The organism is Rhizobium sp. LjRoot254, from assembly GCF_964254105.1.
GTDB lineage: Bacteria > Pseudomonadota > Alphaproteobacteria > Rhizobiales > Rhizobiaceae > Rhizobium_E.
This window is the reverse complement of record NZ_CAXUSM020000001.1, coordinates 3,436,743-3,886,828: the sequence shown is the minus strand read 5'-3', so window position 1 is coordinate 3,886,828 and position 450,086 is coordinate 3,436,743. Positions and strand designations below refer to the sequence as shown.

At 61.1% G+C, this 450,086-nt stretch carries 428 protein-coding genes, 3 tRNA genes, 1 other RNA gene and 1 riboswitch (2 of these 433 cut by a window edge); of the genes, 245 read left to right on the top strand and 187 right to left on the bottom strand.

The window, feature by feature from the left end; all coding sequences use genetic code 11:
* Window positions 1-274, bottom strand: partial view of a 3-deoxy-manno-octulosonate cytidylyltransferase gene (locus ACSQ26_RS19130; protein ID WP_436011622.1) — the 5' portion only. 476 nt of this gene lie to the left of the window's left edge; only the first 274 of its 750 coding nucleotides appear in the window; its start codon is at window positions 272-274; the stop codon falls past the left edge of the window.
* A 148-nt stretch (window positions 275-422) separates the two neighbouring features.
* Here ACSQ26_RS19130 and ACSQ26_RS19125 point away from each other — a divergent pair, with 148 nt between their 5' ends.
* The 3 genes from ACSQ26_RS19125 (at window position 423) to ACSQ26_RS19115 (ending at window position 2,060) form a co-directional block, all read left to right on the top strand.
* Window positions 423-968 (top strand): c-type cytochrome, encoded by a 546-nt coding sequence (locus ACSQ26_RS19125; protein ID WP_436011620.1) that lies wholly within the window; start codon window positions 423-425, stop codon window positions 966-968.
* 116 nt (window positions 969-1,084) lie between these two features.
* On the top strand, window positions 1,085-1,387 hold the full coding sequence (locus ACSQ26_RS19120) for a hypothetical protein (RefSeq protein ID WP_436011618.1): 303 nt from the start codon (window positions 1,085-1,087) through the stop codon (window positions 1,385-1,387).
* The gene (locus tag ACSQ26_RS19115) at window positions 1,344-2,060 is read left to right on the top strand and encodes a nucleotidyl transferase AbiEii/AbiGii toxin family protein (protein ID WP_436011616.1); all 717 of its coding nucleotides are present in this window, start codon (window positions 1,344-1,346) and stop codon (window positions 2,058-2,060) included. Before ACSQ26_RS19120 ends, ACSQ26_RS19115 begins: the two co-directional genes overlap by 44 nt.
* Here the strand turns inward: ACSQ26_RS19115 and ACSQ26_RS19110 are convergent.
* Window positions 2,047-4,068 carry a hypothetical protein gene (locus ACSQ26_RS19110; RefSeq protein ID WP_436011614.1) on the bottom strand — a complete coding sequence of 674 codons (2,022 nt, stop codon included), beginning with the start codon at window positions 4,066-4,068 and terminating at the stop codon, window positions 2,047-2,049. The genes ACSQ26_RS19115 and ACSQ26_RS19110 overlap by 14 nt on opposite strands.
* Before the next feature lie 196 nt (window positions 4,069-4,264).
* Between ACSQ26_RS19110 and ACSQ26_RS19105 the strand changes: the two genes are divergently transcribed.
* Both ACSQ26_RS19105 and ACSQ26_RS19100 read left to right on the top strand, forming a co-directional pair.
* Window positions 4,265-5,467: a TMEM43 family protein gene (locus ACSQ26_RS19105; protein ID WP_436011612.1), complete on the top strand. Its 1,203-nt coding sequence runs from the start codon at window positions 4,265-4,267 to the stop codon at window positions 5,465-5,467.
* Between the two features lie 29 nt (window positions 5,468-5,496).
* Complete coding sequence (locus tag ACSQ26_RS19100; RefSeq protein ID WP_436011610.1) at window positions 5,497-6,279, top strand: YdcF family protein; 783 nt, start codon at window positions 5,497-5,499, stop codon at window positions 6,277-6,279.
* 1 nt (window position 6,280) lies between these two features.
* Here ACSQ26_RS19100 and ACSQ26_RS19095 read toward each other — a convergent pair whose 3' ends face one another.
* Window positions 6,281-6,577 (bottom strand): type II toxin-antitoxin system RelE/ParE family toxin, encoded by a 297-nt coding sequence (locus ACSQ26_RS19095; RefSeq protein ID WP_436011608.1) that lies wholly within the window; start codon window positions 6,575-6,577, stop codon window positions 6,281-6,283.
* A complete protein-coding gene (locus ACSQ26_RS19090) occupies window positions 6,574-6,852 on the bottom strand; it encodes a type II toxin-antitoxin system ParD family antitoxin (protein WP_436011606.1) in 279 nt (92 codons plus the stop codon). Before ACSQ26_RS19090 ends, ACSQ26_RS19095 begins: the two co-directional genes overlap by 4 nt.
* A 116-nt stretch (window positions 6,853-6,968) precedes the next feature.
* Between ACSQ26_RS19090 and ACSQ26_RS19085 the strand changes: the two genes are divergently transcribed.
* From ACSQ26_RS19085 to ACSQ26_RS19075, 3 genes are all read left to right on the top strand, one after another.
* A complete protein-coding gene (locus ACSQ26_RS19085; RefSeq protein ID WP_436011604.1) occupies window positions 6,969-7,604 on the top strand; it encodes a trimeric intracellular cation channel family protein in 636 nt (211 codons plus the stop codon).
* Window positions 7,605-7,706: 102 nt separating this feature from the next.
* Window positions 7,707-8,291: a TetR/AcrR family transcriptional regulator gene (locus ACSQ26_RS19080; RefSeq protein ID WP_436011602.1), complete on the top strand. Its 585-nt coding sequence runs from the start codon at window positions 7,707-7,709 to the stop codon at window positions 8,289-8,291.
* Between the two features lie 85 nt (window positions 8,292-8,376).
* Window positions 8,377-9,330, top strand: coding sequence for a DMT family transporter (locus ACSQ26_RS19075; protein WP_436011600.1), 954 nt, complete (start codon window positions 8,377-8,379; stop codon window positions 9,328-9,330).
* 36 nt (window positions 9,331-9,366) lie between these two features.
* Here the strand turns inward: ACSQ26_RS19075 and irrA are convergent, their stop codons facing one another.
* A complete protein-coding gene (irrA, locus tag ACSQ26_RS19070) occupies window positions 9,367-9,786 on the bottom strand; it encodes an iron response transcriptional regulator IrrA (protein WP_436011598.1) in 420 nt (139 codons plus the stop codon).
* A gap of 227 nt (window positions 9,787-10,013) precedes the next feature.
* Here irrA and fabA point away from each other — a divergent pair, with 227 nt between their 5' ends.
* Genes fabA through fabI form a run of 3 tightly spaced genes read left to right on the top strand, consistent with a single transcriptional unit; the run spans window position 10,014 to window position 12,621 of the window.
* The gene (gene fabA, locus ACSQ26_RS19065; protein ID WP_436011596.1) at window positions 10,014-10,529 is read left to right on the top strand and encodes a 3-hydroxyacyl-[acyl-carrier-protein] dehydratase FabA; all 516 of its coding nucleotides are present in this window, start codon (window positions 10,014-10,016) and stop codon (window positions 10,527-10,529) included.
* Window positions 10,530-10,581: 52 nt separating this feature from the next.
* Window positions 10,582-11,802, top strand: coding sequence for a beta-ketoacyl-ACP synthase I (gene fabB / locus ACSQ26_RS19060; RefSeq protein WP_436011594.1), 1,221 nt, complete (start codon window positions 10,582-10,584; stop codon window positions 11,800-11,802).
* A 12-nt stretch (window positions 11,803-11,814) separates the two neighbouring features.
* Window positions 11,815-12,621, top strand: coding sequence for an enoyl-ACP reductase FabI (gene fabI / locus ACSQ26_RS19055; protein ID WP_436011592.1), 807 nt, complete (start codon window positions 11,815-11,817; stop codon window positions 12,619-12,621).
* Between the two features lie 192 nt (window positions 12,622-12,813).
* Here the strand turns inward: fabI and ACSQ26_RS19050 are convergent, their stop codons facing one another.
* From ACSQ26_RS19050 to rpsO, 5 genes are all read right to left on the bottom strand, one after another.
* Window positions 12,814-13,059: a helix-turn-helix domain-containing protein gene (locus ACSQ26_RS19050; protein ID WP_436011590.1), complete on the bottom strand. Its 246-nt coding sequence runs from the start codon at window positions 13,057-13,059 to the stop codon at window positions 12,814-12,816.
* Window positions 13,060-13,304: 245 nt separating this feature from the next.
* Window positions 13,305-14,339 (bottom strand): AraC family transcriptional regulator ligand-binding domain-containing protein, encoded by a 1,035-nt coding sequence (locus ACSQ26_RS19045; RefSeq protein ID WP_436011589.1) that lies wholly within the window; start codon window positions 14,337-14,339, stop codon window positions 13,305-13,307.
* A 133-nt stretch (window positions 14,340-14,472) separates the two neighbouring features.
* Window positions 14,473-15,486, bottom strand: coding sequence for a class I SAM-dependent methyltransferase (locus ACSQ26_RS19040; protein WP_436011587.1), 1,014 nt, complete (start codon window positions 15,484-15,486; stop codon window positions 14,473-14,475).
* Window positions 15,487-15,566: 80 nt separating this feature from the next.
* The gene (gene pnp / locus ACSQ26_RS19035) at window positions 15,567-17,702 is read right to left on the bottom strand and encodes a polyribonucleotide nucleotidyltransferase (protein WP_436011585.1); all 2,136 of its coding nucleotides are present in this window, start codon (window positions 17,700-17,702) and stop codon (window positions 15,567-15,569) included.
* Window positions 17,703-17,960: 258 nt separating this feature from the next.
* Window positions 17,961-18,230, bottom strand: coding sequence for a 30S ribosomal protein S15 (rpsO, locus tag ACSQ26_RS19030; protein ID WP_436011583.1), 270 nt, complete (start codon window positions 18,228-18,230; stop codon window positions 17,961-17,963).
* Between the two features lie 201 nt (window positions 18,231-18,431).
* Between rpsO and ACSQ26_RS19025 the strand changes: the two genes are divergently transcribed.
* Window positions 18,432-18,557 carry a hypothetical protein gene (locus ACSQ26_RS19025; protein ID WP_436011581.1) on the top strand — a complete coding sequence of 42 codons (126 nt, stop codon included), beginning with the start codon at window positions 18,432-18,434 and terminating at the stop codon, window positions 18,555-18,557.
* A 121-nt stretch (window positions 18,558-18,678) separates the two neighbouring features.
* Entirely contained in the window at window positions 18,679-18,888 is a 210-nt protein-coding gene (locus ACSQ26_RS19020) for a tautomerase family protein (RefSeq protein WP_436011579.1), read from the top strand.
* Between the two features lie 4 nt (window positions 18,889-18,892).
* Here the strand turns inward: ACSQ26_RS19020 and truB are convergent, their stop codons facing one another.
* Both truB and rbfA read right to left on the bottom strand, forming a co-directional pair.
* Window positions 18,893-19,822, bottom strand: coding sequence for a tRNA pseudouridine(55) synthase TruB (gene truB, locus ACSQ26_RS19015; RefSeq protein WP_436011577.1), 930 nt, complete (start codon window positions 19,820-19,822; stop codon window positions 18,893-18,895).
* A complete protein-coding gene (rbfA, locus tag ACSQ26_RS19010) occupies window positions 19,822-20,229 on the bottom strand; it encodes a 30S ribosome-binding factor RbfA (RefSeq protein WP_436011575.1) in 408 nt (135 codons plus the stop codon). Before rbfA ends, truB begins: the two co-directional genes overlap by 1 nt.
* Window positions 20,230-20,368: 139 nt before the next feature.
* Here rbfA and ACSQ26_RS19005 point away from each other — a divergent pair, with 139 nt between their 5' ends.
* The gene (locus tag ACSQ26_RS19005) at window positions 20,369-21,619 is read left to right on the top strand and encodes a calcium-binding protein (RefSeq protein WP_436011573.1); all 1,251 of its coding nucleotides are present in this window, start codon (window positions 20,369-20,371) and stop codon (window positions 21,617-21,619) included.
* Window positions 21,620-21,668: 49 nt separating this feature from the next.
* Here ACSQ26_RS19005 and ACSQ26_RS19000 read toward each other — a convergent pair whose 3' ends face one another.
* The 8 genes from ACSQ26_RS19000 to ACSQ26_RS18965 all read right to left on the bottom strand — a co-directional run bounded on the left by ACSQ26_RS19000 (window position 21,669) and on the right by ACSQ26_RS18965 (window position 29,665).
* Complete coding sequence (locus ACSQ26_RS19000; protein WP_436011571.1) at window positions 21,669-22,055, bottom strand: hypothetical protein; 387 nt, start codon at window positions 22,053-22,055, stop codon at window positions 21,669-21,671.
* An 86-nt stretch (window positions 22,056-22,141) separates the two neighbouring features.
* Window positions 22,142-22,549 carry a response regulator gene (locus ACSQ26_RS18995; protein WP_436011569.1) on the bottom strand — a complete coding sequence of 136 codons (408 nt, stop codon included), beginning with the start codon at window positions 22,547-22,549 and terminating at the stop codon, window positions 22,142-22,144.
* 131 nt (window positions 22,550-22,680) lie between these two features.
* Window positions 22,681-23,142, bottom strand: a complete 462-nt coding sequence (locus tag ACSQ26_RS18990) for a hypothetical protein (protein ID WP_436011567.1) — start codon at window positions 23,140-23,142, stop codon at window positions 22,681-22,683.
* Complete coding sequence (gene infB, locus ACSQ26_RS18985) at window positions 23,142-25,823, bottom strand: translation initiation factor IF-2 (RefSeq protein ID WP_436011565.1); 2,682 nt, start codon at window positions 25,821-25,823, stop codon at window positions 23,142-23,144. Before infB ends, ACSQ26_RS18990 begins: the two co-directional genes overlap by 1 nt.
* A gap of 82 nt (window positions 25,824-25,905) precedes the next feature.
* The gene (locus tag ACSQ26_RS18980; protein WP_436011563.1) at window positions 25,906-26,538 is read right to left on the bottom strand and encodes an RNA-binding protein; all 633 of its coding nucleotides are present in this window, start codon (window positions 26,536-26,538) and stop codon (window positions 25,906-25,908) included.
* 39 nt (window positions 26,539-26,577) lie between these two features.
* Window positions 26,578-28,191 (bottom strand): transcription termination factor NusA, encoded by a 1,614-nt coding sequence (gene nusA, locus ACSQ26_RS18975; protein WP_436011561.1) that lies wholly within the window; start codon window positions 28,189-28,191, stop codon window positions 26,578-26,580.
* Between the two features lie 61 nt (window positions 28,192-28,252).
* A complete protein-coding gene (gene rimP, locus ACSQ26_RS18970) occupies window positions 28,253-28,843 on the bottom strand; it encodes a ribosome maturation factor RimP (RefSeq protein WP_436011559.1) in 591 nt (196 codons plus the stop codon).
* Between the two features lie 243 nt (window positions 28,844-29,086).
* Window positions 29,087-29,665, bottom strand: coding sequence for a TetR/AcrR family transcriptional regulator (locus ACSQ26_RS18965; protein WP_436011557.1), 579 nt, complete (start codon window positions 29,663-29,665; stop codon window positions 29,087-29,089).
* A gap of 61 nt (window positions 29,666-29,726) precedes the next feature.
* Here ACSQ26_RS18965 and ACSQ26_RS18960 point away from each other — a divergent pair, with 61 nt between their 5' ends.
* From ACSQ26_RS18960 to ACSQ26_RS18940, 5 genes are all read left to right on the top strand, one after another.
* Complete coding sequence (locus tag ACSQ26_RS18960; RefSeq protein ID WP_436011555.1) at window positions 29,727-30,104, top strand: nuclear transport factor 2 family protein; 378 nt, start codon at window positions 29,727-29,729, stop codon at window positions 30,102-30,104.
* Between the two features lie 61 nt (window positions 30,105-30,165).
* A complete protein-coding gene (locus ACSQ26_RS18955) occupies window positions 30,166-30,447 on the top strand; it encodes a putative quinol monooxygenase (RefSeq protein ID WP_436011553.1) in 282 nt (93 codons plus the stop codon).
* Between the two features lie 12 nt (window positions 30,448-30,459).
* Complete coding sequence (locus ACSQ26_RS18950) at window positions 30,460-30,822, top strand: nuclear transport factor 2 family protein (RefSeq protein WP_436011551.1); 363 nt, start codon at window positions 30,460-30,462, stop codon at window positions 30,820-30,822.
* 71 nt (window positions 30,823-30,893) lie between these two features.
* Window positions 30,894-31,229 carry an ArsR/SmtB family transcription factor gene (locus ACSQ26_RS18945; protein WP_436011549.1) on the top strand — a complete coding sequence of 112 codons (336 nt, stop codon included), beginning with the start codon at window positions 30,894-30,896 and terminating at the stop codon, window positions 31,227-31,229.
* The gene (locus ACSQ26_RS18940) at window positions 31,222-31,650 is read left to right on the top strand and encodes an SRPBCC family protein (protein WP_436011547.1); all 429 of its coding nucleotides are present in this window, start codon (window positions 31,222-31,224) and stop codon (window positions 31,648-31,650) included. Before ACSQ26_RS18945 ends, ACSQ26_RS18940 begins: the two co-directional genes overlap by 8 nt.
* Window positions 31,651-31,683: 33 nt before the next feature.
* Here ACSQ26_RS18940 and ACSQ26_RS18935 read toward each other — a convergent pair whose 3' ends face one another.
* Window positions 31,684-32,943, bottom strand: coding sequence for a lytic murein transglycosylase (locus ACSQ26_RS18935; protein WP_436011545.1), 1,260 nt, complete (start codon window positions 32,941-32,943; stop codon window positions 31,684-31,686).
* A 179-nt stretch (window positions 32,944-33,122) separates the two neighbouring features.
* Entirely contained in the window at window positions 33,123-33,728 is a 606-nt protein-coding gene (gene recR, locus ACSQ26_RS18930; protein ID WP_436011543.1) for a recombination mediator RecR, read from the bottom strand.
* 31 nt (window positions 33,729-33,759) lie between these two features.
* Between recR and ACSQ26_RS18925 the strand changes: the two genes are divergently transcribed.
* Window positions 33,760-33,939, top strand: coding sequence for a hypothetical protein (locus ACSQ26_RS18925; protein WP_436011541.1), 180 nt, complete (start codon window positions 33,760-33,762; stop codon window positions 33,937-33,939).
* A gap of 1 nt (window position 33,940) precedes the next feature.
* Here ACSQ26_RS18925 and ACSQ26_RS18920 read toward each other — a convergent pair whose 3' ends face one another.
* The 3 genes from ACSQ26_RS18920 to ffs form a co-directional block, all read right to left on the bottom strand.
* Window positions 33,941-34,264: a YbaB/EbfC family nucleoid-associated protein gene (locus tag ACSQ26_RS18920; protein ID WP_258160370.1), complete on the bottom strand. Its 324-nt coding sequence runs from the start codon at window positions 34,262-34,264 to the stop codon at window positions 33,941-33,943.
* A gap of 10 nt (window positions 34,265-34,274) precedes the next feature.
* Window positions 34,275-36,107, bottom strand: a complete 1,833-nt coding sequence (locus ACSQ26_RS18915; protein ID WP_436011539.1) for a DNA polymerase III subunit gamma/tau — start codon at window positions 36,105-36,107, stop codon at window positions 34,275-34,277.
* 94 nt (window positions 36,108-36,201) lie between these two features.
* Window positions 36,202-36,299, bottom strand: an RNA gene (gene ffs / locus ACSQ26_RS18910) — signal recognition particle sRNA small type.
* 93 nt (window positions 36,300-36,392) lie between these two features.
* Between ffs and ACSQ26_RS18905 the strand changes: the two genes are divergently transcribed.
* The 4 genes from ACSQ26_RS18905 to ACSQ26_RS18890 all read left to right on the top strand — a co-directional run bounded on the left by ACSQ26_RS18905 (window position 36,393) and on the right by ACSQ26_RS18890 (window position 38,786).
* Window positions 36,393-36,797 carry an HIT domain-containing protein gene (locus ACSQ26_RS18905; protein WP_436011537.1) on the top strand — a complete coding sequence of 135 codons (405 nt, stop codon included), beginning with the start codon at window positions 36,393-36,395 and terminating at the stop codon, window positions 36,795-36,797.
* The gene (nudC, locus tag ACSQ26_RS18900) at window positions 36,797-37,765 is read left to right on the top strand and encodes an NAD(+) diphosphatase (RefSeq protein ID WP_436011535.1); all 969 of its coding nucleotides are present in this window, start codon (window positions 36,797-36,799) and stop codon (window positions 37,763-37,765) included. The genes ACSQ26_RS18905 and nudC overlap by 1 nt, the downstream gene beginning before the upstream one ends.
* Window positions 37,766-37,769: 4 nt before the next feature.
* A complete protein-coding gene (locus ACSQ26_RS18895) occupies window positions 37,770-38,267 on the top strand; it encodes a heme-degrading domain-containing protein (protein ID WP_436011533.1) in 498 nt (165 codons plus the stop codon).
* Window positions 38,268-38,351: 84 nt separating this feature from the next.
* Window positions 38,352-38,786 carry an OsmC family protein gene (locus tag ACSQ26_RS18890; protein ID WP_436011531.1) on the top strand — a complete coding sequence of 145 codons (435 nt, stop codon included), beginning with the start codon at window positions 38,352-38,354 and terminating at the stop codon, window positions 38,784-38,786.
* A gap of 18 nt (window positions 38,787-38,804) precedes the next feature.
* On the opposite strand, the gene ACSQ26_RS18885 is transcribed toward ACSQ26_RS18890, so the two are convergent.
* The gene (locus tag ACSQ26_RS18885; RefSeq protein WP_436011529.1) at window positions 38,805-39,422 is read right to left on the bottom strand and encodes an alpha/beta hydrolase family protein; all 618 of its coding nucleotides are present in this window, start codon (window positions 39,420-39,422) and stop codon (window positions 38,805-38,807) included.
* Window positions 39,423-39,547: 125 nt separating this feature from the next.
* Between ACSQ26_RS18885 and ACSQ26_RS18880 the strand changes: the two genes are divergently transcribed.
* The 14 genes from ACSQ26_RS18880 to ACSQ26_RS18815 all read left to right on the top strand — a co-directional run bounded on the left by ACSQ26_RS18880 (window position 39,548) and on the right by ACSQ26_RS18815 (window position 55,708).
* Entirely contained in the window at window positions 39,548-40,324 is a 777-nt protein-coding gene (locus ACSQ26_RS18880; protein WP_436011527.1) for an SDR family NAD(P)-dependent oxidoreductase, read from the top strand.
* A gap of 179 nt (window positions 40,325-40,503) precedes the next feature.
* Window positions 40,504-41,532 carry a substrate-binding domain-containing protein gene (locus ACSQ26_RS18875; RefSeq protein WP_436011525.1) on the top strand — a complete coding sequence of 343 codons (1,029 nt, stop codon included), beginning with the start codon at window positions 40,504-40,506 and terminating at the stop codon, window positions 41,530-41,532.
* 60 nt (window positions 41,533-41,592) lie between these two features.
* Window positions 41,593-43,125 (top strand): sugar ABC transporter ATP-binding protein, encoded by a 1,533-nt coding sequence (locus ACSQ26_RS18870; protein ID WP_436011523.1) that lies wholly within the window; start codon window positions 41,593-41,595, stop codon window positions 43,123-43,125.
* Between the two features lie 25 nt (window positions 43,126-43,150).
* The gene (locus tag ACSQ26_RS18865) at window positions 43,151-44,140 is read left to right on the top strand and encodes an ABC transporter permease (protein WP_436011521.1); all 990 of its coding nucleotides are present in this window, start codon (window positions 43,151-43,153) and stop codon (window positions 44,138-44,140) included.
* Window positions 44,141-44,142: 2 nt separating this feature from the next.
* Window positions 44,143-45,144, top strand: coding sequence for a sugar-binding transcriptional regulator (locus tag ACSQ26_RS18860; RefSeq protein WP_436015352.1), 1,002 nt, complete (start codon window positions 44,143-44,145; stop codon window positions 45,142-45,144).
* Entirely contained in the window at window positions 45,144-46,133 is a 990-nt protein-coding gene (locus ACSQ26_RS18855; protein WP_436011519.1) for an aldo/keto reductase, read from the top strand. Before ACSQ26_RS18860 ends, ACSQ26_RS18855 begins: the two co-directional genes overlap by 1 nt.
* Window positions 46,134-46,149: 16 nt before the next feature.
* Entirely contained in the window at window positions 46,150-47,895 is a 1,746-nt protein-coding gene (locus ACSQ26_RS18850; protein ID WP_436011517.1) for a glycerol-3-phosphate dehydrogenase/oxidase, read from the top strand.
* A complete protein-coding gene (locus tag ACSQ26_RS18845) occupies window positions 47,868-48,710 on the top strand; it encodes a class I fructose-bisphosphate aldolase (protein WP_436011515.1) in 843 nt (280 codons plus the stop codon). Before ACSQ26_RS18850 ends, ACSQ26_RS18845 begins: the two co-directional genes overlap by 28 nt.
* Before the next feature lie 30 nt (window positions 48,711-48,740).
* A complete protein-coding gene (locus ACSQ26_RS18840) occupies window positions 48,741-50,300 on the top strand; it encodes an FGGY-family carbohydrate kinase (protein ID WP_436011513.1) in 1,560 nt (519 codons plus the stop codon).
* A gap of 167 nt (window positions 50,301-50,467) precedes the next feature.
* The gene (locus tag ACSQ26_RS18835) at window positions 50,468-52,111 is read left to right on the top strand and encodes an ABC transporter substrate-binding protein (RefSeq protein WP_436011511.1); all 1,644 of its coding nucleotides are present in this window, start codon (window positions 50,468-50,470) and stop codon (window positions 52,109-52,111) included.
* A 21-nt stretch (window positions 52,112-52,132) separates the two neighbouring features.
* Window positions 52,133-53,194 carry an ABC transporter permease gene (locus ACSQ26_RS18830; RefSeq protein WP_436015350.1) on the top strand — a complete coding sequence of 354 codons (1,062 nt, stop codon included), beginning with the start codon at window positions 52,133-52,135 and terminating at the stop codon, window positions 53,192-53,194.
* Complete coding sequence (locus tag ACSQ26_RS18825; protein ID WP_436011509.1) at window positions 53,191-54,120, top strand: ABC transporter permease; 930 nt, start codon at window positions 53,191-53,193, stop codon at window positions 54,118-54,120. Before ACSQ26_RS18830 ends, ACSQ26_RS18825 begins: the two co-directional genes overlap by 4 nt.
* On the top strand, window positions 54,117-54,950 hold the full coding sequence (locus ACSQ26_RS18820; RefSeq protein ID WP_436011507.1) for an ABC transporter ATP-binding protein: 834 nt from the start codon (window positions 54,117-54,119) through the stop codon (window positions 54,948-54,950). The genes ACSQ26_RS18825 and ACSQ26_RS18820 overlap by 4 nt, the downstream gene beginning before the upstream one ends.
* On the top strand, window positions 54,947-55,708 hold the full coding sequence (locus tag ACSQ26_RS18815) for an ABC transporter ATP-binding protein (protein ID WP_436015348.1): 762 nt from the start codon (window positions 54,947-54,949) through the stop codon (window positions 55,706-55,708). The genes ACSQ26_RS18820 and ACSQ26_RS18815 overlap by 4 nt, the downstream gene beginning before the upstream one ends.
* Before the next feature lie 269 nt (window positions 55,709-55,977).
* Here the strand turns inward: ACSQ26_RS18815 and ACSQ26_RS18810 are convergent, their stop codons facing one another.
* Both ACSQ26_RS18810 and ACSQ26_RS18805 read right to left on the bottom strand, forming a co-directional pair.
* Window positions 55,978-56,145 carry a hypothetical protein gene (locus tag ACSQ26_RS18810; RefSeq protein ID WP_436011505.1) on the bottom strand — a complete coding sequence of 56 codons (168 nt, stop codon included), beginning with the start codon at window positions 56,143-56,145 and terminating at the stop codon, window positions 55,978-55,980.
* Between the two features lie 888 nt (window positions 56,146-57,033).
* Window positions 57,034-58,065 (bottom strand): hypothetical protein, encoded by a 1,032-nt coding sequence (locus ACSQ26_RS18805; RefSeq protein WP_436011503.1) that lies wholly within the window; start codon window positions 58,063-58,065, stop codon window positions 57,034-57,036.
* Window positions 58,066-58,276: 211 nt separating this feature from the next.
* Here ACSQ26_RS18805 and ACSQ26_RS18800 point away from each other — a divergent pair, with 211 nt between their 5' ends.
* Window positions 58,277-58,477 (top strand): helix-turn-helix transcriptional regulator, encoded by a 201-nt coding sequence (locus tag ACSQ26_RS18800; RefSeq protein ID WP_436011501.1) that lies wholly within the window; start codon window positions 58,277-58,279, stop codon window positions 58,475-58,477.
* Window positions 58,478-58,525: 48 nt separating this feature from the next.
* On the opposite strand, the gene ACSQ26_RS18795 is transcribed toward ACSQ26_RS18800, so the two are convergent.
* Complete coding sequence (locus tag ACSQ26_RS18795; protein WP_436011499.1) at window positions 58,526-58,906, bottom strand: hypothetical protein; 381 nt, start codon at window positions 58,904-58,906, stop codon at window positions 58,526-58,528.
* Window positions 58,907-58,930: 24 nt separating this feature from the next.
* The gene (locus tag ACSQ26_RS18790; protein ID WP_436011497.1) at window positions 58,931-59,176 is read right to left on the bottom strand and encodes a hypothetical protein; all 246 of its coding nucleotides are present in this window, start codon (window positions 59,174-59,176) and stop codon (window positions 58,931-58,933) included.
* A gap of 548 nt (window positions 59,177-59,724) precedes the next feature.
* On the opposite strand from ACSQ26_RS18790, the gene ACSQ26_RS18785 reads away from it, so the two are divergent.
* The 8 genes from ACSQ26_RS18785 to ACSQ26_RS18750 all read left to right on the top strand — a co-directional run bounded on the left by ACSQ26_RS18785 (window position 59,725) and on the right by ACSQ26_RS18750 (window position 68,730).
* The gene (locus tag ACSQ26_RS18785) at window positions 59,725-60,369 is read left to right on the top strand and encodes a recombinase family protein (protein WP_436011496.1); all 645 of its coding nucleotides are present in this window, start codon (window positions 59,725-59,727) and stop codon (window positions 60,367-60,369) included.
* 138 nt (window positions 60,370-60,507) lie between these two features.
* Window positions 60,508-61,242, top strand: coding sequence for a hypothetical protein (locus tag ACSQ26_RS18780; protein WP_436011494.1), 735 nt, complete (start codon window positions 60,508-60,510; stop codon window positions 61,240-61,242).
* A 79-nt stretch (window positions 61,243-61,321) separates the two neighbouring features.
* Entirely contained in the window at window positions 61,322-65,056 is a 3,735-nt protein-coding gene (locus ACSQ26_RS18775; RefSeq protein WP_436011492.1) for an Ig-like domain-containing protein, read from the top strand.
* A 612-nt stretch (window positions 65,057-65,668) separates the two neighbouring features.
* Window positions 65,669-66,394 carry a LuxR family transcriptional regulator gene (locus ACSQ26_RS18770; RefSeq protein WP_436011490.1) on the top strand — a complete coding sequence of 242 codons (726 nt, stop codon included), beginning with the start codon at window positions 65,669-65,671 and terminating at the stop codon, window positions 66,392-66,394.
* A 109-nt stretch (window positions 66,395-66,503) separates the two neighbouring features.
* Complete coding sequence (locus ACSQ26_RS18765; protein WP_436011488.1) at window positions 66,504-67,169, top strand: acyl-homoserine-lactone synthase; 666 nt, start codon at window positions 66,504-66,506, stop codon at window positions 67,167-67,169.
* A gap of 22 nt (window positions 67,170-67,191) precedes the next feature.
* Window positions 67,192-67,380 carry a hypothetical protein gene (locus tag ACSQ26_RS18760; RefSeq protein ID WP_436011486.1) on the top strand — a complete coding sequence of 63 codons (189 nt, stop codon included), beginning with the start codon at window positions 67,192-67,194 and terminating at the stop codon, window positions 67,378-67,380.
* A gap of 99 nt (window positions 67,381-67,479) precedes the next feature.
* Window positions 67,480-67,881, top strand: a complete 402-nt coding sequence (locus tag ACSQ26_RS18755) for a helix-turn-helix domain-containing protein (RefSeq protein ID WP_436011484.1) — start codon at window positions 67,480-67,482, stop codon at window positions 67,879-67,881.
* A gap of 243 nt (window positions 67,882-68,124) precedes the next feature.
* Window positions 68,125-68,730: a hypothetical protein gene (locus ACSQ26_RS18750; RefSeq protein ID WP_436011482.1), complete on the top strand. Its 606-nt coding sequence runs from the start codon at window positions 68,125-68,127 to the stop codon at window positions 68,728-68,730.
* 432 nt (window positions 68,731-69,162) lie between these two features.
* Here ACSQ26_RS18750 and ACSQ26_RS18745 read toward each other — a convergent pair whose 3' ends face one another.
* Complete coding sequence (locus tag ACSQ26_RS18745; protein ID WP_436011480.1) at window positions 69,163-69,705, bottom strand: hypothetical protein; 543 nt, start codon at window positions 69,703-69,705, stop codon at window positions 69,163-69,165.
* 342 nt (window positions 69,706-70,047) lie between these two features.
* Between ACSQ26_RS18745 and ACSQ26_RS18740 the strand changes: the two genes are divergently transcribed.
* Window positions 70,048-70,857, top strand: coding sequence for a replication-relaxation family protein (locus tag ACSQ26_RS18740; protein ID WP_436011478.1), 810 nt, complete (start codon window positions 70,048-70,050; stop codon window positions 70,855-70,857).
* Window positions 70,858-71,352: 495 nt separating this feature from the next.
* Here ACSQ26_RS18740 and ACSQ26_RS18735 read toward each other — a convergent pair whose 3' ends face one another.
* Together ACSQ26_RS18735 and ACSQ26_RS18730 are read right to left on the bottom strand one after the other, a co-directional pair.
* Window positions 71,353-71,796, bottom strand: a complete 444-nt coding sequence (locus ACSQ26_RS18735) for a hypothetical protein (RefSeq protein ID WP_436011476.1) — start codon at window positions 71,794-71,796, stop codon at window positions 71,353-71,355.
* Window positions 71,797-71,800: 4 nt separating this feature from the next.
* Window positions 71,801-72,160 carry a helix-turn-helix domain-containing protein gene (locus ACSQ26_RS18730; protein WP_436011474.1) on the bottom strand — a complete coding sequence of 120 codons (360 nt, stop codon included), beginning with the start codon at window positions 72,158-72,160 and terminating at the stop codon, window positions 71,801-71,803.
* Window positions 72,161-72,610: 450 nt separating this feature from the next.
* On the opposite strand from ACSQ26_RS18730, the gene ACSQ26_RS18725 reads away from it, so the two are divergent.
* The gene (locus ACSQ26_RS18725) at window positions 72,611-72,778 is read left to right on the top strand and encodes a hypothetical protein (RefSeq protein WP_436011472.1); all 168 of its coding nucleotides are present in this window, start codon (window positions 72,611-72,613) and stop codon (window positions 72,776-72,778) included.
* Window positions 72,775-74,343 (top strand): recombinase family protein, encoded by a 1,569-nt coding sequence (locus tag ACSQ26_RS18720; protein WP_436011470.1) that lies wholly within the window; start codon window positions 72,775-72,777, stop codon window positions 74,341-74,343. The genes ACSQ26_RS18725 and ACSQ26_RS18720 overlap by 4 nt, the downstream gene beginning before the upstream one ends.
* Before the next feature lie 16 nt (window positions 74,344-74,359).
* On the opposite strand, the gene ACSQ26_RS18715 is transcribed toward ACSQ26_RS18720, so the two are convergent.
* The 3 genes from ACSQ26_RS18715 to ACSQ26_RS18705 form a co-directional block, all read right to left on the bottom strand.
* On the bottom strand, window positions 74,360-77,929 hold the full coding sequence (locus tag ACSQ26_RS18715; RefSeq protein ID WP_436011468.1) for an SIR2 family NAD-dependent protein deacylase: 3,570 nt from the start codon (window positions 77,927-77,929) through the stop codon (window positions 74,360-74,362).
* A 708-nt stretch (window positions 77,930-78,637) separates the two neighbouring features.
* Window positions 78,638-79,822: a tyrosine-type recombinase/integrase gene (locus ACSQ26_RS18710; RefSeq protein ID WP_436011466.1), complete on the bottom strand. Its 1,185-nt coding sequence runs from the start codon at window positions 79,820-79,822 to the stop codon at window positions 78,638-78,640.
* 161 nt (window positions 79,823-79,983) lie between these two features.
* Window positions 79,984-80,068: transfer RNA gene (locus tag ACSQ26_RS18705), tRNA-Leu, on the bottom strand.
* Window positions 80,069-80,508: 440 nt separating this feature from the next.
* On the opposite strand from ACSQ26_RS18705, the gene ACSQ26_RS18700 reads away from it, so the two are divergent.
* The gene (locus ACSQ26_RS18700) at window positions 80,509-80,907 is read left to right on the top strand and encodes a BA14K family protein (protein WP_436011464.1); all 399 of its coding nucleotides are present in this window, start codon (window positions 80,509-80,511) and stop codon (window positions 80,905-80,907) included.
* A gap of 72 nt (window positions 80,908-80,979) precedes the next feature.
* Here the strand turns inward: ACSQ26_RS18700 and ACSQ26_RS18695 are convergent, their stop codons facing one another.
* Window positions 80,980-81,285: a SelT/SelW/SelH family protein gene (locus tag ACSQ26_RS18695; RefSeq protein WP_436011462.1), complete on the bottom strand. Its 306-nt coding sequence runs from the start codon at window positions 81,283-81,285 to the stop codon at window positions 80,980-80,982.
* 82 nt (window positions 81,286-81,367) lie between these two features.
* On the opposite strand from ACSQ26_RS18695, the gene ACSQ26_RS18690 reads away from it, so the two are divergent.
* Complete coding sequence (locus ACSQ26_RS18690; protein ID WP_436011460.1) at window positions 81,368-82,093, top strand: sulfate transporter family protein; 726 nt, start codon at window positions 81,368-81,370, stop codon at window positions 82,091-82,093.
* Here the strand turns inward: ACSQ26_RS18690 and nth are convergent.
* Window positions 82,081-82,833 (bottom strand): endonuclease III, encoded by a 753-nt coding sequence (nth, locus tag ACSQ26_RS18685; protein ID WP_436011458.1) that lies wholly within the window; start codon window positions 82,831-82,833, stop codon window positions 82,081-82,083. The genes ACSQ26_RS18690 and nth overlap by 13 nt on opposite strands.
* A 44-nt stretch (window positions 82,834-82,877) precedes the next feature.
* Between nth and ACSQ26_RS18680 the strand changes: the two genes are divergently transcribed.
* Window positions 82,878-83,396 carry a DUF2244 domain-containing protein gene (locus tag ACSQ26_RS18680; protein WP_436011456.1) on the top strand — a complete coding sequence of 173 codons (519 nt, stop codon included), beginning with the start codon at window positions 82,878-82,880 and terminating at the stop codon, window positions 83,394-83,396.
* A gap of 84 nt (window positions 83,397-83,480) precedes the next feature.
* Window positions 83,481-84,356 (top strand): methylated-DNA--[protein]-cysteine S-methyltransferase, encoded by an 876-nt coding sequence (locus ACSQ26_RS18675; RefSeq protein ID WP_436011454.1) that lies wholly within the window; start codon window positions 83,481-83,483, stop codon window positions 84,354-84,356.
* 6 nt (window positions 84,357-84,362) lie between these two features.
* Here ACSQ26_RS18675 and ACSQ26_RS18670 read toward each other — a convergent pair whose 3' ends face one another.
* The 6 genes from ACSQ26_RS18670 to ACSQ26_RS18645 are packed head-to-tail and all read right to left on the bottom strand — an operon-like array spanning window position 84,363 to window position 90,043.
* On the bottom strand, window positions 84,363-85,232 hold the full coding sequence (locus ACSQ26_RS18670) for an aldose 1-epimerase family protein (RefSeq protein WP_436011452.1): 870 nt from the start codon (window positions 85,230-85,232) through the stop codon (window positions 84,363-84,365).
* Between the two features lie 27 nt (window positions 85,233-85,259).
* A complete protein-coding gene (locus ACSQ26_RS18665; RefSeq protein WP_436011450.1) occupies window positions 85,260-85,895 on the bottom strand; it encodes a 2,3-bisphosphoglycerate-dependent phosphoglycerate mutase in 636 nt (211 codons plus the stop codon).
* 26 nt (window positions 85,896-85,921) lie between these two features.
* Window positions 85,922-86,746, bottom strand: coding sequence for a 4-hydroxy-tetrahydrodipicolinate reductase (dapB, locus tag ACSQ26_RS18660; RefSeq protein WP_436011448.1), 825 nt, complete (start codon window positions 86,744-86,746; stop codon window positions 85,922-85,924).
* Between the two features lie 16 nt (window positions 86,747-86,762).
* Entirely contained in the window at window positions 86,763-88,538 is a 1,776-nt protein-coding gene (locus ACSQ26_RS18655; RefSeq protein ID WP_436011446.1) for an ABC transporter ATP-binding protein, read from the bottom strand.
* A 58-nt stretch (window positions 88,539-88,596) separates the two neighbouring features.
* Window positions 88,597-89,616, bottom strand: a complete 1,020-nt coding sequence (locus ACSQ26_RS18650) for a glucokinase (RefSeq protein WP_436011444.1) — start codon at window positions 89,614-89,616, stop codon at window positions 88,597-88,599.
* Between the two features lie 46 nt (window positions 89,617-89,662).
* Complete coding sequence (locus ACSQ26_RS18645; protein WP_436011442.1) at window positions 89,663-90,043, bottom strand: methylglyoxal synthase; 381 nt, start codon at window positions 90,041-90,043, stop codon at window positions 89,663-89,665.
* Window positions 90,044-90,253: 210 nt separating this feature from the next.
* Here ACSQ26_RS18645 and ACSQ26_RS18640 point away from each other — a divergent pair, with 210 nt between their 5' ends.
* The gene (locus ACSQ26_RS18640) at window positions 90,254-91,639 is read left to right on the top strand and encodes a dipeptidase (RefSeq protein ID WP_436011440.1); all 1,386 of its coding nucleotides are present in this window, start codon (window positions 90,254-90,256) and stop codon (window positions 91,637-91,639) included.
* Between the two features lie 95 nt (window positions 91,640-91,734).
* Here ACSQ26_RS18640 and ACSQ26_RS18635 read toward each other — a convergent pair whose 3' ends face one another.
* Window positions 91,735-92,001 (bottom strand): hypothetical protein, encoded by a 267-nt coding sequence (locus tag ACSQ26_RS18635; RefSeq protein ID WP_436011438.1) that lies wholly within the window; start codon window positions 91,999-92,001, stop codon window positions 91,735-91,737.
* A gap of 283 nt (window positions 92,002-92,284) precedes the next feature.
* Here ACSQ26_RS18635 and ACSQ26_RS18630 point away from each other — a divergent pair, with 283 nt between their 5' ends.
* From ACSQ26_RS18630 to dnaJ, 3 genes are all read left to right on the top strand, one after another.
* Window positions 92,285-94,591, top strand: coding sequence for a transglycosylase domain-containing protein (locus ACSQ26_RS18630; protein ID WP_436011436.1), 2,307 nt, complete (start codon window positions 92,285-92,287; stop codon window positions 94,589-94,591).
* 255 nt (window positions 94,592-94,846) lie between these two features.
* Window positions 94,847-96,760, top strand: a complete 1,914-nt coding sequence (gene dnaK / locus ACSQ26_RS18625) for a molecular chaperone DnaK (protein ID WP_436011434.1) — start codon at window positions 94,847-94,849, stop codon at window positions 96,758-96,760.
* Window positions 96,761-96,913: 153 nt separating this feature from the next.
* Window positions 96,914-98,056 carry a molecular chaperone DnaJ gene (gene dnaJ, locus ACSQ26_RS18620; RefSeq protein WP_436011432.1) on the top strand — a complete coding sequence of 381 codons (1,143 nt, stop codon included), beginning with the start codon at window positions 96,914-96,916 and terminating at the stop codon, window positions 98,054-98,056.
* A gap of 19 nt (window positions 98,057-98,075) precedes the next feature.
* On the opposite strand, the gene ACSQ26_RS18615 is transcribed toward dnaJ, so the two are convergent.
* From ACSQ26_RS18615 to ACSQ26_RS18605, 3 genes are read right to left on the bottom strand one after another with little or no spacing between them, the layout of a single operon-like run.
* Window positions 98,076-101,402, bottom strand: a complete 3,327-nt coding sequence (locus tag ACSQ26_RS18615) for an alpha/beta fold hydrolase (protein ID WP_436011430.1) — start codon at window positions 101,400-101,402, stop codon at window positions 98,076-98,078.
* Between the two features lie 15 nt (window positions 101,403-101,417).
* A complete protein-coding gene (locus ACSQ26_RS18610; RefSeq protein WP_436011428.1) occupies window positions 101,418-102,563 on the bottom strand; it encodes a GumK N-terminal domain-containing glycosyltransferase in 1,146 nt (381 codons plus the stop codon).
* Complete coding sequence (locus ACSQ26_RS18605; RefSeq protein ID WP_436011426.1) at window positions 102,560-103,732, bottom strand: glycosyltransferase family 4 protein; 1,173 nt, start codon at window positions 103,730-103,732, stop codon at window positions 102,560-102,562. Before ACSQ26_RS18605 ends, ACSQ26_RS18610 begins: the two co-directional genes overlap by 4 nt.
* A 265-nt stretch (window positions 103,733-103,997) precedes the next feature.
* Here ACSQ26_RS18605 and ACSQ26_RS18600 point away from each other — a divergent pair, with 265 nt between their 5' ends.
* Window positions 103,998-106,001: a GumC family protein gene (locus ACSQ26_RS18600; protein WP_436011424.1), complete on the top strand. Its 2,004-nt coding sequence runs from the start codon at window positions 103,998-104,000 to the stop codon at window positions 105,999-106,001.
* Between the two features lie 14 nt (window positions 106,002-106,015).
* The gene (locus ACSQ26_RS18595) at window positions 106,016-107,332 is read left to right on the top strand and encodes a UDP-phosphate alpha N-acetylglucosaminyltransferase (protein WP_436011422.1); all 1,317 of its coding nucleotides are present in this window, start codon (window positions 106,016-106,018) and stop codon (window positions 107,330-107,332) included.
* Here the strand turns inward: ACSQ26_RS18595 and ACSQ26_RS18590 are convergent.
* From ACSQ26_RS18590 to ACSQ26_RS18560, 7 genes are all read right to left on the bottom strand, one after another.
* Window positions 107,266-108,309, bottom strand: a complete 1,044-nt coding sequence (locus ACSQ26_RS18590; protein WP_436011420.1) for a glycoside hydrolase family 5 protein — start codon at window positions 108,307-108,309, stop codon at window positions 107,266-107,268. The genes ACSQ26_RS18595 and ACSQ26_RS18590 overlap by 67 nt on opposite strands.
* A gap of 10 nt (window positions 108,310-108,319) precedes the next feature.
* A complete protein-coding gene (locus ACSQ26_RS18585; protein WP_436011418.1) occupies window positions 108,320-110,782 on the bottom strand; it encodes a glycosyl hydrolase 2 galactose-binding domain-containing protein in 2,463 nt (820 codons plus the stop codon).
* Between the two features lie 20 nt (window positions 110,783-110,802).
* On the bottom strand, window positions 110,803-111,771 hold the full coding sequence (locus ACSQ26_RS18580; RefSeq protein ID WP_436011416.1) for a DUF1839 family protein: 969 nt from the start codon (window positions 111,769-111,771) through the stop codon (window positions 110,803-110,805).
* A gap of 7 nt (window positions 111,772-111,778) precedes the next feature.
* Window positions 111,779-112,687: an amino acid--[acyl-carrier-protein] ligase gene (locus ACSQ26_RS18575; RefSeq protein ID WP_436011414.1), complete on the bottom strand. Its 909-nt coding sequence runs from the start codon at window positions 112,685-112,687 to the stop codon at window positions 111,779-111,781.
* A 6-nt stretch (window positions 112,688-112,693) separates the two neighbouring features.
* The gene (locus ACSQ26_RS18570; RefSeq protein ID WP_436011412.1) at window positions 112,694-113,875 is read right to left on the bottom strand and encodes an acyl-CoA dehydrogenase family protein; all 1,182 of its coding nucleotides are present in this window, start codon (window positions 113,873-113,875) and stop codon (window positions 112,694-112,696) included.
* Entirely contained in the window at window positions 113,875-114,126 is a 252-nt protein-coding gene (locus ACSQ26_RS18565) for an acyl carrier protein (protein ID WP_436011410.1), read from the bottom strand. Before ACSQ26_RS18565 ends, ACSQ26_RS18570 begins: the two co-directional genes overlap by 1 nt.
* A 145-nt stretch (window positions 114,127-114,271) precedes the next feature.
* Window positions 114,272-115,636 carry a TonB family protein gene (locus ACSQ26_RS18560; RefSeq protein WP_436011408.1) on the bottom strand — a complete coding sequence of 455 codons (1,365 nt, stop codon included), beginning with the start codon at window positions 115,634-115,636 and terminating at the stop codon, window positions 114,272-114,274.
* Window positions 115,637-115,850: 214 nt separating this feature from the next.
* Between ACSQ26_RS18560 and ACSQ26_RS18555 the strand changes: the two genes are divergently transcribed.
* Genes ACSQ26_RS18555 through ACSQ26_RS18535 form a run of 5 tightly spaced genes read left to right on the top strand, consistent with a single transcriptional unit; the run spans window position 115,851 to window position 119,931 of the window.
* Complete coding sequence (locus tag ACSQ26_RS18555; protein ID WP_436011406.1) at window positions 115,851-116,036, top strand: hemin uptake protein HemP; 186 nt, start codon at window positions 115,851-115,853, stop codon at window positions 116,034-116,036.
* Window positions 116,037-116,080: 44 nt separating this feature from the next.
* On the top strand, window positions 116,081-117,136 hold the full coding sequence (locus ACSQ26_RS18550) for a hemin-degrading factor (protein WP_436011404.1): 1,056 nt from the start codon (window positions 116,081-116,083) through the stop codon (window positions 117,134-117,136).
* A 13-nt stretch (window positions 117,137-117,149) separates the two neighbouring features.
* Window positions 117,150-118,022, top strand: a complete 873-nt coding sequence (locus tag ACSQ26_RS18545) for a heme/hemin ABC transporter substrate-binding protein (protein ID WP_436011402.1) — start codon at window positions 117,150-117,152, stop codon at window positions 118,020-118,022.
* Between the two features lie 9 nt (window positions 118,023-118,031).
* Window positions 118,032-119,141, top strand: a complete 1,110-nt coding sequence (locus tag ACSQ26_RS18540; RefSeq protein ID WP_436011400.1) for a FecCD family ABC transporter permease — start codon at window positions 118,032-118,034, stop codon at window positions 119,139-119,141.
* A gap of 1 nt (window position 119,142) precedes the next feature.
* A complete protein-coding gene (locus ACSQ26_RS18535) occupies window positions 119,143-119,931 on the top strand; it encodes a heme ABC transporter ATP-binding protein (protein WP_436011398.1) in 789 nt (262 codons plus the stop codon).
* 74 nt (window positions 119,932-120,005) lie between these two features.
* On the opposite strand, the gene ACSQ26_RS18530 is transcribed toward ACSQ26_RS18535, so the two are convergent.
* The 12 genes from ACSQ26_RS18530 to ACSQ26_RS18475 form a co-directional block, all read right to left on the bottom strand.
* Complete coding sequence (locus ACSQ26_RS18530) at window positions 120,006-120,881, bottom strand: calcium-binding protein (protein WP_436011396.1); 876 nt, start codon at window positions 120,879-120,881, stop codon at window positions 120,006-120,008.
* 116 nt (window positions 120,882-120,997) lie between these two features.
* Entirely contained in the window at window positions 120,998-121,630 is a 633-nt protein-coding gene (locus ACSQ26_RS18525) for a thermonuclease family protein (RefSeq protein ID WP_436011394.1), read from the bottom strand.
* A 7-nt stretch (window positions 121,631-121,637) separates the two neighbouring features.
* The gene (locus ACSQ26_RS18520; RefSeq protein WP_436011392.1) at window positions 121,638-122,357 is read right to left on the bottom strand and encodes a sugar transferase; all 720 of its coding nucleotides are present in this window, start codon (window positions 122,355-122,357) and stop codon (window positions 121,638-121,640) included.
* Between the two features lie 382 nt (window positions 122,358-122,739).
* On the bottom strand, window positions 122,740-123,606 hold the full coding sequence (locus ACSQ26_RS18515) for a DUF937 domain-containing protein (RefSeq protein ID WP_436011390.1): 867 nt from the start codon (window positions 123,604-123,606) through the stop codon (window positions 122,740-122,742).
* A 107-nt stretch (window positions 123,607-123,713) separates the two neighbouring features.
* Window positions 123,714-125,087 (bottom strand): glutamate--cysteine ligase, encoded by a 1,374-nt coding sequence (locus tag ACSQ26_RS18510; RefSeq protein WP_436011388.1) that lies wholly within the window; start codon window positions 125,085-125,087, stop codon window positions 123,714-123,716.
* Window positions 125,088-125,273: 186 nt separating this feature from the next.
* Entirely contained in the window at window positions 125,274-126,011 is a 738-nt protein-coding gene (locus ACSQ26_RS18505; RefSeq protein WP_436011386.1) for a 16S rRNA (uracil(1498)-N(3))-methyltransferase, read from the bottom strand.
* Window positions 126,012-126,018: 7 nt separating this feature from the next.
* Entirely contained in the window at window positions 126,019-127,560 is a 1,542-nt protein-coding gene (locus tag ACSQ26_RS18500) for an inorganic phosphate transporter (RefSeq protein ID WP_436011384.1), read from the bottom strand.
* A gap of 65 nt (window positions 127,561-127,625) precedes the next feature.
* Window positions 127,626-128,096 carry an NUDIX hydrolase gene (locus ACSQ26_RS18495; RefSeq protein WP_436011382.1) on the bottom strand — a complete coding sequence of 157 codons (471 nt, stop codon included), beginning with the start codon at window positions 128,094-128,096 and terminating at the stop codon, window positions 127,626-127,628.
* 387 nt (window positions 128,097-128,483) lie between these two features.
* Window positions 128,484-128,948, bottom strand: coding sequence for a type II toxin-antitoxin system VapC family toxin (locus ACSQ26_RS18490; protein ID WP_436011380.1), 465 nt, complete (start codon window positions 128,946-128,948; stop codon window positions 128,484-128,486).
* Window positions 128,914-129,183, bottom strand: a complete 270-nt coding sequence (locus tag ACSQ26_RS18485; protein ID WP_436011378.1) for a ribbon-helix-helix domain-containing protein — start codon at window positions 129,181-129,183, stop codon at window positions 128,914-128,916. The genes ACSQ26_RS18490 and ACSQ26_RS18485 overlap by 35 nt, the downstream gene beginning before the upstream one ends.
* Before the next feature lie 59 nt (window positions 129,184-129,242).
* Window positions 129,243-130,382 carry an alpha-hydroxy acid oxidase gene (locus tag ACSQ26_RS18480; protein WP_436015346.1) on the bottom strand — a complete coding sequence of 380 codons (1,140 nt, stop codon included), beginning with the start codon at window positions 130,380-130,382 and terminating at the stop codon, window positions 129,243-129,245.
* A gap of 188 nt (window positions 130,383-130,570) precedes the next feature.
* Window positions 130,571-131,392 carry a FadR/GntR family transcriptional regulator gene (locus ACSQ26_RS18475; protein WP_436011376.1) on the bottom strand — a complete coding sequence of 274 codons (822 nt, stop codon included), beginning with the start codon at window positions 131,390-131,392 and terminating at the stop codon, window positions 130,571-130,573.
* 177 nt (window positions 131,393-131,569) lie between these two features.
* On the opposite strand from ACSQ26_RS18475, the gene ACSQ26_RS18470 reads away from it, so the two are divergent.
* The 7 genes from ACSQ26_RS18470 (at window position 131,570) to ACSQ26_RS18440 (ending at window position 139,456) form a co-directional block, all read left to right on the top strand.
* Entirely contained in the window at window positions 131,570-132,844 is a 1,275-nt protein-coding gene (locus ACSQ26_RS18470; protein WP_436011374.1) for a DUF3422 family protein, read from the top strand.
* A 16-nt stretch (window positions 132,845-132,860) separates the two neighbouring features.
* Window positions 132,861-134,273, top strand: coding sequence for a DUF6880 family protein (locus ACSQ26_RS18465; RefSeq protein ID WP_436011372.1), 1,413 nt, complete (start codon window positions 132,861-132,863; stop codon window positions 134,271-134,273).
* An 85-nt stretch (window positions 134,274-134,358) separates the two neighbouring features.
* Window positions 134,359-135,798 carry an FAD-binding oxidoreductase gene (locus tag ACSQ26_RS18460; RefSeq protein WP_436011371.1) on the top strand — a complete coding sequence of 480 codons (1,440 nt, stop codon included), beginning with the start codon at window positions 134,359-134,361 and terminating at the stop codon, window positions 135,796-135,798.
* A gap of 223 nt (window positions 135,799-136,021) precedes the next feature.
* Window positions 136,022-137,215 carry a glycolate oxidase subunit GlcE gene (glcE, locus tag ACSQ26_RS18455; RefSeq protein WP_436011369.1) on the top strand — a complete coding sequence of 398 codons (1,194 nt, stop codon included), beginning with the start codon at window positions 136,022-136,024 and terminating at the stop codon, window positions 137,213-137,215.
* On the top strand, window positions 137,215-137,625 hold the full coding sequence (locus ACSQ26_RS18450) for a hypothetical protein (protein WP_436011367.1): 411 nt from the start codon (window positions 137,215-137,217) through the stop codon (window positions 137,623-137,625). Before glcE ends, ACSQ26_RS18450 begins: the two co-directional genes overlap by 1 nt.
* A gap of 11 nt (window positions 137,626-137,636) precedes the next feature.
* Window positions 137,637-138,935: a glycolate oxidase subunit GlcF gene (gene glcF / locus ACSQ26_RS18445; RefSeq protein ID WP_436011365.1), complete on the top strand. Its 1,299-nt coding sequence runs from the start codon at window positions 137,637-137,639 to the stop codon at window positions 138,933-138,935.
* 53 nt (window positions 138,936-138,988) lie between these two features.
* On the top strand, window positions 138,989-139,456 hold the full coding sequence (locus tag ACSQ26_RS18440; RefSeq protein ID WP_436011363.1) for a hypothetical protein: 468 nt from the start codon (window positions 138,989-138,991) through the stop codon (window positions 139,454-139,456).
* Window positions 139,457-139,480: 24 nt separating this feature from the next.
* On the opposite strand, the gene ACSQ26_RS18435 is transcribed toward ACSQ26_RS18440, so the two are convergent.
* The 3 genes from ACSQ26_RS18435 to ACSQ26_RS18425 form a co-directional block, all read right to left on the bottom strand.
* A complete protein-coding gene (locus ACSQ26_RS18435) occupies window positions 139,481-140,143 on the bottom strand; it encodes an outer membrane protein (RefSeq protein ID WP_436011361.1) in 663 nt (220 codons plus the stop codon).
* 205 nt (window positions 140,144-140,348) lie between these two features.
* A complete protein-coding gene (locus tag ACSQ26_RS18430) occupies window positions 140,349-141,056 on the bottom strand; it encodes a L,D-transpeptidase (RefSeq protein WP_436011359.1) in 708 nt (235 codons plus the stop codon).
* A gap of 150 nt (window positions 141,057-141,206) precedes the next feature.
* Window positions 141,207-141,941, bottom strand: a complete 735-nt coding sequence (locus tag ACSQ26_RS18425; protein WP_436011357.1) for a L,D-transpeptidase — start codon at window positions 141,939-141,941, stop codon at window positions 141,207-141,209.
* A 194-nt stretch (window positions 141,942-142,135) separates the two neighbouring features.
* Between ACSQ26_RS18425 and ACSQ26_RS18420 the strand changes: the two genes are divergently transcribed.
* Together ACSQ26_RS18420 and recO are read left to right on the top strand one after the other, a co-directional pair.
* Window positions 142,136-142,744: a DNA-3-methyladenine glycosylase I gene (locus tag ACSQ26_RS18420; RefSeq protein WP_436011356.1), complete on the top strand. Its 609-nt coding sequence runs from the start codon at window positions 142,136-142,138 to the stop codon at window positions 142,742-142,744.
* A gap of 156 nt (window positions 142,745-142,900) precedes the next feature.
* Window positions 142,901-143,662, top strand: a complete 762-nt coding sequence (gene recO, locus ACSQ26_RS18415) for a DNA repair protein RecO (RefSeq protein WP_436011354.1) — start codon at window positions 142,901-142,903, stop codon at window positions 143,660-143,662.
* On the opposite strand, the gene ACSQ26_RS18410 is transcribed toward recO, so the two are convergent.
* A complete protein-coding gene (locus ACSQ26_RS18410; protein WP_436011352.1) occupies window positions 143,659-143,949 on the bottom strand; it encodes a Dabb family protein in 291 nt (96 codons plus the stop codon). The genes recO and ACSQ26_RS18410 overlap by 4 nt on opposite strands.
* 1,134 nt (window positions 143,950-145,083) lie before the next feature.
* On the opposite strand from ACSQ26_RS18410, the gene ACSQ26_RS18405 reads away from it, so the two are divergent.
* From ACSQ26_RS18405 to ACSQ26_RS18395, 3 genes are all read left to right on the top strand, one after another.
* Window positions 145,084-145,932, top strand: coding sequence for a TIGR01459 family HAD-type hydrolase (locus ACSQ26_RS18405; protein WP_436011350.1), 849 nt, complete (start codon window positions 145,084-145,086; stop codon window positions 145,930-145,932).
* A 12-nt stretch (window positions 145,933-145,944) separates the two neighbouring features.
* Window positions 145,945-146,925, top strand: coding sequence for a bifunctional riboflavin kinase/FAD synthetase (locus ACSQ26_RS18400; protein WP_436011348.1), 981 nt, complete (start codon window positions 145,945-145,947; stop codon window positions 146,923-146,925).
* Between the two features lie 177 nt (window positions 146,926-147,102).
* Entirely contained in the window at window positions 147,103-148,218 is a 1,116-nt protein-coding gene (locus ACSQ26_RS18395; protein WP_436011346.1) for a hypothetical protein, read from the top strand.
* Here the strand turns inward: ACSQ26_RS18395 and ACSQ26_RS18390 are convergent.
* From ACSQ26_RS18390 to hisS, 7 genes are all read right to left on the bottom strand, one after another.
* Entirely contained in the window at window positions 148,215-149,612 is a 1,398-nt protein-coding gene (locus ACSQ26_RS18390) for a glycosyltransferase (RefSeq protein WP_436011344.1), read from the bottom strand. The genes ACSQ26_RS18395 and ACSQ26_RS18390 overlap by 4 nt on opposite strands.
* The gene (locus ACSQ26_RS18385; RefSeq protein ID WP_436011342.1) at window positions 149,612-150,691 is read right to left on the bottom strand and encodes a radical SAM protein; all 1,080 of its coding nucleotides are present in this window, start codon (window positions 150,689-150,691) and stop codon (window positions 149,612-149,614) included. The genes ACSQ26_RS18390 and ACSQ26_RS18385 overlap by 1 nt, the downstream gene beginning before the upstream one ends.
* Window positions 150,692-150,808: 117 nt before the next feature.
* Window positions 150,809-151,120, bottom strand: a complete 312-nt coding sequence (locus tag ACSQ26_RS18380) for a type II toxin-antitoxin system RelE/ParE family toxin (RefSeq protein WP_436011340.1) — start codon at window positions 151,118-151,120, stop codon at window positions 150,809-150,811.
* Entirely contained in the window at window positions 151,110-151,391 is a 282-nt protein-coding gene (locus ACSQ26_RS18375) for a type II toxin-antitoxin system ParD family antitoxin (RefSeq protein WP_436011338.1), read from the bottom strand. Before ACSQ26_RS18375 ends, ACSQ26_RS18380 begins: the two co-directional genes overlap by 11 nt.
* Window positions 151,392-151,449: 58 nt before the next feature.
* A complete protein-coding gene (gene hisG, locus ACSQ26_RS18370) occupies window positions 151,450-152,142 on the bottom strand; it encodes an ATP phosphoribosyltransferase (protein WP_436011336.1) in 693 nt (230 codons plus the stop codon).
* Window positions 152,139-153,260, bottom strand: coding sequence for an ATP phosphoribosyltransferase regulatory subunit (locus ACSQ26_RS18365; RefSeq protein WP_436011334.1), 1,122 nt, complete (start codon window positions 153,258-153,260; stop codon window positions 152,139-152,141). The genes hisG and ACSQ26_RS18365 overlap by 4 nt, the downstream gene beginning before the upstream one ends.
* A gap of 410 nt (window positions 153,261-153,670) precedes the next feature.
* Window positions 153,671-155,332, bottom strand: coding sequence for a histidine--tRNA ligase (gene hisS / locus ACSQ26_RS18360; protein ID WP_436011332.1), 1,662 nt, complete (start codon window positions 155,330-155,332; stop codon window positions 153,671-153,673).
* Between the two features lie 212 nt (window positions 155,333-155,544).
* Between hisS and ACSQ26_RS18355 the strand changes: the two genes are divergently transcribed.
* Window positions 155,545-155,991, top strand: coding sequence for a GyrI-like domain-containing protein (locus ACSQ26_RS18355; protein WP_436011330.1), 447 nt, complete (start codon window positions 155,545-155,547; stop codon window positions 155,989-155,991).
* On the opposite strand, the gene ACSQ26_RS18350 is transcribed toward ACSQ26_RS18355, so the two are convergent.
* Complete coding sequence (locus ACSQ26_RS18350; RefSeq protein ID WP_436011328.1) at window positions 155,992-157,254, bottom strand: MFS transporter; 1,263 nt, start codon at window positions 157,252-157,254, stop codon at window positions 155,992-155,994. It lies immediately after the preceding gene.
* Between the two features lie 200 nt (window positions 157,255-157,454).
* Between ACSQ26_RS18350 and ACSQ26_RS18345 the strand changes: the two genes are divergently transcribed.
* Window positions 157,455-158,453, top strand: coding sequence for an aldo/keto reductase (locus ACSQ26_RS18345; protein ID WP_436011326.1), 999 nt, complete (start codon window positions 157,455-157,457; stop codon window positions 158,451-158,453).
* Here ACSQ26_RS18345 and ACSQ26_RS18340 read toward each other — a convergent pair.
* From ACSQ26_RS18340 to ACSQ26_RS18315, 6 genes are all read right to left on the bottom strand, one after another.
* On the bottom strand, window positions 158,440-159,288 hold the full coding sequence (locus ACSQ26_RS18340) for an MOSC domain-containing protein (RefSeq protein ID WP_436011324.1): 849 nt from the start codon (window positions 159,286-159,288) through the stop codon (window positions 158,440-158,442). The genes ACSQ26_RS18345 and ACSQ26_RS18340 overlap by 14 nt on opposite strands.
* The gene (locus ACSQ26_RS18335; protein ID WP_436011322.1) at window positions 159,285-159,935 is read right to left on the bottom strand and encodes an HD domain-containing protein; all 651 of its coding nucleotides are present in this window, start codon (window positions 159,933-159,935) and stop codon (window positions 159,285-159,287) included. Before ACSQ26_RS18335 ends, ACSQ26_RS18340 begins: the two co-directional genes overlap by 4 nt.
* Before the next feature lie 209 nt (window positions 159,936-160,144).
* On the bottom strand, window positions 160,145-162,976 hold the full coding sequence (locus ACSQ26_RS18330; protein ID WP_436011320.1) for a DUF2339 domain-containing protein: 2,832 nt from the start codon (window positions 162,974-162,976) through the stop codon (window positions 160,145-160,147).
* A gap of 281 nt (window positions 162,977-163,257) precedes the next feature.
* Window positions 163,258-164,424 carry a pyridoxal phosphate-dependent aminotransferase gene (locus ACSQ26_RS18325; protein ID WP_436011318.1) on the bottom strand — a complete coding sequence of 389 codons (1,167 nt, stop codon included), beginning with the start codon at window positions 164,422-164,424 and terminating at the stop codon, window positions 163,258-163,260.
* 92 nt (window positions 164,425-164,516) lie between these two features.
* Entirely contained in the window at window positions 164,517-166,565 is a 2,049-nt protein-coding gene (locus ACSQ26_RS18320; RefSeq protein ID WP_436011316.1) for an NAD(P)-binding protein, read from the bottom strand.
* Between the two features lie 251 nt (window positions 166,566-166,816).
* Entirely contained in the window at window positions 166,817-168,370 is a 1,554-nt protein-coding gene (locus ACSQ26_RS18315; RefSeq protein WP_436011314.1) for a trimethylamine methyltransferase family protein, read from the bottom strand.
* Window positions 168,371-168,463: 93 nt separating this feature from the next.
* Between ACSQ26_RS18315 and ACSQ26_RS18310 the strand changes: the two genes are divergently transcribed.
* From ACSQ26_RS18310 to ACSQ26_RS18300, 3 genes are all read left to right on the top strand, one after another.
* Window positions 168,464-169,372 (top strand): LysR substrate-binding domain-containing protein, encoded by a 909-nt coding sequence (locus ACSQ26_RS18310; protein ID WP_436011312.1) that lies wholly within the window; start codon window positions 168,464-168,466, stop codon window positions 169,370-169,372.
* A 95-nt stretch (window positions 169,373-169,467) separates the two neighbouring features.
* Entirely contained in the window at window positions 169,468-169,734 is a 267-nt protein-coding gene (locus ACSQ26_RS18305; protein ID WP_436011310.1) for a porin, read from the top strand.
* 222 nt (window positions 169,735-169,956) lie between these two features.
* On the top strand, window positions 169,957-170,283 hold the full coding sequence (locus ACSQ26_RS18300) for a hypothetical protein (RefSeq protein ID WP_436011308.1): 327 nt from the start codon (window positions 169,957-169,959) through the stop codon (window positions 170,281-170,283).
* A 39-nt stretch (window positions 170,284-170,322) separates the two neighbouring features.
* Here ACSQ26_RS18300 and ACSQ26_RS18295 read toward each other — a convergent pair whose 3' ends face one another.
* From ACSQ26_RS18295 to ACSQ26_RS18280, 4 genes are all read right to left on the bottom strand, one after another.
* Window positions 170,323-170,688: a hypothetical protein gene (locus ACSQ26_RS18295; protein WP_436011306.1), complete on the bottom strand. Its 366-nt coding sequence runs from the start codon at window positions 170,686-170,688 to the stop codon at window positions 170,323-170,325.
* A 71-nt stretch (window positions 170,689-170,759) separates the two neighbouring features.
* Window positions 170,760-172,130 carry a putative bifunctional diguanylate cyclase/phosphodiesterase gene (locus ACSQ26_RS18290; RefSeq protein ID WP_436011304.1) on the bottom strand — a complete coding sequence of 457 codons (1,371 nt, stop codon included), beginning with the start codon at window positions 172,128-172,130 and terminating at the stop codon, window positions 170,760-170,762.
* Between the two features lie 124 nt (window positions 172,131-172,254).
* On the bottom strand, window positions 172,255-173,940 hold the full coding sequence (locus ACSQ26_RS18285; protein WP_436011302.1) for a response regulator: 1,686 nt from the start codon (window positions 173,938-173,940) through the stop codon (window positions 172,255-172,257).
* A 240-nt stretch (window positions 173,941-174,180) separates the two neighbouring features.
* Window positions 174,181-175,953 (bottom strand): monovalent cation:proton antiporter-2 (CPA2) family protein, encoded by a 1,773-nt coding sequence (locus tag ACSQ26_RS18280; protein WP_436011300.1) that lies wholly within the window; start codon window positions 175,951-175,953, stop codon window positions 174,181-174,183.
* A 129-nt stretch (window positions 175,954-176,082) separates the two neighbouring features.
* Between ACSQ26_RS18280 and ACSQ26_RS18275 the strand changes: the two genes are divergently transcribed.
* Entirely contained in the window at window positions 176,083-177,429 is a 1,347-nt protein-coding gene (locus tag ACSQ26_RS18275; RefSeq protein WP_436011298.1) for a TldD/PmbA family protein, read from the top strand.
* A complete protein-coding gene (locus ACSQ26_RS18270; RefSeq protein ID WP_436011296.1) occupies window positions 177,426-178,211 on the top strand; it encodes a 3'(2'),5'-bisphosphate nucleotidase CysQ in 786 nt (261 codons plus the stop codon). Before ACSQ26_RS18275 ends, ACSQ26_RS18270 begins: the two co-directional genes overlap by 4 nt.
* Window positions 178,212-178,300: 89 nt before the next feature.
* Here ACSQ26_RS18270 and ACSQ26_RS18265 read toward each other — a convergent pair whose 3' ends face one another.
* Window positions 178,301-178,888: a TetR/AcrR family transcriptional regulator gene (locus ACSQ26_RS18265; RefSeq protein ID WP_436011294.1), complete on the bottom strand. Its 588-nt coding sequence runs from the start codon at window positions 178,886-178,888 to the stop codon at window positions 178,301-178,303.
* 99 nt (window positions 178,889-178,987) lie between these two features.
* Here ACSQ26_RS18265 and ACSQ26_RS18260 point away from each other — a divergent pair, with 99 nt between their 5' ends.
* The 8 genes from ACSQ26_RS18260 to lpxK all read left to right on the top strand — a co-directional run bounded on the left by ACSQ26_RS18260 (window position 178,988) and on the right by lpxK (window position 185,385).
* Window positions 178,988-179,806 carry an oxidoreductase gene (locus ACSQ26_RS18260; protein ID WP_436011292.1) on the top strand — a complete coding sequence of 273 codons (819 nt, stop codon included), beginning with the start codon at window positions 178,988-178,990 and terminating at the stop codon, window positions 179,804-179,806.
* Window positions 179,807-179,838: 32 nt separating this feature from the next.
* Window positions 179,839-180,168 carry a hypothetical protein gene (locus ACSQ26_RS18255; protein ID WP_436011290.1) on the top strand — a complete coding sequence of 110 codons (330 nt, stop codon included), beginning with the start codon at window positions 179,839-179,841 and terminating at the stop codon, window positions 180,166-180,168.
* A 63-nt stretch (window positions 180,169-180,231) separates the two neighbouring features.
* Window positions 180,232-180,687, top strand: a complete 456-nt coding sequence (locus ACSQ26_RS18250) for a DUF2147 domain-containing protein (RefSeq protein WP_436011288.1) — start codon at window positions 180,232-180,234, stop codon at window positions 180,685-180,687.
* An 87-nt stretch (window positions 180,688-180,774) separates the two neighbouring features.
* On the top strand, window positions 180,775-181,776 hold the full coding sequence (locus ACSQ26_RS18245; RefSeq protein ID WP_436011286.1) for an NADP-dependent oxidoreductase: 1,002 nt from the start codon (window positions 180,775-180,777) through the stop codon (window positions 181,774-181,776).
* Window positions 181,777-181,936: 160 nt separating this feature from the next.
* Window positions 181,937-182,179, top strand: coding sequence for a DUF4170 domain-containing protein (locus tag ACSQ26_RS18240; RefSeq protein ID WP_436011284.1), 243 nt, complete (start codon window positions 181,937-181,939; stop codon window positions 182,177-182,179).
* Window positions 182,180-182,208: 29 nt separating this feature from the next.
* Window positions 182,209-183,534, top strand: coding sequence for a lipid IV(A) 3-deoxy-D-manno-octulosonic acid transferase (gene waaA, locus ACSQ26_RS18235; RefSeq protein WP_436011282.1), 1,326 nt, complete (start codon window positions 182,209-182,211; stop codon window positions 183,532-183,534).
* Between the two features lie 11 nt (window positions 183,535-183,545).
* Window positions 183,546-184,265: an HAD family hydrolase gene (locus ACSQ26_RS18230; protein WP_436011280.1), complete on the top strand. Its 720-nt coding sequence runs from the start codon at window positions 183,546-183,548 to the stop codon at window positions 184,263-184,265.
* 85 nt (window positions 184,266-184,350) lie between these two features.
* The gene (gene lpxK, locus ACSQ26_RS18225) at window positions 184,351-185,385 is read left to right on the top strand and encodes a tetraacyldisaccharide 4'-kinase (RefSeq protein WP_436011278.1); all 1,035 of its coding nucleotides are present in this window, start codon (window positions 184,351-184,353) and stop codon (window positions 185,383-185,385) included.
* 3 nt (window positions 185,386-185,388) lie between these two features.
* On the opposite strand, the gene ACSQ26_RS18220 is transcribed toward lpxK, so the two are convergent.
* Window positions 185,389-185,988: a TetR/AcrR family transcriptional regulator gene (locus ACSQ26_RS18220; protein ID WP_436011276.1), complete on the bottom strand. Its 600-nt coding sequence runs from the start codon at window positions 185,986-185,988 to the stop codon at window positions 185,389-185,391.
* 75 nt (window positions 185,989-186,063) lie between these two features.
* Here ACSQ26_RS18220 and ACSQ26_RS18215 point away from each other — a divergent pair, with 75 nt between their 5' ends.
* Both ACSQ26_RS18215 and ACSQ26_RS18210 read left to right on the top strand, forming a co-directional pair.
* Window positions 186,064-186,513, top strand: coding sequence for a VOC family protein (locus tag ACSQ26_RS18215; protein WP_436011274.1), 450 nt, complete (start codon window positions 186,064-186,066; stop codon window positions 186,511-186,513).
* Window positions 186,510-186,887 carry a nuclear transport factor 2 family protein gene (locus ACSQ26_RS18210; protein ID WP_436011272.1) on the top strand — a complete coding sequence of 126 codons (378 nt, stop codon included), beginning with the start codon at window positions 186,510-186,512 and terminating at the stop codon, window positions 186,885-186,887. Before ACSQ26_RS18215 ends, ACSQ26_RS18210 begins: the two co-directional genes overlap by 4 nt.
* Before the next feature lie 13 nt (window positions 186,888-186,900).
* Here ACSQ26_RS18210 and ACSQ26_RS18205 read toward each other — a convergent pair whose 3' ends face one another.
* A complete protein-coding gene (locus ACSQ26_RS18205) occupies window positions 186,901-187,128 on the bottom strand; it encodes a DUF2093 domain-containing protein (RefSeq protein WP_436011270.1) in 228 nt (75 codons plus the stop codon).
* A 56-nt stretch (window positions 187,129-187,184) separates the two neighbouring features.
* Window positions 187,185-188,993: a DNA mismatch repair endonuclease MutL gene (mutL, locus tag ACSQ26_RS18200; protein WP_436011268.1), complete on the bottom strand. Its 1,809-nt coding sequence runs from the start codon at window positions 188,991-188,993 to the stop codon at window positions 187,185-187,187.
* A 289-nt stretch (window positions 188,994-189,282) separates the two neighbouring features.
* Here mutL and ACSQ26_RS18195 point away from each other — a divergent pair, with 289 nt between their 5' ends.
* From ACSQ26_RS18195 to ACSQ26_RS18185, 3 genes are all read left to right on the top strand, one after another.
* Complete coding sequence (locus ACSQ26_RS18195; protein ID WP_436011266.1) at window positions 189,283-189,723, top strand: MarR family winged helix-turn-helix transcriptional regulator; 441 nt, start codon at window positions 189,283-189,285, stop codon at window positions 189,721-189,723.
* A 26-nt stretch (window positions 189,724-189,749) separates the two neighbouring features.
* Window positions 189,750-190,484, top strand: a complete 735-nt coding sequence (locus ACSQ26_RS18190) for an NADPH-dependent F420 reductase (protein ID WP_436011264.1) — start codon at window positions 189,750-189,752, stop codon at window positions 190,482-190,484.
* 330 nt (window positions 190,485-190,814) lie between these two features.
* Window positions 190,815-191,258: a hypothetical protein gene (locus ACSQ26_RS18185; RefSeq protein ID WP_436011262.1), complete on the top strand. Its 444-nt coding sequence runs from the start codon at window positions 190,815-190,817 to the stop codon at window positions 191,256-191,258.
* A gap of 145 nt (window positions 191,259-191,403) precedes the next feature.
* Here the strand turns inward: ACSQ26_RS18185 and ACSQ26_RS18180 are convergent, their stop codons facing one another.
* Window positions 191,404-194,901 carry a PAS domain-containing hybrid sensor histidine kinase/response regulator gene (locus ACSQ26_RS18180; protein ID WP_436011260.1) on the bottom strand — a complete coding sequence of 1,166 codons (3,498 nt, stop codon included), beginning with the start codon at window positions 194,899-194,901 and terminating at the stop codon, window positions 191,404-191,406.
* Between the two features lie 193 nt (window positions 194,902-195,094).
* Between ACSQ26_RS18180 and mscL the strand changes: the two genes are divergently transcribed.
* Complete coding sequence (mscL, locus tag ACSQ26_RS18175; RefSeq protein ID WP_436011258.1) at window positions 195,095-195,508, top strand: large conductance mechanosensitive channel protein MscL; 414 nt, start codon at window positions 195,095-195,097, stop codon at window positions 195,506-195,508.
* Between the two features lie 3 nt (window positions 195,509-195,511).
* On the opposite strand, the gene ACSQ26_RS18170 is transcribed toward mscL, so the two are convergent.
* From ACSQ26_RS18170 to ACSQ26_RS18160, 3 genes are read right to left on the bottom strand one after another with little or no spacing between them, the layout of a single operon-like run.
* Complete coding sequence (locus ACSQ26_RS18170; protein ID WP_436011256.1) at window positions 195,512-196,375, bottom strand: patatin-like phospholipase family protein; 864 nt, start codon at window positions 196,373-196,375, stop codon at window positions 195,512-195,514.
* Window positions 196,376-196,387: 12 nt separating this feature from the next.
* Window positions 196,388-196,945, bottom strand: coding sequence for a 16S rRNA (guanine(966)-N(2))-methyltransferase RsmD (rsmD, locus tag ACSQ26_RS18165; protein ID WP_436015344.1), 558 nt, complete (start codon window positions 196,943-196,945; stop codon window positions 196,388-196,390).
* A complete protein-coding gene (locus tag ACSQ26_RS18160; RefSeq protein WP_436011254.1) occupies window positions 196,926-198,887 on the bottom strand; it encodes a pseudouridine synthase in 1,962 nt (653 codons plus the stop codon). The genes rsmD and ACSQ26_RS18160 overlap by 20 nt, the downstream gene beginning before the upstream one ends.
* A gap of 120 nt (window positions 198,888-199,007) precedes the next feature.
* Between ACSQ26_RS18160 and ACSQ26_RS18155 the strand changes: the two genes are divergently transcribed.
* Entirely contained in the window at window positions 199,008-199,439 is a 432-nt protein-coding gene (locus tag ACSQ26_RS18155) for a nucleoside deaminase (protein WP_436015342.1), read from the top strand.
* Here ACSQ26_RS18155 and ACSQ26_RS18150 read toward each other — a convergent pair whose 3' ends face one another.
* From ACSQ26_RS18150 to ileS, 4 genes are all read right to left on the bottom strand, one after another.
* Window positions 199,440-200,195 carry a GGDEF domain-containing protein gene (locus ACSQ26_RS18150; protein ID WP_436011252.1) on the bottom strand — a complete coding sequence of 252 codons (756 nt, stop codon included), beginning with the start codon at window positions 200,193-200,195 and terminating at the stop codon, window positions 199,440-199,442. It abuts the gene before it with no gap.
* A 126-nt stretch (window positions 200,196-200,321) separates the two neighbouring features.
* A complete protein-coding gene (locus ACSQ26_RS18145; protein WP_436011250.1) occupies window positions 200,322-200,834 on the bottom strand; it encodes a hypothetical protein in 513 nt (170 codons plus the stop codon).
* A 4-nt stretch (window positions 200,835-200,838) separates the two neighbouring features.
* Window positions 200,839-201,438, bottom strand: coding sequence for a hypothetical protein (locus tag ACSQ26_RS18140; RefSeq protein ID WP_436011248.1), 600 nt, complete (start codon window positions 201,436-201,438; stop codon window positions 200,839-200,841).
* 221 nt (window positions 201,439-201,659) lie between these two features.
* On the bottom strand, window positions 201,660-204,641 hold the full coding sequence (gene ileS, locus ACSQ26_RS18135; RefSeq protein WP_436011246.1) for an isoleucine--tRNA ligase: 2,982 nt from the start codon (window positions 204,639-204,641) through the stop codon (window positions 201,660-201,662).
* A gap of 289 nt (window positions 204,642-204,930) precedes the next feature.
* Between ileS and parS the strand changes: the two genes are divergently transcribed.
* Both parS and ACSQ26_RS18125 read left to right on the top strand, forming a co-directional pair.
* Window positions 204,931-205,338 carry a type II RES/Xre toxin-antitoxin system antitoxin gene (gene parS, locus ACSQ26_RS18130; protein WP_436011244.1) on the top strand — a complete coding sequence of 136 codons (408 nt, stop codon included), beginning with the start codon at window positions 204,931-204,933 and terminating at the stop codon, window positions 205,336-205,338.
* On the top strand, window positions 205,335-205,784 hold the full coding sequence (locus tag ACSQ26_RS18125; RefSeq protein ID WP_436011242.1) for an RES family NAD+ phosphorylase: 450 nt from the start codon (window positions 205,335-205,337) through the stop codon (window positions 205,782-205,784). The genes parS and ACSQ26_RS18125 overlap by 4 nt, the downstream gene beginning before the upstream one ends.
* On the opposite strand, the gene ACSQ26_RS18120 is transcribed toward ACSQ26_RS18125, so the two are convergent.
* Window positions 205,768-206,649 (bottom strand): AraC family transcriptional regulator, encoded by an 882-nt coding sequence (locus ACSQ26_RS18120; protein WP_436011240.1) that lies wholly within the window; start codon window positions 206,647-206,649, stop codon window positions 205,768-205,770. The genes ACSQ26_RS18125 and ACSQ26_RS18120 overlap by 17 nt on opposite strands.
* 26 nt (window positions 206,650-206,675) lie before the next feature.
* On the opposite strand from ACSQ26_RS18120, the gene ACSQ26_RS18115 reads away from it, so the two are divergent.
* A complete protein-coding gene (locus ACSQ26_RS18115; protein ID WP_436011238.1) occupies window positions 206,676-207,083 on the top strand; it encodes a DUF2000 family protein in 408 nt (135 codons plus the stop codon).
* Here ACSQ26_RS18115 and ACSQ26_RS18110 read toward each other — a convergent pair.
* The 3 genes from ACSQ26_RS18110 to ACSQ26_RS18100 are packed head-to-tail and all read right to left on the bottom strand — an operon-like array spanning window position 207,080 to window position 208,854.
* Complete coding sequence (locus ACSQ26_RS18110) at window positions 207,080-207,535, bottom strand: DUF6691 family protein (protein ID WP_436011236.1); 456 nt, start codon at window positions 207,533-207,535, stop codon at window positions 207,080-207,082. The genes ACSQ26_RS18115 and ACSQ26_RS18110 overlap by 4 nt on opposite strands.
* An 11-nt stretch (window positions 207,536-207,546) precedes the next feature.
* A complete protein-coding gene (locus tag ACSQ26_RS18105) occupies window positions 207,547-207,963 on the bottom strand; it encodes a YeeE/YedE family protein (protein ID WP_436011234.1) in 417 nt (138 codons plus the stop codon).
* A gap of 57 nt (window positions 207,964-208,020) precedes the next feature.
* The gene (locus ACSQ26_RS18100) at window positions 208,021-208,854 is read right to left on the bottom strand and encodes a DUF6030 family protein (protein ID WP_436011233.1); all 834 of its coding nucleotides are present in this window, start codon (window positions 208,852-208,854) and stop codon (window positions 208,021-208,023) included.
* Window positions 208,855-208,991: 137 nt separating this feature from the next.
* Here ACSQ26_RS18100 and ACSQ26_RS18095 point away from each other — a divergent pair, with 137 nt between their 5' ends.
* On the top strand, window positions 208,992-211,895 hold the full coding sequence (locus tag ACSQ26_RS18095; RefSeq protein ID WP_436011231.1) for an aminotransferase: 2,904 nt from the start codon (window positions 208,992-208,994) through the stop codon (window positions 211,893-211,895).
* Between the two features lie 41 nt (window positions 211,896-211,936).
* On the opposite strand, the gene ACSQ26_RS18090 is transcribed toward ACSQ26_RS18095, so the two are convergent.
* The 5 genes from ACSQ26_RS18090 to ACSQ26_RS18070 all read right to left on the bottom strand — a co-directional run bounded on the left by ACSQ26_RS18090 (window position 211,937) and on the right by ACSQ26_RS18070 (window position 218,167).
* A complete protein-coding gene (locus ACSQ26_RS18090; RefSeq protein WP_436011229.1) occupies window positions 211,937-212,602 on the bottom strand; it encodes a Fic family protein in 666 nt (221 codons plus the stop codon).
* Window positions 212,595-212,786 (bottom strand): hypothetical protein, encoded by a 192-nt coding sequence (locus ACSQ26_RS18085; protein ID WP_436011227.1) that lies wholly within the window; start codon window positions 212,784-212,786, stop codon window positions 212,595-212,597. Before ACSQ26_RS18085 ends, ACSQ26_RS18090 begins: the two co-directional genes overlap by 8 nt.
* 249 nt (window positions 212,787-213,035) lie before the next feature.
* Window positions 213,036-214,571 carry a trimethylamine methyltransferase family protein gene (locus ACSQ26_RS18080; RefSeq protein ID WP_436011225.1) on the bottom strand — a complete coding sequence of 512 codons (1,536 nt, stop codon included), beginning with the start codon at window positions 214,569-214,571 and terminating at the stop codon, window positions 213,036-213,038.
* Window positions 214,568-215,845 carry an MFS transporter gene (locus ACSQ26_RS18075; RefSeq protein ID WP_436011223.1) on the bottom strand — a complete coding sequence of 426 codons (1,278 nt, stop codon included), beginning with the start codon at window positions 215,843-215,845 and terminating at the stop codon, window positions 214,568-214,570. Before ACSQ26_RS18075 ends, ACSQ26_RS18080 begins: the two co-directional genes overlap by 4 nt.
* 201 nt (window positions 215,846-216,046) lie before the next feature.
* On the bottom strand, window positions 216,047-218,167 hold the full coding sequence (locus ACSQ26_RS18070) for an FAD-dependent oxidoreductase (RefSeq protein WP_436011221.1): 2,121 nt from the start codon (window positions 218,165-218,167) through the stop codon (window positions 216,047-216,049).
* Between the two features lie 189 nt (window positions 218,168-218,356).
* On the opposite strand from ACSQ26_RS18070, the gene ACSQ26_RS18065 reads away from it, so the two are divergent.
* Window positions 218,357-218,998, top strand: a complete 642-nt coding sequence (locus ACSQ26_RS18065; protein ID WP_436011219.1) for a TetR/AcrR family transcriptional regulator — start codon at window positions 218,357-218,359, stop codon at window positions 218,996-218,998.
* Window positions 218,999-219,007: 9 nt separating this feature from the next.
* Here the strand turns inward: ACSQ26_RS18065 and ACSQ26_RS18060 are convergent, their stop codons facing one another.
* A complete protein-coding gene (locus ACSQ26_RS18060; RefSeq protein WP_436011217.1) occupies window positions 219,008-220,021 on the bottom strand; it encodes an acyltransferase family protein in 1,014 nt (337 codons plus the stop codon).
* A gap of 143 nt (window positions 220,022-220,164) precedes the next feature.
* Here ACSQ26_RS18060 and ACSQ26_RS18055 point away from each other — a divergent pair, with 143 nt between their 5' ends.
* Together ACSQ26_RS18055 and ACSQ26_RS18050 are read left to right on the top strand one after the other, a co-directional pair.
* Window positions 220,165-220,440, top strand: a complete 276-nt coding sequence (locus tag ACSQ26_RS18055) for a hypothetical protein (RefSeq protein WP_436011215.1) — start codon at window positions 220,165-220,167, stop codon at window positions 220,438-220,440.
* Window positions 220,440-221,117, top strand: coding sequence for a nucleotidyl transferase AbiEii/AbiGii toxin family protein (locus ACSQ26_RS18050; protein WP_436015340.1), 678 nt, complete (start codon window positions 220,440-220,442; stop codon window positions 221,115-221,117). Before ACSQ26_RS18055 ends, ACSQ26_RS18050 begins: the two co-directional genes overlap by 1 nt.
* On the opposite strand, the gene ACSQ26_RS18045 is transcribed toward ACSQ26_RS18050, so the two are convergent.
* The 7 genes from ACSQ26_RS18045 to ACSQ26_RS18015 form a co-directional block, all read right to left on the bottom strand.
* Window positions 221,095-221,727, bottom strand: coding sequence for a TetR/AcrR family transcriptional regulator (locus tag ACSQ26_RS18045; protein WP_436011213.1), 633 nt, complete (start codon window positions 221,725-221,727; stop codon window positions 221,095-221,097). The two genes, ACSQ26_RS18050 and ACSQ26_RS18045, sit on opposite strands and share 23 nt — an antisense overlap.
* Window positions 221,724-222,236, bottom strand: a complete 513-nt coding sequence (locus ACSQ26_RS18040; protein WP_436011211.1) for a hypothetical protein — start codon at window positions 222,234-222,236, stop codon at window positions 221,724-221,726. The genes ACSQ26_RS18045 and ACSQ26_RS18040 overlap by 4 nt, the downstream gene beginning before the upstream one ends.
* Complete coding sequence (locus ACSQ26_RS18035) at window positions 222,229-225,039, bottom strand: 2Fe-2S iron-sulfur cluster-binding protein (protein WP_436011209.1); 2,811 nt, start codon at window positions 225,037-225,039, stop codon at window positions 222,229-222,231. Before ACSQ26_RS18035 ends, ACSQ26_RS18040 begins: the two co-directional genes overlap by 8 nt.
* On the bottom strand, window positions 225,039-225,308 hold the full coding sequence (locus ACSQ26_RS18030) for a sarcosine oxidase subunit delta (protein ID WP_436011207.1): 270 nt from the start codon (window positions 225,306-225,308) through the stop codon (window positions 225,039-225,041). Before ACSQ26_RS18030 ends, ACSQ26_RS18035 begins: the two co-directional genes overlap by 1 nt.
* An 18-nt stretch (window positions 225,309-225,326) precedes the next feature.
* Window positions 225,327-226,580 carry a sarcosine oxidase subunit beta family protein gene (locus ACSQ26_RS18025; RefSeq protein WP_436011205.1) on the bottom strand — a complete coding sequence of 418 codons (1,254 nt, stop codon included), beginning with the start codon at window positions 226,578-226,580 and terminating at the stop codon, window positions 225,327-225,329.
* 205 nt (window positions 226,581-226,785) lie between these two features.
* Window positions 226,786-229,203 (bottom strand): GcvT family protein, encoded by a 2,418-nt coding sequence (locus ACSQ26_RS18020; protein ID WP_436011203.1) that lies wholly within the window; start codon window positions 229,201-229,203, stop codon window positions 226,786-226,788.
* A 106-nt stretch (window positions 229,204-229,309) separates the two neighbouring features.
* Complete coding sequence (locus ACSQ26_RS18015; protein ID WP_436015338.1) at window positions 229,310-230,848, bottom strand: trimethylamine methyltransferase family protein; 1,539 nt, start codon at window positions 230,846-230,848, stop codon at window positions 229,310-229,312.
* A gap of 119 nt (window positions 230,849-230,967) precedes the next feature.
* Between ACSQ26_RS18015 and ACSQ26_RS18010 the strand changes: the two genes are divergently transcribed.
* The 3 genes from ACSQ26_RS18010 to ACSQ26_RS18000 all read left to right on the top strand — a co-directional run bounded on the left by ACSQ26_RS18010 (window position 230,968) and on the right by ACSQ26_RS18000 (window position 234,641).
* Entirely contained in the window at window positions 230,968-232,137 is a 1,170-nt protein-coding gene (locus ACSQ26_RS18010; protein ID WP_436011201.1) for a mandelate racemase/muconate lactonizing enzyme family protein, read from the top strand.
* A 197-nt stretch (window positions 232,138-232,334) separates the two neighbouring features.
* The gene (locus tag ACSQ26_RS18005) at window positions 232,335-233,354 is read left to right on the top strand and encodes an Ldh family oxidoreductase (protein ID WP_436011199.1); all 1,020 of its coding nucleotides are present in this window, start codon (window positions 232,335-232,337) and stop codon (window positions 233,352-233,354) included.
* 27 nt (window positions 233,355-233,381) lie between these two features.
* Entirely contained in the window at window positions 233,382-234,641 is a 1,260-nt protein-coding gene (locus tag ACSQ26_RS18000) for a M24 family metallopeptidase (protein WP_436011197.1), read from the top strand.
* Here the strand turns inward: ACSQ26_RS18000 and ACSQ26_RS17995 are convergent.
* Window positions 234,589-235,527: a LysR substrate-binding domain-containing protein gene (locus ACSQ26_RS17995; RefSeq protein ID WP_436011195.1), complete on the bottom strand. Its 939-nt coding sequence runs from the start codon at window positions 235,525-235,527 to the stop codon at window positions 234,589-234,591. The two genes, ACSQ26_RS18000 and ACSQ26_RS17995, sit on opposite strands and share 53 nt — an antisense overlap.
* Before the next feature lie 98 nt (window positions 235,528-235,625).
* Between ACSQ26_RS17995 and ACSQ26_RS17990 the strand changes: the two genes are divergently transcribed.
* From ACSQ26_RS17990 to ACSQ26_RS17935, 12 genes are all read left to right on the top strand, one after another.
* Window positions 235,626-236,414 (top strand): HalD/BesD family halogenase, encoded by a 789-nt coding sequence (locus tag ACSQ26_RS17990; RefSeq protein WP_436011193.1) that lies wholly within the window; start codon window positions 235,626-235,628, stop codon window positions 236,412-236,414.
* A 365-nt stretch (window positions 236,415-236,779) separates the two neighbouring features.
* Entirely contained in the window at window positions 236,780-238,441 is a 1,662-nt protein-coding gene (locus tag ACSQ26_RS17985) for an ABC transporter substrate-binding protein (protein ID WP_436011191.1), read from the top strand.
* Between the two features lie 96 nt (window positions 238,442-238,537).
* Window positions 238,538-239,476 (top strand): ABC transporter permease, encoded by a 939-nt coding sequence (locus ACSQ26_RS17980; RefSeq protein WP_436015336.1) that lies wholly within the window; start codon window positions 238,538-238,540, stop codon window positions 239,474-239,476.
* An 80-nt stretch (window positions 239,477-239,556) separates the two neighbouring features.
* A complete protein-coding gene (locus ACSQ26_RS17975) occupies window positions 239,557-240,354 on the top strand; it encodes an ABC transporter permease (protein ID WP_436015334.1) in 798 nt (265 codons plus the stop codon).
* The gene (locus tag ACSQ26_RS17970) at window positions 240,347-242,368 is read left to right on the top strand and encodes an ABC transporter ATP-binding protein (protein ID WP_436011189.1); all 2,022 of its coding nucleotides are present in this window, start codon (window positions 240,347-240,349) and stop codon (window positions 242,366-242,368) included. The genes ACSQ26_RS17975 and ACSQ26_RS17970 overlap by 8 nt, the downstream gene beginning before the upstream one ends.
* Window positions 242,369-242,437: 69 nt before the next feature.
* Entirely contained in the window at window positions 242,438-243,718 is a 1,281-nt protein-coding gene (locus tag ACSQ26_RS17965; protein WP_436011187.1) for an NAD(P)/FAD-dependent oxidoreductase, read from the top strand.
* A gap of 66 nt (window positions 243,719-243,784) precedes the next feature.
* The gene (locus ACSQ26_RS17960; protein ID WP_436011185.1) at window positions 243,785-244,672 is read left to right on the top strand and encodes an ABC transporter permease; all 888 of its coding nucleotides are present in this window, start codon (window positions 243,785-243,787) and stop codon (window positions 244,670-244,672) included.
* On the top strand, window positions 244,669-245,490 hold the full coding sequence (locus tag ACSQ26_RS17955; protein WP_436011183.1) for an ABC transporter permease: 822 nt from the start codon (window positions 244,669-244,671) through the stop codon (window positions 245,488-245,490). Before ACSQ26_RS17960 ends, ACSQ26_RS17955 begins: the two co-directional genes overlap by 4 nt.
* Before the next feature lie 40 nt (window positions 245,491-245,530).
* Window positions 245,531-246,598 (top strand): ABC transporter substrate-binding protein, encoded by a 1,068-nt coding sequence (locus ACSQ26_RS17950; RefSeq protein ID WP_436011181.1) that lies wholly within the window; start codon window positions 245,531-245,533, stop codon window positions 246,596-246,598.
* Between the two features lie 70 nt (window positions 246,599-246,668).
* Window positions 246,669-247,289 carry a helix-turn-helix domain-containing protein gene (locus tag ACSQ26_RS17945; protein WP_436011179.1) on the top strand — a complete coding sequence of 207 codons (621 nt, stop codon included), beginning with the start codon at window positions 246,669-246,671 and terminating at the stop codon, window positions 247,287-247,289.
* The gene (locus ACSQ26_RS17940) at window positions 247,282-248,364 is read left to right on the top strand and encodes an ABC transporter ATP-binding protein (RefSeq protein WP_436011174.1); all 1,083 of its coding nucleotides are present in this window, start codon (window positions 247,282-247,284) and stop codon (window positions 248,362-248,364) included. Before ACSQ26_RS17945 ends, ACSQ26_RS17940 begins: the two co-directional genes overlap by 8 nt.
* Window positions 248,365-248,399: 35 nt before the next feature.
* Entirely contained in the window at window positions 248,400-249,827 is a 1,428-nt protein-coding gene (locus ACSQ26_RS17935; protein WP_436011172.1) for an aldehyde dehydrogenase family protein, read from the top strand.
* Between the two features lie 30 nt (window positions 249,828-249,857).
* Here the strand turns inward: ACSQ26_RS17935 and ACSQ26_RS17930 are convergent, their stop codons facing one another.
* From ACSQ26_RS17930 to ACSQ26_RS17905, 6 genes are all read right to left on the bottom strand, one after another.
* Complete coding sequence (locus ACSQ26_RS17930; RefSeq protein WP_436011170.1) at window positions 249,858-252,395, bottom strand: sensor domain-containing protein; 2,538 nt, start codon at window positions 252,393-252,395, stop codon at window positions 249,858-249,860.
* Between the two features lie 141 nt (window positions 252,396-252,536).
* Window positions 252,537-252,683, bottom strand: a complete 147-nt coding sequence (locus ACSQ26_RS17925) for a hypothetical protein (protein ID WP_436011168.1) — start codon at window positions 252,681-252,683, stop codon at window positions 252,537-252,539.
* A gap of 304 nt (window positions 252,684-252,987) precedes the next feature.
* A complete protein-coding gene (locus tag ACSQ26_RS17920; protein WP_436011167.1) occupies window positions 252,988-253,170 on the bottom strand; it encodes a hypothetical protein in 183 nt (60 codons plus the stop codon).
* Between the two features lie 154 nt (window positions 253,171-253,324).
* Complete coding sequence (locus tag ACSQ26_RS17915) at window positions 253,325-253,786, bottom strand: RrF2 family transcriptional regulator (protein ID WP_258160636.1); 462 nt, start codon at window positions 253,784-253,786, stop codon at window positions 253,325-253,327.
* A 118-nt stretch (window positions 253,787-253,904) separates the two neighbouring features.
* Window positions 253,905-254,093: a hypothetical protein gene (locus tag ACSQ26_RS17910; RefSeq protein WP_258160637.1), complete on the bottom strand. Its 189-nt coding sequence runs from the start codon at window positions 254,091-254,093 to the stop codon at window positions 253,905-253,907.
* Window positions 254,094-254,267: 174 nt separating this feature from the next.
* Complete coding sequence (locus ACSQ26_RS17905; protein ID WP_436011164.1) at window positions 254,268-255,623, bottom strand: FAD/NAD(P)-binding protein; 1,356 nt, start codon at window positions 255,621-255,623, stop codon at window positions 254,268-254,270.
* A 432-nt stretch (window positions 255,624-256,055) separates the two neighbouring features.
* Between ACSQ26_RS17905 and ACSQ26_RS17900 the strand changes: the two genes are divergently transcribed.
* Genes ACSQ26_RS17900 through ACSQ26_RS17890 form a run of 3 tightly spaced genes read left to right on the top strand, consistent with a single transcriptional unit; the run spans window position 256,056 to window position 259,032 of the window.
* On the top strand, window positions 256,056-257,561 hold the full coding sequence (locus tag ACSQ26_RS17900) for a sensor histidine kinase (RefSeq protein WP_436011162.1): 1,506 nt from the start codon (window positions 256,056-256,058) through the stop codon (window positions 257,559-257,561).
* Entirely contained in the window at window positions 257,558-257,995 is a 438-nt protein-coding gene (locus ACSQ26_RS17895) for a response regulator (RefSeq protein WP_436011160.1), read from the top strand. The genes ACSQ26_RS17900 and ACSQ26_RS17895 overlap by 4 nt, the downstream gene beginning before the upstream one ends.
* Window positions 257,992-259,032, top strand: a complete 1,041-nt coding sequence (locus tag ACSQ26_RS17890) for a histidine kinase dimerization/phosphoacceptor domain -containing protein (protein ID WP_436011158.1) — start codon at window positions 257,992-257,994, stop codon at window positions 259,030-259,032. The genes ACSQ26_RS17895 and ACSQ26_RS17890 overlap by 4 nt, the downstream gene beginning before the upstream one ends.
* 65 nt (window positions 259,033-259,097) lie before the next feature.
* On the opposite strand, the gene ACSQ26_RS17885 is transcribed toward ACSQ26_RS17890, so the two are convergent.
* Both ACSQ26_RS17885 and ACSQ26_RS17880 read right to left on the bottom strand, forming a co-directional pair.
* On the bottom strand, window positions 259,098-259,673 hold the full coding sequence (locus ACSQ26_RS17885) for an RNA polymerase sigma factor (protein WP_436011156.1): 576 nt from the start codon (window positions 259,671-259,673) through the stop codon (window positions 259,098-259,100).
* Complete coding sequence (locus ACSQ26_RS17880) at window positions 259,670-259,867, bottom strand: NepR family anti-sigma factor (protein WP_436015332.1); 198 nt, start codon at window positions 259,865-259,867, stop codon at window positions 259,670-259,672. Before ACSQ26_RS17880 ends, ACSQ26_RS17885 begins: the two co-directional genes overlap by 4 nt.
* 172 nt (window positions 259,868-260,039) lie before the next feature.
* Between ACSQ26_RS17880 and ACSQ26_RS17875 the strand changes: the two genes are divergently transcribed.
* Window positions 260,040-260,204: a DUF1328 domain-containing protein gene (locus tag ACSQ26_RS17875; RefSeq protein WP_436011154.1), complete on the top strand. Its 165-nt coding sequence runs from the start codon at window positions 260,040-260,042 to the stop codon at window positions 260,202-260,204.
* 122 nt (window positions 260,205-260,326) lie between these two features.
* Here the strand turns inward: ACSQ26_RS17875 and ACSQ26_RS17870 are convergent, their stop codons facing one another.
* Window positions 260,327-260,524: a CsbD family protein gene (locus ACSQ26_RS17870; protein WP_436011152.1), complete on the bottom strand. Its 198-nt coding sequence runs from the start codon at window positions 260,522-260,524 to the stop codon at window positions 260,327-260,329.
* 519 nt (window positions 260,525-261,043) lie between these two features.
* Here ACSQ26_RS17870 and ACSQ26_RS17865 point away from each other — a divergent pair.
* The 5 genes from ACSQ26_RS17865 to ACSQ26_RS17845 all read left to right on the top strand — a co-directional run bounded on the left by ACSQ26_RS17865 (window position 261,044) and on the right by ACSQ26_RS17845 (window position 264,275).
* The gene (locus tag ACSQ26_RS17865; RefSeq protein ID WP_436011150.1) at window positions 261,044-261,385 is read left to right on the top strand and encodes a DUF883 family protein; all 342 of its coding nucleotides are present in this window, start codon (window positions 261,044-261,046) and stop codon (window positions 261,383-261,385) included.
* 1 nt (window position 261,386) lies between these two features.
* Window positions 261,387-261,803, top strand: a complete 417-nt coding sequence (locus ACSQ26_RS17860; protein WP_436011148.1) for a hypothetical protein — start codon at window positions 261,387-261,389, stop codon at window positions 261,801-261,803.
* A 73-nt stretch (window positions 261,804-261,876) separates the two neighbouring features.
* Window positions 261,877-262,125, top strand: coding sequence for a hypothetical protein (locus ACSQ26_RS17855; RefSeq protein WP_436011146.1), 249 nt, complete (start codon window positions 261,877-261,879; stop codon window positions 262,123-262,125).
* A gap of 163 nt (window positions 262,126-262,288) precedes the next feature.
* Window positions 262,289-263,095: a response regulator gene (locus ACSQ26_RS17850; protein ID WP_436011144.1), complete on the top strand. Its 807-nt coding sequence runs from the start codon at window positions 262,289-262,291 to the stop codon at window positions 263,093-263,095.
* 118 nt (window positions 263,096-263,213) lie between these two features.
* Window positions 263,214-264,275: a sensor histidine kinase gene (locus ACSQ26_RS17845; RefSeq protein ID WP_436011142.1), complete on the top strand. Its 1,062-nt coding sequence runs from the start codon at window positions 263,214-263,216 to the stop codon at window positions 264,273-264,275.
* Here the strand turns inward: ACSQ26_RS17845 and ACSQ26_RS17840 are convergent.
* The 7 genes from ACSQ26_RS17840 to ACSQ26_RS17810 all read right to left on the bottom strand — a co-directional run bounded on the left by ACSQ26_RS17840 (window position 264,220) and on the right by ACSQ26_RS17810 (window position 271,731).
* Window positions 264,220-265,287, bottom strand: a complete 1,068-nt coding sequence (locus tag ACSQ26_RS17840; protein WP_436011140.1) for a zinc-binding metallopeptidase family protein — start codon at window positions 265,285-265,287, stop codon at window positions 264,220-264,222. The two genes, ACSQ26_RS17845 and ACSQ26_RS17840, sit on opposite strands and share 56 nt — an antisense overlap.
* Before the next feature lie 167 nt (window positions 265,288-265,454).
* Window positions 265,455-266,456 carry an ABC transporter ATP-binding protein gene (locus ACSQ26_RS17835; protein WP_436011138.1) on the bottom strand — a complete coding sequence of 334 codons (1,002 nt, stop codon included), beginning with the start codon at window positions 266,454-266,456 and terminating at the stop codon, window positions 265,455-265,457.
* Between the two features lie 25 nt (window positions 266,457-266,481).
* The gene (locus tag ACSQ26_RS17830) at window positions 266,482-267,537 is read right to left on the bottom strand and encodes a Gfo/Idh/MocA family protein (protein ID WP_436011136.1); all 1,056 of its coding nucleotides are present in this window, start codon (window positions 267,535-267,537) and stop codon (window positions 266,482-266,484) included.
* Complete coding sequence (locus tag ACSQ26_RS17825) at window positions 267,534-268,391, bottom strand: carbohydrate ABC transporter permease (RefSeq protein WP_436011134.1); 858 nt, start codon at window positions 268,389-268,391, stop codon at window positions 267,534-267,536. Before ACSQ26_RS17825 ends, ACSQ26_RS17830 begins: the two co-directional genes overlap by 4 nt.
* A gap of 10 nt (window positions 268,392-268,401) precedes the next feature.
* The gene (locus ACSQ26_RS17820) at window positions 268,402-269,352 is read right to left on the bottom strand and encodes a carbohydrate ABC transporter permease (protein WP_436011132.1); all 951 of its coding nucleotides are present in this window, start codon (window positions 269,350-269,352) and stop codon (window positions 268,402-268,404) included.
* 165 nt (window positions 269,353-269,517) lie between these two features.
* Window positions 269,518-270,777 (bottom strand): ABC transporter substrate-binding protein, encoded by a 1,260-nt coding sequence (locus ACSQ26_RS17815; protein WP_436011130.1) that lies wholly within the window; start codon window positions 270,775-270,777, stop codon window positions 269,518-269,520.
* 54 nt (window positions 270,778-270,831) lie between these two features.
* Window positions 270,832-271,731, bottom strand: a complete 900-nt coding sequence (locus tag ACSQ26_RS17810; protein ID WP_436011128.1) for an N-acetylmuramic acid 6-phosphate etherase — start codon at window positions 271,729-271,731, stop codon at window positions 270,832-270,834.
* Between the two features lie 206 nt (window positions 271,732-271,937).
* Between ACSQ26_RS17810 and ACSQ26_RS17805 the strand changes: the two genes are divergently transcribed.
* From ACSQ26_RS17805 to ACSQ26_RS17770, 8 genes are all read left to right on the top strand, one after another.
* The gene (locus ACSQ26_RS17805) at window positions 271,938-272,816 is read left to right on the top strand and encodes a BadF/BadG/BcrA/BcrD ATPase family protein (RefSeq protein WP_436011126.1); all 879 of its coding nucleotides are present in this window, start codon (window positions 271,938-271,940) and stop codon (window positions 272,814-272,816) included.
* Window positions 272,813-273,568: a GntR family transcriptional regulator gene (locus tag ACSQ26_RS17800; RefSeq protein ID WP_436011124.1), complete on the top strand. Its 756-nt coding sequence runs from the start codon at window positions 272,813-272,815 to the stop codon at window positions 273,566-273,568. The genes ACSQ26_RS17805 and ACSQ26_RS17800 overlap by 4 nt, the downstream gene beginning before the upstream one ends.
* Window positions 273,569-273,576: 8 nt before the next feature.
* Window positions 273,577-274,608, top strand: a complete 1,032-nt coding sequence (locus ACSQ26_RS17795) for an SIS domain-containing protein (protein WP_436011122.1) — start codon at window positions 273,577-273,579, stop codon at window positions 274,606-274,608.
* On the top strand, window positions 274,605-275,750 hold the full coding sequence (nagA, locus tag ACSQ26_RS17790) for an N-acetylglucosamine-6-phosphate deacetylase (protein ID WP_436011120.1): 1,146 nt from the start codon (window positions 274,605-274,607) through the stop codon (window positions 275,748-275,750). The genes ACSQ26_RS17795 and nagA overlap by 4 nt, the downstream gene beginning before the upstream one ends.
* A 20-nt stretch (window positions 275,751-275,770) precedes the next feature.
* On the top strand, window positions 275,771-276,682 hold the full coding sequence (locus ACSQ26_RS17785; protein ID WP_436011118.1) for a TolB family protein: 912 nt from the start codon (window positions 275,771-275,773) through the stop codon (window positions 276,680-276,682).
* A 216-nt stretch (window positions 276,683-276,898) separates the two neighbouring features.
* Entirely contained in the window at window positions 276,899-282,340 is a 5,442-nt protein-coding gene (locus tag ACSQ26_RS17780) for an alpha-2-macroglobulin family protein (RefSeq protein WP_436011116.1), read from the top strand.
* 27 nt (window positions 282,341-282,367) lie between these two features.
* Window positions 282,368-284,449 (top strand): penicillin-binding protein 1C, encoded by a 2,082-nt coding sequence (gene pbpC / locus ACSQ26_RS17775; RefSeq protein ID WP_436011114.1) that lies wholly within the window; start codon window positions 282,368-282,370, stop codon window positions 284,447-284,449.
* Between the two features lie 72 nt (window positions 284,450-284,521).
* Window positions 284,522-285,538, top strand: coding sequence for a sensor histidine kinase (locus ACSQ26_RS17770; protein ID WP_436011112.1), 1,017 nt, complete (start codon window positions 284,522-284,524; stop codon window positions 285,536-285,538).
* Here ACSQ26_RS17770 and ACSQ26_RS17765 read toward each other — a convergent pair whose 3' ends face one another.
* The 3 genes from ACSQ26_RS17765 to ACSQ26_RS17755 all read right to left on the bottom strand — a co-directional run bounded on the left by ACSQ26_RS17765 (window position 285,539) and on the right by ACSQ26_RS17755 (window position 288,290).
* Window positions 285,539-285,982 (bottom strand): response regulator, encoded by a 444-nt coding sequence (locus tag ACSQ26_RS17765; RefSeq protein WP_436011110.1) that lies wholly within the window; start codon window positions 285,980-285,982, stop codon window positions 285,539-285,541.
* 55 nt (window positions 285,983-286,037) lie between these two features.
* The gene (locus ACSQ26_RS17760) at window positions 286,038-286,733 is read right to left on the bottom strand and encodes a helix-turn-helix domain-containing protein (RefSeq protein ID WP_436011108.1); all 696 of its coding nucleotides are present in this window, start codon (window positions 286,731-286,733) and stop codon (window positions 286,038-286,040) included.
* Window positions 286,734-287,579: 846 nt separating this feature from the next.
* Window positions 287,580-288,290 (bottom strand): response regulator, encoded by a 711-nt coding sequence (locus ACSQ26_RS17755; RefSeq protein WP_436011106.1) that lies wholly within the window; start codon window positions 288,288-288,290, stop codon window positions 287,580-287,582.
* On the opposite strand from ACSQ26_RS17755, the gene ACSQ26_RS17750 reads away from it, so the two are divergent.
* The 8 genes from ACSQ26_RS17750 (at window position 288,289) to ACSQ26_RS17715 (ending at window position 298,699) form a co-directional block, all read left to right on the top strand.
* Window positions 288,289-290,349, top strand: coding sequence for a sensor histidine kinase (locus ACSQ26_RS17750; protein ID WP_436011104.1), 2,061 nt, complete (start codon window positions 288,289-288,291; stop codon window positions 290,347-290,349). The two genes, ACSQ26_RS17755 and ACSQ26_RS17750, sit on opposite strands and share 2 nt — an antisense overlap.
* Complete coding sequence (locus ACSQ26_RS17745; RefSeq protein WP_436015330.1) at window positions 290,349-290,777, top strand: response regulator; 429 nt, start codon at window positions 290,349-290,351, stop codon at window positions 290,775-290,777. The genes ACSQ26_RS17750 and ACSQ26_RS17745 overlap by 1 nt, the downstream gene beginning before the upstream one ends.
* Complete coding sequence (locus ACSQ26_RS17740; RefSeq protein ID WP_436011102.1) at window positions 290,778-292,367, top strand: response regulator; 1,590 nt, start codon at window positions 290,778-290,780, stop codon at window positions 292,365-292,367.
* 183 nt (window positions 292,368-292,550) lie between these two features.
* Complete coding sequence (locus ACSQ26_RS17735) at window positions 292,551-294,137, top strand: ABC transporter substrate-binding protein (RefSeq protein WP_436011100.1); 1,587 nt, start codon at window positions 292,551-292,553, stop codon at window positions 294,135-294,137.
* A gap of 16 nt (window positions 294,138-294,153) precedes the next feature.
* Window positions 294,154-295,113 carry an ABC transporter permease gene (locus tag ACSQ26_RS17730; RefSeq protein WP_436011098.1) on the top strand — a complete coding sequence of 320 codons (960 nt, stop codon included), beginning with the start codon at window positions 294,154-294,156 and terminating at the stop codon, window positions 295,111-295,113.
* A gap of 9 nt (window positions 295,114-295,122) precedes the next feature.
* The gene (locus ACSQ26_RS17725; RefSeq protein ID WP_436011096.1) at window positions 295,123-295,953 is read left to right on the top strand and encodes an ABC transporter permease; all 831 of its coding nucleotides are present in this window, start codon (window positions 295,123-295,125) and stop codon (window positions 295,951-295,953) included.
* Window positions 295,946-297,583, top strand: coding sequence for an ABC transporter ATP-binding protein (locus ACSQ26_RS17720; RefSeq protein WP_436011094.1), 1,638 nt, complete (start codon window positions 295,946-295,948; stop codon window positions 297,581-297,583). Before ACSQ26_RS17725 ends, ACSQ26_RS17720 begins: the two co-directional genes overlap by 8 nt.
* Before the next feature lie 276 nt (window positions 297,584-297,859).
* The gene (locus tag ACSQ26_RS17715; RefSeq protein ID WP_436011092.1) at window positions 297,860-298,699 is read left to right on the top strand and encodes an alkaline phosphatase family protein; all 840 of its coding nucleotides are present in this window, start codon (window positions 297,860-297,862) and stop codon (window positions 298,697-298,699) included.
* Here ACSQ26_RS17715 and ACSQ26_RS17710 read toward each other — a convergent pair.
* The 4 genes from ACSQ26_RS17710 to ACSQ26_RS17695 all read right to left on the bottom strand — a co-directional run bounded on the left by ACSQ26_RS17710 (window position 298,641) and on the right by ACSQ26_RS17695 (window position 303,879).
* Window positions 298,641-299,654 (bottom strand): alpha/beta hydrolase, encoded by a 1,014-nt coding sequence (locus ACSQ26_RS17710; protein ID WP_436011090.1) that lies wholly within the window; start codon window positions 299,652-299,654, stop codon window positions 298,641-298,643. The two genes, ACSQ26_RS17715 and ACSQ26_RS17710, sit on opposite strands and share 59 nt — an antisense overlap.
* Window positions 299,655-299,759: 105 nt before the next feature.
* Window positions 299,760-300,851: an acyltransferase family protein gene (locus ACSQ26_RS17705; protein WP_436011088.1), complete on the bottom strand. Its 1,092-nt coding sequence runs from the start codon at window positions 300,849-300,851 to the stop codon at window positions 299,760-299,762.
* Between the two features lie 62 nt (window positions 300,852-300,913).
* A complete protein-coding gene (locus tag ACSQ26_RS17700; RefSeq protein ID WP_436011086.1) occupies window positions 300,914-301,666 on the bottom strand; it encodes a GDSL-type esterase/lipase family protein in 753 nt (250 codons plus the stop codon).
* A gap of 98 nt (window positions 301,667-301,764) precedes the next feature.
* Window positions 301,765-303,879: a putative bifunctional diguanylate cyclase/phosphodiesterase gene (locus tag ACSQ26_RS17695; RefSeq protein WP_436015328.1), complete on the bottom strand. Its 2,115-nt coding sequence runs from the start codon at window positions 303,877-303,879 to the stop codon at window positions 301,765-301,767.
* A 224-nt stretch (window positions 303,880-304,103) separates the two neighbouring features.
* Between ACSQ26_RS17695 and ACSQ26_RS17690 the strand changes: the two genes are divergently transcribed.
* Window positions 304,104-304,604, top strand: a complete 501-nt coding sequence (locus ACSQ26_RS17690; protein ID WP_436011084.1) for a BON domain-containing protein — start codon at window positions 304,104-304,106, stop codon at window positions 304,602-304,604.
* A gap of 6 nt (window positions 304,605-304,610) precedes the next feature.
* Complete coding sequence (locus ACSQ26_RS17685; RefSeq protein WP_436011083.1) at window positions 304,611-305,054, top strand: DUF1810 domain-containing protein; 444 nt, start codon at window positions 304,611-304,613, stop codon at window positions 305,052-305,054.
* On the opposite strand, the gene ACSQ26_RS17680 is transcribed toward ACSQ26_RS17685, so the two are convergent.
* Together ACSQ26_RS17680 and ACSQ26_RS17675 are read right to left on the bottom strand one after the other, a co-directional pair.
* Window positions 305,055-305,654 (bottom strand): hypothetical protein, encoded by a 600-nt coding sequence (locus tag ACSQ26_RS17680; protein WP_436011081.1) that lies wholly within the window; start codon window positions 305,652-305,654, stop codon window positions 305,055-305,057. It abuts the gene before it with no gap.
* Window positions 305,655-305,718: 64 nt separating this feature from the next.
* The gene (locus tag ACSQ26_RS17675) at window positions 305,719-306,312 is read right to left on the bottom strand and encodes a DNA-3-methyladenine glycosylase (protein WP_436011079.1); all 594 of its coding nucleotides are present in this window, start codon (window positions 306,310-306,312) and stop codon (window positions 305,719-305,721) included.
* 395 nt (window positions 306,313-306,707) lie between these two features.
* Here ACSQ26_RS17675 and ACSQ26_RS17670 point away from each other — a divergent pair, with 395 nt between their 5' ends.
* The 4 genes from ACSQ26_RS17670 to ACSQ26_RS17655 all read left to right on the top strand — a co-directional run bounded on the left by ACSQ26_RS17670 (window position 306,708) and on the right by ACSQ26_RS17655 (window position 310,246).
* Window positions 306,708-308,789 (top strand): DUF4189 domain-containing protein, encoded by a 2,082-nt coding sequence (locus ACSQ26_RS17670; RefSeq protein WP_436011077.1) that lies wholly within the window; start codon window positions 306,708-306,710, stop codon window positions 308,787-308,789.
* A 72-nt stretch (window positions 308,790-308,861) separates the two neighbouring features.
* Window positions 308,862-309,113: a DUF982 domain-containing protein gene (locus ACSQ26_RS17665; RefSeq protein ID WP_436011075.1), complete on the top strand. Its 252-nt coding sequence runs from the start codon at window positions 308,862-308,864 to the stop codon at window positions 309,111-309,113.
* A gap of 116 nt (window positions 309,114-309,229) precedes the next feature.
* Window positions 309,230-309,934 carry a DUF2270 domain-containing protein gene (locus tag ACSQ26_RS17660; RefSeq protein ID WP_436011073.1) on the top strand — a complete coding sequence of 235 codons (705 nt, stop codon included), beginning with the start codon at window positions 309,230-309,232 and terminating at the stop codon, window positions 309,932-309,934.
* Window positions 309,935-310,012: 78 nt separating this feature from the next.
* A complete protein-coding gene (locus tag ACSQ26_RS17655; RefSeq protein WP_436011071.1) occupies window positions 310,013-310,246 on the top strand; it encodes a DUF6894 family protein in 234 nt (77 codons plus the stop codon).
* A gap of 87 nt (window positions 310,247-310,333) precedes the next feature.
* Here the strand turns inward: ACSQ26_RS17655 and ACSQ26_RS17650 are convergent, their stop codons facing one another.
* Window positions 310,334-311,263, bottom strand: coding sequence for a sulfotransferase domain-containing protein (locus ACSQ26_RS17650; protein ID WP_436011069.1), 930 nt, complete (start codon window positions 311,261-311,263; stop codon window positions 310,334-310,336).
* A 160-nt stretch (window positions 311,264-311,423) separates the two neighbouring features.
* Between ACSQ26_RS17650 and ACSQ26_RS17645 the strand changes: the two genes are divergently transcribed.
* A complete protein-coding gene (locus tag ACSQ26_RS17645) occupies window positions 311,424-312,191 on the top strand; it encodes an FkbM family methyltransferase (RefSeq protein ID WP_436011067.1) in 768 nt (255 codons plus the stop codon).
* Window positions 312,192-312,201: 10 nt separating this feature from the next.
* Entirely contained in the window at window positions 312,202-314,259 is a 2,058-nt protein-coding gene (locus ACSQ26_RS17640) for a sulfotransferase (protein ID WP_436011066.1), read from the top strand.
* Window positions 314,260-314,293: 34 nt separating this feature from the next.
* Here the strand turns inward: ACSQ26_RS17640 and ACSQ26_RS17635 are convergent, their stop codons facing one another.
* The 5 genes from ACSQ26_RS17635 to ACSQ26_RS17615 form a co-directional block, all read right to left on the bottom strand.
* Window positions 314,294-314,710 (bottom strand): DUF4864 domain-containing protein, encoded by a 417-nt coding sequence (locus ACSQ26_RS17635; protein ID WP_436011064.1) that lies wholly within the window; start codon window positions 314,708-314,710, stop codon window positions 314,294-314,296.
* A gap of 82 nt (window positions 314,711-314,792) precedes the next feature.
* Window positions 314,793-315,035 (bottom strand): hypothetical protein, encoded by a 243-nt coding sequence (locus ACSQ26_RS17630; protein ID WP_436011062.1) that lies wholly within the window; start codon window positions 315,033-315,035, stop codon window positions 314,793-314,795.
* The gene (locus tag ACSQ26_RS17625) at window positions 315,032-316,138 is read right to left on the bottom strand and encodes a 2Fe-2S iron-sulfur cluster-binding protein (RefSeq protein ID WP_436011060.1); all 1,107 of its coding nucleotides are present in this window, start codon (window positions 316,136-316,138) and stop codon (window positions 315,032-315,034) included. Before ACSQ26_RS17625 ends, ACSQ26_RS17630 begins: the two co-directional genes overlap by 4 nt.
* Window positions 316,139-316,152: 14 nt before the next feature.
* Complete coding sequence (locus ACSQ26_RS17620; RefSeq protein WP_436011058.1) at window positions 316,153-317,400, bottom strand: aromatic ring-hydroxylating oxygenase subunit alpha; 1,248 nt, start codon at window positions 317,398-317,400, stop codon at window positions 316,153-316,155.
* A gap of 119 nt (window positions 317,401-317,519) precedes the next feature.
* Window positions 317,520-317,722: riboswitch (cobalamin riboswitch) on the bottom strand.
* A gap of 84 nt (window positions 317,723-317,806) precedes the next feature.
* On the bottom strand, window positions 317,807-318,292 hold the full coding sequence (locus ACSQ26_RS17615) for an Lrp/AsnC family transcriptional regulator (protein ID WP_436011056.1): 486 nt from the start codon (window positions 318,290-318,292) through the stop codon (window positions 317,807-317,809).
* Window positions 318,293-318,395: 103 nt separating this feature from the next.
* Here ACSQ26_RS17615 and ACSQ26_RS17610 point away from each other — a divergent pair, with 103 nt between their 5' ends.
* Window positions 318,396-319,631, top strand: coding sequence for a diaminopropionate ammonia-lyase (locus ACSQ26_RS17610; protein ID WP_436011054.1), 1,236 nt, complete (start codon window positions 318,396-318,398; stop codon window positions 319,629-319,631).
* Here the strand turns inward: ACSQ26_RS17610 and metH are convergent.
* Window positions 319,595-323,368 carry a methionine synthase gene (metH, locus tag ACSQ26_RS17605; RefSeq protein WP_436011052.1) on the bottom strand — a complete coding sequence of 1,258 codons (3,774 nt, stop codon included), beginning with the start codon at window positions 323,366-323,368 and terminating at the stop codon, window positions 319,595-319,597. The two genes, ACSQ26_RS17610 and metH, sit on opposite strands and share 37 nt — an antisense overlap.
* A 200-nt stretch (window positions 323,369-323,568) precedes the next feature.
* On the opposite strand from metH, the gene rsgA reads away from it, so the two are divergent.
* Window positions 323,569-324,591 (top strand): ribosome small subunit-dependent GTPase A, encoded by a 1,023-nt coding sequence (gene rsgA / locus ACSQ26_RS17600; RefSeq protein WP_436011050.1) that lies wholly within the window; start codon window positions 323,569-323,571, stop codon window positions 324,589-324,591.
* Between the two features lie 182 nt (window positions 324,592-324,773).
* Entirely contained in the window at window positions 324,774-324,932 is a 159-nt protein-coding gene (locus tag ACSQ26_RS17595; RefSeq protein ID WP_258160698.1) for a hypothetical protein, read from the top strand.
* Between the two features lie 423 nt (window positions 324,933-325,355).
* Here ACSQ26_RS17595 and ACSQ26_RS17590 read toward each other — a convergent pair whose 3' ends face one another.
* Window positions 325,356-325,682: a GYD domain-containing protein gene (locus ACSQ26_RS17590; protein ID WP_436011048.1), complete on the bottom strand. Its 327-nt coding sequence runs from the start codon at window positions 325,680-325,682 to the stop codon at window positions 325,356-325,358.
* Window positions 325,683-325,925: 243 nt separating this feature from the next.
* Window positions 325,926-326,000, bottom strand: a tRNA-Thr gene (locus ACSQ26_RS17585).
* A gap of 150 nt (window positions 326,001-326,150) precedes the next feature.
* Here ACSQ26_RS17585 and ACSQ26_RS17580 point away from each other — a divergent pair.
* From ACSQ26_RS17580 to ACSQ26_RS17535, 10 genes are all read left to right on the top strand, one after another.
* Window positions 326,151-326,384 carry a hypothetical protein gene (locus ACSQ26_RS17580; protein WP_436011046.1) on the top strand — a complete coding sequence of 78 codons (234 nt, stop codon included), beginning with the start codon at window positions 326,151-326,153 and terminating at the stop codon, window positions 326,382-326,384.
* A 142-nt stretch (window positions 326,385-326,526) separates the two neighbouring features.
* On the top strand, window positions 326,527-327,819 hold the full coding sequence (murA, locus tag ACSQ26_RS17575) for a UDP-N-acetylglucosamine 1-carboxyvinyltransferase (RefSeq protein ID WP_436011044.1): 1,293 nt from the start codon (window positions 326,527-326,529) through the stop codon (window positions 327,817-327,819).
* Between the two features lie 83 nt (window positions 327,820-327,902).
* Complete coding sequence (locus tag ACSQ26_RS17570) at window positions 327,903-328,340, top strand: DUF2948 family protein (RefSeq protein ID WP_436011042.1); 438 nt, start codon at window positions 327,903-327,905, stop codon at window positions 328,338-328,340.
* Between the two features lie 21 nt (window positions 328,341-328,361).
* Window positions 328,362-329,660: a histidinol dehydrogenase gene (hisD, locus tag ACSQ26_RS17565; protein ID WP_436011040.1), complete on the top strand. Its 1,299-nt coding sequence runs from the start codon at window positions 328,362-328,364 to the stop codon at window positions 329,658-329,660.
* 3 nt (window positions 329,661-329,663) lie between these two features.
* A complete protein-coding gene (locus tag ACSQ26_RS17560; protein ID WP_436011038.1) occupies window positions 329,664-330,137 on the top strand; it encodes a UPF0262 family protein in 474 nt (157 codons plus the stop codon).
* Between the two features lie 5 nt (window positions 330,138-330,142).
* Entirely contained in the window at window positions 330,143-330,613 is a 471-nt protein-coding gene (locus ACSQ26_RS17555; RefSeq protein ID WP_436011036.1) for a low molecular weight phosphatase family protein, read from the top strand.
* A 155-nt stretch (window positions 330,614-330,768) separates the two neighbouring features.
* Entirely contained in the window at window positions 330,769-330,987 is a 219-nt protein-coding gene (gene infA, locus ACSQ26_RS17550) for a translation initiation factor IF-1 (protein ID WP_003545338.1), read from the top strand.
* Between the two features lie 22 nt (window positions 330,988-331,009).
* A complete protein-coding gene (locus tag ACSQ26_RS17545; RefSeq protein WP_436011022.1) occupies window positions 331,010-331,627 on the top strand; it encodes a Maf-like protein in 618 nt (205 codons plus the stop codon).
* A 3-nt stretch (window positions 331,628-331,630) separates the two neighbouring features.
* On the top strand, window positions 331,631-331,840 hold the full coding sequence (gene yacG, locus ACSQ26_RS17540; RefSeq protein ID WP_436011020.1) for a DNA gyrase inhibitor YacG: 210 nt from the start codon (window positions 331,631-331,633) through the stop codon (window positions 331,838-331,840).
* A gap of 143 nt (window positions 331,841-331,983) precedes the next feature.
* A tRNA-Phe gene (locus ACSQ26_RS17535) sits at window positions 331,984-332,059 on the top strand.
* Between the two features lie 73 nt (window positions 332,060-332,132).
* On the opposite strand, the gene ACSQ26_RS17530 is transcribed toward ACSQ26_RS17535, so the two are convergent.
* From ACSQ26_RS17530 to ACSQ26_RS17510, 5 genes are all read right to left on the bottom strand, one after another.
* A complete protein-coding gene (locus ACSQ26_RS17530; RefSeq protein WP_436011018.1) occupies window positions 332,133-333,227 on the bottom strand; it encodes a tyrosine-type recombinase/integrase in 1,095 nt (364 codons plus the stop codon).
* Window positions 333,224-333,457 carry a hypothetical protein gene (locus ACSQ26_RS17525; RefSeq protein ID WP_436011016.1) on the bottom strand — a complete coding sequence of 78 codons (234 nt, stop codon included), beginning with the start codon at window positions 333,455-333,457 and terminating at the stop codon, window positions 333,224-333,226. Before ACSQ26_RS17525 ends, ACSQ26_RS17530 begins: the two co-directional genes overlap by 4 nt.
* Window positions 333,457-333,633, bottom strand: coding sequence for a helix-turn-helix domain-containing protein (locus ACSQ26_RS17520; RefSeq protein WP_436011014.1), 177 nt, complete (start codon window positions 333,631-333,633; stop codon window positions 333,457-333,459). Before ACSQ26_RS17520 ends, ACSQ26_RS17525 begins: the two co-directional genes overlap by 1 nt.
* Window positions 333,626-334,267 carry a MerR family transcriptional regulator gene (locus ACSQ26_RS17515; RefSeq protein WP_436011012.1) on the bottom strand — a complete coding sequence of 214 codons (642 nt, stop codon included), beginning with the start codon at window positions 334,265-334,267 and terminating at the stop codon, window positions 333,626-333,628. The genes ACSQ26_RS17520 and ACSQ26_RS17515 overlap by 8 nt, the downstream gene beginning before the upstream one ends.
* Before the next feature lie 171 nt (window positions 334,268-334,438).
* Window positions 334,439-335,011 (bottom strand): class I SAM-dependent methyltransferase, encoded by a 573-nt coding sequence (locus ACSQ26_RS17510; RefSeq protein WP_436011010.1) that lies wholly within the window; start codon window positions 335,009-335,011, stop codon window positions 334,439-334,441.
* Between the two features lie 453 nt (window positions 335,012-335,464).
* Here ACSQ26_RS17510 and ACSQ26_RS17505 point away from each other — a divergent pair, with 453 nt between their 5' ends.
* The 14 genes from ACSQ26_RS17505 to ACSQ26_RS17440 all read left to right on the top strand — a co-directional run bounded on the left by ACSQ26_RS17505 (window position 335,465) and on the right by ACSQ26_RS17440 (window position 361,761).
* Window positions 335,465-336,811: an LLM class flavin-dependent oxidoreductase gene (locus ACSQ26_RS17505; RefSeq protein ID WP_436011008.1), complete on the top strand. Its 1,347-nt coding sequence runs from the start codon at window positions 335,465-335,467 to the stop codon at window positions 336,809-336,811.
* A gap of 26 nt (window positions 336,812-336,837) precedes the next feature.
* A complete protein-coding gene (locus tag ACSQ26_RS17500; RefSeq protein ID WP_436011005.1) occupies window positions 336,838-337,683 on the top strand; it encodes an ABC transporter permease in 846 nt (281 codons plus the stop codon).
* Between the two features lie 50 nt (window positions 337,684-337,733).
* Window positions 337,734-338,729: an ABC transporter substrate-binding protein gene (locus tag ACSQ26_RS17495; RefSeq protein WP_436011003.1), complete on the top strand. Its 996-nt coding sequence runs from the start codon at window positions 337,734-337,736 to the stop codon at window positions 338,727-338,729.
* An 11-nt stretch (window positions 338,730-338,740) separates the two neighbouring features.
* Entirely contained in the window at window positions 338,741-339,511 is a 771-nt protein-coding gene (locus ACSQ26_RS17490; protein WP_436011001.1) for an ABC transporter ATP-binding protein, read from the top strand.
* A gap of 24 nt (window positions 339,512-339,535) precedes the next feature.
* Entirely contained in the window at window positions 339,536-340,888 is a 1,353-nt protein-coding gene (locus tag ACSQ26_RS17485) for an LLM class flavin-dependent oxidoreductase (protein ID WP_436010999.1), read from the top strand.
* A gap of 580 nt (window positions 340,889-341,468) precedes the next feature.
* The gene (locus ACSQ26_RS17480) at window positions 341,469-342,422 is read left to right on the top strand and encodes a reverse transcriptase domain-containing protein (RefSeq protein ID WP_436010997.1); all 954 of its coding nucleotides are present in this window, start codon (window positions 341,469-341,471) and stop codon (window positions 342,420-342,422) included.
* Window positions 342,423-344,126: 1,704 nt separating this feature from the next.
* A complete protein-coding gene (locus ACSQ26_RS17475; protein WP_436010995.1) occupies window positions 344,127-346,085 on the top strand; it encodes an ATP-dependent nuclease in 1,959 nt (652 codons plus the stop codon).
* Window positions 346,086-346,089: 4 nt separating this feature from the next.
* Entirely contained in the window at window positions 346,090-348,075 is a 1,986-nt protein-coding gene (locus tag ACSQ26_RS17470; protein ID WP_436010993.1) for a UvrD-helicase domain-containing protein, read from the top strand.
* 395 nt (window positions 348,076-348,470) lie between these two features.
* Window positions 348,471-349,001: a gamma-glutamylcyclotransferase gene (locus ACSQ26_RS17465; protein ID WP_436010991.1), complete on the top strand. Its 531-nt coding sequence runs from the start codon at window positions 348,471-348,473 to the stop codon at window positions 348,999-349,001.
* A 90-nt stretch (window positions 349,002-349,091) separates the two neighbouring features.
* A complete protein-coding gene (locus ACSQ26_RS17460; RefSeq protein WP_436010989.1) occupies window positions 349,092-353,030 on the top strand; it encodes a hypothetical protein in 3,939 nt (1,312 codons plus the stop codon).
* Between the two features lie 121 nt (window positions 353,031-353,151).
* The gene (locus ACSQ26_RS17455; protein ID WP_436010987.1) at window positions 353,152-357,396 is read left to right on the top strand and encodes an NACHT domain-containing protein; all 4,245 of its coding nucleotides are present in this window, start codon (window positions 353,152-353,154) and stop codon (window positions 357,394-357,396) included.
* 506 nt (window positions 357,397-357,902) lie between these two features.
* The gene (locus ACSQ26_RS17450; protein ID WP_436010985.1) at window positions 357,903-358,394 is read left to right on the top strand and encodes a (2Fe-2S)-binding protein; all 492 of its coding nucleotides are present in this window, start codon (window positions 357,903-357,905) and stop codon (window positions 358,392-358,394) included.
* Window positions 358,391-359,383, top strand: coding sequence for an FAD binding domain-containing protein (locus tag ACSQ26_RS17445; protein ID WP_436010983.1), 993 nt, complete (start codon window positions 358,391-358,393; stop codon window positions 359,381-359,383). The genes ACSQ26_RS17450 and ACSQ26_RS17445 overlap by 4 nt, the downstream gene beginning before the upstream one ends.
* Complete coding sequence (locus tag ACSQ26_RS17440; RefSeq protein WP_436010981.1) at window positions 359,380-361,761, top strand: xanthine dehydrogenase family protein molybdopterin-binding subunit; 2,382 nt, start codon at window positions 359,380-359,382, stop codon at window positions 361,759-361,761. Before ACSQ26_RS17445 ends, ACSQ26_RS17440 begins: the two co-directional genes overlap by 4 nt.
* 75 nt (window positions 361,762-361,836) lie before the next feature.
* Here ACSQ26_RS17440 and ACSQ26_RS17435 read toward each other — a convergent pair whose 3' ends face one another.
* The gene (locus ACSQ26_RS17435) at window positions 361,837-362,730 is read right to left on the bottom strand and encodes a LysR substrate-binding domain-containing protein (protein WP_436010979.1); all 894 of its coding nucleotides are present in this window, start codon (window positions 362,728-362,730) and stop codon (window positions 361,837-361,839) included.
* A gap of 114 nt (window positions 362,731-362,844) precedes the next feature.
* Between ACSQ26_RS17435 and ACSQ26_RS17430 the strand changes: the two genes are divergently transcribed.
* The 5 genes from ACSQ26_RS17430 to ACSQ26_RS17410 all read left to right on the top strand — a co-directional run bounded on the left by ACSQ26_RS17430 (window position 362,845) and on the right by ACSQ26_RS17410 (window position 367,545).
* The gene (locus ACSQ26_RS17430; protein ID WP_436010977.1) at window positions 362,845-364,011 is read left to right on the top strand and encodes an NADH-dependent flavin oxidoreductase; all 1,167 of its coding nucleotides are present in this window, start codon (window positions 362,845-362,847) and stop codon (window positions 364,009-364,011) included.
* A 37-nt stretch (window positions 364,012-364,048) separates the two neighbouring features.
* Entirely contained in the window at window positions 364,049-364,888 is an 840-nt protein-coding gene (locus tag ACSQ26_RS17425) for an SDR family oxidoreductase (RefSeq protein ID WP_436010975.1), read from the top strand.
* A 436-nt stretch (window positions 364,889-365,324) separates the two neighbouring features.
* Complete coding sequence (locus ACSQ26_RS17420) at window positions 365,325-366,311, top strand: aldo/keto reductase (RefSeq protein WP_436015326.1); 987 nt, start codon at window positions 365,325-365,327, stop codon at window positions 366,309-366,311.
* An 89-nt stretch (window positions 366,312-366,400) separates the two neighbouring features.
* Complete coding sequence (locus tag ACSQ26_RS17415; protein ID WP_436010973.1) at window positions 366,401-366,868, top strand: cytochrome P460 family protein; 468 nt, start codon at window positions 366,401-366,403, stop codon at window positions 366,866-366,868.
* Window positions 366,868-367,545 carry a DUF4405 domain-containing protein gene (locus ACSQ26_RS17410; RefSeq protein ID WP_436010971.1) on the top strand — a complete coding sequence of 226 codons (678 nt, stop codon included), beginning with the start codon at window positions 366,868-366,870 and terminating at the stop codon, window positions 367,543-367,545. Before ACSQ26_RS17415 ends, ACSQ26_RS17410 begins: the two co-directional genes overlap by 1 nt.
* Window positions 367,546-367,694: 149 nt before the next feature.
* Here ACSQ26_RS17410 and ACSQ26_RS17405 read toward each other — a convergent pair whose 3' ends face one another.
* The 4 genes from ACSQ26_RS17405 to ACSQ26_RS17390 form a co-directional block, all read right to left on the bottom strand.
* The gene (locus ACSQ26_RS17405; RefSeq protein ID WP_436010969.1) at window positions 367,695-368,195 is read right to left on the bottom strand and encodes a YidB family protein; all 501 of its coding nucleotides are present in this window, start codon (window positions 368,193-368,195) and stop codon (window positions 367,695-367,697) included.
* 383 nt (window positions 368,196-368,578) lie between these two features.
* Window positions 368,579-369,565 (bottom strand): aldo/keto reductase, encoded by a 987-nt coding sequence (locus ACSQ26_RS17400; RefSeq protein ID WP_436010967.1) that lies wholly within the window; start codon window positions 369,563-369,565, stop codon window positions 368,579-368,581.
* A 53-nt stretch (window positions 369,566-369,618) separates the two neighbouring features.
* A complete protein-coding gene (locus ACSQ26_RS17395) occupies window positions 369,619-370,020 on the bottom strand; it encodes a (R)-mandelonitrile lyase (RefSeq protein ID WP_436010965.1) in 402 nt (133 codons plus the stop codon).
* 29 nt (window positions 370,021-370,049) lie between these two features.
* Window positions 370,050-371,066, bottom strand: coding sequence for a zinc-dependent alcohol dehydrogenase family protein (locus tag ACSQ26_RS17390; protein WP_436010963.1), 1,017 nt, complete (start codon window positions 371,064-371,066; stop codon window positions 370,050-370,052).
* A gap of 162 nt (window positions 371,067-371,228) precedes the next feature.
* Here ACSQ26_RS17390 and ACSQ26_RS17385 point away from each other — a divergent pair, with 162 nt between their 5' ends.
* Window positions 371,229-372,131 carry a LysR family transcriptional regulator gene (locus ACSQ26_RS17385; protein WP_436010961.1) on the top strand — a complete coding sequence of 301 codons (903 nt, stop codon included), beginning with the start codon at window positions 371,229-371,231 and terminating at the stop codon, window positions 372,129-372,131.
* A gap of 777 nt (window positions 372,132-372,908) precedes the next feature.
* Here the strand turns inward: ACSQ26_RS17385 and ACSQ26_RS17380 are convergent.
* On the bottom strand, window positions 372,909-374,090 hold the full coding sequence (locus ACSQ26_RS17380; protein WP_436010959.1) for a helix-turn-helix domain-containing protein: 1,182 nt from the start codon (window positions 374,088-374,090) through the stop codon (window positions 372,909-372,911).
* A gap of 360 nt (window positions 374,091-374,450) precedes the next feature.
* On the opposite strand from ACSQ26_RS17380, the gene ACSQ26_RS17375 reads away from it, so the two are divergent.
* Both ACSQ26_RS17375 and ACSQ26_RS17370 read left to right on the top strand, forming a co-directional pair.
* Window positions 374,451-374,717: a hypothetical protein gene (locus ACSQ26_RS17375; RefSeq protein WP_436010957.1), complete on the top strand. Its 267-nt coding sequence runs from the start codon at window positions 374,451-374,453 to the stop codon at window positions 374,715-374,717.
* Window positions 374,718-374,886: 169 nt separating this feature from the next.
* Window positions 374,887-376,116: an adenylate/guanylate cyclase domain-containing protein gene (locus ACSQ26_RS17370; protein ID WP_436010955.1), complete on the top strand. Its 1,230-nt coding sequence runs from the start codon at window positions 374,887-374,889 to the stop codon at window positions 376,114-376,116.
* Window positions 376,117-376,122: 6 nt separating this feature from the next.
* Here ACSQ26_RS17370 and ACSQ26_RS17365 read toward each other — a convergent pair whose 3' ends face one another.
* Entirely contained in the window at window positions 376,123-376,749 is a 627-nt protein-coding gene (locus ACSQ26_RS17365) for a TetR family transcriptional regulator C-terminal domain-containing protein (protein ID WP_436010953.1), read from the bottom strand.
* Window positions 376,750-376,977: 228 nt separating this feature from the next.
* On the opposite strand from ACSQ26_RS17365, the gene ACSQ26_RS17360 reads away from it, so the two are divergent.
* The 10 genes from ACSQ26_RS17360 (at window position 376,978) to ACSQ26_RS17315 (ending at window position 387,431) form a co-directional block, all read left to right on the top strand.
* Window positions 376,978-377,805, top strand: coding sequence for a uracil-DNA glycosylase (locus tag ACSQ26_RS17360; protein WP_436010951.1), 828 nt, complete (start codon window positions 376,978-376,980; stop codon window positions 377,803-377,805).
* Between the two features lie 2 nt (window positions 377,806-377,807).
* The gene (locus ACSQ26_RS17355) at window positions 377,808-379,427 is read left to right on the top strand and encodes a GMC family oxidoreductase (protein WP_436010949.1); all 1,620 of its coding nucleotides are present in this window, start codon (window positions 377,808-377,810) and stop codon (window positions 379,425-379,427) included.
* 10 nt (window positions 379,428-379,437) lie between these two features.
* Complete coding sequence (locus ACSQ26_RS17350; RefSeq protein WP_436010947.1) at window positions 379,438-379,758, top strand: NIPSNAP family protein; 321 nt, start codon at window positions 379,438-379,440, stop codon at window positions 379,756-379,758.
* Between the two features lie 96 nt (window positions 379,759-379,854).
* Window positions 379,855-380,904: a BMP family ABC transporter substrate-binding protein gene (locus ACSQ26_RS17345; RefSeq protein ID WP_436010945.1), complete on the top strand. Its 1,050-nt coding sequence runs from the start codon at window positions 379,855-379,857 to the stop codon at window positions 380,902-380,904.
* A gap of 121 nt (window positions 380,905-381,025) precedes the next feature.
* On the top strand, window positions 381,026-382,591 hold the full coding sequence (locus tag ACSQ26_RS17340) for an ABC transporter ATP-binding protein (RefSeq protein WP_436010943.1): 1,566 nt from the start codon (window positions 381,026-381,028) through the stop codon (window positions 382,589-382,591).
* Window positions 382,588-383,625: an ABC transporter permease gene (locus ACSQ26_RS17335; RefSeq protein ID WP_436010941.1), complete on the top strand. Its 1,038-nt coding sequence runs from the start codon at window positions 382,588-382,590 to the stop codon at window positions 383,623-383,625. Before ACSQ26_RS17340 ends, ACSQ26_RS17335 begins: the two co-directional genes overlap by 4 nt.
* Window positions 383,622-384,515 carry an ABC transporter permease gene (locus ACSQ26_RS17330; protein ID WP_436010939.1) on the top strand — a complete coding sequence of 298 codons (894 nt, stop codon included), beginning with the start codon at window positions 383,622-383,624 and terminating at the stop codon, window positions 384,513-384,515. The genes ACSQ26_RS17335 and ACSQ26_RS17330 overlap by 4 nt, the downstream gene beginning before the upstream one ends.
* An 11-nt stretch (window positions 384,516-384,526) precedes the next feature.
* A complete protein-coding gene (locus ACSQ26_RS17325) occupies window positions 384,527-384,961 on the top strand; it encodes a VOC family protein (protein ID WP_436010937.1) in 435 nt (144 codons plus the stop codon).
* The gene (locus ACSQ26_RS17320) at window positions 384,958-385,896 is read left to right on the top strand and encodes a nucleoside hydrolase (RefSeq protein ID WP_436010935.1); all 939 of its coding nucleotides are present in this window, start codon (window positions 384,958-384,960) and stop codon (window positions 385,894-385,896) included. Before ACSQ26_RS17325 ends, ACSQ26_RS17320 begins: the two co-directional genes overlap by 4 nt.
* Window positions 385,893-387,431: an amidohydrolase family protein gene (locus ACSQ26_RS17315; protein ID WP_436010933.1), complete on the top strand. Its 1,539-nt coding sequence runs from the start codon at window positions 385,893-385,895 to the stop codon at window positions 387,429-387,431. The genes ACSQ26_RS17320 and ACSQ26_RS17315 overlap by 4 nt, the downstream gene beginning before the upstream one ends.
* 24 nt (window positions 387,432-387,455) lie before the next feature.
* Here the strand turns inward: ACSQ26_RS17315 and ACSQ26_RS17310 are convergent, their stop codons facing one another.
* The 4 genes from ACSQ26_RS17310 to ACSQ26_RS17295 form a co-directional block, all read right to left on the bottom strand.
* Window positions 387,456-388,526, bottom strand: a complete 1,071-nt coding sequence (locus ACSQ26_RS17310) for an alcohol dehydrogenase family protein (RefSeq protein ID WP_436010931.1) — start codon at window positions 388,524-388,526, stop codon at window positions 387,456-387,458.
* A gap of 9 nt (window positions 388,527-388,535) precedes the next feature.
* The gene (locus tag ACSQ26_RS17305) at window positions 388,536-389,915 is read right to left on the bottom strand and encodes an aspartate aminotransferase family protein (RefSeq protein ID WP_436010929.1); all 1,380 of its coding nucleotides are present in this window, start codon (window positions 389,913-389,915) and stop codon (window positions 388,536-388,538) included.
* Between the two features lie 31 nt (window positions 389,916-389,946).
* Window positions 389,947-391,443, bottom strand: coding sequence for an NAD-dependent succinate-semialdehyde dehydrogenase (locus tag ACSQ26_RS17300; protein WP_436010927.1), 1,497 nt, complete (start codon window positions 391,441-391,443; stop codon window positions 389,947-389,949).
* 125 nt (window positions 391,444-391,568) lie between these two features.
* A complete protein-coding gene (locus tag ACSQ26_RS17295) occupies window positions 391,569-392,051 on the bottom strand; it encodes an Lrp/AsnC family transcriptional regulator (protein ID WP_436010925.1) in 483 nt (160 codons plus the stop codon).
* Window positions 392,052-392,148: 97 nt separating this feature from the next.
* Here ACSQ26_RS17295 and ACSQ26_RS17290 point away from each other — a divergent pair, with 97 nt between their 5' ends.
* The 10 genes from ACSQ26_RS17290 (at window position 392,149) to doeB (ending at window position 401,903) form a co-directional block, all read left to right on the top strand.
* The gene (locus ACSQ26_RS17290) at window positions 392,149-393,534 is read left to right on the top strand and encodes a PLP-dependent aminotransferase family protein (RefSeq protein ID WP_436010923.1); all 1,386 of its coding nucleotides are present in this window, start codon (window positions 392,149-392,151) and stop codon (window positions 393,532-393,534) included.
* Window positions 393,535-393,657: 123 nt separating this feature from the next.
* On the top strand, window positions 393,658-394,443 hold the full coding sequence (gene ehuA, locus ACSQ26_RS17285) for an ectoine/hydroxyectoine ABC transporter ATP-binding protein EhuA (RefSeq protein WP_436010921.1): 786 nt from the start codon (window positions 393,658-393,660) through the stop codon (window positions 394,441-394,443).
* A gap of 66 nt (window positions 394,444-394,509) precedes the next feature.
* On the top strand, window positions 394,510-395,361 hold the full coding sequence (gene ehuB, locus ACSQ26_RS17280; RefSeq protein ID WP_436010919.1) for an ectoine/hydroxyectoine ABC transporter substrate-binding protein EhuB: 852 nt from the start codon (window positions 394,510-394,512) through the stop codon (window positions 395,359-395,361).
* A gap of 230 nt (window positions 395,362-395,591) precedes the next feature.
* On the top strand, window positions 395,592-396,251 hold the full coding sequence (gene ehuC / locus ACSQ26_RS17275) for an ectoine/hydroxyectoine ABC transporter permease subunit EhuC (protein ID WP_436010917.1): 660 nt from the start codon (window positions 395,592-395,594) through the stop codon (window positions 396,249-396,251).
* A 3-nt stretch (window positions 396,252-396,254) separates the two neighbouring features.
* Entirely contained in the window at window positions 396,255-396,914 is a 660-nt protein-coding gene (gene ehuD / locus ACSQ26_RS17270) for an ectoine/hydroxyectoine ABC transporter permease subunit EhuD (protein ID WP_436010915.1), read from the top strand.
* Complete coding sequence (gene eutA / locus ACSQ26_RS17265; RefSeq protein ID WP_436010913.1) at window positions 396,914-397,693, top strand: ectoine utilization protein EutA; 780 nt, start codon at window positions 396,914-396,916, stop codon at window positions 397,691-397,693. The genes ehuD and eutA overlap by 1 nt, the downstream gene beginning before the upstream one ends.
* Before the next feature lie 3 nt (window positions 397,694-397,696).
* Complete coding sequence (eutB, locus tag ACSQ26_RS17260; protein ID WP_436010911.1) at window positions 397,697-398,689, top strand: hydroxyectoine utilization dehydratase EutB; 993 nt, start codon at window positions 397,697-397,699, stop codon at window positions 398,687-398,689.
* Window positions 398,686-399,678 (top strand): ectoine utilization protein EutC, encoded by a 993-nt coding sequence (gene eutC / locus ACSQ26_RS17255; RefSeq protein ID WP_436010909.1) that lies wholly within the window; start codon window positions 398,686-398,688, stop codon window positions 399,676-399,678. Before eutB ends, eutC begins: the two co-directional genes overlap by 4 nt.
* A gap of 29 nt (window positions 399,679-399,707) precedes the next feature.
* Window positions 399,708-400,889 (top strand): ectoine hydrolase DoeA, encoded by a 1,182-nt coding sequence (gene doeA, locus ACSQ26_RS17250; RefSeq protein WP_436010907.1) that lies wholly within the window; start codon window positions 399,708-399,710, stop codon window positions 400,887-400,889.
* A gap of 9 nt (window positions 400,890-400,898) precedes the next feature.
* Entirely contained in the window at window positions 400,899-401,903 is a 1,005-nt protein-coding gene (gene doeB, locus ACSQ26_RS17245) for a N(2)-acetyl-L-2,4-diaminobutanoate deacetylase DoeB (RefSeq protein WP_436015324.1), read from the top strand.
* Window positions 401,904-401,945: 42 nt separating this feature from the next.
* On the opposite strand, the gene ACSQ26_RS17240 is transcribed toward doeB, so the two are convergent.
* The 7 genes from ACSQ26_RS17240 to ACSQ26_RS17210 all read right to left on the bottom strand — a co-directional run bounded on the left by ACSQ26_RS17240 (window position 401,946) and on the right by ACSQ26_RS17210 (window position 409,334).
* Window positions 401,946-402,329 carry a BA14K family protein gene (locus tag ACSQ26_RS17240; protein ID WP_436010906.1) on the bottom strand — a complete coding sequence of 128 codons (384 nt, stop codon included), beginning with the start codon at window positions 402,327-402,329 and terminating at the stop codon, window positions 401,946-401,948.
* Window positions 402,330-402,433: 104 nt separating this feature from the next.
* Entirely contained in the window at window positions 402,434-403,825 is a 1,392-nt protein-coding gene (gene lpdA / locus ACSQ26_RS17235; protein WP_436010904.1) for a dihydrolipoyl dehydrogenase, read from the bottom strand.
* A 4-nt stretch (window positions 403,826-403,829) separates the two neighbouring features.
* Window positions 403,830-405,098 carry a dihydrolipoamide acetyltransferase family protein gene (locus ACSQ26_RS17230; protein ID WP_436010902.1) on the bottom strand — a complete coding sequence of 423 codons (1,269 nt, stop codon included), beginning with the start codon at window positions 405,096-405,098 and terminating at the stop codon, window positions 403,830-403,832.
* A 1-nt stretch (window position 405,099) separates the two neighbouring features.
* Window positions 405,100-406,113 (bottom strand): alpha-ketoacid dehydrogenase subunit beta, encoded by a 1,014-nt coding sequence (locus ACSQ26_RS17225; RefSeq protein ID WP_436010900.1) that lies wholly within the window; start codon window positions 406,111-406,113, stop codon window positions 405,100-405,102.
* A 1-nt stretch (window position 406,114) separates the two neighbouring features.
* Window positions 406,115-407,347: a 3-methyl-2-oxobutanoate dehydrogenase (2-methylpropanoyl-transferring) subunit alpha gene (locus ACSQ26_RS17220; RefSeq protein WP_436010898.1), complete on the bottom strand. Its 1,233-nt coding sequence runs from the start codon at window positions 407,345-407,347 to the stop codon at window positions 406,115-406,117.
* A gap of 20 nt (window positions 407,348-407,367) precedes the next feature.
* Window positions 407,368-408,555 carry an acetyl-CoA C-acyltransferase gene (locus tag ACSQ26_RS17215; protein ID WP_436010896.1) on the bottom strand — a complete coding sequence of 396 codons (1,188 nt, stop codon included), beginning with the start codon at window positions 408,553-408,555 and terminating at the stop codon, window positions 407,368-407,370.
* An 11-nt stretch (window positions 408,556-408,566) separates the two neighbouring features.
* Window positions 408,567-409,334, bottom strand: a complete 768-nt coding sequence (locus tag ACSQ26_RS17210) for a 3-hydroxyacyl-CoA dehydrogenase (RefSeq protein WP_436010894.1) — start codon at window positions 409,332-409,334, stop codon at window positions 408,567-408,569.
* A 137-nt stretch (window positions 409,335-409,471) separates the two neighbouring features.
* Here ACSQ26_RS17210 and ACSQ26_RS17205 point away from each other — a divergent pair, with 137 nt between their 5' ends.
* The 6 genes from ACSQ26_RS17205 to ACSQ26_RS17180 all read left to right on the top strand — a co-directional run bounded on the left by ACSQ26_RS17205 (window position 409,472) and on the right by ACSQ26_RS17180 (window position 416,791).
* Entirely contained in the window at window positions 409,472-409,948 is a 477-nt protein-coding gene (locus ACSQ26_RS17205; RefSeq protein ID WP_436010892.1) for an Lrp/AsnC family transcriptional regulator, read from the top strand.
* 100 nt (window positions 409,949-410,048) lie between these two features.
* Window positions 410,049-411,221 (top strand): isovaleryl-CoA dehydrogenase, encoded by a 1,173-nt coding sequence (locus tag ACSQ26_RS17200; RefSeq protein WP_436015322.1) that lies wholly within the window; start codon window positions 410,049-410,051, stop codon window positions 411,219-411,221.
* A gap of 271 nt (window positions 411,222-411,492) precedes the next feature.
* Window positions 411,493-413,094 (top strand): carboxyl transferase domain-containing protein, encoded by a 1,602-nt coding sequence (locus tag ACSQ26_RS17195; RefSeq protein WP_436010890.1) that lies wholly within the window; start codon window positions 411,493-411,495, stop codon window positions 413,092-413,094.
* 7 nt (window positions 413,095-413,101) lie between these two features.
* On the top strand, window positions 413,102-415,099 hold the full coding sequence (locus tag ACSQ26_RS17190; RefSeq protein ID WP_436010888.1) for an acetyl/propionyl/methylcrotonyl-CoA carboxylase subunit alpha: 1,998 nt from the start codon (window positions 413,102-413,104) through the stop codon (window positions 415,097-415,099).
* Window positions 415,099-416,007 carry a hydroxymethylglutaryl-CoA lyase gene (locus ACSQ26_RS17185; RefSeq protein WP_436010886.1) on the top strand — a complete coding sequence of 303 codons (909 nt, stop codon included), beginning with the start codon at window positions 415,099-415,101 and terminating at the stop codon, window positions 416,005-416,007. Before ACSQ26_RS17190 ends, ACSQ26_RS17185 begins: the two co-directional genes overlap by 1 nt.
* 1 nt (window position 416,008) lies before the next feature.
* Window positions 416,009-416,791: an enoyl-CoA hydratase-related protein gene (locus ACSQ26_RS17180; protein WP_436010884.1), complete on the top strand. Its 783-nt coding sequence runs from the start codon at window positions 416,009-416,011 to the stop codon at window positions 416,789-416,791.
* A 37-nt stretch (window positions 416,792-416,828) separates the two neighbouring features.
* Here the strand turns inward: ACSQ26_RS17180 and ACSQ26_RS17175 are convergent, their stop codons facing one another.
* A complete protein-coding gene (locus ACSQ26_RS17175) occupies window positions 416,829-417,557 on the bottom strand; it encodes a Crp/Fnr family transcriptional regulator (RefSeq protein WP_436015320.1) in 729 nt (242 codons plus the stop codon).
* Window positions 417,558-418,038: 481 nt separating this feature from the next.
* On the opposite strand from ACSQ26_RS17175, the gene ACSQ26_RS17170 reads away from it, so the two are divergent.
* Window positions 418,039-418,521: a hypothetical protein gene (locus ACSQ26_RS17170; RefSeq protein ID WP_436010882.1), complete on the top strand. Its 483-nt coding sequence runs from the start codon at window positions 418,039-418,041 to the stop codon at window positions 418,519-418,521.
* Between the two features lies 1 nt (window position 418,522).
* On the opposite strand, the gene ACSQ26_RS17165 is transcribed toward ACSQ26_RS17170, so the two are convergent.
* Window positions 418,523-421,318: a bifunctional diguanylate cyclase/phosphodiesterase gene (locus tag ACSQ26_RS17165; protein ID WP_436010880.1), complete on the bottom strand. Its 2,796-nt coding sequence runs from the start codon at window positions 421,316-421,318 to the stop codon at window positions 418,523-418,525.
* Window positions 421,319-421,691: 373 nt separating this feature from the next.
* Between ACSQ26_RS17165 and ACSQ26_RS17160 the strand changes: the two genes are divergently transcribed.
* Window positions 421,692-421,940 (top strand): DUF2171 domain-containing protein, encoded by a 249-nt coding sequence (locus ACSQ26_RS17160; RefSeq protein ID WP_436010878.1) that lies wholly within the window; start codon window positions 421,692-421,694, stop codon window positions 421,938-421,940.
* Window positions 421,941-422,005: 65 nt separating this feature from the next.
* On the top strand, window positions 422,006-422,230 hold the full coding sequence (locus ACSQ26_RS17155) for a hypothetical protein (RefSeq protein ID WP_436010876.1): 225 nt from the start codon (window positions 422,006-422,008) through the stop codon (window positions 422,228-422,230).
* A gap of 36 nt (window positions 422,231-422,266) precedes the next feature.
* Here ACSQ26_RS17155 and ACSQ26_RS17150 read toward each other — a convergent pair whose 3' ends face one another.
* From ACSQ26_RS17150 to ACSQ26_RS17140, 3 genes are all read right to left on the bottom strand, one after another.
* The gene (locus ACSQ26_RS17150) at window positions 422,267-422,578 is read right to left on the bottom strand and encodes an XRE family transcriptional regulator (protein WP_436010874.1); all 312 of its coding nucleotides are present in this window, start codon (window positions 422,576-422,578) and stop codon (window positions 422,267-422,269) included.
* A 2-nt stretch (window positions 422,579-422,580) separates the two neighbouring features.
* Window positions 422,581-423,039 (bottom strand): YbaK/EbsC family protein, encoded by a 459-nt coding sequence (locus tag ACSQ26_RS17145; RefSeq protein WP_436010872.1) that lies wholly within the window; start codon window positions 423,037-423,039, stop codon window positions 422,581-422,583.
* Window positions 423,040-423,335: 296 nt separating this feature from the next.
* The gene (locus ACSQ26_RS17140) at window positions 423,336-423,464 is read right to left on the bottom strand and encodes a hypothetical protein (RefSeq protein WP_436010870.1); all 129 of its coding nucleotides are present in this window, start codon (window positions 423,462-423,464) and stop codon (window positions 423,336-423,338) included.
* A gap of 259 nt (window positions 423,465-423,723) precedes the next feature.
* On the opposite strand from ACSQ26_RS17140, the gene ACSQ26_RS17135 reads away from it, so the two are divergent.
* The 15 genes from ACSQ26_RS17135 (at window position 423,724) to visR (ending at window position 436,695) form a co-directional block, all read left to right on the top strand.
* Window positions 423,724-425,343 (top strand): globin-coupled sensor protein, encoded by a 1,620-nt coding sequence (locus tag ACSQ26_RS17135; protein WP_436010868.1) that lies wholly within the window; start codon window positions 423,724-423,726, stop codon window positions 425,341-425,343.
* A complete protein-coding gene (locus tag ACSQ26_RS17130; protein WP_436010866.1) occupies window positions 425,340-425,486 on the top strand; it encodes a hypothetical protein in 147 nt (48 codons plus the stop codon). Before ACSQ26_RS17135 ends, ACSQ26_RS17130 begins: the two co-directional genes overlap by 4 nt.
* Window positions 425,483-425,779, top strand: a complete 297-nt coding sequence (locus ACSQ26_RS17125; protein ID WP_436010864.1) for an STAS domain-containing protein — start codon at window positions 425,483-425,485, stop codon at window positions 425,777-425,779. Before ACSQ26_RS17130 ends, ACSQ26_RS17125 begins: the two co-directional genes overlap by 4 nt.
* Complete coding sequence (gene cheY1 / locus ACSQ26_RS17120; RefSeq protein WP_258160804.1) at window positions 425,779-426,144, top strand: chemotaxis response regulator CheY1; 366 nt, start codon at window positions 425,779-425,781, stop codon at window positions 426,142-426,144. The genes ACSQ26_RS17125 and cheY1 overlap by 1 nt, the downstream gene beginning before the upstream one ends.
* A gap of 16 nt (window positions 426,145-426,160) precedes the next feature.
* Window positions 426,161-428,461, top strand: coding sequence for a chemotaxis protein CheA (locus tag ACSQ26_RS17115; RefSeq protein ID WP_436010862.1), 2,301 nt, complete (start codon window positions 426,161-426,163; stop codon window positions 428,459-428,461).
* Between the two features lie 27 nt (window positions 428,462-428,488).
* Window positions 428,489-428,956 carry a chemotaxis protein CheW gene (locus ACSQ26_RS17110; protein ID WP_436010860.1) on the top strand — a complete coding sequence of 156 codons (468 nt, stop codon included), beginning with the start codon at window positions 428,489-428,491 and terminating at the stop codon, window positions 428,954-428,956.
* A gap of 2 nt (window positions 428,957-428,958) precedes the next feature.
* Entirely contained in the window at window positions 428,959-429,858 is a 900-nt protein-coding gene (locus ACSQ26_RS17105) for a protein-glutamate O-methyltransferase (protein ID WP_436010858.1), read from the top strand.
* A complete protein-coding gene (locus ACSQ26_RS17100) occupies window positions 429,855-430,916 on the top strand; it encodes a protein-glutamate methylesterase/protein-glutamine glutaminase (RefSeq protein ID WP_436015318.1) in 1,062 nt (353 codons plus the stop codon). The genes ACSQ26_RS17105 and ACSQ26_RS17100 overlap by 4 nt, the downstream gene beginning before the upstream one ends.
* 1 nt (window position 430,917) lies before the next feature.
* Window positions 430,918-431,307 carry a response regulator gene (locus tag ACSQ26_RS17095; protein WP_436010856.1) on the top strand — a complete coding sequence of 130 codons (390 nt, stop codon included), beginning with the start codon at window positions 430,918-430,920 and terminating at the stop codon, window positions 431,305-431,307.
* A complete protein-coding gene (gene cheD / locus ACSQ26_RS17090) occupies window positions 431,304-431,855 on the top strand; it encodes a chemoreceptor glutamine deamidase CheD (RefSeq protein WP_436010854.1) in 552 nt (183 codons plus the stop codon). The genes ACSQ26_RS17095 and cheD overlap by 4 nt, the downstream gene beginning before the upstream one ends.
* 16 nt (window positions 431,856-431,871) lie before the next feature.
* Window positions 431,872-432,264 (top strand): chemotaxis protein CheT, encoded by a 393-nt coding sequence (gene cheT, locus ACSQ26_RS17085; RefSeq protein ID WP_436010852.1) that lies wholly within the window; start codon window positions 431,872-431,874, stop codon window positions 432,262-432,264.
* Between the two features lie 160 nt (window positions 432,265-432,424).
* Window positions 432,425-434,134, top strand: a complete 1,710-nt coding sequence (gene fliF, locus ACSQ26_RS17080; RefSeq protein WP_436010850.1) for a flagellar basal-body MS-ring/collar protein FliF — start codon at window positions 432,425-432,427, stop codon at window positions 434,132-434,134.
* A 102-nt stretch (window positions 434,135-434,236) separates the two neighbouring features.
* A protein-coding gene (locus tag ACSQ26_RS17075; RefSeq protein ID WP_436008400.1) for an IS5 family transposase occupies window positions 434,237-434,997 on the top strand; the annotation gives its coding sequence in 2 pieces (ribosomal slippage) (window positions 434,237-434,564 and window positions 434,564-434,997; 762 coding nt in all).
* A 279-nt stretch (window positions 434,998-435,276) separates the two neighbouring features.
* Complete coding sequence (gene visN, locus ACSQ26_RS17070; RefSeq protein ID WP_436010848.1) at window positions 435,277-435,945, top strand: transcriptional regulator VisN; 669 nt, start codon at window positions 435,277-435,279, stop codon at window positions 435,943-435,945.
* Between the two features lie 21 nt (window positions 435,946-435,966).
* Window positions 435,967-436,695, top strand: coding sequence for a transcriptional regulator VisR (gene visR, locus ACSQ26_RS17065; protein ID WP_436010846.1), 729 nt, complete (start codon window positions 435,967-435,969; stop codon window positions 436,693-436,695).
* Here visR and ACSQ26_RS17060 read toward each other — a convergent pair.
* The 6 genes from ACSQ26_RS17060 to motA all read right to left on the bottom strand — a co-directional run bounded on the left by ACSQ26_RS17060 (window position 436,683) and on the right by motA (window position 441,857).
* A complete protein-coding gene (locus tag ACSQ26_RS17060; RefSeq protein WP_436010844.1) occupies window positions 436,683-437,135 on the bottom strand; it encodes a hypothetical protein in 453 nt (150 codons plus the stop codon). The genes visR and ACSQ26_RS17060 overlap by 13 nt on opposite strands.
* Before the next feature lie 5 nt (window positions 437,136-437,140).
* A complete protein-coding gene (gene flhB / locus ACSQ26_RS17055) occupies window positions 437,141-438,223 on the bottom strand; it encodes a flagellar biosynthesis protein FlhB (protein WP_436010842.1) in 1,083 nt (360 codons plus the stop codon).
* Between the two features lie 27 nt (window positions 438,224-438,250).
* The gene (locus ACSQ26_RS17050; protein ID WP_436010840.1) at window positions 438,251-439,282 is read right to left on the bottom strand and encodes a flagellar motor switch protein FliG; all 1,032 of its coding nucleotides are present in this window, start codon (window positions 439,280-439,282) and stop codon (window positions 438,251-438,253) included.
* Between the two features lie 45 nt (window positions 439,283-439,327).
* Window positions 439,328-439,960, bottom strand: a complete 633-nt coding sequence (gene fliN / locus ACSQ26_RS17045) for a flagellar motor switch protein FliN (RefSeq protein ID WP_436010838.1) — start codon at window positions 439,958-439,960, stop codon at window positions 439,328-439,330.
* Between the two features lie 61 nt (window positions 439,961-440,021).
* On the bottom strand, window positions 440,022-440,963 hold the full coding sequence (locus tag ACSQ26_RS17040) for a FliM/FliN family flagellar motor switch protein (protein WP_436010836.1): 942 nt from the start codon (window positions 440,961-440,963) through the stop codon (window positions 440,022-440,024).
* A gap of 18 nt (window positions 440,964-440,981) precedes the next feature.
* Window positions 440,982-441,857, bottom strand: coding sequence for a flagellar motor stator protein MotA (gene motA / locus ACSQ26_RS17035; RefSeq protein ID WP_436010834.1), 876 nt, complete (start codon window positions 441,855-441,857; stop codon window positions 440,982-440,984).
* 251 nt (window positions 441,858-442,108) lie between these two features.
* On the opposite strand from motA, the gene flgF reads away from it, so the two are divergent.
* From flgF to ACSQ26_RS16975, 12 genes are all read left to right on the top strand, one after another.
* Entirely contained in the window at window positions 442,109-442,834 is a 726-nt protein-coding gene (flgF, locus tag ACSQ26_RS17030) for a flagellar basal-body rod protein FlgF (RefSeq protein WP_436010832.1), read from the top strand.
* Window positions 442,835-442,892: 58 nt separating this feature from the next.
* Complete coding sequence (fliI, locus tag ACSQ26_RS17025) at window positions 442,893-444,251, top strand: flagellar protein export ATPase FliI (protein ID WP_436015316.1); 1,359 nt, start codon at window positions 442,893-442,895, stop codon at window positions 444,249-444,251.
* 1 nt (window position 444,252) lies between these two features.
* A complete protein-coding gene (locus ACSQ26_RS17020; RefSeq protein WP_436010830.1) occupies window positions 444,253-444,816 on the top strand; it encodes a flagellar protein in 564 nt (187 codons plus the stop codon).
* A 117-nt stretch (window positions 444,817-444,933) separates the two neighbouring features.
* Window positions 444,934-445,317 (top strand): flagellar basal body rod protein FlgB, encoded by a 384-nt coding sequence (gene flgB, locus ACSQ26_RS17015; RefSeq protein WP_436010828.1) that lies wholly within the window; start codon window positions 444,934-444,936, stop codon window positions 445,315-445,317.
* A gap of 3 nt (window positions 445,318-445,320) precedes the next feature.
* Complete coding sequence (gene flgC / locus ACSQ26_RS17010; protein ID WP_258160824.1) at window positions 445,321-445,740, top strand: flagellar basal body rod protein FlgC; 420 nt, start codon at window positions 445,321-445,323, stop codon at window positions 445,738-445,740.
* Window positions 445,737-446,060: a flagellar hook-basal body complex protein FliE gene (locus ACSQ26_RS17005; protein WP_258160825.1), complete on the top strand. Its 324-nt coding sequence runs from the start codon at window positions 445,737-445,739 to the stop codon at window positions 446,058-446,060. Before flgC ends, ACSQ26_RS17005 begins: the two co-directional genes overlap by 4 nt.
* A gap of 12 nt (window positions 446,061-446,072) precedes the next feature.
* Window positions 446,073-446,861: a flagellar basal-body rod protein FlgG gene (flgG, locus tag ACSQ26_RS17000; protein WP_258160826.1), complete on the top strand. Its 789-nt coding sequence runs from the start codon at window positions 446,073-446,075 to the stop codon at window positions 446,859-446,861.
* Window positions 446,862-446,878: 17 nt separating this feature from the next.
* Window positions 446,879-447,367 carry a flagellar basal body P-ring formation chaperone FlgA gene (flgA, locus tag ACSQ26_RS16995; protein ID WP_436010825.1) on the top strand — a complete coding sequence of 163 codons (489 nt, stop codon included), beginning with the start codon at window positions 446,879-446,881 and terminating at the stop codon, window positions 447,365-447,367.
* A gap of 20 nt (window positions 447,368-447,387) precedes the next feature.
* The gene (locus tag ACSQ26_RS16990) at window positions 447,388-448,482 is read left to right on the top strand and encodes a flagellar basal body P-ring protein FlgI (RefSeq protein ID WP_436015314.1); all 1,095 of its coding nucleotides are present in this window, start codon (window positions 447,388-447,390) and stop codon (window positions 448,480-448,482) included.
* Window positions 448,479-449,003 (top strand): MotE family protein, encoded by a 525-nt coding sequence (locus ACSQ26_RS16985; RefSeq protein ID WP_436010823.1) that lies wholly within the window; start codon window positions 448,479-448,481, stop codon window positions 449,001-449,003. The genes ACSQ26_RS16990 and ACSQ26_RS16985 overlap by 4 nt, the downstream gene beginning before the upstream one ends.
* Window positions 449,000-449,713, top strand: a complete 714-nt coding sequence (gene flgH, locus ACSQ26_RS16980) for a flagellar basal body L-ring protein FlgH (RefSeq protein ID WP_436010821.1) — start codon at window positions 449,000-449,002, stop codon at window positions 449,711-449,713. The genes ACSQ26_RS16985 and flgH overlap by 4 nt, the downstream gene beginning before the upstream one ends.
* A gap of 14 nt (window positions 449,714-449,727) precedes the next feature.
* Window positions 449,728-450,086, top strand: the 5' portion of a protein-coding gene (locus tag ACSQ26_RS16975; RefSeq protein WP_436010819.1) for a flagellar basal body-associated FliL family protein. 154 nt of this gene lie beyond the right edge of the window; the window shows 359 of its 513 coding nt (coding positions 1-359); it begins with the start codon at window positions 449,728-449,730; the stop codon falls past the right edge of the window.

Here is a 450,086-nt window from a genome sequence, read left to right as displayed (position 1 = left end):
CATGGCCGAGCGCCTCGAAGATCCGGTCCGAGCCGGACTGGTGCGTCACTTTGGTCATCACGGCGTCGAAACCGTGCGCCCGGACAGCATCGAGAATGTCCTGGTGATCGACCGCGACCGTCACCCGGCCGATTCCGGCTTCGAAGGCGCGTTTGGCGACCTGGACGATCATCGGAAGGCCCGCGATATCGGCGAGTGGCTTGCCCGGCAGCCGGGTCGAGGCCATCCGCGCGGGGATCAGGACAATGGTGTTGTCGAAAGTGGGAATCGTCATCGATGGGCCTTCAAATCCTTCAGGAAAAGTGTCAATTAGTCTCACCACGGGGCGCGGTTTGACGGTTGCACTTTCAGCCCAAAAGACATAGGTTCCGCGCGATTTCAAGATGCGCCGTCGATTGCGGCGGCAAGGGGAGCTTTGCAAGATGAGTGGTTACATGAATATGGCACTGGGCGCGCTGCTCGGAACAGTGTTCGTGCTGTTTTCGGTCTCACTTGCGTCCGAGGGGCTGTATCATTCGGAAAATCCCGAAAAGCCGGGCTTCATCATCGAAGCAACCGAAGAAGCCAGTGCCGAGGTCGCCAAGGCAGAGGCACCCGCCATTCCGGTCGCCGATCTGATGGCCAAGGCCGATCCCGCCAAGGGCGAGCAGCTGTTCAAGAAATGCGCGAGCTGTCATAGCGCCGACAAGGGTGCGGGCAACAAGGTCGGCCCGAACCTCTACGGCGTTGTCGGCCGCCCGATCGCCCAGCTTGAATTCGGCTATTCCACCGCGATGAAGAACTTCGCCGAAGGCGGCAAGCAGGTCTGGAACTGGGATCATCTCAACCACTTCCTCACCGCGCCGAAGAAGTACATCAAAGGCACCGCCATGGGCTTCGCCGGCGACAAGAAGGACCAGGAACGCGCCGACATCATGGCCTACCTGAATTCCAAGTCGGACGCTCCGCTGCCGCTGCCGGCGAAGTAAGTGCTGTTTGAGTGATTGATGCTGGAGGCTCGGGGTGACCCGGGCCTTTTTGTTTTTGGGGAGTGCGTCCTATTACGGTCGTTGCAAAACAACGGCGGGCCTCATAGATTGAAGCCATGAGTTCGGAGCTCGAAAACAAGTCGATTTATAGAGCGCTGACGACTGTCAACGCCCCCCGTGCCTTGCAGATCGAAGCGGAGACCTTGGCCGCCTGTCTCCGGCTGGAATGCAACGATCGCAAGTGGCGGCCCCATATGCGCGCGTTTTTTGACGAGGTCGATCGGGGGATCATTCTCGACCTCGTGATAGAGGGCGCGACGTCGTTCCGCGATCTTGATAAGGGGCTCGGCGTCTGGGAAGCGGGAGACAGCGAGAATGCGCGATGGATCCGGGAAATGGCTACCGTCCCGATGGCATGAACTCATGGGTTCTTGCCTTGAGGCAATCGATTCCGTTTCGAGCCACGGTGAAGTAATCTGGACGTTCGGCGGCGGAACCGCGCTTGCGATCGATCTGGGTCATCGCATCAGTTACGACGTGGACATATTCCTGGATTCCGCAGCGGTGACCAAGCGCCTGGTTCCGGTTACCAACGAAGTAACACGGCGGATATGCTGGAACCCCAAAACCGGAAGGGCAGACTACCAATGGCCTGGCTCGTATCTGAAGCTCATCGTCTTCGGAAAGGGTGAGATCGATTTCCTCAACGCAACGACGCTCGTTGAAACACCTACCGCGCCATTCGAGTTCGCCGGACGAGTTCTGATGAGGGAGCGCCCTCGTGAGATCATCGCGAAGAAAATCTATTATCGTGGTTCCGTCTTCAAGGGACGCGATGTTTTCGACCTCGCCTGCACCTATCACATCATGCCGGAAGAACTGAGGATTGCTGCCCGATCCTCATATCTTTCACCCGATATTCTCAAGCGAGTGGAATTCCGGATAAACTCACAGAAGGAAGCTCTCACGGAAGCCATTGCGGAAGACACGAATCCGACCGAGATCGGGATTCCGCTGATAGAGACTGCTTGCGAAACAGCTCTCGCGGCGATTGGCATGATGGAACGTGAAGCCGGCCTCAATACGGCCTGACGTCCCCCGGCTTGCCGTCGCGGATGTGGTCGTCGTCCTCGACATTGTCATCCTCGAACTTCGGGTCGAGCCGCTCGGCAGGTGTCATATCTGCTGCAGGCTCTGACTGCTCGTCCGGTTCCACACGAGAATCGTCATCCGTATCCGCTGAACGGACCGGCTCGGCGACTGCGACATCATCCTCTTCAACCACCGATGCCGTCTTGGTTGTGACGGGCTCCGCGTCGCGCCGAACAGGCGCGGCAAACGGGTCGGGTCGCTCTGGGTCGGCCTTCTTCGGAAAGCGCTTGTCCATGAAATTGTCGTATGCGCGGCCGAGCCGTGTCCGCCTATCCGGGAAGGGCGCGAGCAGGGCAAACAGCAGGCCGAGCACCGCCGGCGAGAAATCGAGGGCGAGTTGGAGCGCGATGTAGCCCATCAGGCTGCCGGCATAGGAGACCACGGCCCAGAAGGGACGTAAGGGGACGAAGACCGGAACGCTGTTTGCGTCCGCCTGCGCTTCCTGCAAGGCGGCGTCGGCGGCTTGGCGCTCGCCGTGGAAGTAGCGGTCGATGAAGGGGATCGTCTCGATGCGGTTTTCGACCGGGATGCGGAATTCCGGGCTCGATTTGCGCGCGTCGATATCGCGTGTGGCGCTATTGGCGGCTTCCTCGACCGAATCGACCAGCGTGTTGAGCTGGCTGAGGATGACGTCCTTCTTGGTCAGCGTGCAGGCCGACCAACCCGAGAAGAAGGCTTCGGAATTAACGGTGGCACGCGTCTCGGTGACGAAGGTCTTGACGCTCGGCAGCGTCGAGGAATTGTCGGTGTCGACGATCTTCTTGCGAATGCGATCCGCCTGCGCGGCGAGGTCAGGCTGAATGTCCTCAAGCTGGCCCTCGGGCTTGCGGATGCGGGCGCGGAGTTGCTCGATCTCGGACTTGATGTCCTGGTTGGCGTTCTTGCGGTTGGTCACGACGTTGAGGATCGTCGCGGTGCGGGCGGCACTATCGGTGTAGAAGGTAAAGAGCGAGCCGCGACCGGCGCCGCAGCCCTGGCCGGTCGTCTCCTCGTTGGCCGCAGCCGCCTTGAGCTGGTTCGACATGTAGGACAAAGCGCCGTCCAGCCGGCTGGCTTCGATCGCGCGGATGCCATCAACACGACGCTCGTAAGCATCGAGCACGTCGGTGTACCAGAGATTATGGGCGCGCAGGCCCTCGGTGCCGCCGACGCCGATGATACCGAACACGGTATGAATGGCGAGTGTCAGCGGGACCAGCACGATGACGCCGACGATGAACCCGAACAGGCGCGAGATCGTGTTCGAAGCGATACGGATCCTGAGGAAGACGAAGTTCCAGCCCGCCCAGATGATCAGCGCCGCCAGCGCCGAAAGGCCGATCGGAACGCCATATTGCACCAGCGGCGGGTCGAGCGGATCGACGATCTCGTGATGGAAGCCGATGGCCGTGGTGGCAAACGAGCCGACCATGGCGGCGCCGGTGACGAAGGAGGCAAGCTCGTACCAACTGTTCGAAGGCAGGCTCCTGAGCTCGGCCTTGCGGCGTGCGCCCGCCGCCTTCACCGCGAGATATTCCGCCCGTTCCGCGTCGGTCATCGCTTCGAGCCGGCGCGACGGCTTGAACCAGTAGAGGCACCAGCGATAGACCAGCACGAAGATGGCGGTGAACATCAGCCAGAGTTGCCACTCGGGCAGCGGCGCGTTGGGATCGGCAATCGTGTTGTAGACGGCAAGCGAGGCTGCGAAACCGCCGGCATAGATGGCAAGCGTGCTGATCGCGGATTGTAGCCGCATCTCGCCGCCACGAACCCAGAGCCCCGCCGCCAAGCCCGCAAGGCAGACGATCAGGAGCACGATCTCGGCGGTGGAGAGCGGCGTCGCGAGATTGAGCACGTGCCAGGCGATGACAATGCCCAATATGAACGCCGATACCGCATAGACGATACCGTGCCAGCGCTGCACCACCCGATTGGCGGCTTCGAGAAAGTTCTCCGTCCCAGTCTTCATTCCCGACCCCTGCTCGAAACTCCCGGCCGCACCCCACAGTTAGCCGGATTCCCACTGTATTCGCGCTCTTTGCGGCCATTGCAAGGATTTTCGTTTTTGCTCCGAATAACCCCACCGGACATTTCGTTTTCAATATTGCGCCCACGGTGGATATGCTATTTCTCGCGGCGGAATATGGGGTACAGGGGAGACTGTCATGACCTATACGGAAACCACCCACACATCGTGGTTCACCAAGCTCAAGAACGGCCTGGTGGGTACGCTGATCGGGATCGTGCTGATTCTGGTCGCGATCTATTTCCTGTTCTGGAACGAAGGCCGCGCCATCCAGACCTACCGCGCGCTCGTCGAAGGCGCAGGGCTAGTGGTTTCCGCCGACAGCGCCAGCGTCAGCGCCGCCAACGAAGGCAAGCTCGTCCATATCACCGGCCCGGTGAAGGCGGACAGCATGATCTCGGATCAGCAATTCGGCATCACTGCCGATGGCGCGCTCGCCATCAGCCGCGAGGTCGAGATGTATCAGTGGGAGGAAAAGAGCGAGAGCAAGACGGAGAAGAGCGTCGGCGGCAGCGAGGAGACGACCACGACCTATTCCTACTCCAAGGAATGGAGCACCAGCCGCAATGATTCGTCCAATTTCAAGGTTCCGGGCGGCCATGAAAACCCTGATTTCGCGGTGCCATCCAGCGTCCAGACCGTGGAAAGCGCCCATGTCGGCGCCTACAGGCTCGATGGCGGCCGGGTTGCCAGCCTGGGCGACGAGACCGCCATTCCCCTGACCCAGGCCGATGTCGATCGCATGGCCAATTCCATCGCCACGACCCGTCCGGTGAAGCTCAACCAGGGCGCAGTCTATATCGGCAACTCCGCCACTTCGCCGCAGATCGGCGATCTGCGCGTCCGCTTCGAACGCACCGATCTTGCCGAGGCGAGCTTCGTCGGCAAGCAGCAGGGCGATTCGATTGTCGGCTACACGACCTCGAATGGCCGTGACGTGTTCCTGAGCGCGGCGGGCAAGAAGGACGCGCCGGCCATGTTCGAGCAGGCGCAGACCGAAAACACCATTATCACCTGGGTGATCCGCGTCGCCGGCCTGGTCGGCATCTTCATCGGCTTCCAGCTGTTCTTCGGCCTGTTCGGCGTGATCGGCGATCTCATCCCGTTCATCGGTTCGATCGTGCGTGGCGGCACCGCCATCATCGCGCTGGTCCTGACCTTGATCATCGGCCCCGTCACCATCGCGATCGGATGGTTCGCCTACCGACCGCTGCTGGCGATCGGCATCATCGCGGGAGGCGTGCTGATTGCGGCGGCCGTGATCTTCCTGCGCCGCCGGGGTGGGGCGGTCACAGTGGCTCCGGCCGAGCCGGTGGTTCTGGGACGGGGCACGGGCGCTTGAGCCTCGCCCTCGCCAGCAGGATCTGACGCATGTTCATGACAGGCAAGCTGCTATGGATCGTCGTCCAGCCGCTGACGCTGGCGCTGATCGTCAAGGTCCTCGCCTTGCTGATGCTCATCATCGGGCGCCGCAAGCTTGCGGGCTTCCTGTCGCTCCTGGCGGGCACGATCCTGTTCGTGACACTCTTCACCACGACAGGCGCCTGGAGCCTGCAAACGCTCGAAGCGCGCTATGCGCGCCCGGCGCTGCCAACTGACGTCTCCTGCATGATCGTGCTCGGCGGTGGCTTCGATCTCGAAGTCACGGCCGGCCGCGGCGGCATGGAAATGAACCAGGCCGCCGACCGCTATATCGAGGCAGCGAGGCTCGCGCGGCTTTATCCAACGGCCACGATCCTGGTATCCGGCGGCGATGGTTCCTTCTCCGGCATCTACAAGGGTGACGCGGAACTCTCCGGCACCTTCTTCCAGTCGATGGGCGTGGACCCGGCGCGCATCATCATGGAAAAGACCTCCCGCAACACGATCGAGAATGTCACTGAAACCAAGACGCTGCTCGACGCCAACAAGCTCTCCGACTGCCTGCTGATCACCTCGGCCTATCACATGCCGCGCGCCAAGGCGCTCTTCGACGCCGAAGGCGTGACGACCATCCCCTGGCCCTCCGACTACCGCGCCAGCGGCAAGGTGGAATTCGGCCTAGACTTCACCCAGCCGTCGCTGAACGCGGCACTGACATCGACAGCCATGCGCGAATGGGCGGCGCTGCTGAATGCGTATCTGCAGGGGAAGTCGGCGACGCTTATTCCGTAGTTCAAATCGTTTCCGACGTAATGCGTTGCCGGGCATGAAGGATACGAACGATCTCAATATGGTCGTCGGCAACTTTATAGAGGATCAGGTAGTTGCCCTCGACAAGTTGTCTTATGCCCGGCGCGATATCGTCGCGCGCCACGCCTGCATATGGAAAATCGGACAGGATATCTGGCCGCCGGTCGAGATCATCGAGAAGTGTGTCGGCGGCACGCGGATCGTGCTCGCCCACGTAGAGCCAGATGTTAACGAGATCCTCTTCGGCGGCACTCGACCGGGCGATGCGCAAAGGCGTCACGAATTCGTTGGCCTTGCCGCAAGCCGGCGCCGCGCTTCAGCCTTGATATCGTCGATCGATCCAAAACGCCCCGGCCCGCTCTCAAGACCCGCATTCACCAAAGTTCGGAGTTCATTGAGCGTGTAGCCGAAATTCTCGCGCTTCTCGTTCCACATGCGCAGCGCCTCGTCCACGATCTCGCTGGCCGATTGGTACTCTCCCTGGGAGACGGCTTCGTTTACGCGTTCTTCCATATCCGGCGACAGATCGATGTCGCGTCTGACATGCTGCTGCATGGTCTTTCTCCTGCACAATATCCCCCTCTTATGCCACGATCGAAGCGGCGACTCCAGACCGTCCGGGTTGACTTCCGTCGTGCGGCGGCATCCCTTATGGCGAATTGGGGGACGCCATGAATCTGCTCGAATTTCTCGATTACGCCGCGATCGCGCTCTTCGCTGCCACCGGCGCTCTGTCGGCCAGCCGCAAGCAGCTCGACCTGATCGGCTTCATCTTCTTCGCGGCCATCGCAGGCATCGGCGGCGGCACGCTGCGGGATATCGTTCTCGGGCAGTTGCCGGTGTTCTGGATCAAGAATGACACCTACATCCTGATCTGCGCGGGTGCAGGTTTCCTGGTCTATTTCACCGCCCATCGGTTCGAATCGCGCTATCGCCTGCTGCTCTGGCTCGATGCCGTGGGCATGTCGGCCTATTGCGCGGTCGGCGCGGCGAAGGGGCTCATGCTGACCGGATCGCCGGTTGTGGCTATCGTAACGGGCACGCTGACTGCCACGTTTGGCGGTGTCCTGCGCGACATCGTGGCGGGAGAGCCATCCGTGCTTCTGAGACCGGAAATCTATGTTTCGGCGGCGCTCGCTGGCGCCGTGGTCTACACCGTGGCCGACCGGGTGGGATTGCCGCAGGATATCTGCTTCCTGCTCGCCATGATCACCGCCTTCATCATCCGCGGCGGCGCTTTGAAATTCGGATGGACCTTTCCGGTCTACAAGGCCCGGCCCGGCCGGCATCCCGACGATGTTATGTAGCCCGACCAAATTCACCTTGCCGGGCGGCCCAGCATTTCAGGCGTTGACGTCACACCCGCAATCGGTATTGTAGACAGACCTGTCTCACCTCTTGGGCTCCTGATGAACGCAACCGCGCCCGCGATCGACAAGCGGCAACAGATCGTCGAAATCGCCTACGCTCTGTTCAAGGCGTCCGGTTTTCACGCCACCGGCATCGACAAGATCATCGCCGGGGCCGATGTGGCCAAGATGACGATGTATCGTCATTTTCCGAGCAAGGACAAATTGATCGTCGCGGTGCTGGATTATCGGACGAAGCTGTTCGAGACTCAGTTGGATCACCTTGCCGCCAAGGCCGTGACCCCGGGCCAGAAGATCGACACCGTCTTTGACTGGTACGAGCGCTGGTTTCAAAGTCCGGAGTTTCATGGCTGCCTGTTCGCCCATGCCCTCGCCGAATTTGGCGATGGCGATCATCCGGTCTTCAAGGCGGTGGAGGAGCACAAGAACGGGCTCAAGCAACGCCTGCGGGAAATTCTTGTAGAGGAGTTGCCGGCGGGTCAGGCCGATAGCGCCGCGACGGTTCTCTTCATGCTTCTCGAGGGCGCGACCTTGCTGGCGCAGATGGAGCAGGGCGAAGCGGCCATTCGGAACGTGCGAACGGCAGCCGGAAGCCTGATGGCGATGTTGGATCGTCCCGGATAGTCATGTCGGCAACAGGTGTCCGAATTCATCGCGACGTCGATAAGCCATTCATCCTTCCATCCGTATCGAAGCAAAGGCAGCCGCCATGAGCAATTCCTTGTTGATCGGTATCGCGGCGGCGCTGTTTGCAGCGCTTGCCTGGGCGCTCAATTTCATCGTCCCCTTTGTCATCGGTGATTACTCGGTTTTCGACTGTGCCGTCATTCGGTTTGTGGTGACCGGCGCGATGGGGCTCTGCATCCTTGCCTTCAGGGTCGAGTCCGTTCGAAAACTGAGATACGTGGATTGGCTGGTCGCCACGGGGCTCGCTCTGATCGGCTATGTCGGCTATTTCCTGTCCGTTGTCGGTGCGGCGATTTTCGCAGGTCCGGTGATCGCTCCCGCTTTCCTCGGTCTGGTGCCGATCGTGCTGGCGATTGCAGGAAATCTGCGCCACCCGACCGTCGCGTGGCGATCACTGGCCGCTCCACTCTTCCTGGCCGTCGTCGGATTGGCACTGGTCAATATCAGCGTCTTCGATCCCGAGAGCATGGCGACCGCGAGATCGCTCATAATTGGCGTCCCGCTGGCCATCTTGTCCGTGATCCTTTGGACTTGGTTCGGGCTCGCCAATCAGCAGGCGCTGGCCCGGAGGCCGCATATGGATTCAGGTGTCTGGACCGCGCTTATTCTGGTCGGCGGTGGATTGGCGGTAGTCGTCCTGATGCCGCTTGGCCTGGCGATGGGCGTATTCTCGACGCCCCGATTGGGCCTCGATTGGCCGGCGTCCGCCCCATTTCTTCTCTGGAGTGCCGTGTTGGGTGTGATATCGCTGTTCGGCGGAGCCTTGGCATGGACCGTGGCGTCCCAACGTCTGCCAGTCGCGTTGTCCGCGCAGTTGATCGTCTCGGAATCAGTCTTTGGGACGATCTTCGGCTTGGCCGTGCATGGTCGATGGCCAACACTGCCGGAGGCCTGTGGCTCAGCAATCCTGACCGTTGGTGTGATTATTGCGATTCAGGCATTCCAGGGCGCAGGAAAGACCCCGGCCGCGGCGTGAGGCGGCGTGAGAATGAGATCGCATCGGATTAGGAGATCAGCTCTTCTTCTCGCGCAACCGGATCACCACGTCGACATGCGCGATTTCCATGCCTTCGGGCGGTTCCGGCAGGTTGTTGATCGTGATGTTCGACGTTGGCACGTCGAGCACCTCGTTGCGGCCCTCGATGAAGAAGTGGTGATGGTCGGACACGTTGGTGTCGAAATAGGTGCGGTTGCCCTCGACGGCGAGCACGCGGATCATGCGGGCTTCGGTGAACTGGTGCAGCGTGTTGTAGACGGTGGCGAGCGACACATCGATGCCGGCGAAGGTCGCTTCCTCGTGCAGTTCTTCCACCGTCAGGTGGCGGTCACCCTTGGCATAAAGCAAGGACGCGAGCGCCATGCGCTGGCGGGTCGGGCGTAGGCCCGCGTGCCGCAATCTCGCCTCGGTTTTTGCAGAATGATCGATGGCCATGTTCTTGTGCCAAGCTCCGGTCGCTAAAATAGGAGTATTTTGGTCAACGATATAACCCGCGCGCGTCACGCTTTCAACAGCTTTTCAGCGGCAGCGCGCCGCAGCAGCGAGGTTGCAAGCTATTTGGGTTGGCTTTTTGAAGATCAATCCTATATTGGCGGCACGACAATCCTTGCCTTGAACCTCAGGCGAGACAATCAAGAGAAAGAATCGGGGAAGAGACAGTCATGGCAGTTCAGAAATCCAGTTACACCTATGAGGAGCTTCTGACCTGTGCGCATGGCGAATTGTTCGGCCCCGGCAATGCGCAACTGCCGCTGCCTCCCATGCTGATGGTTCATCGCATCACCGATATCTCGGAAACCGGCGGCGAGTTCGGCAAGGGCTATCTCCGCGCCGAATATGATGTTCGCCCGGATGACTGGTATTTCCCCTGTCACTTCGAAGGCAACCCGATCATGCCCGGTTGCCTCGGCCTCGACGGCATGTGGCAGTTGACCGGCTTTTATCTCGGCTGGCTCGGCGAGCCCGGCCGCGGCATGGCGCTTTCCACCGGAGAAGTGAAGTTCAAGGGCATGGTTCGCCCGGCCACCAAGCTCCTGGAATACGGCATCGACTTCAAGCGCGTCATGCGCGGCCGGCTGGTCCTCGGCACCGCCGACGGCTGGCTCAAGGCCGACGGCGAAACCATCTATCAGGCGACCGACCTCCGCGTGGGTCTGTCGAAGGAAAAGGCGACCTGAACAGCGGCTTTGCCGCTTAAGCCACAAGTTCAACATTCAAAGGTCTGAAACCATGAGACGTGTTGTTGTCACCGGCCTGGGGGTCGTGTCATCCATCGGCAATAATGCAGCCGAGGTCACCGAATCCTTGAGGCATGCGAAATCAGGCATTTCCAGATCGGAAGACTTTGCCGAACATGGCTTCAAATGCCAGGTCTGGGGTGCACCGAAGCTCGACGTGACCGGGATGGTCGATCGCCGCGCGACCCGCTTCCTGTCCACCGCCGGCCAGTGGAACCACATTGCCATGCTGCAGGCGATCGCTGACTCGGGCGTCGAGGAGAGTGATATCTCCAACGAGCGCACCGGCATCATCATGGGTTCCGGCGGGCCGTCGACCAAGACCCTTGTCGAAGCCGCCGACATCACGCGGCAGAATGGCAGCCCCAAGCGCATCGGCCCGTTCGCCGTGCCGAAGGCGATGTCGTCGACGGCATCGGCGACGCTCGCCACATGGTTCAAGATCCATGGCGTGAATTACTCGATTTCCTCGGCCTGCTCGACCTCGGCGCATTGCATCGGCAACGCCGCCGAGATGATCCAGTGGGGCAAGCAGGACATGATGTTCGCCGGCGGCCACGAGGACCTCGACTGGACCATGTCGAACCTCTTCGATGCAATGGGCGCGATGTCCTCGAAATACAACGATGCGCCGGCCACGGCTTCGCGCGCCTATGACGCCGACCGCGACGGCTTCGTCATCGCCGGCGGTGCTGGCGTGGTGATCCTGGAAGAGCTCGAGCACGCCAAGGCGCGCGGCGCCAAGATCTATTGCGAACTGACCGGCTACGGCGCGACATCGGACGGCTACGACATGGTCGCACCCTCGGGCGAAGGCGCGATGCGCTGCATGAAGCAGGCGCTTGCGACCGTCAAGAACCGGGTCGATTACGTCAACACGCATGGCACATCCACGCCGGTGGGCGATTCCAAGGAGATCGGCGCGATCCGCAGCGTCTTCGGCGATGACATGCCGCATATCCAGTCGACCAAGTCGCTGACCGGGCATTCGCTCGGTGCGGCAGGCGTACAGGAAGCGATCTACTCGATCCTGATGATGCAGGAACGCTTCATCGGCGAGAGCGCGCATATCACCACTCTCGACCCGGAATTCGAGGGCGTGCCGATCGTCCGCAAGCGCATCGACGATGCGAAGATCGACACGGCGCTGTCCAACTCCTTCGGCTTCGGCGGCACCAACGCCACGCTCGTCTTCGAACGATTCAACGGCTGATCAGGGGCATTTATGACGGGCATCATGCAGGGAAAACGCGGCCTCATCATGGGAGTGGCCAATCGCAACTCCATTGCCTGGGGCATTTCCAAGGCGCTCGCCGAGCAGGGCGCGGAACTCGCCTTCACCTATCAGGGCGATGCGCTGGAAAAGCGGGTCCGCCCGCTGGCAGCCGAGGCGAAGTCCGATTTCCTGGTAGAATGCGATGTCGAGAAGATCGAGTCGGTCGATCATGTCTTTGACGAACTGAAGAAGCGCTGGGGCGGGCTCGATTTCGTCGTTCACGCCATCGGCTTCTCCGATAAGAGCGAGCTCAAGGGGCTCTATGCCGATACGACGCGCGACAATTTCAGCCGGACGATGGTGATCTCCTGCTTCTCTTTCACCGAAGTGGCCAAGCGCGCCGCCGCCATGATGAACGAAGGCGGCACCATGCTGACGCTGACTTATGGCGGCTCGATGCGGCTGATGCCGAACTACAATGTGATGGGCGTGGCCAAGGCGGCGCTGGAAGCCTCGGTGCGGTATCTGGCCGGTGATTTCGGCCCGCGCGGCATCCGCGTCAACGCGATTTCGGCCGGACCGATCCGGACGCTGGCCGGCGCGGGGATTTCCGATGCGCGCGCCATGCTCGCCTGGCAGCAGAAGAACTCGCCGATGCGCCGCACGGTGACCATCGACGATGTCGGACAATCTGCGCTCTACCTGCTCTCGCCGATGTCGGGCGGTGTGACCGGCGAGATCCACTATGTGGATTCAGGCTATAACATCACTTCGATGCCGGTTCTGGAGACGCTCAACAAAGCCGATCAGGACTAAGACACCGAAGTTTAGGTGACAGAACAAAAAAGCCCTTCAAGCGCGATGCGCTGAAGGGCCTTTGTCTTATTGGGTGCCGCAGACAGTCCGCCGCCATCGGACATTCGCGACGTCATGGCCGGGAGGGACCTCGACGTCAACGCCAAAAGGCGCCTGCAGCACCCGGACCGGAATCGGCCCTGCGAGGAAAACCTACACCTCGATTCCGATCAATCCCTGGCTGACGGCGATGGCGATCGCATGCAGCCTGTTCTTTGCCCCCAGCTTCCGCTCGGCGCAGAAAAGCAATGTTTCGGTCTCTTTTTCGCTGACACCGAGGCGCATGGCGATTTCCCCGGCACGGTAGCCATTGGCTGCCAGTGTCAAGCCTATCAGTTCCATACGTGTGAGGGAGAAGTCCTCGGCATCGGCCGTCTGCTTAAGTCCATTTTGACTCATTACTTTTCCATATCGCTTGCAAGGAGCCTCCCGAGCCCTGCCATTCCTTGAATGTATGCCCGTCGATCCCTTGCATGGAAAAGTCTTGTCCCCACGGCACAACGCCACGAGGCTTTTTAAAGCCATGGTTCAGTTCGGATACGTGCTGATATATTACAGCTTTGTAACCTTGTAATTCACACGCCGCGCCAAAAAATTGTTCATCCGCCGCTAAAGTAGTCGAAGTGAACACTTGGCTCCAATCCTCAGGCGGTTGAAACATTCGTCTTGCGATATTCGCGGGGCGTGATCCCGAACCAGCGCATGGTCGAGCGGGTGAACGCGCTGGCCTGGGAATAACCGAGCCGCAGTGCGATCTCGGCGGCGCTGAAATCCGTCTCGCTGAGCAGCTTTTGAGCTAGGTCGCGGCGGACCTCATCGCGCAGGTCGGCGAGGCTGGTGCCGGATTCGGATAGGCGGCGTTGCAGCGTGCGCTCCGAGACATGGAAATAGTCTGCGGCCTCCGCAAGGCTGATACTGCTCTCGTTAATGCGCGTGAGAATGAACTCCTTGAGCTCGTCGGCGAAATCAGGCGTGTCCGGACGCGCCGGCCTCAGTGCGGTGCATTGCAGGTCCATCAGCTGGAACAAGCGGGGATCGCCCTTTGGATTTTCGACATTGAACAGCTCGGCCGGCAGCCGTATCGAATTGATCCGTCGCTCGAAGTTCACCCGACGCGGCAGGCGTTCACGAAAAGGTGTTATATTCCGGGGCTTTGGCCGTTCCATGCCAATTTCGACCGCGTCCACGGCGCCGCCCAGCACATCACGCAAACGCATGGTGGTCAGACCCATATTCATATCGACGAACTGATCGCGCTTGACGATCAGCGGCGAAAAGGTCCAGGCGAATTCCGCACCCTGCTCGTTGATCGTCAGTTTCGAATAGCTCTTCTCGGAGACATAGGAATGGTGCGTGGCCATGAAGCGGAACATGTCGAGCGCGGTCGGTGCCGACATCAGGCCGAAACCATAGGGGCCGGACGAGCCGGGGCGAAAGAAATCGATCGATTTGAGCGCGAATGCCTCGTCTTTGGTGATGAGGGCGCAGGTCTCGAGAAGCCGGCACAGGCGGTCCAGGCTGACCCGGCCCGTGAGGTCCTGGAAGACCGCCGGGTCGATACCCAACGCGGCATAGATCGGTTCTAAGTCGATGTTGTACTGCTTCGCAGCCTCGCCGATGGCTGACGCCAGCCCCGACGCTGCGGTGTATCGATCGCTAGCGGTTTCTCTCTGTGCCATTTGGCGCGCAATGCTAAAAAATTGGCATCGAAAGATAATATAGCCCGATTTATCGCAAAGTCCATCAAAACCACAACCTGCAATTGCTCATAAGCGGAGCAATTGCTTGATATATCTGGCTCTGGATTGCCGGCTATTTCTTGGCCCAGAGTATCTTGTAGCGCGCGTTACGCGCGGTCTCGCCGCTCGTGCGGAAATGCTCCTTGAGCACGGGCTCGTAGGGCAGGCCGCGATTGGCGACCATCAACAGTTCGCCGCCGGCCCTCAGCGCCTGCGACGCCGTCTTGATCATCGCCTGACCGAGACCGGGCTCGGCAGCATGGCCCTCGTGGAAGGGCGGGTTCATGACGATGAGGTCGTAGCGCGACTTCACCTCTTCGCGGGCGAGGTCGAGCCAGTGATAACGGGTTGCGAGCTTCGGGCAGAGGTGATCGACATTTTTCCGCGCGGCGTTGAGCGCGGCGTGGTCGGCCTCATAGAGATCGATGCCCTCGATGCCCGGGGAGAGTTCCGCAAGCGCCACGGTGAGATAGCCCCAGCCGGCGCCGAAATCGGCCGCGTGCTTCTTGTAGTCCTTCGGCAGATAGCGGGCGAGATACTGCGAGCCGGCATCGACCTCGGCATGCGAGAACATGCCCGGCGCGGTGACGAACTTGTCGGCGATGAAGCTCGGCTTGACGCGGAGCGATGCTATGAGGGCATCGGCCTTGTCGGGACGGGCGAACCAGAAGGCCTGGGCGTGATACTTTGCCAGATGCTCGGTCTCGACCTCGAGCGACTGGAGCCGCTTGCGCAGGGACTGCACGCCGTCTTCCTTCGATCCAGCGATGACAACGCGAGCGCCGGGCTTGAGGCGCGATAGCGCCTCGGCGACGAAATTCTCGTTCTGGCCGCGATGACGCGTCATCAGTATCAGCGCCATGTCGAAATCGGTGCCGGTGATTTCCGGCTGGGCATCGACGCCGCGCTTCATCAGGCCGTTATAGAGCGGGCGGAATGCCTGTACGGCTTCCATCTCCGCGCCAAAGCCCTCGGGCAGCGTGTAGCCGGCCTCGGCGCCGAGAAACAGCACGCGCTCACCCTCGGCTGGCGGCGTCAGCACCTGGGTGTCGAACGGATGGAAGAGGGTCTTTACGGCGTCGCGCATAGTGGTCGGTCTTTCCTAATATGGAAAAGGCGCGGGGGGTGCTCCCCGCGCCTCGCAATTCTTGTGAAGGTCGGAGACGCTTATTCGGCGTCTTCGGTCCTCTTTTCGGCGACGACTTCCTTGCCGGTCGCCTGGTCGACAACCTTCATGGACAGGCGAACCTTGCCGCGCTCGTCGAAACCGAGCAGCTTGACCCAGACCTTCTGGCCTTCCTTGACGACATCGCCCGTCTTGGCGACGCGCTCGGAAGCGAGCTGCGAGATGTGCACGAGGCCATCGCGCGGGCCGAAGAAGTTCACGAATGCGCCGAAATCGGCGATCTTGACGACCGTGCCTTCATAGATCTGACCGATTTCCGGCTCGGCGACGATCGAATGGATCCACTTGCGGGCCGCTTCGATTTCCTTGCCTGAGGACGACGCGATCTTGATCGTGCCGTCGTCTTCGATGTTGATCTTGGCGCCGGTCTTTTCGACGATCTCGCGGATCACCTTGCCGCCGGAACCGATGACTTCACGGATCTTGTCGACCGGGATGGACATGGTTTCGATGCGCGGGGCGAATTCGCCGAGCTGGCCGCGGCTCTCGGAGAGGGCATTGGCCATTTCGTGCAGGATGTGCTTGCGGCCGCCCTGCGCCTGGCTGAGCGCGACCTTCATGATCTCTTCGGTGATACCGGCGATCTTGATGTCCATCTGCAGCGAGGTGATGCCGTCGGCGGTGCCGGCGACCTTGAAGTCCATGTCGCCGAGGTGATCTTCGTCACCCAGGATGTCGGAGAGAACTGCAAAGCGTTCACCTTCGAGGATCAGGCCCATGGCGATACCGGCAACGGGCTTCGCCAGCGGAACGCCGGCGTCCATCAGTGCGAGCGAGGTGCCGCAGACAGTCGCCATGGACGACGAACCGTTGGACTCGGTGATCTCGGAGACGATGCGCAGCGTGTAGGGGAACTGCTCGGCGGTCGGCAGCATCGGGCGAATGGCGCGCCATGCGAGCTTGCCATGGCCGATTTCGCGGCGGCCGGGCGAACCCATGCGGCCGGTTTCACCAACGGAGTAGGGAGGGAAGTTGTAGTGCAGAAGGAAGCGTTCCTTGTACATGCCGGTCAGGCTGTCGACATACTGCTCGTCTTCGCCGGTGCCGAGCGTGGCGACAACGATCGCCTGGGTCTCGCCACGGGTGAAGAAGGCCGAGCCGTGCGTGCGCGGCAGGATGCCGACTTCAGACACGATCGGACGAACGGTCTCGAGATCGCGGCCGTCGATGCGGCTCTTGGTGTCGAGAATGTTCCAGCGAACGATCTTGGCTTGCAATTCCTTGAACACGGAACCGATGACATCGGACGGGAAGGTCGGGTTGCCTTCGGCGTCGACGAAATGTTCCTTGACCTTGGTCTTGACGGCATCGACCGCGGCGTAGCGGACGGCCTTTTCGGTGTTCTTGTAGGCGGCGCGGAGTTCTTCTTCCGTGAGCTTCAGCATTTCGGCTTCGAGCTCGGAATAATCCGGCGGGGTGAAGTCGCGCGGTTCCTTGGCGGCAGCTTCGGCGAGCTGGATGATCGCATCGATCACCGGCTGGAAGCCGCGATGGCCGAACATGACGGCGCCGAGCATGGTCTCTTCGTCGAGTTCCTTGGCTTCGGATTCAACCATCAGGACGGCGTCGGACGTGCCGGCGACGACGAGGTCGAGCGTCGATTCATCCATCTCGTCGAGATGCGGGTTCAGCACATATTCGCCGTTGATATAGCCGACGCGCGCGCCGCCGACCGGGCCCATGAAGGGAACGCCGGAGAGCGTCAGTGCTGCCGACGTAGCGACCATGGACAATACATCCGGATCGTTTTCGAGGTCATGCTGCATGACGGTGACGACGACCTGGGTGTCGTTCTTGTAGCCATCGGGGAAGAGCGGGCGGATCGGGCGGTCGATCAGGCGGGAAACCAGTGTTTCCTTTTCCGACGGACGGCCTTCGCGCTTGAAGTAGCCGCCCGGGATCTTGCCGGCGGCATAGGTCTTTTCCTGGTAGTTGACGGTCAGCGGGAAGAAGTCCTGGCCGGCCTTCGGTGCCTTGGCGGAAACGACGGTGGCGAGAACGACGGTTTCGCCATAGGTGGCGAGAACGGCGCCGTCAGCCTGGCGGGCGATCTTGCCCGTTTCCAGAATGAGCGGGCGGCCTGCCCATTCGATTTCGACCTTGTGGGTTTCAAACATGTTATGTCCTTTGATGTGCGCAGGCTCGACCGGTTGTGACGCCGGGAAAGCCGCCTTGTTGTTATGCACATCACGGGCAAGACAGCGGGATGTTTCCGTGTGATCGCGGCCGGAGCCGCATGAAACAAACTGCAATCCTGCCCCATGATGGGCGGTTCGTCCGGCCTCCGGCCCATCCGGGAACAGGGTTGGCGCAGGAATATCCGGCGCGGGAATAAGAAATCGGCGGAAGGATGCGAACCCTTCCGCCGGAGTTTTTTAGCGGCGAATGCCGAGGGCGCCGATCAGCTTGGTGTAACGGGCTTCGTCCTTCTTCTTGAGATAATCAAGAAGCGAACGGCGGCTCGAAACCATCTTCAAAAGACCACGACGGGAATGGTTATCCTTCTTGTGGGCCTTGAAGTGATCGGTCAGGGTGTTGATGCGCTCGGTGAGGATGGCAACCTGGACTTCCGGAGAACCGGTGTCGCTTGGGACGGTTGCATATTCCTTGATCAGTTCAGCCTTGCGCTCAGTAGTCAGCGACATCGGGACAATCCTTTCGAATTTTGGATTTTTAAGACGCCCAAAGCCGGGATGTCGTCCAGCTATGGCCAGTGAAAGCAAAGAAAATCTCTGTGCTGGCGCGGCCTATAAACGAAATCGTCATGAAAGGAAAGGGGCGGGGCGGAATTCGTCGCGGGCAGGGTGTGCCTTGAATTCAGAGAGATTGAATACTAGCATTCTCGCATGGCCACGACAGAAAAATTCAGCATTGTCCTTACGCCGGAAATGGTGATCGCGATCAAGGCGCGTGTCCAGCAATCGCTTGATGACCCGAGGCCGAACTTGACCAGCAGGCAGATGCGCGAGTGACTGGACGCGCTGTATGCGCGCAAACAGACGCCAGAAAAATGATCGGTGACAGCCTCGCTTAGCAAGCCTCGTGACGCACGCCTCCCGATATGGTAGCGCTATCATCAAAAGGGAGGACGCAATGCCATATATCAATATCAAGATCACCCGCGAGGGCGCCACGCGTGCGCAGAAGGCGGAGATCATCAAGGGCGTGACCGATCTCATGGTGCGCGTGCTCAACAAGGACCCGAACGGCACCTTCGTGGTCATCGATGAAGTCGCGCTAGAAGATTGGGGCGTGGGCGGCCTGCCGGTCGATGAATTCCGCAAGCTGCATGCCGGGGGCTGACCGTCTACCCAAACACTCGCTTCGGCCGGAACTCGCCCTCCTCGATCGCGCCGATGGCAACGAGATCGCCGGATATCGTGCAATAGGCCTCGGGCGCCGGGAGCGGCGCATCGCGGCCGCGCAGGATGATCGGGTTGCCGGAGCGAATGCGGCGTGCCTGATCCTCGCTGATCGCGAGATGCGGCAGCGAAGAGAGCGCCTCCGACGTGTCGATCAGATAGGCGTCGAGTGCCGCGAGCCGCTCATCGTGGTCTTCGATCGATTCGAGCTTCACCAGTTCGGCGAGCGGCACCATCGTCTCCTCAGCGAAGGGCGCGACATAGGAGCGGCGCAGGCCGGAGATATGGCCGTAGCAGCCGAGGTCGCGGCCGAAATCGCGTGCCAGCGAACGCACATAGGTGCCCTTGCCGCATTCGACTTCGAAATGCGCCCGGTCCGTCTCCGCCTTGAGCAATGTCAGGCGGTGGATTTCGACTTCACGTGAAGGAATTTCGACGGCCTCGCCTCCGCGAGCAAGATCGTAAGCGCGCTCGCCGGATATCTTGATTGCCGAGAACTGCGGCGGGATCTGCTGGATTACGCCGGTGTATTTCGGCAGCAGATCACGGATCGCCTGCTCGTCCGGACGGTTGTCCGAGGCCTGGGTGGCTTCGCCTTCGAGGTCGTCGGTTGAGCGTTCCTCGCCCCAACTGACGGTGAATTCATAGATCTTGCGGCCGTCCATCACGTAAGGAACGGTCTTGGTCGCGTCGCCCAGCGCGATCGGCAGCATGCCGGAGGCAAGCGGATCGAGTGTGCCGGCATGTCCGGCCTTCTGCGCCTTGAAAAGCCACTTGATCTTGGAGACGGCCTCGGTCGAGCCGAAATCCACCGGCTTGTCGAGAATGAGCCAGCCGGAAATCGGCCGGCCCTTGGGCTTGCGGGGCTTGGACATTATTCGCCGTCTTCCCCGCTGCTGCCGAGATCGCGTTGCACTTCCGGCGACTTCAGGAGTTCGTCGATCTTGCGGAAGTTCTCGAAGCTCGTGTCGTCCTTGAACCGAATTTCCGGCATGTATTTCATCTGCCTGAGCGAAGGACCGATGCGGCCACGGATGAATTTCGCATTGCGATTGAGCGCGGCCACGACCTTGTCATGGTCCTTGGCGCCGAGCGGGGTCACGAACGCCGTGGCGATCCTGAGGTCGGTCGACATGCGGACCTCGGAGATCGAGATCACGGCGCTGTCGATCAGCGGATCGTTGATCTCGCGCCGCTGCAGGACCTGCGTCAGCGCGGAACGGACCTGTTCGCCCACGCGCAGCATACGCTGCGAGGGCGCGGAAGAAGTTGGTTTTGCCATTGTGTTCCAAAAATGTGGGGGCGCCATCCGCGCCCGCGTCTTCAAGCGCGGGTCAATGACTCGTTTGGGCCAAAAGGTCAAGACCGGCGGCATTGCGGCACGCAGGCAACACACTGTGCGTTGAAACAAATGTAACAGAATGCCGGATTTGCTGGCGTCCTTACGAAACAATCATCCCGCAAAAGCGCGTTTGAAAGAATTTCAAACACGGAGAACGAAAATGGCGATCGAAAAGCTGGACTACTCGGCCCTTCCGATGACAACAGCGACCGCCAATACGACCTATGTGCTGGACGCCGACGAGCACAGGTCGGTCGGCAGCGGTTACATGATCGAGCTCGCCGCGACGCAAGGTCTGAAGTTCCAGCTCAACGGTAGCCTTTATTCGGGTGGCGTGTTGTTCGACTACGGTGCGCCCGGCCAGACCGCGCCCGCGATCCGGGTCAATGTCGGCAGCACCGCCTACATGGAGAGCGAAAGCGGAGCGTTCCTGCTCTATGGAGATGGAAGCGTTATTCACAACGAGGGAACCATTGCTTCCACTTCGGGTGTGGCGGTCGGCATGTCTGGAGCCGGCATCGGGGTGGAGAATGAAGGTACGCTTCTGAGCTTTAGTACCTACGCCGTTATGCTTTCGGGGAGCGACCTGCACTTTGAGAATTCCGGCACTATCGGCGGCGGCATCAGCATTTCGAGCACTACAGGTTCGACTTCGACCATCATCAATTCCGGCCTCATCAACAGCGCCAGCGTCGCGGTATTGGCCGGCAACGGCGACGATACGATCATCAACAGCGGACTCATTCGGACCAGCGTGGGCATGGGCAACGGCGACGATCGTTTCATCGACAAGGGCGGCGACGTCACCAGCGCCATCTTGGGTGGCGGCGGCGACGATCTCTTTGTCATCAAGTCGGGTGATTTCGATCTTCGCGAAAGTAACGGCAGCGGCTTCGACACCGTCAAGTCCTACGTTTCCTGGGAAATAGGTCAGGACTTCGAAGTTGGCCGCCTCCTTGGCAGCAAGAACATCAATCTGACCGCGAGCGATGACGGCGCGTTCCTTTACGGCAACGCCGGCAACAACAAGCTTACCGGCCGTGCTGGCGTCGACAAGCTCGATGGCGGACGTGGCAACGACATCCTGACCGGCGCTGCCAACGAAGACCATTTCGTGTTCAAGGCCGGCAGTGGCAAGGACGTCATTGTCGATTTCATTGATGGCGCGGACAGCATCGATCTGCAGGACTACAAGGGCATCGACGCTTTCGGTGACCTGGGAATCAAGCAGGACGGGAAGGACCTTGTGATCGAACTCCAGGGCGGCGATACGATCACGCTTCGGAATTTTGACAAGACAGACCTGTCGGGCGCCGATTTCGCGTTCTGACCGCAGGCAAGAAGTCCGGTAGCCGCAATCCACCATCGGGGCTGAGACTTTATTGTTCGCCGACAGTGACCGGCAGTGCCTTGTAGGTCTCGATCGTGATGCTGCCATTCGAGAGTAGATCGACCGGCTGGTCGTTCTCGACCGCCGTCGCCTTGACGATAGTGAAGCCCGTTACGTTGCAGTCGGTTTCGATCTTTGCCGTGTTGGCCCAGTTGAAACGCGCACCGCCCAGGCTTTCGAGCGTGATCGTCTGGTCCTCGAGTTCGGTATTGCCGCTCGCGGTATTGGCCGGATCGAACTGCGGCCGCATGACAATGGCGAGATTGGAGTATTCGTGCTCGTTCTCCTGGAGCGCGAAGTCATAGGCGCAATAGCCCTGGCCACCGACCCAGGAATAGGTATTGACGAGGATGATGGTGAGATATTGCGCGATCATGAAAGTGCTCCGACAGGATCAGCGGGGTTTCGGCCTCTCGACGGCCTGGAATGTCAATCACATTGCCACTGCAGGATGATCAGCGGTCACAAATGCGGCATATATGGCGGCGGCGCCGTCCGCGGTATGACATGCATGGTCTGGTGGATGGCCGATATCAGCAATTCGGGCGGGCAGGGTTTCGGAAGCCACTTGCCGCTATCCAGCAGTTCGTCGGGTTCCTCCAGCGATTTCGGGATCGCCGAATAGATGAGAAACGGGATCTTGCGACCCTTCAGCACGCGCCCGATGCCCAATGCATCACCATCGCTGAATTGGATGTCCAGGATTCCAAGGTCCGGCGTATGATTCTCAAGCCAGCTTTCGGCCGCCGCAAGCGTGGCGAATTCGACGGTCATGCCGAACCCCGCCTCGTGGGCAATGAACTCCAGATCGAGCGCGATAAGGGGCTCGTCCTCCAGGATCAAGACTGTCTTCGTCGCGAGTCTTTCCATCGATGTCCCCCATAACTCCAACACGGGCGGCTGAAGGGAAAGTCGCGTTCCGGGCCTGATGTCACCCGATTTCCGCGGCATCGTCAAGGTAGCTTATATGTGGTGTGTCCCAGGCCCGGATTCCAGCTGGGCTAGCCCATTTTCTGCCGCCTGATCCGCTGCCATGTCAACAGTCCGGCGACGACGGCGAAGCCGAGATTGCTGAGGATGTAGCGCGGGGAAGTCTCGACGCAGCCTTCGCTGATCGCGGTCTGGTAATAGGGATTGGCAAGGTCGATCGAGAGATAGCTGACGGCGTGGTAAATCGCGAGACACAGGAACCAGGCGATCGCAGTCATCGTCGACCGCGTGCTGTTGCCGGCGATGAGCCAGACCAGGATCGCCCCGGTGATCAGGCTGTCCAGCGTAAAGAACTTGCGGAACTGATCGCCATCCGGCTGGCCCTTGAGCAGGCTGTCGAGCACGGGCAGATGGTCGGCGAGGTTGAGAGAACCCGTCTCGCAGACGGCCGCCATGGCCACGCTTGGCAACAATATGAGAATGGCGGCCGGAGCCGCCATTCTGAGAAGTGTCTTGATGCGCGAACCCCGCATCACAGCGTCCGGGTGATGTGCTCGACGCGGAAGCATTCGATGACGTCGCCGGCGCGGATATCTTCATAGTTCTCGAAGGCCATGCCGCATTCTTGACCGACCTGCACTTCGGAGACTTCGTCCTTGAAGCGCTTGAGGGTCTTGAGCTTGCCTTCGTGGATGACAACGTTCTCGCGAAGCAGGCGTACGCCCATGCCGCGCTCGACCTTGCCTTCGGTGACCTGGCAACCGGCGACCTTGCCGACCTTGGTGATGTTGAACACTTCCTTGATCGTGGCGTAACCGAGGAAGGTTTCGCGGCGTTCCGGCGAGAGCAGGCCGGACATCGCCGCCTTCACGTCATCGGTCAGGTCGTAGATGATGTTGTAGTAGCGGATTTCGATACCGGCACGTTCGGCCGCGTCGCGGGCCTGCGGGTTGGCACGGACGTTGAAGCCGATGATCGCGGCACCAGAAGCCTCGGCAAGCGAGACATCCGACTCGGTGATCGCGCCTGCGCCCGAATGGACGATGCGGGCCCGGACTTCGTCGGTCGAGATCTTATCGAGTGCGCCTGATATGGCTTCGATCGAGCCCTGCACGTCGCCCTTGATCACGAGCGGGAATTCCTTGACGCCGGCGGCGGTAAGCTGCGTCATCATCTGTTCGAGCGAACCGCGCTGGCCGGCATGGCGGGCAACAGCCTTTTCGCGAGTGAGCCGCTGGCGGTATTCGGCGATTTCGCGGGCACGGCTTTCGTTTTCCGCCACGGCGAACTTGTCGCCGGCCTGGGGCGTGCCCTGGAGGCCGAGGATTTCCACCGGTGTGGCGGGACCCGCTTCCTTGATATGGTCGCCGCGGTCGTTGACCAGCGCACGCACGCGGCCCCACTGGTCGCCGGCGACAATGATCTGGCCCGGGCGAAGCGTGCCCTTCTGGACGAGAACAGTGGCGACGGAGCCGCGGCCGCGATCGAGCTTGGCTTCAACCACCGAACCTTCGGCCGTCCGGGTCGGATCGGCCTTGAGGTCGAGGATTTCGGCCTGCAGGTTGATCGCTTCGAGCAGCTTGTCGAGGCCGACGCCTGTCTTGGCCGACACTTCGACGTCGAGCACTTCACCGCCCATGCTTTCCACGAAGACTTCGTGCTGGAGCAGTTCGGTGCGAACCTTCTGCGCGTTGGCCGTCGGCTTGTCGACCTTGTTGATCGCCACGATGATCGGCACACCGGCCGCCTTGGCGTGGTTGATCGATTCGATCGTCTGCGGCATCACGCTGTCATCGGCAGCGACCACCAGGATCGCGATGTCGGTGACCTGCGCGCCGCGGGCACGCATGGCGGTGAAGGCCGCGTGGCCCGGCGTGTCGATGAAGGTGATCTTGCGACCGTCCTGCTCGACCTGATAGGCGCCGATATGCTGGGTAATGCCGCCGGCTTCGCCGGACACCACGTTGGCGTGGCGGATGGCATCGAGCAGCGAGGTCTTGCCGTGGTCGACGTGACCCATGATGGTCACGACCGGCGGGCGCGATACCATCTCGGTCTCGTCGTCCTCGCGGCCAAAGATGCCGGTTTCAACGTCGGACTCGGAGACGCGCTTGACGGTGTGGCCGAATTCGACGGCGATCAGCTCGGCAAGGTCGGCATCGATGATGTCGCCCGCCTTCATCATCTGGCCTTCCTTCATCAGGAACTTGATGACATCGACCGAACGCTCGGACATGCGCTGCGAAAGTTCCTGGATGGAGATGGTTTCCGGCAGCACGACTTCGCGGAGAACCTTTTCGCGGGTCTCCTGCATCTGGCTGCGGCGGAACTTCTCCTGCCGGCGGCGCATGGCCGACAGCGAACGGCCGCGCGACGGAACGCCGTCATCGTCGCCATCGGTCACGACGACCTTGGCAGGCGCGCGTCTGTTGTCCTCGACCTTGCGGACGGGCTTGGCAACTTCGACGCGGGCGCCGACCTTGCCGCGCACGGGCGCACCACCACGGCGGGCGCGTTCTTCTTCTTCCTCTTGCTCCCGGCGTCCACGACCCGAAGGCACAGCGCCCGGACGAGCGTTCACGGGCGTTGCACCCGGCGCATCTGGACGGCGTGCGGAGGGGGCCTGATCGGCAGGACGCCGGACGAGTTCCGCAACCGGCTCGGTGCGGCGCTCGGGCGTCGCTGCAACTGCGGGCTCGGCCACCTTTGCTTCGACGACCGGCTCTTCGGTCACGACGCCGCGTTCGGCATCCTCGGCCTTGCGGCGCGCGGTTTCCTCGGCCTGGCGTGCAGCTTCCTCGGCCTGCGCCTTGGCGCGGCGGGCATTTTCCTCGGCGCGGACCTTTGCGTCTTCCGCATCGCGGATCGCGGCTTCGGCCAGCGCGCGGCGGCGTGCATCGATCTCACCGGCGGAAAGCTGGTTCAGCACGGCGCCGCCACCCGGACGCTGCGGTTCGGGGCGGCGCTGCTCGACATGTGTCCGCTGCGGCTGCTGTGCGACCGTCGGCGCGGGACGCGCCTGCACCGGCACCACCAGCTGGGGCTTGTCATCATGGCCACCCGGGCGGCGCTTGCGGGTCTCCACGACGACAGTCTTTGCCCGGCCCCGGCCCATATCCTGGCGCACGGTTCCCTGTGTCAGGCCCGACGGCTTCAGCGTCAGGGTCTTCTTGCCTGTTACATGGAGAGTCTTGTCGTCGTTGTTATCCGTCATTCCGCTTCCGTTTTTCCAAAGCTTCCGCACCACCTTGTTGACCGGTGGTGGAGCTCCATATCGTTCAAAATTCTCGCGGCCTTCACATAGACCAGGCGCTGCCGCCACGATAGGTTTCGAGCAGTTTCGCGCGCTTCACTACACCCTGACCGGCCTGCCCTGCAAGCGCCACGGCGTGGATAAATGCATTATCGCCCATCAGTTCCTGCATTTCGTCGAAGGACAGAAGCTGGAACGCGGGTATTTCTTCGAGCTCATCCATCGTGAGCATCCAGGCCTTGCGCGCCTGGGAAATCTTGCGGACGCCGTCTGGAGCGGCGTCTGTCGCGTGGAAGACGGCGAGTGCTGCGCCGGAGCGCACCGCACCATCCACCTTCGAATTGCCCGAGACGAACTGGCCCGCCTTGCGTGCCATATTCATCATGCCGGTCATCTGGGAAACCAGCAGGCGGTCCACCTGCTCGCCTAGCTCAGGTAGTGCCTTGACATCGGATTTCAAGGCGCGGGCGAAGAGTTGTTTCTGCACGGCCTTGTCGACGATGGCGCGGCTAGCTGTCACCGAGCAGCCGCGGCCGGGCAGGGCGCGCTTGAGGTCCGGAACCACAGTGCCATCCGGCCCAGCCACGAAGCGGATCAGCATTTCTGCCGGCCCGCTTTCGCGTGTCACGATGCACATGCGGTCATTCATGGGTTCGTCTTTTTCTTTCACCTTCATGAATGCCCCGCTCCAAGCCTCGACCGATCCGTTACCGGATCAGGCCACGGCCTCGTCGCTCTCGCTGCCTTCGGCGGCAAGCGCCTCGGCCTCACGAGCGAGGTCTTCCTCGGTGATCCAGCCGGCGGACAGACGCGCCTGCACGATCATCGCCTCGGCATCGGTGCGCGAAACGTCGAACTTCTGGAACAGGCCCTCGAAGCGCTTGGTCTCGCCATTCTTCTTCTCGGTCCAGCCGACGAGGTCGTCTGAGGCGCAGCCGGCGAAGTCCTCGATCGTCTTGATGCCGTCCTCGCCGAGCGCGACCAGCATCTGCGCCGTCAGGCCCTCGATCTGGTAGAGTTCGTCCTCGACGCCGAGTTCCTTGCGCTTGGCATCCATCTCGGCCTGGATACGGTCGAGATATTCCTTGGCGCGGTTCTGGATTTCCCCGGCGGTTTCCTCGTCGAAGCCGTCGATCGAAGCAATTTCGCTCGCGTCGACATAGGCGAGTTCCTCGACCTGGGCGAAGCCTTCCGATGCAAGCACCTGACCGACCATCTCGTCGACATCAAGCGCTTCCATGAACAGCTTGGTGCGCTCGTTGAATTCCTTCTGGCGGCGCTCGGACTCTTCGGCCTCGGTCAGGATGTCGATATCCCAGCCGGTCAGCTGCGAGGCGAGGCGGACATTCTGGCCGCGACGGCCGATGGCGAGCGACAGCTGCTCATCCGGCACCACGACTTCGATGCGCTCGGCGTCCTCGTCGAGAACCACCTTGGCGACTTCGGCCGGCTGCAACGCATTGACGATGAAGTTCGCCGGATCGTTGGACCAGGGAATGATGTCGATCTTCTCACCCTGCAACTCGCCGACAACGGCCTGGACGCGCGAGCCGCGCATACCGACGCAGGCGCCGACCGGATCTATCGACGAATCGTTGGAGATGACGGCGATCTTGGCGCGCGAGCCCGGATCGCGGGCAACCGAGCGGATCTCGATGATGCCGTCGTAGATTTCGGGCACTTCCATGGTGAAGAGCTTGACCATGAACTGCGGATGGGTGCGCGACAGGAAGATCTGCGGACCACGCTGTTCGCGGCGAACGTCATAGACGAAGGCGCGGACGCGGTCGCCCGGACGCATGGCTTCGCGCGGGATCATCTCGTCGCGGCGGATGATGCCTTCGCCACGGCCGAGATCGACGATGACATTGCCGTATTCGACGCGCTTGACGGTGCCGTTGATGATCTCGCCGATACGATCCTTGTATTCGTCGAACTGGCGGTCACGCTCGGCTTCGCGCACCTTCTGCACGATGACCTGCTTGGCGGACTGCGCGGCGATGCGGCCGAAATCCATCGGCGGCAGCGGATCGGCAATGAAGTCGCCGATCTGGGCGTCGGGGTTGCGGTCGCGGGCCAAGAGAAGCGGGATCTCGCGGGAATAGTCTTCCGCGTGTTCGACCACTTCAAGCAGGCGCTGCAGCTTCATCTCGCCGGTCTTCGGGTTGATGTCGGCCTTGATGTTGGATTCGGTGCCGTAGCGCGAACGCGCGGCCTTCTGGATGGCGTCGGCCATGGCGGCAAGGACGATTTCCCGGTCGATCGACTTTTCGCGGGCAACCGCGTCGGCGATCTGAAGGAGTTCAAGCCTGTTTGCACTCACTACCATCTTAAGTCTCCAATGCTGATGGTCTGGTTTTTCGAATCCGGCCAGTCGCGCTTCACAGCGCTCAGGCGTCGTCCTCGCTCTCGAAATTCTCGTTTGCGGCTTGGCGTGCCGCCTTGTCGGCCTTCAACGCATCGCGGATCAGGTCGTCGGTCAAAATCAGCCGTGCTTCCGAAAGCGTGGTGAAGGGAATGGTGACCAGCGGATCTTCATCCTTGGCCGGCGTCTCGCGCTCCAGCACGAAGGCATCTTCGGAAACACTCGAAATCGTGCCGCGAAACCGCTTGCGGCCTTCCACCATGACGGAGGTCTCGAACTTTACGACATGGCCAACCCACTTGGTGAAGTCCGACTTCCGAACCATCGGCCGGTCGATACCGGGCGACGACACTTCAAGATGATACGCCTTGTCGATCGGGTCATCAACATCGAGCACCGGCGAGATCGCCATCGACAGCTTTTCGCAGTCCTGCACGGTCATGATGCCATCCGGCCGCTCGGCCATGATCTGCAGGGTCATGCCGTTCTGGCTCGAAAGCTTCACCCGCACGAGCTGGTAGCCCATCTCGACGATGGTCGGCTCGATGATCGATGCGACGCGCGCGTCGATCCCGGTTTCGGTAATCAGTCTCGGTTCAATGACCGTATCGTTCATCGTCTCTCGTTTCATCCAGCCTGGCTGGAGGTAACAAAAAAGAGCGGGTCCTCGCGGCCCCACTCTTCATCAAATGATCAAGAATTTTGCGGTGATATAGACCTGTTAACGAAAGATTGCAAGTCCAAAGGCGGAGGGGTCTCGCCAGGCGCCCAGACGCAGCCGCGGCCGGCGAATCCGGCGGTCGGAGAAGGTTCGGCCCCGTGCGGGATTGCCGATGCGCGCCCGTCAGCCAACAGCGACTCAGCGCCGGACAAGCAACCTTTCCAGTGCTTCATCGACAAGGGCGGGAACGGTCGCTGGATCATCAAGGTATGCGATTTCAAGCAGGCCATCCGACAGTGCGACGAGCAGCGAGGCGGTGACGGAAGGCATGGGATCACCATCTTCCGCAAGGAGGTTGCGGAGACTGTCGTGATACCAGGCGCGACGCGCATCGATAGCCTGGCGCACCTTGCTGGCCGGATCCGGATACTCGGCGGCTGCATTGAGGAACGGACAGCCGCGCCAGCCGCCAGCGGTCACGGCATCGCCGATACGGCCCAGGATGGCAGCGATCATTTCGCGTGGCGGTCGGTTTGGCAATGCAGCGACTGCCTCCCGACCGAGCCTGTCCTGTTCTTCGACATAGGCAACGACGAGTTCATCCTTTGACGGAAAGTGCTTGTAGAAGGTCGCCTTGGCTACGGCGGCTTCCGCGATGATGCGATCGATGCCGACGGCATGGATGCCGGTTTCGTAGAAAAGCCGGGTTGCGGTGTCGAGTAGACGACGGCGCGCCGGACTTTCCTCAGGATGATGTGGAGAATCTTTTTCCTTCATTGCTTGACTCTGACAGACAGGTCTGTATATTGCAACAGACAGACCTGTCTGTATGGAGGAAATGCAAATGAGCGAAACATCTGAAGTCATCCACCGGTTCAACCAAGCGTTCCAGGACCATGATCCCAGCGCATTCGCAGACCTGATCGCCCCGGATTGCGTCATGGAATCGATCCAGCCGGCGCCGGACGGCACGCGCTACGAGGGCTACGATGCCAACCTGGCCTTCTGGCAGGCCCTCGCGGCCGACCGCGTTGCCCATTTCGAGGTCGAAGATACCTTTGTGATGGGCGACCGCGCGAATATCCGTTGGCGCTTCCATTTCGGCGACGGTGGCTCGGTCCGCGGCGTGAGCCTGATACGTGTCCGTGATGGCCGGATCGTCGAGGCCCTGGCCTATTCCAAATCGGCGGGCGCGTCGGCACCCGTGCCGGAGTGACGGTTTCCTTGCCCCGCGGCAACGGCGCCAGCAGTGTTCGAATTTTCAAGGAGGAACTCTCATGATCATCATCGCAGGCTACACACGCATGGAAATCAACCAACGCGACGCAGCCGTGGCGGCATTCGCCGCAATGATCCGAAGGGCGAGGGAGCAGGACGGCTGCCTTGACTTTTCTATCAGTCCGGACCCGGTCGATCCCGATAGGACCAATGTCTTCGAATGCTGGCGCGACCAGCAGTCGTTGAATGCTTGGCGCAAGATCGCCAAAGGGCCGCGCGTCAAGATCAGTGAAGCCCACGTAAAACTTTATCGCAGTGACAAGGCCGAAAAGCCGTTCTGAGGAGGTAAGAAAATGACTGACGAAAGCAAAGTTATCCGTGAACTCATGGAACGCTTCAACAGCGCGTTCGAGAAGCATCGCCCGGAAGACCTCGATGACCTGATCGGCGAGGGCTGCGTTCTCGAAAATACCGCGCCGGCCCCGGATGGCGCACGCTACGAAGGGCGAGAGGCCTGCCTCGATTTCTGGAAAGGCATCGCGTCGTCCGCCAACTTGGTCTTCAAAGCCGAGGAAATCACCGCGATGGGTGATCGCGGCATCATCCGCTGGCAGCTTCGCTGGAGCGAGAGCGACGGAGACCGGGTTCGAGGCGTCAACATCATGCGCGTTCGGGACGGCAAGATCGTCGAAGGTTTGGGATACGTAAAGGGATAGCCTTCAGAATTATTCACCCATATGGTTGACTATCGACTCGGAATATAATATTCAACCATTAGGGTGAATAAATGGAAGACGAAAAACTGTCACGCATCCTGAAGGCCGTAGGAGATACGACCAGACGGCACATACTCACGCTCCTGGTGCAAGAGGGGCCGCTGAGAGTGACTGCGCTCGCCGCCCATTTCGACATGTCCCTCAACTCCGTTTCAAAGCACATCAAGGTGCTGGAGGAGGCGGGACTGGTCACCCGCCGGACTTTGGGCCGCGAGCACTTCATCGCGGCGGAACTCGAGCCGCTGAGGGTGACCGAAGGCTGGTTCGCCCAACTGAAGTCCATCTGGGAACTGCGCCTCGCGGCGCTCGAAAACATACTCGTAACCAAGGATCAAGATGATGAGTGAACTCGAACTGACCATCAGCCGCACCATCCCCGCCTCGCGCGAAAAGGTGTTCAACGCCTGGCTTTCACCGAAAGTCCTGGCGCAATTCATGAACACGCCCATGGGCGGCACCCAGCCGACCAAGGTAAGCAACGATCCCGTCAAGGGCGGCCGCTTCTCGATCGTCATGATGAATGAGGACAAGGAGATACCGCATGCCGGTACCTATCTCGCGATCGACCCGCATTCGCATCTCTCCTTCACCTGGGAGTCGCCCTATTCGCTCGACGATAGCGTGGTGACGATCGATTTGACTGAGGTCGATGCCGGCACGACGGAGCTCACGCTCCGGCATGTGAAGTTCCGCAGCCAGGAGGCCCGCGATGGCCACAAGGAAGGCTGGACGGCGATTGTCGGCAATCTCGCCAAGACGCTGGGCTGAGTTACCGGTTCCGGGCGGGCCTGTGGTCCGCCCTCACAGCTTGCCCAGCATATCCTCTTCCGGATAGCAGGTCGGGCTCATGCCGTTGGCTTCCTGCCAGCGGCCGATCGAGCGGCGGGTCTTGTAGCCCGGCAGGCCGTCGACCTTGCCAACGTCGTTGCCCAGCTTCCGAAGCTTCTTCTGCATATGCTCGACATCCGAGCGCAGCATATGGCCGACCTTGCCCCACTTGCCTTTGAAGGCGCCGGAATTGGACGCGACGCGATCGGCGAGATTGCCGATGAACAGCGCGTAGAGATCGGAATTGTTGTATTCCTTGATCACGTAGAAATTTGGAGTGACGATGAATTCCGGACCGTGGCGGCCGGCCGGGACCAGCATCATGCCGCTGGCCTTGAGTTCGCCCGACGGGAAATCCTTGCCCGAAATCCTTGAAATGCCGAGCCCCGACCAGTTGCGGATCGATTGGGCGAGATCGGGACCTTCCTGCGCGCAGGACACACCCGGCGGGATCGTCACTTCATAGCCCCAGCTTCGATTGGCCTGCCAGCCCTTGGCCACCAGATAGTTGGCGATCGAGCCCAGCGCATCCGGCACCGAGTTCCAGATATCCTTGTCGCCATCGCCGTCGAAATCCACCGCGTATTTAAGGTAGCTCGACGGCATGAATTGCGGCTGACCCATAGCGCCGGCCCACGACCCCTTCATCCTGCCCGGGTCGATGCCTTGCTCGACCATCGCAAGCGCCGCCATCAGCTCCTTGTGGAAGAGTTCCTTGCGGTCGCCCATGAAGGCCATCGTGGCCAGTACGTCGATTTCGCTCGATGTGATCTTGGCGCGGCCATAGCCGGTCTCGCGGCCCCAGATGGCAACGACGATTTCGCCCGGAACGCCGTATTTGCGTTCAATCTGCTTGAGCAGACGTGCGTGCGTGGACGCGTAGGAGCGGCCGTTGTTGGCGAGTGTTGTCAGTCGCTTCTCATCGAAATAGGGACCGGGCGAGGAGAATTCGGCCTGGCTCTGTTTCTTCTTTTTCTTCGGCTTCTCGCCGGGAGGCGTGAGATCGGGAAGCTTCCAATTGATCTGCACGCCCGAGAAGGCGCGATCGAAGCTCTTGCGTGAAATGCCGTTCGCTTTTGCCGCCGGCCAGATGTCGCCCTCGATCCAGGCATGGAACTGCTTTTCGACGGCGGCCTGTGACGCGGCGAAGGCGGGGGAGGCGATGGATGCGAGGAGAAGAAGGAATAGGATGGTTATGAGTTTGAAAACACCCCTCTCTGTCCTGCCGGACATCTCCCCCTCAAGGGGGGAGATTGCCTCGTTGCGCTCGCTCGCTCCAATCTCGACATTTGCTTTGGGGCCGGGTGCAAGCAACTTGCCAATCTCCCCCTTTGAGGGGGAGATGCCCGGCAGGACAGAGGGGGGTGAAGCCACGAATGGTGATGGGGGTGAACTCGGCATGCCAACTCCCATCATATCGCCGTCCGCGACCTCAGTGCTGCCGTCAGCGTGCCTTCGTCGAGATAATCGAGCTCGCCGCCGACCGGCACGCCGTGCGCCAGCCGCGTGATCTTCACCTCGAGCCCGGTCAACTGGCTGGTGATGTAATGCGCGGTGGTCTGCCCCTCGACGGTGGCATTGACGGCGATGATGATCTCGCGCACGCCGCCCTGCATCACCCGGTCGATCAGGCCGCGAATGTTGAGATCGTCTGGCCCGATGCCATCGAGCGGCGACAGCGTGCCGCCGAGCACATGATAGGATGTATTCATCGCACCGGACCGCTCCAGCGCCCAGAGATCGGAGACATCCTCGCAGACGATGATCGTCGAACGGTCGCGCCGGTCGTCGGTACAGACGGTGCAGGGGTCCATCGTATCGACATTGCCGCAGTTCGAGCAGATCCGGACCTTCTGGTGCGCCTCGCTCATCGCGCTCGCGAGCGGGCCGAGCAACTGGTCCTTTTTCTTGACGAGATGCAGCGCCGCGCGCCTGGCGGACCTTGGACCCAGGCCCGGCACCTTCGCCAGCAACTGGATGAGTTTTTCGATTTCGGGGCCGGTGACTCGCTTTGCCATGCATTGCTTCTAGCCCATCTAGGGGGCCGTTGTGAAATGTTTCTCCGGGAGCGGCGGCCCGAAACTTCGCTGCTCAGGACAGGCGCTCGAAAGCCGCCTTGACCACTTCGATCTATTCCATGCACGGCATGCGACAGGTTTCGGGCTCGACACGCTGCTCTGGCTCCGCGACGGCATCAATCCCTGGCCGGGCAAGCGTTTCGATTCGTAGCCTAGAACGGGAACTTCATCCCCGGCGGCAGTGGCAATCCGGCGGTGATCGAGGCCATCTTTTCCGCGGCCTGCGCCTCGCCCTTGTCCTTGGCATCCTTGTGCGCGGCGACGATCAGGTCTTCGAGGATTTCGACGTCGTCCTCCTTGAACAGCGACGGATCGATCTTGAGGCCGGTCATGTAGCCCTTGCCGTCGAGCGTCACGGTGACCATGCCGCCGCCGGAGCGACCCTCGATCGAGAGGCTGGCGATCTCCGCCTGCACCTTCTCCATCTTGGCCTGCATTTCCTTGACCTTGCCCATCATGCCCATGAGGTCTTTCATAGAAATTCTCCTATTCGTTGTCTTCCGGAAGCTCGGGCTCCGGGGCCACATCCGCTTCCTCGTCGAGATCTGCCTGGTTGACGCGGACGTCGGTGATGCGTGCGCCGGGGAACCTGGCGAGAATGGCCGCAACGTCTGGATCGGCACGCGCATCCGTCAGCCGGTCGTCGCGCTGCTTGGCGTCTTGTTCTACGAGCGTCAGCCCGCCGGGACCACTCACGACGCTCACCTGCCAGGTAACGCCCGTCCATTCCTTGAGGCGGACAAACAGATCATTGGCGATCGATTTGGGCGCATCGGGCGATAGCGCGATCTCGATCTTGCCCGGCTCCATGCGCACTGGTCGCACGAATTGCCGAAGCTGCGCCTTGAGCTTCATGTCACGGTTTTCGCCTGCCAGGTTGGCGATGTCTGCTAGCGTTTTGAGATGGACCTTCGGCTCAAGCTTTTCCTCGGCCTTCGGTGCGGGTGACATTTCCATGCGTGCTTCGGGCCGGCTGCTCGGTACTGTGCTGAGCATGGCGGTCGGCCCGCCCGACGGCCGGCCCACCGGCTGCTCCATGCCGCGCGCTTCCGTGAGCGGGCGGCTGTCGGCCGATGGGTTCGAGCCACTGGAACGGTTTGCCTGCGACGGTACGGATACCTCGCCAGATAGCAGGCCGGCGATGCGCCGCGCGGCGTCTTCCGGTGCGGGCAGGTTGCCGGCATGGGCGAGGCGGATGATCACCATTTCGGCTGCACCCAGCGGCCGCGAGGAATTCTCGGTTTCCGGAATGCCCTTGAGCAGCATCTGCCAGATGCGGGACAGCGTCGAAACGGCGATCGAACCCGCGAATTCGGCCCCTTCCTTGCGCTCGATCTCGCTGAGCGAGGCATCGGTGGCCGATTCCGGAATGAACTTCAGCCGGGTGACGAGATGGGTGAAATCGGCAAGATCGGTCAGCACGACGACAGGGTTGGCCCCGGCCTCATACTGCGATGAGAATTCCCTAAGCGCCGCAGCCACATCACCCTTCACGATCTCGCGAAAGAGATCGACGATGCGTGCGCGGTCGGCAAGACCGAGCATGGCGCGCACGGCGGATGTCTCGACATGGCCTGAGCCATGGGCGATGGCCTGGTCCAGCAGCGAGAGGCCGTCGCGGGCCGAGCCTTCCGCAGCGCGGGCGATCAGCGCCAAAGCTTCTGTCTCGGCCTCGATTCCTTCTTTCCCGGCAATCGTCGAGAACAGGCCGGCGAGGTCGGAAGCCGGAATACGGCGCAGGTCGAAGCGCTGGCAGCGCGAGAGCACGGTGACCGGCACCTTGCGGATTTCGGTCGTGGCGAAGATGAATTTCACATGCTCCGGCGGCTCTTCCAGCGTCTTCAGCAGGCCGTTGAAGGCCTGGGTGGAAAGCATGTGCACTTCGTCGATAATATAAACCTTGTAGCGCGCCGAGGCCGGGCGGTAGCGCACCTGCTCGATGATCTCGCGGATGTCGTCGATGCCGGTATGCGAGGCGGCGTCCATCTCGATCACATCGACATGGCGGCCTTCCATGATCGCCTGGCAATGTATGCCGAGTTCCTTGAGATCAATGGTCGGCTTGTCGATCGTGTCGGTCTTGTAGTTGAGCGCGCGGGCGAGAATGCGGGCGGTCGTGGTCTTGCCGACGCCGCGTACGCCGGTCAGCATATAGGCCTGGGCGATGCGGCCGCTCTCGAAGGCATTGGTCAGCGTCTTGACCATCGGCTCCTGGCCGACCATCAGGTCGGAGAAGTCCTTCGGGCGATACTTGCGCGCAAGCACCCGGTAGCCGGTCTTCTGGCCTGCCTCACCGGAAATGTCGTCGCCTGCTGCCATCGTCCTGCCGTTCCTCGATTCCGCGAACAAGCCTATCCATATTGGCCGGAAATGGAAATTCCGTCGTCAAAATTATCCGGCACAATGTGAGAGGGTGGGAGGCCAGCACGATGACCCGTACCGAAGCTCGTTGTGGCTGCTTCCTTCCGGACCTGACCAGATTGGCGAGTGGCGCGTCCACCACCAGCCTCCCGGGTTCCATATCGTCAATATCTTTTCCGATTGCAAGCCAAACCTCGAATTATCTGCTAGCATTCATGAAAACATAAGACGGGAGGCGAGGACTTGGCGGCGTTCGAGCTCAATGAGAAACTGCGCGCGGATTCGACATTGGTCGAAAATCTCGGGCTCTGCCAGCTGCGTTTGATGGACGACAAGCGCTGGCCGTGGCTGGTGCTTGTGCCGCAGCGTCCCGGCATCGAGGAGATTTTCGATCTCACCCCGCTCGACCAGGCGATGCTGACTTTCGAGACCAATCTGGTCGGTCAGGCCTTGAAGAAATGCGCCAATGCCACCAAAGTCAATGTCGGCGCGCTGGGCAACATCGTGCGGCAATTGCATGTGCATGTCGTCGCGCGCCACGAAAACGATCCGAACTGGCCGGGTCCCATTTGGGGATACGGTTCGCGTGAAGCCTATGGCGCGGCTGAAAAGCAGGCGCTGATGAAGAAGATACTGGAAAGCCTTTGATGCCGAAATCCTCGATGTTCGATGTTCTCTCGCCTCATCCGGAACCGTCGAGCCTCGTGGCCTTTGCAGGCAACAGGATCGACCGGCAATCCGAACACCGGCCGGACGATTGCGTCGAGGTGGCGCTGAAGCACCACAGCGTGCATCTGTTTGCCTTCGCTCGCGGCCGGTTGGCGCTGAAGCATGAGGAACAAGTCCTCGACCCGCTGTTTGCGCCGCACGAACTGATGGACCTCGAACCCGACTGGGAAAATGCCATCCTGCTCGGTTTCGAGGAAAATGGTGAGCCGCGCGTGGCCGTGCCCGTCGGCATCGATCCCGATGTGGCTCTGGAGCACCTGAAATTCGCCGATGGCCGCACATTGATGCGCGAGGAACTGATCGGCGAGACCTTGCTCGGCGAATTCGCCCAGGCATCAAGCCTGCTAAGCTGGAATCGCGGCTCGCGCTATTGCGGCCGCTGCGGTTCGGAGACCCGCATGGAAGCCGGCGGCTACCGGCGCAGGTGCACATCCTGCGACACGCAATATTTCCCCCGCACCGATCCCGTCGTGATCATGCTGACGGTGGATGAGACCGGCGACCGGGCGCTGCTCGGCCGTTCCTACCATTTCAATCCCGGCATGTATTCGTGCCTCGCGGGCTTCCTGGAACCTGGGGAGACGATCGAGCAGGCCGTGCGGCGCGAAACCTTCGAAGAATCCGGGATTGAGGTCGGCGCGGTGCGCTACCACGCCTCCCAACCGTGGCCGATGCCGCATTCGCTGATGATCGGCTGCTATGGTCAGGCGGAAAGCCTCGAAATCAAGCGCGATGAAGCGGAGCTCGAAGACTGCCGCTGGTTCACCCGCGACGAGGTGAAGGCGATGATCGAGGGCACGCATAGAGAAGAGATCAACATACCGGTCAGCGGTGCGGTGGCATACCGCCTGATCCAGGATTGGATCGACTGGCCGGCGGGGGAGTGAAGGAATGCTGGAATTGGAGAAAGACCGCGCGGAGATCATCGCGGTCGTCAGGAAACAGGAAGCGATGGCGCTGTTCGCTGCCTTCAATGAAGAGACGGCCTTCGACCTCGGCTCGGCGATCTATACGATCGCGCGGAGCAAGCGCTCGCCCGTCGTGATCAACATCAGGACATCCGAACGGGCGCTGTTCCATGCCGCCATGCCCGGTGCGACGCCCGACAACGACCAGTGGGTGCGCCGCAAGAGCAATGTCGTCCTGCGCTTCCACCAGTCGTCGCTGCTCTACGGCCAGTCGATGGCCGCGAAGGGGCGCACGATTGGCCCGGAATGGGGCCTTGATCCGCTCGACTATGCCGGCCATGGCGGCAGTTTCCCGATCCGGGTCAAGAAAGTCGGCGTGATCGGCGCGATCACCGTATCCGGCCTGCCGCAACTCGACGACCACCGCATGATCATCGAGGCGCTCGACCAGTTTCTCAAGCTCGAATTGCCGAAATTCTGAACCGCCGCCGCCATATCGGTGTTATTGGAGGCGGGTAGATAATCCGACGTTACCGATCAACCACGAAGCATATGGAGGACGACCATGAAAAGAACCGCAAACGCGATCTGGCAGGGCACCCTTAAAGAGGGCAACGGTACTCTTACTTCGCAGAGTGGCGCGCTTTCCAGCCTGCCTTATTCTTTCAAGGGCCGCTTTGTCGATGAGTCCGGTCAATCGGGCACCAATCCCGAAGAGCTGATCGCGGCCGCACACGCCGGCTGCTTTGCCATGCAGCTCTCGGCCTTTCTCGCTGAGAACGGCACGCCTGCGACCAAGCTCGATAGCACGGCGACGATCGATCTCGATATGAGCGGGGGCGGTGCCACCATCAAGAGCAGCACCATCGAACTCATCGGCACGGTACCTGGCATCGACGAGGCCAAGTTCAAGGAACTGGCCGACAAAGCGAAGGCAGGTTGCCCGGTGTCGCGCGCGCTTGGCGCGATCGAGGTATCACTCAACGCCCGCTTGGCCTGAACAAAATGGGCCGGACGGTCAGAGCCGTCCGGCCCAATCCTTCACGGCATTCGCCATCGATTTCATGTGATCGGCCACCGAAAATCCGGATATGGCCTTGCGCGGCTTGAGGTCGTGGTCGCCGTCTTCGAGCCAGAGAATCTCGATCTTCTTGGAGAGCGTGTAGCCCGAGACCTCCTCCCGGCTGCCGAATATATCCCGTGTGCCCTGGCAGATCAGTGCCGGCGTGGCGAGCACTTCGAGATGTCCAGTGCGCAGGCTTTCGGGCTTGCCCGGCGGATGGAAGGGATAGCCCAGGCAGAGCAGGCCGGCGACTTTATGCAGTTCGTCGGCGATCATGCTTGCCACGCGCCCGCCCATGGATTTGCCGCCGATGACGAGCTTGCCCTCGGCGCCGAGCTTTTCAACCGCAGCGCGATATTCGCCCATCAGCAATTCGGCCTTCGGCGGCGGCTTGCGGGATTCGGATGTCCTGCGCGCGGCCATGTAGCCGAATTCGAATCGAGCGACTCGGAACCCGGCGCCGGAAAGCGCGGCGCTCATCGTCGCCATCGCTGCAGAATCCATCGGCGCGCCAGCCCCATGCGCAAGCAGGATCGTGATATCAGCGTCTTCCGGGCCTTCGAACAAGAACATCTGCGGGTCCCCATGCAATTGATGATCTGCTCATAGCGGATTTTTCCACCGCCTGTCACGGGTGGCGTCTTTCCGTCGGCACGCTTCGTGCTAACGTCCCGAAGAGCGCTTCACGGGAGGATAGAATGAGCAGCCAGCAACACGCACCCAATTTCAGCCTTGCCGGAAAAGTCACCGTCGTGACCGGCGCAAGTCGCGGCATCGGCCGTGCCTGCGCGCTGGCCTGCGCCGCGGCCGGATCCGACATCGTGCTCGGTGTCCGCGTTCCCGCGAAGGCCGGCGATCTGGTGGCCGAGATCGAGGCTATGGGGCGCAAGGCGCTCGCCGTCGAACTCGACATTCCCAACAAGGATCACATCGCCGGCTTGATCAAGACGGCGGTGGATGCGTTCGGCAGGATCGATGTGCTGGTCAACAATGTCGGCGTCGCCCCCGGTGATCTCGCCGAGCGCGTCGAGGAAAGCGCTGTCGACGAGATCCTCAACATCAACATCAAGGGCACGTTCCTGATGACGCAGGCGGTGGCGCGCCACATGATCACCCGCAAGCAGGGCCGCATCATCTCGATCAGTTCGCAGGCCGGCACCAATGCGCTGCGCGGCGAGGCGATCTATTGCATGAGCAAGGCGGCGATCAATCACCTGACCCGTTGCCTTGCCGCCGAATGGGCCGAACATGGCATCACCGTCAACACCGTCTCGCCGACCTTCATCCATACCGACGGCACGCAGCGCTATCTCGCTGAGGCGGAGAACTACAAGGCAACGGTCGATCACATCCCGCTCGGACGCATCGGCGAGACCAGCGATGTCACCGGTGTGGTCGTGTTCCTCGCATCACCTGCGGCAAGCCTGATCACCGGCGCCAACCTGCTGGTGGATGGGGGCTGGTCGGTTGCATAATCTCATCTGGCGCGCAACCGAGAAATATATTTCATGGCGTGAATTTTATTGACGCGGCATTTCCGCTGTGTTTTATCTCCCCTCACCGGGGCTCGAGGAGGAGCGCCGGATCCACGGATCAGAGGCCGCCTTTCGGGCGCCACGAGCTAATTGGGAGGCTTCGGCCTCGAGGAGGAACTTTGCGCAAATTTTTCACGACAACCGCATTCGCGGCCCTGGCGGCCGCGACATTCATGTCCGGCACCGCAGCGGCGAACGAGAGCCCGTTCAAGTGCAAGCCGGGCGAGAAATACGTGATGAACGTCATGGTCTCGGGCGTCGAATACTGGTTCCCGGTTTATGAAATGTTCAAGCAGGCCGGTCAGCAGATGGGCTGCGAGACTGCCTATACCGGCACGCCGGAATATGACGTCAACAAGCAGATCGCGTCCTTCGACCAGGCTCTGGCCCAAAACCCGGCCGGCATTCTCGTCCATCCGATGAACTCCGATCCGTTCATCGAGCCGATCAACCGGGCCATCGACCAGGGCACGGCGATCGTCACCTTCGCGGCGGACTCGCCGCTCTCCAAGCGCATCTCGTTCATCACATCCGACAACACTCGCGAAGGCACCTATGCCGCCGACGCGATCGCTGCCAAGCTCGGCGGCAAGGGCGAATATGCGGTGCTCGAAAATCCGGGCCAGGACAATCACGACAAGCGCATCTCGGCCTTCATCGCCCGGATGGAAGAGAAATATCCTGACATGAAGCTGGTCGGCCGCGCCGCTTCCAACCAGGATCCGGCCAAGGCCTATCAAGGCCTGATGAGCATCATCCAGGCCAACCCGAACCTCAACGCCGTCTTCATGCCGGAAGCCAATTCGGCGATCGGCGCGGCACAAGCCTCCAAGGAAAGCGGCGGCAAGGTTCTCGTCATGTGCGCCGACGTCAACGCCAATATCCTCGACATGATCAAGGCCGGCGAAGTCTTCGGCTCGATCAACCCGAACCAGGGCATGCAGGGCTATATGGGCTTCATGCTGCTGTGGCTCGCCAAGCACCCCGAACTCATCGACCCGATGAACGACGCCAAGCGCTCCGGCTTCAACGCGATGAGCGTGCCGGTGGTCGACAACGGCCTCTCGATCGTCACCGCCGACAACGCCGACGACTTCTATTGGGACAAGTATCTCAAGCGCCGCGGCACCAAGGGTATCGAGGAATAAGAACGAGGAAGGTTCGGGCGGCCGCCAATGGTCGCCCGGCCGTTCATCTGAGGAAGCACCATGCCTGAACCCGTCCTTGAAATCCGCCATGTGTCGAAGCGTTTCGGCGCGATCAAGGCGCTGACGGATGTCGATTTCTCGCTTCAAAAGGGCGAAATCCACGCGCTTTGCGGCGAGAACGGTGCGGGCAAGTCGACGCTGATGAACATCATCGCCGGCGTGCTGCAACCGGACGAGGGCGAGATCGTCCTCGACGGAAATGTCGTCACGGTGTCTTCGCCATCGACGGCGCAACGGCTCGGCATCGGGCTCGTGCACCAGGAAATCGCGCTCTGCCCGGATGCGACAGTGGCCGAGAACATGTTCATGGCCGCCACCGGCCGCAGCCGGTCGCTCTTGATGAATTACGGCGCGCTGGTGCGGGATGCACAGGCGGTGATGAACAGGCTGGCATCGGTCGATGTGCGCCGCAAGGTGAGCGAACTGCCGATCTCCAGCCAACAACTGGTGGAGATCGCCAAGGCACTGACGCTCGATTGCCGCGTGCTGATCTTCGACGAGCCCACCGCCGCGCTGACCGAAACCGAAGCGCAGATCCTGTTCGGCATCATCCGCGACCTCAAGGCGGCGGGCATTTCGATCATCTATATCAGCCACCGCATGGCCGAGATTTTCTCGCTCTGCGACCGCGTGACGGTGTTCCGCGACGGGCGCTATGTCTGCACCGAGACGATCGCGGAAACCACGCCGGAAGAAGTCGTCCGTCGCATGGTCGGCCGCGAGATCGACCGGCTCTATCCAGCCAAGCTGGCGGCGGATGAGCTTTCCAGCGACACGGTCCTCTCGGTTCGCGGACTGAGTGACGGGAGCCGTTTCGACAGTATCGGTTTCGACCTGAGGAAGGGTGAAATCCTCGGCATCGGCGGTCTGATCGGCTCCGGCCGCACCGAGATCGCTGAAGGCATTTGCGGCCTGAGGCCGGTGACTTCGGGCGAGGTCGTACTGGCCGATGAACCACAGCGGATCACGCGTTACGCCGATGCCGTCAAGGCGGGCATTGTCTATCTCTCAGAGGATCGCAAGGGTTCGGGACTATTCCTGGACCTCTCGATCGCGAGCAACATCTCGGTCCTCGATCTCGCCCGCGTCACCCGGCTCGGCCTGGTCGATCGTGGGGCGGAAGCAAGCCTGGCGACAAGCTTCGCCCGGCGGCTGGGTCTGCGCATGGGTGGCATCGAACAGCCCGTGTCGTCGCTATCGGGCGGCAACCAGCAGAAGGTTGCGATCGCCAAGCAACTCGCGGTCGAGCCGAAAGTCATCATCATGGACGAGCCGACGCGCGGCATCGATGTCGGCGCCAAGTCGGAAATCCACAAGCTGCTGCGCGACCTTGCGAAATCCGGCATCGGCATCATCGTCATCTCGTCGGAATTGCCCGAGCTGCTCGGTCTCTGCGACCGGGTGCTGGTGATCCGCGAAGGCCGGCTGGCAGGAGAACTCGACGCCGACCAGATGTCGGAGGAGGCGGTCATCCGGCTGGCCTCGGGCGTCGGCACAAACAACAAGCAGACGGCGGCGCAAGATGCCGCATGAGCATGACGACACGGGAGGAAAGACAATGGCGGTCGATACGCTGATAACTGCGCCGGACGCGCGCGTGCCCGCCTGGCGGCGGTTCGGCACGATGCGGGAGGCCGGCTTGATCGCCATCATTCTGGCGCTCTGCATCATCATGAGCTTCGCCTCGCCGTACTTCCTCACGCTTGGCAACTTCCGCGCCATGCTGATGTCCTTCTCGATCGAAGGCATCGTGGTCGTCGGCATGACGGTGCTGCTGATCGTCGGCGGCATCGATCTTGCCGTGGGCTCGGTGCTCTGCTTCGCCATGGTCTTTGCCGGCACGATGTTCGTGATGGGCGTCGATCCCTGGACCGCATCATTGCTCGGCATTGCCATGAGCGCGCTGATCGGCGCCGTGATGGGCTTTTTCGTCACCGTCGTGGGGCTCAATCACTTCATCACGTCGCTGGCGGCCATGGTCATCGTGCGCGGCCTCTGCCTCGCCATGACCAAGGGCACCCCGATCTCGTTGTTCACACTGCCGCCGGAATTCAAGGCGGTCGGGCAGGGCTCGATCTACGGCGTGCCTTATGTGATCCTGATCTTCCTCGCGGTGATCATCATCTTCGATTTCCTGCTCCGCCGGGCCACGGCCTTCCGAAAGGTCTTCTACACCGGCTCGAACGAGAAGGCGGCGCTCTATTCCGGCATCAAGACCAACCAGGTGAAGTTCTGGGTGACGGTCATGTGCTCGACGCTGGCCGGCTTCGCAGGCGTCATCTACATGGCCCGCTTCGGCTCGGCGACACCCACATTCGGCGTCGGCATGGAGCTCAACATCATCGCGGCAGCGGTCATCGGCGGCGCCTCGCTCAATGGTGGCTCGGGCACCATTCTCGGCGCCATCCTCGGCATCGCGCTGCTTTCGGTGGTGACCTCCTCGCTCGTCCTTCTCAACATCTCGGTTTACTGGCAGGACATGATAAAAGGCTGCATTCTGCTGGCCGCCGTCTCGGCCGACCATTACCTTCACAAGCGCAAGGCATGACCATGGCGATCGCCAAATCCACATCGAAAGTCGTCACGATCCCCCGCGAGGATGCGGTCAACGCCCGGCTCATGCACCAGGCTCTGGTCATGCATTTCCTCGAAGGCCTGACCCAGGCGCAGATCGCCGACCGGCTCGGCCTGTCGCATGCCACCGTCAACCGGCTGATCAAGCGCGGCCGCCAGCTCGGTCTTGTCGAGATCAAGATCAAGTCGCCGATGGAACCGCTGGTCGAACTCGAACAGCAACTCGTCGCCATCGGCGGCATCAGCCGGGCCGTGGTCGTGCCGACAGTGTCGGACAACCAGCAGACGGCGCTGCAAGCGGTGGGCGAGGCGGCGGCGCGGATGCTGCTCGAATCCATTGCCGACGGCGACACGATCTGCATCACCGGCGGCAAGGGCGTCAGCGCCGTGGTCGCCGGCCTCCACGGTCCGCACGGTTTCGACGTCGAGATTGTTCCGGTCACCGGCTGTGTGCAGGGCAAGCACTATACCGACGTCAACCATGTCGGCGCTTTGATGGCGGAGCGGTTGGGCGGCCTTGCCTACCAGATCCACGCGCCGCTCTTCGCCGACGACGCCGAACAGCGGGCGATGCTGATCGGCATGCGTTCGGTAGGCGATGTCTTCCGCAAGGCGCGCGAGGCCAAGATCGCCGTAGTCGGCATCGGCTCGATCCTGTCCGACGATTCGAGCTATTACGATCTCCACCCGTCCTCCAGCACCGATCGCGTGGCGATCGAAAGGTCCGGCGCGTCCTGCGAGTTGCTGGCGCATCTGCTCGATGTCAACGGCCAGGTCTGCGACTATGCGCTCAACCGCTCGCTGGTTTCGCTGACGCTTGCCGAGTTCGCATCGATCCCGACCAAGATCGGCGTCGCCAGCGGCTCCAACAAGGCAGGTCCGATCCTCAGCGTCATGCGCGGCGGCCATCTCGATACGCTGGTGACCGACGAGGCGACGGGCGCTCGGGTGATCGAACTGGCGGGAGGAGCCCGCTGATGGTGCAGATCATGCGCGAGATCGGCGCCTCAGGCGTATCCGCTTCCGCCGTCGGGCTCGGGACCTGGGCGATCGGCGGCTGGATGTGGGGCGGCACCGACGAAGCCGAATCCATCGCCGCCATTCATGCCTCGCTCGAAGCAGGCGTGACTTTGATCGACACCGCGCCGGCCTATGGTCTCGGCCGCGCCGAGGAGATCGTTGGCAAGGCGCTCGAAGGGCGACGGGAGCAGGCGGTCATCGCCACCAAGTGCGGATTGGTCTGGCACACCGACAAAGGCCGGCATTTTTTCGACCAGGACGGCAAGCCCGTGCATCGTTACCTCGGCCGCGATGGCATCTTCCACGAGATCGACGAGAGCCTGAAGCAGCTCAAGACGGATTACATCGACCTCTACATTACCCATTGGCAGGACCCGACCACCCCGGTCGAGGAAACCATGGATGCGCTGAAAGACTTGAAGAAGGCAGGCAAGATCCGCGCGATCGGCGCCAGCAATCTCGATGCCGGTGACCTCAAGACCTACATCGCGGCGGGCGGGCTCGATGCGATCCAGGAACGGTTCAGCATGATCGATCGCGGCATCGAGGCCGAGCTTTTGCCGCTGACCACGGCCAATGGGATTTCGATCCTGAGCTATTCCTCACTGGCGCTCGGGCTGCTCTCGGGCACCATCGGCCCCGACCGGGTGTTCTCGGGCGACGATCAGCGCAAGGACAATCCTCGCTTCTCCGTCGCCAATCGCCAGAAGGTCGCCCGGTTTGCCGACGCCATCCGGCCAATTGCCGAGGCACACGGCGCCACGATCGCCCAGGTCGTCATCGCCTGGACGCTCGCCCAGCCGGGCGTGACGTTTGCCCTGTGTGGCGCGCGCAATCCGGCGCAGGCGAAGGACAATGCGCGCGCGGGCACGATCGGGCTTTCGCGCGAAGAGACTTCCACCATCGATACGGCCATAGCCTCCTGGCTCGCCGTCATGGACGGGTAGGGGGCCGCAGCAACCCATGAACCGGAATGAGACTTTCAACGGGCTCGCAAGCCGCCCGAGCGCTGAAGTATTGGTCATCGGAGGCGGCATCAACGGCATCAGCGTGTTCCGCGAGCTGGCGCTGCAGGGCGTCGATGTGCTGCTGGTCGAGAAGAGCGATTATTGCTCGGGCGCCAGTGCCGCGCTTTCGCGCATGGTCCATGGCGGCTTGCGTTATCTCGAGAACGGCGAGTTCAAGCTGGTGCGCGAGTCGCTCGAGGAGCGCGACCGACTGCTTGCCAATGCGCCACACTATGTCTCGCCGCTGCCGACGACAGTGCCGGTCTTCGATATCTTCTCGGGCCTTGCCAATGGCGCGGTGCGCTTCTTGGGCCTCGGCCGCAGGCCAAGCCGCCGCGGTGCGGTGGTGATCAAGACCGGGCTGGCGATCTATGATTTCTTCACCCGCGCTAGAGCGATGATGCCCCGACACACATTTCGCGGCAAGGGCACGACGCTGGCGAAATGGCCCCGGCTTAACCCCGACCTGATCGCTTCCGCCACGTACTATGATGCGCAGGTCAGCCATCCCGAGCGCCTGGGCATCGAGCTTTTGCTGGATGGCCTGTCCGCAGGCCCGCATGCCCGGGCGCTGAACTATGCCGAGGTCCGGCGTGGCGGGGATGGCGCGCTTGGGCTTCATGACGAGATCACCGGCAGAACCATCCCGGTCAATGCCGACATTATCATCAACGCCACCGGCGGCTGGATCGACCTGACCAACCAGACGATCCTGCCGGATGTGCAGCCCCAACCACCGCTGATGGGCGGCACCAAGGGTTCCCACCTGATGATCGACAATGTCGAGCTGATGGCCGCGCTCGGCGGTCACATGCTCTATTACGAAAACGAGGACGGCCGCATCTGCATCCTGTTTCCCTATCTCGGCAAGGTGCTGGTCGGCTCGACCGATATCCGCGTCGATGACCCCGGCACGGTGCGCTGCGAGGCCGATGAGCGGGATTACATCCTGCAATCGCTCGCCTTCGTTCTGCCCGATATCCGGATTGCTGCCGAAGAGATCGTCTTCCAGTTCGCGGGCGTCCGGCCGCTGCCGGCGAGCCAGGACAGTTTCACCGGGCGCATTCCGCGCGATCATTTCTGCACCTTCATCGAAGCGGAGAGGACGCCGCCAGTGCTCTGCATGATCGGCGGCAAATGGACCACCTTCCGCTCCTTCGGCGAACTGGCGGCCGACATGGCGCTGGAGCGTCTCGGTAAGCAAAGGCGCACGGATACAATCGCACGGCCGATCGGCGGCGGGCGGGATTATCCGGCCAATCCGGGCCCATGGGTCGCTGATCTGGCGAGCCGCATGGGCCTGCCGCTGGAGCGTGTCGAACAGCTTTTCGAGAGATATGGCACGGGGGCGGAGAAAGTCGCCGAATTCCTGTTGCGTGGTGAAGACCATTTCCTGCCGGACACCGGTTATTCCAGACGCGAGATGATCCACCTCATCCATGCCGAGGGTGTCGAACATCTCGATGATCTCCTCCTCCGGCGCACGACGCTGGCGATCTCCGGACAGCTTTCTCTCATCGCCGCCGATGCCGCACTTGCCGTGCTGGCCGCCGAACGCGACTGGGGCGAGGCCACCCGAAACGCCGAGCGCCACCGCTTTCTCACCCTGCTCGCCGAGCGCAATGGAATCAGTGAGCAAACGCTTTTCTCACGGAATAAAGACAGGAGTATCCTATGCGAAGCAACAGCAAGCGCCGTATGAACCGGCTCTTCGGCAACGGCCGATGCCTTGATGTCGCGATCGACCACGGCGTCTGCAACGAGCCGAGCTTCCTCAACGGGCTGGAGGATATCGAAGGTGTCGTCAAGGCGCTGGTGGCGGCGAAGCCCGATGCAATCCAGATGAACTTCGGCCAGGCCGACCTGTTGCAGGATATGCCCGGCAAGAACAAGCCGGCGCTGGTCATGCGCATCGACATGGGCAATCCCTATAACCGTATCCGCCACAGCCATATGTGGGCGGTGCTGCAGAACGAGGCCGAGCCGCTGATCGGCGCGCTTCAGATGGATGCAGCCTGCGTCGTCGTCAATCTCTTCATGCTGCCCGACGAGCCGGAGCTCTTCAAGCAATGCATCCAGAACATTTCCCGCGTTCGTGCCGATTGTGACAAATACGGCATGCCGCTGATGATCGAGCCGCTGGTCATGCAGCCGGTCACCGAGCACGGCGGCTACATGGTCGATGGCGATTGCGACAAGATCGTTACGCTGACCCGGCTTGCGCGCGAGATGGGGGCGGATATCATCAAGGCCGACCCGACGACCGATGCCGAGGATTTCCACAAGGTGGTCGAGGCGGCGCGCTGCCCGGTTCTGGTGCGGGGCGGCGGCAAGGAGGATCTGCGTATCGTGTTCGAAAAATCGGCCGCGCTGATGAAACAGGGCGCCATGGGCATGGTCTATGGCCGCAATATATACCAGCATGCCAATCCGAGCGCCGTGGTGAAAGGCCTGATGGCGATCATCCACGACGACGCCGGCGGCGCCGAGGCCTATGCGCTTTACGAACAGGGCTGACGGAGATCTGGACCTTGGGAGGGGTTCGCCATGGGAGAATATCTGCTCGGCCTCGATGCCGGAAATACCGTCATCAAGGCCGTCATCTTCGACCTGACCGGCCGGGAACTGGCCTATGCCGCCCGCGAGGGCCATAGCCGGATGCCGAAGGCAGGCCATGTCGAGCGCGACCTGAACGAATTCTGGGCCAATGCGCAGCATGTCATCCGCACCTGCATCGAGAGATCGGGCATAGCAGCGGACCGGATCGCGGCGATCGGCTGCGCCGGACACGGCAATGGGTTCTATGCGCTCGACCGCGACGGCGCCCCGCTGATCGGTATTCAGTCGCTCGATACCCGGGCCTCGCAACTCGCCGATGAACTGGAGGCAACCGGCGTGGGCGACATCGTCTATCCGATCGCGCGGCAGCGGCCATGGCCCTCCCAGACGCCGACCCTGCTCGCCTGGCTCAAGCGCCACGACCCGGCGCTTTTCCAGCGGATCGGCACCCTACTGCTCTGCAAGGACTTCATCACCAACCGGCTGACCGGCGAACGGGTCAGCGATGTCTCGGATATGATTGGCGCTGGACTTCTCGATGTTGCCCAACGACGTTATGACGCTCGCATCCTCGACGCCTATGATCTTGGCGAATGCATGCCTGTCATGCCACGGCTTGTCGAAAGCGACGAGATCGCCGGCCGGGTATCAGCAGAAGCCGCCGCATTGACCGGTCTCGCCGAGGGCACGCCCGTGGTGGGCGGGCTGTTCGATGTCATCGCCTCGGCCATCGGCTCCGGCGTGACGCGGACGGGCGCGGCCTCGATCATCGCCGGCACCTGGAGCATCAACCAGGTGATCGTCGACACACCGGAACTCGATGCGCCGGTCTTCATGTCCTCGAGCTTCGACCGCACCCGCTACATGGCGATGGAAAACAGCGCGACCTCGGCGGCCAATCTCGAATGGATGGTGAACCAGTTCTTCGCCGATTGCCCGGAGGGAACCTCGCCCTTCGATCTCTGCTGCAATCTCGCCGCCTCTGTGGAGCCCCGGATCGCGGCACCCTTCTACCATCCCTTCCTCTATGGCGCACAGGCCGACGGCAACGCGCGGGCGGGTTTTTATGGTGTCGCCGGCTGGCACACCAAGGCGCATCTCATGCGTGCGGTGCTCGAAGGCGTCGCGTTCGGTCACCGCTGGCATATCGAGCGGCTGAGAGGCGCCGGCGCCTCGTTCGACGAAGCGGTGCTTTCCGGCGGCGGCTCGCGCAGCAAGGTCTGGTCGCAGATATTCGCCGACGTCCTCGGCGTCCCGGTGTCGATCGCCCGCTCGCATGAGACGGGCGCGCTGGGCGCGGCAATCGCCGCCGGCACCGGGGTCGGGCTGTTCGCGGATTTCACCGCCGGGGCGGCATCGATGGTCAAGCTCGATCGGCATCATGCGCCAAACCCGGCACTCGCCGCGCTCTATGATCAGCGCTACCAGATCTATTGCGACATCATGGTGGCCATGACGCCGATCTGGAAGCGCATGGCCTCGCTTGGCGCTGCTGCCCAACCCGTTGCTGTCACATCGAGCACCGGTAAAGTTGATGTGAATGCGTGATCTTCCCCGCTGAAGAATTAGGATTGTCGCGAAGGCTCGCGGTGGATAGTCTGTCAAGGTTTCCGGCAGGAGACATGTTTGACGGGACCGCTGTTCGTCTTGTAAATAGCACCCCAGTCATTCCGCCACGAAGAACAGGCCGCAAACGGCCGATAGGGGAAAAATCGATGACGATCCACATTGTGAACCGGCAGTTCAAAGCCCTCGCCGCCACCGCTGCCGTCGCCATTCTTCTTGCCGCCGGCGCGCCTGCATTTGCCGAGACCCCGGCCGATACGCTGGTCGAAGCCTTTGCGATCGACGATATCATCAGCATGGATCCCGGCGAGGCCTTCGAATTTTCGACCGCCGAGATGACCGGCAATTCCTACAGCATGCTGGTCCGCCTCGACATGAGCGACACGTCCAAGGTCACGGGCGATCTGGCCGAGAGCTGGACGGTGTCCGATGACGGCCTGACCTATACGTTCAAGCTCAAGCCCGGCCTGAAATTCGCATCCGGCAATCCGATCACCGCCGAGGATGTCGCATGGTCGTTCGAGCGGGTGATCAAGCTCGACAAGAGCCCGGCTTTCATCATCAACCAGTTCGGCCTCAACGGCGACAACGTCACGGAGAAGGCGAAGGCCGTCGATGCGACCACATTCGTATTCACCGTCGACAAGGCCTATTCGCCGAGCTTCGTGCTGAACTGCCTGACAGCCACCGTCGGCGCGATCGTCGACAAGAAATTGGTGCTGGAGCATGTCGCTGCCGTCACCCCCTCCGAGGAACACAAATACGACAACGATTTCGGCAATGGCTGGCTGAAGACCGGTTATGCCGGCTCCGGTCCGTTCAAGATGCGCGAATGGCGCGCCAATGAAGCCGTCGTCCTTGAGCGCAACGACAATTATTACGGCGAAAAGGCCAAGCTGGCCCGCGTCATCTATCGCCACATGAAGGAAAGCTCCGGCCAGCGGCTGGCGCTCGAGGCTGGTGACATCGACGTCGCGCGCAATCTCGAGCCCAACGATCTCGACGCGATCAAGAAAAACGCCGAACTGTCCACCACCAGCGCGCCGAAGGGCACGGTCTATTATATCAGCCTCAATCAGAAGAACCCGAATCTTGCCAAGCCCGAAGTGCGGGAAGCGTTCAAATATCTCGTCGATTACGACGCGATCGGTTCGACGCTGATCAAGGGTATCGGCGAAATCCACCAGACCTTCCTGCCCAAGGGCGTGCTGGGCGAACTCGACGAGAACCCCTACAAGCTCGATGTCGCCAAGGCCAAGGAACTGCTGGCGAAAGCCGGCCTCGCGGACGGCTTCTCCGTCACAATGGACGTGCGCAATACGCAGCCCGTGACGGGCATCGCCGAATCCTTCCAGCAGAGCCTCGCGCAGGCCGGCGTCAAGATGGAAATCATCCCCGGCGACGGCAAGCAGACGCTCACCAAATACCGCGCCCGCAATCACGACATGTATATCGGCCAGTGGGGGATGGATTATTTCGATCCGAATTCCAATGCCGAGACCTTCACTGCAAATCCTGATAATTCCGACGAGGGCAAGACCAAGACGCTTGCCTGGCGCAACGCCTGGGATGTTCCGGATCTGACCAAGAAGACCGCCGCGGCACTGCTCGAAAAGGATTCCGCCAAGCGCGCTGCAACTTACCAGGAGCTGCAGAAAGCCGTGCTGGAAACCAGCCCCTTCGTCATAATTTTCCAGCAGACCGAAGTCGCGGGCCTCAGCCGCAAGCTGACCGGCTTCAAGCTCGGTCCGAGCTTCGACACCAACTTCGTCTATAACGTTTCCAAGAACTGACCCGGAGGCGGCCGGTTGACCATCATTGACGCATCGGTACCGGCCCGGCGCCCAAAGCCCCGGACCGGCGGTATATTTCTGGCGATATTGCGCTTTCTGGTCATTGTTCTGACCACCTATCTCGGCCTGCTCGCGGTGACATTCTTCATCGGGCGGGTCATTCCCATCGATCCCGTTCTGGCCGTGCTCGGTGACCGGGCGCCGGCAAGCGTGGTCGAACGGACACGCGAGCAGATGGGGCTCAACCTGCCGCTCTATCAGCAGTTCTTCCTCTATGTGAAAGCGGCGGTGACTGGTGATTTCGGCGTCTCGGTGCTGACCACCAACCCCGTCATGACCGACATCCGCCGCGTCTTCCCGGCCACGATAGAACTCGCAACGCTGGGAACATTGATCGGCGCCCTGATCGGCGTCCCCTTTGGCGTGCTCGCCGCAGTCAAGCGCGGCTCGTTCATCGATCAGGTGGTGCGCGCCATCGGACTTGTCGGCTATTCCGTGCCGATATTCTGGCTCGCGCTGCTGTCCCTCGTGCTGTTCTATGCCAAGCTCAAATGGGTGGCGTTCCCCGGCCGTATCGACATTGTCTACGAATACACGTTCACCCCGATCACCGGCTTCTTCCTGTTCGACGCGATGATCCAGGGCAAGTGGGATGTGTTCTGGGACGTGTCCCGCCACATCGTCCTGCCCGCCTGCCTGCTCGGATATTTCTCGCTCGCTTATATCAGCCGCATGACCCGGAATTTCATGCTCAACGAACTCGGGCAGGAATATATCGTCGCCGCCCGCGCGCGCGGGCTTTCGGAAACCCGGATTATCTGGGGCCACGCCTTGAGAAACGCCGCCGTGCCACTGATCACCGTCATCGCACTGTCCTATGCCGGCCTGCTTGAAGGCTCGGTGCTGACGGAAACCGTGTTCGCCTGGCCGGGCCTCGGACTTTACATCACCAATTCGCTGCAGAATGCCGACATGAATGCCGTGCTCGGCGGCACGATCGTCATTGGTTCGGTCTTCATCGGCATCAACCTCGCGTCGGATCTTCTCTACCGCACGCTCGATCCGCGGACGCGCGCAAGATGACAGAACTGACCTCGAGCCGCATTACACGCCGCGAATGGCTGATGTCCGAACGGCCGCAATCGCGCATGCAGGCCCGTCTCGGTCGGGCCTATATGACCTGGGCGCGTTTCCGTGCCAACCGGATGGCCGTGCTAGGGCTGGCGATCATCGCAGCGCTGATCATGATCGCGGTTTTCGCGAGCGTGCTGGCGCCGCATAATCCACTTGCGGGCGATCTTGCCGGCTCCCGCCTGCTTCCTCCGGGAACTGACGGGTTCCTGCTCGGAACCGACGATCAAGGCCGCGATATCCTGTCTCGTCTGCTTTATGGCACGCGGCTGACGCTTCTCGTGGTCGCACTGGTGGCCGTCATCGCGGCACCGCTGGGTCTGGTCGTCGGCACGGTGTCCGGTTATGCCGGCGGCTGGATCGATGCCGTCCTGATGCGGATCACCGATATTTTCCTGTCGTTTCCCAAACTGGTGCTGGCTTTGGCCTTCGTCGCCGCCGTCGGCCCCGGCATCGAAAACGCCGTCATCGCCATCGCGCTCACCTCTTGGCCGCCCTACGCCCGCATCGCGCGCGCCGAGACGCTCGCCCTGCGCAACTCCGAATATATCGATGCTGTGAGGCTGATGGGTGCCTCGCCGTTCCGCATCGTGTTCAGGCATGTCATGCCGATGTGCCTCTCCTCCGTCATCGTCCGCGTGACGCTCGACATGGCGGGCATTATCCTCACCGCCGCCGGCCTCGGTTTTCTCGGCCTCGGCGCGCAGCCACCGTTGCCGGAATGGGGCGCGATGATCGCATCCGGCCGCCGTTTCATTCTCGACCAATGGTGGGTAGCCACCATGCCCGGCGTCGCCATCCTGATCGTCAGCCTCGGCTTCAACTTTCTCGGCGATGGCCTGCGCGATGCGCTCGATCCCCGGGAGAGCGGCCAATGAGCAGCCTGCTGACCGTCAAGGACCTGAGGGTCAGCTTTCCCACCCGCACAGGACGTGTGGAGGCGGTGCGCGGCATATCGTTCGAGCTCGGCCGTGAAAGGCTCGGTATCGTCGGCGAAAGCGGCTCGGGCAAATCGCAGACCGGCCGTGCCATCATCGGCCTGAACCCGCCCCATGCGGAGGTCTCTGCAAAAGAACTGACCTTCGACGGCATGGACTTCCTGTCGGCGACGCCGAAGCTGCTGCGCGAACTGCGTGGCGAAGGCATTGCGATGATCCTGCAGGATCCGAAATACTCGCTCAACCCGGTCATGACCATCGGCAGCCAGATCGTCGAGACGCTCCGGTCACGCCGCAGCATGAGCAAATCGGAGGCGCGCGAAAAATCGCTCGCCATGCTCGAAGCCGTGCAGATCGACAATCCGAGCCGCGTCTTCGATCTCTACGCGCATCAGGTCTCGGGCGGCATGGGCCAGCGCGCGATGATCGCCATGATGCTGATATCCGAACCTGAACTGCTGATTGCCGACGAGCCGACATCGGCGCTCGACGTGACGGTGCAGCTCGAAATCCTGCGCATCCTCGACAAGCTCGTCAGCGAACGTGGCATGGGCCTGATCTTCATCTCGCACGACCTGCGCCTGGTCTCCTCCTTCTGCGATCGCGTCATCGTCATGTATGCCGGCAAAATCGTCGAGGAATTGAAGGCATCGGAACTGCCGAACGCCAAGCATCCATATACAAAGGGGTTGCTCAATTGCATGCCATCGATCGGCACAAGCCGGCACCCGCTCCCCGTGCTGGAGCGAAAGGCCGAATGGGCACTATGAACGAGGTCATCTCCATCGACGGCCTGTCGGTCGATTACTCCGGTTATCTGGCGCTCGACCGGGTCGGCCTCTCGGTGAACGAGGGCGAGTCCTTCGGCCTGGTGGGTGAATCCGGATCCGGCAAATCGACGCTGCTGCGCGCCATCGCCGGCCTGGCACCGGTGAGCGCGGGGAGCATCGCAGTTGAGGGTACCGCGCTCGCAGCCAGCCGCCGCAGCCGGGCCTTTTACCGCCGCGTTCAGATGGTGTTCCAGGATCCCTACGGCTCGCTCCATCCCCGCCAGACGGTCGACCGCCAGTTGCTCGAACCGCTCGTCATTCACGGCATCGGCGATGAGGAACGGCGGATCCAGACCGCGCTGGATGAGGTCGGGCTGAGCTCGGGTTTCCGCTTCCGTTATCCGCATCAGCTTTCGGGCGGGCAAAGGCAGCGCGTGGCCATCGCCCGCGCTCTTATCGTCGAACCGTCGATCCTACTCCTCGACGAACCGACATCGGCGCTGGATGCGTCGGTGCAGGCCGAAGTGCTCAATCTGCTCGAACAGATCCGCCACGACCGCGGGCTGACCTTTCTCATGGTCAGCCACGACCTCGGTGTCGTCACCCATATGTGCGATCGCCTGGCGGTCATGCAGACCGGCCGGGTCGTCGAGAGGCTATCGACCACCGATCTCATCGCCGGCAGGATTTCCGAGAGCTACACGAGCAAACTGATGCTGGCGAGCAAGGGTTTTACGCGCGACCAGCTTGGCGTCTAGAGCCTCTTGCATTGAAATGGAACCGGTTCTGTTGGCTCAAGCGGAGTCGCATGTTTGACCGGCGGGCGCGCGTCGTAGCCAAAGCATACGGCCAAGCCGGCCGGTCAAAGAGGCGGCCCGCTTCAGCCAACCCGAAGGGCCGGGCATCTTTCCGCCAGGATCAGAGGCGATCGGCTCGGCCGTACATCCGGGTACGACCTTCGCCAATCGCCTCTGCCCTGACGAAAACCTGCTCCGGCAGAACCGATTCCATTTCAATGCAAGAGGCTCTAGCTATCGATCGACCGCGCGGGCACGCCCCGGATGTCGTTGGAGTTGGCGGGATGAATATCATGAGACACATGCTCCGCAAGATAGAGGCAGTAGTCATCGAGCGCATCAGCGAGCGCAAGTGCAGCCTCCGTCTCGCGCCAGCCAGCGCGGATCATCTGGAGCACGATCTGCCTTGCAACTGCCGCCGCTTCCCTGCGGCTTTCTAGCGAGCGTCTTCGGTCCCTTGGGCCGGTTGTTGGTCCTCGAACCTCAATTGTGTTCAGCATGACAGACCCCTTGAGTGTATGATGTGCAGATACAATACCCCTTAATTTTAAGGGGTCTACTCCTATATATTATGATTGAAAGATGTAAGTGACCGAGCCGGCAAGCCATTTTGGGGAATGACAGGGGTACGATGCCGTCCGGTCAATTCAGATATGCGCTGATTTGATCGGCCGATCAACACACAAAATTAGCAAGTGCGCAGATAGTCGGGCGGTTCAACCATCAAGCTGCCGGGCGACGGCAGTGAGATGGAAATCACGCGCCTCGAATAGAGCCAGATCTCGGGACACCCGGCCTGGGGCGACGTGCGACGCGCTTGATGAATGAACGTTCCGGCGACCTGCATTATTCGCGGTTGAGGAACGATGGGGCAGCGGCAAATCGCCCACACTTACCTACCGCTCCGGGTCGTTCGTTCTTTCTGCCCCGGCCCGTTGCTGCAAAATCTGGATGGTAAAAAAGCAAAAAACCCGGAAAACCGGGCTTCTTGGGGTATTTTCGGACCGTGTAGGACAGTCTGAAAAGGGAATGGTGCCAGAAGAGGACTCGTTATAATGGTCTACATAATTGATATTGTTTTTATTTTTCTTATTACTGAGCGCGCCGTTACCCGCATTTTTACCCAGATTTCGCACTGATTCCGTAGTTCGGTGCCTTTATCCACAGAAATTTTCCTTTAGTGGTCGAATGCCTCTGCGTGTCTCAATGCACCCATTCATGACCTGGCGGGGAGTATCTGAGCCAAATTGGGTAAACTCTCGACCAGTCTGCCCGAGCTTACCTACCTACGGCGAATTCCGCAAAGCCTGGCACCACTCAACGAAAGTCTCTGCCGCATCCATCAATCCCTTAGAACGCTTCTTCTGTTCCTTGTTGATATGCTCAATTGCCGCAAATGAGACAGGCTTGCCATGAGCTACGTCGTTCCTCAAAGACCAGAGTTCGGCAAGTTCTCGAAACTGCGCAGAATGCTCCTGTTTGAACGAACGGCCTGAAATCTTCTTCAGTCCACCTTCGATATGTTCGATTAAATTGAACCCTCGGGCCACTTGCCATTTGTCGAATTGCGATCCCGGATTTGCTTTCGCCCAAAGCTCCTCAACAACAATATCCTTAACCCCATCACACGCCCCAGCAGCGTTGAGCACGAAGAAAGCCGCATCACCTGCGGTTAGACCATAGCGCGCGTCCAGAAGCTGCAACTCGAAATATGGAACGGGTTCGCGGCTTAGCGCCCTGTCGATTGCTTCCCTCCACATGGCAGTGCCGATGCTGCGTTCACGAAGACCGGACGTGGTTCCCTGTCCTCTCGTTAAAGGGGCTTCTAGATTACGGCCGCGCGTATCGACGCGGAAATCGTTTCTGTAAAAGCCATATAGGGGCGCGACCGACCTACCGATCCACCACTGTTTTGAGGCCGCCCGTAGATGATTAAAAAATCCACTTAGAAACTCTTCGAAGTCTAGATCGCCATAGTCATCGATGCGCATACTGTCCATTGGCATGTCGCTGGACCGAGCGTCATCCCAGCGTAGCTCCATTGCGGTGGGCTTTCCGTCTTTCGCAAGTCGGGGGTAGGTGGCGAGAGTGCGGAGCGTTTTGCGCTCGCGGATATTCAAGGGCGTACCTGCGGGCGTAGGGATTGCGTCGACTGTGATTGATGGCATCCAGATGTAGTTGTCCGGCGAACTTCGAAATGGAGGGTAGAACCGCGTAAATCCACTGGGCCGCGCAAGCTCGTAGATGGTTGGAAAGTCTTGCTCATGCATGATCATCCAAAAAGGGAAGCTCAGCAGTTGTGTTCGTCCTTCGCTCACGCAAGAATCTCCGTATTTGCTGTCGGTTCCAACTAAGGAAGCAGTGCCCTATTTCCTCTCCGTGCGGTTCAGCCAACAATTCACTGGCCGAGGGACCGTGTCGATCGGCGATTGAATCTTTAGCTGAAACCTGATGCAACTCAAGCGTTTTGTGGTATGGTTCCACCACCTCGGGGAATGTCGTTAACCGGGGCGTCGCGACGCCTCCCACATGGGAGTTATCGTGATGAGGATACTGTCAAAGCGGCAGGTGCGTGAGTTGGTCTTGTACTCTCCCCAACACATTGCCCGCCTGGAAGCCGCCGGCCAATTCCCCAAGCGGGTACGGCTTGGGGTCAACAGAGTAGGCTGGGTGGAAGAGGAGGTGCTGGCCTGGCTCAAGGAACGCCTGGATCGTAGAGAAAGCGCCTAACGGCTCTCCCGAAAGGGAGGGGGTGGTGCGACGGCACCACCCCACTACCTATTTTTTCTTATGCCAGATCGCGCAGGGAATCTTGAGGCCGGAAGACCGACGATATTCGCTGAAGCTCACGAGCTTGAATCCTCGCTTCTCCAGCCTTGCTTTGACTTGCTTCACCCGAGCCCCGTAGGCCCAGTACCAAGCAACGTTGCCGGGGTTCTTCTGAATCTCGACTTTCGCCAAACCGCTGATGTTTGTCAGACCTTTCGATCCTGAGTCCTTGCAGACGACCGAGACGGGCATTTCGCCGTTCTTGTCGAGGGTCTTCGAGATGCGTATCCATTCAAACCCGCTGACCCAACCGGTGCTTCTGGCAAATGCCGCCGACGCATTTGCAGAGATGACGGCGGCGACCACTATTACGCTGATGGCCTTAATCATGGCTTCCCCTTTCAGTTGTCACGATCAAAAGCACTTCGCCACGACCCATCCTCCTCGTTTCGGGTCGCGCACATAAATCCATCCCGGCCTGTCTGAAAGCTGGTACTTAAGTCCGAGACTCGTCGTGCCCATGTGGTTCCCGCGCTTCAGCCCCTTGGGTGCTTTTGCTGTCCTGCATTTCGCGGCCTCTGCCGGAGACATGAAACCAGGCAGGGTGAGATTGACCCCGACAGCGGTGGCAAGCAGTAATGCGGGCACGAGCTTCTTCATGCAGTCCTCCTTAATGATTGTCTTCTGTTGACAAAATACCCCGCTGCCGAAACTGGCAACTGGGTATCCAGGGAGTTATTTATTAGTATTTAGCCCACCCACATTTCCCAGTGGAGGGAGTGTACAGAATGAGAAATCGCGGACGCAGGGTTGTATAGATGACGCCATTGAAACCTTTGAGCCGCACATTGCTCACGCCACCCCGTTTCAGGGTGATCTGGTACTTTTTCACGAACACCGTCTGACACGGTGCTGCCGCTGCTGGCGCGGCAGCACCGATTGCGAAAGCGAAGGCGATTGCGAAAAACTCATACCTGATGGACCTACTTGATGATGCTTTAAGAAAAATGCCGGCCGATCGCCGAGCTGAATGGGCGATGCTTTTGCGTCTCAAGATGTACGTGCCCATCGCGATGTATTCCCCCAAAGCACGTGCCAAAAACGGTCCTATGTGACACAATGTTTTGCATGGGGTCTTCTCGCTTTCTCCTCCCTGGAACTCTCGGAGTTCTGTGATGAGAGGAAGCGGGGCGGCTTAACCGGCGAATATGACCATTTCTGTCAAAGGCAAAACAACCAGATCGCGCATCAAGAAATCAGCAGGCACCGCTTGCGATACCAGGGCGACGAAGCCGGCGATGATTGGCTATGCTCGCGTTTCGACGGATGATCAGAACCTCGCCTTGCAACAGGACGCGCTCCGCGCGGCCGCCTGTGACCGCATCTTTGAAGACAGCGGTGTCTCGGGAACGGAATGGACTCGACCCGGCCTTGACGCGGCGCTCGCTACCCTCAGGGCGGGCGACACGCTCGTGGTGTGGCGTTTCGATCGACTTGGCCGTTCCCTGGTCCAGCTCGTCGGCCTGATCGAAGACCTTTCCGAGAGAGGTATTGGCGTGCGGTCACTCACCGAGAGCTTCGATGCTAGCTCGTCGGGCGGCAAACTGCTTTTCCACCTCATCGCGGCGTTGGCGGAGTTCGAGCGGACGCTGATTGCGGAGCGGACCCGAGCCGGCCTGGCTGCCGCCCGTGCGCGCGGTGTCAAGCTCGGCCGTCCGCCTCGCTTCAACGCTAGCGAGCGGGACGAGGTGCTTCGATCGGTACGCTCCGGCAGTCCAGTGAAGGAGGTGGCCCGTGCTCATGGTATGCATCCGCGCATGGTCTACAGGATTGTGGAGGCTGCTTCAGAATGAGTTACGGGATGGGGATAGTTTTCTGTTTCTGCATCGCTATTCGCATGAGTGAGAGCGCTGCGAAAGTGGAATTTCCCCAATTCAACAAGATGTACCGACCGCACGATGCTTCTATTTTGCCGGAAAATCGTATACAATTTGAATATGAAACTAATTTATCTCTATTTTTCTTTGTTTTTAACCTCAATTCTAATAGCGGCCTCTTTCGCTACATATGGCGTTAGTCGCTACATTGCGGATCTAAATCCGATCATTGTGGATGGCATTACCGATAAGACGCCAATGGTTTCGAATGCACCGATCGAACATCTTGGCGACGATGTCAAATCAGAGGCGTCACAGAATCAAATCGTTGCGCTTGAATGTACCGACAAAATGCGCGATTCTGTCAAAATGCTTCTTGAAGATGAGCCGTACATCTACAAGCAATATTCAATGCAAACATGCGACCACGTTGGCGATGGCGTTTATCATATTACAGTCCGGCCTTCCAATTCCGAGGACCCCTCTCCTCAATCTTTAAGATATGATCGAGATACCGATAAAGCAGAATGGCTCTACCGTGGGGGCGACGTGGCAAGCGCTTCGCCCGGGGGTAGATTTTTGCTTGTATATAGTGGGAAAAAGAACGAGATTAAAGTATATGATGTTTGGAAGAAAACAACCGCCGATGTCAAATCTGACGAGGGCATTTTTTGGTTCGGCGAGCGCTGGGAACAAGCGCTTATTTCGTGGGTAGGTACGGGCGAAATTATTGTTGGAGTATTGCCAGCGGAAATCGCTGATAGGTATGTCGGACAGAGCGAAGTCGCTGGTTCTGTACTCAAGCTAGAATATATAGACCTATACCATATACAAGTCGAAGCTTTATAGAATAAATAAAATAGATCCGTTGAATTAACTGAATAAACTGGATGGTCTGACGAAGATAATTTTTTTGAGGAGGGGTGAGGTGCTCATTGTTCCCGTTTCATACAGCAGTCCCGTCAGGATTACACAAACTCCATTTAGCGGCTCCCATTCCACAGGATTTGATGCGGCGGCTTTAGATTTTGACGTCGACTTCGGAACAGCAGTTGTTGCTATCACCTCCGGCAGATTGATTTCGGCGTTCTGTGGAGATGCGGAAGGCGAAGACAACGGATCACGTTTCGGAAACTTCGTCACTATTGAACATTCTATTGAGAAAGACGGGGGAACCTTCAAGTTTTACACAACTTACGCTCATCTGGAGAAGGATAGCGTGCTTGCGCTGCTTTCGAAGTATGATCTTTCGACGGACGCGGCCGGGTACTGGGACGCGTTAGACGATGATGGAATGTATGAGGGTAGCCATAGTTACTGGATCGGCGCAGGCGAAGAAATAGCCCGTACAGGAAATACGGGCTTCCTTGACCGAAGCGGTGGTGGGGATGGCTCTCATCTACATATTCACTTTAGCAAATGGCATGCCGATGGTTCAGGCTTAAATCATGGTACAGACGGCTGGTATGCCGATGGTCGTCCAAAAGATGACAATAGGGCGCTGTTAAACGAGCTAACTTTTTTCGGTGGACAGAAAGAAGGAGGCGGAACAGACATCTCCCTCTCCGACATTGGAGTTGGAAACGAGTTTAACAGCAATTTACTTCACAACAATGCCTATACCAGCGACATTATCACCGGAGGGAGTGGCGACGACATATTCCTGACCGGCTCTGGCAACGATTTGTTTGTCGGAGGTGGTGGCAACGACACAGCCATATTTTCAGGGAGTCTCCAAGAGTTCAATATTCGGCGCATTGGCGAGACAGTTCAGGCTCGGCGCTTGGGCGAACAAGGATGGGATCGTTTTGAGGAGGTGGACCGATTTAGGTTTAGTGATCGAGAAATTCCTTTTAGTTCGCTGCCTACCAATTGCCTTATTCGCGACGGAGTTCAAATCAACCACACCTATGAGGCTATCGGAGGTTTTCAAGCCGTTCTGACCAGTTCGTCAGCGAGGACGTTTTTGTTTAATCTCGCAGACCTGGGTCGTTCAATGCATGATCTGCTAACGAAGAGTGTGCGGGAATTGTTGCTCGAGAGCTTTTCGATAATCGAACCAATTAGCAATCTGTCAGGTGCCAATTTCGAGTCGAATTCGCCCGAGCGCCCAACCTTTTACCAACTGAACTCGTCAGAACTCCCGACTCTCTTTCTGGACACAAGTTATACACAAATCGGCATCGTCGGCCTGGAATCTGTCAATATCAGCGATGTTATGAGCGTTGAGCCGGTTTCTGATGATCATGGGGATACCATAGCCGACGCAGCGACTTGGGTATCAGACTCGGTCGGTGCCGCCGAGTCCATTTCGGGCAAAATTGAAACCGGGGCCGATGCAGATGTTTTCAGCGTCAAAGTCGCCGCCGGGACCGAATACACCTTCTTCTCGCTGGCAAATATCTCGACCTACACCGAACTGGACACCGTTCTCGAAATCTTTGACGCTCAAGGCAACCGCGTCGCGTGGAATGACGACTCTGTGCTCGGGCTATCGTCCTTCATTCGGTGGACGGCGGCAAGTAGCGGAACCTATTATGCCAAAGTAAGCAGTTATAGTGGCACGATTGGCAATTACACGCTCTATGGCAGCGACCAGTCCAGCAACGGCAATGCCGAAGGCCTTAACCAGACCGATGAGCCGGACCTGCCCTCCACGCCGAGCTACTGGCACTGGGAAGGCGATGATGATGACGACCACCCGAGCCGTTTGATATTGGAGCAAGGCGGTGCGCCAAGCGTCGAGGAAGACAACCGTTATCGAGGGCATGATGGGGACGATGTAATCTATGCCAACGACGGTGACGATATCGTCTACGGCGACGATGACGAGGACAGACTCTACGGTGAGAACGGTGACGACACGCTCTTCGGCGGCGAGGGAGAGGACAGACTTTACGGCGGCGAAGACGACGACCAGCTCCACGGCGAGGACGACGATGACGATTTGAATGGCAATGACGGTGACGACTACCTGCACGGAGGCGTGGGAGACGACGATGTCGATGGCGACGATGGCGATGACTACCTCAAAGGCGGCGCTGGGGAAGATGGCCTCAGCGGAGGTGATGGCAACGACGAAATGTATGGTGACGAGGATGATGATAGCCTGAGAGGCGGTTCTGGGAATGATCTACTTTTCGGCGGAGAGGACGACGACGAACTTTGGGGAGACAGCGGCGACGATCGTCTAGCCGGCCAAGCGGGTATCGATGTCCTCAGAGGCGGCCTCGGTGATGATTTGCTGTATGCCGGCGACGGAAACGACATCCTCATAGCGGATGGCGGCAATGATCTCCTTCATGGCGAGGATGGAATTGACACCGCCGATTTTGGGGACGGTGAACTCGGCGTGACCATCAATCTCTTCGACGAGGTCGCGGTCAGCGATGATTTCGGTCGCGATACCCTGTACGATATCGAGAACATCATCGGTTCAAATGGCAATGACTCCATTGACGGCGATCACGAAACCAATGTCCTCGAAGGTGGCAGGGGCGACGACCGGATTCGCGGACATAACGGCGATGACGATATCAATGGCGGCTGGGATGACGATATTGTTTGGGGCGACGAAGGAAACGATGTTGTTCATGGCAGCAACGGCGACGATGAGGTTCGCGGCGGCCTTGGCGATGACACTCTCTACGGCGACAGCGGCGGCGACGAACTACGCGGTGAGCAAGGTAACGACCTGATCTACGGTGGCTCCGGGATAGATGCCGCATTCTTCTGGGGCGAGCGCCAGGATTTCAGCATATTGCGAAATGACGATGGCTCGTACCGTGTCGAAGATCTCAGGTCCGATGGGCAAGAAGGTATCGATACCGTCTATGAGATCGAGGCATTTCGGTTCTTTGATGGCGACGTGGCCGTCGAGGACATCTTGAGCACGGCGCCGACCGCCGAGCACGACGAAGTTTCGGTGACCGAGGATGAGGCGATTCTTTTCGATGCAGCCTTAAACGACAGCGATGTTGACGAAAACGAGCTTTTTGTTTCGGCCGTGGATGCTGACGGTCAAAATATCTATGCCGAGATGGTCGATGGTAAGGTAGTCATCGATCCCAGAGGAAAATTCGACACCCTAGACATTGGCGAAACGGCGTCCATCACCATTGCCTACACCGTTTCAGATGGAACTGGGTTTTACGGCACGAGCGATGTGACGGTCACTATTACAGGCGCCAAGGAAAGTGTTTTGCTTTCGGAGGTCGGTCGCAATTTCGTGGGAACAGAAGATCATGAAGATATCGTTGGAACCGATCGCGCCGATAGAGTGGATGGCGGTGACGGCAACGATATATTGCGCGGCTTTGGTGGAAACGACCGCCTATTGGGAGCAGACGGTGCTGACCGTGTCGAGGGCGGCAAAGGTGTGGATTTCATATCCGGTGGCAGTGATGACGACCTGCTGATCGGAAACGGTCAGGACGACATTTTCAAGTTTGCTAGACGATTTGACAAGGACATCATCGCGGACTTTCAGCCCGGCAAGGACGTAATCGACCTGCGTTCCTTCGACCTAACTTCCTTCAAGGAACTTCGCAAATTGAGCTTCACAGACGGCGACAATGTTGGGTTCGATTTCGGGTTCGGTGACGAACTGATTCTTCAAGGCGTGAAGCGTAGAGAACTTGAAGCTGACGACTTTATGCTTTGAATAGCGGCGGTGCGCAGGGCTTTGCGCCGCTAACAGTGATGGGGATATTGATTGGATATTCCTATCCCCATCGCTGCCATATTTTCGTAGACATACCTGCTCATAGCGCCAAACGGAAATCGACCCATCGAAAAGCGAGCCATGCACTTCCGCGCATAACCAAGCCCTCAAGCTGATGCTTGAGCCCTTTCTGTTTATCCCGGCCGTCCGGGCAATATTGGGGTGCAGTCACTCACAAACAGACAATGGCAGACCCCAGCGGGCGGGCCTCATAGTCGCATATTGAACGATAGACATCGATCCACATAATGGCGACGTCTCGGTTGCCATCGCGCTCAGACACGAGCGCGCGGGTCAGGGCTTCTGATGTCGCCAGGTCGCCATAGATTTCCAAAAGAGTGTTTTGTGCCTGGAGGCGAATTTCCTCGTCAGGCTCTGCTCGACTACCGCTCACCTATGGTCCTCGCGCGAATATCAAAGCGTTGTCCTACTTCTAGTTTTATAGATCGTAACAGTTGAGTAGAACCAGGTCGATACCCCAAATACGGGGTATTGACACTTGCCAACGGGCTTCGTTTGGCGTCAAATACCCCTAAATTTCGAGGGCCAGAAATGGACGACGGGCATGGACGTGCAGTATTCGAGAAAGTCTTCGCGGCAATTAAAGCCAGCGCCAATGTAGAAAGCGCGGTAAATATCTTTCGTGATGAGTATCAGGTGGCCAATGCGACCTATCATCTCGCGCAGACCGTCACCGGCAATGTGGATTCTCCCTTCGTCCGGACGAGCTATCCCGAAAAGTGGGTGGCTCGTTACCTGATGCGCGACTACGTCAAGATCGATCCGATCGTGCAGGAGGGCTTCGCCAGACAGCTGCCGTTCGAATGGTCGGAGCTGGAGCCGACGCCGGCGGCCTATGAATTGATGATGGATGCCATCGCGAATGGCGTCGGCCCGTTCGGCTACTCAATTCCGGTCACGGACAAAGCTGGGCGGCGTGCGCTTTTTTCAATCAACAATGCGTCTGCTGACGAGGAGTGGATCAACAAACTGACCGTCAACCGGGAGAATTGGGCGGAACTCGCTCACCTGATACACCGGAAAGCCATAACCGAACTCCACGGCGACAAGGACCCGTTGCCGCAGTTGGGGCCTCGGGAAATAGAATGCCTCACCTGGACCGCGCGCGGCAAAAGCGCGAAGGAAATCGCCATTCTCCTTGGACTTTCCGAACACACGACGACGACCTATCTCAAGTCGAGCCGTTTCAAGCTCGTTTGCTCGAACCTTCCTGAAGCCGTTACCAAGGCCATTCAGATGCGGATCATCAATCCTTAATACCCCAATTCTGGGGCACCTGATTTGGTTCGCCAATCGGTGGGAATTTCCGCCGGTCCCGATTTGGATCATGTTTCCCTTCGGCAGAAAGCCAAAAAGGGGAACTCCAATGTTTATCACGATCCAGTCTCATGAATATTCCAAGCATGCCTGGCTCACCGATCAAATGTACCGGCTGCGCAAGCGGGTATTCGCCGATCAGCTCAACTGGGATGTACCGGTCGTCGGGGAATACGAGCGCGATGGTTACGATGCAATGCGGCCGGTTTACCTCGTCTGGTGCGACGACAGCAAGCAAAAGCTCTACGGCTCCCTTCGACTGATGCCAACCACCGGCCCGACGCTGCTTCACGACGTGTTCCGTCGCACCTTCCCGGCCGATGTCGATCTGATGGCGCCTGGCATCTGGGAAGGAACCCGCATGTGCGTCGATGAGGCAGCGATCCAGGCGGACTTCCCCGAGATCGATGCCGGTCGTGCTTTCTGTCTCTTATTGCTGGCACTCTGCGAATGTGCCATGGCGCACGGCATCCACACCATGATTTCCAATTACGAGCCGCAACTCAAGCGCATCTACAAGCGCGCTGGCGCCGAGGTCGATGAATTGGGTCGTTCCGATGGCTTCGGCAAGTACCCGGTCTGCTGCGGGGCGTTCGAGGTATCTGACGAGGTGCTCGTGAGGATGCGCACTGCGCTCAAAATCGATCTGCCACTGTACAGGAAAACGCCCAGAACGCCTTCGCCTGTGGTCAAGAATCTCATTGCTGCGGCATGATTGGAACAAGGGGATGGGAACGGTGAGTAACGAAATAATCTATCGCCGATTGGCTGAACTCCTCGACCAAAGCGTCGATCTCGCCAAGGCAGCGGATGGGCAAATCCTAGTTTATCTCTTCGAGATGGCAAAGGTGGAGTTGCAGTCGCTCAGGAATGGCAACGACAATGGGGACAACGACAGCTTTGTCACGATCAAACATCAGCGCTAAATGGTGTGGAGCGGTCGGACCCCGTGTTGACGGTTGCTTGACCTTTTGCCAGAAATTGCAAAAGTGATCGGCTAACGCAACCAGGAAGGAGACCGCTCCATGTCAGACCCCGTGGACGTGAGTGTTGGACGACAAATCCGTCTGCTGCGGCAACAGCGAGACCTCTCGCAAACTGCATTGGCGGACAGTATCGGGGTCACTTTCCAGCAAGTGCAAAAGTATGAGAAGGGCTCGAACCGCGTTAGCGCCAGCCGCCTCGTACAAATCGCCAAGGTCCTTGGAGCGGACGTATCCGTGTTCTTCAAAGGCATCGAAATGCCGGAGTCGAACAACGACAACCTCCCGTCCGGCGAGCTGTTTACCCGGCAGGGTCTGGCGCTGCTTAAGGCCTTTCATGCGATCAAGGACAATCGGCTCCGGCTCAAGATGCTAGCGCTGCTCCAGGCCGTCGCGCATTCCACCGTGGATGACGGCGAACCAGAGGCGCCACCAGCCAGCTGACCCGGCACGGCTCATCCTTTGAATATTCAGCCCATTGCGCGTCACTTCGCGAGGGGTTCTTTATGGGGATACTGATGGGGTTTCTGTATCCCCATCGCCAACCTGTTTTGGGACGCGGACATACCTGCTTATTGCGCTTCATAGCCGAATGAAAATAGGCCCATCGGAAAAGTGATTTATGCACTTCCGTGCATAACCCCACTCACGGCCTCTCCCTCTCGCGCTGCGCGCATATGCATACTATTGACGGTTGCGTTCAATGCGATACACTCGCAATCCTTCGGAGCATCGGGAGGGCGACTGATGAATCTGTTACTGGCAAGGGATCAATCCAGCGGCGCGATCTTTTCTCTGGTGCCGCTTCGGTTCGGCAGCGGCGTTATCTTTCATCTCAAGGCCGAACTGGAGCTTGACGCCGAGGAACAGACGCTGATCAAGAAATACCGCTTTGCCAAAACGGCATTGGTGGTGAGCGATCCAATCGACGACCTCAAGCAAGCTTTCCGGCCGGCGCTGCTTCTCGGTTTTCTTGTCTTCATCCTATCTTGGTTCTTCATTTCGTTCTGGTCTGCCATACCGCTCATGATGCTGGTCACGGTGATGATGACCGCCGTCTATTTCAAATCTCTGCGGGAGCAGATTCTGGTTTCCGATCTGCTCGACGGTGGCCGCACCTTCCATTGCGACAGCATCATCGCACTGGTCAAAAAGGAGGCGTTCCTTGAAGTGGTCTCCGAATATCTGCGGCAGGTTTTAGAAAGCGCCAAGCATTGGGATGAACGCGAAGTGATCGTCATCCGGCCATTGGACAAGGCGGCGGCGAAGCTCGCTGTGCTAAAAGGTGGCTGACCAATATCCCATTTGGCGCGGATCGCTTTTTCTGGAGAATGTAGGCCGCAGCCTGAAGCGCACGTTCGCCAACCCAAGCTGTCTTTTGCGGCGTTTGTGAAGGGCACGACCACGACCGCAGTTGCTATTGGCATACCGGCCGGCAGCATGGAAAAGGAACCAAGAATGAACGCCGAGGCACGGCAGCAGCTTCGTGACGCCATGCGTGCCAAGTATGCTGTCCACCATACCGCGCTACAGGGGCAGCAGGAGAGTTCACCACAACCTGAAAGCAACGATGAACCAGACACAGGCGAACCTATGCCGTGGAATTGATGCTGCGCACATCTTCGTCTTTATGGATTGCAATTCCTATGCCGGTGGAGATTCCGGTATCGGTGGAACACCCGCACAACGGCCGGGTCGCACGGACGGTAGGTCTGTGGGCTTTTCCTATTTGGCATGAAGAACGATGTTGCCGTGCTTGTCGGTTTCTGTCCACCAGTCCTGGGGCTCGTCGCTAATAACGTCATCGAGCATTTCGATCCAAATCGCCACCGACACCCAGAGGATGCGACGTTTGGTATTCATGTACGAATAGACGTTGAACAGCAGGTTGCTGGGGTCGGTGATATCCCAGACGAAGCCGTTAGCGTGCATCACTTCGCTCGATAGCTCGCTGTATTTGATCCCCATTTGATGCGACTTATCCAAATCGAAATAGTCCTTAAGGTTCATACCGACTTTATGCGAGACGAATGAATAGCGAGGGTTTGGCTTGGCCATGCTCGCACGCACCTGGATTCGCTTTGCCGCGACTGGATCGGTAACCGCGTTATCTTCGACGAGTTTGCGCACGACGAATGCGCTGTAGTAGATTGGCCGATCCGCACGAAAAAAGTCCTCGGCCTTACAGTTCTCATCCAGACGAAGAGAGGCGATGTCGTTGCGGTATTGGCCAAGTTCGCGCTTCCAATGTGCATCTTGAAACAGCATTGATTAACTTGCCTTCTCCAAAAAAAAGATGCCGCGCCATTATGTTGGCCCGGTAGATTGGGTACTCCGTGACGGTCGCCCCAAATCGCGACGGATACATCTAACAGGGCTGACGGCCCAGCAGAAGCTTAGTGACGGGCTTCCGCGACAGCACTTTCCGTTGTGTCCGAGCACCCTGAGGCAAGCGAGGACGAGCCGATACTCTGAAACTCACGACACTCGCGAATTTGTGATCGGTGAACATACCGGAGCGCCGACGTCCAAAGCAATACATACCGCCCCGTAGCGAACGTTGATCGCCGGCGTTGCTATCGGCATCGTCTTCTCAGAGGGGAGAGAAGAATGCCGCGTGATCAATTGGGCCGCCGCTCACGCTTCAAGCGCGCGCCGAGCGGCAAGCGAATTTTCCTCACCAAGCGGGATACTGATATTCTCCGTCTGCTCTTTCGCTATCGGTATTTGCGGGCGACGCAGCTTATAGCGTTTCTCCGTCCTCGATCCGAGAAGCGGCTGATCGAACGTTTAGGTGACCTCTACCATGAAGTTGCCCTCGTTGATCGACCGGCGATACAATGGCGGCGTTTTGATGCTCGGTATATGCCGCTTGTCTACGAACTCTCACCGAAAGGGCTCCGACACTTGGAAACTTGTGGCTCGTTGCCGGATCGGGCGACAACATTCGCGCCGAAGGGCCGAACGGGCGCGACCCCTCAATTTGACCACGCTATGATGATCGTTGACGCTCTTGTAGAGGCAGAGATAGCTGCGAAGAAGGCGCCAGATCAACGGTTCGTGCCGGTTGATGAGATTCTCGCCAGGATGCCGGAGAGGACTCGGCACGCTAAGCAGCCACTAGCCATCCCTGTAACCCTTCGGACAAGTCATCACATGCCGAGCCTGACCGCGCCGATGTCCACCCACATCGTGCCGGACGCGCTCTATGGGATTGAGTATCTGATCGACGGCGAAAAGCGATATCGCTTTTTTGCGCTCGAATGCGAGAATACGAGCCCGAAGAGGCGCTCCACTGCCAAGCTATCAAGCTTGGTTCTGAAGCAGGCAGCATACGAGGAAATCATAACGGCGAAGGCCTTCAAAGAGTATTGGGGGGTTCCAAACTTGGAGTTGCGGATTCGATCTATAGATTGTTGAAAGAATTGCTTCACGCGGGCTTCATTCGGCCACAATTTATATGCTTCAATAGAAAAAGGCGATCGGAAACCTTCGAAGAAGCCGACCGCCTTATGCATGGAGACGAGCATCCCCAAGATGTAGTGATCCGCAATGAATCACCTACAAATTATAGACCTTAGGATCGCCGCTTGCAAATTTTCATCTGGGGATAAAAGCCGAATTTCTCGGTGGCTTCGTTCAATCATGAATGGAGCCATTGATGAGCTTTCTTCGTGGAAATGCAATACCCTTTGGCGGTGGCGACGCGAGAATGCGACGCTTGCTCGGACTTGTAGATGAGGCAGAACCGGCCGAGGCGAACTTCAGCGAAGATTCGCAGTGGCCCCAGACAAGCCAACCCACAACGCACGACCGGGAACTCGCTTCACAGATTAGGCAGCTTGCGACTGAACTCGCCGACGCGAAACTGCGCATTATCCAGTTGGAAGCTAAAAGGCCACAGCCAAAATCTGATTAACCTGGCTCCCGATCGATCACCACCAACGCCAATGCGAGTGCCTCAAAAATTGTCGTATTGCGAGGCTCCGAATCCCAGACTTTCCGGCCGTGTGGAAGGCGCGGCTTTAGGTCGGGAAAACGATCGGCGAGAGCAGCCGCCTCGGCGTATTTGTTACTGAAGTTGCGCGGGCGCAGCACGGAAATGTCGTAGAGTTCCATGTTTGCGACAACGTCAGCGATGGTTTCGATAATGACTTTCGTTCGCTTCCCCTTGCGGCAACCCTCGGTAATCTTCTCCATCACCACCACGTCGGGTTTTGTGCGGCCTATCCAGAGCCTCGTCAGTCGCGTAGCTTCCTCGGGAGTTTCAGCCGCCTTCTTTGAAAGCTGCCAAGTGTAGAGTTTCCTCCCGACCAAAAGGACATAGCCAACACGGCCCGACGACGCCGCTATTCCCATAACCCTACGCCCCTTCATGTGTCGCAGTGGTTAGGGCTTCTAGCCGCATGGCGAGTTGCGAAAGGGTATGCGCACGATTGAACATCTCCGGCAGGTTGCGGGGAGCGGAAGGGATTGTCCGCAGCCGTTCGATCAGATTGTTGGCCATCGAGCCGCGCACTCCTGACAATAAGCTCTCCATCGGCTGGCCAAGCACGATCGAGAGCGTCGCAATCTCACGGACGGTCGGCATGGTACGGCCAGCCTCGATACGCGAGATACGCGACTTGTGAACACCCAGTAAATGCGCGCAGTCGGCCTGACGCAGACCGGCCTTGTTCCGCGCCACCCTGATATCCAGAGCGATGCTGTTTTGCTTTTTCATAGGAATGAAATTTAGCTGGTAACAAGCTGAAGATAGAGCAGTCACGCATGCGCAAATAGACGCCCGAACTTGCAGATTCGGCATCCCGCTGTTGGCTACAATTTCAGAGTTACACTTTGGCCAGCCACGCTTCCGAGAGCTTCAGGAAACGGAATACCTCCGCAGAATAACGCATGCGCTGCATGACCAGTGGATTATTTCCCCAGAAAGGGCGTCTTCACTGTTACGCCTTTCTGTCCTCTATTCAAAAACCACCACGCTCTTTGTTCGGAGCGTCTCTCGGCATGGCTAAGGCCATGCCGGCGACGTCCTCACAGCGAGCGTGGTGGTTTTTGGTAGGTAGGTGTGGAAAGTTTAGCTGATCAGCATCCGAATGCTAGACGGCCGGAATTGCCGGAACCGCAGTCGCGGCCATCTATCGCATCATCGTCGCTTCGCTACGATGTTTGGATGAACAACAAAATGAACGACGATCGCATTCCGCCCGAGTTGGAGCGCTATCTGGCACTTTGCGAGCGTATCTACGAGCGGATGGTGGAAACCGGAGAATGGCCATGGCCAGACTCGCCGAATTTCGAGGATGTGGTAGATTCAGGCGATAACGACAATGGCGTATGAGTAAATGCTTTGGCTATGTGCGCGTCTCCACCGTCAAACAAGGCGAAGGCGTGTCGCTCGACGCCCAACGTGAAGCGATCGAGCACTTCGCGGCGCGAAACGGCATCACCATCGTCAAATGGTTTGTGGAGAAAGAAACGGCTGCCAAATCCGGCCGCCCGGTATTCAATGACATGATTCGGCTCTTGAAGCGGCGCAGCGCCGATGGCGTCGTAATGCACAAAATTGATCGCTCGGCCAGAAACTTTGCCGACTGGGCCAAGATCGGTGATTTGTCCGACGCCGGTATCGATGTTCATTTCGCCACCGAGAGTTTGGACTTCCGTTCCCGTGGCGGTCGGCTCTCCGCCGATATCCAAGCCGTTATCGCCGCCGACTACATTCGCAATCTTCGGGAAGAAACCATCAAGGGTCTCACAGGGCGACTGAAACAGGGCCTCTATCCGTTCAAAGCCCCACTTGGCTATCTGAACAACGGCGGCGGACAGTTGAAAACCATCGATCCGGTGCGGGGACCGCTCGTGAAGCGTGCTTTTGAGTTGTATGCCGCAGGTCGCTATTCATTGCGCACCCTCTCGGCAGAGACGATTCGGCTCGGCCTTCGAAACGAACACGGCAGGCCGCTCTCCAAAGGGACCGTCGAAAAGATGCTCTCCAACCCGTTTTACGCAGGGGTGATGCGCATCCGGCGCACCGGCGCCACCTATCGCGGCAATCACGAGCCGCTGATTTCCGTCGCCACGTTTGAGGGTGTGCAGGCGATCAAGGCTGGAAAGGTCCACAAGAAGGTCACCCGGCATAGCCACACCTATCGCGGGCTCTTTCGCTGCCAAGGCTGCTTCCAGTCTATGATCCCCGAGTTGCAAAAAGGTCATATCTATTACCGCTGTCAACAGGCGGATTGTCCGACGAACTGTGTGCGCGAGGAGGTCTTGGAGGATGCAGTGGCGATCATGCTCAGCCAGACTACGCTGACGGCGGAGACGCTCGACGCTATCACGGCGGCGGTAGAAAAATGGATTTCAAAGCATCCTCATATCGCTGACATTCGTGCGATAACCCTCCAACTTAGCCAGCTTGAAGGACGCCTGGATCAGCTCACAGATGCACTTATCGACCGGCTGATTGACAAGGAGACGTTTAACCGTCGGAAAGAAGTCCTGCTGCTTGAACAGGCCGAGCTTGAAAAGCGGTGTGCAGACGCTTGCCGGGACAAGGCCAGTCCACAGATGGTGAGGCGATTTCTCGAACGCATAAAAAACCTTGCAGAGCACTATATTTTTGCTCCGAGCGATGAAAAACGCGAGATTGTTCAAATCGCCACCTCGAACCGGATGGTCTGGAACAAATCTGTATATCTAGAACCGTCGAATTGGCTGAAAGAGACGCAAGAAGCACTTGCTGTCTCCTGTGGTGGCCCATCTCGACTCAGTTCTCGAAGGGTACCCCAGTTGGTTAATGAGCAAGTTGCTGCGCTGGTCGATTTGGCCAACTCCGATGAATCGGCGCGACTTGAAGAGATCGCCGTGCGTGCCGAGAAGCGTCTGGGGAGGGCGGTCTGTTAAGCATATTCCAAAGGACTTAATCAGGCTCTTTAAGCTCTGCAAAGCGAACCTCCGGGAATGCGTCATTCGATTGCGCGGTGAGCCAGGCCAAAACCGGCGGCTCGCAGCGTCCGCGCGATTTTAGTGCCACAGCGAGGCGAACGCACTCACCACGGATGAGGCTAAGTGCCTTGGTACGGGAGTCCGATATGTCCCATTGCTCGTAGTCAAGATCGAGCAGCAATAATTCTAAGCTGTCAATTAAGCGATGCTGTTCATCTTCATTCAATAAGTCGGCAGTTAGCAAATGACGTGCAGCCGAAAGTGAATGAAGAAGGCCAGGCTCGCGGCGGGTAGCACACATGCCAACAATGTCAGCGCTGAAAACTGCTGGCACAGTTAAACCGGTACGTTTTCTAAGTGTCAAAAAGTGCGCGACCGCATCTATTCCAGCTACGACGGTGGCTTCATGACGTCCAGCCAACCCTTTTCGTACAAGTTTTATCGCTCGCTCGGCATCGGTGGGTGACATGTGCGCCAAATGAGCCGAAGTCACCAGTAACGATGGAACATCGTTACTCTCGATTGCAGAAAACCATTGCTCGATGAGCGACGTGTCAAACATCTCGGGCGTGAGATTTGGAAGGACGGCCCACGTCAGGCAATAGCCAATTTCTCTATCAATAGCATCTTCAACGCGCCCTACATCTATCCAATAGTCAGGCGCGTTCCGCACTGGTGGCTTCCAGCCGATGCAAGCCTTGAACATGGCCAACGCATCTTCGGCTTTTAATTTGTAACGGCCGTTGAACCTTTTGCTGGACGCGCCGTGTACTGCAATCAAATTGCTAATGCTGATCTCTCCTCGCACCAACGGTTCAACCACCCATTTGTGAAATGCCGAACAACTGACCGCTTCCGCCGGTTCGGGAAGCATAAGGAACATATGAGCGTAGAGTTCGTTGTGATTGGGCAAGCCATCTTCACCGCTCCGCCGATCCCAAATCGCAGTAGCCAGAAGTGACATCTCTCCTGGACGCAATACATCCGCCTCCATAAGTAAAGACAAGCGCAGCAACGCCAGTGACCGATCAAGTGTTTCTCCAACTCTCACGACCTCGATAAGCTCCGCTATTCGCCAATCCCAGTTGGGGCCGGTATCTCTCACTTTAAAGTCTTCTGGCTCGAACGCTTGGGACAGCTCCGGCCAACGCTGCTCGATACCACCAATCTTCTTCTCTCTCGGCAGGCGCAATCGAAGGCATTCAAATGAAAGCTGACCACGAAGCGATGGCGGCACCGCTTCAAGAGATCGATGGAGCAGGTTACTCAACGGCTCCGATAACCACCAATGGGATAAGCCGGTATGTTCACTTATCTTCATGCTCCAAAGGAAGGCCTCCTTCGCCTCTTCCGGTTTATGACGTATCATCAGCCGAGATAGCAGTTCCAAAAAAATACGCGTCTGTTCAACCCAGCTATTGTTTCCGGCTGCCAATTTGTGCAGTCCATATTCGATAGCAGCGCGCAGTTTTTCTGAGATTTCAATTACTATGTCATCCGGGAGCCGCGCCACGTCGACACGGCTGAACATTCGATTGATGAGCCCTTTGGATTCGCTGGGAAGATGGTTTGCGGCCAACCAGATAAGAGGGGCAGAAATAGTTGGCGTAACTTGAATTGCCCGAGCGATCCTGTCGCTGAGTACACCCGTATGGCCAATACGATCCGACAAGCCCACCGTTTCAGCCAGTTGAATTAGCTCATCCAGCACAAGTGTCGTAGAACCGCTGGTGAATGTGACCGATTTTGAATGATCCCGATATGAACCCGCGTCAAATCTCGGTTCGATCACGACAGCATCCGCAAGACGCTTTTCCCATTCCTTCGAAACTGCTCGGTCGATATCATGCAGGTGATCCCAAGGGTCACAGTCAGTTGCATGATACTTGGTTGGCCAAGAGACGTCGTCGATTTCTTCGTCGGCTTGCCGTAATTCCCAGCGTGCGCATCTCATTAACCAGGATGCCCATGCTTCTCGAGACAGCAGCCAGATAGAATTGCGTTCGCGTGCTCTTAATTCATGCAGTTTACGCTGCGCCTGTTGGATTGCCTCAGCAGCCTGTTGGTCCTCACACAAGGCACAATGCAAATACGCGCGTCTCAGCTGCCAAACAGGATCATCACCTTTCACGAACGACAAAAACTCGGATAGTTTTTCGAAATTGAACTCGTTTTTTGCCCGCAGGGCCTGTTGATAGCGGCATATTGTGATAGCTTCGGGGTCGTCTGCGCTTTCCAGCGCTGCTAGCCACTTGTCAAAGTCTTGCCAGTTATGATTGTGTCTGGCATCGGCCAACAGCGCTGCAATTACTCGGATACGATCGCTTTTTGAGAACGCATCTTTCCCCTTTTCGTTCAATTCAGAGGCAAAGGTATCTCGCATGAAGTCATCTAACGGCCAAAGCGCTGTTTCATAGCGCCAGGCGAGTTCCGCAACAGCCTTTACGCGAAGGTGGACGGCTGCCTTAGGTAGGGCCGTCCGCATTTCGCGATACCAACGGTTTGTCTCCATTCGAAGGAACTGCCGATGGTGAGAAGGCGCAACAAGCCACCCCGGATAACCAAGGCGATCGGCTTCCCAGGTTTCCGTCAACTGCCGCACAATTTCGTCAGGGGCTGCGCCTGTTGGAGCTTGATGGGGCACCGGCGTGCGTGTCCATTCATGCGCGGGCTTTGGTTTTGCCGCCCATAGCGCATCCAAAAATAGTCGGGTTGCTGTTTGATGCGCGTCGTCGGGTTCCAAACCATTGACCAGAGGGCCCAAATCGATTGGCGAAACGTTGTGTTGCTCCAGCACCTGCCGCTGGGAGGCGGAGATGTTTAATGCTCCCACGAGGCGGATGCGGCGCGCGTTGTCTCCAAGTTGATCGCGTACCCAGCCAGCCCATTGGAGGAAATTTGGATCATCGCCTGAGAAACCAAGCAGACACAACTCATTTTCCAGAAGGACTTGTTGCGCGAGATTAATGAATGCTGCGAATTTTCGAGGATAGGTTCTGAAATCCTCGCTCGTGAAAATGAAAGGCAGGTGTGAGGGAAGACTGCCGTGTAGCTTTACGATTCTTGGAGACCGCGTCCGAGCTATATCAGTAACGGTGCGAACGACATCATAGGATTTGTCAGGGTCACGCAGCGTCGTTCGCTCAAGAAGTGTGTCCCAATTCGTTGTCAGAACGTCTGCCCAGGGGAGGGAGAGCAGGCGGCCATGAAGTGCGGATGGCATCCATTGCTCATCCGGTACCAATCGGCGAATCAGAGCGTCAAGAGCATGTTGTCCCAATGCAGCCCTGTACTCTTCTGCCAGCTTCATCGGATCGTAGAATTTTGATGAGCCAGGATACAATCGTGCCAACATTTCCTTTTCAAATGTCGACCAAAGCGGCGGCACTCGGGTAGGTTGGGATACCCTCTTTGCGCTGCGACTGAAGCCTGCACCAACCATCACCGCCGCGCCACGCACCTCATTTTGCCCCCATAGAGCTTCGCGCACCTGGCAGATGGAGGAGTAGTCGGGCAAATCTTGCATTGTTGGATGCGCTGACATTCAGTCACTCAGATGGTTGTTTAACGATAACCCGTTGATAGACTACTTATACCAAAGATTGTAGTTCTCATTAGTATAGTTGCGTACCAAGCTATGAGGGATCGTATCGGCTACGCAGGAATGCGCGCGTCAAGCAGAAATTACGACAGCGCTTGGTTGGCCTCCACTGTAGTGGGGCCAATCTCGATCACTGCTCGGCGAGGCCTCAAATTGCCAGATCAGAAAGCCAGCTCAATTTCATTTTTCTGAAACTCGGGGGGCCTAGCGTAAGATTTCCATCTTGCGCTGGCCAATACTGAAATACTGCTCATCGATCGTTACTCGTGGAATCTGCTCTACCGAATCGCAGTAGCCGATGTTCCACGTAGACCCGCCATTCACATCCCACTGGCGAACTCGATACTCAAGGCTAGCACCTTTCAACACAAAGTGTGAGAACGGCACCATTCGCGCCACAAGCCTGAAATCGCCTCGAAGACCCGCTTGTGAGGCGGATGTACTCCAATCGGTTGAAAATCGAACAAATCAATCGCACATTTGAAGAGTTTCTCGCTGATTTGGACGAGGAGGTGGGCTTCCTCCCTGACCACGCGAAATACACTATGAAGGATAACCTGCAAAAAACTGCGAGAATCCAATAATGTATTAAGCGTTCCCCGCAAGCCCTTGCACGCGGCAAACCACGAGGCTTTTGAAGACCCGGTCTCCCTAGACGCCGGCTCTGAGGTCGTCCAACAGGTCCGCCCATTCCTGCATCAACTTTACCCGCTGATCCCAATAGGTGGCGCGATTATAGGTGCGCCGGATCGCGTTCTTGTCCTGATGGGCCAGGACTGCCTCAATCACGTCCGCGTCGTATCCTCGCGCGTTCAGGATGGTACTCACGGTTGCCCGGAAACCGTGGGCGGTCACTTCATCCTTGGTGTATCCCATCCGGCGCAGTGCCGAGTTCATCGCATTCTCGGACAAGGGGCGCTTGATGGAGCGGATGGATGGAAAGACCAGCGTGCCATACTCCGAAAGCGACCAAACGTCGTCAAGAACGGTGAGCGCCTGCTTGGACAGCGGTACGTCGTGTGGAGTGCGCATCTTCATCCGCTCGGCCGGAATGCGCCAGACGGCTTTCTTCAGGTCGAATTCGTCGCGGGCAGCGCCGCGAACTTCTCCCGGTCGCACACAGGTGAGAGCGAGGAATTGTAGCGAGGCTTTCAAAGTTGGCCAACCGTCGTAATCATCGATGGCCTGGAGGAGTTGGCCGAATTTTCGTTCGTCGGTAACGGCGGCGCGGCCAACCACCTTCGGAGGCTCAAGTGCTCCCCTGAGGGCGCCGGTAGGGTCATTCTCGGCACGTAAAGTCACGATCGCATGGCGGAACACACGACCGATCGCGCCACGCATCTTGCGCGCCGTTTCTCGCCTTCCGGACTTTTCGATCTTTTGCAGAAGCTGAAGGATTTCGGCGGCAGTGATTTCTTTGATAGGGCGCTTCGCTAAAGGTGCGGCGAGGTCTTCAAGATACCAACGGTTCTTTTCCGCCGTTGTCGATGCGTTTCGTGATCGGGAACGTTCAAGCACCTCTTCGACGATAAGCCCGAACGTTGTGCGTGCGGATGTAGCGGCGTTGATTTTTTCCTCCTTGCGCTTGGCGGAAGGATTGATGCCGTTGGCCAGCAGCTTCTTGGCTTCGTCTCGCTTGGCACGGGCTTCTGCGAGGGTAATGAGTGGGTATTTCCCGAAGGAGAGGATATTTTCCTTTTCCAGATATCGATATCGGAGCTGCCAAAGCTTGGAACCGTTCGTCTGAACGAGAAGATTGAGCCCATCGCCGTCGGCGAGTCGGTATTGTTTTTCCTTGGCTTTCGCGTTCTTGCAGGCGATATCAGAGAGTGACATGGGTAACGCCTTTCTGGGTAAAAGCGGATTACCCAGATCGTTACCCAGAAAGTGATGCGGTGCAAGGGGGCGCTATGTGTCGCCATGCGCAGCTCAGAAGAGCTAACGCATTGATTTTTCTACATTCATGAGACGGTATGTTCCGTCTTGAAAAAGGGAAATGGTGCCCAGAAGAGGACTCGAACCTCCACGCCTCGCGGCACAGGTACCTGAAACCTGCGCGTCTACCAATTCCGCCATCTGGGCAGCGACCGTGCATGTAAGGGGGAGGCTCCCACCTGTCAACTGGCTTTTTGAAAAAAGCTGCCAATGCAGTCGCGGGCTCTCAAAACCTTGTGGATTGAATGGTTTGCGCTCGCGCGGCGCGCGGGTAAAAGCCGACGCGGAACATCGCTTCGCGGGCGGGAACTATTTGCCGACGCTGGAGTTTAGGCGAAGTGCCGGCGATTGCCGGAAAGAATGTGCGAAGTGCAGATTCGTATTTCTGCCTGTTTTGCGCCGTCTTTTCGCCCAATTGCAAGCAATGCTAACCGGCACCCGGGTTTGCAACCCTCTCAGTCCGATTTTCGAGTTGCAAACCGGCTCGAACCTGTGCTTATAAAAACGAATAATAAGGAACGGCAAACCGTTTTGCGCAAGGGACACTAAGGGAGCTTGCAGGCTCTTGAAACAGCAGAGGATCAGAAATGTCCAAGATACGTAAGATCGTCATTGCCGGCGCTCTGGCGGTTGCCTCGATGATACCGCTCGCGGCGGCGGAAGCAATGCCGGTGACCAACGCTCCGGCCAATGCCGAAAAATCGACCGATGTGCAGCAGGCCGGCTGGTGCGGTCGTGGCCGTTGCGGCTACCGCCGTGGCTACAACCGTGGCCGCTACTGGGGCCCGCGCTATGGCTATCGGTGGGGCTATCGCGGTCGCTACTGGGGTCCGCGCGTAGTCATCGCGCCGCGCGTCGTCGTCCGTTCCGGCTACAACCGTCATGTACGCTGGTGCCTGAACAACTATCGTTCGTACGATCCGGGTTCCAACACCTTCGTCACCTATGATGGTGATGTGCGCCGTTGCCGTTCGCCGTATCGTTGATCGGCTGACGTCAGTCCAAACAAGAAGGCAGGGTGTCGTCCCTGCCTTTTTTGTTGCCCGTGCTCGCGCGATTCAGGCTTCGGGTTCGCCCCTCGCCGAATGCTTGTCGATATGGCCGAGATCGCGATCCGGTTCGATGACGTCGCGCACCCTTTGCTTGAGTTCCTTGGGGCCGGGAAAGCCGCCATCGCGCTTGCGCTCCCAGATCAGGTCGCCATTACAGCGGATCTCGAAATTGCCGCCGGTACCGGGGATCAACGCGACCTCGCCGAGCGAATCGCCGAAGGTCGAGAGCAGTTCCTGCGCCATCCAGCCGGCGCGCAGCAGCCAGTTGCACTGGGTGCAGTAGAGGATGGAGATCTTCGGCTTGTCTGTCATTCCTGCGTGTTAGCACTGACAGGCGGGCTTGCAAAGCGGGGACGGTTCACCGACATAGTCCTTGCACAACAGGGACGAGCATATGATTTATTCGACTGCCATTCGCGCTTTCGGCGATCTCTTTTCCGCACCCATTCGTGGCGTCTTCTGGAAGGTGATCGGGCTCACGCTGCTGTTTCTGGTGGCGCTCTGGTTCGTGCTGCGGCTGCTGTTTCTCGACTTCGCCATGCCCTATATCGAAGCATGGCTGCCAAATCTCGGGGAATGGACGGGCTGGATCGGCCTGTTCGCCTCGATAATCTCGGCCATCGGTTTGGCTGCGGGGCTGGCGTTTCTGATTGCGCCGGTGAGTGCGGTGGTCGCCGGGCTGTTCCTCGACGATGCCGCCGATACGATCGAGAAGCAGGACTACGCGTCCGACGCGCCGGGCCAGGCGCTGCCGCTTGCTCAATCGATCCTATCAAGCCTGCGCTTCTTCCTCGTCGTCATCGCCGCCAATCTCGTTGCGCTGATCTTTCTTCTCGTTCCCGGCGTCAACCTGGTGATCTTCTTCGTGATCAACGGCTATCTGCTGGGCCGTGAATATTTCGAATTCGCCGCCGCCCGCTATCTCGGTCCGGAGCGGGCGCGCGCCTGGCGTAGCCGCAATCAGGGCCGGGTGTGGCTCGCGGGCCTCGCGATCGGGCTTTTCCTGTTGGTGCCGATCCTCAACATCCTCACGCCGCTGTTCGCCGCCATCTTCATGGTGCACTACGTCAAGGCGTTGATGAGACGGGAAGCGGGCGCGGCCTCCCCTCAGATGACCTGAGCCGGCAGCTCCTTCAGCTCGGCGGGGATTTCGCTGGTCTTTTCCGCCGATTTGCAGATGTCGGCGATCACGCAATGCTCGCATTCCGGCCGCCGCGCCTTGCAGGTATAGCGCCCGTGCAGGATCAGCCAGTGATGGGCGTGGTAGAGATATTTCTCCGGAATGATGCTGAGGAAATTCTCCTCGACCTCGTCGGTTGTCTTGCCCGGCGCGATACCGAGCCGGTTGCCGATACGGAAGATATGCGTATCGACCGCCAGCGCCGGAATGCCGAAGGCCATTGAGAGAACCACATTGGCCGTCTTGCGGCCGACACCGGGCAGGGTGACGAGTTCTTCCCGCGTGCGCGGCACCTCGCCGCCGAAATCGCGGATCAGCTTTTCCGACAGCAGGATCACGTTCTTCGCCTTGTTGCGGTAGAGCCCGATCGTCCTGATGTAGTCGCGGACCTTCTCCTCGCCGAGTTCAAGCATTTTCTCAGGCGAATCGGCCACGGCGAAGAGCGGCCGCGTCGCCTTGTTCACACCGACATCGGTCGCCTGCGCCGAAAGCGCGACCGCGACGACCAGCGTGAAGGGATTGGTGTGGTAGAGCTCGCCCTTGGGTTCCGGCCGCTGAATCGAGAAGCGCCGGAAAATCTCGTCTATCTCGGCGGCGGAGTAGGGACATCGGAACTTCGCCTTGCGCGCGGGCTTTTTCGCCGCGGCTGACGGGGCCAACTCATTCTTGCGCTTTATCATGGAAGTCCTGTAATCTCAGGCGTCATTTTTGGAAAGATATCGGGATGACGATAGTGGACGACCAGACCCCGTTCAACAGCGAGTCAATCTCCAACAGCGAGCCTGTGTTCAATGCGGTGCTGACGCCCTATCGCTCGCTCGGCCGCAATGGCTTCAGGATCGTCATCGGCCTGACGCTGGTCTTCTGCCTGTTCAACATGGCGTTCTTCTTCATAACAGGCGCGCTGCCGGTGGCGATGTTCTTCGGCCTCGATTTTGCGTTGCTCTATGGGGCTTTTTACCTCAATTACCGCGCGGCCCGTGCGCGGGAAGAAGTGTCGGTGTCGCGCACCGAGCTATCCATCCGCAAGGTCTCGCCCTCGGGACGCGCCCGCACCAGCCGCTATAATCCGTTCTGGGCCAAGTTCCAGGTCGATCGCCACCACGAATTCGGCATTACCGGCATGGCGGTGACGGGCGAGGGGCGCAGGACACCGGTCGGCAACTTCCTCAACCCGGACGACCGGGAGAGCTTTGCCCGCGCCTTCACATCGGCGCTCGCCAGCGTGAAACGCCGGATTTGACTTCGGCCGTTGATTTACCCAAGTTTCGGGTGGCGGCAGCCCCTTCCTCGTGAGATTCTTCCTGCAAATGGAAGGAATCGGACAATGAATATGGAAATCAAGCATACCAAGGACATCACCCCTGTCGGCACGGATTATCGCATCGTATCCGACGTGATCGCCATGCTGACCGAGGACTACCAGGACCAGCCGTCGCTCGATGCGATCGCCAAGCGGATCGGCCATGACCCGATCGACCTGCAAAAGACCTTCACCCGCTGGGCGGGCCTGTCGCCCAAGGCGTTCCTGCAGGCCGTTACGATCGATCATGCCAAGCGCCTATTGCGCGACGAAAACCTGCCGCTGCTGGAGACCACATACGAGTTGGGTCTCTCGAGCCCCGGCCGGCTGCACGATCTCTTCGTCACGCATGAAGCGATGTCGCCCGGCGAGTGGAAGGAACGCGGCAAGGGACTGGAAATCCGCTACGGCTTTCACGATTCGCCCTTCGGCCGGGCGCTGCTGATGATCACGGAGCGCGGGCTCTGCGGCCTGGGCTTCGCCGACCATGCCGGCTCGGAGGCAGAGGCATTCCGCGACATGGCCGATCGCTGGCCGGAAGCGAGTTTCATTGAGGATCGCGAAGCGGTGTGGCCTTATGCAGAGCGCATCTTCGATCCCGAAAAATGGGACCCGAAGCAGCCGCTTCGCGTTGTGCTGATCGGCACGGATTTCCAGATCCGGGTCTGGGAACAGTTGCTGGAAGTGCCGCTCGGCAGGCTCTGCACGTATTCGCATCTTGCCAACCGGATCGGCTCGCCCAAGGCATCGCGTGCCGTGGGCGCCGCGGTCGGTCGCAACCCGGTCTCCTTCGTGGTGCCGTGCCATCGCGCCATCGGCAAATCCGGTGCGCTCACCGGCTATCACTGGGGCCTGACCCGCAAGCGGGCGATGCTCGGATGGGAAGCGGCGAGGGCGTAAGCGCCGTCAGCCGACGACTTCGACGCTGAAGGCGAATTTCGCCGACCTGCGCGGCGCCAGTTCCAGCGAATAGGGCCGGTCGGCGATCTCCGCCGAGGCCCCGATTTCCGGTGCCGTCCCATGCCATGGTTCGACGCAGATGAACGGCGCGCCGGGCTTGGTCCAGAGCGCAAGATTCGGCAGGTTCTCGAAGGTGAAGTGCAGGCTGGGTCCGCCGTCGGCGGCGTAGGTCAGCCCATCGCCGGCGCCCTCGGGGAAGATCATTGCATCTTCATTGAAATAGCTGTGGTTCAGCACCAGTCGCCCCGCCTTGAAGGGCGAGGCAAGACTGCCGGGTTTCCTCAAGCCGTTCTCGATCCGCACCAGCGGCGGCTCCGCCTTGTTGTCGAGGACGACCGTGTGTTCGCGACCCTCGGCCCCCGGAAGCGGCCAGGCGAAAGCCGGATGGAAACCCAGACCGAAGGGCAGGGAAAGCGAGCCGGTATTGCCGACCTCGGCAGTTACCGTCAGTCGCCGGCCTTCGATCGCATGACGAAGCGTCAGCCGGAAATCAAAGGGATAGGCAGCCTTGCTGGCTTCCATGGATACAAGTTCATGCAGGCAGAAAGTCTCGCCGACCTCCGCGAGCCGGAATTCCTGTCGCCGCGCAATGCCATGCTGATGCATCTCGAACGGCTCGCCGTCGACCAGCACGGTATTATCAGCCGCCTTGCCGACGATCGGAAACAGGATCGGCGAGCGGCCGTTCCAGAAGGCTGGGTCGCCGCTCCAGAGCCATGAACGGCCATCCGATGTCTTGAGCGACTGCAGCTCCGCACCGAGTGACGAGACTTCGAAGGCAATGGCGTCGTTGGCAATGCGTGTGATCTCGGCCATGCTATCCCCCGAATGTGCAGTGAAGGCTCAATGCGCGCCGGACATATCCCCCAGCACTTCCTTGGAAGCCACCGTGGAGTCGGCCTTCAGCTTGTAGACCATCGGCACGCCGGTCGCGAGGTTGAGCGCCAGGATTTGTTCCTTGCTCAGGCGGTCGAGCACCATGACCAGCGAGCGGAGCGAATTACCGTGGGCGGCGACCAGCACGTTCTGGCCGGCGAGCACGCGCGGCAGGATTTCCATCATGTAATACGGCCAGACGCGGGCGCCGGTGTCGCGCAGGCTTTCGCCGCCCGGCGGCGGGATGTCGTAGGAACGGCGCCAGATATGAACCTGCTCCTCGCCCCATTTGGCGCGGGCGTCATCCTTGTTGAGGCCGGAGAGATCGCCGTAATCGCGCTCGTTGAGCGCTTGATCCTCGATGGTTTCGAGCCCACTCTGGCCGATGGAATCGAGCACGATTGTCAGGGTATCCTGCGCGCGCTTGAGCACCGAGGTGAAGGCGATGTCGTACTTGATGCCGTAGTCCTTCAGCGCCTGGCCGCCCGTCTTGGCTTCCTGGATGCCGAGTTCGGTGAGGTCCGGATCACGCCAGCCGGTGAAAAGGTTCTTCAGGTTCCATTCGCTCTGCCCGTGCCGGACCAGCACCAGTGTTCCGCTCATCGCATCTTCTCCGTTGTCTTTGCTATCTATTTGCCGAACCCGAGCACGTCGAGCATGTCGTAGAAACCCGGCTTCTTGTCGATCGCCCAGCGCACGGCGGCAAGCGCGCCCTCAGCGAAGAGCGCGCGGTCGTTGGCCCGGTGCGACAGCGTCACCATTTCGGTTTCGCTGGCGAAAATCACCGAATGGTCGCCGACCACGCCGCCCCCGCGCAACGTGGCAAACCCGATCGTGCCTTGCTCGCGGGCGCCGGTATGGCCGTCACGCGTGCGAACGGCGTGCTCGCCGAGCTTGACGCCGCGGCCCTTCGCCGCTTCCATGCCGAGAAGCAAAGCGGTGCCCGAGGGCGCGTCGACCTTCTTGTTATGGTGCATTTCCAGCACCTCGATGTCCCAGCCCTGGGCGGAGAGTGCCTGTGCAGCCTGGCGCACGAGCACGCCCAGCAGATTGACGCCGAGGCTCATATTGCCTGATTTGACGATCCGGGCATGGCGGGCGGCGGCCTTGATTTTCTCGTCGTCCTCGGGCGAGCAGCCGGTCGTGCCTATGACATGGACGATGCGCGCCTGCGCCGCGAGACCAGCGAATTCTACGGTCGAGGCGGGCGAGGTGAAATCGATCAACGCATCCGCCTTGAGAAGAGCCTGGAGCGGGTCAGCGGTGATCGGAACGCCGATCGGACCGATGCCGCATAGCTCGCCCGCATCCTTGCCGAGCGCGGGCGAATCCGGCCGTTCGAGGGCGGCGTGGATCTTCATGCCTTCGCTAGCGTGGATCGAGCGCAGAAGGGTCTGACCCATGCGTCCGGCGGCGCCCGCGACAACAACCATCCTCATGTTCGTCTCACTCATGCATCCACCTTCGGGCTTATTTTTCCCGTATTTGCAGCCTGTTGAGGCGAGCGTAAAGGCCCGCTTCCTCATGCGCAAGCCTTTCGTGCGAGCCCTCCTCGACGATCCGGCCGTCCTCCATGACGATGATCTTGTCGGCCTCCGAGATGGTCGAAAGCCGATGTGCGATGACGATCACGGTCCGGCCGTGCATGGCATGTTCGATCGCCTTTTGCACGGCGGATTCGCTCTCCGAATCGAGCGCCGACGTCGCCTCGTCGAGCAGCAGGATCGGCGCGTTGCGCACCAGTGCGCGGGCAATCGACAGCCGCTGGCGCTGGCCGCCGGAAAGGTTCAGGCCATTCTCGCCGACCGGCGTGTCATAGCCTTGAGGCAGCGCCAGGATGAAATCGTGCGCGTAGGCCTGCCGCGCCGCTTCCTCGATCTCGGCATCCGTGGCACCCGGCCGTCCGTAGCGGATATTGTCGCGCACCGTGCCTTCGAACAGCAACGGCGCCTGCGATACATAGGCGAGGTTTTCCCGCAGCGATCGTTTGGTGACCTGGCTTATATCCTGCCCGTCAATCAGGATCTGACCCTCGCGCGGATCGTAGAAGCGCGGAATGAGGCTGATGATCGTCGACTTTCCGGCCCCGGAAGGACCCGCAATGGCCGTCGACTTGCCACCCTCGGCGATGAAGCTGATGCCCTTGACAATAGGCTCGGAGCGATAGCCGAACTGCACGTTGCGAAACTCGATCCGGCCTTCCGTCACCTCGAGCGGCTTGGCGTCAGGCGCCTCGCGCATCGGGATCGGCGTATCGAGAATGTCGAAGATCATCTTCGCATTCACATAGGCCTTTTCGAGCTGCACCTGCAGCTTGGCGAGCCGGCGCGCCGGATCGTAAGCGAGCAGCATGGCCGCGATGAACGAGATGAAGGCACCCGGCAACTGGCCGGCATAGATCGATTGGTAGGCAGCGTAACCGATGACCGCGGCGATCGCAGCGCCGGCAAAGCTCTCGGTGATCGGCGAAGTCCGCTCGGAAAGCCGCACGATCTTGTTGGCGCGCTTCTCGGCGATGTCGACCAGCCCATCCATGCGGCCGCGCAACTGGTCTTCCATCGTGAAGGCCTTGACGATGGTGAGGCCCTGGATGGTCTCCTGCATCACGCCGCTGACATGGGAATTGTATTCGACGGACTCGCGCGTCGCGCTGCGCACCCGCTGCGCAAGATAGCGGACGGCGAGCAGCATCGGCGGCGCGGTGACAGCGACCAGCAGCGTCAGCACCCAGTCCTTGGAGATCATCACGCCGACCAGCGCCACGAAGGTCAGTGCATCGCGCGCGACCGAGGTGACGGCGAGGTTCAGTGTCTCGCGGATGCCATTGACATTCTGCGTCGCGGTGGCTGCGATCTGGGCCGAGCGCGCATCGGCGAAATAGCCGAGATTCAGCGCCATCAGGTGCGAATAGAGCCGCTTCTGATATTTCGCGACGATCGCATTGCCGATCTTGTTGAGCAGCACCGATTGGCCGTAGGTGGCAAAACCCTTGATCGCGAAGGTGACAAAAATCGCCAGGCAAATCCAGATGACCAGGCCGACACGCTTGTTGCTGAACGCTTCGTTGACGACCGATTCCATCACCCAGGCCGTGAATGCCGTGCAGAGCGCGACCGTCACCAGGCAGGTGATCGCGACGGCATAGGTACCCACATGGTCGCGGGCGTTTTCCATGAACAGCCTGCGGATCACGGGCCACATCGCCGCCCGGTCTTCCTGCCAATTCTTGCTTTTGTCAGCGCTCAAGAGCACGTGTTCCTGTTCAACGGTGTGCCTCATAACGGCTGGAGGCGGTCTTGAACAGTCATTTCCGCCAGCGGCGTCCGTCAGTCGAAACACCGAAGCTCGAGGGCATGCGGGCAAAGGCTGAAAGCCCCGCCACCGCCGCAAGCGGATGCGTAACGATGAAGGTCGGGATATGCGACATCATTTCCCTGTGCGGCGCCTTGTCCTCGAAGGCTTCCCGGAACCCCGGCTTCTGTAGCGCCGGCAGTATCTTCTGCGGAATGCCGCCGGAGAGATAGACGCCGCCCTTCGCGTTGAAGACCACCGCCATGTCCCCGGCCACACGGCCGAGATAGACCGAAAAAAGCGAGATCGCTTCGGCGGCCTGGCGGTCTTCGCCCGAGAGGCCCTTGTTGGAGACATCGGCCGGAGTGCCGAGCGAGGGCGTCACGCCATCGGCGGTACAGATCGCGGTGTAGAGCCCGAGAAGGCCGCGGCCGCAGAGAATCTGCTCGGCCGAGACACGACCCTCGATCCGTTCGATATGGGGAAAGATTTCAAAATCGCGCGCGCTGCGAGGACCGAGATCGACATGCCCGCCTTCGCCCGGTACCGGTATCCAGGCATCAAGTGCATGGACCAGTCCTGCGACCCCGAGGCCGGTGCCCGGGCCCAGCACGACCTTGGAATGGTCGGGCTTCACCATTCCGCGTCCCACCTGCACCTGGTTTTCGCTATCGAGCGTTGCGACGGCAAGCGCCTGTGCCTCGAAATCGTTGATGACCACGACGTCCTCGAAACCGAGATTGGCGATCAGATCGTTCGGGCGCACCACCCATGGGCAGTTGGTGAGTGGAATGACATCGCCATTGATCGGACCGGCCACGGCGAGGATGGTCGAACGCGGCTTGGCCGGCGCCTTGGACAGCACCGCGTCCTCGATTGCCGCATCGATCGTCGGATAGCTGGCCGTCTGGACGATCGTCACGTCCTTCGTTTCGCTCGCTGCGTCGGAGAGCAGGGAGAAACGGGCATTGGTGCCGCCGATGTCGCCGATCAGGATCGGGAACGGAAAATGTTCGTCTCTCGTCTTGGCCATCGGTATCCTGCTGCCTCGTATTTCTGTTCTGACGGCGCCTTCGAGTCTAGTGCTCGTCCGGCGCGATCAGCATTTCCGCGGTCGCCCGGTTGAGCGCCATCGGGATATCATAGACGGTGGCTAACCGGGTCAGCGCCTTGACATCGACATCGTGCGGCATCGCGGTCAGCGGATCGGTGAAGAAGATCAGCATCGAGACCTTGCCTTCGGCGATCATCGCGCCGATCTGCTGGTCACCGCCGAGCGGACCGCTCTTCAAACGGGTGACAGGCAAGCCGGGAACCGCATCCATGATCCTGGCGCCCGTCGTTCCGGTCGCCACGAGATCGTAGGCCGACAGCGCCTGCTGGTGCCGCCGGGCAAACTCGGCCATGTCGTCCTTCTTTTGATCGTGCGCGATCAATGCGATGGTCTCGCGAGCCGCCAAATCCTGCCCCTCTTCTCCCGCCTGCTGCGACGGAGATTGCCGCAAAGGTGATATGACAACAAGGCGCTATAACGCATTTTGTCTTCGGTTCAATCATAACTTGGGGGTTCAATCATAATATGAACCACTTTGGCTGGTGCTTTCGGCGGGCGGTCAAATCCGCTAAGGTCCGCCGCAAATCACGCCGCCAAATCCCCAAGGATGCTTCAGATGACCGCTCTCGACACCGTGCTCACCCGCGCCGACCAGAACCTCGATTCGAGCCTCGAAAAGATGTTCGCGCTTTGCCGCATCAAGTCGATTTCGACCGATCCGGCCTACAAGGCCGATTGCCGTGCGGCCGCGCAGTGGCTGGTCGATGATCTCGTAAAGCTCGGGTTCGAGGCTTCGGTGCGCGACACGGCGGGCCATCCCATGGTCGTCGGCCATCACCAGGGTGCCAGCGTCGATGCGCCGCACGTGCTGTTCTATGGCCACTACGACGTCCAGCCCGTGGATCCGCTCAATCTCTGGGATTTCGATCCCTTCGAGCCTGCCATCCGCGAGGTCGGCGGCAAGAAGATCATCACAGGTCGCGGCACATCGGACGACAAGGGCCAGCTTCTGACCTTCGTCGAGGCTTGCCGGGCCTACAAGGAAATTCATGGAGAACTCCCCGTTCGCGTGACCGTGCTGTTCGAGGGCGAGGAGGAATCCGGTTCGCCCTCGCTGAAGCCATTTCTTGAAGCCAACGCCAAGGAACTCACGGCGGATTTCGCGCTGATCTGCGACACCAATATGTGGGACAGCGAGACGCCGGCGATCTCGGCCGGCCTGCGCGGTCTTGTCGGCGAGGAGATCAAGATCACCGCCGCCGATCGCGACCTGCATTCGGGCTATTTCGGCGGTGTCGCCGCCAATCCGATCCACATCCTCAGCGATATCCTTGCGGGCCTCCACGACGAAACCGGCCGCGTAACGCTCGAAGGGTTCTATGAAGGCGTCGAGGAAACGCCGAGCCAGATCAAGGCGTCCTGGGAAACGCTGGGCATGACTACGGAGAAATTCCTTGGCGAGATCGGTCTTTCGGTTCCATCAGGTGAAAAAGGCCGGAGTGTATTCGAACTCACCTGGGCCCGGCCGACGGCGGAGGTCAACGGCATCTGGGGCGGCTATACCGGCGAAGGGTTCAAGACGGTCATCGCGGCGGAAGCGTCGGCGAAGGTGTCCTTCCGGCTGGTCGGCAAGCAGGATCCGGATAAGATTCGCGCCGCATTCCGCGCCTATGTGCAGTCCCGGCTGCCGGCTGATTGCAAGGTGGAGTTCCACAAGCATGGTGGCTCGCCGGCCATCCAGCTTCCCTATGATTCGCCGCTGCTCAATCGCGCGAAGAGCGCGCTTTCGGACGAATGGCCGAAGCCGGCGGTGATGATCGGCATGGGTGGCTCGATCCCGATCGCCGGCGATTTCAACAAAATGCTCGGCATGGAAACACTGCTCGTGGGTTTCGCGCTCTCGGACGACCGCATCCATTCGCCGAACGAGAAATATGATCTCAACTCGTTCCACAAGGGCATCCGGTCATGGATCCGGATCATCGATGCACTGAAGAAATAGAGGCCTAAAATGAGCGGCCCCCGAAGCATCGTGCTGCGGGGGGCCGTTCTGTGCCATGTCGCCGGATCGTCACAATGCCGGCTCAGGCAAGGGGCTTACTGCATGTCTGGATCTATGATGCAATTGCCATCGACGTCATAGCTGCCGGATTCGCATGGAACGATCGAGCCGGTCGGTGCAGGGTCGACCGTCCGCAGTTCCTCGTTCTCGATTTCATTGCCATGAGTCTCGCCGACCCCGAGATTCTTGCGTCCGTCAAAGCCGCCAGGACCATCTAGACCTGGGTTTTGCTGGGCATAGCCGATAGAGGCGCTGGCGAGAATAGACACAGCGAGAAGGGTGGTCTTGATCACTTTATGCATAGGATTTCTCCTCGTTGGAAGTTCGGTCTCTTCGCTTGGACCGTTGGTGAAACGCAACGAATCCGAGAAGGTTTCACATGAGCGTATCGGGTTTTTCGCCTGCTCACGCCATCGTGAACGGCCGGGAAAAGACCGAACCCGGGCGACTGAGCGCGATTTTTGGGCCGCGCGGAGACAATAGATGACGAGGTCCGGTAAACTTAACGACCCATTAAACGGCCACATTTAAAGTTCACCCGGACGGACGCGTTTTGCGTCGGCTTTATATGGAAAAATGAGGGGCATGGCGGGTAAATCACGATCGGGGAACAGGATCGAGCCTTCCTTCGAGGGCTCTGGCAAGCGGGGACACGGCAGCGACCTGCGCGCGGACCCGCGTGATCGCTCGGGCCGATCGTCCAAGTCTTCCAAATCCTCGAAATCTTCCCGCTCGTCATCGAGCCGTACGCGTTCCCGCCGTTCGGGCGGCGGCTTCTTCGGCTTCATCCGCACCGCCGTCTATTGGTCGCTGGTCCTCTGCCTGTGGGGCGGATTGGGCGTTGCGGGCCTCGTCGTCTATTACGGCTCGCGCATGCCGAGCGCCGATAGCTGGGCCATGCCGGACCGGCCGCCGAACATCAAGATCGTCGATGTGAACGGCGTGCTGCTCGCCAATCGCGGCTCGACCGGCGGCGAAGCCGTGCCGCTCGATGCGATGTCGCCCTATATTCCGCAAGCGGTGATGGCGATCGAGGACCGGCGCTTCTATTCGCATTTCGGTTTCGACCCGATCGGCTTCACCCGCGCCATGGTTTCGAATGTCATGGCCGGGCGCATGGTGCAGGGCGGCTCGACGGTCACCCAGCAGCTCGCCAAGAACATGTTCCTGACGCCGGAGCGCACGCTTGAGCGCAAGGTCCAGGAAGTGCTGCTCGCCGTATGGCTGGAGAGCAAATATTCCAAGGACCAGATCCTTGCCATGTATCTCAACCGGGTCTTCTTCGGCTCGAATTCCTATGGCGTCGAGGCCGCATCCCGCCGCTATTTCAACAAGTCCGCGCGCGACGTGAACCTCACCGAGGCCGCGATACTGGCGGGCCTGCTGAAGGCGCCGTCCGCACTCTCTCCGGCGAAGAACCCGGAGGGCGCAATGGCACGCGCCAAGCTCGTCCTCAATGCCATGCAGGAGGAAGGCTTCATCTCCCGCGAGGAACTGGTTGCCGCCGTCGATAACAAACCGATGAAGGCCAAGAGCTACTGGACTGGCGCCGAACACTACGCCGCCGACATGGTGATGGACGAGCTTCCGGGCCTGATCGGCGACGTCAAGGAGGACATCATCGTCGATACGACGATCGACCGGGCGCTGGAAAAAGCTGCCGAAAAAGCAATCAAGGTCACCCTCGACAAGGAAGGCAAGAAGCTCAATGCCAGCCAGGCGGCTCTCGTCTCCATCGATGGCACCGGCGCGATCCGCGCGGTCGTCGGCGGGCGCGATTATGCGGCGAGCCAGTTCAACCGCGCCTTCAAGGCCAAGCGCCAGCCGGGCTCGGCCTTCAAGCCATTCGTCTATGCCGCGGCACTCGAACAGGGCCTGCTGCCCAATTCCGTGCGCAACGACGCGCCCGTGCGCATCGGCAAATGGACGCCTGACAATTACGACAACAAGTATCGCGGCCGCGTGACGCTCGCGAGCGCGCTGGCCAATTCCTTGAACACGATCGCCGCCCAGCTCGTCATGGAAGCCGGCCCCAACAATGTCGCCAAGGTCGCGCAGCGAATGGGCATCGAATCGGTGATGCAGGAGAATGCCTCGATCGCGCTCGGCACATCCGAAACATCGCTGGTCGAACTGACCGCGGCCTACGCGCCCTTCATGAATGGTGGCTTCAAGGCCACGCCGCATGTCATCAAGCGCGTCACCACCGTCTCGGGCAAGGTGCTCTACGAGAATACCTATGACGCCCCGCCGCGGGTGCTGTCGGAGAAGATCGCCGCCGAGATGAACTACATGATGAACGGCGTCATCACCCGAGGCACTGGCAAGAACGCCAAGCTGCCGGGCTGGCAGACAGCCGGCAAGACCGGCACCACGCAATCCTTCCGCGATGCGCTTTTCGTCGGCTACACCGCCAATCTCACGACCGGCGTCTGGTTCGGTAATGATGACGGCACGTCGATGAGGAAGGTCACCGGCGGCGGCCTGCCCGCCAAGGCCTGGAGCCAGTTCATGATCGCGGCGCATGACGGCGTCTCGCCCGCACCGCTTTTCGGCCTCGGCAGCGATGTCGCGCCGCAGCCCGAGCTCGAAGTGAAATCCGAACCAGACAGCAACGCCACCGACGATACGCTGTTCGAGATGATCAGCCACGCGCTCGGCGAGGATAAACCCGTCAAGAAGGAAAAGCAGCCGGTCGGGGTCATTCCCGATGAACGGCCGGCCGACGAAGCGCTTGTGCCTCCGAGCGATGTCGGCGATGTCATTCGCAATCAGGATGACGCAGCAGACAATGGCCTCGTACCTCCCATGGACGTCGGCGAGACCACCGGCGCCACCCAGCACAGGAAGAAGGCGAATTCCACCCTGCTCGATGTCCTGATGGCCGAATAGACGGCGGATCGGCCGGTCTTCTCCGTCCGTTACCGCACAATCGCGCAATACCCCCGGTTTTCTTCACGAAACGGTGAATTTTGCAGGGGCCAGCCTGCTGTTCTGCCTTGCAGAGAAAAAAAGGCCTCCTTATATACCCCCCATCGGCTTGAGCGGCATGACGCTCAGGCATTTGTAATGAAACCATCCATACGGGGGTTGCTGGGGAATGCCGGAATCCGGGTCCCTGCAGCCTGCTAAGAGGAGAGAAGTAGAATGGCTAAAGTAATTGGTATCGACCTCGGAACCACCAACTCCTGCGTTGCAGTGATGGATGGCAAGGACGCCAAGGTTATCGAGAATTCCGAAGGCGCGCGCACCACCCCGTCCATGGTGGCCTTCACCGAAGACGCCGAGCGTCTCGTCGGCCAGCCGGCCAAGCGCCAGGCAGTCACCAACCCGGAAAATACGGTCTTCGCCGTCAAGCGCCTCATCGGCCGCCGCTACGAAGATCCGACCGTGGAAAAGGACAAGGGCCTGGTTCCCTACAAGATCATCAAGGCCGGCAATGGTGACGCCTGGGTTGAATCCCGCGGCACCGGCTATTCGCCTTCGCAGATCTCCGCGATGATTCTTCAGAAGATGAAGGAAACCGCGGAAGCCTATCTCGGCGAAAAGGTCGAAAAGGCCGTTATCACGGTTCCCGCCTATTTCAATGACGCCCAGCGTCAGGCCACCAAGGATGCCGGCAAGATCGCCGGCCTCGAAGTGCTCCGCATCATCAACGAGCCGACAGCTGCTGCCCTTGCCTATGGCATGGACAAGCGCGAAGGCAAGACGATCGCGGTCTACGACCTTGGCGGCGGCACCTTCGATATCTCGGTTCTCGAAATCGGCGACGGCGTCTTCGAAGTGAAGTCCACCAACGGCGATACCTTCCTCGGCGGTGAAGACTTCGACATGCGCCTGGTCGAATACCTCGCGGCTGAGTTCAAGAAGGAACAGGGCATCGAGCTGAAAAACGACAAGCTCGCTCTGCAGCGCCTCAAGGAAGCTGCCGAAAAGGCCAAGATCGAGCTCTCGTCCTCGCAGCAGACCGAAATCAACCTGCCGTTCATCACGGCCGATGCGACCGGTCCGAAGCACCTGACGATGAAGCTGACCCGCGCCAAGTTCGAAAGCCTGGTCGATGACCTCGTGCAGCGCACTGTTGCGCCGTGCAAGGCAGCGCTCAAGGATGCCGGCATTTCGGCTGGCGAAATCGATGAGGTCGTGCTGGTCGGCGGCATGAGCCGCATGCCGAAGGTGCAGGAAGTCGTCAAGCAGCTGTTCGGCAAGGAGCCGCACAAGGGCGTCAACCCGGATGAAGTCGTCGCCATGGGCGCCGCGATCCAGGCCGGCGTTCTGCAGGGCGACGTTAAGGACGTTCTGCTCCTCGACGTGACCCCGCTGTCGCTCGGCATCGAAACGCTGGGTGGCGTGTTCACCCGCCTGATCGACCGTAACACGACGATCCCGACCAAGAAAAGCCAGGTCTTCTCGACCGCCGAAGACGCCCAGCAGGCCGTCACCATCCGCGTCGCCCAGGGCGAGCGCGAAATGGCCTCGGACAACAAGCTGCTGGGCCAGTTCGACCTCGTCGGCATTCCGCCCGCACCGCGCGGCGTGCCACAGATCGAAGTAACTTTCGACATCGACGCCAACGGCATCGTCAACGTCTCGGCCAAGGACAAGGGCACCGGCAAGGAGCACCAGATCCGCATCCAGGCATCTGGCGGTCTCTCCGACGCCGACATCGAAAAGATGGTCAAGGACGCCGAGGCCAATGCCGAGTCCGACAAGAAGCGCCGTGAAGGTGTCGAGGCCAAGAACCAGGCCGAAAGCCTGATCCACTCGACCGAGAAGTCCCTCAAGGACTTCGGCGACAAGGTGACCCAGGCCGACCGCGATGCGATCACCGCTGCGATCGAAGCCCTCAAGGCTGCGACCGAAGGCGCCGAGATCGACGCGGAAGACGTCAAGGCCAAGACCCAGACGCTCATGGAAGCATCCATGAAGCTCGGCCAGGCGATGTACGAGGCGCAAGCTGCCGAAGGCGGTGCCGAGGGCGCGGGTGCGGATGATGACGACAACGTCGTCGATGCCGACTTCGAAGATGTCAGCGGCGACGACAAGAAAAAGTCGGCCTAATCGCTGAAATCGAAATGGGCCTGCAAGTCTCTTGCAGGCCTTCTCAATTCATCCCATCCATGCGTTGTCTCCGCGTAGCCTGCCTTGCCACGGGAAAGAGCATGGAGCGCAGAATTCAAGGTCCACGCGTATTTCGCGTCCGGTAAAGGAAAAATGGCAAAAGCTGATTTTTACGAAACGCTCGGTGTGAGCAAGACGGCGGACGAAAAGGACCTGAAAAGCGCCTTCCGCAAGCTCGCCATGAAATGGCATCCGGACAAGAATCCGGGCGATGCCGCAGCCGAGAAGAAGTTCAAGGAAATCAACGAGGCCTATGAATTCCTGAAAGACCCGCAGAAGCGCGCGGCCTATGACCGTTTCGGCCATGCGGCCTTCGAGGGCGGCGGTCCGGGTGGCGGCGCGGGTGGCTTCCAGGGTGCGGGCGGTTTCTCCGACATTTTCGAGGATATTTTCGGCGAGATGATGGGCGGCCGCCGTCGTGGCGGTGGTGGCCAGTCGCAGGGCCGCGAGCGCGGCGAAGACCTGCGCTACAATATGGAAATCACCCTCGAGGAAGCCTATTCCGGCAAGGTCGCGCAGATCCGCGTGCCGTCGTCGATCACCTGCGACATCTGTCATGGCTCGGGCGCCAAGCCGGGCACCAAGCCGACGACCTGTGCGACCTGCCACGGTTCCGGCCGCGTGCGCGCCACGCAGGGCTTTTTCTCGATCGAACGCACCTGCCCGACCTGCCAGGGTCGCGGCCAGACGATTTCCGATCCCTGCACCAAGTGCCACGGCCAGGGCCGCGTCACCGAAGAGCGTTCGCTGCAGGTCAATATCCCCTCGGGCATCGAAGACGGCACCCGCATCCGCCTTCAGGGCGAAGGCGAGGCCGGCTTGCGCGGTGGTCCTTCGGGCGACCTCTACATCTTCATGTCGGTCAAGCCGCATTCCTTCTACAAGCGCGATGGCGCCGATCTCTATTGCATGGTCACCATCCCGATGGTGACGGCGGCGCTCGGCGGCAAGTTCGAGATCTCGACGCTCGACGGCACCAAGTCGCGCGTCACGGTTCCGGAAGGTACGCCGACCGCCAAGCAGTTCCGCCTCAAGGGCAAGGGCATGCCCGTGCTCCGTTCGCACCAGCAGGGCGACCTCTATGTGCAAATCGTGGTGGAGACGCCGCAGAAGCTCACCAAGCGCCAGCGCGAACTGCTCGAGGAGTTCCAGACGTTGTCGTCCAAGGAGAACAATCCCGAATCGACCGGCTTCTTCGCCAAGATGAAGGATTTCTTCGACACGCTCAGCGACTAAGCGTCTCTGATCGAGCGGCTCACGCCGCTCGCGCCAGCCTCAGTATCTCATCGAACACCACCCGGCGGGAGATCGCCGGCGTCAGGTTGTGGTCGGTGTCGGGCAGCATGGTCAGCTTCACATTCCCATAGCCGCTGAGGCCGGAACCCTGCTCGCCGAAATGCAGGTGCAGGTCGTCCAGGCCTACATCCCCCTCGCTATAGATCAGGCTGACCGGGATCTGCCGCTGCTGGAAGGTCCTGAAACTGTCTTTCACCTCGCGGTGGATATGCCGGTTGCCCGGCAATTGGCGCACCAGCGGCGTCGCTTTTCGAGCCAGCCGCTTGGCGATGGCAATGGCGATATTGCGGCCTGCGGCCGGTATATCGATCTCGCCCGCGAACAACCGCTTCAGCGTTTCGACGCGCGCAAAACGCTGGCCGTAATCGTCCAGGCTGCGCGGCACGAATTGCAGGCCGGCATCGACCGGGCGCTCCGGATCCCAGTAGAGCACGAACGGATTGACCGAGACGACGCCGGTGAGGCGCTGGTCACGCACGGCGTTGCGTAGCGCCAGGTAGCCGCCGCTGCAACGGCCCGATACCAGCACCTTGCCGCCAAGTTCTCGCTCCATCAAGTCGAGTGCGGCGTCGACATCGCGGTTCTGGGTCGTCGAATAGAGGATCTGCCGCGGCGCTTCGGGCAGCGGCACGCTGTCGCCGACATTGGCCGTGTCGTAGCGGAATGACGCGATGCCGTGGCGCGCGAGTTCGCGCGCGGTGTTGACGCCCGAACGGCCCCAGCCGGCACTCCGGTCATAGGCGGTGGTCAGGATCAATACGGACGCCGCGTCTTGCCGGACCTCAGGCATGCAGAACACGCCATAGAGATGATTGTTGTCGCCGAACCGCATGAAACGCTCGCGATAACCATCGCCGGCGAGTTCCGCAGGCGGCAGCGCGACTTCAGGCGTCCGCATGTCGGCAGCGACAGGATTGATGTTCCACAGCCAACCGATCAGCTTGGCGATCGTCTCCATCGGCATCTTCTGGATCGTCGGATTGGCGACGAGGTCGTCGTAGCCTTCGAACACGTCAAAAACGACATGCGCGCCGAGTTCGCGCAGGCCATCGGCAAAGCCTGTGTCCGACATCCGCATGGGACGCTCGAGAACCAGAACCTGGCCGGCGGCCGCAGCTTGCGGCGTCGTGAGATTGGTCTTGCGGATCGCATCGGCAATCCCAGCCGGCAGCTTGAGGCTGGCAATCGATACGCCATCATTGTCGCGCTGGTCTTCCCTCAGCCCCAATCCCTGATCGACCACTTTCGACCACAGCGACACTTCGCGGAGATAGGCACGGCCATTGAGCGCTGGTGCCAGCAGGGCAATGCCATCAACGCCGGAGATCTCTCCGCCGAGGTGCTGCGCAAGCATTCCGCCGACGCCCTGGCCGACAAGGATAATCCTCTCGCGGCCAGATAGACTCGTCAGCCGTTCGGCGGCTGCGCGCACGGCCGTTTCCCAGGCGCCGATATCGAGATCGCTTTCCGGTCCGCCCGGTGCGTCGCCGGTGCCGGGATAGTCGAAGCGCAGGCTCGGAATCCCGTTTGCCGCTAAGTGCTCGGAGAGAATGCGGAAGAATTTCCGCGTGCACATTTCCTCGAAGCCCCACGGCGGCAGCAGCAGAACGGCGGCTTGCCTCGCGTCGGTATTGTTGTCCTCGGGTGTGAACAGGCCGATAGTTCCATCGAAAGCGACCGGCATGGCTGCCGCGCGGCCAGCACCCTCGGCCGGTTCGCCCGTTGTCTGCAAGGATTGATCTGCCCCCAAGCCGCTCATTCCAACTTCTGTTCCCGCCCCCGGTGTAATGAAGAGAATAGAACGTTTGAAGAGTGGTTGTAAGCGCCCCGGCAAAGAACCGGAAATATTGATTAATACACGACCGTCTTCGACCGGAACTGCTCGGAGCATCCGTAATGCCAACGGATAGACCAGGAATCCGGCGCCGATCGCGAAGATTATACCGACAGGTCCGGGGATCAGATATTCGGCAAGCATCGCCGCGCCAGCCACCACAAGCGACGCACCGGAGACCTTGGCGAGCGTGATGTAGAGCCCGCTCAGGCTGCGGCCGAAACCGGTGGCGCGGATCATGATCAGGCACATGACGGTAAAGCCGACGAGCCGTGCAACAGCGGCGCCTTCGCCGCCGAACCACGGCACGGCCAGCAGACAGCCGATCACGATCACCGCGCCACCCGCCATGCCGGTGAACAGCCGCGTCTTGGCCCGGTCGATTGAGAACAGATATTGCGTCAGGATCTGCATCAGCACGAAGGATGGCGATGAAAGCGCCAGCAGCGCCACGATCATGCCAGCCGGCCGGAACGCTTCGCCGAAGACCGCCGAAACCAGGCCGGTCGATATTGCCGCGAGGCCGAAACTCATGGGTAGCGTAATATAAGACAGCGCCCGGATGACGCCGGAAAACACTTCCGGCGACAGGCCTGCGCCTTCGTCGGTGCTGTGGCGACGATGGGAATAGTAGGGCAGCAGGCTTCCGGTCAGCTGTACCGGCAGTTGCAGCGCGAGATTGGCGAGCGACAGGCTGACGGCATAGAAGCCGACCAGTTGCACCGACCAGAACTGCTGCAGGAACAGGATCTCGATGCGGTTGAGGAAGATCGAGTCGATGACGAATTCGGCTGACAGCACCAGCGACGACGACAAAAGGAACTTGGTCGGCACGTCGCAACGGTCGCGCTTCTGGAAGATGATCCTGAGCGTATAGAGAAACAAAACGAATTGGCCGGCGGCATAGCCGATCAATGCGCCCTCGACGCCGTAGAGCAGCGCGCCACCCAAAACCGTTACGAGCTGCAGCACCGAGGCGGCTGTCGTCAGCTTGACGAAGGTGTCGAGCCGCTGTTCGCCGATCAGGTAGTTCTTGGTGAAGGCGCCGACCGACTGGATGATGAAGAGGATGCCCGTCACCAGCGCGATGGAAGGCGCGGTGTCGGCCCAATGCAGTTCTTCCGATGCAACGAACACAAGCCAGTAGAGAACGGCAAGGATGACCGTGGAAATCAGCGTCGGCGTGACGAGGAAGGCCGCGAAGCCCCGCCTGCGGGCCGCGTCATAACCCTGCGCGCGAAGTTGCGGCAACATCCTGAGCAGGATGACGCCGGTGCCGAGTTCGGCGACCAGCGCGCCAGTCGTGGCAAGCCAGAGCGAGAACGCGATGATGCCGTTCGCCTCCGGGCCGAGCAGGCGCGCGGCGATGATCGAGCAGGCAAAGCCCGTCAGCAGCAACAGCATGCCCGCCGCCGCATTGAGAGCCGAATTCGCAACGATTCCCTTGGCCATATCCGGCGGTCGCTCCTATGCGCTCAGCCGTGTGGCGTGCGGGGATGACGGCGTCGCGCTATCGAGATCGAACAGGCGCGCGGTCTTCTCCTCCCAGCTCAACACACCCGACGTATCGATCGCCGAGCGGTCGAATTCCGTCGCGGCCTTGAAGGCGGCCTGGATGCTCCCGGCATCGCCGGGTTCGTAGGCCAGCACATGCGACCGTCCCGCAGCGGCGAAGCGCGGCGCGACGATCGGCAGGCGGCAATAGCTGTACTGGATCATCTTGAGACTCGACTGGCTGAGATAGTCGGCATCCTCTTTCGGCCGATAGGGCGCGATGCCGATATCGGCGAACTTGATATAGGCTGCCACTTCATCAAACGGCCGTTCGCCATGGGCGATGACGTTCGGCAGGGCTTCTTCCAGACGCGCCAGCCGACCGAACAGGTGGAAGGTCCAATCGGGATAGCCGGTCGCAAGGGTGCGGATCATATCTGCGTCGAACAGCATGTCGCCGACGCTGACGGCATTCTTCGAAGCGCTGTATGGATTTTCGCCGATCCGGTCGAAAGTGGCTCGCGAAATGCCGTGCGGCAGATGGATCGTCGGCGCGCCCTCGGGAATGTCGCCACGAATGGCATCGGCCATGACATGCACCAGATCCACCGCGCCGATGCTCTCCCTGAGCACCGCATGCGCGGCCGGATGCGCCCCGATCGTCGAAAGCCGGTCGGCGGCGTGGTAGATGATCCTTGCCTTCGGCGCGAGACGGCGAATCTCGGGAATGGTCAGGATCGAGATGCCGCTCTCCACCAATACATGGGTGTATTCCGGCAGCTCCGCTTTCGCGGCGCGTGGAATATGCCGGCCATAGACCTTGGCGAGCGGCTTCGAGACCAGATCGAGGATTGGCTTGCCGAGGCTGATCGGATGGACCGTGCTGACCCAAATGAACTCGCCGAGCAGCGGCGTGATCTCGGTCCATTGGTTGAGCGCGCGCGTCTTGGCGAAGGCCCAACGCTCGTCCGACATCAGCCGGCTGACCAGGCTCAGCCGCATGCTGAGGAAATCGACCCGGATGCCACGTGCATTCAGCGCCTCGGCCATGAAATGCAGGTCGACCTTGCGCGGCTGGGTCGCGAAATGCTGGCCGGTGACGATCAGAACGCGCGTCATCGCCGCGCTCCCTCAAGTATCCCGGCATAAAGTGCGAAATAGGACGCAGCCGCACCGGCCCAGGAATAGGTTTCTATTTCCGCCATCAATCGGTCACGCAGTACCGGATCGTCGAGTAGCGACTGATACGCTGCCCTGATCGCGTCTGCCGCACCCTTGGCATCGGTGAAGTCGCAAAGACGGATATCGGAATGGCGTGCGGCAAGCACGGTGTAGGCGGTATTGGCTTCCAGTATCGGAACAAGGCCGGCGCTCATCGTCTCGATCGCCACAAGGCCGAAGCCTTCATATTCGGATGCCGAGGCGAAGAACGAACTTTTCGACATGGCAGAGTGGATGCTCGCATTGTCCAGCCCTGCGCGCACGAACACATTGCCGGACAGGCCGTGGTCCGCAATAATCATTTCGAGATCAAATACCGAGAGATCGGATGGCACGCCGAGAATGTCGAGATGCCAGTCGGGATCAGCGGCGCAGAGCACGGCCATGGTCGCAATCAGCCGCTCCAGCCGCTTGTTGATCGAAAAGCGGCCGAGCGTGACGATCCGCTTGCGTGGCGATGTCGAGGACGCATTGGCGAATTTGGACGTGTCGGTGCCGTTCTCGATCAGCTGTGTCCGGGAAGGCGCGATCTTCATGAACGTTTCCCGGTCCGACTTGCTGCAGCCGACGACATCCACATACTGGCTGGCGGAAAAGCGCGTGAGCGTCTGGAACCAGACGTTCTTGATCGCCGCGAATTTCTTCGTGTGGAAGAAGCCGCCATGCGTGGTGACGATCATCGGCTTGCGGTGGATGAGGCGGGTGAGCGCCAGGAAATCGTAGAAGAAATCGATCGCATGAACATGCACGATATCCGCATCGCCGATATGGGCGAGAACCGATGGCGCCACAGGATAGCGGCTCGAGCCGCGCCAGGGCATGCGGACCACCTCGATGCCGTCGATGATCTCGCGATCCGCGAGCGGCAGGGTCGGATCGGAAAACAGCGAATTGAGCGTGACGACCCGGACGCGGAGGCCATGGCCGATCGATTGCATGCAGAGATTGAAGACGACGTCTTCCAGTCCGCCGCGATTGGGAAGGAATTGGCGCACGACATGCACGATCAGCGGTCGCGCAACCGCTTCCGCCCCCGTTTTGAGGCTCTCGTGATCGATAGGCTTCATGTCCACGGCATCCGTCGCGTTTTGAACCAGTTGGCCTATGATTTAGTGCCTGAACCCTGCTGCAACGGTTAACAAAGGGCTGAAACGTGGGCTTTTTTGCCGCCGATGGTAAACGCGGACGAAACCGGATGCTTCGAAATCGCGCGGTCCCGGTTACCCCCCGTTAACCATATTTTGCGAGATTGAACCTCGTCATCTTCGCGCCGCAACAGGCGTGGCAATTTTGCTGATCGACGACACGGCTTGCGCGCCCCGAAGGCATCCAATGGGTATCGATATCTTTCAATTGCCGGGCATCCTCTTGAGGCGCTGGCTTTATGTCGTGGTGACGGCCGTTGTCTGTGCCGGGCTCGCTGGTGCCTATGTCACCGTGCGCAAGCCGGCCTATCTCGCAACGACCGATATCCTCATCGATCCGCAAGGCCTTGCGGCGAGCCCCGCCGACCCCAACCAGAACAATGCCGCCGCGTCGCAGGACACCGGAATCCTCGAAAGCCAGCTTTTCGTCGTGCAATCGCACGAGGTGCTGAACCAGGTCGTCGACAAGCTCAAACTGCGCGACGATCGCTTCCTCAATCCCGCCGGCATAGCCGACAAGGAAGTGGCCATGAACGCCACGGTCGGCACCTTGCAGAAGAACATGACCGTCGAACGCGAAGGCCAGTCCTTCGTCATGACGCTCACCGTCAAGCACCGCGACATGGCCAGGGCCGCCGAGATCGCCAATGCGATCGCCTCGCTCTATCTCAAGCGCCTGCATGAAGCCCGTTCCGATGCCTCCACACGTGCCAGCGGCGCCTTCGAGCTTCAGGCAAAGGACCTGGCGGAAAAGCTCCGCCGGGCCGAAGAAGAACTCGAAACCTTCAAGGGCAAGAACAATCTGATCTCCACCGGCCAGCAGGGACTGGTCATCGACCAGCAGGTCGAAGGCGTCAACAAGCAGCTCATCGCAGCGCGCGCCGATCTGGAGCTCAAGCGCGCCAACTACAATCAGGTCAAAACCCTGACGATCGGCTCGATCGAATCCGGCGGCATTCCAGAAGCGCTGGTCTCGACCTCGCTCAGCGGCATGCGCGGCCAGTATGCGCAGCTCTCCGCCCGCGCCGACCAGCTTTCGACCACGCTCGGCACCAATCATCCGCAGATGAAGGCCGCGCGGTCTCAGGTCGAGGGCATGCGCGATGTGATGGAACAGGAACTTGCCCGTATCCGCGGCTCGATGAAGGGCGCGCTCGAACGCGCCGAGGCCAATACCGCGGCACTCCAGCGCCATCTCGATACGCTGACCACGTCGAGCCTCGATACGTCGGAGGCCGGCATCAAGGCGCGTGCACTGCAGTCCGAGGTCGATGCGCTGCGGGCGCTCTACAAGACCTTCCTCACGCGGGCGAGCGAACTCGGCCAGCGCGATACGGTCAACATCAACAATTCGCGCGTCATCTCCAAGGCAGTCGCATCTGGCGGTTCGTCGCTGGTGACCAAGATCATCATCGTGATCGCCGGCGGTCTCTTCGGCATCGCCCTGGGCAGCGGCCTCGCCGTCGGCGTGGAAATCCTGTCGCGGATGTTCGGCGGCCGGGAGGAAATCCACGAGGACGAAGAGGAATTCGCCGAGCCGGTCGCGCCCAAGCAGGCGGCCCCTGCGAAGCTTCCCGTTATCGCCTATATTCCAGCCATGCGGCAAAAGCCGCGCGCGTTTCAACTCTCCGGACGAAAATTCATCGAGAGCGATGATCGCGAATGGGAGCGCAAGGCGCAGATCGGCGTTTCGCGCACCGTCGACAGCCTGCTTCAGCTTTCGCGCCCCGGGCAGCCCTCGACGGTGCTTTTCCTGTCGCCTGACAACGACAATCCCGGCAGCCGCATCGTGACCGATGTTGCCGGTGCGCTTCACCGTCTCGACAAGGAAGTGCTTTATTCCGACGGTGACGGCCGCGATGGCTCAGCCTATGTCAGCGCCAGCGAAGCGCCGCTCGCGGACCTGCTCAAATTCACCCGGCTGGCGCTGGAAAGTGCCCATCGCCCGAAGGCGACCACGCCAACCTTCTCCAATTTCGCAGGCCACAAACGCAAGGCGGATTTCGTCATCATCGACGCCAATGGCGAGGAAGCCCGCCATCACCTCGCCGAACTGCTCGAAAAAGCCAATGCCATCCTGCTCGTCGGTGATGAGAACGACAATAGCCGCCGCATGGAAGAGTTGGTGAGATCACTGGAGCCCTGGCGCGACCGCATGCTGGGAACCGTCATGCTCGGCCGGGTCGCCTAACGCGGAGGTCACCGATGGCGGCCGCCGCAACTGCAAACATTCTGCCACCGCTCGACGAAGCAAGCCCGCTCGCGGGCTTCCTGCGTTTCGGCGCCATCGCCTCTGTGATGGGCGGGCTGACTTTCAATCTCTTCCTCTGCTTCGTCAACACCCGCATCATGCCGATGCGCGACAGCCATGTCATGCTGATGGAGATGGCGATCATCGGCACGGCGCTGCTCGTCGCGATGGATCGCAGGGCAGGGCTCTATCTCTTCCTCGTCATCTTCGTCACCTATATGCTGATGCTTTTCACGCTACGTGGCGCCAGCGACCTCAAGGCCGTGCGCGACATCCTCATCCCGGTCATTTTCTACGCCATGGGTTCGCGCCTGCGCGACCTGAGACTGGCGGACAGCCTCGCGGTCTGGTCGGCGATCGTGGTGCTGTTTTTCGCCTTCTTCGAATATTTCCTGCTCGACCTCTATCTCGAATGGTTCAACGTGCTCGGCTATTACATCTCCAAGGGCACGGTGACACTGACGGAAAGCTATGGCGCCACCAAGGGCCTTTTCATCTCGGGTAGCCGGCCTGAGCCGCGCACCATCCTGTCCTTCCTCGGCCAGCACCGCGTCTCGTCGGTGTTCCTCGAGCCGGTGTCGATGGGCAATTTCGGCGTGATCATCTTCTCATGGGCGATGTTCCGTCGCGGTTGGAGCGGGCGATGGTTCCTGTTCGCCGCTGCCTTGACGATGGTCGTGCTGGCCGATGCCCGCTTCGGCCTGTTCACCTGCATCCTGATCGTTCTCCTTTCGCCATTTTTCAAGGTGATCCCCCGCACATTCTGGCTGGTCACGCCTTTCCTGCTGCTGGCGCTGATTGCCGCCTATGGCTTTGCCTCGGGCACCAGTGGCGGACCCAATGACCTCTCGGGCCGCATCGCCGTCACCGCCCATATCCTGACCGAGCTTTCGCTTCCGGTGGTGCTGGGCGTCGAGGCGACGGCACAGTTCACGGCGGATTCAGGGCTCGCCTACACGCTGACGAAATTCGGGCTGTTCGGGTTCATTGCGCTCTGGGCAATGTTCGTCTTCATGCCCTTCCGCAATGCGCGGGCATGGGATTTCCACTCCATGATGATCGTCTATCTGCTGCTCATCATGGTGATCTCGAACTCGTTCTTCTCGATCAAGACGGGCGCGCTGATGTGGTTCATGGTCGGCACCGTGTCAGCCGTCGACATCCCGGTGATCAAATCGATCTGGTCGAAGCTGCTGGAGCGGGCTCAATCGAGGGCAGGGCAGGCGGTGCCTTCCGCCGAGAGATCGCGCAGCGCGGGCAGCAGGGCCTGAAGCTGTGGCCGGTCACCTTTTCGCGTCGGCTGGATGTTGAGCGGTTCCTCTTCGCTCCACCAGTCGCCCGCGACCCAGTAAGTCCAGCCCGCCCAGACGTCCCTGTTTTCCTCCATGACATCGACCATCGCCTTCAGGCCCGCGACGCAGGCTTTGTCGGTCGATGCGCCGAACTCTCCGAGCATGCCGCGAAAGCCGTTCGATTTCATCCAGGCCGTCACGTTCTTGAGCGCCTGTTCGGCATCGCCGGCGCGTGAGCAATTGGGCTTGGTGCCCGAAAAATCACCGTCCAGATACTGATGGAATTCGAAAATGAAGTGGTTGGCGGGATCGGAGAATTTCGCCATCGCCACGCCGTTCGGCTCGCCGTCGATCGGTGTCATCCAGCTATGCGCGCCGCTCCAGGCAGTACCGGGAACCAGCACGAGATTGTTGGCCTTGGCCTTCTCACGAATGGCATGGGTGGCGGCGTTCGCGGCGTCCAGCCACTGCGTGATCGGCATGCGGTTTGGTTCGTTCATCAGGCCGAATATCACCTGGTCGTCATTGGCATAGTAGCGCGCGAGCTTTGCCCAGAAATCGGCGAAAGCCGCGATCGGCACATCGTCCGATCCGATGATCTTTTCGTCGTAGCGCCCGTAGTTATGTGGATTGAGGATCGTCCTCATGCCACGCGCACGGATCAGTTCGACCGATTCCATCAGGCGCTGCAACTCGGCCTCGTCGAGTTCGCCCATCAATTGGGGCTGCAGCCGTTCCCATTTGAAAGGCAGGCGTATGGTGTTGAAGCCCTTGTCCGCGAAGTAGGACAGCGTATTGGTCGATGGCCAGGTGTAGTCCTTGTTGACCGTACCCCCGCGCACGCCGAACTCGGCGCCCGAAATGTTGATGCCGCGAAAGCAGGTCGCAGATACCTCGCCGGCAGCGGCTAAAGCGATGCTAAGTGCAAGAAGTCCGCGCAGGGCGATACTGGTCAAGTTTGTCTCCTCACAGCCGGATCACATTGCTCGACCCGAGTTGGCGGATCTCGCCGGTCGGCCGTTCGTCGCCCTCGCCATGGCGGGCAAATCTCACAAGCTTCGGCTTGCCAGGAGCCAGGTGGAACCAGTTGTCGTCGGGGATAAAGCCCTCGAAACCGAGATTGACCGATTGCGCCAGCCGATCCGTCGAGATGGCAATGAACGGACCGCGCGCATCGTTCCCCAGTTCGGCGGCGAGATTGGCCGCATGCATGGCCGCCATACGCCCGCGCGGGAAATGAAAGGCGCTGGCGATCTCATCGCCGCCGCTCATCAACCGGGCGACCGTCACGTCATGCGACGGCGGGCCGAATCGGAAGGCATAGGTGGTGTCGAAGAAGGCGCCGAACAGATCGGTGGCGGCGATGCTTTGGCTACCACGCGCAGGCAGCGAGATATCCCGTGTGCCGGATACGGCCGGCTGCATGCCGTCGCGCAGGGCCGAAACCTCCAGCCGCAGTTCGAGATCGCTGGACGTCTCGTTGATCACATGCACATAGAGCCCATTGGTGCCCTCGTCGGAAAACACCACCTGCACCGGCCGGAATGCCCGCCGAATGCCATGCCAGACCGGTTTCGGCAGCCCGGTTGAGTCGATCACGCCCCAACCAGCGCCCGGTAGCAGGTCCTGCAGAGTCCAGACCAGCGCCCCCGCGCAGGACGATCCCGGCCGCCGCCATTCCGCATAGGTCGCCTCCGTGACTTCCGCCGTCACGGCGCGCGAGAAATCGAGATAACGGACGGGGTCCTCGCGCCGCAGCCGGGCCGGATCGAAGCCGTAGAGATCCTGCAAATAATGATCGCGGATATCCTCGAAATCCCAGGAGGCGCCACGGTCGCGGGGCACGCGGGTCTTCCAGCGCGGATCATGCACGGCGGGCACCGGCAGATGCGCGTCGAGTGTCACTTGCTCCGGCACATGGGCGAATGCCAGGCTCTCGGCGGCGAAGCGTACATTGGCGCGTCTCGCGTCTTCGAGCGGCCGGCAATAGGCGCCGACGCCGTAGTAATGCGTAATGCCCTCGTTGGGTGAGAACGGCATAGCACCGCCGAAGGGCGAGTTCGGCACGTAGATCACATCGGGCCGGTATTCTTCGTACACCGCCGGCAGCAGTTCCTCGGTCAGCGGTCCAGACCAGGATTTCTGCGGCATGCCCATCATCGCCGCCTGCTGGTAGATTTCCGAGCCGCCGCAGAGGACTGTCAGCGACGGCGATCCTTGCAGCGACTTGAGCAGATCCTCCGCCTCGCGCCTCACCAAGCCAGCGAATTCCGGGTCGGCGACCGGATAATCGAAATTGGCGAACATGAAGTCCTGCCACACCATGATCCCGAGCTCATCGCAAACCTCGAAGAATTCGCGGGCTTCGTAAGCCATGGTGCCGCCGATGCGGATCATGTTCATGCCGGCGTCGCGGGCGAGCCTGAGCCATGGTTCGTAGTCGGCGCGTCCGCCGGGCAGACGGACGATGTCGGCGGTAGTCCAGACAGCGCCCCTAGAGAAAACCGGCACGGCATTGATCTCGATGCCAAAGCCCTTGCCGTCCGCGCTCTGGTCGAGCGAGACATTGCGGAATCCGACCTTGCCCATCGGATGGGCGGCGCCATCGGCGATCAGCGAGACCGGATAGAGATGTGGCTCGCCGTGAGTATGCGGCCACCATGGCTTGACGTCGGTCAGCGTCAGATGCGCATGCAGCCCGCCCTCGGCCGAGATCATCACGGGTGCTTGCTGCGTGCCACAGGCGATCCTGAGGTCCGTCGCTCGCCCGGAAAATCGGAATGAGAGGTCCAGCACGCCGTGACCTTCGGCATTGAGCGAAGCGCCCATCCTGAGTTCATCGACCTCGATGCCGCCCTGACGCACGAGATGGATCGGCCGCCACGGGCCGATGGCGTCGATCTCGGGGCACCAGCCCGGCATGTGGCCGAGCAGCGTGGCCCGTACCATCCGCATGCCCGGCGGCGAGATCATCTGCGGCCGCCATTTGGCGCGGGGGCCTGAGGCCTTGAGATGCGGGTTGAGCGCCCGGAACGCGATGGCGAGCGCGTCATCGCCCCGGAGCGTGACCGGAACCTCGTTCCAAACGAACTGGCTGCGGCTTTCTAGAATGCGTTCGCCATTGAGGAACACCTCGGCGATCACGGCGAGGCCATCGAACACCAGCCGGTATGGTCCGGGCGTCTCGCCGGTCAGGTCGAGCAAATACCAGAAGTCGCGATCGGCGAGCGGCAGGGGCTGTGTCCGGTCGAACCGTCCGGCTGTCTCCAGCGCCTCCGCGACGGTTCCGGGCACGGTCGCTGGAAGGCGTCTGCCTGTGGATGGAATGTCGGCCGGGGCAGCATATTGCCCGGCATCCGAGACCAGAAGCGACCACCCCGCATCAAGCCTGCGCCTGGTCTTCGTCCTTGGCCCCGCCAACGATGTCATCGAACCCCATTCCCGGCAAATCAGTCGATCTTGACCTTGACGGCCTCGGATAGTTGGTCCCACGCTTCGATTGCGGGATCAAGGGCCGATACGAGCGTATCGAATTTCCTGCGGGTCACGGCACGTGCGAGTTGGAACTGCACGCTCTTGGCCGCCTCCGCAATTTTCAGCGAAGCTTCGATCGCGTCACTGAATTCGCCGAAATCCGACATCCATTTGAAATGCGTCGCGGCAAGCTCGAAATTGGCGCCGAGCTGCCGCAATGTGTTGAAGGCATATTTATGGAAGAAGCCGAACGGCCGGTCGGCGATCAGGCTGACCTGTTCGGGCAGCACACGCGAAAATTCCGCAATCGGGTTCCGAGATGGCATGCGCAGAATGTGCCGCGTCAGCAGCTCGCGCGCCCGCTGCCGGATGAGGTGATCGCTGGGCAGGTGATCGGGAAACTTGGCAAACTCCGTATAGGGCAGGAAGGGCTGCGATCCTTCGGGATAGAGCCGGCCGAACAGGCCGTCGTAATCCTCGCCGGACAGCCGCCAGAAGCCGCCATTGTGGAAATAGTCGATTTCCCTGTCCTTCTCCGACAGGCGGTTGATCGCCACCGTCGTCTTGCCGTGCTCGGTGCGGTAGGCCACGCCTTGCGTATCCGGCATGAAATAGGAATCCATCTCCAGCAGGCACAACCGGCCGCGCGCGATCTGCTGGGCGACGTGGTCCTCGACCTTGTCGAAGACCGCAAGCTCGGTCACGCGGATACCGTAGAGCGTTTCGAGATCCTCGAGCGGCACCTTGAAGAAGGTGAACTGGTCGCCTTCGAAATCTTGGCCCAGCGTGAAGCCTAGCATCGCCTCGGGCGGCAGCCGGATCGTGTTGAGAATCTCGATCCAGAGATCGACATAGCAATTGGTCTCCGGCCAGATCCGGTCAAGGCTGTGCAACTCGTGCGGCTCGTAACGGCCGGGATCGAGGAACGGAAAGACGGCGGTCATAACAGGCTTACCCCCAGAGAGCGGTCCGGACAGCGTCTGGCCACACTTTAACATCAAGCCCGTGATGCGCAAAGAGCGCCAGCGCGATGCGTTCCAGGCCGAAGCCGACGCAGGCGGTGTGGGCGACGCTGCCATCCTCGAGATTGAGGCCCCATTTTGTACCGAAGGCATCCTGGTGGTAGTTGAAGCTCATGCAGGCGGTCGGGTTGGCATTCGAATTGACCGGGATCAGCAGTTCGAACTTCAGGTTCTGGTCGCGCTGGTTGTTGGCAAGCAGCCGGCCGGCGCGGCCGAAGAACGGATCGTTGGCGATATCGATCTCGACGGTGAGGCCAAGCTCTTCCATCATCTGCACTCCGCGATCCATCCACTTCTGGCGGAACTCGGTGACATGGTGCTCGGTGCCCATGCAGACATATTCGCGCATGCGGAACATCTGCTGGCGGGTCGGCTCGCGCGACGGCTCATGGCGGAAGCAATAGGATTGCAGGTCGTAGAGACCGCCGGTCATGGCGATCGGGCCACGCTTGGCAACTGTCGGATAGAGCGGATAGCAGGCGGCGGGGGTCAGCGCGATGTTGGTCGCCTTCTGCTCCCTGGTCCAGTCCTTGCCTTCTTCCATGCAGGAGAGCAGGCCCATATGGTCGTGGTCGTTGCCGCAGAAGGAATGCACGGTGCCCGCGAGCTGCGGGAAGCTCTTCATGTAGCCGCTCTTTTCGAAATAGCTCATTGCCATGCCGGGCGGAAAGCGGATGGCTTCCGCACCATCGGCGCCACCGAACCTGTCGATCATGCGTTCGAAAGCCGCGATGACATCCTCGAACTGGCCCGAACGGCCATAGAGGCCATCGACACCCGTTTCGATGAGAAGACCGGAATCAAACAGCCGGTCGAGAAGTGAAACCTGCATATCCATAATATCTTACCCCAGTAGGCTGGTGTCCTGTTTGTGGATCAGGAGCATGGTGGACGTGTTGCCGAGAATTCGGTCGTTGGAAATCATCAGTTGTGCGGAATGCGCGTCACGCAGATGCCGGCCCAGGCTGAACGGCGTGCCGTTCTTGTAGCCCATGATCCCGCAGATCAGCATGGCGTGGTTGATGATGATAAGGATCGTCTCCGAGGAAGCGATCTTCACATTGTTCATGGCGACCGCGAAGGCGACCGAGGACAGTTTTTCCTCGTCTTCCCTGGCAATCTCGTAAGATTTGATCGCAGCGACGACATTGGACTTCATCATCTGCAGAAGGTTCGAGACCTCGGCGAGACGAAGCGCACCCGGCGGCACGACGCCCGGCGTCTTCCTGGCCGCACCGCGCACGAAGCTCTGCGCACGGCCGACAGCATCGACCGCGATGCCGTACCATACGCCGCTCCACAGGATGTGGCTGTTGGCGAGCATCGATTGCGCCGCGATTTCGGCGAACGGCTTGGAGAAGATCTGTTCGGCCGGCGCTTCGCCGGTGAACATGAAGCCCTCGGAGCAGGTTCCGCGCATGCCCAGCGTATCCCAGTCCTGCGTCTTGACCAGCGAATACTGGTCCTTGGTGAACACGGTCATCACCTGGTCGGTGGAGACCGCGTCCTTATGGGCGCGTGAGGTGATCAGGATCGTTTCGGCATATTGGCCGTAGGAAATAACAGTCGCATCCTTGGTCAGGCGGCAAATGCCGTCCTCGACCTCGATGGCGCAGATCGAATTGCGCAGATTGCCGCCGATGCCGCCTTCGGTGGTCGCGGATGCGATCAGCAGCTGTTCGGAGACGATGCGGCGCATGAAGCCGCGATGCCATTCGGTGTGGATGCCGTGCTCCACCAGGCTCGAAAGCTTGATGTGATGCATGGCGAACACCATGGCCGACGAGGCACAGGCTTGGGCGATGATCGAGCAGAGTTCGGCGATCTCGCCGGTGCGCGCACCTTCGCCGCCGAGCTCGGCGGGGATCTGGATCGAGAGAAGGCGCTCGGCCTTCATCGCATCGACCGCTTCAACCGGGAAGCGGCTCTTCTGGTCGACCTGATCGGCAAAGGCGCGGGCGACAGCCGCCACCCGGGCGGCCCGTTCCGTCAGGCTGCCAATGGCGAGATTGACGGGGATGTTCATCACGCGACCTTTCTGTCGTCCACGATGGAAGCGACGGTGCGGGCGATGGCCTCGATGCTCTGGAACGACTTGCGGTTCAACAGGCTATCGGGAAATTCGATGTCGAAGTTCTCTTCGAGCGCCAGCATCAGCTGCACCGACGCGAAGGACGAGAGGCCCGCTGCGTAGAGGTCAGTGCCATCGGCGAGATCGGCGACGTCGACCGGCAGGCCGGCATGCTTCTTGAGCAGTTCACGAATGGTGTTGTTCATCCCCGTTTCCCTTCCGTTAAGGCTTAGTTCCAGGCGTTCATGCCGGATTGGCACAAAACATATCCGCAACTACATAAGGATTAACTAAACGGGGTGGTTAAGATTGGATGTTTTTGATAGCTCAAATTTGAGCAAATACAGTGCGTTACTTGCCAGTGAAGGCGATAGTCTTCTGATAGCGAAGGCTCTTGGCGCCAAGCTCCGCAGGAATAGGTGGAAAGGGCGCAGACTTCCGGATTACCTCCTGGGCTCCTTTGTCGATTGCCGGTTTGCCGGAGCTTTTCTTGATGCGAAGATTGCTGACGTTGCCATCGGCATTGATAGTGAACGTGACGACCGCCTGGCCTCTCGCGCCAACCTTGATGCGTTTCTTGGCGCGGTCGATCTTTCTGTCGACCAAACCCTTGTAGTTCGTGAGGGCCGCGTTGCCTTTCAGCTTCTTCTTCGAATTGCCCTGCGATGCGTCCTGGCTGGCGCCATCCTTGACCTTCGCAGTGTCGCGGCCCTTGGTTGAATTCTCGTCGGCATTGCCGTCTTGCCGCATGACCTTCTTCTTGACCGGCTTCTTCTCTGGCGTTTCGATGGCCTGCTTCTTGGGCTCCGGCTTAGGCTTTTTCAGCTCTTCCTTCTTTGGCTCTTCCTTTTTCTCGACAGGTTTCTCAACGGGCTTGACCTCCGCCAGCTTCAGGACAACGCGCGGCTTGGAAACCGGGTGAGCGAGCGGCTGGGCGAGCTTCGACTCGCGTTTTTTTTCCTCTACGGGTACCGGCGTGACCAGCACAGAGGGCAGGGCATCCGGCAGCGGCTTGATCTCGGATGTCTCGAGAATCTGTTTCGCCACCTGTTCCACTGCGAAAGTGGAGGGCTCTTTGCTCATCAGCACTTCCGGTTGATCCGTGGTTACGACGGGCTTTTCGACCTTCTCCGGCTCTTTCACCGGTTCCGGCAGCTCGGCCTGTTTGACCGGCTTTTCGACTTTCTCGGGTTGCTTGACCGGCTCCGGCTTGACCTCTGCCTTCTCGACAACCGGTTCCTCGATTTCCTCGCCTTCCTGTTCCGTCTGCTGCTTGACGGCGGCGACCTCTGAATTCGTCTCGCTGTAGATCTCGACAGCGAGAACCGTCTCGCCCTCGTTGAGCACGCTCTCATCCGGCAGGCTGATGGTCAGGTATGTGACCGCCAGAGCCGCAACCGCATGAAGAAAGACGGAAAGCCCGAATCCATCCCGAAGCAGCTTGTATGCCAGCGAGTGGCCCGAACCCGCCGGCTCCTGCTTGACGGGCGGGATGTCCACATCGAGCAATACGGCCTGCTTTCCCGGCGCATCCGGAAAGCCTGATATCCCCGAGTCGGAGCCCATATAGGGCGAGATGCCGTCGTCCCTGCCGAAGGCGCAGGGCGGCACGTCCTTGAAATCATGCTCCAGACCCGCGCGCGCACGATCGTTGGAATTGGCGGGCTTGAACCGCAACTCCCTGATCTGCACCACTTTCGGGTCTGTTATCGCCATTTTCAGTCGGTATCGTCCGGCCGCGCACCGGCCCGTATGGTCGGCTTCATCACGTGCGGCTCCTTGGGTCGGGAGAAATTAACTTGACAACGATTGTCAGCTATTGCGTCATTATTGAAATATGAGTATCGAAGTCAACAATGAATTGACCTTGATTGGCAGCGCGTGGGACCAGCGGGATTGGTCCCGGGGACGCGGGGCACGGAGAGACGTGATGATGGTGGAACTCGAGAAGAAGGATGCCGGCACGGGGCAGGCGTCGCTTCCGGCCGAGGCTACGCTCCCCGAATACGACACGCAGACGCTGTTTGCCGGGCGCCGGGAGATCGTCATCCACCATGCCGGGGCCGATTACCGGATGAAGATCACCAAGCAAGGCAAGCTCATTCTCAACAAATGAAGTATGAAGACCCAGGCAGATACCCAGGGAAGGGACAAAAAGACATGACCGAAACAAAGGCTCCGACGCCATCCGAAATTCGCGCCTACCGCGTCGAGAATCCCAAGCTCCGCGAGCGTGACATCGCCGCCAATCTCGGCATTTCCGAAGCAGCCCTCGTCGCAGCCGAAGTCGGCCTCACCGCGATCCGTATCGATGCCAGCCCCAACAAGCTGCTCGAGCGGGCACCCGAAATGGGCGTGGTCATGGCGCTTAGCCGCAACGAAAGCGCCGTGCACGAAAAGATCGGCGTCTATGAGAATATCGAGATCGGCGAGAAGACGTCGCTGACATTGGGCGCCAATATCGACCTGCGCATCTTCAACTGGGTCTGGGCGCACGCCTTCGCGGTCACCAAGACCGATGGCGAGACGGTCCGCCGGTCGCTGCAATATTTCGACAAGTCGGGCGAAGCGATCCACAAGGTGCATCTGCGCCCCGAATCCAATCTTGAAGCCTATGAGAAGATCGTCGCCGATTTCCGCATCGAGGACCAGAGCCAGGATTTCACCGTCCAGCCCTTCACCAGGATGGCCGCCGGCCGCACCGAGGGCTTCGATGTCGCCGAACTTCGCGACCATTGGTCGAAGATGACCGACACGCACGAATTTTTCATGATGCTGAAGAAGCTCGACATCGATCGCCGTGCTGCGGTTCGCAACGTCGGCGCCGATTACGCCTGGAAGCTCGCCGATGGCGTCGCGACCGAGTTCTTCGCCAAGGCCGTCGAAAGCCAGGTCAACCTGATGTGCTTCGTCGCCAATCGCGGCATCGTGCAAATCCATACCGGCCCGGTGTCGAATGTCGCGCCGATGGGACCCTGGCTCAATGTCATGGACCCGACTTTCCACCTGCACCTGCGCGCCGATCACATCACTGAAGCCTGGGCCGTGCGCAAGCCGACCAAGGATGGTCACGTCACCTCGCTCGAAGCCTATGACAAGAATGGTGAGATGATCATCCAGTTCTTCGGCAAGCGCAAGGAAGGCAATGTCGAGATGGCCGAATGGCGGGCGCTCGTCGAGGGCCTGTCGACCATCGATACCGCCGCAGCCGCTTAAAGAAAGACAGACCATGCTTGCAATGACCCTCAGCCGGCGCGCCCTCCTTGCGTTCGCAGCTCTGTCTCTCGTGGCTGGCCCCGTGGCTGCACAGGAGATCAAGCCGGTGGACACGTCGCGTCTGGTGACGGTCGGCGGCGCCGTAACCGAAATCGTCTTTGCGCTGGGTTATGGCGACAAGGTTATCGCACGCGATATCACCAGCTTCTATCCGGATGAGGTCAACAGACTGCCGAGCATCGGCTATATGCGGGCGCTGTCGCCGGAGGGCGTGCTGTCGGTCAATCCCTCGGCCATTCTTCTGATCCAGGGCAGCGGACCCAAGGAAACGATCGACGTCCTGAGCAAGGCATCCGTGCCGCTGGCCTTCATACCAGAAGGCTATGATCGCAATGCGCTCGTCGCCAAGATCAAGGCGGTCGGCAAGGCGCTGGGCGCCGATACCAAGGCGGATGAACTGGCGGCGAAAGTTGCAGCCGATGTCGATTCCGCCGTGACCGATGCGAGCAAGATCGAGGAAGCCAAGCGCAAGCGGGTTCTCTTCGTGATGACTGTGCAGAACGGCAAGATCATGGCTGCCGGCGAGCACACGGCTGCACACGGCATCATCGCACTCGCCGGCGGCATCAATGCGACGTCGGACTTTCACGGTTACAAGCCGCTCAACGACGAAGCCGTGATCAATGCCAAGCCGGATGTCATTCTCCTCATGGACACTGGCGGCCAGACAGTGTCCGAGGCGGACATTCTTGCCAATCCTGCGGTGGCTTTGACGCCTGCCGGCCAGGCCAAGAAGGTTATCCGCCTTGGCGGCAGCGCATTGCTCTTCGGGCCGCGTACCGGCGATGCAATCCGCAAGGTCTACGAGAAGCTCTACGGCGGCTAGGCTCTAGAAATGGCACTGAATATGGAAGTCGGCCGCGACGAGATTGCGTCGAGTGGACCGCGCGCCGGCCACGATCGCGGCGCTCGGGCGCTCGCCTATGGCCTGCCGGCGCTGGGCATCCTCGCCGTCGCCATGCTGCTCATATCTGTTATGACCGGCGCCAGCACCGCCTCGGTGACCGGGCTCCTCAGGAACCTTCTCCTGGGAGGATCCGACAACGCTCTCGATGTCCTGCGTGACCGCATCGTCATAACAGAGGTTCGCATGCCGCGTGCGGCCGTCGGCTTCCTGGTGGGAGCCGCACTGGCTGCCTCGGGCGCGACGATGCAGGGTCTGTTCCGCAATCCGCTTGCCGATCCCGGTGTGCTCGGCGTGACCTCGGGTGCCAGCCTGGGCGCGGTGTCCTCGATCGTTCTTGGCGGAACGGTGCTTGCCCCGATCACCGCAATCCTCGGCATCTTCACGCTCCCGGTCATGGCATTCATCGGCGCCCTGATCGTCACCTTCATTCTCTACCGCCTCGGCCGCCGCGACGGCGAAACACAGATCGCCACGATGCTGATCGCGGGCATCGCCATCTCCGCCCTCGGCATGGCCCTGACGGGCCTGCTGATCTATGTGGCCGATGATACCCAGATCCGCGACATCACCTTCTGGAGCCTCGGCTCGCTTGCCGGCTCGACCTGGCAGAAAGCGGCGATCGCAGCGGTCGTCATCCTGCCAGCGCTGTTGACGCTTCCGTTCCTGGCCCGGGGACTGAACGCATTCACGCTCGGCGAGGCTGCTGCCTTCCACATGGGCGTGCCCGTCGAACGCTTCAAGCGCGTTGCGATCGTCATGGTCGCGGCAGCGACCGGTGTATCGGTGGCGCTGTCGGGCGGCATCGTCTTCATCGGCATGATCGTGCCGCATCTCATCCGCATCTGGGTCGGGCCGGATCACCGGTTCCTGCTGCCGGCCTCGGCGTTGCTGGGTGGCAGCCTGCTGCTGGTTGCCGACATGATCACCCGCATCATCGTGGCGCCCGCCGAACTGCCGATCGGCATTCTCACCGCCCTCATCGGCGCACCGTTCTTCCTCTGGATCCTGCTCAAGGATCGCTCCGGACGGGTGATGTGAGATGATCGAGATCGACAACATATCCGTCACGCTGTCCGGCAGGCAGGTCGTCAAGGATTTGAGCTTCAAGGCCACGCCCGGCAAGTTGACCGCGATCATCGGCCCGAACGGTTCTGGCAAGACCACGACCATGAAGGCGATTTCCGGCGAGCGGAAATTCGAGGGGAGAGTCCGTTTCAACGGCAGCGACCTGAAGGCCATGAGCCCGAAGGAACTCGCGCTCTCACGCGCCGTGCTCGCCCAGTCGATCAGCCTCGGCTTTCCCTTCCTCGTGCGCGAAGTGCTGGAGATGGGCGTCGTCGCCGGTGACACTCATGATGCCGCGGAAGCCGACAGGGTCATGGCCCGTGCGCTGGAAGCCGTCGATCTCAAGGGCTTCGAACGCCGCGTGGCGACTGCACTGTCGGGCGGCGAGCAATCCCGCATGCACATGGCCCGCGTCCTCTGCCAGATCCCCGAGGCGGTGCGCGCTGGCCAAGCCAATTGGCTGTTCCTCGACGAGCCCGTTGCCAGCCTCGATATCCGGCACCAGATCGCCATCATGAAGCTCGCCAAGGCATTCGCTTCTCGGGGTGGTGGCGTGATCGCCGTCATGCACGACCTCAATCTCACCGCGATGTTCGCGGATCATATCGTGATGCTGAAGGGCGGGCGCCTGCATATGGCGGGTACGCCGGCCGAAGTCCTCAATGAGGACGCTCTGGAAGAGGTCTACGGATGCCGCCTGTCGGTCACCCGTGAGCCGGAGACTGGCCTGATCCGCGTGCTGACGCCACTCGTTGCAGCCTGACATCAGCCTCGTTATGCACGAAAAAGCCCCGCCGGTTCGCACCGGCAGGGCTTTGCTTTACCTCATCGACTAAATCAGATCGGGAAGACAAAATCGGCTTCCTGCAGGTCTGCAAGCTTTACGCCCATCAGCAGCACGCTGCCGCCATCATAGGCGATCGTCACGCCTGCATTGCTCGAAGTAGCAGCATCGACGACGGCATCGAAATTGTCGAACATGCCGCTGAAATCGATCTTGTCGGCGCCCTTGCCGAAGTCCGTGATCCTGTCCTTGCCGTCGCCCACCTCGAACACGAACGTGTCGATGCCAAAACTGCCAGTCAGCCTGTCGTTGCCTTCGTCGCCATGGATCGTGTCACTGCCCCTGCCACCGTTGAGAATATCGCGGCCGCCTTCGCCATGAAGCGTATCGCTCATCTTGTAGGAGGTGAACGTGTCCCTGCCTGCCGAGCCCGTGAACTCGATGACATCGCTGTTGAGGAAATTCAGCAGGCCCTTTGTCTCGCCATTGCCAAGATCGCTAAGCCAGTGCTTGCTGTAGCTGTTGACGTTGAACTCATCGAAGGCAATGTTGATTTCGCCGTTATTCGTATATTCCGGGTTGTCGCTGGACTCCTTGGTGCCGGTGCCAAGCGTGATGGCCGTGATATCGCCCGACATGGTGTGGTCGTCCTTCGTGCCGTAAACCCCGTCTGGTCCGTTGAAGGTATAGGCCCAGCCGTCGTCTCCGCCCTCGAAGATCACGCTCTGGCCGTTCCTCTTGCCATCCCAGCTGACGTAATCGTCGCCGCCGGCGGAAAAGCCGGTTTCAGGGGTGACAGTCTCATATCCGTTGACGAATCCGCCCCGGCCGCTCGGCTCGAACCGCTTGTCGAAGCCCTTCAAATAGGCATTGAAGTTGATGCCCTTGCCGTCATTGTTCGCGTCATCGAGGGTAATGGTGATCGCCATCGGCGTGTCCTTCCATAAATATGAGTATGGAAGTCAACTATTTAAGATGACAAAAACTGTCAAGATAAAATGAGCGTCTTCGACATGCTAATCGTCCTGTGATGAGCACGGGCGCGTCAGCAATTGTCGAAGTCCGTAGTGCATAGCGGATTGCGCCAGAGGCCCTTGCCGAGGGCCTTCTGGGCATCGGCCTGCACCGCGAGCAGCACCTTGCCCGCCTCCGCCATTCCATAGCCGTTGGCGACGATTGCTGCGGCAACATCGCGCACACCGATTACGCAATTGCTCAGCATCAGCTTCCTGCCGACCTTGTTGATATCGCAGAGGAGGCGCTTGTTGCGCACCAGGTTGCCGAGAAAGATCGAAGCCATGCGGCCGCACGGCCACCGGCCGCCTTCGATCGCCTGGCAGAGTCTTTGCGGCTTCACCGGCCGAATGTTGGCGATCTGATATTGTTGCTTGCCGATGACGAAGCTTGCGCTGTCCAGCACCGTGATTCGTGAAGGAACCAACAGCCAGAGGCGGCTGTCCCGCGCAATTTTGACTGCGGGCAGGCGCTTGAAGTGCTGCTTCGAGCGATCGATCCGTGTCGGCTGCTCGGTCCATAGCGGCGCGTCCTCTCCATGCCCGGTCGTGATCGACGCGGCGACCAGAAGAAACGCAACTGCTATGCGCGGGACAAAGGAAGTCATGAAACCAAAACGGCCGGAGCGGAATGTCACCGCGCCGGCCGTTTTGTTCAGTAGCATGTCCAAATCAGAAGCCGGTGCCGCCGCGGATTTCCTTGACCAGAGTGCCGGCCAGGATCTTGATATCCATCCAGACGTTGAAGCTGCGGATATATTCGATGTCGTGATTGAAACGGCTGCGCGCCAGATCCTCGCTATCGGTCGGGCCACGGAAGCCGTTGACCTGGGCAAGGCCCGTCAGGCCCGGACGCACGAGATGGCGCAGGTGGTAATCCTTGACCAGATCTTCGTACAGCATGCCGCCGGCCTGCATGCCGGGCACGTGGCAGCGCGGGCCGACAAGCGACATGTCGCCGAGCAGGATGTTGATCAGCTGCGGCAGTTCATCGAGATTGGTCTTGCGCAGGAAGGCGCCGGTGCGGGTCACGCGCGGATCGTTCTTGCGCGTCTGCGCCACGCCGGTCACGTCGCCGAGATCGTCGCGCATCGAGCGGAACTTGAAGATGCGGATCATTCTGCCGCCGCGGCCCCAGCGGTTCTGCATGAAGAAGACCGGACCCTCGCTCTCCCATTTGATCGCGAAAGCGATCGCCAGGAAAAAGGGCAGCAGAATCATCAATGCGGAGGCCGACACGGCGATATCGAGCACGCGCTTTGCGGCAAAGTTCCACGGCTTGCGCAGTGCAACATTCTTCCAGTCGCGATCCTTGGTTTCGGGTGTTGCGAGCCCACCGACGGTGACGACCTGTTCACGGCCATTGGCCGAGATCGCTACCGCTGAACGCAAATTGGCAGGATGCATAACTGATTGCCCGACTTTGATTATTTCCCTGAGGGAGCCGATTTTTCTTAGATCAAACATGTATCGCTGTCACCATGCTTTACGGAAACTTCACCACGTTCCACCTGAGCGCCGCTCCGCAGCAAAATTCTTTTCATAGCAAGAAATGCACGGAATTGTGGCCCATAACGCCAAAAGGCGGGAATCTGTTCCAGATCACTGCGGCTCTGTGCCAAGATTTTCCCGGGACACTCCCGAGGTTTGCGGCTGGAGCATTGCAGGCCTGCGAATGTGGCATATCTCCTGTATCATCAACTTGTTGCCATGCTGGATTACCCCACCGTTGATGAATGGCGGCTGAAGGGCACGTTCATGCTGGCGAATGCGATCAGCGATCCGTCTTGCCGCTGCCCCGAAGGCTCGACATATAGCTGTCGAAAATGGATTCCACGTTTTTCTGATAGCTTTTCTGCACTTCGACGCCGCTATCGAACATCTGGTTGAACAGCCCTGCAAAGGGGTTGGCGTCCGCGGCTGTAGCGCTGGCGGCAGATGGTTTGTCTGTCGGCGTGTCGCCCGTCGGGGTTGCTCCGTCGCGCGTCATCGATCCGACGAACATGTCGAGGAAAGGGTTGGCGAAGGGATTTGCGCCCTGGCCCGCATTGGCGGCACCCGCCTGCTGGATGAAGGACTGGAAGCCCTGCGTGAACGGATTGTTGAGAAAGGGATTGCTCTCGGCCTTCGGCTTTTCCTTCATTCCGGCAGCTTCCATCCACTGGCCGAAGAAATCCGGCGGGTTGCCTTTGGAGATGGCGTCGCCGGCTGCCTGGAACTGCCCCGCGATCTGCTTGAAGAAGCCGCCCATCATGGTGTTGGCGATTACCGGCAGCATCTGCTTGTAGACCTCCTGGCCGATGCCGGACATCTGCTCGGCTTGCGCCGCCACCGCGCGGGAAACATCCTTGGAGCCGAAGATCATGCCGAGCGCATTGTTGCCGTCGGCGATGCCCTGCGGCGAAAAGGCCTTGGTCATGTCCTCGAAATATTTGGCGTAATTGCCGCTGCCCGCCGCCGCCATCAGCGAGGAGAAGTCGTAAGGGTTGGCAGCAGATCGCTTGAGGCCGGTGGAAAAAGCAGGCATCAGCGCCGCCATCGCCTGCTGCATCTGTTCCTGAGCCAGCCCGAACTGCTTGGCCATGGCATCCATGGCGTCGCCGTTCTGGGCCTTCATCATCATTTCGAACAGCGGGAGCATGGCAATCCTTTCCACGAGACGGAATGCCGCACTATAGCCCTAATAGGCGAGAATCAAACAGGAATTTATCCCGCAATAAAAGGGCGGCATTCGCTGCCCCGGGCCGATCAATATTGATAATCTTCAAATACGTTGTCGATGTCGCCCGCCCAGCGTCCCTTCCACAACGACAGCATGTCGTCGGCGAGGGTGGATTTCTTGGCGATCATCTCATCGAGCGGCGCGAGGAATACGCCCTCGTCCTGTCCCGAGGAATTGAAGCGCGCCCGCGACTTCAGCCCAGTGCGCGAAATATCGACCACTTCGCGGCCGAGATCCCACAGGCTGCGGCCGCGGAAGCTCGCGTCCATGCCCTGGACGGGGACCGTGTCGCGCAGCACCTGCACTTCATCGAAGGTCCAGTCGCGGGTCAGCGCCTCGGCGGCATCGAGCGCTGAGGCATCATAGAGCAGGCCCACCCAGAAGGCGGGCAGGGCACAGATGCGCCGCCACGGGCCGCCATCGGCGCCGCGCATTTCGAGGAAGCGCTTGAGGCGGACATCCGGAAACAGTGTCGAGAGGTGGTTGGTCCAGTCACCCATGTTGATTTCCCAGTCGGCAAGCTCGCCCTTCAGCGCGCCCGCCATCGCCTGGCGGAAGGTGATGTGCGTACAGTCGTGATACTTGCCGTCGCGGACGACGAAATACATCGGCGCGTCGAGCGCCCATTCGACATAGTGCTCGAAGCCAAAATCCGGCCCGAACGCAAAGGGCAGAAGACCCGCGCGCTGGTTGTCGGTATCGCGCCAGATATCGCCGCGCCAGCTCTTCAAGCCGTTCGGCTTGGCCTCTGTGAAGGGCGAACTTGCGAACAGCGCCGTCGACAGAGCCTGCAGCTTCAGCGACACCTGCATCTTGCGGCGCATGTCGGTCTCGGACGAGAAGTCCAGATTCACCTGGATCGTGCACGTCCGGTACATCATGTCGAGCCCCTTGGTGCCGACCTTCGGCATGTAGCGGCTCATGATCGCGTAGCGCGATTTCGGCATGCGGGGCGTTTCGGCGAAGGTCCATTTCGGGCTGCCGCCCATGCCGAGGAAGGAGATGCCGAGCGGCTCACCGATTTCGCGTACCAGCGCCAGGTGCTGGTTGGTCTCCTTGCATGTCTCATGCAGGTTTTCGAGCGGTGCACCCGACAGTTCGAACTGGCCGCCGGGTTCGAGCGAGATCGCGCCCATCCCGTCGGGTCCGGCGAGACCGATGATGTTGCCGGCATCGATAATCGGCTCCCAGCCGGTCCGCGCCTGCATCGTATCGAGAATGGTCTTGATCCCCGCGTCGCCGAAATAGGGAACCGGGCTGTCGTCCGCCGAGAAGAACACGAATTTCTCGTGCTCGGTGCCGATGCGGAATTTCTCTTCAGGCTTGGAGCCGGCGTCGAGATAAGCGATCAGCTCGTCTTTCGAGGAGACGAGCGTGCTGTCGGTGGTGTCGCGTGCCATGTGAACTTCTTCGATAAAGGGAAAGGCCTTCAAGGGGCCAGGAACCGGCGGGGATCGTTGAACGGGTTTTAGATGCGATGCAAGTGAAAAGGATTCAAGCAGCTTCAAATTTCGCTGAATGAAGTTCTGTATTTCGGAGGGCGGCAAGAATGAGCGGGGCTGAGGTTCGTTGCGCGCGACCCGTGTTCACTCCCAGTCGCCGATACTTGCCTGTATCACGGCCATGGCCGCCACGGCGGCGGTATCGGCGCGCAGTATCCGTGGTCCGAGCGGAATTGGCGTGACGAAGTCGAGGCCGCGCAATATCGCCTGCTCCTCGGCGGAGAAGCCGCCCTCCGGACCGATCAGCAAGGCGAGATGCTTTTCCTGGATGTTCCCCAGCGCCGACATCGGATTGTTGGTCTCCGCACCCTCGTCGCAATAGATGATCCGGCGATTTCGATCCCAGGTCTCCAGCAGGTCGATCAACCGCACCGGATCGCGCACTTCGGGGATAGCGAGGATGCCGCATTGTTCCGAGGCCTCGACCGCATTGGCGCGAAGCCGGTCGATCGATCCGATCTTGCCTTGCACATGCTGCGTCATCACCGGCTGCAGCACGCCCGCGCCCATCTCGACCGCCTTCTGCACCAGATAGTCGAGCCGGCCGACCTTCAGCGGCGCGAAGAGATAATGCAGATCGCAAGGCCCCGGCTGCGGTCGGGTTCGCTCGACCGGCTCAAGCAGGATCTTCTTGCGCGAGGGATACGAAAGCTTCACCAGCCACTCGCCATCGCGGCCGTTGAACGCCAGCAGTTCGGCGCCATCCTCCAGCCGGAGTACGTTGTGGAGATAGTTGAACTGGCCGTCGCTGACCGGCAGCGCTTTGCCGCTGACGATATCGCTTTCGACGAAGAGCCGCTGGAGGCGAAAATTGGCGCGCATGGCAAACTCAGATCAGGGGCCGCAGGATGATGACGAGAAGCGCAGCCAGTAACCCGGACGCCGGCACCGTGACAAGCCATGCGGCGAGGATCGAGGCGAGATACGAGCGGCGCACGAGATAACGATAGCTGCGGTCGCCACTATCGCCGCCATCGTCTCCGTCTTCCTCGGCCCGCTTGGCGGCTTTCAATATTTCCGGCACGTCGTGCGGCTCCGCTCGCGCGAGGATATAGTCGCGCCGCTTTGCCGAATTGGCTGTGTACCATTCGCGGAACAGCCCCACGCCGAAGACCGAGCCCACCGCGATATGCGTGGAGCTCACCGGCAGGCCAAGCGCCGAGGCGATGATGACGGTGATCGCCGCCGCCATCGCCACGCAGAAGGCGCGCACCGGATTGAGCTTGGTGATCTGCGTACCCACGACACGGATCAGCCGCGGCCCGAACAGCGCCAGACCGACGGAAATGCCCAGCGCACCGATCGTCGTCACCCAATAGGGCGCGTCGAGATTGCGGGCGACGGTCTGGATGCCGGTCGCCTCGACGATCGCCGCCAGCGGCCCGATGGCGTTGGCGACATCGTTGGCGCCGTGGGCAAAGGATAGCATCGCCGCGGAGAAGATCAGCGGCATCCGGAACAACACCTTGAGCGACTGGTTGCGGTTCTCAAGCCCCACCGCCTGCTTCCTGACGGCGATCCGCAGCCAGAAATACGAAGCAATCGCGAACAACACGCCAATGGCTATGGCATGCCAGTTGGTGACCCCGGGGAAACGCCCCTGGCGCAGAACGACCAGCAGATAGGTGAGGAAGGATCCGGCCATGATGGAAAGAAGCACCGGCACCCATTTGCACGCCGCCGTCACCTTGTCCTCGGCATAGATGATGGTTTCCTTGATGAACCAGAGGAAGCCGATGGCAATTGCCGCGCCGAATGCCGGCGAAACCACCCAGCTGACCGCGATCTGCGCCATCACCGTCCAGTTGACCGCGCCCATGCCCGCGCCCGCCGCACCGGCTCCCATGATGCCGCCGACGATCGAATGCGTCGTCGAGACAGGCGCGTTGATCCATGTCGCGATGTTGATCCAGATCGCAGCCGACAGCAGCGCGCTCAGCATGATGGCGATCACGAGGTTCGAATCGCCGATCGCATAGGGATTGACGATACCTGACTTGATGGTCTGCACGACATTGCCGCCGGCGAAGAAGGCACCGGCGATCTCGAACACGAAGGCGATCGACAGCGCGCCGACCAGCGTAATGGCCTTGGCGCCGACCGCAGCGCCGACATTGTTGGTGACGTCGTTGGCGCCGATATTCATCGCCATGTAGGCCGCAACGGCCGCGCCGGCGATGATGGCGAGTGCCGCCGGGCTTGAGGAAACGAAAAGTGCCGAGAAAAGTGCCGCCAGTGCGAGGAAGATCACGCCGAGTCCGGGGCCGGCGGCCTTCATCATAACGAATTGCGTCGAGGCCTCGATGAAGGAGAGCTTCTCGAGATCCTTGTCGAGCGTCGGCTTTTCGAAGGGTGACTGTGTATCGGCCATTGCGCTATCCGTTGCGACGTTCAGGTAACGCCGCAGCGAGCGGTTCCGCAACTGTAAAAATCGTTTCAGCTACGGCGCTGTGCAAAGTCGTGGATGAGCTTTTTCAATCCAGGTTCCTGGACGCGCATTTCCGCTTCCCCGGCGCTCACCCATTCGATGCGGCGCTTGCCCTTTTCTTTGTATTCCTCGGCATACTCGGTGACCTTGAGCGCATGAACCTGGACCTCGCAGGGCATTTTCATGCCTTCCGCCATCGCTTTGTCATAGCCGAAGCAGCCCACCGGCTGGCGTTCCGCCTCGCCGATCACGCCGGCTTCCTCAAGCGCTTCCTGTGCCGCCACCTCATATCCCGGCCGGGCGCCCATCGGCCAACCCTTGGGGATCACCCAGCGGCCGGTATCGCGGCTGGTGAGGAGAAGGATATCCGGACTTCCGCCATTCTCCCGCACCCTGTAGCACAGTGCCGCATATTGCGCCCGCTTCGGACGGCGGAACATCAGGTAGAGCGTATCGGAAATTTCGGACAGGATCTTCACTTCAGTCAGTCACCTCGAATTCGTGTCGAATCAATCTGCACCACGATTTAATAACACTAGCAAATTGCGCGTAGCTTTTGACGTTAAACGTCGGAGCTTACACGCTTATTCGCAACTTAATCTTATCGAAAAGGATAAACGATGTCTTGATTGCGAATATTTTGGCTTTCTGCGCCACCAATCTCTTGGCAACCAGCGGCAGAGAAACGATTGTTGCTTCACTTCTGGACATATTTAGGGACGCTGTACCGAATTTTCCAGCGGGGCGGCCCGTTTTGGTTCGGGGTCGCGGACAGGTCGATGGACGACGCTGTGCGGAAACGCAACGCAAATCCGGCTCTCGCGGCGTCCGCTATCCCTGCCGTCTCGGGGGCGATTACTGCAAGGTCACGATGTCGATGGATTGATGGACATTACTCGCATGGAGCCTATCGATCTGAAACGTGCGTCATTTGTAAGAAAGAGGTCGCATTGGCAATGTAAAGCCGTGAAATAATGTATGGAATCTTGTAGTTTGAGGCCGAGTTTTCCACCTTTCATGGCCGCATCCTTGAGGATGTGATGCTCGAGTTCCTGCATCTCAACGATGGAGGCATCTTCGAGCAGATTGCGATAAGCCGAGATCAGTTCCTCGTCTCCATGCTTTGCCGGTCCGTATAGACATTCAAGCAAGGTTAGACGGCTGACGACCAATGGGATGTCCGCATGTCTCAGCGCATCGATCCATGCTCGTGCCCGCTCACCAAGACTGCTGCTCGACTCGACGAAGTATATGAAAATATTGGTGTCCACATAGGCGACGGCGACGCCTTCGATATCAATCATTGCCACGAAGCCAACGAATTTCAGCATCGATTTCTTCGTCGGTTCGCCGATTGGACAACTTAATACCGGCACCTGCAAAGGACATGATATCCCTGCGCTCGTTCGTGCGGGGCGTTACACTCTTCGGTTCCTGTGCGAGATGGCGTTCAAGTGCCTCCTTGACGATCCACGAGCGCGACCGGCCAAGCTTGCGCGCCGCCTCGTCAAGCTTTTCGACGAGCGCCTCGGGAATGCGGGCAGTGACCATTGTTGATGACGACATGACGATCTCCATAAAGTGATTACAATGTAATACATTTTACGTAGATCTTCAAGTCCGGCTCACCCCTCGAGCAGCACGCTCCGGTCCACATCCGCGATGTTCCGCTTGCCGCAGAGCGCCATCGTTATGTCGAGTTCCTTCTGGATGATCTCCAGCACCCGGGTGACGCCAGCCTTGCCGCCCGCGCCGAGCCCATAGAGGAACGGCCGGCCGATATAGGTGCCCCTGGCGCCGAGTGCCACGGCCTTCAGCACGTCCTGGCCCGAACGGATGCCGCCATCGAGATGGACTTCGATGCGGTCGCCGACCGCATCCACCACGCGTGGCAGCATCTCGATCGAAGAGCTTGCACCGTCGAGCTGCCGGCCGCCATGATTGGAGACGATGATCGCATCCGCGCCGCTGCCCGCCGCCGCACGCGCATCCTCGACATCGTTGATGCCCTTGAGGATCAGCTTGCCGCCCCAGCGTTCCTTGATCCATTCCACATCCTTCCAGGAAAGCTGCGGATCGAATTGCTCGGCGGTCCAGGCCGAAAGCGACGACAGGTCGGACACATTCTTGGCATGGCCGACGATATTGCGGAAGGTGTGGCGCTTCGTACCGAGCATGCCCATGCACCAGCCCGGCCGCGTCGCCATCTGCCAGACATGGTTCGGCGTCCATTTCGGCGGCGCGGAGAGGCCGTTGCGGATATCCTTGTGACGCTGGCCGAGGATCTGCAGGTCGAGCGTCAGCACCAGCGCCGAGCAACCCGCGGCCTTGGCGCGGCCGATCAGGTTCTCCACGAATTCGCGGTCCTTCATCACGTAGAGCTGGAACCAGAACGGCTTCCTGGTCACCGATTTGACATCCTCGATCGAGCAGATGCTGACGGTGGAAAGCGTGAACGGCACGCCGAATTCCTCGGCCGCCTGCGCCGCCAGCATTTCGCCGTCGGCATGCTGCATGCCGGTCAGGCCTGTGGGTGCCAACGCCACCGGCATCGATGCTTTTTCGCCCACCATCTCGGTCGCAAGCGAGCGGCCGGTCATGTCGACCAGCACCCGCTGGCGGAGCTTGATCTTGGAAAAGTCCGCCTCGTTGGCGTGGTAGGTGCTTTCGGTCCAGGCGCCGCTGTCGGCATAATCGAAGAACATCCTGGGCACCCGGCGGCGCGCAAGTTCCTTCATTTCGGCGATGGTGAGGACCGACTTCATTTCTGCTTTCCTTATGGCATTCACATAGCGGGCGATCAGCCCCGGCGGATTGTTGGTCTTGTCGTAGGGTACGAGATCGCGGCCGCCCGTGACCGGAACGACGGCGCGGCTCTCCGAACTGGTCGAGGCCGATGGAGTCGCGCCTTCGCTCTGTTTGGTGATCGAGGTTCCGCTTTCCAGCGTCGAACTCATGTCCTGTTCCCCTTTCCGTTTCGGCCAGTCTGCGGGGAGGCGGCGCGCATCGTCTCCCACTGCGTCTTCCTGAGATTCGCGACGGCTTCCCGCTCGAGCGTACGCCGGGCTTCTTCCACCGCGTCCGCGACATAATCGATATGCATTTCGGCTGCCCGCCGCGCCGCACCGGGGTCGCCGGACAGCACCGCTTCGGCGATCCCGACATGCTGTGCGAGGATATTCGCGCGCGAGCCGGGCAGGTCGAGGATCAACCGGCGATGAAAGAAAATCCCCTCGGCGAGCAGCTTGTAGCAGGCGCGCAGCGTGTGCATCAGGATGATGTTATGCGCTGCCTCGCCCACCGCATTGTGGAGATCGATATCGCCGTCTGTCTCGGCCTGGAAATCCCCACGCTCATGCGCGTCCCGCAGCCGGCCGATGATGCCCTGGATTCGCGTCCTGTCGGCCGCTGTCGCCCGGCGTGCGGCCAGTGCCGCCGCATAGCCTTCGAGCTCACGCCGGTATTCGAGATAATCGCGTGTCGGCCGCTCGTGCCGGGCAACCAGTTCCGCGACCGGTTTGGAAAACACCTGGCCGATCAGGTCGGCGACATAGGTGCCCCCACCATGCCGGCTGACGATCAGGCCCCGGCTTTCCAGCTCCTTGAGCGCATCGCGCAGCACCGGTCGCGAAATATCGAGCCGTTCGGCCAGCTCCCGTTCACCGGGCAATCGGTCGCCGCTCGACAGCACGCCGTCGAGCAACAGGAATTCGATCTGCCGGACGGCTTCGTCGGCAGTGGTCCCGTGATCGATTCTCGTGAACAGCCCGTCCATTTCAGCGGCCTCCTGACAATCGGATAGCAAACAAAGCAGAAGTGGTCAATTTTTCTGTCCACTTGCCGATTTACCGGATTTCTTCAGGAAATGCCGGCTGCGTCAACGCGTCCGGTTTCAATTCCGCCCAGTTTCCGCGACAGTGTGTCACGGGACATAGGGGCAGGGGCATTGTCGATGGGTAACGGGATGTTTTCATTTCCGCAGGCGCCGGATCGCGCACGCGCATTGGGCGAGATTCACTCGCGCCCCTATGTGCTTGTCAAAGCGCCGCGGGTGATCTTCCAGCTCGCCTTCATGATGGATGGCGGCGCCGGCGTCGATCATGCCGTCATGGCCGAGATGTCCCGCCAGCGCGGCGTCACCCCACCCGGCCGCGATGCCCGCCACCACGCCATGGCCTGGGGACCTGGCACATTGCGCTGGGAGCAGCATACGGAATTCTCGACATGGTTCTGGGACGGGCCGATACCGGACAAATTCGGCGGCGAAGTCACCATGCACCCCTTCGGTGATGGCTTCAAACCGCCGGGTTCGCTGATCTCGGGCATTCGGCTCGAACTGAGGCCGGAGGGTCCAGGCATTGGAGGGGCAATCGCCTGCTTCGACCAAACCAGCCTCTGTTACAGCGAGGTCAAGGACGGCCAGGCACGTGTCTATACCGACTTCCGGCAAAACGGTGATGGCCTGACCCAGATCCTGGTCGTCGACCGGTCGCTTACGCCGCTCGGCACCGGCGCGCTGATCCAGCGCCTGCTGGAGATCGAGACCTACCGCACGCTCGCCATGCTCGGCCTGCCCTTGGCACAGACGCTGTCACCTGAAATCCGCCGCATCGAAGACGGTCTGACCGGCATCACCCAGCGCATGAAGACCGAGCCGCGCGATGATGCCGACGCCGTGCTCTCCGAGATCACCCGTCTCGCCGCCGATCTTGAAGCCAATGCCGCAGTGGCGCTCTACCGCTTCGGCGCCTCGCGCGCCTATTACGGCATCGTCAAGGAGCGCATCGCAGCGCTCGCCGAAACCCCGGTGTCCGGCTTCGAGCACGTCGGCTCCTTCCTCGAGCGCCGGCTTGCCCCCGCCATGCGTACCTGCCAGTCGGTCGAGGAGCGGCAGGCGAACCTCAGTCGCAAGCTCACCCGCGCCAATGCGCTCGTCCGCAGCTGGATCGATGTCGAGCTCGAACGCCAGAACGGCGCACTGCTGACCGCCATGAACCGCCGCGCCGAGATGCAGCTCAGGCTGCAGCAGACGGTCGAAGGCCTCTCGGTCGCCGCGATCTCCTATTATGTCGTAGGGCTGTTCGGCTATCTGGTGAAGGCGTTCTTCCATGAAGGCGATACGATCGAGCCCGCGTTGTTGACCGGCGCCTTCGTACCTGTCGCGGTTTTGGGGGTCTGGTACGTTGTGCGGAGGATCAGGCGCGGGCATGATGTGCAGCAGGGATAGGTTTGAAGGGCTCTGAATGCCGAAATCGGCGAAAGCGAAACTCGACCATGCGGGCCTCACCGGTCTCGGACTTGAGAAGCTCGTGGAAATTCTTCTCGACGAAGCGGCCTTCAACAAGGCGCTGAAGAGCCGTTTGCTCGCCGCACTTGCCGGGGGCTCCGGCGCCGGCGAGGTGGCGCGTCTCATCGACTCGAAGCTCGATTCGCTCCAGAAAAGCCGGGCCTATCTCTCACCGACCAGAGCCAACACGCTTTCGGTCGAGCTGCGCGGCCTGCTCAAGAACATCACGTCGGAACTCGCGAGCCTCGATCGTTACGCGGCGTTTGAACGCGTGCTGCGGTTCCTTGATGTCGGCGCCGTGATCGCGGAACGCGCGCGCAACGGCGGTGCGCGGCTCGCCAAGCTGCTGGACGAGGCACGGGACAGCCTCGTCGAATCCGTATTGAAGCTCGATGGCGACGAGCAGGTCAGGTCCGTCACGTTGCTGGAAAAGGCCAGAGTCGGTGACGACGATGGAAATCTCAGAGGTTCTCTGCTGAAAATCCTTTGCGGAATGCAGAAACCTGCGGCCGATGTCTGGAGGTCGATTTTAGCAGGAAAACTCAAGAGTCCGACGGAGAAGGCGGCCCACTGGCGAAACACTGAACCGGTGGCTTATCTCCAGACCCTCGCGTTGTACACGTCAGATATCGACGCCTATATCGAACTCGAACAACTGAAACCTCAGGAGCGCCGGGACAGTCTTCTGATCGCCCGGATGCTGCACGAGGCAAAGCGGCATGCAGAGGCGCTCGAATGGGTGCGCAAGCCTGCCGCCACCATGCGCCTCACGCACGCTGACAACGCAGGCACGGCTCCCGCCCAGCCGCCGCGGTTGCTCGAAGCCGATATCCTCGACGCGCTCAAGCAGAAAGGCGACGCCCAGGCGATCCGCTGGAAGGAGTTCGAGCGGACGCTTCGGCCCGACATTCTCCGCAACTACATTTCGAAGCTCGACGATTTCGCCGAGTTCGACGAGACCGACAAGGCCTTCGCCATCGTCGCCGCCAGCCCCCGCATCCATGAAGCGCTGGATTTTCTCGTCAAGTGGCCGCGCCTCGATCTGGCGTCCGAACATGTGTTGCGTCATCTCGGCAAATGGGATGGCCGGCAATCCGGCATACTGGTCGAGGCCGCCGATGCCCTATCGGAGGACTATCCCGTCGCGGCGACGATGCTTTACCGCATATCACTCGACGATATCCTCCGGCGTGGCGACAGTGACGCCTACCTGGATGGCGCAGCCTATTTCGTCGTGTTGCATGAGCTCCAAGAAAGGCTCGGCGCGGGCTTCCCTTATCAGCACCACGACCGCTATGTCGCCAACCTGAGGGAAAAGCACGGTCGTAGACCAGCTTTCTGGCAGCTTATTCCACGGGAACTGTTATGAAGCCCGACATCATGGCGGTTGACGCAGCGAAGCAAAAAGCGAAAGTGCAGCATTCCGCTTCGTTGCGGCGCCAAGGGAGAAGACAATGACCGAGACGCTGGCGTTCCTGCCGCCAAACGAGAGAATTCTCTCGCGGCGTGCCATTATCGTCGGCGATCTCGGCGATCTGCTCGGCGTCGAAGGCGTGGTCAGCGATACCGCCGAACTCGTGCCCTTCGAGACCGACGGCTTCATCGCGGTCCGCAACCTGCCGCTCGCCGTCGCCCTGCCGCGCACCACGGCCGAAGTCGCCGCCGTGCTCAAATACTGCGCCCGCTATGATATCCCCGTCGTGCCGCGCGGCGCCGGCACATCGCTGTCCGGTGGTGCCATCCCGCAGAACGACGCCGTGGTCATCGCGCTCACCCGCATGAACCGCATCCTCGAAGTCGATTTCGCCAATCGCGCTGCGGTCGTGCAGGCCGGCGTCACCAATCTCTCGATTTCCGAGGCCGTGTCGGCGGATGGCTTCTTCTACGCGCCGGACCCCAGCTCGCAGCTCGCCTGCACCATCGGCGGCAATATCGGCATGAATTCCGGCGGCGCCCACTGTCTCAAATATGGCGTCACGACCAACAACCTGCTCGGCGTCAAGCTCGTGCTTTTCGATGGCACGGTGGTCGAACTCGGCGGCAAGCATCTCGATGCCGGCGGCCTCGATCTCCTCGGCGTGGTCTGCGGCTCGGAAGGCCAACTCGGCATCGTCACCGAAGCGACCGTTCGGCTGATCGCCAAGCCTGAAGGCGCGCGCCCCGTGCTCTTCGGTTTCCCGACGGCGGAGAGCGCCGCAGCCTGCGTTTCCGACGTCATCGGCTCGGGCGTCATCCCGGTCGCCATCGAATTCATGGACAAGCCGGCGATCGAAATCTGCGAGGCCTTTGCCCATGCCGGTTATCCCATGGACGCCGAGGCGTTGCTGATCATCGAGGTTGAAGGCTCCGAGACCGAGATGGACATGACGCTGAAGAGCATCATCGAGATCGCCCGACGTCACGGCGTCATGACCGTGAAGGAGAGCCAGTCGGCCATGGAGGCCGCGCTGATCTGGAAGGGCCGCAAGTCGGCCTTCGGCGCCACCGGCCGTATCGCCGACTACATCTGCATGGACGGCACCGTGCCGCTTTCCCAACTCGTCGCGGTGCTTCAGGGCACCTACGATATCTGCGCCAGCCACGGCCTGCGCGTCGCCAATGTCTTCCACGCCGGCGACGGCAACATGCATCCGCTGATCCTCTACAACATCAACGACCCCGAAGAATCCGCCCACGCAGAGGCCGCCGGCAACGAGATCCTCAAGCTCTGCGTCGATCACGGCGGCTGCCTCACCGGCGAACACGGCGTCGGCATCGAAAAACGCGACCTGATGCGGCATCAGTATAAGGAAGCGGATCTGGCCCAGCAGATGCGATTGCGTGCGGCGTTCGACCCGAAATGGATCATGAACCCGTCGAAGGTGTTTCCGTTGGAAGGGCGGGTGGCTGGATGACGATGTTTGCGACTGTAGCTCACCCCCCTCTGTCCTGCCGGACATCTCCCCCTCAAGGGGGGAGATTGGATGAGGCGCGCTCCCCGCTCACCATCTACCTACGGTCCAACCAACTCTCTGCAAACGATCAGGACGGGACCGTAACCGCGAGTCGATCTCCCCCCTTGAGGGGGAGACGCCCGGCAGGGCAGAGGGGGGTGCACTACACGCGCCGAGGTGCATCATGCTAACCCCCTTCACCGAGTCCGACGCCATCAGCCTCGTCAAGACCGCGGCCCGCTCCAACCTCACGCTCGAAATCCGGGGCGGCGGCACCAAAGCCGGCCTCGGGCGCCCCGTCCAAACCACTGAAATCCTCTCCACCTCCGAACTCAAAGGCATCACCGCGTACAATCCCGCCGAAATGGTGATGACCGCCAAATCCGGTACGCCCCTGTCCGAAGTTGTCGCCGCCGCCGCCGAACACCGCCAGGGCCTCGCCTTCGAACCGGCGGACTATCGCGGCATCTATGGAAGCGACGGCGAGCCGACGATCGGCGGCACCTTCGCCTGCAATCTCTCCGGCCCCCGGCGTTTCCAGGCAGGCGCGGCCCGCGACCACCTGCTGGGCCTCCGCTTTATCAACGGCATCGGCGAGGTGATCCAGGCCGGCGGCCGCGTGATGAAGAACGTCACCGGGCTCGACCTGCCGAAACTGATGGCCGGCTCGCACGGCACGCTCGGCCTGATGACGGAACTGACCTTCAAGGTCCTGCCGCTGCCCGAAACATCCGCGACAATCGTGCTCGCCGGACTGGATGAAGCCACGGCGACACAGGTGATGGCCGAGGCGCTCGCCATGCCGGTTGAAGTGTCCGGTGCGGCGCACTTGCCCGAGAGCTGTCGTGCCCGGTTCCTCGGTGGCACACTGCCCGGACCCGGTGCGACCGTGCTGAGGCTGGAGGGCCTCGCCTTCTCGGTGAAGGAGCGCGTGGCCAAGCTCATCGACGCCTTCTCCAAGGTCGCCTCGGTCTCTCACCTGGATCACGACCAGACCACATCGCTCTGGCAGGAAATCCGCGACGCCAAGCACTTCCACGGCGATGGTCGCGAGCGGCCACTGTGGAAAATCTCGACCGCGCCCTCCATGGGTCACCAGATCCTCTCGGCCCTGCGTCTGCAAACCGGCGTCGACGGCTATCTCGACTGGCAGGGCGGTTTGTTGTGGCTGCGCATGGAAGCCTCGCCGGAGGCAGAGCTGGTACGTGATCTGGTCAAACAGGCGGGCGGGCATGCGACGCTTATGCGGGCGAGCGATGAGGATCGCGCCGCGATTCCGGTGTTTCAGCCGGAGGCACCGGCGGTGGCTGCTCTTTCGGCCCGCATCCGCGAAAAGTTCGATCCAGCGGGCATGTTCAATCCGGGAAGGATGGGCTGATGGGACGGCTTGCAGGGCCTGTTGGCCGAAGATCGCAGGTCGCTTACGAAGCGCATCAGAGGATGTGGGAGGAGCATCGGCGCCATATTGCGGCGATCACGCCGGTCGTCCATCCTCCCGCTGTGCGGCGGCAGACGGCACTGCTCTGGTATGTCGCTGATCGCTTCCACGGTGAAATGATGATCGGTTGGCGCGGCTCGCCGCCTCTAACCCGCGATATGCGTGCCTTGATCGACAAACGGTATCTGATCCTTAAGCGCCTCTCCTTCGAGAATGACACATATTTTCCTCCACGAACCAATTGGATCGTAGTGACGCCTACCGGGGCGGGGGTGTTGGCTCGGGCGACGATCAGCGACAACGACAAGCATTATATCGAAATGGCGATGAAGACCGGCGTCGTCCGATAGGAGCGAGAGACTTGCAAACCAATTTCACCCCCGCACAACTCGCCAACCCCAAGACCGCGGAAGCCGAAGGCATTATCCGCAAATGCGTGCATTGCGGCTTCTGCACCGCCACCTGTCCGACCTATGTCACGCTCGGTAACGAGCTCGACAGCCCGCGCGGCCGCATTTATCTCATTAAGGAAATGCTGGAGAACGACCGGCCGGCCGATGCCCGCACCGCGCTGCATGTCGATCGCTGCCTGTCCTGTCTCGCCTGCACCACCACCTGTCCGTCCGGTGTCGATTACATGCATCTGATCGACCAGGCCCGGGTCCATGTCGAGAAAACCTACAAGCGCCCGCCGCTGGTGCGCATGCAACGCGCGGCACTCGCCTATTTCATGACGTCGCCGAAGCGGTTCCGGCTGGCCATGACGCTTGCCGGACTGGGTCGTCCTTTTGCCGGCATCATGAAACGCATTCCGGCGCTCAAGGCCTTCGGCGCCATGCTCGAACTCGCGCCGCGAAACCTGCCAGCCGGGTTCCGTTACACAGGTTCGGTCGCTTTTGCAGCCAAAGGTGCGGCACGAAGCCGAGTTGCGATTCTGGGTGGCTGTGTCCAACCCGCGATCGATCCTGCCATCAACGAGGCAGCGGTCGAGCTTCTCAACAATCTCAACGTCGATGTTGTTCTTCCGAAAGGAGAGGGCTGTTGCGGCTCGCTCCGCCATCACATGGGCCATGAAGACGCAGCTCACGCGTCGGCGCGCAAGACCATCGATGCCTGGATATCGGAAATGGACGGCGAGGGGTTGGATGCCATCATCATCACCGCGTCCGGCTGCGGCAGCACGATCAAGGATTACGGCCATATGTTCAAGGCCGATCCCGCCTATGCGGAAAAGGCCAGGCGCGTATCGGCGCTCGCCCGCGACGTGATGGAATATCTCGACAGCCTCGATCTACCGGAACAGCCGTCGCGTGGGATGACCGTCGCCTATCACTCGTCCTGTTCCCTGCAGCACGGCCAGCGCATCACGCTCCAGCCCAAGGCGCTGCTGCGGCGCGCCGGCTTCGCCGTCAAGGAACCGGTCGAGGGACATCTCTGCTGCGGCTCGGCCGGCACCTACAACATGCTGCAGTCCGATATCGCCGACCAGCTCAAGGCGCGCAAGGTCAAGAACCTCAAGGCACTGAAGCCCGATGTCATCGCCGCCGGCAATCTCGGCTGTATCACCCAGATCGGCAGCGCGGCGGATATCCCGGTCCTCCACACGGTCGAACTGATGAACTGGGCCTATGGCGGCAAAAAACCGGCCGCGTTGAAATAAAACCGGTAGCTTGCCCGTGTTATCCGCAATCCTTACGATTTCGGGACAATGACATGATATCGAGACTGAAACATTGGGCGCTCGGCGCCATCATCGCCTGCACGCCTGCCACGGCCCTCGCCACCGGCGGGCTGGGCTGCAGCATCGACGACGGGAATGTGAACCTCACCTTCGAGTCGATCTTCAGCTATTCGGATATCGGCGGACTTTTCCAGATCCGCGGGGAGCTCGAATCGAAGGACAAGCGCACCTACAAGACGCTCCAGAAGTTCGCGCTCGATGGCTCCGAACTCAAGCAGCAATGGTTCCGCGGCAACGATCTCAAGCTGATGATCTACCGCGAGACGGAAGGCGACGGCGTGCCCTTCGCCTCCGTCAAGCTGATCATCGAGGCAACCAGGCCGCCGGAGGAGGAATTTGAATACGCGGGCAAATACACGCTCACTGTGGAGCCCGCCGTCGAAGGCAGCGAAAGCCAGGCCTTCACAGTCGAGGGTAAGATCGCCTGCTCGGCAGGGTGAGCCGCCGAGCATCAACGCATCTGGTTAGAAATTATACGTCAGGCCGAAACTGACCGCATTGGTCAGGATGTTCGTCTTCAGCTTGTCGCCCGAATCGATATCCACATTCAATCGGCTGTAGTTGAATTTGTATTCGGTGAAAGCCGAGATGTGATCGGTGAACTTGTAGTCCACGCCGAGCATCAATTGCCCCGTGACGCCGCCAAGCTGATATTCCGACGTCGTGCCCGATGGGCGGGTCACTTCCACATGCGGAATATTGGCGCCGATGCCGGCTCCGAGATAGGGTGTCCAGTCGCGATCGCCCTTGAAGCGGTAGAGCACGTTGGCGGTGGCGAGGTTCAGGCCGTCGGTGAACTCGAAATGCGTCCAGCCCGGCGTCTTGTGATTGAGCGTATTGTCGCGCGCATAGACCTTTGCGTGGTTGAAATCGAGCGCCAGGCCGACCTCGTCATAGCCCCAGTCGTCGAGCCAGTATGTGCCGCGAACGCCCCAATAGGGCGGCATCTCGAACGATTTGCCGTCCCATCCCGCGGTAAACTTGGTGCCGTCGGTCACATTCACCGTGCTGTGCGGCGCCGTCTGCCAGCCACCGTAGATAGAAATCGCCGGATCTGCGAAAGCAATGGTTGTGGATGCGAGAAGCGCGGCAACGCCAAAACAGGTGCGAACGAATATGCTGTTCATCGAATGTCCCTCAAGGCGCGTTGAGCCCCTGCGCCGATCGTCAAATCACCTGCCGAAGCTATCGTGATTTTCGCGTCCGAAAAAGATACAAATGCTCCGCCCCTTCGATAAGGCGGAAGTGTGTAATTTCTGCAACATCGTCCACGAACGAAAATCCCGGAGCTCTCGCCCCGGGGATCGAAAATCAGGTCATTCGGTTCGAGATTTACTCGAACGAAGCGAAGAGCTGGCGGAAATAATCGACGCCCTGGTCGTTGAACCGCACCTTGCCTTGGCGATTGCCGGGGCCGACGACGATCACCTTGGCGCCAATCTGCGCGCGATCGTAGAGATGCACGACATCCTTGTTCATCATGCGGATGCAGCCCGAAGACATATTGAGCCCGATCGACCACGGCTCGTTGGTGCCATGAATACGAAAGCCAGAATCATTGCGGCCCTTGTAGAGATAGAGCGCGCGCGCGCCGAGCGGGTTGTTCAGGTTGCCCTTTACGCCCTCCACGCGGTCGGGCAGGATACGGCCCTTCCTGCGCTCACGGGCGACCATTTCCCTCGGCGGAACCCAGGTCGGCCATTCGGCCATGCGCTGCACCTTCATCACCCCCGACCAGCCGAAGCCGTCGCGGCCGACGCCGATGCCGTAGCGCGTCGCCCTGTTATTGCCTTCGACATAATAGAGGAACTTGTTGTTGGTATCGACGATGATCGTACCGGGCGCTTCGTCGGTATCGAGCTTGACCACCCTGCGCTGATATTTCGCTGCCGGTTTCCTGGCGATCGCCACCTTGACGATGTTGCCGTTCGCTGCGTCGATCGTGGCCGCCTGCCGCGTGAACGCGTTCGCATCCTGAACCAGCATGCCCGTTGCGGCAATCACGCCCGCCATCAGGATCGACTGTAACTTGCCGTACATCTTTGTCCCCGTCAGTAGAATATTTGTTCGGAACCGTACCGCACTCACCGATAAATTCAAGAAGCCGGACGTTTGTCCGGCCTCTAACATGCGTTCACATTCATGTGTTTGGTGCAACAATCGGCAGGTGTTGCCCAATTGCGCCTATCGTCAGATCACGATGACCCGCGTGCCGACCTTCACCCGCTCGTAAAGATCGACGACGTCCTGGTTGCGCATGCGGATGCAACCCGAGGAAACCGCGTAGCCGATCGTCCAGGGCGCGTTGGTGCCGTGGATGCGGTAAAGCGTCGAGCCGAGATACAAGGCCCGCGCACCGAGCGGATTGGCCTCGCTGCCTTCCATATGCGCCGGCAGGATGTGACCCTTGGCCGCTTCGCGCGTGATCATTTCCTTCGGCGGGTTCCATTCCGGCCATTCCGCCTTGCGGGTGATCCTGTGTTCCCCTGCCCATTCGAAGCCCGGCTTGCCGACGCCGACGCCGTAGCGCCGCGCCTTGCCATCAGCCAGGACGAGGTAGAGGAAGCGGTTGTTGGTATCGATGATGATGGTACCCGGCTTGTACTTGGTCTCGTACGCCACCACCTGCGGCAGGAACTGCGGCTCCATCTGTTCTAGCGGCGGCTTCTCGGCGCGATAGGTGACCTGCTGCACCACAGGCCGGCTGAACAGGCCGGCACGGCGCACCGTGCGATACTGTACCTGGCGGCGCTCGACCTTGCGCAGCACGCGGGCACGCACGGGGCCGGAAAGCTGCGTCATCCATTCGCCGGCAATGCCCGATTCGATGATGACGGGGCGGATGACCTTGTAGCGCTCCTCGGCCTGGACGGAGACGGCGAAAAGCGCGAACGCGGATGCGAGAAGAAGGGTCTTTCTGATCATCGGGACTGCTCGTGACTGGAAACCAAATGAACCTGATGTGCCGACCATGCGCCATATCCCCAAGCGAATGGTAAACGGGTGTTCATTAAGACTGTTTTCCGGCAATGAACCTTTTGTCAGGGTTACTGCCGGGTTTTGAAAGATGGTTATGCAATGGTAAAGCCTTTGAAACGCAGAGATTTCCGGAGGAATTCATGGAAGGATTGATCACGGCGGAGGCCGATGGGCTGACGCGCTGCCACTGGCATGGCGGGCTCGAGGACTACATGCGCTACCACGATACCGAATGGGGCTATCCGGTGCATGACGACATCCGCCTGTTCGAGAAGATCTGCCTCGAAGGCTTCCAATCGGGGCTGTCGTGGCTGACGATCCTGAGGAAGCGCGACGCCTTCCGCGCGGGCTTTGCCGACTTCGATTTCAACAAGGTCGCGCTTTTCGACGAGAGCGATATCGAGCGCCTGCTCGCCGACAAGGGCATCGTCCGCCATCGCGGCAAGATCGTCTCGACCATCAACAACGCGAAGCGTGCCATCGACCTGAAAAATGAATTCGGCACGCTGGACAACTATTTCTGGAGCCATGCGCCGCAGCCCGGCGAACGGCCGGATCGGATCGACCTCGCATGGCTGCGCGCCAACCCGACATCGCCCGCTTCGATCAGGCTATCCAAGGATTTGAAGAAGCGCGGCTGGAGTTTTGTCGGCCCGACCACGGTCTATGCCTTCATGCAGGCCATGGGTCTGGTGAACGATCATCTCGAAGGCTGTTTCTGCCGTGCCAAGGCGCTGGCGATGCGGTAGATAAGAAATTGCCGCAGTCATTCAGGAATTCGCCTGGCTGTGGCGAAAACAGTGCTTTCGAGCACCGGAGCGGAGCGTACATTCAAGTACGTGAGCACCGGAAGCGCAGAAAGCGCTGTTTGCAGACCAGCCGGGTGAATTCATGGATGACTGCGGATGCAGTGGCAGGATGAAGCGATCATACTCGGAGTCAGGCGGCATGGCGAAACCAGCGTCATCGCCGAGGTGATGACGCGCGAGCGCGGCCGCCATCTCGGCCTCGTCCGCAACGGTCGCTCGCGCACCATGCAGCCTGTGCTGCAGCCCGGCAACCTTGTCGAGGTCACCTGGCGGGCGCGGCTCGATGAGCATCTAGGCAACTTCTCCACCGAGCCGCTGAGCTTGCGTGCCGCGACCCTGATGGAGCACGCGGCAAGCCTGCACGGCGTTCAGGCGCTGGCCGCACTGCTCCGCCTGCTGCCCGAGCGCGATCCGCATCCACACCTGTTCGAGATGCTCAACATCGTGCTCGACCATCTCGGCGAGGCATCCGGCGCGGGCGAACTCTATATCCGCTTCGAGCTTGCGGTGCTCAACGACCTCGGCTTCGGCCTCGATCTCCTCCAATGCGCCGCGACAGGCACGCGGGAGCAGTTGGAATTCGTCTCGCCGAAATCGGGCAGGGCGGTCAGCCGCGATGCTGGCCTGCCCTACCAGGACAAGCTCTTCCGTCTGCCGGAATTCCTGAAGGAAGGTTCACGTGAGAGCGCCGACAGGGAAAGCCTCGGCGAGGCCTTCCGCCTGACGCAATATTTCCTCAACCGCCACGTCTACGAACCACGTGGTTTAGAGCCCGGCACCGCCCGTGACGGGTTTATCCGCGCCGTGCTGGATGAGTTGGTGCTTGAAGATCACATGCCGGAAAAGTCATCCCCCTAAATCGCAACGTAGTCGGTCTCCATGAAATCCGATACCTCGACCATCCAGCGGTCGCGGACGAAGGCGACATGCAGTGGATGGCCGTCATAGAAGTTGTAGGCCGCCTGGTCGTTAAATTCCATCGAGAAGCCGAAGCTGAAATTGTTCTTCGGGCTCACCTGCCGCAGCCGCTCGAATTTCTGGACGCCGGGGATTTCGGTCAGCACCAGCGCATCCTCGAGGAATTTCTTCTCCTCGGCCGAGCCTTTGGCATGCTTGAGATTGAATGCGACGGTGTGACGGATCATGCAGATGCCTCCCCTTGTGGCTGGGTGAAGAGATACGGGAAAATGGAATAAAGCAAGAGTAAGAACCAGTAAGACCCCGCCCCAAACCCCTCCCCACAAGGGGGAGGGGCTTAACCCGGTGCTTCACCTCGCTCTACTCGACGTGAAGCACGAGGCACTGTCTCCTACAACATATGCAGGCCGTGCTTTGGTCGGAGCGATCGCCACGGATTGGCCCCTCCCCCTTGTGGGGAGGGGTGCGGGGCGGGGTCTTTCTTGACCCAGGATGCGCACTTCCCGATAATTTCTTTGAAGCCAGATCAATTGCTTAACATCTATAATAGGAAAAAATTCCTCACTCTTCTTCCCAAACCCCTCCTTCCATGCCACAATCCCTGCCGTTCCGCATCGGCTACACCCTGAGGCGTCAGGGCGAGGCGGGACCGGTGACCGGCATGGAGAAGCGACGTAAGTCTCCATGCGGGGCGTCTGAGAGAAGGGCCAGCCCTCTGGGCCGGAGCCGCAAGGCTTCGACCCGGACGCACATTGGTCATGTGCACATGCCCGTTCCCCAAGGCTCCTCAAAGGCTGCGGAGTAACGGGGGCAGAGCTGGCGAGTTCGAGGATGGAGCACACCGCTTGACGGGGCACGGCGACGTGTCTTAACCGGCTGCCGCGAGGCGGCCTATTACCCTGGCACGGAGACGTGCCCCGGCCGATCCTTCATGCGCAGAGCCAAGGGGATCGGGGACGTGCATGGTCAAACCACGGGGCGGAACGGCTCGCGTGAATGCGGAGGTGTGTTTGGAGGGAAGATGTCATCAAATCAATTTCGTCGGAGCAAGCTCGCCCCCCTCTGCCCTGCCGGGCATCTCCCCCACAGGTGGGGAGAATGGCAGGTGGCCCTCACCCTGCCTCAATTGACCGTTCGTTGCTCAGCACTCGACATTCGATTTTGGGCGAGGCTCGCGCCTCCAGCCATTCTCCCTCCTTGTGGGGGAGATGCCCGGCAGGGCAGAGGGGGGTGCGATACTTGCTCGATCGACCATGACAATGCCCCGTATTCTCACCTCACCCTCACTTCCCGCTTGCCTTGCCCATCCCCGATTGGCTATTCGCTACTGGCACTTCGCGCCCACCGCATCGGAGCATTTCATGGCAGACCGCATCCAGTCCCTGAACGACGTCACGCCGCATTACGACGTGATCCTCTGCGACGTGTGGGGCGTGCTGCACAATGGCGTCGATGCCTTCGCCGATGCCTCGCAGGCGCTTGCCACGGCGCGCAAAGCCGGCGCCAGCGTCGTGCTCATCACCAATTCGCCGCGCCCCAATGACAGCGTCGCGATCCAGCTCGATGGCATCGGCGTACCGCGCGAGGCCTATGACCGGATCGTCACCTCCGGCGATGTCACGCGGCTGCTGATCAAGCAGGGTCCGCCGAACGTCTTCTTCCTCGGCCCGGATCGCGACCTGGGCCTGCTCGATGGCACCGACGCCTTCCCGGCCAAGGAGAAGGATGCCGACATCGTGGTCTGCACCGGCTTCTACGACGACGAGAACGAGACGCCCGAGGATTACCGCGACCTGCTGATGCGCTTCGCCGAGCGCAACCTTCCGATGATCTGCGCCAATCCCGACCTCATTGTCGAGCGTGGCGAGCGGCTGATCCCCTGCGCGGGCGCGATTGCCGCCTTTTACGAGACCCTTGGCGGCGAGACCCGCATTGCCGGCAAGCCGCACCAGCCGATTTATGAGGCGGCCATGCGCGACGCGATGGAACTGCGCGAAATGGTCGATATCGACCGCGTGCTCGCCGTTGGCGACGGCATGCCGACTGATGTGCGCGGCGCTCTGTCCCAGGGGCTCGACCTGCTCTATATCTCGGCCGGCATCCATGCCCGGGATTACATGAACGGCGAGACGACCGATGAGACGGCACTCGTTGATTTTCTCGCCAGCCACCAGGCGGAACCCCGCTGGTGGATGCCTCGGCTGAAATAAGGAACGCGCGCCGTGACCGTTTTCCACCGGAACGAAAAGCGGGGCGAATTGCCGGCCTCCCTCAAGGGCGGCGTGATCGCGATCGGCAATTTCGACGGCGTGCATCGCGGCCATCAGGGCGTGCTGAGCCGGGCGCTGGAAATCGCCGCCGACCGGAACATCCCCTCGCTGGTGCTGACCTTCGAGCCGCATCCGCGCACCGTCTTCCGGCCCGACGAGCCGGTCTTCCGCCTGACGCCCGCGCCGCTCAAGGCGAAGCTTCTGGAATTGCTCGGCTTCAATGCCGTGCTCGAATATCCCTTCGACCGCTCCTTTTCCTCGCGCTCGCCCGAGGAATTCATCCAGTCGATCCTGATCGACTGGATCGGTGCGAGCGACGTGGTGACCGGCTTCGATTTCCATTTCGGCAAGAACCGCGAGGGGGGGCCTGCCTTCCTGCTCGCCTCCGGCGGCAAGCATGGTTTCGGCGTGACGCTGATCGACGCCTTCCGTGACGAGGGCGCCCATGTCATCTCCTCGAGCCTGATCCGCGACCTGATCGCCGAGGGCGATGTGGTTCAAGCCGCGGGATTGTTGGGCTACCGCTACACGATCGAAGCCGAGGTCATCCACGGCAAGAAGCTCGGCCGGACGCTCGGTTTCCCGACCGCCAACATGGCGCTGCCGCCGGAAGTGCGGCTCCGCCCCGGCATCTATGCCGTACGCTTCCGCCGCGCCGATGGCACCTTGCATGATGGTGTCGCGAGCTTCGGCCATCGCCCGACGGTGACCGAGGACGGCGCCGCCCTGCTCGAGACCGTGCTCTTCGATTTCGACGGCGATCTCTATGGCCAGAACTGTTCGGTCAGCTTCTTCGGTTTCCTCCGGCCCGAGCTGAAATTCGAGGGGCTCGGCCCACTTGTCGAGCAGATGAATCGCGACACCGAGGAGGCCCGCGCGCTGCTCTCCGGCGTCAAACCGCTCGGTCCGCTCGATGCCGAAATCGCGTTCTGATCTCGTATCCCGCTTTAGCAAAGCCTCGCTCAAGATAGATCGCCTAGAACCCTCGCCATGGGCAGTTGCATGCGGACGGGCATTATCCCCGCCCGGGCACGTCAAGGAGAGGGCCGCCATCCCGATCCCGACGCGCCACGCATGCCTGCCCGAACCATTTTGCCGGAGTGCTGACCCATGGCAGGCCTGAGCCTCATCATCCCGATCGAAGCCCACGAAAAGCGGCCCGAGACGCTCGTCAGGGCGCTCGCCGCAAAGCCCGGCATCGACCTCGAAATCCTCGTCGTGCCTGTTTCGGCCGAGCTTGCCACACGGGAAGATCTCGCCTCGCTCGGCGACATCGATCCGCGCGTCCGCATCGTCATCCCGCCAACAGCAGCACTTTCGCCGCTCTCGCTCTGGAGCCACGGCATCGACGCCGCGAAGAGCGATTGGCTCTCGGTCGTCCGGCCCGACGACATCTTCGAGCCGGAGGCGCTCACCGTCGCCGAATTCGTCAAGGGCAAGCTCGGCTCGGTCGATTCGATCGGCTGGAACGCGCTGCAGATCAATCCGACCGCCGAGCCCGGCAAGGCCTCCTCGGTGGCGATCCCCACCAAGTATGACATCGCCGAACTCAACAAGACCGAGATGCTCAAGGCCTTCTATCTCTGGGAAGGCTCGACCAACGTGCCGAAAATGCCGTTCGGCCTGTTTCATGCCATCATCTCGCGGGAACTCGCCGAGACGATCGCCGGCTCGATCCGGGCCGCCGACCGCGAACACGGACTGGCGCAATGGGAATGGGCGGCACGCACGGTGCTGATGGGCGAGAAATTCGCCTTCTGCTCGCGGCCGCTTTCGGTGCTCAACACCAAGCCGTTCGAGACACCGGCCCAGCCGCTGATCCGCTCCGATTTCCCCTTCCATGCCGGCCTCGGCCTGACCGCCGGGATCGCCGAAATCCAGTTCTCGGTCTTCGCCGAAATGGGCGCGCTGTGGACCGGTAGCCAGGAAAATTTCATCCGCGCGACGATCTTCGACAGCATGTTCGAGACCGATCCGCAGGCCTTCAACGACAAATGCAACGCCTATTACCGGGCGCTGCAGAAGTGGGAAGGCGGCGCGCATGCGTCTCTCTTCAAGCCGCAATTCGCCGGCGAGCGCCCGCTCGACAAACGTCGAGGCCTGCACGGCAACCTGCTGATGATCGATCGCCACATTGCCGGCGCTCGGAACGCGCAGGAATTCTACAACATCATCCGCAATTTCCTGGTCCCGATCGGCCTGATCTGCGGCGGCCAGGCGGTCTAGTCCCAGCTGGGATCGTCGGGGAACGCCGACTTGAAGTGGGCGAGCGTGCCCTTTGAAAGCTGGTCCGAGCCGGCCACGATCTTTCTCTTTTCGCCCGGCAAAAACTGCGTCGCCTCGAACCAGTCGCGCGGCGTCGCACCGGTAATCCGGGCAAAATCGTGCCGACGCTTCTCCTGCCGCATCAACCCCGACCACAGATCGACGAACTGCCGCGCCGAGCGTTCCGGCACGAAGGCACTCGCAGCAACCTCCCGCGCATTGGCGCCGACTTCCGCGACGCGATCTGGATTGGTCAGCAGCATTTCCAATATCTCGGTGCATTCGGAAATCGAGCCTGCGATAAAGCCTGTCTGCCCCTGCCGCACGATCGCGCATTCGGCCGGATTGGCGAGCACGACAGGCACGAGCCCGAGCGACATGGCCTCGATCAGCGCATTCTCGGCGGTGCCGTAATGATCTGGCTGCAGCGGATAGAAGAAGATGCTGGATTGCGAGAGTGCGCCTTGCGGATCGGAAGTCTGGCCCATGAAGCGTATGCGGTCGGGATGACGCATGGCGGCGGCCTTGGCGGAGACTTCGCCATCCGGTTCGGCGCTACCCCAGATGGCGACGGTGACATCCTCCGACAGAGCGTCGATGGCATCGAAGAAGCCGGGATGCATCTTGATGAAATCGACAGTGCCGAGATAGCAGATGGGAGTGAGGTCACGCGCGGCGTTACCCCCCTCTGTCCTGCCGGACATCTCCCCCTCAAGGGGGGAGATTGGGCTGGGCGCACTCTTGCCGATCAAGGCACCGTCAGCGCTTGCTAAGCCTGGATGACGCTCCGAATTCGGCGGAGCCTGAGAACCGAGCGTGGGCCGCGATTCAATCTCCCCCCTTGAGGGGGAGATGCCCGGCAGGGCAGAGGGGGGTGCTACACCCTCAAACCCAAACGCACTACCAATCACCGCCAGCCTTTGCCGCTTGGCCCTCGGCATTGCCTGCACATAAGGAATTTCCAGCGAAGCGGGACTGGTGAAAACGAAGCGATCCGCCTCCGCGAAAAATCCCGGCTGGATAACCGGCCGAAAAAGCCCCGATATATGCGACCACATCACGGTTCGCATCTTGGGAAACGGCGTTCTCGCCAGGCATTCGAAAAGCTTCGGATGGTTCCAGAATTCGAATTGGACGATATCGGCCTTCGCCGCATGACGTGCCACATCCTCAAGGCTCGCCGCCACGTCCACGCGCCGGCCCAGCCGTTCGATCTCATCGGCATAGCGCGGGTCGCGCGGCTCTTCGAGCAGCAGAAAACTTTGCCGTGCTGGAAAGGGCATGGCCGCCGTCATGGCGGCGTGGGCCTTGCCGACCCCGCCGCCGAGATGGGCGGTCACATGCAGGATGTGCATTATTCAGCGGCGATCAGCGGACGCTCCTTGAGGCCGCCGGGTGCCACAACATTCGGGTTGATCTTGACGATCGAGCGGAATTTTTCGAGCAGCATCGGGCGATGCTCGTCGATATTGTCGGGCAGGCAGTGGGTGAGCTGGCCGCAGGAGCCGCAGACCTTGTTTTCGCAACGGCGGCCTTCGAGGTGCTGAAGGCGCAGTGCGTTCATCTTGTCGGAATTCCAGATCTCTTTGAGCGATTCCGTGCGCACATCGCCGATGATCAGCTTGCGGCCCCAGTCGAGGAAGCACGACGACACCAGGCCGTCAGCGTTCACGCTCATCGCGTAGAAGATATACGGGCAGGTGTCGGTCGGCTTGAGGTCCTGCTGGTAGATACCCTTCTCGCCGATCTTGATGCCCGAACGTTCCTCGACGTTGAATTCCGGCCAGCAGGGCGCGAAATTCTCGATGAAGATGCGGTCGCAATAATCGCCGAACGTGTCGAAGAACTCCTGGCGCTGTGCCTCGGTGATCAGTTCGCCCGGCACCTTGATCGACACTTCCATGTCGCCCTTGTTGGCATAGAGCCACTTCACGCCTTCGATGAATTTCGGGAAATCGAAATTGAAGCCGGTGAATTCCTGGTACGTCTCCTTCGACATGCCATCGACGGAGATATTGATCTTGTCGAGCCCTGCCGCGATGACCGGCGCAAGCCGCTCGGGCGTCAGGAACGTGCCGTTGGTCGTGGTGTCGATGTAGTCGACATAACCGCTCTGCTTGGCATAACGGATCATGTCGGCGAGGCGCTTGTTGAGGAAGGGCTCGCCATCCTTGTACAGACGCAGCACCTTGATCGGCTTGCCGAATTCGGCCAGATCGTCGATCGCCTTGGTAAAGGTCTCGTATTTCATCGCGCCCTGATAGCGCCCGGTCTCGGCGATCAGGCTGCGGTGGCCGGTGGGGCAGAAGGTGCATTTGAAATTGCAGGAACTGGCCGGATCGATAAACACGATGAACGGGGTCTCGATCGGGATCACAGTCTCGAGCGCGGTGCGCCCTTCCATGTTGATTCTCGGCTTCAGCGCTGCTTTCATGGGTCCATCATCTCCGGCTTCGATCCGGTTCAAAATCCGAATCGTCCATGGTTCGGAATCCTATTCCTGTCTAGTTAACTAAATCCATAAGATGATGGAGCGAGGCTGGAGCGGGATTTAGAAGAGGCTGGGCAAATCCTGACGGCCGTTCACGACACGCACGATTTCGACGACTTGCACCACGCCTTCATCGGTGTCCGGATGCGTTTCGTACAGAATCACAAAGGGTGTCTCGACGAGCATGCGGGCAGAAGGCCGGAGATCGCGTCGACGAACACCCATGCGGGGCTGATCGATGAGCAGATTGGCTTTGGATTCAATACGGCCGTAGTATTTTTCGGCGGCAACCGGCTGCTCAATTCCAATATCGACATAGAGCTTGAGCAGATCGGCCCTTGCCTGTGGAGACCAGATCAATCTAGCCGGCATTGCGCTTTGCTTCCGCGAGCATCTGCCTTGCCTCCTTGCGAAGTTCATCGAAGTCGAGTGGTTGAGGCTCTCCGCTCGCCTTGCCTTCATCCCAGAGCTCGCGGAGCTTGCGGATGTCGGCGCGACGCGCTTCCCATTTGTCCTGCCATGCCCGCATGGCCTCGCGAACGACTTCGCTCGCGGTGGCATACTCGCCGGAATCCACCGCTTCGCGCAGCAGATCGGCCTGTTGGGTGGTCAAGGCGACGCTGAGTTTTTCTACATTGGCCATGGGGCAAATCCTAAGTTGGTAGCAAATATTACTACCAACGGCCGCTCGCCGCAACCGGTCAAACCGCCGCCTTCACCGCCGCGACGATCTCCGCGATCCGCACATTCCCATCATGCTCGGGCTTCCTGGCGCGGACGAGGCAGGCTTCGGATTTCAGAACCACGCCATCCGAGAGGATTTTCAGGTGATTGGCCTTCAGCGTCGAGCCGGTCGAGGTGATGTCGACGATGATGTCGGCCTGGCCGGCGGCGGGGGCGCCTTCGGTGGCGCCGAGGCTTTCGACGATGCGGTAGAGCTGGATGCCGTGCTTGGATGAGAAGAACTGCTGCGTCAGCCGCCAGTATTTGGTGGCGATGGCGAGGCGGCGGCCGTGGCGGGCGCGGAAATCGGCGGCGACATCGCCGAGATCGGCCATCGTGTCGACGTCGAGCCAGATTTCCGGGACGGCGACTACGACATCGGCATGGCCGAAGCCGAGGCGGGCGCAGAACTCGGCCTTGACGTCCGCTTCGGCCAGGTCCTCGCGGATGAGGTCTTCGCCGGTGACGCCGAAATCGACCGAGCCGAGGCCGATCTCGCGGGCGATCTCGGAGGCGGAGAGAAAGGCGATCTCGACATCATCCATGCCTTCTACGCGGCCGCGATAGGAGCGGTCATTGCCGACAGCCACGATCTTCATGCCGGCGCGGTCGAAGATCGCGGAAGCGTCTTCCTTCATGCGGCCCTTGGAGGGAAGTGCGATCGTGATCATGCCTGTCCCCTCACGGTCTCGATGCGGTCGAGCCAGAGTGAGAAGCCGACTGCCGGGATGTTTTCCTCCGCGCCGAGCAGCGTCAGCATGCGGTCGAAGCGGCCGCCGCCGGCGAGTACCCGGTGATCCTCGCGCACGGTGACCTCGAAGACGAGGCCGGTGTAATAGTCGAGCGGCCGGCCGAAGGCGGCGCGCCAGGTGATGCTGGAGAGATCAACGCCGGTGTTGGCCAGCGCGGCTACTCGGGCATCGAAGCGGCTGACCGCATCGTCGAGCTTCAGGCCGGCCCGATCCGCGAAGGTGCCGAGCACGCCGGGCGCATATTTGAGGCTGACGCTGAGCGACAGGAATTCGCGCAGCGCGTCGAGCTTGGCGGCGTCGAGCGACGTGCCAGCCAGCACACGCTTCTCCTTGAGGCGCCTTGCGATGTCCGAAGGCGAGCGGCTGGCATTGGTGGAATAGCCGGTTTCTTCCATGATTTGATCGATGTGGCTGACGAGGGCGGCCTCATCGCCGGACGCCAGCAGGGCCTCGACGGTCTCGCCGAGATCGGTGACGCTTTCCGAGCGGGCGAGCCGCTCCATCAGGGCATCGAGCTTGGAGGCTTCACCAAATGCGTGGATCAGCCGGCGCTGCCAGCCCTGGGGAAGGCCAAGCGCCGCGACCACCGCTTCGAACACCGACTGGTCGCCGATGGTGACGGTGAGCGCCCGGCCCGGCAGCAGGGATTTCAGGATCGCCAGCGCATCCGAAATGGCGCGCGCATCGGCGCTCGCGACATCCTTGGTGCCGAGATCCTCGATACCGGCCTGGTAGAATTCACTGGCGCCATCGCGGCGCTGGCGGAAGACCTCGCCGAGATAGGCATAGCGCTTCGGCGTGCCGGTGGCGGTCTCGATGTGGCGCAGGCAGACGGGAATGGTGAATTCGGGCCTGAGACACAGGCTCTCGCCGGTCTCGCTCTCGGTCATGAAGATGCGGCGGCGGAGATCCTCACCGGCCATGTTGAGGAATGGGGCCGCCGGCTGGATGACGGGGGTATCGACGCGCTCGGTTTTCAGGGTTTCGAAGAGGGCGAGGAGGTCCTGGGCGAAGGTGGGGAGGTTGATCAGGGGCATGGTGTGCTCCCGTAAGGAAGACCCCGCCCCAACCCCTCCCCACAAGGGGGAGGGGCTAACCCGGCCGAACCCATCTCGCTAAACAGCGACGTCGCATCAATCGCCGACGCTGCTCGTGGCAGGACGACGCCGCATGTTAAGCCCCTCCCCCTTGTGGGGAGGGGTTTGGGGCGGGGTCTTGTTCCCCGTAGCGCGAGCCTCTCACCCCCCTCTGTCACTTCGTGACATCTCCCCCTCAAGGGGGGAGATTGGAGACTCGTGGTGCCGCTCCTGCGAAACAGAAGCGTCGCGGGATCAGACATGTTGGACATTCGTTTAAGAGCGAGCGCATGCCACATCCGATCTCCCCCCTTGAGGGGGAGATGCCCGGCAGGGCAGAGGGGGGTGGAGGCAAGCGGTGAGAGCATGGATTAAGACTGCCTCTTCCTGTCCTCGGCCTGCGCAGCCAGCATCTCGCGAACCTTCTCGACCAGTTCGCCCTCGGCCACCGAGACCTGCGCCACACGCGCCTCGCGCCATTCGGCATTGTCGGTGATCTCGCCCGAAAGCCGCTTGCCCTCGATCAGGTCCTTGATCTGGATGACGCCTTGAGCACGCTCATCGCCGCCCTGGATGATCGCGAGCGGCGAACCGCGGCGGTCGGCATATTTCAGCTGGTCGCCGAAATTCTTCTTGTTACCCTGGTACATCTCAGAGCGGATGCCGGCGTGGCGGAGGTCCTGGACGAATTTCTGGTAGCGGCCGAGGCTTTCGGTGTCGCGGTCCATGACGCAGACAACCACGGGCGCAATGACGTCGTCCGTGCCGAGCTTGCCGAGATTCTTCAGCGCCGTCATCAGGCGCGAGACGCCGATGGAAAAGCCCGTGGCCGGGACCGGCTGGCCCATGAAGCGGGAGACGAGGCCATCATAACGCCCGCCGCCGCCGACCGAGCCGAAGACGACCTTTTCGCCTTTTTCGTTGGTGACATCGAAGGTGAGTTCGGCCTCGTAGACGGGGCCGGTATAGTATTCGAGGCCGCGGACGACATCCGCCGATATGTTGATCCGCTTCGACCCGTAGCCACTCGCACGGAACATACTAAGCATAGTATGAAGTTCGTCCAAACCTTGAACGCCGACGGCACTTCCGCCGATAGCTTCGAGCCAAAGCTTAATCAGGCCTTCTTGATCGAGATAAAATTTCTTCGAATATGAATCTGCGTATTCTGGACGATGGCCAAACAGCTCTTGTCCGGAGACGATAGTTTCATCGAGAGTGGGAAGATCGTCATCAGACTTAACTTCGCGCCATACCTCAGGGGCTTGGCCAAGGTTTAGAACTTTGGCGAGCGTCTCGATCTGCGGTGAAGCCAGTTCCGCTCCCTTTGTAAAGTCGCCCCTCCCTTCTTCTCCGCCGTCCCAGCGACCTTTGCCAAGAAGTTGCTCGACGCCCTTCCAACCAAACTTATCGCGTTTGTCGATCGCACGGAGAACAGTTAGCCGGCTGGCAGCATGTTCTTCGCCACCCAGCCCAATCGCCTCCATCACCCCATCCAGCACCTTCCGGTTGTTCACCCGGATCACATAGTCGCCGCGCTTGATGCCGAGTGCTTCCAACGTATCGGCCATCATCATGCACATTTCGGCATCGGCCTGCACACCCGCCGCACCCACAGTGTCGGCGTCGAACTGCATGAACTGGCGGAAGCGGCCGGGGCCGGGCTTTTCGTTGCGAAAGACATAGCCGGCGCGGTAGGTGCGGTAGGGCAATGAAATCTCTTGGAAATTCTCCGCGACATGGCGGGCGAGCGGCGCGGTGAGGTCATAGCGCAGGCTCATCCACTGGTCGTCGTCGTCCTGGAGCGAGAAGACGCCTTCGTTGGGGCGGTCGGCGTCGGGCAGGAATTTGCCGAGCGCATCGGTATATTCGAACAGCGGCGTCTCGACCGGGTCGAAACCGTAGCGCTCGTAGACCTCGCGGATTTTCGCCGTCATCTCGTTGACGGCGCGGATATCGTGGGCTTCGCGATCGACAAATCCGCGCGGCAGGCGCGCCTTGAGTTTTTGGGGTTTCTTGGCCTTGTCGTTCATGGATTGTCGCTCGGAATGTGTCAGGAAATTCGTGGGTTTGCTCTAATGGATTGAATGTGGAGCGGCAAGCGGAATGATCGTGGCATGGTGGGCGAGGCTTCGATGTGCCGGAGGTGACAGGGGAAGGGTTTGGTTCGCTCGCGGCTTGCGACGACAAAACGCGCCGCTAAGATGTGCCCGCGGAGTGTCGCACAAGAAATCGGGACTGACATATGATCGAGACAATTGAACTGCCGGAACTCGTGCTGATCGGCATCCTTGTCGAATGCCCATGGCCGGAACTGTCGCGCGAGGTGCCGGCTGCCTGGCGCCGCCTCTTCGAGGCAGAGACTGGCGCACAGGCATTTCTCGAAGCCTCGCTTTCGGTCGAGAACGGCGTCTACCGCGAACTGGTCGGCTATCTCGCTGCCCGCAGGACCGACGTGCCCGAAGGAATGACGAAGATCGCCTTGCCCGCCGGGCGGTATCTGAGATCGATCCACGACGGTCCGCTCGCAGGCATTGCCGGTGGATTCGGCGAACTGCTCGACCATGCGAAAACGGCCGGCCTCAAGGCCACCGACCTCAAGCTCGATTTCGGCTACCTGCCGGGTCTGCCGGATGGGAGGCACGAGCTTCACGTCGGGCTTGCCGCCGAGCCATTGCGCCTTTTCGGCTAATCACTCCGCCGGCGCTAGCGCCGGCCGTCCCGGCACGATCGCTTCCTTGATCGGGATGTGGACGATCGCAGCGAAGATGCCGAGGGCCACGCCGATCCACCAGACCGGATCGTAGGTGCCGAAATGGACGAACAGGTAGCCGCCGAGCCAGACGCCGAGGAACGAACCGATCTGGTGCGACAGGAAGACGATGCCGCCGAGCAGGCCGAGATGGCGGGTGCCGAACATGATGGCGACGAGGCCGTTCGTGGGCGGAACGGTCGAGAGCCAGAGCAGGCCCATGACGGCTGCGAAGATGATGACAGAGACCGGCGTGATCGGCAGCACCAGGAACAGCGTGACCGCGATCGAGCGGCCGATATAGATCAGCGCCAGGAACCACGGCTTGGAATAACGCTGGCCGATATAGCCGGCCGCAAGCGAGCCGATGATGTTGAAGCCGCCGATCAAGAGCATGGCGACGCCGCCGACCCAGGCCGGTATGCCGATATCGAGCAGGTAGGCCGGAAAATGGGCGGTGATGAAGGCGACCTGAAAGCCGCAGACGAAGAAGCCCGAGGTCAGGAGGAGATAGGATTTGTGGCCGAGCGCCTCGCGCATCGCCTGGCCGGCGGTCTGCTGGAACTGCACGGCACTCTGCGTACCGGAGGAGGAATTGCCGCGGAGCGCGATGGCGAGGAAGGGGATCAGAGCCATCAGGCCCGCCATGAAGATCAGCGCGCCCTGCCAGCCGACCGAAGCGATCAGGCCGACGGTCAACGGCGCGAAGACCATCATGCCCGCAGAGCCCGCCGCCGTGGCGATGCCGAACGCCATAGAGCGCTGCGCAGGCGTGACATTGCGGGCGAAGGACGAGAGGATGACACTGAACGATCCCGCCGCCACGCCGAGACCGCAGAGAACGCCGCCGCCGAGATGCAGCAGCAGGGCGCTTTCCGGGTTCGAGGCGATCAGCGGATAGGCCATCAGAAGCAGGCCGGCGGCATAGAGCGCGGCCGACGCCATCAGCACCTTTGCGGTGCCGTATTTGTCGCCCATCGCGCCGAAAAAGGGCTGGCCGAGGCCCCAGAACAGGTTCTGGATCGCCAGCGTCAGGCCGAAGGTCTCGCGCGTCCAGTGCGTCGCGGCCAGATTGGAGTCCTGCAACAGCGGATGCGCGAAGAAGCCCATCGCCGAGCGCGGCCCGAAGGTGATCATGGCGATCAGGGAGCCGCAGATGATGAGCACCCACGGCATGGCTTGGGAACGGGTCACAGTATTCATAAGATTCTCCAGTGCATAATCCGGGTATATGCCCGGAAATCGATTTGGAAAAGCGAGTTTTTCTGATCTCCGAATTCAGTTTCATTGATGGATCGGGAGCTTGCGGTTTTCATCCATGAAAAATGAGGTGCGGAATTTGTGCTATGTCAGCCCATGCCCGCCGGATAGTTTGCCATACGGCAAAACTGGAGAACAATCCGATGAACAACGACAAAACGACGATCACGCTCTGGAACGGCAGGACGATACCACGGCTCGGCATGGGCTGCTGGGCGATCGGCGGGCCGTTCTATGCAGGCGATGTGCCGCTCGGCTGGGGCGAGGTGGACGACAATGAGTCGATCGCGGCGGTGCACCGGGCGCTCGATCTCGGCATCGAGCTCTTCGACACGGCGTCGAATTATGGCGCCGGCCATTCCGAAGAAGTGCTCGGCCGGGCGCTCGAAGGCCGCAATGATGTGGTGATCGCGACGAAGTTCGGCTTCGCGACCGATCCCGCGACGAAGCAGGCGACCGGGGCGTTCGCCGATGAGGCATTCATCCGGGCTTCCGTGGAGACTTCTCTCAGGCGGCTGAAGCGCGGGCGGCTCGATCTGCTGCAATTCCATCTCAACGATTTCGATCCCCAGCAATCTGATACTGTGTTCGACGTGCTCGGACGGCTGCGTACGGAAGGCAAGATCGAAGCCTTCGGCTGGAGCACGGATTATCCGGATCGCGCCGAACGGCATGCAAAGCGCGACGGTTTCGTGGCGATCCAGCACAACATGAACGTGCTGTCCCCGGCGGCGGAACTGCTCGGCGTGATCGAGAAGCATGGGCTGATATCGATCGATCGCGGGCCGCTGGCGATGGGACTGCTGAGCGGCAAGTTCAGCGCCGACAAGACAATCGGCGAGAAGGACGTGCGCGGCGCGGCGCTCGACTGGATGATCTATTTCAAGGACGGTCGCGTGGCGCCGGAATTCGCCCGCATGCTCGATGCTGTCAGGGAACTGCTGCGCACCGATGGCCGCACGCTGTCGCAAGGCGCGCTTGCCTGGCTGTGGGCGAAATCGGATCGCACGCTGCCGATCCCGGGTTTCCGCACGGTGGCGCAGGTCGAGGAAAATGCCGGCGCGCTCGACAAGGGTCCGCTGCCGAAGGCGGTGGCGGACGAGATCGACGCGGTGCTGCGGACGGTTGCTATCGCTGCCTGACCGGCCAGCCGTCGGGGCGTTCCGCGATGACCGAGACCGGATCGCCAATCTTGAGAGTGCCGCTATTCCGCGCAACTGCGTTCCAGCCGAAGAGCACGCCGGGCACGCGCCGATCCATCGACATGCGGAGCTTGCGCATGGCCGGCATCGGGTCGGGGCCGCCGCGTTCGCCGGTCAGCTGGTCCTGCGTGGTCATGATGCAGCGGGCGCAGGGTTTGACGAGGTCGAAACGGATGCCCGCTATATCGAGCGACGCCCAGAAATCGTCGGCGAAGGGCGTTTCGTCGTCGATGACGATGTTGGGCCGGAAGCGGTCCATGCCGAAGGTCTCGCCGCCTTCCTCCATGGTCGCTTCGTTGAGCAAACGAAGCGAACTCGTCGTGGTGATCAGCACCGGGTAGCCATCGGCGAAACCGGTCTGGACGTCCGCGCCGGCCCATTCCGTGCTGCATTGCCGCTCGGTGGTCTCATCGGCATGAACCAGCCGCACCGGCTGGCCGAGCCAGTCACTCAGCCGGGCGTTGATGCCGTCCTCGGCGAGCGCTGCGGTAACATGGCTGCCCCAGATTTCGACATCGATACGTCGTGCCGGATCGAAGGTGATAGCGAGTTGCTCGTCGCTGCCCGCCTTGGAGAGATGCAGACTGCCGAAACTCTCGACCGCAGTGATCTGAGCGAGCGCCTGCAATTCGCGCTGGGTGATGAATTTGCCAGTGGGATCGGTCACCATGTAGCGGCGGTCGCCAGCGAGGCCCCAATGTCCGACCTCGGTCGCATCGAGATCGATGACGCGGGCGCTTTTCATGGGATAGATATGCAGCGAATGGATTTTCATGAGATTTCCTCGAGGAAGAGGTCGTAGAATTGAGTGAGCCGGTCGTGGCGTTCGCGGGCGAGTGTTGCTCCAGCTCCGGTCTGGAAACCATCGGCGAGCTTGAAGAGTTTCGCCGGGAAATGATCGATCGACCAGGCTTTGTCGTCCAGCGAGCGATGTTCGGCGCGCGGATCGGCGGGATCGTAGAGGCCGGAATTCAGCCGTCCGGCGACATAGAAACAGCGGGCTGCGCCGACCATGCCGATGGCATCGAGCCGGTCGGCATCCTGCAGGATCCTGGCTTCGATTGTCTCTGGCGGAATGTTGGCTGAGAAGGAATGGGTGAGGATGGCATGGGCGGCCGAAGCAATGCTTTCGGAGTGCCAGCCGAGTTCTGCGAGAACCGTCGATGCCTTCTCGGCAGCCAGTCGCGAGGCCTGCGCCCGCAATGGCGAATTCTTCTCCACGGCCACGCAGTCATGAAGCAACACGGCAGCGGCCAGCACCTCGCCGTCGCCGCTTTCGCTGGCATGGATACGCATGGCGTTGCGGAAAACGCGCAGGATATGGGCGAGGTCATGTGAGCCGTCATTGGTATCGGCGGCATGCGGCAGGAGATTTGCCGCAAGGGCTTCGAAAGGCGCAAAGGCTTGCGCGGCGACTGGCATGGCGATTCGGGCTCCGGTTTGGAGCGGAACCTAGCGAGTGAAATGCCGAAGCACAACGATGACGTCCCCGCTTCTCCCCTTGGGGAGAAGGTGGCGCGCAGCGCCGGATGAGGGGTTCTTGAAGCGTCGGCGAGAAGATGAGAACCCCTCATCGCCTCGCTTTGCTCGGCACTTCTCCCCAAGGGGAGAAGCGGGAGACTGCGGCGGCCTTACGTCTCCGAAACCGCCGGTTCCTCGGGCTTCTCCTGTTTCGCAAGTCCCGTCAGTGCCCGCTGGTAGAACCAGCCGATGCCGATCAGCGCGAAGCCGAGGCCGGCGAAGGAGAGCGCGCGGTAGAGGCCTTCGAGATTGGACATGTCAATCAGGAAGACCTTGAGCACCGCGATCAGCACCAGAACGCCGGAAGCGATGCGCAGCGCCGTCGAGCGGAAGCGATAGCCCGCGACCAGCAGAGCCACGCCGAGCAGCAGCCAGACCACCGAATAGGTATAGAGTTCGGACTGCAGGAAGCCCTTCCAATCCGAGATGTCGGCGCCATGGTAGAAGCGGCGGACCGACAGCGTGACATAGGCGAAGAGCAGCGCTGCGCCCGAAAGCGCCAATGCAATCACGTAATGCTGCGGCCGGCGTCCGCGCGCCACGTAGGCAGCACCCCCATAGGTCGCGCCGGGCAGGAGATAGGCGAGGAACAGCAGGTTGAAGAACGGGATCTGGCCAGTCGTTTCCCCGGTGAAATAGGGATTGAGACCAAGAAAATGCGCGAGCAGGATCGAGGCCATCGAGATATAGCCGAGCGCCATGGAGCCGGTGCGGAAGATGATGCTCGGCCGGCGGAGGTCGAGCGTCATCAGCGTGACGGAAGCGCCGATCGCGAGCAGCGTGTAGATCGACTGCTCGGCGAGCGTCGGGGCATCGGAGGTCAGCACGCCGCCATTCATGGCGTGGCGGACGAGGATGGCTATGGTCAGCAGTGTGAACAGGCTGGCGAGTGCATCCATGACGTTCCTGATGCGGTCGTCGCCCTTGTTGCGGATCAGCCAGGCCGATGCGATCAGCAGCAGGGCCGGGATGCCGTAGCCGGCGAGAAGCTGGTTGAACACCGGCGTCTTGGAAAGCGCCTCAGTGCCAACGATGGTCGGTTCCCAGGCAATGCGGCCGGCGACAAAGATTGCCGAAGCCACCATCGCCCAGGGCAGAACAGGCCAATCCTTGGCGCGCTGCGCATTGAGATAGGCAAAGCCGAGGATGGCCGCGCCGATCGTGGTGGTGATGCCGTTGGTCATGACCAGCAGGGCGAAGACGAAGGCAGCCCATGAGGCACCCACCAGCAGGTCACGATTGGGGACGAAGCGGCCGTCGTTCTCCCGCTCGCCGTAGAAGTGCCAGGCGCCGCCAAGATAGAGCGCGCCGAGCAGGATAGCGTAAAGGCCGTGCTTCAGGTCGAACGCATAATTGCCGAAGAAGAAGAAACTGACCGTTGCGAGCAGGAGCGGCGTCGCACCACCAATGATGATCCAGGCGCGGGTGAATTCGGCATGCGAACTTCGCCTGAAATGGACGACCGTGAGCATGAGCACCGCCAGTAGCAGGCCGAGGCCCAGCGCGAGCCAGATCACCAGATTCGGATCGGTATAGGTGAAACTGTCGGCCGGCTGGAAACCGGGCGAAGCCGTCGCGATGGTGAGCACGCGAATGCCGCCGAATGCGCCCAGCGCCGCGAAAATCGCTGGATAGATCGCATAGGTGCGGAAGGCGCCGAAGAATGCCAGGCCGGCGATCAGGGCAGCAAAGCCGAGATAATAATAGCCGGTGCTGGACAGATCGGGGGCATTGAAGACCGTGGCGACGATCATGCCGCCGATGGCAGCGGTCAGCGTGCTGGCGAGGTGGCGCGGCAGGAAGACATGGCCCCAGGCCGATTTTACGCGCGGCGCTGCCGCGGGTAGCGGGCGGCCGGCCGAATCAAGGCGGATCTCGAGTTCTTCTTCTCGAACCTCAGGCTCCTCCGGTGCCACCCAATTGCCGGGCCAGATGAAGGCGAGGCCCGCGATCATGATGATCATCGGCAGGGCAACCGGCAGCACCTCGAACGGCGTCTCGGGGCGAGATGAAACAAGATAGAGGAATGCCCAGGCCGAAAGCCCGACATTGGCGATACCAGGCACGACGCGCCAGGACTGGATTTTCGAGGCGAGGATCGTGGCGATCCAGACCAGTGTCAGGAAGCCGAAGAGCGACCAGGGGCTTGGGCTCTTCGATGCCACCAGCAGCGGCGTGGTGAACGAGGCCAGCAGGCCCAGACCGGCAAGCGCCTGACCATAGAGCATGGACAGGCCGATGGTCATGAATGAGATCAGCGCCAGCAGGATGAAGGCCGTCGCAGGCCCGATAAAGCCATAGACACCATGCGCGACATAGACAGAGCCGAATAGAGTGAGCGTGCCGGCAGCGGTGAGCACACCAGGGATCATGGCGTTCTGGAACGCGTTCTCCACCAACGGCTTGGTCTGCCGACGAAGGAATTCGCCACCGGCAACCAGCAGCAGGCCGAAGAGAGCGGCAGCGGAAAGCCGCACTTCCGGGCTGAAAAAGCCCTGGTCGATCGAATATTTGATGGCGAAAATGCCGGCGAAGGCGAGCGCGATGCCGCCGACCCAGACGGTCCATTGCGCGGCAATGCGCGATTCCCAACTCGGCTTGGCGACGGCCGGCTTTGCCGGTTCGCTGATTGTCGGTTTCACGGGTTCGTCGGCTGCTTCCATCGACGCTGCGGGTTCCGGCACGTCTTCCGTGACCTGCTCAGGGGCCACTTCCATTGCGGCGACAGCGACCGCCTCGCTGCTGGCTTCGGGCGCGGCTTCCGGCAGTGCCGCTGTTTCATCGGTGCTGCTATCCGCTGCGGCGGGCCGCATCCCTTCGACACGCTTGAGTTCGAGCTTGAGGGCCGCGATCTCGGTTTCGAGCCTCGCACGGACGCCGCGCGCCGTCGACAGACCGACGATCGCCAGAACGATCGATATCAGTGAAAGTAGCTCGAACATTGAACGCTATGCCTTGTCCCCGCGCCCTGGGGCGCAAATCGATATTGCAGCGGAAGACGTTTCGCGGGCGGCTTTTATTTAGCGGCAGCGTTACGAAGCCCTGATTCGGTGAACGACCTTCCCTTCGAGGGACGATCATGAACCAGTTTGGGGGTGGCCACAATGATGCCTGGTTGGCTGGTGTGGTTCACCTCCTCTGTTCTGCCGGACATCTCCCCCTTGAGGGGACCGAAGCCATCGCACAATCCCAGGGACCATGGATACACTGAGTGAAAATCTCCTCACAACCCCCTGATATACGTCGCCAGCCTCTCGGCCGCGACGGCTACCTTGGCCGGATCGCGAAGGAAGCATGCCCGCAGGAACTGCGATCCACCCGCCCCGAATGCGGTGCCAGGTGCCAGCCCCACGGCGGTCTTGTCGACGATGTCGAAGGCCGCCGCGCGGGTGTCCTTGATGCCGTCGATCTTGAGGAAGGCGTAGAGCGCGCCGTCGGGTTTGAGCGTCTCGACACGGTTGGTGGCGATCAGCGCATCGCAGAGGATGTCGCGGGATTTGAGTGCCTTCTCGTAATTCTCGCGGATCAGGGCGTCACCGTGATCGAGTGCGGCGATGCCGCCGCGCTGCATGAATTCGGCGACGCCCGAGGTCGAATACTGCACCAGGTTCTCGATCACCTGGCCGAGTGCCGGCGGGGCGACGATCCAGCCGACTCGCCAGCCGGTCATCGACCAGTTCTTGGAGAAGGAATTGACGAACAGCACCCGGTCGGTCTCGTCCATCACGTCGAGGAAGGATGGCGCGCGGCCGCCGTTGAAATAATAGAGCGCGTAGATCTCATCGGCGATGATCCACAGGCCGTGCTCGCGGGCGAGGTCGAGGATCGCCTTGAGGTCGTCCAGCGTCGCCGTCCAGCCGGTGGGGTTGGAGGGCGAGTTGATGAAGATGGCCGAGGTCTTCGGCGTGATCGCAGCCTTCATGCGGTTGGCATCGAGGCTCCAGCGGCCCTCGGCGAATTCGAGCTCCACCGGCACCGGCGTTGCACCGGCCAAGCCCACGGCGGCGGCGAAATTCGGCCAGGCGGGGGAGAGGTAGACCGCCTCGTCGCCCGGCGCGCAGACGGCTTCGATCGACAGCTTGATTGCCTGCATGCCCGAGCCGACGACATAGAAGTGTTCCGGTGAAAGTGTCTTGCCGAAGTGGCGGGCATAGTAATCGGCGATCGCGCGGCGAAGATCCGGGATGCCTCTGTTATAGGTGTAGAAGGTATGGCCGGCGGCGAGCGAGGTGGCGGCCGCATCGCTGATGAACTTCGGCGTGGGCGTATCGCCTTCACCGGCCCAGAGCGGGATCAGGCCTTCGCGACCCCGGGCATGATTGAAGATTTCGACGATGCCGCTTTCCGGGGCGAGGCGGGCTTGCGGGCTGAGGGAGTCGATGAGGTTCATGGGCACCTTCCGGATGAGATGCGCCTTGATAGCCTGTTTTCGCAGGCAAATCGCATGACAATTGTTGAAGGGAGGTTCAGCTTTGCTGAAGCTCAAACCAGCGAGAAAATCCTCAGCGCATCATAGATGCCGGCGTGGATGTTGCGGCTCGCGATGGCGTCGCCGATGCGGACGAGGTCGAAGCGCCCGTCCGGATTCTTCGCCTGGATGGGACAGCGGCGGTTGATGAGGGCCTTGTAATCCACCGCGCCGAGGTTTTTCGAATGCGGCTTCAGGGCGTGATAGAGCTCGTCATTGGCAGAGGTCGCGTGTTCCACGACCACCTGTGCGACTCGGCGTTCCTGCCGTGAGGCGCGGTCGTAATCCGAGCCCAGCACGGCCACCAGCGCATTGCCGTCGCGGCGGACGGAGAGAAGGCGAGTGTTGATGGTGACACGGACATTGGGTTTCGCGAAGGCCTTGGCATAGGGCACGTGGTTCAAGCCACCGATCTCGGGCGCGAAGAAGCGTTCGGGGGAGACGAGTTCGAGCTCGATGCCCTGGTTGGCGATCAGTTCGGCGGCGGTCATGCCGGCATGCGCGCCGTTGTCGTCGAAGAGCAGGACGGGGCCTTCGGGCTTCACGGTGCCGGCGATGATATCCCAGCTCGAAGTGACGAGATGGTCGCCCTCGGTCAGCGCGGGGTTCAGCGGCATGCCGCCCGTGGCGATGACGACGAGATCGGCATCGCGGGAGAGTATGTCGTCCTCCTCGGCATAGGTGTTGAAGTGGATGGGGACACCCAGGCGTTCCAGCTCGGAGACACGCCAGTCGACGATGCCGATCATTTCCCTGCGGCGCGGGTTGCGGGCCAGAAGGTTGATCTGGCCGCCGGCTTCATCCATGGCTTCGAGCACTTCCACAGTATGGCCGCGTTCGGCGAGCACCCGGCCGGCCTCCAGTCCTGCGGGGCCGGCGCCGACGACGAGTGCCTTGCGCTTCGGGCCATCGGATTTGGGAATCACCTGCGGCACCAGGCCCTCGCGGCCGGTGGCGGCATTGTGGATGCACAGCGCCTCGCCGCCCTCGTAGATGCGGTCGAGACAGTAGGTGGCGCCGACGCAGGGGCGGATCTCGGCTTCACGGCCGGACATGATCTTGGCGACGATATGCGGGTCGGCGATATGCGCGCGGGTCATGCCGACCATGTCGAGCTTGCCCTCTGATATGGCGTGCCGCGCGGTCGCGACATCGGCGATGCGGGCGGCGTGGAAGACCGGGAATTTGGTTTCGGCACGGATTTCGCCGGCAAAATCGAGATGCGGCGCCGAGCGCATGCCCTGGATCGGGATGACGCCGGTGAGGTCGGCATCGTGGTCGATATGGCCCTTGATGACGTTGAGGAAATCAACCTTGCCGGATGCCACGAAACGCTTGGCGATCTCGACACCCTCGGCGCGTGAAAGGCCAATGTCCCAATCCTCGTCGCAGACCATGCGCAGGCCGACGATGAAATCCGGGCCGACGGATTTGCGCACGGCATCGATCACCATGTTGGAGAAACGCATGCGGTTGTCGAGCGAGCCGCCGTATTCGTCGTCGCGCTTGTTGGTGGCGGGCGACCAGAACTGGTCCATCAGGTGGCCATAGGCCTCGAACTCGATGCCATCGAGGCCGGCTTCCTGCATGCGGGCGGCGGCATCGGCATAGTCCTGCACGATACGCTCGATATCCCAATCCTCGATCGCCTTGGGAAAGGCGCGGTGGGCGGCTTCGCGGACGGGCGAGGGGGCCAGCACCGGCAGCCAGTCGCCCTTGTTCCAGCCGGTGCGGCGGCCGAGATGGGTGAGCTGGATCATCACGGCGCAGTCGTGCTCGTGACAGTCGTCAGCGAGCTTTTTGAGCCAGGGGACGATCTCGTCCTTGTAGGCGTAGAGGTTGCCGAAGGCCGGCGGCGAGTCGGAGGATACGCTCGCCGAACCCGCCGTCATCGTCATCGCGATGCCGCCCTTGGCTTTTTCGACATGATAGAGGCGGTAACGATCCTTGGGCAGGCCGTCCTCGGAATAATTCGGCTCATGCGCGGTCGACATGATGCGGTTCTTGAGGGTGAGGTGCTTGAGCCGGTAGGGCTGGAGGAGGGGGTCGTTGGACTGGGTCATATATGGGCTCAAGTTTTCAATGTTCTTCAGTGCGGCGCACCCCTCACCAAGCGCGCCCAGGCATTCGACTTTGTCTCATGCGGGCTTGCTATCCTCTCCCACAAGGGGAGAGGTAGGGCGTCGCACTCTCGGCCTTCAGTCGGGGCAAAGCTGGCGCAACGAGTTTACCTCTCCCCTTGTGGGAGAGGATACGCAGGCCGGGCGAGCTTTGCGAGCCCCTGGCCGAAGTTGGTGAGGGGTAATTTTCTCCCTCAATGCCACGCATCCGCAGCCGCGGCCTTCTTGCGGTTGATATAGTCCTGCAGCTCTTCGTCCACTGCAACATCAAGCGGCGGCGCCTCATACTCACCCAGCACCTTCTTCCACTTCTTGTTGGCCCGCGTCGCCATGTCGGTCGAGCCGCCCTCGTCGCTCCATTTCTCGAATGGCTCGTTGTCCGAGAGCTCCGAATCCCAAAACGCCGTCTGGTAGTTGCGGAGCGTGTGCTGGCTGCCGAGGAAATGGCTGCCGGGGCCGACCTCCTGGAAGGCGTCCATGGCCAGCGCATTGTCGTCGAACGGCACGCCCTTGAAATAGGAATGCAGCGCGCCACAGAAATCGGTGTCCATGACGAACTTCTCGTAGCTCATCGTCAGCAGGCCATCGATGAAGCCGGCGGAATGCAGGATGAAGTTGGCGCCGCAATGGACGGCCGACAGCATCGACATCACGCCTTCCTGCATCGCCTGCGCATCGGGCAGCTTCGAATTGGAGAAGTTGCCGGCGCAGCGGAGCGGCAGCTTCAGGCGCCGCGCCAGCTGGCCGATCACCATCGAACCTATCGCCGGTTCCGGCGTGCCGAAGGTAGGCGAGCCTGAGCGAAGCGACATCGACGACAGGAAGTTGCCGAAGATCACCGGCGCGCCCTTGCGCTCGAGCTGCGTCAGCGCGCAGCCGGCCAGCGTCTCGGCATAGCTCTGCGCGATGGCGCCGGCATTGGTGACCGGACCCATGGCGCCGCCGAGGATGAAGGGGACGATAACCGCGGCCTGGTTGGCGCGGGCATAGGCGCGCAGCGACTTGGTCATCGTGCCATCCCAGACGAGCGGCGAGTTGACATTGACATTGCCGAGGATGACGCAGTTCTTGTCGACGAAATCGCGGCCGAACAGGATGCGGGCGAGGTCGATGGATTCCTCGGCGCGGTTCTCGGCCGTGACGGAGCCCATGAAACAGCGGTCGGAATATTTGATGTGGCTGTAGACCATGTCGAGATGGCGCTTGTTGACCGGCAGGTCCACCGGCTCGCAGATCGTGCCGCCGGAATGGTGCAACCAGGGGCTCGATTGCGCGAGCTTGATCAGGTTCTGGAAGTCCTCGATCGTGCCGTAGCGGCGGCCCTTGTCGAGGTCGGCGACGAAAGGCGAGCCGTAAGCCGGCGCGAACACGACGTTCTTGCCGCCGATCTCGACACTGTTGGCGGGGTTGCGAGCGTGTTGCGTGAAGGTCGAGGGCGCGCTGGAAACGATTTCCTGCAGCATGCCGGGCTCGAAGGTGACCTTGAGGCCGTCGACCTTGGCGCCTGCGCGCTTCCAGTGCGCGATCACTTCGGGATCGTCACGGAACTCGATGCCGATTTCGGCCAGAATGCGCTCGGCGGTCTTCTCGACACGTAGGAGGCCCTCTTCTTCGAGGATATTGTAGGGAGGGATGTTTCTGATGATATAGGGCACGCCCGTCGGCTTGGCGGAGGGGTCGCGGCGCTTGCCGCGCTCGCGCCGGGGAGGGGCGTTGGTTGCGGGCACTTCGGCTTCGGCGACATCCATATCGATAAACTCCCTTGATGTTGACTTCAGGGTAGCGACGAATTCCTCCATTGTATCCTTCCAAAATTTCGAGGGAAGATATAAATTCTCCTTATGCAAAGCTTGAAGAGACTGCTCCCCTCCGCCTCCGCCCTCGTCGTCTTCGAAGCCGCCGGGCGGCACGAAAATTTTTCCCGCGCGGCGGAAGAGCTTTCAATGACGCAGGCTGCCGTCTCCTATGCGGTCCGCACGCTCGAAAGCCAGCTTGGCGTACCGCTGTTTCATCGCAGCCACCGGGCCGTCGCGCTGACCGAGACCGGCGCGCGTTTCCATGCCGACGTTTCGGCAGGGCTCGCCCGTATCCAGAAATCCGCCGAGCAGATCAGGGCCAAGGGCCGTGAGACGAATGTGACGCTTTCGGCGTCCTCCGCCTTCGGGTCGATGTGGGTGCTGCCGCGCATCCCGAAATTTCGCGAAGACCTGCCGGATATCGATCTCCGGATTCATGCCTCGGTGCGCGATCTCGAACTCGATGAGGAGGGCATTCCGCTCGGCATCCGAGGTGGCGATCCGGCCGCCTGGCCGAACTATCATGCAGCACTTCTGGCGCCCGAAGTGGTCAATGCGGTGGCGAGCCCAGCCTTCATCGAGAGCCACGGCATGCCGCAGACGTTTGCCGAGCTTGCACAACTGAGACTTATACATCTTGAGGAGCCGGCTCGCGTCGCCTGCGACTGGAAGGAATGGTTCGAAAGCGCCGGACACGACTATCGGCCGCAATCGCGGCTTCTGACGATCAACGACTATGTGCTGGTCATCCAGGCGGCGCTTGCGGGCGAAGGCGTGGCGCTCGGCTGGCAGCACCTGATCGAACGGCAGGTGGCGTCAGGCGCGCTGGTGCCGGTCAGCGATCATGTCTTCGAGACAGGCAGCGACTTCTACGTCGTCTGGCCGCGCTCCCGCGAACTGAGCACGCCGGCCCGCAAGGTGCGCGACTGGCTGCTGGCGCAAGGCGGGCGATGACCACGAAGATTGGGGGTCGCGTTGCACATCGATCGTCATTATATTGCCCGCATTCAGTCCGACCTATCCTCCAAGGTCCGGTTCCGGAGACAGTCATGTATTTCAGAAAATTCGTTCTTGGCGCTGCAACTGCTTTCGCGGTGATATCGACCGCTCATGCGGAGGACGCCATCGTTCCCAACGAGTTTGAACAGCAGCAGGCCCTGGGTGCCTGCGACGCCTATGGAACCGGATTCGTCAGGCTGCCGGGGACCAATACCTGCGCCAAGGTCAGCGGACAGGTCAGGTATGAGAAGTATTTTTCGGGTTCGGATAACAGCGGCGGCCGGACGACGCTGAATTTCGAGACGCGCAGCGACTGATCGCGGCGAAACGACACCTCCGATCAGCGCATTCTTCATGTCGTTCGGCCGGCTCCATGCTCGCTGAGGCGGACTCGCCCAATTTTCCGAGACTTGGCTGATCTCGCCCCCATACGCCCGAAAATACCTTCGATTCCTGCAATTATGACAGTCACCACGGGCTTGATTGTGACAGTGACATGACATTCATTGCGCAAATTAATAAAAAATGGAGGATCGCTTGTGAGCGACAAAATCAAGAAAATCTACGAAGCACTGCTCGAAGGCGCTGAAAGCGGACTGACCGACAAGGCGCTCTACAAGCATGTCGTGGATGAATGTCCGAAAGCGACAAGCAAGAAGATCGTCAAGGCCTCGCTGCTGGCGCTCAGCGATGATGAACTGAAGGACGCGCAGATCCTCAAGGTCATCTATGACCTCGCGATCAAGCACAGGCTGGACCCGGGTTCCACGGACGATGTCGAGGAGCCCGCGACCACCAAGATGCCCAAGCTCAAGAAGGGCCGTGCATCCAAGAAGCAGGAAGAGACGGTCGAAACTGCCGTCTGAGCAGAGACACCCGATTTGAAGGTTTAGCAAGCCGAGCGATCATTCGCCGAACTTGCTGCTCCATTTGCCGGCGACGACGCGGCCAACCTCGGTGTCGCCGGACTTGATCAGAACTATGCCGCCCTTGCCTTCATGCGCGACGACGCAGGCCGCCGCCATGCCGATGTCGATCTGTCGCTGGCGGTTGAGACCCATCCAGCGCCGCCATTCGGTCGTGATGACAAGGTCGTTTCTGTCCTGCCGGATTTCGCCGATCATGTTCTGGTTCTTGCTGACCGCAAGCAGGATCTGCTCATTGCGGCAGGTTGCGTCCCCGGCGGTATGGGCCATGCGATTGCTGAGTATGTAAAACGTCACTACCCAGAAGATAGCGACGACAGCTCCGATCACGATGAATGCGCGCAATGGTGTAATGTCCCCGATTACGCAATCATTTAGGTGTGCGCATCACTTCCTGCAAGTGTATCGAGGAGGGATCAGGCGTCTTCGGACTCGGAGGCCTCGACGGGTTCGTAGTCGAGATACTTCTCGCTGAGATAGGCGAGCGTCTTTTCCGTATCGACGGGCCGGCCGTAGAAATAGCCCTGGCCCATGCCGCAGCCCAGCGCCTTGAGCTTCAGTGCCTCGGCGAAATCCTCGATGCCTTCGGCGACGACTTCGAGATTGAGGCCCTCGCACATGGTGATGATCGCCTTGACGATGTGCTCGGAGGCGCTGTCGGTGGTGATGCGCGAGACGAAGGCGCGGTCGATCTTGACCTTGTCGAAGGTGAAGTCGCGCAGACGCGACAGGCTCGACTGGCCGGTGCCGAAATCGTCGAGCGAGATACGGATGCCGCTGGCGCGCAGTTCGGAGATGATCCGGTGAGCGGTATCCGGGTCGGTCATCATCGCGGTCTCGGTGATTTCGAGTTCCAGCCGCGAAATATCCAGTCCGGTGCGGTTGATGATCGAGACGATGTTCGGCGTCGTCGAGGGATCGATCAGCTGCGCCGAGGACAGGTTGAACGACAGGAAGAGTTCCTTCGGCCAAGACAATGCCGCTTCGGCCGCCTTGCGCAGTAGCGTTTCCGACAGCGCATCGATAAAGCCGCGCTCTTCGGCGAGCGGCACGAATGTGCTGGGCGAGACGAAGCCGAGATCCTTGTCGATCCACCGTGCCAAGGCCTCGAAGCCGACCACCTGGTCGTTTGCGAGATTGACGATCGGCTGGAAATGGACATCGACCTCATTGGCGATGATGGCGTTGCGCAATGCCTGTTCGAGCTGGGTGGCGCGCTTCATCTGCTCGGCGATCTCGGTCGAGTAGACGGTGATCTGGCCGCGCCCGCGGCGCTTGGAACGATAGAGCGCGGTCTCGGCGCTCTTGATCAGGTCCTCATAAGCCTCGCCGGCGAAGGGATGGATGGCAAAGCCGAACGATGCCGAAAGCCGCACATTGCGGTCGCCTAGATCATAAGGGGCGGAGAGCACTTCCTTCAGCATCATGCCGATCTTCTCGGCGCTGCGGCGCTCGAAGATCAGCGGCAGCAGGAAGGCGAATTCGTCGCCCTCGTAGCGAATAACTGTCGCGCCGTCCGGAATGCACGCCTTCAGGCGATGCGCGACCTGGCAGAGAATCTGGTCGCCGGCCGAGGGGCCGAAGAGATCGTTGATCGGCTTGAATCCATCGAGATTGGCAATGCCGACGGTGAAGGGCGCGGGATCGGCCGAGCGTTCGGCGATCAGCTGGCGCAGCTTGTCCTTGAGGCGGTAACGATTGCCGAGCCCGGTCAACGGATCGGTATAGGCCATCGCCTGAAGCTCGTTCTGGCTTGCCGGCAACGTTTCCGGAATTGAGCCGGTCATGTCCGATCGTCCTGACTGCATTGAAATCCCCGATTTCGACACTGATGCGAAACCGTTAAGAATTGACTTTCGAAACGTGCGAATTTCCGCAGGGCCTTCGGATGCGATGCGCGTGATCCGATCATCATGCCGCGGGCCTGCTTCGAGCTGCGGCAATCACGGGATCGGGGATGCGATGCTCGCGGATGATGATATCCAGCGCATCCGGGCTGAGCGGCTTGGCGATGCAATCGACCAGGCCGGCGGCTGCGCATTTTTCGCGGTTCCCCTCATTGTCGGCGGGCATCAGGCCGATGACCGGCAACGCGGCATTCGACCGCCGCAGGGCGCCTGCCAGTTCGTCGATGTCCATGTCGGGGAGCGTCAGGTCGGCGAGCACCAGCCGGGGCCTGGCGATGGCCGCAGCCGCAATCGCCTCGCGGCCTGAGCCAACGGTGGTGAAGCGGAGTTCGAGGCTTTCGAGGATCTGTTCGAGCGCCATGCGGTTGACGGGATTATCCTCCACCGCGAGCACATCCAGCCGGTCGTCCGGTTCGACCTTACCGCGCGGGGCGGAAACGACCGGAGGCTGGGTGGCCGTAGAGGCAGCGCCGGTGGGAGCGCGCCGTGGATTTTTCTGTTCGCGTGCTTCGAGGCTGCGCAGGATTTCGGCGAGCGCAGTGGCGTCTTCCGACCCCGGCGGGATCATCCTGAAATCGAACCCGGCATTGGCGACGATGTTGAAGGCCGAGGGTGAAAAGTCGCCATCGATCAGCACGAAATCGATCGCTACGCCCGCAGCATTCGCAGCAGGGACGAAGGAGGCGAATTCCTGCTCGTCGCGAATGAGGCAGAGCTCCACGTCATGCGCCGCAAGCCCCAGCGTCAGGCCATGGCCGGTATAGTGGCCGCCGATGAGATAGAGAACCTTGCGGGAGCCAGTGGGGCGTCTGGCTTCTTCGAGAGCGGGTGGGGCGAGAGGTGCTGCTGGGCCGGCGACTGCTCGGGGCACTGGCCGGGCTTCCGAGGCTTTCTCAGCCGTGCGGTGCCCGACGGCCTGCGCGAGGCTCATCGAGATGAAGTGATTGCCGGGACGGCCGACGCGCCGGGCATGCCGCTCGATGGTGACGGCGCTGCCGTCGCTGCGCTTGACAGTGACCTGGTCGGTCTGGGCGTGACCGTTCGAAAGCAGTTGCCAGTCCGCCTGCTCCATGCGGCCCGCGAGTTCCGCATCGACGATATCCCAGCTATTGCGACCCAGTATGCTATCGGCGGGAAGCTGTGCGAGTTCGGCGAATTGCTGGTTGACGGCGACGAAATGGAGATTGCGATCCTTGACCGCGACGGCGACAGGCAAGGTATCGAGGATTTCCTCGGTGAGCTTGACGCGCTCCTGCTCGATGCGCAGCAGGTTTTCCTTCTTCTTTTGCTCCGAGACATCCTGCATGACGACGAAGCCGAGGCCCGAGGAGAACCGGCGGCTGACGATACGGACCCAGCGGTCCGGGCCTGCCTGCTCGATCGTATCGACGCGTTCCTTCCAGGCGATGGCGGTGCGTTCGGCGATCCATTCGTCGCGCGTCCTGCCGCCCTGCTTGCCGGATTGGCCGAAGCGGCAGCCGGCATCGAACAGCGAGCCGTAGAGGTCGCGCGCGCGGCTGCCCGGCTCGATCGCGGTCTGCCGGATGGGATAGAAATGCAGCAGCCGGATGCTGGCGAAGGTCACCTGGTCGAGCTTGTCGGTGACAAAGATCGCCGCTCCCAAAGCCTCGCAAAAGACTTCAAGCAGATTGCACTGCATGATGGCGTCGAAAGACGCGGCATCGTTCATCTCGGGCTCCGCCCAGCGGTATCAGGGAAATGTCATGCTGGCGGCACACTGAAGCGGGAGAGCGGCGGCGCCCGGACGGCCAGCATTTTGCCCGGGTCCGCGAGGGGGCCCCGAGCCCGTTCCCCGCCGTCATTTCAGTGGATCGCAGATTGTCATGACAGTGATTAATTCTGATTTAAATTTCGCGCAATTCTCGGAAAAATAAGTACTATTTTTATCGAAACGCAAATTTCGCGCGCTCTATTCAGCCGCTTCCTTGCGCGGCTTGATCAGCGGTTCGGGCTGCATCGGCGCGCTGATCATCAGTTCGCGACCGGCGGAAATGCCTTCGACCGCCTGAAGCTGCAAGCGGGCTTCGTCGCGCTTGCGGATGTCGTCGGCGATCGCCATCGCGTCGATCTCGTCCATGCCGAGACCTTCGAGCGTCTTTCGACCGAAATAGAGGGCCGATTCGATGGTTTCGCGGATCTCGAATTCCACGCCCTTCTGCCTGAGATCCAGCGTGTGGACGCGGTCGTAGGAGCGGGCATAGATCCGGGCTTCGGGATAATTGGATTGCAGCAGATCGACAATCTGGTCGGTGATCTCGCGCTTGTTGGTGCAAACGGCGATGATCTTTGCCTTTTCTATGCCGGCCGAGACCAGCACGTCCTTGCGGGTGCCATCGCCGAAATAGATGCGGAAGCCGAAGCGCGAGGCCTGGCGGATGCGGTCGGCGGAATGATCGATGACGGTGACCGAGCGGCCACCCGCGAGCAGGATCTGCGCGGCGATCTGGCCGAAGCGGGAAAAGCCGATCATGAAGACTTCGGCGCCTTCGGCACCTTCGAAATCCTCATCCATTTCCTCCGGCGCTTCCTCTCGGATCAGGAACTTCGGCAGCACCGAGACAACGGGCGTCAGCGCCATTGTCAGGGTCACGATCGCCACCAGCAGCGAGGCCGTGGGACCGGAAAAGACACCTGCGGCTGCGGCCGTCGTGAACAGCACGAAGCCGAACTCGCCGCCCTGGCCCAGCAGGAAGGCCTGCTGCAGCGCATCGCGCTTGCTGGAGCCGGCCACCCGGCAAAGGAGGTAGATGATGCCGCTCTTCATCGCCATGACGACAGGCACGGCGATCAGGATCGTCAGCCAGTTCTCGGCCACGACGGTAAGCTGAAGCGACAGGCCGACGGCCATGAAGAACAGGCCAAGCAGGATGCCGCGGAAGGGCTCGATATCGGCTTCGAGCTCATGGCGATAGGAGGATTCGGCCAGCATCAGGCCGGCGAGGAAGGCGCCCATGGCCATGGAGAAGCCGGCGATTTCCATGACCGTCGCAGCACCCAGCACGACGAACAGCGCGGCGGCGATCATCGCTTCTCGTGCGCCGGTGCGGCCGATGATCTGGAACAGAGGCGTCAGGAGATAGCGGCCGGCAAGCAGCAGGCCGACGACGGCGCCGACCGAAATGCCCACGCCCTGCCAGCTGAAGCTGGTCGTCCGCTCGGCGCCGGGTGCGAGGAAGGCGGTCAGCGCCAGCAACGGCACGATGGCGAGATCCTGGAACAGCAGGATCGAGAAGGCGCGCTGCCCATAGGCCGTGTTCATGTCGGCGCGGTCTTCGAGGATCTGGATCGCGAAGGCGGTCGAGGACAGCGCTAGGCCGAAACCGGCGACGATCGATCCCTGCCAGGTGAGCAGGCCCGAATAGAAGGCGAGTGCGGAGAGCAGCGCGCCGGTCAGCACGACCTGAGCGGTGCCGAGGCCGAAAATATCGCGGCGCATCTGCCAGAGCCGCGATGGCTTGAGTTCGAGGCCGATGATAAACAGCAGGAACACCACGCCGAGTTCGGCCACCGAGAGGATTTCCTCGCCGTCCGCGATCAGCCGTCCGATCGGGCCGATGACGATGCCCGCCGCGAGATAGCCGAGAACCGTGCCGAGCCCGAGTCGCTTGAAAAGGGGGGCTGCGATGACGGCGCCGCCAAGCAGAAGAATCGCCTCGTTGAAAAGCGCGTGGGGTGAAGACATGCAGTATTCCGATTCATGGCCCGAGGATCGGGCCTTCAATGAATAGTGAGTGCGACCAATCAATAACTAGTGTGACCCTTGATGATTTTGCAAGCGCACAATAAATGAGAGGCAACAGAAAGGCCTGTCATGCAACAGCCCATTGATTCCCAAAATCCCCTCACCCGCGCCGAAGAACTCGTCGATCTCGCCAAGAAGGCTGGTGCGACCGATGCCGATGCGGTGATCGTGCGATCCCGGTCGCGATCGGTTTCCGTGCGGCTCGGCAAGGTAGAGGGCGTCGATGCCTCCGAAAGCGACGATTTCTCGCTCAGGGTCTTCATCGGCAGCCGCGTCGCAAGCGTGTCGGCCAATCCGGGCTTTGACGCCCAGACGCTGGTCGAGCGCGCGGTGGCGATGGCCAAGGCCTCGCCCGAGGATCCCTTCGCCTGCCTCGCCGATGATGCGGACCTCTCCAAGGACCATCCCGATCTCGGCATGCTCGACCTGACCGAAGTGAGTTCCGCCGAGCTTACCGATGCGGCGCTTGAAGCCGAGGCGGCGGCACTTGCCGTGCCCGGCGTCACGAATTCCGCAGGCTCGGGCGCATCGACTTCGATGGGCGGGCTTGTGCTGGTCACCTCGCGCGGCTTTTCGGGTTCCTACATGGCAACGCGCTTCGGCCGTGGCGTCTCGGTGATTGCCGGCGAAGGCACCACGATGGAGCGGGACTATGAAGGCGACTCCCGCGTGCGTTATGCCGATCTCGATGCGGCGGCCGAACTCGGACGCAAGGCCGCCGAACGCGCGGTCAAGAAGCTCAATCCGCGCAAGGCCGATACCGGCACGGGCCTCACCGTGATCTACGATCCGCGCGTTGCGCGCGGGCTGGTGTCGCATATCGCGTCGGCCATCAATGGCGCGGCGATCGTGCGCAAGACATCCTTCCTGATGGACATGATGGGCAAGCAGATCCTGCGCAAGGGCCTCACCGTCACGGACGATCCGAAGATATTCCGGGGCAGTGCCTCGCGTCCCTTCGATGGCGAGGGTGTCTCGGGCGAAAAGCTGCTGATGGTCGAGGACGGCGTGCTGCAGACATGGTTCCTCGCGACTTCGCAGGCCCGCGAACTGGGCCTCAAGACCAATGGCCGTGGTGTGCGCGGCGGCACCAGCGTGTCGCCATCTTCCAGCAATATGGCGCTGGAGCCGGGCGATATCGCGCCGGAGGACATGATCAAGTCGGTGAAATCCGGCTTCTACGTGATGGAGATGATCGGCCATGGCGCCAATCTCGTCACCGGCGAATATTCGCGTGGTGCTGCGGGCTTCTGGATCGAGAACGGCGAACTCACCTATCCGGTCTCGGAAGTCACCATCGCCGGCAACATGAAGGACATGTTCCTGTCGATGACCCCCGCCAACGATATCGACCGCACCTATTCGACCGCGTCTCCGACCGTGATGATCGAGAACATGACGCTTGCCGGCCGATGATTGAAGCACAGCCAAACGCGACTGGCCAAACCGACCTCGATCTCCTCATCGAGGCTTCGATCGCGGCCGGCCGCGAGGCGCTGAAATTTTTCCGCAACGATGTGAAGATATGGTGGAAGAACGAGGGGTCGTCGCCCGTCACCGCCGCCGACCACGCGGCCAATGACATCCTGCACGCCATGCTTCGCGCGGCGCGGCCGGATTATGGCTGGCTCTCGGAGGAAACCGACGACGACGCGGCGCGGCTGGCGCAGCCACGCGTCTTCATCGTCGATCCGATCGATGGCACCCGCGCCTTCATGAACGGGCTCGATACATGGTGCGTCAGCGCCGCCGTGACCGAGAACGGCAAGACGATCGCCGGCGTGCTTTACGCGCCCTCGCTCGATGAGCTCTATATTGCCGATGCGACCGGACGGGTCGAGAAGAACGGCGTGTCGCTCAGCATTGCGTCCCGATCGGGGCCGGTGCGGGTGAGTGCCGCCGACGACATGATCAAGCGCTTCACGCAGCCCTTCGGTAATATCGAACGCATTTCCAAGATTCCCTCGCTGGCCTACCGCCTCGCCATGGTCGCGGACGGCAGGCTCGATGCGACGATCGTCAAGCCCAATGCCCATGACTGGGACCTCGCGGCGGCCGACCTGATCCTCACCAATGCCGGTGGCGGCGTGTGCGATATGCAGGGCGAGCCGCTGGTCTATAACTCTCCCACGGCGCGGCATGGCATCCTGTTTGCCGCGCGCAAGGATTTGCTGGGCTCCATACTGGCGAATGCCTAACCGCCGCCCCCGGAGATCCCTTGAATTCGCGCCCGTTATCCAGCCATGATGGGAACTGGAGCGGCAGGGTGCGGTGAGTCTACTGGAACCTACGCGGTTGCATCATCCTGACGCGGCTCCGCAAGCCGCAATGCCGCATCCGCGCCCACTGTCAACATGCGAGCCGATAGTTCTGGCCCGTCCATAATGCGGGCAAGCTGAAGCGTGCCGATAAGAGTTGCGCACATCGCCATCGCGGTATCCTCGGGTTTGCCGGTTTGCGGCGGCAGCGCCGATACCAGCTGGCGGACGAGAGTCAGGAAGTGCTCCGTATAGACCTGGCGCGCCTCGGCTGGCTGACGCGCGAGCTCCGGCAGAAGCGCCGCAAACGAGCAGCCATGTGCCGGGTCGTCGCGATGCTCGGTCGACAAGTAGGTCGCCACGGCCGCTCCCAATCCGCCAGCGGCAATGGCTTCTCCTACCTGTTTCGACAGTTCTTCGAGCGCCGCCGCCACGGTTTCACGCACCAGCTCCGCCTTGGAGTCGAAATGGGCGTAGAAGGCCCCGTTGGTCAGTCCGGCGTCACTCATGACGCTCGCCAAACCGGACGCGGCGATACCGTCACAGCGAAAACGCTCGCTTGCGACCTTCATGATTTGGCGACGCGATGCGTCCTTCCGACCTTTTTCGTAGCGCATGATTCGTTTTAGGGCTTTTCAGATGGAATTACGAGTGTTATATAATATTACGATCATAATTTAAAGAATGAAATCATCGGATCGCGATTGGAGAATTGAATGAGCGAAAATTCGCTACGAACCGCTGTTGTGACGGGCGCCTCTTCGGGCATCGGCCGCGCCAGCGCCGAGGCGCTGGCGCAAGCGGGATTCAAGGTCTTCGGGACAAGCCGCCGGCCGAGCAGTGGCGGTCCGGACGGCGTTTCGATGCTGATCTGCGATGTCACCGATGAAGCCTCGGTCAATTTCCTCGTCGAAACCGTGCTGTCGAAGACCGGCCGGATCGACATTCTCGTCAACAATGCCGGCCTCGGCCTCATTGGCGGCGCTGAAGAATCCTCGGCGAGGCAGGCGCAGATCATGTTCGACGTCAACGTGTTTGGCGTGATCCGGATGACGAATGCGGTGCTTCCGCATATGCGAAAGCAGCGGAACGGCCGGATCATCAATATCAGTTCCGTCCTGGGATTCATTCCCGCGCCCTTCTCGGCGCTCTACGCATCCACCAAGCACGCGCTCGAGGGCTACACCGAGTCGCTGGACCACGAACTGCGCGAGCATGCCCTCCGCGCCATCCTCATCGAACCGGCCTATACCAGGACAGCTTTCGACCAGAATGCCGTGTCTCCGGACCGGCCGATGGCCGCCTATGAAACGGCGCGCCAGAATGCGGCCACCATTATCCAGGAGGCGATGAGGACAGCGGACGAACCTCGGGCGGTGGCGGACATCGTTGTGAAGGCCGCAACCGCGGTGGTGCCCAAAAAGCGCTACACGGTTGGCAAGCTCGCCTCTCAGTTGAGCCTGTTGAGGCGCTTTGTCCCGGCCTTCGCTTTCGACAAGAGCCTGCGCAAGCAATTGGGTCTCGATCGGGTGTGATGAACATGCGCGTGCCCCTCAGGAAAATTCATATGAAAACAACGGCTCTCTGCGCGATGGCGTTACTCGCCGCCGGCTGTGCCAGGCAGCCCGACCAGATCGCGGCAACGCCGGTTGCGACGGATCGCTATCTGCAAATGTCCTGCGCCGAACTTCTGGCAAGCCGGACGGGCAGGCAGACCGCCCAAGTTCGCCTGGAGCAAGCCCAACACGAGGCCGCCGAACACGACAAGGCCGCGATGAGTGTCATTCATGTCCCTGTCGCGTCGATGACCGGCCAGGACAGGGAAGACGAGGTCGCGCGCGGCAAGGGCGAACTCGTGGCGGTCGATGCAACAATCCAGTCCAAGGGCTGCGGGTGACTCATTCACCGCCGTCCGGATCAAACCCCAACAAGCAACAATCGAACTCCCGGAGATAAGACAATGCTGACTTTCAAACATGCCGGCGTGCTTGCGATCGCCTTGGCCGCAACACTCATGTCTTCCACCGCGCGGGCGGACAACACTTCGCCCGTCGGCGTGTGGAAGAACATCGACGATGTCAGTGGCAAGCCGAGAGCGCTGATCCGCATTACCGAAACCAACGGAACCCTGCGGGGTACGGTTGTAAAAGTCTTCCCCGGCCCGGATGAAGACCAGAATCCGAAATGTGGTGAATGCGAGGGCGCGCGCAAGGATGCGCCGATCGTCGGCCTGCAAATTCTGTCCGGGCTGAAAAAGGATGGTGACGAATATACCGGCGGCGAGATTCTCGACCCTGAAAACGGCGAGGTCTACAGCAGCAATCTGCACCTCATCGATGGCGGCAGGAAACTCAGCGTGCGCGGCTATATCGGCGTATCACTGCTGGGCCGCTCGCAGACCTGGATACGTCAGTAACAGGATACCGCACCACCAGAAAACTGGTGGTGCACTTCATGCAATCAGCAGGATCGGAAAGAAAAATACCATGCACGAGAACCTGACATGAAAGCCTTCTTCATCGATCGCTACGGCAAGAACAGCGGCGCACGGATCGGCGAGAGACCGGACCCGGAACTGCGGGACAATGACGTTCTGGTCCAGGTCCACGCTGCCGGCCTGAATCCGCTCGATTCGAAGATCAGGGATGGCGAGTTCAAACTCATCCTGCCTTATCGTCTGCCGCTCGTTCTGGGCCATGAAGCGGCTGGTGTTGTCGTGCGGGTCGGTCCCAAAGTGACGCGGTTCAAGCCCGGCGACGAGGTCTATGCCCGGCCGGATAAGAATCGCATCGGCACTTTCGCGGAACTGATCTCCATGAATGAGACCGACGTGGCGATCAAGCCCAGGGATCTCAGCATGGAAGAAGCGGCTTCGATCCCGCTCGTCGGCTTGACCGCCTGGCAAGCACTGGTCGAGAAAGCCAACCTGAAGAAGGGACAGAAAGTCCTGATCCATGCCGGCTCCGGCGGCGTCGGAACATTTGCGATCCAGCTGGCGAAGCATATCGGCGCAACGGTCGCGACGACGACGAGTACCGCCAATGTCGATCTGGTGAGGCGCCTCGGCGCCGATGTCGTCATCGATTACAAGACACAAGATTTCGAGAAAATCCTCAGTGGCTACGACGTTGTCCTCAACAGTCTCGGCAAGGACACGCTCGAAAAATCCCTTCGTGTGCTGAAACCCGGCGGCAAGCTGATCTCGATCTCCGGCCCGCCCGATCCCGATTTTGCCAGGGAACTGGGGGCGAATTGGTTCCTGCGAACGGTCATGCGCCTCTTGAGCTACGGCATCAGGAAGAAGGCGAAACGCCATGGCGTGCGCTATTCATTCCTGTTCATGCGCGCGCAGGGCGACCAATTGCGCGAGATCACCACGCTGATCGATTCCGGTGCCATACGGCCGGTCGTGGATCGGATCTTTCCATTCGCATTGACCGGGGAAGCTCTCACGTACGTCGACACAGGGCGCGCAAAAGGCAAGGTGGTCGTCAAGATGAGGTGACAAGCTGCGCAACGCGAGCCGGACCGACCGTTAATCACAGGCGATTGGGGGGCGGCGACCACACGGCCCTTGAGCGATTGACGTTTCCGGGATATTGCCGCAATCCAGTGGTCAGATTTGACCAAATGGAAAAAGCAAGAAAAACACCAAGGCGGACCCGATGAGCGGATCAGACAAGCCCAAGCAACTTCTTCATCTCGTTTTCGGCGGTGAACTCGAGAAACTGACCGGCAGCGAATTCAAGAACCTTGACGAGCTCGACATCGTCGGAATCTTCCCCGATTACGCCTCGGCGCATGTCGCCTGGAAGGCCAAGGCGCAGCAGACCGTCGACAACGCCCATATGCGCTATTTCATCGTGCACATGCACAAGCTGCTCGATCCGACCTCGGGCGCGAAATAGATGTTCGTCCGGCTAGAGGCGCTCGCCCGATGAAGAGCCTGCGCGCCCGTGCGGCGCTTGCGGCCTATCGCGGGCTGGGCGTTGCAGCCTATCCCGCGATCAGTGCCTTCGTGCTGCTGCGCGCCGCGCGCGGCAAGGAGGAGCGGGCGCGGAAATCCGAACGCTATGGCTATTCCAGCGCGGCCCGGCCCGAAGGCCCGCTGATCTGGGTGCATGCGGCAAGCGTCGGCGAGACCAATGCCATGGTGCCGCTGATCAAGGAAATCGCCCGCCGCGGCATCACGGTGCTCCTGACGACCGGCACCGTGACATCGGCGACCATCGCCCGCTCGCGGCTGCACAATGATGTGATCCACCAATATGTGCCGCTCGATCTCAAGCCCGTCGTGCGGCGGTTCCTCGAATACTGGCAACCGGACCTGGCGCTGTTTGCCGAATCCGAGATCTGGCCGGCGACGATCATCGAACTGGGCAAGCGGCATATTCCGCAGATCCTGGTCAATGCCAGACTGTCGGACAGGTCCTTCCGCCGCTGGTCGTCCTTTCCCCGCATCGCCTCGGCGCTGTTCGAGAACATGTCGCTGGTCATCGCGCAATCCGAGCTCGACGCTGCCCGCTTTCAGGAACTCGGCGCGCTGCCGGTGCTGATATCGGGCAACATGAAAGCCGACAGCGACATGCCGGCCGCCGACCCGCTGACATTGGCGCGAACCAAATCGCAGATCGGCAACCGCAGCACATGGGCGGCGATTTCGACCTTCGACGGCGAGGAGAAGGCCGCCGCCCAGGTGCACAAGGCGCTCAAATCGCGGCTCGATCTCGTCACCATCATCGTGCCGCGCCATCCCGAGCGCTGCGACGAGATCGAGGAAATGCTGGTGGCCGAGGGCCTGATTGTCGCGCGCCGTAGCCGCAATGACGCTGTCATGGCCGACACCGACATCTATCTCGGTGATACGATCGGCGAGATGAGCCTCTACCTGCAACTCACCGAGATCGCCTTTGTCGGCCGGTCGCTTACCGCGTCGGGCGGCCAGAACCCGCTCGAGCCCGCCATGATGGGCTGTGCGGTGCTGTCGGGCGGACAGGTGGGCAATTTCCGCGAAAGCTACCAGACGTTGGCGCGCAACGGTTCGGCCCGCATGGTGCGCGACACCGAGATGTTGGCCAAGGGCGTCTACTACCTGATCACCAACGAGAGCGCTCGGCACGCGATGATCGATGCAGGTTTGCAGACCGTGCATCAGATGCGGGGGGCACTGACCGCGACGCTTCGCGGGCTCGAACCCTATGTCAATCCGCTCACCATGAAGGCCCGGCTGATGCCCCGCAACGGCGCGCTGACCGGCAAATAGAAAGCAATCCCGTGAAGATCTCCGGCATTCTCTTCGACAAGGACGGCACGCTGCTCGACTACGACAAGAGCTGGGCGCCGGTGAACCGCCGCTGCGCGCTCTACGCCGCCGATGGAGACGTGGAATTGGGCGATCACCTGCTGCGCACCTGCGGCATGGATCCGGAAACCGGCGAGACTGTTGCCGATAGCCTGTTTGCCGCCGCCGCCCCAAGCGAGATCGCCGCCGGCATGATCGCGGCTGGCTCCAAGCATGAGGTGGTCGAACTGACCAGGCATCTCGATCGCTTCTTCCTCGAAGGTGCATCAACATCGGTGCCTGTCGCCAATCTGCAGGCGCTTTTTCTCAAGCTCAAGGAGCGTGGGTTGAAGCTCGGCATCGCCTCATCGGACAACGAGGCCTCCATCCGTTCGATGGCGGAATACCAGCGCATACTGCCCCTGCTCGACTATATCGCCGGCTATGACAGCGGCCATGGCGTCAAGCCCAATCCCGGCATGATCGAGGGGTTCTCGCGCGAATGCGGTATGCCGGCGAGCGAGATCGCCATGGTCGGCGACAATACCCATGACCTGCATATGGCGCGCAATGCCCAGGCGGGTCTCGCGATCGGCGTGCTGACGGGGACCGGCACGCCCGCCTCGCTTTCTCCCTTCGCCGATCATGTCCTCGGCAGTATAGAAGAGCTCGGCGCGCTGCTCGATAGTATTTCCGCGCCCGAACCCGTCTGATTCAACCCTTGCATTATCCGGGGTTTTAGCGTTTCTTCGCCGCAATTCTGGTTTTGGGGCCGGCCACCAATCCGCCGGCGATGAAATGGTATCTGAAGCGCCACCCTTCTGGTGGAAAAAAGGCGATCCGAGGGCCTGGCTGCTTGCACCGGCCTCGTTGATCTATGGCTATTTCGCCAGCCGGCGCATGAAAAAGGCCAAGCGGCTGGAAATCGAAGTGCCTGTTATCTGCGTCGGCAATTTCACCGTCGGCGGCGCCGGCAAGACCCCCACCGTCATCACGCTCGCCAAGGCCGCAAAGGCGCGGGGGCTGACGCCCGGCGTGCTGAGCCGCGGCTATGGCGGCAGCATGGACCGCACGACCGTGGTCGATCCCGATCATCACCGTGCCCGCGATGTCGGCGATGAACCGCTGCTGATCGCACGCGAGGCCTTAACCGTCATCTCCCGCAAGCGGGTCGATGGCGCGCGCAGGCTGATCAGGGAAGGCGCTGACATCATCATCATGGATGACGGCTTCCAGAGCGCGGTGCTGCATTTCGACTATGCGCTGATGGTGGTCGATACGATCCGGGGCATCGGCAACGGCTTTCTCGTGCCGGCCGGTCCGGTGCGGGCGCCGACCACACTGCAACTGAAATATGCGACGGCGCTTTTGAAGCTCGGCCGCGGCAACGCCGCCGATCCCTTCATCCGCGTCGCCGCGCGATCGGGCAAGCCGGTTTTCGAAGGCCGGGTCGATCCCGTCGGCGATCGGGACATCATCGCGGGCCGGAACGTGCTGGCCTTCGCCGGCATCGCCGATCCCAACAAGTTTTTTTCCACCGTCGAGGGGCTCGGTGCAAACATTGTCGTGCGCCGCCCCTTCGGCGATCACCAACACCTGCTCGACGACGAGATCGCCGACCTGCTGGCAACGGCCGAAAAGCAGGATCTCAAGATCGTCACCACCGCCAAGGATGCCGTCCGCCTGCGCGGCCACCACGGTCGGGCCGAGGAACTAGCGGCCAAGCTCACCGTGATCGACGTGGAAATGGCCTTCGACTCGCCGAACACGGCGCGGCTGATCATCGACGAGGCGATTGCAGGTTTCAGGAAGCGGCGGCTGCTGAGGCCATAGGCCCTACACCTCCAGCCTGCGCCAGACGCTATCGACGACATCGCGCCCGAATTCCGGGTTCAGCGGCAGGTGGCCTACCAGCAACCGGTAAAAGACCGGCGCATAGAGCATGTCGAGGATGGTCTCGATATCGGTATCCAGCTTGATTTCCCCGTTCCTTTCGGCCGACGCCAGTATGGCGCGTCCTTCCTCGCGTTGCTCGAGCATGACGCGGGTGCGGAAGGCCTTGGCCATTTCGCTGTCGGGATCTGCCGCAGCCATGGTCAGCGCGATCTGCCGGCCGCGGGTGGAGGCGAAGATGTTGAGCAGGTTCTCCATCTGCCGTTGCAGCCGCTGCTTGGAGGCGCCCTTCGGTTCGGCGGCTTTGACTGACGGCTGGCCGGCCATCAGGGCTGCCATGGCGAGTTCCTGGGCATTCTTCCAATAACGATAGATCGTCGGCTTTCCCACGCGGGCGCGCTCGGCGACGGCCTCGATCGTCAGGCGGCCGAGGCCATCGGCAACCAGCATGTCCTGGGCGGCGCGCAATATGGCATCGCGGGCGGCCTGGCTGCGGGGGCGGCCCCGCTTGGGCGCCGCGTTCTCGTTTGGCTCTTGACTCATTATAAAACGTACCGTAACGTAATTGAAATAACACGTCAAGGTGATGCCATGTCCAGTCCAGGAAAAGTCCACGCCATGTGTGCCTACCTCACGCTCAGAAATGCCTCCGAGGCGATCGATTACTATCGGCGGGCGTTCGGCGCCGAGGAACTATTCCGCCTTGTCGATCCGGGCGACGGCCGGATCGGCCATGCCGAAATGTCGATCGGCGGCCAGCGCTTCTTCCTCAGCGATGAATATCCCGATTTCGGCGCCATCGGTCCGGACAGGCTGGGCGGCACGACGGTCAAGTTTCATCTCGATGTCGATGATGTCGATGCATTTGCCGCACACGCGCTGTCCTGCGGCGCGGTGATGCTGAGGGCGCCGAAGGACGAGTTCCACGGCTACCGCACCTGCCTGATCTCCGACCCCTTCGGCTATGGCTGGTTCATCGCCAGCAAGACCGAGGAGGTGAGCGCCGCCGACATGCAGCAGCGCTGGGCAGAGATGATGAGCGGTGCCAAACAGGAGGCAACGGCATGACGCAAACCGCCCTCGATGAATTCACCACAATCGAAGATGCCTTCAACGATGCCATGGTCTCCAACGACGTCACCCGCATCGCCGACTGCATTTCCGACGACTGGGTTCTGGTGACGCCGGAAGTGGGACCCGTCAGCCGCGAAGGCATGCTGGCGGCCATCTCATCCGGCACGCTCAGCCATGACATGATGGTGAAGCGCCTCGCGCGAGTGAAGGTCTATGGCGACATGGCCGTCGTCACCGGGCGCGGCCAGAATACCGGCCTGTTCAAGGGCCAGTCGATCAAAGCCGACGAATGGATTACGGATGTCTATCGCAAGCTCAACGGCAAGTGGCGCTGCGTGCTGACGCATCTGACACCGGCGCAAAACTGATCGGAATTCAGGCCTACCGGCTCGGCAGCGCGCCGGCGCGCTTGTCGCCTTCGAGCGAGGCCGCCGCATCGACATAGGCCTCTTGCCGGTCGACGCTCCAGTATTTGAGCTCGTCGATCGGGATCTGCCTGCCGGTGACCGCGCAGGTCACATAGCCGCCTGGCAGCAGGATCTGGAAATCTCCGTCGAGGTAGCGGATCTTTGCTTCGCGGCTGCCGCTGCCTTCAAACCGGTTCATCATGATGCGTGGTCCAGATTTCGTTGTTGAGCCGGATATATCGCGGGCCGGGCACGCTTTCAACTGCGGCCGAACAGCCTTTCGATATCGGAAAGTTGCAGCTTGATATAGGTCGGTCGGCCATGGTTGCACTGGCCGGAGCCCGGCGTGGCTTCCATCTGGCGGAGCAGCGCGTTCATCTCCTCGACCCGCAGCCGGCGGCCGGAGCGCACCGAACCATGGCAGGCCATGGTGGCCGCGACATGTTCGAGCCGTGAGTGCAGGGTTGCCGAGGTGTCCCATTCGGCGATCTCGTCGGCGAGTTCGCGAATCAGGCCCTGCGCATCGACCTTGCCCAGCATCGAGGGCGTCTCGCGGATCATGATCGCGCCGGGGCCGAAGCGCTCGTAATGCAGGCCGAGCGCCTTCAGGTCCTCGGCATGCGTCATCAGCCGGTCGCAATCCTCTTCCGGCAGGTCGGCGATCTCGGGGATCAGTAGCGCCTGCGACGGGATCGATCGCGACGCCAGGGCCTTGCGCATATCCTCGAAGACGAGCCGCTCATGGGCGGCATGCTGGTCGACGATCACCATGCCGTCCTCGGTCTGGGCGATGATGTAATTCTCATGCACCTGCGCGCGGGCGGCGCCGAGCGGGAAGGAGAAGCTCTCCTCCGCCGGCTGTTCGGCGCGCATCGAAGGCTGCTGCTCGGCCGGGCGGGCGGTGGGTGCCATCACGTCGCCGAAGGCCGATTGCGCAGCTTCGGCGAAAGCCGCTTGGCGTGGCTGGAAGCTGAAAGGGCGCGAGGGCGAACTGGCCGGCGTCCAGTCCTGCCGCGGCTCCGACCGGAAGCCCGGCGTGAAGGCCGCCATCATCGAGCGCGCCGCGGTGGTCGAGGACCGGTCGCCCTCGACGGCCAGCGCCTGGCGAATGGCGCCGACGATCAGCCCGCGCACGAGGCCCGGATCGCGGAACCGCACGTCGGATTTCGCCGGATGGACATTGACGTCGACCAGCGCCGGATCGAGCGTGAGGTCGAGTACCGCGACCGGATGGCGACCGCTCGGAACGGTCTCAGCATAGGCACCGCGCAGGGCCGAATTGATCAGCTTGTCGGCGACCGGGCGGCCGTTGACATAGGCGAACTGGTGCGCGGCATTACCGCGATTGAACACCGGCAGGCCGGCAAAACCGGTCAGGCGCACGCCTTCGCGTGTCGCATCGATCTCGATCGCATTCTCCTCGAAATCCTTGCCGATGACCTGCGCGATGCGGGCGAGCCGGTCGGCCCCGGTGGCGGCGAATTCGAGCGTCGCACGGTCGGTGCCCGAGATCACGAAGCGGACATGCGGGAAGGCGATCGCCATGCGCCGGATGATCTCGGTGATCGCGCCGCCCTCGGCCTTCTCGGTCTTGAGGAATTTGAGCCGGGCGGGCGTCGCGAAGAATAGGTCGCGGACCTCGACGATGGTGCCGGTATTGGCGGCCCTCGGACGGATCGGCGTCGCGCGCCCGCCGCTGACCGCGATCTCCGAACCATTGTCGGCATCGCGTGTGCGGCTGACGATCGAGAGCTTGGCGACCGAACCGATCGACGGCAGCGCCTCGCCCCGGAAACCGAGCGTGCGGATATCGTCGAGCCCGTTTTCGAGCTTCGACGTGCAATGCCGCCGCACCGCGAGTTCCAGATCCTCCGGCCGCATGCCGGAACCGTTGTCGATCACCCGGATCAGGCTCTTGCCGCCGCCCGACGTTGCAATCTCGATGCGCGTGGCACCGGCATCGATCGCGTTCTCGACCAGTTCCTTCACCGCGCTGGCCGGCCGTTCGATGACCTCGCCGGCGGCGATCTGGTTGATGAGCGTTTCGGGCAAGAGCTTGATGGGCATGCGGGGTATTGTCTAGGATTCGGGGAGAAGAGGGAAGGGGTGACAGATGGCACGAGCTACCTTAGGTCACTCGCAATCGCTGTACGGATGGCGGAAGGCATTTGTCCATGCGAACTCCGACAGTTCACGACGAGCGCTTGGCCGCCATTGGCCCAAACCGGACATTGCGACTAGCGTGCCATCGGCAATGGGCCGATCCACTATCTCGTACAATTCAGAGATTCACTCTTGAAAGCTGACACAGTGCTCTTATCTAGTGCACTAGATACTAGAACGCTAGGAAGAAGCTTTGAAGGATCAACACGTCTCGCGCCGTGAGTTGGGGACACAGCTTTCCTTTGCCCTTTATGGCGCGGCAAACCGAATGGCACGCCTGCACAAGCCGTTCCTCGAACCGCTAGGGCTGACGTTTCCACAATATCTCGTGATGCTTGAACTCTACGGCGGGACACCACGCGGCGTGGGGGAACTGGGGTTGGCGCTTGGCATGGACACTGGGACGATTACGCCCCTTCTAAAGCGCCTTGAAACGCTGTCCATGATCACCCGCACCCGCGACAAAGGTGATGAACGCCGGGTCATCATCAATCTGACAAAAGAGGGTGAGGTTCTTCGCGAAGAATTGTGGACTGTCACCGAGAAAATCAAGACGGCCTGCCAGCTCAACGACGAGGGCTTGGCGAAGCTGCGGGACACCCTGATCGCACTTGCCCGACCTCCCCACAATTAAGTTCATTCGAATAGGAAGGAAATCCAATGAAGATCGGTATCATCGGCGCGGGCAATATCGGAGCGACGCTGGCCCGAAGGCTTTCCGCCCAAAAGCATGAGATCAAGCTCGCCAATTCCAAGAGCCCCGACACCTTGACTGATCTCGCTCGTGACGTCGGTGCTACCGCGGTCACCAAAGAGGATGCCGTGGCAAACGTCGAGGTGATCATCGTTGCGATCCCATTCGCGAGTTATCCGGACCTCGCCGACCTTTTCCGGACCGTGCCTGAAAAAGTCATTGTAGTGGATACGTCCAATTACTACCCGTTCCGAGACGGCGCGATTGCGGAAGTCGAAGGCGGAAAACCGGAGTCGGTATGGGTTAGCGAGCAGATCGACCGTTCGGTCGTGAAGGCCTGGAACGCAGTTCTCGCCGCCACACTGGCGGAACGCGGGAAGCATTCAGCCGAGACAGATCGAATTGCCATCCCAGTCGCAGGCGAAGATTCAGAGGCCAAGTCTGTCGTCATGGGACTCGTGGAGGCGACGGGATTCGATGCGGTTGATTCTGGAGACCTGCTGTCGTCCTGGCGGCAGCAACCCGGCACGCCAGCGTATTGCACGGAACTGTCGGCAGAACAGTTGCGGGTAGCGCTCGATGCCGCGGATCAGGCTCGCGCGGCTGGCAACCGAGAGACCTTGATCAAGCAGTTCATGGAAGCTGGAACGACCATCTCCCATGACGATATGGTTGCTTGGAATCGTGCCGGGACAGCGTGACGTGCACGGCCGCCATTCAGGGCTCCCGGACAGCCGCGGCCACCCACATCGGTCAGGTCGAAGCGTAGCCGCCCATGTCTTCTCTTGGCGCGAAGCAGCAATCGCGATCACAGTCGAATAGCTCGGTCCGTGGTTCTGCTCCCATCATCTCAAATTAAGGCGGCCAATTCCAATTGGTTAGTAGTTTGCGGCAACTTGGGTTGGGTTTGATCAGATCATAACGTTTACTGTGCTGCGAGCTCCACATTTGTAGACAAAGCCCGTGTTTGAAGATAGTTTGACGCGATGGCTGGGGAGCCCGTCCGGTTGAACTGTCCCATTGAGGATTTTATGACCCTTTTTCCTAAATTTGCCTTTGTATTCCTTGCCTTCTTATTCGCGTCAACGTGGTCGGAGGCCGCTGAAACAAAGCTTCGTCCCAGCGGAACCGTCGATATTGTTCAGCGCCAGGCCGGATACTATTTGACCATCGGAACGGGAAAAGGCGTCCTGCACTTTGGCGGCCATGACTATCCATTCAAAATCAATGGCCTTGGGTTCGGCGGGACCGGCTTTGCTTCGATCAAAGCCACTGGCAAGGTATACAATCTTAAATCCAGGCGCCAGTTCGCAGGTCGATACACCGCTACGAGAACTGGTTTTGTTGTCGGTAAAACCAGTCGCGGCAAGATGTGGCTGAAAAATTCCAACGGCGTCTCTCTGGAGCTAGCGGTCGAGCGCAGCGGACTTATGCTAACGCTCGGTGTAGACGACCTCACCATCACGATGAAATAACCTTTGTCAGCCAACGGGAAGCACGACGCCGCCATAGGGCGTCAACGTCTTGAGCGTCTTGGACCGCTAGTGGCGCAAAGAGCTCGATCTAACACCCACCCCGAGAGATAAGCGGGAACGACTCAAGGCCGCCGCCAGCACGGGCCTACTCCGCCGCCTGCCGCGCCAGCCCCGCGATCCGGCTCAGCGAAGCCCTCAGCGCCGCCGGCTTCACTGGTTTGTTCAATTGCGCAATCCCATCGCGATCCGCGAGCGCCCGGACCTCGGGCGTGCGATCTGCGGTGATCAGGATGGCGGGGAGCGGGCCGAAGGCAAGGCGCAGGCGGGCGATGGCGGTGATGCCGTTGCCGTCGCCGAGGTGATAATCTGCGATCACCGCGTCCGGCCGCCATTGCCGGGCGATGATAGTCTCGCATTCGGCGAGGCTTGCTGCGGTCTCGACCACGCAACCCCAGCCGGAGAGCAGGATCTTCATGCCGTCGAGGATCGCCGGCTCGTTGTCGATGCAGAGCACCCGGATTCCGTCGAGCTTCTGGCCCGGCCGTCCAACCGCGCTTGCCGGCTCGGTGGAGAGCGGCACGGCGCTGGTCTGGTCGAGCGGCAGGCGCAAACGGAACACAGTGCCCTTGCCGGGGGTCGATTGCAGTTCGACAGGATGAGATAGCACGCGCGAGATGCGGTCGACGATCGACAGGCCGAGGCCGAGGCCTGATGCCGTGCGGGCGCCTTCATCAAGCCGGGCGAATTCCTTGAATACGGTCTTGAACTTCGACGGCGGTATGCCGATGCCGGTGTCGTAGACCTGGATCCAGGCCTCGTTGCCGCGCCGCCGGACGCCGACCAGCACGCGGCCTTTGACCGTGTATTTGATCGCATTCGAGACGAGGTTCTGCACCAGCCGGCGCAGCAGCGTCGGATCGGTTTTCACCTTGAGTGATGTCGGTAGCACTTTCAGCGTCAAGCCCTGGGCGCGGGCGAGCGGCTGGTAATCGGTATCGATGCGCTTGAGGAAATCGTCGAGCGCGACCGTCGAAAGCCTGGGCTTCATGGCGCCGGTGTCGAGGCGGGAAATGTCGAGCACGGCGCCGAGGATCGTCTCGACGGATTCCAATGCCGAATCGATATTCTGCACGAGATCGCTGTTGGACGATCGGCCGAGGCGCTCGACCAGCGAAGAGGAATAGAGCCGCGCGGCATTGAGCGGCTGGAGGATGTCATGGCCGGCAGCCGCGAAGAAGCGCGTCTTGCCGATATTGGCCTCTTCGGCCGAGGCGCGGGCTTCGGCGAGTTCGGTATTGACCCGGGTCAGTTCCTGCGTGCGCTCGGCGACGCGCTGTTCCAGCGTTTCGTTGGCCTCTTCCAGCGCCCGGTTGGCCTGCACGCGCTCGGTGATGTCGGTGCAGGTGGTGACCATTCCGAGATCAGGCATCGGGTTGGAGCGCAGTTCGACGATCCGGGCGCCACCATCTAGCACGATGAGGAAAGGCGTGTCGGGGGTGAGGATTTTTTCGATCACATCCTCTTCCTCGCCCACACCGATATCGCCACGGGCCTTGAGGATATCGATGATCGAGGCGAGTTGGAAACCCACCTGGCCGGCCTGTTCGGGCAGGTCGAGCAGGGTGCGGAAGCGCCGGTTCCAGATCGTCAGCCGCTTTTCTGCGTCGAACACGGCGATGCCCTGGTCCATCTGCGAGAGCGCGGTCTGCAGCATGCCCTGGTTATATTGCAGCGCCTCGCTCGCCTGGTCGAGCAGCATGGCGGTCTCGGTCGTCTGGTCGTCCATCCGCCGCATGGAGAGCGAGAGCACGAGCCGCGCCGATGATGAGCCGATCGCCGAACCGAGCAGTTGTTCGGCGAAATTCATCAGGTCGGCATCGGCAAGATCCTTGTCCTTGAGCTTGCGGCCGAGTTCTTCCTCGTAGGAATTGAACGAGCGCTGCATGCGCTCCTCGCCGAGATAGCGGCCGATCGCCAGCTTGAGGTCGCCGATGGTGAGGTTGGTGCGCCAGGCTCTACGGTGCGGGCGGATATTGGCGCGCGGAATGAAGACATCCGCCTGCTGGCGCTCCAAACCCTTGGCATTGCGCGACAGCGAGCCGAGCACGAAGGCCGTGGTGTTGACGAACAGGCTGAGAATGACGGCATTGACGAAGGAATCGCTGCCGGGGCCGAACATGCCGCCGAACGGAAAGAATGCATCGAGGATGGCGGCGGCATCCGCCGACGTATCGGTGCCGCCGAGGCTCGGCACGAACAGCATCCAGACCCAGACGGCAAAGCCGGTGGTGAGGCCCGCGATGGCGCCGCGCGCGTTGGCCCGCCGCCAGTAGAGCCCGCCGATCATCGCCGGCGCCATCTGGGCGATTGCCGCGAATGCGATCAGCCCGATCGAGGCGAGCCCCCCCGATGTGCCGGCGGAGCGATAATAGGCATAGCCGAGCAGCAGCACGGCGAAGATCGCGCCGCGTCGGATGCCGAGCACCAGCCTGCTGATATCCTCATACTCCGGCTTGGCCTCGACGAGGTTGCGGCGGAGCAGGACCGGCATGACGATATCGTTGGAGATCATGATCGACAGCGCGACCGAGGCGACGATGACCATCGCGGTGGCCGCCGAGAAGCCGCCGATGAAGGCGATCATTGTCACCCAGGGCATGTCGGCGCTGAGCGGCAGGGTCAGCACATAGAGGTCGGCATTACCGGTGCCGTTGAAGTGGATCAGCCCGCCGATCGCGATCGGCAGCACGAAGATGTTGATCAGCACGAGATAGAGCGGGAAGAAGAAGGCCGCGAGCTTGAGTTCGCCGAAGGTGCGGTTCTCGACGACCATGACGTGGAATTGGCGTGGCAGCATGATGATGGCGAAAGCCGAGAGAAGGATGACCACGATCCAGCGGCTGATCGGCGTCTCGTAGTTGAGCGCCGCCTGCACCAGTTGATTTTCGCCCGCCAGTTCCCAGAGATGCGCCGGCCCGCCGAAAATGCCGTAGAGCATGGTCAGTCCGACGGTCAGGATCGCCACCAGCTTGACGACGGACTCGGTGGCAATGGCGAGAATCAGGCCATCCTGGTGTTCGGTGGCATCGGCATGGCGCGTGCCGAAGACGACGGCGAAGAAGGCGAGCGACAGCGACACCAGCAGCGGCAGGTCGATCAGTTGGTGGCTGTCCAGCCCGATCGCATATTGCGACGTATCGACCAGCGAACCGACGGAACTGGAGATCGCCTTGAGTTGCAGCGCGATATAGGGCACGGCGCCGGCCAGCGCGATGAAGGCGACGATCATCGCAACGACGGGATTCTTGCCGTAGCGGGCGGCGATGAAATCGGCGATCGAGGTCAGGCGCTCGGCCTTGGCGATTTCGGTGATTCTTCTCAGCAGCGGCAGGCCGACGGTGAAGACCAGTATCGGCCCGATATAGATGGCGGTGAATTCGAAGCCGCGCGAGGCGGCGAGGCCGACGCCGCCGAAATAGGTCCAGGACGTGCAATAGATGGCGAGGCTGAGCGCATAGACCAGCGGCCGGCCGCCGCTCGCGACCGCGCCGTTCTTCGTCCGTCTGTCACCGTAACTCGCCACCCCGAAGAGCAGGACGAGATAGGCGATGGCCGAGCCGAATATCACCCAGCCTGGCAGCATGGCGCCTCCCAACCCCCGAAATCATGGGGCACGATGGGATGATAGAGCATCTCTCGGAAGTTTCAAATGCAGCTTTCGTCATGAAATTCCAGCAATTTGAGCGGGATTTTTCGGCTGGATTCTCGCGAACGCTCTGTTAATTTCTCTTTACCGGAGTCTCATCCGGGGATGGGGATACGAGAAGGGAAATGCCATGCTGAACGAATTCAAGGCCTTTATCGCGCGCGGCAACGTGCTGGATCTGGCGGTCGCCGTCGTCATCGGCGCGGCGTTTACAGCCATCGTCAATTCGGTCGTGAGCGATCTTATCATGCCTGTTATCGGCGCCATCGGCAGCGTCGATTTTTCCAACTATTTCATACCGCTTTCCAGCAAGGTGACGGCGGTTTCGCTAGCCGCAGCCCGCGAACAGGGCGCTGTCTTCGCTTATGGCAGCTTCATCACCGCCCTCGTCAATTTCCTGATCATCGCTTGGATCATCTTCCTCATCGTCAAGGCAGTGAATCGGATGATGCCGAAGAAGGCACCGGAAGCGCCGACGGGGCCGTCCGAGGAAATCCTGCTGCTGACGCAAATCCGCGACGAACTGAAGAACCGGACGGTCTAAATCCTATTCGGCGGCGATGCGGCGATTGATCTCCGCATCGAGTGCCCGCTTGACGTCGTCCTTCACGGACGAGGAGATTTCCAGCACCTCGGCCGCCTTCATGAAATCGAGCACCTTGAAACGTCCGACATCGGGCGCCAGGAAAACGTGCGGCTTGTGGACGTTGAGCTTCATCGCGATGATCGATTGCATCATCAGCTGGCTCGCACCGAACAGGCTGTCGATACGGCTTGGAATAAGCGCCGGATCGCCCGCCGGCCAGCCGACGACATCGATGCCGACGACGATATCGGCCTTGCCGAGCAGGTATTCGAAGGGCACTGGATTGAAGATGCCGCCGTCGATCATGATCCGGTCGTTGATGCGAACCGGCATGAAAACCGCCGGAATTGCCGCCGAGGCCGCAAGCGCCTGGAACAGATCACCTTCGCCGATCAGGATTTCCGAATTGCCATAGTAATCGGTCGCCGTCACATGCAGCGGTATCTTCAGGTCCTTGAAATCCTCCGGCAGCAGTTCCGGCAGGAAGGCCTTGAGGATACGCTCGAGATTATACTGCCCGATGCGGAAGCCGCCGCTGACCATGTCGGAGAGCGTCGTCGGCCGAAGCGACCAGATGCGGTTCATCACCTCGCGCGGCTTGCCTACCGTGGAGAGCGCAAACTCGCGGATTTCGGCGCCGCTCATCCCCGCCGCCATGCCCGCGCCCATAATGGCGCCGATCGACGAGCCGGTGATCGCAACCGGCTTGATACCGAGTTCGTCGAGCGCTTCGATGACGTGGATATGGGCGAGCCCTCGCGCACCGCCACCGCCGAATGCGACCGCGACGGTGGGCGAACTGGAACTCGGAACGTAATCGGTCATGGGAAACTCGAACTACGGTTGGTAGCGATAAAAGTGCATTCTCGTGTCGCCGAAGGAACGGCTGTCGAGGAGACGATATTCCGCTCCTGGCGAAGGATCAACACTCGCACGCTCTTCGAGGATCGCCAGCGCACCCGGGACGAGCCAACCACCCTTGTGGCACTGTCCGAAGGCGGTTTCGCCTAGGCCCTTCTCGTAAGGCGGATCGGCGAACAGGAAATGGAAGGGCTGCATCGTGCCCGGCTGGCCGAGATCGGTAGCGTCGCGGCGGAAGATGCGTGCGCGTCCCTGAAGGCCGAGCGCCTCGATATTGGTGCGCAGCAGGCCACGGCCCTCGACCGATGTTTCCACGAACAGGCCTTGCGAGGCGCCGCGCGACAGTGCCTCGAGCCCGACCGCGCCGGTGCCCGCGAAGCAATCGAGCACGCGGGTGCCATCGAGCGCTTCAGGGTAGGAATGGCTCAGGATGTTGAACAGGCTTTCGCGCGTCCGGTCCGTGGTCGGGCGGATGTCCTGGCTCTTCGGCGCGGCAAGGGGCCGGCCCTTGAAATCACCGCCGACGATCCGCACCGCGACCTGGTCCCTTGCTGCCTGCGCCCGGCCCCTTGCGCGGTCCATCGCCGCGCGGCTTGTCCGAACGAGGTTTGTCCGAACGTGGCTTGTCGCTGTCACCGGCACGCGCCGGCCGGCCGGAATATGGGCGCTTCTGACGGTCGTCGCCCTCCGAACGCGGTGCGCTGGAACGCGGGCGTTCCGAGCGTGAGGTTGCATCATCGCCTGAACGCGCCGGGCGTCCGGAGTATGGACGCTTCGGGCGCTCGTCGCCACGACCTGCACCGTCAGCACGGGGTGCGCTGGAACGCGGGCGCTCCGAGCGCGGCTTCTCATCGTCGCCAGCACGTGCTGGGCGTCCCGAATACGGGCGCTTCGGACGATCGTCACCTGACGATGCGCGGTCAGTGGTGAATGAACGTACGGGACGACGCGCCGGGCGTTCGCCATCGGCGCGTTCTTCGCGCGGCTTGCGGCCCTCGAATTTGCGTTCGCCGCGATCGCCATCCTCGCGCGACGCGCGGGCGAATGGCTTGGCTGGCCTGCCGGCACGATCCGGCCGGTCGGCGCGGGCCTTGCGCACCGGCGCCTCGGCGGTCTCGCTGCCATCGGTCTTGAGCTTCAGCACGCGGCGCCTTAGATTGGTAGTGGTCTCCTCGGCGGCTGCCTTTGTCTTCTTAGGTGCGACGGGCCGGGCGCCGGGTGCCATCCACACATTGGCGGTGCGGCTCGAGCCGAGTGGCAGGCGCTTCTGCTTCTTGTCCTCCGGCTTGCCACCACGGCGGTCGCCACGATCACCACGATCACTGCGATCGCCACGATCGCGGTCCTTGGAGAACTTGCCTTCCGGCTTCTTGGTGTCGATGCGGGCGAGGTCGCGTTCGCGGCGGTCCTCGCGGCTTACGCGAGGCGCGCGTGCGCCGGCGCTCCATTCGCGGGCGGCTGGTTCTTCCTTGGGCTCCGGCGGCGCGTTGAAGATCGGCGCCTCGAAATTGGCATTGGCCTCTTCGATCAGGCGGGGGCCGAGCTGTTCGCGCAGCGTCCGGCTCTTGACCTCGACGACTTCGCCATCGTTGAGTTCGCCAAGCTGGAAGGGGCCGTAGGAAATGCGGATCAGGCGGTTGACGTCGAGGCCGAGCGCGCCCAGCACGTTCTTGATCTCGCGGTTCTTGCCTTCGCGCAGACCCATCGTGATCCAGACATTGTGGCCCTGCTCGCGGTCGAGCGTCGCTTCGATGGCACCGTAAAGCACGCCATCGACGGCCATGCCGTCCTTCAGGCTGTCGAGCTTTTCCTGGGTGATCTCGCCATAGGCGCGCACGCGGTAGCGGCGCAGCCAGCCGGTCGAGGGCAGTTCCAGCATGCGCGCCAGTCCGCCATCATTGGTGAGCAGCAGCAGGCCTTCGGTATTGATGTCGAGGCGGCCGACCGAGATGACGCGCGGCAGGTCCTTGGGGAGGTTGTCGAAAACCGTCGGGCGGCCTTCGGGATCGAAATTCGTCGTCACCAGGCCCATCGGCTTGTAATAGATCCAGAGGCGGGTGCGCTCGATCGCGCCGATCACCTGGCCATCGACCTCGATCCGGTCCTGCGGCGTACAGTTGACGGCGGGACTTTCCAGCGTCTTGCCGTTGAGCCTGACGCGGCCCTCCATGATCATCCGCTCGCAATCGCGGCGGGATGCCACGCCGGCGCGGGCCATGATCTTGGAGATACGCTCGCCTTCGCCCACCACCGCGAGATGGTCCGGGTTCTTGGCCGCGGGTGCCCTGGGCTTGGCACCGAAGCTCTTTTTGTCACCAAAAGGCTTCTTGTCTCCGCCGAAACTTTTCTTTTCGCCATCGCGCGAAGGTCTATCGCCTGAGCGGGCCGGCCTGTCACCTCCGCGCGCGGGTGTTGCACCGTCGCGGCTGGGGCCGGGTTTGCGTGGCCCGCCGCCGGGTTTCCGTGTGTCTCTCATTGTATTTGCCTTTTCTTTGATGTCCTCCTAGAGCCTTTCATTGTTAAATGGAAGCAGTTCTGCCAGCACAACTGGTTCGGGTTGAGAGGAAAATACCGCGTGACGGGCCCAAATCGCTTCATGATGACCGCTTTGGACGAAGCGAGGGCAGCCGGGAGCCGCGGCGAGGTGCCGATTGGCGCCGTCGTGGTCCGGAATGGCGAGGTCATCGCACGCGCCGGCAACCGCACGCGGGAGCTCAATGACGTGACCGCGCATGCGGAAATCGTTGCAATCAGGGAGGCATCACTGAAGCTCGGTGACGAGCGGCTGGTGGATGCAGATCTCTATGTGACGCTGGAGCCCTGCACCATGTGCGCCGGCGCCATCTCGTTTTCGCGCATCCGCAGGCTTTACTACGGCGCGCCGGACCCCAAGGGCGGGGCGGTGGAAAGCGGCGTTCGATTTTACGCATCGCCGACCTGCCATCATGCACCGGAAGTCTATTCCGGGATCGCCGAAACGGAAGCAGCCGAAATACTGCGGGAGTTCTTCCGGGAAAGGCGCGACTGATCAGGCCACGGAAACGTCTTCTTCTTCGAGGTCATCGAGCTCGACGCGATTGCGCCCGCCGCGCTTTGCCCGGTAGAGCCTGCGGTCGGCATCGCTCATAGCCTGCGCCGGATCGAAGAGCCTGGAAAGTCGCACGCCGCCAATGCTGACGCTGACCGGCACACGGCCGCGTTCGCGATGAATGCCGACCGCCGCAGCCTTGCGCCGGATGGTTTCGGCAACGGCCGAAGCCTCATCGATTTCTGCGCCGGCGAGGAAGATCGCGAATTCTTCGCCGCCGATGCGTCCCCAGAAATCGTCGATGCCGATGGTGGAGGAAATCACCGATGAGATCGCGCGGAGCGCTTCATCGCCGGTCTGGTGGCCGAACGTATCGTTGATTTGCTTGAAGTGGTCGGCATCGGCGATCAGCAAAGTGCCCGCGCGCGCCTCCGTGCTTGCGAGATCCAGTTCCGCAAAGAAGGTTTCGCGATTGAGCGCGCCCGTCATTGCGTCGAACCGCGACTTTTCCTTGAGTGCCGCGTGGGCCAGCTTCAGTTCGCCGTGCATGCGATCGAGTTCGAGATGGAGCGTGGCAAGTTCGTCGCGGGCCTTGCGAAGTTTCTCAGCGTAATGGAACTGCCAGGCGCTGGCAGGGAAGGAAATGGCCATGGGGCAGGCGAAGCTCAGCCACATGCCGATACCGTCATAGGTGCCGCCGAGGATCGGCACGATGGACGCCGCGATCAGCACGGACACGCCGGTGCTGACTGCCATGGCAATGAATGCCTTGCCCAGTGTCTGCCTACTGATCAGGAACATGCGGCGTAAGGTAGGGCCACACAGGTTAATGCTATGTGACCATCGCGAGCGCGCCGGAAAATTTTGTCCAGCGAAAGCGCTCTATGGCGCACGTAGACATTTCTGTCCGGAGATGTGGATCAGGCCGGCTTTCTGATATCGCGCCGCCGCTTCAGATACGGCGAGTTTGATCAGACAGCGCCATTCGTCCTCGCGGTCGGGATTGGGTGTTACCAATGCCGCCTCGACGCCAAACTGCGGCGTGCCATCGTGAGGGATGAAATAGGCTTCCGGGCTGATGCCGGCGGTGAAACGGATGGTGTAGAGCCATTCCCGGCCGCTGGCGGTCTTGACCCATTTGCCGACATCATAGGTGTGAACGAGGTTGACGATGACATCCGCTCCAGGCCCGAGGCCTGACTTCGGTGTCAAACCGGCAGCGTCCAGAGCCTCGCCCATCGGCGGAACATAAAACTCCGTCAGCCCGCTCTGGCTGCTCGACATCTCTAGCATGTAGGATTTGCCCTTGAGGGGCGAGGCGGCCAGCGCAATGCTCGCCAGCGCCATGAAAGCAAAAAGCGCGCCCGGTAGACCTAAGGCGCGCTTCGATATCATCGCATCAATTCCAGAGTTGCCACCACTGGGTGCCGGTACCGGCGATCGCGGCTTCTTTCTTGCGGGCCTTTTCCTTGGCCGCTTCGGATTCGCCAAGATCGGCGAGCTTCGCCGGATCATCGACCTTGCGGTATTCAAGCGGCGGATCGCTCATGAAGCGGCGCTTGTTCTCGCGGCCGTCCTGGATCTTGCGGGCCTCGCGGAATTCGAGACGCTGCTGCTCGGGCGACTTGACCTTGCCCTCGGTGACCGAGACGGCGAGCGGCGAACGATAGCTGCCATTGTCGGCGTTGTCGTCAGCTTCCTGCTTGAGGCGGGCGCGCGTCTGTTCCGGGCTTTCGAGCCAGGCGGGGTTGTTCTCGGTTGAAGCGAGATCCTTCTGCGGCTCGACGAGCTTGGTGGGATCGGCGGGCTTAATCAGGGCGCCGCGGGGCTGATAGGCCAGAGCCTCGGGCCGCTTCTTCGGCGTGATGGACATGGCATCGCCGAGGTCATCGACCAGCTGTTCACCGGAGGACTTGTCGGTGCCGTAGGTCGGACCCATGCAGCTCGACGCGCCCAAGGCTACGCCCAAAAGCACGACCAAGGTGCCCACGCGATACATTCCTGTCATTCCGTCCAAGCCCTTCCGGCGATGTCAGTAAAAGTTAACAACCCATTCATGCGGTGCCGCAGAAATCCGGCCATTTTCAGGCGCTTTTACCGAAGATACCGCAAAAGTGCAAACGATTCCCAAATGCGACATGCCCCGCATCAGGCAATGCGGGGCGACGTGTTGCAGAAACGCTCGAATATCAGGCCCCGAAAGCCGGACATTCCTGTGGATCATGCGGCCTTGAGTGCCGCGAGTTCCCGCAAGGCTGCGGCATCGCGTGCCGAGACATCCGGATATTCACGATCCGATCCAACGTCTTTGGTAATCCGCCAGGAGCGGGCGCATTTGGTGCCCTCGGCGAGAGCGGGGACAACCGCGACATTTGCGACATCTTCGGCACGGAAGGCACCAACTGGGCCGGCACCCTCGACCACGGTGATATCGGACGTGATGCAGATCTCCGCGAAGTCGAGACCGGCAAGCGCCGACAACAACGCTGAGTCGGAGACGTGAACGACCGGGGCGGCTTCGAGCGACGAGCCGATACGCTTGTCCTTGCGCTCGATTTCCAGGGCGCCGGTGACCGCACGCCGCACGGTGCGGATCTTCTTCCACTTCTCGGCGATAGCATCGTTCTTCCAGTTCGCCGGGATAGCCGGGAACTGCTCAAGATGCACCGACGCCGCCGACGGATCGCGCGACAGCCAGGCCTCTTCCGTGGTGAACGGCATCATCGGCGCGAACCACAGCACGAGGCAATCGAACAGCTTGCGGATGACGAAGAGGGCTGCGCGGCGCTTGTCGCTCGACGGCGCATCGCAATAGAGCGCGTCCTTGCGGATGTCGAAATAGAAGGCCGAGAGCTCGACATTGGCGAAATCGGTGAGCGCACGGGCGATCTTCTTGAAGTCGAATTCGTCATAGCCGGAGCGGACCAGCTGGTCGAGTTCGGCCAACCGGTGCAGCACGAGCTTTTCGAGCTCGGGCAGATCGGCATAGGCGATCTCGTCGCCATGATCGTGGGCCAGCGTGCCGAGCATCCAGCGGATCGTGTTGCGGATCTTGCGATAGGCATCGACATTGGTCTGGATGATCGCCTTGCCGACGCGAAGGTCTTCGGCATAGTCCGAGGTCATGACCCAGAGGCGCAGGATATCGGCGCCGGCATCCTTCATCACGTCCTGCGGCGCGGTGACATTGCCCTTGGACTTCGACATTTTCTCGCCCTTCTCGTCCATGATGAAACCATGGGTCACCACGGCATCATAGGGCGCCCGGCCGCGCGTGGCGCAGCTTTCGAGCAGCGACGAGTGGAACCAGCCGCGATGCTGGTCGGAGCCTTCGAGATAGACATCGGCCGGCCATTTGAGGTCGGGACGGTCTTCCAGCGTGAACGTGTGGGTCGAGCCCGAGTCGAACCAGACGTCGAGGATGTCGGTGACCATCTGCCACTGCTCGCCATCGTGGGCGTTGCCGAGGAAACGCTCCTTGGCGCCGGCGGCGAACCAGGCATCGGCGCCCTCGGTTTCGAAGGCTTCAAGGATGCGCCGGTTGACGGTTTCGTCCTGCAGGACATTGCCCTTGGCGTCGGCGAAGACGCAGATCGGCACGCCCCAGGCACGCTGACGGGACAGGACCCAATCCGGCCGCTGCTCGATCATCGCGCGCAGCCGGTTCTGGCCGGCGGCGGGCACGAAGCGGGTCTCGTCGATGGCTTTGAGCGCGCGCGAACGCAGCGTGGAGCCATCGCCGAAATCCTTGTCCATATAGACGAACCATTGCGGTGTGTTGCGGAAGATCACCGGCTTCTTGGAGCGCCAGCTATGCGGATATTCGTGCTTCAGCCGGCCGCGCGCGAAGAGCGCGTTGTGGGCGATCAGCTGCTCGATCACACGCTTGTTGGCATCGCCCTTCTTGCCATTGTCATCGATGACGCGAGCGGCACCGCCCTCAGCATTGGGGCCGAAGCCCGGCGCGTCCTCGGTGAGGAAGCCGCCGTCATCGACGGTGAAGGGGATTTTCGACGAGATGCCGCGTGCTTCGAGGTCGCGGGCATGGTGCATCCAGATCTCGAAGTCGTCGCGGCCATGGCCCGGCGCGGTGTGGACGAAGCCAGTGCCGGCGTCGTCGGTGACGTGGTCGCCTTCGAGGAGAGGGACGGGGAACTCGTAGCCGCCGCCGAGACCCTTGAAGGGATGGGCGCATGTCGCGTCGTCAAGCCCGTGGGGTTCAATTTCGGCAATTAGCTTAAGGGAGACCTTGGCTTTCGCAGCGCAATCCTCAGCCAGCCGCTTAGCCAAGACGAGCTTTTCACCCGGCTGAGGTCCGAATGAGTTCTCGGCAGTTTCGACTTCGTACACGCCGTAAGCGATCCTCGAGGAAAATGAGATTGCTCTATTGCCAGGGATGGTCCAGGGCGTAGTCGTCCAGATGACGACATACATTTGATGTTCTGCTTGGAGTTCATCGGAGGAGTCGCTTAGAGCCACAATGCCAAGGCCGTTCCCGTCCAGGCGGCGATGATACGATCTGTCAAGCAGTGGAAACTTCACCCAGATCGTGTCGCTCTCATATTCCTGATACTCGACCTCGGCCTCGGCCAAGGCCGTGCGCTCGACCACGCTCCACATGATCGGCTTCGAGCCGCGATAGAGCTGGCCGCTCATCGCGATCTTGATCAATTCGCCGGCGATGCGCGATTCCGCGTGGAAATTCATCGTCGTATAGGGGCGCTCGAAATCGCCCTCGATGCCGAGGCGCTTGAATTCGGCCGACTGGATGTTGATCCAGTTCTGCGCGAAATCGCGGCATTCCTTGCGGAATTCGTTGACCGGAACCTCGTTCTTGTCCTTGCCCTTGGCGCGATAAGCTTCCTCGATCTTCCACTCGATCGGCAGGCCGTGGCAATCCCAGCCCGGTACATAGTTGGCGTCATAGCCGCGCATCTGGAACGAACGCGTGATGACGTCCTTCAGCACCTTGTTGAGCGCATGCCCGATATGGATATTGCCGTTGGCATAGGGCGGGCCGTCATGCAGCACGAACTTTTCGCGGCCGGCGGCGGAGGCGCGGAGCTTCTTGTAGAGCTCCATCTCCTGCCACTTGGCGACGAACTCGGGCTCCTTCTGTGGCAGGCCGGCGCGCATCGGGAAATCCGTCTGCGGCAGGTAAAGGGTTGCAGAATAATCGTTCTTTTGGGTGGCTTCGTTCATTTGAGGACCATTTCGGCAGGCGCGGCTCAGCTGGCGCGCAAATTTCGGAAATCGTGTGTGATCGGCTTTATAGGCGAAACGCCTCAAGTCCCGGACCTTCGCTCCCGCCAATCAGGCGGCGAAGGCCGGGCTTATAATTCGGGAAATGATCCAAAGCCGTATCGTGCGCATATCGGCGCGGTACTTAGAGGGTTTTGGCGGGATTGGGAAGGGGGAAGATGCCAGCGAGATTGCATGTTTGACAAAGTGCGCATAGAATGGCTGGCAACTGGCACTTGCGGGGATCAAGATGGTGGCTTTGCCAACACAGCACAAAACGACAGTCGAGGAACTGATCAGAATTGCCGGTGGAGAAACCGTGAAGCAATTCGATGCCCGATCGATCGAAGAATTGAAGGATTACGGCTTTTCGAGCGAAGAACTCTACAAGCTTGTGGCGCCGCGCCGCACGCTGGCAAGGCGCTTGCAGAAGAAGGAGCCGCTGACTGTCCGGGAGAACGATAATGTTCAGCGCATCATCCACATCAGCGAAATGGCCGATCGCATCTTCGGCGAGCGGGCCAAAGCCCAGCGCTGGCTGAGAAAACCTTCACGCGCGCTGAATGGAGTGGTGCCTCTCGATTTGCTGGCTTCCGAGACGGGAGCGCGGCTCGTGGAAGAGGAGCTATACCGCATCGAGTATGGTATCTACATTTGAGCCGCTACATTTGGCGAATATCGGCTCATGCCGACCTGTCGGGCCGGGGTGGCCTGTTAAGTGACGGCCGCTGGCACAAACAAGGCATTCCGGTCGTCTATTGCTCGGACCATCCTGCTACTGCGCTTCTGGAAATAATCGTCCATATAGACCCGGAAGAAATGGCCAGCACGTATCAGGTCTTGAAAATTTTCTGTCCGGACGACTTGCCGACCTATATCGCCAACGAACCCAAGAACAAGCTGGACAGTTCGGATTTCACCAGGGCACTCGGGTCCATGGTACTCGGCGGGGGCCAATACTGTCTCCTTGACGTGCCTTCGATCGTGATGCCGCTTGCACGCAATATTCTCATCAATCCGGATCATCCCGCGGCCGATCGTATCCGGATTGAGGAAAAGCACCTGCTGCCTTTCGATCAGCGACTGTTCAAGCGCGCTCCCTGACAACACCACCCGCCGCAAGCATCGCCCAACGCCCCGGCGTCATGCCATAGGCCTTCTTGAAATGCCGGGAAAAATGCGCCTGGTCGGCGAAGCCGGTGTCGGCGGCGATATCGGCGAGCGGCTGGCCGAGCGAGATGCGTTCGCGGGCGCTCGCCAGCCGGCGCATCAGGAGGTAGCGGTGCGGGCTGGTGCCGAATTGGCGGCGAAACTGGCGCGCGATGGTGAAGCGGTCGAGGCCGGCTACATCTTCCAATTCGCCGGAGCTAACCTGATCGAAGCGGTTGGCATCGAGATAATCGCGAACGGCGTGAAGATGTTTGGCCGGCGCAGCACTGGTTTTCGGGCTGCGGCAATGCGCCAGCCTCAGGAGAATAGGCGCCAGTTCGGCCACGAAGCCGTCGACCTGCAGGCTTGAAAATTCTGTGTCATTCATATCGAGAACGGAAAGCGAAAGCTGCTGCAATTCGGCATCCTCGATCACCGGCGTCGATACGAAGGGCAGTGTTTCGCCGAGCGGCGCGAGTGCTGCGCCGAGAAGCGCCGGATCGAGATAGAACATCCGGTAATGCAGGCCTGTCTCATCGCCGGCCGCACCATCATGCACTTCATCAGGATGCAGGATGATGCATTTGCCTGAAGTGGATATGCGCCTGGCGCCACGATAGTTGAAAGTCTGCACGCCCTCGAGCGTCACGCCGATGCCGTAGGTATCATGGCGGTGTGGTTCGTAGGTGTAGCGCGAGATCGAGACGTCGATGCGCTCGAGGCCCGATATCCCGGCATCGTGGATGATGTGGTCGCCGCTTGCGTCTTCGCACAAACGTTCAAGACCCCGTGGCCCTGCCTGTCCTAATTCCCGCGTCATGTCAGGTTTCACCGGAGGAAGCATCCTTGTTCGACACCAAGATAGTGGTCATGCTGCGCGACGATCTCAAGCCCTGGCAGGAACTGAATGTCACGGCCTTCCTGATGACGGGCATTGCGGCGCAGTCACCCACCCTCATCGGCGAGGCCTATCGCGATCGCGCCGGCCATGTCTACAATCCGATGAGCATCCAGCCTGTCGTCGTGTTGTCGGCCAGCGCCGACACGATGGCAGGCGCGCATCGCAAATGCCTCGAACGCGAAGTCACCGCCTCAGCCTATATCGAGGAGATGTTTGCGACCGATCACGACACCGCCAATCGCGCGGTGTTCGCCGAATATGCACCCGAAGACGCGAAGCTCGTCGGGCTCGCCTTCCGGGCGCCGAAGAAGACGGCCGACAAGATCAGCAGGGGTGCGAAGATGCATGCCTAGCCGGAGGCCGCCACTTCCGATGCTCGCGCCCTGTCGTTCAGGATGCCGCTCGCCATGCGGGCGACCACCATTCCCGCGATCATCGCGGCGACAAAGATGAAGACGCTCGGGTCGAGAAGGCCGATCACCGGAATGGCGCCGCCTGGGCAGAAGCCGACAATGCCCCAGCCGATGCCGAAAACGGCCGAGCCGCCGACCAGCCGTGCATCTATGGTGCTGCGCGTGGGAAGACTGAAGGCCGGTTCCAGCACGGGCTCCTGGCGGCGGCGGAAAATCAGCGCATAGCCGGGCAGCGCCACGGCGAGCGCGCCGCCCATGACGAAGGCGAGGCTCGGATCCCAGGTCCCGGCGAGATCGAAGAAATTCTGCACCTTGGCCGGATTGCCCATGCCTGAAATCACGATGCCGAGGCCGAAGATGGCGCCGATGAGAAGGGCCGAAAGATATTTCATCATCGTTCTCCTCAAAACACGTGGCGGAGCAGGAACACGGTGACCAGCGCGGTTGCCATGAAGGTCAGCGTCGCCACGAAAGAGCGCGGCGACAGCCGGGCCATGCCGCATACGCCATGGCCGGATGGGCAGCCGTTTCCGAAGGTCACGCCGATGCCGACGATCAGGCCACCGATGACGAGCGCCGTCGGTCCCGCCGGGACGAAAAATTCGATCGGTCCTGCCAATGCCATATAGATCGCCGGCCCGATGACGGCACCCGCGAGGAACGCCACGCGCCATTGCCAGTCGAACGAGAAGGGCGGCAGCAGGCCGCCGAGCACGCCGCTCAGGCCGGCGATGCGGCCGTGAAACGCCATCAGCAAGACGGCCGACAGGCCGATCAGCAGGCCGCCAGCCATGGCCGTCCATGGAGTGAAGTCGGTCATCCGTGATCCTCATACAAAAATCGATAAATTATATGGATTGCGGAATAGCGCAACCGCTCAGCCCTCGGGCGTCTCTTCCGCCGCCTTGATCGGCGGGCCGCCATGTTCGGGCAGCAGCGGCCAGTAATTCTTCCGGGTGAAGAAATCCCGTGTGCGCTGTTGTGCCGGCTGGAGCGGCGAGGATGGCGCGATGATCAGATTATAGCGCCCTTCGCCGGAGAATTCGCTGGAGAATTTGACGCTGATGCCGAAATTGCTGAGTGAGAATGTCGTGAGCGATGCGACCTTGGGCGCTTCCTCGGTGAGATCGAGCCAGTTGGTATATGTACCGAAGAGAGCAAGCATCCGGGCCGCGCCGGCGGCAAGCGGCGGGCGCTGGTCCGCTTCGCTGAAGATGAGTTTCGCGCGGGTCGACAGCAACTGGCCGTCGGCCGTGCCCTTGACGATGAGAAAGAACGTCGATGGATTGGCGGGATCGGCGGCATTGGGCAGCGTGGTTTCGCTTGAGCACTCGAACACCTGCTGCGACAGGCTGCTGGCAGCCCATGGGGTCATGTCGAAGCCTTCCTTGCGGAAGAGTTGGCAGAGCGCCTCGCCACTCTTCTGCATGCTGCGCATGAAGGCGCTTTCGCGCATCTTGACCGGCGGCGTGAACGTGTTTTCGGGCAGCAGGACTGCCACGCCCTGCAGCCGCTTGCCCTTGAAAGCCTCCATCGTGCCTGGCTTGGGGATGACCATGACGCGTGTATCGATGCCCAATTCGCGGAGCACAAGGTTGAGATTGCGCCGGTCGTTGGCGAGCAGCACGGTCGCCGCGATTGCACCCGCCACGGCCAGGAAAACCAGCGAGAAGATCAGTGCTCCGCGTCTCTTTCGAGGCTGTTGCTCCATATTCGCGCTGCCGGGCTCCGGTTCGTGTGTCTGCCTTAGGGATACACCGCAATAAGTGTATGGCGGGTTGAATTTGCGGTGATCTTCGCACTAAGCTCGGAAATTCGACAAGAAAATGCCCTTGGGAGTCTTCTGCAATGACCGATACGGCCGCCCTTGACCGCGCAGACCTGCCGCGGCCCGATATTTCGGTGGTCGATGCCGGGACAATCCTCGCCGAGCGCTACGGGCTGAATGGCCGCATCGCGGAACTCGGCAGCCAGCAGGACCGCAACTACCGCATCGACGCCGATGACGGCCGCTACGTGCTGAAGATCAACCGCGCCGCCTATGGCACGGTCGAACTCGATGCCCAGAACGCGGCGATGAAGCACTTGCGGGCCAAGGGCATATTGGTGCCTGATGTCGGCCAATCGGTCGATGGCCAGGAAATCATGCCGCTGATCGTGCGGGGCGAGCACTATCTTGCACGGCTTCTCGAATTTCTCGACGGCGAGCCGCTGACCCGGCGGAAATATCTCAGCGAACGGACGCGTGGGGCGCTCGGCGCACTGGTGGCGAACGTCGTGCGCGGGCTTGAAGATTTCCGACATGCGGGGCTCGACCGCTCGGTGCAGTGGGATCTCAGGCGCGTGGTGCAGGTGACTGAACACATGCTGCCGCAGGTGATGGACGCGGAGATACGGGACCGTATCAGGACAATGCTCCATGATGCCGATCAGCATGTGCGCCAAGCAGCGCCAAACCTGCGCATCCAGGCGATCCATCACGATATCACCGACGACAATGTGGTGGCCAGGCCGGATGCCGACGGCCACCCGATCCCCAATGGGGTGATCGATTTCGGCGACCTCGTCTATGGCTGGGTGGTGGCCGAACTCGCCGTCTGCTGCGCCTCGCTGCTGCATCATGCCGATGGCGATCCGTTCTACATACTACCGGCAATCCGCGCGTTTCAACGCATCTATCCGCTGACGGACGACGAGCTGGGTGCGCTCTGGCCGCTGATCGTGCAGCGTGCCTGCCTGCTGATGGCGGCCGGCGAGCAGCAGCTCGCGGTCGATCCGGACAACGAATATGTGCAGCGGAACCTGGAAAACGAACGCGAGATCTTTCGCGTGGCGACGTCGGTGCCGTATGGCGTGATGCGGGTCGCGATCATGCGTGCCACGGGTACCGAACCGACCGCTGTCGGGGGCGCGTTCGCGCCGCTGCTGCCGACGGTGCCGACGGGCGACGTCAGGCTCATCTCGCTCGATCCGCAATCCGATGACTGGGACAGGTTCAACTGGCTGACGGCGGGCATCGATCGCAAGATCCTGCGGTCGGCGGCAATCGATACCGGCTATGCCGCGACGCGCTACGGCGAATATCGCTTGTCGGAGACAAGGACCTGCGCATCGTCTGCTCCGGCCACGCATGCGCTGTTCACCGATCTCTGCGTTCCCTCGGGCACCCGGGTTGCGGCACCCTTCGAAGGCGAATTGTCCGAGATTGCAGGCGGCCGGCACCGGCTGGTTGGCGCAGAGATCGTGCTCTTGCTCGAAGGGCTGGAGGCGAGCGCCACGGGCGAAGTCGGCGAAGGCAAGGAGTTGGGAACCGTCGGCGACGGTGGCATCCTGCGCGTCTGGCTCGCGCGCGGGCCGGATGTCGAACCGCAGCCGTTCTGTCTGCCGCAGCATGCCAGCGCTTGGCGGCAGGTGTTGATCGATCCCAGCCGCGTGCTGGGTTTCGATTGCGCCGCGCTCGAACCGCGGAGCGAAGCCATTCTCGAAAGCCGCAACGCTCATTTCGCCCGGCCGCAGAAGAACTATTACAAGCATCCGCCGCAGATCGAACGCGGCAGCCGCGAGCATATGTTCGATGTCACCGGTCGCGCCTATCTCGACATGGTCAACAATGTGACGATCGCCGGCCATGGGCATCCCAGGTTGGTCGAAGCGGTGCGGCGGCAGTGGGCGCGGCTCAATACCAATTCGCGGTTTCACTATGAAGGCGTGGCCGAATTCTCGTCGCGGCTGGCGGCGCTCGCGCCCGAGGGGCTGGATACGGTGTTCCTTGTCAATAGCGGCTCGGAGGCGGTCGATCTCGCGCTTCGGCTTGCCTGGGCGCATAGCGGGGCGCGCAACATCGTCAGCCTGCTTGAAGCCTATCACGGCTGGACCGTGGCATCGGACGCGGTCTCCACATCGATCGCCGACAATCCACGGGCGCGGGAAACGCGGCCGGACTGGGTGCATCCGGTGATGGCGCCGAACACCTATCGCGGACCATACCGAGGGGCGGAATCGGCTGCCCGCTACGTTGCTGAGGTCGAGCACGAACTGAGCAAGCTCGATGTGACGGACCAGCCGCTTGCCGGCTTCATCGCCGAAAGCGTCTATGGCAATGCCGGCGGCATTCCGCTGCCGCCGGGCTATCTCAAGGAGGTTTATCGCCTCGTCCGCGCACGCGGCGGCGTCTGCATCGCCGATGAGGTGCAGGTCGGTTACGGCCGGCTCGGTCACTATTTCTGGGGCTTCGAGGAGCAAGGCGTGGTTCCCGACATCATCACCATCGCCAAGGGCATGGGCAACGGCCAGCCGCTCGGCGCGGTGATCACGACGCGGGCGATCGCCGATTTATTCGGGCGCGAGGGCTATTTCTTCTCGTCCGCCGGCGGCAGCCCGGTGAGCTGCGCCGTCGGCAACACGCTGCTCGACATCATGCGGGACGAGGGTCTGCAGGAGAATGCCCGCGAGGTCGGCGATTATCTCAAGGAGCGACTGAAGGCGCTCGGCCAGCGTTTTCCGATCGTCGGCGCCGTGCATGGCATGGGCCTCTATCTCGGGCTCGAACTGGTGCGCGACCGCGAGACGCTTGCGCCCGCCACGAAGGAGACGATGGCGATCTGCGACCGCCTGCTCGACCTCGGCGTCATCATGCAGCCGACCGGCGACCATCTCAATGTCTTCAAGATCAAGCCACCGATGTGCCTCACCAAGGACAGTGCCGACTTCTTCGTGGAGATGGTGGCAAAGGTGCTGGAGGAGGGGTGGTAGGCGCTACTATTGCCGCATCGGCAACGGTATGGAGAAAACGATTAAGTTAGGTAGTTCTTACCACTTGCTCTCTCAAGCACGCTCGCCAGTTGCATGGCAAGCATGCTCTCGATCAAGTCTTCCATCTTAGACAGATCGACCTCATTTCGGTCCGCCGCAGCGTCGGCGGCTTCGAGAGCTTCGAAATATGGGTTGCGGTTGTCTACAATCTGATCGGGAATGGTATTTTTGCCCGGGAGAAGTAGTCGCTCCTTGACGCAAAGCACCAAATAGGAAACCATTCTCGATGTGCGACCATTGCCATCACTAAACGGATGAATCCAATTCAGTCGCCACATTACATATGCAGCGAGATGGATCGCAGTCTTGTCCCAATTTTGATTGACGTAGTCGCAAAGGTCTTCGATCAGCTCTGCAACTTGGAATGCTTGAACCGGCTTGTGGCGGCTGCCTTGAATTTCGACATCCGACGGCCTGAAGTTACCAGCGTAAGAACTAATTCCTTCCAAAGCAACTCGATGGAGCGCCAGAATCGCGGATGGCCGAAGCTTCCAATTTTCGCCTCTGTCGATCGCGTCCATTATCATTTGGCAGGCTAGGTCGAATTGCCTGAGGCCGTTTCTGGCCTCAGCTTCAGCCCGCTGCTGCTCATCATTGATAAGATAGGCTTCGCTTGCCACACTGTGGCGGCGGTCCTCCTCAGTCATTTTTTTCTATGCCGTGAGACAGAGGCATTTCATCGGCGATCTTGTTCACCATTTCGCGCGTTATAGTGCTGTTTTCGAAGTGCGTATTGCCATATGCGAAGCTACGACGTTGAATCTCCAAATCGCTCTTCGTCTGAGTCACTTTACGTGCGGCTTCCAGAAGATTTCGCAGGGGCTCGTTCATAGGGACTTCCTCTTCATTCTCCGCCTTCTTAGAAACTGTTTTTGGTGCCGGTTCAATCCGAAACAATGTGCATGGATTGATTGTGACAGCCAATATGGGAAGCCTGTTGCACCCAATCACCGGACAAACATGCCATTTCGCTAGGCTATTCAAGGAGAATGGTGCGGGGCTGGCTGGGTTCCTCTTGTTCGATGCAAGATAGATGGTGAAATTTTTCCTGTTTTCCAGACGGCGGTCTCAACAACCCCTTCACGCCGCGTTCAGTTTCCCCGCGCCGATCTGCTCCTTGCGATGTGCCACATAGGCGTCGAACTCTTCCGAAATCGCTTCGTCGAGTGGCGGTGCCTCATAGGTCCTGAGCAACTCCTTCCAGATCGCATTCGCCCGCTCGGTGCCGGTTCTCGCGCCACTCTCCGACCAGTTTTCGAAATTGCGCCAGTCCGACAGCATCGGCTCGTAGAAGGCATGCTCGAAGCGGAGCAGCGTGTGCTGGGTGCCGAAGAAATGGCCGCCGGGGCCGACATCCTGGATCGCATCGACGGCGCGGCTTGCCTCGTCCACCACCAGCGGGTCGAGGAAACTGCGCATCATCTGCAGCATCTCGGCGTCGAGGATCAGCTTTTCGAACGAGGCGGTCAGCCCGCCCTCCAGCCAGCCGGCTGCGTGTTCGATGAGGTTCACGCCGCCGAGGATGGTGGACCAGAGCGACATGCCGCTTTCGTAGGCCGCCTGCACATCCACGGCGTTCGAGGCCGTGACGTTGGAGGAGCGGAACGGCACATTGTAGCGCCTTGCGAGTTGGCCCGAGGCGAATTGCGCCTTGGCATATTCCGGCGTGCCGAAGGCGGGCGCGCCGGTGCGCATGTCGACATTCGAGGTGAAGCCGCCATAGAGCACGGGTGCACCGGGCGCGACGATCTGCGAGAGCGCGATCAGCGCCAGCGCTTCGGCATTCTGCTGGGTCAGCGCGCCGGCGATGGTCACCGGGCTCATCGCGCCCGAGAGCGTGAACGGCGTCATCGCCACCGGCTGGCCGGCGCGGGCCATGGCGCACAGTCCTTCCCCCATCGGGATATCGAGCCGGAGCGGCGAATTGGAATTGACGATCGTCAGCGTTGCCGGGTTCTTGCGCAACTCGTCACGGCTCTGGCCGAGCGCGATCGACAGCATCTCGATCGCATCCTCGACCCGGTAGCCGCCGAGTGCCCAGCACTGCCAGTTCTTGTCGGTATAGCGGATCGCGGCATCATAGAAATCGAGATGGCGGGAATCCGGCGCCAGATCAGTCGGCTCGCAGGGGCAGCCGCCTTCCTGGTGGATGACGTTGAGGCTCTGGACGACCTTGATGTAATCGACCATGTCGGCGTAGTTGCCGGCGCGGCGGCCGCGATCGAGATCGGAGACGAAGGCCGGTCCACCGGTCGCGGCGAAGATCAGGCTGCCGTCACCGACCTTGAGGTTCTTGGCTGGATTACGCGCCTGCAAAGTGAAGCTCGAAGGCGCCGTGCGAATCTTCTCGGCAATCATGTCAGGATCGAAACGGACGCGCTGATTGGCTTCATCGACGGTCGCGCCAGCCTCCTTCAAAAGCTTGCGGCTCTCGTCATGCATCACCTCCATGCCGGTCTCCGAGAGCAGCCGGAGCGAGGAAAGATGGATGCTCTCGATCTCGTCCTGGCTCAGGATGTTCATCGGCGGATAGCGGTTCTCGGCCGCGCCGAACCTGACCTGCCTCACCCCGCCCGTCGTCCGCCGTTCGCGGCGGCCTCCTGCCTGTCTCGTCATGGCTTGTTCTCCTCGGGGTTCGGATTCTGGTCTTCGCCGGCGGGCGTATGCGGCGCCCATTCGTAGAGCTGCGGTGATGTCTGCGGGTATGCGACGAAGGCCTCGCGCGACTTGGAGCGCGGCTGGCGGAAGCGGCGCCAGAGAGCGAAGGCGGCAAACAGCAGCGCCAGCGTGATCGAATAGTAGAAGAAAATCTCCGCGCCGAAGGGCTTGACGCCCGTCGAGATCAACGCCGGACCGATCGTGCCGCCGAACGCCCAGATCAGCAGGAGATTGGACGACAGCGTCACGAATTCCTCCGGGTCGGCCTTGTCATTGGCATGCGCCACGCCGAGCGGATAGAAGATCTCGGTCAGGCCGCCAAACAGCGAGAAGGCAACGATGAAGATCCAGAACGGCATGGCCGCGTCGAGGAAGACCATGGCGCCGCAGAGTGCTGCCAGCACCAGCGACAGCCAGAACATCATGGCGCGCCGGTCGAGCCGGTCGGAGAGATAGCCGAGCGGGAATTGCAGGAAGAGCGCGCCGAGCTGCGTCGCCGCCATCATCAGCACGATCTGGCCCTGCTGGAAACCAAGATCGAGGCCATAGAGCGGACCGATGGACAGGAAGGTCGAGGAAATGAGGCCGGTCATCAGGCAGGCCAGAGCGCCGATCGGCGATGTCCGGAAAGCGCGGAATATCCGCACGCCCACCTGTACATGCAACTGCGGCTCGCCGACCCAGACGGCGGTCACCGGCACCAGCGCGATCGTGTAGAACGATGCGGCGATCATCAGCAGCGGAAACCCACCGGGTGCGATATCGGACGCGAGCAGCTGGCCAAGGCCATAGAACAGGCCGATGACCAGCACATAGAGCGTCAGCACCCGGCCGCGATTGGCATTCGAGACCATGGCATTCATCCAGCTCTCGATTACCACCGCCTGTCCGGCATTGGCAAAGCCGATCGCCGCCTGGATCAGCATCAGCAGGCCCAGATGCGGGCTGAACCCCCAGGCCATGATCAGCACGGCGGAGATCGCGGAAAGCGCTGCGTAGGCCCGCACCTCGCCGACAGAGCGGATCAGCCGGGTCGAACCGATGCATCCGATCAGGAAGCCAGCGCCCTCCGCACCGACCACGAGGCCGACCACGTTTGCGCCATAGCCATCGGCGATCAATCTGAGCGGGATCAGGGTATGGAACAGCCCCGAGCCCATGGCATGGATCGCCCCGCCGGCCAGCGGCGATGCAATCGACCATGGGGAAATGGACGGGGCTTCTGTCGTCATTGGTTAGAGAGTCCTTGGTTCGAGTGTTGTATGCGCGGCTTCCCCCTCACCCCGCCTCCGCTTCGCTCGGCGGACCTCTCCCCGAGGGGAGAGGAGGATCGAGACGGCGTGGCATCCCTCCCTCTTCTCCCCGGCGGGGAGAAGGTGGCCCGAAGGGCCGGATGAGGGGGTGCCCGCAGGGCCAAGTTCATGAGCCCTCCGTTATCCGTCGCCCTTGCTCGACGTATAGGACGGTTCGAATTCGACGATCGGCGCATCGCGGCGGAATGGCAGCGCGCCGAGGCCAAGCTCCTGTGCGGCACGATGGCCCGAATGGACCGCATGTGCAAGCGCGCCCGGCGCCAGCGCATCGCCGACCAGCGAAAAGCTCTTGATACCGGCGGCCTTGAGATCCGCCTCACGCGCGGTCATCGCATCGAAGAGTTCGGCGCGCGGCAGGCGCAGGCCGGTGATGACCACGTTTCGACAGTCGAGCATGGTCTTCTCGCCGGTGAAGATGTTCGAGAGGGTGACCATTTCACCGTCAAAAGCCGAAACCAGCTCAAGCGTCCGGACCGGAACGTTACGCTTGTTGAGCGCCCGGGCCACCAGCGGCAGTTCGTTGGTCATGATCGTCCAGGCCGAGGCCTGTCCGGCCGGCGTCGCGTAAGTCACCGGAATGCCCTGTGCCGCCAGGTGCTCGGTGATGACGCCGCCCATGTAATAATTGTCGAAATCGAAGACCAGCGTCGGCCCCTCGGGCAGGCGCCCGGCGGCGATGTCGTCGGGGGTAAAGACATTCGGATGCTCAAGCCGGCCGACTGGGATTTCCATCGAGGAATAGAGGAAGTTGGTCCAACGCGCGCCGGTCGCCACCAGCACATGATCGGGCGCGAGGTCGATGATCTCGTCGATGCCGAGATCGCTTTCGAGATACATCTCGACATTGGTCATCTGCTGCAATCGGCCGAGGCGGTAATCCACCACGCGGTTCCATGCAGCCAGGCCCGGCAAGGTCTTCTCGAATGTCAACCGGCCGCCGAAGGCGCTCGATCGGTCGGCCAGCGTCACCTCATGGCCGCGACGGCCGAGCGTTAGCGCGGCTTCCAGCCCCGAGGGCCCGCCACCGATAACCAGCACGCGGGTCGGGGTCTCGGTTTTGCCGGGATTTTCCGGATGCCAGCCGCGCCGCCATTCCTCGCCCGCCGTCGGGTTCTGGGTGCAACGCACCGGCACGCCGTCATGCCAGCTCGAAATGCAGATATTGCAGCCGATGCATTCGCGGATCTCGTCCATCCGCCCTTCTCGGATCTTGTTTGGCAGGAACGGATCGGCGATCGAGGGACGCGCGCCGCCAATGAAATCCAGCACGCCGCGCTTGATCTGGCCGACCATCGTATCGGGCGAAGTGAAGCGGCCGACGCCGACGACGGGCTTGTCGGTCAGTTGCTTGACGAAATCGATCACCGGCTCATGGCTGCCCTCGCCGGTGAAACGGGAGGCGGAACAGTCCGTCGGAGAGGAATCCATCTTCACGTCGAAGAGGTCGGGGACATCGGCGAGAAGCTCGATGACCTCATGCGCTTCGGAGGGATGATGGACACCGATCTTGGCGCGCAGTTCCTCAAGCGAAATCCGCAGTGCCACGCCGCAATGCTGGCCGACTGCGTCCTTGGTCACCTCGATCATCTCGCGCACGAAGCGGACGCGGTTGGCGATCGAGCCGCCATAACAGTCGGTGCGGTGGTTGTATTCCGGCAGCAGGAATTCGTAGCCGAGATAGCCCATGCCGGCATAGACATAGACCACGTCGAAGCCCGCCGTCCGCGCCTTGCGGGCACCCTCGGCCTGCCAGCGTAGCACGTCCCGGATATCCTGCTTGTCCATGGTCTTCGGGCGCAGATTTCCCATGAAGCCGACATGCGTCGCCATCCACGGAATGCCCGACGGCGAGAGCGGCGCGACGCGTGTCTGCCGGTTCATCACCGAGGCGCCGCCATGCCAGAGCTCGACGCCGGCCAGCGATCCGTGCTTGTGCACGGCGTCCGTCATCAGCGCATGCGCCTTGATGTCGTTGTCGTCCCACATCGTCGCCATCGGCAGCGGCGCGTCGTCCGAGGAGAGGTCGATCGAACAGGCGCCGGTGCAGATCACGCCCCAGCCACCCTCGGCCTTGGTCTCGCGGAACTTGGCCCGGACGCGCGGCAGCGCGTTGGTCATGCCCGACGCGTGCGGCACCTGGTAGAAACGGTTGGGCGCGGTGACCGGGCCGATCCTGACCGGCTCAAACAGGATATCATATCTGCTTTCCGGCCGGCTTCCCGGCTTCGTCATCATATTCATGTCGTGATCCCCTCGACCGCATGGACCGGTCGTTGAGTGTTCAGGATAGACACCGATTCTCGTTTCCGCAAGAGAAATTATAAGATCGTATAGCAAGCGCCGAAGTCACTGAAATCAGCGGGGTTGCACGACATGGATTAACGCGATATTCGTGAGGCGGATTTCGATTTCGAAACAGGATGATAGGTCGTGGCATCGACGAAGCAGAAGGCCAAGCCGCGCGCACGCTTCCATCGCGAGGCGCCCGAGGACCGCAGGCGGCAACTCGGCGAGGCGGCCTTGCGCTGCATCCGCAAGAACGGCAATGCCGGTGTCTCGGTGCGGCAGATCGCCGCCGAGGCGGGCGTGACACAAGGCCTGATCACCCATCATTTCGGCGAGATCAACGAACTCGTGGCCTATGCCTTTGACATCATGTCGGACGGCTTGCTCAAGGAAATCCTGAAAGCGGTCGATGCGGCGGAGCCGACGCCGCAGGCGCGGCTCGATGCCTTCATCACGGCATCCTTCTCGCCGATCATGATGGACCGCGATGTGCTTGGAGTCTGGGTCGTGTTCTGGGGCCTGATCCTGCATTCGCCACGCATGAGCGCCTCGCAGCAACATGAATATTCCGACTATGTGGCAGCGGTCGAAGGGCTGATCTCAAGCCTCGCCCGCGCCGAGAATTTCGTTGTCGCCGACGTCAACCTCACCGCCAAGGCTTTCAGCGCCCTCATGGACGGCCTGTGGATGGCCTGGTGCCTCAACCCGAATGCATTCCGCCCGGAAGACGGCGTGGATATGTGCCGCCGGTGGATCGAGGGGTTGCGGCGGGGGGCTTATGGGTGAGCCCGCAGCCTATTCCGCCGGTGCCGGCAGCCTCTGCGGGCGATTTTTCCACAGCCCGGTCAGGATTCTGCGCGAGGGATCCTCGATCACAGTGTAGCTCGCCCAGGCGAAGCCATAGGCGAGCAGGATCGAGAGCAACAGCGCCGGTTCAACCGGCAGAAATTCGCCCAGCAGCCGCGTGCCGATGAAGATCACCGGTACATGGAACAGGTAGAGTGAAAAGCTGATCTTGCCGATGAACACAAGCGGCCGGCTGGCGAGCACCGCTTCCGAGATCCGGTTGCTGCATGCAGCCAGATAGACAATGACCGTGCCGATCAATGCCGAGGTCAGTCCCCAGAATGTCGTCTCGGTCGGGATCAGGCTGCGGCAGAGGAAGAAGAAGGCGAGAAGGGCGAGCGCAGCGATGCCGGTGACCGGACCGTCCGGCCGCGTCTTCTGGATCGCGAAAAGACGCCCCGCAAGTGCGCCGAGCAGGAAATAGGGAAGCTTCGACGTGAGCAATATGCCGGGTCCGCTAAAGCCCATATAGGCATCGACCGCCAGGATCACTGCGATGAGGACACCAATCCACTGGTAGCGGACCGGATTCTGGAACCAAAGCCACAGCAGCACGAAGAAGAGATAGAACTGAATCTCGGGTGGTATCGACCAGAACACGCCTGTAGAGCCGAGCATCGCGAGGTGCCGCACGATCTGCCCGACGCCGTGGAGCGGCTGGATGTAATCCGCATAAGCAATCGACAGAACGGCAACGAACAGCACGGCAACGGCATAGACCGGGTAGATGCGGGCGAAGCGGTGAACCAGGTAGTTGCCCGCATCGACGGGCCGGTTGCTGTAGAGCAGCGACATCAGGAAGCCGCTGAGCGAGAAGAAGATCGCAACCGCCTCGTCGCCGACGCTCACCTTCATCCAACTGTGCATGGAAGGGTAGAAGAACGGCAGGTGAGAGAAGACCACGGCGGACGCGGCAATGCCGCGCAACCCATCCAGGCTCGCGATGCGAAATTCCTGTGCCATGATCCCGGAGCCCTTCAATGTCAGGCGAAGCCGGACATTAGGCGAGGCCGGTTAAGGATCGGTCAATGATTGCGGTGCGGGGCGTGATGCGATGAGACGGGGAGCACGTTGCCGCAATCCGCGGGAAGTGGCATAATCAGACCATGGCCAAGGTGAATGTAGACTCTCTGGTACTTGCGACGGTGAATGCGCCCTACAGCAAAAAGCTGGATACGGCGGCACTCGTCGCTTGCCTACGCGCGCCGACCAGTATGCGAACGGCTCTTGGCCCGATGTCCTCGTTTTTTTATGATGTCGATATAGATTTGCAACGGAAGTTCGCGCTTTCCCACGATATCTCTTTGGATATGCTCAGTGCGGCTGCTGCCCTGTTCGATACGTGGTCGGGCATGCACTGGGCCGGTGATGTCGCAGCTTGATGGCCGCGCAATGGGAGAAGCTCTTTCTGTTGGCCTGTGATTTAATTGATCAGGTCAATCGCGAGCATCAGATAATCGATGAGTGGACGTTTGGCGGCGGCACTGCGCTGATGCTGCAGATTGGCCATCGGGATTCCGACGATATCGATATCTTCCTGGATGACCATCAGCTTCTGCCCTATCTCGATCCGGCCAGACAGAATTTCGACTTTAGCATGGCGCCATCCGACTATTCAGGCGACGGCACCGGGTTCCTGAAAATGGTATTCGATGGAGTGGGGGAGATCGATTTCATCGTTTGCACCCATGTGACGGAGCAACCCGCGCTGCGGGTCGTGCTGGAAGGCCGTCAGGTCATGCTCGAAACCGTTGCAGAGATAATCACCAAGAAGATTTTTTATCGCGGATCCCGCATAGCGCCACGAGACATATTTGACATTGCGGCGGCAAGTCCGAGTCATCGCAATGAGATTGTCAGCGCACTTGCTGAACACAGGCAGAAGGTCGAGCTTGCGCTCGCGCAAATCTCCAGGAGCGATACCCAGTTCATAATCGATGTTATTGCCGAGCTTCGTATCAGGCCCGCGTTCAGGCACATGGCAGGCAATGCCGTAGAAGTTGCCAGCGAGATTTTGAGAGAAGCGCTGGCTCGCTCTACCCCTGCATCCGAAACGTAAACCGCCGCGACACCTCGATATCCTCCTCCGTCGGGTCCTGCCCCGAGAAGCTCTTGAGATACGCCGCCACGTGCCCGTGTCTCGTCTCAAGGTCTTCATCCACTTCCAGCACGTAATGCCCGACCTGGGTGAAATAGAGCACGCGGGCGCGGATCAGCGCGTCTTCCTCGTCATAGCCGTAGCGCCGGTACATGCTGGCGACGGCTTCGAGCCGCTGGCTGTCGGCGAGGCGGACCACAGCCTTGACCTCGTCGGAGCGCCGAGCCCAGAGGCGGACGGCCATGTCGAGCTTGGGGTCGTAGAGGCTTTCGTCGGTCCAGCATTCGAAGACGTTGATGATGGCGCGGATGATGGTCGGCGCCGGGCGGTTGGCGCGTTCGATCATCGGGCCGGTATTGATCTTCAGCCAGTGGTCGAGCAGCTGGTTGTGCAGGTCCTTCAGGCTTTCGAAGAACCAGTAGAAGCTCGACCGCGAGACGTTGAGCTCGCGGGCGATCACCTGCACCTTGACCTCATCGATGCCGTGATTGACGAGCGCATGGATCGCGCGGGCGAGCCAGTCCTCCTTGGTGGACCGGCCACCTTCCTCGCTCACAGCCGTCGCCGTCAATCGCGTGCCTCCAGCCATTGCCAGATATAGGGCGCAAAGCCGCGTTCGACATGAACGCGAAGCCGGCCCTCATGATGGTAGACGATCGCCTGCTGGCCGGCAAACATCGTCGCAGCACTCGGGCTCTTGGCGCGCGGATCGACGAACATCGCTTCGGCGATGAGGTCCTCTAGGCCCGAACCGTCGAACTCGAAGACATGATACATGGCGCTGACATCGGTCACGGCATAGCCGTCGGCGTGCCAGCCGGGCGGCGTGCTGGATGCCGGTGCATTGACCACGAGCATGCGGTCGCGGGCGATCCGCAGGGCATAGCGTTCGCCGCTGGCCGCGCCAAAGGCGCCGATGCCTGTGTCGGCCAGACTAGCCGCTGTGGCAAATCCCGCCAGATTGCCGCTGATCAGATGCTGCGGACCAACATCGATGGTCCGCGCAACGAGCCCGTTGCGATCGATGTTCGCGCTGCGCCAGTCGGGCACATCAGGCCAGCTTGAGGTCAAATCACGCATTGAGCCGCCCTCCTTCTGGATCAAAGGCACTCGGGCCGACAATGCGCGCCTTGCGGACCTCGCCCATGTGCCTCACGTCGATGATCTCGCCCTGCCGGCTGATGCCGCGTTCGATCAGGCCGAGCGCGATCGGCCGGTTGAGCGTCGGGCTCATATAGCTCGAAGTGACATAGCCGATCGAGCGATGCTTGCCGCCTATCCATTCCACGCCGTGGGCGCCAGCGGCCAGCATGCCGCCGCCATCGGCCACTTCGAGACCGACATATTCCTTGCGATCTTCACGCTGCGCATCGTCCATCATGAGCGAACGCTTGCCGAGGAACTCGACCTTCTTGTTCTTGAGCGGGCCGTGCAGTCCCATATCGGCCGGCCGCGTCAGGCCATCGGTGTCCTTGCCGACGATGATGTAACCTTTCTCGGCGCGCATCACGAGCAGCGCTTCGGAGCCCATCAGCACCGCATCGAAGGCGCGGCCGCGCTGCTTCAATTCTTTCCACAGGGCTTCGGCCCGATCGGCGCGGATGGTGATTTCGTAAGACCGGTCGCCGGTGAAGCTGACGCGCGTGATGCGCACGGGATCGCCACGATAGCTGCCATGGACCAGCGACATATGCGGTAGCGTCGCGTCGTCGAGCGGCGCATCGAAGGCGATGGTCGAGAGCAAGTCGCGCGAGCGCGGGCCGGTGACCGTCAGCGTCGCATAATTGGCGGTGGCGTTGTGGATGTAGACCTTCTTTCGGTCAAAACGATCCTGCCGCCAGTCTTCGAGCATCGAATGCACGCCGGCGACATGCGAGGACGAGCAGGAGACCACGAAATGATCGTCCGCCAGTCGCACCAGCACACCATCGTCATAAACGATGCCGGTTTCGGTGAGGATGAAGCAGTAGCGGCACTTGCCCGGCTTCAGCGTCGAGACGGTGTTGTAGAACATGAAATCGAGAAATTCGGCCGCCTGCGGGCCGATCACCTCGATCTTGCCGAGCGTCGAGCCGTCGAACAGCGCGACCGTCTCGCGGGCCTGCCGCACCTCGCGGGCGATCTCGGCATCGGCGTCGCCCTTGCCGAAGAAGGCGGGACGCAGCCAGCCGCCGTAATCCCAGAACACGGCGCCATCCGCGCGGTGGACATTCTCCAGCGGCAGTCGCCGAACGGGATTGAAGAAATTGCCGGAGCGCTTGCCCGCGAAGCTCGCGATCGGCACCGGCGTGAAGGGCGGCCGATATGTGGTGGTGCCGACCTCGGGGATGGTGCGGCCGGTGATGGTGGCCATCAGGGCCAGGCCGTTGAGGTTCGACGTCTTGCCTTGGTCGGTCGCCATGCCGAGCGTGGTGTAGCGCTTGAGATGCTCGACGGATGTGAAGTTCTCTCGCGCGGCGAGTTCGACATCCTTGGCGGTGACGTCGTTCTGGAAGTCGATCCAGACACGGCCCTTCTGGCCGGGCTTGGGCCAGATCGGGGAGATGGAGTAGGTGTCGGTAGCCGAAAGCGGGAACGTGCCATTGGCCGCACCGACGACTTTCAGGTTGGGGATTTCGGTGCCCGGCACGAAGGTTTGCAGCGTCTCATCCCAGCGCAGCTTGCCCCTCGATTGGCCATAGAGATGGATGGTCGGTGTCCAGCCGCCCGAGGCGAGCACTGCATCGCAGGCAATGTGGCTTCCGTCATCCAGCACGACACCGGTCACTTCCAACTTACCGACGGCTTGGACGACGCGGCGCCCGGCGAGCATCCGGATGCCGGAAGCAGTGGGCGTGGGAGCATCGGCGCGACTGTCGATCAGCAGCACGCGGGTACCGGCCGCAGCCAACGCTTCGGCCACTTCCAGTGCCGAGGAATTGTTGGTGGCGATGACGATGTCGCGGCCGGCCACGACGCCATGACGGCGGAGATAGGCGAGACCGGCATCGGCGGACATGATGCCCGGCAGGTCATTGTTCGCGAAGGGCAGTGGGCGCTCGATGGCGCCGGTCGCAAGCACGATCTCCTTGGCGTAGACGCGCCACAGCGTGTCCGGGCGGCCATCGCCGTGGCGCTGATCGAGGCCCGCGACGCCGTGATCGTAGATACCGAAAGCGGTGGTGTTGGTGAGCAGCGTGGCGCCAAGTTCCTTCAGCCGTTCGACCGTGGACGCGACCCATTCGTGCGCCGGCTTGCCGTCGATCTCGGCGCCATGGTCGCGATGGCTGAGCGCCCCGCCGGCCCCCGACTTCTCGTCGGCGATAATGACCCGCTTTCCGGCTTCTGCTGCTTCTAATGCCGCCTTTAGCCCGGCCGGCCCCATGCCGACCACGAGGACATCGGGATGCATATTGCGCTGGGTGGCGAGGCCCGTCTTCTCCCAGTCGCGGTCGATTTTGCCCAGCCCCGCCATCTCGCGGATATTGGGCTCGTAGAGATGCCAATCCGGGAAGATGAAGGTCTTGTAGTAGAAGGCCGCCGGGATGAAGCGCGAGAAGCGGTCGAGATAGGAGAAGCGGTCGTTTTTGGCAGTCGGATCGTTGTTGACGCTGCGGACCTTCAGCCCATCGACGGCATCGACCACCGTGGCACGGTTGTTCGGCGAACTGGAGACCGGTCCCGAGACATCGATCAGCGCATTCGGTTCTTCCGAGCCATGACCCCAGAGGCCGCGCGGGCGGTGATATTTGAAGCTGCGGGCGACGATGCGGATATTGCTGGCGAGCAGCGCCGAGGCGACGGTATCGCCCGCAAAGCCCTGCACGGACTGGCCGTCGAAGGTGAAACTCAGTGGCTTCGAGCGATCGATCGCGCCACCCTGGTCAAGTCGATACGCACCCATCACGCTTCTCCTTCCGGCAGCAGGGCCGTCGAGGAATTGACGATGTGCGAGAGCGTGTCGCGGTTCATGGTGAAGACTTCCATGCAGGTCAGGTGCTTCCAGATTTCCTTGGATTCACCGCGCGGATTGTTGTGGGCGAAGAGGTAGGACGACCAGGTCTCCGGGCTCACTTCGAGAAAGCCCTCGGGGCGCAGGTTGCCGAGATCGCCGGCGAAGTGGAATTCGGTTTCCGGGCGCTGGCCGCAGAAGGGGCAGGGGAAGGTTTGCATCTGTCTGATCCTTTCCCGTCAGTGCGCGATGCCGGAGCCGGCCGCTTCGTCGATCAGCCGTCCCGTCTGGAAGCGGTCGAGGTCGAATGGTCGGGTCAGGTCGTGGTGTTTGCCGTTCGCCATCATGTAGGCCGTCATTTCGCCGCCCACAGGGATGGATTTGAAGCCGCCGGTGCCCCAGCCGCAATTGAGATAGAGGCCGGGCAGCGGGCTTTCGCCCATGATCGGGGATGAGTCGGGCGTCACGTCGACCACGCCGCCCCATTGCCGCATCAGCTTGAGCTGGCCGACGGTGGGGAACATTTCCATCAGGCCGGACAGCACCACTTCGAGCGCCGGCAGGTTGCCGCGCTGGGCGTAGGATGGCACGCGGTCGATGCCGCCGCCGATCACCAACTCGCCTTTGTCGGACTGGCTGACATAGGTCGCGGTGGCGGGCGCCAGCACCACGGTGTCGAGGATCGGCTTGACCGGTTCGGAGACGCAGGCTTGCAATGTGTAGGAGATCACTGGCAGCCGGAAGCCCGCCTTGGCCGCCATCTGCGACGAGTTGCCGGCGACCGAGAGGCTGACCTTGTCGGATCGGATGGGTCCCTTCGAGGTCATCACGCCACGGCAGCGGCCGCCCTCGATGATGAATTCGGTGACCTCGCAATTCTGGATGATATCGACGCCAAGCCGGTCGGCGGCGCGGGCGTAGCCCCAGGCCACCGCATCGTGGCGCGCGACGCCGGCGCGGCCCTGCCAGACGCCGCCGAGCACCTGGAAGCGGCTCTTCGACGAAAAATCGTAGAGCGGCACGATCTTCTTGCACGCCTCGATATCGAGCAGCTCGGAATCGATGCCGTTGATCTGCATGGCATTCACCAGGCGGGCGGCGATTTCCATCTCGCCCTTGGAATGGACCATGGTCAGCACGCCGCGCTGCGAGAACATGACGTTGTAGTTCAGATCCTTGGAGAGACCTTCATAGAGCTGCAGCGAGCGCTCGTAGAGGGCGGCACTTTCCGGATAGAAATAGTTCGAGCGGATAGTGGTGGTGTTGCGGCCGGTATTGCCGCCGCCGAGCCAGCCCTTCTCGATGATCGCGACATTGGTGATGCCGTGGTTCTTGGCGAGATAATAGGCCGTCGCCAGCCCATGCCCGCCGCCGCCGATGATGATGGCGTCGTAGCGCGCCTTGGGCTCCGGCGAACGCCAGGCAGGCTGCCAGCCCTTCTGGTTGGCGAAGCCTTCCTTGATGAGCGAGAGGAGGGAGTAGTGGCGGGTCATGCGGCTGCGGCTTCCCTGTAATAGAAGAAGGATTCCCCGCCCCAACCCCTCCCCACAAGGGGGAGGGGCTTAACGTGCGGAACCGCCATGCACTCCATTGAAGCCAACCAAATGTGGTGACCTAAGATGGGTGTGTAGCGGTTGCCACGGGTTAGCCCCTCCCCCTTGTGGGGAGGGGTTGGGGCGGGGTCTTTTCTCATCTGTTTTAACCCCTCATTACCTTACCCATCGGGTCATACGGCGACGCCTCGATAATCCGGCACGCGCGCTCGTCGCCCACTATATGCGTCATCAGTTCCATCCCCGGCACCGCCAGTTCGCGATCGACCAGCGCCATGGCGATCGACTTGCCGATCGTGTAGCCGTAGCCGCCCGAGGTGACGTAGCCGACCAGACTGCCGTCCTTCCAGATCGGCTCGTAGCCGGAGGCGTCGGCGTTGGTGGCGTCGACTTCGATCGTCACCTGCAGCTTCTTGGCGGATTGGGTTTCCTTTTCCGCAACTGCCGACTGTTTGCCGACGAAATCGGCCTTGTCGAAATCGATGAAGCGGTCGAACAGCGTTTCCTGCGGCGTATAGGCCTGGGTGAACTCCCTGGACCAGATGCCGTAGCTCTTCTCAAGCCGCATGGAGAGCGAGGCGCCGAAGCCGACTTCCTTGAGGCCGATATTGCGGCCCGCCTTCAGCAGCGTTTCGCGAACGGTGCGGTGATAGGCGGCCGGGATGTTGATCTCGAAGCCCATTTCGCCGGTCACCGACATGCGGCCGACCTTGGCGGTGACGAGGCCGATATCGACGGACTTGCAGCCGAGGAACTTCAGGCTTGCATTGGAGACATCGTCCTCGGTCGCACGCTGCAGCACTTCACGCGACAGCGGACCGCAGAGCGAGAAGCCGACCCAATCATCCGAGAGGTCACGAACCGAAACGCCATCCATGTTGAACTGCTCGTACCAGCGCATGTGCCATTCGCGCAGGTAATAGGAGCCCATGATCCACCAGGTGCCGTCGCCCCAGTTGAAGATGGTGAGGTCGCCCTTGAGCCGGCCGTCGAAGCCGAGCATCGGCGCCAGCACCGAGCGACCGGGCTTCGGCAGCTTGCAGGCGAAGACCTTGTCGAGCCATTCATGGGCCTTGGGGCCCTTCACTTCGTAGCGGGAATAGCCGGAGATATCGATGAGGCCGGCCTTTTCACGGGTATGCAGCACTTCCTTGCCGACGATATCGAAGGCGGTCGAACGGCGCAGCGTGTGGTTTTCCTCGTAGTCCTTCGAAGGCGCGAAATAGAGCGGCACTTCGAGGCCCCAAGAGGCACCCCAACGCGCTCCGGCTTCGGTCATTTCATCATAGGACGGCGAAACCTTGAGCGGGCGGCCAGCCGGCAGCTGCTGGTTCGGATAGGTCATCACGAAACGGCGGGAATAGAACTGGCCGGTCGTTTCCCTGATGTACTGGCGGTTGGACGCGTGCTGGCCGTAGCGGGCGATATCCATGCCGAAGACGTCGTCCTTCGGCTCGCCGAAGATCATCCATTCGGCCAGCGCCTTACCGACGCCGCCGCCCTGCATGAAGCCGGCCATGACGCCACAGGCGACCCAGTAATTCTTGACGCCGCGCACCGGGCCGACCAGCGGATTGCCATCGGGCGTGAAGGTGAAGGCGCCGTTGACCCAGCGCTTGACGCCGGTTTTTTCGAGAACCGGGTAGCGCTCGTAGGAGAGCGTGAGTTCGTGCTCGATGCGTTCGAGATCCTCCTGGATCAAGTCGAAGCCGTAATCCCAGGGCGCGCCATCCATGTTCCAGTGGCGATGCTCGACCTCATAGATGCCGAGCAGGATGCCCTTCTGCTCCTGGCGGAGGTAGGAGAAGCCGTCGAGATCGACCATGGTCGGCAGCTCTTCCTTGAGGTTGTCGAGCTCAGGAATCGCCTCGGTGACGAAATACATATGTTCGAGCGGCGAGACCGGCAGTTCGAGGCCCGCCATGCGGCCGACCTGCTTGGCCCACAGGCCGCCGGCATTGATGACGTGCTCGGCATTGACGGTGCCCTGCTCGGTGACGACGTCCCACGAGCCGTCGGGCTTTTGGGTCAGTTCCATCACGCGGTTCTTTTCGACGATCGAGGCGCCACGCATGCGGGCCGCCTTGGCGTAGGAGTGAACGACGGCCGAGGGATCGATATGGCCTTCGCGGTCGGCATAGAGGCCGCCGATAATGCCATCGGGCTTGACGATCGGGCAGCGGTCGAGAATTTCGTCGATGCCGATCAGGCGCACGTCATCGATGCCGGTCGACTGGAACACGCGGTGTGCGGCCTTCAGCGCATCCCAGCGATCCGGGTTGCAGGCATAGGAAATGCCGCCGGTCGTGTGCATGCCGATATTGACGCCACTTTCCTTCTCGACTTCGCTGAGAAGATCGATCGTGTAGGCGTGCAACTGCGCCAGGTTCGGATTGGAATTGAGTGCGTGGAAGCCGCCGGCAGCATGCCAGCTGGAGCCCGAGGTCAGCACGTTGCGCTCGATGAGCAGCGTGTCGGACCAGCCGTATTTTGCGAGATGATAGAGAATGGCGGTGCCCACCACGCCGCCACCGATGACCACGACCTTGTAATGCGATTTCACGACCCGCTCCATCCGATTTGTGAGGGCTGAACCCTAGATTATCTGTACATTGCTGTCCATGCGGATGTAGCGCAGTTCACAGCTTGCACGCATGCGTTTTTCCGACTTAGGAGACGGCTTCCGCGCCGCCCTCGGACATGCGTTTTGAAATGAAGCCATCAAGCCGTGCGCCGATCTCGTCGGCGCCTGCGATCGGCTGGTACTGGTCGATCACCCGTTTCCAGATTCCGTTGGCGCGTTCGGTCGCTGTCTTTGAGCCGCTTTCCGTCCAGTTGCCGAAATTGGAGAGATCGGCGACCAGGGGCTGGTAGAAGGCGGTGCGATAGCGCGCCATCGTATGGGCCGCGGCAAAGAAATGCCCGCCCGGCTGCACTTCCTCGATCGCCGAATAGCCGATCGCCTCGGCATCGCCCGGGGTGGGCGCGAAGAGCTCGGCCATTGTCTGCAGCGCCTCGATATCGGTGATCAGCTTCTCGTAGGAGACAGATAGCCCGCCCTCCATCCAGCCCGCTGCATGGATGCAGAGCGTGGCGCCCGCCAGCACACTGCCCCAGAGCGCGAACTGCGTTTCGTGTGCTGCCTGCGCATCGGAGACATTCGAGGCAGAGCCGCCGCCGGATCGCCAGGGCAGTCCCGTGAGGCGGGCGAGCTGGCCGGCGCCAAGCGTGGCCTTGACGTGCTCCGGCGTGCCGAAAGCAGGCGCACCGGACTTCATATCGACATTGGAGGAGAAGCTTCCGTACATCACCGGAGTGCCGGGACGCACGATCTGGGCGAGTGCGATGCCGGCCAAAGCCTCCGCATGCTGTAGCGTCAGCGCGCCGGCAACCGTTATCGGCGCCATCGCACCCGCGAGGCAGAACGGCGTGATGACCAGGATCTGCCCGGCTTTGGCAAAGTCGATGATCCCCTGCGCCATGGGAATGTCGAGCTGGCGCGGCGAATTGGTGTTGATGATCGTGTAGCACCAGGCATCCGACAGGAATTCGTCATGCGAAATGCCGCGCGCGAGCCGGATCATCTCGAAGGCATCGTCGGCCTGCGGGGTGCCACGCGCGTAGACGAAGGGAAACTTGTCTGATTGCGTGAGCTGCGTACGGGTCACAGCATAGTGCCGGTATTTTACCGCCACGTCCTGCGCCTCGACATACGGACCCTGGACATGCAGGACGTCGAAACTCTGGACGATCTTGGTCAGCGCATCGAAATCGGCAAGCGACCCGGCGCGGCGGCCACGGTCGAGATCGGTGACGTTGGGCGCCCCCGACCCGGCGAGGAATGCCATGTTGCCGAGTTCGAATGTCTGGTCGCGGTTTGCGTTACCGGTGCGGGCATGGATGGAGCGCGGCGCGGAGGCGAGTCCCGCCTCGACGATGTCGCGGCCGATGCGAACCATCAAGGTCTCTTCATCGACGATCGCGCCGGCAGCCGCATATATCTTGCGCGCCTCCGGCAGCAGAACCTTGATGCCAAGGTTCTCAAGCACGCGAAGCGCCGTCTCGTGGATTGCCTCGATCTCGTCGGTGGAGAAGACCGCCTGCGGCACGAAGCTGTTCTTGAGGTTGCGGTAGTTGGGCTGCCGCGTGGTCTTGCTCTGAGTTTCCCCCGGCCGGTGGCGGCGTTCACGGCGCGTCTGATGCAACATTTCGTCGATCATCTCTGGCTCCTCTCAAGACTGGCAGGAGTGAAACATTTATGTACACAGATGTCTAGAGATGATTGCGGAAATATTTTTACCCGTTATGGTCGGGTCAGGAGATACCCATGAAGATCACCGCCATCCGCGCCACGCCTGTCAACATACCTTTCACCGCGCCCTACCGCTTTTCCTACGGCTCGATTGCCTCTCTGACCAAGACGGTGATCGAGGTCGATACCGACGAGGGCGTGACCGGCCTCGGCGAATGCGCCGATGGCAACCGGGCAGCGGATGTGATCGCCGCCGGCGAACGGCTGATCGGGCTCGATATCAGGGATATCAACACCGCCGAGAAGCGGCTCGTGCCCGGCATGCGCTACACGCCGTGGGGCAATGTGACAGCGGCGAGGCGGGTGTCCGGCGGCATCGAGATGGCGCTGTGGGATGCGCGCGGCAAGATCGAGGGCGTGCCCCTTTATCTCCTGCTGGGAGGAGCGGTCAGGACGGAAATCCCGCATAGCGAATATTTCAGCTACCGCTTTCCCGGCGCCCATGACCCCGGCGAATCCTCGCCGGTCGAAGTCGCCCGCTATTGCGCCCGGATGGTCGAGCAATACGGCGCCGATATTTTCGAGGGCAAGATGGGCACGGTCGGGCTCGACGAGGAAATCGCGATGATCCGCGAAATCCGCGCCGCGATCGGCGATCGCCCGCTTCGGCTCGATGCCAATGGCGGCTGGACGGTGCCGACGGCGCGCGAGGCCTTGCTGCGGCTGGAACCGTTCAGTATCCAGTGGTTCGAGGAGCCCGTCGAGACCTATGAGGAGATGGCCCAACTGCGGCTGCATTCCCCGGTGTCGTTTTCCACCCACATCATCGACCTGCCCAAGGCCGTCGCATTGCGCTGCCCAGAAACCATCGTCACCAATATCAATGAACACGGCGGCATCCGCCGTACGGTGGAATTCATCCGCGCCTGCGAGGCCTTCAATGTCGGTTTCCGCTTTCACTCGGGAGAAACGGGCATCGCCAGTGCCGCTTACCTGCATCTGACGGCAGCGATCGAGCATATCAGAGAGGCCAGCCAGACGCTGTTCCGCTGGTATGCGGATGATGTGATCGAGGGCGGGCCGTTTGCGTTGAAGAGCGGTATGATCAGGGTGCCGGATGGGCCGGGGCTGGGGGTGGCGCTCGATAAGGTGGCACTGAAAAGGTGCCATGAAAGGTTTCTGACGGAGGGGGCGTTTCCGGGAGCGAAGAACACAAGTTATGGGGATGGGTTTCGGAAGAAGTGAAGAAAGTCCCCGCCCCAACCCCTCCCCACAAGGGGGAGGGGCTCAACCAAGCTGCGCCGTCGCGCCCAACACTCTCTCAGCGGGCGCTGAGGTGAATGTTGGCGACGAGGGTGTCACGAGTTAGCCCCTCCCCCTTGTGGGGAGGGGTTGGGGCGGGGTAATCCTCGCTCAACGCATAGACATAGAAGGACCGCCCCATGACCAAGACCGTCAAACTCACCGCCGACCAGGCATCCGACCTGATCTTCGACGCCCTGGTCGGTGCCGGCACCGTGGCGCGCAATGCCCGCTATTTTGCAGATGCGATCCTCGATACCGAGCTTTCGGGGCTGGAGGGCCATGGCTTCTACTGGCTGCAATATTATTGCGAGCATGTTCAGAGCGGCAAGGTCGATGGCAAGGCGACGCCGGTGGTCAAGCGGTTGACCAATGTCTCCTTCCGCGTCGATGCCAAGAATGGTTTTGCTCATCCGGCGATCGAGAAGGGTTTTGCGCATCTGGTTCCGGCGGCGCTGGAGAATGGCATCGCCGCGATGGCGGTGCACAATTCCTATAATGCCGCGACGCTCGGTTATCACACCGGTTATCTCGCGCAGCAGGGCCTGGTCGCCTTCGGCTTCACCAATTCGTCGCCGGCGATTGCGCCAGTCGGTGGTACCAAGCCGGTGATCGGCACCAACCCGATGAGTTTCGCCGTGCCCGGAAAGAAGGGGCGCATTGCCTTCCTGATTGATCAATCCTCGTCGCAAGTCGCATGGACGGCCGTCAAGCGCGCCGCTGAGGAGAACCAGGTGATCCCGCTCGGCTGGGCTATCGACAGAAGCGGCCAGCCGACCACCGATCCGGAAGAAGGCTTGAAGGGTTCGATGGCACCCGCCGGTGGTTATAAGGGTTTCGGCCAGGGCCTGATCGTGGAGACCATGTGCGCGGCACTCGCCGGCGCCAATCGCGGTCAGGAAATGGGCTCAATGATGGCCAATGACGGCCTGCCTGTCGGCAATGGCCAGTTCTTCATCGCGCTCGAACCCAAGATGTTCTCGGGTGGACTATTCGAGAAGCAGATCGAGCGGCTCATCGCTTCAATCACGTCACAGCCTGGTGCCAGAATGCCGAATTCGCGGCGGCAGGCGAACATCAAGAAGAATCTCAAAGGCGGGCTGACGATCGACAAAGCGCTTTACGACAAGATCAAGGCCTATACCGAGCGCCACGTCTGACGCGAACGAAGGCAGGGGGAGCGCATCATGGATCAGCTATTGCCTCCCGTTTTCAAGGATGAACGCAAGCGCATCTTCCTCAATGCCGAAGGCGCCGACAAGCCATTGAAGAGCCCGCTGCCTCGGGATGTGGTGGAGCGCGCCCGCGCCTATCGCCTCGGCCGGATCAGGAAGGGCCTGGTCGAGACCGATTGCGCGGCCGCACTGCTCTACGATCCGGTCAATATCCGCTATGCGCTGGATAGTCCCAACATGCAGGTCTGGTCGCTGCACAATCCGGTGCGCTACGCGCTGGTCTTCGCCGAAAGACCGGCGCTGCTATTCGACTACAAGGGCGCCGAGCATCACTCGAAACACCTGAAGGCGATCGACGCGGCGAAGCCAGCGACCTCGTGGATATACGTCATGGCCGGCGACAAATCATCCGAGCAAGCTGTCAAATGGGCGGCCGAGATCGGCGATCTCATGCGCCAGCACGGTGGGGGCAACAAGCGCATCGCGGTCGACCGGCTCGATGTCGAGGGCGTGCGGGCGCTGGAGAAAATCGGCATCGAGGTCGTCGACGGCACGCCGATGACCGAGGCCGCGCGCTCGATCAAATCCGCAGACGAGATCGCCCTGATGCGATGGACGATCCGCGTCTGCGAAGCGGGCATGGCGCGCATCTACGAGCATTCGGTGCCCGGCGTCACCGAACAGGAGCTCTGGGCGCATCTGCATTTCGAAAATGCCCGCTCTGGCGGCGACTGGCTGGAGACCAAGATCCTCACCTGCGGGCCGAACACCAATCCCTGGTATGGCGAATGTTCGGACCGGCTCTGTCGCGAGGGCGAGATGATCGCGTTCGATACGGATATGATCGGGCCTTACGGCTATTGCGCCGATCTTTCGCGGTCATGGACCTGCGGCTATACCAGGATGACACCGAAGCAGGCCGAGCACTATGCCGCCGCCGTCGAGCAGATCGAGCACAATATCTCGATCCTGCGCGCCGGACTGGATTTCCGCGCGTTCAACGAGAAATCCTGGCGTATTCCCGAGCGCTACCAGCCCTATCGCTATTCGCTCGCCGTGCACGGCGTCGGCATGGCGGATGAGTGGCCGATCGTGCTCTGTCATACCGATTTCGAGCACAACCAGGGCGGCCGGTTCGAGGCGGGCATGGTGGTCTGCGTCGAAAGCCTGATCTCGGAAGCGGGCTGCGAAAGCATCAAGCTCGAGACGCAGGTGCTGATCACGGAGAAGGGGCCGGAGCGGCTCGATCAATTCCCCTGGGAGCGGCTCTGATCCAGTTCACGAGATCCACGAGGCCCGCCTTGCGCGCTTTTGCTCGGGGATAGACCAGGCAATAGGGATGGCCGAGCGGGATCGGTCGCTCATCGGCCAGCACCAGCCGGCCCGCCTCGATATCGTCGGCGCCCATTTCCCGCTGGCCGAGCGCGACGCCGAAACCGTCGCGGGCGAGATCGAGCGCCAGGCTCGACTTGCCGACGCGGTAGCCTAGCGTCTCGTCTGGTCGCTTGACGCCGGTGTCAGTGAACCATGCCTGCCAGGTTGGATGCGAGACGAAAGTCGGTCCCCAATTGGTGTGGATCAGGTCGTCATCCGGCACTGCGGTCATGCCTTCACTCCGGACGGCCGGATTGCGTTCGAGATAATCCGGGCTACACATCGGCACCACCGCATCCTGCACCAGCGGAATGGTGACCATGTCGGGGTAGAGGCTGAGGCCGTAGGACAGCCTGAGGTCGATATCGTAGCGGGCAAAATCGGCGAGATCCTCCTCCGATCGAAGTTCGAAACGGAAATTCGGATGATCCCTGAAATAGAGCCTGAGCTTCGGCTCCATCCAGCGTTCGGCGATCGAGGGCAGGGCACTGATCACCAGCCGCGAACGGGCGCGGCCGGAGACAACCTTTTCGGTGAAAGCCGAGATCGACTGCAGCGCATCCGACGCGCCGGAGAAAATCGTCTGCCCGGCATCGGTCAGCACGATGCGATTGTTGTAGCGGCGGAACAATTGTTTGCCGAGAAACTCCTCGAGGTTCTTGACCTGCTGGCTGACTGCCGCCGCCGAAACCCCGAGTTCATCAGCCGCCGAGACATAACTTCCGCTCCGCGCGGCAGCCTCGAAAGCGCGCAGGGCATTGAGTGGCGGGAGGGATAAGGACATGGATCTGCCTCAGTTTTTCTAGGTCAGGATAAGAATTTTCGCCGTTGAGTAAAGACAGAACTTTGCCAAGATGCCTTCATGCAACTTGGAGCACCGACATGCGCGACATACTCGATCTCGACCGCTATCCCCTCGACCAGCCCGGCAGCAAGGGCTGGATCAATCTCGTGGACCGTTGCCGCATCGATCTCGCCGAGAAGGGCATGTTCGACCTTGAAGGCTTCGTCCGGCCCGAAGCGGTCGAGAAGGCCATCAACGAGGTCAAGCCGGTGATGGATACGCTCTCGTTTGTCCACAAGCGGGCGCACAATGTCTATTTCCGCAAGGAAATCCCGGAATTGCCGGCTGATCATTCCGCGCTGCGCAAGGTCGAGACGATCAGCCATACCGTCTGCGCCGACCAGATTTCCGACAGCGTGCCGGTCTGGATCTACGAGTGGCCGCAATTCGCCGTGTTCCTCGCCGCCTGCATGGAGAAGGAAACGCTGTTCACCATGCGCGATCCGCTCGCACGGGTGAATGTCATGGGTTACCGCGAGGGTGAGGCGCTGAACTGGCATTTCGACCGCTCGCAATTCACCACCACGATCCTGTTCCAGGCGCCGACCGAGGGCGGAGAGTTCCAATTCCGCTCCAATCTCCGCACCGATACCGATCCCAACTATGAGGGCGTCGAGCGGGTGCTGCTCGGCGAGGACAACGAGGTCAAGACGCTGACCCTCGTGCCCGGTTCGCTCAACGTTTTCATGGGCAAGAACACCATGCACCGGGTCACGCCGGTCAAGGGCGAGCGCGAACGGCTGATCGCCGTGTTCTCCTACTACGAACGGCCGGGCGTGATGTTTTCCAAGGAAGAGCAAATGGGCTTCTACGGCCGCGCGGCCTGATCATTTCAAATCGAAGATCCGCCCTCAATGTCTGCAACAATTCTCGAACGTCCGCCGGCATCGGGCGGGCCAGCAAGTCAAGGTCTCCCTACCCTTGGTTTGAAGGCCCAAAATATTTCCGCAATAATCTATAGACATCGGTGTACATAAATGTTTCACTCCGGCCAATCTCGAGATGGCCGGTGAAACTTTGGTTTGACGGCCGGTGCAAGTAGCTATACGATCGCATAATAAGGCGTGGCGCTTAATACCTTGGCGCATTTCCGCTTGACAGGGCCGCCGGATCGGCGGCTCAATATGAGACGGGATTAAATCTATACATAATAAGAAGACGGGCCTGCCACAAAGAAAACCAAGAGGGAACCATGACAATCAATTACAAGCTTCTCGACTTCCTGCGCAAAGGCCGCAGCGAACACGAAAACCATCTGATTGACGGCCTCGTTGCGGGCCGCGTCAGCCGCCGCGAATTCCTGCGCTTCGGCTCGGTACTCGGCCTTTCCGCACCCTTTCTAGGGTCCGTCACCGGTGCAGTCGGGCTCGCCGGCGTGCCGAATTTCGCGCGCGCGCAAACCCCGGGCGGCACCATCCGTGTCGGCCAGATCGTGCCGGCAGCGGCAATCGAGCCGGTCAAGCTCGCCGATGGCGGCGGCATCACCGTCATCAGCCAGGTTGCCGAAACGCTTGTTCTCTCCGGCAAGGACCTTGTTGCCCGGCCGCTGCTCGCCGAGAGCTGGGCGCCGAACAAGGACGGCTCGGTCTGGACCTTCAAGATCCGCAAGGGCGTGAAGTTCCACGACGGCCGCGACATGACCGCCAAGGATGTGGTCGCCAGTATCGAGCGCATCGCCGATCCTGCCAACGGCTCCAACGCGCTTTCCGCGCTGAAGGGCGTGCTCTCCAAGGGCGGCACCAAGCAGATCGACGATTATACCGTCGAGTTCACGCTCGATGCGCCGAATGGCGGCTTCCCCTATACGATGTCGACCGACAACTACAATGCAGTCATTGTGCCTGCCGACTATGATGGCAATTTTGAAGCCAAGATGATCGGCACCGGCGCCTTCAAGATGGAAAGCTACACCCCCAAGGTCGGCGGCGTATTCGTCCGCAACGATGCTTACTGGGGTGGCCAGGTTCTGCCGGATCGCGTCGAGATTTCCTTCTACGACGACTACCAGCCGCAGATTCTCGCGCTGCAGGGCGGCCAGATCGACTTCATCCAGCAGGTTCCGATCCTGCAGGCGGCCGGCATCATGAACGACCCGACGGTCGACATGCTTTCGATCCCGTCGATCGCGCATTCGCAGGTCCATATGCGCACCGACAAGGCGCCGTTCACCGACAAGCGCGTGCGCCAGGCGATCGCACTCTGCCTCGATCGTGAAAAGATCGTCCAGGGCCTGATGCGCGGCAAGGCGCAGATCGGCAATGACAGCCCGTTCGCGCTGGCCTATCCGTCCACGGACAAGACTGTGCCGCAGCGCCAGAAGGACATTGCCAAGGCCAAGGAACTGATGGCCGCCGCCGGCATGCCGGATGGCTTCGAGGTGACGTTGACCACGGAAAAGTATCTGGAAATTCCGGATTACGCCGTGATCATCCAGAATGCCGTCAAGGAGATCGGCGGCAAGATCAACCTCAACATCATGGACCAGGGCGCCTATTACGCCGATGCGGTCTACGGCAACTCGCCGTGGCTGGATTCGGACATGGGCATTACCGATTACGGCCATCGCGGCGTGCCGAACGTCTATCTCACGGCGCCGTTGCAGAGCGAAGGCACCTGGAACTCCGCGCACTTCAAGAACAAGGAGTATGACGGTCTGGTTGCGGGCTATCTTGCTGCTCTCGATCTCGAAGCCCAGCAGGCAGTCGCCGGCAAGATCCAGACGCTGCTGCTCGACGAAAGCCCCGTGCTCTTCACCTACTTCTACGACTTCATGTCGGCTGCGAAGAAGGGTTCGACGGGTATCGAGGTGACGGCCATGAGCCATTGCTTCCTCAAGGACGCCAAGCTAGGCTAGTCCTTCGCATTCCTGCATTCCGAGTTGCCCCGGCCAAAACCGGGGTAACTTCAACCAATCGGGAATCCGGGGGACGGGACGATATTTTACTATGTTCTGAAGCGGTTGCTTCTGTCGTTTCTGACACTATGGCTTTTGAGCCTGTTGGTCTTTGCCGGCGGACGCATGTTGCCGGGCAATGTCGGTCGCGCCATGCTGGGGCCTTTCGCCGACCAGAAGGCCGTCGATCTGCTCAATCATGAAATGGGCACCGATCGTCCGCTGCTGGTGCAATACAGCAGCTGGATCGGCAATCTCGCGAAGGGCGATCTCGGCAAGTCCTACGCCTATCGCGCGCCGGTCTCGCAATTCCTGGGAACGGCGGTGATCAATTCGGCCAAGCTCGCAGGCGTGGTCTTCTGTCTCGTCGTGCCGCTCGGCATTCTCGGCGGCGTCATCGCGGCCCTGTACAGAGGGCGAGCGGCCGACCGCATCATCTCGGTCTCCGGCCTGTCGGCGACGGTCGTGCCGGAATTCGTCTCCGGCATCGTGTTGATCCTGATCTTCGGCGTCGGGCTAAGATGGTTTCCGATCTCGGCGACCTGGCCGAGGGACGCCGGCGTCTTCACCCAGATCTACTACCTCATCCTGCCCGCGATGCCGCTGGTTCTGGTGCTGTTCGGCTATATCGCCCGCATGGCGCGCGCCGGCACGATCGAGGCGCTCGACAGCGAATATACCCGCACGGCCATCCTGAAGGGCCTGACCTATCCGCAGGTCATCTGGCGGCACGTGCTGCGCAATGCTCTGCTGCCGACCATATCAGTCATCGCTACCCAGACCGTCTATCTGATCGGCGGCCTGGTGGTGATCGAGATCCTGTTCCGTTACCAGGGCATCGGCAGCCTGATCTATACCGCCGCCAACAAGAAGGACTTCCCCATGCTGCAAGCGGGCGTCATGATGGTCGGCGCGCTGTTCATGATCTCGACGCTCGCCGCCGACATCCTGCAGGCTATGCTCAATCCGCGCATCAGGTTCGGAGGCAAGTCATGAGCATCGACGCCACCTCCGCGCCCGTTATCGAAAAGCCGCATTCGGCCTGGAACGATTTCAAGCACAATCTCGGCCTGATCATGCGTTCGGCCACCTTCCTGACCGGCGCGTTCATCGTGCTGTTCTGGGTGCTCTGTGCGATCTTCGGACGGGCACTCGTGCCCTACGATCCGTTCGCCGACGACATGCTGAACGCGCTGATGCCGCCGTCCACTGAGCATTGGTTCGGCACGGACCAACTCGGCCGCGACGTGTTCTCCCGCGTCATCGCCGGCGCGCGCGACATCCTGACGATCGCCCCGCTCGCCACCCTGCTCAGCACCTTCCTCGGCACCGCGCTGGGCCTGACGATGGGCTATTTCGGCGGCTGGATCGATGAAGTGCTGAGCCGCATCGTCGATGCCGTGCTGGCGCTGCCGACCGTCATCGTGGCGCTCTTGGCGCTGACGGCGCTGGGGACTTCGACAACCACCGTGCTCTTCGTCATCGGCTTCAGCTTTGCCCCGATCATTGCGCGTACGGTGCGAGCCAGCGTGCTGGCCGAGCGCGATCTCGACTATGTCTCGGCCGCCGAGCTTCGCAGGGAAAACCGGCTCTACATCATGTTCGTGGAAATCCTGCCGAACGTGGTCTCACCGATCCTGGTCGAATCCACGGTGCGGCTCGGCTATTCGATCTTCGCGGTGGCGACGCTCTCCTTCATCGGATTCGGCATCCAGCCACCGTCACCGGATTGGGGCCTGTCGATCTCGGCCAATTACGGCCTGATGAATGGCGGCTTCTGGTGGACGGTGGTGTTCGACAGCCTGGCGATCGCCTCGCTGGTGATCGGCGTCAACCTGATGGCAGATGGTATCCAGAGTGCGCTCGATGACTGATGCGACCCCCACGCTGAAACTTGAAAATCTCGATGTCGAATATCGCGTGCGCGGCCGTTCGCGGAAGGTGCTTGATGACATCAACCTCGAGATCGGGCGCGGCGAATGTTATGGCCTCGTCGGTGAATCCGGCTGCGGCAAATCCACCGCCGCCTATACGGTGCTGCGCTACCTGCCGCGCAACGGCTCCGTGCCGCGGGGCCGGGTGCTGATCAACGGCGAGGACCTGCTCGGCTTCGATGGCGAGAAGCTGCGGGAACTGCGCCGCAAGTCGGTCGCCATGGTCTATCAGGATCCCGGCAAGGCGCTCAATCCTTCGATCCGCATCGGCCATCAGGTCGCCGAAGTGTTCGAGCTTCTCGGCGTGCCGAAGGCGGAATGGCAGAAACGCACCGTCGATATCCTCAAGAAGGTGCGCATATCAGACCCCGCAAGCGTCATGGAACGCTATCCGCATCAGCTCTCCGGCGGCATGCAGCAGCGCGTGGCAATCGCCATGGCGCTGGCGAGCGAGCCATCGCTTCTGGTGCTCGACGAGCCCACCACCGGTCTCGATGCCACCGTCGAAGCCGATGTGCTCGACCTGATCGTCCAGCTCCGCCATGAGTTTGATACGTCGATCCTGTTCATCAGCCACAATCTCGGCGTCATCGCCAAGATGTGCGATCGCGTCGGCGTGCTCTATGCCGGGCGGCTGGTCGAGCAGGGCCGGACATCGGAGATTTTCCGCAACCCGCGCCACCCCTATACCGTCGGCCTGCTACGCTGCCTGCCGCAGCGCGGCCGCTCGAAAGACGTGGCGCCGCTGACCACCATTCCGGGTTTCCTGCCGACCGCGGGTTCCGACATCAAGGGCTGTGTTTTCGCCGACCGCTGTCCCCTGGCCGATGAGCACTGTCGCAAGGTCGATCCGCCGCCATATCATGTCGGCGAGGGGCATTTCAGCAGGTGCCATTATCATGAGCGAGCCGCCAGCCTGAACTTCGACACGGAGGCGGTCAGTACCAGCGGGTCGGAATCGACGAAGAAGATCCTTGAACTGATTGATGTCTCGAAGACTTTCGGTCGCGGCGGGTCCACTTTCCGGGCATTGAACGATGTGTCGTTCGACGTCATGGAGGGCGAGACGCTCGGCATCGTCGGCGAATCCGGTTCCGGCAAGACCACACTGGCGCGCTCCGTTCTCGGCATCGTGCCGGCCGACGAGGGCAGCACGATCCGGCTCGATGGCAAGCAGGTGGCGCCGCTGCTCAAGAGCCGCGCCCAGAGCGAGGTCAAGTCGCTGCAGATCGTGTTCCAGAACCCCGATTCCGCGCTCAATCGCTCGCACACGGTGCGGCGGATGATCGGCCGCACCATCAGCCTGCTGACCGGCCTGGCAAGCACAGCCAAGGCCTCCCGCATTCTCGAACTCACCCGTGCGGTCAGGCTCGCCGACCGCTATCTCGACATGCGGCCGCGCCAGCTCTCCGGCGGCCTCAAGCAGCGTGTGGCGATCGCGCGGTCCTTCTCCGGCGACCCGCGCGTCGTGGTGCTCGACGAACCGACCTCGGCGCTGGATGTCTCGGTACAGGCGGCGATCCTCAACCTGCTGGTCGAATTGCAGAAGGACAAGCAGGTCAGCTATATCTTCATCTCGCACGATCTCGGCGTGGTGCGCTATCTCTCCGATCGCATCGCGGTGCTCTATCTCGGCCGGCTGATGGAGATCGGCAAGGCTGATGCGGTGTTCTCCGGCCCGCACCATCCCTATACCGAGGCGCTGCTGTCCTCCGTGCCGTCGGTCGATGGAACGCACCGGGAGCGGGTGAAGCTCAACGGCGAAATTCCGAGCGCCATGAACCCGCCGAGCGGCTGCGTGTTCCATACGCGCTGTGTCCGCAAGATCGGCAAGATCTGCGAGGAGCAGCAGCCGCCGCTGCATGACACCGGCGATGGCCATCTCGTCCGCTGTCATATCCCGGCCACCGAACTGCCGCGCGCGCCGGTTGAAAAGGAAGTCATCGTCAACTAAGGGCGATTTCAGCTTTTCATATCTGTGAAACCGGCGTAGGATTTTCAGATATTGCCGCCGGGTACCATCATGCAAACATTCTCCGAACCGCTCTGGGCCGACGGCGTGCCGCGCCCCGCCCATGGCGCACCGATCGCCGCCCGGGAAAGCTGCGACCTGCTGATCATCGGCGGCGGCTTCATGGGGCTGAATGCTGCGCGTCACGCGGCGCGCGCGGGTCTCGGCGTACGGGTTATCGATGCGCGTCGCATCGGCGAGGGCGCCAGCGGCCTGAACGGCGGGCAGGTCATTCCCGGCATCAAGTTCAACCCCGACTGGATTCTCGAGCATTTCGGCGAGGAGCAGGGCTCGCGCCTCAATGCTTTTGCCGAGACGACCGCCGATGTGCTGTTCGACACGATCGAACACGAGAAGCTGGACGTGCCGTTCGAGCGCAGCGGCTGGATCCAGGCCTGCCACACCGAGACGGCGATGGACAATGCCGAGGAGCGCTACCGGCAATGGTCGGCGCGCGGCGCCAATGTCGAGATGCTCGATTCCACCGCGATCAGCCGGCTGGTCGGCACCAGCAACTATTTCGGTGGTTTCTACGACAAGCGCGCCGGCGTGGTTCAGCCGCTCGCCTTCACCATGGAACTGGCGCGGATCGCCAAGGAAGCGGGTGCGTGGATCACTGAGAATACGGCGTGCACCGCGCTTCGCAAGCAGGACGGACAGTGGGTTGCGACGACCAGCGGCGGCGCGGAAATTCATGCCAGGAACGTCATCCTCGCGACCAACGCCTACACAGACAAGCTGATCCCCGGCCTTGCGCAGACGCTGGTGCCGCTGCATTCCTTTCAGGTGGCGACATCGGTGCTGCCGGAGGAACTGCAGCGCTCGATCCTGCCGGGCAAGCAGGCGGTGTCGGATTCACGGCGCATCGTCATCTATTACCGGAAGAGCCCGGATGGGCGGCTGGTTCTCGGCGGGCGCGGGCGCATGTCGCTGCCACAGAGCGAGGCGGACTGGGCGCATCTTGAACATGGGCTGACGCGCATCTTCCCGGCACTCGGCAATATCGCGATCGAAAAGCGCTGGTTTGGCCGGGTGGCGATGACGGGGGATGGACTGCCGCATATCCATGAACCGGAAAAGGGCCTGCTGACGCTGGTCGGTTGCCAGGGGCGCGGGGTGGCGATGATGACCGCGATGGCCAGGAATTTCGTCGATTACATCCTGACCGGCGACAGCACGCATCTGCCGTTCCCGATCTCGCCGATCCGGCCGATCCCGTTTCATGCCTTCCGCCAGATCGGCGTGGCCGCCACCATCGCCTGGTATCGCATGCTTGACGCCGTCGAGCGCTGAATTCGCTTGACTGCTTCTCAAAAATGAAAATGATGCAGAGAATTTCACGAACTAGAAAGCGGATCGATGAACACTATCGTTCCTGCCGCGCCGCCACTCACATCGGGTTCGTCTCGCAACTTCCGTGTTGCGATGCTGGCACCGGGCGCGCTGGTGACCTTCGTGCTGATCCTCTTCGCACTTGGCCTCGTGCTTTTCCTCGGCTTCCGGGTCAATGATGGTTCGCTGACCGGCGCTGGCTTCACACTTGCCAATTTCGTCACCGTGCTGACCGATCCGCTTTACGTGACCGTCGCGATCCGCTCGCTGGTGATCGCCGGACTGGTGACGCTGGCGACCGTCGTCACGGCCTATCCGGTCGCCTACTATCTCGCCTTCCATGCCGGCCGGCATCGCGGGTTGCTGCTTTTCTTGGTCACGTTGCCGTTCTGGACGAGCTACCTGCTCAGGGTCTTCGCCTGGAAAATCGTGCTCGCCTATAATGGCGTGCTCAATTCCGCGCTGCTCGCGACCGGCGTTCTCTCCGAACCGTCGCTCGCCTTCCTCAATACACCGGCCGCCGTGGTGCTGACGCTGGCGCATGCTTACGCGCCCTTCGCCATCCTGCCGATCTATGTGGCGTTGGAGACGATCCCGAAATCCCTGCGTGAAGCCGCCTCGGACCTTGGTGCCCGCCCAGCCTACACCTTCCGGAAGGTGATCCTGCCGATGTCGATGCCCGGCGTTCTGGCTGGCGCACTTGTCGTCTTCGTGCCGACCGTCGGCGATTACGTGACGCCCGCCATGGTTGGCGGGCCGGCCAGCACCATGATCGGCTCGATGATCCAGGCGCAGTTCGGCAAGGCCAATGACTGGCCGTTCGGCGCGGCGCTGTCTGTCGCCGTCATGCTGTTGATCCTCGCCATGTTGCTGATTGTCCGCTTTGCCGATCGCAAGTTCGGGAGCCGCACATGAGCGTCCGGACAAATCATGATCGCGTCGGCTGGCTCGGCATCTATGTGTTTGCTTATCTCATCTTTCTTTATTTGCCGGTGGCGCTGATCCCGATTTTCTCCTTCAACGATTCCATCCAGGCAGCCTTTCCGCTGAAGGGCTTCACCATAGCCTGGTATCAGCAGCTCGTTGGCAATGACGCCCTGACTGGTGCGGTGATGACCAGCCTCGGCATCGGGCTCATAGCGGCCTCGATCGCCACGCTCTGCGGCATGACCATCGCCTATATGGACACGCATGGCACGTCGCGGTTGGCGGGCATCATCTCGGGCATCGTGCGCCTGCCGATCCTCATCCCCGGCGTCATTGTAGGCATCGCGCTCCTGATCTTCGTCAACCTGATCGGGCTCGGGCCATCGCGCACCGCAATTGTCGCCGGTCATGTGCTTGCCGGTCTGCCGACCACGGTCGTCGTCATGCGCGGCCGTTTCGCGTCGATCCCGAAAAGCATTCCTGAAGCGGCCGAGGATCTCGGCGCCAAGGAATGGCTGGTGTTCTGGCGCATCATGCTGCCGCTCAGCCTGCCGGCGATCGGCTCGGCCTTCATGCTGGCCTTCCTGATCAGCTTCGACGAGTTCATCATCGCCTTCTTCCTCGCCGGCACCGAGCCGACGCTGCCGCTCTATATCTGGACGCAACTGCGCTTTCCGAAATCCCTGCCGGTGGTGATGGCGCTCGGCACCGTCATCCTTGCCGTGTCGATCATCATCGCGACAACGGCCGAACTCTTGCGTAACCGCGGGCTCGCTGGCGCCCGCATCAAGCCAGCCGCAGCATGACTAAAATCCATAACAAGAACCGACAGCGAGGAGAATGAACATGACGCATCACATCAACAGGACGAGCCTTCTCAGGAAGGCCACGGTCGCGGCGCTCGCACTGGCAGTTTCCGCCGGCGCGGCACTGGCGGATGGCAAGCTGAAATATTTCACCTGGTCCGGCTATGAACTGCCGGAATTCAACAAGACATTCCTCGCGAAAAATCCCGACGGCATCGAGTTCTCGATGTTCGGCGATGACGACGATGCCTTCACCAAGGTCAAGGCGGGTTTCCGGCCCGATATCGCGCATCCCTGCTACGACAAGGTGGCGCGCTGGAACAAGGAGGGCCTGCTGCAGCCGATCGACACCAAGCGGATCAAGAACTGGGAGAGCATCTTCCCGGTCTTCCGCAATCTGCCGGATATCCAGGCGGGTGATGGCAAGGTGTGGTTCGTGCCGTGGGACTGGGGCAATACCTCGATCCTTTACCGCACCGATCTGGTGGAAAACCCGGAGCAGAGCTGGAACCTGCTGTGGGACAAGAAATATGCCGGCCGCATGGCGACCATCGATGCCGTCCACGACACGCCGATCGTGGCCGCCTTGCTTGTGGGCGTGAACCCCTTCGACATGAAGGAAGGCGATATCGAAAAGGTCGCCGAGAAGCTGCGCGAACAGCGCCCGCTCGTGACTGCCTATACGACAGATATGACCTCGGTGGAGCAGTCGCTGTCCTCGGGCGAACTGGTCGCCGCGATGACCTGGAACGCATCGGCCAATGCGCTCAAGAAGCAAGGCGTCAAGGTCGAGTTCATGAAGCCGAAGGAGGGCATGCTGACCTGGACCTGCGGCTTCGTCATCCTCAAGGATTCGACCAATGTCGATGCCGCCTATGACTTCATCAACTCGCGGCTGGAAACAGATTCCGGCAAATACCTGATCGAAGCCTATGGCTACGGCTCGTCCACCAGCACGGCATTCGCGGCCGTGCCGAAGGAAACGCTCGATGCCATCCAGCTTCCCGCCGATCCGGAAGCCATGCTGAAGACGACGATCTTCACCGGCCCGATGAAGCAGAACGACGACATGGCCAAGATGTTTGAAAAGGTGAAGGCGGGCGGCTAAGCTCGCTTCAAGTCGGGCGGTGCCAGGCGCCGCCCGGCCATCCACATTCGCACGCGGGGTTCGGGACAGCATGGACGAAGGATTGGAAGAGGTGATCGAAAAGCCGGTCCGCGACGCGAATGATGCGGATATCCTGGTCGGCCGCCGAGTGAGGGCGCTCAGGCTGGAGCGCAACCTGTCGCTCGCCGATCTCGGTAGCAAGGCGGGGATCTCGATCGGCGCGCTTAGCCAGATCGAACGTGGCATTTCCTCGCTCCGCGTGCGGGTCATCTGGCCGCTCGCTGCGGCGCTTGGTGTCGAGCCCTCGGCTCTCATCGGGGAGGGCGGCGAACCCGCCAACGATCTCTACTGTGTGCGCGCGGGCATGCGGCGGACCTTGCCCGTTCACACCGAAGGCATCGAGAAATTTCTGCTCTCGCCGCCCGGTGCGACCTTGACCGGCATGCTGGTGACTGTCGAGCCCAATGGCGGCACCGAGGAAGCCTACGCCCACGCCGGCCACGAATTCGGCTATGTCTCGGTGGGCGAGGTCGAACTGGTGATCGACGGCACCACCTACAATCTGAAACAGGGCGACAGCTTCGCCTTCAAGAGCACGCTGCTGCATGCCTTCCGCAACAATGGCAGCGTGGCGTGCGAGATCATCTGGATCAACACCACCAAGCCCTCCGAGGTGCGTGATAATGCCTGAGGCATTGCTTGAGCTGTCGGCGGTCCGCAAGACCTTTCCCGGCGGCGTCATCGGGCTCGATTCGATCGATCTCGATATCGCGCAGGGCGAGTTCCTCAGCCTGCTTGGCCCATCGGGCTGTGGCAAGACCACGACGCTCAGGGTGATTGCAGGTTTTGAAGCGCCAACTTCAGGCATGCTCCGGCTCGATGGCCAGGACATCACAGGCTTGCGGCCCTATGACCGGCCGGTCAATACCGTGTTCCAGGATTACGCGCTGTTTCCGCATATGAATGTCGCCGAAAATGTCGATTTCGGCCTGTCGCTCCGCAAGCTGCCGGCCGGCGAACGGAAGAAGCGGGTTGCCGATGCGCTCGACCTCGTGGGGTTGGCCGACAAGATCGGTGCGCGCGTGCTGGAACTCTCGGGCGGCCAGCGGCAGCGTGTGGCGCTCGCCCGCGCCATCGTCTGCGAGCCGCGCGTGCTGCTGCTCGACGAGCCGCTGTCGGCGCTCGATGCGCACCTGCGCGAGCAGATGCAGATGGAACTCAAAAGCCTGCAGGCCCGCCTCGGCACGACCTTCGTCATGGTCACCCACGACCAGACCGAGGCGCTGTCGATCTCCGATCGCATCGTCGTCATGCATAAGGGCCGGATCGAGCAGGCGGCAACGCCGGCCGAGCTCTATGACCGGCCGGCGACCAAATTCGTCGCCGGCTTTATCGGCACGATGAACCTTCTGCCGGCGCGCTTTCTCGGGCGTGAATGGAACGCCCTGCGCTTCGAAAGCGATGGCCTGCGCTTCGGCATCGCGGCGGAGGATCATCCTGCGATGGAGGCTGGCGCCGCGACCACCGTCGGCATCCGGCCCGAGGACTTCGTCGTCGTGCCCGATGGCACGCCTGATTCGTTTGCTGCCGAGGTTTCGAGCGTCGTATTCCACGGCAAGGCGCTGCGCGTGCATGCGCGCGTCGGCGCGGAGACGAAAATTGTCGTGGATTTGCCGCGCCAAGGCGAGGGTCGCGAATGCAGGCAGGGCATAATTTTAAATATCGGCTTGCGCTCCGGCGCCTCTTGCCCGCTTTTGCCGGCCTGATAGAAGAGCATCAAACATAAGAACGGGAGACTGAAATGAGCAACCACCTGAAATTCTACATCGATGGCGCATGGGTCGATCCCGTGGTGCCGGCCAAGCTCGACGTGATCAATCCGGCGACCGAAGAGGCCTATACCCAGATTTCCGTCGGCACCAAGGCCGATGTCGATAAGGCCGTGGCGGCTGCCAAGCGCGCCTTCAAGACTTTCTCGCTCGTGTCGCATGCCGATCGCGTGGCGCTGCTCAAGCGCATCCTCGAAATCTATAACGAACGCTTCGAGGATATCGCGCAGGCCGTGTCCGACGAAATGGGTGCACCGATCGGGTTTGCCCGCGACGCACAGGCCTGGGCCGGCCGCGCGCATATGGAATCGACTATCGCCGCACTCGAGAATTATGAATTCAGCGAGAAGCGCGGCGCAACCATGGTAGTCAAGGAGCCGATCGGTGTCTGCGCGCTGATCACGCCGTGGAACTGGCCGCTCAACCAGATCGTCTGCAAGGTGGCGCCGGCGATCGCCGCAGGCTGCACCGTGGTGCTGAAGCCCTCGGAAATCGCGCCGATCTCCGGCGTGGTCTGGTCCGAGATCATGGATGCCGCCGGCGTGCCGAAGGGCGTCTACAACATGGTCAACGGCACCGGCCCGGATGTCGGCCAGGTCATGGCCGGCCATCCCGATGTCGACATGGTGTCCTTCACCGGTTCGACCCGCGCCGGCATCATCGTCGCCAAGACGGCCGCCGACACGGTCAAGCGCGTGGCGCAGGAACTCGGCGGCAAGTCGGCCAACATCATTCTCGAGGATGCCGATTTCGCCACCGCCGTCGCCAAGGGCGTCGAAGGCTGCTTCGGCAATACCGGCCAGTCGTGCGACGCGCCGACCCGCATGCTCGTACCGAAGGGCCGTCACGACGAAGCGCTCGGCATTGCCAAGAAGGCTGCCGAAGGCTTCAAGACCGGCGATCCGAAGGCCGAAGGAACCGATCTCGGCCCTGTTGTCAGCCAACTGCAGTTCGACAAGATCCAGCGGATGATCCAGACCGGCATCGATGAAGGTGCGACCGTCGTCGCCGGCGGCGTCGGCCGTCCGGACGGCCTGAACCGCGGCTATTACATCCGCCCGACCGTGTTCGGTCACGTGACGCCTGAAATGACTGTAGCGCGCGAGGAAATCTTCGGACCGGTCCTCTCGATCATTTCCTATGACAACGAGGATCATGCCGTCGAGATCGCCAACGACACGGTCTACGGCCTCGCCGCCTACATCCAATCGGAAAACAAGGACCACGCACGCAAGGTCGCCGCGAAGATGCGCGCCGGCACGGTCAACCTGAACTATCCTGATTGGGATACGTTCTCGTCCTTCGGCGGCTACAAGCAGTCGGGCAACGGGCGCGAATATGCCGATTTCGGCATCCACGACTTCCTGGAGATCAAGAGCATCGTCGGCTACGGCGATTGATCGCGGATCATACTATCGGGAAGTGAAAAATCAGGTCCGCCAGCTCTGCTGGCGGGCCAATTTTGTGACGGCTTCGAAGTCCAGCGGTCGGGCCAGGGCATAACCCTGCAGCAGGTCGCAGCCGAGATCCTGCAGGATGCGGATATGTTCGCGCGTCTCCACGCCTTCCGCCACGACCTTGATGCCGAGCGACTTGCCGATCTCGATGATCGAGCCGACCAGCTTGCGCTGTTCCGTGGTCTCTGCAATCGGCTTGATCAGCGCGCGGTCGATCTTCAATGTGCCGGGGCCGATCTTCAAGAGGCTGACAATCGAGGCGTGGCCGGTGCCGAAATCATCGATTTCGATGCCGATCCCGAGCTTGCGGATGGCTTGAAGATTATCATTCACCGCTTCATCGCAATCGTCGAGGAAGATTGATTCCAGCAACTCGAACGAAACGGTGCCCGGTACGATCTTCAGGCTCTTGAGCTTGCGGCTGAGCGCCGGGTCATTCAGGCGACGGGACGACACGTTGACCGAAATCTTCGGGATCGAAATGCCTAGCGTCTGCCAGGCGGCGTAATCCTTGAGCGCGCTTTCGAGGATGATGCCATCGATGGCCGATACGACGTCGAGGTCCTCGGCCACCTGCAGGAAGCTGTCCGGCGTGAGCAGGCCGTTGGTCGGATGGTTCCAGCGTGCCAGCGTCTCGGCGCCTGAAATGTCGAGGCTCTGCGCATGGAACTGGAGCTGGTAGTACGGCACGAACTCGCCGCGCTCGAGGCCGGAGAGGATGTCGTCCGACACGCGCTTGGTATTGATCACGTCGTTCTGGATGGCGACCGAGAAGAATTCGAAGCGGTTGCGGCCTTGGGTCTTCGCGCGATAGAGGGCGATGTCGGCGTTCAACAGCAATTGCTTGGCGTCGATCGCGCGGCCGCCCGCGTAAGCGATACCAATCGAAGCGCCGATGCGGCAGACATGGTTCTCGAAACTGACGGGGTCGCAGAGCCGCTTGATGATGCGGCTCGCGAGCTTACCGAGCTTGTCCTCGGAGCCGTCATAGCGCGACAGGATCACGAATTCGTCGCCGCCGATACGCGCCACGAAATCACCCGGCCCCATGTTCTCATTGAGAACTTTTGCCGTGTGGATCAGCATGTGGTCGCCGGCGAGATGGCCGAGCGTATCGTTGATCTGCTTGAAGCGATCGAGATCGAGATGGATTATGGCGATGCCCGAACCGTTGGCGAGGCTGTCGGCGGCGCGTTGGCTCAGCACCTCGTCGAGATAGCGGCGGTTGGGCAATGCGGTCAGGAAATCGTGCAGCGCGTTATGTTCGATCGCTGCCTTGGTCGTCTCCAGTTCGCGATAGCGTGCCTCGGCCAGGCGATTGGCTTCGGCGAGTTCCTGCTGAATCGTCACGTCCTGGGTGGCATCCCAGTTGGCGCCAATGATACGCGTATCGCCGCTGTCGAGGTTGAATGGTGCGACACGCGCCCGGATGTGGCGGATGCTTCCGTCGCCGCGTATGATTCTGAACGCATTCTCGAAGGCCGTGCCGCCCTTGCCGGCATTCGCCTCGACCTTGGCAATGGCCCGCTCCCGGTCATCGGGATGAATCATCTCCTGCCAGTCGTCGGCGTTTTGCAGCAGTGGCTGACCCTTTGTGCCATATATTTCCTGCAGGCGCTCGTCCCAGAGGCTGGTGCCTTTTTCAACATCGACCTCGAAGACGCCGATCCGCGAGACCTCGAGCGCGAGGTCCAGCTTGCGCGAAAGCTGCCGCAGCGCCTCTTCGGTCGCCTTGCGGGCGCTGACATCGGTGTCGGTGCCGACGATGCGGGCGGGCTTGCCATCCTCGAACCAGTCGATGCAGGCGCCGCGGCACTCGATCCAGATATAATGGCCGGCGGAATGCCGTTCGCGATATTCGAAAATCTGTTTGAAATCGCCGCCTTCGCCTTGCTTGCGGATTTCCTCAAGAACCATCTCACGGTCGTCGGGGTGGACGCTCTCGATCCACGTCTCCATATCGGCGTCGATGATGGCATCGGGCGCGAAACCGCGCATCGTTTTCCAGGTCTCGGAATAGTAGAATTGGCCTGTCGCGTAGTTATGGTCCCAGACGCCGAGGATGGAGCCGACCAGCGCATGGTTCCAGCGCTGTGCCCAGCTCTGCATCTCGGCTTCGGTCCGCTTCTGGCGGTCGATATCGGTAAGCTGGACGAGGATTTCGGCGGCATCGCCGTGGACGGTGAGACGCGCGGTCGAGAGTTGCGCCAGCATCCAGACGTCGCTGCCATCGGCGCGCAACAGGCGAATCTCGATCGCCTGTGCATTTTGCGGGGCAAGCCGGAGCCGGTTGATACTGAATTCGAGCGTGTGGCGGTCATCCGGATGAACCAGCTCGGCGAGCGAGCTTGAACCCCGAAGAAAGGCGGCGCAGGCCTGGTTACAATAGAGGATGTCGCAGTCGGCGGCGATCAATGCAAGGCCGCCAGGGGCGCTATCGATCAGCTCCGCCAGGGACGCGCGTCCGCCCGGAATGCCGGCAGGCGAAATCTTCTCTTGATGCGGCTTCAAACTCACACTCACAACCCGTTTGCGCAAATGTGATATGAATCGCTTAAATAGCTCTTAACCCGACGGAATTTGCCGGGATTTCACGGAATTTCGAGGGAGTTGACGATCGTCAAGCTCATATGAAAATGAGCGATACTACGCTCAGCCGAGCGTGAAGATGCAGGCGGTGACGAAGATGAACGCAAGCGCGACGCCTGCGGCAAGCAGGACATTTTCCTTGCGGGGCAGAACGAAGAGAACCTGATTGCGATTGCCGGTGGCGGCTGATGTCGCGGAATGAATCTTCATCTGTCTTCCTTCTATCTGCGGTCGGCGCTCGTTCCAACGTAACCAAAGCGCCTGAGTTCCAGACGCGGAGGCCACGGGTTCGGATTCCCGTCCGTCCGGCATCATCTGATAGTGCATATTACTTACTCTATCAAGTCTGTAGAGATTAGGATTTTCAAATTTTGATGGAATGCGGAAAAGCTTTTCCAAATCATCCATGTGCATAAAAAAATCCGGACCACTGGGGGTCCGGGCGCCAACGGGGCGGAAGTCAGAGTGGGCCGGGAGCGACGACTATCTCGTCGCGAACTGGAATTCGAAAGGGTCAGAAGAAGCGGTGGGCGTGAAGTGCGAAAATCGCGGGTTCCTCTGCCTCGCGCTCCTTGGCGGGTTCCACGACCGTGATCTTGTATTCGATCTTCTCAGTTTTTTCCGTCAGTGGCACGGTGGGCATCTGCGCCTGCTTGGGAAAGAAGAAGCCCATGGCGAATCCGTTCATCATCAACATCTGAAGTCCCTCCAGGAAAACCGGAATCGTTAACAACTCCATTAATGCACCTAAAGTCTATAAAATCAATATGGATTATCAGGAAAAATGAAAAATGCGCCGGCAAGATTTTGACGGCGCATTCAAGACATTGAAATATAATGCGATATTAGCTTTAAGACGCCGCTTCCTCAAGGATGAGACCGGCGGATGAGGCGGCATATTGGCCAGAAACCAGGCGCTCCAGCGTCATGTTGTCGAGGATTTCGGCGACCGCGTCGCGGACCTCGGTCATCGACTTGCGCACAAGACAGGTCTTCGGATCGCGGCAGTCGTCACAAAGCTCGAGCGCCGTGCGGCTGGCGCAGCGAATGGGCGCCAGGGGACCGTCGATGACGCGGATGGCATGGCCGATGCGGATCTCGGAGGCAGGGCGCGACAGCGAATAGCCGCCCATCGGACCCTTCTTCGAGCGCACGATACCTGCATTGCGCAGTTCGAGCAGAATAGTGTCGAGGAACTTCTTCGGGATATTGTGGGCGGTCGCGATTTCGTTGCTGAATGCGGTCTCGCCCGGTGCGAGGCTGGCCAAGGCGATCAACGCCTTGAGGCCGTACTTTCCTTTGTTCGTAAGCATAATTTACCCAGATTCCGCCCGACTTCACAACTCTCTTACCCCGGTTCGGGCCGCTAAAGAAGAGAGTCACTCGAATTGATTGATAATATGGGTAAAGACGTGACGAAATTCAGCGCTTTCACGAAAAAAGTGAAGGCGATCGGCGGAAATGGGCACCGATTGCGCTCTGCGCGTCATGCATGGAGCGGAAAGAGCGCCCGTCGAGGCCCATGACGCTGAATTTCACTGCCATGAATTTAAGCGAATCGGCAAAGGGGACAAGGATACCGACCGGAACGCCGGCATATTCGACAACCTGTTTCTGCATGACTAAGCCGCCTTGGAATCGAGTTCACGATGCTTGACGGGCATAAGATGATATAGTCTATAAAAATTGTCAATTATAAAGATGCATGAATTGGAAATTTTTTCGAACATTAGCGAAATTTTAGGCAAGTACCGGAACCATTTTTCGCCGTTGGAGGAAGAAGAGAACGACGTTTCACGCGGCCAGGGCGATCTTGCCGGCAATCTTCTTCGCCTGCACACGAATATCGGGCACTGCGAAGATTTCGAAGAACTGCCCGACGGTCATCGGACCCATCGCATAGACATTCGAGCGGGGCGTGCCTTCCGGAGACAGGAGTTCGGACTTGGCGCTCACGGCAAGTCCCAGTCCTTGAGCATCGGCGGCGATCAGGCCGTTGGCGGCCATCTTCTTGAGCAGAGGTACCTTGGAAATCGAACACTTCTCCATTCCGGTACAATTGACGATGCGGTCGAAATGAATGTCCCGCGTCGCGTGGGAGTGCCGGTCCAGATAGGTGGCGACCACATGGTTGTCGCTCTTGTGGATTTCCTGCAGCCAGCCCGAATGGATCGATACCTGGCCCTCGCGCTGCATCGTGTGCACGACATCGGCGATCTCCGGCGCCATGCGGTGGCGATGGACGCTCCACCAGGCATTTGCGTGACGGAAGAAGCGCGCGCGTTCCGTGGCGTCGAGCTCCTGCCATACCGACTGCGTCATCGGCCGGAGCGCATCGATGACCATGCGCCAGTCATGCACGCTGCGCGCCTGGCGGCGCAGCAGCTGGAGCATTTCGGACAGTGTCCGGGTGCCGGGTTCGAAGGCGGGCTCGGCCGGATCGCTGCGCGGCACGACATGCACCTGTGGCAGCAGGCCATGACGGGAAAGGATGTGGATCTTGCCCCGGTGTCCCTGCTTCTTCAGCGAGACGACCTGATCGACCGTAGTAAGCCCGGAACCGAGCAGAAAGATCGTCGCATCGGCATCGATCTCCTCGAGCCAGTTGTCCGCCCAGGCATTGATGGTGATATGCGGCCGGGCCGATGGATCGATAGCACTCTGGGCAATCGGCAGGCCCGAAGGCGTGCCGCCCAGACAGAAGACCGTATGCGCGGCCTGGACCTGCTCACCGTTCGACAGGCTGAACACCTGACAGTCATCCGCCAGCCGCTCGCAATTGATCGCCTCGGCGTCTGCGAATGTCACGCGCGCCCAGTTGTCCTTCTGCTGCAGGCTGGTGGCGAGGGTTTGCTGCACGTAACGGCCAAAAAGCTGGCGCGGCACGAAATCTTCCTTGCCGAATCCATGGCCGCTGGCAGTCAGCCATTCGACGAGATGGTCGGGCCGGTCGGCATAGAGGCTCATCCGTCCGGCCGGCACGTTGAGGCGATGGTTCTCGTCCTTGGTGGAGTAGGCAACGCCGAGCCCGTACTTGGAGCGTGCGCCGACGAGCGAGATCGTTTTGGCCGGCGGCAGGTGCTCAAGCAGGTTGATGACCATGGCCGTGGCGGAGAAACCCGCGCCCAACACCGCGACGTCCGAGTTCATTGCATCCCTCCGAGAGCCGCGCCCAGCGCGGAAGTCCTGGCTATTCATGCTTCAATTCTTGCTCTATGTATAGACATAATGTTTCCGAGGCTGTGCCATGAATCTTCCCCCCAGGGGAATTGGCCCGGCCCGCGTATGTTCCCAGCAGTCTCACAAAAAATTCTTATTGTCTATAAAAATTATGTACTAATATTGGTTGCATTTTTGTCGAGCGCCGCGCGTTTTTCCCGGGAACCGATTGAACAGTCACGCGTTTTGAAGCGCATGAGGCCATCCGGCCAATCCGCCCACCGGGATCACTTTCAGTCGATGCTAGTCACAAAGAAGCGCGATCTTCACACAGACACGCCCTTGTGGTCGCTGACGCCTCGAATTGGCGCGCGTTTCGCATGCATCGCCGCGCAAGGCGGCATGAGGGGCTAGACGCTGTAAATGACCACGTCGAAAACAAGCTTCATCAGATCGACCGTCATGGCGCTTATCGCGGGTGCGCTGCTTCTTCTCGCGATCATCGGTTCTACCCTCTATCTCGTCTATCAGACGCAGCGCTACGCCGAGGGTGCGACCACGTCGCGCAGGGTGCGCAGCACGGCCGCGGACCTGCTGCTGACCGTCCAGAAAGCCGAAACCAGCCAGCGCGGCTATTTGCTGACAACTGATACTGCATTTGTCGAGGCCTTTCGGCAGGCTTCGGCCGATATGATCAGCAAGGAACTGACCTTCGAAGACGCGATTAGCAACAACCCTTTCATCAAGGTCGATCTGGCCCAGCTTCAAAAGCTGGTGACGAGCAAGGTTGCCGAACTACGGCAGACGCTCGACCTTGCCGAGGCGGGCAGACGCGACGAGGCGATGGATGTCGTCAGGGGCGGCCTCGGCCGGACCCAGATGTCGGAGATCGAATCGGTGCTGCAGGGTGTCATCGATGCTGGTGACGCACGCATAGCCGATCAGGTCGCTTCCCAGGTCCGCATGGCCGGTATCCTGCGCGTGGTCACGATCTGCGGCGCGATCGCCATCGCTTCGCTTCTCGTCGGTGTCGTTCTGATCATCTCCCGCTATGTCAAGGAAATCCAGGATGCCCAGGCCGAACTCGGCGAGATGAACGCCAGCCTGGAAGGCCGCGTCCATGAACGAACCGAGGACCTGATGCAGGCCAACCAGGAAATCCAGCGTTATGCCTATATCGTCACCCACGATCTTAGAGCCCCGCTGGTCAATATCATGGGCTTCACGGCGGAACTCGACGGTGCGCTGAATGCCATCCACAGCTATTTCAGGGCCGAAGCCAGCGACCAGGGCAATGTCAGCGAGGATGTCCGCAATCAGGCGCGTCTGGCGGTGGAGGAAGACCTTCCCGAGGCGATTGGCTTCATCCGCTCCTCGACGCGCAAGATGGATGGCCTGATCAACGCCATCCTCAAGATTTCCCGCGATGGAAGGCGTCCGCTTCAGCCGGAGCCGGTCGATCTCGGAGCCGTCGTGCGGACCAGCGGCGAGGCCGTCCAGCACCAGATCGACGAGGCGGACGGCAGGCTCGATGTCTCGGTCAACGTCAAGGATCTCGTGTCTGACCGGTTCTCGATCGAGCAGGTCATCGGCAATCTGTTCGACAACGCGGTGAAATATCGCGAACCTACTCGGCCGCTGGAACTGTCGGTCAAGGCATTCCCGATCAACCGCTTCAAGATCGGCATCGACATCAGCGACAACGGACGCGGAATCGCACCCGAGGACCATGAGCGCGTCTTCGAGCTTTTCCGCCGGTCGGGCACCCAGGACAAGTCGGGTGAGGGGATCGGTCTGGCTCATGTCCGCTCCCTCGTTCGCAACATGGGAGGCGATATCAAGGTCAAATCCGAACTTGGAAAAGGCACGACCTTCATGATACGCCTACCCCATGATTTGAGTCAGTTTGTCAGGAGTACCGGTCAATGAAGGCTGCAGGCCGCGAAGTAACGATTGTGATGATCGAGGACGATGAGGGTCATGCGCGCCTCATCGAAAAGAACGTCCGTCGTGCCGGTGTCCACAATGAGATCATTCCATTCACGGACGGCGCGAGTGCGCTGAAATATATTCTCGGCTCCGATCTTTCGGGCGAGGAAAGCAAGAACCGCTATCTCCTCATCTTGCTTGATCTCAACCTGCCCGATATGTCGGGAATCGATATTCTCGAAAAGGTGAAATCCAATATACATACCAAGCGGTTGCCGGTCGTTATCCTGACGACGACCGATGACGAGCGCGAGATTCAGCGTTGCTATGATCTTGGCGCCAATGTCTATATCACCAAGCCTGTCGATTATGAGGGCTTCGCCAATGCAATCCGCCAATTGGGCCTCTTCTTCTCGGTGATGCAGATACCTTGAACGCCACAATCACAAAGATTCTTTATGTCGACGATGACGACGGTCTTGTCCGCCTCGCGAACAAGACTTTTTCGCGCATGGGCTGCGAAGTGCTGCATGCGCCCGATCATGACACCGGCCTGGCCAAGCTCGGCGAAGGCGGCATCTCCGTCATCATTCTCGACCATTATCTTCAGGGCACGACCGGGCTCGCCTTCCTGCAGGCAATGCGCGAGCGCGCCATCGAAGTGCCCGTCGTCTATGTGACCGGCTCCAGCGAGGCGACGGTGGCGATCGAGGCACTGAAAGCCGGCGCCGAGGATTACGTGATCAAGACCGTCGGCGAGGATTTCTGGGCGCTGCTGATCAGTGCGGTCAAGCAGGCGCTCGACAATGCCGAATTGCGCGCGGCAAAGAGACAGGCCGAGCAGGAGATCATCGAGGCCAAGGAGCGTGCCGAGATCCTGCTTGCCGAAGTCAATCACCGTGTAGCCAATAGCCTGGCGCTCGTCGCGGCGCTGATCCGGATGCAGGCGTCTTCCAGCGCCGATACGGCGGTGAAGGCGGCACTGTCCGAAACCCAGGCGCGGATATCGGCGATCGCCGGCATGCATCGCAGCCTCTATACGTCGGACGATGTCCGCATCGTCGAAATGAACCGTTATCTCTCGACGCTGGTCTCGGAACTGGCGGATTCGCTGGAAAAGGGCAGGCGCAAGTCGCGCATCGTCAGCCGCCTCGACCGTGTCGATCTGTCCTCGGACCGCGCCGTCTCGGTCGGCATGATCGTGACCGAGTTGCTGACCAATGCAATCAAATATGCCTATCCGCAGGAATCGGACGGCGAGATACGCGTAACCCTGGAAAAGCACGACAACGACACGGCGACCCTCGCGGTGGAGGATGACGGCATCGGCTTTACCGAGGCAGACACGTCTTCGGGAACCGGCCTCGGATCGCGCATCGTCGCCTCCATGGCCAAGACGGTCGGCACAGGAATCAACTATATACAGCGCGAACGCGGCACCCGCGCCGAAGTGCAGATTTCACTCAATTGATCGTGAATACCAAGACGGAAACGCCGCGCTGAAGCGCGGCGTCCGTGTTCTCGTTTCCATTGGCCTCAGCTGTTGCGGGCAAAGGTCTTGCTGGTGACGGCCAGAGAATGTGAATCGGGGCCAAAATCGGCATCGCCTGATATCTTCAGCATCTCGGCAAGCCTTGTACGCGCACGGTTGACGCGGCTCTTGATCGTACCGACCGCACAGCCGCAGATGACGGCCGCTTCCTCGTAGGCAAAGCCGGACGCGCCGACCAGGATGATCGCTTCGCGCTGGTCATCGGGCAGTTTCTCGAGCGCCGCCTTGAAATCGTTGAGATCGAGGATGCCGTGCTGGCTCGGATTGTTCGACAACTGCTCGGTGAAATAGCCGTCCGAGTCCTGGATCTCGCGACCGCTCTTCCGCGCCTGGCTGTAAAATTCATTGCGCAGGATCGTGAAGAGCCACGCCTTCATATTGGTGCCGTGTTCGAAGGATTCCTTCTTGGCCCAGGCCTTCATGATTGTGTCCTGCACGAGATCGTCGGCATAGTCGTGGCGCTTGGAGAGCGAGACCGCGAATGCGCGGAGGCTGGGCAGGCATGCGAGCATGGACCTCTTGAAATCACGCTCGATTGCGTCGGGCGAGACATCCGTCATTTGAACTCCTCGACAGCATCATTTCTTTTGGCCGCCCGCTCGGCCAGGTCAAGCTTTTCGAGAAGATCCAGGAAGCGGTCGGGTATGGCCTCTTCCTGGAGCGAATCGTAATATTCTCTCAAGCGCTTCGGGATTTCGGCATAAGCGCCGGCTATATCCGCGGAGCGTTTGCCCCTGATATGGTTGTCTTTGATCAAGTTTTCTACTCACGTTGCAACGTTTTTGCCGCTGACGCCAAGAACGTACCTATGGTGGCATATGTTCCATGGCCTTGAAAATAATTCCTGAGCTTCGCGTCGAGTCTCCGCCGGAACAAAATGCCGCTCCAATCAATTGTATACGCAGTCAAACAGCAGGAGAAAACCGATGCTCTACTACGCGCTTCTATTTCTTGTTGTTGCGATCATCGCAGGCGTTCTGGGTTTCACTGGAATTGCGGGTGCCTCGGCGAGCATCGCACAAATTCTGTTCTTCGTCTTCCTCGCCTTGATGGTCGTTTCGCTGTTGATGCGGGCCAGCCGGCGCACCTAAGATCAAGACTCTACTCGAGAGATCAAACCCGCCGCATGCCGGCGGGTTTTCCATGCGCGATTTCAGCACGAAACGATGAAAGCGGGGCCGAGCGGCCCCGCGTCGCAATATCAAGAAACTGATCAGTGGCGGCTCAGCCAGGTATCGATGTCGCGCTCGGCGTCTTCCTGCGCGGTGCCGTAGCGCTCCTGGAGCTTGCCGGCGAGTTGCTTGCGATTGCCCCGGATGACGTCGAGGTCGTCGCCGGTGAGCTTGCCCCAGTTCTTCTGGACCGAACCCTTGAACTGCTCCCAATTGCCTTCGACCTGGTTCCAATTCATCTCGTGTTTCCTTTCATGAGGTTGAAACAAAGAGCGCAATTTTCGCTCGGCCTGACAACGGCGCCATATGCAAAGAGTTCCCAAAATCGGGACCATAAGACGTCTCAAAATTTTTTTGGAAACCCCCGGAACTTTTGGCTGCGCAATCTGTTTTTGCATCGCGAACCTGCTTCCCCTGACAGGTTCGCCCCTCCGGCGTCACCGCTCCCCGCCCGCAGGTGGCGCCCCCAGAAGGAGAGAAGCGTTATTCCGTCCCCCCGAAACGCTTCTCTCCTTCTTAATCCCCAGAGAAGGTTTGGCTGAACGCGTCAACGGAACAATGCGTCCGGCGCCGCGTTATTGCGACACCGCCGGCGGCTCTGCCGCAATGGAATTTGGAAGTCAGGAGTGACGATGAAGCATGAAGCCGATTCTACTATGGCTGATAGGCATTCCCGTGCCGATCATATTTTTCCTTTACACCATGGGTTGGCTCTGATCGCCGCCCCTGCGACCCACTAACCAATCAGGAGAACGATCATGGCACTTTCGAAAGCCGCAAATGATGCAAAGGCCAGCGCCAACGAAACGCTGTCGCAGCTCGAACTGGAGCAGCGCCTCGACGACCTGAAGAGCGAGATCGCATCGATCACCAAGACGCTCACGGCGCTTGGCGGCCAGAAGGTCGAAGATTATCGCGCGAGCATGGAGCGGCTGGCGGCGGACGCGGTTTCCGCGTCGCTCAAGGCGTTCGACTCGGCCCGCAGTGAAGCTGTGTCGCTCGAGGAAACCTTCGAAGAACATGTCCGCGCCCATCCGCTCCGGTCTGTCGGTATCGCGGCCGGTATCGGGTTCCTCTTCGCGCTCATGAGCCGCCGCTGAGATGTCGGAACTCGTCGCCGCCCTTACCGGACGCATACGGGCTTCAGGCCAGCACTTGGTCGTGACGCTGATCGCCTACGCCATCGTGGCGATCCTGCTTTTGTCGGCCTACGTGGCGTTCATGTACGCGCTGGCGTTCTGGATTGCATCGGAATTCGGCCCGATCGTCGCGGCCCTGTCCATCGCCATCGCGACCCTGGTCATCGCGCTCGGCATCGTCGTCTGGCTCAAGGTTCGGGCTGGCCGTCAAGAGCGCCGTCGGGCGTTTCGGGCGAAAGCGACGGTAAGCGCGGGTTCCACCGCCGCGGTGGCGACGGTCGTGCCGATGATGGTTCGCGCAAGCCCCGTGGGATCGCTGCTCGCAGTCGCGGTTCTTGCCTATGTGCTCTCCCGCGCGGGGCAGCGCGAGCGGGATTGAAGCAAGGCCCTTCCGCCTCCGGGCGGAAGTCTCTGAAGTTCTTGAAACCGTAAAGAGGCTCAAGGAGGCTACCATGCTCGACAAGATCAAGAGCCCTGAAATCAGGGAAATCATGAATGATCCGAATCTGACCCATCAGGACCGGATCCGGAAACTGATGAAGATTCGCGACGATGCGCGCGCCGAACAGCGCATGGCGTCGGAAAGTCCCAGCGTCGATGATGACGGCCTGAACTCCAAGCTGCGCGATGTCGAGATGCTGCTCGACAAGCTCGGCGAGACGCCCGCCGTCGAAGAAGGCAAGGGCGCCAATACCCTTTGATCCAATTGGCCCGCGGAAATTGACCCGCGGGCCTTTTCATGGTCCCTATCTCAGGAACTGAAAGAAACGGGAATAATCTGAAGACGCTGGAACCTTAAAGGGATCCATTCGTTACTACGCAGGTCAACTTTTACTGTACGTGTAAGCAGGGGAGAAATCATCAATGTCATTGACCGCACGGGTCGCAGCCCATCTTCCGTTCCTGCGGCGCTATTCACGCGCCGTGACTGGATCGCAAACCTCGGGCGACGCTTATGTCGTTGCGACGCTGGAAGCGCTCATCGCCGATATTTCCATCTTTCCCGCGGCTTCGTCGGATCGCGCGGCGCTCTATAAACTCCTCGTGACGATCCTCAGGTCGTCGACGGTGGACGTACCCGCCGTCTCCTCGCATTACGCCTGGGAGAAGAAGGCCATGGCCAATCTTTCGGCGGTGCCGACGATGGCGCGTCACGCCTTCCTGCTGGTCTCCGTGGAGGGCTTCACGCTCGCCGAAACGGCCGAGATTCTCTCGGTTACACCCGAGGAAACCGCCGACCTGCTCGACGACGCCGCCAAGGAAATCTCGCGCCAGATCGCAACCGACATCCTGATCATCGAGGACGAGCCGCTGATCGCACTCGACATCGAACAGATCGTCAAGGATCTCGGCCACACGGTCACCGGCATCGCCCGCACGCACAAGGAGGCCGTCGAACTCTACAAGAAGACATCGCCGGGGATGATCCTCGCCGATATCCAACTCGCCGATGGCAGTTCGGGCATCGATGCGATCAACGACATCCTCAAGATCGCCAGCATCCCGGTCATCTTCATCACGGCTTTTCCGGAAAGGCTGCTCACCGGCGAGCGCGCGGAACCGACATTCCTTGTGACCAAGCCTTATAATCCCGACATGCTGAAAGCGCTGATCAGCCAAGCGCTGTTCTTCAACGAAAGTTCGACCGCAGGTGAAGCGCTCTCGGCATAGTCGTGTAGACACATTTGAAGATTTCATCAGCCAGTGACGGGCGGCGCGACCGGCGGACAAAGCCGGTCGCCTATCTATCTCTGGTTCCTGCGCCGATCCCAGCGCTACGAGGTGATGTGTGGTACAAAGATTTCTGTGGCACGCCCAGGATCTGAAGGAAGACAGGCTCAATTCGTTCTTCATTTCCGCGCTTGTGGACATGCGCGCCAGCCTCATTCTGCAGGATGAGGAGGGCAGCTATCTCTGCGTCACCAGCCTGCCCGATTGCTGGACCGTCGACCGGAATTCGACCCCGGGCGATACAAGCATTTTTGGTCCCGAGATCGCCGCGCAGCTCTCCGAATCGCGGCGAAGGGCGCAACGCACCGGCAATACCGACCAGATCGAGGTGCGGCTCGCCGAGGACCGGATCTTCGAATTTCGCGTCCTGTCGGTGCTGCCGCGCGTAGGCGACGTGCAGATGATCACGACGATCATCGACCGCACGGAGGATCGCCGGCGCGAGAAGGTCCTGCAGCAGCTGCTGCGCGAGGTCAGCCATCGCTCGAAGAACCTGCTCGCGATCATCCAGAGCATCGCCACCCAGACATCGCAGCATGCCGACTCGATCGAAGCCTATGTCCAGAAGTTCCGAGGGCGCATCTTCTCGCTTTCCCGCTCGCAGGACCTGATCACCGATTCCGGCTGGCGCGGCGCCTATATAAGGGAATTGCTCGAGCAGCAGGTCGGATCATATGTCAACGGTAACATCGAGCTCGTTCGCTTCGAGGGCGTCAACACGCTGTTGTCGCCCAATGCCGCGATGCATCTGGGCTTGGCGTTCCACGAACTGGTCATCAACACCATCACTCACGGCACCATCCTGAAGACCAACGACACGATCAACGTCCAGTGTTCACTGAAGACGGAAGATGGTGTGAAACGCCTGCAAGTCGTCTGGAATGAGCCGATCGCGCGGGATCGCTATTTCCTCGAGGATCGTCTGACCACGCCGAAGTCCCGCTTCGGCCGCGCCATCCTCGAACGTGTCGTGCCGATCTCGGTCAACGGCGCCGCCACCTATTCGATCACCGACACCGGCATCAAATACACGCTCAACTTTCCCGTCGATATCGACGAGAGCCTTAGAGCCGTTCCCGCGAGTGGGCAATCAGCCGGAAAACGAAATCGATCTTCCTGATGATCGCATCGGTCAGCACGAATGGATAAAGATCGGGCTGTCCCAGGCTCCGGTTAATGCTGTTTATGGCGACCGTCAGCGGGATCCAGGCGGCAATGATCTGGTCGATACTCGTCGCTTCATACGGATCGACATCGGTGGGAGGAATGCCGCCCGCAGGCGGCTCGCCGGGATAGATGCCGTAGACGCGGGCCGTCTCCAGGCCATCCACCATGTGGAAGCAATGCGCCCATGTCTCCGCGAAATCCTCCCATGGATGCGATGATGCATAGGCGCTGATAAAGGTCTGCTGCCAGCCGGCTGGCGCGCCATTGGCATAGTGGTTCCGCAGCGCCTGCTGATAATCGATATCCGGATCGCCGAACACTTCGCTGAATGCCCCGATGCCATCCCGGTCCTTGACCAGCAGGTCCCAGTAGAAGTGACCGATCTCGTGGCGGAAATGGCCGATCAGCGTGCGGTAGGGCTCGCCCATCATCGTCCGGCGTCGCTCGCGCTCCGCGTCGTCGGCTTCGGCGATATTGATTGCGATCAGGCCGTTGTGATGGCCGGTGAGAATGGGTTCGATGACGCCATTTCCGTCAGCCTGATCGGCGAGAAACTCGAAAGCGAGGCCGTGCTCGGGATCGTCGGCACGACGGGGGATCGGAAGCTGCCAGCGTGTGAGCGAGTAGAACAGATGCTTCTTGGCTTGCTCGATCTTGCGCCAGTTGTCGTGATTCTCGGGCACCGAGAGGTCGGGAATGGTCAGGTTGAACCGGCAGGCCAGGCAGAAGGCGTCGTCCCGTTCGACCGGCACCAGCCAGTTGCAGGCGCCCTCAGCCGCGTTCTCGCAGAAAATGTAGGGGCGGCTCGGATCGGCAAGTGCGGTCCAATCCCCGTCGTCCGTCAGAACCAGCGCCGACATGTCGAACAGCCGATGAATGTAGCCGATGCGACTATTGCAGACGAGGCAGACATCATTGTTGAAATGGATCGTGTTGCCGCAGTTCTGGCATTTGAAGAGTTTCATGGAATTCCGTTCGGACACTCGCGAGAGGTGGGCGGACACTGCGCGTTTGCCTTGACATGTTCAAGGCCAGAAGTCCGCGCTTTCGAACGCGCATAGGCGGCCGCGAGTTCCATCCATGCGGTGGATTTCACGGCTTTGGCGACTGGCGGTATCGCCTGACTTTGAAGTCAGGCGATCACTTTTCCCTCTGAGTCGAACCGATGCATCTTCCCACGATCCGGTGTCGCGTAGACCACTTCGTCGGCGGCATAGGGATGCTCTCCGAACAGCCGCGCCGTGATCAACCCGACCTTCTCGGACTCGATGTAGACGATCGTGTCGGCGCCGAGATGCTCGACATGCACGATCTTGCCCTGCCAGTCGCCGCTTTCGCGCGACAAAGTCATATGCTCGGGGCGGACGCCGATCGTGGCGGCACCTGTCTCACCGATGCGGCCGGCCTCGATGAAATTCATCTGCGGCGAGCCGATGAAGCCGGCGACGAAGAGATTGGCGGGCTTGTTGTAGAGTTCCATCGGTGAGCCGATCTGTTCGATCCGCCCGGCGCTCAGCACCACGATCTTGTCGGCCAGCGTCATCGCCTCGACCTGGTCATGGGTGACGTAGATCATCGTCGCCTTGAGGCGGCGATGCAGCCGGGCGATTTCCAGCCGGGTCTGGACGCGGAGTGCCGCGTCGAGGTTGGAGAGCGGCTCGTCGAACAGGAAGAGCGTGGGTTCGCGCACGATGGCGCGGCCGATGGCCACGCGCTGACGCTGGCCGCCGGAGAGTTCGGCCGGGCGGCGAGCGAGATAGGGGCCGAGCGACAACAGGTTCGAGGCGTTCGCCACGCGCGTTTCGATGACATCCTTTGCTTCGCCCGCCTGCTTGAGGCCGAGGCCCATATTGTCCTTGACGGTCAGATGCGGATAGAGCGCGTAGGACTGGAACACCATGGCGATGCCGCGCTTGGCAGGCGGCACGGACGACACTTCCTTGCCGTCGATGATGATCGAACCCGACGTGATATCCTCGAGGCCGGCGATCGAGCGAAGCAGCGTGGATTTTCCGCAGCCCGACGGTCCGACGAAGATGACGAACTCGCCGTCCTTGACCTCGAGGTCGATGCCTTTGAGGACGTCGACTGGGCCAAAGGACTTGCTGACCGACTTAAGTGTAAGATTACCCACGGGTTTTGTTCTCCGGGTTCGTCGTTTATAGGTTGACCATCTGGCCGGTGCGGACGCTTTCGTCGGCGGCCAGGCAGATGCGGAGCGATTGCACCGCGTCGTTCATGTGGCGGGATAGATCGATGTCCTCGCGGATCGCCTTAAGCACATAGGCCTGTTCGAGATCGCAGAGTTCCTGATGGCCGGGCTCGCCCGCCATCTGCAGCATCTGGTCGGGTTCGGCAAAGCCACTGCCATCGGCATTGGTCTTGGCGCGGTGCAGGCGGATGGTCGAGGTCTTGGTATGGGTATCGATGTCGTCGGACTTGGCGTTCGGATCCATGACGATCGAAACGCAGCCGTTTGGCGACATCACATCCTTCACGAAGAACGCGGTTTCCGAAATCATCGGACCCCATCCGGCCTCGTACCAGCCGATCGAACCGTCGTCGAACATCACCTGAAGATGGCCGTAATTATACATGTCAGGCGCGATTTCGTCGGAGAGACGCAGCCCCATGCCGCGGACGGAGACCGGCTTGGCATCGGTGATCTGGCACATCACATCGACATAGTGCACGCCGCAATCGACGATCGGCGGCGTCGTCTGCATCAGCGCCTTGTGGGTGCCCCAGGTCTTGCCGACGGATTGCTGGTTGAGGTTCATGCGGAACACGAACGGCCCGCCGAGCTCGCGGGCGAGCGAGATCAGCTTCACCCAGGACGGATGGTGGCGCAGGATATAACCGACCACCAGCTTGCGGCCATTGGCTTTCGCGCATGCGACGACACGTTCGGCGTCGGCCACCGTCGTCGCTAAGGGTTTTTCGACGAAGACATTGGCGCCCGCTTCCATCGCCATGACGGCAAAGTCGGCGTGGCTGTCGGAATAGGTGTTGATCGAGCAGAGTTCGGGCTTGAGCTCCTTCAACGCGTCCTGAAAGGACGGATGGATCCTGTATTTGTCCATGCCGTCGGGCAGCTCGACTTTCGAACGGTTGACGAGGCCCACGATCTCGAAGCCCGGATTGTTGTGATAGGCAAGCGCGTGGCTCATGCCCATATTGCCGAGGCCGGCGACCAGGGTTCTGATCGGGGTCATTTCACTGCTCCTGCCGTAATGCCGCGGATGAGCTGCCGCGAGAAGATGAGATAGAGGATGAGCACCGGCGCGATGGCCAGCGACAGCGCCGAGAGCACCGCATTCCAGTTGGTGACGAACTGGCCGATGAAGATCTGCGATCCGAGCGTGATCGTCTTGGTCGCCTCGGAAGGCGCCAGGATCAGCGGGAACCACAGGTCGTTCCAGATCGGGATCATCGAGAAGACGGCAACGGTCGCCATTGCCGGGCGTATCAGCGGCAGCACGAGCCGGACGAAGATCTTGTATTCCGAAAGCCCGTCGATGCGGCCAGCGTTCTTGAGGTCGTCGGACACCGTCTTCATGAACTCGGACAAGATGAAGATCGCGAGTGGCAGACCTTGTGCCGTATAGACCAGGATCAGCGCCGTCAGCGTATTCACCAGGCCTGAGGCGACCATGCCCTGCAGAATGCCGATCGTGCCGAGCCGAATCGGGATCATGATGCCGAGCGCCATGTAGAGGCCGAGCAGCGTATTGCCCTTGAAGCGATATTCCGACAGCGCGAAGGCCGCCATCGCACCGAACAGCAGCACCAGCGCGATCGACACGATGGTAACCACAAGCGAATTTTGCATGTAGTGCACGAAATCGCCCTGGCCGAGCACGGTCGTGTAGCCGATCAGATCGAAGGTCGCGGGCTTGTCGCCGATCGCCGGCAGTGGTGGCTGCATGGGATTGCGGAAGATCGCATTGCGCGACTTGAACGAGTTGATGATGGTCAGCACGACAGGGAACAGCGCGATCGCGGTGTAGGCGATCAGCACCGCATGTGCCGCTGCCGATCTGCCGAGGGAGGAACGAGCCTTTGACATCTAGCGATCCTCAGAACTGGTAGTGGCGCATGCGCCGCTGGATGGTGAAAAGATAGAAGCTGACGCCGGCGAGGATGATCAGGAACATCACCGCCGCGATCGTTGCGCCCATCGACCGGTCGCCGAGCTGGAGCTGGAAGCCGAAGAAGGTGCGATAGAGCAGGGTGCCCAGGATATCCGTCGATCCATCCGGACCGGCAAGCGCCCCCTGCACCGTGTATATCAGGTCGAAGGCGTTGAAATTGCCGACGAAGGTCAGGATCGAGATGATGCCGATGGCGGGCAGAATGAGTGGCAGCTTGATCTTCCAGAACTGGCTCCAGCCGGTGATGCCATCCATCTCCGCGGCTTCCAGCACTTCGTCCGGGATGTTGAGCAGCGCGGCATAGATCAGCATCATCGGAATGCCGACATATTGCCAGACCGAGATCAGCGACACCGCGATCAGCGCCGAACTCGGCTTGCCGAGCCATGGGCCGAAGATGAATTTCAGGTGCACGAGGTCGAGCAGATAGGGCGTCACGCCCCAGATCGGCGACAGGATGAGCTTCCAGATGAAGCCGACGATAACGAAGGACAGTAGCGTCGGCAGGAAGATCGCCGTGCGGTAGAAGGTGGCGAACCTGAGCTTCGGCACCGACAGCAGGGCAGCGAGCGCTATGCCGATCGGGTTCTGCACCAGCATGTGGATGATGAAGAAGATGACGTTGTTCCGGAGCGCGTTCCAGAAGTCCACCGACCATTTCTCATCACCGAACAGGGTGACGAAATTGCCGAGGCCGACAAAGACCCTCTGGTTGTCGACCACGTTGAACAGCGACAGCCAAAGTGTGCCCGCAAGCGGGATGATCATCACCGCCGAATAGATGAGGAATGCCGGCAGCATGAAGACGATGATGTGCCAGCGGAACGGCCGCCGGGCAGGTCTCTGCATGCTCTCCATGTCCCGGATCTCGGCCATCGTCTGGTCTTCCATATCTTGTGTTTTGAAATTGCCCGCCCTGAGGCGTCGATTATGGCGCAAGCGCGCATGCTTGTCATGGCGATCCGTCTTCTGACGGCGCCTTACATACTTGCAAAAGTGGCGGCGCATGCGGGATGCGCCGCCACCATCATGTGAGCGAGCTTACTTCGCCGGCTTATACCAGCTGTCGAGGCCCTTCTGGAGCTTCTCGGCAGCAACCTGCGGCGTGTCGGTGCCGTTGATCACGTTGGCGGATTCGACCCAGGTTTCGTTTTCAAGGTTGGGCGTGCCGCGCGACAGGATCTGGTAGGTCGACCGGATCGTCGACTTGCACTTTTCGCGCCAGGAGACGAATTCCTGAGCGAGCGGATCCTGCATCTTCACCGGGGTCTTGTTCAGGCTGAAGAAGCCCGGCAGCGAATTCGCATAGAGATCGGCGAATTCAGGCGAGGCGATCCAGGTGAGCAGCTTCTTGGCTTCTTCCGGATGCGCGCTCTTGGCGTTCATGCCGACGGCAATGTCGGTATGGTCGGAGATGAAGCACGGATCGCCATCTTTCGGCACCGGCGGCAGGAACGCGCCCATCTTGAACTGGGCCTGGGTGTTGAAGCCGCCGATTTCCCACGAACCGGCGGGATAGATCGCCGCGCGGCCGAGCGTGAAGAGGTTCTGGCTGTCGGGATAGGTTTGGGCTTCGAAACCGTCGCCGAGATAGGGCTTCCATTTGGCGAGCACTTCATAGGGCTTGACCCAGCCTTCGTCGGTCAGCTTCTGGTCGCCCTTGATCAGAGCCAGGCGACCTTCTTCACCCTTCCAGTAGTTCGGGCCGATATTCTGGTAGGCCATGGTGGCGGCTTCCCAGAGATCCTTGGTGCCCATCGCCATCGGGATGTAGTTGCCGTCGGCCTTGATCGCGTCGAGGACCTTGAAGAATTCTTCCTCGGTCTTCGGCGGAGTCAGGCCGAGTTTGTCGAAGGCATCCTTGTTGTAGATGAAGCCGTGGATAACAGAGGCCATCGGCACGCAGAAGGTGGCCGAACCATCGTCCGTCGACCATGCCGACTTGGCAACCGGCTCGAAGTTCTCCATGCCGGGGTTGCTGGAGATGTCGGCGAGGTAGCCCTTCTTGTAGAGGTCGAGCGAGGCGTCGAACGGGCGGCAGGTGATCAGGTCGCCGGCGGAGCCGCTTTCGAGCTTGGCGTTGAGCGCCGCGTTATATTCCGTCGGAGCCGACGGCGAGAACACAACCTTGATACCGGGGTTCTTGGCTTCGAAGGCCGGGATCAGCTTGTCCTTCCAGATCGAAAGGTCGTCGTTACGCCAGCTTTCGATGGTCAGCGTCACGGCTTCCGCATGCGCCACGCCGGCAAGGCCGGCAAGCGCGGTCGCCACAAGAAGCGCCTGTTTGAATGCACGGGTCATCTTTTCATTCTCCCAATTTTAGCAATCGTCCACTGTGGCCGATGCTGGTTCCTGTCACGATCCTGCCTTTGCCTTCTTGAGGGCGCTACGCAGATTCTGGTTACAGCTTTCGAGCAGCCTGCCGGCGGATTGGGCGCCATCCGCGCCGGCGGCCAGCAGGACCGCAATCTTCACCGAGCCGTCCGCCTCCTCGAGCAGATGACCGGCCTTTTCGATATCCGTGCCCGCAATGACAGACACGATGCGGCGCGCGCGATCGCGGAGCTTGTCATTGTCGGCGCGCAGGTTGACCATGAAGCCGTCATGCACATGGCCGAGATGCACGGCTGTCAGTGTCGAGATCATGTTGAGCGTGATCTTTTGCGCCGTGCCCGCGCCCATGCGGGTCGAACCGGCGACCGCTTCGGGCGGCGTCTGAAGGAGAATGGCAACATCCGCGCCAGTGAGCAGCGGCGTATCCGCATTGTTGGCGATGCCGATCACCGACGCGCCGCGCACCTTGGCGACGGCCGCCGCCCGAACCGTGTAAGGTGTCGAGCCGCTGGCGGAAACGCCGATCAGGCAATCCCTGGCCGACACATTCGCGCCGGTCACATCCTCTTCGGCGAGAACCACGTCGTCCTCGTAGCCGCCTGCGAGCAGTTCGAGACTATCGGCGCCACCGGCGAGAAGAATGAGCGCCTGTTCGGGCGCGATCCCGAATGTGCCGGGCAGTTCCAGGCCATCGGAGAGCGCCATCAATCCGGAGCTGCCGGCGCCCGCATAGATAAGGCGTCCGCCGGAAGCGATTTTCGACGCCGCGAGCCGGGCGGCATTTTCGATGGAGGGGAGGGCGCCGCGCACGCTTTCCACAGCTGAAAGCTGGCCGTCGAGGAGCACGGAAAGGATTTCCGACGGCGGCAGGCCGTCCAGTCCTTCTGCTTGTCTGTGGCGTGCTTCCGTGGTGACGGCCATTGTTCTCCCCTTGTCTGTCGTGATAATGCCAAAAAAATACCACTTGTCCAGAGAAATTTACAATTATGTCATTTAGGTGTTCGCGGCAAATTAGAGAAATCAGAAAAATGTAACAAATTCATAATGATAAAAAATATCCGCTGTTTGACGAAAAACGCCCTTGGTTAATGGTATTTTTTTGGTATTATGTTTTCGAGGAGCAGATCATGCCAGATTATCTCATTGGAATCGACGGAGGCGGCACCAGCTGCCGGGCGGCTGTGGCAACAGCCGATGGTATCGTCATGGGTTCCGCTAGGAGTGGTCCAGCCAATATTCTCACCGATCTCGATGGTGCGCTCGAAAACATCATCAAAGCAGCAAAATCGGCCTTTGCCAATGCCGGGCTCGACCCTGAAAGTGTTTATGGTTCACGCGCACTGCTCGGCCTCGCAGGCTCGAATGTCAGCGACGTTGCCGATCGCCTGCTGGCGAAGCTTCCCTTCAAGCATTCGGAGATCGTTTCCGATGGGCTGATCGCGCTGCAGGGCGCGTTCGGCGATGCGGATGGAGCCATCGCGATCATCGGCACCGGCACGATCTATCTCAGCCGCAAGGCCGGCCGTGTGCGCTATTTCGGCGGTTGGGGCTTTATCGTCGCCGACCAGGGCAGCGGCGCCCGGCTCGGCCATTCCCTGTTGCAGGAGTGTCTATTGGTCAGCGACGGCATCCGCCAGGGCTCGGCGCTGACATCCGATATATTGTCCGAGTTCGATAACGATGCATCGAAGCTCGTGGCCTTCGCCCGCTATGCGGCACCATCGGATTTCGGCCGCTATTCGCCGAAGATATTCGAAGCTGCCAATTCCAACGATCCGGTCGGCCTCAAGCTGCTTCGCTCCGGTGCCGCCGCGATCGACGAGACGCTCGATGTCGTGGTGCGCGAGGGCGGCGAGAGAATCTGCCTGCTCGGCGGGCTGTCCCCCTTCTATCCGCCATGGCTTTCGGAGGCCCATCGGGTCCGGCTCGTGGACGCTAAGACCGATGCGCTGAGCGGTGCTGTGTCACTGGCAGTGTCCCGCTTCGGCGCGAAGGTGGGCGCATGACCAGCGTTTCCGCCTTTCTCTCGCCAGACGACCTGCAATTCGCCGGCACCGGCCCGCTCTATATGAAGCTGCAGCAGGCGCTTGAAGGCGCGATCAAATCCGGACGCCTCAAGAGCGGCGAGGCGCTGCCGCCGGAACGCGATCTTGCCGAATATGCCAATATCAGCCGCGTCACCGTCCGCAAGGCCGTGGATGAACTGGTTCGCGAGGGCTTCCTCGTCCGGCGCCACGGGTCCGGCACCTTCGTCGCCAAGCCGATGGCCAAGGTCGAGCAGCCGTTGTCGCGCCTGACATCCTTCACCGAGGACATGTCGCGGCGCGGGTTTTCGACCCGCGCGGAATGGCTGGAGCGCGGCCTGTTCACGCCCTCGCCGGACGAGATGGTGATGCTGGGCCTGCCTGCGGGCGGGCTCGTTGCCCGGCTCGGGCGCCTGCGCATCGCGGACGACAATCCGCTGGCGATCGAGCGCGCCAGCATCTCGGCCGAATTCCTGCCCGATCCCGAAAGCGTCGGCGACTCGCTCTATGCGGCACTCGAAAAGCGCAATGTGCGGCCGGTGCGCGCCATCCAGCGCCTCTCCGCCTGCAACATCAAGGAGCAGGATGCGGCCCTCCTCGACGTGGTGCCCGGCTCGGCCGGCCTCGCCATCCAGCGTATTTCCTACCTGCCGTCTGGCAAGGTGGTGGAACTCACCCGCTCGCTCTATCGCGGCGATGCCTATGATTTCGTGGCCGAACTCACCATCGGCTGACAGAGAGTATGACGATGACCGAAACCCACATGCGCCGCGAGATCAACGAGATTCCGGAGGCCTGCGCGCGCCTGCTCGACAAATCGGGTGCCTCCCTGAAAGGTGCTGGCGCTGCGCTCGCCGCCAAGGATCCCGCCTTCCTCTGCACCATCGCGCGCGGTTCGTCGGACCATGCCTCGCTGTTCATCAAATACGCGATCGAACTGACCACCGGTCGCGCCGTCGCCTCGCTCGGGCCGTCGCTCGCCTCGATCTATAATGTGAAGCTCTCGCTCGGCCAGGCGGCGGTGTTTTCGGTTTCACAGTCCGGCCAGAGCCCGGATATCATTTCGCTGGTAAAGTCCGCCGGTGACGCTGGCGGCCTGACGGTTGCGCTGACCAATACGCCGGGCTCGCCGCTCTGGGATCATTCCGATGTGAAGATCGATATCGCAGCCGGGCCGGAACTCGCGGTTGCCGCAACCAAGTCCTATGTCAATTCGGCGGTGGCGGGCCTTGCGATCCTCGCCGAATGGACCGTAAATCAGGACCTGAAGCGCGCCGTCAATGCGCTGCCCGAGCATTTCGCCAAGGCGCTGGCGCTCGACTGGCAGGCCCTGCTTCCGGCTTTGGAAAAGAACGAGTCGCTCTATGTGCTCGGCCGTGGTCCGGCGCTCGCCATCGCATCGGAAGCCGCCCTCAAATTCAAGGAAACCGCCGACTACCATGCGGAGGCCTATTCCTCGGCCGAAGTTCTGCATGGACCTGTCGCACTGGTCGACCGGACTTTCCCGGTTCTGGCATTCGCCGCTCGCGACGCGGCCGAAGCGAGTGTCTCCGGCATTGCAGAGGATCTCGCCGGCCGGGGTGCGCCCACCTTCCTCACCTCGGATCGCGCGACCAAATCCACACGGCTGCCCTTTGTCGAGACGGGCCATCCGATCACCGATGCGCTTTGCCTGATCGTGCCCTTCTACGGCTTCGTCGAAGCGCTGTCGCGCCGCCGGGGCTATGATCCGGATAAGCCCGCGGCGCTCAACAAGGTGACCAAGACGCAATGAGCATCAAGGCGATCACGAGCGGACGGATTTTCGACGGCCAAGTCTGGCACGACGGCAAAAGCCTGGTTGTCGAGGGCGGTAAGGTCGTGGCTCTGACAAGCGAGATTCCGGCGGGTACCGAGTGTGTGGATGCCGATGGCGCGTTCGTCATTCCCGGCTTCATCGACCTGCAGGTCAATGGCGGCGGCGGCGCGATGTTCAACGACCAGCCGACTCCAGAGGGTATCGAGCGCATCATCCGCGCGCATGCGAATTTCGGCACGACGAAACTTCTGCCGACGCTGATCACCGACAACAGAGAGATTACATCGGAAGCGCGCAAGGCTGGCACGGATGCAGCGGCGCGAAAAATTCCGGGTTTCCTCGGCATCCATCTCGAAGGCCCGCATCTCTCGGTTTCCCGCAAGGGTGCCCACGATCCGAAACTGATCCGGCCGATGGAGGCCGCCGATCTCGATGCGCTGCGGACCTATCGCAGCGAAGCGGGACTGCTGCTGACGACGCTGGCACCCGAAAGCGTCTCGCTAGACCAGGTCCGCACGTTGGCTGATGCCGGCGTGACGGTCAGCCTCGGTCACACCGACACGACCTGCGCCAATGCGCTCGATTACTTCTCGGCCGGCGCGCGGATGGTGACGCATCTCTTCAACGCCATGAGCCCGCTATCCCATCGCGAGCCGGGTCTGGTCGGTGCGGCGCTGCATTCGCAATCGGCTTTCGCCGGCATGATCGCCGATGGTTTCCATATCGATCCGGTCTCGATGGGTGTCGCGCTGCGCGCCAAGTCAGGGCCGGGCAAGATTTTCATCGTCACCGACGCCATGTCGACCATCGGCACGGACGAGACGGGCCTCATGCTCAACGGCCGCCAGGTGTTTCGCGAAGGCGGGCGGTTGACGCTGGCCGACGGCACGCTGGCGGGTGCGGACATCGACATGCTGAGCTCCGTGCTCTTCGTACACCACAAGCTTGGGTTTCCCCTGGAGGAGGCCATCCGCATGGCCTCGCTCTACCCCGCCGAAGCCATGGGTCTTGCTGACACCCACGGCAGCCTGCGGCCGGGCCGAGTGGCGGATTTTATTCTGCTCGAGCCGTCACTTTCGATCCGTTCGGTCTTTATCGACGGCGAGGAACTGGGCTAGTCTTCCCCAAGGAGGACAGCATGACCCCAAAACCGGACTTTGCCCGCCAAGGCCGCGAACTGGCACCGAACCAGACCTCGCAGCTCATCGTTATCGTTATCGATATCGAGACCGGTGAGCAGACGATCGTCCTTACTGCCGACGAGATCATCGAGGCGCCGAACTGGACGCCGGATGGTGAAACGCTGATCTTCAACGCGGGCGGCGAGATCTGGCGGATCGATGTCGAGGGCATCACGGTGCCCGAGCGTATCGATACCGGCCGTTTGCATGATCTCAACAACGATCACGTCCTGTCGCCCGACGGGCAGACGCTCTATCTGAGCTCCAACGACGGCCATCTCTATTCGGTCCCGGTCACCGGCGGCGAGCCGGTGCGCGTCTCCAATAATCACGACACGCCGTTCCACTATTACCTCCACGGCATTTCACCGGATGGCGAGACGCTCGCCTATGTCGCCGTAGAGGGCACCGGCGAGAGCCGCCGCATCAACATCTTCACCATCCCCGCGAAGGGCGGTCCCGATACGCGCCTGACCGATCTCGCAAAACCGCATGACGGACCGGAATATTCGCCGGATGGAAAATGGATTTATTTCGGCTCCGAGCGCGCTTCCGAATTACCCGGTCACTCCCAGCTATTCCGCATGCGGCCGGATGGCTCCGGGGCCGAGCAACTCACCTTCGACGAGCGCGTCAACTGGTTTCCGCATCCCTCGCCGGATGGCAGCCAGGTCGTCTATCTCAGCTATCCCCCCGGCACGCTTGGCCACCCGCCGGACAAGCCGGTCATCCTCAGGTTGATGACGCCGGATGGCCGGAATATTCGCGATATCGCGGCCTTCAATGGCGGCCAGGGGACCATCAACGTCAACAGCTGGGCGCCGGATTCCCGCCGTTTCGCTTATGTCGCCTATCCCTTTGGAAGCTGACGGAAAAATTGTCATGCTGCGCGAATAAAATCGCCGCAATCGACGTCAAACTGTTCGCGGGGAGTTTCCGCGAACGGCCGAAGAATGCCGTCGTCTCTCCGCTACGCCTTATTCAAGGGGCGGCGGATCGGCATGCTTCCGTGCGGAAGCGGTTGACTCGCTTTATCGAAGACTAAAGACTGTTTTTAATTTCGCCGTCATTGGGAGCTGACCGCCATGCGCGTCTCTATCCGTTTCACTCTCTTGCTCGCTGCACTTCTCTTCTCGATATCCACCTCGTTTGCCGCCGAAGGTGCGCGCACGATCGTGACGGTCAAGGATGCCGATTATTTCGGCTTCGACCTCCGCACCGAGCAGGAAGTGACGCTCGAACAGTGCCAGAACATCTGCATCGGCGACAAAGCCTGCAAGGCCTTCACCTACAACACGAAGGCGCAGTGGTGCTTCCTGAAATCCGATTTCAACAAGATGAACCCATTCCCGGGCGCCGTCGCGGGCAAGATCGTGACCGAGGTGGCCGAGCCGGATATCGGCGCCGCCCCGCCGCTCGATTTCATCAACGAATATACTTTGGGTGAAGCCGAGCGCTTCAAGGACAAGCTCATGACCCCCGACGGCTATCAAGGCGTCGGGCTCGAAAGCGCGATCACGATGGCGCGCCAGGCCGTTAATTCAGGCGCAATCGACCAGGCGATGATCGCCTTCAAGGCCGCCTTGACGCTCGACCCTGAAAATGCCGATTTGTGGGCCGAGGCGGCCAATGTCTCGACCCGCATCAACAACAATTACGAGATCAACTACCAGGGCCTGAGCGCCTCCATCAACGCCTACAACCTGACGCACACCAAGACTTCGCGCGGCAAGGCATTGGCGATCCTGGCAAAATCGCTTGAAAACAATTCGAGCTATCGCGCCGGCCTCAATGCCTACAAGGCCAGCCTGAAGCTGGTCGATGACGGCACGGTCCGCGTCGCCTATGAAGACCTGCGCTTCCGCCAGGGCTTCCGCGTCACCGGCAACACGATCGACAATGACAGCGCCAATCCGCGCGCCTGCATCCAGTTCTCGGAAGACCTGGTCAAGGAAGGCGTGGACTATTCCTCCTTCGTGACGCTCGATGGCGTGGCACCCAAGGCGCTCGATGCCAAGGGTTCGCAGATTTGCGTCGAAGGCCTGCAGCATGGCCAGCGCTACAAGATTGCAGTCCGCGAGGGCCTGCCGTCGTCGGTCGACGAGCCGTTGATGGCACAGGTCGATATCGACGCATACGTCAAGGATCGCGGCCCGAGCGTCCGCTTCACCGGCGACAGCTTCGTGCTTCCCAGCACCGCCCGTCACGGCATCCCGCTCGTCTCGATCAATTCCGACAGCGCCGACCTGAAGCTCTACCGGATCGGCGATCGCAACATCACCTCGCTGTTGCAGAATTCGCAGTTCCTCAGCCAGATGGATGGCTACAACGCCACGCGCATCGAAGAGCAGCAGGGCGAACTCGTCTGGAAGGGCTCGATCGACATCAAGCCCGAACTGAACAAGGAAATTATCACCAGCTTCCCGGTCGATGAAGCACTGCCCGAGCGCAAGCCCGGCGTCTACGTGCTGACCGCCGTTTCCAAGCAGTCCAATGCCAGCGATTGGGAAGCCAAGGCCACCCAGTGGTTCGTGGTCTCCGATCTCGGCATCTCGACCTATGCCGGCACCGATGGCCTCAATGTCTTCGTCCGCTCGCTGTCGACCGCCAAGCCGGCCGCCAATATCAAGCTGACGCTGCTTGCCAAGAACAACGAAATCCTCGGCACCGCAAGCACTGATGCCGATGGCCGCGTGATGCTTTCCGCCGGCCTGATGCGCGGCACCGCCGCCATGACGCCTGCCTTCCTGACCGCCACCGATGGCGCCAAGGACTATGTGTTCCTCGATCTCACCCGCGCGGGCTTCGACCTTTCTGATCGCGGTGTCACCGGCCGTCCGGCGCCGGGCGCGATCGACGTCCTGTCCTGGACCGAGCGCGGCATCTACCGCGTCGGCGAAACCGTGCATGTCGCTGCTTTGGCGCGCGACATCGCCGGCCAGGCGATCGAAAAGCTGCCGCTGACCTTCGTCTTCCTGCGTCCCGATGGCGTCGAGGATCGCCGCATCGTGTCCAGCGGCGGACAACTCGGCGGCTATTCCGTCGATCTCGCGCTGCAGGACAGTTCCATGCGCGGCTCGTGGGTGATGCAGGTCTTCACCGACCCCAAGGAGCCGGCGATCAGCACTGTCAACTTCCTGGTTGACGACTTTGTGCCCGATCGCACGGAATTCACCATGACTGCCGCCGATGAGGCGATCACTGCCGGCCAGCCCGAGGCGATTTCCGTCGAGGGCCGCTATCTCTATGGCGCGCCGGCTGCCGGCCTCGAGCTCGAAGGCGACGTCGCCGTCAAGCCGACCCGGACCCGCAACGAGTTCCCGGGCTACATGTTCGGTCTCGCCGACGAGGAATCATCGGATGGCACGACCGTTGCGCTCGAAAATCTCGAAGTGCTCGACGACGAGGGCAAGACAAGCTTCGATATAATGCTGCCGGACCTGCCGTCGACCACGCAGTTCCTCAATGCCAATATTACCGTCCGCATGAGCGAGCCCGGCGGCCGTGCCGTCGAGCGCACCATGACGCTGCCGGTCAATTCCGGCAACGAGATGATCGGCATCAAGCCGGAATTCCAGGGCGACCTCGCCGAGAATTCGATCGGCAATTTCCATGTCATCGGCCTTGATGCCGCCGGCAAGAAGACGCCGATGACCGGTCTCAAGTGGAAGCTTCTCCGCATCGAGCGCCAGTATCAGTGGTACCGCGACGGTGGCACCTGGCGCTACGAGCCGATCTCCTCCAGCCAGCAGATGGCAACCGGCACACTCGATCTGACCGCTGACGGCGGCAAGATCTCGGTGCCCGCAACCTGGGGCCGCTACCGCCTGGAAATCGAATCCGCGGCAACCGACGGCCCGACCTCAAGTGTGGAATTCGATGCCGGCTGGTACGTCGAGGCATCCTCGACCGAAACGCCCGATGGCCTTGAAATCGCGCTCGACAAGGAAAGCTACAAGGTCGGCGATATCGCCAAGCTCAAGATCTCGCCGCGCTTTGCCGGCGAGGCGCTGATCAATGTCGGCACCGAAAGCGTGTTGATCTCCAAGAACGCGACGATCGCCAAGGAAGGCGGCGAGATCGAGATCCCGGTTACCGCCGATCTCGGTTCCGGCGCCTATATCACCGCCACGATGTTCCGTCCGGGCGATTCCCAGGACAGCCGCATGCCGATGCGTTCCATCGGCATCAAGTGGCTGGACGTCGATCCGGGCGAAAACAAGCTCGCGATCACGCTCAACGCTCCGGAGCAGACCCTACCGCGCCAGCCGCTCGAAATCGCGGTCGACGTCAAGGGCGCCGGCGCCAATGAGGAAGCCTACATCACGCTTGCTGCCGTCGACGTCGGCATCCTCAACCTGACCCGCTATGAGGCGCCGGATCCGGATGGCTGGTATTTCGGCCAGCGCATGCTGGGTCTCGAAATCCGCGACCTCTATGGCCGTCTGATCGATGGTTCGCTCGGCACGACCGGCCGCCTTCGCACCGGTGGTGACGGCAATGGCGCGCTTGATGCCAGCCCGCCGACCGAAAAGCTCGTGGCCTTCTTCGCAGGCCCCGTGAAGCTTGATGCCCAGGGCAGGGCGGTCGTCAAGTTCGACATCCCGCAGTTCAACGGCACGGCTCGTTTGATGGCGGTTGCCTGGACCAAGACCGGCGTCGGCCACGCCGTCAAGGACGTGGTGATCCGCGATCCCATCGTGGTGACCGCGAGCCTGCCGCGGTTCCTGGCGCCGGGAGACGAAGCACAGTTCCGTCTCGATATCGCCAACACCGATCTGCCCTCGGGCGATTACAAGCTCAGCCTTGTCTCCAATGCTTCGGTCTCGATCATTCCAGAAGTGACGGCCAAGACGATCAAGCTCGAAGCCAAGGGCAAGTCCGACTTCACCATCCCGATCAAGGGTGGCCTGGCAGGTGACGGTGTCATCACGGTCAAGGTCGAAGGCCCCAACGGGTTCTCGATTGAGCAGGCGCTCAACGTCAATGTTCGTCCTTCGACTTTGCCGCTCACCGAACGCCGGCTGGTGCGGATCGATCCGGGCCGCAGCCTGTCGCTCGACAGCCAGTTGCTCGCCGACAGCATCATGCAGGGTGCCTCGGTCAGTCTGAACCTGACGCGCTCGCCCGCCTTCGATGTGCCGGCGCTGCTGATGACGCTCGACCGCTACCCCTATGGCTGCGCCGAGCAGACGACGAGCCGCGCCATGCCGCTGCTCTATCTCTCGGAACTCTCGGCCCAATCCGGCATCGCGCAGGATGAAGCCACGAAGAAGCGGGTGCAGGAAGCGATCTACCGCGTCCTCTCCTACCAGTCGTCCTCGGGCAGCTTTGGCCTCTGGTCGCCCGGCTCCGGCGACATGTGGCTCGATGCCTATGTCACCGACTTCCTGACACGTGCCCGCGAACAGAAGTTCGAGGTTCCGGAACAGGCGCTCGTGCAGGCGCTCGACAATCTCGAAAACCAGCTCGGCTACGACAATAACGTCTCCGTGCGCGGCAACGAGATGGCCTATGCGCTCTATGTGCTGGCCCGCAATCGCCGCGCGGCGATCAGCGACCTGCGCTACTATGCCGACACGATGCTGAAGGACTTCCCGACCGAACTCGCCCGTGGCCATATTGCCGCATCTCTGGCGCTCTATGGTGACCGTGAGCGTTCGGAACGCATCTTCGCAAGTGTGGCCAACATGTCTGGTATGCTGGTCAATGTCAGCCTCTCGCGCTCCGACTACGGTTCGGCGCTGCGCGACGATGCGGCAATCCTGGCGCTGGCGGCCGAAAGCCGTCCGCAGAGCCAGGTCGTGCCGGAACTCGCAAAGCTCGTGGCCCGCGATTGGGAACGCACGACGTGGCTCTCCACCCAGGAACAGACCTGGATGGTGCTGGCCGCCCGCGCGATCAAGGATGGCGACCAGGATATCCGCGTCTCGGTCAATGGAACACTCAAGCAGGGCGGTTTCCAGAGCCGGATGTCGGGTGAGCAACTGCTCGCCAACCCGCTTGAAGTGGTCAACACGGCCAACGAACCGGTGACGGCGGTGATCACCTCGGTCGCTTCGCCCAAGACTCCGCTGACCGCCGGTGGCGACGGCTTCGAAATCTCGCGCGCCTATTACACGCTCGATGGTGAAGAGGCCAATGTCAGCGAAGCCACGCAGAACGAGCGCTATGTCGCGGTTCTCACGATCAAGCCGAAGAACGACCTCCAGACCCGGATGATGGTCACCGACCTTCTGCCGGCTGGTTTCCAGATCGACAATCCGGGCCTGGTCAACAGCGCCAGCCTCGGAAGCTTCGACTGGCTGCCGGAGACGGAAGCCGCTCACCTCGAGTTCCGCTACGACCGGTTCCTGGCGGCCATCGACCGCTATCCCGGCGACCGGAGCGACGTGACGCTCGCCTATGTCGTCCGTGCGGTCACCCCAGGCACCTACGACCATCCGGCCGCGAGCGTCGAGGACATGTATCGCCCGCAGCTCTACGCCCGTAGCGCAGCTGGCAAGATGAAGGTGGTGGCGCCGTAAGGCGCCCCCACAAGGATCCCGGCAGCAATGACTATCAAACGGACGCTCACGATCCTGACCCTGATCCAGGCGGTTTTCGCCGCCGGGATCACCTGGGCCATTGCCTGGGCCGACCAGGCCTTTCCGCCGCCGCTGGAACAGGCGCTGGTGAGTTCGCGTGAAGTGCTGGATGCCGACGGGCGCCTGCTGCGTGCATTCACCACACCGGACAGCCGCTGGCGGCTGAAGGTGTCGGCCGCGGATGTCGATCCGCAATTCATCCGCATGCTGATCGCCTATGAGGATCAGCGTTTCTACGAGCATCGCGGCATTGACCTTTGGGCGCTTGGCCGCGCCGGCCTGCAGCTCGTCACCCATGGCCGGATCGTCTCAGGCGGCTCGACATTGTCGATGCAGGTCGCCCGCCTCAGCGAGCCGCGCGAAGGCCGCTCTTTCTCGTCGAAACTCCTGCAGATGGCGCGTGCCGTACAGATCGAGCGGCGTCTTTCCAAGGCCGAGATCCTCGATCTCTACCTCAATCTCGCGCCTTATGGCGGCAATCTCGAAGGCGTTCGTTCCGCAAGCCTCGCCTATTTCGGCAAGGAACCGCGCCGGCTTTCCGTGGCCGATGCAGCACTTCTCGTGGCGCTGCCGCAGCTGCCCGAACGCCGTCGCCCCGACCGTTTCCATAGGAATGCGGAAGCCGCCCGCGAACGCGTGCTCAGGCGCATGGCCGTTGCCAGCGTGATCGGTGATGGCGAGGCGGACCGCGCGATTATCTTCCCCGTGCCGAAAAAGAGGAAGGCGCTGCCCTCGCTCGCAGCACACCTCTCCGAGGCGGCGCTCCGCAAATGGCCAGAACGCACCGCCCACAAGACGACGCTGCGCCGCGATGTACAACAGGCGCTGGAGCAGGTTGCACGCGAGGCCTCCAAGAAGCTCGGCCCCAAACTCTCCGTCGCCATCGTCATGGCCGACGTCAAGACTGGCGAAATTCTCGGCGAAGTTGGCTCCGCCGACTATCTCGACGCGACCCGCTCCGGCTGGATCGACATGACCCGCCAACTGCGTTCGCCAGGCTCGGCGCTCAAGCCCTTCGTCTACGGGCTCGGTTTCGAAGAGGGCATCATCGCGCAGCAGACGATCATCGAGGATCGCCCGGCCGACTTCTTCGGCTACCGCCCGAAGAATTTCGACATGACCTACCAAGGCGACGTGACGATCCGCGAGGCGCTGCAGAAGAGCCTCAACGTGCCGGCGGTGCGTATCCTCGATGCGATCGGGCCTTCGCGGCTGCAGGTCCGTTTCCGTCGCGCCGGTGTCAAGCTGGTGCTGCCGGTGGGTGAAGCGCCGGGGCTGGCCATAGCGCTCGGCGGCGCGGGCATCACGCTCAAGGATCTGGTGCAGCTCTATGCCGGCCTTGCCAATCGCGGCAGGCCGGTCAAGCTCGGCGACGGCGTGCATGAAGACCCTGACAAAATTGAAAGCGCACCGATTCTCGATTCTGTGGCTGCCTGGCAGATCGCCGACATCCTTTCGGGGGTGAAGCCGCCGGTCGGATCGGTCGATAGCGGCATCGCCTATAAGACCGGCACCAGTTACGGCTACCGCGACGCCTGGTCGGTCGGCTTCGATGGCCGCCATGTCGTCGGTGTCTGGATCGGCCGCGCCGACAATGGCGCCATCCCGGGCCTAGCTGGATACAAGTCGGCGGCGCCGATCCTGTTCGAGGCTTTCAGGCGGTCCGGTGTGGCGATCGTCGCCCTGCCGACGGCGCCTGCCGGAGCGCTGCGGTTAAGCGAACGGGAATTGCCCGCCAGCTTGAAGCGCTTCTCGCATACGGGATCGGGCCTGATCTCCTTCTCCGCCAAGGAACCGGCGCCGCAGATCGTCTATCCCCCCGAAGGCGCCGAAGTGGATCTCGGCTTCGCGATGGGCGATGCGACACCACTCGCAATCAAGCTCCAGGGCGGACGCCCGCCTTTCCGCTGGCTCGCGAACGGCGTCGCCATGCCCGATGTCACCCGCAAGCGCGTCTTCAACTGGCGGCCGGACGGATCCGGATTTTCGACACTCACGGTCATCGATGCGACAGGTCGCGCGGCAAGCGTTCGTGTTTTCCTGAATTGATTTTCGTCAAGCGGTTGCAGCGATCTTCATTGGGCGTATCATTGGTCGATTGACTGACTTGCGGCGGATGCAATGCAAAGCGTATTGGGTACCTGGGATGCGGAAGGCGGAGACGGCGCGATTGTGATCGAGCCGACTCCCGGTCCGTTGCTTGGTGTCGATTTTTCACGGGGCCTGCCCGGGCTCGACGATCTCTCGACCTTCGTGCATCCCGACGACCTGGCCGGTCTGCGCCGCGCCGTCCTCGATCTCCTCGGCGGAAGATCGAAGGCGATGATCGTGGAGTTTCGCGTCCGGCATGCCGATGGGCATTGGATCTGGATCGAGGCCAGCGGCCGCGTGAAAGGCAACAAGCTCTCCGGTGTCTGGACAGATATTTCCGCCCGCATGGCGTCGCTCGCGCGCAAGGACGAAGCTGTCTCGCGCGTACATCAATTTGCTGCCGCCGCCTCGCACGATCTGATCGGGCCGCTCCGCCATATCGCAATGTATGGCGATCTCCTGCTCGAGGATTTCGGTACCGGCGCCACCCAGGAAAAGCGCCAGATGCTGGTCACCATGGCTGAGAAGGCGCGTCAGCTGCAGGTGCTGACCAAACGCCTCATCGCCTTTTCGACCGGCACGGCGGCGCCTGAGTTCCGCGCGGTGCCGCTCGATGAGACCGTGCGCGACGTCTCGCAAATGCTCGCCGATCCCTTGGAACAATCGAAGGCGAAACTGTCGTGGGGAGACCTGCCCACCGTCACGGGTGATCCGGTCCTCATCGAGAAAGTCTTCGCAAACCTCATCGCGAACGCGCTGGAATGGGCAGGGGGACACTCGCCGGAAATCCAAATCTCCGCTTCGACCGCAGGCAGCAATGCCGTCATCCTGGTCGCCGACAACGGCACGGGCATCGACCCGCGCTATGCCACGCGGATTTTCGACGCGTTCTGGAGCGTGCCCAAGCAGACCGGAGAGAAGGGAGCCGGCCTCGGGCTCTCGGTGTGCAAGTCGATCCTGCACGCGCTGGAAGGCGATATCAGGCTGCGGAGCAGCTCTCGCGAAGACGGCAGCGTCTTTGAAATTACGCTGCCCTTGAATCGCTGACTATTTCATGTCCTCGCGCCAGGCCTCGGGAACCTTGTAGCTCACATATTCGCTTATGATATGGCGCAGAGCGTGATAGTCGATCTCGTCCTTGCCGATGCGGAAATCGACGCCGAAGTCCTCGAACTCCTGGAAATAGGAATCGGAGATGTCGGAGGAGACGACACCGATCGGGCCGGTATAGCCGATCTCGCGCAGGCGCGGCACTGTCTCGCGGAAGTCGTTGTTGGGCAGCAGCCGGTTGTCGACCAGGATCAGCTCGAAAGGCACCTGCTTGGTGCGTTCGACCGCTTCCTCGATGGACTGGGCGAATTCGGCGTCGATCACATAATCCGGCGCCGATTTCATCTTCTGCTGCAAAACCTTGAATTCAAGGATTTCGTCATCGACCATGAGTATCTTGATGCGCTCGCTGTCCGGCGCTGCTTTCGCGGTGGCGTTCATCTGAACCCTCATTCCCTCAATTCATTGCGTCACTGGCTTCCGTAAGGCCCGTCCTCTAATGGACAATGCCTTTGCGTACCGCGATGGCGATCATGTGAACGCGGTTGACGGCTTTCAGTTTCCGTGCGGCCGACGTGATGTGCGAGATCACCGTGTGTTCGGACAGGCCGAGGATGATGGCGATCTCGGCGGATGTCTTGCCCTCGCTCGTCCATTTCACCACTTCCACCTCGCGCGCGGTCAATTGCGCGGACGCTTCGCCAACCAGGATCTTCTCGTGGAACTTGGCGAAGATACGCATCGAATCAAGCATCAGTTCGGCGAGTTCACGCCTGCCCGGCGGCGGCCTTTTGCCGGCCAGCATCAGCCAGTAGCGCTTTCCCTCCGGGCTGTGCAGCGGCAATGCCAAAGCGCAATTGGCCGAGGACGCCTCGGCTTCGCCGGTGAGGCTTTCGAACGAGAGGCCTGATGTGAAGGGCGAGGCCGACGAATGCATGCGGCTATGGACCTCGCCCTTGTCGTCGGAAAGGGCGCGCGCCAGCGCCGGCCGTTCGTGGTCGGGAATGTTGGTCAGCAGGAAACTGGAGACCGGATCGTATCGAGAGCCCCGGTCCGTATGCTGAACCAGGACGAAATACTCGAAGCCGGAGGCGCGGCATACGGATTTGTACAGACGGAAGAAGTCCGTCCGGTTGATGGCGCGATCCATCTCCGGCCCTGCATGCAGCGGGATATCCATCATATGGTTCATTCTCTGTCTCTTCCTGCTGTTTCAGATCATCACGCAGATCGGAAAAAATACGGTTAACGGCATCTTATTGATTTTCGTCATACCCCTTGATGCCTTGGGTTGCAGAATTTGCTCTTCTCCCAACATCTTGGGATTTTCACGCGAAGTAGGAATCGCTAAAAAGACTGCAAGAGAGTTGATTTGGTGCAGACGACATTTACGGGTCGAGTTGTAGCAACCTGGCGGACATCAAACCTCCCAAAGTTCGGAATTGTTTCAGCGTCTCCGTACTCGTTTCTGTGTATAGTTGCAGGTTTTTTGGGGGACACCTGAGACCTTGGACAATACTGCAGGACTTGAATGAGAGAGTTGGCTCACTGTGCCCACCGGGGTATACGGGCATGAAGTGGATTGGCGGATCCATTGAGCCGGCTCTCTCAGAACAAGTTCCCGATATGTCGAGACTTGACCGATTGCATTCCGGATTGCCCATCTCCTCCCAGGCATTTCCGGTAGTCTGGATTTCCAAACCGATCCGGACGTTACAAAGGGCCGGAACAGAGTTCCCAAGTTTTTCACATTGGGCACAGGTGTTGACAAACTGTTCCGGCTCTCCTTTTTCCTCACATGAAGCACGGACGGCACCAAGCCGATATCCGGACCTCACATCCCAAGATCTACCTCGAATCTCCCACGGCCACCCGGTGCAAATTCTCCCATGCACATCCAAAAGGCGTGTTCGCGATTCACCAAGCGCAATTCTCGTTTGCATTTTGTCAAAGTCAATCGAAAATTCGCTCCAGCTAATTTAAAAATCGTTACCGGAATCAAGTTCTTATTCAAAATGAAACAAGACGGAGGCTGTATTCAGGCAATCGGCGGACGCGAGACCAACTCTTGACAAAGTGCAAGATCGAGCGGTTTGCCGAGAATGAAGTCGGCGCCCGCTTCCTCCGCAGCCGTTCTGTCATGGGGATCATCGCCACCGCTGCAGCTTGCCAGCAGCACGCCGGCGAGCTGGCGATTTGCCCGGATCAGGCGGAAAAGCTCGGGTCCGTCGGTGATCGGCATGTAGTGGTCGGCGACCAGCATCAGCGGTAGAGCTTCGCCGCGTGCGGCGCGCCTCTCCATGTCCATGATCGCGGCAATCCCGGTGCTGAAAGTTTTCAAAACGAATGAAAATTCGCCCTCGCGCATCTGGTAATTGGCGAGGAAAAGGTCGTCGGGACTGTCGTCCACGTAGAATATCTCTGGTGTGCCTGATGTCATGCTGGGAACCTGATCGTGGCGGACATTTACTGCAAGCGCCAATTGTAACCGTTCGCCGTATTCTTTTTGATCCAGGATTTGACGCCGGCGACGCTGGCGACCACCAATAGCACACGATGCTGCAACAGGCGATTGCGGCGCAGCGCCGCCTTCTGATACCGTCGCCCGCAGATTGCTTCGAGAGAGCGAGTTTAACGGCGGAGGATCGGCCGGGGGCTCGGGCAGGAAATCCATCGAGGATGGGCGAAATAGCGTGATGGAAAAGGCTGCCGGACAAAACATTCTGCCGGAGCATTCCCGGCTGAACATGGCCCGAGCCGCGGCAGCCGTCGCCACGGCGCTCGGCGCGCTGGTTCTGGTCGCCTGGCTGTTCGGCATTCGTGTCCTTATCCCGATTTCCGACAACCTACCGGGCATGTCCTTCAATACCGCGATCAGCCTGTTTCTATGCGGCTTGAGCGCGGCTGCCTCTCTGTCGGCAAACCTGAAGTTCCGGCGGCTGAGCGGCTATCTCGTTCTGGTGCCGCTCTTTCTCGCCTGTGCCCAGATACTCGAACTCGTATCGAACAATCCGGTTGGTGTGGGGCGCATTTTCTCAGGGTTCGTCGTGTCGCCGGATCTGCTCGCCGACTTCAAGGGCGGCATGTCGCCCAACACATCCGTCGCCATTCTCGCCTTCTGTCTGACGCAGGTCTATATCGCTTTCATTGCGCGGGCGCCTGATGCGCTTGCCCTGACGACGGGGGGCCTGATCGCCTCTGGCCTGGGATTTACATCCGTCTTCGGCTACGTGTTCGGTCTGGAATTCACCTATCAGTGGCGTGATTTCGCTGGCATGGCGCTACTCACGGCCATCGCAATCTGGCTGCTTGGCACGGTTTTGCTGCTGCAGGCGCGTCACCCGGCGCTCCGACAATCTTCGCGCCTGCATTTCGCCGTGTCTTCGGCACTCTGCCTCGTCGGTCTGTTGTTCGACCTCAGCACGCCGCCATTCATTGGCTCCAATGTCATCTATATTCCCGTGGTCCTCAGCGCGATCTGGTTCAAGGACCGTCGTATCGCATTCTCGTTAGCACTCACCTGTGCGGTATTCTCGTTTCTCGCCTATATCGCCAAGGTCGAGTACCATGACGATTTCTTCCAGCGTTTCATCGGACGGTCCTTCGGCATCGCGACGCTCTTCATCGTTGCGGCGCTGATCTATTATTTCAAGATCGCCGTCCAGCAGGGAGAGGTCGGCAGGACTGCATTCGCCGCCCTCATGAACAATTCGCCGGATGCGGTCGTCACGATCGATGATCACGGCAAGATCAGCGGCTTCAATCCGTCCGCCGAGACGCTGTTCGGCTACAAGGAGCAGGACCTGCTCGGTCAGAACGTCAATGTCCTGATGCCCGAACCCTATCATTCCGCCCATGACGGCTATCTCGAGCACTATGCCGAGACGGGCGAAAAACGGATCATCGGCACGATCCGTGAAGTGAGCGGCAGGCGCAATGACGGATCGACCTTCCCGCTCGATATTTCGATCTCGGTGCTGTCAGAGGGGCAGGAGAAGCAGTTCGTCGGCATCCTGCGCGACCTGAGCAGCCGCAAGAAGCAGGAGGAGACTTTGCGGCAGGCGCTCAACCGGCTCGGCGCCTACGCTGCCGACCTTGAGCGGTCCAACCAGGAACTCGACGAGTTCGCCTATATCGCCTCGCATGACCTGAAAGAACCGCTACGCGGCCTGCATAACCATTCGCGTTTCCTGCTTGAGGATTACGACGCCATTCTCGACGCCGATGGAAAGCGCCGGCTCAACCGTCTTGTCTATCTCAGCCAACGGATGGAAAAACTCGTCAACGACCTGCTCTATTTCTCGCGCATCGGCCGGCAGGAACTGGCGGTCCAGAAGACCGACGTCAATGTGGTGATCCGCGATATCCTGGCGACCAGCGAGCAATTCCTCGAGGAAAACCATGCAAAGGTGGTGATCAACGGGCCTCTGCCCACCGTCACCGTCGATGCCGTGCGGATCACGGAAGTGTTCCGCAATCTCATCGTCAACGGCGTCAAATACAATGACAAGCCGGAGAAAGTCGTGGAGGTAGGCTTCCTCGATGCCGAGACCGACGACGCCGGCAAGCCGGTGCGCAATGTTTTTTATGTCCGCGACAACGGCAAAGGCATTGCGCCGGAATTCTATCAGGATATCTTCAGGATATTCAAAAGGCTGGAGAAAGCCGAGACTGAAGGTGAGGGGACGGGCGTCGGGCTGACCTTCGTCCGCAAGATCATCGCCCGCCATGGCGGCAAGATCTGGCCCAGGTCGCAGCCCGGCACCGGGACGACGTTTTTCTTCACATTGGCGATGGAGCAGGAATGATGGCCCTGGCGAACGGAGCGCAGACGATTCTGATCGTTGAGGACAGTGAGGACGACTTCGAGGCGACCATGCGCGCCTTCAAGCGGACCAACCTCAAGAACCCGATCCGCCGGGCGGCCTCGGGCATGGAAGCACTGTCGATATTGCGGGAAGGCGAAGGCCGGCCCGGCCTCGTACTGCTCGACCTCAACATGCCCGGCCTCGATGGGCGGCGCATCCTCGCCATCATCAAATCCGATCCCGTGTTGCGGAAAATACCCGTCGTGGTGCTGACCACGTCGAGTGATGAGCGCGACATAGAGGAATGCTACATCCTCGGCGCCAACACCTATATCCAGAAGCCGGTCGATCTCGACGGCCTTTTCGCGGCGGTCCAGCGCCTGAAGGAATACTGGTTCGAGATCGCTCTCCTGCCTCGGGAGGACTGAATGGCGGGGCCGACGACGATCCTCATCATCGACGACAGCGAAGACGACCGCGAGGCCTTCCGGCGCATGCTCACGCGTGGCACGTCCGTGCCTTATCGCGTGCTGGAAGCGGCCACCGGCGAGGAAGGTATCGCGCTGTGCCGGGATCAACTGCCGGACTGCATTCTGCTGGACTACTCCCTGCCGGGACGCAACGGCGTGGCGGTGCTGGAGGAGATCCGCAAGTTCAACCCCTTCGTTGCGGCCATCATGCTGACCGGGCAAGGCAACGAGATGGTGGCGGTCGATGTCATGAAGGCCGGCGCACAGGATTACTTCGCCAAGGACGCGATTTCCCAGCATGAGCTCGAGCGGGCGATCTCGCACGCCATCACCCAGCAGGACCTGGCCAGCAAGCTCGAGCAGCAGCGCCAGTCGCTCGAGATTTTTACACGCGCGATGGCGCATGATCTGAAGGAGCCGCTAAGAACCATCAAGTCCTTCGGCAAGATCATCCGGGGCTCGGCCGATCTGTTGCCGGAAAACGGCGAGTTAATGGACTATGTGCTGAAGGCCGCGGACAACATGGAGAGCCTGATCAACTCCATATCGCGCTATACGCGGCTTGAATCCCAGGGCAGGATTCAGCCCAAGGACGTTTCGCTGATCGAAGTCCTCAAGCAGGTCAGGACCAACCTCAGCCAGCAGATCGAAAGCCGCGATGCCATTGTCATCGAACACGATCTCGGCACGATGGCGGGTGACGCCTTGTTGATCGCGCAATTGCTCCAGAACCTGATCTCCAATGCCATTCATTATTGTCGGGACGTGCCGCCGCGCGTGACGGTTTCGATGGAACGGGTCGATGGCGCGCTTCGCCTGACGGTCGCCGACAACGGGCCCGGTATCGCGCCCGAATATCGGGAGGTGATCTTCAAGCCGTTCAGGCGTCTTGTCGGCCGGGAGGTCGAGGGCTCGGGGCTGGGCCTGGCGATCTGCCGCCGCATCGCCGAACTGCACGGTGCCACGATCCACTGCGAGGATGCGCCGGATGGCGGAACCGCTTTCGTCACGGCGTTTCCGGCGCAAGCCGAACCCGAGCGAATGGACCATGCCACCGGCGCCGGCACTATCATCGGAGCACAGGAAACATCGGCGGCGCGTGCTGGCGGCAGGATGGCCGACGTGCTGCTGGTCGAGGATAGCCCGGCGGATGTGCATCTGACGCGGATTAAGCTGATGGAAATGGAAAAGGTTCATTTCCACCTGCATGTGTCGACGAACGGCAAGGAAGCGCTGAGCTGGCTGGAGAGCCGTCTTGCAGAACGGGGCGGCCTGCCGGTCGATCTCGTCCTGCTCGACATCAACATGCCGCTGATGGATGGTTTCCAGGTTCTCGACAATCTCGGCGCCGATCCCCGGCTCAGGGCCATTCCGGTCTGCATCCTGTCGACCTCCAGCGACGAGAACGACTTGCGTCGCGCCCACGAGCATGGAGCGCGCGGCTACATGATCAAGCCGGCGAGCCGTCAGCAACTCACGGAGGCACTGGAAAAGATCGGCAATCTGCGGCTAGTGGAGGATCACGGCGTCACGACGCTCGTTGCCTGACGGTCCCACGAAACCCTGTAGACAACTCTGTCGAAACACGCGGCAGGCATCATTATGCCCGCCGGCACACCTTCGTTATTGCAATACGAAATGGCGCGCATAGTATCGCCGGCCAGGGGGCTGCCGCTCATTATCCGGCATCGGCCTTCAGGCGGGCCGGCAGGTCAAAAACAGGGGAACCATATGTCTGACGAACTTTCCTATCTCAGCATGCGCGTTGCATCCGGCAGGCTGAGCCGCCGCGAATTTCTCGGTCGAGCGGCGGCGCTCGGCGTGAGCGCGACTTTCGCCAATGGCCTGCTGTCGACCGCCGTCCAGGCGGCTGGCCCGGTCAAGGGCGGAACATTGAAGGCCGGCATGCAGGGCGGCACGTCCACGGACAGCCTCGACCCCGCCACCTGGCAGAGCCAGGTTCCGGCCATGCTCGGCTGGCAGTACGGCGACGGATTGGTGACGCTCTCGCCGACCGGTGAAATCGTGCCGCGCGTTGCTTCGGAGTTCGGCTCGTCGCCGGACGCCAAGACCTGGACCTTCAAGATCCGCAAAGGCGTCACCTTCCACAATGGCAAGGATGTCACGGCGCAGGACGTGCTGGCGACGCTCGAGCGCCACTCGGACGAAAAGTCGAAATCCGGCGCGCTAGGCCTGATGACCGGCATTGCCAGCATGAAGGTCGACGGCGACACCGTGGTTATCGGCCTCAAGGAGGCCAATGCCGACCTTCCCTACCTGATGGGCGATTATCACCTGATGATCCAGCCGAACGGCGGCAAGGACAATCCGACCGAAGGCATCAGCTGCGGTCCCTACAAGGTCGTCGCGAACGAGCCCGGCGTCCGCCACGTGCTCGAGAAATATGACGGCTACTACAACGCCGATCTCGGCCACGCCTCGACGATCGAGATCATCGTCATCAACGACGCGACCGCCCGAATCTCGGCCTTGCAGAGCGGTCAGGTCAACATGATCAACCGCGTCGAGCCGAAGATCGTCGATCTCATCAAGCGCGTCCCTGGTGTCACGATCCGCACCGCATCCGGCCGCGGCCACTATGTGTTCATCGCCCATTGCAACACGGCGCCCTTCGACAACCTCGACCTGCGGCTCGCGCTGAAATATGCGATGAACCGCCAGGAAATGGTCGATCGCATCCTGATGGGCTATGGTTCCATCGGCAATGACATCCCGATCAACAAGGCCTATCCGCTGTTTGCCGACGATCTGGAGCAGCGCCCCTTCGATCCTGAAAAGGCAGCGGCCCACTACAAGAAGTCCGGCCATTCCGGTTCGGTCCTGCTGCGTACCTCCGATGTCGCATTCCCGGGTGCAGTCGATGCCGCACAGCTTTACCAGCAGTCCTGCGCCCAGGCCGGCATCACGCTGGAAGTCAAGCGCGAGCCGGGTGACGGCTACTGGTCGGAAGTCTGGAACAAGCAGCCCTTCTCGACATCCTACTGGGGCGGCCGTCCGACCCAGGACCAGATGTATTCCACCGCCTATTACTCCAAGGCCGACTGGAACGACACGCGCTTCTTCAACGAGAAGTTCGACCAGCTGCTTCTCCAGGCTCGCGCCGAACTCGACAACACCAAGCGCAAGGGGCTTTATCGCGACATGGCGACGATACTCCAGGCCGAAGGCGGCCTGATCGCGCCGATGTTCAACGACTATATCGATGCGACGGGTCCGGGCGTCGAGGGCTGGGTCGAGGACCCCAATTACGAACTGTCGGGCGGCTACGCCCTTCAGCGTTGCTGGCTCGCGGCGTGATCCGGACGGACCGGATATGTCATCGCCCATCGTAAAACTCATTGCCCAGCGCGTCGCGCTGGGCATCCTATTGCTATTCGCCGTTTCCGTCCTGATCTTCGCCGGAACGCAGATCCTGCCCGGCGACGTCGCGCAATCCATTCTCGGCCAATCGGCGACCCCTGTCTCGCTGGCAAACCTGCGCGAGGAGATGGGCCTGAACGATCCGGCCTATGTCAGGTATTTCCGCTGGCTGTTCGGTATCCTGCAGGGTGACCTCGGCACTGCGCTGACGAGCAAGCTCGACATCGCGACATCGATCAAGGGCCGGCTGTGGAACACGTTGTTCCTCGCATTCTGGGCGGCTGTTGTCTCGATCCCGCTGGCGATCATCCTCGGGCTGCTCGCGGTCCGCTACCGCAACGGACCGGTCGACAAGCTGATTTCCGGCCTTGCGCTCGCTTCGACCTCGGTGCCGGAATTCTTCATCGGCTATCTGCTGGTCTATTTCTTCGCGGTCAAATTCCAGATCTTTCCGGGCATTTCGACCGTCTATGAAGGCATGCCCTTTCTTGAGAAGATGAAGGCCATCGCGCTGCCGGCCACCGCGCTGACACTGGTCGTGCTTGCGCATATGATGCGCATGACACGCGCCGCGATCCTCAATGTCATGCAATCGGCCTATATCGAAACCGCGGAGCTCAAGGGCCTGACCGCCTTCGAAATCATCTGGAAACATGCCTTTCCGAACGCCATCGCGCCGATCATCAATGTGGTGATGATCAATCTCGCCTTCCTCGTCGTCGGCGTGGTCGTGGTCGAGGTGATCTTCGTCTATCCCGGCATGGGGCAATATCTGGTCGACCATGTCGCCAAGCGCGATGTGCCCGTGGTGCAGGCCGTGGGGCTGATCTTCGCCGCCGTCTATATTTTCCTCAACGTGGTGGCTGACGTGGCGTCGATCCTCGCCAATCCGCGCCTCCGGCATCCAAAGTGAGGGCGCACCATGCTTAACATAAGACGAGTTCCTCCCGGCGCCCTGATCGGCCTGATCCTCACGATGCTGTTTCTGCTTGTGGCGGTTTTCGCGCAGGTCATCGCACCCTATGGCCTCGGCGAGATTGCCGGTGGCGTCTGGGAGCCGATGTCGGCAAAATTCCCCCTCGGCACCGACAACCTCGGTCGTGACCTGCTCTCCCGCATGATCTATGGCGCCCAGACCACAATCTTCATCGCCGTGATCGCGACGCTGATCTCGTTCTCGATGGGCGCGATCCTGGGCTTTGCCGCGGCCGTCGCCGGCGGCTGGTTCGACATGACCATGTCGCGGCTCGTTGATCTCCTGATGGCGATCCCGACGCTGATCTTCGGCCTGGTCGTGCTCTCGGTCCTGCCATCCACTCTCATGACGCTGATCCTGGTCATGGGCGTTCTCGACTCGACCCGCGTCTATCGCCTGTCGCGCGCGGTCGCGGTCGATCTCAACGTCATGGATTTCGTCGAAGCCGCCAAGCTGCGCGGCGAGGGCAAGTGGTGGGTGATCTTTGCGGAGATCCTGCCGAATGCGCTCTCGCCCTTGGTCTCGGAATTCGGCCTGCGCTTCATCTATGCCGTGCTCTTCCTCTCCGCGCTGTCCTTCCTCGGTCTCGGCGTGCAACCGCCGGCGGCGGATTGGGGCGGCATGGTCAAGGAGAACAAGGACGGCATCGTTTTCGGTATCCCGGCGGCGCTGATCCCCGCCGGCGCGATCGCGGCGCTCGCCATCTCCGTCAATCTGGTCGCCGACTGGATCCTGAACCGGACCACCGACCTCAAGGGAGGGCGCGGCAATGGCTGATACCTTGCTCGATATCCGCAATCTCCGCATCGAAGCGACCGTCTATCCGCCCGGCGAGGCACCGCGTACGGCCACGATCGTCGATAATGTGTCGCTGACGCTTGAAAAGGGCAGGGTGCTCGGCCTGATCGGCGAATCCGGCGCCGGCAAATCCACCATCGGGCTGTCGCCGATGGGCTACGGCCGGGGCGGTGTGCGGATTACCGGCGGCGAGATCGTCCTCAACGGCCGCAATATTCTTGAGCAGGGCAAGAACGGCATCCGGAAATTGCGCGGCCGCGAGGTCTGCTATGTCGCGCAGTCGGCTGCCGCCGCGTTTAATCCGGCGCAACGGCTGATGGACCAGGTGGTGGAATCCTCGCTCAAGCACGGCGTCGCCAATCGCGCCGAGGCCGAGAAACGCGCGATAGCTCTGTTCAAGAAATTGAGCCTGCCCGATCCCGAGAATATCGGCCGGCGCTATCCGCACCAGGTCTCCGGCGGTCAGCTTCAGCGCGTCATGACGGCCATGGCGCTTTGCCCGGAGCCTGATCTGATCGTCTTCGATGAGCCGACGACGGCGCTCGACGTGACGACCCAGATCGATGTGCTGGCTGCGATCAAGGATGCGATCCGGGACACCGGTGTCGCAGCGCTTTATATCACCCACGATCTCGCGGTGGTCGCCCAGGTTGCCGATGACATCATGGTGCTGCGTCACGGCAAGATGGTCGAAAAGGGCACGACCTTCGAGATCATCAAGCAGCCGAAGGAGCCCTATACCCAGGCGCTGGTCTCGGTCCATCATATCGAGCACGAGGAAAAGCAGCCGACACCCAAGCCGATCCTGTCGGTGAAGAACGTCACCGCCGCCTATGGCAACGGCATCGTCAAGGTGCTCAAGGACGTCTCTGTCGATATCCATCCCGGCCAGACGCTTGCCGTGGTCGGCGAATCCGGTTCCGGCAAATCGACGCTCGCCCGTGCCATCACCGGCCTGCTGCCGCCGCAGCAGGGCGAGGTGATCTTTGACGGTCGCAAGCTGTCGAACCGGCTGACCGACCGCAGCAAGGACGATCTCCGCCAGCTCCAGATGATCTACCAGATGGCCGACGTGGCGATGAATCCGCGCCATACGGTGGGCACGATCATCGGTCGCCCGCTGACCTTCTATTTCGGCCTTCGGGGCGCCGAGCGCGACAAGCGGGTGAAGGAACTGCTCGAGGAAATCGAGATGGGCACGGGCTTCATCGACCGCTATCCGGCCGAGCTTTCAGGTGGTCAAAAACAGCGCGTCTGCATCGCCCGCGCGCTGGCCGCTAAGCCCAAGCTGATCATCTGCGACGAGGTGACATCCGCGCTTGACCCACTGGTGGCCAACGGCATCCTGAAACTTCTGCTCAACCTGCAGAAGATCGAACAGGTCGCCTATCTCTTCATCACCCACGATCTCGCCACGGTGAAGTCGATCGCCGACTCCATCGCCGTCATGTATCGCGGCGAGGTGGTGCGGTATGGTTCGAAGAGCCAGGTGCTCACGCCGCCATTCGACGATTATACCGACCTGTTGCTGTCGTCCGTGCCGGAGATGGAGATCGGCTGGCTGGAGACGGCTATTGCGGGGCGCAAGATGGCGAGTGCTGGGAATTGAAACATCGCGTGTCCGGCATGGGTGGCTCACCCCTCACCAAGCGCGTCCATGCATTCGCCTGCGGCTCACGCGGACTTGCTATCCTCTCCCGCAAGGGGAGAGGTAAACCCGCGGCACCGCCTCGCCTCAGGTCAAAGCCGTGCGTGTGGCACCCTACCTCTCCCCCTGCGGGAGAGGATACGCAGGCCGGGCACGCGTAGCGAGCCCTTGGCCGAAGTTGGTGAGGGGTGAACCTCCGCGCTGAAAAGACAATCAAAGTAGATCGAGGTCAACACGATGCCGCTCAAATCCAAACTCCTGCTCATCATTCTCGATGGCGTGCCCTATCGCAATTTCCGCACCTTCATGGGCAATCTCGAGGGCTGGGTGAAGCATGGGGATGCGCAGGTCTGGAAGATGCGGTCGGTGCTGCCTTCGACATCGGCATGCTGCTACGCGTCGATCCATACCGGTGTGCCGCCGCAGGTGCATGGCGTGCTGTCCAACGAGGTCCGTTTCCGGCTCAGCCAGCCGGATATCTTTTCCGAGGTGATCAAGGCCGGCGGCAGGACCGGTGCGGTCACCCATTCCTACTGGTCGGAATTCTTCAATCGCTATCCGTTCGATCTGGTGCGCGACATGGAGTATGACGAGCCGGAAGGTCCGATCACCCATGGTCGGTTCCACACCATGACCGGTTATAATCTCATCAACCAGATGACGCCGAGCGACACCGACCTGTTCGCAACGCTGACGATGCTGACCGAGCGCCACGGCATCGATTACGGCATCCTGCATACCTGCACGCTCGATTCCATGGGCCATCGCTTCGGCCATGACACGCGTGAAATGGACCATGCGCTGTTCGTGATGGACGCCCAGCTCGCCGCCTTCCTGCCGCGCTGGCGCGAGGCCGGCTATGAGGTCATGGTCTGCGCCGATCACGGCCAATCGCCGCGCGGCCACCATGGCGGCCATGCGGATGAGCAACAGGATTTCGCGATGTACTATTTCGGCGAGGGTAGGGGTCCCGAGCACGACACGCTGCTCGACCAGTTGAGCCTGGCGCCGACCATCCTCAATCGATTGGGTGTACCGCGGCCAGAGACGATGAAGGCCGAGTCATTTCTGACTTGACGGGCGCATGCAGGGGATGGGTCCATTCCTTGCGGCCGAGCATCTTGATGGCATCCACGATGCGGCTGAAACTTTCGCGCGCCCTCGCGACGGTGTGCCGGGCGCGGAGATAGCCGTGCACCAGTCCCGCTTCCTCGTGCCACCATGCCTTGCCGCCGGCAGCCAGCATCCGGTCGCGATAGGCCTCGCCATCGGATGACAGGGGATCGCATTCGGCCGATATGATCACGGTCGGTGGCAGGTTGATGAAATCCCTGTCCGCGAGAGGCATATAGGACACGTCGCCGGTTGCGTCCTTTCCGCCGGTACGGATGTCCTTGTAGAAGATGAGGTCGCGCATGGTCAGCATCGGGGCGTCCGCATGCTTGACGTAGGAGCCTTTCGTTATGTCGCCGCCGAGGCCCGGATAGATCAGCATCTGGCCGATCGGCTTTCTCGGATGCTTGCGCGTCGCGTGCGCCACGGCGCATGCGAGATTGCCGCCGGCGCTGTCGCCCGCAAGCACGATCGGAATATCGTATCCGTCCGCGACCCATTCGAAAGCAGCCAGTGCGTCGTCAAAGGCAGCGGGATGCTTGTGCTCAGGCGAAAGCCGGTAATCGACGGAGACCACTTCGAAGCCTGTGCGATGGCAGATTTCGGCGCAGACATCGTCATGGCTTTCCAGGCCGCCGACGACGAAACCGCCGCCGTGATAGTAGATGACGACGGCATGGGCGTCATATTTCATCGCGCGATAGCGCCGGACAGGGATATTGCGGTCGCGGAGCGCGATCACCTTGGTCTCGGCGGAAACGCCTTCGGGATAGCCGGTGAAGAATTCCCGGCACATGCGGTCATAGACCGCGCGCTGCTGGTCGATCGTGAAGTCTATCGTCTCGGGCGGATAGAAGGAGTTCGTTCGGTCGATGAACGCCCAGGTTTCCGTATCGATCAGTTTTTCGTAGTCGGTCATCGGCAATTCCCCCTCGTTGGCTATCATTGCATATCAAGGCTTGAGGTGCCAGCAATGTTCCAATTGAGGCGCGTTCTGAAGGACTTACGTCTTGCGTGTATGCGATCAGACGGCGAGCTTGACGAAGGGAATCTTGCGGATCGCCCAAGCGAGCGCGAACGACGCTAATGTGCCGAGCGCAGTGAGCAGCAGGAACTTGACCAGCGCCGGGGCGGGGATGCTTTCCAGCAGGATCGCGATCGTCACGATGACAGGGGGATGAACGATGAACGCGCCATATGTCTGCCGCGCGAGGCCGCCCCAGCGCTTGTCCTGCTCGTTGAACCGGAGATGGAAGATCCACAGCATGCCTGCGATGATACCCCAGGCTACGACAGGTTCCCAAAAGGCATAGAAGACCGCCGGGAAGGAAAAGCCGGTGGCGAAATTCGTCTGGCCGATCTGCTCGCCCACTACAAGCGCAATCGGCAGCAATGGAATGGCGACGGCTGCCACGATCACCCAGGGCATGGCGTGCTTGCGCTTGACCTCCGTGAGCCAGCCGTAGCGTTCCGCAATGCAGCCGAGCGCAAACAGGAAGACATGGGAGGCGAAATAGCCGAGCTGAAGATCGAGCACCTCTTCGCCCACCGGCACGAATTGCCGGATGATGAGCGCGGCAGCGCCGACACCCAGGGCAGCAAGAATCCATGTCCGATGTCCGGGGATGGGCTTTCGCGGCGCGGGCTTCACCGGCACCAGCTTCCGCCAGGCGACATAGGCGAGCGAGAAGACCAACAGCGCATAGGCAAACCACATCGGGCCGATCACGAAACGGCCTTGCGCCATGATACCGAACCATTCGCTCGCGAAATCCCAGCTTCGCGTCCGGGTGATTGCCACTGTTAGAGGGCCGATGACGAAGCCGAAGAACAGCGTCGGCAGGCCGAGCCTTATCAGCCGGTCGCGGGTGAAATCGAGCCAGCCTTTGCGGTCATGGGAGCTTGGCGTCAGGTAGCCCGAGATCAGGAAGAAGAAGCCCATGAAGAAGGCCTGGTTGACGGCTGCGAGCAGGGTCAGGACGAGACTGGACGTGCTCTTGTCGTCCACCAGTCTCAGGAACCATCCGCCGCTGGCGCCATAGGTGATGGCGCTATGATGCGCGATCACCAGGATCGTCAGAACGATCCTGATCCGGTCCAGAAAATATACGCGCATGCGAAAAACGTCCCTCGAACTTCGGCGCACAATCTAAGCAATGGCGTTCAGGAATCAATGCGTTAATTGATCTCGTCGCGCAGGGCGGAGTAAATCACCTCATATCCCGGCCGCTTGAAATGACCGAAGTCGTCGGCATAGTTCTCGCAGCGATTTTTCGGTTCGTCGGGCGTGAGGTTGAGCGTGCTCTGCGCCGCCTCGCTGTAGCGGCCGCAGGTCATCCGCATGGCATCGACTTCGAAGTAGCGGGTTCTTTCGAGCGTCGCGATCCAGCGGCGGACCTCGTCGTTGATCGATTTGCGCGCACCGTCCCGGAAATGGAAATCGAAGCCACGCGGCGGGATGCCCATCACATGCACGGTCGCGCCCGGCCATGTCTCATGCGTCCTGCCCACCACCGCCTGGATGCCGGCGACGATCGCGCAGGCCGGCAGTTTCTCATCCGTAAGATTGTTGGTGCCGATCAGCACGACGACTTCGCGCGGATGCAGGTTGGTCGCACCAAGCTTTTCCAATTGCCAGAGAATATGCTGAGTCCGGCTGCCGCCGACCGCGAAGTTCCAGACGCTGCCCTTGCCGAACTGCGTTTCCGCCAGATCGCGCGGCCAGAAGGCGAGAAGCGAGTCGCCCAGCAGGATGGTGTCCGCCCGGCTCGGTGGTGCCGCCAGCAAGTTGGACGCCTTTTCAAGCGCGCTGGTCCACTGATAGATCACCGGTGACGTGGTGATCTCGATCGCATAGCGATTGCATTCCGATGCGTGGGTGCTGAAAGCGCCGAGCACGGTTAGACATGCAGCAACGAATAGAGTTTTCAAAAACCGCCCCGAAACAGAGAAACCGCATTGCCTCCCACGGCAATCAATCTGCCATTGCCGGCCGGTTTGGGCAACCTCCGCCGCCTCCCAAGAAATTGCTATGCGGTCTGCCGGAGCATCATGCCCGTGGCGAAGCGGGCCTCGTTGAAAAGTATGTCGGCGAGCGCTTCAGCGGGCACCGGCTTGCCGTAGAGATAGCCTTGCAATTCATCGCAACCGCAGAGGCGGAGGATCATCGCCTGCTCCTCGCGTTCCACGCCCTCGGCGGTCACAGGCAGGCCGAGCGACCGGGCAAGCGCCGTCGTCGCCTGCAATATGCTGCGAGCCTCTTCGCTCGTATCGATTTCGGCGACCATGGAGCGATCGATCTTCAGACGGTCGAAGCCGAACTGGCGGAGATAGCCGATGCTGGAGAAGCCGGAGCCGAAATCATCGAGCGCGATCTTGACGCCCAGCGCCTTGAGCCGGTCGATCGACTGGCTCGCACGTTGCGGGTTCTGGATGAGATAGCCCTCGGTCAGTTCGAGCGTCAGGCGGGAGGGTTCGATTCCTGCTTCGTCCAGAATCCGGGCCACTTGTGTGGCGAATGTCGGATTCCTGAGCTGGACCGGCGAGATGTTCACCGCAATCGCGATATCCCCCCAGTGCTTCGCCTTCTCGCAGGCCTGCTCCAGCACGAAAATGCCGAGTGGCTCGATCAGCCCGGTCTTTTCCGCCACGGGAATGAAGACGTCGGGCGATACCGGTCCGCGGCCGGGCCGACTCCACCGCACCAGCGTTTCGACGGATGTGACCCGGAGTGTCGCTGCGCTGACGAGTGGCTGGAAGACGACGGTGAGTTGGCGGCGGTCGATCGCCACCCTGAGTTCGGCTTCGAGCGCGAGGATCATTTCGCGGTCGCTGTCCATCGAACCGTCATAGAGGAAGGCACGTCCGCGTCCCATCTCCTTCGCCTTGTACATGGCGATGTCGGCGCGGCGCACGAGTTCCTCGCTGTTTATCGTCCCGATCTGGGAGGAAGCGACCCCGATCGAGGTGCCGACGGTCACGATCCTTTCGCCAATCTGGAATGGCTCGTCGAAGAAGGCGAGGATGACATCGGCGAGCTTCAAGGCGGTGGGATCGCAATTCTTCATCACGAAGGCGATGGCGAATTCGTCACCGCCGACGCGGGCAAGCGTCGCGCCCGGCGGAATGAGGCAGCGGAACCCGGCCGATACGCTGCGGATCAGGTCATCGCCGCAGCCATGGCCATAGGCATCGTTGACTTCCTTGAAACCATCGAGGTCGAGATAGAGCAGCGCGACATCGGACTTGGCGAGCTTGGCCTCTTCGATAAGGTCGTCCAGCGCGCGAAACAGGCCGGCGCGATTGAGAAGGCCGCTAAGCCTGTCGGTCACCGAAAGCTGCCGCGCCGCTTCTTCATCTGACCGCAGCCTCTTGGCCTCGATAAGCCCGATGGTGAAGACAGCCACCAAGAGAAAACCAAACAGGCCCATCGCCGCGATCAGCTTGGTGCTCACCTGGCTGTAGGAGATGTCGCCCGGCGCGCGCGAAGGCCACGTCAGCTTGGCGAGCACTGTGCCCGAGGGATCCCAGACGGGTACGAAATTGACGGCTTCGCTCGATGCCGCGGTCAGGTGCAGGCCGTCGATCACATAGGTGTCGGCGAGGTTCTGCACCTTGTTGTCGAGGTGGCGGGCGAAGACAAGAAACAGCCGCTTGTCCTCGGGCTGGTCGAGCGTGCCGGACTTATTGCGGATCAATGCGATGCCGACCGCCGCGATCCCCGATTTCGTCCGGATGAATGCCTTCGCCTCCGGAACCGCTGGATCTAGGGGTGATAGCGCGCCGTCGAAAAGTATCCAGATCGACGGGTCGAAGAATTGGTCCACCGGCAGGGTTTGTGGCGTGCCGTCCTGATAGGCCATCAACACGTTGCGCTTGGCGTCGATCACGACGGCGACATCGAACAGCGCGCTGTTCACGGTCATGTCGCCGAAATTGCTGATCATCCAAGGCAGTCCGTTGGGATCATAGGCATTGGCTGCCGCGTCGTCCCAGGCCGCATAGTCGTTGAGCGTGGCACCCAATTGCGCGACGAACGTCTTGAGCGCGCCGTCCGTGGTCTGGCGCGAGCGCTCGTCATCGAGCCGGTTGGCGTGGCTGGAAACCTGTGCGATTGCTGACAGCACCGTGCCCCCCGCAACCATGACGATAATCACGACCGAGAGCAACAAAGAGAGTATGGCGGTCCGGCGGCTAAACCGGTTCACTCCCGCGCGCAAATGAATTTCCCTGCTAGATATTCAATGCCCACAATCTCTTGGAAATCCATTGAGGAAGCCTTAACACGCTCGTATTTCAGTCTTTTCTCCGGAACCAAAGTCCTCTCCCGGTGATTGTGAAAGCAATCAATCAAACAAAGGAGGCGACAATGCCCATAGAGCCCAGGGACACGAGCGAAACCGCCCGCGAGGAAGACTATCGCGACTACGAGGAGCGTGACCTCGATGAAGGCTGGCCCTATGCGGATGCAGACGGCAGTCGCGGTCGCAAACGCAACGTCGCCTATGGGCAACCCGCGGCCAATTTCGATACCGAGGAAAATCAGGGAGTGGAGATCGCGGGACAAACGGCCATCGTGAGCGAAGGCGGTCCAGCTCTATCGAAGGCCATTGCCCATGGCGCGATCGATGACGACGTCCTGGAAGAGGAGATATCCGACAGGCTTTCCCTCGATGATCGGATTGACGAGAGCCAGATCACCGTCACCGTCCATGGCGGCATCGCCCAACTCAATGGCAGTGTCGAGACGCGCGAGGAGCAGTTCGTTGCCGAGCAGATCGTCGAAGGTGTTTCCGGCATCCGCATCGTGCGCAACAGGCTTGTGCTCACGGGGCTGGACAGTCATATTCCTTATGACGCAACGGAATGAAACGGCATGATGGCGCACGCGGATCCTTTCGATCTCGACCGTTTCGTGATGGCACAGGCGCCGGTCTATGACATGGCGCTCGCCGAACTTATCGGTGGCAAGAAGCTGTCGCACTGGATGTGGTTCGTGTTTCCGCAATTGCGCGGGCTCGGCCGCTCATCGACGGCGCAGCAATTCGGCATCGATACACTCGACGAGGCGCGCGCCTATCTCGCCCATCCGGTCCTCGGCGTGCGGCTCAGGGAAAGTATCAACGCCGTGCTCGATTGCGGTGAGACCTCGCTGCATGAGATATTCGGTTCGCCCGACGACGTGAAGTTCTGTTCATCGATGACGCTCTTCGCACTTGCCGCCCAAGGGGATGGCGAGATCTTCGACATGGCGCTGTCGAAATTCTGCGGCGGCGCAAAGGACGAGCAGACGCTGGCGCTTCTCAACATCAGCGCCTGATCAGAGTTGGCTGTTCGGTCCTGCGCCGTGGGGATTGTCCCGGTTCAGGTTGAGATAGGGCGGAGCGTGATCGTCGAAGCGCGCCCAGCCTTCTTCGGCCAACGCGTCGCGCCGTGCCGCGACATCGACGCTGTGCTTGAGGAAAATTGCCTCGGTCGCGATGACGAGGTCGTCGGCCACCTGCATCGTTACCAGTGTTCCGCCGCGACGCAGGCCCTCGGCGAAGACATGCGCGTCGCTTTCGCTCACCCCGTGGCCGGTAATCCAGGCCACGAAGCCGCCGGCGGCTCCACCCAGTATGGCGCCGGTCGCGGCGCCTGCCGCAGTGGTCATCAGCCAGCCCGCACCGACGACCGGCCCGATGCCCGGGAGCGTGAAGAGTCCAAGCCCGGCGAGAAGTCCACCCGCCCCGCCGGCAATGGCGCCGAGGCCTGCGCCGGTTTCGGCGCCGGCTTCGCTCTCTGAATCCTCCGCATACCAATCGCCTGCATTGTTGGCGAGGATGCTGATATCCGTGCGGGGGACGCCGCGGTCGAGAAGGTCGGTGATGGCGGCCATGGCATCGTCACGATGATCGAAGAGTCCGGCGATCGTTTTCATTGGCTCGTACTCCAAAGTGTTCAATCTACCACGAAATGCGCCGGCGGTGAGCCGAGTTCCGCAATCAGAACTTCTTGCTCAGGAAGGGCGATCCCTCGAGACCGAACCTCAGCGGTTCCGTCACTGCCTTGGTGATGCCGATGCGGGATCCTACCACCACGGGCTTGGGTTCGAGATTCGCATGCAATTCGAACGGCGGTTCGAACAGCGATTTTCCATCATCCGCGCCTGATATGCCGAGCGCATCGCAAAGCCGTCCCGGCCCCGATGCCAGCAAGCGTGGCGCCATGTCTCCCCGGCGTTCGAGCATCTCGTGCATACCGAATTCGGGCTGGAACGCGCGGATCAGCACCGCCGAGCCGGGCAGGCATACGAAGTTCAGACACCAATGCATGCCATAGATGCGGTAGACATAAATGCAGCCTGCTGGACCAAACATCGCCGAGTTGCGCAGTGTCTGGCCCCGAAAACTATGCGACGCCGGATCGCCGGGATGATAGGCCTCGGTTTCCACGATCGTACCGCCCACGCCCTCGTAGAGTAGCGTCACGCCGATGAGATCACGAGCAACGGCTTCCGGCGGCCGTTCAAAGAAATCGCGGGTCAGGCGCTCCGGTTTTTCCACGTTGGGTGGTTCGATCGTCTTGTGATCGCTCATGCCTGTTCCTCGCGGTAATCCACTACGAGAACGTAGAGCGCGAGTCTAAGTTCAGGTGCAACAAGCAGATTCAATGGAGGGGAGGATTGGTGTCCTGCTGATCCTGCTTGGCCAGTTCGCGGCCGAGATTTCGGAGGCGGCGGCCCGCCAAGACACCGATGGCCAGGTAGGTCAGCATGATTCCAGCTCCGATGAGTATACCTGTCAGCATGGCGATACCCAGATGTGCGGACCAGATGGTCCCATGAAGAAACGCCATTCTTGCCGGGATGTTCCGCAAGACGGTGCCGATATTGGGCTTGCCTGCCTTATTCCGCCCGCAAGTATGTCGAAATCTCGCCGCCCTGCTGATTTATCACGGTAAAAAACGTCACTGATTACGGAGTTAAGGCAAGTTGACCGATGTTACGGTGAAATTCGAACCCGGTTCCGGTGTCGCGACGATCGTGCTTCGCGGTGCGGTGGTCGTTGAACCACGTTTCCGGCTGCGCGATACCGCGACCGAGAAGTTCCTGACCAAGCGCGGCTGGAGCAAGGCGCCGGCCTTCCTGCCGGGCGAAGCGGAGACCGAGGGAGACCTCACGGTGTTGGTGCTGGACGCCGATCTTGCGCGCCGCGTCACCGCCGGCATGAACCTTTCGCTCGAACAGCCCGCCTCCAATGTCTTCGCCACGGTTGGCTGGCCCGCGACGACTGCCGCCCCGGTCGATGCGGCGCCGGAAAGCGCCGATGAGATGGAAGCCGAAGACGATGCGCCGACCTCGCTCCAACCAGCGACCCGTGAAACGGCCGATGTGAAAGTCGATCTGGTGCCGGAAAACGAGGACGATCTCGAAGCCTCCGACGATAAGCCGACCTCGCTCGAACCGGCGATCCGGGAAGAGGCCATCCTGCCGTTCCGTGCGCTGGATGCCGTTGCCAGCAAGCCGGAAAGCACCGACGATCAGGATGAGGATGATGAGCCCGGCCGTTCCTGGGGGCTCGTGGCGGCCGCAGCGGTGCTTTTCCTCGTGCTCGGCTCGCTGCTGACCTATTTCTGGCAGAGTTCCGCCTATGAGAATGATCTCCGAACTGCGATGCGGGCGCTGGAATCGCAGCGCGACCAGGAAAAGGCCGCGTTCGAAAAGCGCCTCGCGGAAGCCTCGGCGAACGCCGACAGTTCCTCAACGGATACGATCGGCACCGCCAACACCCAGATTGCCAGCCTGACCGACCAGACGGCGCAACTGACCAGGGATCGCGATACCGCGCGCAAGGCGCTTGCCGACCAGCAGAATGCCGTCAAGGACCTCGAACAGCGTCTCGCGACAGCCAATGGCGAAATCGAAACGCTGAGGGCGGCCCAGGAGGCTGATGCGACGGAGCAGTCGGCGGTGTTCAATGACCGCATCACCGCGCTTACGGCCGATCTCGACAAGGCTCGAAAAGAGCTGCGGCAGGCCGGAAGTGACCTCCAGCAAAAAGACGAGTCGCTGGCAAAGTCCGAAACCGATCTCAAGGCGGCGAATGCCGAAATCGCCGCTTTGAAGACGGCAGCGGACGAAAACCAGGATAGCCGCAACGAAGCGCTCAATACCAAGATCAAGTCGCTCGGGGCGGAGCTCGACAAGGCAAGCCAGGACCTCGCCGATCGCGACAAGGCGCTGCGTGACGTGCAGGCCAAGCTTTCCGTCGCCAATGTCCAGATCGAGGCGCTGAAGCAGGTTGCCGGCAAGGCCGCCGAATCCGACCTCGAACGCTCGACGCTGGCCGACCAGATCACCGATCTGACGACCAAGCTCGACACGGCCGACAAGGATCTCGCCGCCAGGGAACAGGACTTTGCCGCGAAGGAAAAGGAACTCGCCAAGGCCAAGACCAGCCTCGACGCGGCCAATGCGTTGCTTTCCTCCAATGCCGAAGAAATCAAGCGGCTTACCGCTGCGAAGACTACGGGTCCGGCGGTGAACCCCGAGCCAGGCGAACAGCCGGCCGGGCTTCAGCAAGAGCGTGATCTTTACGCCAAGGAGCTTTCTACCATGACCGAGAGCTTCTCGGCACTGAAGGCTGAAAAAGACAAACTCGCCGAGACGGTGAAGACCCTGGAAGAGCAGGTCGCAAGCGTGCGTACGAGCACGTCATCCAGCGGCACACGCGCCGTCTGGGGTGCGACCGCGATCGACAGGTCCGGCGCGATCTATTCGCTGCAGAACCAGATCGCCGAGAAGTCGGCAACCGAAAATGTCCTGGCGCTCTGCCGTGGCAAGTCGCAGTCGGGTTGCGAAGCGCTCAAGACCTATTCGAACAGCTGCTTCAGCGTTGCTCGGATCGAAGGCGAGGCGCCGCGCAACGACAATTTCGGCTTCTCGGTGAAGAAGGACTGGAAGTCGGCCGAGGCCGCCGCGGTTCGCCAGTGCGAGGAACTCGATGCGGATTGCACGGTCCGCTTCACCGCCTGCTCGCCCGATGTGCTCTCGAAGCCGGCAGTGAACCAGTAGTATTGTTCTTTGTTGCGGAACAAAAACATCCTCCCGTACGTTGCGCGAAAGCGCTGCGTTTGGGAGGAAAAAATGCAAGGCCAATATTGGAAGAAATCCGTCCAGCTTGAACTCGCTGCCGCCGGCGGATTGCGTGTCGTGACCAGCACCGACGAAGCGGCGCGTTGCCTGCTCTATAAGTGGCCGGACCAGACCAGCAAGGCCTATCACCGTGCCAAGGGCATGTGCCTCGATGCGCTGGAAGGCCGCAAGCCGGACGAGGAGGCGCGCCAGGCTTTCATCGATGCCGCGCTGGAGGCTCATATCAACGTTCGCGTTCAGTGATATCGCATCTATCGGGTGATCGCCGCCGTGCCGGTGCTTCTGCTGGTCCGGCCGGTGTGACAACCGAACTTTTGCAAGGGCATTCGCGTTTTGGACACGTTCCAAGGAAGAATGCCATGTCCAATGCCGCAACGGTGCCGGGAACGAGCAGGCCATCCGCGCCGCTGACCTCGTCGGAATATGTCAGCACCATGTCGCACTATCACCGCGCGGAGATAGTGCGAATGGCAGGCTGGCGCGATCGTCTCGACCGGACAACGAATTGGTCACTGACAGTCGCAGCGGCCATGCTCTCGGTATCGCTCTCGACGCCGAGCGCCCATCACGGCGTGCTGCTGTTTGCGATGCTCATCAACCTGTTGCTGCTATGGATCGAGGCGCGGCGCTACCGCTTCTTCGATGTCTATCGCGCCCGCGTGCGTCAGTTCGAACGCCACTACTTCGCCCAGATATTCTCGCCCCAGCCGGACTTCGCCTCCAACTGGCTGCTGATCCTGGGTGAGACTTTGCGAACGCCCAAATTCCTGATCTCGCAACGCGTCGCCTTCGCACGCAGGCTCAAGCGCAACTACATCCATATTTTCCTCATCCTGCTTCTCGCGTGGATCCTGAAGATCTCCACGCCGAGCCTGCAAGCCGATGAGCGCCCGGCGGGCTTCGTCCACTCGGTCCTCGAATTCATCCACAATGCAACGCTCGGTCCGCTGCCTGGCGAAGTGGTCGTGGGAATCGTCGCGATATTCTTTGCCGGACTCGTTTTCCTCGCTGTGTTTACCGGCGACGAGGATGGCGAGCTTTCAATCGGTGACGTTCATGTTTGAGATCATGATAGCGGCGGTCGCGGAACGACCGCCTGGCTCCGCGCGTTGATCAAGCGCCGAGGGTTAGGGAGATTTCCGATGCCGCATTTCTATTTCACGACGGTGGCTGGCGATGGCACGATCCAGTCACAGATTCCCGCCGAATTCGATAATGCCGAACTGGCAAAACTCGAGGGCCGCCGCATCCTGGCAAATCTCGCATCCGATGGCCTGCCGCGCGAGCCGCTCGACATGATGTCCGTCGAGATCTACGACGCCGATCGCAAGCCCCTGTTCGAGCTTCGCCTGGCTTTGCAGGAGATCGTGAAGTAGTGGGCTTCAGCCCTTGATATAGCGAAGAAGCCCCTCGACCAGCGCATCGAATGTTGCGCGCGCCTGGAGCGATCGCCGCGGGGAGCGCTACAGAATGCCGTGCCAGTAATCGGCGGGCTTGCCGATGTATTCGAGAAATTTCCGGGCATCCGGCGCGATCAATGCCTTGAGCTTGTCCCGAAGCGCCGGGTCCCATTCGGGTTCCGGTACGTCGGCTTTCTTTCCCGAACCAGCTGCGTTGGCATGGGCGAACTTGCCGTCGTCGAGCAGCTTATCCACCGTCGAAGGGTCTGAATCCAGTTCGAGGAATTCGAGTATCGTCTTCAGAAAGAACGGCGGATTGGCGATCATGTCCTCGAAGGTCAGGCAAAGTATCTTGCCGTCTCCGAACAGCCGCTGGTATGGCGCGAGCTTCTCCCAATAAAGCGAACACTCGAAAATCCGGCGCCGCTCGGCCTCATCGTCGAAGAAGTCGTCGAACGCGCCCGTGTGCTCGGGACGGATGCCTTTGTAATGACGCCAGTGCGATACGATCCGCGCCATCGGATCGCGGGCCACGAACAGGAATTTCGGGTCGGGAATGTAATGGTGGATCATCTGCGCGGAGCCGTGAAACAGCGCATCGCCGCTGGCATAGAGCACGCTCGCTTCCATCCGCACGGGTCGATCCTTGCCCGCTTCGAACAGAGAAAGGTACCAGTCCCAGCCTTTGTAATATTGCGAGCCAAAGAATTTCGGCTCCTTCGGCTGGCTGCCGTGGATTTCGGGATGTTCGCGCAGCGTGCGAAACAGGGTTGTCGTGCCGCATTTTGCGGCGCCGATGAGAAATACGTTGGGCAGCGCGTCTTCCCGCCCGGCAAAACGGTCCGCATGCCGGCCAAAGAGCCCGTCGAGGAACTCGCTCGTGGCCTGTCCATAGTAGTCGAAGTCAGGGTCGTTCTTGCGCGGTATCCCGCCCGCGGCGCTCATCGAAGCCTTGCGCAATTCGCGTTTCGAACGCTTGTCCTCGCCTGCCATGGAAAATTCTCGAAAGCTGTCGGAAAGCTGGTGTCTAGCTGGAAATTGTGCGCAAAAGCAAGCAGTTTGACATCGGCCGGAGCGCATCTATAAGACTTGCCGCATCCGCTATCTCGCCCGACCGCTCAGGCGAGCATGCTTGCGGCAAAAGGAATGGAAGATGGCAAAGGGCTCGTTCTCGTTCGACTTCTCCGATGTGACTGCACATCACGAAGCGCTCGGCTATCGGGTCGATTTCTACCTTCCCGAGCGAGCGGCGCACCGTATCGCGGTGCGTGAGTTTGCGGAAGGGCGGTATTACGAGCCGTTTACCCACCTGGGGTTCAAGCACATCCTTGAGGCGAAGGGGCGGCGCAACGTGGTTCACGCCGGCGCCTTCTTCGGTGACATGCTGCACACCTTGTCCAAGTCTGCCGGCATGGTCTACGCCTTCGAGCCGGTGCTTGAGAATTTCGTCTTCGCAAAGAAGAATTCGGAACGGCTTGGCCTCGACAATGTCGTCCTGTTCAATGCCGGACTTGGCGAGGAGACGTCGCTGCTGCCGATCCGGACGACCGACAAGCAGGGACGCTTCATAGGCGGCGGATCGAGCTTCGACGGAACCGTGCGTTCGGCAGACCACAGCTACGAAATGGCACCTGTCTTCCGCATCGATGATTTGCCTGTTGCGGATGTGGCGCTCATCGAGCTCGATGTCGAAGGTTTCGAATTGCCGGCATTGAGAGGCGCCAGAAAAACTTTGGAGCGCGACCGGCCGGTGGTTCTGATTGAGGACAACAAGAAGAACTGCGCGGACTTCCTCACGTCCCTTGGCTATTCATTCGTGTTTTCGACCAAGGGGCTCAATTACTGGAGTAGCGCTGCGGACGCCGGGCTTCTCGGTGAGCTTAGGTCTCGTGCCTCCGAACTCGGCGTACTGGAATCGTAAGAGGCAACGGATGGCATCCATGCGGGAAGACAGCTGGAGCGTTTGTGCGACGGTCAATGAACGTGCCGATGTGCTCGAAGCATTCGTCGCCCATTATCGGGCGATGGGCGCGGCGGAGATTTTCCTGTTCTTCGACCAGCCCGATCGGGAGCTGATGCAGGCCCTCGCGCGGGACGAAGGCGTGAAATGCCTGGCCTCTATTGAGTTGCCTGCGATCGATGGCAAGCGCGCGCCGCACGAAGACAGGCAGAAGAACAATTTTCGCCACGCCATGGCCCATCTCTCTTCGGCCGACTGGGTTGGCCATGTCGACGCGGACGAACTTCTCTTCCCGATCGGGGACCAGGCGTCATTTGCCCAATTCCTCGGTGGGGTCGACAACAAGTTCAAATCGGTCAAGATTTCGCCGGCAGAGGCCGTGTTCGGCCCATCCGACAACATGGATCAGGCTTGGGGCGCGACATATGCCCGTCTTCCGATCCGGCAGAAGCAGGCGGAGAAGCCTGCGCAAGTCCGCCCTGTGCCGAATCGCGGACTGATCAGCAGCCTGGTGCGCAGGTTTCGGCCTGGTAAAGTCGAACAGAGCAAGCCAAAGAATCTACCGACCTTCCCCGATCGGCAGGTTCTGATCCGGGACGTCTACGGCCCGCTTGCACGGAAATTCCTCCAGCAGGGGCTTGCAGGGCACTTTTCCGGCAAGAGCTTTCTCCGGCGGGGTGAGAGCTTCTCCGACATCACCCTTCATCGCGCGACGCCGGTGAATGGCGAGATTCTCAATCTCGAAGGCGCGCACTTTGCCATCGTCCACTACGATGCCATGAGCTATGACGATTGGGTCAGGAAATGGTGGCGGCGGGCTGAAAAGCAGGTCAACATGGTGATGATGTCGGATCGCCGGGTCGCGATGCTGGACGAATTCCGCATGTATGACGGCAATGCCGAAAGACAGCGACAGCTCTTCGAGGCGCTCAATGTGCTGGACCGACGGCAGCTCGATTTGCTGGCCGGCGAAGGACTGGCCTACGCGATCAAAGGCGCTGGCTCCAGCACCCCGAAGCTTGAAGTTCTGGCTCCAGGCGAAGTTCCTGTGGGGTGGGAGACTGGCCCAAGCCCAGAGGAATTTGCCAAGCGAAGCGCCAACCGCGCCTGGGACAAGCAGTATCACCGGGCAGTCGAAAATGCTGATCCCGCAGTCATCGCGGCGATGCGCGACAGCATCGCCAAATCGGATTTTGACCAATACCGCCATGCATTCGCGCGTATCGGTACCGACCGCTTTACCGACCGCCGCAAGCTTGTCGAGCCGAGCGAGAGTACGACGATCGAAGACGTCATCTTTATCGCTGGCGTGCATCGCAGCGGCACGACGCTGTTGGAATCGCTGATCCAGGCGCGGTTCGACGTTCGAGTGCTCCGCGCGCCGGTGCCGGAAAACGAGGGCCAGTTTCTGCAGGACGTTATGCGTGACGAGGTGGCATATGGCGGCCCCGGCATGTTCGCCTTCTTCGATCAGAGCCGGCTCTCGCCGGTCGTCGATCCGACGTTGGCAGCCCAGGCCCGCGCTCGGCTGCTGCTGCAGTGGGATCACTGGACGCTTGGCGACTCGGCCACGCTTTTGGAAAAGACGCCAGCCAACATCGTGCGCATGCCCTATCTCAGGAGTGTCTTTCCGAACGCGAAGTTCATCGTTCTGGTGCGTGATCCCCGGGCGGTGGTGCTGTCAGTGAAGAAATGGAATCCGAGCCCCAATGAGCTTCTGTTCATGAACTGGTGCTCAGCCTACGCGACCGCGTTGAATGACCTCGATGACGATTGCCTGTTCGTGCGCTATGAGGATCTTTGCGACGATCCGGAGCGGGAATTGGATCGGATCGGTGCGTTCACGTCGCTCGCCGAGCGCTCATTGCCCGGAATGCAGCAGCGCCGGTTCGAGGATGTGAGGAATACCAACGACAGCTACATCCAGTCATTCAGAAAGCTGCCGTCGGCGCTCAAGCAACGGCTCGTATTTCGTCCCTGGGAAATATTCGGCTACGATCTGGAAGACGCCTTCGAGGCGCCGGAGTGATAGTTGGCCGCCATAAAATCCGGCGAACAACGGGTCAGATACCCTTGCTCTCCGTCTCCGGCATCACGACCACGCCGCCTATCTTGTATGTTCCGTCGGGCTGGCGGACCATCTTGTAGAAGGCTCTCCAGTCCTTGCCGTCCTGACCCGATATGATCACTTCATGCAGGATCGTGGCACCGTCGTCGATCGTCTTGTTGCGGCCGAAGGCATAGTTGCCGGGACGGTAGACCGGCTGGTAGCTCTTCTTCACCATCGCGAAGAAGGCGTCCTTGTCCGGGTACCGCGCCTTGATGCCGGGTGCGGCGAAGGAATAGGCGGTCTCCGCGTCGTCCTTCAGGAAAGCGTCGATCTGACGCTCGATGATGCCCTTGGTCGTTTCGATATTGTCCTCCGCGATGGCAGGCAGGGCAGTAAGCACAAGCAAAAGAGCAACCAGCAATGCGCGCATCGGAAGGCCTCCTCTCGTGGAACACGCGGTCTATCAGCCGTTCAACCGCATTTATACGTGAAGGCGGAGGCGCCGGATCACATCAATGGCGCTGCCGTCTTCGGCTCCGCGACATCGACGGCTGAGGAAAGCTCGCTTGCACCAGCATCGTCCGCAGCCGCGCCAATTGCTCGCAGGGCAAGGCGCTCTTGTCGATCCGCGCGATTTCGATGCGCGCAGCGGCCGCCACATCAGTGTTTTCCGGCAGGCCGAAGAACCAGGAGAGGAACATATCCTCCGAACGGCGATGGCGGGGCGCGTTATCGTTGGTATCTGTTGTGCTCATGCCTCGACCTCGACGGGCGTGAGCGGCCGCGAGCAGCAGGCAAGCACATAGCCGCCGGCGATTTCCTGCTCGCTGATGCCGCCATTGTGGCGCATGTCGACGTCGCCGGCCCGCTTGAGGACCTTGCAGGTGCCGCAAATGCCGGACTCGCAAGCCGCCGGAATGCGGACGCCGGCTGTGCGCGCGGTCTCGAGAATGGTCTGGCCGGGCTCGCACACGGCTTGCTCGTTCGATCCGAGAAAGCTGACGGTCAGGCCCGCCACCTTGCCCTTTGCCACGACCTCATGAGCCTGCTTGTGCACGCTCTCGGCGATCGATGTCGCTCCAAAGCTTTCCTGATGGTAATGGCCCATGTCGAAGCCCTCGGCACGGGCGATGGTGCTCACTGCCTTCATGAAGGGATCGGGGCCGCAGCAGAAGATCTCCCGGTCCATGAAATCCGGAACCAGCAGGGCGAACTTGTAGCGATCGATGCGTCCCATCAGACCGCCCCAGGGTGCCGCTGCGGAGCGGCCTTCGGGCAGGAAGCCGAGCGACAGGTTCGGCATGCGTCGGGCGAGCATTTCGAGTTCGTCGCGGAAGATGATCTCTTCCGGCCGCCGCGCCGAATTGAGGAAGGCTACGTCGGCGCCCGGATCGCAATCGGCGAGCCAGCGCAGCATCGACATCATCGGCGTGATGCCGGAACCAGCGGAAATGAAGAGGTATTTCCTCGCTGGATTGCGCGCCAGCGTGAAGTGACCGCTCGGGCCATAGGCACGGATGCGCGAACCGGGAAAGACATTCTCGAACATCCAGCGCGTGCCGATGCTCGCCGGCTGCGCCTTGATGGTGATCGCGATCGAATAGGGGCGCGAGGGCGACGACGAGACCGTGTAAGTACGGTGCAGGTCACCGCCCTTGGCGCGCAATTCGACCGTGATGAACTGCCCCGGCATATAACGGAACCAGCCGCCGCCCTCGACCGCGAAGGTGAAGGTCTTCACGTCGAGTGCCTCATCGGTGACGCTGGTGCAGACCAGCATCTGCCGTGCCGAATTCCACGGCGTCATCTGGTCGAGCGGCAGGGCGGAGGGCGTCGTACCCGTCAGCATCATGTTCATCGTGGCGCTCCCGATCAGGCGACGTTTCGCAGCGCAGGCCTGCGCACACCGGAAAGCCGCTCTTCGATGAAACGGGAATACCAGTCGACGAACTGGATCACGCCACCCTCATGCATCTCGGAATAGGGTCCGGGCTGATAAGCCGGCGAGTGGATGCCGCGCGCATTTTCCTCGACGATCTGGCGGTCCTGGTCGTTCGTCTCGGTCCAGACATGGATGAGTTCGTCGAGTCGATAGTCGATGCCCTCGACGGCGTCCTTGTGGACCAGCCATTTGGTGGTGACCGCGGTTTCGGTGGCGCTCAGCGGGATCACGCGGAAGGTGATCGCATGGTCACTCAGGATGTGGTTCCACGTCGTGGGATAGTGGTAGAGCAGCAGCGAGCCGATGCGGTCCATGTTGACGTTGTCGGAAAGCCGCATCTGCACCGCCTTGCGGCCGGACAGCGTATAGCTGATCGCCTCGCGCAGCAGCGGCACGCGGGTCGTGCGGAACTGCCCGGCCTCATCGATGGTGAATTCGCTCGGCAGGCCGATCGCCTCGCACTTTTCCCAGTGCGCGACGATTTCGGGGTCTTCCGCAGCGCCATTGACGCCGGTAATGGTGGGCGCTTCCGGGAAGGTCTTGCAGAGTTCCGGATGGTTGCCGGCGCAATGGTAGCATTCGCGGTTGTTTTCCCAGACGAGCTTCCAGTTGCCCTTCTCGATGATCGTGCTCTCATAGGCGATCTTGGCGTCGCGGAGCCGGTGCGGCAGGAAGTAGGGCTCCATCATCTTCTTGAACGGCGCGAAATCCAGCGGCTCGTCGGCGAGACAGATGAAGATGTAGCCGCCGGCGCTTTCACAGGCGACGGGCTTCAGGCTGAAGCCTGCGGGATTGAAATCGTCGCCCATCTGGCGCGCGAAGAGCAAGGAGCCGTCGAGATCGTAAGTCCACTGGTGATAGGGGCAGACCAGTTTGGCCGCGTTGCCGCGCTCGGTATTGCAGACCCTGGAGCCGCGATGGCGGCAGGAATTGTGCAGCGCGTTGATCCTGCCATCGGCGCCGCGCACGATCACGACGGGATAGTCGCCGATCTGCACCGTGAAGTAATTGCCAGGATTGGGGATCTCGCAATCGTGGCCGATGAACAGCCAGTCGCGATACCAGATGGTTTCCACGTCGATCTTGTGGAAATCCGGGTCGATATAGAAGGGCTGGTCCAGGCTGTAGCCCGGTTTGCGATTCCTGAGCCGCGTCAGCATGTCGGAACGGATATCCATGGTCGATCCTCGTCGGTTTCCAAGGACTGGGCATGGTGGACATGGAGGGAAGGTCGCTTGCACGCACGGAAATCCAGCGAGCATGGCGATCCGCCTCTTGACCGCCCACCGCGATCAGTCGAGTTCAAAATCCCGAGGCTGGTTTCCGGGCTCTGGAACTGTCCTCACGGACTTTGTGACTCCTTCCCAGGCTATTCGGCCCAGTGGACTCCCGTCACAATTTTCGTTCCAATACCGTTGCGGGGGCAGCGCCGGAATTTTACCGGCTTCCCAATTCTCCAACCGGTTTGACCCGATCGGCACCTCAAGTGTCCTGATAAGACCATAGTCGTTGCGACATGGCGTCATCATTTGCGACATCGCGATGGCGTCGTGAAAACATAATCATTTTGCCCTGGAAAAATGCTCAGCGCTCGAGTGGCACGGCGAGGCCAACCTTGACACGATCCATCGCGACGAAGGTCCGGAATCGCTTCACATTGTTGTTGCCGAAGAACAGCCTGCGGGTGAGCGACTCATAACCCGCCATGCTGGACACGACGATGACGAGGATGAAATCCGCTTCTCCCGTCACATAATAGCATTGCTGGATTTCAGGCGTTCCGGCGAATTCCCGCTTGGCGCTCTCGATCTGCTCGGCCGTTTCGCTGAACACTTCGACCTCGACGAAGATGGTGATCGGCTGGCCGACCGCCTCGGGATCGACGACGGCGACGTTGGCCTGGATGACGCACGCTTCGGTCAACCGCTTGATGCGGCGCTGGACCGCTGGGGCGGAGAGATTGACCGCCTCGCCGATCGTCCGCTGCGGTGTCATGTTATCCGCCTGCAGGATCGCGAGTATCTTCCGGTCGAATTCATCGAGGGCGACAGGCGGATCGGACTTGCGCAAAACCGGGCTCCAACGAAACAAACTTGCAAGGCTCAGAGCAATATAGAGCGCAAATCCCACCACGATTGCAATAATGTTCACGCAGCAATCGAGGAGGGCCATCATGTTCCTGCGCAACACCAATCCCGAATACTGCCAACCGCTAACACCGGAGGATGCCGAAACCCTCGGCCTCACTTCCGCTCGGGAAGTGGAACGCTATCTCGGCTTCCGCGACAATCACACGGAGACGCCGCTGCTTTCGTTGCCGGCTCTGGCTGCAAGCATCGGCATCGCCTCGATCCACATCAAGGATGAGGGCAAACGGCTGGGGCTCGGCAGCTTCAAGGCATTGGGCGGTTCCTATGCCGTGATCCGGCTGGTGCTCGAAGAGGCGGGCCGCCAGCTTGGCCGGACGGTCGATGTCTCCGAACTTTCCACACACGATGTCCGTGCCGTCTCCGCCAGGATGACCTTCGCCTGCGCGACCGATGGCAATCATGGGCGCTCGGTGGCGCAGGGCGCGCAACTGGTCGGCGCCCGCGCCGCGATCGTCGTGCATGGCGGCGTGAGCGACGAGCGGGTGGCGGCCATCGCCCGCTTCGGCGCCGAGATGATCCGCGTCGCCGGCACCTATGACGATTCGGTGCGTGAGGCAGCTCGGGTCGCCAGGGAGAACGGCTGGACCATCGTCTCCGACACGTCCTGGACCGGCTATGAGCGCATTCCCGGCCTGGTCATGCAAGGCTACACGGCGATCGTCCGCGAGGCGCTGCGCGCGCTGCCGGAACCGCCGACCCATGTCTTCGTCCAGTCGGGTGTCGGCGGCATCGCCGCTGCCGTGGCAGGACATCTCGCGATCGCGCTCGGCGACAAGCGGCCAATCCTCACCGTCGTCGATCCGGCGCGTTCCGCCTGCATCGTCGAGACGGCGCGCGCTGGCCATCCCGTCAAGATACCGCATGGCGAGCCGACTGTCATGGCGATGCTCGAATGCTACGAGCCTTCACTTGTCGCCTGGCGGATTCTTGCCCGCGTCGGTGATGGCTTCATGACCGTCGATGAGGAGGATGCGATTACGATCATGCGGCGGCTCGCCAACCCGCTCGGCAAGGACCCGGCGATCGTGGCGGGCGAGAGCGGCGGCGTCGGCCTTGCGGGACTGCTGCGTGCCGCTGCCGATCCGGCCATAAAGCTCAAACTCGGGCTCAACGCGAAATCGCGGGTCTTCGTCATCAATACCGAAGGCGCGACAGATCCGGAGAAATACCGCATGCTGGTCGGCAGGACGCCGGCGGAGGTTACGGCCGGGCTAGGCGTGGATTATTCTGCCGCTTCGGCTGCCGGCGCGGGAATGTAGTTCAGTACCGGCCCGAGCCAGCGTTCGACCTCGTTGATCGCCATGGATTTGCGCACTGCATAATCCTCGACCTGATCGCGCTCGACCTTGGCGACGCCGAAGTAATAGCTCTCGGGATGGCTGAGATAGATGCCCGAGACGGACGATCCCGGCCACATGGCGTAGCTCTCGGTCAGCGTCACTCCAGCGGTCTTCTCGGCATCCAGCAGTTCGAACAGCGTGGCCTTCTCGGTATGATCGGGCTGAGCGGGATAGCCTGGCGCGGGGCGGATGCCCTGATAGGGCTCGCCGATCAGGTCTTCGGGGGCAAACGTCTCATCCGCGCCATAACCCCAGAATTCCTTGCGCACGACCTCATGCATGCGTTCGGCGAATGCCTCCGCGAAACGGTCGGCCAGCGCCTTGACCATGATCGAAGAATAATCGTCATTGGCGCGCTCGAAGCGTTCCGCGATCGCCACTTCCTCGATGCCTGCCGTGACGACGAAGCCGCCGATATAGTCCGGCTTGCCGGATGAGGCGGGCGCAACGAAATCCGCCAGCGCGACATTCGCCTTGCCATCGCGTTTGGACAATTGCTGGCGTAGCGTGAAGAATGTCGCCAATTCATCCGAACGATTTTCGTCCGTGAACAGCTTGATGTCATCGCCGACCGCATTGGCCGGCCAGAACCCGATCACGGCCTTGGGGACGAACCATTTCTCGTCGATGACCTTTGCCAGCATCGCCTGTGCATCCTCAAACAGTTGCCGGGCCGCGACCCCCTGCTTTTCATCGTCGAGGATAGCCGGATAGCGGCCCTTGAGCTCCCAGGTCTGGAAGAACGGGGTCCAGTCGATATAGCGGGCAAGCTCCGCCAGATCCCAGTTGTCGAACACCTTGGTGCCGAGGAACGATGGCTTCGGCGGCGTGTAATTGGCCCAGTCGATCTTATGCGCATTGGCACGCGCAGCTGCGAGCGGCACCCGCTGCTTGGCGGATTCAGCTTTATGATGCGCATCGGACACCTTGCGGTATTCGGCCCGGATCGTCTCGACATAGCCGGGCTTCACCTCGGCGGAGAGCAGGCTCGACACCACGCCCACCGCGCGCGAGGCATCGGTGACATACACCGTCTGCCCGGCCTCGTAGCGCGGATGGATCTTGACTGCCGTATGCACCCTCGATGTTGTGGCACCCCCGATCAGCAGCGGAATGTCGAAACCCTGCCGCTCCATCTCGGATGCCACATGCACCATCTCGTCAAGCGAGGGTGTGATCAGGCCCGAGAGCCCGATAATATCGACTTTCTCTGCCCTCGCCGTCTCCAGGATTTTCGTCGCCGGCACCATAACGCCGAGATCGATGATCTCATAATTGTTGCAGGCCAGCACGACACCGACGATGTTCTTGCCGATATCGTGGACGTCGCCCTTGACCGTCGCCATCAGGATCTTGCCGGCGGTCTCGCGCTCGCCGTGTATGCCCTTCAGCGCGTTCGCCGCCTTTTCCGCCTCCATGTAAGGCAGCAGCACAGCCACGGCCTGCTTCATCACCCGGGCGGATTTCACCACCTGCGGCAGGAACATCTTGCCCGCACCGAACAGGTCGCCCACGACGTTCATGCCAGCCATCAGCGGGCCTTCGATGACATGCAGCGGCCGTTCGGCATTCTGCCTCGCCTCCTCGGTATCGAGATCGATGAACTCCGTGATGCCGTTGACCAGCGCATGCTCCAGCCGCTTTTCCACCGGCCAGTCGCGCCATTTCAGGTCCCGCTCCTTGGCTTCCCTGCCGGCCGAACCCTTATAGCGTTCGGCAATGTCGAGCATGCGCTCGGTGGCCTCAGGTGTGCGGTTCAGCACCACGTCCTCGCAGGCCTCGCGCAGTTCGGGATCGATCTGGTCATAGACCGCCAGCTGCCCGGCATTGACGATACCCATATCCATACCAGCCTGGATGCAATGATAGAGGAACACCGCGTGCATTGCCTCGCGCACCGGCTCGTTGCCGCGGAAGGAGAAGCTGAGATTGGAGACCCCGCCCGAAATATGCACATGCGGCAGCGTCTTGATGATGTCGCGCGTCGCCTCGATGAAATCGACGCCGTAATTGTTATGCTCCTCGATACCCGTCGCAACCGCGAAGATATTCGGATCGAAGATGATGTCTTCGGGCGGAAAGCCGGCCTGTTCGGTCAGCAGCTTGTAGGCGCGGGTGCAGATATCGACCTTGCGGGCATGGGTGTCTGCCTGGCCTTGCTCGTCGAAGGCCATCACTACGACGGCAGCGCCATAGGCGCGCACCAGCTTGGCATGATGCAGGAACGCCTTTTCGCCCTCTTTCATCGAGATCGAATTGACCAGTGGCTTGCCCTGCACACATTTCAGCCCGGCTTCGATGATCTCCCATTTGGAGGAATCGATCATGACGGGAACGACAGCGATATCCGGTTCGGCGGCGATCAGATTGAGAAATTCCACCATCGCCTGCTTGGAATCGATCAGGCCCTCGTCCATGTTGATGTCGATGATCTGGGCGCCGTTGGCGACCTGGTCGCGGGCGACATCGAGTGCGGCGGCAAAATCGCCTGATGTGATCAGCTTGCGGAATTTCGCCGAGCCCGTGACATTGGTGCGCTCGCCGACATTAACGAAGGGAATATCCTTGGTCAGCGTGAAGGGCTCGAGCCCCGAAAGCTTCATAAGCGATGTGTGTTCGGGAATTTGGCGCGGCGGATATTTGGCGACGGCTGCGGCGATGGCGCGGATATGATCCGGCGTCGAGCCGCAGCAGCCGCCGACGATATTGACCAGGCCATCCCTCGCGAATTCCTCGATCTGCGCTGCCATGAATTCCGGGCTCTCGTCATACTGCCCGAAAGCATTAGGCAGGCCGGCATTGGGATAGGCGCAGATGAGCGCATCGGCGACACCGGAGAGCTCCGCCAGATGCTCCCGCATGGCATTGGCGCCGAGCGCGCAGTTCAAGCCGATGGTGAGGGGATCGGCATGGCGGACCGAATGCCAGAACGCGGTCGGCGTCTGGCCCGATAGCGTGCGGCCCGAGAGATCGGTGATCGTGCCCGAGATCATCACCGGCAGGTCGACGCCCTTCTCCTCGAAAATCTCCTTGCACGCAAAGATCGCGGCCTTGGCATTCAGCGTGTCGAAGATCGTCTCGATAAGGATTATATCCGCGCCGCCGTCGATCAGCCCACGCAACTGCTCGCCATAGGCGATGCGCAGGTCATCGAAGGTCACGGCACGATAGCCGGGATTGTTGACATCGGGCGACATCGACGCCGTCCGGTTCGTCGGCCCCAATGCGCCGGCAACGAACCGGCGCTTGCCATCGATTGCTTCGGCTCGCCTGACAGCACGTTTGACCAGCCGCGCACCATCGCGGTTCAGTTCATAGACCATGTCCTGCATCGCATAGTCGGCCTGGGCGATCGAGGTCGAGGAAAACGTATTGGTCTCGATGATATCGGCGCCGGCGATCGCATATTGGAAGTGGATCTCTTCGATCGCCGCCGGCTGGCTGAGAATCAGAAGGTCGTTATTGCCTTGCTGGTGGCAGGCGCAGCCGCCGAAGCGATTGCCCCGGAAATGATCCTCGCCGAAACCCAGACCCTGGATCTGCGTACCCATCGCGCCATCGAGAATGAGGATGCGTTCGCGCGCCGCATCCGTCAGCGCGGCGCGCGCGTCTATTCTTTCCGTGGTGACCCCATCGTCGAAAAGCGAATCCAGCATCTCGGTCTCCGATCCATCACATAAAGACATTGTTATGTGATTATATCATTGAATGCGACGTCGCAATGAAAATATATGAATTGCTTGGGCAGCGCAGCCAAAAAGCCCATGACGGCGTGCCTTCCTCGCGATACAAGCGCATCAGCACAATCGAGAGGGAAGTCGTTCATGGCGCTTACGATGAATTTCTGGATCAATCCGTGACCAACGTCATTGGCTCTGAACCGCTGGCATCGCTCGGCTGGTCCGACTTCTTCGCCGCCCAGATCGAGGAGGGCGAGGCGGATTTTGCACCGCGCCGCATTTCATCGGTCCATCGGGCCCGCCTTGAAGCGATCGATGCCTCGGGGCCGGTCCACCTCGATCTTCCTCCCAACGCCAATACGGCGGAATTTGCGGTGGGCGACTGGGTTCTGGCCGATCCGTGGACCGGCGCGTTCATCCGCCGTCTCGAGCGCCGGACGCTGTTGCAACGGCGCACGGAAGGCCGGAACGGCCAGCAACTGGCGGCCGCCAATGTCGATACGCTGTTCATCGTCACCTCATGCAATGCCGATTTCAACCCGGCGCGGCTGGAACGCTACCTGATCATGGCGAACGAGGCGGGCACCACGCCGGTGATCGTGCTGACCAAGGCTGACACATCAGACGATGCTCGTGGCTATGAGCAGGATGCGATGTCCTTGCAGCGAAATCTGCCGGTCGTTGTCCTGAACGCAAAGTCCGCCGATGCCGTCGACGCCCTTGGGCCCTGGTGCGGCCCCGGACAGACCGTGGCGCTGGTCGGGTCGTCGGGCGTCGGCAAGTCGACGCTGGTCAATACTCTGGCCGGGACCGGGCGCGACAGCATCCAGAAGACCGGGGATATCCGCGAACACGACGCAAAAGGCCGCCACACCACCACGGCGCGGTCGCTGCATGCGCTTCCCGGCGGCGGCTGGATCATCGATACGCCGGGCATACGGACGCTCTACGTCAGCGACGTGACCGACGGCATCGACACACTCTATGCCGAGATCACCGATCTCGCACCGCTTTGCCGGTTTCGTGATTGCACCCACGAACATGAACCGGGCTGCGCCGTTCAGGCTGCCGTGGCCGCTGGCACGCTGTCTGCGGAACGCCTGCAACGCTGGCGCACCCTGCGCGACGAAAATCGCGACAAGACGCCGGTGCTGACCGGCCCAAAAGGCAACAAGGTTATCCGTAAAAACAGACGCTGACTTTGCCGGTTTTGCCCTGGCCTCCCGCCTGCATTGAAAAAAGCATCAGTCAAACCCATATTTGACGCACGAGAATGCCGCCGCCTGTGGTATGTCGCCAAAATACGCGGCCCATTTCCCTCACACCTCGATCATAAATACGCTTTGGCACGGCGCCGGAGCGATCAATTCAGGAGTCTCCCATGTCCGACAAGAAAACGAATGCCGCCGAAAAGCCCTATGAACCGATCCAGTTCGCCAAGAAGCACCGTATCTCCGTCGAGGATGCCAAGGCGATCATCGCCAAGCACGGCGCCGACCGCAAGTCGGCCGACAAGGAAGGCCGGCGCGTAAGTGTCTAATAGTGAAAACGCGTCACGGGCAATCATCCACGTGGCGCGATACCATCTCTTCGAAAATTTGTAATATCGGCGCGGTGTTTTGGCGGCTGTCGTGTTCGCGGTCAGCAATACTGATTTGAAAGTCAGCGCCGAAAAAATGAGCTGAAGTCTCAGCGATCCGAAGTCGTCAGCCGCTCACGTCTGCAAAATAGTCTTCGTCAATGCTCTTCATTGCGGGTGCGGAAGCCCGGCATGGTCGTGCAACTGAAAACTTTTCGTTTGCAGCATGGGTTAGATTAATCGCGGCCAAAGCAGTCAGTCAGTCTGATGCCAAACGCAGCCGGCAAGTTGGTTAAGGGGCCACCCACCGGCCGCGCATTCATGCGCAGCGCACCACTAATTTCCCACCGGGGCCTTGCGCGGACCTTGCGCGGCGGGCGGAACCTATGTTGCGGGAGGACGATACCGAATTGACTTTGCTTTGCCCAAGGCCTCAATCGTGTCCTCTACGGTTATGAGGACTACCGTTTCAATGGAGCTGAGCGCTCCTCCCGCGCCGATCGCAAGCGCGACGGCCGCCATCGAGACATTGTCAGGCGCCTCCCACAAATTCCAACCATCACGCTCGCCAAACGCGTACCAGAACCCATGCAGCTTTCCGCCCACTGATTCAATGTAGGCACGTGCAGCATCTCGTCGGTCTTCGGGCTTTTCGATCATACGTGCCCAAGTCTCAGGCGTGTAACTGAAGCGGGTAAGATACATTGCCATAGCTGCCTCCCTGGTCTGAAAAGCGCAGTAAACGCTCAAACCTGAAAGAGCACCAGTGATTTCTAATATATGGTTCCGGAGGCGCGACCGGGTGCCATCGTCTTCATCTAGACTTGAGAGTGGAGTTCTGGATTCGGGCGCGCCTCCCACCAAACGGGCCGCCGAAAGGTGGTTTAACAGGTGGCTAGCCCAGCGAGGAAAAGCCAAATATTCGTTATATAACAATAGATTAGTGGAAAAAACTGGTGCTGCGAGAGAGGATTGAACTCTCGACCTCACCCTTACCAAGGGTGTGCTCTACCACTGAGCTACCGCAGCATTTGCCCCGGCGACGCGCGTTGCTGTCGGCCGGTGAAGCGGGCTGGCTATTGCCATAGGTTTTCCGCCAGCGCAAGCGCATTTCCCGATAACGCAAAAGTTTTTGGCAGATAGCTTCCGGGTCGCCGGGATTTGTCTTATGAGCATGGCATGAGCATCGACGAGGAAATCGACGGCGAGCAAACCGCCGCATCGGCCGATATGCCGGCATCGAAGCGGGCGCGGCAGGAGCAGCTTGCCCGCAAGGCCGCCGAGCGCGATCTCAGGCTGAAGGCGCAGCTCAGGGCGAACCTGCAGCGCCGCAAGGTGCAGACGCGGGCGCGCCGCGAGGGTGAGGAGGACAGCCGTCCCGGCGATCTCCCGGCCTCACGCGAGAAGCGCTGACCGGCCGCCCCAATTTCCCCCAAATTCCGGGCTTAACCCGCATTTGCCCGCCTTCCTTGAATGTGCGTACTCAATCGTTTAAATGAGCCGGGATTTTTGAGAGGCGCCGCACCTCCCGCCGCGCCCACGGGGAAAGACTTTTATGGATCGCATCAGGATTGTGGGCGGCCGTCCGCTCGAAGGCATTATTCCGATTTCCGGCGCCAAGAATGCGGCTTTGCCGCTGATGATCGCCTCGCTGATGACCTCGGACACGCTCACCCTCGAAAACGTGCCGCATCTCGCCGATGTCGAGCAATTGATCCGCATCCTCGGCAATCATGGCGTCGATGTCTCGGTCAATGGCCGGCGCGAGAATCAGGATGGATCCTATGCCCGCACCATCCATTTCACCTGCCGCACGATCGCCGATGTGACCGCGCCCTATGAACTGGTCTCCAAGATGCGCGCCAGCTTCTGGGTTATCGGGCCGCTTCTCGCCCGCGAGGGCCATTGCCGCGTCTCGCTGCCGGGCGGTTGCGCCATCGGCACGCGCCCCGTCGATCTGTTCCTCGAAAGCCTGAAAGCGCTCGGCGCCGAAATGGACATCGACAACGGCTATGTGAACGCCCGGGCGCCCAAGGGCGGCCTCGTCGGTGCCAAATATACGTTCCCAAAAGTCTCGGTCGGCGCCACGCATGTGATGCTGATGGCCGCCAGCCTTGCCAATGGCACGACCGTGATCGGCAACGCCGCGCGCGAGCCTGAAATCGTCGACCTTGCCAAGTGCCTCAACGCCATGGGCGCCAGGATCACCGGCGCCGGCACGCCGACCATCACCATCGAAGGCGTCACCTCGTTGGCCGGTGCCCGTCACCGCGTGATGCCTGATCGCATCGAAACCGGCACCTATGCCATGGCGGTCGCGATGACCGGCGGCGATGTCGAGATCACCGAAACCGACCCGGCCTTCCTCGAAACGGCGCTGGAAGCAATCCGCCGCACCGGCGCGGAGGTTACGACCACTGCGCGCGGCATCCGCGTGCGCCGCAATGGCGGCGGCATCAATCCGGTCGATGTGGTCACCGATCCGTATCCGGGCTTCCCGACCGACATGCAGGCGCAGTTCATGGGGCTGATGACGCGTTCGAGCGGCGTGTCGCACATCACCGAGACGATCTTCGAGAACCGCTTCATGCATGTGCAGGAACTGGCGCGCCTTGGCGCCAAGATCACCCTGCATGGCCAGACCGCCACCATCGAGGGCGTCGACCGGCTCAAGGGCGCCCAAGTCATGGCGACCGATCTTCGCGCTTCCGTCTCGCTGGTCATCGCAGGCCTTGCGGCCGAGGGCGAAACCACGGTGTCGCGCGTCTATCATCTCGACCGCGGCTTCGAGCGGCTCGAGGAAAAGCTCACACGCTGTGGCGCAATCGTCGAGCGTATCAGCGATTGACGTTGCGAAACGTGACCGCGCACCCTATCTGACAGCCGGATAGGGGCGCTCCAGATGGGGCGCCGGCAAACCGGACAAATGGCATGACGCTCAAACTTCTGGCACTTGACGATGTGGACCTGGAGGTCGTGTCGGCCCATATGCAAGACGCCGTTTTCAAGACCGGCGACCTGCAATACTGGCCGTCGCGCAAGCAGTTCGCGGTCGCGGCGAACCGCTTCGTCTGGGAAAACACGGCAGTTGGCGACCAGCCGCTCGAGCGCCGGCGCGCTGCCCTCGTCTTCAAGCAGGTCAAGTCGGTGCGCTCGGTCGGTTTCGATCGCAAGGCGAATGAGAATGTGCTGTCGCTGCTCGCCGTGACCTTCGAGAAGGAAGGCGAGGGGCCCGATGGCGCCGTCGAACTCGTGCTCGCGGGCGGCGGCTCGATCCTGCTCGATGTGGACTGCATCGAAGTTCAGCTTGCGGATACCGGCGGAGCATGGGAAACGAAGCTGAAGCCGCGCCATCCGGGTGCGGCCTGACACCCAAGGCACGGGGGCATCTTGGCAATCTGGCTCAATTTCGAGGCGCCTGACTTCGAGCGCAATTTTGCGGCGTTCCTCACGACTAAGCGCGAGGCGTCCGAGGACGTCAACATTGCCGTCAAGGCGATCATTTCAGACGTCGTGGCGCGGGGCGACGCTGCGCTCAAGGACTATTCGCTCAGGTTCGACGCGCTCGATTTCAATCATGTGCCAATGCGCGTCACGGTCGATGACCTGGATGTCGCCGAACGCGCCATAGAGCCCGCCGTTCGCGATGCCTTGCATCTGGCCGCGGAACGGATCGAGCGGCACCATCGGCGCCAGCTTCCCAAGGACGATATCTATCAGGACGCGCTGGGCGTGACGCTTGGATCGCGCTGGACGGCGATCGAGGCGGTCGGCCTCTATGTTCCGGGCGGCATGGCGAGCTATCCGAGTTCGGTGCTGATGAATGCCATCCCGGCGCGGGTCGCAGGCGTGCCGCGAATCGTCATGGTCGTGCCAGCGCGCGAAGGCGCGATCAATCCGGCCGTGCTGGCGGCTGCGAAAATCGCCGGCATCAATGAGATCTACCGCATCGGCGGCGCGCAGGCGGTGGCAGCCCTTGCTTTCGGCACCGAGACGATCAGTCCGGTGGCCAAGATCACCGGTCCCGGCAATGCCTATGTCGCGGCCGCCAAGCGCCAGGTTTTCGGCACGGTCGGCATCGACATGATCGCCGGGCCATCCGAGGTTCTGATCATCGCCGACCGGGACAACGACCCGGATTGGTTGGCCGCCGACCTGCTGGCACAAGCCGAGCACGACACCGGCGCGCAATCGATCCTGATCACCGACGACGAGGCGTTCGCAAAGTCGGTGGAGGCTGCGGTCGAGCGGCAACTCAAACGGCTCTCCCGCTCGGAGACCGCAGCTGCAAGCTGGCGCGATTTCGGTGCGATTATCATCGTGCCCGATCTGGAAAAAGCCGTTCCGCTTGCCGACCGCATCGCGGCCGAACATGTCGAAATCGCCACTTCTGATCCCGATGCGCTGATGCTGAAGATTCGCAACGCCGGTGCCTTCTTCCTTGGTCGTCATACGCCGGAAGTCATCGGCGACTATGTCGGCGGATCGAACCACGTGCTGCCGACGGCGCGCTCGGCCCGCTTCTCCTCCGGCCTGTCGGTGCTCGATTACATGAAGCGCAGCTCAATCCTCAGGCTCGATGCGGCCCAGCTCAAGGTGCTGGCGCCCGCCGCGATCACGCTGGCCGAATGCGAGGGCCTCGATGCACATGCCCGTTCCGTCGCCATCCGATTGAACCCGGAGGCGTAAGCGATGGGCGAGGGCGCTTACCGGCTTTCGGACATTGTGCTCGATGAATCCATCGGGCGCTCCACGCCGGATGTCGAGCATGAGCGCGCCGTCGCGATCTTCGATCTCCTGGAGGAGAACTCCTTCACACCCGATGGCCATGTGGGCGGCCCCTATCATCTGAAACTCTCGCTCATGGAGCAAAAGCTGGTCCTGTCGATCAGCACCGAGGAGGGAGATGCCGTCACCACCCATATCCTGTCGCTGACGCCCTTCCGCCGGATCATCAAGGATTACTTCATGATCTGCGAGAGCTACTACCAGGCGATTCGCTCCTCGACGCCTTCCCAGATCGAGGCGATCGACATGGGCCGGCGCGGCATCCACAACGAGGGCTCACAGACCCTGCAGGATCGCCTGAGCGGCAAGATCACGCTCGATTTCGACACCGCGCGGCGCCTCTTCACGCTGGTCTGCGTGCTCTACTGGCGGGGTTGAGCCGGATGACGAACCCGAACGAACCGGCAAATGAAGGAAAGCCGCCGGGCGCGGTGCTTTTCATGTGCGGCATGAACTCGATCCGCTCACCGATGGCCGAGGCGATCGCGCGGCATTACCTGCCGCAGAGCGTCTATGTCGCATCCGCCGGCGTGCGGCGCGGCGAGCGCGACCCCTTCGTCGATGCGGTGCTCGATGAGATCGGCCTCACGATCGGCCGCCACCAGCCGCATCTGCTCGATGATCTGGAGGACGATTATTTCGACCTGATCGTCACCCTGGCGCCGGAAGCCCACCACAAGGCGCTCGATCTCACGCGCTCGTGGTCGGTGGATGTCGACTATTGGCCGACGCCCGATCCTACCGTGGCGACCGGCACGCGCGAGCAGATACTGGACGCCTATCGCGACGTGCGCGACCACATTTCAAGGCTCATCATGGCACGTCTGGTCCGCAAGAATGGCCAGGGTACTTGAAAAATCGGTGATTTCGCCGCCGGAGCCTGCAAATTAGGCAGAAAATCGCTGACACAGTGGTTGAGAATGCCCAGACTTTTGTGTAGTTTCCGCGCCAATTCGCGACCGGGCGCATTCTACCCCATCGTGTGAACCTCTAGGAAGATACCCCAAATATGCCGAAAGAAGAAGTTCTGGAATTTCCGGGAATCGTTACCGAATTGCTGCCGAATGCCACATTCCGCGTGAAGCTCGAAAACGAGCATGAGATCATCGCCCATACGGCCGGCCGCATGCGCAAGAACCGCATCCGCGTTCTCGCAGGCGACAAGGTGCTGGTCGAGATGACGCCCTATGACCTGACCAAGGGCCGCATCACCTATCGTTTCAAGTGACATTTCATAGGGCAGGCGCCGGATGCTGAAATCAAGGCTGATACTGGCATCGGGCTCGCCACGCCGTCTCGACCTGCTCGCGCAGGCCGGCATTACCCCCGACAAGCTGTTGCCGATGGATCTCGACGAGACGCCGAAGCGCGCCGAGCATCCGCGCTCGCTCGCCCGGCGCCTCGCTCAGGAGAAGGCCGAAGCCGCGTTCCAGCATGTGCGGTCAGATCCTGCCTGGGCGGGGAGCTATATCCTGGCGGCCGACACCGTGGTTGCCGTCGGTCGGCGTATTCTCGGCAAGCCGGAATATGTCGAGGAGGCGTCCTCGGCGCTGCATCTGCTCTCCGGCCGCAGCCACTGGGTCTATACCGGCATCTGCCTCATCACGCCGCAGAGCACGACGCGCCTGAAGGTCGTCGAGACCAAGGTGCGTTTCAAGCGGCTGTCCACCATCGAACTCAAGAGCTATCTCGCCTCCGGCGATTGGCGCGGCAAGGCCGGCGGCTATGGCATCCAGGGCTTTGCCGGCACGTTCATACAAAAGCTTTCAGGCTCCTATACAGCCGTCGTCGGCCTGCCACTGTCTGAGACCGTGCAGCTTCTCAACGGCGAGGGCTACGAGTTCCACGACAAATGGCAAGAGGGCTGAGACTTGGCTTCCAACGTTGAACCGCTGCGCAAGGCCCGGCCGTGCCCGGAATGTAAACGGCCGTCGACGCGCGAAAACTATCCGTTCTGCTCCGATCGCTGCCGCAATCTCGATCTCTCGCGCTGGCTGACCGGCGCCTATGCCATCCCGGTCGTCGACGACGAGTCGAAGGCGGACGAAGAGGAAGAAGCCAAGCGCCACGACGGCGAATAATTTCAAGCTTTTACAAAGGCTTGGACGTTGTCAAAAAAATGTCGGATTGGGGCTTGCACCGAAAGGTCAAGATGCTATAACCCCGCTCGCTTCCGGGGTGCACCAACCCTCGGCAGTCTCGAAAGAGACAGCAACAAGCATTTGCCCGGGTAGCTCAGTTGGTAGAGCAGCGGATTGAAAATCCGCGTGTCACTGGTTCGATTCCGGTCCCGGGCACCACTGCAACTGTCTAATATCACTGATTTTTTCATAATCCGCATCCTGTCTTATAAAGGCGGGTTTGACACTTTTTCTAATCGGGTTTGACATTTCCCGTTTTCCGTTTGTTCAGTTCGTCTTCGAAGCTTGCAACGACGGCGCTCATTTTCCGGGTCCGATTGGCCCTCTTGGAATAGTGGCGGGCCATAGTCTCGGTCTCGTGGCCGAGCATGTCGGCAATCGTTCGATCGTCGTAACCCAGCTCAGCCAGGATCGAACCGACAGTGTGCCGCAGCCCCTTTAATGTCAGGCCGGGTTGGACAAGGCCTTGCTCAATCAGTTTTCCCTTGAGCTTGTGCCAATTCGTCGAAAATCCGTTATAGGTCCATGGTTTGCCCCGAGAGTTCGCGCACGCGGTGATTGCATCATGTTTCGGTGCCGCATTCATCACATCGACCAGCGGGGCAGGGAGCCTGATCCAGACCGGCACGCCCGTCTTGCCCCTCCTGGTATCGAGCATGCCGTTCTTAACAGCATTCTTGGGCAGCTTCACCGCGTCACTCGGGTCGAGCCCGCAATACATCATGAATGCCATCGGCATCCGCATATGGACCGGCAGCGCCGCTATGACGGCGTCACGCTCGGCGTCCTGCCATGGCCGGTTAGCCGCTAGCATGCTCTTCGGCCGTTTTATCGCTGGGATGTCCGCTGCAGGATTGGTTTTCACAAAGCCCCGGAGCTTTCCCCATTCGAAGATGATCGAGAGCACGGTTACAACGTAGTTGGCCCACTTCCGCCGCAAATTCTTGAATGCCTTATCCCTCAGCTTGACGACGCGTTCCGTCGTGAACCAGGTAAGGGCGGTCGTATCGATCGGCTGGAGATAGTCGAAGACCTTCTGGTAATCGGCCTGCGTCCGCCGTGCTTTGCCGATTTCAGCATCGATGAAATCGTCACTAGCCCGATATGCCTTAATCAACGCGCCGAGCGTCCCGGGCTTGGCCGCGGCCTTCTTATGGCGATCGACAATGCGTTGCGCTTCTGCATAGAATGCCATGGAATAGAGTGGGAACTTGTCCGCGTCGATCGTCTCTCCGGTCTTGCGATGGCGAACGCGCCATTTGAATGGCAGCTTCTTGTCCTGCCACACCTGAAAGCCGGGAGGGTTGCGATCCTCTTTCTTGCTCATGACAGCCTACCGAGTACATCATCATCGGGATCGCCCGACCCGGCCTTTACGAGATCTACGCGCGCATCGAGATCGTGGATGTCGTAGTTTCGAACTCCGGGAACGAGTTCGATCGGCGATATGCCGAGGCCGTGAAACCGCTTAACGGGAACGCCCAAATATTCGGCCGCCTCGCGTTCGCTGAGCAGCCGGCGAGGCATCGGCCTTATCCAAAGGGTGGCGTTGGACATCACTGCTTCTCCTTGGTCTTGTCGACCGACTCGCGGGGAATTTTCCAATGCGCGCCCTTGTCGCCGATGCCATAGGCGCCAGGTATCTGTTCGGCTTCAAGCTCTCGACGCACAGTCTTGTCGGAATAGCCAACGGCGGCTGCAAATTGCGTGACGGTAAGATCGGCGCTATTCATTGGCATTTTCTTCCGCTGCGCCGCTCTTCGTGCGGGACGCCCTCTGCCTGAGTTCCGCGATCCTCTTTTCAAGTACCGCCAGCAATTCCTCTTCTGAGTCTTCATCCATTTGACTGTGAAGAACGGCGGCTAGCGCGTGCGTAACTTCGAATACGATATAATCAGCCGGTATGATTAGATGAGCACCTTTGAGCCAGGGCCGTTCCTCAAGAGTTTTCGACGACAGTGCGACAGGATCTCTTTCCTCGGTGTACGAGGCACGCTTGATCTCTTCACCATCTCTCCAGACAGCTACATAATGGCGCAGCCAGCCTTGAAGCTTTTGCGGCTCTCCACGTTGCTCGGCTTCGTAGTCCCATTCCGCCAGAGCTGTATGTCGCGCAACGACCAGATCCGCGACTTCATTTGCCTGCGCGGGCGGCATGCTCGCGACCGCGATCAAATCACCCATGACACGAAGGCGAACAATGTCCGCGCCGGAAAACAACCAGCGACCTAGCCTGTGCTTCTGCCCGACTTTTACGACATCTCGCGAGATCCAGTTGCGCAAAGTCATTTCGGAAATCGTTGACACGGACGCAGCTTCCGAGAGGGTGAACCGATATAAGTCATCGTGAGCAATTTCATTAGGCATGATGCACCCTCTGTTTGTCACGTGACTAACATAGAGTCAAAAGAATTGCAATAGGGCACACGCTTCATGACCTGTCACGAGGAAACCGCGCCCTTTCGAGCGGGGCTAACAGCTTTCATCAAGTATATACAACCTTGTGGATTGCTTCTTTTGCCGCGCCTATCGGACGCGTCAAACTCGCCCCAAAAGCGGACTTCTCCCTCCCGGCCACGGCTCGTCCTGGGCCGGCTCACGCCAGTACGTTTCGACGTAACGCCGTGGCGCTTCAGCAGTGCCGTGTGCGGACGCATCCTCGCCCTCGCCCTCTCTAACCGAGGCGTGCAATTGGCCGCCGGTCCGGGTCGCCTCGGCGAGCCGTCCAAGCACCGTACCGAAATCCTCGCGTGCGACGTGAATCAGGCAGGCACAGGCCCAGATCCCGTCATAGGGCGCGCCGGAACGCGGCGGGTCGGCCAAATCGTCGGTCAGCGGGTCCAACAGGTCGGCGTCGAAGCCACGCTCGCGAAGCAGTTCGACGAAACCCCTCGAAATGTCGGTGCGCCGGACGCTAATCCCCCGCTTCTCAAGCTCAAGTGCATCTCGCCCGCCACCGCTTCCGATCTCCAGCACCCTGCCCGAGCCACCCAGTTCGATCACGAATGCATCGATCTCCGTCGCGACCCATTCTGGCATCGCTGCGGCCTCGACAGCGTACTCCGCCGCGACCGCATCATAAGACTGCACGGTCTCCCGATCGGTGTTCATCCTATCGCTCCTCCTTCAGCCGTTGTGACATCACGGGCAATTGGCTTCCCAACTTTAGCAGAAAAGCGATCAGAGACACCACCGACCGATGTCATTGCTGCCGCGCGGCAATGCGACCTCACGTCAGCCATAAGGCCAGTGCGCGTGCCCGAAAATCGACATCTACCAAGCTACGCTTCAACGGCGTAACTGCGCCATAAGCGCACCTGTGCCCGATCTCTTCATCGTCGTGCGTCAACTTCAGGCGTGCCCGATCAAAGCGAGGTCGCTGTCCATCAGCCTGGCCGTGGTAAGAAATTCCCGGTCTTCCGGCGTCGAAAGAAAAGTTATCGCTAAAATGCCTTCACTTTGCAAAAATAATAGTCTATCTATTTTATAGACTATATGCGATTGTGGTTTCGCTGTTTTGCTGCGGCATGCTGGCGAAGCCTGATTGACGAATGGAGAGGGTCGATGACGAGACAGATGAAGCTTGGCGCATTCCTGCCCGGTGGTGGACAGCACATCGCCTCCTGGCGTCATCCGGACCAACCGGTCGATGGTGCCACGAACTTCAAGTTCCATGTCGAACTGGCACAGACTGCCGAGCGCGGTCTGTTCGACGCCTACTTCCTGGCGGACGGCCTGGCGGTCGCCTTTGGCGGCGGGATCGAGGGCGGCAATGCACGGGTGGTCGGCTTCGAGCCCGTCACGCTTTTCTCGGCACTCGCCCCTTTCACCAAGAATCTCGGCTTCATCGCGACCTCGTCGACGACCTATGAGGAACCTTACTCAGTCGCCCGCAAATTTGCCTCGCTCGACCTGATCTCCGAAGGCCGGGCTGGGTGGAATGTCGTGACCACGGCAACCGAAGCCGCAGCGCGCAACTTCAATCGCGACCAGCAGTTGCCCCATGCGGCGCGTTATCGCCGCGCCGCCGAACATGTCGCCGTCGTCAAGAAACTCTGGGAGAGCTTCGAGGATGACGCCTTCCTCCGCGACCGCGAAAGCGGTGTTTATTTCGATGTCAAAAAGGTGCATCGCACCAACCACCGCGGCGAGCATTTCCAGGTCGAGGGCCCACTTAACGTTTCGCGCTCGCCGCAGGGCCATCCTGTGATCGTCCAGGCCGGACAATCCGACGATGGGCGCGACCTCGCGGCCGCCACAGCGGAAGTGATTTTCACTGCACATCAGAAGCTCGACACTGCCCAGGAATTCTACCGCGACATCAAGACCCGCGCCCGTGGCCATGGCCGCGATCCGTCGCATGTGCTGATCATGCCAGGCGTCTCTCCCTTCGTCGGCCGGACCGAGGCCGAGGCACGCGAGAAATACGAACGGCTGACGAGCCTGATCGTCGAGGAAGACGGTCTCGCGCTGATCAACGCACTGACCGGCGGCGAACTCGATCTCAAGGGCTTTGACCTCGATGGTCCCCTGCCACCAGTGACGCCGACGGAGGGAATGAAGAGCCGCCAGGAACTCATCCGCCGCATCGCCGACGAGAACAATTTCTCGATCCGCCAGCTCTACCAGTGGATCGCCTCTGCACGCGGCCATTTCACGATCATCGGTTCCGCCGTGCAGATCGCCGATACGCTGCAGGAATGGTTCGAGAATGAAGGCGCAGACGGCTTCAATATCCTGCCGCCATGGCTGCCCACCGGCCTCAACGATTTCGTCGATCTCGTGATCCCGGAATTGCAGCGCCGCGGCCTGTTCCGCACGGCTTATGAGGGCACGACGCTCCGCGAAAATCTCGGCCTGCCTTTCCCGCAGAACCGATGGAGCGCCGCCTACACCGAAGCCGCCGAATAATCGACACCAGAGAAGGGGGATTTCTCATGGCCATGGAGACCGAACAGCAAGTCATCCTGCCGAGCTACGGTGCCACGCCGTTCTGGCGGACCGGACCTGTGAAGGACGCGCTCACCCTGCTGCGCAATGTCATGTCGCGCTATGGACTGCTCATTGCCTTCGCCGTGCTGTGGCAGATCTCGCCCTCGCTCGGCTGGACCAATCCCGCGGTTCTGCCGCCACTGGATGCGATCTTCGTCGCACTTTGGAACGGGGTCACGACAGGTACCTTCGCCCATGATATCAGTATCAGCCTGCAACGCGCAGGCTTTGCCTTCAGCGCGGCTGTCGTCGTGGGCATCCCGCTCGGCCTGTTCATGGGGCAGATCCGCATCATCGAGCGCAGCCTCGATCCGGTCCTGCAACTCTTCCGGCAGACCTCGGCGCTCGCGCTCTATCCGGTCTTCATCCTGCTGCTCGGCCTCGGAGAGACATCGAAGATTTTCGTGATCTTCTGGGCGACGCTGTTCCCGATCCTGCTCGCGACGATCGGCGGCGTGAAGCAGGTTGACGCCAAGCTCATCGAAATGGCCCGCGTCTATGGCGCCGGGCGTCTCACGGTGTTCCGCCGCGTCGTGCTGCCGGCCTCCCTGCCGCAAATCTTCGTCGGCCTGCGCCTCAGCGCCACGACCTCGCTGCTGCTGCTCATCGCCGCCGAGATGATCGGTGCCAATTCCGGCGTCGGCTTCCAAGTGATGAATGCACAGTACAATTTCCAGATCCCGCTGATGTTTGCGGCGATCCTGCTGCTGGCGCTTCTCGGTCTGACGGCAAACTTCGTGCTTGAAACCTTGCAGGCCCGGCTTTGCCGCTGGTCGAAGGTCAAGGACTGACGGCCGACGCTGACTTCACAATTCAATCTATCCAACCAACGGAGCTTAAAATGCTGATTTCCCGTCGTACTTTCGGCCGCGCTGCTGTCGCCGCCGGCCTGCTACTCGCAGCCCCTGCCTTTGCCGCCGAGCCGGAGCAGGTCGAGATCCGCTATCTCGCCAGCCAAGGCGGCCTTGCCGCTCACGAACTCGCCGACGCGCTTGGCTACTTTAAGGGCACCGGCATCACGCTCAAGAATGTCGGCTATGCCCAGGGCGGCCCCGCCTCGCTCTTCGCGCTCGCGTCGGGTGACGTCGAGCTCGGCAGTGCCGCGACGGCCGCAGTGCTGAACTCAATCGCCGGTGGCAATGATTTCGTTGCAGCCTATGCCGGGAACGGCATCAACAAGTCGACCGAGAGCATCTTCTATACGCTCGAAGGCAGCCCGATCAAATCCATCAAGGACCTCGCCGGCAAGACGATTGCCGTCAACACGCTGGGCGCCCATCTCGACTACACGGTGCGCGAGGCGCTCCATTCAGTCGGTCTGCCTGAAAATGCCGCCAAACTGGTGGTCGTTCCCGGCCCGCAGCTCGAACAGGTCCTGCGCTCCAAGCAGGTCGATATTGCCGCATTCGGTTACTGGCAGAAGACTTTTGAAGGTGCCGCTCTGAAGAATGGCCCGCTGCAGAAGATCTTTGGCGATACCGACGTGCTCGGCGAGATCGCCGGCGGCTTCGTCGTGTTGCGCCGCGACTGGATCAAGGAACATCCGGCAGCAGCCAAGGCTTTCGTCGAAAAGTCGCAAGAGGCGTTGGAATATGCGCGTCTACATCCCGAAGAAACCAAGGCCGTGCTCGCCAAGGCGCTCGCCGAACGCAACGAAAACCCTGATATTGCGCAGTATTTCACCGGCTACGGCGTGCGTGAAGGTGGCAAGGCCGTGCCGCGTGACCTGCAGTTCTGGATCGACATCCTCGCCCGCAGTGGCGTGCTGAAGCCCGGCCAGTTGAAGGCTGAGGATATCCTCTACGATCCCGCCAACTTCACAGTGGCCGGCAACTAAGGAGCGGACCGATGGCTGTCGCTGAAATGACCACCCGAGGAGAGGTCACGATCAGGAACCTCTCCAAGTCCTACTCGATGAACGGCCGCCATCTCAATGTGCTCCAGGGGGTCAGCAACCACGTTCGATCAGGCGAGATCCTCGCAATCGTCGGCGCCTCCGGCTCCGGCAAGACCACCCTGCTCAGGGTGCTTGCCGGGCTCGAGGATGCCGATCGTGGCGACGTCCTGATCGATGGCCGGCCCGTTCATGGTGTCGGCACTGATCGCGCCGTGATCTTCCAGGAGCCGCGGCTCCTGCCCTGGCTCACCGTGCTGGACAATGTCGCCTTCCCACTGGAAAACCGCGGGCTCGGCAAGGCCGAGGCGCGCAATCGCGCCCGGCACTATGTCCAGCTCGTCGGCCTAGGTGACTTTGCCGAAGCCCTGCCGTCGCAGCTTTCGGGCGGCATGGCCCAGCGCGTCGGCATCGCCCGCGCGCTCGCCGTCAAGCCGGAGATCCTGCTGCTCGACGAGCCCTTCGGCGCGCTTGACGCCATGACCAAGATCACGATGCAGGAAGAACTTTCCCGCATCTGGCGCGAGGAAAAGGTGACGATGATCCTCGTCACCCATGATCTTGAAGAGGCGGTCTATCTCGCCGATCGGGTGCTTATCCTTGCCAAGGAAAAGGGTGGACGCACCCGCGAGATCGATATCGATCTGCCGCGTCCGCGCAACCGCAGCGAAGCGCGCTTCGTCAAGTTGCGCGAACAGTTGCTGAATGAATTTGGGCTGCACTGAGCAGTCGACGAGAAGGAGATTGAAATGGCCAAACGTAACGGTCAAATGAGCCTTGGTGCCTTCCTCCTGTTCACAGGCCATCATCTCGCTGCGTGGCGCCATCCGGCTGCATCCGACAGCACGGGGTTGTCAGATTTTGCCCGCTTCGCGCGGATTGCCGAGGAAGCCAAGTTCGACGCGGTGTTCCTCGCTGATGGCGTGAGCGTGCGTGGGCAGAATGCCGATGCGGCGAGCCGCAAGGCGCATTCGGGTTTCTATCCATTCGAACCAATCACCCTGCTCTCGGCGCTTGCCACGGTGACGAGCCGGATCGGGCTGGTCGCGACAGCATCATCGAGCTTTTCGGATCCCTACAATCTCGCCCGGCAATTCGCCTCGCTCGACCATCTATCGGACGGGCGCGCCGGCTGGAACCTCGTCACCTCGGCTGATCCCGGCGCGGCGTACAATTTCAGCCGCGACGTCATCATCGCGCATGCCGACCGCTACAAGCGGGCCGAGGAATTCGTGGATGTCGTGACCGGTCTTTGGGATACGAGCGATGACGACGCCTTCCTGCGCAACAGGGAGGCCGGCGCCTATTTCGATGCGGATAAGGTGCGTGCGCTCCATTATCGCGGCGCCTTCTTCCAGGTCCGCGGGCCGCTCAATATTCCGCGTCCGCCGCAGGGCCATCCGGTGGTGGTGCAGGCAGGTTCGTCCGAGCCTGGCAAGGAGCTTGCCGCTCGCACTGCCGAGGTGATCTTCACTGCCCAGCAGACGCTCGAAGGTTCCGTTGCCTTCTATGCCGACCTCAAGGGCCGGCTCGCCAGATATGGCCGCTCGGTCGACGACGTGAAGATCCTGCCCGGCGTCTCCGCGATCGTGGGCAGAACACGCCAGGAGGCGGACGAAAAGTTCGAGCAACTGCAGGCCCTGCTGGAGCCGTCGGTCGGCCTCGATATGCTGGCCGATCTCGCCGGCGTCGATGAAGTCCGGTCACTCCCCGTCGATGCCCTCATCTCGGAACTGCCGGAGACCGAGGGCGGCAAGAGCCGCCGCGCGCTCTTCCTTGAGCTTGCAGCCCGCGAAAACTTGACGCTTCGCCAGCTCTACCAGCGCGTGGCGGGCGCTCGTGGCCACTGGCAGGTCGTCGGTACGGCTGAGGATATCGCCGACCAGCTCGAAGAGCGCTTCGTTAGTTACGGCGCCGACGGCTTCAATATCATGCCGCCGGTCCTGCCCTGGGGCCTCACGGATTTCGTCGAATTCGTCGTGCCGGAGCTTCGCCGCCGCAGGCTGTTCCGCACCGAGTATCAAGGATCGACGCTACGCGAGCATCTAGGGCTTCGACGGCCATCACCCAGGAAGCCGGACCGCGTCGAGGCGGCGGAGTAATTCCGGGAGAGGCGGAGCGCTGTTACCTCAGGATGAGCGACCGAGATTGAATTGAAGCTTGAGATGGATGACGCGACAATCCAAGAGTTGCTTGCCAGCGACGTCCTCCTCGGTGTGCCGGCTTCGCGCCTTCTTTTCGGTCATTCAGCCTGCTTTAACATTTCCTGCAAGCTGCCGGTTGCCTTGTCGGGCCGGATGTCCGACGTGGCGTGGAGGAGGAAGTCCGGTAGCCTATTCGCAAGTATTTTTTGAACGGCGTGGTTGCATATCTTGCAACTGTCAAAAGCCGTTCCCAAATATTTGTTCGACTTTGGCAATAGGCTGCAGCTCGCGCGGTCCTACGATCATCTGACGATCTTACGGTCATACGGGATCTACGGGATTTTCGAGATTACTGATCTCTCAGTTGACAGCTCCATGGTGAATCATGGGTTGCAGTTTGCCAAGTCTAGCAATGGAGGTACCGCCATGATGAAAATTCATAAGCGCCTACGCCTTGCTGGTGCAATCCTTGGGGTCACACTTCTCGTAATCGAGAATGCCAATGCCCTCATTGATCTGCTCAGCAAGGTCGTCAACTATGCCGCATCTCTTCGAAAACTACCAGTATATGTATTGGAAGAACGGCAAGCCGATCTTCGCGCCCAATGAGTTCAGCCGCAAGCTCGGCGCCGAACTCTGCAAGAAGGTTCTGAAGGCCGATCCCCTCGATCCCTTCGTCTACCATTTCAAGGACGGCTCCCACGTCGCGGCGCTCCATCTGCACCGCACCAACAAGTATTTCTGCAAGATCGACCTCGAAAAGTTCTTCTACAGCATCAACCGTAACCGGGTGAAACGGGTGTTGAAAGAGATCGGTATTCCCAAGCCGGAGTACTTCGCCCGCTGGTCAACGGTGAAGAATCCGTTCCCTGTCGGCGGTTATGCCGTGCCTTACGGCTTCGTCCAGTCGCCGTTGATCGCCACCGTCGTGCTGGCGCACTCCCAGATCGGCAATTTCCTCCGCAACCTCGACAAGTCCATTACGGCCTCGGTCTATATGGATGACATATGCTTGTCCGGCCCGGACCAGGCTGCGCTCCAACTCGCCTTGGAAGGGCTGATACAGGCGGTGGGTGAAGCGGGGCTCAAGCTCAATGATGGCAAAACCGTCCTGCCTTCTGACCAGATCGACATCTTCAACTGCAGCATGGAGCAGGGGAACACCGAAGTCCTGCAAATCCGCGTGGACAAGTTCCACCAGAAGCCGCGCACCGGCAACGGGCTGGCCTCGTTCGCCGCCTACTGCGATATCGTGAAATCCCATACATGGCGGGTCGGCGCGAAACGGAAGCTCAAGAAGCGGGCGTGGTATCTGAAGCGCAAGGCCGGTGCCAAGCGTCCGCCGAAGAAGGCGCCTAAGGGTAGCGGCCTCCGATGCGCTCTTGCGCTCTGGACATGCGTCGCACGTACTCGTCGTACCGCTCATCGAAATCCGGATACCATGGCAGCACATCGCCCATATCCAGTGGGAACGGCCGCTTCTCTCCCGTGAGTTTCAGGTTCCGCGCCATCTCAATGATGCCGTCACCAAGGTTCGCAGGCTGGGCAGCGGCGGTGAGGGTTTGCAGGAAGGTATCCTCGTTCGTCTCGCAAAGGACGTCGTTCAACTCCTGCACCGACATGAACACAATAGTCCGCATGTCCTCCTCGGTGATATCCGGATCGGATGCGGCGCAAAGCTCTCGCGCCCGTCTCATGGTGGCATCACGCAATCCGGCTTCAAGCTGCATCCAGCCGTCCATGGTGAGAACCACGCCGCGCGTGTCGGCGCTTATGGCGTACTCCGTGTAGATGCCTCTCCGCGCATGTGAGAACAACCGCCAGAGCTGGAACACGCCCTTGGCCATTTGTTGAAATCCGTCCGCCGCAGCGACGATGGGATTCTCAGCAAATTGCGCCTCGAACGTCAGCTTCGTCGCCTTGCATTCGAAAACCACCGCCAGCTCTTGTCCATCCCTGACCAGGATATCCGGCGTCTCGAACCCGTGCCGCTTCGTTCCATAGCTGCCAGTGCCCAGGGCCACAAAGCGCGGGCAATACGATCTGATGAGGAGCCTCACATATTCTTCGAACCTGGCGTTCGCCTCGATGATGAGGCGGCGTGGCCCCTTGCGGATGTCGTAGAACAGGCCGGCAGTGGCACGACCCATTACCAGAGGTGGAAGGGGCGCGATGATCCCGCCTCCACGGTTGTTCGTGGATATCATCGGACGTTCGCGCAAGACGCTGGGCTGATATGCCGTCCTCAACGGCTGCCCGAGCCGGTCAACGGCACCCCGCTTCAATTCCACCGCGCGCCGCCGCGCATCAGTGAGATCGAGACTGTGCAGCTCGACCGTCTTCACCATGTGGGCTGGGTTGAACCCCTGCGTCGCCACGTCGGGGATATTCATCCATGCGTAGGTCTGCATCATCCCGAAAAGGATGAAGCTCATCATCATGAAGTCCGCGACCGTGAGGCCGTGCGTCTCCTGAAAGAAATCGCCGCATTCTCCCTGCCCATAGACATAGGCGAACCGGTACAGGTTCTCCCTATTGTAGCCCCGCTGCCACGAGAATTGCCGCTGGCCGATGCGGTAGAGCTCTTCGAATATCCGCTCCGGCATCGATGTGAACGCGTACTCGGCTCCCTCGACCTTGCGCAGGTAGGCGATGGCTGAACCCATCGATCCGAAATGAGTGAGGTTGGTGAAATGGTACTTGCCTTCTCGCTCCCGATCCTTCGGCGTCGTGAGTAGGAGAGTGGTTATCGTCTCCAACTCCCATTTGTAGATCGAGTTGGGCTCGTCCGGCGACTTGGTGACAGCGGCACGAGGGAAGTCGATATAGCGGGCTGCTGCACGCTCGTTGCCAGACTGTAGCGAATAGACACACCAGATCAGCTTCAGGCAGTCGATATCGTTGGCGCGGGATAGCCAGCGCATCAGTCGACTGCGGTTTAGGTTCAACGTGGCTCGATTCGGTGGCAGCATCGCTGAAGACTATCAGAGCTAGTTGCCAAGTTTCGAGCCTACGGCATCGTTATTCCGAGAGTAATGAAATTGCCGTCGAGGAAAGTGCCGTGGGGCGCCCTTCGGTTGGGCTGGCCGAGCCTCACCTCGAATAGCACCATTCTATGCGCGACAGAGCGAATTTGGTCCAGAACTTGCCGACCTGCTATAGTGCAAGACGTTCAGGAATCATTTGAGGCATTCACTTGTATATCTCCGAGATCCATGCCGCTGGCTTTCGTTGCTTCGCGCCTGGCGCGCCTTTGCAATTGAAACTCTCGCCCGGCCTCAATATGCTCGTGGGACCGAACGACGCCGGAAAGAGTGCCATTGTTGACGCCGCGCGCTACGTCCTATGGACGCGTGGCGACGACTATATCCGCCCGGACGAGCACGATTTCCACGTCGACGGCGATGGCGCACGGGGTTGCGACTTCATCGTTCGCTGCACCTTCGACGATCTCAGCGCGGATGAAGAGGCTCGGTTCCTCGAATGGTGCACCAACGAAAAGGGAAAGCTCCGTCTCCACGTCTGTATGCGGGGCGCTCGGCGCGTTTCTCCTGGTGGTGGCAGCATCATCTCCAGCCAGCACCGCGCTGGCGCCGAAGGCGAAGGCCTGCCGCTCGACGGGGAACTGCGTGAGTATCTGAAGGCTACCTATCTCAAGCCTCTGCGAGACGCCGAGCGCGAAATGCGAGCAGGGCGCCGGTCGCGCCTGTCGCGAATCCTCGGCGCGATGCCCACGATGGGGCCGCAAAGCAAACCTGCCGCGCAGGGCGGCGATGCAACGCTCCATGACACGCTCATGGCGGCTGATGCGGCCGTCCGAAACAACGCCGCGGTTGGCGGCGTCGCCAGCAGCGTCAACACGGATTTCCTCGAAAAGCTTTCGTTCGTGGATGATCGCCTTGTCGCGACGCTGGACCTCGGCGCTGGCGGTTCGTTCGATCAGACTCTTGAGCGGTTCGAACTCTACCTCAATGCCAAGGCAGGCACCGAACGCGTCCAGCGCGGCCTGGGTTACAACAACCTTCTATTCATGGCGGCCGAACTGTTGCTGCTCCAGTCCCATCCCGATCAGGTGCCATTTCTGTTGATCGAGGAGCCCGAGGCACATCTACATCCGCAACACCAGACGCTCTTCATGGAAGTGCTCGCGGCCCGTGTTGCCAAGCCGGACCCCGACAAGGGCGAGACCCATCAGCAGGTCCAGGTGCTACTCACCACCCATAGCCCTCAGCTCGCGGCCGGTGCCGAGCTTGAGACAATGACGATGATCGTCGGCCACCGCGCCTTTCCGCTGGGCGCGGACCATACCCGGCTCGAAGTGGATGATTATGAGTTCCTTCGTCGGTTCCTAGACGCGACCAAGGCCAACCTGTTCTTCGCCCGCGCGCTGATTGTGGTCGAGGGCGACGGTGAGCACCTGTTGCTGCCGGCAATCGCCGAGAAGCTCGACTGTCCGCTCAGCCGTCACGGCGTGTCGATCGTCAATGTCGGCCACCGCGGTCTGTTTCGCTACAGCCGGATTCTGCAGCGTAAGGCCGGGAACGCGATCCCGGTGCCCGTGGCGCTGATCCCCGACAGGGACATCCCGCCTCCCGAAGCGAAAGGCCTTGTCGGCGATCGCAAGACCGAGAACGAGTTGACCCAGAACGAGATCGCGGCGCGGCTGAAGACGCTGCGACGAGATGTCGGCGATCCCGTCGAAGCTTTCATCGCCGATAGCTGGACACTTGAGTTCGATCTCGCGCTCCGGCCCGAGCTTGCCGAGAGCGTTCACCAGGCGGTCCAACTCGCCAAGACCAGCAGTCGCAAGCCCGAGTGGCTAGCGAAGATCGTGGAGAAGGCCAGTGAAACCTACGCGAGATGGAAAGAGGCTGGACACTCTGCGACCGAGATCGCCGTCAAGATCTACCAGCCAGTCCATGACAAGGAAGCCTCCAAGGCCGAGGTCGCCGAGCAACTCGCTGCCATACTGCGCAAGCGCACGGATACGCCGGAGCAGATGCGCGATTGGCTTCCTCCTTATCTGGTGCGCGCGATCGACTACGTGACGGGCGGCTATGTTCCCGGCGCGCCGGCGACTGCTCCTGAGCCGGATGCCGAAGGCGAGGAGATCGGGGTCGCCGGGATGGACGGCGCGGCGGCGGCAGAGGGATGACTTCATGTTTGAGATTCTGCCGCTCACTCCCGAACTGCTTGTCGAACTTGGCGACGAGCTGGGCGGCTATGATTTCACCGATCCCAGCCAGATCGACTTCTTGGCGAAGACAACCCCATGTGACGTCCAGGCGGCGCCCGGCAATGGTAAGACGACGCTGCTGGCGGCGAAGCTCGCGCTGCTTTCGCGAAACTGGGTGACCCGCAGACGAGGCGTCTGCGTGATTTCGCATACCAATGCCGCACGTACGGAGGTAGAAGACCTGATCGCCCGCCATCCGACCGCAGCGCGGCTCATGGCCTATCCCCACTTTACCGGCACGGTCACGGCTTTCATCAACCAGTACCTTGCCTTGCCGTACCTCCGAGGTTTGGGCTGGAGCGTGCGCCAGATTGACAACGACGCCTTCGCGGCCGAGGCGCTGCGACGTTATCCAAGTTGGGGCGTACTCGACGGTCTGGCCAAGAATCCGAAACTCAAGCTGAAGCGACGCCTCGAAGATTGGATAGTTCACCTGGATCTCGACCCTGCCTTCACTGACGACGCGATATCCCCGTCGTCGTTGGCAGTGCGCCGGCGTAAAGGACAGCACGGCGCCGATACGGCTTGCGGTAAGGCGTTGTCTCAGCTCAAGGCCTCGATGGTCAAGAGTGGGCTCTATCGCTACGCCGACATGACCGCGCTCGCGTGGCGCGCTCTCCATGAAAGCCCGGCTCTTGCCGCGCGGCTTCGTGATCGCTTCCCGCTGATCATTCTTGACGAGGCGCAGGACACCCACGGCGAACAGCTCCGGCTGCTGGAGCACGTCTTCAAGCAGGACGGGACGGCGTTCCAACGCCTCGGGGACAGTAATCAAACGCTCTACGAGGACGATGGAGCAGCCCCGGCCTATTGGACGCCGGGTCTCGGCTGCATCCCTCTCGATACGAGCCGCAGGTTCGGCGGGGAGATCGCCGGTTTTGCAAGCCGACTGACTGCACGCCAGGCTCAGACGATTGTAGGCTTGGGCATACGACCTGCGTCGCGGGTGATGTTCCTGTTCGACGAGGGTACGATCGGCGGGGTTCTCGGAGCCTTCGCCGAAGAAGCGCGCGCGTTGTGGGGCGACGATTGCAGCACGCGGGACGTATGGGCGGTCGCATCGCGTCACAATCTGCCCGGCAAGAAAGGGGCGTGGCAGCCGAAAAGTCTCGTCGACTATCATCCGGCATATCGCAGCGAAGGTGGTTCTCGCGGGAAGGCCAACCTCCTTTGCAGGCAGCTTCAGAAGGCTGCGGTACACCATGCCGCAACACGCCCTCCCGCCGAGGTCGGTGAGATGCTCGCGGTCGGCATTTCTGGTTTGGCGCGCGCCCATGGGTGGAGAGGGGCGAATGATCGTCCGATTGTCGCGCACAATGTGTGGACGGCACTATCGCATCGCGATACCGCGTTACCGCGGGCTGTGCGCCGATTACTGCGGGATCATGTGCTTGTCGGCGACGCGGCGTGGGACCAGGCGGCATGGTCGGTGTTGATGGAAAAGTTGTTGCCGCTCTTCAGTCCACATCCTCACGGCGCTGAGGCGGAAATCGCGGACTTTTGCGGTTTTGTCGCAGAATTAAAGGCCAGTCCCGCCGACCCTGAACGCCGCTCCACGAAACAGGCGCAGTTCGACGAGCTCACATTGCGGCTGGGATCGATCCACTCGGTCAAGGGAAAGAGTGTCGACGGAATTCTTGTAGTCGAGAGTGAGGTATGGAAAGGCAGCGGAGCAGACGAGCAGTGCATCGATCTGACCACGGTCCTTCCCCGTGCCTTTGGCGTTACTGACCAGCCATTTACGGGCGTAGGACTAACCGCCGCGACGAACGTCTTCGTTGGTGTGACCAGGCCGCGCCAGTTGCTTGGCCTCGGGCTGCGGAAATCACACTCGGCTGCAGTCGCAGCGGCAGCGCATGCGCAGGGATGGAAGGTCGTCGACCTGACCACAAAGGTTTCGCAAGGTTGACGGCAATCGCGAGATGTTGGCTTGCCAATTCACTTAGGCCAAGTGCGAATGCGGTGCTTACTCCCGATTTTCAAGGGCTGGATATTCCGCCTCTTTCGGTTCAACCGTTGGGGCAGGAATCAATACGGACGCGCCGGGTAGGGCCAGTCCGCTTACGGCCCCAGAACGGCCGGGCGGTTTTGCGCCCTAATTCCGGACATTCAGGTGATCGCGGCGGTGCTCAAAAGCGGACATCCGATCAGCTCTTGCAGCGGCTCGATCAGCGTGGGAAACCAATAGGACGCCCAACGAGCAGCCAAGATTACTTTCACCCTTCTACGATTCTTTTCAACGCTCTGCGTCTGGACGATTGGTTGTGTGAGGTTCTATTTCGCACTGAGGATGGAGGAAAAAGAATGTGGGTTTTCGGGTACGGGTCACTTATGTGGGACAACTGGCAAAGAACGCACGGCGGCACGGATGGGGTGTTGGCAGGGCTAAAAGGTTATCAACGATTTTTCAATAAGGCGTCGAAAGTGAATTGGGGGAGCGATGCCACGCCTGGCCCTACCTTAAACTTGGTCGAAAAAGCTGACGGGGCTTGCGTAGGCTATGCGTTTGAGTTTGATGATTTGAAACAGGCTGAAGTGTTTGCTCACCTGGAACGGCGCGAAGGGAAGAACTTTCCACTAAGAAAGATGAGAATCCAACTGAGCGACGGTCGCAACGTTGAGGCGCATCTACCAGTATACGTGGGGAGAAACGTCATCACAGGAAAAACTCTCGACGAACTGGTTGCAATGGCGATGGCGGCCGTTGGGAGAGATGGCAAGGCTTCGGACTACGTGCTCAACATTGCCGGCAAGCTTAACGCCGTTGGTGTTGAGGATGCTACGGTCATCGCGTTCGCGGCCGCTATCAGGAATGCTCAGTCGCCCGATGGTTAGCTTGGCGCTGGAGAGATTGCCACTCGCGATCGACTCACCGGGGCGCGGTGAGTAGCAAGGCACGGCGAGTTTGCGCTAGGGATCGGATACTTGGAGAAGAAGGCTAAAGATAACAAGCGGGGACGCGCCCCAAAGCCGTCGGTAAAGCCGTCCAGGGCTGCGTCTAGGGCCGGCTCCAACGCAGGCCGCGGCTTTCGCTACCAAGACGCCATATCCGCTTGGTTGTCGGTAGAAATATGGGCGGGCCAGCGAGCGCCCGCCATCGTGATCCCAGAAGGTGGTGACGACATCGAGCTGCGTGGCGAAGCAACGAGCTTTGTCCAGGTCAAGAGCCGACGGGAACACCTTGGGGACTATACAGAAGGCGAGACGGTCGGACACATTGAAGACCTGTGGAACCGGTCGCTTGGCTCCTCACCGCGGCCGCAGCAACTGGAACTCGTTCTTGAGCGGGAGGCGACGGGCCTCAGTCCCCTCGACGACCACCCCGCAGTCCGCTCAATCGAAGGTCCGATCAGCACCAGACTTTCAAAGTTCGGTGGGGCCTCTGATCTTCTCCCGAGAACATCGCTCACCGTTGTGACCTCACCGCAGGAATGGGCGATCAGCCTGATCGTAGATCGGTTGAACTGCGCCCCGATTGCGGCCCAGATGTGCTTTGCCGAAGTGCTTGTTCGCGTGGGCTCTTTGGCAGACGCCAATGGCCGGTTGGCGCCGGAGAATTATCGTGGCGTTTCGATCTCTGACACTGAAACGGCAATCCGAGATGTCTTGGCCGCTATCGATGTTGACGCGATCGAACGCGCCCTGATGGATGGCGTCTGTGAGCCGGTCGATTTCCTCACACCTCTCAACGATCCGAACTTCTATCTTGGGGTTGATGTGGAACCCGGTCACATCGCGGCAGGTTTGGTGGCTGAACGCCCCCGAAGCAGATCGGCGTTGGTGCAAGGTATTGAACAACGCCGGGCCGCGTTGATCGTCGGACCGTCAGGGGCAGGAAAATCCGCTTTAATGTGGGAGGCCGCCAACGCGTTGCGCCATACGGTGCGGTGGTTTCGTATCCGTCGTCTGAGCGCGGCGGATATTCCATCTCTGCGCCAGTTGGTCCGGACGTTTCGCGCTTCAGGAGACAGTCCCCTGGGTTTTGTCATGGATGACGTCGGCCGGAATGGGCCGGAAAGCTGGGGCGGCTTGCTCAAAGAAGCGATGTCTGTGCCCGGCGTCGTCCTGCTCGGCTCGGTCCGGGAAGAAGATGTCACGCTGATTGCCGAGCGTGCGCGTGCAGCCGAAATACGTGCCGATCCTGATGATGAACTCGCAGAACGACTCTGGCGAGAACTGCGCGAAGCTGAAAAGACGAACTGGGCAGGCTGGTACGAGCCGTGGAAGTTGAGCGATGGCCTTCTTCTCGAATATGTCCATATCCTGACGCGCGGACAGAGGATGCACGAACTCCTCGCCGACCAGGTTGCGGCCAGGGTTTCAGATCCGATGCGTTCCCTCGAACTTGATATTTTGCGATCCGGTGCCTGGGCAGGCGTAGCGAGTGCCGAAGTCGATGCATCACGATTGGCGCGCGCGCTCTCGGTCAGTGAGGCCGATCTGTCACGCGCCTTACAGCGCCTCATCAAGGAACATCTGGTCCGCTCACCTGCTCCGGGCGCGGTCACCGGTCTACACCAGCTTCGATCGGAAGAATTGCTGCAGCTCACACACCAGACGACATTGCCGACCCTCGAAACGAGTTTCGCACGGACGATCGCAAGTGTGCCCGCCACCGATCTCGGGCCCTTGGTCGCGGACACGCTATCTGCGCGGCGCTTACCTGTTTCGGCGGTGCTCAATGGCTTAATTGCCCGCTTGGAGGGCGAACAAGATGCGCGGGCGTTGGCTTCAGCGCTTCGGGGTCTGGGTTCGGGCCGCGTGTCTTCGGGCGTCGACGAATGGCTGGACACGCCTGAAGCGCGTGCGCTGCCGCGAACGCAAGTCGGAAGCGCCGCAATGTTCGGGATCGCGGGTATTGATCTGAGTAGTCTCAGCACCATCCCGGAGGTCCAAGCCGCGGCGAATCGACTTTCGCAGATCAAAGGTTCGCCGGAAGATGACCCTCGCCGTCTGTTGATGGAGCGTATGTCACCCTCTGCCTTGTCTGCTCTAATCGAGACAGCGGACCTCACGAGCCTTGATGAGATTCTCTCGGCCTTGGTCGGAATGCCTTTACCAGCCACGGTAAGGACCAGCCTCGTGCATGCTCCAGAAGAGCTGTTGAACGCCGATCTAAATCTTGTGGCGTCGGTGATGGGGACACTCTCCGCTCTGGATCGTGACATCGCCAGTCACTGGGTCGTCGAGGTCGGCCAAGAGGCGTTGTTCGCACGGGTTCAGGCAGAGACGGCTTGGGCCGGCCCCGTAACAATCAAAAGCGCCGATGATGGAGTGATCGTCCGTTGCGATCTTTGGTACGTTGCGGGCTCCGTACAGGAAAATCCGCATGAAGCAGTTGTGAGTTTGTGCGAGTTAATCTTAGCCCTGTGTCCGTCGGCGGACATTGCGGTGGCCAACGCCATTACGGCAAGCGGCGAGTTGGCTGGCCTTCCCCAGCTGCCGCTCGCAACAAAGCGGATTCCCCGAGAAAATCTTCCCCCACCTTCAGTTCCTCAGTGGAATCGGCGGTGGGGTGATCTGATTTCCCGCCGCGTCGCCGCTCCGAGCTATAGCGACTATCTTGCCAGAGGCGTGGCAATTCTCGATGCCCTTGTGCCGACGTTGGAGAAGGTCTTCGACGCGCATTTTCGAGGAAAGGATGCACTCGGCAATCTCGCCGACAGACTGAATGCGCTTAATGCTGAAACTGAAGCGCTGACACCCCCCGCTGTTTCGTCATTGGAAGCGTCGGGTGCGGGAAGTGGAGAAGCCAGTACCGGCGTGACCAAATTTCAAAACCTGCTGCACAGCGCAAGCGTCAATCTTGTCAAGAGGTTCGCGATACTGCCCGACCGAGCTGGCGCATACATTGCCTGGCTGAGCGATCTCATCGCCGATGTCGACACTGCAATTGCCGAAGAGCCTTGGCAGCTCATCGCCGACGGTCCTCCGCCAATGCTTGCCCGTCTCAAGACGCTATTGGAGACGTTGCGACTTCTGGCCGGAGAAGCCCATGAAAGGAAGCAAGCGCCAGCGGTAACTTGGGCGGCACGAGGCAAAGGTGCGCGAGTAGGCAGCTCCGTTCGGCTCGTATCCCTCTCTGCCACAGCTGCCGGGAAAACACGACTAGCTCAGCGAAAGGCAGAAATTGAGCGCCTGGCAGTGGAAACCGGGGTCGCCGCACAATTCCATCTTCGCGTTAATGCCAAGGGTATTTTACCGTGGCCGCCAGCAGATGTTCTCGCGTTGTTACCCGCGCCCGACATTGCAGATGCGGCGGTCACGCTCGCTGAACAAGCCGAACTCGTGCGGTCGTTGGTGGACTCATCTATCCACCTGACGATCATGCCTAACATTGAGGGTGTCGCGTTCCCGGCGCTCGCAAAGTCTGGTTACCACACCCTCCTTCCTGACGTGGAAGGCGCTGCCTTCTGGGCTGAACAACTCGGATTGCCACAAGCGCCATCTGCTATGGCAAGTATGTTTGGGGAGGTGCTGAACCTTGCCGGCGAACTTGGAGCAATGGATCAAAAATGCCTTGGCAATGAGACTCGTCCCGAAGAAGAGATTGTTGCCCGTCGGAGCTTGGAGGCCGCCTTCACAAGAAAGTACGAGGAATTGAACCGGCGGCTCAATGCTTTTGACCAAGCCCTGCAATCGGATGTGTCCGAATTGATCGAGCATCTGCGAACTGGGGACGTTGACTTCGCCGCTGAAGCGCAGGCTGCGATTGGCGGGGCTTCAAGCAATATCGCCGAGGCGGCGGGATATGTGTCTCTGCTTTTGATGTCAGCCGAGATCGGCGAAATGTCCATCGACGGGCAAACTATCAAACGTGTTCACGCGACCGAGTCCGAGCAGATCGTCGATGACCAGGAGTAACAATAGGGACGACTTCACTCAGGCAACCAAGAATCGCCTTGCGAAGCAAGCACGGTATCATTGTAGCAATCCTAGTTGCAGGAAGCTGACGTCAGCGCCGACCAGCGATGGCTCAAAGGAAATGAATATTGGAGTTGCCGCTCATATCTGCGCTGCAGCCCCCGGAGTTGGCGCACGCCGCTATCGCGCCGATATGACGCCCGACCAACGGAAATCGCATGAGAACGGGATTTGGCTTTGCCAAGACTGTGCAAAGGCAATTGATTCAGATGATCCCATTTTCACCGAGGCATTTCTGCACTCTTGGAAGCAGAAGCACTCTGAGGACATGTGGCGCAGCATTGTCGACAAGCTTCCCTTCGGCCCGACCATGCCGCCGACGGTTGCGGAGATCAGTGCACGCTTTCAAAAAGCTGCCGCTGCAGATTTGGCCGTCTTTCGTCGAACACCCAAATGGCCGGGAACAAACGTGGCGCTCACGCTGACATTAAAGGTGAAGCATGTGGACGAGGCGCTTAGTACGCGCGCGCTTGCCAACGCGGTGACCACACTGGATGACCTCATCCTTGTCGCGGCACCCGGAATGGGGAAGACGACAACTCTCTTTCAGGTCGCCGACGGTCTGTTGGAAATCGGCAATGGCACGCCGCTTATCGTGCCGTTGGGAGATTGGGCCACCGAAGGCGACGCGTTGCTCGTATCCATCCTGAAACGCCCTGCGTTCAACGGAATTTCCGAGCAGGATTTCCGCGCCGTCGCGACGAACCCCGGCGTCGTGCTGCTTCTTGACGGCTGGAACGAACTGGATCCCGCCGCACGCGAACGCGCGCGCGTGCAAATCACGGCCCTCAAGACTGAATTGCCGGAGCTTGGTCTTGTCGTTTCCACGCGCAGGCAGGCTCTCGACATTCCTTTCGGTGGGACGCGGGTCGATTTGCTGCCGCTTGACGACGAGCAGCAAATGGAGATTGCGCGCGCCATGCGCGGGGAGGATGGCGCACAGCTCGTCGATCAAGCCTGGCGGACAGCGGGCGTCCGGGATCTTGTGACCATCCCCCTCTATCTCACGGCACTGCTGTTGCTGCCAGAGGGCGCGCCTTTTCCGACCACAAAGGAAGAAGTGCTACGGCGCTTCGTTGCCGCGCACGAGCAGGAAGCCCGCCGTGCGGCGGCGCTTCATGCCGTGGCCCTCGGCTTCCAGCAGGACTATTTGGATGACCTCGCCGTGTTCGCCACGAGAACGGCCAACACGGCGATCACGGACAGCAACGCGCGCAAATCGGTTGCCGAGACCGCGCGGGTCCTGATGACAGATGGGCAGATCACCATCACCACACAACCCGACACGCTGCTCGACACGCTTGTCAGCAATCACGTTCTGACGCGCTCCGGCGACACGCCGGGCTATTCGTTCCAGCACCAGCAATTTCAAGAATGGTACGCCTCGCACTACGTCGAACGACTAATGCTACAGGCTGCCAACGACCCGGCAGAACGCGAGAAACTGAAGGCCGACGTGCTCGACCAGCGCCCGTGGGAAGAAGCAATCCTGTTCGCTGTCGAACGGAGCGCGCGCGGCGACGCCGCACATAAGGCCGCATGCAGCGCCGCCATCCGCGCAGCATTTGACGTCGATCCTGTCTTCGCGGGCGAGATGATCTTCCGCGCCACCGAGGAGGTATGGGCACCGATCGGCACCGAAATGCGGGATCTTGCTGAGCAGTGGCACGCGCCAGGCAAGGTGGATCGCGCCGTGCGTTTCATGATCGCGTCCGGCAGGCTCGAATTCGCCGATCTTCTTTGGCCGCTTATTTCGCACGCAAACACCCAAGTGCATCTGCCCGCCCTCCGGGCGGCGAAGCGATTTCGCCCATCCGTGCTTGGAAACGACGCGCCCGCGCGCATCGCAGCACTGCCACCGGAAATCCGCAAGAACGTACTGCATGAAATCGCATTGCATGGCGGGATCGACGGCCTCGATCTCGCGACCGCAATCGCGAAGACTGACAGCGATCCGGACGTGAAGGCGACAGTGGTCGATGCGCTCTCATTTCGCCGGGCGGATCGCCACGTCGCCGACTTGCTCGCTGACGCGGGCGACGCGACCTACGACATTCTCGCCGAAAAGGGTCACCTCGACGACATTGCAGTCGATGCCGTCCAGCAGGAACTCCGGCGAGCGGGCGAACGGCGCAAGGTTGCTGGCATTTCGCACTTTCAGCGCCTGCGCACGCTCGTTCACGCGCCGGTCGGAGATGACCACGATACCGACGTTACTGAGATTGTTGCCGAAATGGAGATCGACCGGAAACGCGATGGCGAAATGCACTTGTTGTATGAAGCGCGTAAGCGATATCCAGAGGCTCTCGCTAACGGGCTGCTGCGCCGCGTGCGGGAGCACCGCGAACTCTTCTACGGCGCCGACGATATTCTTGCGGCCGCCGGGTTTGCCCTTGAGGGCGACGCACTGCTCGGGATCGCCCTCGAAGAAACAAGCCGCCACGACGACCGCGCCAAGGCCGCCGCTTCAGTGCTGGGACCAAACGCTGTTGGCCGGCTGATCGACGCGTATCTTGCCGCTGGGGAAGTCTTGCGAGACGCCAGCGGGAAATACGATCAGGCAGCGGGTGATCGCTATCACGATCTGCGCACCCGTATCGGCCACACGCCGGGCGCAAGTTTGGTGGCCGCCGTTCAGGCGCGGGCGATAAGCGCTGACAATGAGGAAATCGTCCAGCTGGCCGAGCTGTTTTCTCGCGAGACTTACCGCGACGATGAGAGGGCGCGCCCCTTCAATGAGGAAGGCTTGGCCGCAATAGGAACGCTGGCGCGCGAATGGGCCGAGCGCATGCTCGTGACTGGAGATGTGGAACGACGGCAAGTCGCTACTGTTGCAACGATGATGAGCCATGCTCCATCTGTTTTGCACCTTCCTCTCTTAAGGAGAATGCTTGACCAGAATTTGCGTCGCTATCGGGCCTTCCGCGAGAAAGCGATCGCGAGCGGCTGGAAAGATCGCGACGCTGTGCAAGAAGCTCAATGGCCACAAATGCAAGAATATCAACGCGCATTCTTGGCGATCAATGCGCCTGAGACTGCCGCGCTGATGGGAGAATACCTGACCGATGAACATTTTGGCGAGCTGGCGGCACGAGTGCTGCTCGTCCAGTGGACCAAGGCGAACGAACCCGAAAACGACAAGAAGTTCCACAGCGGTGTAGATTTTTCGCGCGTGCAAGCCCGCCGTGCGGCTCGCGCGGCCGATCCTACCGCGACCTCGGCCGAGGCGGAGGCAATCTTCGGCGCAATCGAGACCTTAGTTGTCGAAGGTTCGACGGATGCGCAGGTGAAGTTGGCGGTTGCGCTCGGCATTGTTGGAATACGGATCCCGCACGGCCAGCGTGACGCGATGATTCATAAGCTCGTTTCCCTCGCACCAAGGCAGTCCCGCGCAGCCTTGTTGTTGTCGCTGGTCCTCTCTGGCGAGGACATTGACATCAAGCTTGTGGCCGACGGCATAGCTGAGACCTTCGAGGCGGCCAAGAAGGAGACTTGGATTCTGATACAGAGCGACGCGTATCAGCTACGCGATTGGTTACGCCTTTTGCCGTTTGCCGCGCCTGTCTCCGATCTGCCCGCCATCGTGCGCGGCATGCCGGACGCGCAGCGCTATCCACGAATGCTTGAAGAGCTGGTCGGGGGACTCAGCAGTTCGTCCTCGGACGACGCAGAAGGCGTGGCTTTCACGCTCGCAGAAGAAGACCCGCGTCTCTACCAGAACGACCAATGGCGCGCGACTGCGTTGGGATTCCGCACCGTTTCCGCCGCGCGTCGTCTTGTTGACTTGACCTTCAGCGGCGCGCTCGATGGCAAGTCTTACGACGGGTGGCGTTGGCAAGGCGAATTGGGTGGCTTGATTTCGAAGTTCTCCGAGATCCGCGCCTATGTCTACGACCTCCTGAACGATGGGCCGACGACGAAACAGCTTGCCTTGCTAGCTGGCGCAGTCGCCGAAGATCCTGACACAGAGGGCATACTGTTGCTGATCGATTTCGAGATGAAAACCAGACGCTCGTTTATAACGTGGCGGTCGATCCAAAGCGCTGTCACGGAACATGTCCCGGCCGAAAATTGGGAGGGCGCCTATGATATCGTGCCCGTCGCGGCGACTGAGCTGCGCCGAAAGCTTCTGGCGATGACGGGCCGCGGTGGCGAGGATGATCCCGCTGCCCGGTGTCTCAATCTCATCGACAAGCTCCGGGACGAGCACGGTGCGCCAGAATCTGAACCACGCCATCCAGATCTTGCGTCACGGCGCCCGTGGCCGATCTTGACGCCCGACCCCGACGCAGAAGATGGGGGCTGATCGGCAGGCGCAAGGTCCGGACGAAGTGCAGCCCGGATGCGAGCGGGTGTCTGCTTTTCTGGCTCTCCCAACGCAAAGCCGCCGGTCGATTCACGGCCCCAAAGTGGTCACTGGCGCGACCAAGATGAGTGACTGGATTAGGGCCGACGACTGACGGGCAGCTTTCGGTCGCCAAAATTGAACAGCGGACATTTAGGCTCGGCTCGCGCTAGCCCGCCCAATTTCACGGGGTGCGGTTGCAGCGGGCGCTGTCTACCGCTCGGGGCATTGGGCCTGCAGGTACCAACACCATTGACAGATCGGGCGCTGAAGGAACTGGGGGTCTTAAGCGACCGACCCATGCGAAAAAAACCTCCCGCAGCTTGTCACCATCTTTTCCTTTGCTGACGGCCGGTGACTGCATTCAGAAACCACGCTTCTAACCTCGTGCAGAAATCGCCGACTAATAGCTCACCAGCAATCGAGCTAAGTCTCAACGTCGATCACTGGGTCCGAAAGGAAACGAGATGTCCGCTGTCCATCCATTATCGCTAGAGGTCAATGGCATCCGCCATGACCTCCAACTCGACATACGCACGACGTTGCTCGATGTCCTGCGTGAGCATGCCGATCTCCCCGGGACGAAAAAGGGCTGCGATCACGGCCAATGCGGCGCCTGTACCGTGCATGTCGATGGCGAGCGGGTTCTGAGCTGTCTCACCTTGGCGGCCCAGGTTGAGGGCCGTTCGGTGAGGACGATCGAGGGCCTGCAGTCCGCGGATGGTGTGATGCATGCGGTTCAGACCGCCTTCATCGAGCACGACGCCTTCCAATGCGGCTATTGCACCCCTGGCCAGATCATGTCGGCCGTCGGCTGTATTCGCGAAGGTCATGCAGGCACCGATGACGAGATCCGCGAATACATGAGCGGCAATCTCTGTCGCTGCGGGGCCTACCCGCATATCGTGGCCGCTGTACGCGACGCCGCAAGCCGCCTCATGAAGGAGGCAGCACAATGAGGACGTTTGACTATCTGCATGCCGAAGACGTGAGCGCGGCCATTGAAGCGGCTGCGCAGCCCGAAACAAAGTTTCTCGCGGGCGGCACCACGCTCCTCGATCTCATGAAACTCAATGTAGAGCGCCCTGCGCACTTGGTCGATATCACACGTCTGCCCGGCCTGAACACGATCGACGTTTCAACTGACGTCATCCGTATCGGCGCGCTCGCGAAGATGAGCAAGGTCGCGGCCCACGCTGGCGTAATCGAGGCTGCTCCGGTTTTGTCGGAGAGCCTGTGGCGGGCGGCCTCAGCACAGTTACGCAACATGGCGTCGATAGGCGGCAACCTGATGCAGCGAACACGTTGCATGTATTTCCGCGATCCAGGCGCCTATTCGAACTGCAACAAGCGCAATCCAGGTTCTGGATGCGCGGCTGTGGAAGGTGTCAATCGTAATCATGCTGTGCTTGGCACCAGCGATGCCTGCATCGCGATCTATCCAGGGGATTTTGCCGTTTCCCTCGTGGCATTCGACGCCAAAGTCATCATCAGAGGCTCTTCCGAGCGCATCATTGCCGTCGAGGAATTCTTCCTACTTCCCGGTGAAACGCCGAATCTCGAGCATCAACTGTCGCCGGGCGAGATGATCGTCGGAATCGAAATTCCGCGGGTCGCCGCGCTGCAGCGCTCGCATTATCTGAAGGTCCGCGATCGCGCATCCTACGAGTTCGCCGCTGCCAGCGCCGCCGTCGGTATCGAGCTCGAAGAGGACGGCAAGACCATCCGCGACGTGCGCATCGCGGTTGGCGGCGTTGCCACAAAACCTTGGCGCCTTCGTACCGTCGAGGATGCACTCAGGGGAAAAACGCTCGACGAGGCGACGCTTCGTACTGCTGCTGCAGCCGCCGTCGAGGGCGCAAAGTCGAGCGGACACAACGCGTTCAAGATCGAGTTGACACCGAAGGTCGTGGCACGCGCCCTGATGACGGTAGGAGACATCGCATGACACAGAAAAATCAGTTCGAACTCAATCGGCGCACGGTCATGAAACTCGGAGCCGGCGTGGCTGCGGTCGCTGGCGCTGGCGTCAACCTCGCGCCAACAGCTTTTGCTGCCGAGCCCTCCAATGCAAAGGTGACAGCGCTCGGTTCCCGTCTTTCCCGCGCCGAGGGTCCATTGAAAGTGGCAGGCCAGGCCCGCTATGCCATCGAGCAGAAGCTCGCGAACATGGCTTATGGCGTCACCGTCCAATCCACACGTCCGGCAGGGCGTATCGTCAATATCGACACGTCCGCCGCCAAGGCGCTGCCTGGTGTCTTGGACGTATATACCTTTCAGAACACCCTGAAGATCAACAAGCCGACTGTCTACAGCAAGGGTGGCGGCGCTACGGAAGAATTCACGCCCATTCAGGACGATGTCGTCCGGTTTAATGGTATGCATATCGCGCTTGTGGTCGCAGAGACTTTCGAGCAGGCGACGGACGCTGCAAGCCTTCTCAAGGTAGAGTATGCAGATGGCGACGCCATTCTCGACATTAACGATCCCAAGGCGAAAGCGCAGCTTATCGAACCGATGGGAGCTGCATGGGGCGATGCGGCAGCGGGCCTGGCCAGTGCGGACGTCAAGGTCGATGCCACCTATACCACTTCGCGCGAATACAATGTGCCAATGGAGCCGCATGCCTGCATCGCATCCTGGGACAACGGCAAGATCACCGTCTGGGAGCCGAGCCAGTGGGTGGGCGGCGCGCGAAGCGTCGTGGCGGAATGGCTGGGCATCGATATCGAGAACGTGCGGGTCATCTCGCCATACGTTGGCGGTGGGTTCGGTTCCAAGATCGGGGCGCACCCTCATGTGGGTTTGGCATGCGTTGCCTCGCGCAAGCTCGGCAGGCCAGTCAAGCTTTCGCTCACTCGTCCTCAGACCTTTACCGGCCTCGGGGGCCGCCCGGCAACCCGGCAGGCGATCTCCCTCGGCGCCTCGAAGGACGGAAAGATCACGTCGATCGTCCATGAGAGCTGGAACGAGACGGCGATAGACGAAGTCCATGTCGAGGCCTGCAACAACGTGACGAAGATCATGTACGCGACGCCCAACTTCTCGTCGCGTCTGAACGTCGTGGCCGTCAATACAGTCCAACCCGGCTGGAAGCGCGGCCCCGGCGAAAACCCCAGCGCTTACGCACTCGAAAGTGCGATAGACGAGCTGGCCTACGCGCTCGGCATGGACCCGGTGACGCTGCGCCTCGCCAACTGGGCAGAGATCGATCCCAGCACCAAGATGCAGTGGACCACGCGGCAATTGCGAGAAGCATATTCCGCCGGGGCGGAAGGTATCGGCTGGTGGAAGCGCAACCCCGTACCGCGCTCGATGCGTGAAGGGCGAGAGCTCATCGGCTATGGGATGGCTGCCGGTTCATATCCCATGATCCGCACTGCCAGCGAAGCCAAACTGGTCTTGCATGCCAGCGGGCAAATCGAGGTGCTCAGCGCAGGTACCGACATGGGTACGGGCACGTATACCATTCTCGCACAGACGGCTGCGGACGCATTGGGCGTTCCTGTCGAGACTGTCGTAGTGCGGCTGGGTGATACCATTCTTCCCAGGTCGGCACTCGCCGGAGGCTCTCAACAGGCCAACAACCTGTCAGGCGCGGTGGACAAGGCTGCCAGAAACGCGGTGGAGGCTTTGCTCGCGCTTGCCGCATCCGATTCCAAGTCGCCGTTGCAGGCCGCGAAAGTAACCGACCTGACATTCGAGAACGGCACGGTGCGGCCCGCCCGTCGGCCAGCCGGCGGTGTCAGCATCGCTGAGTTGCTGAAAGCGGTGGGCATGGATAAACTGGAAGTCGAGGGCAACACCTTTGCCCCCGGCGCCACCGAGGACATGAAAAATGCCGCTGACCGCAGTTTCGCTCAGTTGAAGGGTGCTGTGGAAGGGGGTGTCTCGGCTCACAGTTGGTGCGCGCAGTTCGTAGAGGTTCGTGTCGACGAGGATTTTGGCACAATCCGTGTCAAGCGAATGGTTTCGGCCTTCGACAGCGGCAGGATTTTCAACCCGAAGCTGGCCGAGAGCCAGTGGATCAGCGGGATGGTCATGGGCCTAGGACAGACGCTGCTCGAAGAAGGGTATGTCGACCAGCGGGACGGACGCACCATAAACGCAAACTTTGCCGACTACGCCATCCCGGTCAATGCCGACGTGCCTGAAATCCAGGTAATTTCAGTTGGTATTCCCGACATGAAGGCAACTGCTCTTGGCGGCAAGGGCGTTGGCGAGATCGGCGTCGTCGGAGTAGCCCCCGCCATCGGCAATGCCGTCTATCACGCTACGGGCAAGCGCATTCGAAGCCTTCCCATCACACTGGAAAAGCTGGTTTAGAAAGGTGACCGCTGTGGCAATTCCCGGCTGCAGCGGCCATTGCCGATCCGATTCCCGTGTGGGTCAAAGCCTGACCTAGCCTTTGAAGCGAAGCGCTTCAACAAATAGAGCAAACGCCGCCGTATGCTGACGTCTGCTCGGATAGTAGAGATGATAGCCAGGGAACGGCTCGCACCAGTCTTCAAGGACTCGGATCAGCCGGCCGTCCGCGATATGTTTTGAGACCTGATCTTCGAATGTGTAGGCGAGCGCCAGCCCGTCCAAGGCTGCGGCTTCCAGCATGAGACCATCGTTCAAAATGAGCGGCCCGTTCATTCTGACCTGGAGCTCTTCTCCATCGCGCTCGAACTCCCATGCGTATATTCCGCCTCCGGTGGTCTGGCGGTAGCTCACGCCCCGGTGTTCCCCTAGCTCGCGGGGTGTTTGCGGGATTTTGTGGTTCGCGAAGTAGGACGGCGACCCGACAACGGCCATGCGCAGGTCCGGGCCGATCCGAACCGCCACCATGTCTTTCTGCACCTGTTCGCCAACCCGGATGCCCGCATCGAACCGGTCAGCCACAATATCCGTGAGGCCTTCGTCGAGGATGATTTCCATTTCGATATCAGGATATTCCGCCAGGAACTTGGTGACGACGGGCCAGAGCACGCTTGTGGCGGCATATCGGAATGTCGTGATGCGGATCGTACCTGCAGGCTTGTCGCGAAGTGCGGTGACGGCTGCGATCTCGCTTTCGATGTGATCGAACGCCGGGCGGAGGTTTCGCAGCATGCGTTGCCCGGCATCGGTCAGCGATAGGCTGCGGGTTGTGCGAGAGATCAGCCGCACCCCCAGCTTCTGCTCCAGCATCCTGACCGAATAGCTGACAGCGGATTGGGAAAGCCCGAGTTTGGCGGCGGCGCGCGTAAAACTGCCGGCCTCGGCGACGGCGATGAAGGCCGCAAGTTCGCTGAAATCACCCTGACGCATTTATCAATTCCATTTCTGACTTCATGCAGATTATAGCGGCTAATCAATGTTTGTCATCTGAACTATCTGTCATCTCACAGCCACCGAAACGGCAAACATGAGAGACGTTTGACAATGCAGACCGCCCCCACACTGTTCGAACCATTCACCTTCGCCAATGGGATCACCATGCGCAACCGGGTCGTCATGGCGCCGATGACGACATGGTCGGCAAACGACGACGGAACCGTGTCCGATGAGGAACTCCTCTATTATCGCCGCCGGGTGAACGGCGTTGGCCTGGTTCTGACGGGCTGCACGCATGTCACGCCCAATGGCATCGGTTTCACGGGTGAATTCGCGTCCAATGACGACAGCTTCATCCCAAGCCTCCGGCGTCTAGCGGAGGCTGCCAAAAGCGGTGGTGCACCAGCCGTTCTTCAGATTTTCCACGCAGGCAACAAGGCCGTGCCGGAGCTTGTTCCGGATGCGGACGTGGTTGGCGCAAGCGCGATGCCCGTTTCTGCAGGCCCTTTCAATCCGGGAGGCGTTTTGCCTCGCGCATTGGACCATGACGAAATCGTGGAGGTGATTTCCGCTTTCGGTGATGCGACCCGCCGCGCCATCGAGGCGGGTTTCGACGGCATAGAACTCCACGGGGCTCATGGCTTCCTGATTCAGAATTTCTTCTCGCCACACTACAATCATCGCGACGACGCGTGGGGCGGCACGTTGGAAAACCGGATGCGGTTCCCACTCGCCGTGGTCCGCGAAGTAAAGCGGGTGATCGCGACACATGCGGAGCGACCGTTCCTTCTGGGATATCGGGTTTCGCCCGAGGAACCGGAACAAGACGGCCTCCGCATAAGCGACACCCGCGCCCTCATCGAGGGTCTCATCGACTGCGGAGTGGATTACATCCATGCATCGCTGTCGAACATACTCGAAGCCAAGCCGGCCGAAGCCACCGATGACCGTACCATCGCCGAACTCGTCGCCGCGAAAGTTGCCGGACGCGTCCCAGTGATCGCCGCTGGCCAGGTCAGGACGCCGCAACAGGCGGAGCATGCGCTTGATCTGGGCCTTTCGCTCGTTGCGGTGGGTCAAGGGCTGGTGATGAACCCGGAATGGGTCGAACTATCGAAGCACGGCAATGGAAGACTGATCGAGACCGAGATCAGGACCACGAAAGTGCCTGAGATCGCCCTCCCGGCCGGCCTCTGGGGCCAAATCCAGTTCGCCACGGGCTGGTTCGACATCAATGATGATCGCCATGCGCCGCGGCAGAAGGCCACCGCTTAGAGCGACAGATAAACAACTGACAATCAAGGAAACTATCATGAGCAAAGTGTGGATGATCACTGGGGCCGGCCGAGGCATGGGCCTCGATTTTGCCAAGGCAGTGCTTGTCGCTGGCGACAAGCTTGTCGCGACAGGCCGCAATCGCGAACGCGTGGCCAAGGCGATCGGCCCATCGGAAAACCTGCTGGTCGCGACGCTGGACGTGACTAAGCCAGCGGATGCCGAGGACGCGGTCAAGGCGGCCGTCGAACACTTCGGCCGCATCGACATCCTGGTCAACAATGCCGCGAACTTCTACGCGGGCTATTTCGAGGAGTTGACCCCAGCCCAGATCGATCTGCAACTGGCTAGCAGTCTTATCGGCCCGATGAGCGTCACCCGCGCTGTACTCCCGGTGATGCGTGAGCAGAAGTCCGGCAAGATCATCTCGATCTCGTCCACGGCCAGCCTGCTCGGCTTTGAATTCTGCAGCGCCTACTCGGCCTCGAAGTTCGCCCTCGATGGTTGGATGGAATCGCTGCAGGGAGAAGTCGCCCCGTTCGGGATCGAAACGATGATCGTCAATCCGGGCTTCTTCCGGACCGAGCTCCTGACCGATGAATCCACACAATACGCCTTCACCGCCATCGGCGATTACGACGAACGGCGCACCCAGCATCTCGCCTTCTGGAAATCCGCCAACGGCCAGCAGAGCGGTGATCCCGCGAAACTCGCCCAAGCGCTAATCACCCTGGTCAATCAGCCGGAACTGCCTCGCCGGTTCATCGCCGGAGCCGATGCCGTCGGCATGGTTGAACAGAAAATCGCGCTGCTGCAGCAGCAGATTGAGGCCCACCGGGAACTATCGAGTTCACTTGGCTTCGATCCCGAGGCTTAGGTCTTCCTCGCAAGGCGCCCCGGCGCCGCCGCCGCAAGTCTCGGCAACGGTTTCGGCGGCAGCGCGAAAGCCTGCCGCCTACTGGCATTTGTCGAGCATCGAGCATTCATCCTAATTCAGAAATCCTATTTCTAAACCCATGCAGATATTCCCGTCTAATCGGATGATCTCGCGGGGCTTATATCACTCACTGTCAACGTGAGCCGCAAAGACCCGGGCCATCGCTTTCGACGTCACAAGGACGTTTCGCGAGGCGACGCCCGTTCGGTCGCGGTCAATCAGGAGACTGATCATGGATAAGCAAAGACCGATCGAGCTGCGTATCGGACGCCGAGAGTTTGTCGTTGGGGCGGCCGTCGCCGGAGTAACCCTGCCGCTGGGATCAATGGCTTGGGCCGCCTCTTCGGATACGTCAACCACGCAGACAGGATCGATCATGAAAACCCGCAAACTCGGAACTCTTGAGGTGCCGGAAATCGGAGCCGGTGCCATGAGCATCAGCGGCACCTACGGGCCACCGGCCGACATCGCCCAAGGCATCCAAACTCTGCGCACCGCCCACGATAACGGCGTGACCTTCTTCGACACGGCCGAAGTTTACGGACCGTTTATCAACGAAGAGCTGGTGGGCGAAGCCTTGGCTCCCATCCGCAACCAGGTAAAGATCGCCACCAAGTTCGGCTTCGCCCTCGACGGCACCACCGCGCGGGACAGCCGGCCGGAACGCATCAAGCGCGTTGCCGAAGCATCGCTGAGGCGCCTTAGGACCGATCATATCGACTTGTTCTATCAGCACCGCGTCGACAGGAACGTGCCTATCGAGGACGTTGCCGGCGCGGTCAAGGACCTGATCCAGGAAGGCAAGGTGCTGCATTTCGGCTTGTCCGAGCCGAGTCCTCGGACCATCCGACGGGCTCATGCTGTTCAGGCGGTAACGGCGGTGCAGACGGAATATTCGATGATGGAGCGCAGTCCTGAGACCAATGGTGTCCTGGCGACATGTGAGGAACTCGGAATCGGCTTCGTGCCGTGGGGCCCGCTCGGGATGGGGTATCTGACTGGCAGGATCGATAGCAACACCAAGTTCGATCCGAAAACCGACCTTCGCGCGAATTTTGAACGCTTTAGCGCGGAGAACCTGGCGGCGAACATGCCGATCGTCACGTTCCTGAGGCAGTTCGCGGCCAAAAAAGGAGTGTCGCCTTCTGCTGTCGCGTTGGCATGGCTGCGCGCACAGAAGCCTTTCATCGTGCCGATCCCTGGCACCCGCAACATTGACCATCTGAACGAAAATCTCGGTGCGCTCCGTGTCGAATTGACACCTGCCGATCTCACCGAGATCAACTCCGTACTCTCCGGCATCACGGTGCATGGCGGCCGCATGAGCCCAATGTACATGGAGTCGGTAGACGTCTCGACATGACCTCCTGAGCGGCGGGCGCCACAGCGGCGCCCGTCGGCATTTCCGAAGCCGCCACCCAATCATATTCCCTGTATCCAGAAAGAATCCCCATGTCGTCGTTCCGTTCTGCCCTTTTAGCCCTGGTTGGGGCCACGCTGCTCATAGCGAATGGCCTCGCCGCCACGGCCGCCAACCGCGCGACCTTTCCGAAAGATTTCAAGCAGATGGTTATGTATGGCGATTACAGGCGTGGTTCAGGTGGCGAGCTGGCCTACGCACTGAAGGAAACGATCGACATCGCGAAGGCTGGCAAGCCGTTGCCCCCTGGCACCAGGCTGGTACTGGAGATTTACAACGACGGTGCCCTGACCGGCTATTTCGTCATGGAAAAGGGCGTCGATTGGGGCCTTGAAGTCGATGAGGAGAAGCGCACCGGTGATTGGCATTTCCAGGAGTTCGGCCTCGATGGAGAGGTCAAACGGAGCCCGATCGCGGAACGTTGCGAGGCCTGCCATCAAGGGCAGGAAAGCAATGATTTCATGTTCACCCGCGACCGCATGGAAGCGTATCTGCCTTGATGTCACTCCAAGCGCGCCTGCTCATGAATGGCGTGGCGGGCTGCCTGCTGCTCGTCGGCTTGGCTTACGATTGGTTGGGCAACATTGCCCATGAACTGATCGGAACGGCAATGTTCGGGCTGTTGATCGCCCATAACACCTTCAATCGGCGCTGGTACGGCTCGGCGGCCCGCAAGGGTGGCCGGGATTTGCGGGGCTGGCTCAACATCACTACCATTTCCGCGCTCGCGGCCGCGATGCTGATCCTGCTGGTCACCAGCGTTATCATTTCGCGCGCTCTGTTCAGCTTCCTACCGATCGCCAGCTCGTTCGGAGCACGGCAGCTGCACGCCCAGGCCGCCTATTGGGCGCTGGTGATCGTCGCGGTCCACGTCGGCATGCGCTGGGCCATGATCATGGCCTCGGCGCGCACCTGGCTGCGGCTTGGTGCCCCCAGCGCCAGCCGGGCGTGGATTCTCCGCGTCCTGGCACTCGTCATCGCGGGCTACGGCGTCCACAGCTGGGTGGTAATGAGCACGGGCTCGCGCTTGGTGGCCGAGGTGGCGATCAATTTCTGGAATTTCGAGGAAGCGACGTTGCAATTCTTCTTGCATCAGGGAGCCATTGTTGGGCTATTTGTGTGCCTCGGGCACTACACAGCTAGTCTAATTCAACTGCGCCAAAGAGGCGCCCGCTGAGCCGCATCCAGAGGCCCACATGACCGCTTTTACCAACTGTCGAGGCGATCACGTCAGGGATCGAGTGAGAATTCATCCGATCCCTTTTGATGCTCCGCTGATGCTGTGGCGTTTCTTAGGACGTTTGAACGTTCCGCCCGTGGCAGCGGCTAGACGATCCGACCCGCATTTGGAACCGAGGTCCGGCTGGGCGTTCCCGCGTCGTTAAACGCTTGCTCAGTGGGGACTGAGCCGTCCGGGGTCAGGTCGTCCACGGCCTTTGGCAGATCGCGGGACAGGCGCCGAAGGATTTCGTCTTTCGACAGGCCTGTTTTCTGTGTGAGTTCATCGAGAACATCGTCGCCGAGCGCCTGTGACAGCTCGTGATCCTGAATGCCCTCGTTGGGTCCGGTTTTCACCCACGTGTCAGCGCGGTCACCGAGACCATTCTGTCGAAACTGGTCGAGCAAGTCGCCCAGACCGCCACTGAGAATGCCGCCCGGCGTGCTGCCCCCGAGAAGTCCGCCTAAACCGCCGTTCGCGAGTCGCCCAAGCATCCCGCCCAGGCCGCCTTGCTCCTGAGCGACGGTGCCGTCGGGGTGGGGTGTCTGTGGGTTCTGGAGGCCTTTCAAGACATCGGCGATCTTATCGCGGTTCTGATAGCCAGCCATTGCGAGAACCGCCAAGAGAGCTGTGAGGTTTGCGCGGGAGGACATGCTGTTCCTTCTCCATTGTCTCGGATCAGCACGAACGCGTTTTCACCTGGAAGGTTCCGGGTACGAAGGGTTCGGATGAGGGCCAATGGTTGCCCGCAATGCCTGGGTCGGTATTGGCGGCATCAAGTCTTGGTCTTCGCTCTCGGGGGACCGTGCCTATCGTCGACTGCAGCCGTGTTGGGGTGGCTTTAGGATGGACGAAAATGGCAATCGAGCGAGGGTAAGGCACCGAGACTGACGACGATGTCTGATGTTGGCCTTCGTATCACGAAACAGGAAAGCCTTTTAGGTATCATTCAGAAGTGGATATTTTCCGACGCTTTCGCCTCGCGACAATATCAGAGCCCGGCCAACTTCATGAACTCGGGCGGATATCGTTCGCCTTCGATGGGAATCTCCGTATTCGAGAGGTCATTCAGATCATCGTCGGTGAGCGTGACCGAAAAAGCACAGAGATTCTCCTCGAGTCGTTCTCGCTTACGCGTTCCGAACAGGGGCGCAATCCACGGCTTCTGTGCCAGAAGCCAGGCAAGGGAGACCTGGGCGGGCGTGGCGTCATGACGATCACCGATCCGCTTGATCAGATCGACCAGCGCCTGATTGGCGTCACGGGCCTCCTCACTGAAGCGTGGTATCTTGCCCCGGAAGTCATTGTCCGCGAACTGCGTCGAGGCGTTGATCTTCCCCGTCAAGAATCCCTTGCCGAGAGGACTGAAGGGGACGAAGCCGATGCCCAGCTCCTCAAGCGTCGGCAGGATTTCCGCCTCGGGCTCACGTGTCCAGAGAGAGTACTCGCTCTGCAGCGCAGTGACGGGGTGCACCGCATTCGCTCTGCGGATCGACCCGGCCCCGGCTTCGGACAGGCCGAAATGCAAGACCTTACCCTCGGCGACAAGGTCCTTGACCGTGCCCGCGACGTCTTCCATTGGAACGTCAGGGTCGACACGATGCTGGTAGCAAAGGTCGATACGATCCGTGCGAAGTCGCTTGAGGCTGCCCTCGACCGATTTGCGGATTTGCTCCGGCCGGCTGTTGACGCCGCCGAGGTGTTCGCCCGTCGTCTGGTCGATGTTCCAACCGAACTTGGTCGCAATCTTGATGCTGTCCCGCATTCCGGCAAAAGCCTCGCCAACCATCTCCTCATTGGTCCAAGGGCCGTAGACCTCAGCGGTGTCGAAGAAGTCGATGCCGAGGTCCATCGCCTTGCGGAGTAGCTGGATCATGTCGGCCCGGTCCTCGATCTCCCGGGACTTGCCGTATCCCATGGCTCCCAGCGCCAGGGCGGATACTTCAAATCCCTCTTTGCCGAGTACGCGCTTGTCCATCTTGCCGCTCCATGACTGTATGTGTTTCTTGATATCCGACGTCGACGATCCGATCAGGATGCTGCGCCGTAATCCGCGTCGCTGACCTTTTCCAGCCACTCGACCGCCTTGCCGTCGAGCGATTCCTGGATGGCGATGTGCGTCATCGCCGTGGTCGGCCCAGCGCCGTGCCAATGCTTTTCGCCCGGCTCGAACCAGACGACATCGCCGGGCCGGATTTCCTCGACCGAACCGCCCTCGCGTTGGACACGACCGCATCCGGCCGTCACGATCAACACCTGGCCAAACGGATGGGTATGCCAAGCCGTCCGGGCTCCCGGCTCGAATGTGACGCTGTTGGCCGCGGCACGCGCGGGATCGCGAACGGGGAAAAGCGGATCGATGCGAACCGTGCCCGTAAACCAATCGAAGGGCCCTTTGCCGGAAGGCTGGCTGCCGGCGCGTTTGATGTCCATGTTCGCCTCCATGATTTGCCTGGGCTCGGTTACATCCGCAGCAGAGTCTTGATTGCCCGGCGCTCGTCCATGGCCTTGTAGCCCTCGGCGACGTCGATCAAAGGGAGTTCGAGGTCGAAGACTTTGCCGGGATTGATTTTCCGCGTCATGATCAGGTCGATGAGGTGTGGAAGATAGCGGCGAACGGGAGCCGGGCCGCCCATCAGGCTCTTCTGCTGGAAGAAGAGCATCTGGCCGTCAAGCGTCACGCCATGGGGGACACCCACGAAGCCGATCGCGCCGCCGGGACGAGCGCAGTTGACCGCCTGCATCATGGATTCCTGCGTGCCGACGCATTCGAGAACGGAGTCCGCACCGACCCCAGAGGTCAGTTCCTTCACCTTTGCCACGCCCGCATCGCCGCGCTCGGTGACGATATCGGCGGCACCATATTCAAGAGCGAGTTCCTGTCGGGCTTTATGGCGGCTCATGGCGATGATCCGCGCGGCTCCCTGTTGGTTGGCCGACAGCACGCCCATCAGGCCCACGGCACCATCGCCCACCACCACCGCGGTGCAGCCCGGCTTCACCCGCGCGGCGTCTGCCGCATACCAGCCAGTGCCGAGAACGTCCGAGGCCGCAAGCAGACTCGGGATCAAGTCATCGGAAGGCATCGCATCCGTGGCGACAAGCGTGCCATCCGCGAGCGGGACGCGGGCATAAGGTGCCTGCGCGCCCGACATGAACTCCCGGTGTTCGCATGAGGACTGGAAACCGTTTCGGCAATGCGGGCAAGTATTGTCGGAGATGCAGAAAGAGCCGACGACGAATTGGCCGGGGCTAACCGTCGTCACCGCGCTGCCGACCTCGACAACGATGCCGCAATATTCGTGGCCCATATGCTGTGGCGCGTCGACGGGCTGGAGGCCACGATAGGGCCAAAGGTCAGACCCGCAGACACAGGACGCTGAGAGCTTGATGATGGCGTCGGTGGGCTTGAGGATTTTCGGTTCCGCGACTTCCTCGCAGCGAATGTCGCCCGGGGTGTGAAGGACTGTTCCGAGCATTGGTATCTCCGTAGTGTAATGTTCTTGGCGGCCGTCAGCGGCCGACATCGTGTTGAGCTCAACATAGCACTCCACGATAATCTCGATTAGCCATGGTAATTTGCATGGACCTATCGAAATCCGCTAATAATCGAACCGTATCGATTCTCCAGGACGGGCTGCATGGCGCGCGGAAATTTCAACGAATTGCTCTGGTTCCTGGCGGTAGCCGAGGAGCGGAGCTTCACAAAAGCAGCCGCCAAGCTCGGCATCGCGCAATCAACTCTCAGTCACGCCGTCAAGCAATTGGAAGCGCGGATGGGGCTACGGCTCCTGGCCCGGACGACACGCAGCGTCGCAACGACGGAAGCGGGTGAACGGCTCAGGCAGTCCATGGCACCGCGCATCGCAGAGATCGAGGCCGACATCGAAGCGGTGATGGCCTATCGAGACAAGCCAGCTGGCACAGTGAGAATCACGCTCTCCGATCATGCGATGGAAAGCGTGGTCTGGCCGAAGCTCGCCCCGATACTGCGCAACTATCCGGATATTCGGGTCGAGCTCAACATAGACAACGGCTTCCGCAATATTGTGGAGGAAGGTTTCGACGCCGGTGTCCGGCTGGGCGAGAGTGTCGAGAAGGACATGGTCGCGGTTCGGATCGGGCCTGACTGGCGGCTGGTCGCCATTGGATCGCCGGACTATTTCCGGCGACATCCACCGCCCAGGCATCCGCAGGAGTTGATGCAGCACAATTGCATCAACAGGCGGCAGTCGCGGACGGGAGGGCTTTATGCCTGGGAGTTCGAAAAAGACGGCGAGGAAGTCCGCGTCCGCGTCGGCGGACAGCTGACGTTCAACACGTCCGAAGCCATGGTGGATGCCGCTCTCGAAGGTCATGGCATCGCCTATGTACCGGAGAGCTTGGTCGAGTTCCACATCGCCAGCGGCCGCCTGCAGCTTATTCTCAACAACTGGTCGCCGAAATTTGCTGGATATTTTCTCTACTTTCCGACACGCAGGCAGAGCCTGCCTGCATTCTCAGTCGTGGTGGATACCTTACGCAACAAAGTTCCAACGGCATAGCGAGAGCTTTTTGACGCTTTCGGTGCGTTGGAGACCGGGAGCTGATCCTGTTGGAGCAAACCCGCAGCTCGGACGTGTTTCCGCTTTTGGATTGCACACATGCTGGTCCAGCATCAGGGCGTTGTCATCAGACCAATCGCGCCGACGCTCCGACTACGAGAGATCACTTCTGACTTCCAACCCAGTCAACGAGTGGCTTTTTGCCTTCAATTTCCAAGCTCTACAAACGAATGCCCCAAGCCGGTCGGCGCCCCGGACGCTTCTAGAATTTGCCCCACCCCCACCGTCTTCGAGAGGTCGCCCTGATCGAACCTATAACTTTCATCGGGTAGCGATGGAATCCTGGGCTCGGAGTGCAAGCACACAGCAGTCACAGTCCTGGCTGATAACCGCAGTTTGCCGCATCGAGGTTTCAACCTCGTCATGCTATGCTTCATTGAGCCGCTAAAAAAATAATTCGCCAATTTCGCTACGATATGCGCGAGAGGCGCTTGGCCTTGAAGACTCTTGACGCCCCGGGTCACAGAATGAAGTGGGTTAATTCCGGTTCATTGGTCGTTCCCTTCCAGGTCCATGACCAGAAAGAGAGGAGAATTTAATGGCTCAGAAACAGGAAAAACTCGCCATATTTGCATAGCGCGTCCATCATGAGCCATTGGTTTCACGTGTGCGCGGCCGCGCTAAATTTATTCTGGTCCCTGCTTGGCCGCTCAAAATCACAGCGCGCGGGAACAAAGTCTCGAATTGGGGGGACGCGGGTGCAGAAGGCGAGGGCGTTCAGACATTTGACCCGCCGCCCGCTGGAGCTGCCGCTAACGGTCCGGAGGTCGGACCGTTTTTCGGGAACCAGATGAACTTAACTGCAGCCGTCAGCCTCGGCCACGGCCAGCCATTGTCATGGAAGGCGCAGCGCCATGCTTCGAAAGCAGCCGAATCGACGGCAAGCGCTTCCATTTCGGGCATTGTTGCGACCTCGTCGCTCGGCACGGATGCCACCAACCCATCAGCGGCGCGCTCGTAGATCCGGTTCACGTGAGGCCACCCATGCGCCGCAATGCGATCACGGATAAGGCGTCGGGCTGGCTCGCCTCCCGCTTCGAGCGTAGCGCGCAGGAAGGCTGAGGGTGGCGGTAGCGCACCAGCAGGCTGCGCCAGGCACGTCAGCACATGGTGGATCCACGCCTTCCCGAAGGGTGCCGCGCTGGTACGCTCTGGCGCTGCCTTGGACACGGCCGGCACGGCTTCCCATAGCCGTTCCTTGATGTAGGTCGAAGGCGCCGGCGTGTGATCCTTGCCCTGCTTTCGCAACACTGCAATCCAAGCGTCTCGCCGATCGACTGCCGCCGCTTGCTCATCGGCCGTGAGGCGATTGAACTCCCGCCTTGCACTGTCGAGCGACATGCCAGCGAAGTTCGGCCAGTTGTTCACGAGCTTCTGGAACAGCCTGCGCACTTCCCTCGCAGTGGGGAGGTCTTCAACTCGATCATTCGAAATCCCTCCCTCACGCGCTTGCGCGCCTTGAGAGGTTCTTACTGATGGTTCTATGACGGTTTGGGTGAAGTGGGCTTCACCCCCTGGTGCTTCATTTTTCACCCCATCTGTCGCAGATTTCACCGGGTGAAGATCTTTCGGGGGTGAAATATTTTCACCCCCTTTTTCGTCCTTCGCTGGCACGAAATTGTCGGGCAGCGAGTAGAGCAAACCCAACTCGACGCGGTACATGTTGACGCCAGATGGGCCGCGATTGGGGAACACCTTGACGTATCCCGCTTCAGCGAGTTTGCGCAGGCAGAGCTGCACGTTTCGTTCGCTCATGCGTGCCTTACGGGCAAGGTAGGGCACGCCGGGATAACACGTGCCCTTGTCGTCAGCATTGTCGGCCAGGACAAGCAACATCAGCAATTCTCCGCTCTGAACGGGTGCCCGCTGCCAGACCAAATTCATCACCTTGATGCTCATCAGGGCACCTCGGCGGCTGATACGGCTTCGCGATGTGCGTGCAGCGGAAAGTTTGACATTTCCCGCCTAAGCGATTGATATTCGAAGCAAGGTTTGACAGATTTTCGGGCACAAGCTATTGAGCGGCCATTGTATAGATGAGGATTGAAAATCCGCGTGTCACTGGTTCGATTCCGGTCCCGGGCACCACATTGTCCTGACAAGCTTTCCATTTGAATAATCCAGCCGTGCGCGGGACAATGCTTCCGCACTGGCTCTTATGCATGTCCAGCCGCGCGTTTAGCTTTTGAAACTAAATTGGAACCCTCGTGCTCGTGGGAACTTATACATACACACCTCGTGATATGAGGACGTAGGAAAATGAGGAAAATCATCACCAGCGGCATTGCCGCACTCATCGCTGCGACTTCGTTCGCAACCAGTGTCGACGCCGGACCGAAGTGGCGTCACCACGGATGGCATCACGGCCATCACCACGGCTGGCATCATGGCGGCCGGCGGCATGGCCGTTGGGGCTGGGGTGGCGGCGTTTGGTTAGGCGCACCGGTCATCGTCATTGGCAGCGGCTGCGTTGTCCGCAAGCGCGTCAACCGGAACGGCGTTGTTGTCAAAAGGCGCTACTGCTAAATCAGAAGAGCCCGGTTCGCCGGGCTTTTTGTTGGCTGCCGCGTCGTCCCGGTGTTGTTGAGCAACGTCGCGCCATGCTGATGTTTCTCGCGATTATTCGCGCACCCGCTTGCATTCATGCCTTGGCAGTCCAAGATATGCGGCAGGCATTTGTTTGGGGTGTATGCGCATGGCGATCGTTGAGGACACACTTCCTGTCAATCTGGACGAATACGACGGCACTTGGCCCGCAAAGCGCCGGAAGGTGCTTGACTGGCTCGTCCACGATACGCGCGACCAGCGCTTCGTCGATAACATACTGGTCGATATGAGCGAGCGGCTGGTTGCAGCCGGAGTGCCCATCGCACGGGCTTCCCTGCATTTCCAGACCAACCATCCCCAATGGCGCGGCGCCCGGCTGCTGTGGCGTACGGGGCTGGAAGAGGCGGAAATCGACCTCTATGGATACGAGGTCGAAAATACGCAGATCTTTCTCAGGAGCCCGCTCAAGGTCATCCATGATGGCGCAGGTGAATTGCGGAAGAACCTGGAAGAGCCCGTCGCCGATCCCGCTTCGGAAGCCTCGCTTTATACCGACCTCAGGGAAGAGGGGCTGACCGAATATGTGGCATGGCCGCTTGAGCACACGCTCGGCAAGCGGCATGTCGTGACCTTCTCCACCGCGCGCCCCGGCGGGTTCGCCGATCCGCATATCGAGTTTCTCAAGGATCTCATTCCTGTGCTGGCGCTTGTGACGGAGATCCGTGTGAAGAATGTCATGGCTCGCACATTGCTCCGCACCTATGTCGGGCCCCATGCCAGCGAAGAAATCCTCGCCGGCGCGACCACGCGCGGCAGTGGTGCCACGATGAGCGCCGCCATCATGATCTGTGATCTCAGAGATTTCACGGAACTGTCCTCGCTCTGGCCGCGCGATTACGTGATCGACCTGCTCAATGCCTATTTCGACGCTCTTTCCGGGCCGATTGAGGAGCATGGCGGCGAGATACTCAAGTTCATGGGTGATGGCCTGCTGGCGGTCTTCCCGCTTTCTGTTCCCACCGCCTGCGCCGATCTCCTGAGCGCGATCAGGAAGGGCAGGGCCGCCATGACTGAGCTGAACGTGAAGAGCGCCGGGGACGGCCACCCCCAACTCGGCTATGGCGTCGGCGTTCACATCGGGGATGTCATGTATGGCAATATCGGCTCGAAGACGCGCCTCGATTTTACCGTGATCGGGCCGGCCGTGAACATCGCATCCCGGCTCGAAACGCTCACCAAGGAGGTCAAACGACCCGTCCTCCTCTCGAAGACCTTCGTCGAGACTGCTGGATGCCAGGCGGAGGCCGATGCGCTTGGTCTATTCTCGCTCAAGGGCATCGAAGAGCAGATCGATGTCTTCGCACTGAAGTTCGATTGAGAGCCGTCAGAGAAGGATGCCGCGCAGCACGGTCTCTGCGATCGTCTTGGCGGCATTGTCGTAATCCTCGACCTTAAGCCGGCTCTTGCCGAGCGCGTCGCACGCCAGCGGCTCGAAGTCTGCATAAAACTGCGTCGCCGACCACAGCATGATCAGGAGATGCCGCACATCGACGGGCGCCATCTTGCCCGCCGCGATCCAGCCTTCGATGACGGCGACGCGTTCCGTCGTCACCTCCTGCATATGCTGCCGGTCCTTCTTCTTGAGGAAGCGGGCACCCTGGATGATCTCGTTGGCGAAGAGGCGGGATTCGGTGATGTTCTTGCGGGTATATTCGAGCTTCGAGCGTATATAGGCTTCGAATGCCTCGGCGGGCTCGCGTTCGGGCGAAAGCTGTTTCAGCGCATCGTCCCAACCCCGGATCAGATGCGCGATGATCGCCGTGTAAATCTCCTCCTTCGAGGAGAAGTAATAATAGACGTTGGCCTTGGGGAGGCCCGATCGCTCGGCGATCTCCGCGATCCGCGTGCCGTCGAAACCCTTCCTCGAAAAGATATCGATCGCCGCCTTCAGGATGAGGCGGATATTGCGTTCGCGGATACGCTCCTCTTGATCCTTCACCTTGCGTGGCATGTCCCATTCAACTCCCAATATCCCGTCAATAGCTGCATCCGGCAAAAATTGCACGCGCGGATTTAAGCGCGACTGCAGCGCTTCGCGCCGCATACGGTCAAATGCAATAACCTGACGATCCGGTCATTTTTCTATTTTCAGAAGTTGACACTTTGGTCAGCTTTTGGCAACTTTATTTTCAAGGGTCGCCGAAGGGAAGCCATGATGCCAATGCAATTGAGACAGGCGATGAGCGCTGTACTGGAAGGCTGGCAAGCCGACCTTCCCCAGGCGTGGCGCGATTGTCTCGGGCATGTCGAACTCGGTTTCGACGCGATGGAGCCGGCGCTGGACATGGAAATCTGGGAGCCGATCTTCCCGGTTCGGAAGGGCCGGCATTTTCCGGGCCAGCCGCCGGGCGCGCATATGCTGCGGGCGTTCGACGGTATCGAGCCGGATCAAGTGCGCTGCGTGATCCTCGGGCAGGATCCGTATCCCGAGCCGGGCTTTGCCACTGGCCGCGCCTTCGAGGCCGGCAATGTCGCCGACTGGCGCGAACTCGACAAGATGTTCTCGAAAAGCATCCGCGCCTATATGCAGCTCATCCTCGCCGCGCGGACCGGGCAGCCCGGTTATGCCGAGAGCTTCGACCGCTGGCCTGACGTGCGCGACATAATCACCGCACCGGATACAGCCTTTGAGTCTCCCTCCGCGATTGCCGACCGCTGGGTAGGGCAAGGGGTTCTACTTCTCAACGCGTCTTTGACATTGACCCGCTTCCAGGTGTCGATCGATCCGCACCAGTCGCTGGGGCATCTGCCGCTCTGGCGGCCGCTGATGATTGCAACGATCGAGGCGCTTGTTGCGCGTGACAAACCGCTGGTGATCCTCGGCTTCGGCGATGCGGCTGCGGAAGTCATCAAAGCTGCAGGCATTAGGGAAGGGCAGGCGGACCAGACAACCTGCATACTCCGCGATCATCCCGCGCGCGCCGATGCCGTGCTCGCCATGCCCAACCCGTTCGTGCTCTGCAATACCCATCTCGCGGCCATGGGCGCCGCGCCGATCGGATGGTGACCATGGCGCGCAGAAGCTACGATTTCATCATCATCGGCGCTGGCTCGGCGGGCTGCGTGCTCGCCAACCGCCTGTCGGCTGATCCGTCGCACAAGGTGCTGCTGCTGGAAGCCGGCGGGCGCGACCGCAATCCGCTCTTCCGGCTGCCGATGCTGATGGGGAAGCTTTTCCATTCCGGTCTCTACAACTGGCATTATCATACCGAGCCGGAGCCCTATCTCAACGGCCGCAAACTCTATTGGCCACGCGGCAAGGTGCTGGGCGGAACGTCGACGATCAACGGCATGATCTATGTACGCGGCAACCGCCATGACTACGATCGCTGGGCGCAGCTCGGCCTGCCGGGCTGGTCTTATGACGAGGTACTGCCGGCCTTTCGCCGCTCCGAGGGCCATATCGAACGCAACAGCGCCTTTCACAATAGTGAAGGCGAGCTGACGGTCTGCCGGGCGCGGGGTTGGAACCCGCTGATGGATGTCTTTGCCCAGGCAGGTGCGGAAGCCGGCTACCCCCTGAACGACGATTTCAACGGCGCCGATCAGGAAGGCTTTGGCCGTTTCGATTTCACCATCAAGAACGGCAAGCGCTGGTCGACGTCGTTTGCTTTCCTCAGGCCGGTGATCGATCGCCCCAACCTCACCGTGCTGACCGGCGCCGAGACCAGCCGCATCATCATCGAAGGCGGCCGGGCGGTCGGCATCGAATATGTCAGGGAAAACACGGTCGAGAAGGCCTATGCCGATCGCGACATCGTCCTCTCCGCCGGCACCGTGAATTCGCCGAAGGCGCTGCTGCTCTCCGGCATCGGCCCCGGCGCCGAGATCGCTTCCGCCGGGGTCGAGCCGATCCACGAACTGCCGGGCGTCGGCAAGAACCTGCAGGACCACGTCGATTGCGTCATGTCATGGGAATGCCGCGAGCCGATCACGCTTTACTCCGATCTCCGCGCCGACAAGCTGACAGTCTCCATGGCGCAGGGCCTACTGTTCGGCAAGGGTATTACCACGACATTTCCCTATGAAGCCGGCGCCTTCATCCGTTCGAACGATGAGTTGGTGGCACCCGATATCCAGCTCCATTTCATGCCGGCGCTCGAGAAGACCGCCAACCTGCATTTTCCCAATCCGTTCAGGAAGAGCACGGTCGAGGCCAATCACGGCTTCACGCTGCGCGTCGGGCCGGTCAATCCCGAGAGCCGTGGCGAAATCACGCTCCGATCCGCCGATCCTGCTGCCGCGCCGAAGATCCAGGCCAACTACCTCAAGACGGATTTCGATATCAGGACGATGATCTCGGGCATCCACTTGACCCGCGAGATCATCGGCCAGAAGGCGTTCGACAAATACCGTGGCAAGGAACTGGCGCCGGGACCTGATATGCTCAATGACGATGACCTGACGACGTGGTTGCGCGCCACCGCGATGACGACCTTCCACCCCGTCGGCACCTGCAAGATGGGCAACGATCCGCAGGCCGTGGTCGATGCGCGCCTGAAGGTGCACGGCATCGAGGGACTGCGCGTCGCCGATGCCTCGATCATGCCGATCATCTCCAGCGGCAATACCAATGCCCCCTCCATCATGATCGGCGAGAAATGCGCCGATTTCATCCTGAATTCCTGAGGAAACGCCGATGATACTCGAACACAGGACCTACACGTTCAAGCCCGGCACGGTGGACCTCTGGATGCGGAAATACGAGGCCGAGGGCCTGCCGGTGCAGAAGAAGCACCTCAACCGGTTCGTCGGGCTCTATGTCTCCGAGCTCGGCCACCTGCACACCACCGTGCTGATGTGGGCCTATGACAGCCTGGCCGATCGCGAGCAGCGGCGGGCTGCCATGTATGCCGATCCGGACTGGAAGAAGTTCATCTCCGAGGTCTGGGCGCTCAACGCCATCGAGAAACAGGATGTGATGATCATGAATCCGTCGCCGTGCTCGCCCGGCGTCTGAAGAAGGCCTGCGGAATCTAGGAAACTACGCATGCGGCAGCCTGGGAAGGCTGCCAACCAGGCATAAAACCAAAACCAAAGAAAAAGGGAACAGACAATGACACAAGACAAGACAGCATCATTCAAGCGCCGCGACTTCCTGCAGATCAGCGCGGGCGCAGCAGCGCTAGGCCTCACCGCCAGCCTGTTGCCTGCCCTTGCGCGCGCAGCAGGAGGGCTCGTGGCGCTCGTCCACACCCAGGCCGCCGGTGACAACGGCCCGGTCGATTCCATGATCGCCAAGCTCAAACAGCTTTCGGAGGAAAAGGGCTTCGAATACCGCGCCGTCTATGCGCAGGATCCGGCGACTTACGAGACCGTGTTCCGCACGCTCGGCGATGCCGGTGCGTCGATCATCGTCTCGACCTTTAACGAGGTCGCCGAGCCGTTCAAGGCGCTCGCATCCTCCTATCCCGACACCAAGTGGATCCAGCTCTTCGGAGACCCCTTCGAGCCGGCCATCCCGAATGTCGTGACGGTTTCTTATGACTATTATCTCGGCTGCTACCTCTCGGGCATGTTCGCGGCCAAGGTCTCGAAATCGGGCAAGATCGGCTATATCGGCGGCATTTCCATCCCGCCGCTGAATGCCGACTTCAACGCACTGAAGGCCGGCGCGCTTTCGGTCAACCCGAACGCCACGGTGACGGCCGCCTTCGCAGGCTCTTTCCAGGACCCGGCCAAGGGCCAGGAAATCGCCACCCAGATGTATAACGATGGCATCGACTACATCCAGACCGACTCCGCAGCGACCGATGGCGGTATCATCGCGGCTGCCAACGAGAAGGAAGGCCGCATGGTGAGCGGCATTTCGCCGGCGCAATATGCCCTCGGCCCGAAATCCGTCATCGCGCTGGTGGCGCTCGATTTTGGCCAGTCGCTCTACAACGAAGTCTCCAAGGCGCTCGGTTCCGAGTGGAAGGGCGGCACGCATGAGCCGACCGGCCTTGGTACCGGCGTCATCGATTTCGTGGCGTCGCCCGTCTTCGCCGAACAGGGTCCCGCCGACCTGACCGGCAAGACCAAGGACGTGTGGGCCGAGATCGAAACGGCGAAGAAGGGTATCCTTGACGGTTCGATCAAGGTTCCCTTCAATACCGCGCTGTAATTCGAACCGTTCCCCTCCTTCTGTTCAGGGAGGGGATCACGGGCAGGTTCGCGGGCGTGGCATTAGCCCTGTCTGCGGCCGCGAACCGCTCCATTTCTGTCGTTTACGGGGTTCCTGACTCATGCCGGAAACCAGCCCATCCGCCTTGACGTGCCGCGACGTGACGGTGACCTATGGCAGCGTCGTGGCGCTGTCCGGCGTCTCCGTGTCCTTCGCGCCGGGGCTGATCCACGCCGTGGTAGGCCAGAACGGCGCCGGCAAGACCACGTTCGCCCGGGTCGCTTCCGGCCTCGTGCGGCCAGCGCAAGGCGCGGTCGATATCAACGGCCGCGAGATCCGTACGGGCCATGTCAACGACAGCCGTGCGGCGGGCGTCGAGCTTGTCCACCAGAGTTTCGCACTGCCGCCATCCTTCACTGTCGCGGAGGCGATGGAATTCGGTTCGGATGGCCCCGGCGCGCTCTATTCCCGGCGGTCGCTGCTCAGGCGCTGGGCACCGCATTTGAAGAGCCTCGACGTCCAGGTCGACCTGACGCGCCGCATCCGCGACCTGCCCGTCGAAACCCAGCAGGGCATCGAGATCGCCCGAGCGCTGGTGACCGACGCGAAAGTCCTGATCCTCGATGAGCCGACGGCGGTGCTGTCACCCGCCGGCATCGAGATGCTGTTCGCCCGTGTCCGCAAGCTCAAGGAGCGCGGCGTCACGGTCATCCTCATTCTCCACAAGATCCGCGAAGTGCTGGCCATCGCCGACACGGTCACCGTGCTCCGTGGTGGTAAACTCATCGACGGTCCGCTCGCCTGCGCCGCCATCGACGCAGAACGCCTCGCGGCGCTGATCGTCGGCGAGGCGGCAAGGAACCTCGATGCCGATGATAGACTCGCACTTGTCGGTGCGCGAGCCGATGCGGGCGCGCTCGGCCATGACGCCGCTGCACCAAAAGGCAAACCCGTCCTCGAACTCTCCGGCATATCGACGCGGCCCGACAGCGAAGGTGCCGCGCTTGACGATATCGACCTCGTCATCCGGCCTGGTGAAATTCTCGGCATAGCCGGCGTCGAAGGCAACGGCCAGAAGACGCTTGTCCGTGCCATTGCCAGTCTCGCCGATCTTGGTGCCGGCCGCATCAGCCTGGCAGGACAGGATGTCGGCGGCGCATCGCTATCGGCCCGCAGAGGCCTCGGCCTGAGGATCATCCCCTTCGAGCGCAACACCGAGGGCCTGAGCCTGACAAGCTCGCTCTGGGAAAACTGGAGCGCCCGCACGCTTCTCCAGGGGCCGCTCCTGAAACTCATCCGGCCCGGCGCCATCCGCGCACTCTGCGATGGCGCGCTCAAATCCTGGAGCGTGCATTACCATTCCGCCGACCAGAAAGCCGGCTCGCTCTCCGGCGGCAACGCGCAGAAGGTCATCCTCGCCCGCGAAGTCGATCCCGAGGCGAAGGTCATCATTGCCGCACAGCCGACACGCGGCCTCGATATCGGCGCCACCGCCTTCGTCTGGCAATCCTTGCGCGCCGCCCGTGATCGCGGCTGCGCGATCCTGCTCATATCCTCCGATCTCGATGAGCTCTTCGATATCAGCGATCGGGTCGTCGTCATGCTGTCCGGCCGGATCGCCGGAGAATTCGCCGCACCCTATGACATCCAGTCGGTCGGCGCCGCCATGACGGGGGTCCGCCAATGACCGCGCGGCTGCTTTCCATCGTCCGAAGCCTGGTATTCGTGGCGCTGGCACTCGCCCTTTGCGCCGTGGTGTTCCAGATCGCGGGTTATGATTCCTACCTGATGCTGACCTCGGTCGCCGACGGCGCCTTCCTGCGGCCGGGTGCTTGGTCGCAGAGCCTGCGCTGGGCGCTGCCGCTTTTCATTACCGCCGTCGGCGTCGGCATTTCCTTCCGCGCCGGCTTCTTCAATATCGGCGCCCAGGGCCAGTTCTATGTCGGGGCGATCTTCGCCGCCTTCGCCGCGGAATGGCTGAAGGGTGCGCCTGCCGCCATCGTCATCCCGGCCTGCTTCATCGCAGGGATGACCGGCGGCGCGCTCTGGGCGCTGTGGCCCGGCCTGCTCAAGCTGCGCTCCGGCACCGATGAGGTCATCACCACGCTGATGGGCAATTTCCTCGCCTCGCTGCTGCTGATCTATGTCACTTCCGGCCCGCTCAAGGATCCCTCGGGCTCCGGGCAGCAGGCGTCAAGCCGGCCGCTTGATGCCGCCTACCGCATCTCGAATTCGCTCGGCCTGTCGCCGGCGATCATCGGCATCGCCGTCGTCGTCGGCGTCGTCATGTGGCTGCTGGTCAACCGCACCGCCTTCGGCGTGCTGGCGAGCCTCGCCGGCCGCAACGGCACCATGGTGCAATGGCAGGGCGCCAAGCTCTGGCAGCTCGGGCTCTCGAGCTTCATTATCTCGGGCGCGCTCGCCGGGCTCGCGGGGACGATCGAACTGATGGGTCCCAATGGCCGCATCGCCAGCGGCTTTCTGCCCACGCATGGCTTCACTGCGATCCTGATCGCGCTTGTCGCCAATCTCTCGGTGGTCGGCACGGCTGTCGTGGCGATCTTCTTCGGCGGTCTCGCGTCGGCCGCCCTCTACCTGCCGATCATGGCCGGCTTGCCATCGGCGGCGATCGACATCATCAACGCCGCGATCGCGCTCTTCATCACCGCGCGCTCGAAATTCGTCGATCGAATGTTGCGCATCGGAGGGCGTTCGCCATGAACGATATCATCATCGCCATCCTGCGCTCCGGCACGCCGCTCATCTATGTCACGCTTGCGGGCGTGATCGCGCAGCGGGCAGGCGTATGGAATCTCGGCCTCGAGGGGATCATGATCATCGGCGCCTGCGCGACGATCCTCGGCATCATGCTCACGGGCTCCTTCGCCGTCGCCATCCTGATCGCGATATTGTTCTGCGTGCTCGCCTCGGTGCTGCTCTGGTTCGTGATCGAGAAGCTCAAGGCCAATCCGATCATTGCCGGATTGGGATTGACCGGGCTCGGCATCGGCGGCACGGCGCTCGCCGTCCAGTCGATCTATGGCAGCCAGGCCTCGGTCAATGCGCCCTTCGGCGTGCCGAAGCTGGGGCCGATGTTCGGCGCCTATGGCGTGCTCTCGATCTTCGTGCTGCTGATGCCCTTCGTCGTGTTCGGCATGTGGGTGCTGCTGCGTCGCACCCGGTTCGGGCTCCAGTTAGCTGCCTGCGGCGAACATCCCTTCGCGGCCCGCAGCATCGGCGCCAATCCGTCGCGCATGCGGCTGGTGGCACTCGCGCTCGGCGGCGTGCTCTGCGCCATCGGCGGAGCCGAACTCGCCGGCGGCAGCCTGCAATTCTTCGCCCAGGGGATGACCTCCGGCCGTGGCTTCATGGCCTTCGCCGCCGTGATCTTCGGGGCGGCCCATCCAGTCGGCGCAACGCTCGCCGCACTTTTCTTCGCCGTAGTCGGGGCGCTCGGTATCCGCGCCCAGCTCACTTTCGGTGGCAAGGTGCCCCACGATCTCCTGCAATCTCTTCCCTACCTCGCGACGATCTTCGGCGTCTGGCTGAGCGGCAAGCTGCGCGGTGGCGCAAAGGCTGCGGCGGGCTTTGCCGAACTGCGCGATCAATGACGGATAGACCCATGAAATTTGCCCAGAAACACCCGATCCGCGACGTCTGCATCCTGGTGACCGATATCGAGGCGTCGATCCGGTTCTATACCGAGAAACTCGGCTTCGTGCTCAAGCATCGCGCGCCCGGCTTCGCCGATTTCACCGGCGCCGGCATCACGCTGGCGCTCTGGGAGCGCGACCATATCGCGAGGCATGCAGACGTTCGGGTGACGCCGGGCTCAGCCTCGGCGGTTCTGATCGCGATTCTGATCGACAGTCCCGCCACGCTGGATGCCGTCTATGAAGAACTCTCGGGCGATGGCGTCGCATTCGTCCGTCCGCCGGACAATTATCCCTGGAATGCCCGCTGCATCTATTTCCACGGCCCGGATGGCGAGACCTGGGAACTCTATGCCTGGCTCGAAGGCGGCGCACCGGGCAAACTCACCGAGGCGGCCGCATGACGCGCAAGCTGATCATACTGACCGATCCCGGCCAGGACCAGGCCGCGGCAATCCTGATGATCCTGGGCCAGCGCCAGGCCTTCGATGTGCTCGGACTTGTCGCCACGGCGGGCAACATCAATCTCGACCATACGATCATCAACTGCCTGAAACTGATGGAGCTCGCCGGCCGGCCGGATATCCCCGTCTTCGCCGGATGCCCGCAGCCGATTATCCGGCCGCTCGTCATGGCCGAGCATGTGCACGGCCCGACCGGCCTCGACGGTCCCGATCTACCGGCGCCGAAGATTAGGGCGCAGGACAAGCACGGCGTGGATTTCATCATCGACACGATCCGAGCCCACCCCGGCGAGATCACGATCTGCGCGCTGTCGCCACTCACCAATCTCGCCGTCGCGCTGCGCAAGGCGCCCGACATTGCGGCCAAGATCGTCGAGATCGTCGCCATGCTGGGCGCCTATTTCGAGGTCGGCAACATCACGCCATCAGCTGAGTTCAATTGCTATGTTGATCCGGAAGCCGCCGACATCGTGCTCAAAGCCGGCATCAGGACGACGCTGCTGCCGCTCGATGTCACCCACCAGATGCGCTCGACGCCGGAACGGCTTCAGGCGATGCGGGCACTCGGAAATCGCTGCGGTATCGCCACGGCGGAGATGCTGGAATTCTCCGAAGCCTTCGACCTCAAGAAATATGGCTGGGACGGCGCGCCGCTGCATGGACCCTGCGTGCCCGCTTTCATGCTGGCGCCCGAAATCTTCTCGGGCCGGCAGATCAACGTCTCGATCGAACTCAACGGCACGCTGACATCGGGCATGACCGTGGCTGACTGGTGGCAGATCACCGACCGGCCGCGCAACGTCTTCTATGTCAGGGATGGCGACCCGGTCGCCTATTACGACCTGCTGACGAATTCCCTGAGGGCATTGCCATGAGCCAGATACTGATCACGGGCGCCACGATCCTGGCGATGGACGCGGAGCACGGCACCACGACGTTTCAGGGCGACATCCTCATCGACGGGCGGACAATCAAGGCCATCGGCACCGGCCTGTCCGCCGATCCTGGCGCGGAGATCATCGATGCGCGCGGCAAGCTGGTCATGCCGGGGCTCGTCAATTCTCACACGCATTCGAGCGAGACCTTCTTTCGCGGCCGCTACCAGGGCATGCCGCTCGAGATCTGGCTGCTCTATGCCTATCCGCTGCTGATGAACGGGGCGATCGACAAGCGGCTGCTCTATCTCCGCAGCCTGCTGCTGGCGATGGAATCGCTGCGCAACGGCGTCACCACATTCTGCGACGATTTCTTCGACCCGCCGGCGCATGACCTCGACCGGCTCGGGCTGGTCTTCCAGGCCTATGAGGATGCCGGCATTCGCGCCAACATATCGAGCGCCGTGATGAACATCCACACGCTCGATGCGCTGCCCTATGCCCGCGAGGTGATGCCCAAGGAGCTTCAGGACAAGCTCGATTTCGGCCCGCCGATAACGGCAGGCGCCTATATCGACTATTGCAAATCGGTCTTCGATTCACTGCACGGCCGGGCCGGGCGGCTCAATTTCATGATCGCACCCTCGGCACCGCAGCGCTGCACGCGCGAACTGCTGCTCGCCTGCCACGATCTCGCGCGAGACCGGCAGGTGCCGTTCCACACCCATGTGCTGGAAACCAAGCTGCAAGCCGTCACCGGCCATGAACTCTACGGCAAGAGCCTGATCGCCTATATGCACGAGATCGGCGTCCTCAGCCGCAACGCCACGATCGCCCATTCCGTCTGGGTCAGCGACGACGACATGGCGAAGATGGGCGAGGCGGGTGTCTCGATCGCGCACAATGCGGTCTCCAACCAGAAGCTCGGCGCCGGCATTGCCCCGATCCGCCGGCTGCTCGATGCCGGCGTGACGATCGGGCTCGGCACCGATGGCGTCTGCTCCAACGACACGTCACGCATTTTCGACGTCATGCGGGTGGCCGGCTTGATCCACAGCGTCTCCGGCCCCGACTACGGCCAATGGGTGCGCGCCGACGAGATTCTGCGGATGGCGACGATCGGCGGCGCGCGCACGGCGATGCTGGAAAACGTGGCCGGCTCGCTGGAGGTGGGCAAATCAGCCGATCTCCTGATCCTCGATCTCGACAGCTACAGTTTCATGCCGTGCAACGACATCGACAAACACCTGGTCTTTTCGGAGAACGGCTCGTCGATCGAACTGGTCATGGTCGACGGCCGCATCGTGATGAAAGACGGCCGGCTGACGACCGTCGACGAGGCGGCGATCTTTGCCGAGATCCGTGAACTGGTGCCGGCCCATCTCGCTGAGCACGCCGAACTCGAAAAGCGCAATGCCGTATTCGAACCCGTCATGGCGGAAATCCACCGTCGTGCTTCGCTTCAGGATATCGGGCTCAATCGCTATCAGGGCGACACGGTCGCTGGAGCCGGCGCGAACCGGCACTGGCCCTGATGCAGGCTCGGCGCCTGATTCCGCTCAATCCGGCACGACCACCAGCTTGCCGATGAAATTCTTGGCCATGAAATCCTTCTGGGCGCGATGAAAATCCGATAGCGGATACACTCCGCCGACGAGCGGCCGGATCTTCTTCTCCTCGATATAGCGCACCAGCCGGCGGAAGTCGCCGCGCGTCCCCTGGCTGGAACCGTGAAGTTCCAACTGCTTGAGATACATGGTGCGAAGATCGAGCTGCACGACAGGCCCGCCGATCGCGCCGGCCGTCGTGTAGCGTCCCTCGGGCCGCAGGATCTTCAGGAGATCGTTGAACATCGGTCCCGCGACCAGGTCGGCCACGACATCGATCTCGGCGCCACCGGTCGCCCGTCGAACCTCTTCGACCAGATCGCCTTCGCCGCGTATGACCACAGCTTCGGCGCCGATGTCCAGAACCGCCTGCTCCTTCCCTTTGCCTGCGATGGCAAAGGGAATGGCGCCGCGTGCGCGGGCAAGCTGGATGATCGCCGAGCCCACGCCGCCGGATGCTCCGGTGACCAGCACACGCTCACCCGCCGCCAGCCGCGCGCGTTCGATCATTCGCTCTCCGGTCAGGTATGCGCAGCAGAAGGTGGCGAGTTCAATGTCGCTGAGATCGGTATTCACGACATGGGCGTTCTCGGCCGGTAGCGCCATGTATTCGGCATAGCCGCCGTCGCGGCCATGGCCCATGTAATCGATGTCGGCAAGGCTATCGTCGTCGCGATTGTAGATCGAAAAATCCACCATCACGCGCTCGCCGATGCGATTCTCCTCCACGCCTTCGCCCACGGCTACCACGTGGCCGACCGTATCGGTGCCCTGGATGCGTGGGAAGCTCAGCGTGTTACCCTGCCGCCGCCACGTCGAGACGGCGGCGGGATCATCCTCCGTGCCATAGGCGCCCTGGCGCACCCAGACATCCGTGTTGTTCATGCCGCAGGCGGTGACCTTGATCAGAACCTCGCCGGCGGCCGGTTGGGGCACGGGCGCCGCGCGGTTGTAGACCAGCTTGTCGAGCCCGCCGTGGCCAACGAGTTGCACGGCGGCCATAGTCTTCGGAACAGAATGCATCGACACACCTCAGCGAGAACCAAGTACGCTTTCGACCGCCTCGGTCGCGGCTTTGACCACGATGTCGGCCTCGTCGCCGGTCAGGCAGAGCGGCGGCGCGAAGCCCAGGATGTCACCCTGCGGCATCGCGCGGCCGATCACGCCGCGTTCCAGCAGCGCTGCCGACACTTGCGGGCCGATCTTCCTCGAGGCATCGAAGAACTTGCGATCGGTCTTGTCCTCGACGAATTCGACGGCCGCCATCAGGCCATCGCCGCGCACTTCGCCGACGTGGCTGTGGCCACCAAGCGCTTCGGTCAATTGCTGGCGGAAATAGGCGCCGGTCGATCCGGCATTTTCCACCAGGCCCAATTCGTCGATCAGTTCGAGATTGGCGACGCCCGCGGCAGCGCAGATCGGATGCGAGGAATAGGTCCAGCCATGGCCGATAGCGCCGAGTTCGTCGGAACCCTGCACCAGCACCTGCCACATCTTGTCGGATACGATCGTGCCGGAGAGCGGCGCATAGGCCGAGGTGAGGCCCTTGGCGATGGTGATCAGATCGGGCTTCATGCCGTAGTGATCGGACCCGAACATCGTGCCGAGGCGGCCGAAGCCGGTTACAACTTCGTCGGCCACAAGCAGGATGTCATACTTTTCCAGCACCGCGCCGATCTTCTGCCAATAGGTCTTCGGCGGCGGCACGATGCCGCCGGTGCCGAGGATCGGCTCGCCGATGAAGGCCGCGATCGTATCCGGACCCTCTTCGAGGATCATTTCTTCGAGCTTCTGGGCGCAATAATCCGCGAACTGCTCCTCGCTCATCGAGAGATCCGGCCGACGGAAGTAATAGGGCGCTTCTGTGTGCAGGATCGGCGCGCGCGGCAGGTCGAAGGCATTGTGGAACAGGTGCAGGCCGGTCAGCGAACCGGTCATCACGCCCGAGCCGTGATAGCCGCGCCAGCGCGAGATGATCTTCTTCTTCTCCGGCCGGCCGAGGACGTTGTTGTAGTACCAGATCAGCTTGATGTTGGTCTCGTTCGCGTCGGATCCCGACAGGCCGAAATAGACGCGGCTCATGCCCTGCGGCGCCCGGTCGATGATCATCTTGGAGAGCGTGATCGACACCTCCGTCCCATGCCCGACATAGGCGTGGTAGTAGGCGAGGTCTTTTGCCTGTTCGGCGATCGCATCGGCGATCTTCTGCCGACCGTAGCCAACATTGACGCAATAGAGGCCGGCAAAGGCGTCGAGGCTCTTCCTACCATCGACGTCGGTAATGTAGACGCCTTCGCCGCCCGCCATCACGCGGGTCGGGGTCTCCCCGCGCGCATGCATGCCCATATGGGTCGAGGGATGGAAGAAGTGGTCCCGATCCCAGGCGTTGAGTTCGTTGTTGCGGTCGAGCATGGGAAAATTCCTTTTCAGTGGCGTCTGATGTTCAGGCGGCAGTGTCGATGCAGATATATTTGAGTTCGGTGAAGGCCTCCATGCCGTGGCGCGAGCCTTCGCGACCGAGGCCGGATTGCTTCCAGCCGCCGAAGGGGATCGGCCCGCCGGTGATCTTCACCCGGTTGATGGCGACCATACCATAGTCGAGCGCCCGGCCGAGGCGCATCTGTCGGGCACCATTCTCGGTCACGACATAGGCGACGAGGCCATATTCGGTGTCGTTGGCGCGGGCGATGACCTCGTCCTCGCTGTCGAAGGTGGTGATCGCGGCGACCGGCCCGAAGGTTTCTTCACGCATGATCAAGGCATTGTCCGACACATCGGTCAGCAATGTCGGCTGGTAGAAGAGCGGCCCGGCGGCGTGTCGTTTGCCGCCAGTCACCAACCTTGCGCCATGGGCGACGGCGTCGGCAACCTGCTCCTCGACCTTGACCACGCCGCGCTCATGCATCAGCGGGCCGATCTCGATGCCGGGTTCAAGGCCGGGACCTATCTTCAACGCAGCGACGCGCTTGGCCAGCCGCGCGGTGTATGCCTCGATGATGCCGCGCTGGACATAGATCCGGTTGGCGGCAAGGCAATCCTGGCCCGATGTCGCGAACTTCGCATCGATCGTGATCTGCACCGCGCGATCCACATCGGCATCATCGAATATGATCAGTGGGGCATGGCCGCCGAGTTCCATCACCAGCCGCTTCATCGTCGCTGCACTCTGTTCGGCGATCAGCTTGCCGATCTGGGTCGAGCCGGTGAAGCTCATCGCCCGGACGCGGCTGTCGCGGCACATCTGGCCGACGATGGTTGCGGCATCGCCCGTCAGCACATTGAACACGCCGGCCGGCATGCCCGCCCGCTCTGCCAGTTCAGCCAGCGCCAGCGCCGAAAGCGGCGTCTCGGATGAGGGATGCGCGACAACGGTGCAGCCGGCGGCCAGTGCCGCCGCCGCCTTGCGGGTCAGCATCGCGGAGGGAAAATTCCACGGTGTGACGAGCCCGGCGACACCGATCGCCTGCCGGCGCACCATCATTTCGGCGCCGGGCAGGTGGCTGGTGACGCTCTCGGCATTCAGCCGTTTACCTTCCTCCGCATACCATTCGACGAAGGACGCAGCGTAATCGATCTCGCCGCGCGATTCATCGAGACGCTTGCCCTGCTCGAGCGTCATGATCAGTGCCAGATCCTCGCGATGTTCGAGCATCAGGTCGTACCATTTGCGAAGGATTTTCGCCCGCTCCTGCGGCAGCAGGCCCTGCCATTTCGGAAAGGCGCGGCTCGCGGCGTCGATCGCCGTGGTCACCTGACCGGCATCGACAGCCGCGACCCAGGCCAGCGACCTGCCAGTGGCGGGATCGGTAACCTCGAAGCTCTTGCCGTTATTGCCCGCGACCCAGCGACCATCGGCATAGGCCAGGTTGCGCAGCAAGTGACGGTCCTTGAGGCTCGCCAGAGCATCATGAAAATCGGCGCGCGCGAAAATGGCTGTCAACTCCGGTCTCCTTCTCGTCTGTTGGAGCGGAGTCTAGCGGCGCGCTTCGGAGAATGTGACTGTTCTGCGCCGCGCTGGTAGAGAGTCTCTCTATTTCGCGACACGAGCGGAGAGAGAATCTCCGCTCACTCCTGGCCGGGCAGAAGTTCGGATAGCGGCTGGGCGGTTTCCTCCTTGATCGTCTTGGTGACGATGTAGGTGAAGTAGCGCTCGATGCCGATCTCGCGATCCAGCAGCCCATCGACCAGCCGCTGATAGGCGTCGATATCCGCCGCCATGATCTTCAGCACATAGTCCACCCCGCCGCCGACCGACCAGCAGGCGACGATTTCGGGAATAGCCGCGATCGCGCGCTCGAAGCGGTCGAAATCCGCCTGGCGGTGGTTGGCCAGCGTCACCTCCATCAATACGGTGGCGACCGGCGCGACTTTCCGGAGGTTGAGATGTGCATGATAGCCACTGACAATGCCGGCCTTTTCAAGCTTCTGCAGCCGCATCCAGCAGGGTGTCGGCGATAGTCCGGCCTTCTCCGCGAGCGCGAGCTTGGTGATGCGGCCATCGCGCTGGATGGCATCCAGGATACGCAGGTCGATGGCATCGAGTTTCATGGGCAGTCTCGCATGGATTCATGACAAATTGTGAAATGGGACATTGGTGGAGTAAATTTCGGTTGTCAATTGTACTGGTTTTGATAGCTGTATAATCATGACAAATTGGCAGCCCGATCCGACCCTCCTTCGCCGCCCGGCCTATCTCTCGCTCGCCGAGCAGATCGCGCGCGCCATCCAGGACGGCGCGCTTCCGAGCGGAACGCGCCTTCCGCCGCACCGGACGATGGCCGATAGCCTGCAACTCTCCGTTCAGACGGTCAGCCGCGCTTATGACGACCTGATCCGCCGCGGGCTGATATCGGGCGAGATCGGCCGCGGCACCTTCGTCCAGACATTGCGCAAGGAGCCCGAGCCGCCCTATCTGCCGGAACGGCTTGGCGAACTCATCGATCTCTCGATCCTGAAACCGGCCTGCGATCAGTATCATCTCGAAAAGATGCGGGAGGCCTTCGGCTGGCTGGCTGAGAACCTGCCGGCGAGTTCGGCGCTGTCTTTCCGCCCCAATGTCGTCTTCCCCCGGCACCGCGTTGCGGCCGTCGAATGGCTCGCGCGCTGCGGCCTCGACGTGTCCCCGCTCAATGTCAGCGTCACCAACGGCGCGACTTCGGGCATGACCACGGCACTGATGAGCGTTGCTCCGCCGGGCTCCACGGTGGTGGTCGAGGCGATCAGCCATCACACACTGGTGCCGCTCTCAACTTATCTCGGGCTCCATCTCGAAGGCGTCTCGATCGATGAACAGGGTATGCTGCCCGACGCACTGGAGGCAGCCTGCCGGAAAGGCAATGTCCGCGCTGTCTTCCTGCAGCCGACCGTGATCAATCCGATGGCGGTGATGATGGGCGCGGAGCGCCGCGAGGCGTTGGCCGAAGTCGCCCGCCGGCACGATCTTGCGATCATCGAAAACGACATCCTCGGCCCGTTGGTCGAAAATCGGCCGCCGCCCATGGCCGCAATCGCGCCGGAGCGGACGCTCTACATCACCAGCTTCACCAAGATCACGGTGCCCGGCCTGCGCATCGGTTATCTCGCGGCACCCGATCGCTATGTCGCCGCTGTCGCCAACCGGCATCTGGTTTCTAACTGGATGGCGACGCCATCGATCGCCGAGATCGCCACCAAATGGGTGATCGACGGCACGGCGATGGAACTGGTGGGTTGGCAACGTCGGGCGCTCGCGGTCCGGCATGCCATTGCTGCAGAGACTCTCGCCGGGCTCGATTACCGCGATCATCCCCAGAGCCTGCATGTCTGGCTGCCGCTGACCGGCGCGCATACCGAAGAAGGCTTCGTGTCCCAGGCGCGGCTCCGGGGCGTGGCGATCGCGCCGGGCAGTTCCTTCCGCACCAGTGGCGAGACCTGGCATCCCGCCGTGCGCATCTCGCTCGGCTCGACGACCGAGGTGGAACTGAAGACCGGATTGGGGATTGTAGCTTCGTTGAGCGTTGCCGACCCTGAAGCCCTGCTGCTCGCTATTTGAGGCGATATGTCCTCATTTTGCGCAGTTTCAGAAAAATTGTCATGATATTATTTTGTTAATTGACATGATTTCGGATCAGGATAATCGTTAAGGCATCGCTTGTCTCAACAGGGAGAGACATGAATGCCAGAGCCCATCATCCGCATCGACAATATCGTCAAACGCTACGGTCCCTTGACCGTGCTCGACGGCCTGTCGATTGACGTGATGCCCGGCGAGAAGCTCGCGCTGATCGGTCCGTCCGGCTCGGGCAAGACCACGATCCTGCGCATCCTCATGACGCTGGAGAGCATTTCCGGCGGCCATATCGAAGTCGAGGGAGAACAGCTCTACCACATGCCGAAGGGCGGCCAGCTTGTGCCGGCCGATGAGCGGCACCTGCAGAAGATGCGGTCGAAGATCGGCATGGTCTTCCAGCACTTCAATCTCTTTCCGCACAAGACCGTGCTCGACAACGTCACGCTCGCGCCGATCTTGACCAAGGGCGTTGCGCGGCCCGCGGCTGAAAAGCGGGCGATGGAATTGCTCGACATGGTTGGCATGGCCGACAAGGCCAAGCACGTGCCGGCGCAACTCTCCGGCGGCCAGAAGCAGCGGGCGGCGATTGCCCGCGCCCTGGCGCTTTCCCCGCGTATCATGCTGTTCGACGAGGTGACCTCGGCGCTCGACCCTGAGCTGGTCGAGGAAGTGCTCAATGTCATGAAGAAGCTGGCCGCCGAAACCGACATGACCATGCTTCTCGTTACCCATGAAATGGGCTTCGCCCACGATTTCGCCGACCGGATCCTGTTCTTCGATCGCGGCAAGATCGTCGAGGAAGGCAAGCCGGACGAGATTTTCAGAAATCCCAAACAGGAACGAACGCAAACCTTCCTGCGCAAGATCATAGCGGCAGGGCACCGCGTCTGAGCGCTTTTTTCGCGCGCAGTCATTGCTCCAAGAAACAACAGGTTAAATCCTCAGAGGAGACGGAATATGAAATTATCCAGCATTATACAGCTCGCGGCAGCCTCATCCACGCTTGTGATGATGCTCGCGGCGGCACCGGTGTCGGCCGACGAGAACAAGCTTCAGGAACTCAAGGACCAGGGCTTTGCCCGCGTCGCCATCGCCAATGAGCCGCCGTTTACCGCTGTCGCCGCTGACGGCAAGGTCTCGGGCGCCGCCCCGGATGTCGCCCGCGAAGTGTTCAAGCGCCTCGGCATCAACGAGATCGTCGCTTCGATCTCCGAATATGGCGCGATGATCCCCGGCCTTCAGGCCCATCGTCACGATGTCATCACCGCCGGCCTGTTCATGAAGCCGGAGCGCTGCGCGGCGGTTGCCTATTCCGAACCGATCCTCTGCGATGCCGAGGCATTGCTGGTCAAGAAGGGCAATCCGATGGGCTTCAAGAGCTACGCGGATATCGCCAAGAACCCTGATGCCAGGATCGGCGCGCCTGGGGGCGGCACCGAAGAGAAGCTGGCGCTCGATGCCGGTGTGCCGCGTGACCGCGTGATTGTGGTTCCGGATGGCCAGAGCGGCCTGAAGATGCTGCAGGATGGCCGCATTGACGCCTATTCGCTGCCGGTGCTTTCCATCAACGACCTCGTCAAGAAGGCCAATGACCCCAATCTCGAAGTCGTAGCACCTGTCGTCGGTGCACCGGTCTATTGCGATGGCGCAGCCTTCCACAAAGACGATGTCGCACTCCGCGACGCTTTCGATGTGGAACTGAAGAAGCTCAAGGAATCCGGCGAGTTCGCCAAGATCATCGAGCCCTACGGCTTCTCGGCCGCCGCTGCAATGTCGACCTCGCGCGACAAGCTGTGCGCCGCGAAGTAAGTGTGGTTGAGATGCCCTCGTCCGGCTGGCTCCCCCTTCTCCCCTTGGGGAGAAGGTGGCCCGAAGGGCCGGATGAGGGGTTCCCCGAAACGTCGAGCAAGCGGCTGAGAACCCCTCATCGCCTCGCGATGCTCGGCACTTCTCCCCAAGGGGAGAAGTGGGAGAACGCGGCTGGCGCTGCATTCCATCTGAGACGGCCTGTCTGCGGCAGGCAAACGGAACATTGAACGATGATCGACTGGTCCGGCTATATAGGCCTTATACTGCAGGGCGCGCTGGTGACGCTTGAGCTGACCGTCATGGGTTCAGTGCTCGCGTTGGTCATGGCGTTCATCGCCGGGCTCGGCCGGCTCTCCCGCTTCTTCGCCATCCGGGCGCTTGCCACGACCTATATCGAATTCTTCCGTGGCACCTCGATCTTCGTTCAGCTCTTCTGGGTCTATTTCGTGCTGCCCTTTGCCGGCGTGACGCTGACGCCGATGCAGGCGGGCGTTCTGGCGCTCGGCCTCAATGTCGGCGCCTATGGTGCCGAAGTGGTGCGCGGTGCGATCAAATCCGTGCCGCGTGAACAGTTCGAGGCCTGTATCGCAGTCAACCTCTCGCGCTTCCAGCGCATGCGCCACATTATCCTGCCGCAGGCGCTACCGCTGATGCTGCCGACCTTCTGCAACAATGCGATCGAACTCCTGAAGGGTACGGCCGTGGTGTCGCTGATCTCGCTGACCGACATGACGTTTCAGGCGCAGGTCGTGCGTGCCCAGACCGGCAGTACCTTGATCCCATTCGGCACGATTCTGATCCTCTATTTCGCGATGTCCTGGATCATCTCCTTCCTGATGCGCCGGCTCGAACGGCGCGTCACCCGCAATCTCGATGGCGTGAGGGCATAAGTGATGGAGTGGGATTGGGCATTCGTCTGGCAAATCATGCCGACCCTGCTTCAGGGGTTGAAGATCACCATCATCGCCAGCGTGCTCGGCGCCATCGTCGCGGCGATCATCGGCCTCGTCTTCGCCATCCTGCGCCGCTCGCCCGTCATGGTCGTGTCGAAAGTGACCGGGTTCGTCGTCGAGTTCATTCGCGGCACGCCGCTCCTGGTGCAGCTCTATTTCATTTTCTACGTCCTGCCTGATATCGGCATCCGCCTGCCGGCGCTGGTGGCCGGTGTGATCGGCCTCGGCCTGCATTACGGCACCTATGCGGCGGAGGTCTATCGCTCCGGCATCGAGAACGTGCCGCGCGGCCAGTGGGAGGCGGCGAAGGCGGCCAACCTCACGACGCGCCAGACCTGGATCCATGTGATCCTGCCGCAGGCGATACCGCCGATGATCCCGGCGCTCGCCAATTACCTGATCGCCATGTTCAAGGAAACGCCGCTGCTTTCGGCGATCACCGTGCTCGAACTGATGAACCAGGCAAAAAGCGTCGCCAATTCGAGCTATCGCTACATCGAGCCGATGACGCTCGTCGGCATCTTCTTCCTCGTCATGAGCCTGATCTCGGTCGTCTTCCTGCGCTGGCTCGAGGAACGTTTTGCCCGGAGGTACAACTGATGATCCGCGACATCGAAATCGGCGTGGCCTCGCGTGCGCCAAAGCTCGACAACCGGCCGCTCAAGAAGCGCATCGGTCTTGTTATCCTCGCCACCGACCACACAAGCGAGCCGGATTTCGCCCGCATGGTTGCGAGCCCGGATATCGGCATTTATGTCAGCCGCATCCATTACGCCAACCCGACGACGCCGGAAAATCTCCGCGCCATGCAGCCGTCGCTGACCACGGGTGCAGGGCTGATCCTGCCCGGCGAACCGCTCGATGCGATCATGTATTCCTGCACCTCCGCCTCCGTGGTGATCGGCGACGACGAAGTGACATCGGCGATCCGCAAGGCCAAGCCGGGCGTGAATGTCGTGACTCCGACCGCCGCCGCTGTGCTTGGTCTCAAGGCTTTCGGCGCACGCAATATCAGCGTGCTCACGCCCTATACGATCGAGACCAGCCGGCCGATGGCGGATTATTTCTCCGGTCTCGGTTTCGGCATCGACCGATTCACCTGCCTCGACATGACCGACGACCGCGAGATGGCGCGCGTGGCGCCTTCGGAGATCGTCGCCTTCGCCAAGGAGGCGTTCGATCCGGAATCCGATGCGCTGTTCATTTCCTGCACCGCCTTGCGCGCAGCGGGCGTGGCAGCAGAAATCGAACAGGCGATCGGCAAGCCTGTGGTCACGAGCAATCTCGCCACCGCCTGGCAGTGCCTGCGCCTCTGTGGCGATCAGGCCTCTCGGCCAGAGTTCGGCCGCCTGATGACCATGCAATTGCCCGGGGCCTGACCGATGCCTGCCGAACATCATGTCAGCCTCGATGATATCCGCGCAGCAGCGGCGCGGATCTCCGGTCATGTGCTGAGAACTCCGATGGCGCAGTCGTCGAGCCTGTCCGCGCTCTGCGGCGTGCCCGTGCATCTCAAGCTCGAAAGCCACCAGCGGACCGGTGCCTTCAAGCTTCGCGGCGCCACCAACGCCATGCTGACGCTATCGGCGGACCAGCGAAAGCACGGCGTGGTGGCGGCCTCGACCGGAAATCACGGTCGCGCGCTTGCCTATGCGTCGCGCTCCGTGGGCTCGAAGGCCACGATCTGCATGTCGAGCCTGGTGCCTCAGAACAAGGTAGACGAGGTGCGGCGGCTCGGTGCCGAGGTCAGGATATCAGGTAAGTCGCAGGATGAGGCCCAGGTCGAGGTCGATCGGCTGGTCGCCCACGAGGGGTTGGTCATGGTGCCGCCTTTCGACAATGCGGCGGTGATCGCAGGGCAGGGTACGATTGGCCTCGAACTGATCGAGGATCTGCCGGAACTGGAAACCGTGCTGGTACAGGTCTCGGGCGGCGGTCTGGCCTCAGGCATCGCGGCAGCGGTCAAGGCGTTGAAACCGGATGTGAAGATCATCGGCCTGACCATGGATCGCGGTGCCGCGATGAAGCTGAGCATCGCCGCCGGTCATCCGGTCGAGGTCGAGGAATATCCGAGCCTTGCGGATTCGCTCGGCGGCGGCATCGGGCTCGACAACAAGCTGACATTTTCGATGTGCCGGGCGTTGCTTGACGACATCGTGCTCTTGACCGAGGCCGAGATCGCGGCCGGCATCCGCCATGCCTATGAACAGGAGCGCGAGGTGCTGGAAGGCGCCGGCGCGATCGGCATCGCGGCACTGATCGCGGGCAGGTTCAAACTTTCCGGTCCGACGGCTGTTATTCTGTCAGGGCGCAACATCGACATGCGCTTGCATCGCCATATCATCAATGGCGGCGAACTGGAGAATGCGACATGAGCGACATGACCATCCTCACCGAAAAAGACCTGCGCAAGATCATTCGCCTCGATACCGACGCCATCACTTGCGTCGAGGATGCGTTCCGTGCGCTCGCGACCAAGCCCGTCGTCATGCCGCCCATCCTGCGGCTCGATATTGTCGAGGCACGCGGCGAGGTCGATGTGAAGACGGCCTATGTCCCCGGCCTCGATGGTTTCGCGATCAAGATCAGCCCCGGCTTTTTCGACAATCCCAAGCTGGGCATTCCCTCCACCAACGGCATGATGGTGCTGCTGTCGGCCAAAACAGGATTGGTGCAAGCGCTGCTTCTCGACAACGGCTACCTGACAGACGTCCGCACGGCTGCCGCCGGCGCGGTCGCGGCAAAGCACCTGTCCCGTGAGAACTCGTCCATCGCGGCGATCTTCGGCGCCGGCATGCAGGCCGGACTGCAACTCGAAGCGCTGACTCTGGTCCGTCCGATCCGCAAGGCCCGCATCTGGGCACGTGATATCGACAAGGCGGAAGCCACGGCCAAGACGCTGAGTACGAAACTCGGCATCGAAGTGACGGCATCAGTCGATCCCCGGGCCGCCATATCAGGCGCCGACATCATCGTCACCACGACCCCGTCGAGCGAACCCATCGTCAAGGCCGAATGGCTCTCGCCCGGCCAGCACCTCACCGCCATGGGTTCCGACGCCGAGCACAAGAACGAGATCGATCCGTCGGCCGTCATCCGCGCCGATGTCTACATCGCCGACCGTCTCTCGCAGACGCGCAAGCTCGGCGAATTGCATCACGCGATCGCCAGGGGCCTTGTCGCGGCGGACCAGGAATTCGCCGAGCTCGGCCAGATCGTCGCCGGCCAGACGGTGGGCCGCACCGGCGAAGGGGAGATCACCTTCGCCGACCTGACGGGCACCGGCATCCAGGACACGGCGATCGCCACACTTGCCTTTGCACGCGCCCGGAAGGCTGGCGCCGGCACGAAATTCGAAATGTGAATGCGGAATACCGCACGGGAAGGAAAACTATGCTTGATGTCGAACTCAAATTCACGCGCGAGGAATTTGCCGCGCGCCTCGACAAGACCCGGAAGGCGATGGAGGCCAAAGGCATCGACCTGCTGATCTGCAGCGACCCGTCCAACATGAACTGGCTGACGGGTTATGATGGCTGGTCCTTCTATGTCCACCAGGCCGTGATCGTGCCGCCGCATGGCGAACCGATCTGGTATGGCCGCGGACAGGATGCCAACGGCGCCAAGCTGACTGCCTACCTTAAGCAGGAGAACATCATCGGCTACGCCGACCATTATGTGCAGTCCACCGAGCGGCATCCCATGGATTATCTCGCAAGCGTGCTGACAGACAAAGGTTTCGGTTCGCTCCGCATCGGCGTCGAGATGGACAATTACTGGTTTTCGGCCGCCGCCTTTGCGGCGCTGGCCAAGCACTTGCCGAATGCCAAATTCATCGATGCGACAGCTCTGGTGAACTGGCAGCGCGCGGTGAAGAGCCCGACCGAGATCAAGTACATGCGCAACGCCGCCCGCATTGTCGAGGCCATGCACCAGCGCATCACCGACAAGATCGAAGTCGGCATGCGCAAATGCGATCTCGTCGCCGAGATCTACGATGCCGGCACGCGCGGCGTCGATGGCGTTGGTGGTGACTATCCAGCGATCGTGCCACTGCTGCCGTCGGGCCGCGATGCCTCCGCGCCGCACCTGACCTGGGACGACAAGCCGATGAAATCCGGCGAGGGCACCTTCTTCGAGATCGCCGGCTGCTACAATCGCTACCATGTGCCGCTGTCGCGCACTGTTTTCCTGGGCAAGCCGACGCAGGAATTCCTCGATGCCGAGAAGGCGACGCTCGAAGGCATGGACGCCGGCCTTGCCGCCGCCAGGCCTGGCAATACCTGCGAGGACATCGCCAACGCCTTCTTCGCCGTCCTCAAGAAATACGGCATCGTCAAGGACAACCGCACTGGCTACGGCATCGGCGTTTCCTATCCGCCGGATTGGGGCGAGCGCACAATGAGCCTGCGTCCGGGCGACAGAAGCGAACTGAAGCCCGGCATGACCTTCCACTTCATGACCGGCCTCTGGCTCGAAACCATGGGTCTCGAGATCACCGAGAGCATCCTGATCACCGAGACCGGTGTGGAATGCCTGGCCAACGTGCCGCGCAAGCTCGTGGTGAAGGACTAAGCCATGAGCATGCGCGAACTGCGGCCATCGCCGATTTCTCCGACCTTCGACCTGATGGCTGAAGGTGTGAACCACGGCTTCCTCAAGCTGCCCTATAGCCGCGACGATTCCGCCTGGGGTTCGGTGATGATCCCGATCACCGTCGTCCGCAACGGGAAGGGGCCGACGGCCCTTCTCACCGGCGGCAACCATGGCGATGAATATGAGGGGCCAATCGCGCTCTTCGATCTTGCGCGTTCGTTGAAGATGGAGGAGGTCACCGGCACGGTCGTTATCGTGCCTGCCATGAATTACCCTGCCTTCCTGGCCGGCACCCGGACATCGCCGATCGACAAGGGTAACATGAACCGCAGCTTCCCCGGTGCGCCCGATGGCACCGTCACCCTTAAGATCGCCGATTATTTCCAGCGGCACCTGCTGCCGATGGCAGATATCGTGCTGGATTTCCATTCTGGCGGGCGGACGCTCGATTTCCTGCCCTACTGCGCCGCCCATCGCCTGCCGGACAAGGAGCAGGAGCGCAAAAGCTTCGAACTGGTCGAGGCCTTCGGCGCGCCCTATTCCATGGCGATGCTGGAGATCGACGCGGTCGGCATGTACGACACGGCGGCCGAAGAGATGGGCAAGGTGTTCGTCACAACCGAACTCGGTGGCGGCGGCTCAGCCACGGCTCGGACGGCCGGCATTGCCAAGCGCGGCGTGCGCAATGTCCTGGTCAAGGCGGGTATCGTGAAGGGAGAAGTCGAGGAGCATAGGACCTCATGGCTCGACATGCCGGATGGTGATTGCTTCTCGTTTGCCGAGGATGGCGGCCTGATCGAGTTTGTTGCTGATCTCGGCGATGACCTTCGCGCAGGCAGCACGGTCGCGCTCATCTATCCCGTCGGGCGGACCGGCGTCGCACCGCAGGCTGTGAAGGCGAAAATGGACGGCATACTCGCCGCACGTCATTTTTCCGGCCTCGTCAAGCCGGGCGATTGCGTTTCGGTATTGGCTGTCGAAACCAGCGCTTAGCGAGGAGTGCCGGAGGTCGCGTTCACGCCTCCGGCCTTTTCATCAGCGATAGGGCGAGCGGCAAATCCGACGCGGTTCGCCACGCGGCTTCCACGTATTGTCCGATGCCCGATAGCTCGCATATTGCGCGCGGCACCAACGGACATGACGATTGCCATAGACGCGAACGCCCGGCCTTACCGTCACCACGAATGCCACAGGCGGATACCAGAATCCGTCGACATGGCGCCTGTAGCCGCGGCGATAATAGTTATAGCCGCGATGGCCGTGATAGTATTTGACCTTGACCTTTGTCTTTGCGAATACGATGGGCGAATTCGTTTCGACTTTGGGCGGTGAACTCGGAAACGCTTGCGCAGGCAGGATCGAGGACACGGCGAAGACCGCGCTCAAGCCCGCAGTCAGCATTAAACTTGTCTTTCTCATTGGGGTTTCCTCGGCATTACGTGGTGCCGATAGAAACGGCCCACAGGCCGCCTCGTTCCGGAGCTCACGCCCTTGTGATTCCGTGCTGCGGCGAGGCAAGCGCCTCAGATATGCAGCGCGTGGCCCATTGCCTTGAGGGCGGCCTCCTGAAATCCCTCGCTGCGGGTCGGATGTGCGTGGATCGTGCCGGCAATGTCCTCCAGCCTGGCACCCATCTCGATTGCCAATGCGAAGGCGCTGGAGAGTTCGGACACACCCTGGCCTACGGCCTGGATGCCGAGCACGAGGTGATTGTCGGCGCGCGCCACGACGCGCACGAAACCGTCCTCCGACTCCGTCGTCATCGCACGCCCATTGGCGGCGAACGGGAACTGTCCGAGCTTGATCTCGATACCCTGGCCGCGTGCTTCGTCGGGCGACAGACCGGCGCTGACGATCTCCGGATCGGTGAAGCACACCGCCGGAATGCAGCGCTTGTCCCAGCTCCGCTTGTGGCCGGCAACGATTTCCGCGACCATTTCACCCTGCGCCATCGCGCGATGCGCCAGCATCGGCTCGCCGGTGACATCGCCGACGGCATAGATGCCGCGCATCGAGGTGCGGCAACGATCGTCGATGCGGAGGAAACGGCCGGCCCGGTCGAGGTCGAGTTCATCGAGCCCCCAGCCTTCCATGCGCGGCTTACGGCCGACCGTCACCAGCACCTTGTCGGCGGGAAGGGTTTCGCTTGCGCCTTCAGCGGTTTGAATGATCAGCCCGCCATCCGCCAGGCCCTTGGCGCTGGCATTCGTCAGCACCCGTATGCCAAGCTCTTTCAGCCGCTTGCTGACAGGCCGCACGAGATCGGCATCATAGAGCGGCAATAGCTGCTTGGTGGCCTCGACCACCGTCACGTCGGAACCCATCTTGGAAAAGGCGATGCCGAGTTCGAGCCCTATATAGCCGCCGCCGACTACGACGAGCTTGGCCGGAACCTCGCGCAACGCCAGCGCCTCCGTCGAGGAGATCACCGCGCCGCCGAAGGGTAAAGCCGGGATTTCGACCGGCTCGGAACCGGTGGCGATGACGATATGCTCGGCACGGATGATCTGGGTGCCGGTCTCGGTCTCCACCTCGACAGTCTTGCCATCGCGGAACTTCGCCTCGCCCTTGACGATCTTGACGCGGGCCTTGTTGAGCAGTGCGGACACGCCACCGGTCAGCCGGCCGACAATGCCGTCCTTCCACGCGACCGTCTTGCCGAGATCGAGCCTCGGCGCCTCCACTGAAATGCCGATCGCGTTCTGGCCATTGGCGAAATGCCGGACCTTGTCGAATTCCTCGGCCGCATGAATAAGGGCCTTCGAAGGAATGCAGCCCACCGTGAGGCAGGTGCCGCCGAGCTTCCTCGGCTCGACAATCACTGTATCGACGCCAAGCTGGCCGGCGCGGATGGCGCAGACATAGCCGCCGGGACCGGCGCCGATAACCAGAAGTTTGCAGGAAATCTCTTTCATGGCATCAGCTTTCGATGAAAATCAGGGCAGGCGTTTCCAAGAGCGCTTTGATCCGCTGGACGAAGATCGCGGCATCCCAGCCATCGACCACGCGATGGTCGAAGCTCGACGACAGGTTCATCATCTTGCGCGGGATGAACTGGTTGCCGTCCCAGACCGGGCGGGTGACCATCTTGTTGACGCCGACAATCGCCACTTCCGGATGGTTGATCACAGGCGTGGTGACGATGCCGCCCAGCGCCCCGAGCGAGGTGATGGTGATTGTGGAACCCGAAAGCTCGTCGCGCTGGGCAGAACCATTGCGGGCGGCCTCGGCGAGACGGGCGACTTCCGTGGCGCAATCCCAGACACCGCGCGCCTCGGCATGCTTGACCACAGGCACGGTCAGGCCGGCGGGTGTCTGGGTCGCGATGCCGATATGCACGGCGCCATAACGCGTGATGATGCCCGCGCCATCGTCGAAGGTCGCGTTGATCGCGGGCTGCTCGCCAAGCGTCTTCACCAGCGCCCGCATCAGGAAGGGCAGGATGGTGAGCTTCGGCTGGTCCGGCTTGCGGCCCCGGTTCATCGTCTCGCGGAGATCCTCGAGATCGCTGACATCGACTTCCTCCACATAGGTAATGTGGGGAATGCGCGAGGCCGACAGCGACATCTTCTCCGCGATGCGGCGGCGCATGCCCGCCATCTTGATCTCTTCTGTCGCGGTCTTGCGGGCGAGGCCCGCCGGCGCCGCCTTCTGCGATCCGCCAGCGAGAAACTGCTCGATATCGTCATGGGTGATGCGACCGGCAGGACCGGTGCCCTGCACCTGCCTCAGATCGACACCCATGTCCTGAGCGCGTCGGCGCACGGCGGGCGAGGCGAGCGGCTTGCGCTCTTCCCCCGCTGCCGGGGCTTTGGCCAAGGCAACCCGTTCGGCCGGCCGCGGCTGCTTCACCGGCTCGACCTTTTCGGGTTCGGCAACCAGCAGGCGTTCTTCGGCCTTGATCTCATCGACGAGAACTGCGCGCGGTTCCTCAACGCCACCTTCGCCCGCAACCTGAATCCGGACGAGCGGCGCCTTCACCGCGATCGTGTCGCCGATTTCGCCGGCGAGCCAAAGCACGGTGCCCGCGACGGGCGAGGGGATTTCGACGGTGGCCTTGTCGGTCATCACGGCGGCGAGAACCATGTCCTCGCGCACGGGATCGCCCGGTTTCACATGCCATTCGACGAGTTCGGCCTCCGCGACGCCTTCGCCGACATCCGGCATGGTGATCACATATTCAGCCATCTCACGCCTCCATCACTTCGGTGAGCGCGCGCCCGACGCGGGCGGGGCCGGGGAAATAATCCCATTCCTGCGCATGCGGATAAGGCGTGTCCCACCCGGCAACGCGAACGATCGGCGCTTCGAGATGATAAAAGCAGGTCTCCTGCACCAGCGCGGCGATCTCGCCACCGAAGCCGGATGTCAGCGTCGCTTCATGCACCACGACGCAGCGTCCGGTCTTGGTGACCGATTGCACGATCGTGTCGAGATCGAGCGGCAGCAGGCTCCTGAGGTCGATGATCTCGGCGTCGATGCCGGTCTCCTCGGCGGCGGCGAGCGCCACATGCACCATCGTGCCATAGGCGATGACCGTCACGGCGCTGCCCTTGCGGCGAATCTCGGCCTTGCCGATCGGCACCGTGTAGTGGCCATCCGGCACTTCGCTCAGTTCATGCTTCGACCAGGGAATAACCGGCCGGTCATGATGGCCGTCAAACGGGCCATTATAGAGCCGCTTCGGTTCGAGGAACATCACCGGGTCCGGATCCTCGATCGAGGCGATCAGCAGGCCCTTGGCGTCATAGGGATTGGAGGGCACCACGACCTTCAGCCCACAGACATGGGTGAACAGCGCTTCCGGGCTCTGGCTATGCGTCTGCCCGCCGAAAATGCCACCGCCGGTGGGCATCCTGAGCACGATCGGGCAGGTGAAATCGCCGGCCGAGCGATAGCGTATGCGGGCCGCCTCCTGGGTGATCTGGTCATAGGCCGGATACATATAGTCGGCGAACTGGATCTCGACGCAGGGCTTCAACCCATAGGCCGCCATGCCGATCGCCGTGCCGACAATGCCGGATTCGCTGATCGGCGCATCGAAGCAGCGCGTCTTGCCGTATTTCGCCTGCAGGCCCTGGGTGCAGCGGAAGACGCCGCCGAAATAGCCGACGTCCTCGCCGAACACGACCACGTCGTCGTCACGTTCCATCGAAACGTCCATGGCGCTGCGCACCGCCTCGATCATCGTCATCCTGGGCATGTCAGTATCCTGCTTTCTGGCGCTGGCGGCGAATGTGGGGCGGCATTTCGGCATAGACGCCTTCGAAGATATCGCGGACCGATGGCCCGCCGCCGGCATGCAGCGTGCCATGCGCTTCGGCCTGTTTCTGGGCCTGGATCACTTCGTCGGTGATCTCGGCCTCGGCCTGCTTGTGGCGGTCGTCGGACCAGACACCACGCTGGATCAGGTGGTTCTTGAGCCTCAGGATCGGATCGCCGAGCGGCCATGCTTCGGACTCGGTCTTCGGACGATAGGCACTCGGATCATCGGACGTCGAATGCGCCCCGGCACGGTAGGTCACGTATTCGACCAGCGTCGGGCCGAGATTTTTCCGCGCCCGCTCGGCTGCCCATTTCGCCACCGCATGGACCGCGAGATAGTCGTTGCCATCGACGCGCAGCGCCGGGATACCAAAGCCCAATCCGCGTGCCGCGAACGTGCCGGAGCCGCCACGCGCAATGCCCTGGAAGGTCGAGATAGCCCACTGATTGTTGACGATGTTGAGGATGACGGGCGCCTTGTAGGTCGAGGCGAAAACCAGCGCCGAATGGAAGTCCGACTCCGCCGTCGAGCCGTCGCCGATCCAGGCCGCTGCGATCTTGGTGTCGCCCTTGATCGCCGATGCCATCGCCCAGCCCACCGCCTGCACATATTGCGTGGCGAGGTTGCCCGAGATGGTGAAGAAGCCGTGCTCCTTCGAGGAATAGAGCACCGGCAACTGGCGGCCTTTGAGAGGGTCGAGTTCGTTGGAATAGATCTGGTTCATCATCTCGACCATGGGAAAGCCGCCGGCGATCAGCAGGCCGGCCTGGCGATAGGTCGGGAAATTCATGTCGCCTTTCACCAGCGCCTTGCGGAAGGCGGTGCTCACCGCCTCCTCGCCGAGATGCTGCATGTAGAACGAGGTCTTGCCTTGCCGCTGCGCCATCACCATGCGGGCATCGAAGGCACGCAGCCGCATCATGTCGCGCAAGCCCGCCAGCGCTTCCTCGTCGGTCAGCGAGCCGGCCCAGGGTCCGACGGCCTCGCCCGACCGGTTGAGCACGCGGATGATTGAATAGGCGAGCTCACGCATATCCTCCGGCGCCGCATCCACCTCGGGCCGTGGCACCGAGCCTGCCTTGGGAATCTTGACGTTGGAGAAATCCGGCTGGCCGCCCGGTCGCACGGCAGGTTCCGGTACGTGGAGGCTGAGCTTGGCTGTTTCCGTCATGCTTAGTGTTCCTCCAGAACCTAGTGCCGCTCGACGGCGATGGCCGTGGCCTCGCCGCCACCGATGCAGATCGCGGCCATGCCGCGCTTGAGATCATAACGCGCGAGCGCTGCAAGTAGCGTCACGATGATGCGAGCGCCCGACGCGCCGATGGGATGGCCGAGCGCGCAGGCACCGCCATGAATGTTGACCTTGTCATGCGGCAGCTCGAGATCGCGCATCGCTGCCATGGCAACCACCGCGAAGGCCTCGTTGATCTCGAACAGGTCGACCTCGGCGAGGTTCCAGCCGGTCTTGTCGCTGAGCTTGTTGAGCGCACCGATCGGCGCCGTGGCAAACAGGTTGGGCGCCTGCGCATGCGTGGCATGCCCGGTGATTGTCGCGAGCGGCGTAAGCTCCCGGCGCTCGGCTTCCGAACGGCGCATCAGCACCAGCGCCGCCGCGCCATCCGAGATCGAACTCGAATTGGCGGCCGTCACCGTGCCGCCCTCGCGGAAAGCAGGCTTGAGCGATGGGATCTTGTCGAGCCTGGCCTTGCCCGGCTGCTCGTCGCGTTCGACGATACTCTCGCTGTGGCCTCTCTTCACTGTCACCGGCGTGATCTCGGCATCGAACAGCCCATCGGCAATCGCCTTCTGCGCCCGGGTCAGCGAGGTGATGGCATAGTCATCCTGCGCCGGTCGCGTGAACTGATAGGCCTCGGCGCAATCCTCGGCGAAGCTGCCCATCAGCCGGCCCTTGTCATAGGCGTCCTCGAGGCCATCAAGGAACATATGGTCGATGACGCGGCCATGCCCGAGCCGGTAGCCGCCTCGCGCGCGGTCGAGCAGATAGGGCGCGTTGGTCATGCTCTCCATGCCACCCGCGACGGCGATATTGGAACTGCCAGCGGCAATGAGATCATGCGCCAGCATGACGGCCTTCATCCCAGACCCGCACATCTTGTTGATCGTCGTCGCGCCGGTCGCATGGGGCATGCCGGCACCGATCGCCGCCTGCCGCGCCGGTGCCTGGCCGAGGCCGGCTGGCAGCACGCAACCGAACAGAACCTCATCCACGCTTGCCGCATCAATGGTGCTGCGGGACAGCGCCGCCGAAATCGCCGCCGCGCCCAGTTGCGGTGCGGTCGCGCCCGAGAGATCGCCCTGGAACCCGCCCATCGGCGTGCGGGCGATGCCGGTGATGACAACAGGATCATGGAATGTCATGGACGTCTCCTTCACTTCGGCGCCATGCGCAGCGCGCCATCGAGGCGGATCACCTCGCCGTTCAGCATGTCGTTTTCGATAATATGCTGCGCCAGTGCGGCAAATTCCTGGGGGCGCCCGAGCCGGCTGGGGAAGGGCACGCTTGCGCCCAGCGAATCCTGCACATCCTGCGGCAGGCCCGCCATCATCGGCGTCTCGAATATGCCCGGCGCGATGGTCACGACGCGGATGCCATGGCGCGCCAGTTCACGTGCGATCGGCAAGGTCATCGACACGACGCCGCCCTTGGAGGCCGCATAGGCCGCCTGACCGATCTGGCCATCATAGGCGGCGATCGAAGCGGTATTGATGATCACGCCGCGGCCGCCATCGGCGTCCGGTGCCTCGCTGGCGATCGCCTCGGCCGCCAGCCGGATCATGTTGAAAGTGCCGATGAGATTGATGGATATGGCGCGGGTGAAGCTGGCAAGCGCGTGCGGGCCTTCCCGACTGAGTACTTTCTCGCCGGGCGCGATGCCGGCGCAGTTCACCAACCCATGAAGATGGCCGAATTGATCCATGGCAGTTGAGATCGCCCGCGCTCCATCGGCTTCATCGGTCACATCGGTCCGAACGAATTTCGCGGCGTGGCCCAGTTCGGCGGCAATCGCTGCACCTGCAGCTTCATTGACATCAGCCACGACCGCACTGGCGCCCTCGCCCACCAGCCTGCGCGCCACGGCGGCGCCAAGACCCGAGCCCCCGCCGGTGACGATAAAAACCTTGCCGCTGATCTGCATGCGATCTCCTCAACTCACTCCGGATTTGACAATAGCACCCTTCAATGTTTATTTCAGCGCAAATTTGAATTGGGAGGAAGCGCGATGACGACAGTAATGATCCAATACTGGCTGAAACCGTAGATCATTTGATCCAGATGCGTGAACTCGACTCTTTCGATCGCAAGATTCTCGCCATACTTGGCGAAGACGGCCGCATCAGCTGGCGCGATCTCGCGGCAAAAATCGGCCTGTCCTTCTCGCCGACGCTCCGGCGCGTGCGGCAACTGGAGGAGAGCGGCACCATTCAGGGCTATACTGCGGTGCTCGACGAGAGCCGCCTGCTCGGCACGATCGGCGTGTTCATCTCGGTCACGCTCGAGCGCCAGACCAAGGATGTGTTGATCGCCTTCGAGGAACGCGTGTCGTCGGTTCCGGAGGTGGTCGGCGGCTACCAGACATCGGGCAGTTCGGATTACCTGCTGCACGCCATGGTGCGCGACCTGCCGCATTATCAGGAACTGCTGGATTTCCTGACCACAGTGCCGGGCGTCGCCCGCATCCAGTCGAATTTCGCGATCAAGACTTTCATCCGCCGTTCGGTTTCGGTGGGCGAGAGGCAGAGCGGTCCGTAAGGGCAATTTAGAGAAATGCCGCAAAGCGGGAGGCCGGAAGGCGCTTTGCGGGTGAGGCTTGCTGGAGTAGGTTGATCCCCGGCGGCCCCAAGTGGAGGAACTGACTATGGATCTCGCCGCATTGTTCGATGCCGATCTCGGTGACGATATCAGCGCGCTGCGCGACAGCGTACGGAAATTCGCGACCGATCGCATCGCGCCGCTCGCGATGGAAACCGATCGCGAGGATCGTTTTCCCAGGCACCTCTGGCCGGAGATGGGCGCGCTCGGCCTGCACGGCATCACCGTGAAGGAAGAATTCGGCGGCGCCGACATGGGCTATCTCGCCCATTGCGTGGCGCTGGAAGAGGTCAGCCGCGCCTCGGCCTCGGTGGGCCTCTCCTATGGCGCCCATTCCAACCTCTGCATCAATCAGATCAACCGTTGGGGCACGCCGGAGCAGAAGACGCGCTACCTGCCGAAGCTGATATCCGGCGAACATGTCGGCTCGCTCGCGATGAGCGAGACCGGCGCTGGTTCCGACGTCGTGTCGATGAAGCTGAAGGCCGACAAGAAGGGCGACCGCTATGTGCTGAATGGCACCAAGATGTGGATCACCAACGGCCACGAGGCCAATACGCTCGTGGTCTACGCCAAGACCGACATGGCAGCCGGCGCGCGCGGCATCACGGCCTTCCTGATCGAGAGCAGCTTCAAGGGTTTTCGCCCCGCGCAGAAGCTCGACAAGCTCGGCATGCGCGGCTCACCGACCTCGGAACTGGTGTTCGAGGATTGCGAAGTGCCGGAGGAGAACATCCTCGGCAAGCTCGATGGCGGCGTCAACGTGCTGATGAGCGGCCTCGATTTCGAGCGAGCGGTGCTGGCGGCTGGCCCGGTCGGCATCATGCAGGCGGCGGTCGATCTCGTCCTGCCCTATAGCCGCGAGCGGCACCAGTTCGGCAAGGCGATCGGCGAGTTCCAGCTGGTGCAGGGCAAGATCGCCGACATGTACACCTCGATGAACGCTTCACGCGCCTATGTCTATGCCGTGGCCCGCGCCGCCGACCAGGGCCGCATCACAAGACAGGACGCAGCCGGCGCGATCCTCTTCGCCGCCGAGCGCGCGACGCAGGTGGCGCTCGATGCGATCCAGCTTCTCGGTGGATCGGGGTATGTCAACGACAGTTCGGCGGGGCGGCTGCTCCGCGATGCCAAGCTTTACGAGATCGGCGCGGGCACGAGCGAGATCCGGCGGATGCTGATCGGGCGCGAACTGTTCAAGAGCAATGCGTGAGGGGGATGATGGAGCACTGCAAGATTCACCCCTCACCAAGCGCGCCCAGACGCTCAGCTTCGCCTCGCGTGGACTTGCTATCCTCTCCCGCAAGGGAAGAGGTAGAGTGCCCCACGCTCGGTCCTGCTTGTGGCGAGGCGGCGCCACGAGTTTACCTCTCCCCCTGCGGGAGAGGATACGCAGGCCGGGTAAGCATAGCGAACCCTTGGCCGAAGTTGGTGAGGGGTGAAAACACCAGTTCTACCGATCGCAGCGGGAGAGGAGCTACTCAATGAAACTCACCACCTCCCTCCGTCATGACGCAACCTTCGAAGCCAACACCGCCTACATGCGCGGCCTCGTCGAAGACCTGAAATCCAAGGTCTCGACCATCGCCATCGGCGGCGGCGCAAAGGCCCGCGAGCGCCACATCTCACGTGGCAAACTCCTGCCCCGCGACCGGATCGACGGCCTGCTCGATCCCGGCACGCCGTTTCTCGAATTCTCGCAGTTCGCCGCCCACAATGTCTATGACGAACCCGTCCCCGCCGCCGGCATTCTCACCGGCATCGGTCGGGTCGCCGGTCGCGAATGCGTCATCGTCGTCAACGATGCCACGGTCAAGGGCGGCACCTATTATCCACTGACGGTGAAAAAGCATCTCCGCGCGCAGGAGATCGCCCGCGAGAACAAGCTGCCCTGCATCTACCTCGTGGATTCCGGCGGCGCCAACCTGCCGAACCAGGACGAGGTGTTTCCGGATCGCGATCATTTCGGCCGTATTTTCTATAACCAGGCGACCATGTCGGCTGAGGGCATCCCGCAGATCGCCGTGGTGATGGGAAGCTGCACCGCCGGCGGCGCCTATGTGCCCGCGATGAGCGACCAGTCGATCATCGTCAAGAACCAGGGCACGATCTTTCTCGGCGGACCGCCGCTGGTCAAGGCGGCGACCGGCGAGGTCGTCTCGGCCGAGGACCTGGGCGGCGCGGACGTCCATTCCCGCACATCTGGCGTCACCGACCACTATGCCAATGACGATCGCCACGCGCTGGCAATGGCGCGCAGCATCGTCGGAACGCTCAATCGGCCCAAGCGGGTGGATCTCGAGCTACGTGAGAGCACCGAGCCGCTCTACCCCACAAGCGAGTTGCACGCCATTGTCCCATCGGATGCGCGCAAACCATTCGATGTGCGCGAGGTCATCGCCCGCATCGTCGACGGCTCGGATTTCGACGAGTTCAAGGCGCTTTACGGCACGACGCTGGTCTGCGGCTTCGCCCATATCTTCGGCTACCCCGTCGGCATCATCGCCAACAACGGCATTCTGTTTTCGGAATCGGCGCTCAAGGGTGCCCATTTCATCGAACTCTGCGCCCAGCGCGGCATCCCGCTCGTCTTCCTGCAGAACATCACCGGCTTCATGGTCGGCCGGAAATACGAGGCGGGCGGCATCGCCAAGGACGGCGCCAAACTGGTGACGGCGGTCGCCTGCGCCAAGGTGCCGAAATTCACCGTCGTCATCGGCGGCTCCTTCGGCGCCGGCAATTACGGCATGTGCGGCCGGGCGTTTTCGCCGCGCTTTCTGTGGATGTGGCCGAACGCCCGCATTTCGGTCATGGGCGGCGAACAGGCGGCGTCGGTTCTGGCGCAGGTTCGCCGCGATGGCATCGAAGCAGGCGGCAAGAGTTGGTCGGCCGAGGAGGAAGAGGCGTTCAAGGCGCCGATCCGCGACAAATACGAGGCCGAGGGTCATCCCTATTATGCCAGCGCCCGGCTGTGGGACGACGGCATCATCGATCCCGCCGATACCCGCATGGTCTTGGGCCTCGGCATTTCGGCCTCGCTCAATGCGCCGATCGAACCGACCCGGTTCGGCATTTTCAGGATGTGAGGCAGCAATGTTCAAGAAAATCCTGATAGCCAATCGCGGCGAGATCGCCACCCGCGTCATCCGCACTGCGCGACGCATGGGCGTCGAGACGGTCGCCGTCTATTCCGAGGCCGATCGCGATGCGCAGCATGTAGCGCTGGCCGACGATGCGCGCCTGATCGGACTGGCGCCGGCGCGAGAGTCCTATCTCGACCAACGGAAGGTGATCGCGGCGGCACTGGATTCCGGCGCCGAGGCCGTGCATCCCGGCTATGGCTTCCTGTCGGAGAATGCCGATTTCGCCGACGCTTGCATCGCAACCGGCCTGGTCTTCATCGGCCCACCGGCATCGGCGAGCCGCGCCATGGGCGGCAAAAGCGAGGCCAAAGCGCTGATGGCGGACGCAGGCGTGCCGCTGGTGCCGGGCTATCACGGCGCTGACCAGTCGCCGGATGTGCTGTTCGCCGAAGCCGCTGATGTCGGCTATCCCGTGCTGATCAAGGCGTCGGCCGGTGGCGGCGGCAAGGGCATGCGGGTGGCGGAAACGCCTGAGGTTTTCGCCGCCGAACTCGCCGGTGCCAAGCGCGAGGCGATGGCATCCTTCGGCGACGATCGCATGCTGATCGAGAAATATCTCGTCCGGCCGCGCCATGTCGAGGTACAGGTCTTCGCCGACAATCACGGCAATTGCTATTCGCTGTTCGAGCGCGATTGCTCGATCCAGCGGCGCCACCAGAAGGTCATCGAGGAAGCGCCGGCGCCGGGCCTCTCGCCGGACTTGCGCAAGCGGATGGGCGAGGCTGCGGTCGCCGCTGCAAAGGCCATCGGCTATTCCGGCGCGGGCACGATCGAATTCCTGCTCGACAGCAGAGGCGAATTCTACTTCATGGAGATGAACACCCGGCTGCAGGTCGAGCATCCCGTCACCGAGTTCATCACCGGCCTCGACCTCGTCGAATGGCAGTTGCGTGTCGCCTCGGGCGAGCGGCTACCTGAACGCTGGGGTAACCTCGCGATCAACGGTCATGCGATCGAGACGCGGATTTACGCCGAGGATGCGTCGAACGGCTTCCTCCCCTCGACCGGCCTCGTCTCGCATCTGATGATGCCTGAAGCAGGCCCGCATGTCCGCATCGACAGCGGCATAAGGGCCGGCGACCGCATCACGGTGCACTATGATCCGATGATCGCCAAGCTCATCGTATGGGACAAGGACCGCAAATCAGCCGTCGCCCGCATGCGGCGCGCCCTGGCCGATACCGCGATCACAGGGGTCACCAGCAATGTCGGCTTTCTCTCGCGGCTGGTCGGCCTGCCATCGTTCGAACAGGCCGATCTCGACACCGGCTTCATCGGCCGCCATGAGGATGCGCTTCTGGCTATCCCGAGGATCGATGCCTCAACCATCGCACTGGCCAGCCTTGGCCTTCTGCTTCATCGACGCACAATTGCTGGACAACAGGCATCGGCATCATCAGATCCTTCCAGTCCCTGGTCGCAGATGAATGGATTCCGGCTGAATGTCGCTGCTCGGGAGACATTGCGCTTTGAGGTCGATGGTAAATTGGTCGAGCCGACCGCCCAATACTTCGGCCGGAGCTTCCGCTTCGAGTACAATGGTACCAGCCTCGACATCGATGGCATGCTGAACACAGATGGAACACTCGATGCCCGCATCGGCAATCGCAAAGTTCGTGGCTTCTTCTGGGGCGATGGCCAGCGCTTCGATCTGTTCTCCGAGGGACAACATCTCCATATCGGAACTCCCGATCCGATGGGCGAGGGCGGTTCCGAAGCCGCAGCCGGCGCAATGACCGCCCCCATGCCGGGGATTATCCGCGCCATCCTCGCCACTCCAGGCGAACGTGTCGCGAAGGGCACGGCATTGATCATCATGGAGGCGATGAAGATGGAGCACACGATCCGCGCACCGTCGGATGGCGTCGTCGATGCCTTCAACTGCGCCGAAGGCGCGATGACCGAGGCGGGCACTGTGCTCGTGTCGTTCACGCCGGAGGCCGCGTGATGGCACTGCCGGCGAAGGCCAAAATCGTCGAGGTCGGGCCGCGCGACGGCCTGCAGAATGAAGCGGCCGTGGTCCCCGCCACGGTAAAGATCGAGCTTGTCGATCGTCTGTCCGCCGCCGGCCTGCCGGTGGTCGAAGCAGGCTCCTTCGTCTCGCCGAAATGGGTGCCGCAGATGGCCGATTCAGCCGAGGTCTTCGCTGGAATTTCGAGACAGGCGAGGACATCTTATCCGGCGCTGGTTCCTAATATGAAGGGGCTGGAAGCCGCACTTGCCGTCGGCGTGGAAGAAATCGCGGTCTTCGTCTCGGCTTCAGAAGGCTTCAGCCAGAAGAATATCGCTTGCTCGCGTGCCGAAAGCCTCGAGCGGTTGGCACCGGTCGCCGCGCGGGCGATAGCCCAGGGGATAAAGGTTCGGGGGTACGTTTCCTGCATTGCGGGCTGCCCTTATGACGGCAATGTTCCCGTTGCCGCGGTCGTCGAGATGTCGAACGCATTGATTGGCATGGGTTGCTACGAGCTCTCTCTCGGTGACACGATCGGTGTCGGCACCGCGGATCAGATGCGCGGCATCGTCAGGGGCGTAGCTGGCTCCGTGCCGAAGGACCGGATCGCCATGCATTTCCACGACACCTACGGCCAGGGCGTCGCCAATGTGCTCGCCAGCCTGGAGGAGGGCATTTCGGTCTTCGACAGTTCGGTGGCCGGTCTCGGCGGCTGCCCCTATGCGGTGGGCGCTAGCGGCAACGTTGCGACCGAGGATGTGCTCTATCTCCTGCACGGCCTTGGCATCGAGACCGGTGTTGATCTCGACGCGGTTGCTGAGATCGGCGGCTGGATCAGCGAACGCCTCAACCGTCCCAATGCCGCGCGGGCCGGCCGGGCAATCCTGGCGAAAAGGGAGGCTTGATATGGCCGGCGAATTGCTCGTCGAGCACCGAGGTTCCGTGCTCTGGCTGACGCTCAATCGGCCCGAGAGGCACAATGCCATCAATGGCGCGATGACGGCAGCGCTGGTTGAGGCGCTTGGTGAGGCCTCGACCGATAAAAGCGTCAGGGCCATTATCCTGACCGGTGCCGGCGAACGAACGTTCTGCTCCGGCGCCGACCTCAAGGACCAATCCAGCATGTTTGCCTCGGCGGGCGGGTCGAACCCGATCGGCAATGTGCTGCGGGCGATTCAGGCGTGCAGCAAGCTGGTGATCGCCCGCCTCAACGGTTCGGCGCTTGCCGGCGGCCTTGGTCTCGTCGCGGCCTGCGATCTCGCCTATGCTGCCGATCACGCTAAGTTCGGCCTGCCCGAAGTGCGCGTCGGCGTCTTTCCGATGATGATCGCAACGCGCCTGACGCGGCAGATTCCCGAGCGGCGATTCCGCGAAATGGCCTATCTCGGCGATACGATCGGCACTGGGGAGGCGGAGCGTTATGGCCTTATCAATCGTGCGGTTCCGGCTGCGGAACTTGACACCCTCATCCAGTCGGTCCTCGACAAGCTCATGCTCGGCGCACCAGGCGCGATCTCGGCCGGCAAGCAGGCCCTGTCCGAGATGCAGGACATGCCGCAGGCCGAACGGCTGGCCTTTGCCGAGCGCATGATCGCCACATTGGGTGGAAGCACCGAGGCGCGCGAGGGCCGCGCGGCCTTCGCGGAAAAGCGCAAGCCGGGCTGGGTGCTCAGCGGAGACGAGGTCTAACGGAGAGAGGGTGACGCCACCCGAAGCGCGGCGATGACTAGCAGTCGATGCCTGCGACTTCCGCGAGCCGGTCGATATCGTGGACCGTGACGCTGCGGGTGGTCTCGATGCGGATCACGCTTTCCTGTTTGAGCTTGGTCATCTGCCGGCTGACGGTCTCGATGGTGAGGCCAAGAAAATCCGCGATGTCCTGCCGGCTCAGCGGCAGTTCGAACCGCAGCGTTCCGCTGCTGTCGCCATCACTGTGTGTAGCGATAAGATACAGGAAGCTCGCGACCTTCTCGCGCGCCGTCTTGCGCCCGAGCGTCAGCATCCAGTCGCGGGCTTCGTCGAGTTCGACCAGAGCCTGGCTATGGAGCCGGTGTCCGAGATCAGGCGTACGCATCACCATGCGGTCGAGGGCAGACTTGGTGACAACGCAAATTTCGATATCTGTGGCCGCCTCCGCGGTCAGCGCACTTTCATTGGCGAAGGGCCGGCCGATGAAACCGGGCGCGAATTGCAGGCCGACGATCTGCTGGCGCCCATCGGACATTCTCTTGGTGAGCTTGACGACACCCTCGATGATATTTGCATAGGAGACGATGCGTTCGCCCTGACTGAGCAGTTCCGAGCCGTGATCGACTTTCCGGCGCGAGGTAAAGCGGCTGAGTTCGGAAAGCTGACCGTCTGTCATGGCGCCGCAGATGCCGCCCTCGCGCGTCTCGCACGAGCGGCATGCCAATGGCATCTCCACAACGTGAAAATCTTTCCTTAGCGCTTCCATGGCTCCACTCGCTTCCGATGGATAGATAGTCATCCCACCCAAATCCGAAGATTTGGGTTTACTCAAAAAGCGCGCCCTACGACTGTTTTACAATCCCCACTTCTTATGAGTGAGAGGTCGATTTTGACGGAAATCAACTCGAATGCCCCGCCGAAAGGGGCACGGAGCCTGCTTTCGAGGCGCCGGCGGCGGCAATCGGGACAGCAGCGCGGATTATCGTCGAGGGCATCATTTCCCAAGGGAACGGTACCGGGGCTTTGTGCATTTCGAGTCCTGACGGCAGCATTCTTGAAAAAGCGTAGCCTGTTTGGTTGTCAAATCCGCCTTGACGGTTGACACGTCATGCAACTCACGTGAAGGAGTGCTATCGGGTGGCGGTTTCGAACTGCTCAGGCAGGGCCGGGATATGGACGGGAAGACAGGAAGACCAATACTTTCGCTGAAATTCAAGACGTCGCCTCCTCCGGGAGAGGCGCCGGCTGTGGATCAGCGCAAGAGCGCGCCCGAGAAACCCGTGCCGGTTGCACCCAAGCCTGATGTCGCGGCCAAGCCCTTTGTCATGCCGACGCCCGTCCATGCGCGCAAGCAGGCGTTGCGGGAAGTGTTCGTGGCCAAAACCATGGCAAAGCCGGAAAAGCCGGTTGAGGATCACAAGGCTGCACCGCCGATCGAGCCCGCAGCCTTCAAGGCGGCGACCAAGGCAGCGATGAAGGCCGCGTCTTCCGTCGTCGCCGATCCGGCCTGGCAGAGCGCCGATCTTCAGAAAAGCTATCAGGAAGCCAAGGGTCACGCCCAGCCGGTTCACCGCAAGCAGGCCAAGCTGATCAGCGGCATCGTCATGCGGCGGGTGGCACCTGACCTGCCCGAGGAGTCCGAGACCCGGAGCCTCGCCATGCGCGCCGCCTATGCCGCGGCCTTTGCCAGCCTGATCGGAAGCGCCGAGGAAGCCGCCACCGGCGCGTGAATCAAGCCGCTTTGACTTCCGCGATCTTGCGGAGCAGGTCCGATATCGGTTTGGGCCGCCCGAGGAAATAGCCCTGGGCTTCGTCGCAGCCCTCGCTGAGCAGGATTTCGAGCTGATCCTGCGTCTCGACGCCTTCAGCGAGCACCGGGACTTGCAGGCTCTGGCCGAGTGCGAGGATGGCGCGGATGATCGCTTTTGCCTGCGGGCTTGTTTCCACCTCGTTCATGAAGCTGCGGTCGAGCTTGATCTTGTCGAAGGGGAAGGCGCGCAGCGTCTCGAGCGACGAATAGCCGGTGCCGAAATCGTCGATGGCGATCGACACGCCGAGGTCCTTGATCTGCCTCAGCGTCATCAGAGCGCGGTTCTTGTCGGTGATGATCGAGCTTTCGGTGATCTCGATTTCGAGGCGCTTGGGGTTAAGGCCGGTTTCAATCAGCACGTTGCGGACGATCGCCGCCATGTCGGCATGGCCGAGCTGGACCGGGGAAAGGTTGACCGCGATCTTGTGCGGCATTTCCCAGGTCGCGGCTTCGCGGCAGGCTTCCGCCAGCACCCATTCGCCGATCGGCAGGATGGCGCCGCATTCCTCGGCCAGCGTGATGAAATCCATCGGCGGCACGTTGCCGCGTTCGGGATGATGCCAGCGGAGCAGGACCTCGTAGCCGGTGATCGCACCGGTCGCGACGGATTTCTGGACCTGGTAGTTGAGGTGGAACTGTTTCTTTTCGATCGCGACCCACAAATCGTTGGCCAGCGCGCGACGGCTGCGGGCGGCCTCGTCCATCGCACCTTCGTAGAAGCAGACGCGTTGGATCAGCGAGTTCTTGGCGCGGTACATGGCGAGGTCGGCGTTCGCCAGCAACTGTTCGCCGTCGGTCGCATCCGCTGGATAGAGCGCGATGCCGAGGCTCGCGCCGGTGCGCACCTCGAAGCTGTCGATATTCATATCGCCGACGAGGCATTTTTCAAGCCGGCCGGCGAAATCATGCAGTTCCGACATGTCGGTGAAGCGTTTGATCGCCGCGAATTCATCGCCGCCAAACCGGGCGACAAATTCGTCCTGTTGCAGCATCGCAGTCATGGCCTCGGCGAGCGCGACGAGCACCTGGTCGCCGGCGGCGTGGCCGTGCTGGTCGTTGATCTCCTTGAACTTGTCGAGATCGATGCCGATCACGGCGACCTTGGCGTGGGTACGTTCGGCCAGCTTGATCTCATCGCCGAGCATTTCATTGAATTCCGCCCGGTTCGGCAAGCCCGTGAGGCCGTCATGCCGTGCCATGTAGGCGATCTTTTCCTCCGACTGGAGGCGCTGGGTGATATCCTCGAAGGTGACGACCCAGCCACCGTCGCTGGTGGCGTTGTAGATCGCCTGGATCGAGCGGCCGTCCTGATATTTCTGGATCGTACTGCCGGAGCCCGAGCGCACCACTGCCATGGCCCGTTCGTAATGCTCCGCCGCGCGGGGAAGTGCGATTTCGGGCTGCTGGAAACGGTTTAGAAACGCCTGCTCGAGGATCTCGCGATAGGGGCGACCCGCAACCGCCAGGCTCGCGGGGAAGCCGAAGATCTCGCTATAGTGCTTGTTGGCCAGCACCAGCCGCTCGTCCTTGTCGAACAGGCAGATGCCTTGCGACATGTTTTCGAGTGCGATGTCGAGATTGCGTGTGACAATGGCGATGCGGTCCTCGTTCCGCTTCTGTCTGGTCTTGTCGCGCGTGATGCTGGCATAGCCGAGAAGCTTGCCGCTCTCGTCGCGAATGGGGTCGATCACGACATGCGCCCAGAAAGACGAACCGTCCTTGCGGAATCGCCAGCCCTCGTCCTCGAACTTCCCTTCGGTCAGCGCGGTCGCAAGCGCACGCGCCGGCAGACCCTTGCGTCGATCTTCCCAGGAATAGAACTTTGCAAAATCCTGACCCACGATCTCGTCGGCGGTATGGCCCTTGGCGCGTTGCGCGCCGGCATTCCAGTTGCTCACGCGGCCTTCGACGTCGAGCATATAAATGGCATAGTCGGTCACGCCCTGCACGAGGCGTTTGAAATTGGCTTCGCTCGCCGCCGCCTGGCTTTCGGCGCGAACGGCGAATGTCATCGCCATCAGTCCCGATGTCAGCAGCGACAGCGAGGTCGCGGCGATGCTGATCACCATCACCGACGGAGAGAGCAGCGATGCCGGATCGAGCGTCTCGACGCCTGACACGACAGTCACGCCGCCCATCGCGGTGAAATGCAGCAGAACGACGCCAAGGGTCAGCAGGATCGTGCCGCCGAATTTGCGCGCGTTGTGAGATTTCGCTGTGGAGGCGACATGGAAAGCCAGCGTCGAAAGCATTGCTCCGATCGCGATCGACACGACGACATAGGCATAATCCCAGACGATGGAGCCGGGGAACTCGATCGCGATCATGCCGGTAAAGTGCATGCTTGCCACGCCCGCACCGAACAGGACGCCCGCTGCGGCGTAGCCGGTAAATCCACGGAGGAACGCGGCACAGGCGACTGCGGCAAAGGTTGCCACCATCGCCATCGCAAGCGACAAGAAGGTCAGTTCGGGTTCGTATCCCACAACGACGCCTGGGTCGTAGGCAAGCATAGCAATAAAATGCGTCGACCAGATTCCAAACCCGCCGGACGCGCCGGCGACGCCTAGCCAGATCCAGCGCGCCGGGCCGGATGCCACCTTGCCGCGCTGGACCAGGACGATCGTCGCATGGCTTGCCAGGAAGCAGATGAGGCCGGCCAGGGCAACGAGCCAGAGATTATGTTCGACAGCCAGGCAGGAGAGAACTCGATACATTATGACCACCACTAAATTCAATGTGGCGAACGTATCGGTGGGCGCTTAAGGAAAATTGAATCGTTGTCAGGATGATGCAACGATTTCAGCGTCTTAAATGTAGTGGTTGTAGCTGGAGCCCGGAGGATCGGGATTTCTTGCCGATTTTTGTCAAGAATAGTCCGCGCCGTCATAGCGACCGTCTTTGATTTTTCTCGCTTTTCCGCTGGGGTGCCGATTTCTTTACCAAGAAGTCAATCCCGTAGTGAAACTACACACGCGCCGGGCGGTTGCAATTTATACGAGCGTGTTGTGGGGCGGGAAAGACACGGCTCGGTTTCCAATGCATCCAATTTGACCCCCGTGCGTTAATCCCCGTCGAAAGGAGATCACCATGTTCAATGTATCTGACATCAAGGAACATGCCGAAGTGGTTGGCGCCGATGGCCGCCACGTCGGTACAGTCGATGGCATCGAGGGCAACCGCATCAAGCTGACGCGTAGCGAGAACGATCCCGGCCATCAGGACCACCACCATTTTATTTCGTTCGACAATGTCGCCGGGGTCGAGGGCGGTCGCGTCAAGCTCTCCGTGAATGGTACCGATGCCATCGAGGAGAGCGACGGCCAGTCCTTTCACTGAAGACGATCCGCTCAGGGAGCCGGTACGACCCGGCCCCGTTCAGCTTTAGCATAAGGAGTTTTGCAATGGATCAGCGCAACCAGGATGCCAGCAGCGGCGTCGGCCGGCGCGGCGAACCCGTCCGCGGTAACGACCACGACATGCAGATCGACAAGGATACAGGCCTGCCGGTCGCGATTGTTCCCGATGGGGAAAAGCAGGATACGACGCCGGAAGTGCCGAAGAAGGATCGCTTGAATATCGATCCGGAAAGCCGCATTCCGAAGCCGGTTCAACCGGATCTGGCATGAACCGCCAAGCTGATTGTGCGAGAGTGGCGGCGAAATTCAGTCGCCGATATCGTCGTCGCCGACCGGCCCGCCCTCGTTCTCGAGGTTGGCAACCCGCTTCGCCTCGGAGCGCGTGAACCTGAGCCTCACGCCGATGCCACCATGCGCATCCTCGGGTACGAACACAGCGCCATACGCTTCGAGTTGATGACCCAATCGCGTGATGATCTCGGCATCGGGTTCGGCCAGCTTTTTCTCGAAGGCCCGGATGACATCTTCGTCGACGCCCGTGGTCTCCGAGAGCATCTCGCGGGAGATATCGGCCAGCGCGCGGGCGGCACGGCATTGGGCGGCTGTGATAGTCATCATCGTCACTCGCAAACGTCGATCCATTGGGCATCGGTCAGTTCGGCCATCCGTGCCGGCGAAATCCTGACAGCCGCATTCGTCCCTCCGGCCGCCGGCACCACTTCGTCATAGGGCTGAAGCGAAATATCGCAATAGACCTTGAGCGGCCTTACCAGCCCGAACGGGCAGACACCACCGACGGGATGGCCGGTCTCGCGCTCGACCTCATCAAAGGAGAGCATGCGGGGCTTGGTGGCAAACTGCGCCTTGAACTTCTTGTTGTCCAGCCGCGCGGTTCCCTTGGCCGCGACGAGCACGATCTCTTCGCCGAGCCTTATGGCCAGCGTCTTTGCGATCTGTTCGGGCTTCACGCCGTGACCGGCGGCGGCCAGATCCACCGTGGCGGTGCTGACCGTGAGTTCTATGACTTCGATGTCGGGAGCCTTCGCGGCAAAGAATGCTTTTACGGATTGAATGCTCATGAAAAATGGACTGCCGGCTGATTTCGCAATGAGGCCTTATAGCCGCATTTCGACAGCTTTGGAAATGCCGGAAGACTCGAACCAAGCGCCACAAATAGCATCGGCCCGAAATGCGCATGCGCACCGGGCTAGAAGTCTCTGCTGGTGACCTGTCTCAGAATATCCGCGCTGCGGCGATGTTCCGGTCGAAATCTATGCTCAGCAGTATGGTGAACGCAGCCAGCGTGAACGTGGCGATCAGCGTGGCGGTCAATCCGAGAACAATCATTGCTCTTCCTCAAGTGACTTCATCGTCATCAGGCACGGTCTTGGTAGCGGCCGTTGCTTGCTTCAGGCTTGCCGCCGTCCGGCAAAAAGGCAGTCTGTCTGCTGATCTCGCGGGTTTTAATATTAGGATTTATTTTTGCAACACCAAGTGTTTGCATGTTGCGTTAACCTTCAGGCAAGGAATTAACCATAAAGATTTAGGTCACGCCGAAATGGGATAGTTGCGTCTTTCCCCAGGCATGATGCCGCCTCGTCGTACCGGTACTCGCAATCCGGAATTCATCGAAAATGTGTGCCTCTCACCGGGCTTGAGCCTCCCTGCGCGTTACCGCCGGAAAGGGTCGTCCGGGCATGAAGCGAGAGGCGAAGTTCATGTCAGCCCGTCGGCTGGCGTCATGCGTTTGGACGGGGAATAACTTGGTTGAGGCGGCAAAACAGGCGGGGAAGGACCAGCGGGAAGGCGGGAGCCTGAACGGCCGTCTTCGCTTTGCCGGCCTTGATGCCGCTGGCACCGCCTTGATGCGCGAGCATCGCAATCTCCTGCTGCCCCATCTCAAGAACGCGCTCCGCGACCTCTTCCACCGCTTCCAGTCCTATCCCGATGCAGCGCGGAATTTTCAGAGCGAGGCTCAGCTTGAAAGGCTGCACGACCTCGACCAGTCGCACTGGGAAGTGCTGACGGATGCCCGCTTCGATGCGCTCTATGCCGAACGCGTGCGTGCGCTCGCCGATGCCGAACGGCGCATGGGTATCGACCCACGTTGGCACATTGCCGGACATGCCGTCGTGCTGGAGCATCTCGTTTCGGGACTGATCGATGAGTTCTGGCCGAAATCGATGTTCGCAACTGCTGCGGCACGCAAGGCAAAACTCGCCGACATAGTAACCGCCGTTTTGCGGACCGCGCTGGTCGATCTCGAAATCGCGGTCTCGCTTCGCTTCAACGAAAGCCGCATGAGCCATCAGCAGGCGCTGGCCGATGCGCGCAATGCCCAGCGTGCCGAGACCAGGACGCTGCTGGCAGCCATCGCCGAGTGCCTTGCCGCCAAGGACTTCTCGGGCGGACTGGAGACCGGCGCTGCGGACCATTATGCCGACGTGTTCGATAGCCTCAATTCCGCGCTCGCCGATATCCAGTCGGCGCTCACCGGCACATCGGAGAAAAGCGAAGCTGCGCGCGCCTCGACCAGCAGGCTTTCGCTGTCAGCCGCCGCGATCGCCGATGGCGTCAGCCGTTCCTCGGGTAGCCTCGCGGCAGCCGCTTCCGAACTCGATGAAATCGCGACGAACGCGGGACGCGGCGCTGCAAGCGCGAAAAGCGCCGAGGCTGCAACGGTCAAGGCCCGGCAGGCCGTGGTCACCAGCGGCGAGATCGTCAGCGAGGCGATCACCGCGATGTCCGGCATCGAGCAGTCGGCCGAGAAGATCGGCCAGATCATCGGCGTCATCGACGAAATCGCCTTCCAGACCAACCTGCTGGCGCTGAATGCCGGCATCGAGGCTGCGCGCGCCGGCGAGTCCGGACGGGGCTTTGCCGTCGTCGCGCAGGAAGTCCGCGCGCTGGCACAGCGTTCCGCCGATGCTGCCCGCGAGATCAAGCAGCTCGTCACCGGCACCAAGACCCAGGTCGACAGCGGCGTCCAGATGGTCGCCCGGACCCAGGATGCGATCGGCGACATCGTCACCCAGGTCAGCGGCATCAACGAGACGATCGTCACGCTGGCGGCCGAGACGGCTGAAACCGCCTCCGATATTGCCGCGACCGCGCGAGCGACCGCTGCCATGAGCCAGGAACTGATGGGCACCGTCGCTCTCGCAACCGAGGCCCGGGATGAGGCTGATCAATTGCGGTCCGTCATTCTCGAGCTCGGCAATACGATCAGGGAATTCCGTCTGGAACGGAGGCAGGAGCGTCCTGCATCCCGCACCCCGAAATCTCAAACCGTGGCGGTGATCGAGCAGTTCCAGGACGACTTCGACGATTTCGAAGCGGCCCTTGGGTCGCCGGTTCTTCTCGCGGGGAGGGCGGTGGCATGACGCGCTCTCTCTCCGCAACATCAGGGCCGCGCGATGCGACGCGCTGGCAAGGCAGGCAGACCATCATCGATCAGGAGCCGCGACACAGAACCGGTGCCCAGGCATCGGTCTCGATCCCGGACAACAAGGGGACCACCACATGAAGGGCCAGACAGCCGCAACGAAGGAACTGTCATTGGAGAAGGTGCTCGACCTCAACGAGGCCGGCAATCTCCATGGCAAGCTGATGAATTTGCGCGGTGCGGATGTGGCGATCGATGCCTCCGCCGTGGAGCGGGCGGGCGCGCTCTGCATCCAGGTCCTGATGTCGGCTGCAAAGACTTGGGAAGAAGAAAAATTGAATTTCACCTTTTCGAAGATGTCGGATGCATTGGCCAAGACAATGCAGCTCATCGGCGTGAATTACGATCATCTGCTCGCAAAGGAGAGCAAATAATGAAGAAAAAAGTTCTGACGGTGGATGACTCCAGAACCATCCGCAACATGCTTCTCGTCACGCTCAACAACGCCGGTTTCGAAACGATCCAGGCGGAAGACGGCATCGAGGGCCTCGAGGTTCTCGAAAATTGTGATCCCGACGTGATCGTGACCGACATCAACATGCCGCGTCTCGATGGCTTCGGCTTCATCGAAGGCGTTCGCCGCAATGAAAAATACCGGGCGATTCCGATCCTCGTGCTCACGACCGAGAGCGATGCGGAGAAGAAGAACCGCGCGCGCCAGGCCGGCGCCACGGGCTGGATCGTCAAGCCTTTCGATCCGACCAAGCTGATTGATGCCATCGAGCGCGTGACCGCCTAACCGGGAATTTACTCCTATGGATATGAACGAAATCAAAGAGATCTTTTTCCAGGAATGCGAGGAACAACTCGCTGAACTGGAATCTGGTCTCCTCAAGATGAATGACGGCGAAACCGATTCCGAGACCGTCAACGCGGTCTTCCGGGCCGTTCATTCCATCAAGGGGGGTGCCGGCGCGTTCGGGCTCGACGATCTCGTCGCCTTCGCCCATGTGTTCGAGACCACTCTCGACTGCGTTCGATCCAACAAGCTGGACCCCGGTGCGGAAGTCATGAAGGTCATGCTCAAGTCGGCGGACGTTCTCGCCGACCTGACAAACGCCGCGCGTGACGGCGGCACAATCGATCCGAGCCGGACCACCGGCCTCGTCAAGGACCTCGAGGCGCTTGCCAATGGCGAAAGCGTCGGCGGCGGTCATACCGAAGCGGCCCCAGTCAAGGCGGCCCCGGCAAAGGCCGCACCAGCGCCCGCACCGGTTGCTGCTGCCCCGCCCGCTCCGGCGGACGACAGCGGGTTTACGCCCATTCCCTTCTCCTTCGACGATTTCGGTGCCGAAGAGGAAGTGGTCGCTGATGTCCCGACCTACGAAGTGAACTTCAAGCCGCGCTCGGAACTCTACACCAAGGGCAATGACGCGGCGCTATTGCTGCGCGATCTGCGCCGTGTCGGTGAAATGAGCATTCATTGCGACATGTCGGCATTGCCTGTTCTCGATGAGATGGAGCCCGAAGCGGCCTATTTCAGCTGGAAGGTCTGGATCAAGACCGAAAAGGGCGAAGACGCGATCCGCCAGGTTTTCGAATTCGCCGAGTGGGATTGCGAGCTTGATGTCAAGCCGCTCGAGGCCAAGGCAGAGGTCGCCAAGGCAGCGAACGAGGAACTGCCGATGCAGCCCGTTCCGTTCGATCTCGCCATGCTGGACGATGACGCTGCGCTGACAATGGAAGGCGAAGATCACATCGCCAGCGTCGAAACCTTGATGGCCACTGTGCAGGCCCAGGAAACCGGCGCTGCACAGCCCGTTGCAGCACGTGCGGCGCGCGCGGCTGAGAAGAAGGAAAAGGAAGCACCCGCCGCCGCTGCCAAGTCCGGCGGCGACCCCGCCGGTGGCACGCCCACCATCCGCGTCGATCTCGACCGCGTCGACCGCCTGATCAACCTGGTCGGCGAACTCGTCATCAACCAGGCCATGTTGGCCCAGAGCGTGATCGAGAACGACCAGAGCGGCACCAATGGCATCAATATGGGTCTGGAGGAGCTGCAGCAACTCACCCGCGAGATCCAGGACTCGGTGATGGCGATCCGCGCCCAGCCGGTGAAGCCCGTCTTCCAGCGCATGTCGCGCATCGTCCGAGAAGTCGCCGACATGGTCGGCAAATCGGTCCGGCTGATCACGGAAGGCGAAAATACCGAAGTCGACAAGACGGTCATCGACAAGCTGGCCGAGCCGCTCATGCACATGATCCGCAACGCCGTGGACCACGGCCTGGAATCGACCGAGAAGCGTGAAGCCGCCGGCAAGAATTCCGAAGGCACGGTCAAGCTGACCGCCAAGCATCGTTCGGGCCGCATCGTCATCGAACTCTCCGACGACGGCGCCGGCATCAACCGCGAGAAGGTCAAGCAGAAGGCTATCGACAACGACCTGATCCCGGCCGACGCCAACCTGTCGGACGAAGAGATCGACAACCTCATCTTCATGCCGGGCTTCTCGACCGCCGACAAGATCACCGACGTGTCGGGCCGCGGTGTCGGCATGGACGTCGTCAAGCGCTCGATCCAGGCGCTCGGCGGACGCATCTCGATCTCCTCGCGCCCGGGCCACGGCTCGACCTTCACCATGAGCCTGCCGCTGACGCTCGCCGTCCTCGACGGCATGGTGGTCACGGTCGCCAACCAGACCCTGGTCGTGCCGCTGACGGCGATCGTGGAAACATTGCAGCCCGAAGCCGCCGCGATCCATTCCTTCGGCGCCCATCAGAAGCTGATCGCGATCCGCAATTCCTTCTGCCCGTTGGTCGATGTCGGCCGCATCCTGAACTATCGCCCGCAGCCGGCCAATCCGGTCGATGGCGTCGCACTTCTGGTGGAATCCGAGGGTGGCGGCCAGCGAGCCCTGATGGTCGATGCCATCCAGGGTCAGCGTCAGGTCGTCATCAAGAGCCTTGAGGCGAACTACACCCATGTGCCGGGCATCGCCGCTGCAACGATCCTGGGCGACGGGCGCGTGGCGCTCATCCTCGACGTCGATGCGGTTGTGGCAGCTTCGCGTGGACAGGCACTCAGGCCTGAAAACGCGCTTGCGGCAGTCGGATGATCAAGGGAAGGGAACGGGCGTAATCGTATGTCGTACACTGGAAAAACCATTTCGCACGGAGGCCGGGAGCTTATCGCTTTCCGCATTGGCGATCAGGAATTTACCGTGAACATCATGTCGGTTCGCGAGATTCGCGGCTGGACGTCCGCCACCCCGATGCCGCACTCGCCCTCCTACATGAAGGGTGTCATCAACCTGCGCGGTGTCGTCCTTCCGATCGTCGATCTCTCGCTCCGGCTCGGCATGAAGCCTGCCGAACCGACCCAGCGGCACGTCATCATCGTGGCGCAAGTACGCGAGAAGGTCGTCGGCCTGCTGGTCGACGCGGTCTCCGATATCCTGACCGTGACCGACGACAATATTCAGCCGACCCCGGAGATCGCATCCGATCTCGAACGGTCGTTTGCCCGGGGCATTCTGGCGATCGAAAGCCGGATGATCTGCGTCATCGAACTCGAATCCCTGTTCCCGGAACATGAAAGCGAAGCGGCTTGACCATGAATGTAGCCATCGATCAGCGCCGCAATCCTGACGAGGTCCTCGCAGCCGGGGAATTCCCGCTGACGCGCAAGGATCTCGCCGAGGTTTCCGCGATGATCTATTCCGATGCTGGCATCTTCCTCAACGAGACCAAGGCGTCGCTCGTCTATTCCCGGCTGTCCAAGCATATCAGGCAGCTCGGCCTGAGGAATTTCCGCGAATATTGCGCGCTGGTTTCCTCGCCGGCCGGCAGCGCCGCGCGCAAGGAAATGCTGTCCTTCCTGACCACCAATTTCACGCGCTTCTTTCGTGAGAACCATCATTTCGACCATCTGCGCGATGAGGTCCTGCCGGGTCTTGTGTCGCGGCTCAAGGCCGGCGGCCGTGCCCGCATCTGGTCGGCTGCCTCGTCCGACGGGCAGGAACCCTATTCGATCGCGCTGACCGCTCTCTCGGTCATGCCCAACATCGCCGACTACGACTTCAAGATCCTGGCGACCGATATCGATCCGAAGATCCTCGCCGCCGCCCGCCTGGGCGCCTATGATGCCGCTTCGCTCGAAACCGTCAGCCCGCAGATGCGCAAGCAATGGTTCCAGGAAGTCACCGTCGACGGCAAGCCGAAGTTCCAGGTCGTCGACGCGGTCAAGCGGCTGATCACTTATAACGAGCTGAACCTGATGGCCGCCTGGCCCTTCAAGGGCAAGTTCGATGTCATCTTCTGCCGCAACGTCGTGATCTATTTCGACGAGCCGACACAGATGCGCATCTGGTCGCGCTTCTCCGAGCTCCTGCCGGTGGGCGGCCATCTCTATATCGGCCATTCCGAGCGTGTCTCGGGCGACGCCAAGGCCTGCTTCGACAATACGGGCATCACCACCTACCGCTACAACGGCAAGCCGGGGGGCAAGGTCTGATGTCGCCAGCCCGCGTCCTTGTCGTCGATGACTCCCCCACCATGCGTGGCCTGATTTCCGCTGTGCTCAATTCCGATCCTGATGTCAGCGTCGTCGGCCAGTGCGGAGACGCGCTGCAGGCGCGCGCGGCGATCAAGGAACTCAATCCCGATGTCGTCACGCTCGATATCGAAATGCCCAATATGAGCGGTCTCGAGTTTCTCGAAAAGATCATGACGCTCAGGCCGATGCCCGTCATCATGGTATCCTCGCTCACCCAACGTGGCGCGGATGCCACGATCGCGGCACTCGAGATCGGCGCGTTTGACTGTATCGGCAAGCCGGTGCCGGGCGATACTCGGCCCTTCCATGAGTTGATCGAGAAGGTCAAGGCCGCCGCCAAGTCAGCTGCCAGCTACCATTACACGCGTAAACCCGCCGCTACGCCGGCCCCGGCCGCGAACACCAATGCGGCACCCGAATACCGGGTTGGCCGCAAGGTTGTGGCAATCGGCTCATCGACCGGCGGCGTCGAGGCGCTGATAGAAGTTCTTAAGAGATTTCCGGTTAATTGCCCTCCGACGGTCATCACCCAGCACATGCCCGGTACCTTCACCAAGAGCTTTGCGGAACGGCTGAACCGGCTCTGTGCGCCACAGGTGCAGGAAGCGACGGATGGAGCACGCCTGGAGATCGGCAGGATCTACCTGGCGCCCGGCGGCGAGCGGCATTTGACCGTCGTCAATCCGCACGCGCCTTGCTGCCGCCTGGTGGATAAGCCGCCGGTCAACGGCCACAGGCCCTCGGTCGATGTTCTTTTCGATTCGGTCGCCGAACTCGCAGGCCGCAACGCGGTCGGTGTGATCCTCACGGGCATGGGGCGTGACGGCGCCTCCGGCCTGTTGAAAATGCGGCATGCAGGCGCCCGCACCGTCGGGCAGAACGAAAAAACCTGCATTGTCTATGGAATGCCCCGCGTGGCGTTTGAGTTGGGGGCTGTCGAAAGCCAGCTTCCGCTCAATGGCATCGGGGAGGAAATACTGAAACTTACAGCCGCCCGAAAAGAAGGGAGCGACTAAAATGTCTATCGCTGAAAAAATCAAGGTCCTCATCGTGGACGACCAGGTGACCAGCCGGCTTCTGTTGAGCGACGCACTGACCCAGCTCGGCTTCAAGCAGATCACGGCGGCCGGCGACGGTATGCAGGGTGCCCAGATCATGGCCCAGCAGCCACATCACCTGGTGATCTCGGACTTCAACATGCCGAAGATGGACGGGCTCGGCCTGCTTCAGGCGGTGCGTTCGAACCCGGCCACCAAGAAGGCCGCTTTCATCATCCTGACCGCCCAGGGCGACCGGGCGCTGGTGCAGAAGGCCGCACAGATGGGTGCCAACAATGTCCTCGCCAAGCCGTTCACGATCGACAAGATGCGTGCTGCCATCGAGGCTGTGTTTGGATCCCTGAAATGAATGCAGACGGCTTTCGGCGTATGCATGTCATACAGGGCGAATGGAAGGTCTCGAACGATCCTTCCGTGGTCCTCTCAACCGTGCTCGGTTCCTGTGTCGCTGCGTGCCTGCGCGATCCGACGAACGGCGTGGGTGGCATGAACCACTTTCTGCTGCCGGGCTCCGTCGATGCTCTGGCGCAAGGTGGGGATGTCTCGCGCTATGGCGTTCATCTGATGGAATTGCTGATCAACGGCCTCCTGAAGCAGGGCGCGCGCCGCGACCGCCTGGAAGCCAAGATTTTCGGTGGTGCCAAGACGATCGCCTCGTTTTCCAATGTCGGTCAGCAGAATGCCGATTTCGCGACAGGTTTCCTGCGCGACGAAGGCATCCAGATCGTCAGCGCGTCCACCGGCGGTGATGCCGGCCGCAAGCTCGAATTCTGGCCGGTATCGGGCCGGGCGCGTCAATATGCGCTGACCGGTGCCGAAACCCAGCGTACCGTCCGCCAGGAAACCCGTCCGATTCCCGTTCCGAAGCCAGTCGAAAGTTCAATCGAGTTCTTTTAAAATCAGGTGTTGCGTTATGCAGTCGAGTTTTGCGTCGAACATGGTTCCTCACGAGGAATCGCTCCCGGACATCCTGATGCGTATCGTTGCAGAATTGCACGATGTCGCCTATCTCATCGAGCGCATTGAGCCCTCGATATCCGACAACCACGCAGGCCAGCACCTTGGGGTGGCCGAGAAGCTGATGGTGATGCAGGGCATCGATCTCGCGGTACAGAAGACCCGCGGCCTGGCCGAATTCATCGATACGATTGCCGCCGGCATTCCCGAGGAGCATCTGGTCGATGTCGCCACCGCGCTCAACCTCGTCAAGCTCGCCGACATGCAGAAGGCGCTGTCCGGCGGGGGGCTCCGCCATGGCCACTCCCAGCCGCTCAACAGGGCAGCCGGCGATTTCGATCTGTTCTAGGGTTTCCAAAGGCTCCGGTTTCCGGGGCATCCACGCGACCGAAAGGGCTGAACGCCCGCTCAACTATTCCTTCTGAAGAAAACCTTCGCGCAAGTTTGATCTCGTAGCTTGTCGTCGAGAATGATCTCTCGGCATGACTCTGCAAACGCGTGAGAACAGAATGAATCTGTTGAATCAGCTTACTGCCATCCTGAAAAACCTGGGCGGACTGGGGACGGGTCGCCTTTTGGCGCTCGGTGCGGTGGGCGTGGCAATCATCGTAATGGTGCTGTTCGGCACCTACTACGTCAACAAGCCCGGCTACGAGACGCTCTACGTCAATCTCGAATCCAGCGACCTCAACCAGATCAGCATGGCGCTCTCCGAAGGCGGCATTGATTTCCAGACCGCCGGCGATGGCACCACCATCATGGTGCCGGTCGGCCAAACGAGCAAAGCGCGTCTTTTCCTTGCCGAACGCGGCCTGCCGAATTCCGCCAACGCCGGCTACGAACTCTTCGACAATGTCGGCTCGCTCGGCCTCACCTCCTTCATGCAGGAAGTCACCCGCGTTCGCGCCCTCGAAGGCGAAATCGCCCGCACGATCCAGACGATCGACGGCATAACCGCGGCGCGCGTGCATATCGTCATGGCCGATCGCGGCTCGTTCCGCCAAGCCGAGCAGAAGCCGACGGCATCGGTGATGATCCGGGCCTCCCAGTCGGCGGGCCGACAGGCCGCAGCCTCCATCCGCCATCTCGTCGCCTCGGCCGTGCCGGGGCTTTCGATGGATGACGTGACGATCCTCGATTCGGCCGGCCAGTTGCTCGCATCCGGCGACGACCCGGCCAACAGTTCCATGAACCGCTCCCTCAACATCTCCCAGAATGTCCAGATGGAGCTGGAGAGCAATATCGACAAGGCGCTCGGACCCTTCCTCGGTATGGACAATTTCCGCGCCTCGGTCACTGCCAAGCTCAACACCGACGCCCAGCAGATTCAGGAAACCATCTACGATCCGGAATCCAAGGTCGAACGCTCCGTGCGGGTAACCAAGGAGAACCAGAAATCCGAGCAGGTCAGCGCCGACGAGGCGACGACGGTGGAGCAGAACGTGCCCCAGGGCAACGACTCGACCACGACAGGACCGAAGTCTTCCGACCAGAACGACAAGAAGGAAGAGCAGACCAACTTCGAGATCAATTCGAAGACGGTCGCCACCGTGCGCAACGGCTACACGATCGACAAGCTCTCCATCGCCGTCGTGATCAATCGCGGCCGCGTCATGAAGCTCGTCGGAGAGCCCTTCGACCAGGCAAAGTACGACGGCTTCATCAGCGAGATGCAGAAGATCGTTGCGTCGGCTGCCGGCCTCGACGAGACGCGCGGAGATACGGTCAACGTCACCGCGATGGATTTCCTCGAGAACCAGCTTCTCGCGGATGCCGCGTCGGGCGAGTCCTTCATGGATGTCTTCATGCGCAACATGGGCAGCATGATCAATGCGCTGGCCTTCGTCGTCGTGGCATTCCTCATCGTCTGGCTGGGCTTCCGCCCGCTGATCCGGGCGATCGGCGGCCCCGAACTCGCCGCAGCCCAGGTTGGCGGTCCGGCCGGTGTCATGCCGCTCGGCGAAACCTCCGGCCTCGAACTGCCGGACTTCTCCCCGCCCAGTGTCGGCGGGCCGGGCTCCACCCTCATGGAAGGCTTCGGCTCGGACTTCGGCTTCGACTCGACCGAGGACCTGCTCACCATGGACGAGGAAGGCGGCGGACTGGCCAAGCGCGTCAAGGAAGGCCCCGAGCGGCGCCTGGCGCGCATGGTGGATCTCTCCGAAGAGAGAGCGGCCAAGATCCTGCGCAAGTGGGCATCCAACGACAAAGCGGCCTGAGGGCCGCTTTCTTTTTGCGTTCTTGACCCTCTAGGTCGTGTGGACTCTTGGGATTCCCAAGGCTGAGCAAATCAGATTCAAGACTGTCTTTTGGAGGCAGTCATGGGTGTATTGGACCGGTTGATCCTTCGGGACGAGCAGTGGGAGCGGATATCGCCGCACATCATTGGTGACGATCGCACGCGCGGTTCGTCCGGTCGCGACAATCGTATGTTCGTGGAAGCAGTGCTTTGGATCGTGCGCACCGGCTCACCCTGGCGTGACCTGCCGGAGGTGTTCGGCGAGTGGAACAGTGTCTTCCGCCGCTTCAGCCGCTGGAGCGAGAAGGGCATCTGGTGGCGCATGTTTGCGGCGATGTCCGATGATCCGGACTTCGAGTATCTGATCGTCGATTCCACCATCATCCGCGCTCATCAGCACGCCGCCGGCGCAAAAAGGGGGCTGAAGATCAAGCCCTTGGCCGCTCTCGCGGCGGACTGAGCACCAAAATCCACATGGCGGTGCGTGGTCTCGGCTGCCCGGTCCGCTTCACACTGACCGCCGGCCAGAAAGGCGATGCGCCACAAGCCGATGTCCTGATCGAGGGCCTGCCTGCCGATATCGTCATGGCCGACACCGCCTATGACAGCGACCGTCTGCGCGACGCCATCGCGGACAAAGGCGCTGTGGCGGTGATCCCCAACAATCCCTCCCGTGCTCAGAAATACCCGCTCGACAAGGACCTCTATGCCCAGCGCCACCTCATTGAATGCTGCTTCTCCAAGCTCAAGCACTTCCGCAGGGTCGCGACACGTTTCGAGAAAACCGCACGAAACTACCTAGCCGTCGTCACAATCGCAGCTATCGTACTATGGATCAGGTAAGTGTCCACACGACCTAGGCCTTATGCGAAATCTTGTGGTGAAGATTTCACACGTTGACAATTCCGGATATAAATTAACTCACGTTAATATTCATTGAATTCATCCGCGAATCAGAACATCAAATAGGGCAGGTGATTCGCAAATCGGGGCTGCGATTCGCGGGGGAAATTCTAATTTCCTTAGGCCAGAGATGCGGTGGACTAGGTGACGGGGATCAAGCAGAACGAATTGCCGAAGAACGGGGCTTCCGAGCATGCTCCGGCTCCTGAACAACGGCATATGACGAACGAGCAACTGGTGAAGCGCCTCGCGGAGGCCGCCGAAAGTGGCGACATCTCCAGGGGCTTGCGGGCACTTTCCGACTATGTGGGTGCGGCCGGCTTCCTTTTGATCCGTCAGGACATCAACAGCGAAAATGCGCTCGAGAATGTGATCTCTTCCAACTGGCCCTTCGACCTCGTGCGCAAAAGCGGCGCGTCGCTGATGTCCGACTTGTCACGTGCGACCGAACTCGACAAATGCCTCTCGATTCTTCAGCCGCTGTTCGCAATGATGCCGGATACGCCGGACCTGCCGAAGGGCGCAAGCCAGCAATACTGCTCGGTCAATTTCAATGTCGGCCGCAATCGCTATTGCCTCACCTTCATGTGCCCCGCGGACTTCATTATTTCCCAGCAGCGCGTGCGCGCAACGGGTGTCTATGCGAGTTATCTTGCGAGCCTCATGTTCAGCGAGCACGTCAAGGTCAGCCGTGAACTCGAGCTGACGGATCGCGAACTGGAATGCCTCTACTGGATCGCCGAAGGCAAGACGAGCGACGAGATCGCCACGATCATCGGCATTTCGAAGAACACGATCAACAATTACATCACCAGCGTCATGCGCAAGACGGCCACCCGGACGCGTTCCGAGGCGATAGCCTATGCGGTGCGGCACAATCTGGTCTGACAGGAGAGAGCGGCGGCGGCTATGAAGGATACCAAGGGGAAGAACGATACCGCCAAACGGCAGGGGCGGCCTGTCAGCCGGGCGGATTTCTTTCCGAGACTGGTTGCCATGCAGCGTTTCGCGCATGCCAGGAATTTCGCCGTCTTCAAGACCAACAATTCGGGCCTGCCGAGCCGTCGCAAGCTTACCTGCATCATCGACAATTTCGCGTCGGATGGCGATGTTGCGGCGTCCGAGATTCTCGACCACTACAGCCAGGCACTGTTGGATCATCTCGAAATCTCTTCGCTGCCGCTGCTCTGGAACGGGGTAGAGGCGAGCCAGACGGCGGAGACCACTGATTTCGCCGGCTTCGTCAAGCACATCAAGCCGAACGTTCTGCCCGTATCGGGCGTCGCCTTTCCGGTCAGGCTCGGCGGCATGGGCAATGGCTACACGGTGTTCGTGGCGAACTATTTCGATCTTACCAGCGAGGCGGTGGTCGATCTGCATGACAGGAGCCACCAGTTGATGATGGATCTTCTCGTCCTCGACGAGCGGCGTTCGGCGCCGGATGAGGTGCTGAGCAGCCGCGAGATATCCTGCCTGCAACTGGCGGGCGACGGTCTCGTGAGCGAGGAAGTGGCGGAGAAGCTCCGGCTGTCCGTCCATACGGTCAACGCCTATCTGGCGGCGGCGACCATGAAGCTCGATTCGGTGAACCGCATCCAGGCGATCGCCAAGGCGATCCGGCTCGGCTACATCGCCTGAGCTGAGCGGTCTTGACCACCGCCGGATACCACGAAGCGCGCGTCGATCAGTGATCGCGCCAGGAATGCCGTGTCGTCGTCGGGATCGACCGACGGCCGGTGGAAATTGATGTGATTGATCTCGACGCCGGCCTGCAGGTCGGCAAGCGACAGTTGGGCATAGATCGTGACGCCCTCCGGCTTGATCTCCAGGTCCAGCACGATCTCGGGCTTGGAATCCCAGTCCAGCCGATAGTCGCCGCCTGTGCCGAAGCGCACGGTGCCCGGCAGGAAATAGAGCTCTGCCGCCGAGGCGACGAGATCGGAAATATTGCCCCAACGCTCGTAGCGCAACAGCGATACGAGGTCTGCGGCATCGATAAGGCGCAGTTCTGTCGCCACAGGCGATAGAGCTTCGGCAACGATCTTCTCGTGCTCCGTGGAATGCGGTATTTTTTTCATCAATGCTAGCTCGCGCGTCTGGGTTTGCTCTTCGAAGCGTAGATTCGCTGGATGAGTTCAGCGACCGCCTTGTAAAACACCGGCGGAATCACACTATCCACCGAGACTTGCGCAAACATTGAGCGTGCCAGGGGCTTGTCCTCGAACACAGGGATGCCGTGCTCCTCCGCAATGGCGCGGATTTTGAGCGCGATGAGGTCCGCGCCCTTGGCGACGACGACGGGGGCCGCGTCTTCCTCTCGCACGTAGCGCAGCGCGACCGCAAAGTGGGTCGGGTTGGCGATGACCATGGTGGCGCGGGGCACCGCGGCCATCATGCGCTTGCGGGCGAGGTCGCGGGCGAAAGACCGCTGGCGCTGCTTCATGATGGGATCGCCATCCATTTGCTTGCGCTCTTCCTTCACTTCTTCCTTGGTCATCTTCAGTTCCGAGAACCACTGATGGTGGGTCCAGAAATAGTCGGCGATGCCGATCGTGGCGGTCGCGAAGATGATGATGATCAGGATCACCTTCACATCAGATGTCAGCCGGCCGAGCAGGTAGCTCGGATCGGCATACATCGCGTCGATCGAGGAGATGAATTCGCTCTTCAGCGAGAAGGTGATCACGGTGCCGACGACCACGACCTTGAACAGCGACTTGCCGAATTCGACATAGCCGGGCAGGCCGAAGATGCGGTTGAAGCCGGCGGGGATGCTGAGCCGTGAAAGCTTCGGAGAAATACGTTCGAGCACCGGGGTCGGCAGGTTCTGCATGATGGAGGCTGCGACGCCGAACATTGCCATAAGAACGAATGCCGGCACGACGAGCGCCGAGGATTCCCAGCCGAGCCGCACGAACAGCGCCACGATGTCCTGGCCGTTCTCGAACCGCCACTGGTCGGGCTTCTCGAACAGATCCCTGAGCGTCTCCCAGAGATGGGCGACACCCGCGGGCAGATAGAAGAGCAGGTAGATGTAGATCGCCAGCGTCGAGGCGAAGACCGTGACTTCGCGGGAGAAAGGTACGTTACCTTTCTCCGCCGCTTCGGAAAATCTTCGTTGGGTAGGGGCTTCTGTTTTGCTGTCTTTATCAACACCATCAGCCATAGGATAATCTCCTCGAGCTTATGGTGATCAGGCAGCAGCAGCAGCCTGGTCGGTTTCCTTGAGCTGGATCTGGCCGTTGACGGCAAGACGGATGGCTTCCTGCGCGATCGACCGGCGGGCGACGGCGATGGCGCGGGCATTGACGCCTGCTCCGGCCGCGCCGAGATCGGCTTCGATCATGCGGCGCTGGCGCGCGCCGATCGAGGAGAGCACAGCCTCGCGGAGATCCATCGCTGTGTCGCGCAGCGCCATGGTGATGACATCGGCCGAGATGTCGTTGAAGAGCTGAACCCGGCTGCGCTGCGGCATGATGAGCAGGTCTTCGAAGAGGAAGATCTTCGGCCGCACCTTGGTGGCGGCATCCCTGGACAGCGCCTCCAGCGAGTCGAGCAGCGTTTCGACCTCGGTCTTGTCGAGCTGGTTCATCAGGTCTGCGACCTTGACGCTGCCGACCGAGTTGCGCTCGGAGTCCAGTTCGCGGATGATTTCCATCACGCGGTTCTCGATGACCTGAGCCGCCTTGGGGCTCACGTCCTTGAGGTTGACCGTACGGTTGAGGATATCGGCGCGGCGGCTCTCGGGCATCTGCATGAGCACCTTGGCGCCCGCCGACGAGGGGATCATCGACAGGATATAGGCGATCGTCTGCGGATGCTCGCTGAGCAGGTATTTCGCGATGAAGGTCGGATCGGCGTTTTCGAGTTGGTCCCAGATCGACGTCTCGAGCGCCTGGAACGTGGCGCGGCGGCCGAGCAGGCCATCCACTTCGTCGGGCGTCAGGCCTTCCTCGAGAATGCCCTCGATCGCCTTGGCGTTGTCCATCAGGCCGGCACCTTCGGTGAACAGGTCCTCGAACTCGTTGACCAGTCCGATCAGTTCCTGCGGCGGGACGCTCCTGAGCGTCTGCGCCGACTGGATGATCGCCTGCAACTCGGCCTGGGTGAAATATTTGAGAAGCCTGCCGGCGACACCGCGCCCCATGGCAAGCAGGACGGCCGCCGCCTTTTCAGGCGAAGACAGGCCGTCTCCCGAGTTCTCGAAACTATCGAAGTCGAACATACGAAAACCTCCCCGGGCTCATCCCGGCTGTTTCCAGTGCGACGATCAGGATTTCCTGATCGCCATGACCTCGATCAGCCTAATGCCGAATCGGGTCTCGTCATTTTCCAGAACTGTGATCTCGCCGCGGCCGATCAGCCGGCCGTTGACAACAAGGTCAACCGGCTCGCCGATCTTGCGGTCGAGTGAAATCGTAGCGCCTTCGGTCAGGTTCATCAGACCGGAGACTTGCATGCGGCTCGATCCGAGTACGATCTGGACGTCGATAGGAATGTCCATGATCATGTCGAGATTGGAATTCATCGAGCTGCCGGGCTCGGAAGCCTGCCTCTCGTTGAAGCTCGGTGCAGCACCGAAGTCATTTCCGGCAAAAGCGTTGCCGCCGAGGCCTGTGTCGCCGCCGAAGGAGGTCGATGCGCCGAATTCCGAACCGAAATCCGAAGCCGTGTCGCCATCGAGCCCGAAGTCGGCATCGGTGTCGAGGCCGAAATCGCCGCCGAAGCTCGTGTCCGTTGTTGCAGCAGGGAAATCCGCACCGAAATCGTTGTCGAGCGCCGCGCCACCACTCGCGTCGGCATCCAATACGCCGCGCAGATCATCGATTGCCTGGTCCAGCTCGGCGTCGATGCCGGGGGTTTCCAGGGCCTGATCTTCTAATTTTGCTTTCTTCGGTGCCATGTCGGAACTATTCCACTTGTAACTTGTGCCGGGCTTTATTTTGAAAAGGGATTGTAGAAAATCAGGCTTTCGCCATGAGGTCGTTCAGCAGGTCGTTCTCACCGCCCACCGTGTCCTTCACTCTCACTGTGTAGCGTTCGCCGGAGCGGCCGAACTCGCAATCGTAGAGATCGCGTCCGTTGGCGCTGACCTGCACGGTGACGTCGGTCTTTTCAAGAAAGGGTATGACGTCTCCGGGCTGCAGCTTCGAGATCGCGCCGAGCTTGAGAGGCGTCAGCCGGATGCGGGCCTCGACCTTGACATCGGAGCGGCGGACCTGTTCCTGGATCATCTCAGCCCAGCCCGGAGGCGCCTTCGACGTCGTCGTGGCCTTCGGTGCCTTGACGTCGGTCTTCAAAAGCGTCCGGTGCGGTATGATGATGCAGAAATGGCTGGTCAGCGTGCCGAATTCTATCCTGATCCGCACCATCGCCGCGAAGGGATCGACATAGTCCTCCGCATGCTTGGGCTTGTCCTTTGCATTGTAGGGCTTGGTCAGGATCGGCTCGTAATTGCCCGGTGCATTGACCGCGGATTTGAGCACCGAGGCGATCTTGTCAGTGATCATCGGCGCCATTTCGAGCTCGATGCTCGAGGCGGGCCGCGCCATCGGTTCGACCAGCCTGTCCGGATCGCCGCCCAGGAGGCATTCGACCATCGCGGAAATAATCTGCGAGGGACATGCGATCGTGAAGTCCGAGCACCAGTTCTTCAGCGATCCATCGACGAACACCATGTAGTCGTCGAGGTGGCCGAGCAGGTCGTCCTTGAGGCCCGTCTCACAGTAATCGTAGGCGAAGGTGAACTTCAGCGCCGCTTCCGATTCGATCAGGTCCGGCAGGAATGTTGAAAACACGGCGCCGAGGTCGGCGCAGGTTTTTCCGATCCTGGAGTTATTTCCGAGTTCGCCGGTCATGATGGCCAGCAGCTTCGGATCCATGGGTAGGGTGTTGCGAGCAGTCATTGCTTCAACTTCCGTTTTTTAAGCAGCTTTTTCTCCGCCGCCGCCAGGATTCATCATTTCCTGTTCGACAGCATCGATGGATGGACGTTCGTAGGAGGAAATCGTCTTGCGGCCGTATTCGAGCGCCACCTGTGGCACGGAGCCGTTCATGTAGGCGATGAGCGTCTGCTTGACGATGACATAGAGCCTGTTCTGCTTCGACCGCACCGCTTTCATCATGGAGCAGAGCGGATTGACGATGCAGTAGGAAACGAGAATGCCGGTGAAGGTACCGACGAGTGCTGCGCCGATCAGGTGGCCGAGCACTTCCGGCGGCTCGCTGATCGCGCCCATGGCGTGGATAACGCCGAGAACGGCGGCGACGATACCGATGGCCGGGAACGCGTCGCCCATTGCCTGGACCGCATGATAGGACTTCATCTTGTCATGCGAGATCGTCTCGATCTCCTCGTCCATCAGCGCTTCGATCTCGTGGCTGCGGGCGTTGCCGATGATGATGAGGCGGACATAGTCGCAGATGAAGGCCGTCAATTCCTTGTTCTTGAGAATTGTCGGCGCCGTCAGGAAGATCGCGGATTCCTCGGGGTTGTCGATATGGGCTTCGATTTCGTTTCGCGACTTGGTGCGGAGGTCCCGCATCAGGGAATAAAGCACGCCGAGCGTGTCGAGATACTGGCGCTCCTTCGGAACCTTGTTCTTGAAGGCCTCGCCCAGCGCCTTGCCGGAATCCTTGATCACCTTCATCGGATTGCCGGCGACGAACGCGCCAAGGCCCGAACCGATGATGATGATGAATTCGTACGGCTGCCACAGAACATCGATGTGACCGCCGCTGGCCATGAAGCTGCCGATGATGCAGCCAAAGACGATGACCAGACCGATGATGATATTCATGAGACGGAGCCTGCGCCTGTTACTGGAATATGGACTTTGGAAATAGAGATTCTGGCTTGCGTGAAGCTGTTGGAAGGCTCTGTTTTGCAACCAAAATCCGGAACAGGTTCGCGCAAGCAAATGCCACCACATTCCCTCCCAGGAAGCAGGCGGGGGACTGGCATTCTTGATGTCTGCCGGCGCCGGGTTTCCGCTCAGAACCAATTCAAACGCGACTTTCCGGGAATGACTTTCCGGCACGGGGAAAGACCATGCAATCAGGTCTCTATGTAGCCTTGTCTTCGCAGATCGCGCTTGAGCGGCGGCTCACGACGATCGCGGACAACCTCGCCAACATGAATACGGTCGGCTTTCGGGCTACCCAGCTCAAGTTCGACGACGTGATGACGCGCGCCGAGGGTACGCGTGTCGACTATGTCTCGGAAGGCGAGGAATACATATCGACCCAGAATGGTGGCCTGATTCAAACGAAAAACCCGCTCGATTTCGCGACCAAGGGCGACACCTGGTTTTCGATCGAAACGCCATCGGGCAGCGCGATCACCAAGGACGGCCGCTTCTCCATGCTTGAATCCGGCGCGCTCGTGACATTGGAAGGCTATCCCGTGCTCGATGCTGGCGGCGGCCAGATCACTCTCAATCCCCAAGCGGGTCCGCCGGACCTTTCAAGCGACGGCACGCTCTATCAGAATGGGTTGCCCGTCGCGGCACTTGGCCTGCTCGAGGCGAATATCGGCCCGAACTTCACGCGCGCCGGCAACAGCGCGATCATCCCGTCCGAGCAGCCGCAGGCGGTCGTCGATCGCGCCGATGCCGGTGTCGTACAGGGCTATCTGGAACAGGCCAATATCAACCCGATCCAGCAGATGACGCAGATGATCACCGTTTCGCGGGCCTTCGAGAACGTCACGCAGCTGATGCGCGACAGCGAGACCAGCCTGTCGGATGCGATCAAGACACTCGGCGGCGCGCGCTAACATGAACGGGTATTGAGCCTTGATGGATCTTCCTGAAATGACCGGCACGAGCCGCAGGATGGCTGCCACGGCGGCCGTGCTGCGGCGCTTCAGCCATCCCGAAATGCTCGTTGCCCACGGTGGCCGGGTCAAGACGATGGCCGCCGGCCACTATACCGTGACCGGCCTTTCCCATCACCTGCGGCTCGGCGAGTTCGTCGCGCACCAGACCCGAACCGGCGTACATCTCGGCGAGGTCGTTCGCGTCGAGCCGGACCTCGCCTTTGTCTGCCCCATCGAACCCGGTGAGCCGATCGGCATCGGCGATCTCATTCTCCGGCGCGGCGCATTCCGCCTGGCGCCGACGGAAAGCTGGTGCGGCCGCACCATCAATTCGCTCGGCGAGCCGATCGACGGTCTCGGACCGCTCGAGAACGGCATCCACCGCCGGCCGATCTCCAATACCGCGCCGCCGTCGATGACCCGCCAGCGCGTGACCAAGGGCTTCAAGACGGGCGTGCGCGCCATCGATATCTTCTCGCCGCTCTGCCTCGGCCAGCGCCTCGGTATTTTCGCAGGCTCCGGCGTCGGCAAATCGACACTGCTGTCGATGCTGGCCCGCGCCGACGCCTTCGACAAGGTCGTGATCGCGCTTGTGGGCGAACGCGGGCGTGAAGTGCGCGAATTCATCGAGGACACGCTCGGCGAAAACCTGAAGAAGTCGGTGGCGGTGGTCGCGACCTCGGACGAAAGCCCGATGCTGCGCAAGATGGCGCCGCTCTCGGCGGTCACCATTGCCGAGCATTTCCGCGACCAGGGCGACAATGTCCTGCTCATCGTCGATAGCGTGACGCGTTTCGCCCACGCCATCCGGGAGGTCGCGACGGCCTCGGGCGAGCCGCCGATCGCGCGCGGATATCCCGCGTCGGTCTTTACCGAAATGCCGAAGCTGCTCGAACGTGCCGGGCCGGGGCCGGAAGGCACAGGCTCGATCACGGCGATCATTTCGATCCTCGTCGACGGCGACAATCACAACGATCCGATCGCCGACTCGACCCGCGGCATTCTCGACGGCCATATCGTGCTCGACCGGTCGCTGGCGGAGGAGGGGCGTTACCCGCCGATCAATCCGCTCACCTCGGTCTCGCGTCTCGCGCGCAAGGCGTGGCAAGGCGATGAAGAGAAACTCGTCGGCCGGCTGAAGGCATTGATGCACCGTTTCGAGGAAACCCGGGATCTCCGGCTCATCGGCGGTTACCGTCAGGGTGCCGACCCGGATCTCGATATCGCCGTCAAGCAGGTGCCGGTGATCTACGAAATTCTCAAGCAGACGCCAGGCGACCGTCCGGCCAGGGACAGCTTCGCCGACCTCGCCAATGCGCTGAAGGCAGCCGCCCAGGCTCAGCCGCAACAGGGCGCCCCGATAAGGCAGAGATGATATGACCGATTTCGACGCAGACGAACCCGTGTCCCCGCTCTCCCCCAAGCGCAAGGGTCTTTTCACCGCCGATCGCGTGATCGGCTGGTCGGGGGCCTTACTCGCGCTGGTCGCCGCGTTCTTCCCCTGGTACGTCTTTTTCAACGAGGACAAGTTCGGCCTCGAATATATCCGCCAGATCACCTCGCGCGATCTGCCCGAGCGCGCCGGCAAGGCGGTCGTGATCGCCTCGCCGAGCGGCATCGGCGATCGCGACAACAACACCGTCCTGCCCAAGCCGGAAGACCAGATCATCACCGGAACCGTGCCGGCCGCAGCCGTCGAGGAGGATAACCAGGAACAAGCCTCCATTTCGGCCCAGCCTTTCCCGGCCGCACCGCGCGTCTTCCGCCTGCTGCATGTCGTCAAGGGGCAGGCGATGATCGAGGACCGCACCGGCATTTATGTCGTCCGTGAAGGCGACACGCTGCCCGACCTCTCGAAGGTGACCAGCCTGGAAGAGCGTGACGGCAAGTGGGTCATCGTGACCGACAAGGGCGTGGTCTACGCTCCAAGCGGAAAATAGCGCCCGATGGCGCAGGTTTTCCGCCGCTTCGGCTGGTTAACCAATCGTTAATACACAGCAAGTCCCGCGCAAGATTGTCTTCGTAAGTTCATGCCAGTCATGATGACGGAGATAGTGATGGAATCAATCCAGCTTTTTGCAGTTGCGTCCCGGCAGGCCGAATGGCTCAGCGTTCGTCAGAGCACCGTTTCCGGCAATATTGCCAATGCCAACACGCCCGGTTTCCGGGCCAAGGATGTCACGCCGTTCGACGCCGTGCTCCAGAACACCACCATGCCGATGACGACGACCAACCCGCTGCATTTCACCGATGCGACGGCCGACCGCTATGTGGTCGAGTCCGAGGTCAACGAAGGCAGCGGGCAGCAACTCTCGGGCAATTCTGTGGAGCTTTCCGACGAGCTGATGAAGGAGGGCATGATCAAGCGCGATTACGACCTCAACACAGCCATCGTGAAATCCTTCAACAGGATGATGATGATGACCGTGAGAAAGGGCTGATAAATGGATCCGTTGACAGCATCCCTCAAAATCTCGGCATCCGGTCTCGAAGCACAGTCCGCCCGCCTGCGCGTGGTGTCGGAAAACCTGGCCAACGCCCGCTCGACGGGCGATACGCCGGCCGCCGATCCGTATCGCCGCAAGACGATCTCCTTCAACGAGGAGCTCGACCGCGCGTCCGGCGTGATGACCGTCGAAATCAAGAAGCTCGGCGTCGATCGCTCCGATTTCCAGACCGAGTATGATCCGGGCAATCCCGCAGCCGACGCCAATGGCGTGGTCAAGATGCCGAATGTGAACATCCTCGTGGAAATGGCCGATATGCGGGAAGCGAACCGCTCCTACGAGGCCAATCTGCAATCGATCCGCCAGGCGCGCGATCTTATCTCCTCCACCATCGATCTCCTGAGGTCATCGTCATGATAGACGCAATCAATTCAGTCAGTTCGGCGGCGCTGGCAGCCGCCATGCGGGACGCTTCCACAAAGGAAGTGGCACCAGCAATCGCCGAGACCGATCCGAGCGGCGCGACATTCGCCGACTTCGTCAACTCGGTGAGCACCAATTTCTCGCAAAGCCTCAAGACGGCCGAACAAACTTCGATGGACGGCATCCTTGGCAAGGCAAGCACAAGGGAAGTGGTGGAGGCTGTCATGAGCGCCGACCAGACGCTGCAGACCGCCATGGCATTCCGCGACAAGGTCGTGTCGGCCTATCTCGAAGTCATAAGAATGCCAATCTAAGGATAAGCATCCATGAGAGCCCTAGCCATCGCAGCCACCGGCATGAACGCGCAGCAGACCAATCTCGAGGTCATCGCGAACAACATCGCCAACATCAACACGACCGGCTACAAGCGCGCGCGTGCTGAATTCTCCGACCTCATCTACCAGTCGGACCGGGCCGCGGGGGTACCCAACCAGGCAAACCAGCAACTGGTACCGGAAGGCATCCATATCGGCCTCGGCGTCAAGACTTCCGCTGTGCGTAACCTGCATACCGAGGGCGATCTGGTCGCGACCGGCAACAGCTACGACCTGGCGGTCATCGGCAGGGGCTTCTTCCAGATCGAAACCGCCGATGGCGGCACGGTCTACAGCCGCGACGGCGCCTTCAACACCAACGAGAATGGCGAAGTCGTCACCATCAACGGCGCGCGCGTGATCCCGAACATCACGGTGCCGGTCGATGCGACCGAAGTCAGCATCAACCGTTCGGGCCAGGTCTTCGTGCGTATCGGCAAGGAAACCGATCTTACCCAGGTCGGCCAGCTCCAGCTCGCCAACTTCGTCAATGAAGCGGGCCTCAAGGAACTCGGCGACAACCTGTTCCAGGAAACACCGGCCTCCGGCGCTCCAGTCATCGGCGCACCCGACGATCCGGCCTACGGCTACATCCAGCAGGGCTATCTCGAAGGTTCGAACGTCGATCCGGTCAAGGAAATCACCGAGTTGATCTCGGCGCAGCGCGCCTACGAGATGAACTCCAAGGTGATCACCACCGCCGACGAAATGGCGGCCACCGTCAGCAAGAACATGAGATAAGTGAAAGGCAGGCAAACATGACGTTTCGCCCAGCATTTGCCAAGGCAGTGAAGAGGACCGCCCTGGGCGCGGTTCTCTCGGCATCCGTCCTCGCTCCGTTGCACGTCATGGCCGACAACCTCGGCTATGCGGTCGTGCCGACGCAGATCATCTATCCCGGCGAGGAAATCGACTCCAAGCGGCTGCAGACAGTCGAGGTGACCAACAAGAACCTCTCCGGCGGCTATGCGCGGGAGATCTCGGAAGTGAAGGGACTCGTGACGACCCGCACGCTTCTGCCCGGCCGTACCATCATGGTTTCTGCACTCCGCCAGCCCTTCACGGTCAAGCGCGGCGACAAGGTGCTGCTGGTCTACGACAATGGCGGGCTTCGCATAACCGCGTCCGGTACGCCGCTTGCCGATGGTGTCGTCGGCGAACTCATCCAGGCCCGCAATACGGATACCGGCGTCATTCTTTCCGGTACCGTCATGCCGGACCGAACCGTGCTCGTGGTGCAGAAATGAACAGAGCTTTCGCGCTCGCAATGGCATTGTTGATGGCGTTGGGCAGTCTTCCGCAGACGGCGAATGCCGCCTCGGTCGCCCGTATCAAGGACATTGCCTCGCTACAGTCCGGGCGCGACAACCAGCTCATCGGCTACGGTCTCGTCGTCGGCCTGCAGGGCACCGGCGATAGCCTGAGGGCATCGCCCTTCACCGAGCAGTCGCTGCGCGCGATGTTGGAGAATCTCGGCATTTCCACCCAGGGCGGCGAGAACCGTTCGAAGAATATCGCTGCGGTCATGGTCACCGCCAATCTGCCGCCCTTCGCCAGCCCCGGCTCGCGCATGGATGTGTCGGTCAGTTCGCTCGGCGATGCGACATCGTTGCGCGGTGGTACGCTGGTCATGACCTCGCTGAGTGGTGCCGACGGACAGATTTACGCCGTCGCCCAGGGCGCCATCATCGTTTCCGGCTTCTCGGCGACGGGTGATGCGGCACAGCTCACACAGGGCGTCACGACGTCGGGCCGTGTACCCAACGGTGCCATCATCGAGCGGCCGCTGCCTTCGAGGTTCAAGGATTCGGTCAACCTCGTCCTGCAACTGCGCAATCCCGATTTCTCCACCGCGGTACGGATGTCCGACACGATCAACGCATTCGCGGCAACGACCTATGGCGGCCGCATCGCATCGGTCAACGACAACCAGGAGGTCGTTGTCGAGAAACCGCGCAATGCGGATCTCGCGCGCCTGATGGCCGAGATCGAGAACCTGACGGTCGAGGCGGATGCGCCGGCACGCGTGGTCATCAATGAACGAACCGGCACGATCGTCATCGGCGCCGACGTCCGGATCTCGCAGGTCGCAGTCAGCTACGGCACGCTCACCGTGCAGGTCAGCGAGAACCCGACCGTGGTCCAGCCGCTGCCCTTCTCGGATGGCGTTACCGCGATCGAGCCTTCGACGGATATCATCGCCGACCAGACCGGCAGCAAGGTGGCGATCCTTTCCGGTCCCAATCTTAAAACCCTGGTATCCGGCCTCAACAGCATCGGCGTGAAGCCCGATGGCATCATCGCCATCCTGCAGGGCATCAAGTCGGCCGGCGCACTTCATGCGGAGCTCGTGTTGCAATGACGACTTTGAAGAGGTTTGCCCGTATCGCAGTCGCACCGGCGCTCGTCCTGCTGATCGGATCGCTCTCCGGCGCGCTCGCGCAGGAAGAGAAGCCGAAGCCGACCGCCAAGACCGCGCGTGAGGAGATCAAGGCGTTCTGCGCCAACATTGCCGATTCGGCTCGCGACCAGCGCTATCTTCTCCAGCGTGAGGAACTCGCCAAGCTCCAGGCTCAGGTGGATGACCGCATCGCCCAGCTGGAGAAGCGCAAGTCCGAATATGAGGGCTGGCTCAAACAGCGCAACGACTTCCTCAAGAAGGCGGAAGGCGGGCTCGTCGACATCTACAAGGGCATGAAGCCGGATGCCGCGGCCGGCCAACTCAACCTGATCGATCCCAATCTGGCCTCAGCCATCATCATGAAGCTCGCGCCACGCCAGTCCAGCCAGATCCTCGCCGAGATGGATCCGGAGAAGGCCGCGGCCTTGACTGAAATCATCTCGGCCGCAGGCAGCCGCAATACGCAGAGGAATCCATCATGAAGTCTAAGCTTGCGGCGGTCCTGTTTACGACGGCGGCTCTCACGGGCTGCTCCGGCCAGGCGATCAAGGATCTCAACCGCGCGCCGGCCATGAGCCCGATCGGTGCGGGCCTCAATCTCACCAGGACCAACGAACTGGCGCTCTATCCCAAGGAACCCCAGCAGGTGGCGACCGGCTACTCGCTGTGGAGCGATGAGAGATCGGCACTCTTCAAGGACGCGCGCGCGTTGAAGATCGGCGACATCCTGACGGTCACGATCAATATCGACGACAAGGCCTCGTTCGACAACACGACGGAACGCAGCCGCGAAAGCTCCTGGGCCAAGAAGTTCAACCTGTTCGGCACCGATACCCATAACGACCATGGTCTCGATGCGTCGATCAGCAACTCGTCGAGTTCGGACGCCAAGGGCGATGGCTCGATCGAGCGCAAGGAAAAGCTCGATCTTCAGGTGGCGGTAGTTGTCACCGGCGTCATGGACAACGGCAATCTCCTGATCTCAGGCTCGCAGGAAGTGCGCGTGAACCAGGAACTGCGCGTCCTCAATCTCGCCGGTATCGCCCGGCCATACGATGTCGATGCCGACAACAAGATCTCCTACGAGAAGATCGCCGAAGCCCGCATCTCCTATGGTGGCCGCGGACGGCTCTCCGAAATCCAGAACGCACCGGTCGGCCAGCAGGTCATCGATGTCTTCTCACCGTTCTAGTCTGGAAAAGCCCGATGCTTGACGAAACGATGGGCGAAGCGTCCACCAAAAAGAGGTCCGGGCTGATCATGACCATCGCGGCGGTGGGTGTCGTCACTGTCATCGCCGGCGCCGGCGGCTGGATTTTGGGCGGCATGCTGACGCCCGAGGTCGCGAAGCCGAAAATAGCCGAGCAGCCGGAATTGGCTGTAGCGGCCCCCGAAGGCGAGAAGGAAGACGGCCTGCCGCACATCTCGACCGAAGCCAATGGCGTGATCCAGCTCGAACCGATCACCACCAATCTTGCCTTCCCGACGGATCGCTGGGTGCGGCTCGAAGTGGCGCTGCTGTTCAAGGACAAGCCCGACGTCAAGCTCGCCGAAACCATCCACCA

Excerpts from the sequence above, each read along its gene's own strand:
- ACSQ26_RS18000 (WP_436011197.1), top strand. The coding sequence starts at position 233,382 with ATGGATCAGCTATTGCCTCCCGTTTTCAAGGATGAACGCAAGCGCATC.
- ACSQ26_RS17825 (WP_436011134.1), bottom strand. The coding sequence starts at position 268,391 with ATGTCAAAGGCTCGTTCCTCCCTCGGCAGATCGGCAGCGGCACATGCG.
- ACSQ26_RS18110 (WP_436011236.1), bottom strand. The coding sequence starts at position 207,535 with ATGAAATATCTTTCGGCCCTTCTCATCGGCGCCATCTTCGGCCTCGGC.
- flgF (WP_436010832.1), top strand. The coding sequence starts at position 442,109 with ATGCAATCAGGTCTCTATGTAGCCTTGTCTTCGCAGATCGCGCTTGAG.
- ACSQ26_RS17995 (WP_436011195.1), bottom strand. The coding sequence starts at position 235,527 with ATGTCCTTATCCCTCCCGCCACTCAATGCCCTGCGCGCTTTCGAGGCT.
- ACSQ26_RS17240 (WP_436010906.1), bottom strand. The coding sequence starts at position 402,329 with ATGAGAAAGACAAGTTTAATGCTGACTGCGGGCTTGAGCGCGGTCTTC.
- visR (WP_436010846.1), top strand. The coding sequence starts at position 435,967 with ATGAAGGATACCAAGGGGAAGAACGATACCGCCAAACGGCAGGGGCGG.
- fliF (WP_436010850.1), top strand. The coding sequence starts at position 432,425 with ATGAATCTGTTGAATCAGCTTACTGCCATCCTGAAAAACCTGGGCGGA.
- ACSQ26_RS17020 (WP_436010830.1), top strand. The coding sequence starts at position 444,253 with ATGACCGATTTCGACGCAGACGAACCCGTGTCCCCGCTCTCCCCCAAG.
- ACSQ26_RS18430 (WP_436011359.1), bottom strand. The coding sequence starts at position 141,056 with ATGTACGGCAAGTTACAGTCGATCCTGATGGCGGGCGTGATTGCCGCA.
- ACSQ26_RS18500 (WP_436011384.1), bottom strand. The coding sequence starts at position 127,560 with ATGGCCGATACACAGTCACCCTTCGAAAAGCCGACGCTCGACAAGGAT.
- ACSQ26_RS18405 (WP_436011350.1), top strand. The coding sequence starts at position 145,084 with ATGGCAGACCGCATCCAGTCCCTGAACGACGTCACGCCGCATTACGAC.
- flgG (WP_258160826.1), top strand. The coding sequence starts at position 446,073 with ATGAGAGCCCTAGCCATCGCAGCCACCGGCATGAACGCGCAGCAGACC.
- ACSQ26_RS18880 (WP_436011527.1), top strand. The coding sequence starts at position 39,548 with ATGAGCAGCCAGCAACACGCACCCAATTTCAGCCTTGCCGGAAAAGTC.
- ACSQ26_RS19075 (WP_436011600.1), top strand. The coding sequence starts at position 8,377 with ATGAGCAATTCCTTGTTGATCGGTATCGCGGCGGCGCTGTTTGCAGCG.
- rpsO (WP_436011583.1), bottom strand. The coding sequence starts at position 18,230 with ATGTCGCTGACTACTGAGCGCAAGGCTGAACTGATCAAGGAATATGCA.
- ACSQ26_RS18220 (WP_436011276.1), bottom strand. The coding sequence starts at position 185,988 with ATGAGTCAAGAGCCAAACGAGAACGCGGCGCCCAAGCGGGGCCGCCCC.
- ACSQ26_RS18345 (WP_436011326.1), top strand. The coding sequence starts at position 157,455 with ATGAACAACGACAAAACGACGATCACGCTCTGGAACGGCAGGACGATA.
- ACSQ26_RS18145 (WP_436011250.1), bottom strand. The coding sequence starts at position 200,834 with ATGATATCGAAGCGCGCCTTAGGTCTACCGGGCGCGCTTTTTGCTTTC.
- ACSQ26_RS17935 (WP_436011172.1), top strand. The coding sequence starts at position 248,400 with ATGAGCAACCACCTGAAATTCTACATCGATGGCGCATGGGTCGATCCC.
- ACSQ26_RS18005 (WP_436011199.1), top strand. The coding sequence starts at position 232,335 with ATGACCAAGACCGTCAAACTCACCGCCGACCAGGCATCCGACCTGATC.
- ACSQ26_RS17555 (WP_436011036.1), top strand. The coding sequence starts at position 330,143 with ATGACGAACCCGAACGAACCGGCAAATGAAGGAAAGCCGCCGGGCGCG.
- truB (WP_436011577.1), bottom strand. The coding sequence starts at position 19,822 with ATGTCCAAGCCCCGCAAGCCCAAGGGCCGGCCGATTTCCGGCTGGCTC.
- mutL (WP_436011268.1), bottom strand. The coding sequence starts at position 188,993 with ATGCCCATCAAGCTCTTGCCCGAAACGCTCATCAACCAGATCGCCGCC.
- ACSQ26_RS18550 (WP_436011404.1), top strand. The coding sequence starts at position 116,081 with ATGACCGAAACAAAGGCTCCGACGCCATCCGAAATTCGCGCCTACCGC.
- ACSQ26_RS18600 (WP_436011424.1), top strand. The coding sequence starts at position 103,998 with ATGGGTATCGATATCTTTCAATTGCCGGGCATCCTCTTGAGGCGCTGG.
- ACSQ26_RS17840 (WP_436011140.1), bottom strand. The coding sequence starts at position 265,287 with ATGAAACTCTTCAAATGCCAGAACTGCGGCAACACGATCCATTTCAAC.
- ACSQ26_RS17370 (WP_436010955.1), top strand. The coding sequence starts at position 374,887 with ATGGCGATCGTTGAGGACACACTTCCTGTCAATCTGGACGAATACGAC.
- ACSQ26_RS18060 (WP_436011217.1), bottom strand. The coding sequence starts at position 220,021 with ATGGCACAGGAATTTCGCATCGCGAGCCTGGATGGGTTGCGCGGCATT.
- ACSQ26_RS17490 (WP_436011001.1), top strand. The coding sequence starts at position 338,741 with ATGGCTGTCGCTGAAATGACCACCCGAGGAGAGGTCACGATCAGGAAC.
- visN (WP_436010848.1), top strand. The coding sequence starts at position 435,277 with ATGACGAACGAGCAACTGGTGAAGCGCCTCGCGGAGGCCGCCGAAAGT.
- ACSQ26_RS18505 (WP_436011386.1), bottom strand. The coding sequence starts at position 126,011 with ATGCGCGCCAATTTTCGCCTCCAGCGGCTCTTCGTCGAAAGCGATATC.
- ACSQ26_RS18320 (WP_436011316.1), bottom strand. The coding sequence starts at position 166,565 with ATGACCCAGTCCAACGACCCCCTCCTCCAGCCCTACCGGCTCAAGCAC.
- ACSQ26_RS17885 (WP_436011156.1), bottom strand. The coding sequence starts at position 259,673 with ATGACGGATGTCTCGCCCGACGCAATCGAGCGTGATTTCAAGAGGTCC.
- ACSQ26_RS17390 (WP_436010963.1), bottom strand. The coding sequence starts at position 371,066 with ATGCTCGGAACAGTCCTTCACACCCCGGGCGACATTCGCTGCGAGGAA.
- ACSQ26_RS17870 (WP_436011152.1), bottom strand. The coding sequence starts at position 260,524 with ATGAATTGGAACCAGGTCGAAGGCAATTGGGAGCAGTTCAAGGGTTCG.
- ACSQ26_RS17745 (WP_436015330.1), top strand. The coding sequence starts at position 290,349 with ATGGCCCTGGCGAACGGAGCGCAGACGATTCTGATCGTTGAGGACAGT.
- ACSQ26_RS17900 (WP_436011162.1), top strand. The coding sequence starts at position 256,056 with ATGACCACGTCGAAAACAAGCTTCATCAGATCGACCGTCATGGCGCTT.
- irrA (WP_436011598.1), bottom strand. The coding sequence starts at position 9,786 with ATGGCCATCGATCATTCTGCAAAAACCGAGGCGAGATTGCGGCACGCG.
- glcE (WP_436011369.1), top strand. The coding sequence starts at position 136,022 with ATGCTAACCCCCTTCACCGAGTCCGACGCCATCAGCCTCGTCAAGACC.
- nagA (WP_436011120.1), top strand. The coding sequence starts at position 274,605 with ATGAGCATCAAGGCGATCACGAGCGGACGGATTTTCGACGGCCAAGTC.
- ACSQ26_RS17060 (WP_436010844.1), bottom strand. The coding sequence starts at position 437,135 with ATGAAAAAAATACCGCATTCCACGGAGCACGAGAAGATCGTTGCCGAA.
- ACSQ26_RS17725 (WP_436011096.1), top strand. The coding sequence starts at position 295,123 with ATGCTTAACATAAGACGAGTTCCTCCCGGCGCCCTGATCGGCCTGATC.
- flgA (WP_436010825.1), top strand. The coding sequence starts at position 446,879 with ATGACGTTTCGCCCAGCATTTGCCAAGGCAGTGAAGAGGACCGCCCTG.
- flgH (WP_436010821.1), top strand. The coding sequence starts at position 449,000 with ATGAAGTCTAAGCTTGCGGCGGTCCTGTTTACGACGGCGGCTCTCACG.
- rimP (WP_436011559.1), bottom strand. The coding sequence starts at position 28,843 with ATGAACGATACGGTCATTGAACCGAGACTGATTACCGAAACCGGGATC.
- ACSQ26_RS18490 (WP_436011380.1), bottom strand. The coding sequence starts at position 128,948 with ATGCTGAAATTCGTTGGCTTCGTGGCAATGATTGATATCGAAGGCGTC.
- ACSQ26_RS18160 (WP_436011254.1), bottom strand. The coding sequence starts at position 198,887 with ATGAGAGACACACGGAAACCCGGCGGCGGGCCACGCAAACCCGGCCCC.
- ACSQ26_RS18635 (WP_436011438.1), bottom strand. The coding sequence starts at position 92,001 with ATGCATAAAGTGATCAAGACCACCCTTCTCGCTGTGTCTATTCTCGCC.
- dapB (WP_436011448.1), bottom strand. The coding sequence starts at position 86,746 with ATGAGTGAGACGAACATGAGGATGGTTGTTGTCGCGGGCGCCGCCGGA.
- murA (WP_436011044.1), top strand. The coding sequence starts at position 326,527 with ATGGATCGCATCAGGATTGTGGGCGGCCGTCCGCTCGAAGGCATTATT.
- ACSQ26_RS17860 (WP_436011148.1), top strand. The coding sequence starts at position 261,387 with ATGTCGGAACTCGTCGCCGCCCTTACCGGACGCATACGGGCTTCAGGC.
- ACSQ26_RS17355 (WP_436010949.1), top strand. The coding sequence starts at position 377,808 with ATGGCGCGCAGAAGCTACGATTTCATCATCATCGGCGCTGGCTCGGCG.
- ACSQ26_RS17895 (WP_436011160.1), top strand. The coding sequence starts at position 257,558 with ATGAAGGCTGCAGGCCGCGAAGTAACGATTGTGATGATCGAGGACGAT.
- ACSQ26_RS17595 (WP_258160698.1), top strand. The coding sequence starts at position 324,774 with ATGTCCGACAAGAAAACGAATGCCGCCGAAAAGCCCTATGAACCGATC.
- ACSQ26_RS18535 (WP_436011398.1), top strand. The coding sequence starts at position 119,143 with ATGATCGAGATCGACAACATATCCGTCACGCTGTCCGGCAGGCAGGTC.
- ACSQ26_RS17580 (WP_436011046.1), top strand. The coding sequence starts at position 326,151 with ATGAGCATCGACGAGGAAATCGACGGCGAGCAAACCGCCGCATCGGCC.
- ACSQ26_RS16985 (WP_436010823.1), top strand. The coding sequence starts at position 448,479 with ATGACGACTTTGAAGAGGTTTGCCCGTATCGCAGTCGCACCGGCGCTC.
- ACSQ26_RS18630 (WP_436011436.1), top strand. The coding sequence starts at position 92,285 with ATGGCGGGTAAATCACGATCGGGGAACAGGATCGAGCCTTCCTTCGAG.
- ACSQ26_RS17040 (WP_436010836.1), bottom strand. The coding sequence starts at position 440,963 with ATGACTGCTCGCAACACCCTACCCATGGATCCGAAGCTGCTGGCCATC.
- ACSQ26_RS18365 (WP_436011334.1), bottom strand. The coding sequence starts at position 153,260 with ATGCCCCTGATCAACCTCCCCACCTTCGCCCAGGACCTCCTCGCCCTC.
- ACSQ26_RS17955 (WP_436011183.1), top strand. The coding sequence starts at position 244,669 with ATGAGCGTCCGGACAAATCATGATCGCGTCGGCTGGCTCGGCATCTAT.
- ACSQ26_RS18855 (WP_436011519.1), top strand. The coding sequence starts at position 45,144 with ATGGTGCAGATCATGCGCGAGATCGGCGCCTCAGGCGTATCCGCTTCC.
- ACSQ26_RS18095 (WP_436011231.1), top strand. The coding sequence starts at position 208,992 with ATGACCGATACGGCCGCCCTTGACCGCGCAGACCTGCCGCGGCCCGAT.
- ACSQ26_RS17795 (WP_436011122.1), top strand. The coding sequence starts at position 273,577 with ATGACGATGACCGAAACCCACATGCGCCGCGAGATCAACGAGATTCCG.
- ACSQ26_RS18285 (WP_436011302.1), bottom strand. The coding sequence starts at position 173,940 with ATGAACGATGCCGCGTCTTTCGACGCCATCATGCAGTGCAATCTGCTT.
- ACSQ26_RS18035 (WP_436011209.1), bottom strand. The coding sequence starts at position 225,039 with ATGGGTGCGTATCGACTTGACCAGGGTGGCGCGATCGATCGCTCGAAG.
- ACSQ26_RS18675 (WP_436011454.1), top strand. The coding sequence starts at position 83,481 with ATGAATATGGAAATCAAGCATACCAAGGACATCACCCCTGTCGGCACG.
- ACSQ26_RS17385 (WP_436010961.1), top strand. The coding sequence starts at position 371,229 with ATGGCGCGCGGAAATTTCAACGAATTGCTCTGGTTCCTGGCGGTAGCC.
- ACSQ26_RS18690 (WP_436011460.1), top strand. The coding sequence starts at position 81,368 with ATGATTTATTCGACTGCCATTCGCGCTTTCGGCGATCTCTTTTCCGCA.
- ACSQ26_RS19120 (WP_436011618.1), top strand. The coding sequence starts at position 1,085 with ATGAGTTCGGAGCTCGAAAACAAGTCGATTTATAGAGCGCTGACGACT.
- ACSQ26_RS17220 (WP_436010898.1), bottom strand. The coding sequence starts at position 407,347 with ATGACGGAAACAGCCAAGCTCAGCCTCCACGTACCGGAACCTGCCGTG.
- flgC (WP_258160824.1), top strand. The coding sequence starts at position 445,321 with ATGGATCCGTTGACAGCATCCCTCAAAATCTCGGCATCCGGTCTCGAA.
- ACSQ26_RS17530 (WP_436011018.1), bottom strand. The coding sequence starts at position 333,227 with ATGAGCAAGAAAGAGGATCGCAACCCTCCCGGCTTTCAGGTGTGGCAG.
- eutC (WP_436010909.1), top strand. The coding sequence starts at position 398,686 with ATGAGCGACATGACCATCCTCACCGAAAAAGACCTGCGCAAGATCATT.
- hisS (WP_436011332.1), bottom strand. The coding sequence starts at position 155,332 with ATGAACGACAAGGCCAAGAAACCCCAAAAACTCAAGGCGCGCCTGCCG.
- ACSQ26_RS18170 (WP_436011256.1), bottom strand. The coding sequence starts at position 196,375 with ATGACCGATTACGTTCCGAGTTCCAGTTCGCCCACCGTCGCGGTCGCA.
- ACSQ26_RS17740 (WP_436011102.1), top strand. The coding sequence starts at position 290,778 with ATGGCGGGGCCGACGACGATCCTCATCATCGACGACAGCGAAGACGAC.
- ACSQ26_RS17295 (WP_436010925.1), bottom strand. The coding sequence starts at position 392,051 with ATGAAACTCGATGCCATCGACCTGCGTATCCTGGATGCCATCCAGCGC.
- mscL (WP_436011258.1), top strand. The coding sequence starts at position 195,095 with ATGCTGAACGAATTCAAGGCCTTTATCGCGCGCGGCAACGTGCTGGAT.
- ACSQ26_RS17520 (WP_436011014.1), bottom strand. The coding sequence starts at position 333,633 with ATGAATAGCGCCGATCTTACCGTCACGCAATTTGCAGCCGCCGTTGGC.
- ACSQ26_RS18090 (WP_436011229.1), bottom strand. The coding sequence starts at position 212,602 with ATGACTGAGGAGGACCGCCGCCACAGTGTGGCAAGCGAAGCCTATCTT.
- ACSQ26_RS17985 (WP_436011191.1), top strand. The coding sequence starts at position 236,780 with ATGACAATCAATTACAAGCTTCTCGACTTCCTGCGCAAAGGCCGCAGC.
- ACSQ26_RS18395 (WP_436011346.1), top strand. The coding sequence starts at position 147,103 with ATGGCAGGCCTGAGCCTCATCATCCCGATCGAAGCCCACGAAAAGCGG.
- ACSQ26_RS17050 (WP_436010840.1), bottom strand. The coding sequence starts at position 439,282 with ATGTTCGACTTCGATAGTTTCGAGAACTCGGGAGACGGCCTGTCTTCG.
- ACSQ26_RS17650 (WP_436011069.1), bottom strand. The coding sequence starts at position 311,263 with ATGGCAGGCGAGGACAAGCGTTCGAAACGCGAATTGCGCAAGGCTTCG.
- ACSQ26_RS17925 (WP_436011168.1), bottom strand. The coding sequence starts at position 252,683 with ATGAAGATTCATTCCGCGACATCAGCCGCCACCGGCAATCGCAATCAG.
- ACSQ26_RS17110 (WP_436010860.1), top strand. The coding sequence starts at position 428,489 with ATGTCGTACACTGGAAAAACCATTTCGCACGGAGGCCGGGAGCTTATC.
- ACSQ26_RS17510 (WP_436011010.1), bottom strand. The coding sequence starts at position 335,011 with ATGAACACCGATCGGGAGACCGTGCAGTCTTATGATGCGGTCGCGGCG.
- ACSQ26_RS17625 (WP_436011060.1), bottom strand. The coding sequence starts at position 316,138 with ATGAACATGATGCTGACGGGTACGACGCCCTCCGCCCTGCCGCTCGAC.
- ACSQ26_RS17905 (WP_436011164.1), bottom strand. The coding sequence starts at position 255,623 with ATGAACTCGGACGTCGCGGTGTTGGGCGCGGGTTTCTCCGCCACGGCC.
- ACSQ26_RS18945 (WP_436011549.1), top strand. The coding sequence starts at position 30,894 with ATGGAAGACGAAAAACTGTCACGCATCCTGAAGGCCGTAGGAGATACG.
- ACSQ26_RS19040 (WP_436011587.1), bottom strand. The coding sequence starts at position 15,486 with ATGCGCGACGCCGTAAAGACCCTCTTCCATCCGTTCGACACCCAGGTG.
- ACSQ26_RS17375 (WP_436010957.1), top strand. The coding sequence starts at position 374,451 with ATGAGGAAAATCATCACCAGCGGCATTGCCGCACTCATCGCTGCGACT.
- ACSQ26_RS17150 (WP_436010874.1), bottom strand. The coding sequence starts at position 422,578 with ATGATGACTATCACAGCCGCCCAATGCCGTGCCGCCCGCGCGCTGGCC.
- ACSQ26_RS18260 (WP_436011292.1), top strand. The coding sequence starts at position 178,988 with ATGAGCGAAAATTCGCTACGAACCGCTGTTGTGACGGGCGCCTCTTCG.
- ACSQ26_RS17730 (WP_436011098.1), top strand. The coding sequence starts at position 294,154 with ATGTCATCGCCCATCGTAAAACTCATTGCCCAGCGCGTCGCGCTGGGC.
- ACSQ26_RS18010 (WP_436011201.1), top strand. The coding sequence starts at position 230,968 with ATGAAGATCACCGCCATCCGCGCCACGCCTGTCAACATACCTTTCACC.
- ACSQ26_RS17320 (WP_436010935.1), top strand. The coding sequence starts at position 384,958 with ATGACGCGCAAGCTGATCATACTGACCGATCCCGGCCAGGACCAGGCC.
- ACSQ26_RS18280 (WP_436011300.1), bottom strand. The coding sequence starts at position 175,953 with ATGTCTTCACCCCACGCGCTTTTCAACGAGGCGATTCTTCTGCTTGGC.
- ACSQ26_RS18425 (WP_436011357.1), bottom strand. The coding sequence starts at position 141,941 with ATGATCAGAAAGACCCTTCTTCTCGCATCCGCGTTCGCGCTTTTCGCC.
- ACSQ26_RS18800 (WP_436011501.1), top strand. The coding sequence starts at position 58,277 with ATGGGAGTTATCGTGATGAGGATACTGTCAAAGCGGCAGGTGCGTGAG.
- ACSQ26_RS18340 (WP_436011324.1), bottom strand. The coding sequence starts at position 159,288 with ATGAAAATCCATTCGCTGCATATCTATCCCATGAAAAGCGCCCGCGTC.
- doeA (WP_436010907.1), top strand. The coding sequence starts at position 399,708 with ATGCTTGATGTCGAACTCAAATTCACGCGCGAGGAATTTGCCGCGCGC.
- ACSQ26_RS18960 (WP_436011555.1), top strand. The coding sequence starts at position 29,727 with ATGCAAATGAGCGAAACATCTGAAGTCATCCACCGGTTCAACCAAGCG.
- ACSQ26_RS17465 (WP_436010991.1), top strand. The coding sequence starts at position 348,471 with ATGTGGGTTTTCGGGTACGGGTCACTTATGTGGGACAACTGGCAAAGA.
- ACSQ26_RS18210 (WP_436011272.1), top strand. The coding sequence starts at position 186,510 with ATGACGCAAACCGCCCTCGATGAATTCACCACAATCGAAGATGCCTTC.
- ACSQ26_RS18575 (WP_436011414.1), bottom strand. The coding sequence starts at position 112,687 with ATGGATATGCAGGTTTCACTTCTCGACCGGCTGTTTGATTCCGGTCTT.
- ACSQ26_RS17095 (WP_436010856.1), top strand. The coding sequence starts at position 430,918 with ATGTCTATCGCTGAAAAAATCAAGGTCCTCATCGTGGACGACCAGGTG.
- ACSQ26_RS17810 (WP_436011128.1), bottom strand. The coding sequence starts at position 271,731 with ATGGCCGTCACCACGGAAGCACGCCACAGACAAGCAGAAGGACTGGAC.
- fabI (WP_436011592.1), top strand. The coding sequence starts at position 11,815 with ATGACGGGCATCATGCAGGGAAAACGCGGCCTCATCATGGGAGTGGCC.
- ACSQ26_RS17675 (WP_436011079.1), bottom strand. The coding sequence starts at position 306,312 with ATGAGCGATCACAAGACGATCGAACCACCCAACGTGGAAAAACCGGAG.
- rbfA (WP_436011575.1), bottom strand. The coding sequence starts at position 20,229 with ATGGCAAAACCAACTTCTTCCGCGCCCTCGCAGCGTATGCTGCGCGTG.
- ACSQ26_RS17635 (WP_436011064.1), bottom strand. The coding sequence starts at position 314,710 with ATGCGCGCATTGCTGGTTGCTCTTTTGCTTGTGCTTACTGCCCTGCCT.
- ACSQ26_RS17395 (WP_436010965.1), bottom strand. The coding sequence starts at position 370,020 with ATGGACATCAAACGCGCCGGCAGCCAGCCTTCCGGCAAAGGGCCCTTC.
- ACSQ26_RS18530 (WP_436011396.1), bottom strand. The coding sequence starts at position 120,881 with ATGGCGATCACCATTACCCTCGATGACGCGAACAATGACGGCAAGGGC.
- ACSQ26_RS17685 (WP_436011083.1), top strand. The coding sequence starts at position 304,611 with ATGATGGCGCACGCGGATCCTTTCGATCTCGACCGTTTCGTGATGGCA.
- ACSQ26_RS17620 (WP_436011058.1), bottom strand. The coding sequence starts at position 317,400 with ATGGATATCCGTTCCGACATGCTGACGCGGCTCAGGAATCGCAAACCG.
- ACSQ26_RS17680 (WP_436011081.1), bottom strand. The coding sequence starts at position 305,654 with ATGAAAACGATCGCCGGACTCTTCGATCATCGTGACGATGCCATGGCC.
- ACSQ26_RS18835 (WP_436011511.1), top strand. The coding sequence starts at position 50,468 with ATGACGATCCACATTGTGAACCGGCAGTTCAAAGCCCTCGCCGCCACC.
- ACSQ26_RS18840 (WP_436011513.1), top strand. The coding sequence starts at position 48,741 with ATGGGAGAATATCTGCTCGGCCTCGATGCCGGAAATACCGTCATCAAG.
- ACSQ26_RS17915 (WP_258160636.1), bottom strand. The coding sequence starts at position 253,786 with ATGCTTACGAACAAAGGAAAGTACGGCCTCAAGGCGTTGATCGCCTTG.
- ACSQ26_RS18580 (WP_436011416.1), bottom strand. The coding sequence starts at position 111,771 with ATGACCGCCGTCTTTCCGTTCCTCGATCCCGGCCGTTACGAGCCGCAC.
- ACSQ26_RS17145 (WP_436010872.1), bottom strand. The coding sequence starts at position 423,039 with ATGAGCATTCAATCCGTAAAAGCATTCTTTGCCGCGAAGGCTCCCGAC.
- motA (WP_436010834.1), bottom strand. The coding sequence starts at position 441,857 with ATGAATATCATCATCGGTCTGGTCATCGTCTTTGGCTGCATCATCGGC.
- ACSQ26_RS17225 (WP_436010900.1), bottom strand. The coding sequence starts at position 406,113 with ATGCCCAGGATGACGATGATCGAGGCGGTGCGCAGCGCCATGGACGTT.
- ACSQ26_RS19020 (WP_436011579.1), top strand. The coding sequence starts at position 18,679 with ATGCCATATATCAATATCAAGATCACCCGCGAGGGCGCCACGCGTGCG.
- pbpC (WP_436011114.1), top strand. The coding sequence starts at position 282,368 with ATGACTATCAAACGGACGCTCACGATCCTGACCCTGATCCAGGCGGTT.
- ACSQ26_RS17655 (WP_436011071.1), top strand. The coding sequence starts at position 310,013 with ATGCCGCATTTCTATTTCACGACGGTGGCTGGCGATGGCACGATCCAG.
- ACSQ26_RS18265 (WP_436011294.1), bottom strand. The coding sequence starts at position 178,888 with ATGCGCTACGAAAAAGGTCGGAAGGACGCATCGCGTCGCCAAATCATG.
- ACSQ26_RS18770 (WP_436011490.1), top strand. The coding sequence starts at position 65,669 with ATGGACGACGGGCATGGACGTGCAGTATTCGAGAAAGTCTTCGCGGCA.
- ACSQ26_RS17965 (WP_436011187.1), top strand. The coding sequence starts at position 242,438 with ATGCAAACATTCTCCGAACCGCTCTGGGCCGACGGCGTGCCGCGCCCC.
- ACSQ26_RS17640 (WP_436011066.1), top strand. The coding sequence starts at position 312,202 with ATGGCATCCATGCGGGAAGACAGCTGGAGCGTTTGTGCGACGGTCAAT.
- ACSQ26_RS18240 (WP_436011284.1), top strand. The coding sequence starts at position 181,937 with ATGAGCGGATCAGACAAGCCCAAGCAACTTCTTCATCTCGTTTTCGGC.
- ACSQ26_RS17950 (WP_436011181.1), top strand. The coding sequence starts at position 245,531 with ATGACGCATCACATCAACAGGACGAGCCTTCTCAGGAAGGCCACGGTC.
- ACSQ26_RS18965 (WP_436011557.1), bottom strand. The coding sequence starts at position 29,665 with ATGAAGGAAAAAGATTCTCCACATCATCCTGAGGAAAGTCCGGCGCGC.
- ACSQ26_RS17920 (WP_436011167.1), bottom strand. The coding sequence starts at position 253,170 with ATGTTGATGATGAACGGATTCGCCATGGGCTTCTTCTTTCCCAAGCAG.
- ACSQ26_RS18955 (WP_436011553.1), top strand. The coding sequence starts at position 30,166 with ATGATCATCATCGCAGGCTACACACGCATGGAAATCAACCAACGCGAC.
- ACSQ26_RS17815 (WP_436011130.1), bottom strand. The coding sequence starts at position 270,777 with ATGACCCGTGCATTCAAACAGGCGCTTCTTGTGGCGACCGCGCTTGCC.
- ACSQ26_RS18570 (WP_436011412.1), bottom strand. The coding sequence starts at position 113,875 with ATGAACATCCCCGTCAATCTCGCCATTGGCAGCCTGACGGAACGGGCC.
- ACSQ26_RS17665 (WP_436011075.1), top strand. The coding sequence starts at position 308,862 with ATGCAAGGCCAATATTGGAAGAAATCCGTCCAGCTTGAACTCGCTGCC.
- ACSQ26_RS18650 (WP_436011444.1), bottom strand. The coding sequence starts at position 89,616 with ATGGCCAAGACGAGAGACGAACATTTTCCGTTCCCGATCCTGATCGGC.
- ACSQ26_RS17855 (WP_436011146.1), top strand. The coding sequence starts at position 261,877 with ATGCTCGACAAGATCAAGAGCCCTGAAATCAGGGAAATCATGAATGAT.
- ACSQ26_RS17430 (WP_436010977.1), top strand. The coding sequence starts at position 362,845 with ATGCAGACCGCCCCCACACTGTTCGAACCATTCACCTTCGCCAATGGG.
- ACSQ26_RS17715 (WP_436011092.1), top strand. The coding sequence starts at position 297,860 with ATGCCGCTCAAATCCAAACTCCTGCTCATCATTCTCGATGGCGTGCCC.
- ACSQ26_RS17440 (WP_436010981.1), top strand. The coding sequence starts at position 359,380 with ATGACACAGAAAAATCAGTTCGAACTCAATCGGCGCACGGTCATGAAA.
- ACSQ26_RS17125 (WP_436010864.1), top strand. The coding sequence starts at position 425,483 with ATGAAGGGCCAGACAGCCGCAACGAAGGAACTGTCATTGGAGAAGGTG.
- ACSQ26_RS19000 (WP_436011571.1), bottom strand. The coding sequence starts at position 22,055 with ATGATCGCGCAATATCTCACCATCATCCTCGTCAATACCTATTCCTGG.
- ACSQ26_RS17720 (WP_436011094.1), top strand. The coding sequence starts at position 295,946 with ATGGCTGATACCTTGCTCGATATCCGCAATCTCCGCATCGAAGCGACC.
- ACSQ26_RS17155 (WP_436010876.1), top strand. The coding sequence starts at position 422,006 with ATGGATCAGCGCAACCAGGATGCCAGCAGCGGCGTCGGCCGGCGCGGC.
- ACSQ26_RS18015 (WP_436015338.1), bottom strand. The coding sequence starts at position 230,848 with ATGTTGCATCAGACGCGCCGTGAACGCCGCCACCGGCCGGGGGAAACT.
- ACSQ26_RS17480 (WP_436010997.1), top strand. The coding sequence starts at position 341,469 with ATGCCGCATCTCTTCGAAAACTACCAGTATATGTATTGGAAGAACGGC.
- ACSQ26_RS18350 (WP_436011328.1), bottom strand. The coding sequence starts at position 157,254 with ATGAATACTGTGACCCGTTCCCAAGCCATGCCGTGGGTGCTCATCATC.
- ACSQ26_RS18920 (WP_258160370.1), bottom strand. The coding sequence starts at position 34,264 with ATGAAAGACCTCATGGGCATGATGGGCAAGGTCAAGGAAATGCAGGCC.
- lpxK (WP_436011278.1), top strand. The coding sequence starts at position 184,351 with ATGGTATCTGAAGCGCCACCCTTCTGGTGGAAAAAAGGCGATCCGAGG.
- ACSQ26_RS17315 (WP_436010933.1), top strand. The coding sequence starts at position 385,893 with ATGAGCCAGATACTGATCACGGGCGCCACGATCCTGGCGATGGACGCG.
- ACSQ26_RS18515 (WP_436011390.1), bottom strand. The coding sequence starts at position 123,606 with ATGCTCCCGCTGTTCGAAATGATGATGAAGGCCCAGAACGGCGACGCC.
- ACSQ26_RS17805 (WP_436011126.1), top strand. The coding sequence starts at position 271,938 with ATGCCAGATTATCTCATTGGAATCGACGGAGGCGGCACCAGCTGCCGG.
- ACSQ26_RS18615 (WP_436011430.1), bottom strand. The coding sequence starts at position 101,402 with ATGGCCAAGGGAATCGTTGCGAATTCGGCTCTCAATGCGGCGGCGGGC.
- ACSQ26_RS17230 (WP_436010902.1), bottom strand. The coding sequence starts at position 405,098 with ATGGCTGAATATGTGATCACCATGCCGGATGTCGGCGAAGGCGTCGCG.
- ACSQ26_RS18390 (WP_436011344.1), bottom strand. The coding sequence starts at position 149,612 with ATGCACATCCTGCATGTGACCGCCCATCTCGGCGGCGGGGTCGGCAAG.
- ACSQ26_RS17185 (WP_436010886.1), top strand. The coding sequence starts at position 415,099 with ATGGCACTGCCGGCGAAGGCCAAAATCGTCGAGGTCGGGCCGCGCGAC.
- ACSQ26_RS17310 (WP_436010931.1), bottom strand. The coding sequence starts at position 388,526 with ATGCATTCTGTTCCGAAGACTATGGCCGCCGTGCAACTCGTTGGCCAC.
- ACSQ26_RS18545 (WP_436011402.1), top strand. The coding sequence starts at position 117,150 with ATGCTTGCAATGACCCTCAGCCGGCGCGCCCTCCTTGCGTTCGCAGCT.
- ACSQ26_RS17345 (WP_436010945.1), top strand. The coding sequence starts at position 379,855 with ATGACACAAGACAAGACAGCATCATTCAAGCGCCGCGACTTCCTGCAG.
- ACSQ26_RS18255 (WP_436011290.1), top strand. The coding sequence starts at position 179,839 with ATGAAAACAACGGCTCTCTGCGCGATGGCGTTACTCGCCGCCGGCTGT.
- ACSQ26_RS18785 (WP_436011496.1), top strand. The coding sequence starts at position 59,725 with ATGACCATTTCTGTCAAAGGCAAAACAACCAGATCGCGCATCAAGAAA.
- ACSQ26_RS17175 (WP_436015320.1), bottom strand. The coding sequence starts at position 417,557 with ATGGAAGCGCTAAGGAAAGATTTTCACGTTGTGGAGATGCCATTGGCA.
- ACSQ26_RS18080 (WP_436011225.1), bottom strand. The coding sequence starts at position 214,571 with ATGACGAGACAGGCAGGAGGCCGCCGCGAACGGCGGACGACGGGCGGG.
- ACSQ26_RS18605 (WP_436011426.1), bottom strand. The coding sequence starts at position 103,732 with ATGAAGCCTATCGATCACGAGAGCCTCAAAACGGGGGCGGAAGCGGTT.
- ACSQ26_RS17165 (WP_436010880.1), bottom strand. The coding sequence starts at position 421,318 with ATGTATCGAGTTCTCTCCTGCCTGGCTGTCGAACATAATCTCTGGCTC.
- ACSQ26_RS18305 (WP_436011310.1), top strand. The coding sequence starts at position 169,468 with ATGTATTTCAGAAAATTCGTTCTTGGCGCTGCAACTGCTTTCGCGGTG.
- ACSQ26_RS18850 (WP_436011517.1), top strand. The coding sequence starts at position 46,150 with ATGAACCGGAATGAGACTTTCAACGGGCTCGCAAGCCGCCCGAGCGCT.
- ACSQ26_RS17450 (WP_436010985.1), top strand. The coding sequence starts at position 357,903 with ATGTCCGCTGTCCATCCATTATCGCTAGAGGTCAATGGCATCCGCCAT.
- ACSQ26_RS17695 (WP_436015328.1), bottom strand. The coding sequence starts at position 303,879 with ATGGTTGCGGGGGGCACGGTGCTGTCAGCAATCGCACAGGTTTCCAGC.
- ACSQ26_RS17485 (WP_436010999.1), top strand. The coding sequence starts at position 339,536 with ATGGCCAAACGTAACGGTCAAATGAGCCTTGGTGCCTTCCTCCTGTTC.
- ACSQ26_RS18075 (WP_436011223.1), bottom strand. The coding sequence starts at position 215,845 with ATGACGACAGAAGCCCCGTCCATTTCCCCATGGTCGATTGCATCGCCG.
- ACSQ26_RS18935 (WP_436011545.1), bottom strand. The coding sequence starts at position 32,943 with ATGTCCGGCAGGACAGAGAGGGGTGTTTTCAAACTCATAACCATCCTA.
- ACSQ26_RS18860 (WP_436015352.1), top strand. The coding sequence starts at position 44,143 with ATGGCGATCGCCAAATCCACATCGAAAGTCGTCACGATCCCCCGCGAG.
- ACSQ26_RS17765 (WP_436011110.1), bottom strand. The coding sequence starts at position 285,982 with ATGAACGCCACCGCGAAAGCAGCGCCGGACAGCGAGCGCATCAAGATA.
- ACSQ26_RS17495 (WP_436011003.1), top strand. The coding sequence starts at position 337,734 with ATGCTGATTTCCCGTCGTACTTTCGGCCGCGCTGCTGTCGCCGCCGGC.
- waaA (WP_436011282.1), top strand. The coding sequence starts at position 182,209 with ATGAAGAGCCTGCGCGCCCGTGCGGCGCTTGCGGCCTATCGCGGGCTG.
- ACSQ26_RS17180 (WP_436010884.1), top strand. The coding sequence starts at position 416,009 with ATGGCCGGCGAATTGCTCGTCGAGCACCGAGGTTCCGTGCTCTGGCTG.
- ACSQ26_RS18700 (WP_436011464.1), top strand. The coding sequence starts at position 80,509 with ATGTCCAAGATACGTAAGATCGTCATTGCCGGCGCTCTGGCGGTTGCC.
- ACSQ26_RS17425 (WP_436010975.1), top strand. The coding sequence starts at position 364,049 with ATGAGCAAAGTGTGGATGATCACTGGGGCCGGCCGAGGCATGGGCCTC.
- ACSQ26_RS17195 (WP_436010890.1), top strand. The coding sequence starts at position 411,493 with ATGAAACTCACCACCTCCCTCCGTCATGACGCAACCTTCGAAGCCAAC.
- ACSQ26_RS17455 (WP_436010987.1), top strand. The coding sequence starts at position 353,152 with ATGAATATTGGAGTTGCCGCTCATATCTGCGCTGCAGCCCCCGGAGTT.
- ACSQ26_RS18610 (WP_436011428.1), bottom strand. The coding sequence starts at position 102,563 with ATGACGCGCGTTCTGATCGTCACCGGCCAGCATTTCGCGACCCAGCCG.
- ehuC (WP_436010917.1), top strand. The coding sequence starts at position 395,592 with ATGATCGACTGGTCCGGCTATATAGGCCTTATACTGCAGGGCGCGCTG.
- ACSQ26_RS18485 (WP_436011378.1), bottom strand. The coding sequence starts at position 129,183 with ATGTCGTCATCAACAATGGTCACTGCCCGCATTCCCGAGGCGCTCGTC.
- ACSQ26_RS18465 (WP_436011372.1), top strand. The coding sequence starts at position 132,861 with ATGCCGAAATCGGCGAAAGCGAAACTCGACCATGCGGGCCTCACCGGT.
- ACSQ26_RS18765 (WP_436011488.1), top strand. The coding sequence starts at position 66,504 with ATGTTTATCACGATCCAGTCTCATGAATATTCCAAGCATGCCTGGCTC.
- ACSQ26_RS18470 (WP_436011374.1), top strand. The coding sequence starts at position 131,570 with ATGGGTAACGGGATGTTTTCATTTCCGCAGGCGCCGGATCGCGCACGC.
- ACSQ26_RS17690 (WP_436011084.1), top strand. The coding sequence starts at position 304,104 with ATGCCCATAGAGCCCAGGGACACGAGCGAAACCGCCCGCGAGGAAGAC.
- ACSQ26_RS17780 (WP_436011116.1), top strand. The coding sequence starts at position 276,899 with ATGCGCGTCTCTATCCGTTTCACTCTCTTGCTCGCTGCACTTCTCTTC.
- ACSQ26_RS19025 (WP_436011581.1), top strand. The coding sequence starts at position 18,432 with ATGGCCACGACAGAAAAATTCAGCATTGTCCTTACGCCGGAAATGGTG.
- ACSQ26_RS18025 (WP_436011205.1), bottom strand. The coding sequence starts at position 226,580 with ATGACCCGCCACTACTCCCTCCTCTCGCTCATCAAGGAAGGCTTCGCC.
- ACSQ26_RS18595 (WP_436011422.1), top strand. The coding sequence starts at position 106,016 with ATGGCGGCCGCCGCAACTGCAAACATTCTGCCACCGCTCGACGAAGCA.
- ACSQ26_RS17435 (WP_436010979.1), bottom strand. The coding sequence starts at position 362,730 with ATGCGTCAGGGTGATTTCAGCGAACTTGCGGCCTTCATCGCCGTCGCC.
- ACSQ26_RS17750 (WP_436011104.1), top strand. The coding sequence starts at position 288,289 with ATGGCCCGAGCCGCGGCAGCCGTCGCCACGGCGCTCGGCGCGCTGGTT.
- ACSQ26_RS18270 (WP_436011296.1), top strand. The coding sequence starts at position 177,426 with ATGATTGAAGCACAGCCAAACGCGACTGGCCAAACCGACCTCGATCTC.
- ACSQ26_RS17350 (WP_436010947.1), top strand. The coding sequence starts at position 379,438 with ATGATACTCGAACACAGGACCTACACGTTCAAGCCCGGCACGGTGGAC.
- ACSQ26_RS18565 (WP_436011410.1), bottom strand. The coding sequence starts at position 114,126 with ATGAACAACACCATTCGTGAACTGCTCAAGAAGCATGCCGGCCTGCCG.
- ACSQ26_RS18895 (WP_436011533.1), top strand. The coding sequence starts at position 37,770 with ATGCTGGAATTGGAGAAAGACCGCGCGGAGATCATCGCGGTCGTCAGG.
- ACSQ26_RS18185 (WP_436011262.1), top strand. The coding sequence starts at position 190,815 with ATGACCCTTTTTCCTAAATTTGCCTTTGTATTCCTTGCCTTCTTATTC.
- fabA (WP_436011596.1), top strand. The coding sequence starts at position 10,014 with ATGGCAGTTCAGAAATCCAGTTACACCTATGAGGAGCTTCTGACCTGT.
- lpdA (WP_436010904.1), bottom strand. The coding sequence starts at position 403,825 with ATGAAAGAGATTTCCTGCAAACTTCTGGTTATCGGCGCCGGTCCCGGC.
- cheT (WP_436010852.1), top strand. The coding sequence starts at position 431,872 with ATGCAGTCGAGTTTTGCGTCGAACATGGTTCCTCACGAGGAATCGCTC.
- nusA (WP_436011561.1), bottom strand. The coding sequence starts at position 28,191 with ATGGTAGTGAGTGCAAACAGGCTTGAACTCCTTCAGATCGCCGACGCG.
- ACSQ26_RS18825 (WP_436011509.1), top strand. The coding sequence starts at position 53,191 with ATGACAGAACTGACCTCGAGCCGCATTACACGCCGCGAATGGCTGATG.
- ACSQ26_RS17340 (WP_436010943.1), top strand. The coding sequence starts at position 381,026 with ATGCCGGAAACCAGCCCATCCGCCTTGACGTGCCGCGACGTGACGGTG.
- ACSQ26_RS18335 (WP_436011322.1), bottom strand. The coding sequence starts at position 159,935 with ATGCCAGTCGCCGCGCAAGCCTTTGCGCCTTTCGAAGCCCTTGCGGCA.
- ACSQ26_RS17215 (WP_436010896.1), bottom strand. The coding sequence starts at position 408,555 with ATGACATTCCATGATCCTGTTGTCATCACCGGCATCGCCCGCACGCCG.
- recR (WP_436011543.1), bottom strand. The coding sequence starts at position 33,728 with ATGGCAAAGCGAGTCACCGGCCCCGAAATCGAAAAACTCATCCAGTTG.
- metH (WP_436011052.1), bottom strand. The coding sequence starts at position 323,368 with ATGCTGGATTCGCTTTTCGACGATGGGGTCACCACGGAAAGAATAGAC.
- ACSQ26_RS18885 (WP_436011529.1), bottom strand. The coding sequence starts at position 39,422 with ATGTTCTTGTTCGAAGGCCCGGAAGACGCTGATATCACGATCCTGCTT.
- ileS (WP_436011246.1), bottom strand. The coding sequence starts at position 204,641 with ATGAACGAAGCCACCCAAAAGAACGATTATTCTGCAACCCTTTACCTG.
- ACSQ26_RS17130 (WP_436010866.1), top strand. The coding sequence starts at position 425,340 with ATGACGCGCTCTCTCTCCGCAACATCAGGGCCGCGCGATGCGACGCGC.
- ACSQ26_RS18105 (WP_436011234.1), bottom strand. The coding sequence starts at position 207,963 with ATGACCGACTTCACTCCATGGACGGCCATGGCTGGCGGCCTGCTGATC.
- flhB (WP_436010842.1), bottom strand. The coding sequence starts at position 438,223 with ATGGCTGATGGTGTTGATAAAGACAGCAAAACAGAAGCCCCTACCCAA.
- ACSQ26_RS18040 (WP_436011211.1), bottom strand. The coding sequence starts at position 222,236 with ATGCGTGATTTGACCTCAAGCTGGCCTGATGTGCCCGACTGGCGCAGC.
- ACSQ26_RS18290 (WP_436011304.1), bottom strand. The coding sequence starts at position 172,130 with ATGACCGGCTCAATTCCGGAAACGTTGCCGGCAAGCCAGAACGAGCTT.
- cheY1 (WP_258160804.1), top strand. The coding sequence starts at position 425,779 with ATGAAGAAAAAAGTTCTGACGGTGGATGACTCCAGAACCATCCGCAAC.
- ACSQ26_RS18050 (WP_436015340.1), top strand. The coding sequence starts at position 220,440 with ATGGCCGCGCAATGGGAGAAGCTCTTTCTGTTGGCCTGTGATTTAATT.
- ACSQ26_RS17365 (WP_436010953.1), bottom strand. The coding sequence starts at position 376,749 with ATGCCACGCAAGGTGAAGGATCAAGAGGAGCGTATCCGCGAACGCAAT.
- ACSQ26_RS18070 (WP_436011221.1), bottom strand. The coding sequence starts at position 218,167 with ATGAATATGATGACGAAGCCGGGAAGCCGGCCGGAAAGCAGATATGAT.
- infB (WP_436011565.1), bottom strand. The coding sequence starts at position 25,823 with ATGACGGATAACAACGACGACAAGACTCTCCATGTAACAGGCAAGAAG.
- ACSQ26_RS17975 (WP_436015334.1), top strand. The coding sequence starts at position 239,557 with ATGCGTTCGGCCACCTTCCTGACCGGCGCGTTCATCGTGCTGTTCTGG.
- ACSQ26_RS19050 (WP_436011590.1), bottom strand. The coding sequence starts at position 13,059 with ATGAGTCAAAATGGACTTAAGCAGACGGCCGATGCCGAGGACTTCTCC.
- ACSQ26_RS18410 (WP_436011352.1), bottom strand. The coding sequence starts at position 143,949 with ATGATCCGTCACACCGTCGCATTCAATCTCAAGCATGCCAAAGGCTCG.
- ACSQ26_RS18140 (WP_436011248.1), bottom strand. The coding sequence starts at position 201,438 with ATGTATCGCGTGGGCACCTTGGTCGTGCTTTTGGGCGTAGCCTTGGGC.
- ACSQ26_RS17360 (WP_436010951.1), top strand. The coding sequence starts at position 376,978 with ATGAGCGCTGTACTGGAAGGCTGGCAAGCCGACCTTCCCCAGGCGTGG.
- ACSQ26_RS17470 (WP_436010993.1), top strand. The coding sequence starts at position 346,090 with ATGTTTGAGATTCTGCCGCTCACTCCCGAACTGCTTGTCGAACTTGGC.
- ehuD (WP_436010915.1), top strand. The coding sequence starts at position 396,255 with ATGGAGTGGGATTGGGCATTCGTCTGGCAAATCATGCCGACCCTGCTT.
- ACSQ26_RS19085 (WP_436011604.1), top strand. The coding sequence starts at position 6,969 with ATGAATCTGCTCGAATTTCTCGATTACGCCGCGATCGCGCTCTTCGCT.
- ACSQ26_RS17290 (WP_436010923.1), top strand. The coding sequence starts at position 392,149 with ATGACAAATTGGCAGCCCGATCCGACCCTCCTTCGCCGCCCGGCCTAT.
- ACSQ26_RS18205 (WP_436011270.1), bottom strand. The coding sequence starts at position 187,128 with ATGATGAACCGGTTTGAAGGCAGCGGCAGCCGCGAAGCAAAGATCCGC.
- ACSQ26_RS18030 (WP_436011207.1), bottom strand. The coding sequence starts at position 225,308 with ATGCAAACCTTCCCCTGCCCCTTCTGCGGCCAGCGCCCGGAAACCGAA.
- doeB (WP_436015324.1), top strand. The coding sequence starts at position 400,899 with ATGCGCGAACTGCGGCCATCGCCGATTTCTCCGACCTTCGACCTGATG.
- cheD (WP_436010854.1), top strand. The coding sequence starts at position 431,304 with ATGAATGCAGACGGCTTTCGGCGTATGCATGTCATACAGGGCGAATGG.
- ACSQ26_RS18555 (WP_436011406.1), top strand. The coding sequence starts at position 115,851 with ATGATGGTGGAACTCGAGAAGAAGGATGCCGGCACGGGGCAGGCGTCG.
- ACSQ26_RS19100 (WP_436011610.1), top strand. The coding sequence starts at position 5,497 with ATGTTCATGACAGGCAAGCTGCTATGGATCGTCGTCCAGCCGCTGACG.
- flgB (WP_436010828.1), top strand. The coding sequence starts at position 444,934 with ATGGAATCAATCCAGCTTTTTGCAGTTGCGTCCCGGCAGGCCGAATGG.
- ACSQ26_RS17005 (WP_258160825.1), top strand. The coding sequence starts at position 445,737 with ATGATAGACGCAATCAATTCAGTCAGTTCGGCGGCGCTGGCAGCCGCC.
- ACSQ26_RS18540 (WP_436011400.1), top strand. The coding sequence starts at position 118,032 with ATGGCACTGAATATGGAAGTCGGCCGCGACGAGATTGCGTCGAGTGGA.
- ACSQ26_RS17910 (WP_258160637.1), bottom strand. The coding sequence starts at position 254,093 with ATGCAGAAACAGGTTGTCGAATATGCCGGCGTTCCGGTCGGTATCCTT.
- ACSQ26_RS18870 (WP_436011523.1), top strand. The coding sequence starts at position 41,593 with ATGCCTGAACCCGTCCTTGAAATCCGCCATGTGTCGAAGCGTTTCGGC.
- ACSQ26_RS17160 (WP_436010878.1), top strand. The coding sequence starts at position 421,692 with ATGTTCAATGTATCTGACATCAAGGAACATGCCGAAGTGGTTGGCGCC.
- ACSQ26_RS18435 (WP_436011361.1), bottom strand. The coding sequence starts at position 140,143 with ATGAACAGCATATTCGTTCGCACCTGTTTTGGCGTTGCCGCGCTTCTC.
- ACSQ26_RS17330 (WP_436010939.1), top strand. The coding sequence starts at position 383,622 with ATGAACGATATCATCATCGCCATCCTGCGCTCCGGCACGCCGCTCATC.
- ACSQ26_RS18720 (WP_436011470.1), top strand. The coding sequence starts at position 72,775 with ATGAGTAAATGCTTTGGCTATGTGCGCGTCTCCACCGTCAAACAAGGC.
- ACSQ26_RS18150 (WP_436011252.1), bottom strand. The coding sequence starts at position 200,195 with ATGGCAGTCAGCACCGGCGTGTCCGTGCTGATCGCGGCGTCCATCGTG.
- fliN (WP_436010838.1), bottom strand. The coding sequence starts at position 439,960 with ATGGCACCGAAGAAAGCAAAATTAGAAGATCAGGCCCTGGAAACCCCC.
- ACSQ26_RS17875 (WP_436011154.1), top strand. The coding sequence starts at position 260,040 with ATGCTCTACTACGCGCTTCTATTTCTTGTTGTTGCGATCATCGCAGGC.
- eutB (WP_436010911.1), top strand. The coding sequence starts at position 397,697 with ATGCCTGCCGAACATCATGTCAGCCTCGATGATATCCGCGCAGCAGCG.
- recO (WP_436011354.1), top strand. The coding sequence starts at position 142,901 with ATGCAGTGGCAGGATGAAGCGATCATACTCGGAGTCAGGCGGCATGGC.
- ACSQ26_RS18845 (WP_436011515.1), top strand. The coding sequence starts at position 47,868 with ATGCGAAGCAACAGCAAGCGCCGTATGAACCGGCTCTTCGGCAACGGC.
- ACSQ26_RS18815 (WP_436015348.1), top strand. The coding sequence starts at position 54,947 with ATGAACGAGGTCATCTCCATCGACGGCCTGTCGGTCGATTACTCCGGT.
- ACSQ26_RS18890 (WP_436011531.1), top strand. The coding sequence starts at position 38,352 with ATGAAAAGAACCGCAAACGCGATCTGGCAGGGCACCCTTAAAGAGGGC.
- ACSQ26_RS17785 (WP_436011118.1), top strand. The coding sequence starts at position 275,771 with ATGACCCCAAAACCGGACTTTGCCCGCCAAGGCCGCGAACTGGCACCG.
- ACSQ26_RS19045 (WP_436011589.1), bottom strand. The coding sequence starts at position 14,339 with ATGGCACAGAGAGAAACCGCTAGCGATCGATACACCGCAGCGTCGGGG.
- ACSQ26_RS17400 (WP_436010967.1), bottom strand. The coding sequence starts at position 369,565 with ATGGACAAGCGCGTACTCGGCAAAGAGGGATTTGAAGTATCCGCCCTG.
- ACSQ26_RS17970 (WP_436011189.1), top strand. The coding sequence starts at position 240,347 with ATGACTGATGCGACCCCCACGCTGAAACTTGAAAATCTCGATGTCGAA.
- ACSQ26_RS18315 (WP_436011314.1), bottom strand. The coding sequence starts at position 168,370 with ATGGATGTCGCCGAAGCCGAAGTGCCCGCAACCAACGCCCCTCCCCGG.
- ACSQ26_RS18250 (WP_436011288.1), top strand. The coding sequence starts at position 180,232 with ATGCTGACTTTCAAACATGCCGGCGTGCTTGCGATCGCCTTGGCCGCA.
- ACSQ26_RS18820 (WP_436011507.1), top strand. The coding sequence starts at position 54,117 with ATGAGCAGCCTGCTGACCGTCAAGGACCTGAGGGTCAGCTTTCCCACC.
- ACSQ26_RS17705 (WP_436011088.1), bottom strand. The coding sequence starts at position 300,851 with ATGCGCGTATATTTTCTGGACCGGATCAGGATCGTTCTGACGATCCTG.
- hisG (WP_436011336.1), bottom strand. The coding sequence starts at position 152,142 with ATGATCACGATCGCACTTCCCTCCAAGGGCCGCATGAAGGAAGACGCT.
- ACSQ26_RS17545 (WP_436011022.1), top strand. The coding sequence starts at position 331,010 with ATGCTGAAATCAAGGCTGATACTGGCATCGGGCTCGCCACGCCGTCTC.
- ACSQ26_RS18525 (WP_436011394.1), bottom strand. The coding sequence starts at position 121,630 with ATGCTACTGAACAAAACGGCCGGCGCGGTGACATTCCGCTCCGGCCGT.
- ACSQ26_RS18980 (WP_436011563.1), bottom strand. The coding sequence starts at position 26,538 with ATGAAGGTGAAAGAAAAAGACGAACCCATGAATGACCGCATGTGCATC.
- ACSQ26_RS18245 (WP_436011286.1), top strand. The coding sequence starts at position 180,775 with ATGAAAGCCTTCTTCATCGATCGCTACGGCAAGAACAGCGGCGCACGG.
- infA (WP_003545338.1), top strand. The coding sequence starts at position 330,769 with ATGCCGAAAGAAGAAGTTCTGGAATTTCCGGGAATCGTTACCGAATTG.
- ACSQ26_RS18155 (WP_436015342.1), top strand. The coding sequence starts at position 199,008 with ATGATGACCGCTTTGGACGAAGCGAGGGCAGCCGGGAGCCGCGGCGAG.
- ACSQ26_RS18670 (WP_436011452.1), bottom strand. The coding sequence starts at position 85,232 with ATGGCCGAGATCACACGCATTGCCAACGACGCCATTGCCTTCGAAGTC.
- ACSQ26_RS17660 (WP_436011073.1), top strand. The coding sequence starts at position 309,230 with ATGTCCAATGCCGCAACGGTGCCGGGAACGAGCAGGCCATCCGCGCCG.
- ACSQ26_RS17505 (WP_436011008.1), top strand. The coding sequence starts at position 335,465 with ATGACGAGACAGATGAAGCTTGGCGCATTCCTGCCCGGTGGTGGACAG.
- ACSQ26_RS17850 (WP_436011144.1), top strand. The coding sequence starts at position 262,289 with ATGTCATTGACCGCACGGGTCGCAGCCCATCTTCCGTTCCTGCGGCGC.
- ACSQ26_RS17445 (WP_436010983.1), top strand. The coding sequence starts at position 358,391 with ATGAGGACGTTTGACTATCTGCATGCCGAAGACGTGAGCGCGGCCATT.
- dnaJ (WP_436011432.1), top strand. The coding sequence starts at position 96,914 with ATGGCAAAAGCTGATTTTTACGAAACGCTCGGTGTGAGCAAGACGGCG.
- ACSQ26_RS18865 (WP_436011521.1), top strand. The coding sequence starts at position 43,151 with ATGGCGGTCGATACGCTGATAACTGCGCCGGACGCGCGCGTGCCCGCC.
- ACSQ26_RS17210 (WP_436010894.1), bottom strand. The coding sequence starts at position 409,334 with ATGCAGATCAGCGGCAAGGTTTTTATCGTCACCGGCGGGGGCTCGGGT.
- ACSQ26_RS18795 (WP_436011499.1), bottom strand. The coding sequence starts at position 58,906 with ATGATTAAGGCCATCAGCGTAATAGTGGTCGCCGCCGTCATCTCTGCA.
- ACSQ26_RS17770 (WP_436011112.1), top strand. The coding sequence starts at position 284,522 with ATGCAAAGCGTATTGGGTACCTGGGATGCGGAAGGCGGAGACGGCGCG.
- ACSQ26_RS18330 (WP_436011320.1), bottom strand. The coding sequence starts at position 162,976 with ATGTTCGAGCTACTTTCACTGATATCGATCGTTCTGGCGATCGTCGGT.
- ACSQ26_RS17515 (WP_436011012.1), bottom strand. The coding sequence starts at position 334,267 with ATGCCTAATGAAATTGCTCACGATGACTTATATCGGTTCACCCTCTCG.
- ACSQ26_RS17830 (WP_436011136.1), bottom strand. The coding sequence starts at position 267,537 with ATGACCCCGATCAGAACCCTGGTCGCCGGCCTCGGCAATATGGGCATG.
- ACSQ26_RS17420 (WP_436015326.1), top strand. The coding sequence starts at position 365,325 with ATGAAAACCCGCAAACTCGGAACTCTTGAGGTGCCGGAAATCGGAGCC.
- ACSQ26_RS18755 (WP_436011484.1), top strand. The coding sequence starts at position 67,480 with ATGTCAGACCCCGTGGACGTGAGTGTTGGACGACAAATCCGTCTGCTG.
- ACSQ26_RS17710 (WP_436011090.1), bottom strand. The coding sequence starts at position 299,654 with ATGACCGACTACGAAAAACTGATCGATACGGAAACCTGGGCGTTCATC.
- ACSQ26_RS17415 (WP_436010973.1), top strand. The coding sequence starts at position 366,401 with ATGTCGTCGTTCCGTTCTGCCCTTTTAGCCCTGGTTGGGGCCACGCTG.
- ACSQ26_RS17940 (WP_436011174.1), top strand. The coding sequence starts at position 247,282 with ATGCCTGAGGCATTGCTTGAGCTGTCGGCGGTCCGCAAGACCTTTCCC.
- ACSQ26_RS18735 (WP_436011476.1), bottom strand. The coding sequence starts at position 71,796 with ATGGGAATAGCGGCGTCGTCGGGCCGTGTTGGCTATGTCCTTTTGGTC.
- ACSQ26_RS18385 (WP_436011342.1), bottom strand. The coding sequence starts at position 150,691 with ATGAAAGCAGCGCTGAAGCCGAGAATCAACATGGAAGGGCGCACCGCG.
- ACSQ26_RS18055 (WP_436011215.1), top strand. The coding sequence starts at position 220,165 with ATGGCCAAGGTGAATGTAGACTCTCTGGTACTTGCGACGGTGAATGCG.
- ACSQ26_RS18215 (WP_436011274.1), top strand. The coding sequence starts at position 186,064 with ATGTGTGCCTACCTCACGCTCAGAAATGCCTCCGAGGCGATCGATTAC.
- ACSQ26_RS18740 (WP_436011478.1), top strand. The coding sequence starts at position 70,048 with ATGCCGCGTGATCAATTGGGCCGCCGCTCACGCTTCAAGCGCGCGCCG.
- ACSQ26_RS18730 (WP_436011474.1), bottom strand. The coding sequence starts at position 72,160 with ATGAAAAAGCAAAACAGCATCGCTCTGGATATCAGGGTGGCGCGGAAC.
- ACSQ26_RS17735 (WP_436011100.1), top strand. The coding sequence starts at position 292,551 with ATGTCTGACGAACTTTCCTATCTCAGCATGCGCGTTGCATCCGGCAGG.
- ACSQ26_RS17410 (WP_436010971.1), top strand. The coding sequence starts at position 366,868 with ATGTCACTCCAAGCGCGCCTGCTCATGAATGGCGTGGCGGGCTGCCTG.
- ACSQ26_RS18440 (WP_436011363.1), top strand. The coding sequence starts at position 138,989 with ATGATATCGAGACTGAAACATTGGGCGCTCGGCGCCATCATCGCCTGC.
- ACSQ26_RS17405 (WP_436010969.1), bottom strand. The coding sequence starts at position 368,195 with ATGGCTGGCTATCAGAACCGCGATAAGATCGCCGATGTCTTGAAAGGC.
- ACSQ26_RS17760 (WP_436011108.1), bottom strand. The coding sequence starts at position 286,733 with ATGAACCATATGATGGATATCCCGCTGCATGCAGGGCCGGAGATGGAT.
- ACSQ26_RS19080 (WP_436011602.1), top strand. The coding sequence starts at position 7,707 with ATGAACGCAACCGCGCCCGCGATCGACAAGCGGCAACAGATCGTCGAA.
- ACSQ26_RS17140 (WP_436010870.1), bottom strand. The coding sequence starts at position 423,464 with ATGCAAACACTTGGTGTTGCAAAAATAAATCCTAATATTAAAACCCGC.
- ACSQ26_RS17865 (WP_436011150.1), top strand. The coding sequence starts at position 261,044 with ATGGCACTTTCGAAAGCCGCAAATGATGCAAAGGCCAGCGCCAACGAA.
- ACSQ26_RS18475 (WP_436011376.1), bottom strand. The coding sequence starts at position 131,392 with ATGGACGGGCTGTTCACGAGAATCGATCACGGGACCACTGCCGACGAA.
- ACSQ26_RS18180 (WP_436011260.1), bottom strand. The coding sequence starts at position 194,901 with ATGCTGCCAGGCTGGGTGATATTCGGCTCGGCCATCGCCTATCTCGTC.
- ACSQ26_RS18745 (WP_436011480.1), bottom strand. The coding sequence starts at position 69,705 with ATGCTGTTTCAAGATGCACATTGGAAGCGCGAACTTGGCCAATACCGC.
- ACSQ26_RS18120 (WP_436011240.1), bottom strand. The coding sequence starts at position 206,649 with ATGACGCGGGAATTAGGACAGGCAGGGCCACGGGGTCTTGAACGTTTG.
- ACSQ26_RS19110 (WP_436011614.1), bottom strand. The coding sequence starts at position 4,068 with ATGAAGACTGGGACGGAGAACTTTCTCGAAGCCGCCAATCGGGTGGTG.
- ACSQ26_RS18725 (WP_436011472.1), top strand. The coding sequence starts at position 72,611 with ATGAACAACAAAATGAACGACGATCGCATTCCGCCCGAGTTGGAGCGC.
- ACSQ26_RS18380 (WP_436011340.1), bottom strand. The coding sequence starts at position 151,120 with ATGCCGGCTAGATTGATCTGGTCTCCACAGGCAAGGGCCGATCTGCTC.
- eutA (WP_436010913.1), top strand. The coding sequence starts at position 396,914 with ATGATCCGCGACATCGAAATCGGCGTGGCCTCGCGTGCGCCAAAGCTC.
- ACSQ26_RS17800 (WP_436011124.1), top strand. The coding sequence starts at position 272,813 with ATGACCAGCGTTTCCGCCTTTCTCTCGCCAGACGACCTGCAATTCGCC.
- ACSQ26_RS18990 (WP_436011567.1), bottom strand. The coding sequence starts at position 23,142 with ATGCGGGGTTCGCGCATCAAGACACTTCTCAGAATGGCGGCTCCGGCC.
- ACSQ26_RS18100 (WP_436011233.1), bottom strand. The coding sequence starts at position 208,854 with ATGGAGCAACAGCCTCGAAAGAGACGCGGAGCACTGATCTTCTCGCTG.
- ACSQ26_RS17205 (WP_436010892.1), top strand. The coding sequence starts at position 409,472 with ATGCGTGAACTCGACTCTTTCGATCGCAAGATTCTCGCCATACTTGGC.
- ACSQ26_RS17115 (WP_436010862.1), top strand. The coding sequence starts at position 426,161 with ATGGATATGAACGAAATCAAAGAGATCTTTTTCCAGGAATGCGAGGAA.
- ACSQ26_RS18450 (WP_436011367.1), top strand. The coding sequence starts at position 137,215 with ATGGGACGGCTTGCAGGGCCTGTTGGCCGAAGATCGCAGGTCGCTTAC.
- fliI (WP_436015316.1), top strand. The coding sequence starts at position 442,893 with ATGGCTGCCACGGCGGCCGTGCTGCGGCGCTTCAGCCATCCCGAAATG.
- ACSQ26_RS17380 (WP_436010959.1), bottom strand. The coding sequence starts at position 374,090 with ATGAGCATCAAGGTGATGAATTTGGTCTGGCAGCGGGCACCCGTTCAG.
- nudC (WP_436011535.1), top strand. The coding sequence starts at position 36,797 with ATGCCGAAATCCTCGATGTTCGATGTTCTCTCGCCTCATCCGGAACCG.
- ACSQ26_RS18310 (WP_436011312.1), top strand. The coding sequence starts at position 168,464 with ATGCAAAGCTTGAAGAGACTGCTCCCCTCCGCCTCCGCCCTCGTCGTC.
- ACSQ26_RS19005 (WP_436011573.1), top strand. The coding sequence starts at position 20,369 with ATGCCGGATTTGCTGGCGTCCTTACGAAACAATCATCCCGCAAAAGCG.
- ACSQ26_RS17105 (WP_436010858.1), top strand. The coding sequence starts at position 428,959 with ATGAATGTAGCCATCGATCAGCGCCGCAATCCTGACGAGGTCCTCGCA.
- ACSQ26_RS17325 (WP_436010937.1), top strand. The coding sequence starts at position 384,527 with ATGAAATTTGCCCAGAAACACCCGATCCGCGACGTCTGCATCCTGGTG.
- ACSQ26_RS17590 (WP_436011048.1), bottom strand. The coding sequence starts at position 325,682 with ATGGCAATGTATCTTACCCGCTTCAGTTACACGCCTGAGACTTGGGCA.
- ACSQ26_RS18420 (WP_436011356.1), top strand. The coding sequence starts at position 142,136 with ATGGAAGGATTGATCACGGCGGAGGCCGATGGGCTGACGCGCTGCCAC.
- ehuA (WP_436010921.1), top strand. The coding sequence starts at position 393,658 with ATGCCAGAGCCCATCATCCGCATCGACAATATCGTCAAACGCTACGGT.
- ACSQ26_RS18355 (WP_436011330.1), top strand. The coding sequence starts at position 155,545 with ATGATCGAGACAATTGAACTGCCGGAACTCGTGCTGATCGGCATCCTT.
- ACSQ26_RS18085 (WP_436011227.1), bottom strand. The coding sequence starts at position 212,786 with ATGAACGAGCCCCTGCGAAATCTTCTGGAAGCCGCACGTAAAGTGACT.
- ACSQ26_RS18480 (WP_436015346.1), bottom strand. The coding sequence starts at position 130,382 with ATGAAGTCGGTCCTCACCATCGCCGAAATGAAGGAACTTGCGCGCCGC.
- ACSQ26_RS18710 (WP_436011466.1), bottom strand. The coding sequence starts at position 79,822 with ATGTCACTCTCTGATATCGCCTGCAAGAACGCGAAAGCCAAGGAAAAA.
- ACSQ26_RS17820 (WP_436011132.1), bottom strand. The coding sequence starts at position 269,352 with ATGGCCGAGATCCGGGACATGGAGAGCATGCAGAGACCTGCCCGGCGG.
- ACSQ26_RS17570 (WP_436011042.1), top strand. The coding sequence starts at position 327,903 with ATGACGCTCAAACTTCTGGCACTTGACGATGTGGACCTGGAGGTCGTG.
- ehuB (WP_436010919.1), top strand. The coding sequence starts at position 394,510 with ATGAAATTATCCAGCATTATACAGCTCGCGGCAGCCTCATCCACGCTT.
- ACSQ26_RS18950 (WP_436011551.1), top strand. The coding sequence starts at position 30,460 with ATGACTGACGAAAGCAAAGTTATCCGTGAACTCATGGAACGCTTCAAC.
- pnp (WP_436011585.1), bottom strand. The coding sequence starts at position 17,702 with ATGTTTGAAACCCACAAGGTCGAAATCGAATGGGCAGGCCGCCCGCTC.
- ACSQ26_RS17525 (WP_436011016.1), bottom strand. The coding sequence starts at position 333,457 with ATGTCCAACGCCACCCTTTGGATAAGGCCGATGCCTCGCCGGCTGCTC.
- nth (WP_436011458.1), bottom strand. The coding sequence starts at position 82,833 with ATGATAAAGCGCAAGAATGAGTTGGCCCCGTCAGCCGCGGCGAAAAAG.
- ACSQ26_RS18460 (WP_436011371.1), top strand. The coding sequence starts at position 134,359 with ATGACCGAGACGCTGGCGTTCCTGCCGCCAAACGAGAGAATTCTCTCG.
- ACSQ26_RS17305 (WP_436010929.1), bottom strand. The coding sequence starts at position 389,915 with ATGCTCGACCGCAACAACGAACTCAACGCCTGGGATCGGGACCACTTC.
- ACSQ26_RS19090 (WP_436011606.1), bottom strand. The coding sequence starts at position 6,852 with ATGCAGCAGCATGTCAGACGCGACATCGATCTGTCGCCGGATATGGAA.
- ACSQ26_RS18585 (WP_436011418.1), bottom strand. The coding sequence starts at position 110,782 with ATGACATCGTTGGCGGGGCCAAGGACGAAGACCAGGCGCAGGCTTGAT.
- ACSQ26_RS17755 (WP_436011106.1), bottom strand. The coding sequence starts at position 288,290 with ATGTTCAGCCGGGAATGCTCCGGCAGAATGTTTTGTCCGGCAGCCTTT.
- ACSQ26_RS17610 (WP_436011054.1), top strand. The coding sequence starts at position 318,396 with ATGTTCCTGCGCAACACCAATCCCGAATACTGCCAACCGCTAACACCG.
- ACSQ26_RS17990 (WP_436011193.1), top strand. The coding sequence starts at position 235,626 with ATGCGCGACATACTCGATCTCGACCGCTATCCCCTCGACCAGCCCGGC.
- ACSQ26_RS19125 (WP_436011620.1), top strand. The coding sequence starts at position 423 with ATGAGTGGTTACATGAATATGGCACTGGGCGCGCTGCTCGGAACAGTG.
- ACSQ26_RS18640 (WP_436011440.1), top strand. The coding sequence starts at position 90,254 with ATGACCGCTCTCGACACCGTGCTCACCCGCGCCGACCAGAACCTCGAT.
- ACSQ26_RS18680 (WP_436011456.1), top strand. The coding sequence starts at position 82,878 with ATGACGATAGTGGACGACCAGACCCCGTTCAACAGCGAGTCAATCTCC.
- ACSQ26_RS18995 (WP_436011569.1), bottom strand. The coding sequence starts at position 22,549 with ATGGAAAGACTCGCGACGAAGACAGTCTTGATCCTGGAGGACGAGCCC.
- ACSQ26_RS19105 (WP_436011612.1), top strand. The coding sequence starts at position 4,265 with ATGACCTATACGGAAACCACCCACACATCGTGGTTCACCAAGCTCAAG.
- ACSQ26_RS17945 (WP_436011179.1), top strand. The coding sequence starts at position 246,669 with ATGGACGAAGGATTGGAAGAGGTGATCGAAAAGCCGGTCCGCGACGCG.
- ACSQ26_RS18275 (WP_436011298.1), top strand. The coding sequence starts at position 176,083 with ATGCAACAGCCCATTGATTCCCAAAATCCCCTCACCCGCGCCGAAGAA.
- ACSQ26_RS18510 (WP_436011388.1), bottom strand. The coding sequence starts at position 125,087 with ATGGCACGCGACACCACCGACAGCACGCTCGTCTCCTCGAAAGACGAG.
- ACSQ26_RS18715 (WP_436011468.1), bottom strand. The coding sequence starts at position 77,929 with ATGTCAGCGCATCCAACAATGCAAGATTTGCCCGACTACTCCTCCATC.
- ACSQ26_RS17335 (WP_436010941.1), top strand. The coding sequence starts at position 382,588 with ATGACCGCGCGGCTGCTTTCCATCGTCCGAAGCCTGGTATTCGTGGCG.
- ACSQ26_RS18915 (WP_436011539.1), bottom strand. The coding sequence starts at position 36,107 with ATGGCAGCAGGCGACGACATTTCCGGTGAGGCAGGCCAGAAGACCGGC.
- ACSQ26_RS18560 (WP_436011408.1), bottom strand. The coding sequence starts at position 115,636 with ATGGCGATAACAGACCCGAAAGTGGTGCAGATCAGGGAGTTGCGGTTC.
- ACSQ26_RS16990 (WP_436015314.1), top strand. The coding sequence starts at position 447,388 with ATGGCATTGTTGATGGCGTTGGGCAGTCTTCCGCAGACGGCGAATGCC.
- ACSQ26_RS18665 (WP_436011450.1), bottom strand. The coding sequence starts at position 85,895 with ATGAGCGGAACACTGGTGCTGGTCCGGCACGGGCAGAGCGAATGGAAC.
- ACSQ26_RS17645 (WP_436011067.1), top strand. The coding sequence starts at position 311,424 with ATGGCAAAGGGCTCGTTCTCGTTCGACTTCTCCGATGTGACTGCACAT.
- ACSQ26_RS17960 (WP_436011185.1), top strand. The coding sequence starts at position 243,785 with ATGAACACTATCGTTCCTGCCGCGCCGCCACTCACATCGGGTTCGTCT.
- ACSQ26_RS18375 (WP_436011338.1), bottom strand. The coding sequence starts at position 151,391 with ATGGCCAATGTAGAAAAACTCAGCGTCGCCTTGACCACCCAACAGGCC.
- ACSQ26_RS18790 (WP_436011497.1), bottom strand. The coding sequence starts at position 59,176 with ATGAAGAAGCTCGTGCCCGCATTACTGCTTGCCACCGCTGTCGGGGTC.
- ACSQ26_RS18940 (WP_436011547.1), top strand. The coding sequence starts at position 31,222 with ATGAGTGAACTCGAACTGACCATCAGCCGCACCATCCCCGCCTCGCGC.
- ACSQ26_RS19115 (WP_436011616.1), top strand. The coding sequence starts at position 1,344 with ATGCGCGATGGATCCGGGAAATGGCTACCGTCCCGATGGCATGAACTC.
- dnaK (WP_436011434.1), top strand. The coding sequence starts at position 94,847 with ATGGCTAAAGTAATTGGTATCGACCTCGGAACCACCAACTCCTGCGTT.
- ACSQ26_RS18190 (WP_436011264.1), top strand. The coding sequence starts at position 189,750 with ATGAAGATCGGTATCATCGGCGCGGGCAATATCGGAGCGACGCTGGCC.
- parS (WP_436011244.1), top strand. The coding sequence starts at position 204,931 with ATGGTGGCTTTGCCAACACAGCACAAAACGACAGTCGAGGAACTGATC.
- ACSQ26_RS17630 (WP_436011062.1), bottom strand. The coding sequence starts at position 315,035 with ATGAGCACAACAGATACCAACGATAACGCGCCCCGCCATCGCCGTTCG.
- ACSQ26_RS17190 (WP_436010888.1), top strand. The coding sequence starts at position 413,102 with ATGTTCAAGAAAATCCTGATAGCCAATCGCGGCGAGATCGCCACCCGC.
- ACSQ26_RS18325 (WP_436011318.1), bottom strand. The coding sequence starts at position 164,424 with ATGAACCTCATCGACTCCCTCAGCCCGCAAGCCCGCCTCGCCCCGGAA.
- ACSQ26_RS18695 (WP_436011462.1), bottom strand. The coding sequence starts at position 81,285 with ATGACAGACAAGCCGAAGATCTCCATCCTCTACTGCACCCAGTGCAAC.
- fabB (WP_436011594.1), top strand. The coding sequence starts at position 10,582 with ATGAGACGTGTTGTTGTCACCGGCCTGGGGGTCGTGTCATCCATCGGC.
- ACSQ26_RS17500 (WP_436011005.1), top strand. The coding sequence starts at position 336,838 with ATGGCCATGGAGACCGAACAGCAAGTCATCCTGCCGAGCTACGGTGCC.
- ACSQ26_RS17560 (WP_436011038.1), top strand. The coding sequence starts at position 329,664 with ATGGGCGAGGGCGCTTACCGGCTTTCGGACATTGTGCTCGATGAATCC.